The following is a 461,373-nucleotide window of genomic DNA, read 5'->3' on the forward strand; positions in this document are numbered from 1 at the left end:
TATTCACACGCACGCCGTCGCCGATGCCGCGGTCCGCAAACGCCTTTGCCATCGCGACGATCGCCGCATTGACCGTCGCAACAGCCGCAAAGCCCGATTTCGGCGCTTCAGCGGAATTGCCCGACGTAAAAATCACCGCGCCGTGTGTTGCCTTCAACGCGTCCCACGCCCGAATCGCTAGCCTTCTCGCACCGTGCAACTTAAGCGCGAAACCGTCGTCCCATTGCGCATCGGTCATTTCGAGCACGTCGATCTGCGGCACCGCACCAGCGATGTTGACTACCGCGTCGATCCGGCCGAACTGCTTAAGCGTGCTGGCGACTACGGCTTCGGCTGCCGCCGGCTCGCGCAGGTCGACACAAACATCAAGCGCTTCCGCACCGATCGCAACGATATCTTTGGCCGTGGCCTTCAACAATTCCGCGTCGCGCGCGGCAATCACGACACCGCCGAAGTTTTGCGCGAGACGAATCGCCGTTGCGCGCCCGATGCCGCGGCTCGCGCCGGTCACGATCGCAATTTTCTTTTCCATTTTCCGTTACCTCCGAAAATACGATGGTTAGATTTGAACCGCTCGATCTTCACATCGATTTGCATGCCATATCGTTCTGAGTGAAGATCGCCGCGTTTCGACGATGAGAAGACTGGTGAACGCTGCTTCGTTGAGTCCAGTATCGGAGAATCCAGCCGGACAAGCCATGAAGCGGGCGAGATAGCTGCTATGACCCGAGTGCTACGACCCGAGCGTTATGACCGCGCAGCGAGCGCCGTGCGGCTTTCGCCGGCTCTAGGCCGATCGCACCACTTTCGATGCGCTTTCACGCGCGATTTCGAGCATCAGTGCGGTCATGGCCGACAGCGGCCGTCCGCGCCGCGTCACTGCGACGATCCAGCGGCGCATTAGCGGCTGCTCGATGTTTACGCGCACGAGTTGATATTCCTGCAGAAGCTTTTCCGGAATCAGGACCGGCAGGATGCATTGGCCGTTCGTCATCGACACGAGCTTCAGCATGGCATCGACTGTTTCGACCTCCGCCGTGACCGTTGCGTCGAAGTCCTTCGTGTGCAGCATTTTTCGCAGCGCGTAGCCCACCGGAAACGCAACGAGCGGCACCGCTTCCGCGCGCAAGTCGACGCAAGCTCTCGTCGCAAAGCGTGAACTTTCATGCACGACGAGACACATGGTGTCTTCGAATAACGGCGTGATCTCGAGTTGATCGGACGCGACTGCCGAGTCGTACGCGAAACCGATCTCCGCTCTTCCGTTCTCGACCAGCTCTACGACACCCGGCGAGCTTCTTCCCAGTAACGCGAGGCTCGCGCTCGGTCGTTGCGCCATAAACTTGGCGGCCACTTCCGCCATAAAGTAATAGCTGAGCGTGTGGATCGTCGCGACATGAATGCTGCCGTCGGTCACACCGTGATCGTTGCGCAATTGCAGAATCGTGTTGTCCACCAGCTGATACGCAGCGCTGACCACTTCCAGCAGCTTGCGCCCCGCTTCTGTCAACTCGACCCCGCGCCCATGACGAATGAACAGCGGCTGCCCGATAAATTCTTCGAGGCTCGCCAGATGACGGCTCAATCCGGATTGCGTGAGCGACAAGGCTTCCGCTGCTGCGGAAAGCGATTTATGGGCCGCTATTTCTATGAAAAGTCTGGCCTGATAGTCAACGTTGGTTTTCATGGGTGCAGGTGCATTGCTTCATGGGACGGCCAGCAGCCGAATTCTTATAAAAATAGTTGCACGAACATATGTAACTTGTCAAATCGATTCTTAATGGTTACTCATGCTGTGCATTCCGACGATGCTTTTCCTCCCTCGCCCGCTAAATTGCCTGACCGCAACCGCAATTCGCGCGCCAGGCAGCCGCGGGGCCCGGTCTTATGCCTTCAGACTCTGCGCGAGGAAATCACGCATCGCCGACGCGATTTCGTCCACATGGGTCTCCAGCGCGAAATGTCCGGTGTCGAGCATCCTGACCAGCGCTTTCGGATTGTCGCGACGATAGGCTTCGGCGCCGGGCGGAATAAAGAACGGGTCGTTTTTTCCCCAGATCGCGAGCGTCGGCGGCAACTTCTCCCTGAAAAACTGCTGGAACACCGGATAGAGCTTCAGGTTCGATTGATAATCGAGGAACAGGTCGAGCTGGATATCTTTCTGGCCCGGGCGCTCGAGCAGCGCCGCGTCGAGCGTGTACGACTCCGGCGCGACCGAATCGGGGTTCGCGACACCGTGCAAATATTGAAAGCGCGTCCCCTCGAAATTGAGAATCGCGTCGTGTACGGTCTTACGGTGAGCCGGTGTCGGCTCCGCCCAGTACTTGCGGATCGGGTCCCATGCGTCGCCGAGCCCCTCTTCGTACGCGTTGCCGTTCTGGGAGATCAGCGCGCTAACGCGCTCCGGAAATTTCACGGCAAGCCTCAAGCCAACCGGCGCACCATAGTCGAACACATAGACGGCGTAGCGCTTCAGCGCGAGCTTGTCGACAAATGCGGCCATCGTCTGCGCGAGCGCATCGAATGAATACTGATAGCCGCGCGCTGCGGGAACATCGGTGAAACCGAATCCGGGTAAGTCCGGTGCGATCACCCGATAGGTATCCGCAAGGCGCGGAATCAACTCACGATACATATGCGACGAGGACGGGAAACCGTGCAGCAGCAACACCACCGGCGCCGTGGCGGCGCCCGCTTCCCGATAGAAGACACTGACGCCATCCGCCTCGACACGCTTGACGGAAACCGCTGGGACGCTATGGCCTTTCGACATTGAAATCTCCATGAACGATTGATCTACAGGTTGCCCGCCGCCGTTCAGAACGCGCGACGGCCGGTTGGTCAAACTACTGATTTTTTGTTTTATTGGTTACACAGTCTGATTTTCATGACGGCGGCCAGGCGCCGATTCCGACTCTTCAAATCCCGTCGGTATCCTATCGAATCCAATGTATTGCAAAGCGTACGGCGTATTTGTTCAAATCGCCCGTTGCGGTGATTCCGCTTTTTCGGTGCGCGCCGCGCGGCATGCGACGACCTGCGGCAGCGTCACGTCGCGACTCTGCGTCAATCCGTCTGCACAGTCGCACCGCTGATCGACTCGATGGCTTCATGCAGATCGTCGAGCGCCGGTGCGATATAGTCCTTGAGAAAAGCGATCAGCTTCGACACCTTCGCATCGAGATACCGGCGCGCTCGATAGAGCGCGACGATATTGAACGCATGTAGACGGTACTGCGGCAACACCCTCACCACCGCGCCGCTGCGCAGATCGTCGGTCACGGTGTAGGTGGCGAGCGAAAGCATCTCAACCACACTGTTCTCCCAGGGTTCGCAGCCCGTCGCCTTCCTACCCAACCAACCGCGCGAGCTCGATCAGCGATCGATGCTCGCTATACAACGTCGCGAACTCGTACTCCGGCGGCGCTTGCATCCGATTGATACGCGCTGCCTTGAAGCCGAACGACGATGCGCCTGCCAGATCCCACGTGTTGCTCGATACGAACACCACCTCTTCCGGCTTCACGTCCAACGTATCGCAGGCGTACTGGTAAACACGCGGGTCTGGCTTATAGACTTTCAGATCGTCAACCGACAACGCGGCGTCCATAAATTCCAGCAATCCGCCTGCTTCGAGCGCGGCCCGGATCATCGGGTTCGTGCCATTCGACAGCACAGAAATTTTGACCCGTGAATCTTTCAAACGGGTGAGCGCTTCACGGGCGTCCGGGTGCGCGTCGAGCACGAAATACGCGCTTAGCAGGCGTGCTTTCAGGTTCTTGTCGTGATCGAGTTTGAACGTGCGCAAGGTGTAATCAAGCGCTTCTTCGGTCACGGTCCAGAAATCCTCATAGCGATTCATCAACGTGCGCGTCCAGCAATACTCAAGCTGACGGGATCGCCACATCGCCGCGAAGGCATCGGCCTTCTCTCCTACCGACACCGCATTCCGTTTAACCGCCGCGTTGACGTCCAGCAGCGTTCCGTACGCGTCAAACACAAAAGCCCGAATACCGTCCGACATATTCCGCTCCAGTTGATGGTCAAGGTGCAATCCATATTAACCGGTTGATGTGGTTTATCCAAACACCGGCACCTTGTCGACACGTGAAAACACTTTTCTATTTCTGTCCTGAATGGACGATGAAGTGTTGAGCGCAAAGCGTGTCGTAGAACGCTAAGGACTACCCCAGTAGGCCTGACGACGACAAAATCATCGGGCGCGCGAATGCGGTGCCGCTCGAGCTCCAGGCTGTGTCATAACAGATATGCACGCGCCGGATGGCAAGACACGAGGACTGGATCTTGTGTTGCGGAAGTAAAGCGGTGGGCACGGCCAGCGTGGCCGTGAAGGATAAGGGCTGCGTGCTGTGGCGCGCCGGGCAGAGGCAACGCGCCAGACGGGAAGCCGGTGTCAGGACACCGCCGGCCTTCGCGCGGCTCAATGCGTATGCGCGGCCCCCGCCTGCTTGCGCTTGAACGCATGAACTTTCGCGCGGCTGCCGCAGCGCTGCATCGAACACCAGCGGCGCTGACCGCTCGGCGAGGTATCGACGAAGAGCATCCTGCAATCGGGCTGGTCGCAGGTCTTGACGCGCATTTTCAGCGGCCCCGTTACGAGGTCGATCGCATCGCGCGCAATGATCGAGATCGCCGTTGCCAAGGGATCGTCGGAAACCACCGATACAGTGCCGGTCGAACTATCGAGCTGCGGCATTCCCAGCGGATACTTCGCCGCGCGATTGACGATGCTCACGGCGCGGTCCGGCAACTTGCCGTGCATCGCCCCCGTGACCAGCTGCCAGATCGCTTCGCGCAGCTCGGCAAGGCGGACCTCTTCGCTTCTGGAAAGCGCCGGCACATCGGAGAATAGACCTGCCGCTTTAAGCCATCTGCCGCTCGCACCCGCCGGCGCCATGACGTCGACCGGTTTCGAGGCGCGCCGCCGGATTGTCGCAGCAAGGTCGAGTGAAACCCGGCCGGAATTGAAACGGAACTCCGACGCCATCGCTCTCGCAATCGCCATACAAATGCACCTTATTGAAAGGAAAACATCGAGGAAAACAACGCTGAAAACAATGTGCAACCAGTATATCCAGTTACACCGGTTTCTATACGACGCGGATCAAAACCGGCCATATCGCGCCTTGACCCCAGGTGCTGTACTTAATAGTATGTACGCAGCAAGGACATGGGCACCAGGACGGGCACCATGCCGAACGATCAGGAGGCGCGTAGAGATGGGCCGGCGGGAAGACATCATCGAGGCAACGAAAGACCTGCTTTGGGACAAGGGATATGAAGCAACGAGCCCACGCGACATTCAGCTGAAGAGTCATTCAGGCCAGGGCAGTTTCTATCATCACTTTCCAGGCAAGCAGGCGCTGGCGCTTACCGCGATCGTCGAAGTCGTCGACGAGCGCATCGCGGATTTCGAACAGGCGATGTCGCGTGGTGGACGCTTCAAGGATCGTCTGCTTAGCTTTCTCGAGCAGAATACAAGGCCGTTGTCAGGTTGCCGCGTTGGCCGGCTCGTCTGGGATTCCGCGGTTCAGGACGATGCACTGCGGCTTCCTTTAGCGCGTTATTTCGAGCACCTGGAGGCCCGGCTGCAAGCGATTCTTGAAAGCGAACAGGCAGCGGGATCGATCCGCCTGGCGCTGCCCGCCGCCCACATCGCGCTCACCATCGTCACCGTGGTTCAAGGCAGTTTCGCAATCAGCCGCGCCATGAAGCGCTCACGCGCCGACGATTCGCGTGTGGCGCTCATAGCCTGTCTCGACCTCGCCATCGTCGAATGCGCCGCCGCGCAGGCTGCAACAGCTTCTCCAGCGAACCACTAAGGGTTGGCCATGCAAATGCCGCTTGAAGGCTCAATCAACGTTGAAGGTCAGCGGATCGCCTATACGCGCTCCGCTCAACCGCCCACGGTGGTATTGCTGCACGGCATTCCTACGAACCGCCATCTTTGGCGCCACGTCACGCCGGAACTGTCCGCGAAGCAATGCGGCTGGATTGCCTTCGATCTGGTCGGATACGGCGATTCGTCAAAGCCGGAGGCGCTCGACATCGGTGTGCGCGCACAGGCGCATTTCATTGCGGCCGCGATGCATGAGGCAGGTTGGCAACGCGGCGCCGTGGTGGGCCACGATATCGGCGGCGGCGTCGCACAATTGCTTGCGCTCGATACATCGCTGGCGGTCGATCGAATGGCCTTGGTCGACAGCGTCGCTTACGACTCGTTTCCCGAACCCGGCATTGCACGCCTTAAAGATCCCGCCTGGGACGCCATTCTGGGCGCGGAAGATTTCGATCTGCAGCGAGGCTTTGCCAAGGGCTTGAAGCATGGGTTAGCGAAAAGCGAACTCGTCACACCCGAACTCGTTGCCGGTTATGAACGGCCTTTCCATGGCGTGGCCGGCCGTCTCGCCTATCTGCGCGCCGCCCGCGCGCTGCGCAGCGAAGACCTCATGGCACGAATCGCCGATATCGAGGCGCTCGACATTCCGGTCTTGCTGATCTGGGGCGCGCACGACCATTTTCAGCCCGTCGAATACGGGCATCGGCTCGCGAACGCGTTGCAAAACGCGAAGATCGAGATCGTAGAGACGGCCGGACACTTTCTGCCCGAAGACGAGCCTGTGCTTTTGGGAAGTCACCTGGCCGATTTCGTATCGGAAGCGCGATAACGCAACGCTAGCCGCTATTGCGCTCGCTGTTAGCTGCCTTCCTTACGGCGCTCATTCTCGGAAGCGAATGAACTTCGCGCCGATTCCTGCGGTTGCGCGTTGTTGCCCATACCTGTCTTCCCGGTGCCGGCCGTCGCCCGTTACGCAATCACACCCACTTCTGCGTCGCCCAAACTTGACATCTTGCCTGCACTGGCATTCACTTACGTCATCAACCGTAAGCCAATTCGCTCGTCATGGCGTCCGCTTTCTGTGCCGCGCATACACCGATGTCCGCCGCACGCCTGCCCGTACGCCACGGGCAAAAAGGCGAACGGCGAACCCCTTGAACGCCGAGACTCCTGTATATTGCGAATACTGGTTACCGGACCCGCAAGCGCCGACACCCAGATTTGACCGGCTAATAACTTGTCATTTACAGTTTTACCGGTTACAATCGGCTTCCCGGTTACTGGAGAAGATTGATGCTTGCCCCTTCCCAAGCGTTTCTGCAGCTTGCTGACGACCCTGCGCTCGACTTTGCCAATACGCTGGCAACGAATGAGGGCGAGTTGTACGACTACCTCCAAACCGATGGCGATGTCGTTGCCTGGTTGCAGGCAATGGGGTATCTCGACGCGAAGGAGCAGCCGTCATTCAGAAAGGGCGCCCTGCTCGGCTCCGCCCGCCACCTGCGCGACGTCATCAGGAAGCTCGTCATTCAAAAGAAAGAGGGAAAGCGGGTCGACATCGCCGCGCTCAATGCTTTTCTCGTCCATGTGCGGTATCACGTGAACCTGGTTCGCAAAGCGCACGGGCATCTCGACGTCGTCCACGAATATGAGCGCTCGTCGCCCGAGCAACTGCTATCGCCGGTCGCGCAAGCGGCCGCGGAGCTGCTCGCAACCGGGGACTTCGAACTGGTCCGGAAATGCGAGGCTGACGACTGCGTGCTGTGGTTCTACGATCGAACCAAGGCACATCGGCGCCGCTGGTGCAGCATGGCCATGTGCGGCAATCGCCACAAGGTTGCGAACTTCCGCGCCCGTCAGCGGTACGCCGCAGGCGAGTGAGCGCGACAGCGCATCACGCAAGCACATCGAAAAGGCACCGTATCATCAGTACCTGCAGCGCGCCCGCGGACGAAAAAAACAGAATACGTCGCGTCGGATTATCGGCGGGAACGAGCCAGCTGATGCTATACGCGATCCGCAACAGCGCATAGCACCACGCAACGCTACTATCGAAGTCGCTTGCTCGCTGACTCATTTCCAGCGCAAGCGACACCACATAGAAAATCACCGGCGCGTCGAGCAGCCGGGCGGTATCGTAGCGAATCCATGTAGCCGTTTTCAGCACACCGGACTCGAGCGTCGAGTCGCGCGCCGGGCGTGCCGTCGTCCTCGCCGGATGACTCCCAGCCAGTGCTGCCAGCAGCAGCGCAAAGAGGCTCGGCCCCCACAGCAGAACGGACGTCCATGCCGCCAGCAAGACCGCGGGTGCAAGAATGGTGGTGTGCATGTGTGCAAAGGTAGGCGATACCCACTCGAAATCGACTGACTGTTCGCCGATTCGGCGCCGATACCGCGACTGTCGAATCAGCCCATGAATACCTCTGCTTCCATAACATTGCGGGCCCGGTGAATATTCCGCAGCCTCCGCTCGCATATACGGATGCCGGTCTTGACGGATCGCGTATTGGGATAACGTGGTTACCCTCCTCGCCCGATAACCGTTTCAATCGCTTTCGTCGGTTACGGCTACATACCAGCTATGCAGTGCCGGCCGCGCGTTGACGGTCGCGTTCTGTACCTACTACTATGTACGAACATCGAGTGCCGATTCGTTGAGTGCATTTCAGTAGGAGTTCTGTTCATCCCGGCACCCTCCACTGTCTGTTTTGGCCGTATACGAACGAAATCGGTATGAAGAACATCGACTACCAGCTGCGTCAATTCGTTAAGGTTGCCTCCTATAAATCGTTGTCCGAGGCGGCCATCGCACTCAATGTCACCCAATCGGCGTTGAGCAAACAGCTTCGGGAAATCGAGCTGGCGGTCGGCCATCGCGTCTTTCGCCGGCACGGCCGCGGTATCGAACTCACGAAACAGGGCGATGCGCTGTGGCGCGCGGTTCGCGCCGCGTACAAGCTCGTGGACGTAACCGTCGGGCAGATCCGGTCGATGCATCGGGGCACCCCAGGCAAGACATTGCGCGTCGCCACGCTGCACGGCCAGTCCCATGCCGTTGCGCACGAACTCGTCGTGACCGTGATCGGCAAACGCCCTGAGATCAATCTGACCATGATGGAAGGCTCGGCGGCAGATGTATGCCGCCTTGTCGAAACAGGTATCGCGGACGTTGGCTTTATCGAGCATGCTGCGACGATTCCGGACACACTCGAGATCAGCAGTACGGTGGCGGGACACGGCGACGGTTTCTGGTTCACTCAAGCCGAACGCACGCCGGGAGCGGCAACCGGCGCTGAAATACCGGTTACACGCATAAGCTGTCTTTCCAGTATCGGCGGCAGCAGCGACATCGTTGCAAATTCAACGATCTCCGAGGACGCAGCGGATCGAACGATTGGGCCGAACAGCCGCGAAGTGGCGGGGACCTGCCGGCGATTCGTCGCGATTACGCGAAGGATCAAACGCGCCGCATGAAAGCGGCGTCGGGAACGGGCCTCCCGAACGAGCCGCCCGAACCCGCGTCAGCACAGCATTTCACTCATTCATACGCATTCCTTTTCATGGCAACTCGCGGGCCATGCAATCCTCAACTCTTCGCGCGCTCCGTGACAACATATCTGTCATTGAGTAGACTTCTTGCCATTCTCCGGTTGCGTAGACTCAACACAGCGCGAACCGCGAACTGTAACCAGTAATCAAGATATAGCCGGTTTTGCAGAATCTATGAGCGAGACAGTCAGCCGTGGCTCGGAGAGCAACGACAGCAGCGGAATCGTCTATGTAATCGATGACGATTCACCGATCTGCGAAGCAGTCGAATCTTTGTTCCGTTCGGTGGGACTACAAGCAAAGACCTACTCGCACGCAGTGGACTTTCTGACAAGCAACATGCCCGACAGGCCATCGTGCCTGCTGCTCGACGTGCGCTTAAGAGGCCCAAGCGGCTTTGTCGTTCAAAGCCAGATGCGAGAGCGTCAAATTCATATTCCGATCATCTTCATGACGGCGCACGGCGACGTTGCAATGTCGGTCAAAGCGATGAAAGCCGGTGCGTTTGACTTCCTGACGAAGCCGGTTCGAGACCAGGAACTGCTTGATGTGGTTGCCGAGGCGCTTAAAGTCGATGAGAAGCGCATACGCTACCAACGGTCGCTGGCGGCGCTGCGCAATCATTACGACTCGCTGACCCCGCGGCAGCGCGAAGTGATGACGCTCGTGGTAAGCGGTCTGATGAACAAGCAGATTGCGTCCCAGATGTGCCTGAGCGAGATCACGGTCAAGATCTACCGCAGGGAAGCGATGAAAAAAATGGGCGCGACGACCGTGGCTGATCTCGTTCGTAAAGCAGTTCAGCTCGGCATACAGGAACCGGCGCCGGAGCACCTGATGCCAGTTGCCCAGTACGCGAAAGAAACGGCGATGTGAGAAGCAAACCCGCACGCGAACACGGCAGCAAACACAGGACGTCTGGCAGAAATCGCGCGTTCGTCGATGTGTTCACGCAATCTGACCTAACTCATACTCGAATCGACACGAGGTGAGCGATATTTTCTTACGTCATGCTCATCATCCTGTTTGTGTAGTCGATTCTCTTGTATGGAGGCCGGAATGTACCAATCCGACGCAACCCAATTTCTCAATTCGTTGAAGACGAAAAACCCGAGACTCGAAGAAGATCAACGCAAAGGCCGTGCCTTATTGTGGGACAAACAGGCCATCGATCTCGATGAGCAGGCGACGCTTCGCCGTTCGCGCGTCGCGCAGCCTCCGTACCCGTACTTCATGACGGTCTAGGCAGCGCGTAAATCCCGTTCACAGTGGCAGAAAACGCGGTGCATTTGTCATGGAGCAACGGCGCGTACTCATTGAAGACCGCATTCGCCGGTGCAACACTTGGAGCATGTGATGAGCTTCAGGAGTCCACGTCATGCATTCCAGCCTCAGCCCCGCCAGGCACACCGATACGCACTCAGCCGACACCGCCGTACTGCTGATCAACCTCGGCACGCCCGACACGCCCTCGCCGCGCGATGTCCGGCGATACCTTGCCGAGTTTCTGTCCGACCCGCGCGTGGTCGAGCTGCCGGCGTGGCCGTGGCAACCGCTTCTGCACGGACTTGTGCTGCCGTTTCGCAGCCGCGCGTCGGCGAAGAAATATGAATCGATCTGGATGCAGGAAGGGTCACCGCTTGCCGTGCACACCGAACGTCAGGCGCGCGAGCTGCAGGCGTGGTTCGATGCGCGCGGTAAGCGCATTGTCGTCGAACATGCGATGCGTTATGGCAACCCGTCGATTGCGGCGGTCATCACTCGGCTGCGCGCGAACGGCGTGAAGCGCATTCTCGTGCTGCCGATGTATCCGCAATACGCGGCGTCGACCACCGCCACCGCATTCGACAAGATCGCGGCCGCGCTGCGAAAAATCCGCAACCAGCCCGTCATGCGCTTCGTCAATCACTATCATGCGGACGCGCGCTATATCGAAGCGCTGCGTCGTCAGGTGCAGCGCTATTGGGATGCGAACGGCCGGCCAAACTTCGCCGCGGGCGACAAGGTGCTGTTCAGCTTTCATGGCTTGCCATTGCGCTCGGTCGAACTCGGCGATCCTTACTACAGCCAGTGCATGCAAACCGGCGCCTTGCTGGCCGTTGCACTCGGACTTGCACCCGGGCAATTTTGCGTGACGTTTCAATCGCGCTTCGGTTATCAGAAGTGGCTCGAACCCGCGACGGACGAAATGCTCGCCGACCTCGGCGACGCCGACACTTCGCGCGTCGACGTGTTTTGCCCCGGATTCACGGCCGATTGCATCGAGACGATCGAAGAAATCGGCATCGAGGGACGCGATATTTTCCTTGAATTTGGCGGCATGGAATTCCATCGCATCGATTGCCTCAATGAAGCGCCCGCCTTTATCGATATGCTTGGCGAGATCGCGCTCGACAATCTTGCCGGCTGGTCCAACGAGGCGCCGCTGACAAGCGGCTCAACCGACCTGTTCGAGGCGGCTTAGGCCTTTCAAATACGTAAACGATCACCTGACATCGGAACTTCGGAATAGAAGCTATCCATCACGTGTCCAATAAAGGTACGACTGCGCAAAGCGAATTTGACGTCGCGCAGTCGTTTTCATAGAGACACTGCGATGACCACGCCTTCCCAATACCTGTCCTATAGCCGCGGCGCTGCCGGCCAGTACGAATGGCAGCAACGCTTGCGCTCGCTCGGTATCGACTGCCGGATGGACCCGCTACGTTCGATCGACGCAGGTTTTACCAGCTGGAGCGCCGGGCAGATCGCGATCCTGTCTGCCGATTTTCGCCATCAGACGATCACGCCCGTGTCTCCCGACGAGTCGCCGTTGACGCACGACCATCTGTTTCTTAAGGTCGTCAAAAGCGGCTCCGCCATCATCGAACAGTTCGGGCAAACACGCGTGATTCACGAGGGCGACGTCGTCGTGCTCGATCCCAAAGAGCCTTACCGGGAAATGGTCACCGAACGCGCGACCGGGCTCGGCTTGCGCTTTCCGCGTTCCGCCCTGCGCGAACGCGGCTTTCGCTGCGCATTGCGTGGCATTTATCTGCCCGATGTGTCTTCGCCAGACGTGCAGGCGGTCCGCGCGTTGATCGAAGTGCTCGGCCAGCAATCAGGCGCGTCGAGCGCCGAGGTCAGGCGCCGCCTGGGCGATCAGTTGCTCGATCTGCTCGATATCGTGATCGACGATCCGACCGTGGTTCGCACCGGCCGCGGACCGGCGGCCATCATCTTCAAGGCGAAGCAGTTTATTTCGCGTAACGCCGGCAATGCGGATCTCTCTCCGTCGCAGATTGCCGCGCATGCGTGCGTGTCCGAAAAGCATCTGAGCCGTCTTTTCACGGCGCAAGGCACGTCGTTGATGCGCTACGTGCAGTCGGTGCGCCTCGAACGCGCCGCTCAGCTGCTTGCGGCGACGCCATGGCGGCGCAATCTGGTCGTACAGGTCGCGTTCGAGTGCGGATTTACGACCGCATCGCATTTCAGCCGCGCGTTCAAGGAGCGATTCGGTGTCGCGCCAAGCGAAGCGCAGGCGCTTGCGCTGCGTCGCTCTTCCTCAGCGGCGGGCGGTGCACATGAGGGGTTCACTGCCGAAACGCTCCAGACCGACTCCGCCCAGGATCAGAACATACCGAGTTGAAGACGCGCGGCCTCGGTCATGCGCGCCTTCGTCCAGGGCGGCTCCCACACGAGTTCAATCTTGACGTCACGTACGCCTGCCAGCGAAAACACTTCTTCCTCGACCACCGACGGAAACGTTTCTGCGACCGGGCACGCGGGCGCCGTCAGCGTCATCTGGATTTCGACGCGGCCTGCTTCCTCGTCGACCTTCAGGTCGTAGATCAGACCGAGATCGTAGATGTTCACCGGGATCTCCGGGTCGTATAGCGTACGCAATCCGTCGATCACGCGGTCTTTCAGCGGACGCGTGCTTTCGTCGCTAAACGATTCGCCGCTCATTCTTCATGCTCCTTGCGACCGTGCAATGCCGCCGATAGCGTGTGCCACGCAAGCGTTGCGCATTTGACGCGCGCCGGATAGTCACGCACGCCGGCGAGAATCCGTGTTTTACCAAGGCCTTCGACATCGCCTTGCGCGGGTTCATGATCGCTTGTCACCATGCCTTGAAAGCGCTCGATAAGCCGTTCCGCCTCCTCAAGCGTCTTGCCCTTGACGAGATCGGTCATCATCGATGCCGATGCGGTGGCGATCGCACACCCCTCGCCGTCGAAACCAACCTCGGTCACGATGCCGTTCTCGACGCGCAGCGCAAGCTTGACGCGGTCGCCGCACAGCGTGTTGTAACCCACCGCCATGTGGCTTGCGTGATCGACGTCATGCCGGTTATGCGGCCGGCGGTAGTGATCGAAGATCACCTCCTGATACAGCTCGCGGATATCGCTCATGATCCGAACAGCTCCTTCACGCGCGCAAGGCCCTTCACCAAAGCGTCGATCTCCTCGTGCGTGTTGTATAGCGCTAGCGAAGCACGCACCGTTGCCGGCACGTTAAAGCGCGCCATGGCCGGCATCGCGCAATGGTGGCCAGCGCGCACGGCAACGCCGGCATCGCTCAGAATCGAGCCGACATCGTGCGCGTGAATGCCGTCGACGACGAAAGACAGAATGCCCGATTTTTCCGCGGCCGTGCCGATCAGCCGCACCCCGTCCACGCGCTGCAATTCATCGGTCGCGTGCTCGAGCAGCGCATGCTCGCACGCTTCAATCGCGCCGAAGCCGAGCGAGCCGATATAGTCGATCGCAGCCGCAAGCGCGATGGCGCCGGCGATATTCGGCGTGCCCGCTTCGAATTTCCACGGCAGTTCGTTGTACGTGGTCTTTTCGAACGACACGGTGCGAATCATGTCGCCTCCGCCCTGCCACGGCGGCATCGTACCGAGCCATTTCGCCTTGCCGTACAGCACGCCGATACCGGTCGGGCCGTACAGCTTGTGGCCCGAAAAAGCGTAGAAATCGCAATCGAGCGACCGCACGTCGACGGGTACATGTGCAATGGCCTGCGCGCCGTCGAGCAGCACAGGAATGCCATGCTTATGTGCAATGTCGATCAGCCGCTTGATCGGATTGATCGTGCCCAATGCATTCGACACATGTGCGAGCGCAACGAGTTTAGTCCGCGGGCTCAGCAGATCTTCAAACGCCCTCACATCGAGCGTGCCGGTATCGTCGACCGGCACGACTTTCAGCGTCGCCCCGGTCTGTTCGCATGCAAGCTGCCACGGCACGATATTCGAATGATGTTCGATCGCGGAGATGACGATCTCGTCGCCCGGCTGCAAACGCGGCCGCGCGAAGCTGTGCGCGACGAGGTTGATCGCTTCGGTGGTGCCGCGCACGAAAATAATCTCAGACGTGTCCGCGGCATGGATAAACTTCGCGACCGTCGCGCGCGAACGCTCGTAGGCTTCCGTTGCGCGCTCGGCCAGCCAGTGCACGCCGCGGTGCACGTTCGAATTCGTATTGCGGTAGTAGTCGGCTTCCGCCTCGATCACGCGATACGGCTTTTGCGTAGTCGCCGCATTGTCGAGATAAACGAGCGGCTTGCCGTTCGGACGGGTGTCGAGAATCGGAAAATCGTGCCGCCATACGCGCACGAGGTCTTCGCGTTCCAGATCGATGCGTTTCATATGCATACGCTCCTTCAGGCATCCTTTGCGTCGGCCGGTGCATCGGCCATCCGCGTCAGCAAGGTGGCTTCGAGACGCGCTTTCAACGAATCGATCGCCACGCGGTCGATCACGTCGCGCGCAAAGGCGAAGGTCAGCAGCGCGCGTGCGGCCGGTTCGTCGATGCCGCGCGCACGCAGATAGAACAGCTGCGTTTCGTCGAGCTGCCCGACCGTTGTGCCATGCGTGCAGCGCACGTCGTCGGCGAAGATCTCGAGTTGAGGCTTGGTGTCGACTTCCGCATTGCGCGACAGCAGCAGATTGTGATTGGCCTGATCGGCATCGGTCTTCTGCGCATCCTGGCGCACGACGATGCGCCCGTTAAATACGCCGTGCGCGGAGCCGTCGAGCACGCCGCGGTAAGTCTCGCGGCTCGAGCATTGCGGGTGTGCATGATCGATCATCGTGTAGTGGTCGAGATGCTGCTTGCTGTTTCCGACGTAAAGGCCATCGAGCGTCGTGTGCGTGCCCGGCGCGGCGAGCTTCGCGGTAATCGTCGAGCGCGCGAGCGCGGCGCCGAACGAAAACGCATACGACGAGAAACGACTCGCGCTACGTTGCCCGGCAATGACGGTTCCCGTATGAACGGCGGCCGGCGCTTCCTGTTGCACGCGATAGTGCTGCACATCCGCGTTGTCATCCGCATGGATGTGCGTCACCGTGTTTGTGTAGTACCAGTTTTCCCGAGTGCCAACATACTGTTCTACGGCGGCACAACGCGCGTGCGCCCCTGCGACAATCAGGTTCAAAGGCTGGACGGTCAGATCGCTTTCGCCGCCGCCGATAAAGAGCACATGCAGCGGCTTGTCGAGCATCGTATGCGGCGGTATCAGCATCACGAAACCATCGCGCGCAAAAGCGGCGTTAAACGCTGTGAGCCCGTTGAACTCTTCGTCACGTTCGAGTTGCTTGCGGATTTCGTCGGGCATCTGTTCGAGCGCACTGGCGAGGCTGCCGATAAATACGCCCGGCGGCAGCGCACCGATGTCGGACTGCTCCTGCACCCACGCGCCGTTCACAAACACCAACCGGTGTGCGTCATGGAGCGCATGCAGCTTCACGAGCCGTTCGACGTCCTGTTGATAGCCTTGATGATCGAGGGCCGGTGCAAAACGCAGCAGCTTGTCGTTCAGAACGTCGAGATTCGTGTACTTCCACGCTTCCTCGGTACGCGCCGGAAACCCCTGCACGCGAAACTGTTCGAAGGCCCGCAAGCGCCGCTCGTTCATCCACGGCAGCGCCGCGCCCGGCAAAGTCGGCGCAAGCGCCGTGAACACCTGCGTCAGATGGTCGAGGGACTCGCTCTTCATACCGTCACCTGCGCAGAAGCCTCTTCGTCGGAACCCTGCACGAGCCAGCCATAACCGCGCTGTTCAAGCTCGAGCGCCAGCTCACGCGTGCCCGACCGCACGATTTTCCCTTGCGACAGCACGTGCACATAGTCCGGCACGATGTAGTCGAGCAGCCGCTGATAGTGCGTGACCAGCACAATCGCGCGCTCGGGGCTGCGCATGGCATTGACGCCTTTGGCCACGAGTTGCAGCGCGTCGATATCGAGTCCGGAATCGGTTTCATCGAGAATCGCCAGCTTCGGTTCGAGCACCGCCATCTGCAGAATCTCGTTGCGCTTCTTCTCGCCGCCGGAGAACCCTTCGTTCACCGCGCGATGCAGTAGATCGTCGTTCATCTGCATCACGTCCATCCTGCTTCGCAGCAGCTCGAGAAAATCGATCGCGTCGAGTTCCGGTTCGCCGCGATGGCGGCGCTGCGCATTGAGCGCCGCGCGCAGCAGATAGACGTTGCTCACGCCCGGAATTTCGACCGGATACTGGAACGCGAGAAAAATGCCTTCGCGCGCGCGTTCCTCCGGCGCAAGCTCGAGCAGATTCGAGCCGAACCACGATACTTCGCCACCCGTAATCTCGAACTGGTCGCGGCCCGCCAGCACATTCGCAAGCGTGCTCTTGCCCGAGCCGTTCGGCCCCATGATCGCGTGCACTTCGCCCGGCTTCACATCGAGGTCGATGCCGCGCAGAATCTCTTTGCCTTCAACGCTTGCACGCAGGTTTCTGATTTTCAGCATGATTAAATACTCCTGGCTGTTCTTTCGTGACTGCCACTTCAGCTTTGCTAGCCCACGCTGCCTTCCAGGCTGATGCCCAGCAGCTTTTGCGCTTCGACCGCGAATTCCATCGGCAACTGGTCGAACACTTCCTTGCAGAATCCGTTGACGATCATCGACACCGCGTCTTCCGCCGACAGCCCGCGCTGCATGCAATAGAACAGCTGGTCTTCGCCGACGCGCGACGTCGATGCTTCGTGCTCGACCTTCGCTGTCGGATTTTTCACTTCGATATACGGAAACGTATGCGCGCTGCAGCGGTCGCCCATTAGCAGCGAATCGCATTGCGTGAAATTGCGCGCGCCTTCGGCCGAACGCGCGATGCGCACGAGTCCGCGATACGCGTTGCTGCCGCGCCCCGCCGAAATGCCCTTGGACACGATCGTGCTGCGAGTATTCGCGCCGATATGAATCATCTTCGTGCCGGTATCCGCCTGCTGCAGGTTGTTGGTCAGCGCGACCGAGTAGAACTCCCCGATCGAGTTGTCGCCGCGCAGAATCACGCTCGGGTACTTCCACGTGATGGCCGAGCCGGTTTCGACCTGCGTCCACGAAATCTTCGAATTTTTCCCGCGGCAATCGCCGCGCTTGGTCACGAAGTTGTAGATGCCGCCGCGGCCGTTCTCGTCGCCCGGATACCAGTTCTGCACCGTCGAATAGCGGATCTGCGCATCGTCGAGCGCGACAAGTTCCACCACCGCCGCATGCAGCTGATTTTCATCGCGCATCGGCGCTGTGCAGCCTTCGAGATAACTGACTTGCGCGCCTTTGTCCGCGATGATCAGCGTGCGTTCGAACTGGCCGGTGTTTTGCGCATTGATGCGGAAATAGGTCGACAGTTCCATCGGGCAGCGCACGCCGGGCGGCACATAGACAAACGAGCCGTCGCTGAACACCGCCGAATTCAATGCCGCAAAGAAGTTGTCCTTGTGCGGCACGACGGATCCCAGATATCGCTGCACGAGATCCGGGTGATCGCGTACCGCATCCGAAAACGAGCAGAAAATAATGCCGAGCGCCGAGAGCTTTTCACGGAACGTCGTGGCAACCGATACGCTGTCGAACACCGCATCGACCGCCACGCCCGCCAGTATTTCGCGTTCCTTGAGCGGCACGCCGAGCCTTTCGTAGGTGCGCAACAGTTCCGGGTCGACTTCGTCGAGACTCTTCGGCCCGGTATTTCCCGTCTTTGGCGCCGAGTAATAGACGATCGACTGGTAATCGATCGCCTCGCGCCGCACCGTGGCCCATTGCGGCTCGATCATCGTCAACCAGTGGCGATATGCCGCAAGGCGCCATTCGAGCAGAAACTCCGGCTCGCCTTTGCGCGCTGAAATTGCGCGGATCACGTTCTCGTCCAGCCCCGGCGGCAACGAATCGGCCTGCACGTCCGACACAAAACCATGCTTGTACTGACGGTTTACGAAGGGGTCGAGTTCGGTCATCGTGTCTGCCATGCGTACTCTCCATGTGAATCCTGCGCGTGACTTCTGCATCGTCCGATGCATGTTCCGTACCGCATGAATCAAAGTTTAGGCTTTATCAGGAGCCCTTTATGTCGATACGGTTTTATGGTCTTCGAGCGCTATAACCATGCGCCTCTCAGGTCTTTCGGCGGCGCGTGCTTTTCGCCTGCCCGTGCGTTTCGCGATAAACGCACGCATCGCGAATGCGTGCGTTTATCGCATAGCGATCAGGCTGTTTCAGGGCCCAAGCCAGCGGTCCGTCTCCCGTATGCGGCGTTCGAGTTCATCGATCGTCTTTGCCTGCGCGAGGTATTCCTCGCGACGGTCAAACGACGCGCTCACGAACCATCTGGAGATTGCGTTCAGAAAATAACGAAGCATGATTTCATCCGTCCAACGATGTCGATCACATTCCGGATCGCGCAACCCTGGCGATGACGTTTTTCCAAACAGCGAGGCGAGAGGTGTGTTTCCGGTACCGCGGAAGCACTACGCCGTGATGCGCGCAATACTTCCTCGTTGGAGGACATGGGTGCAAAGCGTCGCTTTGCAAAAAGCGCCGAACGGCGAATCGCGCCAAAAATGCAGCGCTTTCCGCCAGTCTCACGCAGTGGTCGCGCCTTCCATGAGGCCTGATCCGAATGAGCATGTGTTTGATCCATCCGGACTGCAGGCCGCCGCAGGTTCCCTCCTAGAGTGGACGTACGCCATCGCCGATGGCCACACGTTACCCACCTCAACGGAGAAACATGATGAAGATCCGATTCGCTACTCCCCTCGTGGCCGCGGCCGCGCTCGCCATTTCCGCATGGGCCGGCACTGCCGCGAACGTCGCGCACGCGGGTGAACTGACGCGTGCCCAGGTGCGGGCCGAACTCGCGCAATTGCGTGCAGCCGGTTACGACCAGTCGGTCGGCGAGGACGCGCACTATCCGGACGCGCTGCAACTGGCAGAGGCGCGCGTCCATGCGACGCAGCCGGCAGCAAAAGCAGTTCAAGAAAACTCGGGCTATGGCGTCGACGCCGCAGGTACGTCGGCATCCGGCGGCAACCGCTTCGCACAGCCGGGCAACGACGGCATGAAGCCAATCTATTTCGGGCAATAAGTCACGCGCGGGCCGTTCGCGCGGCCTCCTCCGACTCTTCTGGTGAGAAAAATCATGAACCTCTATACCGACTTTCTGCGAGTCGCGAGCCGTGGCGAAGGCCTCGGCGCGAATCTCGTCCGTATCGCCATCGCGATCGTGTTTCTGTGGATCGGCGCGCTAAAGTTCGTTCCGTACGAAGCGGACAGTATTACGCCGCTCGTCGCGCAAAGCCCTGTGATGGAGTTCTTCTACGAGCATCCGAAGGAGTATGCGCAGCATATGACGAAGGAAGGCCAGCTCGTGCCCGAGCAACGCCAATGGCAGCAGGCCAATAACACGTACGGCTTCTCGCGTGGCCTCGGCACGCTCGAAATCATCATTGGCCTGCTCGTGCTGTCGAACTTCGTTTCGCGCAACCTCGGGCTGCTCGGTGGCGTGCTGTCGTTTCTCACACCGTTCGTCACACTGTCGTTCCTGATAACGACACCGGAGACCTGGGTGCCCGCGCTCGGCGATGCGCAGCACGGCTTTCCGTTTTTATCCGAGCACGGCCGGCTGATCATCAAGGACACCGTGATACTGGCCGGCGGCGTCGTGATCATCGCCGATTCGGCAAAACGGCTGCTGCTCGAACGCGCGCCGCTCACGCCGTCGGGTGTACGTTCGCTGCTCGCGAAACACACGCAATCCTGATGAGCACCGATGCGGCCGTGTTCGCGTGTGACGCGGCGGCCGCATGCGGCTCGCGGCGCTCACTTCCAGAACACGTAGTTCGCGAAGTACGGCGAGTAAGCAACCTGATGTTCAGCCGTGCACATCTGGGCCGGCGCACTGCCGCCCACCGTGTTCAATCGCTGCACATAGCGCACGCCCGACAGTTCGCCGCCGCTGTTGCCGCCGCTGTTGCCGTTTTTATCGTCGCTTGTCGTTTCAAGCAACAACTGCGGAATACTGCCTGGAGATGCGCTGGCCATCTGGGCAATCGGATGGCCGACGATACGGCTACCGTCGTGCGCCTGCCATGACGGTCCCGCGTCGTGCTGAAACACGGCTCGTCCGACTGTGTCGTACAACGTCGCCTGTGGACTTCTGAATAACCACGCGAGATGGTGCGCGCTGTCGTACTCGCACATATAGATCTGCACGCCGGTCGCGGTAGTGGATGTGTACGGCGTCGCATGCAACGGCGTAAGCGACGACGACGTCGAAACAGCGGATTGAGCCGGCACGGACCCGGCCGCCAGACAGGCGGCGGCCAGCACGGTGCATACGCGGAAAATGGATAAACGATTGCGGAACATGACGGGAGTCTCCTTGGCATAAATGCCTGCTCCGGAAACATCCGAGCCATCGTTTCTATTCCGCGTGATACAAAGCTTTCAATTTAAAACTTAGGAATTACAACAAAACTGCAACGCGGCGGCACATTCCACTCGACGGACGCTGTGCCTTATCGCCTGCGATGTGTCTGCTTATGCGCCTGCTTACGTGCTTTCACTGCTGCTGTTTGCCCGAAGCGAGCTGTTCGTTGCGCTCGGTCAGGAACTGAATAAGCCCGTCAATGCCGCTTTGCGCGATCTTCTCACCGAACTGCTGCCGATACGTCTGCACGAGCCACGCGCCGACCACATTCAGATCGTAGACACGCCAGCCTTCCGGCGTCTTGTGCAGCCGGTAGTCGATTTCGACCGGTTGCGCGTTCGTCACCGCAATGGTGCGCACTACCGTGTCCGTATCGCTCGGCGACATCCGCATTGGCGGATACTCCATTTTCTGGTCGGGCTTCAATTGTGCGAGCGCGCCTGCATACAGGTGAATCAGCAGCATCTGGAACTGATGCACGAGCGTTTTCTGCTGCTCGGGCGTTGCGGTGCGCCAGTAGCGGCCGATCGCAAGTTGCGTGGTGTAGCGGAAATCGATATACGGCAGGATGTCCCGGTTCACGATATCCATGATGCGCGGGATGTCGCTCGGGTCGATCGACTGCTGGCGCACTTCGTCAAGCACCTGTTGCGTGACGGTCTTGATCAGCGTTTGCGGGTCGGATTTGTCGTCGATCTGCGCGAACGCGCTGCCGGAAAAGACAAACGACGTGGCAAACACAGCGATCAGGAAGAGTTTTTTCATGGGGGGCGCGAATCCTGTGCAAATGCCTGGTGGCCACGCTTTGCTGCGCGCGTGGCAATGGCGACATGAAGCGGCAAAGCGGTCACAAAGACAGCGGCCACAAAGACAGCAGCGAATATGTGACAAAAAGCAGTGACGAAAGTGCAGTGACGAACGTGCAATGACAAACACACCGTGACGAAAGCGCCGTTGCAATTTAATGCAGTGGCAAATACCGGCGCTGCGCTAGCTTAGCATTGCGCAAGAAATCGCGACGGCGATCGCCGCAAAGCGCCGCCGCAGCGGCATGGACCCTCTGCCGCCTCCGAACCGCCACCCAATCGCCACCCCAGCGTCACGCAACCGCCTCGCTGAAAAAGCCGCTTACACGACCGCACGCGCCGCCGCCGTGGCCGCCTTGGCAGGATGCTCGCACCACAGCGCTTCGACGCCACGCAGCGTATTGTGATGCCGCCAGTGCAGTTCGTGCAGATTCAGCACGCGCAAATCCGGCAGCCGCGTGAGCAGCGTTTCGAGCGCGATATGCAGTTCGAGCTGCGCGAGGCGTGCACCGAGGCAATAGTGCAGGCCGCCGCCGAACGACAGAATGCGCCGGTCGTTTTCCGTGCGGTCGAGAATCAGCTGGTTCGGGTCGTGAAATTGCGCGGGGTCGCGGTTCGCACCGCCCAGCATCAGCGTGACGATCGAACCGCGCGGCAACGCAATGCCTTCAATTTCCACGCCGTCTTCGAGTGTCGTGCGCAGCGCCGTTTGCACCGAGCTCTCATAGCGCATGCACTCGATAATCGCCTTGGGCAGCAACTGTGGTTGTTCGCGCAACTTCTTCAGTTGCTCCGGATGCCGATGCAAGCTCACCACCGCGTTGCCGATCATGTTCGAGGTGGTTTCGTGCCCGGCAAAAAAGAGCAGCAGCACGTTCGACACGATTTCATCGTTGGTCAGGCGCCTGCCTTCCGCTTCGACCGAGATCAGCATCGAAATCAGATCGTTGCCAGGCTGCGTGCGGCGCGCTTCGAGCACACCGTAGAAGTAGTGTTCGAGTTCGAGCGTCGCCGCGTTGGCCGCGGCGAGCGTCGCGTCGTCCATCGCGATCGATTCGAACGCTCTTGCAAAGCGCTCCATCTTCAGCCCGATCGCCGCGGCTTCCTCGAACGGCAAGCCAAGCACGCCGGCAATCACCTGCACGGGCAGCGGCAACGCGTAACCGCTGACGAGATCGAATGGCTTGTCGTGCGCCAGCGCGCCGATCAGCCGCTCGGCCGTCGCGCGCGTGACTTCGCGCAGCCGCTCGACCTGACGCGCGTTGAACGCTTGCATCAGCAAGGCGCGCAGCGGCGTGTGCTCGGGCGGATCCATCGTGATGAACATACGGCTGAGCGCCTGGAACGTCGGCTGCGACGCGCGTTCTTCGCCATAACGGCGCACGACGCCGGGCATATAACGGCGGCCCATGCGGCGGTCGTCGAGCAAGGCGGTGACGATCCCGTAGCGCGCCGTCGCGAAACGCTTGCCGTCCGGCGTCAATGCGACGAGCGGCCCTTGCTCGCGCAGTACTTCGTAGTACTGGTACGGATCGTCGAAAAAAGCGGGGGATTGGAATGCGGGAGCGTTCATCAGCGAGGGCCTCCGTGGATCGGAAACTGAGCGGAAACTAAGCGGAAACAGAGGACGCCGCATGACGCCCTTGTCCCGATTACAGCGCTCGCTGTGCTTTTATTCCTTTTTGCTTTTTATTCCAGATTATTTGCTTTTATCCGGCCGCTATCTCGCAGCTATTCGGTTGCGGCTTTGGTCGATGCCGACGAAGTCTCGTTTTCAGGCGCCGGCTGGGCCGCGGCTTCGTTTGCATCGGCTGAAGGCGATACCGCTTGCGTGTTCTCTGATGCCTGCGAATGCGCCGATGCTTGCGCCGGCTCCATTGCCTGCGCCGCTTCCGCCGCTGGCGTGCTTTCCGCAATCTGTGCGTTTTCGGCCGCTGGCGCGCCTTCTGCAACCTGTGCGCTTTCCGCAACCTGCGCGCTTTCCGCAACCTGCGCGTTTTCCGCAACCTGTGCGTTTTCCGCCGCTGGCGTGTCGCCCGTTGCCGCCTGCTCCTGCGGCTTATCCGACGGCTGCGCCGCCCCTTCCGCATGGCGCGGCCGACGTGGACCGCCGCGCTGCAAACTGCGCGCGAACGCCGTATCGCGCGAGCTGACCTGCCCCGCCGGCTGGCCGTTCAGATCGACGCGCGCCGCGCCCTCGACGAGACACGCCCAGTAGCGGCTGCCGCGGCACCATGTGGCGATCGCTTCGCGAATTTCGGCTTCGTTTAGCGCCAGTTCCTGCGCATGCGGCAGCAGATCTTCGAGAATGCCGATTTTCAGCGGCAGTTTCGGCTCGGGCTTCTTCGGGAACGCAGCAGGAAAGCGCTTCTGCAATTTGCCGATCGCGTGCACGACCGGATCGACCGGTTCCTGCGGCGGTCTGTTTCTCTGGCGATTGCGCGAATCCGCCTGATTTCCGGACGGCGGACGCGCCTCGTGTCCCGCGTGCTGGCCGACTTGCTGCCCGCCGGTGCGCGCTTCCCCACGTGCTTCCCCGCGTCCCTGGCCGCGCGACTCGCCACGCTGCGGGTCGCGCTGCTGGTCACGCGATTCGCCACGTTGCGGCCGCCCCTGCTGCTGCCGCCCGCGCGACTCGCCATGCCGCGCGTGCTTCTGCGCGCCGCCCGGCTGGCCCGCCGACGGGCTGCCTGAGTGGCTGCCTGAGTGGCTGCCTGAGTGGCCGCCTGAGTGGCCGCCCGAAGCGTTACCTGCAGCGTTGCCCGATTGAGCAGCGGATTGGCCGCCGCCGCCCTGACCCGCCGGGCGGCCCCGGCCTTCGCCGTCTTTACGCGGCCGATACGTCGAGCCCATCGAGCCATCCGCGGATTTTTCCGCCGCTCGCTCCGCAGCCTTCTGCTGCCTTTGTTGCCGCGCTTGCTGCTCGAGTTGCTTTTTCAACTCGGCCAGTTGTTCGAAACCCATGCTGTGTCCTGCAAAAATGACGCGTGATTCTACCAGCCCCGTGTGATGCCCACGCGGTGTGGCGTTACCGCACGTCGCGCCGCCCGTTCAATACTGTTGGCACAGCGAGCCGAACGAATGCGCCGCGCGCTACTTGCGCCATGTCTCGCGCATCACCATCAGGCGCAATTCGGTCATATCCTCGATCGCGTAGCGAATGCCCTCGCGGCCAAGACCCGAATCCTTCACGCCGCCGTACGGCATATTGTCGACTCTGAACGACGGCACATCGTTGATCACCACCCCACCCACTTCCAGTTCGTCCCACGCTTCGTGCGCATGCGCGAGCGAATCGGTAAACACGCCTGCCTGCAGGCCGAAGTCGCTGTCGTTGACGGTCGCAAGTGCTTCGCTGTACTGCTCGAAGCGTTCGAGTATCGCGACCGGCCCGAATGCTTCCTTGCGATACAGGTCCGTATCGCGTCCGACGTTTTCGAGCAGCGTCGCCTCGAAATTGGCGCCGTCGACCTTGCCGCCCGCGACGATCTTCGCCCCCGCCTTCACCGCGCTTTCCATCCAGCCGGCAAGGCGTTTTGCTTCCGATTCGGAGATCATCGGCCCGACGAAGGTTTGCTCGTCCTTCGGATCCCCCATCTTCAGCGACTTCGTTTTTGCAATCAACCTTTCGCGCAACGCGTCATAGATATCCGCGTGCGCGAGGATGCGCTGCACGCCGATGCAGCTTTGGCCCGATTGATAGAACGCGCCGAACGCCAGCCGGTCGACCACATAGTCGAGCTTGTCGCGCTGGTCCTTGTCGACGATCGCCGCCGCATTGCCGCCCAGTTCCAGAATGACTTTCTTCTTGCCGGCCTTCGCTTTCAGGTCCCAGCCGACCGCGGGCGAGCCCGTGAATGAAAGTAGTTTGAAACGTTCATCGGTCGTAAACAGGTCGGCACCGTCGCGGTGCGCGGGCAGAATCGAAAACGCGCCCTTCGGCAAGTCCGTTTCGGCGAGCACTTCGCCGATGATCAGCGCGCCGACCGGCGTGCGGCTCGCCGGCTTCATCACGAACGGCACGCCCGCCGCGATACCGGGCGCGACCTTGTGCGCGGCGAGGTTCAGCGGGAAATTGAACGGCGAGATAAACGAGCACGGCCCGATCGGCACACGCTTCACGTAGCCGTGGTAGCCCTTGGCGCGCGGCGAAATTTCCAGATTGATCACTTCGCCGTCCATCCGCACGGATTCTTCGGCCGCGACCTTGAAGGTATCGATCAGGCGCGTGACTTCGCCGCGCGAATCGTTGATCGGCTTGCCGGCCTCGATGCAGAGCGCCATCGCGAGCTCGTCGTAGCGCTCGCGAAAGCGCTTCACGCAGTGTTCGAGCACCGCTTGCCGTTTGAACGGCGCAAACGCGCGCATCGCCGGCATCGCTTCGGCCGCGCGGGCGATCGCCGCATCGATGGCTTTTGCGTCGGCGAGCGCGACGCGCGTCGCGACTTCGCCCGTGAATTTGTCGGTCACTTCGAGATCCGTGTTCGCGGCGACCGGTTCGTTGGCAAGGTAGTACGGGTACGTCTTTTTCAGCATCACACGTCTCCTTGAGGACGCTCGTCATTCGCGTCGGGCTGAGCAATCGGCGTGCCGCGCTGTGTGCGAAGCTGCCGCAGCCGCCGCGGAAATTCCGGGAAGCGGCCGAGAAGCCGCCGCGGACCCGGCACCCGCGCGGCGCCTGTCAAAGCTGCGCCGATAAGCGCTTGATCTCGCGATTCAGCACGCGCTCGTTGTCAGAGTAGTCGATCGGCAGATCGATGACATGCACTCCCGGTGTCGCGAAACAATCGCGCACGAGCGGCGCGAACTCCGCCGCCGACGTGATGCGATGCCCATGCGCGCCATAGCTTTTCGCGTAGTCGACGAAGTCCGGGTTCGAGAGCGTCATCCCATAGTCCGGGAAATTCATGTTTTCCTGCTTCCAGCGGATCATGCCGAATGCGTCGTCGCGCAATATCAGCACGACGAGATCGAGCTTCAGGCGCACCGCAGTTTCGAGCTCCTGCGAATTCATCATGAAGCCGCCGTCGCCGCAAACAGCCATCACCTTGCGCTCCGGATGCACGATCTTCGTTGCGATCGCGGACGGCAGCCCCGCGCCCATCGACGCGAGCGCATTGTCGAGCAGCAGCGAATTCGGCTCATGCGCGCGGTAGTAGCGCGCGAACCAGATCTTGTACATGCCGTTGTCGAGACAGATGATGCCGTCCTGCGGCATCGTCTCGTAGACGTCGTTGACGATACGCACCGGGTACATCGGAAAACGTTCGTCGTGCTGGCCCTTCGCGAGATGCGCGTCGAAGTGCGACTTGATCTCGGTGAAGCGCGCGAAATCCCAATGCTCGCCGCGCCCCTTGAGCGCCTCTTTCAACTGCCACACCGCATTCGCGATATCGCCGACCACTTCGATCTGCGGGAAGTACACGGCATCCACTTCGGCGCCGAGAAAATTCACATGAATAACCGTCTTGTCGCCGACGTCAGCGCCGCGCATAAAAAACGGTGGCTTTTCGATCACGTCGTGGCCGACATTGATGATGCAGTCGGCGTGATCGATCGCGCGGTGCACGAAGTCGCCGTCGGACAAGGTCGCATTGCCGAGCCACATCGGATGCGATTCGTCGATCACGCCCTTGCCCATTTGCGTCGTGAAAAACGGAATGCCGACCTGATCGACGAATTCGCGCAGCATGTTGCAGGTGGTCTTGCGATTGCCGCCCGCACCGATCATCAGCAACGGATGCCGCGCCGCGGTGATCGCTTCGACCGCGCGCTCGACCGCCTTTTCCTCGACCACCGGCCGCCGGCTGTAGCTCTTCGGAATCGGCTTGCCGTCGCCTTCTTCATGCGCGACGTCTTCGGGCAATTCCAGATGCGTGGCGCCGGGCCGTTCCTCTTCGGCGCGACGGAATGCTTCGCGCACTGACGCAGGGATATTGCCGATCGACACGATCTGGCGTGTGTATTTCGTGAGCGGCTCCATCATGCGCACGACGTCGACAATCTGGAAATGCCCCTGCTTGCTCGACTTGATCGGCTTCTGCCCGGTCACCATCAGCATCGGCATGCCGCCTAACTGCGCATACGCGGCCGCGGTGACAAAGTTCGTGGCGCCGGGCCCGAGCGTCGCAATACAGACGCCCGTGCGGCCCGTCAGACGGCCATAGGTTGCCGCCATAAAACCCGCCGCCTGTTCGTGGCGCGTCAGAATCAGCCGGATGCGGGAGCGGCGCAACGATTCGAGCAGATCCAGATTTTCTTCTCCGGGAATGCCGAACACGTATTCAACGCCTTCCGCTTCCAACGATTTGACGAACAGATCCGATGCTTTCATAAAAGAGCCTCGTATGAATTCAGGATGCAGCGTGGGATTTCGCGCGGGACGCCGGGCCGACATGCAAAGGCCGGAGCCGCAAACGTGGCATTGAGTGAAAGCTTACTCTTTCGTGGGCGATCGTGCGTCAAACGGGTTAGACAAATGGCGCGCAAGGGCACGCGCTGCAACAACGAATACGAGGCAACAGGAAAGGCCGCTGCGCGCGATCGATCCGCGATCCATCGCGCGCAGCGGCCTTCTTCACTTTTGTTCGATTGCCAGTCAGTGCTGTGCCGACGCACTTAGTACTCAGTTCTTGAACAGCTTGAGAAGCTCTTTTGCAGCGGGACCCGAAGACGCCGGGTTTTGTCCTGTGACCAACAGGCCGTCGACGAGGACATACGGCGCCCAGTCCGGGCCTTTCGAATACTTGCCGCCCTTTTCCTTCAGCATGTCTTCGACGAGAAACGGCACGACCTTCGTCAATTGCACGGCCTCTTCCTCGCTGTTCGCAAAGCCCGTGACCGAGCGGCCCGCAACGAATGGCTTGCCATCCTTGCCTTTGACGTTTTTAAAAACGCACGGTGCGTGACACACGGCCGTCACCAGTTTGTCCGTGGCGATCGCGCGTTCGATCAGCGCGGCGGAGTCCTTGTCTTCGGCGAGGTCCCACATCGGGCCATGCCCGCCGGGGTAGAACACGGCATCGAAGTCGTCCATCGACATGGTCGACAGCTTGTGGGTGTTCGCGAGTGTGTTGGTCGCTTCCGTGTCTTTCTCGAAGCGGCGCGTCAGATCGGTTTGAAATTCGGGTTCGTTGCTTTTAGGGTCGAGCGGCGGTTGACCGCCCTTTACCGAGGCAAGCGTCAGTTCCGCTCCTGCGTCCTTGAATACGTAATAAGGTGCCGCGAGTTCCTCAAGCCAGAAACCGGTTTTCTTGCCGGTATCGCCTAGCTTGTCGTGCGAGGTCAAAACAATCAGGATTTTCATGTCGATCGCTCCAGGATGTGCTTGCCGTGGCCGCATACCATCTGCCGCTACCGGCGTTCAGGCAGGACGCGCGAACGACCGGCAAGCCATCTTTCGACGAAGTTCTCGAATACGCAAGCGGCGTTACAACTGCCGCCACTTCTGCAGCACACCGATCCATTTTTGTGCAGCGAGATCGCCGCGCCCCAGGGATGCATTGCGCGCTAATGAACGGTATCGCCGCGTGGGCATGGCCATCGCAGTGCATACCTTCGTATAGATACCGCAGACTGTGATTTGCCCATTGGACACTACCGTACGATTTCCACTGCGCCCGACCGACGATATGTTCGAGGCGTCTACGTTTTTTCGTGGGCCGCGCGTCGATACGGGCGGCGAGGCCCGTTTCCCGTGCCCGGCCGCATCAGACACGACCTGCTCGTAGTTTCGCCGCAGTTTCGTCGTAGTTCCGCCCTCCATCACGAGGTGATCCGCGATGTCGTCGTTCATATCTTTATCCGTAGAGCCCTCGAACCTCACCGCAGCCGGCAGCGGCATGCGCACACCATTGATGCCGCCGGCCCGGCCGCGCGCGCAGCTTCGTCATGAAGCGAGCTGGCGCGGCATGCCGCAGGAGCGCGCCGACGATCCCGCGCCGCATGGCGCGCACACGATCGTGCTGGCGCGCTGGACCACCAGCTCCGAAGGCGAAGGCAATGCGATCGGCCCGCAAGGCTATTACGTGATCGCGCTCGCGCTGCGTCCGACGCTGATGCGCCTGTCGACGCATGGCCATGTGCTGCACGACGGTCCGATCGATCGCGGCATGGTGCAAGTGACCGCGCCCGCGACGCAGATCGAGTACCGTGCACATGCGCCGTCCGACTTTCTCCATATTTACCTGTCGGCGGAGTACGTCGCGCAATGTCCCGATCCGGCGCTCGCGATGCGCACGCAGCAGGCACACCATGCGTGCTTTCCATTCATGCGCGACAGCGTGATCCGGCAGCTCATGCATGTGCTCGTCGAAGCGCTCGATAGCCCGGACCCGGCGAGCCGCGCCTGCGTGGACGCGGTCGCGCGCGCGATCGCCGCGCGCGCACTCGGCATCGCATTGCAACCGGCCCACTCCGGTCAGCCCGAGCCCGGCAGAACGCCCGCGCTCGAAAGCTGGCGCCTGCAACGCACGGTCGCGTTTATCGACAACCATCTCGATCAGCCGATTTCGCTGCAGCAGCTCGCGCATGCGGTCGGACTTTCGCCGACCTATTTCGCGGCGCGCTTTCGTGCGGCAGTGGGTGCGTCACCGCGTCTCTTCGTGATGCGTCGGCGCATCGAGCGCGCAAAGCTGCTGCTCGCATCGACGCAGATGAGCATGATCGATGTTGCGCTGAATGTGGGCTTCCGCACGCAGTCGCACTTCACGACCGTGTTCGGCCGCCAGGAAGGCGCGACGCCGCACCAGTGGCGCATGCGCTGCGCGAACATGGACGATGCGGTTAGCGCGGATGGGCTCAGCGACGCCGCGCACGACACGCTGAGGTTGCCGGAGCACTGCGCTCAGTCCGGCATCACGAAGCAATGCAACGCGGCAGCGTCCTCCTGAAGCACGAACTCGGTCGCGCGCCCCACGCGGACATCGAGCAGCAGACGCTCGAGTTCGACCTGCTCCGCGCGCAACGTATCCGGATTCGCGACATGCCGGTCGTCGAGCGCATCGGAAACGATGCGCCGGCGCACCATAATCTTTTCTATCGCGCGTGCGCGCGTCAAAAACAGCTGTTCCATACCTGTTCGTCGATTCACCAAGCTTGCGAGCGGCCCGCCCGGCCGCTCGCGCTACGATTCGACTACGCACGGCTTGCATGATTCCTTGATGCGCGCAAAAAAGATAATGGGCGCACGCCGCGCTTTATGCGGCACGCACACCGTGTGTGCTCTTACCGTCTTGAACCGCCTATTCGTCTTCGATGCTGAGCAGGCACTCGTCGGCTTCGGTCCACATCGGCTCGGGGCACACGATGCGCGCGTCGCCGAACAGCGACTTGAAGCGGCTCGGCTGCGCGCGCAGATACTGCTTCGGCGCGCGTACCTGCGCGCCCAGTTCCGCGGCCGCATGCCACGGCCAGCGCGGATCGTAGAGCACTGTGCGGGCGAGCGCGATCATATCGGCGTCGCCGTTCGCGACGATGCTTTCGGCATGTTCGACGTTGCTGATCAAGCCGACCGCGATGACCGGCATACGCACGGCCGCCTTCACCGCGCGCGCAAGCGACACCTGGTAGCCCGGCGCCACGGGAATCTTCTGCTCCGCATGCAGGCCGCCGCTCGATACGTGGATCGCATCGCAGCCGCGCGCTTCGATCGCCTTCGCAAACGCGATGGTCTGCTCGATATCCCAGCCGCCCTCGACCCAGTCGGTGCCCGACACGCGCACGCTGACGGGCCGCTCCTTGGGAAAGGCGTCGCGCACTACGTCGAATACTTCGAGCGGAAAGCGCATGCGGTTTTCGAGCGAGCCGCCGTATTCGTCGGTGCGCTGATTCGAGAGCGGCGACAGGAACTGATGCAGCAAGTAACCGTGCGCGCAATGCAGCTGGATGAGGTCGAGACCGAGCCGTGCGGCGCGTTGGGCGGCCGCGGCGAATGCATCGCGCACGCGTTTGAGTCCGTCGCGGTCGAGCGCGACCGGCGGGTGATCGTGCCGGTCGAACGGAATCGCCGACGGCGCCTCGGTCTGCCAGCCGTTCGGCTGTCCCGGCGCGAACTGCAGCCTGCCGGCCCACGGCACTTCGGTCGACGCCTTGCGCCCCGCATGATCGAGCTGCAGGCCAATCGGCATGTTCGACCAGCGCCGGATATGCCCGAGCGTCTCGCGCATCGCGGCTTCGCACGCATCGTCGTAGAGACCGACGTCGCCGTATGTGATACGGCCTTCCGGTACGACCGCAGTCGCTTCGATCGTCAGGAGCGCGGCGCCCGATAGCGCGAGCTGCCCGAGGTGAATCACATGCCAGTCGTTCATGCAGCCGTTTTCGGCCGAATACTGGCACATCGGTGCAATCACGATCCGGTTCGACAGGTGCACGTTGCGGACCTGCGCCGGTTGGAAGAGAGCGGATTGAGCCACAGTGAACTCCTTGGCGTGCACACGCACGTCAAGGAGTGTAGGTGATCGCCGCGCAAATGCAGCGGCGTCGCGCGCATAGATCCGCGCGCCGGCCGTGCATTGACGACAGTTGTTCCATCATGCGATACGCGGGTGGAACTCGTTGCTGTTGGTCAAGTGCGTTTATGTGCGCGCCTTCCTTGATCAAGGCCTTTCACGCCCATCGCGCGGCGTTACACCCCGGGCGCGGCAGTCACGATCGACTTCAGCTCCGGCACCGGCTGCGCCAGCTTCGCAAGATCGGGACGCACACGGCGACGCGCCGCGTCGCGTTCCCACCGCATTTCGAGCGACTGCGCGATATCGAGCAGCCGTGCATCGCCGCGAAACGCGCCGATCACCTGCATCCCGAACGGCATGCCCGCGTAATCGGTGCCGCACGGCAGCGAGATCGCCGGGTTGGTCGCGAGTGTGACCAGATAGGTCAGCGCGAGCCAGCGGTAATAGTTCGCGAGCGGCTTGCCGTTCATTTCCGCGAGATAGACCTGCGACCACGGGAAGGTCGTGACCGGCGTGGTCGGCGACACGATCACGTCGTAGCGGTCGAATACCTGCTGAAAGCGGCGGAACAGCCGCGTCTGTTCCGCATGCGCCCACACGACGTCGGCCAGCGACATCGCGCGGCCCATCTCGTAGTTGGTGCGCGTGTTCGATCCGAGCGAGTCGGGATCGCGCTCGTAGATCTCCTGAAAGCCGGCCACAAAATTCTGCGCGCGGATGATATCGAAACAGCGGTCCGCTTCGCCCATGTCGAGCTCGAGCGGCTCGCACACTTTCACTTCGCGCGACAGCGCAGCGATTTTCTCGCGGAACGTCTTGCGCATCGTGTCGTCGACGGCGGCCACGCCGAAGTCTTCGGTGTAAGCGACGCGCAAGGTCGCGATGTCGACGGGCCTGAATTGCGCGAACGCGGCCCTGTCGTTCGGCACGCTCAGCGGGTCGCTCGCTTCGAGGCCGACGGTCGCCGCAAGCTGCAGCCGCGTATCGGCAACGTTGCGAGCCATCGGGCCGACCACCGTCAGCGGCGTCCAGCCGAGCGGCAGCCGATCGTTCGGCACAAGCCCCGGCGACGGACGAAGGCCGACCACGCCACACATTGCGGCAGGAATGCGCAGCGATCCGCCGGTATCGGAACCCGTGCACAGCGGCAACATGTCGGTAGCGAGCGCGACGGCCGAACCGCCCGACGAGCCGCCCGCATTCAGCAACGGATTGAACGGATTGCCGGTCGCGCCCCACACGACGTTGCGCGTATTCGCGCCCGCGCCGAACTCGGGCACATTGGTCTTCGCGGCGACGATCGCGCCCGCGGCCCGCAAACGCGCGACCATCACGTGGTCCTGCTGCGGCACGTGCGTGCGAAAAAGCGGCGAGCCGTAGGTGGTCAACAGACCCGCGGTTTCCTCGAGATCCTTGATGCCGATCGGCAGGCCGTGCAGGGTGCCCAGTGCGTCGCCGCGCACCACCGCCTGCTCGGCGCGGCGCGCGGCGTCGCGCGCGCGGTCGAAATCGGTTGCCGCGATGGCATTCACGGCCGGGTTCAAGGCTTCGATACGCGCAATGCAGGCGTCGAGCAACTCGACCGGCGAGAGCTCGCGGCTGCCGATCATGCGCCGCGCCTCGACGGCCGATAGAGCAACAACTAATTCGTCCATATCCGGTCCAATCCTGGCGATTCGATGAGTAGAAGAAGTGTGCGACGCGCGAGTGTGCAGTGGCAAGTTGCACTGCGATGACGCGGAAGATTGGCGCCCCCCGAGGGCTGCTTCGCGCCGGACTTCGTGGCGCCGCGATCTTGTGATGATGCCATGTCTGCGGCATCGATGCCGGGCATCGCACGGTTGCCTCGCGGCCTGGAGTCAAGCGGCGCGCCGTAGATGGCGTGCCGTGTTCAGTGCAGGCGACGCAGTCGCACAGCCTTGCAGCGCTTGCGAGGACGCAGTGCCCTGACGAGGGCGGCCAGGGCACGCATGTGCAACAGGTGGTCGCGCTGCTCGCGATGCGCAAGCAGCCAGCCGTCGTGACGCCACCGATTCAGTTCACGACGGCGGACAATTTCACCGAGACGTAGCGCGCGCATTGATTTTCAGAAGTGGATCGATGGGTACGCGCTAGTCGCGCGGGCGCGCCTTCGCGTGTGTAGCGGATTGCGCGTCGGCTCGTGCGTCGCTGAACGCACCATCCGCACCATCCGCGCCAACGCGTTCGAGCAGCGAGCGCCCGTCGACATCGCCATACGGCAAGCCCAGAAAATCGAGCACGGTCGGCGCGATATCGACAAGCCCCGTCGGCTGATCGATCACCGCGGGCGCCATGCCCGCGTGATCGACGATCAGAAACGGACGCGTCTCATCGGCGCCCCAGCCGCCGTGTTCGCCGTGGCCCGGCACTTTGGTCTTGCCGGGCTCGTCGACGGTCCAGCGCATGCCGCGCACACCGTGCGCATTGCCGCCGGCGACACGCGCCATATTCACCGCGGCCACGATGCCGTCGCGCGCATCGAGGCCACGCGCACGCAACGCGTCGCCGGTTTCGACCGCATCGACCCACGGCTCGTGGCTCAATCGTTCGAGCACGCCGCCGAGCGCATGCCGGCCCGCTTCGGTCGCATACAGCAGCGCGGCCGTGCCCTGCCCGGCCACCGCGATATGACACGCATCGACCTCGCGCGCGAGTCCTTGCGCGCGCAACCATGCATCGAGATCGACGCTGCCCGCGATCGTCTCCTGTCCGTGATCGGAGCCGGCGAGCAGCAGAACGTTCTCGCCCTGCTCGCGCTGGCGCCGCACTGTGTACAGCACTTCGGCGACGCAGCGATCCGCGTGACGCAGCGCGTCGCGATGCACGGGCGAACCGAGCGGCGCGCCGTGCAGCGTCGCATCGGGATGCGCGAGCCACAACACCGCGACCGCGGGCCGCCGCCACGTCAGCACTTCGGTACAGAAGCGCTGCGTCATCGCCCAGTCGCCGGCGAAGTCCTGGCCGATGCCGAGCGCCGCCGCGCCGACGATCGGCTCGCCGCCCGGCGCAAACGAACCGGCGCGGTGATACACGTGGCCGAAGTGCTCCGGGTCGAGAAAATACGCGGCGCCCGGCGACACATTCGACATGGCGATAAATCCGCCGTGCGCGACGACGCGTTCCGCGAGCGTCGGCACACGCAAGGTCGTGCCCGTCGCGCGGCGCAGATGCGTGCGGAAATCGGGCGCGCCGACGTCGTACACGCGCAGCTTGCCGTTTTCGGCAAGGCCCATGCGATTGCCGTGCAAGCCATGGCGATCCGGCCTGCACCCGGTCGCCACCGACGCAGCCGATACGCGCGTGACCGACGGAAACACGGCATGGTGATCCGCACACCACAGGCCTTCGTGCGCGAGCGCGTGCAAGGTGGGCGTCAGCTCCGCATCGATCCAGTCGCGGCCGAGCGCGTCGCAGCAGATAAACACCGCACGGCGCGTTTGCGATTGCAACGGTGCCGGCGCAGGATGCGCAACGCCTGCTTCGCCCTTGCGATCCGGCAAGGCGTGATCAGTAGCCGCGCTCATTTCGGCAACAGTGCTGCAACTTGAGCGGCCATGTCGGCCAGCACCTTGTCCGGTTCGTGCGCGCGCTTGCCGCTTGCAACGGACTCGAGGTTGTCCTTGATCACATCGATCACCTTGAGCCCGTTCGGCCCCGGGAACGCATACCAGCCGGTCGCGAAGCTGCGCTCTCCGACGGCCACTGCGTAGTTCGGATTGGCCGCGTAGAAGTCTTTCATCAGCACGGCGGCCTTGTCGTTCGGTGGGAAGTAGCCGGTGCGTTTCGCGACGTCGGCCGCTTCGTCCGCGCGCGTCGCGAAACTGAGGAAGCGCCATGCGGCCTGCTGTTTTGCCGCGTCTTTCGCGGTAATCATGAGGCCGTTGCCGCCGGTCGGCAGCTTCGACGTGCCCGCCCGCAGATCGGGATACGGGCCGACCACCACCGGAAAACGCCCGGCGGCAAGCTTCTGGATGGTCGCGAGCTGCGCCGTCGATGTCGCGACCATACCGAGACCGCCGGCTGCGAACTGCTGGCGCGCGGCCAGATGCGTCAGATACGGCATGCGGCCTTCGTTGACGAAGCGCGCGAGCTGGTTGATCGCCCAGCGCCCTTCGCTGCCGTCGAAGGCGACCTTGCGCTCGCTGCTGTCGAGCATCGTGCCGCCGCGGCTGAAGACGAGCGCCTGCCACATCCAGTTGCCGGTTTCGTCCCACGCGTAGAACATGCCGCCCGTGTTCGCGTCGAGGCTGCCGATCTTGTGCGCGAGCGCGATGACGCCATCCCATGTGGCCGGCAGATGCGCGGGGTCGCCGCCTGCGCGTTCCACGAGGTCCGCGTTGTAGTAGAGCACGGGCAGGGACACGGCGAACGGCAGCGCAAAACTCTTGCCTTTAACGGTGCCCGCATGCAGCAGCGCGTCGTCGAAACCTTGCGTCGCGAAGCCTTTGTCCGCAGCGATAAAACCGTCGAGCGGCGCCGCGATCTGCTGGTCCGACAGCGTGCGGATACCGTTCAAGCCCTGCATCACCACATCGGGCTGCGTGCCCGCGACTGCTTCGCGCAATACCGTTTGCAGCACCTGTTCGTACTCGGGCGCCGGCGCGCGGTACGTCACGCGAATGTCCGGGTTCGCCGCCATAAAGCGCTTGGCGAGGTCTTCCATCGACGGGCGAAACACATCGGGAAAAGCGTACAGCACCGAGAGTTCGGTCTGCGCGGCGGCCGCCGCGCGCGGCGCGATACTGAATGCGGCTGCGCCGGGGCCGACAAGGCCGAGCAGCCCGATCATCTGTTTGAGGCGAGTCCTGCGTGCGTTCAAGCCGATACTCCTTCATGCGTGACGGAAAGGCTGCAGCCGGGCTGCACGAGCGCGCGTCAAATACGCCTCAGCCTGCTTTAGCCCGCTTAACCGGTGTCAGCCTTTAATGCCGGTAAGGGCGATACCTTCGATAAACCTGCGCTGCGCAAGCAGAAACGCGGCCACCAGCGGCGCGATGACGATCGCGGCCGCCGCCATCAGCGCGCCGTAATCGGTGCCGGCCTCCTCGTTGCGGAAAAACGCGATGCCAAGCGGCGGCGTCAGCTTCTCCGGCGACGACAGCACGATCTGCGGCCAGAAGAACTCGTTCCAGTGCGTCGTGACCGAGAAGATGCCGAATGCCGTCACGGCGGGCATCGCGATCGGCAGCATCAGCCGGAACACGATGCCGAATTCGCTGAAGCCGTCCAGACGCGCGGCGTCAAGCAGTTCGTCCGGAATCGTGCGGAAGTACTGGCGCATCAGATAGATGCCGAACGCGGACACGCTATACGGCAGCGCCATCGCCCATAAGGTGTCGATCAGAGCGAGGCGCTGCGCGAGCAGGAACTGCGGAATCGCCACGACCTGCGGCGGCAGCATCAGGCAGAACACCACCGCGCCGAACAGCAGCCGGCGGCCGCGAAACGGCACCTTCGCGAGCACATACGCGCACGGCAACGCGATGACAAGTTGCAGCACGAAGATCAGCACGACCACGAGCGCGCCATTCGCGAGATACGTGAGCATCGGCACGCGCTCGAACACCGCGGCGAAGTTGACCCAGCCGGCGAAATGCGTGGGCCACACGTGCAGTTCGCGGCTGAAGATTTCGTTGGCGGGCTTGATCGCCGTCGACAGCATCCAGAAGAAAGGTGCGAGCGCAACGATGCTGGTTGCGATCAGCACGAGATGGCGCAGCAGCGAGCCGGTCAGGTGGGGACGTGTCGCGCTCATGATGGGCGGGCTCGTCGTGACGTCGCGCGAGGAGCGGTCATCCGGAACTTCAACAGCGTAAGCACGCCGACGAGCACGAGGAACACCACTGCGATCGCCGCCGCGCGCCCTGTGCGGAAGAATTCGAAGGCTTCGCTAAACATCGTGTACAGCAGCACTTCGGTCGATTTCTGCGGGCCGCCGCCCGTGATCACGTAGACCGTTTCGAACAGCTGGAACGAGCGGATCACCGAGATCACGACGACGAAACCGGTAATCGGCCGCAGCATCGGCCACGTGACGAGCCAGAAGCGGTCCCATGCGCGCGCAGCGCCATCGACGGCCGCCGCTTCGTAGTACTGCGCGGGAATCGCCGTGAGGCCGGTCAGGAACAGCACCATGTTGAAGCCGGCCATCTGCCAGACGCCGATGATCGCGAGCGAGATCAGCGCCGTCGACGGGTCTTCGAGCCAGCGCGGCCCGGCGATGCCCGCCTTCGCGAGCAGCAGGTTCACGAGGCCGAAGCTTGGGTGCAGCATGAACTCCCAGACCACGGCGATCGCGATCGTCGCGGCCATGACGGGCAGAAAGTGGATCGTGCGGTACAGGCCCTTGAGGCTCGTGCGCGCGTCGATCAGCATCGCGAGGCCGAGGCCGGTCGCCGTCGATGCAGGCACGACGAGCGCCGTGTAGGCGAGCGTGTTCGCGAGCGAGTGGCGCATGACCGGATCGCTTGCGAGGTCGACGAAATTGCGCGCGCCGATAAACGCCAGCGTCGATGCGCCGAGCCGGTAGTCGGTGAACGATAGACCGATGACGACCACCAGCGGCACGATCAGTGTGATGAGGCCGAGGATGATCGCGGGGCCTGCGTACAGCGCGACGATGGGCCAGTGCCGATCGTGTTGGCTCGTGCCGTTTGCGATGGCGATTGCGCGGCGCGCGTCGGGACTCAGCACGTCAGCCATGCGCGAACTGCCGGGTCGCCGCTGCTGCGCCGCTCGCGATCACGTCGTGCGCGATGCGGCGGCCTGTTTCGTCGAACACCAATGCGCGCGACAGATCGGGCAAGACGCCGACTGCGTCGCCGGGACGCGGTACCGGCATGGGGTCGGACAGCCCGCGTGGTGTGCGTACGATCAGTCGTTGCTGCGATTCGCTCTGCGCGCGATGCGGTTTGCCGATCGGGCTTGCCGCGGTGACGTTCGCGGTGACGTGCACTGCGGCGCCAACATCGGCTCCATACAGACCGACATGCACGAGCGTATCCGCGCCCAGACACTCGACATGCAGCACGCGCGCAGGCAACGCGCCGTGCTGCCCGATCCCCGTCAACGCGAGATGTTCGGCGCGCAGCCCGACGCTCACGCTCGCCCCTTCCGTCGCGTCCACCGCGTTCACCGCCAGCGGCAGCACAAAACCGCTGGCCGTCGCGAGACCACGCGACGCCGCACGCACCGTTGCTTGCAGCACGCCGATACCCGGCGTGCCGAGCGTGCGCGCGACATCGAGCGTCGCCGGCTGCGTATAAAGCCCGGCAGGCGTGCCGAACTGCAGGATGCGGCCGCCGCGCATCACGGCGATCTTGTCGGCCATCGTCATCGCTTCGACCTGGTCGTGCGTGACGTAGATCGTCGCGACGTTCAGGCGCCGGTGCAGCTCGACGATCTCGCTGCGCATGCTCGCGCGCAGCTCGGCGTCGAGGTTCGATAAAGGCTCGTCGTAGAGAAACACGGACGGCTGGCGCACGATCGCGCGCCCGAGCGCCACGCGCTGGCGCTGGCCGCCCGACAGCGCGCCGGGCTTGCGTTCGAGCAGCGCGCCAATGCCGAGCGCGTCGGCTGCGGCGGCGACGTCCGCGTCGATGCGCGCGTGCCGCTGCCGGCTCGCCGCCGACAGACGCCACATCAGCGGCATGCGCTCCCATGCGCGCATGCGGCGCAATGCGAGCGGTGTCGCGAGGTTCTGCCGGATCGTCAGATGCGGATAGAGCGCGTAGTTCTGGAACACCATCGCGACGTCGCGATCGGCCGCCGCGAGCTCAGCGACATCGCGCCCGCCGATGCGGATCGCGCCGGCGTCGGGCCAGTCGAGACCCGCGATCAGGCGCAGCAGCGTTGACTTTCCGCATCCGCTCGGGCCCACGAGTGCGACGAATTCGCCATCGGCGACGGCGAGGTTCACCGCGTCCGCCGCGACATGCGCGCCATAGCGGCGCGTGACGCCCGATAGCTCGACGCCGGCCACGTCAGCGCGCCTCGCGCCGCGACGAGCGGCAGCGCGTCGCCGCTCGTGCGTCGCTTGCAAAGACCGCAATGGTCGTCACGGCAGAGGTTCGTTTCATCGCAGATCAGGGCGGTAGCCGGTCAACAGGCCAACTGGCCGCGTGTCCAAAAAGTCATAGCTCATATGAGCTTCAAAAGGTACATCTGTCCCGTGACTCTTTTGTGACCAATACGTCCCAATTGTGCCGTAGGCCGGAAAGGTGGTACCTTGCGCAGCGCGACGATGCGGCCCCGCGAGCGGACGCACGTCATACGCCATGTGCGCGGCCACGCGCATCCGGCAACGCGAGTGACCGACCGGAGACCCAATGAAACGCGACGCCAACGACGCCCCCGGCGACGAGCCGCAAACCGCCGACGCGCAACTGATGGCGCGCATCTGCTGGGCGTATTTCAAGGAAGGACAGACGCAGGAAGCGATCGCGCAGCGCATGGGCTTGACGCGCAAGCGCGTGAACCGCGTGCTCAACGACGCGCGCACGAGCGGCTTCGTGCAGACGACGATCAATAGCCCGATCGGCGCTTATGTCGAGCTCGAAGCGGGCCTCGTCGCGGCCTACGGTTTTGCCGAGGCGATCGTCGTGCCGACGCCCGCGCAAGACGCGGATGTGCGTCCCGTAATTGGCGCGGCGGCTGGGCAATATGTGTCCGAGCGGCTGCGGCAAGGCGAATCGCTTGGCATTACATGGGGCGGCACGATCAACGCGGCCGCGCAAAGCATCCTGCGCCGCCAGGGCATGGACAACACGGTCGTGCTGATGTGCGGCGGCCTGGCAAAGAGCACGCGGATCAATCCATACGACAACGCGGCGATCTTCGCGCGCATGCTCGATGCGACCTGCTATTACATGACCGCGCCGCTCTACACGGAAAGCGCCGCGCTGCGCGACGCGCTGGTTCGAAGCGAACCGGTCAAGAGCGTGCTCGAGATGGCGCGCAATGTCGACATGGCCTTGCTGAGCGCGACCGATCTCTCCGAGCAATCGAAGGTGCTCGAATACGAAGTGATCTCACGCGAGATCTGGCAGTCGCTGCGCGACGCCGGCGCGACCGGCGATATCTGCGGCCACTATCTCGACGTCGACGGCAATGCCGTCGATCACCCGCTCGTGCCGCGCACGATCCACGCATCGCTCAGCGACCTGCGCGCGATCCCGCGTCTGATTCTCGCGGCCGGCGGGTTGCAAAAGATCGGGATAATCAAAGGCGCGATCCGCGCGGGCCTCGCACATGTGCTGATTACGGATGAAGCGACGGCGTCGGCGCTGCTGTGAGCGCTTTGCTATGAGCGCTTTGCTATGAGCGCTTTGCTATGAGTGTTTCGCTCTTAGCGGTCTGTTTCAAGCGCCGCTCCCGATACGGTGGCGTGCACGGCTTCGCGGCAAAAGCGGCGAATGGCGTGCGGCGCGACTGCGATTTCTGCGGAATGTAATTCGGCCGCTGGACGCATCAGCCTGATGGCGCAAATCGGGGAGAGCAGGCAGAGAGCGCGCTAAGCGCCCTGTGATTAGCCTAGCGCGATGCCGACATCGGCGATTTGGAGGCGTGTTCATTGAACGCGCGGCCGAGCTTCAGACGCACCGCGACATGCGCGAGCCGCGCGCGATCGACCGTCACGCCCAGCACTTCCGCCGATTCCTCGTAAGTCAATCCTTCGACTTCGGCGAGCAGCAACGCAGCCCGCTCGGGCGGCGCGAGCGAGCGAAACTCCGCGAGGATTCTGGAATGCACGTCCGCGCTGCGCACCCGGCGGCGCCCCGCACCCGACGACGAATTGCGCGTCGCCCGGCGCGAGCGTTCGTAGCGTTCATAAGCAGAACCGCTGCGCAGCACGCTATGGGCCGCCGCCAGCATGCGCACCAGCGTCTCGCGCTCGCCCACCTGACCGCCGGCTTCGGCGCGCCCCGCTTCCGCACCGGCACTGCACGCATTGGCCACCATGGCTTCCGCAAGCGGAACGTCCTCGGTAACGCGATAAGCAAACGACCATACCCGAGTGACGAGCGCGCGTAAGACAGCTGGATTCGAGACCGCATTCATGCGTAGTGCTCCGCTTTGGACAAGCGCCGTTATTGCCAGATTGAACGACGCAGCAAGAGCTTACACAGACAGCGGCTGTCACGCTATGCCAATTGCGTCAAATTTCTTGCTCATTAAAGGCATTCGTTGCCGCAAACGGCTATTTGGTGAGATAACTGAAACAATGGCGTGAACGTGTTGCAATTTTCCATTAAAGGAAACTTTCTTCTTTACCTTGTTGTTATTACATTACGTTTACGAGACACCGGTTACCCTAGCACCGGTAAGGATGAGAGCAAGGGAAGCGCAGCGTTTCCAGGAGCCGGTCCGTTGCTGGAAATATGTCGAAGCGCTTCCGGTTTTTTCGGGCCCTCCCACTCCGGTCGTTTTCATCCAGACCAAGAAAACGATGAACGGGGTAAAAGAGCTAATACTTTATTTCTGAATAAATGCCGACTGTGGTTCACTGAATAAAATTACGCAATTCCTGTCAATCACCATTTGTGATTAGACGGCGGCTCATCACGGCCCATCATTGCCCTTCATTGCCGCCATCCGCTCGTGCATCAGTAGTACGGGTACGGTGCGTACATGACGGGTGGCGCGTAGTAGCGCGGCGCCGGCGCATAGTAGTACGGCTGCGGTGCATAGACCGGCGCTTGCGGCTGCGCGATCGTATTGCCCTTCGACGTCATGCATTGGGCGTAGGCCGCGTCGTAACGCGCCTGCAAGCCGCCGGCCGCATACGTCGCGCCGTTTGCGCCGACTGCGCTGCCGAGCAGCAACCCGCTGCCCGCGCCGATCGCCGCGCCGACGCCTGCGTTACCGGCCGCCGCGCCAAGCAATGCGCCTGCCGCGGCGCCGCCGAGTGTGCCGAGCGCGGTGCTGTTCACGCTGTTTTGCGTCGCGCCCTGCGAGGCGCCTTGCGCGTCACTCGAGCGGAACGCGTAGTCGCGGCACGCGTAGTCGTCCTGCTGGAACTGCGCGAGCGGTTCGCCCTTGCGCGGCAGCGCGACGATGCTCGGACCGCTAGGCGGCGCGACGGCGCAGCCGCCCAGCACGAGTGCGATGGCGATAACCGGCAGTGCAACGGTGAGGGTTCGGGTTCGGGTACTCATACCGGTTCGAGTTTCAAGGTGGTTTCAATAGCGCAACGTTAGACGAAATCCGACCCGGCATGAGTTACCGGATCGTTACTGGATATTTTCGCTCAATCCAGAGCGGACAGCGCGGCAAGCCATGCGGCGCGCGCCGCTCACAATGCATCGTGTGGGCTGCGGCGCACGCCGGTAAGAAATGCTTACCAAATGTAACGCGCCCATGCGGGAAATGCCGCTATTTGCAGCGCGCGGGCAACGCGCCTTACCTGCCCCAGCGCAACGCCGGCGTATGCACCGGGCTGTCCCAGTGCCGCATCATTTCATCGTCGAGTGAGCACAGCGTGAGCGACGCGCCGGCCATCTCGAGCGACGTGGTCAGCGAGCCGACCTGCACACGCCCGATGGTCAAACCGCGTTGACGCAACCACGCAGTGGCCGAGTTAAACAGTAGATACAGTTCGCTCAACGGCGTGCCGCCGAGCCCGTTGACGAGCACAAGCAAGGGCGTGCTCGCATCCGGCTTCAGTTCGTCGACGATCGCCGTCAGCAGTTCGTCGACGATCGCATCGGCCGGTTCGATGCGCGCGCGGCGGCGGCCCGGCTCGCCATGAATGCCGACGCCGATTTCGATTTCGTCGTCGCCGAGCGTGAAGGTCGGCTTGCGTGCGGCCGGCACCGTGCAGCTCGAAAACGCCACACCCATCGACGCGATGCGTTTCACCACATGCTCGCCGAACGCCTTGCATTGCTCGAGATTCGCGCCGCTTTCGGCAAAGCTGCCCACGAGCTTCTCGACGATCACCGTGCCCGCGACACCGCGCCGGCCCGTCGTATAACTCGAGTTCTCGACCGCGACGTCGTCGTTGACGAGTACCGTTGCGTTCGGCACTTCGCACATCTCCGCGGCCATCTCGAAGTTCATCAGATCGCCCGAATAGTTCTTCACGATAAAGAGCACGCCCGCGCCCGTATCGACGGCCTTCGCCGCCGCCATCATCTGGTCCGGCGTCGGCGACGTGAACACCTGGCCAGGGCACGCGGCGTCGAGCATGCCGTAACCGACAAAACCGCTGTGCAACGGTTCGTGGCCCGAGCCGCCGCCGGAAATCAGCGCGACCTTGCCGGGCGTCGCGGCCTTGCGCCGCACATAGACGGGTTCGTTGTTCAGTTCGACCAGGTCCGCATGCGCCGCGGCAAAACCGGCTAGGCTTTCAGATAGAAAATCGTCGACGCGGTTGATGAATTTTTTCATGACGCCTCTCCTCTATTTTTCAGGCAGCACGCGCGAAATGCGCACAGACCGCTTCGATCATCAACTGGCTCGAACGCGCGCCCGGGTCGATATGCCCGCGCGAGCGCTCGCCGAGAAACGATGCGCGGCCCTTCGTCGCCAGCATGTCGCGCGTTGCGCGCATGTTCTCTTCGGCAACCTGCGGCAGCGTATCAAGCACGGCCGCCGTGCTCGCGCCTTGAGCGGCCAGTTCGGTGAGGCGCGCCGACACCGGTATCAGCACATCCATCATCGTCTTGCTGCCGACGCCCGTCTTGCCGCGTTGCGCGACCGCGTCGACGCCGCCCGCGAAGATGCGCGCCGCCGCATCGACCGGCACATTGCTCGCACCAGGGGCGACGACGTCAGGCAACGCCGCCGAAGCCTTAGCCATCCCTTGCAGCAACGAAAAGAACAGCGGCCCCGACGAGCCGCCGACCGTCGACAACACTTTCATCGCGGCCAGTTCAAGCGCAGGCCCGAAGCCGCGCGCTTCGATCTGCTCGCGCAGCGCGACGAGCGCCTCCATGCCGCGCAGCAGATTGAAGATGTGATCGCCGTCGCCGATCTGCTGATCGAGCGCTTCGATTTCGGCCGCGTGCTCCTTCAGCGCGGCATGCGCGGCGTCGATGCACGCCGCGACCGTCTGGCCATCCATGTCGTCTCCTGGTTTGTTCGATTGCACCGGAATCCATCTTGCGCCCGGCCGCTTGCGCCGTGTGGCAAAGCGGCGGCGCCCGCACAGAACATAGCGTTTCGCGAAACGAATACCAAGCGTTTTGTAACGAGACAATGTTCGTACGCATAGGGCGCAGGGCCGACTGCTGGTACAGTGGCGCGTCGGCGCGCAGCATGGCCCCCCCGGGCGAGCCGGCCGCATCGGCCTCAGCAGCCTGAGCGGCCTCAGCGCCTGGGCGGCAACCTCGAAGCCAACGCTCACGCCATCCAAACCGGAGAACGCAGAATGACTCAACTAAAAGGCTCGTTTTTCGCACGAGGCGCCGCGGCGCTTGCCGCCGTGGCGGTTTTTTCGCTCGCCGCCTGCTCGAGCACGGCGCCGGTCGAATTTTCGTTATCAGGCGCCGACTCGCCTTCGCTCACGCGTCCGGACGATCTCGACTTCGGTCCGATGGATAAATCGATCTCCGCATGCAAAACCGTGTCGCGCAACTCGGGCGAGGGACGTTGCACCCAGGTGCGGGCCTACGAGTCGTGTATGAAGACGCGCGGCTATATCACGGTGCTGGGGCCGGAGAATCCGTCCGGATGCGGGGATCCCGATTGGGAAAAGGACGTGCGCAAATGGCTGCAGTGAGCGGCGTACGGTAAGTAACGCCCGGTATGTAACGCCCGATCATTAACGCCCGATAAGTGGCGTTGAAGTGATCGCGCCGGGCGGAGCCTCGCCCGGTCTGCGCATCGCGCTTCTCGGATCGCCTCGGATCAATCGAGCAGTTTCATCGCGAGATCGGCCGCCTGCCGCATCTGCGCGCGCGCCCGGCCGGTCTTGCCGATCACGCGCATGCCCTGCATCGCGCAGAGCATCAGTCGCGCCGTCGCTTCGCCGTCGACGCGCTTCGATATCGAGCCGTCTTTTTGCCCTGCGCGGATCAACGCGACCAGCAGCGTTTCGATTTTGCGAAAGGCCGCGTTCACGCGCTGCACGATATCCGCGTCGAACGTGCCGAGCACCATCGCGCTACTGGCCAGCAGGCAACCCCGCTTGCCCGAAGCCCCCGACGACGCATCCGCGTAGAACATCAGCACGCGATGAATGACATCGCGCGGCGGTACGCCCGGTTCGACGACACGCTGCAGCAATTCGTCGCGCGTGGCCTGCATGCGGTCGAACGCGGCCGCGAAAACCGATTGCTTGTCTTTAAACGCTTTATAGACACTGCCGGACGCGAGTTCCATCGCGTCGGTCAGATCGACGATAGACGTGGCATGAAAGCCGCGCTCGCAAAAAACCGCCACGGCCTTGTCGAGCGCCGCGTCGATATCGAATTCGCGAGGGCGGCCCCGGCTTCTGGATGGCGCTGTGGCGGTCGTATCTGTCATGCACGCATTATAGGGAAGGGGTAATTTCTTAATCAAGCGGGTGAACAGTAATTCACCCACTTGATAGCAGCGTGACAAATGCATATCGATACGACCGATTTGTTCAAATAAACCGTAATTGACTGTATATAATCTGTTAGCGCAAATTCATCATCCTCTCTTATTTTTGTGCCCACCTGAAGCGAGCGCACCTGACGACATCGGCTTCCCGCCTCCCCCGTCAACCGCGTCGCGCAGCAGCCGGTTTTCCTCGGTCTTCCGCTGCAGCAGCGCCTGCAGATGGCGAATCTTTTCGACCGCGGCACTCATATCGGACACCAGCACCGGCTGGTTGCGCACGCCGCCGCCGCTGCCCACCGGCGAGCCCGCCCCGTTGCGCGGCTGATCGTCGGCGGCAGGCACGCGTTTGCGCGGTTGGGCCGGAGGCGTCGGCCGCGCAACGGGGACGCCGGCCGGCGTACCGAGCGGCGCTTGCTCCTGTTGCGCCAGTTGCAGTTCCCGGGCCCGCGCCATATCCACAACCGACGCCAGGCGGAATCCGGCGCCGCGCACCGTCTCGATCATCAGGCTTTTCTGCAGCGGATCGAGCGTTTCCCGTAGCGACTTGATATAGACATCGACAATCCCTTCCTTGACGGGCGAACCAAACCACACATTCTCGATAATGTCCTTGCGCGACAGCACCTTGTACGGATTCTCGACGAAAAAGCGCAACAGCCGGTAGCAGGTCGGCCCCAGTTGCAGTTCGACTTCCTGCTGGTCCTCGCCCGTTCGCGCAAAGGCGCGGCGCGCATCGAAGTCCATCGTCAGGGTCTCGACCGCCACGCGGCGGCGCACTTCGCGATGTTCGATCGGCCGCAGCACGACCTGCACGCGCGCGATCAGTTCGCGGATGCCGAACGGTCTCTTGACGTAGTCGTCGGCGCCCGCGTCGAGCGCCCGCACGCATTCCTCTTCGCCCCCATCGTCCTCGCCGAGGACGATGATCGGCATGCGACTCGTGGCCGCATGCGTGCGCAGATCGTTGATCAGCGACAAGCCGGATGCGTCGGGCAATTTCCATCGCAGCAGAATGGCCTGCGGATGTTCCTGCTCGATCAGCATCGCGGCCCGCTCGACGGAAAACGCCGCGAGCGGTTCGTGGCCCGCGAGCCTGACCTCATTCCACAAGATCTCGGCGCACGACGTATCCCATTCGACGATCAGTATTTTTGCAATGGTTCCCATAGATGCATGATGGCCTTATCGACGAACGTTTCGAGCGGCATACGCGCTCACGCCGGCCATGTGTCAGCGCCCGGCTTTTGCGCACGTTTCGAAAAAGGAAATATAAGATTCCAAAATAGAGAAACGTCCCCTTCCGGATACTTATGCGACCGGAAAGCCCGCTTTCCGCTTCAGCGGCTTTCCGTGCACAGCAAACGTCGTATCGCCATTCCGCGCCGCGCTCCGTAGAGCCGGGCGACGGTAAAAGGGAGTTGTCGTTTCCATAACAATCGATGCGACGAGAATATTCCAGGAGTCCGAATTCCGTTGCTTTTAGTCTCATGAGCGCGTGGCCTGGCACCGCTCCGGATCGCTTTCAGGCAAGCCGCGGATTGCTGCTGACGTACGTGTAGAGGCCGCGCGCGGGCGCGAGCGGGCGGCAGCCGCTCGCCCCATGACGCGGGCTGCAGGGCACAGCGCTGAAATATGGATGAGATTTGCGCGTGAGAGACGCGCTTTGAGTTGGGTGAAACAGCGCTGCACGGGGCATGTGCAAGCGCGCACCGCAGCCGACGCACGCGGCAGAAACCTGCGCCGTCGTATCGCGCTAGTCGACCGTATGAATGACGGGCGGCCGCAGCCCGTCCGATGCCGGCTGCGGCGCGGACATCGCCCACGGCGCAGGCGCGAGGCCGGTCGGCGTACCGTCGCCGCCGTTGTTGTTGCCGTTACCGTTGGCCGCGGCCGTGTTGGTGTCGCCGGAGGACGCGGCGTCTGCCGATCCGGACGCGCCGGTCTGTGCAGCCGTCGAATCGCTGCCGTTACTGCAAGCGCTTATCAATGCGCCTGTAATCAATATCGCAAGAATGTGCGGCCGGATCGACGCTCTCAGCATGGCGGTCTCCTCGAAATCGTCGACGGCCGGCGTCGCGCCGTCAAACCGCCCTGCGCGCCGCCGGCCGATGGGTCCGCGTTCAGCTACCGAGCGCGGGGTCAGAAACGCTGTCGCGGCCGGTCTCGACGTGGCCGGCAATGCGCCATTGCGCGTTGCTGTCGGCGTCGACGGTGATCGTCAGGTCGTACCAGCCGGACGACTTGCGCAGATCGACCATCACGGTATTCGCGTCGTTGCCGCGCACATGCAGCGAGCCGTTGATGTGCGAGTCGTACGCGCTCGCAATCCTGAACGTGCAAGCGTTGCGGCCGTCGTTCTTCAGCCGCAGTTGCAGGTTGCCGTTCGCGACGTCGTAGCCGTCCTTGATCTCGACGCTGCCGCTCTGGTGACGTCCGCTCGAATCGACCTTGCCGACGAAGCGGCGCAGGAAGCCGTTCGGCCCGAACACCGAAAAGTCGTAGCTGCCGTTCGCCGCGAGCATCAGCTGATCGGCGAGATCCTTGCCCGCTTCGACGGTATAGCTGCGCGGCAGGTCCTGCGCATTGCCCGAATAGACGAGGAAGTTCGCACCGAGCTTGCCGGTATTCGTGATGTGCAGGCGGAACGCATTGCCCGAGCCGCTCACGTTGCCGCGCACGAAGAACTCGTAGTCGAGCGCGCGCGCCGGCCGCACGCCAGGCTCCTGCTTCGGCAGCGACTGCGTGCCCGGCACCGCGGGCACGACGTCCGGGTGACGGCTCTTGTCCGCGGGAAACGAGGTGGACGGCAGCGCCGGCACATGGCGGTTCGGGTTGCGGAAGTCGAACGCCGACGTCAGATCGCCGCAGACTGCGCGACGCCACGCCGTGATGTTCGGCTCGTGCAGATCGTGACGATGACCGAAGCGCTTCTCGATGAAGCGGATGATCGACGTATGGTCGAACACTTCCGAGCACACGTACCCGCCCTTCGACCACGGCGACACGACGAGCATCGGCACGCGCGGCCCGAGACCGTACGGACCGGGCTGATTGTCACCCGAGCCCGCGTAGAACTCGTTGGCCGTCGAGACGGTCGAGCGGCCCGTGTCCGGCGTCGACGATGCATACGGCGGCGGCATATGGTCGAAGAGACCATCGTTCTCGTCGTACGTGATGAGCAGAACGGTCTTGCTCCACACTTCCGGATTCGACGTCAGTGCCTGCAGCACCTGGTCGACATACCACGCGCCATAGTTCGGCGGCCAGTTGCCGTGCTCGGAGAATGCTTCCGGCGCGACGATATACGACACCTGGGGCAACGTGTTGTTCTTCACGTCGTTAAGCAGGATATCGAAGTAACCGCCGCTTTGCAGCACGTTGGTGCCCGTGCGCGCCGCCTGATAAAGCGGGCTGCCCGGCTGCGCATTGCGGTACTGGTTGAAATACAGCAGCGACGTGTCGCCGTAGTTGCCGATAAACGGATTGTCGGTCCAGCCCCACGAGCCCGCGGCATCGAGACCGGTGCCGACATCCTGATAGACCTTCCACGAAATGCCGGCCGCCTGCAGCTTCTCGGGGAACGTGCTCCACGAGTAGCCGGCTTCCGCGTTGTCGATCACGGGACCGCCGCCGCTGCCGTCGTTGCCGACCCAGCCAGTCCACATGTAGTAGCGGTTCGGATCGGTGGGCGTCATCGACGCGCAATGGTACGCATCGCAAATCGTGAATGCGTCGGCGAGGCTGTAGTGGAACGGCATGTCCTCGCGCGTCATGTAGAACATCGTCGTTGCGGACTTGGCGGGCACCCACTGATCGTAGCGGCCGTGGTTCCATGCGTCGTGCGTGCCGATCCAGCCGTGATCGAGGTCCACCACGAACTGCAGACCGAGGTTCGGCAGATTCGGGCGATACGGCAGCACATAGCCATCGGCATTCGGCGCCGGCTGGTAAAACACCGACTTGCCGGTGGTCAGCGGAATCGGCCGCGAGTCGCCGAAGCCGCGCACGCCACGTAGCGTGCCGAAGTAGTTATCGAAAGAGCGGTTCTCCTGCATCAGCACGACGATGTGCTCGACATCCTCGATCGTGCCTTTTGCGTTGTTTGCAGGGATCGCCAATGCGTTGCGAATACCGACCGGGACTGCTCCAAGAGCGGTGGCTGCGCCGGCGGCTTGCGCAGCCGCACGCAGGAAATCACGACGGCTATTTGAAGTCATGTTCGTCAATCATCCTGAGGGGTGGGGAACGGGGGCGGAAAACACGGCCAAGCGTGGTCGAGAAAAATGACTCTCTCGTGGCAGACAATTTCTAAAAAAAATAGGTGTGCTGCATGACTGCGCTTAGCATTCCTGGATATCCGTTCAGCTTTATTTAGGATGCAAGTGCTTGTGCCGATTCGGTTTACCGTCCGACAAATAGTTCGTTATGCATGCAAGCAGCATCGACATAGCGGACATTGCCGCGCTTAAAATGCCGTGCTTTTTTGTTGAGGTGCTTTCCCTGGTGCACAGTCCCCAGGGTTGCTGATATTCGCGCGCGACGACCCATACGATGCACGATGGATAAGCTCGTGTGCGACCCGATCACCGACACGCGATGCACGGCGAAAAGTCGGGTGGACGAATCGTGAGTTGTGCGACTGACACGCGGTCTTCACAAGCACACGCGATACTGCTTGAACATTCACGTTACAGGGTGCTCCCCGCGATACCCTATGCCGGCAACCCGACACGCGCTGTGCGTTTCGGGCATCATGGCGTGCCACGCCGTCGGCGTGGCACGACCATGACCCTCGCCGTTGCGGCTATCGACGTATGGACACCTCCCCACTTCCGTCCGCGCCACGCGCGCGCCCGCGCGCTGCGCTCGAAGTACTCGCGGTATTTCTGCGGCTCGGGCTCACGAGCTTCGGCGGACCGATCGCACACCTCGGATACTTTCGTCGCGAGTTCGTCGTAAGACGCAACTGGCTCGACGACCGTCGCTATTCGGATCTGGTCGGCGTCTGTCAGTTTCTGCCCGGACCGACGAGCAGCCAGGTCGGCTTTTCGATCGGGCTGCTGCGGGCGGGATGGCTCGGCGCGTTGGCCGCATGGTGCGGATTCACGTTGCCGTCGGTGCTGTTGCTGCTCGGTTTTGCCGTGCTCGCGCCGCATCTGTCGGGCGGCATCGGCGATGGCCTCGTGCATGGGTTGAAGCTTGTCGCGGTGGCCGTCGTTGCGCAGGCCGTCTGGGATATGGCGCGGCGTTTGTGTCCGGATCGGCAGCGCGCCGCGATCGCGTTGTGCGCAATGGCGGTGCTCGGTGTGTTGACCGGCAGCGCGTATGCGCAACTCATTGCCATCGTGATTGGCGCACTGCTCGGCTTTGCGCTGTGTCGCGAGACGACGGCGTCGACGTCTTTATCGCAGTCGTTGCCGCTGTCGCCCGATCGAGCGCAACCTGCCGAACCAGTCGCTGACGCAGGGCTGCACATACCGCGTGCAGCCGGCCTGATCGCCCTGCTGCTCTTCTGCGTTCTATTGTTTGCGCTGCCCGCATTCACGCGCGCACACGACAGCCAGGCGTTGAAACTGTTCGACGCGTTCTATCGTTCAGGCGCGCTCGTATTCGGCGGTGGCCATGTCGTGCTGCCGCTTTTGCAACAGCAAACGGTCGCGACCGGCTGGGTCGCGTCGAATGACTTTCTTGCCGGTTATGGCGCCGCGCAGGCCGTGCCCGGTCCGCTTTTCACGTTCGCTGCTTATCTCGGCTGGATGACGACGTCGCCGCCCAACCACTGGATGGGCGCCGTCATTGCGACGGTCGCGATCTTTCTGCCGGGCATGCTGCTCGTGCTCGCCGCGCTGCCGTGGTGGCAGTCGTTACGCGCGCGGCCGGCGGTGGCCGCGCTGCTTGCCGGCGTCAATGCCGCGGTAGTCGGATTGCTTGCGATGGCGCTGTATTCGCCGGTCTGGACGAGCGCGGTTCACGCCCCCATCGACTTCGCGGTCGCCGCGCTCGCCTTCATGCTGCTCGTGCGCTGGAATGCGCCACCGCTGGTGGTCGTCGCGCTGTGCGTGGCGGCGGGAGTGGTGACGGGCTAGCGACAGGTGCAACGACACGCGTACTGACAGCCGCACTGCCTGGTGCAGTGCCAGGCGCACTGCGGCGAAGCGCGCGTGAACGCACGAGCATGGATCGATCGTTCGCGACGCATGCCGCTCCCGCTCTCCCCGCCTCACTCGTTGTGCGTATGCTTGATCAGGTTGTCGCGCAAGGTCGTCACCGACTTCTGCAGCTTCCTGAATTCCTCTGCGTTCAACCCGGTCGCTTCGACGAGATTCCTGCCGAACGCGTTTTCGCGCAGATCGCGGCCGGCATCGGTCAGGCTAACGAGTACCTGCCGCTCGTCCGACGGATCGCGCTGCCGGCGCAGATAACCCATCGCCTCGAGCTTCTTCAGGATCGGCGTCAACGTGTTCGACTCGAGAAACAGCCTTTCGCCGAGCGCGCTGACGGTCACGTTGCCCATCTCCCACAGCACGATGATCGTGATGTATTGCGTGTAGGTGAGACCGAGCTCGTCGAGAATCGGCCGGTACGCACGGCCGAACGCCAGGTTGGCCGAGTAGACGGCAAAACATAGATAGTCGGCCAGCCGCTGCGTCGATGGGTCGGATGCGTCGGTCGCGGCGTTGCTTCGGTCAGCCCGGTGTTCGGTTCGATGTTCTGCTGGTTCCGCGCGTTGTTCGGCTCGTTGTTCGTGGCGTTGCTCGGCTCGCTGGTCCGCAGCGGCCTTCGATGGCGAGCGCGGCTGGCTGTCGGCACCTGCACCCTTCGTACGTGACGTCTTCTTCATCTGTATGCACCTCAGCGGCGTTCATCGGGTAGCCGCGTCATGGCTCAATAATACATCGGATGCGATTTAATCGAAAGTGCTTGACTTCGCGACGGACATCGACAATCATTCACGCATCCGATTCAATCGCATGCGATATAAAAGCGAGAAATCGGCAGATAACTTCTTATTTTCAAAAGGAACTTTGCCATGTCGCGCATCGAAAAAGTGCTGTACACGGGTCAAACGCACACGACCGGCGGCCGTAACGGCGCGTCGCGCAGCTCGGACGGCAACCTCGATATCCAGCTTTCCCCGCCCGGAACCGGTACCGGCACGAACCCGGAGCAACTGTTCGCGGCCGGCTGGTCGGCCTGCTTTATCGGCGCGATGAACCGCGCGGCCGCCGCGCAGAAGGTGGTGCTGCCGAAAAATCTGGCCGTCGACGCGGAAGTCGATCTCGGCACGACCGGCAACGACTATTTCCTGCAGGCGCGGCTGAACGTCAGCCTGCCCGGGCTCGCGCCTGAGGTTGCGCGTGCAGTCGTCGATGGCGCCCATCAGCTGTGCCCGTATTCGAAGGCGACGCGCGGCAACATCGACGTGACGATCAACGTGGTCTGAGCGCTGCGTTGCGTTGCGTTGCGTTGCGTTGCGTTCAGAACCGAATCCCTTTGCCCCTTTTATCGAACATCAGGAGTTTGCTCATGAAGACCACCCTTTTTGCCGCCCTGCTTGCCGCTTCCGCCACGTTGGCCACCGTTGCCGCTCCCGCTTTTGCGAGCAGCTATGGGCCGGCGCCGTTTTACCGCCCATCGGTCAGCGATGCGCGGCCCGTACCGCAAGCGGCTCAAGGCACGCAAGGCGCGGCCGAACCCGCGATGACCACTGCGGCCAACGATGCCGATGCCGACAATGCGCGGCAATCGTATGGCGGCGTTAGCGACGGCAGCTCGCAGGCGGATGCGCGCCGGAGCTTGACGCCGTGGCAACGTGGGCTGTTTGCGCACCATTGATTGATACGCGCCGCAGCGTGGGGTCGCCTGAGCGCCGCTGCGTGATTTGCGGCGCGTAGTTGTGAAGTGCGGTGCGGTGCGGTGCGTGCGTGCGTACGTGCGTGCGTGCGTGCGTGCGTGCGTGCGTGCGTGCGTGCGTGTAGTGCGTGTAGTGCGTGCATTGCGTGCATTGCGTGCATTGCGTGCATTGCGTGCATTGCGTGCATTGCGTGCATTGCGTGCATTGCGTGCGGTGCGTGCGGTGCGTGAAGAGCGACGCGTGAAGATCAATGCATGAAGAGCAATGCGCCAACGCGCAAAGAGCAACGCATGAAGCGTGAAGCGCAGCGAACGAATCGCGATCAACGTGTCGGCACACGATACGAAGGAATCGCGAGGTTGACGGCACACAGCTGTCATCCCTCGCGGCCTCGTCGCCACATTACGACTGCGAATCCAGTTGCGCGACTGCCGTCAGTTGCCGGAAATGATGGCGCCACAGTGTCGCCCCGAGCTCGCCGCTTCGGTCGAGCGACGAACCGACGGTCAGATCGGTGACGAGCGTCGGGCTCAGCCCTGCATCGAACAACATAAAGCCCGCGCCCAGCACACAGGTTTCGGTCTGCATGCCGCACACGAGGACGCGCGCGGGCTGCTGCGCAATCAGATAGTCGATCATCTCGCGCGGCGGCAAGTACCCATATTTGATGAACACGCGGTCGGCAGCGACAAGGCTCTCGTCGTCGGGCGCCGGATGCCAGCCTAGCTGGCGCGCGAACGGCGTGCAGCTCTCATCGTGCCGCTCCACGGTTGCGACCGACGGCATCCGTTTTGCCAGCGCGCGAATACCGGTCACGAGCCAGTCGGGCGGCGTGAACGACGGCTGCACGTCGACGACGAGAAGCATGTCGCGCATGGAAGGTGGCTCCGGCTACGGTGTTGTATGTGGTTGCGCGTGGAGATGACTGGCTGGAAGTGGCATTGTCCATCACCGCGACCGGTTCTGCACGTCGTCACCTGCCACAAGCAGACTCTGATCGACGAGTTCCAGCTTCAACGGCTTGTCCGGGTCAAGCTGCTTCTTGTCGATCACGCGTTTCCATGCGCCGTCGCTGCCCGGTTCACGATAGAACGCCACCACCGCGACGAACTTCGTTTCGGGCTGCAACGGCTGCGAAAGACTCGCCGACGCGCCCGGGTTCAGCACCGTTGACAGGCTCGCCGCCTGCAGATCCTGCGCGAGCACGGTGCGATCGTTCTTCAGCAGATCGTCGTACGATGCGCCGTCGAACAGCTTGCGATCCTTCAGTTGCAACACGCGCACTGCAACCGATGTCGCGCGGCCCGCGTCGTCCGGGTTCAGCGATGCGCGCGCGGTCAGGTCGATATCGACCCTCTTCACCTGCTTGTAGAACACCGCGCGATACGCGCTCGCCGACGAGTCGGAGACACTCTGCCATGCTCCGCACGCCGATAGCAGCGTCGCGCACGCGAGCATCGCCGGCCGCGCACAGGCCGCCGCAGCAATACGGATAAACATGACGCTTCGTCGATCACGCATGATGTGAGCCCCGACTGGTGTTCGGCCCGGACGCCGGAAAGGCTTCGCAGACGCCGAGGTTGATATGAATGAGGCGCTCGTCGCTGGCCGGTAGAACGGTGGTCCAGCCGAGGCGCGGCGCGGGAGCGGCGTTCGGCGAATCTGGCGCGGCCGGCGTACCCAGCGTGTGCAGCGTGCCGATCTTCGGCTGCGGCGCGAGCGTCGACGGAATCGTCATGCGCAGATGCACGTCGGCCTTGACGCCGGCATAAAGCCGCACATAGGCGCAGAGTTCGCGATGCAGCCACGCGCCCGGCAGCAGATCGTGCGCCTGTCTGGCGTCGACGGGACGCAGCGTCGCGCGCACCGCGCGGCTGCGATAGACCATGCGCTTGCCGAGCACATAGCCGCGGCCCAGTCCGCGCCGGCCGCCTTCGCACGCGGCCGCCCCGCCTTGCGCAGCCGACGACGTCAACGGATCGGGCGCACCGGCCTGCGTCGCAACGGGCCAGAACTCGTCGACGCGCACCTGCACGCCCGGGGCCGCCAGCGCGATCACGCCCGCGAGCCCTTCGGGCGTGCGCGTGCGCTGAATCAGCAGGCCCAACAACGCGAGCATCCGCGAGGCGGGCAGGCCAGCGCGCGCGGGCTTGTCGCCCCATCCGAAGCCCGCGAGGCAGAGCAGATTGAGCGAATGCGCGTCGACGCCGCCCGCGCGAAAGCTTTCCGGATAGCGATACTTCTTCCACGCGCGGAACAGGAGCGTGACGAACCGGTGATTGAACTGATCGAGAAATGCCTCGAGCGCTTCATGCCCTTCTTCGCGCAACGCGATGTCGTCGATCATATGCGGCGGCATCGCGGCGTCCACGCCGTAAAGGCCCATGAAGGTCGTGCGAACCGTCGGTGGCACGGGCCGGTGAGCATCGCGATACGGATCGCGATCCTGGGCATGGTCACGATAAGCGTCGCTTTCGTGGCTGCGGCGAGTTTCGTGAATGCTGTGATTGCTGCGATTGCCGTAACTAACGTGACTTTCGTAGCTGTCGTCGAATTCCACCGCGGCGACTTCGCCGGCCGGGAAACCGAGCCTCGGCCGCGGACGGAACCGGACCGGCTCGTGCTCGACCGTGTCGCGCGTGCCGAACCCCGGAAGCGCCGGCGCGCGCATTTCGAACAGCCTGCACAGCTGCATGAAACTCATATGCGGCGCGCGCGCGAGCAGCGCCACGACGAGCGGTTCGAGCGCGGGCAGATCGACCGGCTTCATAGCACCGCCCTTTGCGCCTTGCTGCGCGGCCACCCGGTACGGGCCTTCGACGGCAGACTCACGATCGACAGCTTCGTGAACAGGTTGATTTCCGCGTACAGCGCGAAAAAGCGATGCAGCAGCTCGCCGAACAGCATCACGTCGCCGTCGCCGGCGAACGCATGCGAATCGAGCGTCACCTCGATATGCACGCCGCGCTCGACCGCGCCGCCCGACACTTCTTCGAGCAGTTCCTGCGACACCGACAGAATGCCGGCCAGGCGCCTGCGGTTCAGCTCGTCGTCGGTCCAGTCGTAAAGCGCGAGCGTGCCGCGCAGTGTTTCCGCGTCCATCATCGACAGGAAGTTCGGCGCCAGATGCGACAGCAGACGCCACTGGAAACGGTCGCCAGTCGGCGGATGCAACGGCAGCGTCGGCGCGACGAGATTGCGCACGGCGGCAACATTGGGCGTGCTCTCGCCCAGCTCGTGGATACTGGCCTCGCGCAACGCTTTGCGCGGCAGCATGCCGTTCGTGCCGGTCACGCGTAGCGACAGACTTTCCGGCGGCAGTGTCTCGGCCGATTCCCACGCATGACCACCGAGCACGACCCACGTCTCGTGCAGACCGCTGACGCCGGGCCGCACGCGCGTATGAAAGTAGCGCTCCGGCGCTTCGTGGCGCAGCATGCCGCCGCGATGGCGGAACGTCGTGAACGGCACATACTCGTACCGTTCGGCCGTGGTGTGGTCGAACGACTCGATCGCGTCGACCGAGTAGGTTTCGATATGCTCGCCATAACGGCCGGCGGGCACGACGCGGTACTCGGTTTCGTGATGATTGGCCTCGATCGTTTCCGCATCGAGCCGGAACAGATTGATGACGGGCGTGCAGAAAAGCCGCACGTTTTCCGCGCTGAAACGCTGATCCGACGGGAAGGCGTGCTTCAGAACAAACTCGAGCTCGAAATGTGTGGACTGCGCCGGCAACTTCGCGATCTCGAGCCCGCACAGGTCGACGAACAGAAATTTTTCGCGGAATGTGAAGTACTCGAGCAGCAACTGATAGCCGGAAAACGCCGCGTCGGCTTTCGGCCACAGACGCTCTTCAGCCGAGAAGCCAGCGGGCTCGACCGTCACGCCGGCAAGCGGCTGCGCTTCGCCGTCGCGTACGCCAGCAATGCGCCACGCGACCGTATCGATCTCACGCGTCAGCGCGAGATGCATCGCGAACGCGGTCGGCAGATCGGCGTTCAGATACAGGCGCAGCCGCGACAAATGGGTTGCCTCGCGGCGCGCTGAAGCATGCAGCGCAAAACCAAGGCGGATGACCGAGCGGCCATCGTGGCGCACGGCCGCCCCGGCATGCGTGAGCACGAGCGGCTGAAGCGCGACCGCCTGCGTCGTGCGATATTCGCATTGAACCGTCTTCGGCGTCATGCCTTCGGCACCGGCCGGCGGCGCGATCGCCACCGGCGCCGAACGCACGGGCACGCCCGCGGGCACCATCTCGGTTTTCTGCAGCTTTTCGTCGGGCGGCACGAGCTGGACCACGGAAAGCGATGGAATCATCCGCAAATAGTGCGGCCATAGCAGGCTCACGAGCCCTTCGGTCAGCTCCGGCAACTCGTCGTCGAGCTTTTGCTGAAGCCGGCCGGTCAGGAAGGCGAAGCCCTCGAACAGGCGCTCGACGTACGGATCGCGATCGCCGACGCGATCGAGGTTCAGCATTCGCGCGCGGTCCGGGTGGGCTTTCGCAAAGGCGAGGCCGGACTCGCGCAGGTAGCGCATTTCCGCTTCGTAATAGCGCAAGATCGGATCGTCGTTTTCCATCTACGTACGTGGTTGTATGGGGTTGTGTGAGGTTGCGATTGGTGTGTCTGGTTGGGCGCCGTGGTCCGCAGCTATCGCAGTGCAAGCGCGCGCGCCGGATCGAGTACGGTCAGTTCGGCTTGCAGATCGCCGACGCGGCGTGCGAGCGCGGGTTTGTCGGCGTCCTTTCTCTGGCTCTGCGCTTTGAGCATGCGCACAAGGTGATGCTTGACCTCGAACATCAGCGCAGGCTCCCAGCGAGCCAGCGGCACGGCGCGCGCCGACGCGTCGAGTTCGGCGAGCAATGCGAGTGCAGCGTCCGCATGCCCGCTGTGATCCGCGATGCGCGCCATCACGAGACGCTGCAGATAGCGTTGACGACCGGTGCGCAGTCCCGGCAACGCATCGAGCCAGACGAAGGCCGCCTCGATTCCATCGGCGGCCGCGATGTCGCGCGCCTGAGCTTCGATTTCGGGCCAGTCGCCTGCCGTGCCGGCTTCGTGATCGACGGATACCGGCAACGGTGTAACGCTATCGCCTGCCTCGAGATTGCGAACGACAGCGTGACGCGCAATCCATTCACGTGTGGTGTCGTCGGCGAACGGCGTGCCGTCTTCGAAAGCGAGGCGCTCGATTGCTGGTAGACGCTCGAGGAACAGCGCAAAGTCGGCGCGCAGCAATTCGCGCCACCGGTCATAGGGTGAGCCGATATGATCGAGCGCGACGTGCTGGAAGTACTGCAGGTCAAACCACAAGTGGTTAGCGCCTTCCATCAATGCGCCTTCGACGCGCTCGAGCAGTTCATACCACTGCTTTTGCAGCACGAGACGCTTCAATTGCTGACGCACTTCCGCGCGAGGCGCCACGAGACGCGTGCGTCCGTTCGCGGCGGCCGGCGGCAGATCGTGCAGCGTGTCCCAACGGATGCTGCGTGCCACGCGTGCGGAGGACAGATAGCCGTCTTCCTGCTTGCGCAGCCAGTTCGTCAAGGCACGCGTCTGGTCGAGCAGATCGCGAGCCGATGAGATCGTCGAGGCCGTCGGCACGCCTGCGACGGCGAGGTCGGGTTGCGACGCGGCGGACTCCGCGTTGTCGTTCCGCGCGGGATCGTCGTTGCGCTCGAAGCGTGCGACGAGCGGTTGCAAATTGGGGCGCGCCGTTTCCGGCCACACGCTTGTGCGCGCGATCAGCACATCGAGCGCCGCGATCGCGCGTTCAAGGTCTTCAGGCGCAAACTCGCCGCGGCTGTCGAGGATGCCGAGCATGCGAGTCGTAGCGAGCATATCGAGCGCGCCCTTCTTCGCTTCGGCGCGGGCCGGCAGAATGGATTCGCCGAAGCGGTCGACAAGCGCGGCAACGAGTTCGAGTCCGTCGGCAAAGCCGGCGGGACCGTCCTGCCGCAGCCGTGCCTGCGCGTAGTAAGCGGCGACGCGCAAGTCCTTGCCCGTTTCCTTGGTCAACTGTTCGCAGTGACGGACGATCAGCGCGTCGTCGATGCCGGAGAGCTTGCTCGCTTCGTCCTTCAGTTCGAAGAAGGCGTCTTCATAGCCGGGATCGCGGCCCGCTGAGCCGCCGTTTTGCGCGGCGCTACTTTCGCCGGTGATCGCGAGCGGCTTGAACGGTTGCAGCCATGCGTCCCATGCGTTCAGGCGGTCACGCGAGAGCTGGTCGGCGTCGCGCGACGGGAAAAGATTTTTTAGCAGACTGGAGAGCATTATTGTGCCCCCTCCAGGATGAAACCACCGCCCGCCGGCAATGGCGTCGCGGCATGCCTTGCTGCGGTGATTGCTTCGGGCGGCAACGGTGGCGGATTGATCGCGGAGGTGAGCGCGCCGGCGCGTTTCTGTGCGCCCGCTACGTTTGCTGCATTCCCCACGTTTGCCGCGCTCTTCGAGTTGGTTATGAAGATGCGAGTGGGCAACGTGAAGTGCCGAAGCGCTAGCACGTCGAGCGGTCCGGCCCCCGCCTCGCTGCGCAATTGCACGCGAAGCGCGATGCCTTCACTTTGATCCGGAGTCCACGAGAGCAGGTAACGCGCATTGTCCTGTTGCGATACGGTCGCGCGCTCGAGCAGGCGGATCAATCCGAAACGGCCTTGCGTGTCGAGTGCGGAACGCAAGCCGCCCTCCTCGGTTTGCCATTCGATATGCGACAGGTTATCGAGCGACTGGCCCGGCCACTCGAACGGCATCCATTCCTCTTTCTGGTTGAAGTAATGCAATTCGCGCCCGGACAGCGCAAAGCGGATATCGGTAATGCCAGGCGTCGGGACTGCGCGCAGTTCGTAACGCACGTGCGCATCGCCGGACGGAAAGAGGACAGTCGAGACGCGCGAGAGCCGGTTCAGCGCGGTCAGGAAATTCGGATCGAGCGTCAGCGCGCCATGGCTCGCGCCTTGCGCGGCGACCCACCGGTCGCCCTGGCGTTCAACGACGCCCGCGAGCTGCGTGCTGACGAACTGCGTGATCACACCGTTGTCGGTACGCATGAAGCGCGCCATTTCGGGCAATGAGGCGTCGTTGTCGGAATCGGCAAACGGATAGCGGCCGGCGAAACTGCGATTCCAGTCGGAGACGATCGCGCCGCGCCAGATCTCGTTCAAGCTCGACGCGGCCGGCGCGACGACGACTTGCCACGTTTGGTCCATCGGCGCTTCGAAGAGATTGCCGAAGCCCGCCCACTGCTCGCCGAGGCTTGCCGCTACGCGGCTCGCGTAATCGCGACTATCGGCGATATCCGATGTTTTGCCTTGCAGGACCGCTTGTGCCGCGACGCGCGACATCGCATCGGGGTCCGCGCTCGCGACCATTTGCTGCGCTTTCAGACGCATGGCGGTGACGCGTTCGAGATAGCGGGCGAGGCTCAGGTCGCCGGTCGTCGCGAGCTGGGCGGCGGCCTGGTTGTCGGCGGGTTGCTGCATCGAAAGCGGGTCGCTGCCGGTCAGGCGAAGGATCGGAGCGAACGTAGCGGCTAGCGACGCGGCCGCCGGCGTGAGCTGGGCGCGTTGTCCAGGTTGCGAGCCAGGGTCGTTCGATGGATTGATCGCGCCGCTAAACGAGGTGGTGTTCTTTGATGGCTCGTCGGCGCCGACCAGGTGCTGAGCCTTGCGGATCAGCGTATCCGACAGCGATTGCGACGTCATGCCTGCATTCGCCTGATAGACGATGACGTTCATCAAGGCGACGAGCGGCGAGCGTTGCGGATCGCCGAGCAAGGTCAGCTGGTCGACCGTGCCCGACAGCGTGGGCGCGGGCTGCCAGCGCAGGCTGTTCAGGAACGTGGCCCACGCGCGGGCATAGTCGTCGAAATAGCGCTTGCTGAGGTCGGCTTTCAGCGTCGACGGCGAAGATGCGCGTGCGTTCGTTGCATCGGAGAGGACCCAGTCGGCTTTTGCATCACGATTTTCGCTTGCGTCGTCGATGGCCTTTGAGATGCGCTCGTCCCATGCGGCTCGCGTGAAGACGCCGGGGATCGTTGCAGTGGTGCTGAAGAGGCCACGGCTTGTTGTGCCACCGGGAGACGCTTGAGCTTGCGCCTGGGTTTGTTGCGCGGCGTCGCCTAGCAAGGTGGCGAGCGACACCGGTGGATACTTCGGTCGCGCGTCGTCGAGAATCTGCTGGTAGACCGTATCGGTCGAATTCTGGATGCCACGCACGCCGATGATGGTCTGCCGCGTCGATGCGATGAGTGCAAGATCCGCTGTGATCGGTGTTGCCGGCTTCGCGCCTTGTTTGCGATCCGTCAGATGCGTTGCGTAGAACGCCAGCAGATGACGACGCAGGTCGTCCCATGTGCCCGGCGCCAGCGTCGAATCGTGCGGGCGTGCGGGGATGCCTGTCGCGATCAGCTGCGGAGTGAGAAAGGCCGCGTTGGCCAGTTCGGGCTTTGCGAGCATCAGATAGGTTTTAAGGGTGTCGTACGCGGCTTGCACCTGCGCATTGCCGCCGCTCGCGATTTCCGAATCGGACAACGACGCGAGTTGGCGCAAACGGTCTTCGAGCTTGTGGCGCAGTGGGTCGGCGAGGATGCGCTGCGCCGCGATTTGGTATGCGGTTTGCAGAGCGGCGAGTATGACTTCGTCGCGGTTCAGGCCGAAGCGTGCGCGCCACGGAGCACGGTCGCGTGTGTGGGCTTCGAGGGTGTCGATCTGTTTGTCGAGTGCGTCGAGGGTTAGCGCGGTTTCGGTTTGGCCGTGCGCGGTTGAGAGCGTTGTTAGCTTCGCTAGTTTCGTGATGGTGCTTTCGGCTGCGCGGATCGTTGCGCTGTTCGTGGAACCGGATGTGGCGGTGCCTGCGATCCATAGGGCGAGCGCTGCAGTTGTTGCCCATGCGGCTGTGGTCGATATAGAGAAGCCGACGCGGCGGCCGTGGATTTGGCGGCTGTGGTTGGCGATGGTTTGCCAGATGGTGGGGGATGGGGGTTCCGGAAAGTCCTCCACGTCACCCGAGGATCCGGGGTCGGGCTTGAAGACCGCAGATCGTTGAGTCGGAGGCGCCTCGCTGCCGATGGCTGTATCGCCATTTTCCAGAGCCCTTAGTGCACGCATTTTGATGGGCGGCGCGAAGAGTAGCCCATGTACCGTATGAGGCTGGAACCGCGAATGCGCGATGCGCGAAGCCAGTTCCGCCAAAAATCGGCCGCGGCGTGAAACATGTTGCGAAAGCTCGGCCGGATAGCGGTCGAAAGGATTGTCCGCCACCCGTACGACCCCAGCGTCGGCCAGATAGTCCACGAGGCTTTGCAGCAACGCGTCGATCTTGTCCGCACGCACGTCCGGGTTCGACCATGTCAGACCCATGGCCTCGTCAGGGCCCTTTGATTCGCTGCCGGCATCCGTGACGCGTAACAGGTATGCGGGTGCGGCCCAGCGCAGCGCGCGGGCATGGCGCGCGAGCCGCTGGGCGATATCGTCCGATTCTTCAGGGACGTTGCTTGCGGTGCTGTCGCGCGTCACCGAAATGATCGCGTCGACCGGTCGACGCCAGCGCATACGCCGGATCTGCTTAAGCCTGCCGGTATCCAGCGTGCCGCCAATCTGCTTCGCATATAGCAGAACTGCGTTCGCGGTAACCGCATAGCCGTCGACCGCCAGATTCGGCGCAAGAAGCTCAATAAGTGATTCGTCGCCAGCGACTAGAAGCCAGCGGTCACGATAACGCCAGCCACGGCCATGGCGACCGTAAAGAATGGCACGCAGGCGCTCGGCCATGGATGCCGACGAGCGCTGCTCGTCCATGGACTGTGAAGCTTCCCGGTTTTCTCGATGCCGTTGTGCGTAAGCATGTGCAATCCGCGAGTCCGCCGCCCACTGACGGATACCGCGCTCGTATAGCGCAGCGAGGAACATACTCGCGAACCAGACAGCGACCAATGCAAGCGCGATGGCCGTCCGTTTGTCGGCAGCCCACCCATGTGAAGATCCCTCGTTTGAGAACCATAGCCAGATGCCTACAAAGAGCGCGGCAAGTGCCAACCCGAAAAATAAAATGACGGATAACGAAGCTTTTTCGTTCAAACCTTCTTTCGACATATCATCGCGACAAAGTCGCCATCCAATTGATCCAGAATCAGCTGCGCATCAGCGCCTTGTTTCGCATTGGCTGACGCAAGCGCGAGGGCGAGCCAAGGTGTGGCTACCCCAGCATCGCCGACCGTACGTACAAGATCTACGATCCTCAAGTTGCCTAAAGGTCCGTCCAGACTTATGCCGGTCAGCGATATCGGCTCGGTCGACCACGTATTCCACACAGTACCGATAGCCTTTTCGCTGCAGCCGCCCCAACGCAATGCGTCTTCGATGCCCTCGTCGACAGCATCGATGGCGCTTCTGGAAGGCCTGTGTGCAAGAGCCATGGTGGTTGAGCTGGACGCCTCGCCAAGGGCATTGGAGAACAGCACGGCCGCTCCCGCCTCTGCCTGTCCTGGCTGTAGTTCTCCGTTGATAACACCACGCAGTTGCACAGCTATCACAAGACAGGAAGAACAATACGCACGCACGTCCAGCCAGCCATCTATCGCGAAAAGTCTCAACGGGTTGACCAAGTGAACATTTTCCGCACCGCTCAAGCCAAGACTCATCCACACATTCGAAATCGTGGATCTCATCGCGTCTTCACTCAGTTCAGAACCGATGCACAGATATATCGCAACGCCACGCAGATGCTTCAGGTCCTGCGCGAGCGGTCCCACTAGTTGAACGAGCAACCACTCGAGCACAATCGCATGTCGTTGAGCTTCGTCAGCATGGTTTCCACGATAGAAGCGTTGCCCCGGAATAACCAGTCCGCCTGCCCTTTGCGCCGTAGCGTCATCTTCGCGAAGCTTCATCGCCGCCTCCAACGTGTTTCGCTCAGCAATAGCGGAAAAACACCACGACTGCCTCTGTATCATGAAAGGCACACCGGCTTCGTCATGCAAGCATGCTTCCTTGCGACCAATGGCATCGTTGTATGACTCCACGGTATGCAAGCGGTGAGCACCCAGGAACCTCCACGCGGAATACAGCATTAACCAACCGAGGAGCGGGAGCCCAAACGTGCGGGTCCAAAACCACACCGTCTGAGCAGGGCGATCCATTGGCCACGTCGCTATGCTAGTGACCGCCCCCAATGCAACAACGATGACTAGAAGGACCAGTGCGGATATGATCGCCCTTCGTTCCTGCAGCGGGGCCGCACGTGCGGGCAATGCCGCAAAATCAACTGGCATTACCGACTCCCTTCGAATTCCATATTTGTTCCAGACGCTCCTAACGCGACGAACAGGAATTGATGGTATTGGTAACGGGTTCGACCTTTTGTCCGTCGTTACTTAGCACGAAGATGCGTTGACGACACTCATCGGGCGCACCGCTGGCCTTTTCAATGTGAAACCGAGCGACAAGTAGTTTACTGTCCGGTCGGCTAATGAGTTCGGTTGTATAAACTCGACCGTCCGACGTCTTCATTGGGTCTTGACCCGCCGACGAAAACATGTCCAACGCAGGAGAGTCCCGATTTTCTTTTAGGTCCGACAGCGTAAAATATCGGCACTCAGCCCCGCAGCTATGAAGGCCGATATAATATTTCCCAGCAAAATTAACGCGTGGCGCTTCCACCTGCTTACCCATGTTGTCTCGCCACACATCCCCATGCTGGACATAATATGCAGGCACATGGATTCTCTGTGTATAGATTGCAACTGGATAATCTTCAAATTGAGGAATCTGAATACGTGTTGACGCTTTCGCGCTGGCAATCAGAATTATGCCGACGAGAATTATGTCAACGAGAACTGAAAGAATAGTCTTTTTCTGCATAAGCTCACCCGTCAACCGATCAAGTCACTCAAACCGCCGATAGCTACCGCCAAATCGCTCTTCCCGCTCAATTCGTCATTGAGGTATACGGAAAATTTCTTGCTGACGGTATCCATGCTCACACCACCCTGGCCGTACATATCGCCGGGAAGACTTGCCCACTCCAGATTGCAACGATCGTCAAAGACTGCCTTCTTTATGTCGCCTTCCTTTATGCTCTCGATTGCACGTCTCTTGAATTTCAAAAGAACCACGCAAAATCTGTCCTGAGATGCAGGAGAAAAGTCGCTGATACCGTACGTCTTTCTATAACGCGACAACTGCGGGTCATCCCATGTATAAGCCATTACCTGATATGCGCCAGCGGCGGTCGACCTAAGAATCCTTCCTGCGCTTTGCCTGGCAATTTGCAAGCGCGGATGATCGCTGAAATCTTTCCCATAGTCTCTAACAAACGACTCTCCCCCGAACAGCCGTTCATATCCGTCAACCCCTTCAGTTCCTTCGCCTACCCGAATCATTCGCAGGAATGCTCTTACTCGAGCCTCCTCGAGAGGAATGGTATTTCGCGGAAAATTTGCTACAAGCGCAATAGGGTGAATATGAAATACTTCTGGACTTGATGGAAACACGCCCTTCACAGCTTTCTTGACGTCATCCCACCAGACTAGTCGGTTGAACCGCTCAATTTCAGCGTCGTGATAGGGTTCCTTTGCCACGCGAGCCAATATCTTTTCAAAAAAATCCTGGTACTCGCTATGGCTTGACCACTCGCTGCGATGCTTAGGGATCAGACGTGACGCTCTGAACGTCAACCATTTGTGTCCCTTAAGCGCTCGCATTTCATCAGCCGCTTGCGACTCACTTCGCATTGTTGAAAGCGCGCGGTACAGGTTGCATGCAAGAGGCTTGAGCTGCTGGACATCACCGGTAGCTGGTTTGTCCTCGCACAAGACGTGATCCAGCCAAGCGTCAACGGAGCCGAAGATAGTTGGATTGCCAGCATCGGCGCCCGTGACCGTCTCGAAGTCTTTCCACGCGTGCGGCGATTCGCGGGTCACGCCGCCGTTGGGCGGCATCTGCCGATTGCGAACCCAACCGTTGATGTCTTCGTACCGGCTGTTGGCGCTAGTCACCCTCCACCATTGCTGGCCGTCGCCGAGGGAGTCGTCTTTCGCCCCCTTGCTGTCTTTCGGCAATGCTTCGAGCACAGCTTGACTATAAATCTGGACCACTGCCGTTTCGGGTGCACGCGCACCCTCACCATCAGTCGAAGGCCGCTCGAACAGTTTTACCCCTTTATCGATGCGCAGCAACGAAAGCTTTTCAAAATCGATGACCTTGTTTGCCGCCGCACGACTGCTCGCCAGGAAATTTGGCAGCTCATCGCCACAGAACACCTCGATGTGTACCATCCGGTGCTCTCGCCTAGCATCGTCAGTCTGCCAGTATTGCCCCAGATGGCCGATCAACTCCCCGGCCTTGACAGGAATAGGTTCGGGCGGCACAACTACCTCGTCACAGCGCGCCTCTGACACAACAGGAACGAGCAACTCGTGCCCCCGTTCTTTCCCAAGATATACCCAACCCTTATCTGCATCCGGAAACACATATCCCGCGACTCGCGGCGGCATCAGCGCACCTGACTCAATCAGTTCTATTTTTCCCCACCGTCCGTTTTTGCGCTTTTCGCCAATGCGCACCTTGGCACCACGAGGCAGGATTGCCAGAATCTTCGCACTACCCGCGTCTGCGTGAATGTTTAGCCCTATTTGAGGGGTAACAGGGGCACCAGGGTGCGAGCTGACTTTCTGCTTGTCTGCGGCATACTCGGTTACCTGATGGGCGCGTATCCAGTAAGCAGGGGCCAGCGCGGACTGCTGCACATACTCGGACACACTTTGCAGATGCATATAGAGACTGAAGAACGTCAGTCGATTACCGAGAGGGTACTCAAGCGCGTGCCGCACCAGTGTGAAGGCGGAGCTATACAAGCCAACTTGCGCAGCACTGTTCCCGTCCGCCGCAATCTGGCTCGCCAGCGGCGTTCGATTTATCCGGTACGCGATAATTTCGCCGGCCGCGATGCACCGCACACCATGCGTGAGGTCCAGCTTTTGTCCGGCCCCATTCATCGAGACATGAATGCCGCCGTGCCACATGCCGGAACCGCTGACGGGAAAACTGCCATTTCCCTCGCTGGCAAGCCAGTCGTAGAACACATGCTCATCGACAATTTCCTGTCCACGGACGTCACGAAACGGAAAAGCGAAGCTGAGCGTCTGCAGTTCTGCATGCAATTTTGTCGTCACGATTCGCTACCGTTAGTTGGAGAATCCGGGCTTGAACCGCTGCTGTAAATCCTTAAGCGGTGCATCGGCCCATTGCGGAAACGCAAAGCCGCCACCGTCCGGGGAACCGACCCGCAACTCTCCCCGCAACTCAATTTCACCCGCAGGGCTACCCAGAAAAATCTTGCCGTCGCACAACCTGATATAGGCCCCCGATCCATCTCCGATGATGACGCCTTTGCGCCCCGTGATCGTGACCACACCGTTGGACGAACTCACGATCATGTCCTGCATCGACATCAGTTCCATTGCATTGCCCTGCGCCTGGATTTGCACCTTGCCCTTGACGGCGAACAATCGAATGCCAAGCTTTGCCGCGAAAAACGAAATCGCTTCTCCGGCAGCTACGGTGACGCGCTTGAGCACTCCGATATCGAGACCCGCGCCTGCCGTGAAAAAAGCCTGCTTTCGCGCTGCAATTTGAATGTGTTCCCCGCTAGCGAGGCCGATTCCTTCCGGCGCGGTCGCGACAATTGCTGGCCGCTGCAACCCGGCAAGCTTTTGATCGATCAGTACCCTCTGCTGATCGACTTCTGCCGGAATGGCGCCCGCCTCATCGACCGACGCGTTGAGCGACTGCAGTATTTCCTTCGACTCGCCCAGTGTCGCGTCGGCGTTGCGCATCTCAAGCATCTCGCCGGAGGCGGCCAGTTGCGCCTCAGCGGACAATAGATTTCCTAGCGCTCCGCGAGACACGGCATGTCCGTCGGAACGCATCTCGGCGCCGTGCCCACGCTCCTTCCGTTCCGCATCGACCAAATGGCCGAGATTGAGCTCACTGGTCTGATAAGGCGTCGACAGATGGCTGTGCTCGACGCCTTCCTTGTCCTCGATAGACCACTCGGTGCCACCCGCGGTACGGACAACATTGCGCGTATGGTTCAGGTTGTTGACCAGATCCGGGTGCTCGCTGTCATGCATTGCGCCGACGATCACCGGCCGATCGGGATTCCCTTGTGTAAAGACAAGCGCCACCTCCGTCCCATCGATCAGCGGAAAGTGGTGTCCGTAGTTGTCGCCGCTATAAGGCTTTGAAAGCCGCACGGGCCGGCTCGTGCCGCCTGGACTCCATTCGTCGAGATCGAACGGCAGCTTGACCACGTAGTGGCCCTGCTCGTTCAGATAAGCGTATTTGTAGTTCCCCGGTGACGTCACACGTGCGGGCAGAATGCCCTGGATCGACGGTCGCGCCGCCGCATCGACTATCGGTCGCCAGACTCGATCCGAAGGAATCGCCTTGAATTTGATCGCATATGACTCGCTTCGACCGCCGCTGGAATCGACGGACGTGATCAGCAGGCCATGCGGCGCATCCGCAGGGTTCTGCTCAAGCCGCATCACCTCGCCAGCCTCCAGCGCAAAAGGATTTCCCGTTCCAGCGAACGTGACCTGCCCAGCCAGAAGCGCTTCGTGCCTTAGCCGCGCAATGCGTCTACCTTCTTCCAGGGTATCGTAGTGCTCTCCCCAACGGTAATCGACAGCATCAGTTGTCTTGTCGTCGGGCGCGGCATTCTGCTCGACAACCAGGTTCAGCGCGGCGCTTCGCTGGTTGTAATTATTCAGACGCACGCCTTCCACGACACGCTTCGTGTGACGCTCAAGCGACTTGATCGCCTCAGCACCCACACTTTCGAGGCCCGCCTCATGCCGCAGTGGCACAACGCGCTGATGGCGCGCGTAGGCATCGAGATCGTCGCCAAACACGATGAACGCGCGATCCTTCCTCTGCTCGAAGCGGAACCAGATGCCCTCTTCCGCCGCCAGCCGCCGGATAAACGCGAAGGTCGTTTCGTGATACTGCGTGATGTACTCGTGCCGCTTGTACTCGCCACGCAGCTGGAACTCGAAGTCGACACCGGCACGAAAACCGAAGTGGCGCAGCGTATCAGTGATGATTTCCTCAACCGACTGTTTCTGGAACAGCCGGCTCGTTATGCCGCGATTCAGATCTGCCAATTGCGGCTCGAGCACAACCCGATAGCGCGTTTCGTCCGGCGATGTTTCGAGTTCGTCGAAGCCTGTGACAATGCCGTACACCGTCCGCGCCGGCGGATTCTTGCTGAACTGCTCCGCGTTTTCGCCGAACATCTTTCGCAAGTAAGCAAGGTCCGGATCGATCGGGTCGATGATGAATTTCGCCGGTCGGCCGAGCACCTGGTCCATCGGAATGCCAGCGACTTCGCTCGTGAACTCGATCTCGTAGCGATACAACTCGCAAAGCGCGTCGTGCCCCGAAAATCGTAAAACGGAGAACGGCGCGGGATGCGGCGCGAGCTTCAGCTCATAAGCCTGCGAAGGCAGAACCATCGACATCTTCGACTTCTCCTCACAAACGTAGGACCGGCGAGTGGACGTGCGCCACCGGCGCGCCAGTGCGGCGCGCTTCGGTAGCTCCCTGTGCGTTACCTGCGGATCAGTTCTTGGCTTTCGGCATCTGCGACACGAGCGACAGCCCGATGTCCATCCCTTCCACCTGGAAGTGCGGCACGATAAATAGCTTGATGCGGAAGAAGCCGGGGTTGTCCTCGATGTCCTCGACCGTTACCGTTGCCTCACGCAGCGGATGCGACGCCTGCAATTCGTCGCCCGGGTCTTTCATCTCGGTCACGAGACCCTTGACCCAATTGTTTAGCTCAAGCTCGAGCAATCGACGGTCTTTGGTCGTGCCGATGTTTTCGCGCTGAATGAGCTTCAGGTAGTGTGCGATGCGGGACAGCAGGAAGATGTACGGCAAGCGCGCGTTGATACGACTGTTCGCCGTCGCCTCCTTTGTCTCGAAGGTTGCAGGCTTTTGTGCCGAGTTCGCCGAGAAGAAGCATGCAAAGTCGTGGTTCTTGTAGAACGACAGCGGGATAAAGCCGAGATTGGCGAACTCGAACTCGCGCGTCTCTGGAATCAGCACTTCAGTCGGAATCTTCGGTTGAGCGCCCGTACCGAGGTCGTACAGGTGCACCGGCAGATCTTCCACTTTGCCACCCGCTTGTGGGCCGCGAATCTGCACACACCATCCGTTGGTGACGAAGCTGCGCACCATGTTTGCCGCAAACGCAAACGAAGCATTGACCCACAAATATCGATCGTGGTCCGGGCCCTTGACCGCTTCCTCATAGTTGAACGTGCGCACCGGCGTCGTATCTTTGCCATAGGGCAAGCGTCCAAGCACGCGCGGCATGGTCAATCCGACGTAGCGGGCGTCGTCCGTGTCGCGAAAGCTCTTCCACTTGATGTACTCCGCACGATCGAAGTAGTTGCCAATATCTTGAATCGCGGCGACCTCTTCCATGGTGTTCTTGCCGAAGAACGCGGGCCCGACTGACCCGATAAACGGCATATGCGCAGCCGCTGCGACCTTGGAAACGTTGCGCAACAGTGCAACGTCCTGCGGCGAGTTCGCGAACTCGAAATCGCTGACCATTGCGCTCACGGGTTGGCCGCCCGGCGTGTCGTATTCCTCGATGTACGTGAGGCGATACAGACCGCTTTGAATGATCTCGGGTGTATCTTCGAAGTCGCGCATCAGCGCCTCCTTCGATACGTCGAGGACTTCGATCTTCGCGTTCTTGCGAAAATCCGTGCGCGATACAAGCATCTTGAGCCCGCGCCAGCGCCCTTCCAATGCCTGAAAATCGGGCTGGTGCATCACGGCGTCCAACTGGCGGCTGATTTTTCGATCAATCTGGCCGATGTGGAAATCGAGCAGCGACTTGTCGAGCCGGTCGACCGGATGGCTCGCGTCGCTAATCAAATCGAGGAATGCACTCATGCCACGCGCGATCCGTTCGTCGGCCGAGGCCTCCGAAAGCATGTCGCTATCACGAAACGCCTCGAGCGGCCGCGCTTCGCTAACCGGTTTCAGGTTGATCTTGCTGCACAGCGATGCATACAAGCTGTCGCTAGCGCCCGAGGACTCAAGGTGCGAGCCCTCCAGGACGATGGTTTCCGTGGCCCCGTGCCGTGTTTCGTTCTGTTGGTTCATCTCGTTGTCTGCCTGCGTTCGTATCGCGATGTGATTGCGGAATGCGGTAAGCGCTGGTTTTGCCTCGCCGCGCCTACGCATGCCCTTCCTGCTGCGAGGTCACGCTGCCTATCTGCGCCAGCTCGTTGCGCAGCCTTTCCGATAGATGCCGGTCCTTCAGGATCTTTTCGAACTCGCGACGGAACGTGCCGTTGTCGAGCAGGTTCGATTTGAGGTCGCGCAGCAGGTTGCGCATAGCCAGCAACGCCTGCAGTTCGGGAATCTGCCGTGCAACCTGCTCGGGTTCGAAGTCCTTCATTGACCGGAAGCCGAGGCTCACTGGCAATTCGGATCCATCGTCCACCAGCGTGTTCGGTGCGGCGGTCTTGAGGTCCGGTGCGTAATCGGCCAGCACCGCGTCGAAGTTGTGCTTGTCGATGTTGACCTTCTTGCGCTCGGCAAGCGGCGCCTGCTCTCGCCCCGCACTGAAGTCGCCTGCCACCAGAAGCTTTAGTGGCAACTCAACCTTCTTCTGGGCTCCGCCCGTATGCAGATCCAACGTAATCGAGACGCGACTCTTCGGAATTTCGCGCTGGAAGCTGTCCATCCGTGTCCTTTCCAATTTATTTAGAGAATGAATCCCCGCTGAACCGATCCTGTTTTGCTCGGCAACTCGCGCAGGACGACGTAAATACCTGCTCTGGTCATTTAAATAAGCAAGGATTTTTATCACCTTACTACCGTGTGGTGATTATGTTCGCACGAAAAACATATGGGTAATCATCCTGCAAAGACGATTTGACAAATATTTGCAAACGTCATCTAAGACATCTCGCTTCAGTCTTATGCACCGCGGCCTCCAGCAGCGTGACTTCTAGGAAGTTTCTCAACGAGAAATATGTGCCTTAGTCAGGAAATTTGACATTTCTTGAATATCTTTAAATATCTTAAAACATCGAAAATATAATTTGCCATTGGATTTGATCATCGCGTACACTCCGCTCTCACGATTGCGAAGTTAAATTTCGAAGCCTTCCGGCTTATATGCTCTTATTCGACCATCGCTTTGATGGTTACGCGTTATCTCATTGCGATCTGATCGTCGCCATCCGATATTCTTTAAACTGTTTTGCGCTACTCCTATGCGGATCGATAAACCGCTTTGGCATGAAGGCCTGATCCTCACGCAACAGCACTTTCAACAGCACGAACGTTGGTTTGAGTTCTCGCTGCGTCAGATCGCTACAGCGTCGCTGGCGGAGCCGTGGGGAACGCTCGGCGTCGATGTTGATGAAGACGCACTCACAGCGAGTCGCTTCAAGCTCACGCGACTGAAATTGCGCTTTCCGGATGGCACGCCGTTCGATTCGACCGTCGCCGATGCACTGCCGCCGGCCCGCGACCTGACACGGGGGCTGCCCGCCGATCTGCAGAGTGTCCTGGTGCTGGCAGCGCTCCCGCTGCCCAATGCGAATGGCAATAACTGCCGCTTCGACGAGGCCTCTCTCGCGCGGCCACGCCGGTCGTTTCGCGAATTCGTGCAAGTAGCGGATCTCAACGGCACGGGCGAAGCGGAGATCGCCGCCGAACGCCACGCAGTGCGGCTGCTATTTGATTTTGAGCCAAGCGAGGACGATACCGTGTGCGCAATCGCGCGCCTCACGCGCGCGGCCAGCGGCGAGTTCAAGCTCGACCACGGTTATGTGCCGCCTTGCCTGACGTTGGCGAGCCATCCGTTGCATATCGAGCGTATCAACCGCCTTGCAGACATACTGCTGGCGAGGAGTGTCACACTCGGGGCGCGCCGCGGCGAACGCATCGAACAGGTTACCGAGTACGGCGTCGCGGACGTGCAACTCTTCTGGCTTCTCCACTGTATTCATGCGGCGTGGCCGCAGCTGCAGTTTTTCGCATCTCACCCATCGCAGCCACCCGAACGGCTCTACACAACGCTCGCTCAGCTAACCGCCGCACTAATGACGTTCTCGACAGGCGCGCAGCTGACGGACATTCCGCCCTACGATCACGCACAAGCCGAAGATGTATTCACGCGGCTCGAAGCGAAGATCCGTCAACTGCTCGACGCGATCATTCCATCGCGCGTCGTGTCCATCGCGTTGACGCAGAAAAGCACGACGACCTGGATGGGTCTTATCGAGGACGAGCGTATCGCGACGAACTCGGCAGACTGGTATCTGTCCGTCAGCGCGTCGTTGCCGCCATACGAACTCGTCGAGCAGTTCGCGCGGCTTTGCAAGATCGGCGCCCCTGACGATGTCAAGCAGATCGTCAACTCGGCGCTCGCGGGCATTCCGCTCAAGTCGGTGCAACGCGTGCCTTCTGCGATTCCGGTGCGTCTAGACAACCACTATTTTGCGTTGGACGCGGACGACCCCGCACACGCGCGCATGCTCGCTGCGCGCGCTTGCCAGATCTATTTGCCCGCATCGATTCCCGATGCAACGCTCCAACTCCATGCGGTACTGAGGTCATGAATCGTTCCAGCTTTGCCCCCGTTGCAGCATTAGTGGACCGTTCGACCCGTGCGGGTCACGCCCCGTCGCAACGTATGCGTAGTCTGCTGCGCGACACCGCGCTCTGCGTCACCCAGCTCTCCACAAGCCAGACGCCGAGCGATTACAAGTCGCTTCGCAAGCGAACCGAGCAGTTGGTCATTCAGTTCGCGGCTGCGCTCAAGCATCACGGCTATCCGCAAGATGTGTGTGAAGACGCGCTTATCGCGCAATGCGGACTGCTCGATGAAACAGCATTGCGCAACCTGTCCGTCGATGATCAGTCGAAGTGGGATGAGCAGCCCTTGCAAATCGGGCAGACGGGTCGGCACGATGCAGGTGAACGTGTGTTTGAACGGCTTGAGCAACGAATGCGCGAAGCGTCGCCGAACGTGGATCTGCTCGAATGCTATGAAACCATTCTCGGATTGGGTTTCGTCGGCCGATATGCGTCGCCTTCATGGGATACGCATCAAGGCGACGATGGCGCAACGCGAGCCGGGCTGATCAAGGCGCTCAACGCGCAACTGCAAACGCTCAGACCCGCACGAGATCAGACGTTCATCATTGAACGTTCGGGCTGGCGTTTTACGGACTGGCTCTATCGTCTGTCGCCGTGGGCCATTGCGTGTGTCACAGGAGTCGTGGCCGTCGCCGTGTGGCTCGCCTGGAACGCGACGCTCGATACGCAAGTCACGCATCTTGCCTCTCAAGCGGTGCGCCCGTGACTTATCCGCCCATCAAGTCCGGGTTACTGAAGACTGCGCGGGACGGGGTGCATCCACTCAAACCGCCTTTCGAACCATCATTCGAGCCGACATCGTCCGCGCCGCTGCGTTTCGCGTCAACGCCTTTCGAACGCGCATTGAACGTTCAGCACGTTCAATCTGATGCCGCCACAGACGGCGCGACCGTGACTCCGTCTAACGGCACACGGCGCCGCGAAACCGAAGGCCTCGGCTACCCCTTCCGGACAATCGTCGTGTTCATCGCAGCACTGGCACTTGCCGTGCTGTGGCTGGTCCTGCGAGTCAATCCGACATTGGCTTCGCTGCTGACCGCGGTTGTTGGGCTGCTCGCCGTCTCGCTCGTTTGGTGGCGGACCCAGCAACTCGCATTCGCCAGTTCGCAAAGCGCGCATGTACTTGCGGCACTCGGTGCTGTGACGTCGCAAATCCCGGTCCGGTTGCGTGCGAGTATGCCGTTGGCCGTCGTGATCGGCGACGGCTTGTCTGCGATCTTCGATCGAGCCGGCGAAGCGCGCTTCGCGCATGTCGGCGATGGCGCAATCTGGATACGTGCTGAACGGATACAGGACCTGCCGAGCCTATCGGTCGCTGTCCGACAGTGGCGCAATGGCCGTGCGCCAGATGGCTTCGTGCTCTCCGTCGCGCCCGCTCTGCATTCGGACGTCGATATGCTGACGCAACGGCTTCGCGTGATGCGTCAGGCGGTAGCCGACGCATCACGAATGCTTGGTGCGCGTTTGCCGGGCTACCTCGCCATCTATCAGCGCGTAACGAAGGATGGAAACTCGCCCGATGGAAATTCCCCTGCAGCGGCAGCCGCAACGGGCGATCAGGCAGTTGGAGCGAGTTCCGCCGACTTGTCAAAATCAACGCTGTCTGACGCAGCCGATTCCGGCACGCATTCATCGGGGCTCGCAAGGGGCGTCACAGCACCGCTGTGGTACGGCGTGTCGTCGGCCACCCGTCTTCTTCCGCAGGGAGCCATTCCGGCTGCGACACAGCAGCCAGCCACGATCGGCGCCGCAGGCCCGTTCGATCCCATCATTCGCGCCGCAGAATCCAATGCACTAGAAAACAATGCACTAAGTGCCGATACGCGACAAGCGACTTCTGCCTATTCCGCCGTCACCAGAGCCGCCGCCCTGACATCGCTCATCAATTGGACGCAGCGTATGGTGATCGACACGCTAACCGACCATCGCCAACCTTCGGCACCCTGCACGCTGCACGGCGTCGGCTGGATCGATTGCGGTCCCGCAACCGGGAGGGGCAAGCCATGGGAGCTGCACGTCGAATCGCAAACCGCGGTCGTACCCGCAACCCTGCCCGCATCACCACCGCCATGGCCTCTGCCGCAGCAGCTTATCGAGGCGATGCCGCAGCGGCGCTGGATATCTCCCCGGCTCGCCGCGCTTGCTCACGCGTTCGCGCTCACCGCGTGCGCGGCTGCAGTCGCCTTCTGGGGCGCGGCATCGAATAACGCAAACCTGCTCGAACACATCAACGCTGACCTGCAACGCTACGCGCTGATCCCCGCCGCGAAAGGTACCGCTCAGGATGCCGCGAAAGACTATGCAAAGCGCGATGCACTGCAGGCGCTCGTCGCCGATCGCGATCAGCTCGAGCAGTACGCGCGTCTCGGTATTCCGCTGCATCTGTCGTTCGGTATGTACCGCGGCGCGCAGCTGATACCGATGCTCAACGACGCGATTGCGACGTATCAGCCTCCAGCGGCGCCGCCCGTCGTCGTCACGCTCGACAGCATGTCGCTATTCGACAGCGGCAACGCGCAACTGAAGCCCGGCTCGACACGCGCGCTGGTCAGTGCGCTCGAGATGATCAGGTCGCATCCCGGCAAGCGGATTCTGGTTGCCGGTCACACCGACGCAACCGGCGCGCCGGACAGCAACTTGAGGCTCTCGATCGCCCGGGCGGCGGCCGTGCGCGACTGGCTGATCGACGCGTCGGGTATGCCCGCCACGCAATTCGCGATCCAGGGCTATGGCGACACGCGGCCCGTCGCGAACAACGATGCTCCCGAGGGTCGCGCAAAGAACCGTCGCGTCGAAATCACACTCGTGCCCGAAGCAGCTCCGTAGCGTAGTGACTACCCGCGTCGGATAGCTCAGATTCACCCATTCGTTTGACTCCCGAAGCGCACCCCGCTTCGGGAATGAGTATCCCGGAGCCTCGCGCTTCGGGCCATCGTTGCAGTACGAAACAGCAGGAAAAGGGAGAGAAAAATGGCAATTCCAGCGTACATGTGGCTCAAGGATGATGGCGGCGCAGACATCAAAGGCTCCGTGACAGTACAAGGCCGTGAGGGCAGCGTCGAACTCGTCGCATTCGATCACAGCGTCCACATTCCGACCGACGGCAATACCGGCAAGCTCACGGGCACGCGCGTGCACAAGCCGATTACGCTCACCAAGGAAACGGACTCGTCGACGCCATACCTTTACAAGGCGGTGACGAGCGGACAAACCCTCAAGAGCGTCGAGATCAAGTGGTACAGGATCGACGACGCAGGCAAGGAAAAGGAGTACTTCAACACGAAGCTCGACAACGTGAAGATCGTCGCCGTGAAGCCGAAGATGCTCGACATCAAGAACCCCGACTTCGAGAAGCACAACCATCTTGAAGACGTGGAACTGCGTTACGAGACGATCACGTGGTCTTACAAGGACGGCAACATCATCCATAAGGACACGTGGAACGAGCGTTCCTGATCGTTTGAATCGATGTCATGCGGCGCAGTCGCCCTAAAGTTGCCCCGCAGTTGCCGCACTTGCCGCACTTGCGCCCCAGCGCCGCACGCTAGCCACGAAATCGACGAAAGCCTTACTTCGCCAGCTTGCGCCGTCGCGCAGCTGGCGCATCGAAGTAGTGATCGACGGCAGATATCAGCGGTACATGAACGCAACATCTGCCCCGCTTTTTTTGACTGTGTGATTTCTCCCCTGCGAGACGATCGAAGCATGTCCGTTATGAATACCCGAGACACGTCCGCGCTGCTGCGCAGGCTCAACCCTCATTGCGCCCATGCACTCGAAGCCGCCGCGAATCTTTGCCAGGCGCGTCTTGCGGGTGAAATCTCCGTCGAGCACTGGCTCCTGAAACTGATCGAGGCCGGCGACGGCGATGTCCCTGCCCTGCTCGAGCATTGCGACATCGATATCGACTCGCTCTGGCACGCGCTCCTCCAATCGATCGATCGCGCGCCACGCAATCTGCGCGGCAAGCCAGCGCTCTCGCTGCAGGCTGCCACCGTATTGCAGGATGCGTGGAGTCATGCGTTGCTGGATGCCGCAGCCAACCCTACCGGCGACGCGATCCGCTCGGGCCATCTGCTGCAGGCTATCGTCGAAGCACCGCACGTACTGCATACGCGTCGCGCGTTGTCTCTGCTGCCACTGTCCGGCGCCCAGATCCAAAGGCTGTTACCGCGGCTCGGCAGACGGTCCGTCGAACATATACCAACGCCCGCGCACGATCCCGAATCGGACATCGATCCGTTCTCGCGCGAGCCTATCGGCACAACCCGCACGACCGGCACACTTGGCACAACCGGCATTCCCGGCACTCCCGGGACAACCGGCACAACCGGCAAACCCCAAATAACCACGCCCGCCACGCCGGCCGAACCGACAGCCACGTACGCGCAACCGCATACCCCAACGCCCGCGCCCACACTTCATCAACCGCAAGCCCAGGCGCACGCCCACGCCCCAACATCCGCGCCCGGCGAAGCCCTTTCCCGCTTCGCCCTCGACCTGACGGACAAAGCACGCCGCAGCGAGATCGATCCAGTCTACGGACGCGACCAGGAAATCCAGCAGATGGTCGATGTCCTCGTGCGCCGGCGTAAAAACAATCCGATTCTCGTCGGCGAGCCCGGCGTCGGCAAAACGGCGCTCGTCGAAGGCCTCGCTCTGCGTGTCGTCGAAGGGAACGTGCCGAACCGGATCCGCGACGTGCGCATCCTTACGCTCGACCTCGGACTCCTGCAGGCCGGCGCCGGCATCAAAGGCGAGTTCGAACAGCGTCTTAAGAACGTGATCGACGAAGTACGCGTGTCGCCGGTGCCCATCCTGCTTTTTATCGACGAAGCGCATACGCTGATCGGCGCCGGCAACGCCGTCGGCGGAGCCGACGCGGCAAACCTGCTGAAGCCCGCGCTCGCGCGCGGCGAGTTGCGGACCATCGCCGCCACCACGTGGTCGGAGTTCAAGGAATTTTTCGAACGCGACGCCGCGCTGGAGCGGCGCTTTCAGATCGTCAAGGTCGACGAGCCCGATGACGACGCCGCATGCCTGATGCTGCGCGGGCTTGTCAGTCTCTACGCGCAATACCATCGCGTGCATATTCGTGATGACGCGCTCGTCGCGGCGGTGAAGCTATCGCGTCGTTATATTCCCGCGCGGCAGTTGCCCGACAAGGCCGTCGATCTCATCGACACTGCGGCGGGACGCGTCAGGATGACGCTCGAGTCGCCACCGGCGGAATTGCAGCGAGCACGCGCAGCGGTGGCCGCACTCGAACTGGAGCGCGCAACGCTCGACGCAGACCAGCTGGCCGGTATCGCGAACGAAGACGTCCAAACGCGCCGCGCCACGCTCGACGTGTTGGTCGCAACGACTACCGAGGAACACGCGAAGCTGCAAGCGCGTTACGAACAGGAGCTCGCTCTCGTCACCACGCTGCACGCACAACGCGACGCCGAACCATCGGCGCGGGACCCGCACGCGTTAAACAAAGCACGCGAAGCGCTTGCCGACGCGCAACGCAGCACCCCGCTCGTATTTGCCGAAGTCGATGCACAAGCGGTCGCGCGCGTGGTTGCCGAATGGACCGGCATCCCCGTCGGCGACCTCGTCGACGACGAACTGCAGCGCCTGCTGACGCTCGAAGCGCAGCTTGCCCAACGCGTCGTCGCGCAAGACGATGCGCTGGCCGCACTCGCCGAAAGCCTGCGTACCGCAAAAGCCGGACTCGGCAACGAACATGCGCCGCTTGGCGTGTTTCTGCTCATCGGCCCTTCCGGCGTCGGCAAGACCGAAACGGCGCTCGCGATTGCTGACCTGCTGTTTGGCGGCGAAGCCGCGCTGACCACGATCAACATGTCGGAATACCAGGAAGCGCACACGGTCTCGCAACTAAAGGGCTCGCCGCCCGGCTACGTCGGCTATGGCCGCGGCGGCATTCTGACGGAAGCCGTCAGGCAACGCCCGTATAGCGTGATCCTGCTCGACGAAGTCGAAAAAGCGCACCGCGACGTGCTGGATCTGTTCTATCAGGTATTCGATCGCGGCATGATGCGCGACGGCGAAGGACGCGAGATCGACTTTCGCCATTGCGTGATTCTGATGACGTCGAATCTCGGCAGCACGCAAATCGACGACGCGACTTCCGGTAACCAGGCGATCTCTCAAGCGGAACTGTTCGACGCGATCCGTCCGACGCTCATCGCTCACTTCCAGCCGGCGCTGCTCGCGCGTTTCCAGACACTCGTCTATCGACCGCTGGCCCCGGACTCGCTCGCCTCGATCCTTCGGCTCAAGCTTGCGAAAGTCGCGGATCGCCTGCAGCGGCAACACGATGTCCGGCTAGTTTGCGACGACGCGCTGATCCATGCGCTCGCTCGGCACTGCATTGAACGAGACTCCGGCGCGCGCAGCATCGACGCGTTTATCCATCAGCGCATTTTGCCGGTCGTCGCGCGCGAACTGCTCGCGCGCGTCGCATCGGGCGCCGCCCCCGCTCAAGTGCGACTGTCAGGTTCGCCGGAAGGCAACCTGACGATCGATTTCATCGAACACGACATCGCAGAGGGCGTCAGTAAATCTCCGATACCCGAGGTCGCATAACAAACGCAACTGCATAAACAAACGAAACCACAGCAAGAACAACCGCAACCACAGCACAAACAAACGCAACCGCACAAAGCACCGCACGAGCCAAACCATGTCCGCCGGCCCTTCCCTTTACGATGTCCTGCTCGCGCATATCGGCGGCGAGCCGCTCGATGCGCACAACGACCGCACGCTCGAATGCCTGAGCGTGCAGCAAAACGTGCGTCGCATTCTGAATACGCGTGCGGGCGCGCTCAAGCATCTGCCGGACTACGGGCTGCCCGACCTGACCAATATTTACAAGGCACTGCCCGCGTCGGCGCACCGCCTCAAGGAGCAGATGGAAGCCACGCTGCTGAAGTACGAGCCACGCATCCGCTCGATCGACGTCACGATTCTCGATAACGACGACCCCGGCGTGCTCGTCAGCTTCGAAATGGCCTGCCATCTGCGCAACACAGGCCTCGTGCGGTTCGGCACACACTTCGAGCCACCCGGCCGCATGCGTATCGACCGCCGTTGAGCGCAGTATCAAAACCCAGGAGTCGCCGCCAAAGTCTCTCGCTCAGTATCTCTATTCAGAAAACTCAGTAACCTCAATAATTTAAAAAACACAGTTACAAACACGCATGTAACTTGTCAACGAATCCTGATGGGGTTACGCTTGACAGACCTGATCGCACTGACGGGGTCGCCAAATGAACCGTCCCTCCGTACCGGCGCTCTTTATCGCCGATGCACCGGCTCTCGATTTTCTCAATTCGATCGCAGCACCGGTCGATATCGAAATCGACTGGATCGATAGCGGCGAGGCCTTGCTGACCTGGCTCGGGCAGGCATCGCTCGTGCCTGAGCCGGTACTCGAATCGTTTCGCAAGCGCGCGTCGCCGGGTGAACTGGACGCCGTCGCCGAGCAGGCGAGAAGCCTGCGCGAATGGTTCCGGGAGTTCGTCACAAGGCATAAGGGGAAGCCTTTGACGCCGGAAGCACTCGCCGATATCGAGCCGTTGAGGCGATTACTCGAACGCGACGACACCTACGCCGAAATCGTCGCGCACGACCATGGCGAAGGCCCCGTATTCGCACTTGAACCGCGGCGTCGCTGGCGTTCGCCCGAGTCCCTGCTGCTGCCCGTGGCGCAAACGCTCGCGAGGCTCATTTGCGACGAAGACTTTTCGCATGTGAGAGCTTGCGAGGGCCCGCAATGCACGATGCTGTTCGCGGATCACACGCACGGTCATAGCCGCAGATGGTGCAGCATGGCGCTTTGCGGAAACCGCGCGAAAGTCGCCGCGCATCGCAAACGCCAGAAAGAAACCTCCCAAAACCCGGTGTGCGACCCGCTGCAAAACCCGTCCCCGGTCAATGCGACCACCAGGGGGCCATGAAGCGGCCACTGAGCGGCCACTGAGCGGCCACTGAGCGGCCACCGAGCGGCCACTGAACGGCCACTGAACGGCCACTGAACGACCACTAAGCGACCACCAATCCCCCACTAGATCACAGCACATCCCCACTCCGCTTGCAAAAACGCACGGCGCGCACCACACCGCACGAAAACGCGCCGCACCGAGCCCGCTAAAATAAAGCCCGCCATTCAAGCACCTGATCGAACAGTGCAACATACTGTGCAACAGAACAGCGCGAAGAACAGCCCGACATGGCGTTCAGCGTTTTGCAAGGTACCCATATGCGGATTCTGGTCGTCGAAGACGAGCCCAAGACGGGCGCTTATCTGAAGAAAGGGCTCGAAGAATCCGGCTATAGCGTCGACATCGCGGCCGACGGCGCCGATGGCCTGATCCTCGCGCAGGAAGAAGACTACGACGTCATCGTGCTCGACGTCATGCTGCCGACCATGGACGGCTGGGCCGTGCTCAAAACGCTGCGCGCAACCCGCGCGACGCCGGTGCTGTTCCTCACCGCGCGCGACGACATCGACGACCGCGTGCGCGGTCTCGAACTCGGCGGCGATGATTACCTCGTCAAGCCATTCGCCTTCGTCGAGCTGCTCGCACGCGTGCGCACGCTCGCGCGCCGCGGGCCGCCACGCGAAAGCGAGTTGCTTAAAGTGGGCGACCTCGAAATCGACGTCAACCGGCGGCGCGTCAAGCGCGGCGCGAACCGCATCGACCTTACGCCGCGCGAATTCTCGCTGCTCCAGCTCCTTGCGCGCCGCCAGGGCGAAGTGCTGAGCCGCACGCAGATCGCGTCGTACGTGTGGGATATGAACTTCGACAGCGACACGAACGTCGTCGAAGTCGCGATCCGCCGGCTGCGCGCGAAAATCGACGACGGCTACGACATCAAGCTGATCCAGACCGTGCGCGGCGTCGGCTACGTGATCGAATGCAAAGCGCCCGACTGACGGCCGGCCGGTCGCTGACCACGACGCTCGCGCTCGCCTTTGCGGGCACGACGATCGCGGTATTTGCGCTGGTCGGCAGCGTGCTCTACTTCGCGCTCGAACGGCAGATCACGCAGCAGGACGACGATGAGATCGTGCTCGCGGCACGCCATACGCGGCGCCTCGCCAACGAACTGCGGTCATTCGACGATGTGCGCGCGCATGCGGACCGGCTCACGAGCCAGGTGCTCGGCAACACGGCGCTGTCGATGGACGTGCGCGACGCGCACGGCAACACGCTGTTTAGCCACAACACCGAGGGCGGCGCGACGTCGATGGTCGAGCCGCTCGTCGCGACACAACATGTTCCGCAAGCCGCGCGCATCACCGGCACGGCCATCGTCGAAACGCAGCAGGGCTCGCGCATGCCGGTGCGCGGTCTCGCCACCGATGCGACGCTCGCCGACGGCAGCGCGGTCACGATCGTCATCGCGCGCGACATGACCGATCGCTGGCTGCTGCTCGACCACTACCGCGACCGGCTGTACGGCGCGGGCTTCGGCGGCATGCTGCTCGCGTTCCTGATGAGCTGGATGCTCGTGCACGAATCGCTGCGTCCGCTGCGCGAGCTCGCCGCGCATGCGGCCGCGATCACCGTGGACCGATTGCACGCGCGCATGAAAATCGACAATGCACCGCGCGAACTCGCGGCCGTGATCGCCTCGCTCAATGCAATGCTCGACCGGCTGGCCGGCGGCTTTCAGCGGATGTCGCAATACACGGCCGATCTCGCGCACGATATGCGCACGCCGCTCGCCAATCTGCGCGGGTCGACCGAGGTCGCGCTGTCGCGTCCGCGCGACGCCGGCGAGTATCAGGCCTTGCTCGAATCGAACCTCGAGGAATGCGAGCGCTTGTCGAGAATGATCGAAAGCGTGCTCTTTCTGGCGCGCGCCGAGCATCCGCAGTTCGTCACGCGTATGAAGACGCTCGACGCGCATTCCGAACTCGCGCGTGTCGCCGACTACTTCGAGGGCATCGCGGACGACGCGGGCGTGAAAGTGCGCGTCGCAAGCACCGCGCCCGTCGCCGGCGGAACCGGCGGGACCGGCAAAAGCGGCCGTCAAAGCGTCGGCAGCGAGGTCCGCGCCGATGCGGAGTTGTTCCGGCGCGCGGTGTCGAATCTGCTCGCCAATGCGATACGTCACACGCCGCGCGGCAAGGAAATCACGCTCAGTGCACAAGCACAACCTGCGTCCGGCGATTTGCGCGTGACTGTCGCGAACGAGGGCTCGCGTATCGATCCGTCCTTGCTCGAGCGCGTATTCGACCGTTTCTATCGCGCTGACCCGTCCCGGCACAACGCGCCGGCGGGACCCGCGTCGACGGGCCTCGGGCTCGCGATTGTGCGCACGATCATGGAACTGCACGGCGGCAGCGCCTACGCCGAAAGCGACGAAACCAGCACGCGTTTCATTCTGGTTTTCCCGCTGGAGCGGAAGTAGCTAAAGCCGAAGTGGCTAAAGCCGAAGCAGTTGAAGCCGAAGCAGGCGAAGTCGAAGCAGGCGAAGTCGAAGCAGCCGCATCCAGCACCGCCCGATCCCACCCTCCTCCAAGCGCCCTCATCAACTGCACGCTTGCATCGATGCGGCGCGCGTCGATCTGGTCGACGGCGCGTTCGTTCGTCAGCGCAATCGTCTGTGCGGTCACGACGTCGAGATAACTGACGGCGCCCGCGTTAAAGCGGTTCGTCGTCAATTGCAGCGAGCGGGCCGCGGCGGCGGCTGCGAGCTGCTGCGTCTGCGCTTCGCTCGCCAGCGTCGTCAGCGCGGAAAGCTGATCCTCCACCTGCTGAAACGCCACGAGCACGGTTTGCCGATAATCGGCGACCACGCCGTGGTACTGCGCGTGCGCGCCTTCTAGTGCCGCGTCGCGGCGGCCGCCGTCGAAGAGCGTGCCGGCAATCTGCGCGCCGAGCGACCAGAAGAGACTCGGTGCCGTCAGCCACGGTGCGAAAAAAGTGCTTTCGAGGCCCGCGCTCGCCGACAGCGTGAGGTTCGGATAATAGGCCGCGCGCGCCTCGCCGATCTGCGCATTCGCCGCCGCGACGCGTCGCTCGGCCGCAGCGATGTCGGGCCGGCGTTCGAGTAACTGCGACGGCAAACCCGGCGGGATGTCGGGCACCGACACCGCGGCGGTGCGCGGCGCGATCGTGAATGTCGAGGCAGGCTCGCCGATCAGCGTCGCAATCGCGTGCTGCAACTGTGCGCGCTGCACGTCGATATCGGTGTCCTGCGTACGCGTGCTTTCGAGCTGCGTCTGCGCCTGCGCAACCGCCGATGCATCGACGACGCCCTTCTGGAACTGCTGTTGAATGATCTTGAGCGCGGCTGCATAAGCGGTCACCGTATCGTCGAGAAGCTTCTTCTGGATATCGAGCGCGCGCAGATCGAAGTAATCGGCGGCGAGATCCGCGCTCACGGACAAACGCACCGCGTCGAGGTCCGCTTGTGTCGCCTGCGCCTCATCGCGTGTGCCGACCGTCGCATCGCGCACGCGGCCGAACAGGTCGGGCTCCCAGCTCGCGTTGAGGCCCACCGAATAGTCGGGCTCGGTCACGCCCGCGAGCGAGCGGTGCTTGATGTTCTGCGACGTGCGATAGCGCATCGTGGAAGTGCCCGCGCTCACCGTCGGAAAGAAGCCGGAACGCTGATACGCCACCAGCGCGCGCGCCTCTTCCAGTTGCGCGACGGCTTTCCTGACGGTCTGGTTCGAGACGTCGACGCGCGCTTCGAGGCTGTTTAATTCTTCGTCATTGAAGACGGTCCACCAGGGGCCGCGCGGCGTGCCGTCGGCGGGCGCGGCAAGCGACCAGCCGTTTGCGGTTTGCGTTCCCGACGAAGACGAGGACGAGGACGACACCGGCGCGTTCATGGCCCCTGCTTGCGAGCCGGCATAGTGAGCTGGCACATCGACATCCGGCCTGGTGTAGGCCGGCAGAGTCGAGCAGGCCGCAAGCGAACACGCCAGCGTGGCGACAAGCACCACAGAGAAACGGTTACGCTTCAACAACACGGGCGACGTTGTCATCATCGACTCCTGATTCCTTGCATCGGCATCAGCATCAGCATCGGCATCAATACCAGCATCAGCGCGCGTCATTTGCCGGCCACCGCAACACCGTGCATCGTCGATACGGACGGTTCGATAGCGACCGCTTCGCCCGCCACGATCGCATCCCCCGGGTTGTTGATCACGCGGTCGGCCTTCGCGAGCCCCGTCGCAACTTCGACATAGGTGCCAAAGTCGCGGCCAATCGTCACGGTCTTCAACTGCACCTTGTCGTCCGGGCCGGCCACCGCGACTGTCACGCCATCGGGCCGGAACAGCAGCGCGCTAACCGGCAGTTCGAGCGCCGGATGCGCGGCATCGAGCCGCAGATGCACCTGCGCGTAAGCACCCGGCAGAAGCGCCCCGTCCTTGTTATCGACATCGACTTCGACGCGCAGCGTGCGGCTGACCGGATCGATCGCTTCGGCGCTGCGCGCAACCTTTGCGTCAAAGCGCCGCCCCGGATATTGCTGCGTCGTCAGATAGACCGGCGTGCCGGGGCGCACCTCGCTCGCATCGTTTTGCGGCACATCGATATAGACACGCAACGTGTTCGTCTCCTCGATATGGAACAGTTCGCCCGGCATCGCCGCGAGCCCCGGCGTGCCACCCGCGGTCACGAGTGCGCCGACGTCGACGTTGCGCGCAGTGATCACTCCATCGAACGGCGCCGTCACCTTCTCGTACGACACGAGCTCCGACAAACGCGCGACATTCGCCTGCGCCGACGCAAGAATCGCGCGTTTCGCCTCCATGTCGCTCGCTTTCGCATCGGCGTCCTGCTGTGCGACCGATTGCGTCTGCAGCAGCTCCTGCCAGCGCTTTGATGTCGTGTTCGCGTAGTCGTAGTTGGCCTGCGCGGTCGCCGCGTCGGCGCGCGCCTGACGCAATTGCGCATCGAGTTCCGGCGTTTCGATCACGGCGAGCGTGTCGCCGGCTTTTACTTTCGCGCCGATATCGGTGTACCAGTGCAGCACATAGCCGCTTGTGCGCGCGTAGATCGATGCATCCGCATATGGCATCACCGAGCCCGGCAGCAGCAGTTCGCTCGATGCGGGCGCGGGCTTCGGCATCACAATCGATACGGGCAGCGCGCGTTGCGCCGCCACCTGCTCCGTCAACGCGCGTTTGGCTTCGAGCCGCGGCGCGAGGCCGACCGCGAGCAGGACCGCGGCGAGTCCGCCGATCGCGAGCGGCAGCACGTAACGGCGCCGCGGTCGTGCGGCCGGCGGCGGTGCATCCGCACGCTGCTCCGGCGCGTTGTTGTCGCTCGACTGTTCGAGCCCGGCATCCTCGGTTTGGGGGGTATTCATCGCGGTTCTCTGGAAGAAGGCATCACCGACAGGTCGCATTGGGTCGCAATAGGTCGCATCGGGTGGCATCGGGTCGCTGAACGAAGCTCTGTCACATGTCGCACATGTCACGCGTGCGCGGAATTCGCGGAATCAACCGCACGCCCCGCATTCCTGCGCCTGGCGAGCCAGCTATGGACCATGCCGAACACCACCGGCACGAAAATCAACGTCGACAACGTGCCGGCCGCGAGTCCGCCGATCACGGCGCGGCCAAGCGGTGCGTTCTGTTCGCCGCCGTCGCCGAGGCCCAGCGCCATCGGCAGCATGCCGATCAGCATCGCGAGCGCCGTCATCAGCACCGGGCGGAAGCGGCTGAAGCCCGCGTCGAGCGCGGCGGCCAGCGGTTCGACACCGGCCGCGAGTTTCTCGCGCGCGGTGTTGATCACGAGAATGCTGTTCGCGGTCGCAATGCCGATGCAGAGAATCGTGCCCGTCAACGCGGGGACGCTTAACGTGGTGTGCGTGGCGAACAGCATCCACGAGATGCCGGCGAGCGACGCGGGCAAGCCGCTCACGATAATCAGCGGATCGAGCCACGACTGAAAATTCACCACCATCAGCAGATAGACGAGCACGATCGCGAACACGAGGCCGAAGCCCAGGCCGTTGAACGATTCGTTCATCGACTGCACCTGGCCGCGCACGATAATCGACGAGCCGGGCGGCAAATGCGCGCGCGCCGCGTCGACGAGCTTCGACACGTCCGACGCGACGCCGCCTAAATCGCGCCCTTGCGCGGACGCGAAAATATCGAGCACCGGCTGCACGTTGTAATGCGAGACCACCGCCTGCTGCGTGCCGCGCGACATCGTGCCGAGCGTGCCGAGCAGATTCTGCGGATTGACCTTCGGCGAAACCGTCGTGATCGGAATATTCGCGAGCGTCTGCAGCGAATGGATGTCGTATTGCGGCACTTCGGCCATCAACGGGTAGCTGACGCCGTTTTTTGGGTCGAGCCAGAAATTCGGCGAGGTCTGCGAACTGCCGGACAGCGCGATCAGCAGGTTCTGCGCGACGTCGCGCTGCGTGAGGCCCGCCTGGATCGCCTTGGTTCGGTCGACGTTCACGTTGATGGCCGGTGCGTCGCCGGGCTGCTGGATGCGCGCATCCACGAGACCGCGCACGCCGCGCAGTTTCGTCAGCAGGTCGTTTGCGACCACGCGGTTCGCATCGAGCCTGTTGCCGACGATCTGCACATCGATCGGCGCGGGTAGGCCGAAATTGAGGATCTGGCTCACGATGTCGGCCGGCAGAAACGCGAACGTCACGCCGGGAAACGACGCGTTGAGCACATTGCGCAGCGTCGCGACGTATTGCGCGGTCGGCCGGTGGTCCGGCTTTAACGTGATCAGGACGTCCGCGTCCTCTGAGCCGATCGGGTCCGACGAGTCGTAAGTCAGATTGATGCCGCTGACCGGCACGCCGATGTTGTCGAGTATCGAGCCCTGTTCCGAGGCCGGAATCACATTACGGATTTTTGCTTCGACTTCGTCGGTGATACGTGCGGTTTCTTCGATGCGCGTGCCGGTTGGTGCACGCAAATGCAGGCGGATTTCGCCGGTGTCGACTGCCGGGAAAAAGTCGCGACCGATAAACGGTACGAGCACGAGCGAACCGAGGCACAGCAGCAGAAACAGCGGAATAAAGCGGCGCCGCTGGGCGATCGCGCGTTCGAGCGCGCCGCGATACACCTTGCGCAACGCCTCGAAACGCCGTTCGAAGGCAGCCTGAAAGCGTGCGAATACGGCAAAGCGTCCGTGCGGCGAGTTGTTGTGCGATGCGTGCTCCACTTTCTTGCGCGCGCGCATCAGATACATCGCGAGCGTCGGAATCAGCGTGCGAGAAAAGAAGTACGACGCGCACATCGCGAACACCACCGCTTCCGCAAGCGGCACGAACAGATAACGCGCCACGCCAGACAACAGAAACATCGGCACGAACACGATACAGATCGACAGTGTCGAAACGAATGTCGGCACCGCGATTTCGCCGGAGCCGTTCAGAATCGCATCGTGCAGCGCTTCGCCGTTCTCGAGATGATGCGTGATGTTCTCGATCGCGACCGTTGCGTCGTCAACCAGGATGCCGACTGCGAGCGCGAGGCCGCCCAGCGTCATGATGTTGATCGTCTGGCCGAGTGCCGACAGCGCGACGAGCGACGTCAACACGGCGAGCGGAATCGACACCGCGATAATCAGCGTCGCGCGCCAGCTGCCGAGAAACAGCAGAATCATCGCGGCCGTCAGGCAGGCGGCGATCGCCGCTTCGCGCACCACGCCGTCGACTGCCGACTTCACAAAAACCGACTGGTCCGACAACGGCGTGACTTTGAGCGCGCTCGGCAGGCCCGCCTCGATCTTCGGCAGCATCGACTTCACCTGCTGGATGATCGTGAGTGTCGATGCGCTGCCGGTCTTTTCGATTTCGAGCAGCGCCGCGCGCTTGCCGTCGCTGCGCACGATATTCGTTTGCGGCGCGTAGCCGTCGATCACATGCGCGACGTCGCGCACATAAACCACGCCGCCGTTCACCGTCTTGATCGGCAGGTTATTCAGCGCCTCGATCGAGTCGGTGCTGCCGTTCATCTCGACGTTGTACTCGCGCGTGCCGATTTTTGCGGTGCCGCCCGGCAAAATCAGGTTCTGTGCATTCACCGCGTTGACCACGTCGAGCGGCGCAAGGCCCTTCGCCTGCAGCGCGGCCGGATCGAGCTCGACCATCACCTGGCGGACTTTGCCGCCGAACGGCAGCGGCACGGCCGCGCCTTGCACGGTGGCCAGCTGTGTGCGGATAAAGCTGTTGCCGAGGTCGTACAGCGATTGCTCGGGCAGCGTATCGCTCGACAGGCCGAGTTCGAGCACCGGCACCGTCGACGCGTTGTACGTAATGATGTTAGGCGGCAAGGTGCCGGGCGGGAGGAGCCGCAATAGCGATTCGGAGTTCGACGACGCCTGCGCCACGGCGCGGTTGATGTCAGCGCCCGGATGAAAGAACACTTTCACCACGGCGACGCCGTTCAGCGATTGCGATTCGATATGCTCGATATCGTCGACGTCGGTCGTCAGCGCGCGTTCGTAGATCGAGGTGATCCGCTGCGACATGTCTTGCGCGGACAGGCCGTTGAACGACCATACGATGCTGACCACCGGCACGTTGATGTTCGGGAAGATATCGGTCGGCGTGCGAACGATCGCGAGCGGCCCGACGATAAACAGCAAGATAGCCAGCACGATGAACGTGTACGGGCGCTTGAGCGCGAGCTTGACGATCCACATTGGCCGGATTTCCTCGAAGGTGAACGACGCGCGAGTGTCCTCGGCGCTTGAGCGCTTTGGCGCTGAAGCGGCCAGCAGATGTCTCGCGATGAAGATCAGTCTGCGCCGCCGGCCATTACCCGATTCCGACGCATTGATTACGAGTCTGTTATCTGCGCGTCGATATGCTGTGCCGCGCGGCGCCGTGAGTTGCGATTCCTGGGCGCCGTTCAGTTCGCGCCGGACTTGAGCGTGTCGTACCGGTCTTTCGTGATACCGCGACCGTTATAGAGAAACGCGGCCAGTTGCCAGATCGTCGCGTCCGACTGCGTTTTGCCGAAGGAAGGCATTGCGGTCATATTCACGCCGTGCTTGATCACCCAGAACATCAATGGCGGGTTGTTGCGGCGGCTTGCCGCGAGCAGTTGCGGCGCCGCGGGTTCGATGCCCTGCCCGACCGCGCTCAATGGCCGGTCGGGTGCGCCGTGACATAGCGCGCAGGTCGAGTCGTACATGCGCGCGCCGGCGCGGACATTTTCGAGCGACATCAGGTCGGCCGGCGGCAGGTCCTTGCCGCCGTGCCGGTGCAGCGAGGCTTCGTACGTCCGGTGCAGCATCCATGCGATGACCGGGTTGTCTTTCGAGCTGGCCGCGACGTTGTAGAGGCCGGAATAGATAAACGCGAGGCCCGCGGCGGCGGACAGCACAAGCAATGCAACCGCCGTCGCGACAACGGTGGCGAGTCGGGAACGAGTGGACATACCGGTGGATACCTTTGTGCGTGGAAGGTTAAGCAGAACGCTCAGGCAAAAGACTCAAGCGAGCGTCGCCCGATCGTAAGACGTACTGCTTTGCCGTTCGCCGTCGCGCGGATTACCGTTCTGTTATCTTCACTCGAATGCGCTGAGCGTGATTACGGCGTGCGACATGCGTTTTCCAATGTGCACGCATCACGCACTCACAGGCCGGGCCAGGCTAGGCCGATTCGTCCGGCGCACCTTCCCAATAGATGTTGAAGCTCATCAATGAAGTCAGCGTAAAGCGCTGAACCTCATAGCTGTCCGCATTTCCTGATGGAACTGCACGTGAGCTGATGTGCGGCCGCGCCGAATGCAATATGGGTCGAGCAGATTCCGCCGCTCGCTGGCTTGCCGCGCGCATGCATGAGCATTGCCCGCGTAGGCAATGTGCAACCTGCAGTGCAGGTACGATAGGCGCTTCTTGAACTCACACAACGGAGCATTGGATGCGCAAGATGGCCATGCTGGTCGGCATCGCGCCGGAGAAAATCGCCGAATACAAGGCGCTGCACGCGGCCGTATGGCCTGCCGTTCTGGCACGCATCCGGCAGTCTAATATCCGCAATTACTCGATTTTCCTGCGCGAGCCGGAAAATCTGCTGGTCGGCTACTGGGAATACCACGGCGACGATTTCAATACCGATATGGCGGCGATCGCGGCCGACCCCGAGACGCAGCGCTGGTGGGAATTGACCGCGCCTTGCCAGACGCGGCTTGCGAGCGCCAGGGATCACGAACAGTGGTCGATGATGGACCAGGTGTTTGATCTCGACGGCTAGTGTCGAGCGGCTACGAGGCTAGCGGCCAGCACGTTGATGCGACGCCGCTCTTGATGAACGCCAAGGCTGCGTGATCACCTGCGTGCCTAGCCACGCGGCTCACCGCGCGACGGCCGGTCAAAGCGCTGCTCGACCACCGGCTGTCCCCAATGCATGCCCTCGGCTTCGTGCGTAAGCGTGAAGCCCTCCGATTCGTACAGATGACGCGCGGCGTCGAGCCCTTTGAACGTCCATAGAAAGGTCTCGTTGAAGCGCGCGTCGACGTAATCGAGTGCTTTCGCGAGCAGACGGCGCCCGACGCCGGTGCCGCGCACCGCGTCGTCGACGATAAACCAGCGCAGGTGCGCTTTGCCGGTCGCCTCGTCGCCGTCGATGGCGATCGAAGCGAGCGTGCGGTCGTCTTGCACGTAGCACCACAATTCCTTGCCGCTGGCGGGCAGCTGGTAAGCGAAGTCGGCCAGCTCCGATGCAACGCGCCGCTCAAAGAACGCGCCGAAGCCCGACTCGCGCGCGTAGTAACGCCCGTGCAGGGCCGCGATATCGCCGATGCAGCCGGGCCGGTAGCCGGTCTCGATCTGCCCCGCCGGCGCGAGGGCGGGCGCGTCGCGCGCCGTCTTGCCCGTGTCGTTATCGACTGCGAGCGCATCCGCATAGAGCGCGAGCGATCGCACGAGCGCCTGCTGATCCTCCGGTACGAGCTTGCGCAATGCATTCGACACCTGGTCGGTCGCGAAGCGGTCGATCTTTCTGCGCAGTTTTTGCCCCGCTTCGGTCAGATAAAGCAGCGACGAACGCGCGTCGTCGCTCGACGTCTCGCGATAGACGAGCCCGCCTTCCTCGAGCTTCGCCAGTTGCCGGCTCGTATTCGATTTGTCGAGGCGCAGCAGATTCGCGAGATCGCGCGCCGGCATGCCCGGCGCGCCGCCGATCTCGATAATCGCGTGGCACGCGGACGGCGCAAGCTCGCTGTTGGCAAGCGTCGAGCGCATGAAGCCGAGTTCGCGCACAAGCTTGCGCGAGAACTCGCGCAGTTCGAGGATCGTGCGGTCGCGCGACTTTTCGGGTTGTGCGACGAAGTCCATGGCGGGCCTCCCGGCCTGTCCGGCCGCTCTTATCTGGTTGCGATGTGCAACCAATATAATTGCGGACCGCAACTTGTTCAAGCGGATTTTGCAGGGGATGTGTAACGGATGGGAGTGATGCGTTGCATCACAGGGCGGCTCGTTTTGAGCTGCCCGTGCCTGTGACGCCTGGTGTTGCGGCGCGCCGAGCCCGGCTGCCGCGCCTCGTTGTTTCGCTCAGTGCGCCGCAGTGCCGAGCCGCGCTTCGAAGAACGCGGTCGCCGCATTGAGCGTCAGCCGATGCACTTCGTCCTGGCGGACCGCCTGCGCGCATGGGGGTATCGTTGCGCGCGCCGCGGCGGCGCAGGTCGCAAGGAAATCGTAGTGCGTCACGCCGTCGAGGCGCGTGAGCATTGCGTCGGGAATCAGGCGTGCAGCGACCACGGCGTTCGATGGCGCGGGCGCGACCGTATCCGCATCGCCCACGAAGATGCGCACGGGTGTGTGCAGTGCCTCGAGGCTCGCGGGATCGATCTCCTGCACGAGCGCCGGCGCCATCACAAACACCGCGCGAACGTGCGCGATGCCGTGATTGTCTTCAGCATGCGCAAACGCGGCGCGAATCTCGGGGCGCTCGATTTCGCGATAGTAATCCTGCTGCGTCACCGTGAATTCGAGTTGCGGCTTGCACATTGCATCGTCGGGATGCACGCGGCACAACTGCTCGAGGCGGCTCGGCTGAACGCGCGCGCCGGCTGCCACCAGCGACGTAAAGCCGCCGGCCGAAAAGCCCGCGATACCGAGCCGCGCAATATCGATGTGCGGCCCGACGAGCGGATCGCGCGCCACTGCATCGAGCGCGACGCGCAGGTCTTCCGCGCGATCCCACGACAGCAATGCGCCCGGTATCGTCATTGGGTCGCCTGCGTTGTTGCCGGGGTGATCGACCGCGACGACGACATAGCCGTCGCGCGCGAGCGCGATGCCGAACCAGCCCATGATGCGGGCGCTGCCGCCGAAGCCGTGCGACAGCAGAATGACGGGGCGCCGCTCGCCTGCCGCAAAAGGCGCGTTGGGCGCGTCGGCGCCGACGTTGAAGAGCGGTTTGTCCGGTGGACCGATCGTAACGGGTCGTTCCACCGCGTCGGCACTCGCCGGATACCAGACGGTGATGCGCAGTTGCGTGCGATGCTGCGCGTCGCGCAGGCTCGCGGTCGGATCGTACGCGGTGCGGTGAAGTTCGCCGACCGGCGCTGCGCAAGCAGCCGTGCCAACGATAAATGTCAGCAGAAATGCCGCGGCCTTTGCAGCGGTCTTCCCAAGCAGATCGCGCATCGTGTCTCCTTCATGATCGTTTTTCCGGGTGACTGATCGTCGCAGCCACACCGTTATTCTTTCACGCGAACCCGATTACACGAAGCATAAAGCACGCGCGCGGCATTCAACCGTTGAAAACGGCTAAACACCGCGCGCTTTTGAAACATCAGCGTACCTCGAGGCAGGCTCGCTTTGGGGGCAGTCAGTCCGGCATGCCCTTTCCGCGCGTTTCCGGCAGGAACCACGGCAGCACGATCCCGATCACATAGACCGAGCCGAGCGCCATCGCCGCTTGCGGCACGCCACCGAACGACTTGATCATGCTGCCTGCGATAATCGGAAAGACCCACGCAATCAGCCGCGCCGCATTGAACACGAAGCTGATCGCCGTCGAACGGACGGTGCTCGTGAACAGTTCGCACGGATAGATCGCCATCCATACGTACGCGCAGCCGAGCGTGAAAAAGCCGTTGATCGGCGCGACGACCATCATCGCTTCGACGCTCGACGTGAATTTGTAGGTGATCACCGTCGTCACGAGCGAGCCGACGAAGCTCAGCGACAGAAACGCCTTGCGGCCGATCGCATCGATAATGAAGCCCGCGACCATATACGCGACGATCGCGCCGATCGTGTACGAGATCGACACCTTCGAGCCCCACGACATTGGGTCGGCAATGTTTTGCGCTTTTGCGATCGCTACGGTGTGTGTGGGCAGCCAGCTCGAGATCGCCCACCAGCCGACCGTCGTGACGATCGACAGCACGAGCAGAATCAGCGTGCGGCGTGCGGCCTCGCGCTCGTTGAACAGTTGCGCGAGCGTGAAAGGACGTTTTTCGCTGTGCGTCGTTGCGGTTGCGGCTGCATTTGCCGCTCCGTTCACCCCTGCATTCGTGCCTCGTTGCGCGGGCGACGATGCGGACACCGAAGCCGACGTCGCATTCCAGCGTTTCTCGCGCACCGCGCGCTGCCATTTCTCCGATTCGTTCACGCCGCGCCGGATATACAAGACGAACAGCGCGGGCACCGCGCCGAGCACGAACATCAGACGCCATGTTTCGGCGCCGAGCGGATGGAGCGACGACATCGCGTACCAGACGACCGCGGCCGTCAGCGTGCCCCAACCGAAGCCCGATTGCAGAAAGCCGGCGCCTTTCGCACGCGCTTCCTCGGGCCACGTCTCGGACAGCAGCGCAATGCCCGTGCTCCATTCGCTGCCCATTGCGAGGCCGGTCAGAAAGCGCAGTGCGCACAAGGTCCAGACCGTATCGGAGAGCGCAGTGAAACCGGAGAACAGGGCGTATAACAGTACCGACCACAGCATCATGCGCTTGCGACCGACGTAGTCGGCGAGAATACCGCCGACGAGTCCGCCGATGCCCCAGCCGAGCAGCGTGATGCCGATCACGATCCCGGCGTAGATGGTCGACGATGCGGCCTGCGCCGGCGTCAGCACCGAATGCAGCATCGGCACGAGCACGACGACCAGCACGAGCGCCTCATAGCCGTCGAAGATCCAGCCGAGAAAGCTCGCGCGCAGCACGCGCCAGTGCATCGCCGTCAGACCGTCGTACCAGCGGCCGCGTGCGCCGACCGCAATTTGCCCTTGTTCCATCGTGCTTTGTCTCCAATGTACTTGCCTGCGTCCTACTGCCGGTTCGTGTGCCGGCTTATTGCATTTTCTTTTACCGCTGTCCGAACGACGCGCCGCTGAACACCTTGTTCACGCCGCGCGGCTCGCTGCGCCAGTATTGCGGCGGCGCCGTCACGCTTGCGCCGAGTTCCGCCGCCGCATGCCACGGCCAGCGCGGATCCCACAACACCGCGCGAGCCAGCGCGATCAGATCGGCCTCGCCGCTGCGAATGACCTTGTCCGCATCGGCCGCCTGCGTGACGAGGCCAACGCCGACCGTGGTCATGCCGGTCGCCTCGCGCACCGCCTTCGCAAACGGAATTTGATAATGCGGGCCAAGCGGAATCTTCTGCAATGGCGACAAGCCGCCCGTCGACACGTCGATCCAGTCGCAGCCAAGCTGTTTCAACCGCAGCGCGAGTTCGATCGTGCCGTCGAGTTCCCAGCCGCCCTCCACCCAGTCGGTCGCCGACACGCGCACGCCGAGCGGCTTGTCCGCCGGCCACGCGGCGCGCACCGCTTCGAATATCTCGAGCGGAAAGCGCATGCGGTTTTCGAGCGAGCCGCCGTATTCGTCGCTGCGTTGATTCGACAGCGGTGACAGAAACTGGTGCAGCAGATAGCCATGCGCGAAGTGCAATTCGATCGAGGCAAGTCCAACGCGCGCCGCGCGCCGTGCACTCGCGACAAACGCGTCGCGAATCCGCTGCAAGCCGGCACGATCGAGTCCGGCGGGTGTCGCTTCGCCGTCGCGCTGCGCGATCGGCGACGGCGCAAAGGTCTGCCAGCCGCCGTCTGCGGCGGCGATCAGCGTGCCGCCTCGCCACGGCGGTTCGCTCGAGGCCTTGCGGCCCGCATGGTTCAGCTGCACGCCGATCGGCATATCGCTGAACTCGCGCACGTCCTCGAGCACGCGGGCGAGCGCGCGCTCGTTGTCGTCCGAATAGAGGCCGAGACATTGCGGCGTAATGCGTCCCGCCGGTTCGACCGCGGTCGCTTCGAGCAGCATCATGGCCGCGCCGCTTTGCGACAGGTTGCCGATGTGAATGCGATGCCATGCGCTAGCCGAGCCTTCGATCGCGCTGTACTGGCACATCGGGCTGATCACGATTCGGTTCGCCAGTTCGAGCGAGCCGAGCTTCAGAGGAGAGAAAAGTGTTGCGTCCATCGATTCGATTGAGTTCAACGGATTGAATGAAATGAAAGCCGCGGGCGAGCAGATTGCCGAACGGCATTGCATAAGACCGTCGCTGTATGCCGCGGCCCGCGCGTTCAGTGCGGGCCTCGCGGCGCGCGATGGCTCGCCGCCGCGGATGCCACCTGCCGACGCCTGCGTCCAACGCTGGATGGGTTATAGAATGCGGTTTGGCGCACCATTTGAGAATTTCTGATTATTCAGCGCTGCCATCGCCAATCGAGATGGATCGTCGATGGAGGTCGCCAGCCGCTAAAGAACCGCAAAACCAGGGGGAAACCCGTACATGGAAGGGTGCTAGAGCATGCGCGCCACCGAGGAGCGTCCGCTGCGCTTCGACATCGAATCGCTGCGGATTTTTGTCGCCGTCGTCGAAGAAGGCAGCATCGCGGCCGCGTCGGGCAGGATGCATCTGGTTGCGTCGGCGGTCAGCAAGCGCGTGTCGGATCTCGAAGCCGAGGCTGGCACGCCGCTGCTCTATCGGCATAGCCGCGGCGTGCTGGCCACGCCGGCCGGCGACGCACTCTATCATCATGCGAAGCGGCTCGTCGAGCATCTGCAGCAGATCTCCGACGAACTGTCGGAGTACTCGCAAGGCTTGCGCGGCCATGCGCGCATTTACGTGAATTTCACCGCGATGGTGCTGTATCTGCCGGCGGCGCTCAATTCGTTTCTGCATGTGAATCCGCAAGTGCGCGTCGATATGGTCGAGAAGACCAGCGACGAAGTCGTGCAGGCCATCGCCAGCGGCGTCGCCGATCTCGGCATCTGCGCGGCCTCGCGCGATGCATTGGGCGACCTGCAGGTGCGTCCCTATCGCGTCGACAAACTCGTGCTGATCGTGCCGAAGGCACACCGCTTCGCCGAACGCACGCGCGTCGCCTTCGACGAGACGCTCGACGACGATTTCGTTTGCATGCCGTACGGCACGTCGATTCCGAAACTATGCCGTGCAGCCGCCGAACGCGCGGGCCGGCGCATGCGCGTGCGCATCGAGGTGACAAGCTTCGAGGGCGTGCGCAATATGGTCGGTGCGGGTCTCGGCATTGGCGTATTGCCGGAGGGAAGCGTGCTGCCTTATCTCGAGTCGGCGGGCATTCGCGCCATCGAACTCGAAGAACCGTGGGCGTTCCGGCCGCTCGTGATCGTGGCGCGCAACTTCGATACGCTGCCGATGCCGGCGCGTATTCTTGTCGATCATTTGCAGAAGGATGCGGCGGCGGTTGTGCCGGTCGTTGGGCCGCGTGCGGCGTGACGATCGGGATGCGGCCTTGAATACCACGGCTTTGAATACCGCTTAAAAAGCGAGTTTCGAAGCCGCGCTGCATTGCGCTTCGTAAGCTCTGCCCCGCCCCGTCAATTCACACAAGTTGCGCAAGGAACGATTCCAGCGCGCGATTGAATTGCGCAGGCCGTTGCAGCGGCGCGAAGTGACTGACACGTTCCAGTAGCTGCCACTGCGCCCCCGGAATGCTGCGCGCCAGATACTCGGCGTGTTCGCGCTTGATGAATTCGTCATGTTCGCTTTGCGCGATCGTCACCGGCACGCGAATCTGCGCGAGTTGATGCGCGCTCCAGTTCGGCTCGGTCTTTTGCATCGTGCTAACCGCTTCGACGAATGCATCGAACTCGTGCGGCGTGGCCGAAAGCTGCCGATAGTCCTTCACATGCCTTTCGAAGCAATGGTCGATCACCGGCGTCGCGACGAAAGGTTTCGCGCCGTCCGGGCTCATATTGCAGCCGAAGAAGAACACGCCGGCCACGCGCTCGGGCGCTTGCGCCGCGAGTATCAGCGACGTGCACGCGCCGTCGCTCCATCCGATCAGCGCGACCCGTTCGAGATGCAATGCGTCGAGCACCGCGCGGACGTCCGATGCCATCAATTCATAGCGATAAGGACGCGCGTCGCGTGTGCTGCGGCCATGGCCACGGCTGTCGATCGTGACGACGTAATGCCCTGCTGCCACGAGCGCCGGCACCTGGTGACCCCAGTTCCCGCTATGACCGAGGCCGCCATGCAGCAGCACGACCGGCACGCGGTCGCCGCGCATTCCGCAAGCCGCATACCAGAGGCTTGCGCCATCGTGTTCGATATGGCCTTCACGCTCGCTTGCGGGTAACGGCGGTGCACCTGTTGCAGCGAACTGTGCGAGGTCGTCGTCGCATGAATGCATGTTGATTGTCTCCGTTCTCTTGTGCGTGTTCTCATGCGCGCTCTGCTTCGAGTGCGGGTGGTTGTGTGCGCAATTTCTCTCCTGCCCAGGAATTCGCGCCGATGTCCGGTGTTATGCCACATGCCCTGCTGGTTTCTCGCCGTTCACTAAGGGCGAAACAATGCTTGCATATGCATGCGATCGGCAAATGCGTTTCTTTTTTACCGGAGAAAGACACCTATGCGACGACTCTACACGATGATCAAAACCGCCACCGCACTCGGCGTGCTGCTTGGCGCCGTGCACGCCTACGCGCAAACGATGCAGACCGCGCCTGTTGCTTCAGACGCGAACAGCAATGCGAACACTGCGAACACTGCAAGCACCAACGCAAGCACCGCCGCCGCTGCCTCCGCGCAACTCCTGCTGCGCGGCATACCGACGGGGCGACCGGTCAATAAGGAAACGCTCACGCCCGCCGCTTTCACGGCACTGCTTCAAGCAAAATCGCCTGCGCTGCTGCAAATCGCGGGCACGCCGAAGTGCACGGTCAGCCTCTATTCGCTCGGCTATCGCACGGTCGGCGGACACGGTGAACCGACGACCGCCACCACCGGAGTGATGCTGCCTTCCGGCTCCGCCGCCGGCTGCTCGGGCACACACCCTGTCGTGCTCTATTCGCACGGCACGTCGACGGACAAGCACTACGACGCCACCAATCTTAACGGCGATATCGATGGCGAAGACGACGCACTGCTCGTCGCCGCCGTTTTCGCAGCGCAAGGCTATACCGTCGTCATGCCGAACTACGCAGGCTATGCGGGTTCGACCTTGTCGTATGCGCCGTTTCTGAATGCAGACCAGCAGTCGGCCGATATGATCGACGCGCTGCGTGCCTCACGCATCGGATTTCCGTCCGTGCTGGTCGACAGCATCGTCAACAAGCTGTTCGTCACCGGGTACTCGCAGGGCGGCTACGTCGCCGCGGCGACCTTGCGCGCGATGCAGCAATTGCCGCTCGAATTTCATCCGGTGGCAATGGCGGCGGGAAGCGGTCCGTACGCACTCTCGCATCTGGTCGACGAAGAAATCGACGGTGCGCCGAGCGCCTCCGCGCCGCTGCTGTTCGGTCTGGTGACGGACAGTTGGCAGAACTCGTACAACAATGTCTATCGCGTGCCGACCGAGGCATTCGCTCCGCAATACGCGGCGCGCGCGCCCACGCTGTTTCCGACCACGGAGTCCGAAGCCACGCTGTTTGCTGAAAACGTGATACCGGCCACCGCGCTATTCGAGGCCGGTTCATTGCCGCCGCCGAATTTGTCCAATCCGGACACGGCTCTGGTTGTGCAGTCGGGCTTCGCCGCCACCAACTTCTTTCTGAACACAAGCTTTCGCGAGCAGCTGGTGGCGGACGTCGCCGCCAATCCGTGCAGCGATGCGACGGGCCAACCCATTGCGAACTGCGCGCCGACGACCGGGTTCCGCCAGGACGCGTTGCGCAACGACCTGCTCAATTTCAAGCCCAAGGTTCCGCTGCAACTGTGCGGCGCGCATTCGGATAGCGTCGTGTACTTCTCGAACGCGCAAATCGCCGCGAAGTTCTTTCAGCAGGAAGGCGTGGACGCGTCGCAGCTGACCCTGATCGACGTCGATCCGGGCAACGCAGCGCCATCCGGGCCGTTTGCGGCGCTACAGGCCGGATTCTCCGCGGCGCGTGCGCAGGACGCCGCGCAGCTCGGCAACACGCCGACCGGGCAGCTCGAACTGTCGATCGATATTCATACGCTGGCGGCGCCGTTCTGCGTGGTCGCCGCGCGGAGCTTCTTCCAGAGCATCAAGTAGGTCAAGGCGCGAGGCGCATGCGCGTCGCGCCTGGCCTGCGCGGGCGGCGAAGCAATTCACGCGCTTCGCCGCCCGCGATCTGTGCAGCCTTTGCGAACTCCGCGAACTCCGCGAACTCCGCGAGCAATGTGCAGCGGGTTATTTCGGCTGCGTGACGTACCGAAGATACGGCTTTAGCGTCTTGAATCCCTGCGGATACTTCTTGTGCGCATCGTCGTCCGATACCGAAGTCGGGATGATCACGTCGTCGCCCGGCTTCCAGTTCACCGGCGTGGCGACTGCATGCTTCGCGTTCAACTGCAACGAATCGAGCAGACGCATCACTTCGTCGAAATTGCGGCCCGCGCTCATCGGATAAACAAGCATCGCCTTCACTTTCTTGTCCGGACCGATCAGGAATACCGAACGTACGGTCGCGTTGTCGGCGGCAGTGCGCGTGCCGCCGCTCGCGTTCGGATGAATCATGTCGTATAGCTTCGCGACCGCGAGGTCCGAGTCGCCGATCAACGGATAGTTGACCGCGTGGCCCTGCGTCTCCTCGATATCCTTGACCCATTTCTGATGGTCAGTCACCGGATCGATGCTCAGCCCGATGATCTTCGTGTTGCGCTTGTCGAACTCGGCTTTGAGGCCGGCCATATAACCGAGTTCGGTCGTGCAGACGGGCGTGAAATCTTTCGGATGCGAAAACAGGATGGCCCACTTGTCGCCGATCCAGTCGTGAAAGCGGATCGTCCCTTCGGTGGTTTCGGCAGTGAAATCGGGCGCGTCTTCTCCTAAACGAATCGACATTTTTCAGCCTCCTTGAGTTGAGCGCGTCGTGATGGGTGATACCGCCGTGGACGCGGACGAGGATAACGGCTGCTTGAATTGTAATCAGGTTGTCGGCAAAAAATTCACGTTTGGCGCCGTCTATTGGGGATTTTCGCGCGCGACTCGCGCTTCAACTGAACGAGGCGTTTCCGTTCCTTCCGACGAAAGCCGCGTGAGCGCGCGTTCAAGGTCTCACTGGAAATCGGTTGAAACCGCCAACGCATGCCATGCTTCGAGCTCGCTTTCGACATGGCGGTTCTTCGCGTTGATTCTTGCGACCGTGTCGGAGCCGAGCGGCAGGCGCACCGGCGGGCGGTCACTATCTGCAAGCTTCAGCATCGCCGTCGAGAGCTTTTGCGGATCGCCGGGCTGCGCGTGATTCGCACCAGCCGCAAAGTCGCGCGTGACGCCGACCGTTTCCGCGTAATCGGCAATCTGCTGCCTCGTCGAAACGAGCGAGTTGTCGTTCAGGAAATCGGTACGGAAAAAGCCCGGCTCGACGACCGTCGCATGCACACCGAGCGGCGCAAGCTCAGCCGCGAGCGCTTCGGTAAGCCCCTCTATAGCGAATTTTGTTGAGCCGTACACGCCCCAGCCTTGATAAGCGGAATAGCCGCCCACCGACGACATATTGATCACATGTCCGCTGCGCTGTTTGCGCATATGCGGAAGCACCGCACGCGTGACGTTCAGCAAACCGAACACATTCGTGTTGAATACAGCCCTCACTTCACTGTCGTTCGATTCTTCGATCGCGCCGAGCAGGCCGTATCCGGCGTTGTTCACGAGCACATCGATACGCGAAAAACGTGCGATGCCCGCGTCTACCGCTTGTGCCGCATCGGCTTCGTTCGTGACGTCGAGCTTGACCGCGAGCAGATCCGGATGATCGCCGAGCTGGTCGATGACCTGCTGCGGATTGCGCGCCGTAGCGACGACGCGATCGCCGCGCTTTAACGCATCGCGCGCAATCAGCGCGCCGAAACCGCGCGACGCACCCGTGATAAACCAGACCTTGCCTGCATTCGCCTGTGACATGATTCGCTCCTTTTAAATTCGTTGACGGTTAGGGCTTCGTACCTTCGTTTGCTGCGCCTCGTTGCTGCTCTTTGTGGAGTGGCGCGAAGCGGGTGACACGAATAGTAGGAGCCTGAAGACCTTCAAACTAGAGCGAATCGGCTTGAATGATTTACAACTTTCAGTTGCGAATTAACCGGCACTACGGCCCGGCGTGCCGCGCGCATTTACGGCGCGCGCGTCGCGCTGCGGACTTTCTCCACGGCCTTGGCGCTGACTGCCGGCGCATCGTTGTTCCAGCTGCCGCGCACGAAGGTCAGCACGTCCGCGATCTGCTCGTCGGTCAGCATCGCGTGGTACTTCGGCATCGGATACGGCGCGGGCACGCCGCCGATCACGAGCGCGCCCGTGCCGTTCAGCGTGACGTTGATCAGCGATACCGGATCGGGTTCGAGCACGTTCGGATTGCCGGCGAGCGGCGCGAGCCATGGCGCCGCTCCGAGTCCGCCCGCGCCGTGGCAATGCATGCAGTAGGTCGCATAGGTATGCGCGCCGCGGTTGTTCGGCATCGCGGTCAACACCACGCGCTCGCCGTCCGGATGCGGCACGTAGGGCCGCCCGTCGTCGCTGCGGCCGCCCGGCAGCGACTTGATATAGCGTGAGATCGCGCGCGTGTCCGCGTCGGTCAGCGTCTGCGTGCTGTAGTTGATCACGTCGGTCATCGAGCCGAACGCGGTGGCATGCGCGTTCGCGCCGGTGCGCAGGAAGGTGTTGAGATCCTCTTCGCTCCAGCGTCCGAGGCCCGTGTTGTGATTGCCGGTCAGGTTCGATGCGAACCAGTTCTCGAGCGGCGCGCCCGTCAGAAACGCGCGCCCGCTTTCGTCGAGCGCTTTTTCCTGGAAGCCGACGCCGCGCGGCGTATGGCAGGCGCCGCAATGGCCCAGGCCTTGCACGAGGTACGCGCCGCGATTCCATTGCGCGTCCTTGTTCGCTTTCGTCTGATAACGCGCGTGGTCGAGAAAGACGATGTTCCAGACTTTGAGCGGCCAGCGCATATTGAGCGGCCACGGTATGTCGGTTGCGCGATTTGCCTGCTTGACCGGCGTCACGCCCTGCATGAAGTACGCGTAAAGCGCCTTCATGTCGGCATCGCTGACTTTCGCGTACGACGGGTAAGGCATGGCCGGATACAACGCGTGACCGTCCGGCGCGACGCCTTCCCGCACCGCGCGCATGAAATCGGCTTCGCTGTAGCGGCCGATGCCTGTCTCGCGGTCCGGTGTGATGTTCGTCGAATAGATGCGGCCCATCGGCGTTGTCATCGGCAGGCCGCCGGCGAAGGGCTTGCCGCGCGGCGTCGAGTGGCAGGCGAAGCAGTCGCCGGCCTTCGCCAGATATTCGCCGCGCGCGACGAGCGCAGCGTCGGCCTTCGCGCCTTGCGCGTGGCAGGTGGCGGCGAGTCCCCCGCACAGTGCGACCAGCGCCGCGGCGGCTATGCGCCATGCAGGACGAAACAAGCGGGAATGCGAGCTCACGTGGACTCTCCTCACGCCGTCTGGCCAGTACGCAGTTGATCGCCGACCGGCAGCCGCCGCACACGCGTTCCGGTCGCGGCGTATATCGCGTTGGTCACGGCCGGAATCACCGCGGATGTGCCCGGTTCGCCGATGCCGCCCGGCGCCTCTTCGCTCTTCACGATAATCGTCTCGATACGCGGCGCCTCGTTGATGCGCATCACGCGATAGTCGGTGAAGTTCGTCTGTTCGACGCGGCCGTCTTTCACCGTGATTTCGCCCCACAGCGTCGCGGTAATGCCGAAGATTGCGCCGCCTTCGATTTGCGCCTCGATCGTGTTCGGATTCACCACGTGCCCGCAATCGACTGCGCAGACGATGCGCTCGACGCGCACGTCGCCGTCTTTCACGTCGACCTCGGCGACCACGCACAGAAAGCTGCCGAACGCGTTCATCACCGACACGCCGCGTCCTTTGCCCTTCGGCATCGCCGTGCCCCAACCGGAGGCCCGCACCGCGACGTCGAGCACATTGCGCGCGCGCGGCGTCTTGCCGAGCAGTGCGCGCCGATATTCGACCGGGTCCGCTTTCGATTCGTGCGCGAGCTCATCGACGAAGCTCTCGACCACGAAGGTGCCGCGCGTCGGGCCCACGCCGCGCCAGAATGCGGTCGGTATGCCGCGCGGCTCCTGCCGCACGTAGTCGATGCGTTGCGCGTGGATATCGTAGGGCAGCGTCGCCGCGACCTCGATCACGTCCGGGTCGATGCCCTTCTGGAACCACTGCGGATACCAGCGCGCGACGATCGACGAACCCGCAATGCGGTGCGTCCAGGCGACGGGCTTGCCGTTCGAATCAAGCCCGGCGGCAAGGCTGTCGAAGTAGCACGGACGGAACATGTCGTGCTGAATGTCTTCCTCGCGGCTCCACATCACTTTCACGGGCGCATTGACCTGCTTGCCGATCGCGACCGCCTGATGTGCGACATCCGATTCGAGCCGGCGACCGAAGCCGCCGCCGATCAGAAAGTTATGCACGACGATCTTTTCAGGCGGCAAGCCCGTTACCTTGACCGCTTCATCGACGATGCGCGTGGGCACCTGCGTGCCGATCCACACCTCGCACTGGTCGGCCGTCACATGAACCGTGCAGTTCATCGGCTCCATCGTTGCGTGCGCAAGAAACGGCTGCTGATAGACCGCGTCGATGTTTTTCGCCGCGCCCTTGAAGGCCGCGTCGACGTCGCCGTCCTTGCGCGCGATGGCGCCGGGGTGTTGCGACGCGCGCCGCAAATCGTCGAACAGCATCGCGCTCGTCAGATTCGCATTGGCGCCTTCGTGCCAGTCGATCACGAGCGCGCTTGCGCCGCGCTTCGCGGCCCATGTGTGGTCGGCGACCACCGCCACCGCGTTGTCGAGCTTCACGATCTGCCGCACGCCGGGCTGCGAGCGCGCTACCCGATCGTCGACATTCGCAAGCTTGCCGCCAATCACCGGGCAATTGACGACCATCGCGACGAGCATGCCGGGCTCGCGCACGTCGATGCCGAAACGGGCAACGCCGTTCACTTTCTCGGGCGAATCGAGCCGTTTATGCGGTGTGCCGACCAGCGTGAACGTCTGCGGCTTTTTCAGCGTGACGGTCTTGAGCAGATCGGCGCCGACCGGCATGCCGGCCGCACGCGACGCGCATTCGCCATAGCCGAGCGTGCGGCCGTTCGCCGTATCCGTGATAACCGCGTCGCGCGCGACGCAGGTCGTGGCATCGACCTGCCACTGTTGCGCCGCGGCATTGATCAGCAGCATGCGCGCGGTGGCGCCGGCGCGCCGCATCGGTTCCCATGTCGCGCGAATCGATAGCGAGCCGCCGGTCGCCTGCTGACCGAGCAGCGGATCGGCATACAGTTTGGCGTCGGGCGGCGCATGTTCGATCTTCACGCGATCGAGCGGCACCTCGAGTTCTTCGGCGAGCAGCATCGGAATCGCGGTGTAGACGCCCTGCCCCATTTCCACCTTCGGCACGACGACGACGATGCTGCCGTCGGGATCGATACGGACGAATGCGTCGGGCGCGAACACGCCCGACGGCGGCTGCACGACACCGTCGCCGGCTATCACACTGGGGGCCGCGGTATTGCCGTCGCTGCGCGCATTGAAGCTCACGCCGAGCAGCAGACCGCCGCTCGCCGCGACGCCGACACTGAGCCCGGCCCGCAGGAAATCACGCCGGCTGAAAGCGCGCTCCACGCTGTGCGGTGGAATGCGCATCTCACGCTCCTTTGGCGGCCTGTTTGATCGCGGCCCGGATCCGCACATAGGTGCCGCAACGGCAGATATTGCCGGCCATCGCCATATCGATGTCCGCATCGCTCGGCTGCGGATGCGCGGCAAGCAGCGCTGCGGCCGACATGATCTGGCCGGACTGGCAGTAGCCGCACTGCACGACATCGAGATCGAGCCATGCCTGCTGGATCTTGCGGCCCGCGGGCGTGTTGCCGACCGCTTCGATTGTCGTGACCTTGCGTGTGCCGACGGCTGCGATCGGCGTGACGCACGAGCGTACCGGCTGGCCATCGAGATGGACGGTGCACGCGCCGCACTGCGCAATGCCACAGCCGAATTTCGTGCCGGTCAGGCCGACTAGATCGCGCAGCACCCACAGGAGCGGCATTTCGGGTGTCGCGTCGACCTGCTGGTTTTGTCCGTTGACGTTGACGGTGAACATCGTAGCTCCCGCATTCCGTGAAGCGAGTTGCGTTGTGTTCGGGTGGCGCTCGCGGAGGGGACGTGGCTACTGCGGAACGCGGCGCCGGCATCGACAAACAGCATCTTCTATCAACGCGGGCGCGGCCGTTTTCCGATTCGAACGGATCGTTGCGCGATCCATCATTGGAGATGGAGGTCGCCGGCTCCGCACGCACGTGTCGTCAGGACATGATAGGCGTGCGAAACGGTATCGGTAAGAAGAAATACGGATGGGCGCGTCTTCGATGCGCGCGCGTTGGGTGTGCGTGTTGAGTGCACGCGTTCAGCGCGCGCTCATTCGGCGCTTATTTGGCACTCTGCCGCTTGTGCACCGGCTCTTCGCTAAAGAACTCGTGCTGCTCGGTCTCACTGAGGCCATTCAGAATGCTCGTCGTCTTTTCGTTGATGAGATTCTCGACCGTATTCGTGATGGTGTTGCCGTAGTGGCTGGCCAAGCGTTCGAGATTGCGCTTCGTCGATATCCGAACAAAAACGGACAAGCGTTCGCTGCCTCCCCCGGGGCCTAGATGGCGCTGCCGGTACCTGCGCTGCTTTTCGGAGTTAGATAATCCCATTACGTCATTTCCGTTCCGTCTTGAGCCCATTCCTGCTGGACACCTGGTTGTCGCTTCAGTGGATAACGGCCACAACCCAATCGGCATTTAGGGTGGGGCAAAAGTTATGCGGTAACCGCGGTGCCCGAAAACCGGGCCGGTGTCACGGCAAAGCCGCCAGCAGAGCGGCTCTGCCTTGATGGGCGGAGCTTTGAGCGATCCCAAGGCGCACCGATCGGATTCGCATAAACGTTTGCGAGTTCGCCTTTGAACTCAGGCGCCGGGCACCGTCTTTATGCAATCGCAGCTCATATTCACGCCCATTTCTTTCACGATCCCTACAATATCGGCGTGTTCAATGAGACTGGAATGCGTGCATAAAGCGCGGCGGTGCATCCTCTTTGCGATGCCGCATTTCGTCGTCGAAGAACGTCGAGAAGCGCGAGGCGGAGATCGCCTTGCCCAGATAGAAGCCCTGCGCGAGATCGATATGCGCCTTCCCGACCGCGTGGAACTGGCTCACGCCTTCGACGCCGTCGACCACCACGGCCATATTCAGACGACGCCCCGCGCTCGCCATTTCCTGCAGTTGATGCGCGCGTGCGCCCTCTTCGAGGCCCATCACCTCGCGATCGACCTTCACGAAATCGCAGCCGGCGCGCGCGGCCGATTCGAGCTTCGGCGACGCCGACCGCACATGCGATACGCCGACGCGAATCCTGTCGTTGCGCAGTTGCGCGACCGCTGACACAACCTCCGACATGTCGTCGAGCGGCATCTGCAGAATGACGTGGCTTTTTGCCGTCAAGCGATTCGCCATCCTGACGAGTTTCGCAATCGAGTCAGCCGAGTCGAGCATAGACGCCGGCACATCGACAATCAGATACAGCGAGTCGCTCTGCCCCAAGGCTTCGAGCTCCGTCGCGGCGGTCTCGAATACATAGTCGAGAATGCGCTCGGCGATCGGCGTGCGATCGAGCTGCTCCATATACCATTCGGCGCCGCGAATGCCATGCACCGGATTGCGCCAGCGCAGCATCACTTCGAGACCGACGCACTTTTGCGTGCGCGTATAGAAAACAGGTTGATACTCGAGATGAAATTCGTTGCGCCGCAGCCCGCGCTTCGCGGCACGCGCGAGCGTCGCGCGCTGGCTGAACCAGCGGGCGCGTGCGAGCAGCACGCCCGCGACCAGCGCGGCGATCAATGCAGCGCCAAGCAGGATGGCGATACCGATGCGGATCAGAAGCGGCCAGTCGATCGCGGGGCCCGGCGCATCCGCGGCGTTGCCGCGCGCGGAGTCGGCGCTCGGATGGATGTTGTCGGCTGTCGCGGACGCAGCGGCCGGTGCGTGTGCTGCCGAAGGCTGAACGAACGACGTGCCGATGCCCCCGCTCGTGGCGCTGACCAGGTTCTGCCCGGCGCTCGCATCGAGCGTGAGATTGCCGGCGGCCGGTTGCTGCGCGGCCGGATCGTACGGCGCCGAGGTCTGTGCGCCGCCGCCGCTGCCAGTCGTCGCGATGGGCGCGAAACGGCAGTTGACCGGCGCGTCGCCGTTGAGCGTGCGGTTCATCCCCATTCCGCCAAGCGGCGCCGGCAAGCGAAGCACGGCAGGCCCCGCGCAATCGCTCCCTGAGAACGCGCCTTCGCCTGAAACGTTTGCTCTGCCGCCCGCGCCATGCGCCGACGCGACAAGCGCCGCTGCATAGGCCGCTTGCGCGAACATGCAGACAGCGAATACGCAAAACACCCCGATGTTTCTCGATCGCATAGTCGTGTGGTTAGTAATGCCGCACTTTCGATTCATTCCTTGCGGAATGGCCCGCTTGCCCGGCTTCTAAAGGCCGTGCTTAACGGACTAACGCGTTTGCGTCCGAATATGAGCGGCCCTTGCCGCGACGCAAACGTATGCGCTTACGGCAAGGAATTGGCGTCGTGACTACGCAAACGAGAAGCTCAAAAGCCTCGGATTATAAGGACGCTATTCATGCCGCATTTCATTTCGGTTACGCGGTAACCGGCAAACTGCGAGTGAGAGGGAGCGGGAAAAAAGACAGGCGACTTTATCGAAACGCTGCGGCTGCGCTGTTGCTGCGCGGTTGCTGAATAAATCGCCGCCAGGACGTGCGATTGCATGCTGCGCGTTCGTTTGTATTGTAGGGCGCAAGTCTACACTGCGAAGACGCCGCTGTGTAGGCAGACCGGTTATGCACTAACCTCGCGACACGCAAGCGCGGCCCCTGCCGGGCGGCCGCGGCGACTGCGCGTCAATGGTTTGAATCAGCGGCTTGAATCAACAGCTTGAAATCAGGTCTCGCTCCACATGCGCAAAAGGTTGTGGTAACAACCAACAAGCGTGCGTCGCGCGGCTTCGTCGCCATTCGATGCATTGAGACGCTGGATCGAGTTGTCGAGGTCGAACAGCAGTGCGCGCTGCGTGTCGTCGCGCACGAGGCTTTGCGCCCAGAAGAAGCTCGACACGCGCGCGCCGCGCGTGACCGGACGCACCTGATGCAGACTCGTGCCCGGATAGACAATCGCATGGCCGGCCGGCAGCTTCACTTCCTGCAAGCCGAACGTGTCTTCGATCAGCAGTTCGCCGCCGTCGTATTCGTCGGGCGGCGTGAGAAACAGCGTGATCGACACATCGGTGCGCACGCGCCGGCCGCTGCCCGGCACGAGCCGGATCGCGCCGTCGACGTGGCTGCCGAAATGCATGCCGCCTTCGTAGCGGTTGAAGAGCGGCGGATACACCTTGTTCGGCAATACCGCGCTGATAAAGAGCTGATTGCGCTCGAGCGACGCGACAATGCGGTCGCCCAGTTCGAGCGCGATCGGCGAGCCTTCCGCAATCTGCTGATTGTGCTTGACGGGCGCACCCTGATAGCCGGCGGTCGCACGGCCGTGCACCCATGAGTCGGTTGCCGCTTCGAGCTGCGCGCGCATGGCCGCTGCGTCGGCGGGGCTCAGTACGTCGGGAATGGAGACAATCATCGTTTAGCGCTTCCTGCGTGGCCGCGCGCATGCGTGCCTGCAGGCACCCATGCGCGCGGCGTTCGTGAGGCGTTTGAAAAACCGCCCGCGGCGATCAGTAGAAGCGATAGTTTAGCGTCGCGAGGAACGTACGGCCCAGCGCCGGCACCGCGCGGCCGCCGTCGGACTGGATGATCGCATCGTAGTAATGCTTGTTGGTCAGGTTGATCAGGTTGAGCTGGATGTCGTAATGCTTCTGGTGGAATGCGGCCATCGCATCCCAGCGCGTGTAGCCAGGCACTTCGACGAGATTGTTGTTCGCCGCATAGCGCGGGCCCGTGTACACCGGACCGCCGCCGATTTCCCATTGCGGCGTGAACGCGTAGGTGGTCCACAACGTCAGCATGTTGCGCGGCGTGTTCGCCGGCGTTTTGCCCTGTGTGCCGTCGCGCGCTTCGAGAATGTCGCCGTCCATATACGTATAGCCGCCGAACACCTGCCACTTGTTCGTGATGCGGCCCGCTACGCCGGCCTGATAGCCGCGCACGCGGATATTGCCGTCGAGCGTGTAGGTGCCGTCCACGTTCTGCGTGCGCGCGTTGGTCTGATCGATATTGAAAAGCGACTGCGTGACCGACAGCCCGCCGCCCAGCAGATCCCACTTCGCGCCCACTTCATACGACTTGTTGTGCACAGGCGGCAGGTTCTGCTGGCCGTTCGTCAGTGTCAACGCTTCGAGCGACGGGTCGAACGATGTGCCGTACGACACGTAGTACGACTGCCAGTCGGTCGGCTGCCAGATAATGCCGCCGCGCACGCTCGTGAAATAGTTGGTCTGCGTCGCGTAGCCCGGCGCGTTGATCGAGTTGTTGATCGACGCTTCGTAGCGGTCCCAGCGCACGCCGCCCACGACTTTCCAGTGCTCGCCGATCGACACCGTATCGTTTGCGTAGATGCCAAGGCCGTTCGCGCTCGATTCCGCGAGATTGCCGCGCGTCACCTGCAGATTCCCCGGCGTCGGCACATAAGGCGGATCGAGCAGCGGCACGATCGCGATCGTATTCGACGGCAGGCCCGGCGTGGTCGCCGTGTAGGACTGGTTGCTGTACGTCTCGTGACTGAGGTCGACGCCCATCAGCAGGTCGTGCTTGATAAAGCCGGTCGCGAACTTCGTTTCGAGCTCGGTCGTGTTGTACAACGAATGATCGTTGATGACGCGGTCCTTGCCCTGCATCTTCACGAAAAGCTGCGCCGGATTGAGCGTGGTGAAGTTGCCGTTGGTCAACGCCGTCGACGTCGCGAGCGGTCCGGTCAGCACTGCCGCCGGGTTCGACGCCTGCACGTTGGTGCTGTAGTGGCTGTACTGCGTCTGGTTGCTCAGCGTGACGTTGTCGTTGAAGCGGTGCTTGATGCGCGCCGAGAACGTCTGCACGTCCTGAATCGTGCGGTCGTTCGTGAAGCCGTAGAACGTCGAGGGCCCCACCACCGACGCCGGATGGCCGTTCAACGACGGGATGCCGTAGTCGGGCTGATCGTTGTTGTGCTGGATCAGCGCGGTCAACGTGATTTCGGTCGGCGTGCCGATACCGAACTTCACTTCGGGCGCAACACCATAGTCCTTGCTCTTCATCACGTCGCGCGTCGAGCCGAGATCCTGGCCGAATGCGTTGATCCGGAATGCAGAGGTATCGGTGATCGGCTGGTCGAGGTCGACAGTCGTGCGGTAACGGTCGTGCGTGCCGGCCTGCACCGACACGTCGGCGCGCGGCTTCAGGGTCGGCTGCTTGCTGACCTGGTTGATCACGCCGCCCGTCGAGCCGCGGCCGAAATACAGCGACGACGGACCGTACAGCACGTCGATCGATTCGAGGTTGAAGGTGTCGCGATAGTACTGGCCGCGATCGCGGAAACCGTCGAGATAGATGTCGGTACGCGCGGAAAAGCCGCGCAGGTTGATGTTATTGCCGATCGAGCCGCCTTCGGCCGCCGCGATCGTAATGCCGGGCACGTTGCGCAGCGCGTCGGTAAACGAATTTGCCGCCTGCGACTGCAGTACCGCCTTCGGCACCACCACCGCCGCCTGCGGAATGTCGCGCAGCGCGGTCGGCACTTTCGCGCCGACGCTCGAGATGTCGGGCTGGAAGTCGTTGCTGGTGTCGGTCTGGCCGGTCACCTTGACGGCCGGCAAAGTCGCGCCCGGTGCGGCGCCTTCGGTGGCGCCGGAAGCGCCGGCGTCTTTTGCGTCAGCGGTTCCGGTGGGTGCTCCGGGTGCGGCTCCGGTTGTGGCCTGAGCGACCTGCGTCGCGGTGGGCGCGGCAGGCGCCGCGGGCACCGTGGTCTGGGCGTAAAGCGGCGTCGCGAAAATGGCCATAGCGGCCGCCGCGACTGGCGTCGTCTTGAACATCTGATTCCCTGTCGTTGTCAGTTAATTCTTATGAGCCGACAGGCACTACGCCGCCGGCGCACGCGAACTTGCGTGCGGGGACCGCCCCATGCCGTGGCGCTGCATCGCGACCGGCTGGTGGTGTTTTGCTTATTGTTTGTTGGATACGGCGTGTTAGATACGGTTACAAATAAATGAGAATCGCTATCATTACACAAACTGGCGATGGGGGGCAATCGTTGGCTGATAAGGCTGTAGCCGAAAAGCGTCAGTCAACAAATTGAAAGAATTTGAAATAGTCAGAGAGATTTGAGCATTTGCCCACGTACTTTCCGTGGCTCGAATTGCACGCAAATCCGCGTCCCAAAAAGAAAAAAGGCGGCACTTTACGTGCCGCCCTTCAAGCTCATTTCGTCAGGTTTCTTGCGTCAATCTCCGGGTGCCGCGGGGTCAGCGAACCTTCCCAGCTTTCCACGCTGAAAGCAACTGATCGTACTTGACCGTCTCGCCCTTCGGCTTTTCGTTCGCCAGCTTTTTCCACGGCGCGTGCTGGTCGGAGAGCCACTTCGACGGATCGCTCACCGGGTTCAGCTCCGGCGCGCACGACTTCATCCCCGCGCGTTGCAAGCGTGCCAGCACCTGGTCCATCTCTTTCGCGAGATTGTCCATCGCGGCCTGCGGCGTCTTTTCGCCGGCGACTGCGGTGCCGACGTTCTTCCACCACAGCTGCGCCATCTTCGGATAGTCGGGCACGTTGTTGCCGGTCGGCGTCCAGGCGACGCGCGCCGGGCTGCGATAGAACTCGATCAGCCCGCCGTACTTGTCGGCGTTCTTCGTGAAGTAATCGCTATGGATGTCCGAGTCGCGAATAAACGTGAGGCCGACAATCGACTTCTTCAGCGATACCGTCTTCGACGTGACGAACTGCGCATAGAGCCACGCGGCCGCGCGCTGGTTGGGCGGCGTCGACTTGAAGAAGGTCCACGAACCGACGTCCTGGTAGCCGTTCTGCATGCCGTCCTTCCAGTACGCGCCGTGCGGCGAAGGCGCCATGCGCCACTTCGGCGTGCCGTCCGGGTTCGTCACGTTGCCGGGCTTGAGCATCGACGCCGTGAAGGCCGTGTACCAGAACACCTGCTGCGCGATGCGGCCTTGCGCCGGCACCGGCCCCGCTTCGCTGAACGTCATGCCCGACGCTTCGGGCGGCGCGTATTTCTTCAGCCAGTCGATGTACTTCGTAGTGGCGTATACCGCGGCCGGGCTGTTCGTGCCGCCGCCGCGCGACACCGACGCACCCACCGGATGACAGCCGTCCGGCGTCACGCGAATGCCCCATTCGTCGACCGGCATGCCGTTCGGAATGCCCTTGTCGGCTTCGCCGGCCATCGAGAGCCACGCGTCGGTAAAGCGCCAGCCGAGCGACGGATCTTTCTTGCCGTAGTCCATATGACCATAGACTTTTTCGCCGTCGATGTTTTTCACGTCGTTCGTGAAGAATTCGGCGATGTCCTCATAAGCCGACCAGTTGACCGGCACGCCCAGGTCGTAGCCGTACTTGGCCTTGAACTTGTCCTGCAGGTCCTTGCGCGCGAACCAGTCGGCGCGGAACCAGTACAGGTTCGCGAACTGCTGGTCCGGTAACTGATAGAGCTTCTTGTCCGGCGCCGTCGTAAAGCTCGTGCCGATAAAGTCTTTCACGTCGAGGCCCGGGTTCGTGTAGTCCTTGCCCTCGCCCACCATATAGTCGGACAGTGGCATGATCACGCCGTAGCGATAGTGCGTGCCGATCAGGTCCGAATCGGAAATCCAGCCGTCGTAGATGCTCTGGCCGGACTGCATCGACGTCTGCAGTTTCTCAACCACGTCGCCTTCCTGAATCACGTCGTGCTTGACCTGAATGCCGGTGATTTCGGTGAATGCCTTGGCGAGCGTCTTCGACTCATACACGTGCGTATCGATTGTTTCGGATACCACATGGATTTCCTTCACGCCTTGCGACTTCAGCTTTGCGGACGCGTCGATAAACCACTTCATCTCGTCCATCTGCTGTTGCTTGCTGAGCGTGCTGGGCTGAAACTCGCTATCGACCCATTTCTGCGCTTCGGGCATGCCCGCCACCGCGGCATGATTCGCAAAGGCGCCTGCAACGACGCCTGCGACCGCGAGCGCGACGATCCGTCTCCTGTGTTGCATGGTCTTCTCCTGTGTCTCCAAACCCCTTGGATCATCCGCCGGCGGCCGCTCGGGGCATCAACGGAACCGGTCTCTTCGAACCTTGACTGTTACCTGCGAGGTTGCGTTATCCCTTCCACATCACGATCAGCAGCACGACGGCCGAAGCCGCGACGCCGGGCCACACGTTCGCGCCTTCGCTCGTCACCGCCAGCCAGGCGAGATTCACGTAAGCCGCGGCGAGCAGGCCGATAAAGAGCCGGTCGCCGCGCGTCGTCGAGATCGGCAGAAAGCCTTTACGCTCGACGGTCGGCGCGCGCATCTCCCACACCGTCATGCCGGCCAGCATCGCGACCACGCACGCAAAGAAGATCGCGACTTCCGGTGTCCAGTACATCCATGTGAGCATCACACTCTCCCCATTGCGAAGCCCTTCGCGATGTAGTTGCGCACGAAATAGATGACGAGCGCGCCGGGCACAATGGTCAGCACGCCCGCCGCCGACAGCACGCCCCAGTCCATGCCCGCCGCCGACACGGTGCGCGTCATCACGGCGGCGATCGGCTTCGCATTGACGGTCGTGAGCGTGCGCGCGAGCAGCAGTTCGACCCAACTGAACATGAAGCAGAAAAACGCGGTCACGCCGACGCCCGATTTGATCAGCGGCAGAAAGATCTTTACGAAGAACGTCGGAAACGAATAACCGTCGATATACGCGGTTTCGTCGATTTCGCGCGATACGCCCGACATGAAGCCTTCGAGAATCCACACGGCGAGCGGCACGTTGAACAGCATGTGCGCGAGCGCGACGGCGAAATACGTGTCCTGCAGGCCGATGCTCGAATAGAGCTGAAAGAACGGCAGCAGGAACACCGCGGGCGGCGTCATGCGGTTCGTCAGCAGCCAGAAGAACATGTGCTTGTCGCCGAGAAAGCGGTAACGCGAAAATGCGTAAGCGGCCGGCAACGCGACGAGCACCGAAAACACCGTGTTCATCACCACGTAGATGATGGAGTTGATATAGCCCCAGTACCACGACGGATCGGTGAAGATCACCTTGAAGTTGTCGAAGGTGACGTGCTGCGGCAGCAGCGCGAACGTCGACATCGTTTCTTCGTTCGTGCGCAGCGCGATCGACAGCATCCAGTACAGCGGAACGAGCGCGAACAGGATGTAGACGATCAGTACGAGTGCGCGAATCCAGCGGCGCTGGCCGGTCCGGTCATGCATGATCGCCTCCTTCCGCGGCCGGGCCGCCTTTACCGACGCGGCTCATCCAGTTATACAGAATGAAGCACAGCAGCAGGATGATCAGGAAGTAGATCAGCGAGAACGCGGCCGCCGGGCCGAGGTCGAACTGGCCGACTGCTTTTTGCGTCAGATACTGGCTCAGAAAGGTGGTCGAATCGCCGGGTCCGCCGCCGGTCAGCACGAACGGCTCGGTGTAGATCATGAAGCTGTCCATAAAACGCAGCAGCACGGCGATCATCAGCACGCCGCGCATTTTCGGCAGCTCGATATAGCGGAACACCGCGAATCGGCTCGCGCCGTCGATCTCGGCAGCCTGATAGAACGCATCGGGAATCGCGCGCAGGCCCGCATAGCAGAGCAGCGCGACGAGCGGCGTCCAATGCCAGATATCCATCACGAGCACGGTGATCCATGCGTCGGTGGGGCTGGCCGTGTAGTTGTAGTCGAGGCCCATGTGGTTGAGGCCGTAGCCGAGCAGGCCGATATCGGGGCGCCCGAAAATCTGCCAGATCGTGCCGACCACGTTCCATGGAATCAAGAGCGGCATCGCCAGCACGACGAGCGCGGCCGACGCGCGCCAGCCCGATGCGGGCATCGCGAGCGCAAGCGCCACGCCGAGCGGAATCTCGAACAGCAGCACGCACGCGGAAAAGATAATCTGCCGGCCGAGCGCGCCGCGCAAATCGGGGTCCGTCATGATGTTGCGGAACCACTCGGTGCCGACGAACACATGCTGTGTCGGGCTGATGATGTCCTGCACCGAATAGTTGACCACCGTCATCAGCGGCAGGATCGCGGAGAACGCGACGCACAGAAACACCGGCACCACGAGGAGCCACGCCTTCTGGTTGATGGGCTTGTTCATCGTTCGGTCCTTTCGGCGACCTTCACGGGAATGCGTTCGTCGTTGCTGAAGAACACCGTTTCGGGAGCGACAAGCTTGAGCCACACAGCCCCGCCGTCGGGCACGCGCACATGCGGCTCGAGCTTCGCGTTGAACAGGTGGCCGTCGCATTGCGCGGTGACGAGCTGATAGTTGCCAAGCTGTTGCGCGCGCAACAATTGCGCGCGGGCGGCGCCGCGCTCGCCTTCGTGCGCGAGACGCACGAATTCCGGGCGGATGCCGAGCTTGAGCGGTCCGGCCACCTGCTTCAAGGCAGCTAGCGTGTCCGCGTCGAGTGCGATGCGCTGCGCGCCGAGCTTGATGCCATCGGCGTCGAGTTCGACGGGACACAGATTCATACCCGGGCTGCCGATAAAGTAGCCGACGAACGAGTGATCGGGCCGCAAAAACAGCGCTTCCGGACCGCCTTTCTGCACCACGCGCCCGTTCGTCATCACGACCACTTCATCGGCGAACGTCAGCGCTTCGACCTGATCATGCGTGACGTAGATCAGCGTGAGTTTCAACTGCTGATGAATTTTTTTCAGCTGGCGGCGCAGCATCCACTTCATGTGCGGATCGATCACCGTCAGCGGTTCGTCGAACAGGATCGCGGCGACGTCCTGGCGCACGAGCCCGCGGCCCAGCGAGATTTTCTGTTTCGCATCCGCCGCGAGATTGCTCGCCTTGCGCGGCAACTCGCGTGTCATATCGAGAATCTCGGCCACTTCGTGCACGCGCTTTTTCACTTCGGCTGCCGCGATTTTGCGATTGCGCAGCGGGAACGCAAGATTGTCGAACACGCTCATCGTGTCGTAGATCACCGGGAATTGAAACACCTGCGCGATGTTCCGCTCGCGCGGGCTTTGCGCCGTCACGTCGTGACCGTCGAACAGCACCTTTCCTTCGGAGGGCGTAACGAGCCCCGAGACGATGTTCAGCAGCGTTGTCTTGCCGCAACCCGACGGGCCGAGCAGCGCATAGGCGCCGCCGTCTTCCCAGACCATGCTCATCGGCTGCAGCGCGTAGTCGTCGAGCGTCGCGGGGTTCGGCCGGTACGCGTGCGCGAGATTCTCGAACTCAATGCGCGCCATGTACGGCCTCCGGGCTCGAGACGAGCTTGGTGTCCGCGCCGAATACGAACAGTTCGTCAGGGTCGACAAAAACGTCGAGCTGGGTACCGAGGTCGATCTGATGCACGCCTTGCAGCTGGGCGATCAGATTGACGCCGCCGTTTAGCGTGTGCAGATGCAGATAGGTTTCGGAGCCGCTCAGTTCTGCGAGTTCGAGCCTGCAACGCACGGGCATGGCTTGCGGACGGTTCGGCGCGAGACGCAGATGTCCGGGGCGGATGCCGATACGGCAGGTGCCGTTGGCGAGGCTCCCTGCGCTCGCGCCGTTCGCCTCTGCCACGCCGTTAGTCGCGCCGTTAGTCGCGCCGTTAGTCGCATCGGCGGCGCGACGCGCGCCGCGCACCGGTACCTCGATGCCGATCGGCAAGCGCGCACTGCCGTCTCCGGTCAGTTCGCTCGTCAGCATGTTCATGGGCGGGTCGTTGAATACGGCGGCCGCGTCGACGTTGGTCGGCGCGTTGTAGACGTCGAGCGTCGGGCCGAACTGCAGCACGCGGCCCTTATCGACGATCGCCGTATAGCCGCCGAGCAGCAATGCCTCGAGCGGTTCGGTTGTTGCGTAGACAACGGTCGTGCTGCCATCGGCGAAAAGCGTGGTCAGCTCGGCGCGCAATTCCTCGCGCAACTTGTAATCGAGGTTGACGAGCGGTTCGTCGAGCAGCACGAGCGAGCTGCGTTTAACCAACGCTCGCGCCAACGCGCAGCGCTGCTGCTGGCCACCCGACAATTCGCCGGGGCGCCGCTCGAGCAGATGTTCGATATGCAGTTTTGCCGCGACTTCGAGCACACGCCGGCGAATTTCCGCGGTGTCGACGCGTTGCAGCTTCAACGGCGACGCGATGTTGTCGTATACCGTCATCGCCGGGTAGTTGATGAACTGCTGGTACACCATCGCGAGATTGCGCTCGCGCACGCTGACGCCGGTCACGTCCCGCCCGTCGACCAGCACGCGCCCGGAAGTGGGCCGGTCGAGGCCGGCCATCACGCGCATCAGCGTGGTCTTGCCCGCCTGGGTCGGGCCGAGCAGCACGTTGATCGCGCCCGGCACAAGTTGCAAGTCGATGCTGTACAGATACGTCAGCCCGCCCGCCACGACGGTGACCTGCTCCAGTTCCAAGACCAAATCGCTCTCCTTTTTTAATGCTTTTGAGGTGCTGCTTTCGTCGTGCTGACCGACCGGTCCAATGTTCAAAAATGAAATCAAAACAACATAGAGAATGTCCCTTTTGTTCGTTTACGTTTAAATCGGGGTTAACCATACAAGTTATAAACGACTATCAAACGAATGCATTACGCATCGTTGATTGACCTCTCTTATATGAAAGCAGATGGTCGGCGGGAATGAATGACGCAGCGCAACACAGGCGCGTGGTTGCTGCCGGGATGCCTGCACACGCGAGCGCCGGGCAAAACGGCGATGCGGAAATGACAAGGCCCGCTAAGCGGGCCTCAAGAAACAGGATGAAATCGCGCGGACGCGATAGAGCCAACCGCAGGGGTCAACCGCCGGGGTCAACCGCAGCGGCCGACCGCAAGGACCCAACGCGCGAGCGAATGCCTAACGCACGCCGATCAGCCCGCGCTCCGCAAGACTGCGATAAAGCGCGCGCACGCCGAAGGTCCACGGCTCGATCTCCGTGCACAGGCGCACGGTGTTCACCAGCGCGCCCAGCTTCGGCGCCGAGATCGTCACGACATCACCGAGGTGATGCGTAAAACCGCCGCCGGGCGCATCGCGATCCTTGATCGGCGAGAACATCGTGCCGAGAAACAGCATGAAGCCGTCCGGATACTGATGATGCGCGCCGCAGGTCTGCGCGACGAGATCGGCGGGATCGCGCGAAATCTCGGTCATATGGCTGACGCCGTCGAGTTCGAAGCCGTCATCGTCGCCTTCGACGCGCAGCGACACGCTTGCCTCCCGCACCGCATCGAGCGTGAAGCGCTCGTCGAACAGACGCACGAATGGCCCGATCGCGCACGAGCCGTTGTTGTCCTTGCATTTGCTGAGCAGCAGCGCGGAGCGCCCTTCGATATCGCGCAGATTGACGTCGTTGCCGAGCGTCGCGCCGACGATGCGCCCCGCGCCGTTCACGGCGAGCACGATTTCCGGCTCCGGGTTATTCCATACCGACACGGGCAAGAGGCCGATATCCGCGCCGAAACCGACCGACGACATCGGCTGCGACTTCGAAAACACTTCGGCATCGGGACCGATGCCGACTTCCATGTATTGGGACCACGCGCCGCGCCGTTCGAGTTCCGCCTTCAGACGCATCGCCGCGTCCGAACCGGGCTCGATCTTCGACAGGTCGGTGCCGATCAGCGCCGTGATCGTCGCGCGCACTTCCTGCGCTTTCGACGGATCGCCGCCTGCCTGCTCTTCGATCACGCGTTCAAGCAGACTGACCGCGAAGGTCACGCCGGCCGCCTTGATCGCCTGCACGTCGCAGGGCGCAAGCAGGCGCGGCGTCGAAGCATCGCTGCGGCCCGCGAGCGCCGCATCGATCAGCGCGCTGACCGGGCCGAGCGCCTCGCCGGGCGCGTTGCGCGCCACGTCGACCGCATCGTCGCGATCGAAAAGATCGGCGGTAGTGGGCACCGTTTTCGTGATGTCGAACACATGGCCGCCGCGCACGGCGACCACGCACGGACCTTCGTGCGCGCCGTCGCGGCGCCAGACGCGGCCAATCAGCAAGGCCTCGTCGAGATCTTCAGGCAGACAGGCAGAGGCGGAAATCTTTTGCATGGGCGTCTTGGATCTGGCTTGTAGGAAGGGAGTCCTATCGTAGAGGCCCGTCGCGCCAAAGTCCAACCTTACGCGTCGGGCGGACGCTGCCACCTCCAACCCAGGAGGCGGTGCAAAACGAATCGCATCTAGCCGATGCAGCGTGCGCGTTCGCCAGCCTGTTCCGATGCACCGGTCTCGCGCCGCCACGCATGATGATGCAACGCAGCGTTGAACTTCTCCGCCGGCCATGCCGCGCCGAGCGCCTCTCTGATCAACGCCTGCTGGCTCGGCGGCGCAAGGCCGTTGAGCGGCGGATCGCGATCGAGATTGGTCGGAAACGGATAGCCTTCCGCGCAACTCGCGATGACCGCCTCGAGTTGCGCCGCACTGAGGCGCGCGTGCGCGACGCAATCGCGCAACACCGGATAGATCGCCGCGCACATCGCAACGCGGTCGACCGACTCCATCGCGCGCCCGTAGGCGGACGATATTTGCAGCAGGTTCGCCATGCGCGCGACATCCGCCGTGCGATTCTCGCCGGCCGCATGGAACAGCGCGGGATTGAAAAACAGCGCGTCACCCTTCTCGAGCGGCAGTTGCACGCAATGCGCTTCGAAGTACTCGCGGAAGTCGGCGCGCCGCCATGCGAGATAGCCGGGCGCGTAGCGCTGCGAATATGGCAGCAGTTTGGTCGGCCCGCTTTCGATCGGCATATCGACGTGCGCGATCGCGCCTTGCAGCGTCAGAAACGGCGACATCGTATGCACGTGTGCGGGAAAACGCTGCGCTTCGTCGACGGTCTGAAAGCCGAGGTGATAGTCGCGATGCGCCTGCTGTGCCGCGCCGCCCGGCCGCACGACATTGATCTGCGACGTCATCTGATACTGCGGGCCGAGCCATGCATCGGCCACGGCCGCGACGAACACGTTCGCGTAGTAGCGCGCGAAAACGTCAGGCGAACGAAGACACAATTTTTCCAGTGCATTCCAGATCCGGTCGTTCGCGCCCGCCTTGGCGAAATGATCGCCACCGGCGCCGCCCCGCGCGCGTTCGTCGCGAATGATCGCCTCGAATAGCGCGGTCGCTTCGTCGATCGGCACGGTATCGTCGTACGCATGCCGCAGCACGATCGCGCCCGCGCCGTCGTGCAACACATGCACCCATTCGGCAAGCAGTTGCGCGCGTGCGGCGGGATCTTCCAGCGTGTGGCGCAGCGCGCCGCAGTCGTACAGTGCGATGCCGTGCGGCATGGCATGCGCGAATTCCGTGCGTTGCGCTCGCTGGCCTTCCGCGATCTGCGCGGCAAAATCCGCGACGGAACAGGCGTCTTCCCGATAGCCGTCGGTCCGCGGTGCAGGCTGCGGCGACGGCAATGGCGCCGCCCGCGCTGGCAAGTCGTCTCCCCGCATTTTTTGCTCCTTGAGTGTGCGTTGCGAGCATATCGTCAATCGATACGCGCACGCCAGTCCATCGATTGTCCGGCGTCCCTGGGTACGGGTTTTGCGCCTCCCTCTCCAGGCGCTGCGTTCGTGAAGCGATTTCGCGCTTCGGCAGTCGCACAAGGAGAATGAAAATGCCTTATCTGATCGGTTGGATGCTCGGTGTGCCGCTTATCGTGCTCGTCATTCTGTATCTGATCTTTCACTGATGCAGCGCCTCGATATCGACGATCGCCCGCGTACCGCAGCGGTGCGCAGGCGATCGCGACTGGCGCGCACACCGTAATCGCCACGATCGCCGCCCGCGACGCGACGTCCCGTCGCTCGCACGCAGGCGCACTTAACCGTCTGAGCAATTTCCTCCGTGCGTGTGGCAAGACGCACGCAATGTGCTTCGTATTCCCGAAGCATTCCATCCGTCGCATGGCGCGCGAAATCTTCGCGCCGCGCATCCATCGTGCCTAACGACCGCGCATCGTGCGTTTCGCGCGGCCTGGGATACGCACCACGGGTATACGTTAGTTTGTGTTCAGTAACACCGCCCGTTTACTGAGTTGAAAAACGGTAAGGCTTCCGAAATTGGTCCGCCGCCGTCGATTAAAACTCTCGTGCGTGGAGGTGTGTATGCCGAACTTGTCGAAGGACTCAGTAGATGGTTTAAGAGCCGCCACGCGCGGACAGGTGTTCGTGCCGGACGATGCAGGCTACAACGAAGCGCGCACCATCTGGAATGCGATGATCGACCGGCGTCCGGCGGTGATCGTCCGCTGCGCCGGGGTGTCCGACGTGCGCGGCGCCGTCAACTTCGCGCGCGAGCAGCATCTGCCGCTCGCGATGCGCGGCGGCGGCCACAATATTGCGGGCACCGCGCTATGCGACGACGGGCTGGTGATCGATCTCTCCGCGATGAAGTCGGCGCGCGTCGATCCGTTCACGCGACGCGCCTATGTCGAGCCCGGCTGCACGCTGCGTGACTTCGATCACGAAGCGCAGGCGTTCGGGCTCGCGGTGCCGCTCGGCATCAACTCGACGACCGGCGTCGCCGGGCTCACGCTCGGCGGCGGCTTCGGCTGGCTGAGCCGCCGATTTGGCATGACCGTCGATAACCTCGTCTCGGCCGATATCGTCACCGCCGACGGCGAGCTCCTGCACTGCAGTTCCGATGAACACGAAGACCTGTTCTGGGCGATACGCGGCGGCGGCGGCAATTTCGGCGTGGTCACGATGTTCGAATTCGAACTGCAACCGCTCGGACCGATGGTGTATGGCGGCCTCGTTGTCCTGCCGCTCGATCAGGCAAAGGAAGCGCTCGGACACTACCGCACTGCGGTCGACTCGATGCCCGACGAACTGACCGTCTGGTGCGTGTCGAGGCTCGCGCCGCCGCTGCCGTTCCTGCCGGCCGAGGTGCACGGCAAGCCGATCCTCGCATTCGCGATCTGCTACACCGGGCCGGTGGAAGACGGTCCGCATGCAGTCGAAGCCGTGCGCCAGTTCGGCAAGCCGTACGGCGAGCACCTTGGACCGATGCCGTACACCGCGTGGCAACAGGCGTTCGATCCGCTGCTCACGCCGGGCGAGCGCAATTACTGGAAGTCGCACAATCTGTCCGCGCTGCAGGACGGTTTGATCGACGCCCTCGTCGAAGGGATCGGTACGCTGCCGTCGCCGCAGTGCGAGATTTTTTTCGGGCAGGTCGGCGGCGCGATGTCGCGCATCGCTGAAGACGCGACCGCGTACGCGGCGCGCGACGCGAAGTATGTGATGAACGTGCACGGCCGCTGGAGCGATGCCGCCGACGACGCGCGCTGCATCGGCTGGGCGCGTGCGTTCTTCGAGAACACCAGGCCGTTCGCGCTCGGCAGCGTGTACGTGAACTTCATGACCGAAGAAGAGACCGACCGGATCGGCGCGGCGTACGGACCGAACTACGAGCGCCTCGTCGCGGTGAAGGACCGCTACGATCCGCACAATCTGTTCAACCGGAACCAGAACATCAAGCCGTCCGCGGCTGCCTGAATGGGGTACCGGCGGCCATGTAAAGGCGGGGCAGCGCAACAGTCGTCGCGAGGGCAGGAACGCGTGACGACTGCTACGCTGTAACGATGCGCTCATCGCCCCGTCCTCAATCCCTTCCGGCAGCCCGCATCGCAGCGTCGCGCTCGCGCCTCGCGATGCTGACCACGCTCGCGATGTTCGCCTTCGCGGGCAACTCGCTGCTGTGCCGCATCGCGCTGAAAGCGACCGCGATCGATCCGGCGACCTTCACGACGATCCGCATTGCCGCCGCCGCGACCGTGCTCTGGTTTATCCAGCGCGCCCGCGTACAGCAGCCGCGCGGCGGCGGCGACTGGTACGCCGCGCTTGCGCTGTTCGTCTATGCAGCCGCGTTTTCGTTCGCCTACGTCGGACTCGCAGCGGGCGCCGGCGCCCTGCTGCTGTTCGGCGCGGTACAGGCCACGATGATCGGTTACGCGCTGTGGAGCGGTGAACGCTTGCAGATCCGCCAGTGGCTCGGCGTCGCGCTCGCGCTTGCGGGCCTCGTTGTCCTCGTGCTGCCCGGTCTCGTGCCGCGGAACGCGGCGTCGCCGAGCCTCGCGCCGCCGCTCGCCTCTTCGCTGCTGATGCTTGCCGCGGGCATCGCATGGGGCGTCTATTCGCTGCACGGCAAACGCGCTGCCGATCCGGCCGCGGCCACGGCCGGCAACTTTCTGCGCGCGGTGCCGTTCGCGATCGCGCTCAGCGTGCTGACCCTGCTCGGCGCGCCGATACACACGCCACTCTCGGTGGACCGCGCGGGCGTCGTCTATGCGCTGATCTCCGGCGCGATCACCTCGGGGCTCGGCTATGTCATCTGGTACGCGGCATTGAAGGAATTGAAGGCCTCGAGCGCGGCGACCGTGCAACTGAGCGTGCCGCTAATCGCGGCGCTCGGCGGCGTCGCGTTACTGAACGAAGCGTTGACCGCGCGGCTCGTTGTAAGCGCGGTGGCCATTCTCGGCGGCATCGCGCTGGTCATCGTGCGCCCGTCGAAAGCGGTCTAGCGCGAGGCATCCAGCGGAACACGAAGCGCGGACTTGCCACGCGTCACCGTGTATCGCCCGGGTTGCCCGGGTTTCCCTGTGCTGCCCGGTGTCGCGCAATGGCGTTTTGGCGGACAATCGCGGATGCCGATCCACCCGAACCACCCACGCATATGAATTCCCCCACCGCCGACGATACCCCGCGTTCCGCACTGCGCGCGCTGACTCCGCTCGAAGCACGCGTAGTCGGCGTGCTCTTCGAAAAGCAGCACACGGTGCCCGACACCTATCCGCTGTCGCTCAACGCGCTGACGCTCGGCTGCAATCAGAAAACATCGCGCTCGCCCGTCATGAATGCTAGCGAAGCGGACGTGCTCGGCGCAATAGAAGGATTGAAACGGCTCAGTCTCGTGTTCGAAGGCAGCAGCAGCCGTGTGCCGCGCTTCGAGCACAATCTCGAGCGCGTGCTCGGCGTGCCGCGCCAGGCGGCGGCGCTGCTCACCGCGTTGCTATTGCGCGGCGCGCAGACTGCGGCCGAATTGCGGCTGGCCACCACGCGCCTGCATTCGTTCGCTGACACGTCATCCGTCGAAGCGTTTCTCGACGAACTCGCCGCCCGTGACACGCCGCTCGTGCTGAAGCTCGCGCGCACGCCGGGCGAGCGCGAAAGCCGCTGGATGCATCTGCTGTGCGGCGAGGCGCATGCGAGCGAAGCGCAGCCTCAGCCGCGCGGCGGTGCCGGTGAATTCGCGGCGGGCAGCGCTTCGTCGAGCGCCGCGAGCGCGGAACTCGATGCGCTCAAGGCCGAATACACCGAACTCGCGGGCAAGGTGGCGCGGCTCGAAGCGCTCGTTGAACGGATGGCCGCGGAACTCGGCATCGAAGTCGACAAGCCGGCGCAATAACGCGCCAGCCGCTCGAACCGCTCACGTGCGCCGCGTCATCATCGCCGCAAGACCGGGCTTGTCTTTGCCCGGCTGATCTTTCGCATCGGTTTGCGGCGCGCGCTCGTCGTCGCGCGCCTTCTTCGTGCTGGCATGCAGCCCCGTGCCGCTCGACTTGCGGCTCGCCGCATGCCGTTCGATCACGCGTTGCAGCAGACAGAACGCGCACAGCAGCGCGCCGATCACGATACGCGTCCACCACGAACTGAGCGTGCCGTCGAACGTGATCAGCGTCTGGATCGTGCCGAGGATGCCGACGCCGAACACCGAGCCGAACACATAGCCGACGCCGCCCGTCAGCAGTGTGCCGCCGATCACCGTCGCGGCGATCGCATCGAGCTCCATCCCCTGCGCCTGCAGCCCGTAACCGGACAGCAGATACAGCGTGAACACCACGCCGCCGAGCGCCGAGCAGAAGCCGCTGAGTGCATAGACGCCGATCTTCGTGCGCGCAACGGGCAGGCCCATCAGCAGCGCCGAACGTTCGTTGCCGCCGATCGCATAGACGTTGCGCCCAAAGCGCGTGAAATGCGCGATATAGATCGCGGCGATCAGCGCGACGATTCCGATCAGCGCGCCCGAATTCAGCGTGCCGCTGCCGATCGCCACACTAAACGCGGACACGGCGTGAAACGTCTTTTCGTCGATGGTGATCGACTGCGTCGTAATCAGAAAGCAGGCGCCGCGCGCGAGGAACATGCCCGCCAGTGTGACGATAAACGGCTGCAGCTTGAAGAAGTGGATCAGCGCGCCCATCGCGGCGCCGAACAATGCGCCGAACAGCAGCACGAGCGGCACGATCGCCCAGATCGGCCAATGCCACCATTGCGCGGCAACCGCGCACAGAATGGTGGTCAGCGCGACGACCGAGCCGACCGACAGATCGATGCCGCCCGACACGATCACGAATGTCATGCCGAGCGCGACGATCAGCAGGAACGAGTTGTCGACGAGCAGGCCGAGCAGCACCTGCAGCGAAAAGAAGCCCGTGTACATCACCGAGCCGAAGCCGAACAGCGCGGCAAAAAGCGCGATCGTCACGACGATCGGCAGCGTGCGCGGGTCGAGCAGGCGCGTCACGAAGGTCGATTTCACGGCCGTGTTTTCATCGTTGGTCTTTTGAGTCATTTCGCGGCCTCACTGACGGGCTTCGCTTGCGCGGACGAAAAAAGGCGCTTCACGTGTTTGACGAGCAGCGAGCGCGCCGACTCCGACTGGATCACGCAGACCAGCAGCACGACGATCGCCTTCACGACGAGTGTCGCTTCGGGCGGCACGCCGATCGAATACGTCGTGTACGTCAGCGTCTGGATAATCAGCGCGCCGATCACCGTGCCGGCGAGGCTAAACCTGCCGCCGGCCAGCGACGTGCCGCCGAGCGTCACCGCCAGAATCGCGTCGAGTTCGAGCAGCAGGCCCGCGTTATTGCCGTCGGCGCTGCGCACGTTCGAGCTCATCAGCACGCCCGCGATCGCGGCCATCAGCCCCGAGAACACATAGACGGCGAACACGATCAGGCTCGAGCGCAAGCCCACCAGCCGCGTCGCGACCGGATTCACGCCGATCGCGCGAATAAACAGACCCAGCGCCGTGCGGCTCATCAGCAAGGCCGTCGCCACCGTCACCGCAGCCGCGACCCACACCGCGCACGGAATGCGCGCGAGATAGCCGCCGCCGATCACGAGATACCCGGGCGCGCCGATCGGAATGATCTGCCCGCCCGTCAGCAACTGCGCGACGCCGCGGCCGGCCACCATCAGAATCAGCGTCGCGATGATCGGCTGCATGCCGACGAACGCGACCAGCAGGCCGTTCCACGCGCCGGCCACGAGGCCGACGGCGAGCGCGGCGAGCACCGCCGTCGTCACATTCCCCGGGCTATCGGCGAGCAGCATCGCCGCAGCCGCGCCCGCAATCGCGACGACCGCGCCGACCGAAATATCGATGCCGCGCGTCGCGATCACGAGCGTCATGCCGAGCGACACGATCACGAGCGGCGCCGCGCGATTCAGAATATCGATCGGCGCGCCGAAGAAGTGCCCCTCGAACATCGAAATCGCGAGGAAGTTCGCGCGATGCGCGACGTCGAGCGCAATCAGCAACACCAGCGTAAGCACCGGCCACACAAGCGTGTGCTGGAACGCCGCTTTGATCGCTTTCATTGGTCGCTCCCTGCAATAAGCTGATACACCTGATCTTCGGATACCGCATTGCCCGCGATTTCCGCCACCTTGCGCCGGTCGCGCAGCACCGCGATCCGGTGGCTCACGCGCACCACTTCGCTCACTTCGGACGAGATGAACAGCATGCCGAGCCCTTTCGCGCACAACGCCAGCACGCGATCCATGATTTCGAACTTCGCGGCGACGTCGATGCCGCGCGTCGGTTCGTCGAGAATCAGCATCTTCGGCTCGGTGGCAAGCCAGCGCGCGAGCAGCACCTTCTGCTGGTTGCCGCCCGATAAAAGCCCGATCGGCTGATCCGCATCGCGCGCCTTGATGCCGAGCATCTTGATGTATTCGTCGGCCATTTCGCGCTGCTTCGCGCGGCCGATCGCGCGCCACCAGCCGCGCCGCGCCTGCAGCGCGAAGATGATGTTTTCGCGGATCGACAGGTCCGCGACCACGCCTTCCTTCTTGCGGTCTTCCGGGCAATAGCCGATGCCGTGGCGCACCGCGTCGTGCGGCGAGCGCAGCTTGACGCGCCGGCTGTTCGCGAGCACCGTGCCTTCGTCGGATTTTTCGGCGCCGAACAGCAGCTTCGCGGTTTCGGTGCGGCCCGAGCCGAGCAGACCCGCGAGACCGAGAATCTGCCCGGGCCGCACGTCGATATCGATCGGGTTCAGCAGGCCGCGCCGGCCCACGCCGCGCATTTCGAAAATCGGCGGCGCTTCGCTCGCGGCCTTGGGCGGCTCGCTCGCCGCCTGCTTCAGGCGCTCGGACATGCGCGCATGACCGACCATCTTCGCGACCAGCTCGTCGACCGGCAGATCTTTCGCCAGATACTCGCCCTCGCGCTCGCCGTTGCGCATCACCGTGATGCGATCGGAAACCGCATACGTCTGCTCGAGAAAGTGCGTGACGAACAGAATCGCGATGCCCGACTGCTTGAGCTTGCGCAGCACGTCGAACAGGCGCGCGACTTCGCCGTCGTCGAGACTCGAGGTCGGTTCGTCGAGAATCAGCACGCGCGCATCGACCGACACCGCGCGCGCAATCGCCACCATCTGCTGGACCGCGATCGGATACGCGTCGAGCGAGCGCGTGACGTCGAGCGATACGTTCAGATCGGCGAGCGCCGCTTCGGCCTTCGCGTGGATCGACTTCCAGTCGATCATGCCGCGCCGCTTCAGATGCCGGCCCGCGAAGATGTTCTCCGCGACCGACAGGTTCGGACACAGGTTCACTTCCTGATACAGCGTGCGGATGCCGGCGGCTTCGGCTTCGAGCGGTGTCGCGAACTGCACGTGCTCGCCGGCGAGGCGGATCTCGCCGTCATCGTAGGCATGCACGCCCGTGAGCACGTTGATCAGCGTCGATTTGCCCGCGCCGTTTTGACCCATCAGCGTATGGATCTCGCCCGGGAACAGGCGGAAATCGACGCGCTGCAACGCGTTGACGCCCGGGAACGACTTGCTGATGCCGAGAGTTTCGAGAATGGGAGAATCGCTCATGAGCGTAGCGAAGATGAAGAAGAAAGCCTGAAAAAAGTCCGGCGCCGCGCATACCGCGCCGGCGCCGGACCCGCTGCTTACTCAATCACGTCAATCACGTCGTCACGGATCAGTACTTGCGCGTCGGCAGCACCTGAGCGGCGACGCTCATCGGGAACACGGTTTCTTCGGTCACGATGCGTTTCGGCAACTGCTTGCCGGCGACGATGTCCTTGGTCGCCTGCATCAGCTGCGGTCCGAGCAGCGGGCTGCATTCGACGTCGACGTTGATCTTGCCCGCGACCATCGCTTCAAAGCCGCCCTTCGTCGCATCGAACGAAACGACGCTGATGTCGGTACCCGGCTTCAGGCCCGCTTCTTCCATCGCCTGGATCGCGCCGAGCGCCATATCGTCGTTATGCGCGTAGACGACGTTGATCTGCTTGCCGTACGTCTTCGCGAACGCTTCCATCACCTGCTTGCCGCCCGCGAGCGTGAAGTCGCCGCTTTGCGACGCGATGATCTTGAACTTCGGATCGTTCTTGATCACTTCCATCAGGCCGGCATGGCGATCGTTGGCCGGCGCCGAGCCGACCGTACCCTGCAGCTCGACGATATTGATCGGGCCTTTGTCGTTCTTGTAGCGCTCTTCGAGCCAGCGGCCGCCGCGGCGACCTTCCTCGAGGAAGTCCGAGCCGATCATCGTCACGTACAGCGACTTGTCCTTCACGTCGATGTTGCGGTCCGTCAGGATGACCGGAATCTTCGCGTTCTTCGCTTCGGTCAGCACCGGCTCCCAGCCCGATTCGACGACCGGCGAAAAGGCGATCACGTCCACCTTCTGCGCGATATACGAGCGGATTGCCTTGATCTGGTTTTCCTGCTTCTGCTGCGCGTCCGAAAACTTGAGGTTGATGCCCGCGTCCTTCGCGGCCGTCTTGACCGATACGGTATTGGCGGTGCGCCATGCACTTTCGGCGCCGACCTGCGCGAAGCCGAGCGTGATTTTCTTGTCTTCCGCGTGACCGTTGATGGCCGCGGCGAACAGCAGCGCCGACCCGACCAGCGCGCCGAGTGTCAGGCGTCTCGTGTGATTCATTTCCTGTCTCCGATTTATATCGTTTGTTCTGGCGCCGGCTACCGCAGGCGAGCGTCCTTACCGGCACGCGACAGCAAAAAGCTGGCGCCACCTGTCACAACACTGCACAATCGATCAAGCAGCCCAACTGGAAACGTATTAACTGAAGCCGGCTCAACGCGACGCCCCCGTTCGTGGCAGCGAATCTGGCCGCCCGGTCTGTTAATAGCCAAACTATATCCATGCGTCAGTGCGGCGGTGATTAGTACTTTCCCGAGCCTCGATGGGGTGTTCCCGCATCGTCATTCTCTCTGCATAGCGCGCGCCAGGTCCGGTATGCGGCGGCCGCCGAAAAACCGGCGCAGGCCTTTCGAGCCGCGCGCGATTCTCCTTTATCTATTAGATATAGTCCTACTATTTAGAAAGGCATCGTGTTCACTGGACGCGCGGACGGCATATCCGGCATCGCTCTGTGCGCGCATCTGCGGCGAATACGCCGCCAATCTCCGCAAAATATACGGAGATTAATTGGCGCTTGCGGAGAATAGCGTCCATAATCTCCGCATGGAACGCGGAGATTACCTTTATATCTGGGAAGCGCCGGAGTGGCCGGATTGGCGCTACGACCTTGCCGCGCTGGCCGCGCCGCTAGCGGCCGCCGCCGGCGCGCAAGGCCTGCTGCTCGGACGCATGTACGATGCCGGCGTCGCGCAGCGCACCGAGGCGAATCTCGTCGCGCTCACGGCAGACGTGCTGAAAACCAGCGAGATCGAGGGCGAGTCGCTCAATCCGCATTCGGTGCGCTCGTCAATCGCGCGCCGGCTCGGCGTCGATATCGGCGCGCTCGCGCCGGTCGACCGGCACGTCGAAGGCATCGTCGAAATGACCCTCGACGCCACGCAGCACTGCTACGCGGCTCTCACCCGCGGGAGGCTGCTCGGCTGGCATGCCGCGCTTTTCCCGACCGGTTACAGCGGGCTATCGCCGATCCGCGTCGGCACATACCGAGACGATGCGCGCGGCCCGATGCAGGTGGTATCCGGTTCCGCCGGCCGCCAGCGCGTGCACTTCGAGGCGCCGCCGGCGCCACGGCTCAAAAAGGAGATGCCGCGCTTTCTGCGCTGGGTCAACACCCATTCCGACCACCATCCGATCATCAAGGCCGGCATCGCGCACCTGTGGTTCGTCACGCTGCACCCATTCGACGACGGCAACGGCCGTATCGCCCGCGCGATCGGCGACATGCTGCTGGCCCGGATGGACGGCACCGACAGCGGGCGGCGCTTTTACAGCCTGTCCGCGCAGATCCAGCACGAACGCCGCAGCTACTACGAGATACTCGAGCGCACGCAAAAAGGCACGCTCGACATCACCGAGTGGCTCGCCTGGTTCCTCAGGAATTTGCAGAGCGCGCTCGACGCCGCGCTTCACACGCTCGACGCCGTGCTCGCGAAATCGCGTTTCTGGCAGCGCATCGCCGGCATGCCGCTCAATGAGCGGCAGTCGAAGCTCGTCAACCGGCTGCTCGACGGTTTCGACGGCAAGCTCACCAGCAGCAAGTGGGCTGCCATTGCAAAGTGCTCGCCGGATACCGCGCTGCGCGACATCAACGAGCTGATGGCGCTGGGCGTGCTGCAGCGAAGCGAGGGCGGCGGGCGCAGCACCGCGTACGAACTGGCCGAGCCGATGCCCGCGCCGGACGCCGCGGCGCCCGTTCCGTTACCCCAGCGATGACACCGATGTGACAGGCGCGTAGCAGCGGTTTTTTGCACAACCGGTTCGTTTTTTCTCCTTCGCGCCAGCGGCAAACGGTGCGAGTATGCGGTTCGAGCGATACGCATCGCGCGCTATGCCGCTCGCCCCCCCGTATCACGCGCATCACACGCATCAAACGCATCGCCTCAGTTGCATGCCCAGTTGCGTACTCAGTTGCCACTCAGTTGCCACTCAGTTGCCACTCAGTTGCCACTCAGTTGCCACTCAGTTTCCATATAGCTACCGCAGCGCCAAGGAGAATCGCCAAATGAACGACAACGATCCGAACCGCCTTGCCGACACCGATCCCGCCAATGCGCCTTCCACCGCCGGCGCCGATCTGCCCGACGACCCCGAACGCCGCCGTGTCCTGACCGGTCTCGCCGCGGTCGGCGCGGGCCTCGTGCTGGCCGGCTGCCAGACGGCGGGCGACGCCCTCCAGTCGTCCACGGGCAATGCATCGAAGAGCGCCGCCGACCTGCGCCTCGACGCCGCGCTGCGCGACCAGGTGAAGAATATCGTCGTGATCTACGCGGAGAACCGCAGCTTCGCGAATCTGTACGGCAACTTCCCCGGCGTACAGACGCCGCTCGACTCGGTCACGCCGCAAATGTACGTGCAGTTCGATCGCGACGGCACGACGCCGCTGCCGCGGCTGCCGGCGATCTGGGGCGGGCTCGTGCCGCAGGCGCAGGAGATCGACGGCAAGCGTTATTACATCGGCGAGAAGCAGATCACAAACCTGCACAACCAGCCGTTTCACCTCGTCGACGCGCAAGGCGCGCCGCTGCCGAACGGCGTGATCACACGCGACCTCGTCCACCGCTTCTACCAGAACCAGATGCAGATCAACGGCGGGCGCAACAACGGCTTCGCCGCATGGGGCGACTCGGGCGGGCTCGTGATGGGCCATTACCGCAGTTCGCCCGCCACGCTGAAAATCTGGGGCCTCGCGCAGCAGTACACGCTGTGCGACAACTTCTTTATGGCGGCTTTCGGCGGCTCGTGGCTTAACCACATCTTCCTGATTTCGGCGCAGGCGCCGCTGGTTCCGGACATCCACAACAGCATCGCGAAAAACCACGTGTCGGTGCTCGAAGGCGACGACCCGCTCGGCACGCGCCTGAAGATGGCGCCCAATTCGCCCGCCTCCGCACTCGACGGGCCGCCGAAGTACGTGCGCGACGGCCTCTTTACGCCGGACGGTTACGCGGTCAACACGATGGCGCCGCCGTACCAGCCGAGCTTTATCCGGCCCGGGCCCGACGGCAATTCGCTGTACGCGAACCCGGCGGACCCGAAGGTGCTGCCGCCGCAGAAGTACGCGACGATCGGCGACCGGCTGACCGACCGCGACGTGGAATGGGCATGGTATTCGGGCGCCTGGCAATACGCGCTCGATCATCAGGAAACGGGCGCCGTGCCCGACTTCCAGTATCACCATCAGCCGTTCAACTACTTCGCGAACTACGCGCCCGGCACCGCGGCGCGCACGCGGCATCTGCGCGACGCCGGCGTCGGCGACGATCCGTCGACCAACCGGCTGCTCGCCGATATCGACGCGGGCCGCCTGCCGCCGGTCACGTTCTACAAGCCGCAGGGCAATCTGAACATGCACGCGGGCTACGCGGACGTCGAATCGGGCGACCGTCACATCGCGGCCGTGATCGACCACTTGCAGCGCGGGCCGCAATGGCGCAATACGGTGGTAATCGTCACGGTCGACGAGAACGGCGGCTGGTGGGATCCGGTCTCGCCGCCGAAGGGCGACCGCTGGGGCCCGGGTTCGCGGATTCCGGCGCTCGTCGTGTCACCGCTTGCGAAGAAAGGCTATGTCGATCACACGGTCTACGACACGAACTCGATCCTGCGCTTCATCAGCCGCGTGCATGGGCTCGAAGCGCTGCCCGGCGTCGCCGCGCGCGACCGTGCGTTTGCGCAGAACGGTCTTGCGCCGCTCGGCGATCTGACTGGGGCACTCGATCTCGCGTAATCTCGCGCTGCGGGTTCCTATGCCTCGACAATGCCCGGGCTGCGCTGCTCGCGCCGCTCGCGCATCCAGCTATCGAGCTGCACCGACGACAACGGCCGCGCAATCCAGAAGCCCTGCAACTCGTCGCAGCCGATCCGGCGCAGCAGATTCGCCTCGCGTTCGTTTTCGACACCCTCCGCGACCACACGCAAGCCGAGCATATGCCCGAGCCCGACGATCGCCTCGACGATCGCGAGATCGGTCGGCTTGTCGAGCTTGTTGTGCACGAAGGTGCGGTCGATCTTCAGCCGGTCGAGCGGAAAGCGGTTCAGATAACTGAGGCTCGAATAGCCGGTGCCGAAGTCGTCGAGCGAGATGCGCATGCCGAGCGCGCGAATCGCGTCGATCGTCGCGATATTGCGTTGCGCGCCGTCGAGCAACACCGATTCAGTGATCTCGAGTTCGAGACGTTGCGGCGCGACCTGGTGCTTCGCCAGGCTCGCCTTCAGCGTATCGATCAGCGTGTCGTCGCGCAGCTGCACCGTCGACAGATTGATCGACAGGGTGAGACCGGCGAGCGGCCCGTCGCGCCAGCACGCAAGCTGCCGGCACGCCTCGTCGATGACCCACGCGCCGATCGGCACGATCAGGCGTGTCTCTTCGGCAAGCGGGATAAACTGCGCGGGCGACAGACGGCCGAGCTCGTTGCTGTCCCATCGCAGCAGCGCCTCCACCGCGATCACCTCGCCGCTCTTCGTATCGATGCACGGTTGATACGCGAGCCACAGTTCGTCGCGCTCGATCGCCGTGCGCAAGCTCGCTTCGAGTGCGAGCCGCCTCCGGCTGCGCTCGATCATGTCCGGCGCAAAGAACTTCGCGAGGTTGCGCCCCGCCGCCTTCGCCTGATACATCGCAAGGTCGGCGTTCTGCATCAGCGTATCGAGATCGAGTCCGTCTTCCGGGTACATCGCGATGCCGACGCTGCACGATACCTGGATCGCCGTGCCGTTGATGTCGTGCGTCTCGCCGACGAGTGGAATCATGCGCTCCTCGATGGTTCGCGCGACATCGACCGCATTCGCCGCGCCGTTCAGGATTACCGTGAATTCGTCGCCGCCGAGGCGGCTCACAGTATCGTCGTGCCGAACCGAGCGCACGAGGCGCGCGGCCACCGAACGCAGCAAACCATCGCCGATATGATGACCAAGCGAATCGTTGATGTCCTTGAAGCGGTCGAGATCGATAAACAGCACGGCAACGCGCCGGCCGGTGCGCTTCGCGGTATCGAGCGCGACCGCAAGCCGCTTCTTGAAGAGCGCGCGATTCGGCAGTTCGGTGAGAAAGTCGTGCTCGGCGAGAAACTGGATGCGCGCTTCGCTCTTCTTGCGGTCGCTGATATCGATCAGCGTGCAGATGTAATGCGAGACCTGCCCTTCCGTATCGCGCACCACGCTCACCATCAGCCACGCCGGATAATCGCCGCCATGCCGGCGCCGCACGTGCGCTTCGCCGTTCCACGTGCTCGCGCGATCGACCATCCGCGCCAGCGTCGCGAAACTATCATCGTCGCCGGGCAAGCCGTCGACGATAAAGCCGGGCGCACGGCCCGTCACGTCTTCGGACCGATAGCCGGTGGTTCGATAAAACGCCGCATTGGCGGTCAGCACGCGGTAGCCGTTGTCGAGAATCAGGATCGCCTCGGACGATGCCTCGAACACACGCGCCCACAGTTCGAGCCGCTGTTCCATGAGCTTGATCTGATTGATCGGCGTAAACGCGGTCAGAATCGCATCCTGCCCCTGGAAGCTCAGGCGCCGCGCCGACAGCATCGCCCACGTCGATTCGTCGGTGGCCTTCCAGTGCACCTCGAATTCGTCGACCGCCTCGCGATCGGATAACTGCTGGAAAAAGCGCGCTCGCGTGCCCGAATCGAGGCCGCGCGCCCACGGGTCGATCGCGCAGCCGTTGAGCCAGAAGAGTGCGGGACGATTCGCATGCAGCACCTCGTGACCCGGCACCGCGGTCACCACCATCGGCACCGGCGTCGCTTCGACCAGCGCATGCTGCGCCGCCGAGGCGCGCGCGGTCGCGGCCAGTTCCTTCTGCACGTCGCGCTCGCGATCGAGTTGCTCGAGCATCTCGTTGAAGCCGTTCACGAGCACGCCGATTTCGTCCTGACTGTGCCAGCGCGCCCGCAGCGAGTGGTCGCCGGTACGCCGCACGGTATCCATCACACGCGCAAGCTGGCGCAGCGGCCGCGAGATCTGCAGCGCGACCGTGTACACCATCGTCAGAATGCCGAACAACAGGAACAGCACCGTGCCCAGATGCAGCCACATGCGCGCGTACAGCGCGCGCACGCGTTCGCGCAGCAGGCGGTCGAGTTCGATGCCGGTCATGCGCCACGTTTCGCCGACGTCCGTCACGACGCGCTGCCGCGCGGCATCGGCCGCGGCGAACAGCGCCGAATCCGCGTCCGCATCGCCGCTATCGACAATCGCACGCGCCGCGCGCCGGTAGTCTTCGACTGCGGCGTTCATGCGCTGGATCGACGGGCCGAGCGCGCGATCGAGCTCGTGATCGGCCGCCACCGCTTCCGCGAAGTCCGTGTGCAATCCTTGCAGCACCGCATCGAGCTGGCCTTCGCGCACCAGATAGCGTGTGCGCACCAGGTCCACCGCGGCGGGCCGCATATCGTCGCGCAGGCCGCTGCCGATCTGATTGATCGCATCGAGCAAGGCGGGATAACGCAAGATAGACAGCGACATCGAGTAGTAGCTGTCGAGGTCGGGGTCGAGAATCAGGTTCGACTGATTGCCGATGCGCGTGACGAGCTCGCGGCACGCGAACAGCGCGTTGTTGACCTCGGTGGCATTCAGGGCCGAGCCATTCGCGAGCGTGATCAGCGCGTGCCGCACGCGCTGGTTCAGTTGTGCGCTTTGCATCGCCGCGCCGTATTGCGTTTCGGCGTCTTCGAGCGCGAGCGCGGTCTGCTGCAGCGTGTGTGCGGGCACGTGCGCGCCCGCTCCTGCCTGCGCAACCTCGACCACCGCATCGCGCACCGAGCGCAAATAGATGTTCCCGACAATCTCCTTGTTCGAGAAATCGATAGCGATGTACTTCTCGTGAATCAGAATGCCGCTGATATAGACGACCGCGCTCAGGTCCAGTAAATAAATGAGCAGAAGCTTCCGGCCGACGCGCAAACGTGCGAGCAGACGAAAGAAGAGATTGCGTTTCATGAAGTGCGGGACCTTTAACGGCCTTTACGGACCTTTAGGGGCCTTTAGACCTTGACGCCGATAACTGAACAAAACACCTTTAAGCGTCACGTATTCCGAAGAATCGTAAGCCCCGGTGAATGTACCTGTCTGTATCTATCGGCGCATGATATGCGCACATTAATCGTATTTGAGCGATTCCCTACAACGGTGCGTACGTGCGCCAGAACGGCGCACGACCAAACGTTTGCCGGCACGTATCGGTGCTTCGGTGTTATCGCGCGTCGGGCGCTGACGTGGACGACGTAGCCGGCGAGGTTTCGCGCTGCGTCTCGATCTCCGCGAGAATTTTCGACGTATGCTCGCCGACCGCGGGCACCGGTTTCATGACCGGCTCGATGCCTGCAATCGTGACCGGCGGCAAAAACATATCGTGCGGGCCGCTTTCGGTCCCGACGCTGCGATAGCGATTGCGCGCGCGCAGTTGCGGATGCTCGAGCAGCGCGTCGACGTCGTTCATGCGCCCATTGGCGATCGCGGCGCGATCGAGCCTTGCGATCACTTCGTCGCTAGTCCAGGCGGCAAAGTGCTGACGGATGGTTGCTTCGAGCACTTCGCGGTTCGCGACGCGCAACGAGTTCGTCACATAACGCGCATCGGTTGCGACGGTCGCGTCGCCGAGCACGATTTCGCAGAATTTCTGCCACTCGCGTTCATTCTGGATGCCGAAGAATACGACCTTGCCGTCGCCGGCCGGAAACGGCCCGTATGGCGCGATCGTCGCGTGCCGTGCGCCGCTGCGCGGCACCGGTTCGCCGCGGCCGCGCGTGTAGTACGCGGGATAGCTCATCCACTCGGTCAGCGCGTCGAACAGCGATACTTCGAATGCATAGCCTTTGCCGGTGCGTGCGCGCTGATGCAGGCCCATCAGGATGCCGTTCAATGCATACATGCCCGTTGCGATGTCGGCGATTGCAACACCGCATTTCGAAGGCGTTTCAGGCGTGCCATTGATCGACAGGAAACCGGTTTCGCATTGCACGAGCAGGTCATACGCTTTCTTGTCGCTATACGGGCCGCCCGAGCCGTAGCCCGAGATATCGCACGCAATAAGGCGCGGAAAACGCGCCACCAGCGACTTCGCATCGAGTCCGAGACGCGCCGCCGCGCCCGGCGCGAGGTTCTGGATAAACACATCGGCCTGGCCAAGCAGCGTTTCCAGCGAAGCGCGCGCGTCGTCCGCCTTGATATCGAGCGCGAGGCTTTCCTTCGAACGGTTGGTCCAGACGAACTGGCTCGACAGCCCATCCATGGCCGTGTCGTAGTTGCGCGCGAAGTCGCCGACTTCCGGCCGTTCGATCTTGATCACGCGTGCGCCCCAATCGGCGAGGTGACGGCTGGCGAGCGGCGCGGCAATCGCCTGTTCGAGCGAGACGACGGTGATGTCGTCGAGTGGCAGATTCATTTCAAACGTCCTCCAGATTCCATGTCGTGTGCGGCGTGTCCAGTCGTCTTCACGCGTTCACGTGAGCTGCGGCACCATCCAGTTGAGCAGCGGCGTCGATTGCAGCCAGACGAGCAGGCTCAACGCGGCGATCATCAGCACGGTCCAGCCTGCGACACGCCGGAACAGCACGCCTTCGCGGCCCATCATGCCGACCGCGACGGCGCCGACCGCGAGGTTTTGCGGCGAGATCGCCTTGCCGACCACGCCGCCTGTCGTGTTGGCGGCCGTCAACAGGATGTCGGAGAGTCCCGTGTGATGTGCGGTCGTGTACTGCAGCATGCCGAACAACGCGTTCGCTGACGTGTCGGAACCGGTCAGCGCGGTCGCGAACCAGCCGAGCACCGGCGACACCGGTGCGAATGCCGGGCCCGCGTTCGCGGCCCAGATGCCGAGCGTCACGATCTGGCCGGACAGGTTCATCACATAGGCGACGCCGACCACGCAGCAGACAGTGAAGATTGCCCAGCGCAACTCGTGCAGGTTCTGCAGATACACGCGCGCTGCGACCGATAAACGGAGCTTCAGAATGGGCACCGCAATCAACCCTGCGATCAGCACGATCGAGCCTGCGGACAGAATCCATTCGAATTTCGCGCTCGTCGCGGAGACGGCCTTGCCGGACGGCGCGACGACATGCAGGAACGGCCAGGGGAATGTGGTCGTGAAGCGGCCGAGCAGATGGCCGAGCCAGCCGATCTGCGTCGATGCGACGACCAGAATCACGGCTGCGTAGGGCGCGAGTGCGCGGACGATGTCGGCGGCGCTGTCGTGGGGTTGTGCTTGTTGCTGTGCTTGTTGCGCTAGTTGCTTCGCTTTCGATGCGGTATGCGCCTGCGCCTCTGCGTGCGGGTTGCCGTTCGCTGCGCTGCTGCGTGCACGCGAACCGCGTTGCGCGTCGGCTGCCTGAGCCGCGCCTGGCGGAAACTGCGAACCGGCGGGCGTCATCGGCATCGCAAGCGTCGCGCCGTGCGCGGCCGCGACGGAGAATGCGCCCGCGTGCTGCGCTTCGCCAACCGCGCCGCCGGCCGTGCCTTTGTCGGCCGCGCCTTTATTACGCTGCGCATCGTGCCGCGCGCGATATGCGCCTGCTGCATCCGACGTTCCGGCGTCGCTCAACTCCGCGCGCAATACGCGCGGCGACCACACTTGCAGAAACGCGATCGAAACCGCGGCACAAATCAGCGCCGCGACGATATCGACGAGTTCGACCGGCAACAACATCGAGCCGCCAAACTGACCCAATGCAAAGCACACGCCCGCGATCACCGCGAGCGGCCACACTTCCTTGAGACCACGCCGGCCGTCGACGATAAACACGAGAATCAGCGGGATAAACAGTGCGAGCAGCGGCGCCTGACGTCCGACCATCACGCTGATCTCGTGCACGGGCAAGCCCGTGATTTTCGCGAGCACGGTAATCGGCAGACCGAGCGCACCGAACGCAACCGGGCTCGTATCCGCAATCAGACACACGGCCGCCGCCTTGAGCGGTTCGACGCCGATCGAAATCAGCAGCACCGCGCAGATCGCCACCGGTGCGCCACCGCCCGCAAGCGCTTCGAGCAGCGCGCCGAAGCAGAACGCGATCAGCACCGCCTGCACGCGCTGGTCCGCGCTGACGCGTGCCAGCGAACGGCGCAACACATCGGCATGACCGCTTTCCTGCGTCAGTTTGAACAGCCAGATCGCGTTGATGCCGATCCAGATAATCGGAAAGAACCCGATCGCAGCGCCTTCGGCCGCGCCACTGACGGTCGTGCCGAGCGGCATGCCGTAGACGAACAGCGCGACGACCATCGACACGACGAGCGAAGCAAGCGCGGCCCAGCGCGCCGCCATTCGCAGCACGCCAAGCAGCAGAAACAGGGTGAGCAGCGGCAGCACCGCAAATGCGGCCGACGCGCCGATCGAATGGGCGACGGGATCGAATATTTGTGTGTACATCAGGGTGTCTCCTTCGCCCGGTTACGAGCGTTCCTTTTTGCTTTCTTTGTCGATGCCTGTCGAGTTCGCTACCTAGCGGGCGTTAAGCGTTTTCAGGGCGCGCTTTCAGGCCGATATGGCGGCAAGCACGCGGCGCGCCTCGCGCGCAATCGCTTCGTCGACCATGCGGCCATCGACGACCGCCGCGCCCGCGTCGCATGCGTCGATCACGCGCTTCGCCCATTCGACGCGCTGCGCCGAGGGTGTAAACGCGGCATTGATCGGCGCGACATGCGACGGATGAATCGCCGTCTTGCCGACGAAGCCGTTCGTGCTCGCGAAATCGAGTTCGGTTTGCAGAATCGCGGCGTCGTGGATCGCGAAGCATGGCGAGTCGAGCGCCGGCACGCCGGCCTGCGCACACGCGCTCGCGACACGGCAACGCGCCCATTGCAGCGCAAGCGATGCCGGCTGCGCGCCGACATCGGAAGCGTAGTCGGCTGCGCCGAAGTTCAGCGCGGCGATATGAACGCTCGACCCATGGACGCTCGACCCATGGACGTTCGACCCATGAACGCTCGACCCATGGACGTTCGACCCATGAACGCTCGGCACGCTCGCCTGCGCAATCGAAACAGCCGCATCGAGGCCGCGCGCCGATTCGATCATCGGCACGAGCTTGCACGCCTTCCGAGCTTCGTCGAGCAGCGTGCCGACCTGCGTAACCTCCGCGGCCGACTCGATCTTTGGAAGCAGAATGAAATGCGGCGCGCGTGCCGCGTCGAGCAGCATCAGCAAGTCATCGAGCCCCCAGCGCGTGCGCGGCGAGTTGATGCGCACGGCCAGCGTCGGCAGCGCGCCGCTGTCCGGCGCATCGAGCAGCCGGCGAACCTCATTGCGCGCGGCCGTCTTCTGGTCGGGCTGGATTGCGTCTTCGAGATCGACGATCAGCACGTCGACGCCGCTTTTCTTCGCATTCGCGAAACGATCCGGTCGCGTGGCAGGTGTGAACAGCCAGCTGCGCATGCGGGTGCTTTCGCCGATGCGATCGCGGGTGACATCGATGTCGAGGATGGAACCGTTGGGGTTGAAAGACATGAAGTTGACGCTAAAGCAAAGTGTCTGGCCGATAGCGTCAATGTAGTGGCTTCAGGAAAAGCGTGGAAATACGGCTGTGGAATACGGGGTATAGGTATAACCTATACGCGCACCGGCAACGCGACATTGCGGTGCGGTGCAGCACGGCACATACCGTCACACAGCAGGATCGATCATGGATATCAGGCAGCTCAAGTATTTCGTCGCGATTATCGACGCAGGCAGCTTCTCCAAAGCCGCGGAACGGCTATTCGTCGCGCAGCCCTCGTTAAGCCAGCAGATGGCGGGCCTCGAAACCGAGCTAAAAACGAAGCTGCTGTTGCGCAGTGCACAAGGCGTCGCGCCAACCACCGCGGGCAGCACGCTATACCGCCATGCACGGCTCGTGCTGCGGCAAATGGAACAGATCCGCAACGACGTGCGCGAAGACAGCGGCAGCGAAGCGGGCGCGGTTGCGGTCGGCGTGCCGACCACCGTGGCGGCCGTCCTCGCGTTGCCGCTATTCGAACGCATTCGCAAGCGCTTTCCCGGCATCCGCCTGCAGATTTTCGAAAGCATGAGCGGCCATATCAGCGAAATGCTGCCGAACGGACGCCTCGATCTCGCGCTGCTGTTCCGCGATTCCGAAACGCGCGGCATTTCGGTCATTCCGGTGTTCGACGAAGAGCTCTACGTGCTCGGCAACGCGGGGCTCTCGCTGCGCAAGTCGACCACGACCTGCCCGCTTGCGTCGCTCGCGAACGTGCCGCTCGTTTCGCCGAGCCCCGCGAACGGCTTGCGGTTAGTGATCGAGCGCACGTTTCAGCGCGAGGACGTCGAGCTCAATATCGTGGCCGACGTCGATTCATTGCCGACGCTCGTTGCGATCGCGGCCGAAGGCTCCGCGTGCACGATTCTGCCGGCGGCGGCGCTCGCGCAACGCGAACCGGCCGCGCGGCCCGTGATGCGCAAGATCGTGCAACCGGTCATGACGCGGCCGGTCAGCGTGTGCTGGTCGCACGCGGTGCCGATCAGCGCGGCAGCGCTTGCGGTGCGCAAGGCGATAGTCGAACTGATTCGCGAACTGCATGCGCACGGCAAATGGATCGGCATTACGCTGCGCCCTGAGCCTGATGAAGCGACGCTTTCCGATACCAGCGGGTGGTCGGGCAGCGCGCTGGCGATGGACTAGCTTCGACGGGCATAGGAAATTCCGATAGCGCGTAAGGCAACCGCGAAATCGAACGCTACGCACGAAACCGCGCCTCTGCCCAATCCGCCTTGCGCGCAAGCGCAACAAACGCGGTCAGATAATCGATCGCATCATCGGCCTCGCGCGTGCCGAGGAAGATCTGCTTCGCAATACCCTTCCTGCCAAGCCGCAGCGGCACAATCGGCATCCATTCCGAGTACTCTTCCGCGAGCCAGCGCGGCAGCGCGGCGACGCCACGGCCGCTGGCCACCATCTGCAGCATGATGTCCGTCGTCTCGATCACCTTATGCCGCTTCGGCACGACGTTCGCAGGCGTCAGAAACTGCGTGTAGATGTCGAGCCGATCCGTTTCCACCGGATACGTGATCAGCACTTCCGATGCGAGCTGCGCGGGCGTGACATAGGCCTCGTTCGCCAGCGCGTGAGCGTCGGCCACCACGAGCACCTGCTCGTAGTCGAAGACGGGCTGGAAGCGCAGCCCGGGCTTCTTCAGCGGGTCCGGCGTGACGAGCACGTCGATGTCGTAGCCGAATAGCGCGCCGATGCCGCCGAACTGAAAACGCTGCTTCACATCGACATCGACGTCCGGCCAGCGCGCCAGATACGGCTGCACGACCTTGAGCAACCACTGGTAGCACGGATGGCATTCCATGCCGATGCGCAGCGTGCCGCGCTCGCCTTGCGCGTACTGCTTCATGCGCGCTTCCGCGTGCTCGAACTGCGGCAACAGCCGGTTGGCGAGGCCGAGCAGATACTGGCCCGCCTGCGTGAGGCGCATCGAACGCCCTTCGCGCGTCCATAGCGGCGTACCGAGTTGCTCTTCGAGCTTCTTCACGGTATGGCTCAGCGCCGATTGCGTCACATTCAACGCGTCGGCCGCGCCTGTTAGCGACCCTTGCCGCTCCACTTCCCGGACCACCATCAGATGACTGCGTTCAAGCATGCCCACCCCATGAACAGAATCCATGAACATAAATAATGCATGTATGAAATAAATCCATTTTTATTCATACATCGAAAATTCTATCATCGGTGCCAGACGACGTTTCTTCTCTCGACACATACGACAAAGATGGCTACCACGCACAACCTCGGCTTCCCGCGCATCGGCGCAAAACGCGAACTGAAGTTCGCGCTGGAAAACTACTGGAAGGGTCAGACGTCGCGCGACGCACTCAAAGCCGTTGGCACGCAGCTTCGCGAGCGTCACTGGAACGATCAGGCGCGCCTCGACTTCGTTCCCGTCGGCGACTTCGCGTTCTACGACCAGGTGCTCGACATGAGCTTCACGCTCGGCAATCTGCCCGAACGCGTGCGCGATTTTCATGGCGACGCGCTCGATAACGCGTTTCGCGTGGCGCGCGGCCGCTCGGCGCAGGGGACAGAAGCGGCAGAGGCGACGCAAGAACACGACGCATGCTGCGGCGGTGTCGCCGCCGGCGAAATGACGAAGTGGTTCGATACGAACTATCACTACATCGTGCCCGAGTTCACGTCGGCGACGAACTTCTCGCTCGACGCAACACGCCTGGTCGCGCAACTCGGCGAAGCGCGCTCATGCGGCGTGCACGCGAAGCCGGTCATCATCGGCCCGGTCACGTACTTGTGGCTCGGCAAGTCGAAGGATCCGAACGGTGCCTGGGACCGCCTCGCGCTGTTGCCGAAACTGCTGCCCGTGTACGGTGCGTTGCTCGATACGTTCGCAGCGCTTGGCATCGACTGGGTGCAGATCGACGAGCCCGCGCTCGTGACGGAACTCGATGCAAACTGGCGCAACGCATTCGTCACGGCCTACGATTCGCTCTCCACCCGGCGCGTGAAGGTGCTGCTCGCCACTTACTTCGGGCAGCTACAGGACAATCTCGAGCTGGCCTGCTCGCTTCCGGTCGACGGTCTGCACATCGACGCCATCAACGCACGCGATGAACTCGCGCAAGCGGCGTCGCTGCTGCCCGCCAGCGCAGTGCTCTCCGTCGGCGCAATCAACGGCCGCAATATCTGGAAGACGGATCTGAACGCGACGCTCGCATGGCTCGAACCGCTCGCACAGAAGCTCGGCGACCGTCTGTGGATCGCACCATCGTGCTCGCTGCTGCATGTGCCGGTCGATCTCGAAAGCGAGCACAAGCTCGATGCGGAAATCCGCTCGTGGCTCGCCTTCGCCTTGCAGAAGCTCGCTGAAGTGAAGCTGCTTGCCGACGCATTGAACAACGGGCGCGCTTCGGTCGCGCTGGAACTCGTCGCCAACGCAAAAGCCATCAACAGTCGCCGCACATCGTTGCGGGTCAACAATCCAGTCGTCAAGGCAGCGATTGCGCGAATCGACGCGGCGCTCGGCAAGCGGCACAGCCCCTACACCGCACGCGCGCCCAAGCAGGCTGCGTTGCTGAACCTGCCCGCCTTCCCGACCACGACGATCGGCTCGTTCCCGCAAACGGCCGAGATTCGCCGCGCGCGCAGCCTGTTCAAGGCCGGCGCGCTCGACCAAGTGGGCTACGACATGGCGATGCAAGCGGAAATCGCACGCAGCGTGCGCGAGCAGGAATCGCTGGGCCTCGACGTACTCGTGCATGGCGAAGCCGAACGCAACGACATGGTCGAATATTTCGGCGAGCAGCTCGAAGGCTATGCATTCAGCCAGTTCGGCTGGGTGCAGTCGTACGGTTCGCGCTGCGTGAAGCCGCCGATCCTGTTCGGCGATATCAGCCGCCCGAACGCGATGACCGTCGAATGGATCCGCTACGCGCAGACGCTCACGAAAAAGCCGATGAAGGGCATGCTGACGGGCCCCGTGACGATTCTGAACTGGTCGTTCGTGCGCGACGACCAGCCGCGTTCGGTGTCGTGCCGCCAGCTTGCGCTCGCGATTCGCGAAGAAGTGCTCGACCTCGAAAAGGCCGGCGTTTGCGTGATCCAGATCGACGAAGCCGCCTTGCGCGAAGGCTTGCCGCTGCGCCGCTCGCAATGGAACGAATATCTGCAATGGGCCGTGGAATCGTTCCGTATCGCGGCGAACGGCGTGCGCGATGAAACGCAGATCCACACGCATATGTGCTATTCGGAGTTCAACGACATCATCGCGTCGATTGCCGATATGGATGCCGACGTGATTACGATCGAGACGTCGCGCTCCGATATGGAACTGCTCGACGCATTCGACAACTTCAATTACCCGAACGAGATCGGGCCCGGCGTGTACGACATCCATTCGCCGAACATTCCGTCTCAGGCACATATCGTCCAGCTGATGAAGAAGGCCGCCGAGCGCATTCCGCCGCAACGCCTGTGGGTCAATCCGGACTGCGGACTGAAAACGCGGCAGTGGGCCGAGGTCATTCCGGCGTTGACCAATATGGTTGCGGCGGCGAGGACGCTGCGCAGCACACCGTTCTGAGGCGGCACCAGGTAATAGCACCGTCCATCAATCGCGCATCGGCATGCGGGCCCGTCCCGCATGCCGATGCGTTTTTTTTGGCGCACGGATGTCCCCTTTTCCGATTTCACGTGTCAAGCACATAGGAGCCACACACACCAAACCATCACTTCAGGAGTCCGTATGCCGTCCCGCCGCGCCCTACGCAGTTCGTCCATCTCGTTGTTTCAGCGCGGCGCGCGCGGCAGAAGATTCAAGTCACTCCCCGCCGGTGCGGCCGCGCTCGCGCTGCGCGGCATTCCGGCCGGTCTGGCGTTCGCCGGCATCGCTATCGTCCCCACCACGTTCGCAGCCGATGCGCCGAACGCCGTCGCGGCCACCGCTGCTGCTTCGAAAAAACCGTATACCGTCCCCGCCGGTGCGCTCGGTGCCGCGCTCTCCGACTTCGCGAGTCAGGCGGGCGTCGGCGTGCAGATCGATACGCGGCTCGTCGAAGGCGTGCGCACGCCAGGGCTCAACGGCACTTATACGGTGTCCGAAGGCTTCGCGGCACTGCTGTCCGGCACGAACCTCGAAGCATCCGAAAGCAGCGCGGGCGTTTTTCTGGTCCGTCAGCGGCCGGCGTCCGACAACGGCGTGCCCGAGGGCGCGGTGCTGCCTACCGTCAAGGTGTCCGCGCGCAACGCGCCGATCAACCCGTATGGCCCGACCGTTGGCTACGTCGCATCGACCACCACGACGGCGATGAAAACCGACACGCCGATTCTCGAAACGCCGCAGTCCGTCTCCGTCATCACGCGCGAGCAGATGACGCAGCAGGACGCGCAGACGCTAAACGCTGCCGTGCGCTACACGGCGGGCGTAACGCCTGAAACGCGCGGCGGCACGGCCACCCGCTACGATCTGCTGACGATTCGCGGCTTTACCGCGGACACCTACTGGAACGGCCTGAAGCTGCTGCAAAACGGCCAATACGCAGTACCGCAACTCGATCCGTATCTGATGGAGCGCATCGAAGTGCTCAAGGGCCCGGTCTCGGTGCTGTATGGCCAGGCCGCCGCCGGCGGCGTGCTCGATCAGGAAAGCAAGCTGCCGTCGCGCGAGCCGCTGCACGACGTCGGCATCGAGTTCGGCAACTACGGCCACAAGCAGGCGACCTTCGATTTCTCCGGCCCGTTCGACCAGGACGGGCGATATCTGTACCGGCTCACCGCGCTCGCCCGCAGCGAGGACGGCCAGATCAATACGACGCGCAACGAGCGCATTGCGATCGCGCCGTCGTTCACATGGCGGCCCGACAAGGACACGTCGCTGACCTTGCTCGGACTGTTCCAGCGCGATCCGCGCAGCACGTCGTACGGCAGCGTGCCGCCCGAAGGCTCGGCGCTGTTCAACCCGTACGGCAAGCTGCCGATCGACTTCTACGACGGCGATACCGGTTTCGAACGCTTCAGCCGCACGCAGGAATCGATCGGCTACCAGTTCGCGCACAACTTCAATCCGGATTGGACCGTGCGCTCGAACGCACGCTACTTCCATATCAGCCAGGACTACGCGAGCGTCTACAGCAACGGGCTCGAAAGCGACTTCCGCACGCTCGACCGCGGCGCCATCTCGTCGCAGGAACAGCTGAACACGTTCGAGATCGACAACCAGCTGCAAGGCAAATTCTCGACCGGCCCCGTGCACCATACGCTGCTGACCGGCTTCGACTATCAGCACATCGGCAGTTCGTGGAATATGGGCTTCGGCGCAGCGCCGACGCTCGATATTCTGAATCCCGATTACCAGCAGCCGATCGGGCCGCTCGACACCGCGCTCACGCGCGTTCGTCTCAACCAGTACGGACTCTACGCGCAGGACCAGATGCGCTACGGCCCCGTGATCCTGACGTTAAGCGGCCGCGAGGACTGGACCAACACCACGACGACAAACGCCAGCGACAACTCGCAGATCCAGCAGTCGGCACGCGCATTCACGAAGCGCGCCGGCCTGACCTATGTATTCGACAACGGCATTGCGCCGTATGTCAGCTATACCGAATCGTTCTCCCCGCAAACCGGCACCGACGCGGGCGGCAAACCGTTCGACCCGGAACGCGCGCATCAGTACGAAGTGGGCGTCAAATTCCAGCCGAACAACTACGACGCGCTGCTGACGATCGCGTGGTTCGACCTGACGCGCAACAACCTGCTGACGCCCGATGCGAACAACCCCGCGTTCCAGGCGGAAACCGGCGAAGCGCGCTCGCGCGGCGTCGAAGTCGAAGCGAAAGCGAGCCTGTCCGATTCGCTGAACGTCACGGCAAGCTACACGTACCTCGACACGAAGTACATCAAGGACAACAGCGGTCTCGAAGGTAAATATTTCGCCGCGGTCCCGCAGAACCAGGCGTCTGCCTGGGCCTACTACACACAGCGGCGCGGGCCGCTCGCGGGCCTGTCCGCCGGCGCGGGCGTGCGCTACACGGGCCAGACCTACTCGTACGACAACAGCTACAAGCTCAGCAGTTTCCTGCTGGTCGATGCGACGCTGCGCTACGATCTCGGCCGCGCGCTGCCGCAACTCAAAGGCACCGAAGTTTACGTCAACGCGCAGAATCTGCTGAACAAGCACTATGTCGCGTCGTGCATCTACACGACGTGGTGCTATTTCGGCTATGGACGGCAGGTGTTCGCGGGCGCGAACTATCACTGGTAATACACACGCGATGGGCGGATGCGCTTGCGGGTCAACCGCCCTTCGCGTTGTTTGCGGCGCTCGCGCTGTTTCCGTCGGCGCCTCCGCTGCCGTTGTTCGCGGCCGCAATCGTCACCCAATACCGCGTGCGATACACGACGTTCACCGGCAAGGTCCGCGGCAGCGCCGCCAGCACATTCTCGATATTGCCGAGCTGGAACGCGCCGGTAATGCGCAGATTCGCAACCTCGGGATCGCAGCGCAACAGCCCGTGCCGATAACGCCCCAGCTCGCCGATAAAATCGGCCAGACGCATGCCGTCGGCGAACAGCACCCCGCGCGACCAGTCACCCGCGTGACGATCGGCGGCCTCGATCGCATCGATCGACGTTGCCGTGAAGCGCGTTTGCTGCCCCGCATCGAGCACCGTCGCGCGCTCGGGCGCATCGACGGGCGTCACTTCGACTGCGCCATGCAGCACGGCGACGCGCGACGCTTGTGCGGCATCATCGTTTCGCACGACAAAGCGTGTGCCGAGCGCGCGGATGCGCCCCTGCCGCGTCTCCACGATAAAGGGCCGATAGACGCCCGACGTATTGCCCGCGTCGCGTCCCGTTTCGACGAGAATTTCGCCGTCGTTCAGCACGACGCGGCGCTCGCTCGCGGTAAAAGCGATATCGATTGCCGTCGACGTATTGAGGTCGATGCGCGTGCCGTCCGCCAGCATGACGAAACGGCGCTCGCCGACCGCAGTGCGCTCGTCGGACAGCCAGTCGCGCCACCGCATCGCACGATAAGCGGCGTAACTCGCCGGCCCCGCGGTGAACGCGACCGTCAGCGCCTTCAGCGCAAAGCGGCGGTCCGTGCGCGCACGGCGGCCAAGCGTGCGCACGCCGACACTCGCGGGCAGCATCGCGAACTTTTCGTTGAGCCGCTGCGCGCGCTGCCAGGCGCGCTCGTGCTCGGGGTCGGACGCGCGCCAGCGCGCGCAGGCGTCGATGTCTTCGGGCGACGCGTCTTCGCGCAGCCGCACGAGCCACGCGGCGGCTGCACGCGCGACCGCGCGATCGAGCGGAGGCGATTCGCGCGGTTCGTCACTGTCGGCAGCCGTGCTGCTTACATCATCAGCAGGATGCATTCTTCGAACGCGGTCGCCATATAGCGCTTGATGGTCCGCACGTGAACGCCGAGTTGCGCGGCGACCTCGGCGTAGGACAGCCCTTCGAGTTGAGCGAGCAGAAACGCCGTGCGCACTTTGGGGTCGAGGCGATCGAGCATCGCGTCGATTTCATGCAGCGTCTCGAGGATGATGACGCGGTCTTCGGTCGACGGAATCTGCGCTTCGGGCAGCAGTTCGAGCGTCTCGAGAAACGCTCTTTCGAGCGATAGCCGGCGATAGTGGTTCAGCAATACGCGGCCCGCGACCGTCGTCAGATACGCGCGCGGCTCGCGCAGGTCGAGGTCGCCGCGTCGGTCCCACGCGACCAGCACCCGCATAAAGGTGTCGTGCGTGAGGTCCGCGGCATCGAACGCATTGCCGAGCTTTCTACGCAACCACGTTTGCAGCCAGCCGTGGTGGTCACGGTAGAGGGCGCCCAGCTCCGGTTGCGCGTCGAGTTGAACCACGGACATTGAACGACCCTTTTGGTTGACACATTCGGTTGACACACTTTGACAAATGCGAATTATTCGCATTTATAACCGATCGGGTTCGTTTGCGCAATGCATCAGTGGTTCGTCAGGGGTCGCCCGGGGGAGCGCCGGGTCCACACGGGTCGCCCATGCGCAATGCGCGCTTATCGCCCGCACAGGACATCCGTTAGTTGCTCGAAGCTCACCGGCTTGATCAGATGACGATCGAACCCCGCGCCATCGCTGCGCGCGCGATCTTCGGGCTGGCTCCATCCGGTTAGCGCGACGAGCCGCACCTCGCGCGCGCCGTTGCCGCGCGCGCGCACTTTTTGCGCGAACGCATAGCCGTCCATGCCGGGCATGCTCAGATCGACGAATGCGATTGCCGGGGCGCAGCGCTCGAGCGCGTCCAGCGCTTGTGCGCCGTCGTAAAACACGGTCGCTTCGCATCCGAGCACGCGTAGCAACTCGGCGAGACTGTCGGCGGCATCATGATTGTCATCGACGACCAACACCTTGTGCGCCTCGAACGGGGCGGCTTCCTGCACGCGGCCGCCGGCGCGGGCCGGGTCGGCATGCTCGATCGCCTCCAGAACGGGCAGCGACACCGTAAAGCAACTGCCCTTGTCCTTGCCCTCGCTGCTCGCGCAAATCGAACCGCCATGCAGTTCGACGAGCTTTTTCGCCAGCGCGAGCCCAATGCCGAGCCCCTCGCCTTGCGTCTGCGGCTGCAAGCGGCCAAACAGCGTGAACAGCAACGATTGCTCGTCGGCGGAGAAGCCGATCCCGCTGTCCTTTACGCAAATCGTGGCGCGGCGGTTCGACGCCCGGCGCGTTGGCGACCAGCCGGGATCGAGGGTCACCGAAATGTCGATCGCCCCGCCGTCCGGCGTGTACTTCGCCGCGTTATTGATGAGATTCGAAAACACCTGGGCGAGCCGCACTTCATCGCCGTCGACGTAGACCGCGCCCGGCACGGCATGAACGGTCAACGCATGCCCCGCCTTTTCGACGGCCGACCGGCTCAGTTCGAGCGCGGACTCGAGCACGGCCGACAGATCGGTACGCCCGCGATGCAGCCTGATCGCGCCGCTGTTGATGCGCGCGACCTCCATCAGATCGTCGACGAGCCGCACCATATGATCGAGCTGGCGGTCGAGCATGTCGAACACGCGCGTCGCGTCCTGCGCGGCCTGGCTCAGACGCAGAATCTGCAAACCGTTGCGGATCGGCGCGAGCGGGTTGCGCAGCTCATGCGCGAGCGTCGCGAGAAACTGGTCCTTCATCCGGTCCATTTGCTGAAGCCGCGCTTCGCTTTCGCGAAGCAGCTTTTCATCGCGCGTGCGCTCGATCAGGTCGGCCGCTTCGCGCGCGAGAATATCGAGCAGACGCAGCTGCCTCGCGTTCGCCTCGTACGGCTGGCTCCAATGCGTCGACAACATGCCGATCAGCGCGCCGTCGCGCGAATGCAAAGGCGTGGTCTGCACGGCGCGGATGCCCATCTCGCGATAGAGGGCGAGATCTTTCGTATCGGCCAGCCAGTCGACCGTTTCCACATCGGACAGGGTCACGCGCGTCTCGGACGCGAAAGCCATACCGCAACTCGTGGTCGAATCGACGTAGACGTTGCGCCAGTGTTCCTCGGCCGATGGCGAGAAACCGCAATGCGCGATCAGTTCGAGCTTGCGTTGACCGGTCGAATCGGTAGACAGCATCTGCAGGCTCGCGAAATCGGAGCGCAGCAACGCGCGCGCGGCTTCGACAATACGTCCATAAAGCGCTGATGGCTCGTGTTCGACGAGCATATGCAGCGACAGATCGTGCAGCGCCCTGCTATCGGCCAGATCCTCGTTCAGCAACGCGATCAGGCTCGCGGAACTGGAATCTGTCCCCGCCGTATCAGGCGGCTGATTCTCTAATGGCTGTGCGTCTTTTCTAGTCATCGTCGTTCGTCGCTCGAGTGTTGGCCACCGGCGTCAGGGAAACGAAATCCGCCTGACGTCACACCAGCGCGCTCATTATGATGCAACTCCCCGGCATCTTTGCCGGATTTTCCGGCCAGGCGACCATGCCGCAAACAAGAACGGCCGGCTGCGCCTGTCGGGCAGCCGGCCGCTTCTTTGCCGCGTATTTGACACATGCGCGGCGAGAAACATCGCTAGGAATTCGCCGCTTCGGGCGGCGATGCGCCGTCGTGTGGTTCTCCGAACGAATCCTTGCGACGCTCGCCGGACGATCCGCCGGAAGGCTCAAGCGACAGTTTCCTTTCAGGCGGCTTCGCGGAGGCGCGCTGCTTTGCGCCCGGATTCGCGCTCCCGCTCGCGCTCGCCGACGTCGTCGTGAACTTCACGTGATGTTCGGCTGCATCGTACGTGCACATGATGCTCGAGCCTTCGCCGATATCGCCCTTCAGCATCTCCTTCGCGAGCTCGTTTTCGATCAGTTGCCGGATCTGACGGCGCAACTCACGCGCACCGAACTCGGGCCGGTAGCCTTCCGTCGCGAGATAGTCGACCACCGTATCGTCGAACTCGAGGTCGATGTCCTGGCTCCTGGCGAGACGCTTCACCTGTTCGAGCTGCAGCCGCACCACATGCCGCGTCTCATCGCGCGTCAGCGCCTTGAACAGGATGATGTCGTCGATACGGTTCAGGAATTCGGGCCTGAAATGCTGGCGCAACACGTTCATCACGCCGCTTTGCACGGTCGACACCGCATCGCCGCTCAGGAAGCCCGGACCCGCGCGCGTGTGTCCGCCAATCACTTCGGCGCCCAGGTTGCTCGTCGCGATGATCAGCGTATTGCTGAAGTCGACCACGCGCCCTTTGCCGTCGGTCAGGCGCCCATCGTCGAACACCTGCAGCAGCACGTTGTACACGTCCGGGTGCGCCTTTTCGATTTCGTCGAACAGAATCACGCTATACGGACGGCGCCGCACGCGCTCGGTCAGTTGCCCGCCTTCATCGTGTCCCACATAGCCGGGCGGCGAACCGATGAGCCGCGACACGGCGTGCCGCTCCATGTATTCGCTCATATCGATGCGCAGCATCGCCTCTTCGTCGCCGAACACCACTTCGGCCAGCGCTTTCGCGAGCTCGGTCTTGCCGACGCCCGTGGGCCCGAGGAACAGAAATACCGCGGTCGGCCGGTGGCGTGCCTGCAAGCCCGTGCGCGAGCGGCGCACCGCGTCGCTGACCGCCTGTACCGCCTGGTCCTGGCCGATCACGCGCTCGTGCAGCCGCTCTTCCATATTGAGCAGCCGTTCGCGTTCCTCAGTGGTGAGTTGTGCGACCGGAATGCCGGTGAGCTTCGCGACGATCTCCGCGATATTCGTCACGGTTACGTGCGACGTATTCGCCCCCATGCCCGTCTTCCATGCATCGGTCGCCTCGCTGAGCGCGCGCTCCTTGTCCGCGATTTCGGTGTCGAGCGCGTGCGCGCGCTCGTATTGCTTGCGCGACGCCGCGTAGTCCTGCTCGCGATGCAGTTGCGCGAGCTCGGCTTCGTGCTCGAGTATCGCGGCCGGGCGCGAGGTGGCCGACAGATGCACCCGCGCGGCCGCCTGGTCGACGAGGTCGATCGCCTTGTCCGGCAGAAAGCGCCCGCTGATATAGCGGTCCGACAGTTCGGCCGCGCCGACGATCGCATCGTCCTGAATCGTCACGCGATGGTGCGCCTCGAGCCGGTCGCGCAGCCCGCGCAGAATGTTGATGGTCTGCACGACGCTCGGCTCGGGCACGAGCACCGGCTGGAAGCGCCGCTCCAGCGCCGCGTCTTTTTCGATGTACTTCTGATACTCGGAGAGCGTAGTCGCGCCGATCAGGTTCAGTTCGCCGCGCGCCATCGCGGGCTTGAACACGTTCGCGATATCGAGGCCGCCCTCGCCACCGCCCTGCCCCGCGCCGACAATCGTATGCACTTCATCGACGAACAGCACGAGCGAATCGAGGTTCGCGGTAATTTCCTCGAGCAGTTGCTTGACGCGCTCCTCGAACTCGCCGCGAAACTTCGCGCCGGCCACGAGCGAATTTACGTTGAGCTCAACCAGGCGCTTGTCGCGCAGCGACTCAGGCACGTCGCCGTTCACCATCCGCTGGGCAAGCCCTTCGACGACGGCCGTTTTGCCGACGCCCGGTTCGCCGATCAGCACCGGGTTGTTCTTGCGGCGCCGTGCCAGCACTTCGACGAGCGTTTCAATTTCGCCCGACCGGCCGATCACGGGGTCTAGCCGGCCATCGCGCGCAAGCGCGGTCAGATCGCGGCTGAATTTATCGAGCTGCGGCGTATTCGACGGTGCGGCGACTGTTTCGCGTTTCATGCTCGGCCCGATGGCAGAGGCCGTCTGCGCACGCAACGCCTGCGTATCGAGCCCGTATTTGACAAACAGATTGCTCGCAAAACTGTTGTTCACTTCGGCAAGGCCGATCAGCAGATGCTCGGGACCGACGTAGCTGTGGCCCAGTTCGCGCGAAGCAAGAAACGCGCGTTCGAGCGCGCTTTTCAGGCAAGGCGTGACGCCCATCTGATTGTCGGGCGGCGCTTCGAGCGCGGTGCGTTTGGGCGCATTCGCATCGATATAGGCGCGCACGTCGGTGGACGAGATGCCGAGGCTTTTCAGAATCGAAATGATGACCGCGTTGTCGGCCAGTTCGTAAAGCAGATGCTCGGTATCGACTTCGCGTCTACCGAACTGCACGGCGCGTTCCGCCGCGCGTTGCAGCATTTCTTTTGCCAGATCGCTGAAATGCCGTTCGATATTGACGACCGCTTCAGCGCCTTCGACGCGCTGCGGCACCGGGCGCGCGTACGTGGCCGCGTCGCCGAGTTCGTCGAGCTGATCGGGCATGGCGCTGCTAAACAGCGCCTCGAGCGGCGATAGCGTGCGCTGATGCCGTGTCAGCTGCTCGTAGTGGTAGTCGCATACATCGAGAATCCGCCTGCGTCCGCTCTGAAGCACTGCGAGCCGCACGCTCGCGGGCCTGACGCCGCAGATGTCACAGACTTGCCGTGCCATAAGAGCTCCCCTGTGAAACGATTCGCGTAAGGAAAAACCCCGCAACCCGCGTCCGGCCTTGCCGGCGCAGATTCGATGCTACATGATCGGTGCGCGAAGCGCATTCAGGGTGCGAAGAGGCACGGCAATCGCAGGCTTCGTGCCTGATTCGAAATCGAAAGGAGCGTTATGTTCGTCGTGTACTGGCTCGAGGGGCTTGAAGACTTGAGGGGATTGAAGACTTGAGGGGCTTGAAGACTTGAGGGGCTCGCAGGACCCGGCGCGCGAAAATCAAAAAGCGCCGCCCACGCAAACCGCAAGCGTGAACAGCGCGCGAAACATAAAACCAGACTGATGCACCGGCATGCATGGCCGCACTACATCACACCTCCGCTGTGAGCAGCGCATCGAGACCGCCTTGCTTCTCGAGCGCACGCAAATCGTCGTAGCCGCCCACATGCGTGTCGCCGACAAAGATTTGCGGCACCGTGCGGCGGCCGCTGCGTTCGATCATCTCGAGCGTCCTCGCCCGATTGTTCTCGATGTCGATTTCGCGGAACGCCGCGCCCTTGCCGCGCAATAACGCTTTCGCGGCAAGACAGTACGGACAGGTACGCTTCGTATAGAGCGTGATTTCAGACATCGTCATCTCCAGAAGTTTGAAGTTGCGGCGCCGCTGCCGCGAGCGCGCGAATCTCGCGCGCCCGGCAGCGATCGTCAGTAGCCGGAACGATGGACAGCGGTCAGACTTCTTCGTCGACAGCCGGAAAGTCCACGTCCGTCTTCGCGACGTTGTTCAGGTAGTTCGTGAAGGTCACTTGCGCGACGACGGCGATGATCTCGACGATCCTGCTGTCGGTGATGCCCGCCTCACGCGCGGCAGCGACATCCGCATCGCTTACACGGCCGCGTTGGCTGGCCACCGCTTTCGCGAGCGTCGCGAGCGCGCTGCCTTCGCCGCGGCGCGCGGCGCGAATCGCGTCGTCGGCGAGGCCTGCGTGGCCGCCCAGCACCGTATGCGCGGCAAGACAGTACTCACAGCGGTTCACTTGCGACACCGCGAGCGCGATGATCTCGCGTTCCGCCGCGCTGAGCTCCCCCTTCGACAGTTGCTGTTGTCCTTGCATGAAAGCGCCGAGCGAAGACGGCGAATTTGCGAAGACCTTGAAAAGATTCGGCAGGAAGCCCGTCGCCTTTTCGACTGCATGCAGCGACGCTTGCGCGGATGCCGGGGCTTCACCGATCGACAGGGTTTGAATGCGTGCCATGGTAGTTCTCCTTGTGACAACCAATTGTTGAAAATGCAACCGAAGTGGTTTCGTTTAAATTCCGTCCGTCATCCAACGGATTGGTTGCACTTTACGGATTGGCGGCACGCACGTTAATGGCACGCTGGATCAAGAAATTGCCCGATCGGCTCACGGCCGCGGGCGGCGTGACGAGGGCATGGCGAGGGCGTTAGCTGGCAGAACGATGGAAGCGTGGCCACCGCGGAATGCGGCGGCGGCAAAGACAAAATGGAGAAATGGCGGTAACCGCTAAAACACCCGATTACGCGCAAACGCGTAGCGCATCGGACGCGGCCACCCGGCAGCGCGGCGAACCACCGCCTACTTCGACTGCGGCTGCAGCTGAATATTGCCGCCTGTTGCACGCCAGCGCGCGGGCGTCACGCCGATATGCCGCTTGAACACACGCTGGAACGCGGCCTCGGACTGATAGCCGACGGTCGAGCCGATCTCGGCCACCGATGTCGTCGTTTCGAGCAGCGCGCGGCCCGCGAGCGTCAGACGCACTTCGGTCAGCATATCGGTCGCGGAGCGGCCGATGGCATCCTGGAACTGCCGTACGAAGGTCGCGCGCGACATATGACATAGCGCGGCGAACTGGTCGAGCGTCCACGGTTCGCCGGGATTTTCGAACATCGCGGAAAGCGCCGGCTGCAGCCGCGGCTGACCCGCCAGCGCAAGCAGTCCGCGCGGCGCATCGGCGCCTTCGCTCGCAAAACGCAGCGTCAGCGCGAACAGCGCAGCCGACAGATAGTTGATCAGGCATTCGCTGCCGGGGCTTTCGTCGAGCGCCTCCTCGCGCATCAACGAGACGATGCGCGCGAGCCGCGAGCCGGCGACGCTCGGCTGCGATGCGCCGCCAGCGGATGCATCTTCGCCGGCTGCATCTTCATCGGTAGAGGGAAAGCCAGAGTCAGAGTCAGAGGCATCGGCATGGCCGCCTTCACCCGCGACGTCCGCGATCCGTATCGCCCCGGCCGCTTCGTCGCGCGCGGCCTCGGCCGCCTCCGACGCCTCAGACGTCACGTCCGACGTCACCTCGGACATCGCCTCCGGCGAGGTCCCGCGCACCCCCGCATACGGCAGGCGCGGCGCCGCCTGCCCCGCCGCCACCGACCCCGTACTGACCACGAGCCTCGCCGGCAAATGCTCGCGCAACAGCCGCTCCGGCATCGCGCCGACCAGGAAGCGCCCGCACAGCAGGTCGGCGACCGGCCCCGAACTGCCGTTTTCGACGACCGTCAGCGTGATATTGCGCCGCTTGACCGCCGGCGCGGGCGGCGCACCGCTGCCGTCATGAATGCGGTGCGGCGTGCCAGTCGGGAACAGGATCACGTCGCCGGCCGTGAGCCTGCGCGGTGGCCCGTTGCCGTCCTCGAGCACGGCTTCCCCGGCCAGCAGCACGTGATACGGAATCTCGTGCACGCCGGCCGTACCCACTTCAACCACCCATGGCGAGCCGAAATGGCAGCGCTCGTCGATGCGTCCATTGACCGGCGTCAGCGAAAGAAAGCGGCTTAGCAGATCCATATGAGTCGTTTGAGCAATTTGTTGATCCGTTAGCGAATTCGCACGCGGCGATGACCGACGTACAGTGAGTCCATCGAATGCAGGCAAGACCTGCGCCCGATTCTACTGGACGACGGCGCGGTGCATGACGAGCAGCTTTCAAACCATGCGCGCAGTGCATTCAAACGAACTGGAGCAACAGATGAAAACGATTCATATCGATGTCGCAGTGATCGGCGCCGGCAGCGCCGGTCTGCCGGCGTACCGTGCGGCGAAGGCCGCGGGCGCGTCGGCGCTCCTGATCGAAGGCGGCCCTTACGGCACCACGTGTGCGCGGGTCGGCTGTATGCCGTCGAAGCTGTTGATCGCGGCGGCCGAAGCCGCCCATGCGGCCGCGAGCACCGCGCCGTTCGGTGTGCATGTGGACGGCACGATCCGCATCGACGGGCGCGAAGTGATGCAGCGCGTGAAAAGCGAGCGCGACCGCTTCGTCGGGTTCGTCGTGGAAAGCGTCGAAGGCATTCCGGCCGAGGACCGCCTGCTCGGCTACGCGAAGTTCGTCGACGACAACCTGCTGCAGATCGGCGACCACACACGTGTGCACGCACGCAGCGTGGTGATCGCGACCGGCTCGTCGCCGTATGTGCCGGCGATGTATCGCGCGCTCGGCGACCGCGCGATCGTCAACGACGATGTGTTCAGCTGGGACGATCTGCCCCGCAAGGTGGCGGTGGTCGGCGCGGGCGTGATCGGTCTCGAACTGGGCCAGGCGCTTGCACGGCTCGGCGTCGATGTGACGATGCTCGGTGCGCGCGGCCGCGTCGGTCCGCTGACCGATCCGGTGATCCGCGGGTACGCGCAGAACGTGTTCAGCGAGGCGTTCCGCTTCGAGCCGCGCGCCGAAATCGAAGCGGCGACGCGCGACGGCGACACGGTCCATTTGCGCTACCGCGCGAGCGACGGCACGCTTGTTGAAGATACGTTCGACTATGTGCTCCTCACCGCGGGCCGCCGCCCGAATATCGACAAGCTCGCGCTCGGCAACACGACGCTCGAACTCGACCAGACCGGCATGCCCGTCTACGACCCGCTCACCTTGCAAGCCGGCAAGCATGCGGTGTTTATCGCGGGCGACGCGAACGGCGTGCTGCCGCTGCTGCACGAAGCCGCCGACGAAGGCCGCGCGGCCGGCACGAACGCCGCGCGCTACCCGAACGTCGCGCCGCTCGTGCGCCGTGCGCCGATTTCGGTGCTGTTCTCGGACCCGGGCATCGCGATGGTCGGCGCGCGGCATGCCGATCTCGTGCCGGGCAGCTTCGTCGCGGGCGAGGTGAGTTTCGAGGATCAGGGCCGCAGCCGCGTGATGCTGCGCAATCGCGGACTCATGCACGTCTACGTGGACAAGGCGACGCGGCGTTTCGTGGGCGCCGAGTGGATCGGGCCGGATGCGGAGCATATCGCGCATCTGCTGTCGTGGGCGCTGCAGATGAACCTGACGGTCGACGCGATGCTCGAGATGCCGTTCTACCACCCGGTCGTCGAAGAAGGCTTGCGTACCGCGTTGCGCAATGCGGTCGCGCTGTTGAAGGCCGAGCACAAAGTCGCCGCCTGACCGGCACCGCGGCTTTCGCGCAGTGGTATGCGTGAAAGCCGCGCCCGTCGCAAGCGCAGCGTTTACGCTTGCGTATTGATCAGACCGCCCGCGGTTTGTCCTTGCTGCATCAGCAGTTCCGCAAGCTGCGCGGTCGCGACGCCGATCGCGCCTTGTATCGACGCGGCCTCGCCCTGCAGCGAAGCGACGGCCGGATTCGGACTGCCATCGGGGGTACGCATCCGCTCGGCCGCCGCGATTTGCGACTGCACGCCGGCGAGTTGTGCCTTGAGTCGCGCGATCAATTCCTCGAGTTGCTCGATCGCGGGGTTGGACGAGCCCGAGTTGCTGCCCGATGCGCCGGCCGCCAGCATGCCGGCAACGCGGCCAAGGCCGCTGGCGTTCGCCGTGCCTGATCCGGACGATGAGCCGGACGATGAGCCGGACGAAGTCGACGAAGCGCCCGACGATCCCGCTTGCGAACCGGACGATCCCGACGAGCCCGACGCGCCGTTCGCGCCGCCGGCGGCATTGCCCGCGGCCTGATTCGCGGAAGCGCCCTGTGACGGGCTCGAGGTTGCGCTGGTCGGAGCACGCGTCGCTGCCACACCCGTAATGGCTTGCACGGTCATCGTCGGTCACCTGCCTTGAAAAGGGGATATCAGCATATCGGCGCGGCCTCGCGCTTTCTTTAGTCGAACCCATGCACAGCCGAAGTGAGCGGCACGCGCAACAGCACCGCGCCCCGGCCCTCCGATTGAACCGCGGCAAGCTCGCCTACGCCTGCGTATCGATCACTCCGCCCGTGGTTTGCCCCTGCTTCATCACGAGTCCGGCAAGCTCCGACGCCGCGCTGAGAATCGCACCTTCTATCAGATGCGCCTCGGACTGCAGCGCATTCATGGCCGGGTTCGGGCCGCCGCCGGGAACACGCTGCCGCGCGACAACCGCAATCTGCTGTTGCACCTGCGCCAGTTCCGCTTTCAGACGCTCGACCAAAGCGTCGAGTTGCTGGATCGCGGAGCTCGCCTTGCCCGAGCCGTTGCCTGAGCCGTTGCCTGAGCCGCTGCCCGCTGCGCCGCCAAGGCCGGGGATGCCACCCACGCCGCCCGCGTTCGCCGCGCCCGAACCCGCGCCCGCGCCCTTGCCCGACGAGGCCGGCGACGACCCCGGGGCGCCCGTCTGCGAATCTGCCGAACCGGACGTGCCGCCCGCCGAGCCGTTCGCGTTGTTACTGGCCGCACCCGTGTTCGCCGACGTGTCCGCCGTGTTCGGGTTGGCGCCGGCCGCGGCCGTGCTCGCGACGCCGGAGATACCTTGCACGATCATCGTTGATCACCTCTGTCTGAAAGGGGATGTCAGCTTATCGGCAGGTTCGCGCGCTTCCTTTAGCATTCGTCGGACAAATGCGCGATATATGCCATGGCACACGGCCGACCCATGCCCGGCATACAAACGTGCGGCAAAACCATTGCAGCGCCGCGCGCCAACGTCGCAAATAAGTCGCGAGTAAATTTGCCGCGCCGCTTCGCATTTATGCCGCTGCGTTCGCCATACATCACGCACGCGTATGGCCGGCCCGAACCGGAACAGCACGCCCACCAACGACTCCCCAGTACTATCAGCGCGGCAGCACAAGCGACTCGCACCAGGCGCATGTTTTGCTTGATTCATGCGGCAACGTGAATCGGCTCGCACCGGGCCGATGGCAGCACGTTGAACGAAACCAGGCCGCCCGCGCCGCATCCAGAACACCCATGAAACTGCCGCTGACGCCACAACGATCATCGAATCGCGTCTACCCGCCGGGCGTGCCCGGCCTGCTCGGGCTGACCTCGACGATCACGGCCGTCGTGGTCGTCTGCGGTTTGTATTTCGGCCGCGAAGTGTTGATTCCGATCACGCTCGCGGTGCTGTTGAGCTTCCTGCTCGCACCGCTGGTCAGCGTGCTGAGGCGCCTGCACTTCGGGCAGCTGCCGTCGATCTTCGTCGCGGTGCTGGTGGCCCTCGTCTCGCTGCTGGCAGTCGGCACGCTGATCGCCGCACAGGTCGCGCAACTAGCGAGCTCGCTGCCGCAATACCAGGCGGCGATCGAGCTCAAGATCGAGACCGTGCAGGAGAAAACGATCGGCCGCGCCGATGCGCTGCTCACGCGCGCTGCCGGCACGCTTGCGCGCGTCACGCCCGATCGGCCGCCGAATCCACCGCACGAAGCCGGCCGCACGCCGAAGCCGTCAGCCGCCGCGCCAATGCCGGTCGAGGTGCACGAGCCGATGCCTTCGCCGCTGCAGCTTGCGCAGAAGGTGTTTTCACCGGTCGTCGGCCCGATCGAGACGATGTTCATCGTGCTCGTCGTGACGATCTTCATCCTGCTGCAGCGCGAGGATTTGCGCGACCGCCTGATACGTCTGTTCGGCGCACGCGACCTGCACCGCACGACCACCGCCATCAACGATGCGGCAAGCCGCCTGTCGCGCTATTTCGTCGCACAGCTCGGCATCAACGTCGGCGCCGGTTCGCTGATCGCGGTCGGACTCGCGATCATCGGCGTGCCGGGCGCGCTGCTGTTCGGCGTGCTGACTGCATTGCTGCGCTTCGTGCCGTATATCGGCACGTGGATCGCCGGCGCGCTCGCGGTGATATTCGCCGCTGCGATCCAGCCGCAATGGTCGATGGCCGTCGCGACGATCGTTCTGTTCGTGGTCGTCGACGTCGTCGCGGGGCAAGTGGTCGAGCCGCTGCTGTACGGACATAGCTCGGGACTCTCGCCGCTCGCCGTGGTGGTCGCCGCGATTTTCTGGAGCTGGCTCTGGGGACCGGTGGGCCTCGTGCTGTCGACGCCGTTGACGCTGTGTCTCGTCACGCTGGGCCGCTATGCGGAGCGATTGCGGTTCCTCACTGTGTTGCTCGGCGATCAACCGGCGCTCACGCCCGCGCAGAATTTCTATCAGCGCCTGCTTGCCGACGATCCGCACGAGGCGATCGTGCAAGCGGAACGGTTGCTCAAAGAAATGCCGCTTGTCCAGTACTACGACGATGTCGCGCGCGAAGGTTTGCGCCTGGCGCGCAACGACGCGCTGCGCGGTGTGTTCGCCCCCGACCAGTTGAGCCGTATGAACGAGACGCTGCTCGATATCGTCGAGAATCTCGAGGGGGCGGAAAGTCCGATGCCCGCGCCGCCGCTTGCGCCACCGCCGTCAGGCGGCAGCGAGAATGACAAGGGCAAGGACAAGGATCAGGAGTGGACAAACGACGCTTCAGCCGCCGATGCACCCATGCAGTTGCTGCCCGGCATACGCGTCGTCTGCATCGCAGGCCGCGGCGCCTTCGACGAAGTCGCGACCGCGATCGCCGTGCAATTGCTAGGCCGACGTGGCCTGCCCGTTTCGGCCGCGCACTACGCGCAGTTCAGGAAAGGCAGCATCGATTCGGCGAGCATGGAAAACGCGCCGATTCTCTGCGTCGTGACGCTCGATGCATCGGAGGCGCCGCCGTATCTGCGCAACCTCGTGCGGCGCATCCGCGAGCGGGCTCCTTCGGCCGCGCTCGTGGTCGGCGTGGGCGGACTATCCGAACGCGAAGACGAGACGACATCGCTGACCGGCACGATCAATGTGAACGGCTTCGGCGAACTGGTCGACCAATGCGTGCAGGCAGCGACCAACGCCGCGCCGCTGCCGCCGCGGCTCGTCGAGCGAACCGGCTGAGCGTCACGCTTCTATGCCGCTTCTATGCCATGACGCATGATCGAAAGCGAATTGAAATAATAACCACGGGTCCGACCACCGTGTGCACAGCAAGAATCGGCAATTGAAAGAATTCAAGCCGATTTTATTAAGAGCGGATTTTTCGCTTTTATAAAAATCGCACCTGAAGATTACGCATCGTCAGCAAATAATCATTTTTATTTTATAAAAACCTGCTGGCGGTTTTCTATTTGCATTTCATACACGCGTTCTGAAGCGCAAAAGCATTCGCCCCGCAGCGGCCGTAAAACCGCTGCGGGGCGACGTTGTTTCTTTCCAGTAAGGTGCTTTAACCGATCCTTAAGACTTACGAAGCCGTCATCACCGGCGCGACCGCGGCCGGGTCCGTAATGCTCGGCTTGCCGGTTTCGATGTGGCCTGCGAGGCGGCGCTGGAATGCCTCATCGTCGTTGTCGGTCACCGTGAAGTCGTACCAGTGGTGGCTCGACGCAAGCACGAACTTCTCTTCGACCGTCTCGTTCGGCGGCACGATCACCGGACGCGTCAGTGCACCGTACGCGTTATCGGCCACGGAAAGACGCGCGTTCCTGTTGCCCTTGTTCGTGAAGCGCAGCACGAGGTTGCCGTTGCCCACGTCGTAGTGCGTCTTGACCTCGGGCAAAGCCATCTTCTTCTTGCCCTTGCCGGCTGCGGCCTCGATCATCTCGGCGTTCAGGTCGCCGTTGAAGCGCCGCACGAAACCGTTCGGGCCGTAGACCGTGAACGCGTAGGCGCCGTTGTTGATCGACAGGTCGAAGGTTTCGGTGATCGACTTGTCCTTCTCGACCGTATAGCGCCACGGGCCATCGGTGCGCAGCGACGAATAGATATAGAAGTGCGCGCCGACCGTGCCGGTGTTGCCCATCACGAGCTCGAGCACATTGCGCTTCTCGTTGACCTTGCCGTTCACGTGCAGCTCGTACGGCAGCGCGCGGGCGAAGCGGATGCCCGGCTCCTGCGCCACGATCGGGCCCGGCACCGCGGGCACGACGGGCTTCGGTTGCGTCGCGCACTGGTTGTCGGCGATCGACTTGTAGTTGCTCGTGTCGGGCAGCGCCGGCATCGACGCATCGGGCGTGCGGAAGTCGAACGCCGAGGTCAGGTCGCCGCACACCGCGCGGCGCCATTTCGTGATGTTCGGTTCCTTCACGCCGAAACGCGCTTCGATAAAGCGGATCACCGACGTATGGTCGAACACTTCCGAGCAGACGAAGCCGCCCTTCGACCACGGCGACACGATCGTCATCGGCACGCGCGTGCCGAGGCCGTACGGCAAGTTATCAACCGTGTAGGTGCCGCCGCGGCCATCCGGGTTGATCACGTTGTGGATCTCGCCTTCGGTCGTCACGGTCGACAGACCCTGCGCGCGCGTCGTCGGCACCTGCGGCGGCGGCATGTGATCGAAGAAGCCGTCGTTCTCGTCGTACATGATGAAGAGCACGGTCTTGCTCCACACTTCGGGATTCGACGTCAGCGCGTCGAGAATCATCGACGTGTATTCGGCGCCGTATGCCGGCGTGTACTTCGGGTGCTCCGAGTACGCGGCCGGCGGACACAGCCACGACACCTGCGGCAGCTTGTTGGCGAGCACGTCGGCCTTCAGGTCGTCGATCGTGCGCACCGTCTGCGCGCGCTGATACAGCGACGAGCCCGGTTGCGCGTTGATGAAGTTCGTGAAGTTCTGCAGGACGTTCGTGCCGTAGTTGCCGGTCAGCGGATCGCTGCCGTCCGTGCCCTGCTGATAGACCTGCCACGAGATGCCAGCTTTTTCGAGGCGCTCCGGATACGTGGTCCACGACAGCAGCTGGTACTTCGGCGGCTTGTCGCCGTCGACGAAATCGTTGTTGTCGAGCAGCGGGCCGCCGTGCGTGCCGGTCGGATCGACCATGCCCGTCATCAGGTACATGCGGTTCGGGTGCGTCGGTCCCGGCATCGAGCAGAAGTACGAATCGCACACCGTGAAGGCATCGGCCAGTGCGTAGTGGAACGGAATGTCGGTGCGCAGGTGGTAGCCCATCGTCATGTCCGTCTTGTTCGCGGGCCACTGGTCGTAGCGGCCGTTGTTGATCGCGGCGTGCGTCGGATACCAGTTGTGGTCGAGGTCGCCGATACACTGCGCGCTCGTCGTCAGCGTATCGAGGTGGAACGGCAGCACCGGCTTGGTCGCGTCTTCCTTCGACGGCTGGAACCAGACCGGATTGCCACCCGGCAGCGGGATCGGGAAGCGGTCGTTATACCCGCGCACGCCCCGCATATGGCCGAAGTAGTGGTCGAAGGAACGGTTCTCCTGCATGAACACGACGATATGCTCGATATCGTTGATCGTGCCCGTGCGGGATGCGGCCGGCACGGCGAGCGCCCTGCGGATCGAGTCCGGCAGCGCGGTCATCGCGGCGGCAGCCCCGGCGGATGAGGCAACGGTTTGTAGAAAACGGCGGCGGCTATTGGAAGTCATGGTCTTTTCACCTTCTCTCTTTGTGGCGGGGGGAATCTGGAGGCAATGCGTCGTCGCACCGGGCGCTGTGCTCAGTGGCTCGAAAAGCGACCTGCCGTGCGGCGCTAAACGCGAACTGCAACGAAGCGAATTGCAATGAGCGAACTGCGACGAGCGAACTGCCGCGAATCAGTTGGCGCTGTCGCCGGGTGCGTAGCGCATCACGGGCGCGACCTGTATCGCATCGGCCGCGACGCTCGCCTGCGCGCTGGCCACCGCGCTGCCGGAGCCCATATTCACGAGCGGCGGCGCCTGCAGTTGCGAGAGCGGCACCGACGCACCCGCGGCCAGCTGCAGCGCGGTGCTTTGATAGCGCGACGTATCGTTCTGTGTGGAACCGGCGGAATCATTCGATGCGGACGCGTTGTTAGCCGCGCTGTTCGCCGCATTGTTCGCCGCGCTCGCGTCCCCCGGGCCGGGGCCGCATGCAGTGAGCATAAAGACGCTAAGGAGGGCAACCCATGCGGCCGCCAGCTTTGATAAAAAGTCTCCGTCCATGATCCTCATTCCGTTCTTTAGTTAACCGGACGTTCAGCACGGCTTCTGAATCAATGCCGCATTGTTTTCGCGAGGAGAGTTTCACGTTAAATTAAGAAAAATTTGTGAAACGTTTTCATATCGATTCGCGCATATTTTCAAATAGTTAAAACGCATCATTTGAGCGCCAGGCGAAATAAATGAAAAAGAAATAAAACATTAATAGAGTCAGGTTCGGGTCCGGGGCTTGCGATCGTGCATATCCGCTAGCGGCACATAAGACTGGGGAGACACGGATGCGCACTCGCACTAACCTGCAGGACAGCGAAGACGAGTTGCAGTGGCGGCCAATCGGCCAGGCGCTGGCCGACCATCGCCGGGTGCTCGTCGTCGACGACTACGCGGACGCCGCCGATGCGTTGCAACTGCTGCTCAACGCGAACGGCTTCGAATGCCGAGCGATGCACGAGGCGCACGACGTCTGCGCGATCGCCGAGACATGGCAGCCGTTCGCCGTGGTGCTCGATATCGCCATGCCGGAGCTCGACGGTCTCGAGCTCGCACGGCGCTTGCGCGCGACGCCGTCGACGTCGCGCATGCTGCTTATCGCGTGCACGGGCTATGCGTCCGGACGCGATCGCGAGCGGGCGCGCGAAGCCGGCTTCGATGCGCATTGCGCGAAGCCGCTGACGCCGCAGCGTCTGCTCGCGTTGTTGAAGAAGGCTGTAGCGATGTCGCCGGACGGAACGAATGGAAGCGCCGCGCCGCGAGGGCAGGAGATAACGTGAGGCGTGAAGCAGGCACCGCAATGTAAGTGCAGGGGTCAGGCACAAGCCGTGCTGTAGATGCCGCTGCACTCAATGCGCATCTATCGATTCACGCTTACAGGAGAACAACGATGCAAAGAAGAAAGTTCATTTTGTCCAGCGGTGCGATGCTTGCGGCCGGCGGCCTGGCGATGGCTGGCTGCACGACGACGGGACAAAACGCGGCAAACAGCACGGCCGGCAATTCGGACAAGCGCGCCGCGATCAATCACGACGTCGACGCCACGCTGTCGCGCCTCTATACGACCGTCCCCGGCTCGCGCGAACTCGTCGCGAAAGCGCGCGGCGTGCTTGTGTTCCCGCAGGTCGTGCAGGCGGGCTTCGTGGTCGGCGCTCAATACGGCCAGGGCGCGCTGCGTATCGGCGGCCGCACCGAGGGTTTCTACAGCACGGCGGCCGGTTCGTTCGGCCTGCAGGCCGGCGCTCAGTCGAAGGCGATCATCTTCTGCTTCATGAACGAGCAGGCGCTCTCCGACTTCCGCAGCCGCAACGGCTGGGCCGTGGGCGGCGATGCGACGGTCGCGGTCGTGAAGGTCGGCGCAAACGGCAATATCGATTCGTCGACGGCGACCGCGCCGGTGGAGGCCTTCGTGCTGACCAACGCGGGCCTGATGGCCGGCGTGTCGCTCGAAGGCACCAAAGTGTCGCGGCTCGACATCTGACCGGGGCGCCGACACCCATGTTCACGCCGCGGCGCTTTTGTCTGTGTAAAAGCCGCCGCGGCGGCACGCTGAAATTACATGGTGACCGGCCGCACGCGCGCCGCGCGGCGCGAAGCGGCCGGTTTTTTCATGGCACAAGCCTTGCGTTGCACCGCAGCGCATTACGATTTACCCCTCAACCGTCCCCTACTGCATTTCTTTCGCGCGGAGTCGATCTTGACGCTGAACGTTCTTCTCGTCGCCTCGGAGGCGATGCCGCTCGCCAAATCCGGCGGGCTCGGCGATATGGTGAGCGCCTATGCGGCAGCGCTACGCGACGCGGGTGTCGACGTGTCGATCCTGCTGCCCGCGTATCCGGCCGCGCTCGATCAGGCGGTGGGCGTCACACCGCTTACGCGGATCGGTGGGCTGCCGGGTGGCGACGCGCGCCTCTTGCGTGCGCAGATGCCCGATACCGGCGTGCCGGTGCTGCTATTGCAGATGGATCATCTGTTCCGGCGCGAGCAGCTGTATGTCGATCAGCGCGGCCATGATTACCTCGACAACACCGTGCGTTTCGCCTCGCTGGCCGCGGCGGCCGCACGCATTGCGCGCGGCGTGCGCGGCGTCAGACGCCCCGACATCGTGCACGCGCACGATTGGCATGCAGGGCTCACGCCGTTGCTGATGAAGCTCGCGGGCGTGCCCGCGAAAAGCGTGTTCACGATTCACAATCTCGCGTTCCAGGGTAACTGCCCGCTCGCGCTCGGCAGCTGGCTCGGCGTACCCGACGAACTGCTCGCGCCCGCGCTTTCCGATGAGCGCAGCATCGAGTTCTACAACACGCTGAGCCCGATGAAGGCCGGCATCGTGCACGCCGATCGCGTGACGACGGTCAGCGACACGTACGCGCGCGAAATCCTCATGCCGCATTTCGGACACCGGATGGAAGGCGTGCTGCAAGCGAACGCGCACAAGCTCTCCGGCATCACGAACGGCATCGACGAGACTGTGTGGAACCCGGCGACGGACGCCCATGTCGCGCGCCACTATTCCGCTGCCGACGTGCGCGGCAAGCAGGCCTGCAAGCGCGATCTGCAGCAGCGCTTCGGTCTCGCGCTCGATCCGTTTGCGCCGGTCGTCGCGATCGGCAGCCGGCTCACGTCGCAAAAGCTTGCCGATGTGGTTGCCGCCGCACTGCCGATGGCGCTTGCGCGGCATCCGCGGCTGCAAGTAGCGATTCTCGGCAAAGGCGACGCCCATCTCGAACAGGCCATGCGTGCGCTCGCGGCAGTCTGGCCGCAGCGCGTCGGCGTGCAGATCGGTTACGACGAAGCGACCGCGCACAAGCTGCATGCGGGCGCGGACATGCTGCTGCACGGCAGCCGCTTCGAGCCGTGCGGGCTCACGCAGATGTATGCGATGCGTTACGGCACGATTCCGGTCGCGTCGCGCGTCGGCGGCCTGGTCGATACGATCGTCGATTACGAACCGGCGCGTTCGCCCGAGCTCGGCTTGCCCGAAGACGGCGCGACCGGCTTTCTGTTTGACGGCGATACCGCGGGCGATGTTGTCGCGGCGCTCGAACGCGCGCTCGAGGCCTTTATGCGGCCGTCGTCGTGGCATGCGCTGCAGCGTAATGCGATGCGAGGCCCCTTCGGTTGGGCGCGGCCGGCGGCGCGCTATCTGCAGCTGTACGCGGAACTCACCGATGCGCGGCCGGCACGGCGCGATCTGTCCGACGCGGTGCAAGCGCCAGCGGCTATCGTGAATGGCTCGCACGATGTCGACGTCGTCACGCAGCGGCGGCGGCCGGCGCGGCGTGCCGCGAGCGCGACGCAAACTGGCGCGTGGACCGGCAATGCTCCCGCGCAGACCGTGCTCGAGGATGTCGCGCGGCGCGCGTAATGACGTGCAGGGAGCAGCCGCATAACAAGTGTATGCGGCTGCATGATCGTTGTGCCCGCAACGACATCGTTTGTAACGGCATTGCATGGCTCGCGTAGCACGGCGTTCAGGCCCGACCGCGCTATTGATCCCGGCCGGGCCGCCGCGCCCCACGCTTCCACTTTACTGCGTGAGCCGCTCCTCGAGCCTGTCGAACACATGCTGAGTCTCGCCCTGCGCATGCAGCGCGAACAGCAGCAGCGAACGCCCCGTCACCTGATACACATCGCCAGAACCGAACTCCGGCAATTCGTCGCGCTCGGGCGCGTTCGTATCGATCAGACAGCTCCATTGATCGCTGCCCGGAATCTCGGGCAGCGTGAAGTCCACCACGTCGTGATAGGCGTTGACGACGACGAGCAGCGTCGCATCCGATGCCGGCCGGCGAATGCCGCTCGCCTGCGCACGGCCGTCGATCACCAGACCGAAGCAGCGCATCGCCGGATCGCCCCACTGTTCGCCCGTCAGTTCGACGCCGGCGGGGCTCAGCCACTTCACGTCCTTCACTTCGAGATCGGCTTCGGTTTCCGCTTCGACCGCGACTTCGCTTGCCGCCTCGCTTGCCCGTTCACTGGCACCTTCGCTTGCGCCTTCCACCCGGCCCGGCAGTTTCAGCACACGCGTCTCGCCGGTCAGGAAACGGCCGCGCCGCAACACCGGCAACGCATGGCGTAGTGCCGTGAGCTTGCGCACGAAGCCGATCAAGGCACGCCCGCGGTCGTCGATGCCTTCCCAGTCGACCCAGCTGATCTCGTTGTCCTGACAGTAAGCATTGTTATTGCCGTGCTGCGTACGCCCGAATTCGTCGCCGGCCAGCATCATCGGCGTGCCTTGCGAGAACAGCAGTGTCGCAAGCAGGTTGCGCTTCTGACGCTCGCGCAGTTCGATCACTTCGGTGTCTTCGGTCGGCCCTTCGACGCCGCAATTCCACGAGCGGTTGTCGCTATGGCCATCGTTGTTGTCTTCGCCGTTCGCCTCGTTGTGGCGATCGTTGTACGACACGAGATCGTGCAGCGTGAAGCCGTCGTGCGCGGTCACGAAGTTCACGCTCGACCAGGGCCGCCGGCCGCGCCGGTTGAAGAAGTCGCCCGATGCCGTCAGACGCGTTGCGAGATCGGCCGCGCAATTTTCGTCGCCCTTCCAGAACGAGCGCGCCGTGTCGCGAAAGCGGTCGTTCCATTCGGCCCAGCCCGGCGGGAAGCCGCCGACCTGATAACCACCGGGCCCGCAATCCCACGGCTCGGCAATCAGCTTGACGCTCGCGAGCACCGGATCCTGCCGGCAACTGTCGAGGAAGCCGCCGCCTTCGTCGAAACCATACGGCTCGCGGCCGAGAATCGTCGCGAGATCGAAACGGAAGCCGTCGACGTTCATCTCGGTGACCCAGTAGCGCAGGCTGTCGGTCACCATCTGCAGCACGCGCGGATGCGACAGGTTCAGCGTATTGCCGGTGCCGGTGTCGTTGATGTAGTAGCGGTTCTGCTCGGGCATCAGCCGGTAGTACGACGCGTTGTCGATGCCGCGAAACGATAGCGTCGGTCCGCGTTCGTTGCCTTCGGCCGTGTGGTTGTAGACCACGTCGAGTATGACTTCGAGCCCCGCATCGTGCAGCCGGTCCACCATCTCCTTGAACTCGGCGACCATCCCGGGGCCGCGCGCGAAGTAGCGCGGGTCGGCCGCGAAAAAACCGATCGTGTTGTAGCCCCAGTAGTTCGTGAGACCTTTATCGAGCAGGTAACTGTCGTTGACGAACGCGTGGATCGGCATCAGTTCGACGGTCGTCACGCCAAGCCGCCGGATATGATCGACTACCGCCTTTTGCGCCAGACCGTCGAACGTGCCGCGCATTTTCGCGGGCACCGCCGGGTGCCGCTTCGTGTAGCCGCGCACATGTGTCTCGTAGACAATCGTGCGTTCCCACGGCACGCGAATGCGCGTGGGGTGCGTCCAGTTGAAGGTCTGGTCGACGACCTGGCACTTCGGCATATACGTCGCACTGTCGCGCTTGTCGAACTTGAGATCGGGATCGTCGCCGGGCGCGTTCAACGTATATCCGAACAGCGACGGATGCCATTTGAGCGCGCCGACGTGCGCCTTCGCATACGGGTCGAGTAGCAGCTTGTGCGGGTTGAAGCGATGTCCGGCCTCAGGCTCGAACGGTCCATGCACGCGATAGGCGTACACGGTGCCCGCGGGCAGACCTGCGACATGGACGTGCCACACTTCGTCGGTGTATTCGGGTAATTCAATGCGTTCGACTTCGCGCTTGCCTTTAGCGTCGAACAGACACAGTTCGACCTTCGTCGCATGCGCGGAGAACAGCGCGAAGTTCACGCCCTTGCCGTCCCAGGTGGCGCCGAGCGGAAACGGAAGGCCTTCGGAGATGCGTCGGTCGTATGCCATGGAAAGCCTTTGTTTGAAAAAGCGATTCGAAGAACGCGCGAGGTACGCGAAAAGCGGAAGCAGATGTATCGCGCCAAGGACGCGGTTCAGCAAGCCGTGTGCCCGCTCATTACGTCGCGCGCGTTGTCACACAACGCTTACTCAGACTTACAAACAAAGATAGATTTTGCGCGGTCGCCACATACTCCTCAGGCCCTGTGCGCACGGACGGCACGCTAAATGCACCGCGGCTCTTCGCGGAACGTGTCATGCTGCAGTCACGCAAACGTCGCACAAGCTCCCGCGCGGCGCGCCGCAGCGGCGATCGCACAGGGAATTGCCGCGTGATTGCCGTGTGCGCGACGCGCATCGTGGCCGATCTCGCCCCCCGATGGCACGGGTCATGCGTGCGTGCGAAATATTTAAGCCGCCCGAAACGTGCATCGCTTGATGCACCCCGATGCACTCGATAGTAGACCGATGATGGATGCCAACGCACTTTCGGACACCCGCCTGCCCACTATTCTGCTCATCGATGACGAACAGGAACTGCTCGTCGCATGGGCGCTTCTGCTCGAACTGGAGGGCTTCCATGTGGTGACGACGGTCGAGGCGCGCAAAGGCGTGGAACTCGCGCATCGACTGCACCCGGCGCTTGTCATCACCGATCTGATGATGCCGGAGATGAACGGAGTCGAAGTGTGCCTTGCATTGAAGGCCGACCCGTCGCTCGACGACGTGCCGGTTATCTTGTGGAGCGCGTCGCCCGATATTCCCGCCAACGTGATGTGCGAGTGCACGCTGCACAAGCCGGTGCCGCGCGAAACCCTGCTCGCGAACGTCGAGGGGCTGCTGCGCTCGGCGTTCGATGCGCCGCGGCGTGCGGCGGTGCGGCGGTAGTTGCGGGCCGTAGCTGCGGGCCATAGTTGCGGTCGATAATTGCGCACGGTCGCGCGTGGCGGCACGCGCTGGCGACGTTATTTGTGATGCGATCCGCGCGCAACGCTATCGAGAAACGTGTTGATCGCCTCACGCGGCTTCCCGATGTACATCGCTATCGTCGGCGGCGACATCCCCCACTCGCTGAGTTTCATAATCTGCGCTTCCTGCTCGCTGGTCAGCGGCCCATGATGGCCGGATGGTCCAGGCTGCGGCGACAACGGACGGGAAGGCGCCGGCTGCGCGGACAACGGCCTGTTTTCCGCCGCTGATGTGCCCGTTGCAACGGAAGCTCGCTGTGGCGAAGATCGACTCTGTTGGGCAAGCTGCTCGAGCGTTTCATCGGGGAGCGTCATCAGGATCGACAGACTACGGTCGGACAACTCCCCGCGCCATCGCTCAACAAATTTCATCGCCTGCTCGGTGTACGCCACGCGTGGCGGACGATGTCCGCCTGACACATCGGCGTCTGCCACGCTCTTCCATTCCGCCCGCGCGAGATTGTCGAGAATACCGTGCGTGAGCGGCTGAGGCGGCGGCGCCGTGACGGGGCGACGATGCGCGCGAACGAATGCGTCGATCACTTCCGTCGGCTTGTCCATGATCGTCGCGAGACGGCTGGTCGGCAATGTGCTTCGCCACTTCTGAACGAATTGTCTTTCCCGCTCGGTGAGCGGCCCGACGATCACGGAAGGTCTGATCTGTACCCCGCCCTGCTGCAGCGCGTGCCACGCCTGCACCACCGGCGCCAGCTTCGCGGCGATCTGCCTGATCTCGTCGCCGCTCGCGCCATATGAACGCGCCACTGCACTGGCATCCGCGCCGGGATATCGAAGCATAAACTCCGTCATTCTTTCGAGCGGCCCGGGCGGCGATGAGAGCTGCGCCGGGCTGGTTCGCTCCGAACCCGTTCCCGCACCGGCTGGCCCTGCTGAATCGCCATGCAGTATCCAGTCGCCGCCCGCACTGCGCTGCAGGACGCCGCCTCGCTCCAGAGGATTGCCAGGCGTTGTCAGCACCCAGTTCGGCGAATTCGGCGCGCGCATGACCGCATACGCGCGGTAGTCGTGAAAGATGAACGCTTGCCCGCTCTGCGCGTCCTTGAACACACCGGCGTCAGCCGTCGATACGTACGCGTCCGGGAGCCGGGGCAGTGCATACGACTCGCGCCATCCCGTCGAGCGCCCCGCATGCCCCGAAACAACGCGGCCGCCGGACATGCCCGCCGGCGACAGCGTCGTCCATGAGGGGCCGCCATGCCTCGGCTGCGGTTCGTGAGTGCCTTGCGGTCCGGCAGGCGGCCGCGTCGTCTGTTGCGGTGGAGGCTCGGGGTGAGCTCCCGGCGGCCGGAAACCTTCTCCTCCGATGCGTGGCATAACGGTTCCTCCGTGCAGTCAAGGACGCAAGTGCATCGACGCCTTCATGCTACGAAAACCGCGGCGCGCCATTGCGATACCCGCACACTTCCGTTTTGTCAGCGCGCCTCGCAGCTCACACCGACGCCGGATCCGAGCGATGAATCGCGATGCCTTCCATCGGGTCGAGCGCGACCCGCCATGGCTCGCGCGCGATCATGCTGCGTGTGTCCTCGTAGCCGGCCGTCCAGCGCCGCTCGATGCCGGTCGCGGAAAAGTCGATGTCCTTGTGCAGGTCGTGGCCGCACGAGCGCGGCGCGTCGAGTTCGATCACCTGCATCGTCGTGCCGCAGCCCCAGTCGAGCAATTGCCTGATCGGGTCGCTTTCGCGCTGCTCCTTCGTCATATGCGTGCCCAGCTCGCGAATCACATGACGCAGATTGTGAATCTGCTTCTGCCGCTCGAGGTGGCTTTCCGCGCGGCTCGAATACTGGATGTCGCGCTGCCGCGTCATCGCCTCGCGTATCGAGGCCGGCTCGGGTCCATGCACGGGCCAAAGCTGCACCGTGAAGATGACCGAATCGCGGCGCGGCCTGTCGTCGAGCACCGCTTCGAGCGGCGTGTTCGAATAAATACCGCCGTCCCAGTAAGCTTCGCCGCCGATGCGTACCGACGGAAAGCCCGGTGGAAAAGCGGCCGACGCCATCACATGATCGACTGCGAGCGGCATGTCGCGGTTCGTGAAGTAATGCATATGGCCGCTCGCGACACCGACGGTGCCGACCGTCAGACGCATCTGCCGCGCGTTGAGGAAATCGAAATCGACGAGCGACGCGAGCGTCTCACGCAACGGCTCCGTGTGATAGAACGCGGCGCGCTCGGGGCCGACCGCGCCGTAGAGGCCGAACCATGCATCGGCGCGCGGCGTGAAGAACGACGGAATGCCATGCGTGACGACCGACAGATCGCGCAGCCACTCGGCCACACTGACGGGCAGGCCGCAGAAGCCCGGCGGCCATTCGTTGATGCCGCCGCCCGCGCCGAACCCGCAGCCGCCCTGCCAGGTGACGCGCTGCCAGAATTCGTGCAGCCGCTCGAGACGTTTTTCGCCGGGATTGCCGGCGATAATCGCGCCGTTGATCGCGCCGATCGAGGTGCCGATCACCCAGTCGGGCTCGATGCCCGCGTCGTGCAGCGCATGGAAGACGCCGGCCTGATACGCGCCGAGCGCGCCGCCGCCTTGCAGCACGAGCACGACCTGGCCGGGAATGTCGGCGCGCCGTCGGGTACGGGGCGCTTGATCGGATTGTTCTGCTTGATCGGATTGTTCCGCTTGTCCCGCTTGTCCCGCTTGTTTCGCCTGTTTCGCTTCCTGCTCGTGTCCCGCCCGGTCGGCGGGTTTGCGCGGCGCGCCCCCGCCGCCCCCCGCTGCCTGTTTTGCCATCGCGCGTCTCCGTTGACGAAACGTTGCCTTCAATGAGGCAGTCACGATAGCGCACTCTCCCGCCGCGCGCAGCCAGGTGACGCACGGCGCGGCCCGCCGGCAAGGCGCAGACGGGAGGCCGCGTCAGTGTCCGACGAGGTGGTAGGCAAAGAACAGCAACGCGACGGCGGCAGCCATCCAGGCCAATCCTTTCAGCAGCGCAATGCACGCCGCGCCGGCGCGGCGCCAGGTCAGACGCGCGCGTCGCGGCGCTGCAGGGTTCAGCGAGTTTTCCGCCAGCAAGGTCGTGAAGCGCACTGTTTCGTCGATCATTCGCATCGTCCGTTTCTCCTGTGGGCGTTCGCCAGGGCTCGCGCTGTCTTCACTGTCTTCGCTGTTCGCGTTCTGCACGGCGGTCACCGTTTGCTTCGCTTGCATGTGTCGACTGGCTGCTTCAGCTGCATGCTTCCAGTTGCCTGGTTCCCGCTGCCGGCATGCGCGCCTACTTCGAAATCCGCAGAATCTGCGACGCGATCTGCGAATAACAGGGCCTCAGGTCATCGGTCGTTGCTGCATAACAGTACACGCCGACCGGCTGCTTCGGGTTGTAGCAGCGCGACGGGCCATCCGGCACATTCGCGATGCATTTGAGGATGTCCTGCCCCTGCTCGCCATCCGCGCCTTTCCCGACCGTCAACAATGGACCGTAGCCGAGCGCGAACACAAAGATGCCTTCGGAGCGCGCCTGCGCCGCCATCGATTCGAGCAGGTTGCGCGATGCGCGGTTGATGTTCCGGTAACGCACCGTGTAGCTCGCGCCGTTCATATCCTGCGTGACCACGCGTGGCGTGTTCGTGACAATCGGGAAAGTGATGCTGGGCTCGGACGCCGCATGCGCGTTGTAGTTCGCCGGCAGATGATCGACCGTGGCCGCCGTGTTGTCATAGCAGGTGCCCGACAGCGCCTGGCTCGTCTGCACGCCGAGCGCATACAGGCCGCCGGGGTTGTCCTGCTGCCCTGAGCCGGACGGCTTGTCGTCGGACGACACGATCGTGCCGGTGTTGGTCTTGCAGCTCGATTTTGTCATCGGAAACGTCGACGAAAAGCTGTTCGGCGCGCCGTCCGAGAAAAACACGATCACGCGCAGGCTCGACGGCTGCGTGATCACGTGGTTCAGTTGCCAGCGCGCGTTCCACAGCGCTTCTTCCGAGTTCGTGTTGCCGTTGAATGAGTAACCGTTGATCTTTGTGGTCATGGTCGAACGGTCGAAGCCGCGCGCGTTCGCCGCCTTGAACGGCACGTCGACCACGGTGCCGGTCGCGAAGTGCATCAGCGCGACCCGGTCGTTCGTCACGTCGAAATTGCTGAGGAAATCGATCGAGCTGGCGCGAACGGCTTTTTGCACCGCCGTGCTGTTCATCGAAGTCGTCGTATCGACCACGAACGCCATATCGAGGTCGCGGCGGATCGACTCCGACGACGTCGCCACGTTCAGCGTCTTGAAGCCGATCAGCTGCGTGAAGGTGGTCGGCACCTGCGCCTGTGCGGCGATATCGATCGTCACCGTGCCCTTGTCGAAGGTGACCGACGGCGTCTGCAGCGTCGGCTTCGAGTTGAGGAAGCCGTCCGGATAGTTGGCATTGAAGAACGCGGTGGCCGCCTGCTGCGCGTTCGCCTTCTGCTGGTCCGGCGTGTTGCCGCGGGTCACGGCCTGACCCGCCGCGATCGCCGCGCCATCCGCCGCCGCGTCGAGTTTCGCCTTCACCATATAGCCGAGGCCAGCGTCGAGTGCGAGTCCGAGCCCCGCCAGCAACGCCGCGAGCGACATCACGACGATAATGCTAACCGCGCCTTGCTGGCGCTTTTTCGCTGTAACTTTCACGGCATCCCCCGTTTTGCTCCTGCTTCGCTTATGCCTTGTTCACGCTTCGTTCATGCTTCGTTCATGTCCGGCCCGTGTATCCGGGCGTATCCGCCGGTCATGCCGGTCAGAAAACGGTCATCGCGTACAGATCCGGCGACAGTGCCGGCGTCTTCAATATCGGACCGAGGTTCAGCGCGCCGATCAGCGGCGGCTGGTAGTAATAAGCCTCAACCGCATACGCGATCTGCCCGTTCGATAGTTGCCCCTTCAACAAACTGACTTCCGGCGATGTCTTGCCGGGACTCGGCAGGCCCGAACAGCCGCCGGTGCCGTCCGTCGCCCATTTCGTGCCGCTGCTGCCGCAGTTCCACAGCTTGCTTGCCGCCGCCGTGTATTTGCCGTTGTTCCAGCGATACTGCGCGACGACCACACCCGTGCAGTTGTTGTTGCTCGCATCGCAGCCGTTGTTGCCGATAATCTCGGTGATGTAGATCATCCCGTTGGCGGTCATATCGAGCGGCGGCGTGGTCATGCTCAGCGACGACATGATCGTTTGCATCGGGAACGTCAGCGACGCGCGCGATGCAAGGTTCGCGCCCTCGCGGCTCACGTTGATCAGGATCATTTGCGCCTGCATGTTGCGCGCGAAGTCCACTACCGGCAGCGCGATGGCGACGAGAATCGGCAGCAGCAGCGCCATTTCGATGGCGGCCGCGCCGCGCTCGCGGCGCTTCGAGAAGCGCTTTGCGACGCGGCTCGCGCTGCGCATCGCGCCGCGCTCCGGATTCGGGTTGAGGTCTCGGTGGTTTGTCGGATGGTCCATTTCTTCAACCTCCTGAGAAACCTTCGTTGCGCATCGTCGCGGCGACGCTGAACGTGTACAGTCCGTTCGCGAAGAACGGCCGCGCGAGCGGCGTCAGCAGCGGCCACGCACAATTGATCTGCAGCACGATGATGTCGCCCGGATTGCCGAACATCGAGTTCGAGTAGCTGCCTTGCGACGCGTAGCTGCTCGACTTGCCGTTCACTGTGATCGTGTAGCTCGGCGACACCATGTCGTAGAGGCCCATCGAGCTGTTTTTGATCTCCTGGATCACCGCGAGGTAGCGCTTCTGGCTCGATGCGTTCGGGTCGAGGTTGCTTTGCCCGGTCACCGCGTAGCGTGCCCCTTCGCGCACCGCGTATTGCATCGTCAGGTTCACCCACAGCGAGACGCAGAAATCCATCGCGACGAATAACAGCAGGAACAGCAACGGCGCGATTAGCGCGAATTCGACGGCGGCCGCGCCGCGCTGCCGCGTCCGTCGTTTTCGCGAACAATCGTTTGATGACGGCACGCGCGATGACGACATGGGCGGCGCTTTTTGCGTGGCCGCTTCATTTGTGACCGCTTCTTTTGTGGCCGCTTTTTTCGTGGCACATGCCGGCTGGGGTCTTTTCATGTTCGCTTCTCCTCGCATCGTCGCGTTGGCGGCGCGTTGCGCATCAGCCCGAGATATGCCGCATCGCCGGCGCCAGCATGCGTACCGTCTGGATCGCCGAAGGTCCGATCAGCACGATCAGCAGCGTCGGGAAGATAAAGAAGACGAGCGGAAACAGCAGTTTCAGCGCGATTTTCGCGGCCTTCTCCTCCGCGCGCAGGCGCCGTTTCGTGCGCAGATTGTCGGTGTACACACGCAGCGAATCGCCGATGCTCGTGCCGAAGCGGTCCGCCTGGATCAGCATCGTCGTGAGCGTGTCGATATCCTCGACGCCGGTGCGCAGCGCGAGATTGCGTAGCGCCTTCTCGCGGCCCGAGCCCGCACGCAGCTCAAGCAGCACGAGTTCGAATTCGTCGCGCAGCGCCTTGCTGCGCGTGCCGATTTCTTCGGTCACGCGCGCAAGCGCTGCGTCGAAGCCGAGCCCTGCTTCGACGCAGACGGTCATCAGGTCGACCGCGTCGGGCAGGTCTTCGAACAGCGCGAGTTTGCGGCGCTCGATCAGCCGCGCGAGCACACCGTTCGGCAGGTAAAAGCCGAATGCCGAGGCGCCCAGCACGATCGCAAGCACGAACATCGTCGGCATGCCATGCAGTTTCGGCGCAAGCGCGAGCAGCGCGAGCGCCGGCCAGGCGAGCGCGAACACCGTTTTGGCGGCGAAATAGATGGCCGGCGCGGCTTCGCTGCGCAGTCCCGCATTCAGAAAGCGCACGCGCAGCAACGAGTCGCTCCAGTTCTCCTGCGGCGACGAGAACTTCGCGACGCGCGACGACACCTGCGCGATCTTCTCGATCCACCTGCCGTCGTCCTGTTGCGCGTCTGCTTCGCCGGCGGCTCCCTGCGCGCCGATCTGCCCGATACGGCGCTTCAACGGGTCCGGCCGCAACAGGCTCATGCCCTTGAACACGGCGCCGAACACGATCAGGAACAACAGTGCGAGCACCGCAATCTGGTCGATTCTCATAAGCTTCGGGTTGCCCCGCCCCCGTTGATTCGTCGCATCCCGCTGCAAGCGTGGCTGCGATCATGGCCGCACGGCGTGGGTCGCAGCCGTGGTGTGAACATCGATCTCATACGTGAATCCGCACGATCTTGCGCGACCAGAACACGCCGAACAGCATGAACGTCATCGCGGCGCTCGCGAGCTTCATGCCGGTCGCGTCGGTCCAGAACACCCGCATCAGCCCCGGGTTGATCATCGTGATCACGCCGCCGAGCACGAACGGCATCAGGCATAGGATCCACGCGGACAGCCGCCCTTCGGCCGACAGCACGCGCACCTTGCCGAGCAGCTTCAACCGTTCGCGGATGATGTTGCTGATGTTGCCGAGAATCTCCGCGAGATTGCCGCCCGCTTCGCGCTGGATCAGCACGGCGATCACGAAATAGCGCAGATCGTCGAGCGGCACGCGCGCGACCATGTTTTGCAGCGCGTCGCTCATCGATGCGCCGAAGTTGATCTCGTCGAACGCAAGCTTGAATTCGCCGCCGAGCGGTTGCGGCATCTCGTCGCCGACCATGCCGAGCGCGCTTGGAAACGAGTGGCCGGCCAGCATCGCGCGCGCGACGAGGTCGGCCGCTTCGGGCAGTTGCTGTTCGAGCCGCTTCATGCGTTTTGCGCGCTTGTGACGCACGACCCACCACGGCAGCATGGCGCAGAACACCGCGAGCACGATCGCGATAACGAGCGGCTGGTGCATGACGAGCGCGACCGCGAACGCGCCGCCCGCGCAGGCCGCGACATAGGCGAAGAAGCGCTTGACCGTCCAGTTCAGTCCCGCCTGCAGAAGCAAACGCTGCAGCGCCTGCGCGCGCGGCAGGCTCATCAGCACGCGCGCCGTGAACGATGCGTCGTGCAGCCCGCCGTTCTTCAGGATCGACGATGGGCCGCCGGCGCCGTCCGCGGGCATCGTGAGCGCGTGCATGCGCGCCTTCACGCGCTTGACCTCGGCGCCGTGCTTGCCGTGCCACCACAAATACAGGCCTTCGATCGCGAGCACGGTCGCGATGAACAGCAGCACCACGAAGCCGATAAACGACGTGTCCATATTCCGCTCCTTGCCTCCGTTTGTTATTGCGCCCGCTACACTTCGAAGCGCCGTGCCGGATCGAATACGTTGTCCGGCAGCGACAGACCGAATGCGGCGAGGCGATCGCAGAATTTCGGCCGCACGCCCGTCGCGCAAAAATAGCCGCGCACGGTGCCGTCCTGGTCGACGCCGGTGCGCTTGAAGATGAAGATCTCCTGCGTGTTGATCACGTCGCCTTCCATGCCCGTGATCTCCTGAATGCTCATCAGCTTGCGGCGTCCGTCGGTCAAACGCGAGGCCTGCACGACGACCGACACCGCCGATGCGATCTGCTGCCGCATCGCTTTCGCGGGCATCGCGATACCGGCCATCGACACCATGTTTTCGAGGCGCGTCAGCGCATCGCGCGGCGTATTCGCGTGCAGCGTCGCCATCGATCCTTCGTGGCCCGTGTTCATCGCGTGCAGCATGTCGAGCGCTTCGCCGCCGCGTACTTCGCCGAGCACAATGCGGTCGGGGCGCATCCGCAGCGCGTTGCGCACGAGCGCGCGCTGCGAGATCTCGCCCTTGCCTTCGATGTTCGGCGGCCGCGTCTCGAGGCGCAGCACATGCTGCTGGCGCAATTGCAGTTCGGCCGCGTCTTCGATCGTCACGATGCGTTCGTCGCCGGGAATAAAGCCCGACAGCAGGTTCAACAGCGTCGTCTTGCCGCTGCCGGTGCCGCCCGAAATCAGCACGTTGAGCTTCGCCTTGATCAGCGCTTCGAGCAGCTGCGCCATCGCGGGCGTAAAGCTGCGGTTGTTCAGCATGTCGTCGACGGTCAGCGGATTCACGGCGAAACGGCGGATCGACACAAGCGGCCCGTCGATCGCCGACGGTGGAATGATCGCGTTGACACGCGAGCCGTCGGGCAGGCGCGCGTCGACCATCGGCGTCGACTCGTCGATGCGCCGGCCGACACGCGACACGATGCGCTCGATCACCTTCATCAGATGCGCGTCGTCGTAGAACGTGATGTCGGTCAGTTCGAGCTTGCCGCGCCGCTCGACGTACACGTGCTGGAATGTGTTGACGAGAATGTCGGAGACGGTCGGGTCGTTCAGCAGCGGTTCGAGCGGGCCGAGACCGAGCATTTCGTCCTGCACGTCCTGCACGAGCCGTTTGCGCTCGAGCTCGTTCATCGGCACCTTGTCTTCGTCGACGATGCGCTCGACGAGCTGCGCGAGCTCGCGCTTGACCTGCTCCGGCGACAGCCGCTGCAGCTTGTCCAGTTCGACACGCTCGATGATGGTCTGGTGGATGCTCATCTTGAGCTGCTGATACGCCTGGCGCGCCGCCTTCGTATCCTGCGACGACGCGGCGGGCTGGCTCGCGGCCGGCGTATCGGCAACAAGATCGCTTTGCATCAGGAGTTGTTCGCGCAGTGACATGCTGGTCTCCGGCTTCGTGTTCGGCTTCTGGTTTTGCGAGGTTGCGTTTGGCGAGGTTGTGCCGCTCGTCTTCGTCAGTTCAATGACTCGGCTTCAGTTGCTGCCGCGCGCCTGGCTTCGCCGCGAAAAAGCGCGGGAAAATCCGCTTCTCCTGCGTTGTTTCAGCGGGGCACAGCAGCGTCGCGAGCGCGTCGATGCTTTTCGTCAGCGCGCCGTTCTTCGCCACCGTGTAGAGCGGCACGCCCTGATTCACCGCGTGGCGCGCGCTTTTCGCGTCGTGCGGCAGCACGTGCACGGGCTTCGCGCCGAGCGTGCGCGCGATCGCCTCGAGCCCGACCTGCTCGCGCTTGTCGTAGTGATTGACGATGAGCCGCGTCTTGCTCGGCGCATAGCCGAGCTGGCCGAACAGATCGATCAGACGCCGCGTCGCATGCAGATGCGGTACGGATTGCGCCAGCACCACGCCGAGCGCATCGCTCTGGTCGAGCACATGAATCGACAGCGGGTTGATGCTTTGCCCGACGTCGCACAGCACGATGTCGTACTGATCGCGCACGAGCGTAAGCACGCGCTGCAGATGAGACGCGCGCAGTTCGCCTGCCTTCACCGGGTCGCCGGCGCCCGCCAGCACGTCGAGATTCGGATGCACGCGCGTCACGCAGGCTTCGAAAAACGCCGCGTCGAGCCGGTCGATCTGCGTGCCGAGGTCGTACAGCGTCGCGGCGGGCGCCTTGTCCGACAGCAGCAGGCTCGCATCGGCGAACTGCTGGTTCAGATCGACAAACAGCACGCGCTTGTCGCGCGAGGCCGCGAGCGCGTAGGCGACGTTCGTCGCAATCAGCGTCGTGCCGCAACCGCCCTTGCCGGCCACGAACGACAACACGCGTCCGGCGCGCCGCGTATGCGCGTGCTTCTTGCTGGCGACATGCGACAGTTCGCGCGCGAACGCGGTCGGATCGATCGGCCATGACAGCACGTGCCGCACGCCCGCGCGCATCGCGGCCATCAGCATGTCGGTCGACAGCGCGGACGTGACGAGCATGCAGGCGAGGTGCGGCGCATGCGCGCTCGCTTCCTCGATCGCGGCGAGATCGGCGGCCGCGAGATGACTGTCTTCGATGATCAGCAGATCGGCCTTTTTGATGGACCCCGCGTGCCGCGCCAGCGTTTTGGCCGCGCCCGCTTCGCTATGCAGCGTGTGCGCGATGCCACTGTTGCGCAGTTGCGCGCCGATTTCCTTCGCGCATGCGTCGTTTGCCGAAACCAGAAGAATATCGATCATATTGGCTCTCCGTCGTCACCGGTGCAGGCTTAGCCCGCCCGGGCCACCACGCTGTTTAGTTGGCCGCGCCCGCGCCGACGCCGATCGTGAAGACATTGGTCGGCGGCGTCGGCGCGGTGAACGACTTGTAGTACGCGGTCTGCGCGGCATCGGCGGCGCGGCCGTCGACGCCCGCGACCGGATCGGTGTTGTCCGATGCGTTCGGGTTCAGCGTCTGCATCTGCCGGATCGTGGCGACCGAGTAACCGAAGTTGCGGTCCCATGCGGGCGTCGACGACAGGCATCCGCCGAGCGCGGCGCACGCGCCGAGGCTCACCGCGATGCGCAGCAGGATTGGGTATGTGTTCATGGTGGTCTCCGTCTGTACAGCTAGCTGTTCGGTGTTTCGGTACTTCGACGTTTCAGTACGTAAGCGATCGGCCAGGTCACTGCGGCGTCGCCGGAGCTTGTGCTGTATCCACTTGCGCGGCGAGCGGCTGGCTGTCGACGCGCGGTTCTTCGGTCGCCATGGTTCGTGTCATTTGCGTCGCGTCGGGCGGCGCTTCCATGCGCGCCTGCTGAGGCGGCAGGCTTGCAACCGGCGGTGCGGCGGCATCGTTCGATGGACCGGGATGCGGCGCGGGCGAAGGCGGCGCGTTCAGCGGCGCAACCGGAGAAACCGTTGTATTCAGGTTCGCGGTGCCCGTTGCCGGCGTATTGCCGATGGCGTTTGCGACGACGCCCGCTGCGCCCACGGTTTGCGGCGCCGCTTGCGTTGTCGGCATGCCGTTGCCGGCCGGCACTCTGCCTGACGGCTCCGGCGCCGGAGCAACTGCAGGCGCTGTACCGGGCACCCGCGCTGGCACACCCGCAGGCGCCGCCGGCGCTACCGGCTTGCTGCCTTCCATGTTGCCGGTCGCGTACACCATGCCTTCGTTGACGTTCGCGAAGGTGTCGGTCGGCATCGGGTACGCCTTCGGCAGCGGCTTCGCGAGACGCGGCGTGACGATGAACACGAGTTCAGTCTTGTCTTCCTGGAAGTTCGTGCTGCGGAACAGCGCGCCGAGCACCGGCACTTCACCGATGCCGGGCAGCGCCTTGATCGTGCCCGTCGCGTTGCTCTTCATCAGGCCGCCGATCGCGAAACTCTGGCCGTCGTAGACCTGCAAGGTGGTCGTCGCGCGGCGTGTCGTGATGAGCGGCAGGATCGCCGTGCTGTTCACACCGCCCGCGCTGACCGCAACGCCGGTCGGCGACAGTTCCGACACTTCCGGTGCGACCTTCAAATTGATGCGGCCGTTTTCGAGCACGGTCGGCGTGAACGTCAGGCCGACGCCGAACAGCTCTTCCTGCAGCGTGATCGTTGTGCCGCCGCTGCCGTTGCTTTGCGGGACCGGGATAAACACCTTGCCGCCCGCGAGGAAGCTGGCTTCCTGGCCGCTGATCGCCATCAGGTTCGGTTCCGCGAGGATCTTCACGAGCTGGTCGGTCTTCTGCGCGTCGATCGCGAGATTGAGCGGCAGGTTGTTCGCCTTCGATGCGGCCGCGATGCCAAGGCCGCCCGACAGGAACTGCGCGAGAATGCCGAAGCTCCAGGTGCCGATACTGCCTTGCAGGTTCGCCTGCGCGCCGAGCTGATCGATGAGTGTCTTCGATACTTCGGCTACCTTGACTTCAAGCATCACCTGTTGCGGCGCGGCGATATGCATCATGTTGATCACGCGCTGCGACTTGTCCGCGCCACCGCCGAGTGCCGGCGCCGCGCCGCCACCGAGGCCCACGGGCACGAGGCCCGGGATCGGCAGAGGGCCTGCGCCCGCCGGGGCCGCGGCGGCATGCGCGGACGGCGGCGGCAGCGCCGAATTCGGCCGCGCCGTGAACGCGTGCGCGAGTTCGACGATGCGCGCGGCGACCGTTGCGTCACTGACGGTGCCGGTCAGCACGAGCGCGTCGCCGGCCGCCATCACCTGCACGCCGCGTTCGTTCGGCATCAGCTTGAGAATGGTTTGCTGCAGCCCGGCCGGATCGGCGCCGACCACGACGTCGATCACGCTGCACGAGCCGCTCTTGCCCTGCACGATCATGTTCGTCGTGCCGATGTCCGAGCCGAGCAGATAAAGCGTCTGTGGCGAAACCAGCATGGTCTGCACGATCGCCGGGTTGCCGACCGTGCGCTGACGAACCGGCTCGCCGAGATTGACGAGTGTCGATTTGCCGAGCGGCACGGTCACCGTGCTCTGGTCGCCGACCTCGCCCGTGCAGTTCGGACCCTTGCCGCCGCGTACCATCGCGAGGTTGCCGGACGATGCGCCGGCCGCGCGGGCTGTGGCGTTCGCCGCGACCGTCAGCGGCGCTTGCGGCAGCGGCACGTCGTTCGGTTGCATTGCGGCGACCTGCAGGGCCGCGCCCGGCGCCGCGCCGATCATGCCGGTCGCCGAGGTACGGTCGCCGAGACCTTCGGCCTGCGCGGTCGGCAGCACCCACAGGAACGCGCCGAGCGTCCCCAACATGACGGTCAGCGCAAAGCGCGCCGCCGCCGGCCGTTGCTTCCTCGCTTCGCGTCTTTGCGACCGATGCGCCAGACGAGCCGATTTCGCGTTCATGTCCTTCCCCCGTTCACGTGCTGCTTTTACCGCTTATGTGATAACCGCCTGTTGCGTGCTGGCTGGTGTTTGGTACTTGTATTTGTTGCTTGTGTTTGTTGCTGCGTTCGTTGCTTGTGTTCTTTGCTTTCGCCCGGCGCGCTTTCGATGCGTTGCTTCGCATCTCTACGCGTGCTTCAGAAGCATTCCTTCGTCGCGTCGCCGCCGACGATCACCCGCACACAATTCATCGGCTCGCGCGCCGCAACCTTGCGCACGACACGCGGCGCCGGTGCCGGCGCGGAAGCCGGCGCAGGCACAGCGACATCGAGCAGTGTCGTGCGCGTCGCGCCGGCGGTCGCCGCCGCCTGTGGGTCGACCTGATTGCGCAGCACCAGCGACAGCGTGCCGATGCTGCGCGCGAGGTCGATCTTCTCTGCCTGGTCGGGCGTGACTTCGAGCGTCACGGCGTCGACCACTTTCGGTTTGGTCTCGTCGCGCGCCACTTCCTGCGCGACCGCGAGCACCAGAATCTTTTCGAGCACGATCTTCGAGATGTGCTGATCGTGCGCACCCGTGGCCATGCCCGGATCTTTCTCAGTGTTGACGATGATGTCGACGTAGTTGCCCGGCAGCGCGAAACCCGCGACGCCGATCACGTCGTTGACGCGCACGGTGATGGCGCGCTTGCCTTCGTTGATCACCGCGGAAAGACCGCCGACCGTGCCGACCGGCGACAGCTTCGTTTCGAGCACGGGCTCGCCGTGCAGCGTGCTTTCCTTCAGCACGCGGCCGTCGAGCTTTTGCACGTCGTTGAACGCGCCGGGCGGCACGCTGGTCGTCGGCCAGTCGACTACTTTGAGCACGTCAGGCGTGATGCGCTGGCCGAGGCTGATATCGGCGGTCGCGACCACCACTTTCGCCGTCGATGCCGACGACTGCGAGATCATCCAGCGCGAGCCGAAGACCACGGCCGCCAGGCCCGCCGCTGTCGCGAGCAGCAGCATGAATATCGCGCGTGAGTTGTTCATGTCCCGTCTCCTACGTTACTGGCTGTTGACTGACTGTTTGCCTGACTACGCGGTCGCGAAGCGCCGGATCACCTCGCCCGCATGATCGGGCCGCATCGGCTGCGTCTGCGGCGCGTTGTTACTGTTGCCGCCGCTCGCGAAATAGCTGTTCCATGCGCGCTGCAGCGTGTCCGGTGTCGCGGCCGGCGGCTCTTCGCGATACGTTGCGTGCGCAACGACAAGGCTCAGCAGATCGCGCGGATAGCACGCGAGCAGCGGCCGGCGCGCCGGCTGATGCAGCCGGTGCACGAGAAAATCGAAGGCGTCGTCGTCGCGGCGCAGGCCGAGCTCGTCGCACAGCGATGCAAAGAGCGCGCGGTACTCGTGCTGCGATAGCGGCCCGACGTAGAGCTTGCAGCCGAGGCGGCGCAAGAAGGCGTCGTCGCCGAGCTGCTCGGGCGTGAGGTTGCTCGAGAAGGCAAGTCGCACGTCGAACGGCAGCTGGAAACGCGCGCCGTTCTGCAGCGCCAGCGTTTCGGTGCCGCGCCCGAGCGGCGCGATCCAGCGGTTCAGCAGGTCTTGCGGCGCGACACGCTGGCGGCCGAGGTCGTCGACGATATACAGGCCGTTGTTCGCCTTCACGTGGCCCGGCGCCTGATAGAAACCGGTGCCCGCGTCGTAGCAGAGCTCGAGCATGTCGAGCGTCAGTTCGCCGCCCGCCATCACGACCGGGCGCCGGCAGCGTTGCCAGCGGCGGTCTGACGGTGTGTTCAACGACGTGACGGTGGCGCGGTTCGATGTCGCTGCGGGTATGGCCGTGTCCGCGTACTTTTCATCGCCCGCCGCGGCGCATGCGACATGCACGAGCGGATCGTAAATCTGCACGATCGAGCGATCGATCAGGATGGCATAGGGCACGTCGATCGTGCCGGGCATCAGCCGCACAAGCGCTTCGGCCAGATGCGTCTTGCCGCCGCCGGGTGGCCCGTAGAGCAGGATCGGCCGGCCCGAGTTGACGGCGCCGCCCACTTCGTCGACGAGCGTTTCGGACAGCGTGAGCCCGGCGAGCGCGGCGCGCGCGAATGGGCGCGAGATGCGCATCAGGGTGACCGACTGGCGCGCGACGGCTTGTGCGTACGCATCGAGCGTGACCGGCGCAGGGCCGACGTACGCGCACCGCGCGAGATAGCCGATTGCGCGTACGCGGCCCTCTTCGGTCAGCTGGTACTGCACGTCGAAGTCGGCCGCTCCCCGGTGCATGACTTCGAGTTGGCGCTCGCGAATCATGAAGCCTGTGACTTCGTCGAGTACCGGAATCGTCAGCTTGAGGCGCTCCACCAGTTGCGCCAGGCTGATCTTGCCTTCGACCGCGGCGGCCTTCGCGGTCAGCTCGGCGAGAAACGGCAGGTCGAGGCCGGTCTGAGCCACGGTCTGCGCGGCGCGGCCCGCGCCTTCTGAGTGCGCTGAGTGCGCTGCGTGGCCGCGTGATGCGACATCGTGCGTGCCGATATCGCGCAGCCCAACCTCGCCCGGTCCGTGAGCATTGTTCATCTGACTTCCCCCGTATCTGGTCAGCTTTTGTGTCGCTTTTTGCTCGCGTTTTCTGCTCGCGCTTTTCGCTCGACATGCGGCCGGTTTTTTTGTCGGCCTTCTCGCCTGCTTTTCTGCCTGCGTTTTTACCTGCCTGTTCCCCGTTCCTGCTCGCACGCCCCGACGTGCGATCCTGCTATCGAAGCCGTGTCTCTCTGCGGAGGCCTGGCTTTCGTTATGTGTTCTTCTGGCTGCGCGCTACTGCGTGCCCAGCACCATCGTGCTTATCGCGCCCAACGCGATCGCGACACCGAACGGCAGCCTTCCTACCGACACGGCACGCATCGCTTCCCCCTGCTGCGCGACCTGGCGCCATCCGCCCGTCACCGAAAGCAGCATCGAGCAGGTGTTCGACAGACCGTCCTTCATGCGCCGCTTGAACAACATCGCCGCGAGCGCCCAGACCCCGCCGATCGCGCAGGCGATCATCGCGGTCTCGATCGCGCCCGTCATGCCGAACCACGCGCCGACTGCGGCCATCAACTTCACGTCGCCGGCGCCGACCGCGCGTACCACGTATCCCGGCAGGAAGATCAGGCCACCGACCAGCCATCCGGCGAACCAGATGCCAAGGCCATCGGCTGCGCCATGCAGCATCCACTGCACCGGCAGCGCGGCGGCGAACGCCGTCGCAACGAGCCAGTTCGGGATGCGGCGCGTGCGCATGTCGAGCACGGCGGCGACGATCACCAGCAACACGACACAAGGTCCGAGCGGAAAAGGAACGGCGTGCATTGAAGTCTCCGGTGTGCGGTGCGCTTTTCGAATTCGCGGCGCTGGCCTGACATGCAGACCGCGGCGCCTGCGGACCCGGTGTGCCCGGTGCGCCCGGCTCTGCCTCGCCGCGTTGCTTGCGCGGCAGAGCGGGCTTCACGGGAACGCGTCGATCAGCCCTTGACCCCGGTATTTCCCGCCGCCGTCTGCAATGCAGTGGAAATTGTGGTGAAAATCGTCTGGATGCTCGTACCGGCGAGCGTCGCGCCGCCGATCACCATCACCGAAATCAAACCCACCAGCAGCGCATATTCGATTGCTGCCGCACCTTCTTCGTCACGCAGAAACTGTTGAATGGCCTTCTTCATGCTAACCCCCGTAGAGTGAAGTGGAACTACCGTTAAAGGCCGCCGCGCCTGGAAACGCACCGGCAAAAACACCTGCCGGAACGGGCTGCAACTGCAAGCCGCCCGTGGGCAAGCAAAACGGCATCGCCACCCGGTTGCGTCGTCGAGGTGGTCGCGAATGGTCCGTACGGCGTACGAACCATTCGCTCCACTCTTCTTCCGACTTCGCCCCCCACTGGCTCCGCCGCCTTCCCGATTCGCGGATTCCCCGACCGCCAACCGTGAAGTCCCCCGTGTTGTTGTCCGGTTGTCGATCTCTTCGGGTCGGCGTTTCCGGACAGCAACGAATCGTTGTGGCCGAGCTTTCGCAATGGGTATGCCATGAGGGCGCAAAGCCTTGTCGCGCCGTGTTTCGTACGCTGACGAACACGTTAGAAGAATGCTTTCAGGTTGCCGACGTTTCGGGTTCGCAACATTTTTCGGGGTCGGTTCAGCATGCGAAATGCGTAAGGAAACGCTGCCTGTCGGTGGTAAAAAAGACGGCGCATCGGACGCAGACCCACATTGGCCAAGGCTTTGCGGTCAAAACTGCCGGATCGGGAAGGGGCCGGATTAGCCCGGCACGAGTTATGCCGAATGTGTAGCAACCTTGAGACAAGGCGCATATAACGGGTCGGAAAACGCGTGTCGATTGATACCCGCGTGAACCGTCTAAACGGGGAAGCCTTGTCCCGCTTGGCTTCGCCGCTGTTCGCGGATGAATCGCCGATGAATCGGCAATGAAGCATCGCCTTCACAAGTCGGCGCGATTCATTTCTGCATCCTGATTTGTGCTTATACAAACGCCTGTTCGTTTCCTTTATTTTTGATCCCATGCCGTAATCATGCGACGATAGGACCGTCGCCCCTACGGCGACGGAATGGGCAGAACCGGGCCAAGCAAAAGACCGTTAAAGACCGCTGACGAGCAGGCCGACAAGAAGGTTGAAACTGCTGTCGCAATCGCAGGATCACTGGCTCACGCGCTCGCGCTGCGCGGCGGCCAAATGTCCAACCGGGGGTACCATGCATTCCACCTCAACGTCGCCCGCCGCCGAACGCTCCGTGCTTTGCGTCTCATCGGCGCCGGACGAGCCACTTGCCCAGTTTCTGACCACTGCCGGCTGGCATGTCGTCCATGCGAAAACGCCGGCGCTCGCCGAGCGTCTGCTCGACAAGGGCGATATCAAGGTCGGCCTCGTCGACCTGCCCGACAACTGCACCGCGCAACAACTGTCCGCGCTCGAAGCATTCATGCAGCGCAGCGAGACGAACTGGGTCGCGCAGATCGCGCCGGGCCGCTCCGACGACGAGCTCATCAGCCGCTTTATCCTCGACTACTGCTTCGACTTCGTCACGAAGCCTTGCCTGAACGACCGCCTGATCTTCGCGCTCGGTCATGCGCATGGCCTGTCGAGCCTGCGGCGCACGAGCGTGAAGCCGAAGCCGTCGCTCGGCAAGCACGGCATGGTCGGCCATTGCGAGCCGATGGAGCGGCTCTACCGGCGCCTCGACAAGTGCGCGCAAACTGATGCGCCCGTCTTTATCGCCGGCGAATCGGGCACCGGCAAGGAACTCACCGCGCGCGCGGTGCACGACTGTTCGTCGCGTGAAAAACAGGCGTTTGTCGCGATCAACTGCGCGGCGATCCCGCCCACGTTGTTGCAAGCCGAGCTGTTCGGCCACGAGCGCGGCGCGTTTACCGGCGCGCTGCAGAAGAAAATCGGCCGCATCGAGCATGCGGACGGCGGCACGCTTTTCCTCGACGAGATCGGCGACATGCCGCACGAGTGCCAGGCCGTGCTGTTGCGCTTCCTGCAGGAAGGAACCATCGAGCGCCTCGGCAGCAATGCGCCGATCAAGGTCGACGTGCGCGTGATCTCCGCGACGCACGTCGATCTCGAAGCCGCGGTCAGCGACGGGCGCTTCCGCGCGGACCTGTATCACCGGCTCTGCGTGCTGCGCCTCGACGAACCGCCGCTGCGCGAGCGCGGCAGCGATATCCGTCTGCTGGCCGACTACGCGCTCAGCATGTACCGCCAGGACGGCACGCATAAGATTCGCGGGTTTTCGAGCGGCGCCGTGGTCGCGATGTCGAACTACGCCTGGCCCGGAAATGTGCGCGAGCTGATCAACTGCGTGCGGCGCGCGGTCGTAATGGCCGAAGGACGCTTCATTACCGAAGCGGATCTCGGCTTGCCGGCGGCCACCAACGAGCGGCCGAAGACGCTTGCCGAAATCCGCATGCAGGCCGAGATCGAAGCGATCGAAGACGCGCTGCGGCGGCACGGGCACAATCTGTCGTCCGCTGCCGCGGATCTCGGCGTGTCGCGCGCGACGCTGTACCGGCTCATGAACGCGAACCGGATCCAGAGCGATATCAGCTCGATCCGGCAAGGACGCCGGCAAGCGCAAGGCGGCAGCAGCGATGCCGAAGCGGATCCTGAGGAGCCCGAGGCTGGAGGCGACGATGTGACGCCTGCGCAGGCTCATATGCGGCCGCGGTCCGTGGTAGTGGTTTGAGCGGTAAGTCGCTTTGCGGTCGCTTCGGCTCATGGCTCGCGGCTAGCAACGGTTGCCGCGTTAGCGGGTCCGGTTGTAGCGGCTTTAACGCTGCCGAAACGGCTTACCGGTCCGCCGCTTAAGGCCATCCAGGACCCGCGCGGGCGCATGCCCGCTGCCCATGTGGCTGCATGCGGGCCGCCGCCGTTGCTATGCTTGTCCGTGTTACCGGCACGGAATCGAACTTGTCCCCTCCCGATCTCTCCAGCGCGCCCGCGCGGCGCGCGCCCTATCCCCCGGCCGTCGCCGTCAGCGCGAGCCCCTGCGACGAACTGGCGATCTGCGGCGCACGCTGCGCCATACGCGACCGGGGCAGCCGCTACAAGCGGCTTGCGCTTGCATCGACGATCCTCGGTTCGAGCATGGCGTTTATCGACGGCTCGGTCGTCAACGTCGCGCTTGCCGCGCTGCAGACCGAACTGCATGCGAGCGTCGCCGCGATTCAATGGGTGGTGGATGCGTACCTGCTGATGCTCGCCTCGCTCGTGCTTGTCGGCGGCGCGCTCGGCGACCGCTACGGCCGGCGCCGCATATTCGTCTGCGGAATCGTGGTTTTCACGCTCGCGTCGGCCGCATGCGGCCTTGCGCCGAATTCGGCGACGCTGATCGCCGCGCGCGCGGTGCAAGGCATCGGCGCGGCGCTGCTTGTGCCGAGCAGCCTGTCGATCATCGGCGCGGTATTCGACGATCGCGAGCGCGGCCGCGCAATCGGCATCTGGGCCGGCTTTGCGTCGATCACTTCTGCGCTCGGGCCGGTCGCGGGCGGTTGGCTCGTCGATGCGTTCTCGTGGCGCGCGATCTTTTTCCTGAATCTGCCGATCGCCTTGGCCACCGTCGTGCTCGCGCTGATCGCGGTGCCCGACAGCCATCAGCCCGACGCGCCGCGCCGCATGGACTGGGCCGGCGCGATCGCCGCCGCGGCGGGCCTCGGTGCGCTGGCGTATGGCCTCACGCTCGCCTCGGAGCGCGGCGTGGCCGGTTTTGCGGCGCCGGCCGTGCTCGCGTCGGTGGCGGGCGGCGGCATTGTGCTGATCGGTTTCGTCATCATCGAAGCGGCGGGCAAGCAACCGATGGTGCCGCTCGACGTGTTTCAATCGCGCGACTTCAGCGGCGCCAATCTTGTCACGCTACTGCTCTACTTCGGCCTCGGCGGCACGCTGTTCTTTCTGCCGTTCACGCTGATCCGTGCGCATGGGTTCACGGCGACGCAGGCCGGCGAGGCGCTGCTGCCGATTCCGCTCATCATCGGCGCGCTGTCGCGCTTCGCGGGCGGTGCGCTCGCGGAGCGCTTCGGGCCGCGCCTGCTGTTAACGGCCGGCTCGATCGTCACCGCGACGGGCTTTGCGCTCTTCGCGCTCGTGCCGCTCGCGACCGGCGACGGGTCGTACTGGGCTGCGTTTTTTCCGGCGCTCGTGGTGATGGGTCTCGGCATGACGCTGACCGTGACGCCGCTCACGACCACCGTCATGGCGTCGGTGCCCGGCGAGCGGACCGGCGTCGCGTCGGGCATCAACAACGCGGTCGCGCGCGTCGCGAGCCTGGTCGCGGTGGCGGCGCTCGGTATCGTGTTTGCGTGGACGTATGAAGCGGTGTTGTCGTCGCGACTCGACGCACTGCATATTCCCCATCGCTCCGGGCCGGTGATGCAGGCCATCGCGCCCGGCGCAGAGTCGTCCGACGGTGTCGCGCGGCATGACGCGCCGGTTGCGTATGCGGAAGATGCCGCCCTCGATGCCGCGTTTCGCGCGGTCGCACTTGTCTGCGCGGTCGCTGCGCTGGGGTCGGCGATGTGTGCGGCGCTGATGATCGGACGGCGCGACGCTCGCGCCGATTGAGTTCCGCTTGAGCCCCTTTTGAACCCCGCTTGAATCTCGATTGAGCCCCGACCAAGCCCCGACTGAACGGGTTGTCAACCGGGCAGGCGGGCAAATCGGGCGCGGGCGGCGCGGGCACACGCGTTGCGTCCGCCACCACCGATTGCGCCCCATCGAGGAACTTGCGGCCCGGCAATCAGTCGTTTTTACTTTTCGTTAGATCGAATTGGACCCGGCGCCGCCCGCCGCTCTCTGCCCCGCTCTCTGCCCGATAGCACCTGAATAACGACGCCTGAATGTTTTCTATGCGCAAACAATTGATCGCCTGGTTTTTTATCGTACTGGCGCTACCGGCCCTCGCGGCCCCCGCGCCGGCTAAAGCGGCCGCGCCGGTGGCGCCCGCCGCCGCATCCGCTGCGCCGCCCGTCAAGCTCACGCCCGACCAGGCTCGCCAGGCGCTCGACGTCCTCAACGATCCGCAACGTCGCGCGCAGGTGACCAACACGCTGCATGCGATCGCCGCCGCCGGCGCACTGGCCGCGCCGCCCGTCGTGGCGAGTCCCGCAGCGGCTGCCAGCGCGGCGCCGGCGGCCGCTGCGAGCACGCCGCTCGCGCTCAAATCGAACGGCCTCGCGGCGCAGATCGCGCGGCAAGGCGCGCGCTGGCTCGGGCAGGCCGGCATGTCGCTCAAGCATTCGCTGATCGTGCTGCTCGATACGGCGTCGGTGCGCGCGTGGTGGCGCGATGAAATTCAGAACCCGCAGGAGCGCGCGAGGCTCGCGACGATTCTGTCCGCGATCCTCGGCACACTATTGCCGGCCATCTTTATCGAGTGGCTGGTGCGGCGGCTGTTGCGCCGCGCGCGTGCCGCGATTGCCGCGCGGCGTTTGCATCGCGAGGCGATGCAGCAGGCGGCCGCGCGGCGCGAAACGCGAGGGGATGCGGTGGTGGGTGGGACTGCTGCGGTGAATGCATCTGCGACCACCGCGGCGACTACGGCCGCACCTGCTGCCGCGCCGCCGGGTGTGAAGTCTGATGCGGCGGCTGGCGCTTCTGCTTCAGCTTCCGCTTCGTCAGCCGCGCGTGTCGTCGGAACGCCCGGCGACATCGATGAAGAAGCAGCGCAAGCCGCGCGGGCGGCCGGCGTGCCTTTGCAGCCCGGCGACGACGCAAGTGCCGTCCAGGCGAAAGCCGACGCCGACGCCGCAGCCGCCGCAACGTCGGCTAAGGCTGAAGCAACATCGACCGCATCGGCTGCGTCCACGCCGCCCGCGGCGCCTGCTGCCGCCTCGTCAATCCCAGCCGACACCCCCGAGCAGCAGGCCAAACAGGCGCGCAGCCAGCGCCACGCGGTCGCTCACTGGACCTTGCTGCAGCGCTTGCCGCTCGCCGCGCTGCAACTGGTCTTGCGCCTCGTGCCGCTCGCGGTATTTGTCGCCGTCGCGAGCGTCCTGATGTCGATCCTCGCCGAAGACGGCTCGCCGCAGGACCGCGCGCTCAGCACGCTGATCGACCTGTACGTGATTTGCCGGACCGTCGTTATCGCCTGCGGCGTCTTCCTGCAGCCCGACGCGCCCGCGCTGCGCCTGTGGCGCATGCCGGACCGGTGGGCAATTTTTGTTCAGCGCTGGGCGATCTGGATCGTCAGCGCGATCGGCGGCGGCGCCGCGGTCGTCGAAATCGCGCTCGCGCTTGGCCTTTCGGAGTCCGCGCATACCGCGCTCGTCAAACTTGTCGCGCTCGCGGGCCACGTGCTGCTGTCGCTGATGATCCTGCAATGCCGCAAGCCCGTCGCCGAAGCGATCCGCGCGCGGGCGCAGGACAGCAGCAGCCCGATGAAACTCGTCGGCGAAGGCTTCGTCGATTTGTGGACCGGTGTCGCGGTGTTTATCGTGATGGCGCTGTGGTTCGTCTGGGCGCTCGATGTGCAGAACGGTTATCGCACGCTGCTGCATCTCGGCGGTATTTCGGTGGCCGTGCTGATCGGCGCGCGCGTCGTGTCGATCGTCGTGTTCGGCGCGCTCGGGCGGATCTTTCGCGTCGAAGAGGAAGAGGGGCGCTCGCTCGTTCACGAGCATGCGTACCGCTACTACCCGTTCGTGCGCAGAATCGTCTATCTGCTAATCGCGGTGGTGACCATCCTGGTACTGTTGCAGGTGTGGCATATCGACGTTTGGCAGTTCTTCGCGGCGGGCACGATCGGGCATCGGCTCACGTCCGCGATCGTGACGATCTTCGTGGCCGCGGTCATCGCGCTGTTCGTCTGGGAAGCGGTGAACGTGTCGGTCGAGCGGCGCCTTGCGCGCTGGACGCAGCGCGGCGATCTGATGCGCGCCGCGCGCCTGCGCACCTTGCTGCCGATGCTACGCACGGCGCTTTTCGTGGTGATCGCGCTGGTCGTGGTGATGACGGGGTTGAGCGAACTCGGCGTGAATACGGCGCCGCTGCTGGCAAGCGCGAGCATCTTCGGCGTTGCGCTCGGCTTCGGTTCGCAAAAACTCGTGCAGGATTTCATCACGGGCATTTTCCTGCTAATGGAAAACGCGATGCAGGTCGGCGACTGGGTCACGCTTGCGGGCGTGTCGGGCACGGTCGAGTATCTGTCGATTCGTACGGTGCGGCTGCGCGGCGGCGACGGTTCCTTGTACACGGTGCCGTTCAGTTCGGTGTCGACCGTCAACAATACGAATCGCGGGCTCGGCAATGCGGCGGTGCGGGTCAGCATCGTGTTCGGCGCGGACCTCGATCTCGCGATCGCGACGTTAAAGGAAATCGGCGCGTCGCTGCGTGGAGACGACCAGTTCAAGGACGGCATTCTGTCGGACTTCGCATTCTGGGGCGTCGATGCGGTCGACGGCGCGTCGGTTACGCTCGCGGGCCAGGTGCAGTGCCGCGACTCCGCGCGCTGGGGCGTGCAGCGCGAATTCAACCGGCGCATTTTCCAGCGCTTCAGCGAGCGTGGCATTGCGATTCTGAATCCGCAGCGGCAATTGCTTGCGCCGGAGGATGGAAGGCTGACGGTCGCGCAATTGAATGGGCGCGGCGAGCCGGATGACGATGGCGATGCGGGCGGCACGCGTGACGCCAGCGTGCGTCATGGTGCGCGAAGTGGGCATGATAAGCGTGGCGGGCGAGATAACGCGCAGGCAGATACCGACGAGGATCGCGGCGCGGGGCAAGGCGCCAGAGAAAAGCCGGATACCGGAGGCCACCACTCCTAGCACGCTTGCCGTGTCCGTACGCTGCGGTGATGGCGGGCTTATCCGCGAGCCCGCCGACCATCACATCGCGACTATATCTGGAAGCCCGCGATCAGTTGAGCGTTCATGAAATAGCCGCCGCAGTGTTTACTGTCGTAAATGTTAGTGTTTTGCAGCAGAAGCCCGTCCCCGGCGTATTTTGATTGGGCGGTCGCATGACCTGTCTTGTCGTACGTCGTGGACCAATACGAGCCGTCGTTGTTGTACGAAAACTTTGTGAAGCCCGTCAGACCCAGTGAGTTATAGCGGTCGGCCTCGATCTGACGGCCGAGGCTGTCGAAGAAATCGTGCTCAGTCAACGTTCGCCCCGTGTACTGATAGTAGTCCTGGATGATGTTGTTGGAACCAAATACCCCGATCAATTCCTGCGTGCTATTGAACGCATGAGCCGCATAGCTGCCGTCCAGATTGAAATCGAACTGCTTGGTCGTCTTTCCGTCGGTGCCGAAGTAGATGTCCTGCGTTTTATACCCGCTGGCGTTGAAGGCTGCGTACTCCGTCATTTGACCATTGGCGCCGAACAGCGCGGCGATTTGTGAACCGTCGCTGTTGAAGACGTGCGACGTATAACTGCCGTCCAGCTTGAAGTCCAGTTGCTTGGTTGATTTTCCGTCCATGCCGAAAAAGATGTCCTGTGTTTTGGTGCCGTTGACGTTGAACGTCGCATACTCGGTTACCTTGTTTTGGGCATCGACGAGCGTGGCTGCCTGCGTACCATCTGAATTGAAATCATATTTCGTGTAGCTGTGGTCCAGATTGAACGTGTACCGCTGCGTTTCCTTGCCGTTCGTGTAAAAGCTGTCGAGCGTTTTGAAGCCGCTGGTGTTGAACTTCGCATATTCGGTCAACTGGCCGTTGGTGCCGTACAGGCTCGCGGTCTGTGAACCATCCACGCTGAAGTCGTACTTCGTATAGCTGTTGTCCAGATTGAACTTGTACTGCTGCGTCTCCCTGCCGTTCGTGTAGAAGCTGTCGAGCGTTTTAAAGCCGCTGGCGTTGAACTTTGCATATTCGGTCAACTGGCCATTGGTCCCGTACAGGCTCGCGGTCTGTGAACCATCCGCGCTGAAATCGTACTTCGTGTAGCTGTGATCCAGATTGAACTTGTACTGCTGCGTTTCTCTGCCATTCGTGTAAAAGCTGTCGAGCGTCTTGAAGCCGCTGGCGTTGAACTTCGCATATTCGGTCAACTGGCCATTGGTCCCGTACAGGCTGGCGGTCTGTGAACCATCCGCGCCGAAGTCGTACTTCGTATAGCTGTTGTCCAGATTGAACTTGTACTGCTGCGTCTCCCTGCCGTTCGTGTAGAAGCTGTCGAGCGTTTTAAAGCCGCTGGCGTTGAACTTTGCATATTCGGTCAACTGGCCATTGGTCCCGTACAGGCTGGCGGTCTGTGAACCATCCGCACTGAAGTCGTACTTCGTATAGCTTTTGTCCAGATTGAAGGTGTACCGCTGTGTTTCCTTGCCGTTCGTGTAGAAGCTGTCAAGCGTTTTGAAGCCGCTGGTGTTGAACTTCGCATATTCGGTCAACAGGCCATTGACCCCGTACAGGCTCGCGGTCTGTGAACCGTCCGCACTGAAGTCGTACTTTGTGTAGCTGTTGTCGACATTGAAGTTGAACTGCTGCGTCGCCTTGCCGTTCAATCCATAAAAAGTGTCTTGAAGTTTGAATCCGGAATAGTCGAATTTCGCCTGTTCCGTTATCTGACCGTTGCTCCCGAACAGCGTTGACGTTACGAACCCATTGAGCGATACGTCGCCGCCAACCATCAGCCATGTGCCGTTCACTAGTGGAATGGCTTTGCTCTCAATCGAGCACACCTGCTGCCCATTGATCGTGGTGGTTTTGTAAGTGATTGTCGGGCTCTGTATCTTGGTCCAGTCCACGGTATTAGGGTCCATGCCGCAATGACTGACGATCCACCAATCAGACCAATATTCGGAGTACGTAATATTCTGGGCAATAGAAGGATGAAGATTGGCATAGTACTGCCCCGCCAGACTGACAGTTGCAGAACCGGGATTGGCGAGCATCTGGGCAGCGGCGGAACCAAACAGCGCGTTGTTCACGTCGATACCCATCGACAGCGCGAGTTGGTTCAATTGTTGCGTGAGCGTGCTATTTGAGTCGTCTGAATGCATGTGCCCGGCTGTGCCGCCCTTCAGGCCCAACTGAATTGCGACGATATACTCCGAGAGCATTGCGACGCCTTCGTTCGTCTGTCCATTCGCAATTGCCTGGTCCGGGTTTGTTGCTAGCTTGCCTCCTGTGCCGCCCGTCAAGAGGGCGTGTCCCAGTTCGTGTGCCAGCGTGGTAGCAAATGCGTCGGGAGACTCATTCCAGGAGGGATCAATGCTGATGACCTGATCGGATGGATTAGTGAAGATTCCGCTATTTGCGGAACCAATCAGGATTTTCCAGTCTCCCGAGCTGAAAAATTGGTTAAGCTCGCCCGCTAGGAAGGCGGACTTTTTCGCTGCATCAATGATTGCGTTATATGTGGAAGGATTCAGGGTAAAAGCTTCTGTCAGCTTTTCAATGGCTTTCGACGTGAGATTAACTGTCATTTAATTTTACCTGCTCAGTGCTTTTCGATTTTGATAAGAATGTTGGAAAGTTTGCCAGCGGGATTGAAGCCGACGGTGAGCGTCTTTTCGATTTGATCGCCAGCTAGCGTGTACCGCCAAATCTCATTGCCATGAGGGGCTGTTGCCGCAGGAGGACCGCCGTGGCGGTAAGGCTCCGGCGGAAGACGAACAAACTTCTCCGCGAATATCTTCTGGGCCGTATCGAAATCGGGGCCAACTTCAACCATTGAGAAATTAATAGCTGCCGTGACCAGTCCGGATTGATGCGTCGTCTTTCCACTTACCATCCCAGCGCCCGTAGCCCAGCCACCAAAAAAATCTGACGCCTTGATCCGCGGAAAAATTGATTCAGGCGGATTTGCCGCAAATGAGATATTGCGATCGGCGCCGACCGGATCGGTATTGACCTTCACTTCGTTCAGGTTGAAAAAATTCTTCAGATTTTCTTCGGAAAAGAACTCGTCCTTCAGCAAAAGATCATGGTCAAAAATGAACTTAAAATTCCTGACGAAATCAATAGGTGTTTTGGGTCGGGATATCATCTGGCTCACCTCTTCCGATGTATGGGGAGGAACAGACTGTGTGGTCGGCGAGCTCGCCGCCTCGACATACTTCAGGCCGCTCGCCGTTGACGCGGGGACTTCCGGCGGAGTCGCCGGTTGTGCGTAACTCAAATTGCTTGCCACTGTGACAGTTGTCACCGCAACGGTTGCTACGGGGTTCATTTGACATGCTCCACAAAAACGACGTTGAACAACGGTATTTCCATCATCATCGCTCACTCTTTATCGCGCATATATCAACAATATCTAAATCACAGATTTGACTAATTTCACGTCACAAAATCGAACTTTCACACTGCCCCATGATTGCATTGCATACCGAAGGACTAACACCGAATCGGTCATCCAACTTTTCAAGAGCATTTTACATTAAATTAGATATCCTTTAGTTTTCTATTTAGTGCTTTTCGATTTGGATAAGAACGTTAGAGAGTGTGCCAGAGGGGCCGAAACCCACAGTGAGCGTCTTTTCGATTTGATCGCCAGCTAGCGTGTACCGCCAGGTCTCATTGCCATGAGGGGCTGTTGCCTCAGGAGGACCACCGTGGCGGTAAGGCTCGGGCGGAAGACGAACGAACTTCTCCGCGAATATCTTCCAGGCTGTATCGAAATCGGGACCAACTTCAACCATTCCAAAATTTATGACTGCCTTGACCGATCCGGATTGAGACACCGTCTTTCCACCTACCATTCCAGCGCCGGGAGCCGAGCCGCCAAAAAAATCAGACGCTTTGATTCGCGGAAATACTGATTCAGGTGGATTTTGTATAATTGAAATCTTCCGTTCGGTATCGGTTGAATCGATAAAGACCTCAGCGTCGTCCAGATTGAAAACATCCTTCAGATTGGCTTCGGAGAAAAAATCGTCGTTTAACAAAAGATCGTGATCAAAAATGAACTTGAGATTCCTGACGAAATCAACAGGTGTTTTGGGTCGCGATATCATCTGGCTCACCTCTTCCGATATATGGGGCGGAACGGACTGTGTGGTCGGCAACTTCGCCACCTGGACATATTTCAGGCCACTCGTCGTTGACCCAGGGGCTTCTGGCGGAGCTGCCGGTTGTGCGTAACTCAAATTGCTTGCCACTGTGACGGTTGTCACCGCAACGGTTGCTATAGTGTTAATTTGTCATGCTCCATAAAAAAATTGCATTGAACAGCGGGATTTCCATCGCCGACGCGCGTCCTCGATCGTGCGGCGACTGATGTCTGCACGCAGCTGATCCTTTTGTTCGAGAATTGTCATTTCGTTCTTCGTTTTTTAACTTTTCCTGACACTGATTAGAACGCTGGAAAGTCGACCAGCCGGATCGAAGCCGATCGTGACCGTTTTTTCAGCCTGATCGTCCGACTGCTTGTATTGCCACGTCTCGTTACCGTGGGGAGCTGTCGCCGCGGGCGGCCCGCCGTGGGGAGATGGCTGCGGCGGGAGTCGGATAAGTTTCTCCGCAAATACCTTTTGGGTTTCGTCAAAGTCCGGACCGCCCTCATGCATGAGGAAATTCATTCCTGCCGTGACATGTCCGGTGTGATGAACCGCCTTTCCGCCCACCAATTGCGCAGTTGGCGTGAGATCAATGCGTTCCGGTATAGCCACCCATGGGAATATTGATGAAAAATGACTCGATGAAATGGAGATCCGACCATCCCCATTCTGTTCGACAGATCCGGTTAAATGGACGCTTTCCAAATTAAACACATTTTTCAGGTTGGCTTCGGAATAAAAGTCGTCATTCAGCAAGAGATTATTATCAAAGATGAATTTAAGGTTCTTGACGAACTCAATAGGCGTCTTGGGTCGGGATATCATCTGACTCACCTCTTCGACTGCTCGGGGGGGAACAGACTCTACGGTCAACGAACTCGCCGCCGGAACATATTTCAGGCCGTTCGACATCGATGCAGCGGCTTCCGGCAGAGCCGCCGGTTGTGCGTAACTCAGATTGCTTGCCACAGTGACGGTTGTCACCGCAACGGTTACTACAGGGTTCATCTGTCATGCTCCATAAAAGGCTGTATTGAACAGCGGGATTTCCATCGTCGACGCTCATCCTGGATTCGTGCAGGGAATCATCTCTGCACGCATCTGACGCAGGGCTTACTCAGGGAATTTCAAGAGATCATTGAGGCGGCCGCCAATTAAAATTGGGCGGTCTACCGTAACCAGGCCGGGTAATTGCAGCTTGAGCACGGCGAGCGTTGTTCAGGTTCTCGACAGTTTGCTGCTGGCTTTTCTGCTGCGCCGACTCTCGGCTGCTTTCTCTGTCGGCAGCGTCCATGCAACGGATCGCTTCAACCCGTTGCTGCGAAGTCTGGTCGGCTGAATTGAGCGGCATACCTTGTGCGTCACGCACCTGACATCCGAACTCCACGCGCGGCATTTCTTCTGCATGGCCCAACTGAATGACAAGAAGTCCCACTAGCGAGACGTGAGCGAAAACGAAACCTCTGGATACCCTGATCTTCATAACCAGTCGAATTCCTCGCGAAAAAAGTTAAACGTGACTCACTTCACGGATCGCAATGACGCTTCAATCCCGCATTGACTTGCGAATGCCGTCCATGACCGGCTCCAGCAGATAATCGATCGCCGAGCGCGCATGCTTCCGGATGTACACCTCGGTCCGTAATCCCGGCCCCAAGGCAATGGGCGTCCTGGCGAGTCGGTTCGCCTTGTTCAATGCCTGCGCCGGCACCTCGACCCGCACCACGTAGAAGTGGGCGCGGTTTTCCTTGTCGGTCAACGCGTCCGCGGAAACGTAGATCACCTTGCCGTCAAGCATTGGCGTGGTACGCGAGTTGTAGGCCGTCAAGCGCACATCGGCATGACTCCCAGGCGCAATTTCACGCACGTCATCCGGCTGGATATTCGCTTCTACGATGAGCGGCGCGCCTTCAGGTACGACATCGACAATCGGTTCACGCGGCCCGATCACCGCGCCAATCGTATGCACCTTCAGCCCGACGATCAGCCCGGCAACCGGCGCGGTTATACGGGTTCGCGCAGATACGTCGTGCGCGGGACGAAGCCGCTCTGCGAGCTGGACCGAGCGCGTGGTAGCTTCCTTGAGTTCATCGTCGGCCGCTTTCACATAGTCGTTGCGCACGCTGGCCAGTTTCAGCTCAAGATCGATCTGTCGTTGTCTCGCGCGGCTCAGCTCGGCCTCCCCGGACTGAACGCGCGACAGTGCGTCGTCTTCGGTGCGCTGTAAATCGAGCACCTTAGTTTCGGCCACGAAACCTTCCTTCTGTAACGCTTCGTTAGTCCGCCGCTGTTGTGCCGCCATCGCGTAACTACGGTTCATCGTCCTGATCATTTGCGCGCTGATCGAGATTTCCTGTTGCGTATGCGCTAGTTCAGTGCGCAGCATGGCGCTCTGGTCGACGAAGGCGCGGCGACGCGCCGTGAAGAGCGCGGACTCGCGCGCAAGCAATTCGGCGATGCGAGGATCGGTTTGCCGGCCTGCGAGGATGGCCGGAAACGTCAGCGTATCCTTCAGTTCGCGTTCGGCCGAGAGTCGTGCGATTTTCGCCTGCTCGGCGTCGAACTGCGCTTGCAGTGCAGACAGTTCTGCTGCTGGGCTCACGTTATCCAGCTCGATCAGCACCTGACCGGCCTTTACCCGGTCGCCATCGCGGATCAATATGGCCTTCACAATGCCGCCCTCCTGATGTTGCAGCGTCTTGCGTTCGCCTTCCGAGCGCACCACGCCTTCGGCTACCACCGCGCCTGATAGAGGCGCAAGCGCCGCCCATCCCGCGATCAGGCCCAATCCGGCAGCTGTCGCCATGCAGCTAGCTACGATTAACCTTCGTGGCAAGGGCAGTGCATGTCCAGTAGACCGTGCCGAATCGGTCAAGACACCTACTGATGTTTCGCTCGAGCGACGCCACCAATTAAACCGGGTCATTGATCGCTCCTCCCCGTCACGATTTCGGCAGTCTGTGCTCGTGCGGGCTGGAGCGATGACCGGAGGGCATGAAGCTCGCCGATATCAATGAACGGCATCCGGGCCGCATCATCGCCTTGAGAACCTCCGGCGACGGATCCGAGGTCAATTTGAGGTTGCCACAGCTTCTCGATCTGTCCGTCTTTGAGGCGTAGTATCCGATCCGCCAGTTCGATCATCGACGGTCGGTGGGTAACCGCGATGACTGTCACGCCATCGGCTTTCAGATGACGAAGTACCCGGCAGAGTGCCGCTTCGCCGTCCGTGTCGAGACTGGCATTCGGTTCGTCCAGCAGCACGACCGCGGGATCGCCGTACAGTGCGCGCGCAAGGGCAATGCGCTGGCGCTGGCCACCCGACAGCGATTCGCCGGCCTCTCCCATAGGCGTCTCGTAGCCTTGAGGCAGGGCCAGGATCATCGCGTGAACCTCAGCGCGTTGCGCCGCGCGAACGATGGCAACCGAATCAAGCGGCAACGGCTTCGCAGTCCGGGCGATACATTCGGCGACGGTGCCCGCGAGTAGCTCAATATCCTGCGGCACATAACCGAGATACTGTCCGAGGGACTGTCTGGGCCATTGCGTAACGTCAGCACCGTCGAGACGCACCGTGCCCGCCTGTGGACGCCACAGCCCCGCGATAATCCGCAGCAGCGTCGATTTTCCAGATGCGCTCGGGCCGGTGATGATCAGCGTCTGCCCGGCAGCCAACGTGAAATCGACGCCGCGAAGCAGCAGCTTGCCCGTTCCTCGCGTGTGCGCCGGCGCGCTAAAAGTAACCTGTTCAACACGTATCTCGCCTTTCGGCCGCGGCAGTGCCACCTGTTCAACATCGGCCGGAATGGTTAGCAATGCGTTCAACCGCGGCCACGCCTCGCGTAACTCCCCCGCCTGCTTCCAGTTGCCGATTAACTGTTCGATCGGCGCGAGCGCCTTGCCGAGCAGGATCGTGGTGGCGAGCATCACGCCCGGCGTCGCATGGCCGGTTATCACAAGTCCGGCGCCAGCGGCCATCATGATTACCTGAATCGCCTGGCGTAATCCCTTGCTGATGTCGCGGTAAAGTGCACTGTTATCCGAAACGTCCCGCTGAGCCGCGAGATATTCGCGCTTGCGCAAGTCCCAGGCATCCACCAGGTTGCTGCTCATGCCGAGCACGGTCATGACGTCGGCGTTGCGGATAATCTGTTGATAGAACGCATCGCCTTCCCGCTGCCGGACGAGATATGACTGAATGGATTTTCGGGTGAGCCGGTCGTTGAATAGCGCAACGCAGAACAGCACGAGCGCGCTCATCCCCGCGATCAGTGCAAGGGTCCAGTGAAAGAGCCCGATGATCACCAGATAGACGAGTAGCCAGGGCATGTCGAAGAAAGCGATCACGCCGGACCCCGCAAGGAACGCACGCAGCGTATTGATATCGCCCTGCCCTGCAAATGCGCCGAACGGAAGTCGATGCGCGTGCGCTGAAATTTGCGCCTGCAGAGCTAAGCGATCGAGCCGGTTGCCGATCTGCATGGCCAGGTCGGACAATATCCGGCTACGCGCAACGTCGACCACGAAATTCATCCCGAGCGCGACCGCCATAAACGCTATCAGCATCAGCAGAGTTTCAATGCTCTGACTGGGCAGCACGCGATCATAGACCTGGAGCAGGTATAGGGTAGGCGTTAGTGCGAGCACGTTGGAGGCAACGCTAAATGCTGCCGCGACAAGCAGGTGACGCTTCATGAGTTGGTACATCAGCGGGTCGCCTGCGTGTAAGGAAAGGGATGCACAGCAGCATCTGCACTCTCAACCATCTGCGCATCGAGCGCGGCGAGATCGGCCTCGCTGAGGTCGGCGATGCTCGCCTTCAGCTTCAAGCCTTGCAGCGCCGTTTCCGCACGGCTGCGAACCAGCTCCCGTTGAGCCCGGTAGAGTTTGTCTTCCGCGTCGAGCACATCCGCGTTGACCCGGACGCCGACACGGTAGCCGGTCTGGTTTGAGCGCAATGCAACGGCCGCGGATTGCACCGCGGTGGCAAGCGCGCGTGTCTGGGCAAGCCCCCTCGTCACCCCGAGGTACGCATCGCGAGCCGAGAGCCCGGCACTGCGTTGGGCATCGTTCAGATCGTGGCCGGCCTTGTCTTCTAGCGCGCGCGCTTCGCGAATCCGGCTCCGGGTCATGAAGCCGTCGGTAAGGGGGATTGAAATCTGGAGGCCGATTGCGCCTGCCGTGCCGCGATTCCCGCCCGTATAGAAATTCGCCTGGCCGTTGATGAACGCCGCATTGCCGTTGTTGACGTTGCCGACCAGCGCGACGGTAGGGTAGTCGCCACCGCGCGCTTTACGAACTTCGCGACCGGCAATTTCCGCGGCAATCATTTTCCTGCGCACATTATGATTCGATGTCATTGCCGCACTCACCCATGACTCGACATCGGGTGGATCGATGGGGCGAAGGCGGAAATCGTCGCGCCATCCGTTGACTCTGCCGACAGGCTGGCCGACGATCTTTTCCAGCGCCGCATAGCTCGCGTCAACCCGGGTTCGCGCGCCGATTTCGTCGGCTTGCGCAGCATCGAAACCGGCTTTGGCTTCGTTTGTGTCAACGATGGTTGCATCACCGAGTGCGAAGCGTCGCTGCGCGAGTGCCAGCTGCGCTGCGACGGCTTTCACGTGACTAGTGGCAAGCGCCAGCGCCTCCTGCGCATCCAGTGCATCAAGATAGGCCTGCGAAACACGCAGAAGCAGATCCTGTCTCGCCTGCGCTAACGCCTGATCGGCATCCATCGCGAAGAGTTGGCCCTGCTGGTATGTTTCCCAAGCGGCCCAATTGAAGAGCGGCTGGTTCAGCGAAAGAGTGAAGCCAACTGTCGAGTAACCGGGAACCGCGTACCCCGGAATCTTGACACCGTTGCGGTAGATCAACTGCTGCACGCCAACTTGCGGCAAAAGTCCCGCGCGTCCCTGTGGCGCCTTTTCGATAGCGGCCCGCCATGCAGCTTCCGCACTCTGGAACACCGCGTCGGCCGCAAGCGCATCGCCTGCGAGTCCGCTCAGACCGGATGCTTGTGCCGCGGTTACCGACGCAATCAGGAGAGCACTGGCGATCGTCTTCATCGCAATGCGCACGGCGTGCCCCTCATGCAGTGCCTTATATGCAGGCTCCCCCGGTATGTTTCATATTTTTCGATCCAATCCGGCCCATTGCACATGTTTTCTATTCCTGTCAGCGCTTTCGGATGCCATGTCCGGCGAAACATTTCTGTTCGCTTCACTTGGCACCATCGATGTGGTCTCCACACCGCCACGCACAGGCTATGGGAAATAGGGACGGATTTTGATCGGATTAGTCTGAAGAATCGAATTCAGACAATCGAATTATTTCGAAAGGAAAACCCGCACGGGGTGAAAGGCGAACACCGGGATCCAGGGATGGGTGTGTGCTTGCCGATTAAACCCAGCGTTCCTGCCGCCGCTCAGTCTTCGCGCGGCAAGCTCAGCACTGCATCGAGCCCGCGCTCCGCGCGGTTTTCGAGCGTCAGCGTGCCGCCATGCGCGGCGGCAATGCTGCGCGAGATGGTCAAACCCAGCCCCGTGCCCTCTTTCGACGCCAGCCTGACATACGGTTCGAATACGCGCTCGCGCAGTGCCGCATCGGCAATACCCGGACCGCGGTCGCTGATCACGATGCGCACGCTGCGCCCCGTATCCGTGATCTGCACATCGGCGCGCTCGCCATAGCGGACCGCATTGTCGAGCAGATTCTGCAGACAGCGCTTCAGATTGCGCGGATAACCGGGCACGGGCCGCCCCGCGCGGCCCGCGATGCTGACCGCGTGGCCCGCTTCGCGCAGGTCTTGCGCGAGACCTTCGAGCATCGAATCGAGATCGATCTCGTGACGCGTCTCCGTAATCTCGATGCCCTGCACCGCGTCGAGCGTCGACGTCACCATCGCTTCCATCTCGTCGAGATCGCCGCGCAGCCGCTCGCGCCACACGGGGTCCGGCAGCATTTCCGCGCGCAGCCGCAAGCGCGTGAGCGGCGAGCGCAGATCGTGCGATACCGCGGTCAGAAAACGCGTGCGCTGCGCGATGCTGTCGGCCAGCTGCTGCTGCATCGCGTTGAACGACTGTGCGGCGCTTCTCACTTCCGACGGACCTGTAACCGGTAACGGCGGACGATGAATGTTGCGGCCCAGCGCTTCAGCCGCTTTCGCGAGCTGGCGCAGCGGCTGAACCGCGAACCGCACCGCGATGAAAGCGAGCACGCAAACCGCGGTAAAGCGGATCAGATAGATGCGCACAAGGTAGTCAAGCGCGAGCGAATGCGGCTCGGTCAGTGCGTCGGCCTGGCCTTCGTTTGCGCGCACATCGAGCCAGCCGCTCCAGCCAGTGCCATGCAGCTTCAGCTGGACGTGGAAGTCGCCGGTCGGCATCGGCGAATCGAACAGGTTCAGGATGCCGCCGCGCTTGCCCGAGTCGTCGTGTACGTTGGCTTCGAGCAGGCGTATTTCAGGTGGCGCGCCGAGGCGCCGCGCGAGCACGCCGCGAATCAGGTCGCCGATCACGCGTTGCACGATCGGCTCGCGGCGAAAGCCGGCGGTGCTGGTTGCATCAACGCCCGGAGCTTTGGCCGCGATCCACGCGATCTGATATTTCGGATCGCCAAGCTGTTGCGCGAGCGCGCGGCGTGCCGCGTCGTCCGGCGCAAGCGCGATCAGGCGCGCCGTATCCGCGAGGCGGCTGGCGAAAAGCCGCGCCGGCACTTCGAGCGTGCGGCTTTCGTGCGTGTCGAACCAGATCGTGCTCGTCAGCACTTGCCCCGCAAACATGCCGATCGCGAGAATCATGACGAGGCGGCCGAACAGCGTGTCGGGCCATAGGCAACGTAAGAAGCGAGGCACAAAGCGCGGCACAAAGCGCGGCCACGAACGTGACTGTAAGCGTGATCCAAAGCGCCCCAAGCGAGACCGCCGCATGAGCGACAACAAGCCCGCCCGCAAACGCATTCCCCACCCCACTCTCACCGGCAAACGATCCACAGCGGTCTCACGCGTCGTAGACGACATCGGCCACGAGCATATAACCCTCGTTGCGCACCGTGCGAATCAGCGCCGCGCGCCGCGCCGCATCTTTCAGATGATGACGCAGGCGGCTGATACAGACGTCGATCGACCGGTCGAGCGGCGTGTGCTCCTTGCCGAACACATGGTCGAGCAGGAATTCGCGCGATAGCGGCCGGTTCGGATGATCGAGCAGCGTGCGTAAGGTCCGGTAGTCCGAGCCGCCGAGCGATACGACAATGCCGTCCGGCGACAGCATCTGTTTCATGCGCGTATCGAGCCGCCAGCCCGCAAAGCCGACAAACGCGCTCGCGTCGGCAGTGCGCTGCGCGGGCGGCATGCCGCGCGCGCGGCGCAACACCACCTTGATCTTCGCGACCAGTTCGCGAGGATCGAACGGCTTCGGCAGATAGTCGTCGGCGCCCATTTCGAGGCCGAGAATGCGGTCGAGCAAGGCGCCGCGCGCGCTCAGGATGATGATCGGCACGTCGCGGTCGCGGCGCAGCTCGCGCGTGAGGTCGAGCCCGTCCTCGCCGTCCAGCATCAGATCGAGCACCACGAGATCGACGCGCGCGCCGCGCAGCACCTCTTTCATCTGCGCGCCGCCGCTCGCGATGCTGGCCTCGTAGCCCATGCCGCGCAGGTAGTCGTGCAGCAGTTGCCGGATATTCGGATCGTCGTCGACGACGAGTATGTGGTCCATCTGGAGCTCGAGCCTTTCGTTCCCGCTTGTTCCTGTTCGTTGCTGCCTGGTCCCGCCTGTTCCATTCACGTGCGTCGGGCAAACGCAAGCGCGTCAACACATTCCATTACAAAACTGCGCCGCCCCAACACATTGCCATTACATCGGGCCGCTAAAGTCCCGCCTCGCGACGTCTCAAATGGCAATCATTCTCATTAACGCGAACTATAGCATGGCGGTTTTCGGACAGACATGAAGCGCACACTCATCGTCGCGGCGTGCACGGCGGCTTTTGCCTGCGACGCGCACGCGCAATCGTTGGTCACGCTGTATGGCCTGATCGACGCGGGCATTTTTTATACGAATAACGTCAAAGGCCACAGCGCGTGGCAGGAATCGAGCGGCGACGTAACGGGCAGCCACTGGGGGCTGCTCGGACGCGAAGATCTCGGCGGCGGCACGAAGGCGATATTCGAAATCGAGAACGGCTTCAGCGTGACCAACGGCACGCTGCGCCAAGGCGGGCGCCTGTTCGGCTATCAGGCGTATACGGGGCTGTCGAACACGCGCCTCGGCACCGTCACGCTCGGGCGCCAGTACGATTCGGTCGTCGATTATCTGGCGGCGCTTAGCTTCACGGGCATACATCCGGGCGGCAACAACCTCAGCGCGCATCCGTACGACAACGACAACCTGAACAACTCGTTTCGTGTGAACAACTCGATCAAGTACGCGAGCGTGAACTATTCGGGCCTGAAGTTCGGCGCGCTGTACGGCTTCTCGAACGACCCGGGCTTCGACAATAACCGGCTCTACAGCTTCGGCGCATCGTACGACGCGGGGCCGCTCACGATCGGCGCCGGGTATTTCCAGGCGAACAACGGCGGCGGCAGCAACACGAACGGCGCGCTGACGTCGACCGATCGCACGTTTATCGCAGCGCTGCAGCGTACCTACGGTGCGGGCGCCGCCTATGCGTTCGGACCGGCGCGCGTCGGCCTCGTGTGGACGCGCACGCAGCTGGGCGGGCTCGAAACGATCAACGGCCCGAATAACCTCGGGCTCATGCAGAACGGCCAGGGCGCGAGCTTCGCGAACTACGAGGCGAACGCGAGCTACTTCGTGACGCCGACCTTCAGCGTGAGCGGCGAGTACACGTTCACCGACGGCGCGCTATCGACGGCAAGCGGGTCGCATCGTCCGAAGTGGCACGAGGTGTCGGTGCAGGCCGACTATCTGTTCTCGAAGCGCACCGACGTCTATCTGCAGACGAGTTATCAGCATATCGATAGCGACGGCTCGGGCCTCACCGCCGATATCGCGAGCCAGAGCCCTTCGTCGAACGATCAGCAATTGGTGGTGGCTGTCGGGCTGCGGCACCGGTTTTAGTTCTGCTCTTGGGCTTGATGCTTTGGGGTTTGATGCTTTCGGCCGCGATGCTTTTGGGCCCGCTTTTCCACCCGCTTTTGCGCTTGCTTCGCGGACCTCATTTTCTGCTCATTCTCGGCCAATACGATACGTCCCATAGAAGTGTTTCACCCCTCACTCACTGGAGACGATCATGTTTGCGCACCTTATCGAAACGATTGGCAGCTGGTTCGACCGCAATGAACAACGCCAGCTGAACCGCTATCTGGAAGGCTCGGCCGATCTCGCCGAAGTTGAGCGCCGTATGCGCTCGTACAACTCGCGCGAGTTCGCGAGCAACCTGTAAAAAGCGAGCCGCGCGGCGCCGATGTGCCGCTTCCTGGCTCGCTTCAACGACGCGCCGGCCGCCGGCCGGCGAAACGTCGGAGGCTGTCATGACCTACATCTTTATGCTCATGGATCTGCTTGCGCCCCGCTATCCGGGAATGGATATGCCGCTCGATAGCGACTACTCATACGAAGCGCGTCACGCCGAATACGAACGGCAGCATGCGTTCGGCATTCATTCCGCGTGGCATCGGAGCTGACCGGCCGCGTATAGCGTGACATGCGCGACATGCGCGAATTGCCTGGCGAGCGCGGCGGCACGGTAAGCGTGCCGCCGCGCTCGCCTTCCATGTCGCCGCATTGCCCTGCACGGTATGCGCACGAGCTTCGTGCGCATCGATCGCGCGTTCCGTATTTCGTTTAGTTCTTCAGATCGTCAGGCACTTTGCCGCCGTTTTCGGCGAGCTTCGTCATCACCTGCTTGTGCAGCCAGACATTCATCGACGCCGAATCGTTCGTGTCGCCGGTGAAATGCAATTCTCCCGCCAGCTCCTTGCGCGCATTCAGGCTGCTGTCGAGGTTGAGCAGCTTCATCAGATCGACAATCGAGGTACGCCAGTTCAGCGTTTCCGAGCGTTGTGCGGCGAGCCCGCTCAGCACCGCTTCGACATCGACAGGCTGCGCGGCCGCGGCCGGCGCTGCTGCCGATGCGCCGCTCGCGGCGGCGGTAGCGGCCTGAGCCGGCGCCGCAGCGTTTGCAGGATCAGCGGTGTTTTGCGTGGCAGGATGACCGATCGGGAAGATCTTGCTGAGGATCGTGCCGAAAATACTCATGACGTTTCTCCGCTAAATAAGGGGGGTTGCTGAAGCGCCCCGGGTGCGAGGGCGCTGCCTGCGCGAGCAGCGAGTGCGATACGGCGACCGCCGCCTCACTGCACCGATTGGGCGGGGCCGAATCTAGCATAGTCAAAGAATGCGCCGTACCGAAAAACACGCCGCACACAACTCACCATCGACTGAAAAATTGCACACGTTCAGCTGAGGTTTTGCGATGCGTTTTGCTGCCTCGCAAGCCTCGTACCGCTTTGCCGTATACAATGCGGCAGCCTTTTAATCCGCTCAGCATTTATCCGACTCCGCTTATGCCCAATCCGACCCGGGCCTTCCTGCTCGGCCCGCTTCTGAAAGGTGTTTCGCGTTCGTTCTATCTGACCTTGAACGTGCTGCCGGCCGGCATGCGCGATCCGATCGGTCTCGCCTATCTGCTTGCGCGCGCTGCCGATACGATTGCGGACACCTCGATCGTGCCGCCGGCCGAACGGCTCTCGCTGCTGCTGTCGCTGCGCGCCGCGGTGAACGGCGCCTCGGACGAAGGCGCGCAATTGCAGCGCGTGGCCGCGCAGGTCGCCGCGCAACAAACGCAATCGGACGAACGCGTGCTGCTCGAATCGCTCGAGCCCGCGCTCGCGATCCTGCCGCAATTGAGCGACGACGATCGCCGCGCGGTTCGCGAAATCGTCACGACGCTCACGCAAGGCATGGAATTCGATCTGCGCACTTTCCCCGACGAACAGTCGGGCGATATCGTCGCGCTGCGCGAATGGGAAGAACTGGACCGCTATACGTATATGGTGGCCGGCTGCGTCGGCGAATTCTGGACGAAGATGACGTACGCGCATCAGCCCGGCACACTCCGCGAGGCGCCCGATGTGATGATCGAGCGCGGTGTGCGCTTCGGCAAGGCGCTGCAAATGACGAATGTGCTGCGCGATTGCAGCAAGGATCTGCGCATCGGCCGCTGCTATCTGCCATCGACGCTGCTCGAGCGCCATCACCTCGCGCCGCGCGATCTGCTCGAGCCCGGCGCTTCGTTGCGCGCGCAACCGTTGATGCACGAACTGCTCGGCAAGACGCTCGACAACTACCGCGCAGCCGTCGACTACACGCTCGCCATTCCTGCGCGCGCGGTCCGCTTGCGGCTCGCCTGTGTCTGGCCGATTCTGATCGGCCTCGAGACGCTCGAACTGCTCGTGGCGAACCCGGCCTGGCTCGAACCGGGCCGCGCGTCGAAGATCAAGCGTGGCGACGTGTACCGGATTCTCGCGCTATCGATCCCGGCGGTCATGTCGAATACGCTGCTGCGCAGCTGGATGCAGCGGTTGATTGCGCGTGTCGATGTGCAAAGACGCGCTTGATATCGACCCGTATCGATACCGATATCGAGGCCTGAAACGATGCGGGCCTGCAATCCAATAGCAGGCCCGCATCGGTACGACGTTTAAAGTTTAAAGCGCGTGTTTGCTCAACGGCTCGTTGGCGCGAGCCGTCCACCTGCTCAAGCGGCCTCTTCCTCGCGCGAATCGCCGCTCACCTCGCGCAGGGTTTTGTCCGACTCCGGCATCTTCCCTTCCGGCCGGTGCACGTCGTGCGTGATGAAGCCGATGTCGCGGCTCGGCACGTCGAACCATTCGCGATGCGAAAACGAATCGCGAATGTCTTCGAGCCCGCTGTCCCAGTGCTCGTTCATCGTGTCGATGCTGAACTCGTAGTCCTTGTAGTGCCCTTCGTACGACTTGTTCTTGTAGATCAGGTGCACGACATTGATCGCACTGCCGTCGGCGAGCTTCTGCGCATGCCGGAACAGCGGATCGGCCTTGACCACCGAACTCGGCACGTGCTTGAGCAGTTCCTTGATGAAGCACGCATTGCGCTGGCGCTCCGCGAGCATATTCGTGACCGCGCGCGTGCGGCTCGAATACTGGATGTCTTTCGCACGTTCCGACACGTCGAGAAAATCGCCGGGAAGATTGCCTTGCGCGCTCCACAAATCGACCTGAAAAACGAGCGTATCTTTCTGGTCCGCGTCGCGCAGCACTTCGGTAAGCGGCGTGTTCGATACGAGGCCGCCGTCCCAGTAGAACTCGCCGTCGATCTCGACCGCCGGAAAGCCCGGCGGCAACGCGCCCGACGCCATGAAATGCTCAGGCGTCAGACGCGTCTTGCGATTGACGAAGCTCGTCAGATTGCCGGTGCGCACATTGACCGCGCCGACCGACACGCAAATACCGCCGTCGTTGATGCGGTCGAAATCGGCAAAGGCTAGCAAGGTCTCCTTCAATGCCGCGGTGTCGTAGTAGCTGACCTCGCTCGGGCTCACTTTCGAGAAACCCGCGAGCGGCAATGGAAAGCGCGGCGCGAAGAAGCCTGGCTGCCCTTCGGTCAGCGCACGCCCGGCCGCAAACATGCTCGCCCATCTGCGCGCCAGATCGTGCTGCTCGAGCCCGGGCAAAGCCCATGCGCTCAGGTTGCTGAGCCAGCCGCGCTGATGGCAGATCGCATTCCAGAACCCGCGCAGCGCTTCAACGCGCTTCTCGGGCGGATTGCCCGCGATAATCGCCGTGTTCAGCGCGCCGATCGATACGCCCGCAATGCGATGCGGCTCGACGCCCGCTTCGGCCAGGCCTTCGTAAACGCCCGCCTGATACGAACCGAGCGCGCCGCCGCCTTGCAGCACGAGCGCGATTTCGTCATAGCGCGGCAGCACGAACGCCTCCGGCTGCCGTGCCGGTTTGTTGGTGTTGCTGCTCATGCGTGCGCCTCCGTTACTGCATGTACCAGCCGTGGCTAACGACGATCGATTGCCCCGTCAATGCCGCCGATTCGAAGCCCGCGAGAAACGCCACGGTATTCGCGACGTCGTCGACGGTGGTGAATTCGCCGTCGACCGTATCGCCGAGCATCACGTGCTTGATCACTTCCTGTTCGGAAATGCCGAGCTCTTTCGCCTGCTCGGGAATCTGCTTGTCGACGAGCGGCGTGCGCACGAAACCCGGGCACACGACGTTGGCGCGCACGCCGCGCGGACCGCCCTCTTTCGCGACCACGCGCGCGAGACCGAGCAGGCCGTGCTTCGCGGTGACGTAGGCGGACTTCAGCTTCGATGCCTCATGCGAGTGCACGGAGCCCATATAAATGATCGAGCCGCCGCGGCCGCTATCGTACATATGGCGGATCGCCGCTTTCGTGGTGAGAAACGCGCCATCGAGGTGCACGGCGAGCATCTTCTTCCAGTCGGCAAACGCGTAGTTTTCGATCGGGTTCACGATCTGGATGCCCGCGTTCGACACGAGCACATCGATGCTGCCGAATTTTTCAACCGCCGCGTCGATGCCGCGATTGACCGCGTCTTCGTCGATCACGTTCATTTCGACTGCGAACGCACTGCCGCCGCCGTCGTTGATGCTGGCCGCAACCTGTTGTGCATTTTTCAGCGAAAGATCGGCGATCACGACTTTCGCGCCCTGCGCAGCGAGCTTGCGCGCGCATTGTTCGCCGATACCGCTTGCCGCGCCAGTGACGACGGCGACCTTGTTGTTCAACGTCATATCAGGATTCCTTAGGCAGAAGCTGGAAAATGAGTACGGGCGCGCCCATCGATTTATTGGTTCGCCGCGGGCTTGAGCGTATCGACGGCCGCGAGATAGTCGAATGCGACTTCGCCGATATCGAGCGTGAGATCCGCGATGAAATGCCGCGCGCCGATCACGCGCCGCACCGGCAGGTCCGCAACCGGCGCGAGCGCGTGCGGATGCAGTTCGAGCGCGGCCGGGCCGCTCCATGCGCCAAGCACCGTCACATCGCGCAGGAAGAAGCGCACGAGTTCGCAGACACGCGCGGTGCCGTCCACGTGCGGAATAACCTTCAGCACATAGTTCGGCGTCTCCGCGAGCTTGCAGCGCTCGGCCTCGGCGTCGCAGAAGTTGTGCTTGTAGCCCATCGTGCCCGTGGCGATGCGCTGGGTGCCGTAATCGACCGTGCCGAGCAGCGTATCGTTGCCGTCCACCGAAATACGCGGACGGGCGAGCTTTTTCGGAAAGCCCCAGATCTCGCGGCCGCCCGCGATCGGGCTTTCGTCGTCGAGATACATCGCGTGCGTGTAGTTGCCGATTCTGCCTTGCGGATCGCGCACCGCGATCACCTGGCCGCTTTCGGTGTAATCGCCGAAACCCGACGAATCGGGCATGCGAATAAATTCGTAATGGACAATTCCGTCGGCCGGTTTCAGCGGCTCGGGAACAGCAGCGCGCAGCGCTTCAGGGTCCGTTTCATATGAAATGACGAAGTACTCGCGATTGCGATAGCGATACGGCGGGCGCGGATACGACGGGTTATGAACAGGCATCGCAAAGGCGCTTTTGCGAATCGAATCGATGTCCATGAAGTCCTCTCCTTGTGGGTTTGGCGTGCGTGGGCACATCCGGCATCGTAAAGGAACGTAACGACTTACTGTTCACGCTTTGCAAAAAAATACATTGATGCTTTTGCAACATTAGCGGTTCGATTTCACACTTCAATGTAAGGTCGATGTGTTAACGACATATGTCCGCACCGGTTCGGCATCGGTTTCCTTAGGCACTTTGGACGAAACTTACCTCATGCGGATTAACGAGGTAACGCCTTGGGAGGAGTCATGCTTTCGCGACGCATTCATTGAGGAACGCCAACATCATAGTGTCATGATCGATGTTCAATACTGACGAGTCGCGCATCGAGCAGACGCGCGAGCGAGGTGCCGCCTTCGCGCATGACGAAGTCGTGATTCCACCGGAACAGCGGTTTCGCCAGCGGCGCGAACAGGTTCATCCAGCCACGCCTCGTCTGCACACGCCATTCGTAGCGCACCACCGCGATGCTGCCGCGCTCGCTCGAGAAGCGCCAGCAGCCTATGCCTTCCAGATCGCCGCTCGCGATGCCTTCGAGCGCGACGAGCGGCTCGATACGCGTGACGCGCACGTCGAACACGACGCGATACGGCAGCCGCCCCTTCCACGTGTAGCGTTGCAGCGCGCCGATGCCGTCGCTCGACCCGGCTTCGAGTTCGGCCACCTGTTCGACGTTTTTCCACCACTCCGGCCAACGTGCCGAATCGTGAATTGCATTCCACACTGCCTCGAGCGGCGCTTCGAGACGCCAGACTGTCGATAGCCGGTACTCGCTCGCTTGCATGCCGCCCTCACGGTTGCAGATCAATCGCGGTTAATTGCACTCAATCATTGCACATGCCACCAGCGCGGCAGCAAGCGCCGTACGTCAGCCCGCCGGTAGCGGTCGTCGATCAGATGCACGACACCGATGTCATGCTCAGTGCGAATCACCCGGCCCGCGGCCTGCACGACTTTCTGCAAGCCCGGATACAGATACACATAGTCGTAGCCGTTGCCGAATTGCGCATGCATTGTACGGCGCATCTGCTCGTTGACATCGTTGATCTGCGGCAAACCGAGCGTTGCAATAAACGCACCGATCAGCTGCTCGCCGGCAAGATCGATGCCTTCCGCGAACGCGCCCCCAAGCACCGCAAAGCCGACGCCGCATGTCGAGGTCCGGAAGCGCGCCACGAATGCGTCGCGCGCCGCTTCGTCCATGCCGGGCTCCTGCGCCCAGATCGGCACATGCGGATGTTGCGCGCGCAACGATGCGACAACGCGCTGCAGATAGTCGAAGCTGCTCAGGAAGCCGAGGTAATTGCCGGGTCGCGTCTCGTACTGACGCGCAATCAGTTCGACGATCGGTGCGATCGAATCTTCGCGATCGCGCCAGCGCGTCGATACGTGAGACGCGACGTGCACGGTCAGCTGCTCAGCCCTGAACGGACCTTCGATGTCGAGCCAGCCCGTGCTTTCAGGAAGCCCGAGTGTGTCGCGGTAATAGTGCTGCGGGCCTAGCGTGCCCGAGAACATGACGGTCGTGCGCGCGGCAGCGTGACGCGAGGCGAGAAACGGCGCGGGAATCACGTTGCGCACGCATAGCGATGTCGCGGGTTTGGCACGCGAACTTTCGATGCGTGCCGGCGTGGACAGCGTCGCGTCGCACAGCGAGTGGTCGCCGAATTCTTCGGCAAGCGACATGAAATGCAAGGCGTCGAAGTAGAAGCGCAGCAATGCTTCATCCGCACCGAACGGTGTTTCGGATAGCTGATCCGTAATCGCTGAAATCAGATTTTGCGTCGCCGATTGCAGACGTACCGGGATTTCGCTCAGCACTTCGTAGCGCGTCGTGCGTTCGCGCGTCAAGGCGTTCCATTCGCGGTTCAGCCGGTCGAATGGCTTGCGCAGCGACGCCGGCGCGGCGTGGCGCGCGGCTTTGAACGCGTGCTGATCGAGCGTCGCGGTATACATGCGGCGTGCGCGGTCCGGCAGATTGTGCGCTTCGTCGACGAGCACGGCGATACGCCACTGGTTCAACTGCGTCAGTGCATAGAGCAGCGCGCCGCTGTCGTAGTAGTAGTTGTAGTCGCCGATCACGACGTCGCACCAGCGGGCGAGTTCCTGCGCGAGATAGTACGGGCAGACGTCGTGCGCGAGCGCGGCGGTGCGCACGACGTCGCGCGAGAGGCGCGTCGAGCGCAGTGCGGTGTCGCGCGCGGACCCAACACGGTCGTAGAAGCCGCGTGCGAGCGGGCACGATTCGCCGTCGCAGGAATTGCCGGGATGCTCGCAGGCTTTGTCGCGTGCGACGAGTTCGAGCACGCGCAACGGGAATCTGTGTTTCGGCGTGCCGTGGACTTCGTCGGCATCAAAGGCCGAGACGGAAGCGGCATGCGCGCAATGGCTCGTGTCGTCGCCGGCGTCGTTCGTGGCGACCTTCGCAGCGCCCTCCCCGCACGCACGCTCAAGCATATCGAGCGCATCGAACGCAAGCGCGCGTCCCGGCGTTTTCGCGGTCAGGAAGAACACGCGATCGATATGATCTTCCGCGCATGCCTTCAGCAAAGGGAAAATCGTGCCGAGCGTCTTGCCGATGCCGGTCGGCGCCTGCGCGAGCAGCGCGCGGCCATCGCGCGCCGCACGGTAGACGGCGACCGACAGCTCGCGCTGGCCGCTGCGAAATGCGCCGTACGGAAACCTGAGTTCGCTGAGAAACGCATTGCGTGCGGCGCGATGGGCTGCTTCGCGTTCGGCCCACGCGATAAAGCGCTCGCATTGCTGCTCGAAGAACGTGCGTAACGCGGTTGCGGTATGACGCTCGGTCAAAAGCGTCTCTTTCTGGCTCCCGATATCGAAGTACACGAGCGCGATGTCGAGTTCCGCGAACGCGCGCGCCTCGCATAGCAAATGCCCGTAAATCAGCGCCTGCGCCCAATGCAACGCGCGATGGTTTTCGCGCATGCGTTCGAGGTCGCCACGATACGTCTTGATCTCTTCGAGCCGGTTGCGCGCGGCATCGTAACCGTCGGCGCGGCCGCGCACCGTGAGGCCACGATAGACGCCGCTCAACGTGAGTTCGGTTTCGTAGCCGCTATCGCGCCGGCCGGCGACCACGCCGTGCCCTGCGATGCCTTCGGCCGCGCTCGGCGCCGGCGTGAAACGCAGGTCGAGATCACCGCGCTTCGCGGTGAACTCGCATAGCGTGCGGACGGCGACCACGTAGTTCATGTGGCCGTCTCCGTTGCGCGGGCGATGCCGTCATCGGCGGGTGCGCCGGGGGCGCCGGGTTCATCATTAGCATCACCGGCATCAGCATCGGCATCGCCGTCGACGCTATCGGCCCATCGCACATCGAGCACACGCACCGGAATGCCGTGCTGCACGCAATACGCAAGCCAACGGATCTGATTGTCCTGCAGCCGGTCGCCGGGCCCTTTTACCTCGATCAGCTCATAACGCCGCTCATGCGGCCAGAAGCGGATCAGATCGGGCAAGCCTGAACGATTGCCGCGAACATCACGCAGCAGCCGCTCGCAAAACAGTTTCAGATGCGCGGCCGGCACGCAGTCGAGCGCAAGATTGAGCAACTCGGGCGTCAGCAGGTTCCAGAACACGAACGGCGATTGCCGCCCCGCTTTGCTTTCGAAATGGCGCAGTATCGTTGCGCGATAGCGGGAACTGGCATCGTCGTCGAGTTGGGCAAGGCACGCGTCGAATAGCGCGGCGCGCTTTGCGTAAAAGTCCGGCGCGTGCAGATCGGCGGGGCCGCGTTGAAACGGATGAAAGAACGCGCCGGGCAGCGCCGCGAACACCGGCTCCCAGCACAGCAGGCCGAACAGCGAATTGATCAGCGCGTTTTCGACGTAGTACACCGGCGCATCGTGCTCGCTCAGATGGTCGAGCACGACGTATTCGACCGAGGTCGGCTCAGCAGGCCGCGCGAGCGTCAGCACGCTGCGTTCGACTGTATGCGCCGATGCCGCAGCACCCGCCGCGCCGCGCGCGGCACGCGGCACTGACCGTGACGAGCGCGTCGATATACCCGCCTGCCGCTGCAGCCGCGGCAGCATCCGCGCGACGCGCTGGCTTTCTTCTTCGCTCTCCGGCTCGCTTGCGGCTCGCAGCGCGAGCGTCAGCGCGTCTTGCACGCGGCCGGCCAGTTCAAGCACACGTATGTGCCGGTGGCGCGCCCCGGGCCATACGCAACGCGCGTACAGGTGAGTCGCTGTATCCCATTGGCGGCGACGTTCCGCCCAATAGCCGATGCGATAGAAAAGCTTTTCACGCCGCGTTGCGAGCCATGCGTTGTCTGTCTCGATCTCGTCAATTGTGCGCAGCAGTGCATCACATAGCGTTTCGATTGAAGCGTCGTGTTCGCTCGGGGCGAGCGTTTCGAGCGCGTAAAGCGTCTCGCCGCATGCATGCAGCGCGAGATAAATCTCGACATCGTCGCGCTTCTGAAACGCCCGCGACGACGGCGCAAACGCAACCGGCTCGTATTGATACACGCCAAGGTCGGCCAGCACGAACTCGGTCCAGTCCTGCTGCAGATTGCCGAAAAACATCAGCCTGAAACGCTCGCACAGTGGCGCAATGCTCACCTGCAATACACGCTCTGCCGCTTGCGTGCGCCATTCGGTATAGGTGCGCGCATCGGCATACGCATCGCGCAGCAGCGCGAGCCATTCGTGCTTGCGCGCGGATTTCGCACCGGCCAGTTCGGCCGGAAAGCACGCAAGCAATTCCGCGCGCGTCGTTAATTCGAAGAGTTCGTCGAGGGTCAGCGGCGCATTCGCGTCGACCCAGCCCGCCGCGATAAGCGGCCCGGCGGCCGCGTGCGGGCAACCGATCTCGAGATACTCAAGACGGCTCGTGCGAAAAAGCGTGCCTTTGCGCATCAGCATGCGCGTGAGCAATGCGCGCGACGCTTCAGGCATACGTGCAAAGCCATGCAGAAACGCGCGCTCGGCGTCGTCGAGCAGATCGGCGTAACGCGTGGCGAGCCAGTCGAGCGCACGTTCGAAATTGCGCAGGTAATAGAGCGGATCTGGAGTGTCGTTCGGCACGGCGCTAACGGACAGTGGGCGTGAAAGCCTCGGGCAAATGAGCGAGACAGACGAACTGTATATTTATACAGCCCTCATGGCAATGTGCACGATTTACCAGTCTGCGTGCTGCTGCAGGGAAACGGAATTCGCGAGACTGAAGCCGTTTCGTGAGATTGGAATAGTGGAGATTGTCAGACCGCCCGGATCGGGGCGGAGGCTCCAGGGGCCGGGAGGCGCGGGGCGAGACTGAACAAATCTATCTATCTTTCGCGGTAGCCAAAGCGCAACAGCCGCAATGCGTTCGCCGTCACAATAACGGTCGCGCCGGTATCGGCAAGAATGGCCATCCAGAGCGACGTCACGCCAAAGAGCGTCGTGCACAGGAACACCGCCTTGAGCCCGAGCGCGAACCCGATGTTCTGCCAGATATTCGCGAGCGTCGCTTTCGATCCGGCTATCAGCTCGGGGACACCCGTCAGTTCATCGCGCAGCAGCGCTGCCTCCGCCGTTTCCAGCGCAACGTCGGTCCCTCCGCCCATCGCGATGCCGACCGACGCCGCAGCAAGCGCGGGAGCGTCGTTGATGCCATCGCCCACCATCGCGACAGGCCCCTGCTCGCGTAGCGCCGCGATCTCCGTGAGCTTGGCGTCGGGCAGAAGGTCCGCAACCGGACGCACACCAAGCGCGTCACCGATCGCGTTTGCCGTGCGACGGTTATCGCCGGTCAGCATCACGGTGTCGATGCCCATCCGGTGCAGCGCCTCCACCGCGCGCTTCGCGTCGGATCGTGGCTCGTCGCGCAAAGCGATCAGCCCTTCGACCCGCTTGCCCGCAAGCACGACCACGACCGTCTTGCCCTGCTGTTCAAGCCCTTCCAACTGCGTAACGAGCGCCCCATCAAGGGCGGTCTGTTCGGCCACATAACGCGGCGAAGCCACCGATACGAAACCGCTCTTCAACCGCGCGGTGATCGCTTTGCCGGGAACCGTCAGCGCGGCCCCAAAGCTCGCCGGCAGTTCGAGGCCGCGCTGACGCGCAACTGCGACGATAGCCACGCCGAGCGGATGGCTCGCCTTGCATTCGACCGCAGCGGCCTTTGCCAGCAACTCGTCCTGTGTGCCCATGAGCGCAACGATGTCGGTCACTTCGGGACGGCCGGCCGTCAAGGTGCCGGTCTTGTCGAACGCGACCGTCCTGATGCGGCCGAGCGTTTCCAGCGCGGCGCCGCCCTTCACGAGCAAGCCGCGCCGTGCGAGTGCCGTGAGACCCGACGCAATTGCTGCAGGCGTCGAGATGACCAGCGCGCACGGACACGCGATCAGCAATGTCGCGAGGCCGCGGTAGATCCATGTGTCCCACGGCGCATGGAACACGAGCGGCGGCACGATCGCAACGAGCAGCGCAATGACCATCGCAGCCGGCGTATAGCGCCGACTGAAGCGGTCGATCAGGCGCGCGGTCGGCGCCTTCGATTCCTGCGCGGTTTCGACCATGTGAACAATCCGCGCGATCGTGTTGTCGGCGGCCGCGCGCTTCACATCGATGCGCAGCTCACCGTTCGTGCTAATACTGCCGGCATAAACGGCTGCCCCGACTGTCTTCGCGACGGGGACTGATTCACCGGTCACGGGCGATTCATCGATGTCCGCCGTGCCGCCGATCACATTGCCGTCCGCTGGAATGCGGTCGCCGAGCCGCACGATCACGATGTCGCCTATCGCGAGCGTATCGGCCGGCACGCGTTGCAACGTACCGTCGCGCTCGCGTAACGCATCGCGGGGAATCAATGCGACCAGCGTCTCGATTCCCGCACGCGCCTTGCCGGCCGCCACGCCTTCGAGCAATTCGCCAAGCGCAAACAGGAGAATCACTGCAGCGGCTTCTTCGGGGGCGCCGATCGATAGCGCGCCAAGCGCGGCGACCGACATCAGCGTTTCGATACTGAACGGCGTGCCGGACACGGCGCCGGCATATGCGCGTCGCGCGAACGGGACGATGGTGACGATGGCGGCGATCGACCAGGCCCACTGTGCGATGCCCGGTGCGAGATGCGCGACGAGCGCGGCACCGGCGAACAGTCCGCCAATAACCGCAACAAGCCGCGCCTTGCGCGCGCGCCACCACGACGAATGACCTGCTTCGGCGGGCGCTCCCGCACGAATCTGCTCCCGTGCGATGCCGCTGACCGGTGTGAAGCCAAGCGCGCGAACCTTCTCCTCGATCGCGGCGACAGACGTCCGGTTCTCATCAAATTTGAGGTTCAGGCTTTCCTGACCATAGCTGACGCTGATGTCCGATACACCGGGCAGCCGTTTCATCGCGTTTTCGATCTTCAGCGCACACGACGCACAGTCCATTCCTTCGATGCGCAGCTTCAGCGGAAGGGGGGCGTTCACCGTTTCGACCTCGACAGATTTCATCACGGTCACTACGATAGACCCTGTAGCTACTACAGGGTCAAGCGAATGGAACCTGCCACGCTGGCAATCGGCCAGCTTGCACGCGCAACGGGCACGAAGGTCGAAACGATCCGTTTCTACGAAAAGACCGGGCTGCTGCCGCAACCGGCCCGCACCGAAGGAAATTACCGTGCGTACACGAGCGAGCACCTTGGCCGTCTGAGCTTTATCCGCCGCGCGCGGGATCTGGGTTTCTCGCTCGATCAGGTTCGCGAGCTGCTCGAGCTGGCCGACGACCGCGACCGGCCATGCGGAGCCATCGACGCCATTGCGTCCGCACACCGTGCAGAGGTCGAGCGAAAGATTCGCGACCTGCAGGCGCTGAAGGCCGAACTCGACAGCCTGATCGATCAGTGCAGTTGTGGCACGGTCGCCGAGTGCCGCATTATTGAGGCGCTGTCGCCCAACGTCTAACAGCAGGGCACGTCGACGAAGCGCGACCGGGCGCTATAGCTGTCGTGGTCGTCCGGGTGCGCCGTTTCTACGTGGCTCGCCTTCTACGCTCTTCGCCGCTCGACGCGAAAACCGCATCTGATATTCACTGGGCAACATTCCGGTCTTGCGCTTGAATAACTGCCGGAATGTGCTGATATCGCCATAACCGACATGTTGGCTCACTGCCTCGAGCCCAATGGGCCGTGTTTCCAGCAGGCGCTTCGCGACCTCGATGCGCAGATTCTGCAGATACGTCAGCGGTGCGAGCCCAACCGCTTCCTTGAAACGGCGATTGAGTGTGCGTTCGCTGACTGCAAGCGATGCCGCGAGATCGCTCAACCGGAATCCGCGCTCCATCGTGGCCTGCATCTGTTGCTGGGCGCGCGCCACGAGCGTGTCGGTATGTCCATGTTCGTCGAGCAGCGTTGCAAAGGAAGCCTGCGAAGTCCGGTTCATATCGATCAGAAGCGCCTTCGCGGTGATCATGGCCAGCTCTTCGCCGGCGAACCTTTCGACGAGCCGCACCGCGAGATTCAGATACGACGTCACGGAACCGCCCGAGATGATGCGGTCTTGCGCGATCAGCAGTTCCTGTGCGCGAACTTCGACACGCGGATAGCGGCGCGCGAAGTCAGCGGCTCTCGACCAGTGCGTCGTTGCAGCACGGCCATCGAGCAGGCCGGCCTCCGCGAGCAGGTGATTGGCCGTGCAATACGCCGCGAGCACGGCGCCTGCCTTGCGTTGGCGCCGCAATGCGGAAGTCAGTTCGTTCAACTGCTCGCGGCGCTCCATGAACTCGTCGATGTTCGAAAAGAACGGTGCCGACAGCAGAACGGCATCCGTGCGTTTGCGCGGGTCGATCTTGCCATCGACGTCAACGGTCTGGCCCGACGCCGCCTTGACCGGTTGTCCGTCGAGGGATTCCACGCGCCACGCGAACACGGGCACGGACGTCGTGCCGGGCGGGGCCTTGCGCGCATGGAACTGATTGGCTGCGCTAAGGACGTCGATGGAGCCCGAGACGCCGGATGCAAGGATTCCGTCATAAACCCAGATGCGGACGATAGTCATGGCGTGTCTGAAATTCCACGAATAATGGCGATGCTGCCACTCCCGGCCGCTCAGGTAAACCCATACGATGGCCACATTCACTCAACTCGACACAGCCTCTGTGCTGGTCGCTTCTACCCGGAGGTCTCTATGGCGCACACCACTTCGCTGCCGGCCACGCCAACCACGAAGATACTGGCGATTGGCACTTTTCCGCCGGACACTGACATGCAACTTGTCCAACACATTCTTCCGACCGAAGTTCGCGAGACGGCGCAACTCTACCTCGAGGGCAAGCTTGACCAGTGGTATTCATTGCAAGACCGTGCCGGGGTAGCGTTTATCCTGAACGTTACAGACGTAAGCCAGGCGCATGAAATGCTTGAGGCACTTCCCTTGGGAAAAGCGCATCTGATGACATTCTCGCTCTTCCCGATAGGCCCGCTGAAGCCGTTGAGCAAGCTTGTGAATCCGCCCTCCCCGCAGTAAAGCGCGCTAGATCGTGCTGTGGGAACGATCGACAAAGTCTGATTTACCGTGGAAACAGCGGCACTAAGGAGTGCGGATATGATTGAGCCGGTCGACAGCCTGGAGATTGTAGTCATCGTCGATAACGTTACCGATAACCTTTCATCGAATCCAAAGTATGTGGAAACGGAGATTGCCGGAGCCTGGCGGCGCGGCATGAAACGGCTTGGCGGACAATGTCTTTGTTGTGCCGCTCACGGCTTGTCGTGCCTGATTACAGCGCGGATTGGCGTCAGGTCGCACACGCTTCTGTTTGATGCCGGACCTGACGAGTGGGTATTCGAACGTAACGTCGTCAGGCTCGGCCTCGACCTCGGCAAGGTCGGCGCGATGGCGCTTTCACACGGACATTGGGATCATGCAGCGGCCATGCCAAGGGCCCTGCAGATGATCACTTTGGCAAACGGTGGACAGCCTGTTCCGACCTATATGCATCCGGACATGTTCGCATCACGAGCGGTCAGGAATCCGCAGGGCCACATGATGCCGATGGAGGATATTCCGGGCGAGAAGGTGCTTGCCGGTAACGGCGCAGAACTCATTATGACGAGAGTTGAACAGGCGGCTCTATCGAAATCGTTCTACGTTAGCGGTGAAATCCCGCGCGTGACGCACTTCGAGCAAGGTATGCCCGGTCAGCACAGGCTTGGCCCTGACGGCGAATGGGAGTTGGACGAACGGGTGGTGGATGAGCGGTATGTTGCTGTCCATATCGCTAACAAGGGCTTGTTTGTATTGACAGCCTGTTCGCATGCAGGCCTGATCAACGTATTGACGCATGCAAGCAATCGCTTCCCTGATGTCCCGATTTATGGGGTGCTAGGCGGCTTCCATTTGTCAGGCGCCACGGAGAACATCATTCCAGACACGGTCGACGCGCTGGAACAGTTCAACCCTGGTCTGATCGCCGCCGCGCATTGCACTGGTTGGCGCGCAATAAGTGCACTGGCGACACGTTTCACGGATCGAGTCGTACTATCGGCGGTGGGAAAGCGTTTCTCACTTTGAACGATCGACGCAGGCGGAAGGCGAGGACACCGCCATCTACTAACCGCAGGTGATGACCTGTCTGGAATCAGAGGAAAAAATGGCAACTGGTACCGTGAAATGGTTTAACGACGCAAAGGGTTTTGGCTTCATCACACCGGACGACGGCGGCGAGGACCTCTTTGCACACTTCTCCGAAATCAAGGCTGAGGGCTTCAAGTCGCTGCAGGAAAATCAGAAGGTGACGTTTGACATCAAGCAAGGGCCGAAGGGAAAGCAGGCAGCCAACATTCGGCCAGTCTAGGCTTGTGAGAGGTCGCGAGGTGCCGCGACCATTCAGGAACATGTCATGGGATCCTTCCCGGCAGCGATGCGAGCAAGCAGCGCCCTTGCGCTTTTTGCACTATCTGGCTGCTACTACGTCGGCCCTGGCTACTATCCCTACGGCTATTACCCGTACGGCTACTATCCCGCTGTGCCTGCTTACGCCACCCAGCGCGAGGTCCCGGTTCAAGGCTCTGGCCTCGCTAACGGCGCCGACGCCCAGAACATCCCGCCGGCGTCACAGGGCGCCGCCGCGTACGTCTATCCGGCGCCTATGTACGTCGCGCCCGCCTACTATCCACCCTACTACGCACCCTACTACCCTCCCTACTATGCGCCCTATCCATGGTATGGCTCGCCGGGCTGGTGGGGGCCGTCGGTGTCGTTCCGCTTCGGCTACTGGGGGCGGTGGTAACAGATACTGAGGCGGTCGTGGCGGACGGCGTGTGGCCAGATGTTGGACAAAGCGTGTCTTTCGTTCATCGCAACGCTACGCGCCAACCCTCACGCTCATTCCGCCGTCTGCCATCACGACTGATCCGACCATGAAACTGGCTCGCTCAGAGGCAAGGAATAGCACTACTTCCGCGATTTCTTCCGGATTGGCTGCCCGGCCGATCGGCGCGCCTTCTCCGTGCGTCGCTAACGCCGCGACGCCGTTGCCGTCGGGCGCCACCTTGTTGAGGATGTTGGTGAGCACGTCGCCCGAGCCAACGGCATTGACCCGGATGCCGTACTCGATCGCCTCCAGCGCAAGCGTTCGCGTCAACTGCGCAAGTGCCCCTTTCGATGCGGTATAAGCGGCAATCGTACGGAATGCAAAGTACGACGCATAAGAAGCCACGTTGACTATCGCACCGGAACGCTGCGGGATCATCGCTTTCATGGCTTCACGCGAGTGCAGGAAGGCGCCTGTCACGTTGACATTCATGATCCGCTCCCAGTCGTCGCGCGACATGTCCACCACACACTTATTGATGATGATTCCCGCATTGTTCACGAGCAGATCCAGCCGCGAAAACCGGTCAACGGCAAGCGCCACCGCTTTTTCCGCGCTGCCATCGGCGGAGATATCGGCGACAAGCGGCGCGACACGCGGTCCTGCCAGCGCTTCGACAGCAGGATCGATGTCCTCGGCCACCACATAGGCGCCACATGCCACGAGCAGGTCCGTGATTGCGCGTCCAATGCCGCTAGCCGCGCCCGTGACGATCGCGACTTTGCCTTCAACCTCATTGATATCTTGCATGTTCGTTTCCTTAAAAGTCGATTCACCGAGCCACCTGAAGATCGGTTCGAAAGCGTGGAAACAAATGTACCTGCCGGGCTTCAGACGAGCCATGGCAGCGGTTCTCAGACCCTTGCCTATAAGTATCAAACGAACACACCGGCCCCGCATATCGAATATATTGGCGATCGTCAGTCAACACCGTGGGAGGCAGGATGCCAGGGCGGCAGAGTCGAATCGTCAAGCTGATCGAGCGGCTTGCGCCCAACGAGGGGTATACGGCATCGATGCTGGACGGTGTCAGCTTTGTTCGTGCAAACCGCTCACTCGGCCGCACGCCTGTCTTGTACGAACCGAGCATCGTTCTCGTCTGCCAGGGACGCAAGCGCGGATTCCTTGGCGATGAGATCTTTCTCTACGACACGAATCACTATCTGGTGCTGTCGGTGCCATTGCCGTTTTCCACGGAAACTGAAGCAACGCCTGAGGAGCCTTTTCTCGCCGTCACTCTTCGCCTCGACGCGAGCGTCACCGCAGATCTGGTGCTCAGCGTGGATAGGCCCTGCAGGAAAGCCCCCGTTACGCCGCGAGGGATCTATTCCACCCCGTTAAACGATCGGCTTTCGAACACGCTGCTTCGTCTTCTGGAGGCGCTTGGCTCGCCGCTGGAGGCGCGGATTGTCGCGCCGCTCGTGGTGCACGAGATCTTCTTCCTGGTGCTGACGGGCGAGCAAGGCGATGCCATGCGTGCGTCGCTCGCGACGACCGGTTATTTCTCGCAGATCGCGCGGGCGCTGCGCCGCATCCACAGCGATTACGACAAGCGTATCGACGTCGATAGTTTGAGCAACGAAATCGGCATGAGCGTGCCGACGTTTCACCGCCATTTCAAGGCTGTGACCCACACGACGCCGATGCAATATCTGAAGTCGACGCGACTGCACCAGGCGCGCCTGTTGATGATCCGCACTGGGTTGACGGCCGCCGCCGCGTCCGCGACGGTCGGCTACGAAAGCCCTTCGCAATTCAGCCGGGAATTCAAGCGAGCATTCGGCCGGTCGCCGACAGAAGAAGTCGACCAGATGAAGATGGCGTTCAGCTGGTCCGCATCGACGCTCGAAGCTGAGCCTCAATGACAACCGCTGCGTCGGTGCAACCGAACCGCAGCGGAGACAAAACGATTAACCGGCTGGGACCGCCTTAGCGAGGTCCGCCGGCGTTGGGGAGTTCCAGCAGCGTCTTGAAGCCGCCCCAAAACATGCGCATCCCATCGAAAGGGAGGTTTTTTTGATCCATCATGTCCTTGAGGCGCGGGTCCTCCATCACCTTGGCGTTGACGCTATCGCGGTGTTCCCGTGAGTTGTAAAGAATCCAGGAAAACACGACGATTTCATCATCTTTGAGCTGCACGCTCTGCGGAAACGACGTGACCTTGCCGGGTTTTACGTCGTCCGCGACGCATTCCCAGTATTGAAGCGCGCCATGCTCCAGCCAGACCTCGCCGGCTCGCTCTGCGATACGCCGATAGTCATCGAGCCTATCGATTGGAACGGGTACAACAAATCCGTCAACGTAGTGTGTCATTTGCGCCTCCTGTGTCAACGCGGCTGGCCTGCACAAAGAATGATGTGAGAACCCGCCATGTCGTCCGGAGTTTGATCCTGAATGTCGCTCCGGGTTGCAGCGGCTTGCAGGGTCCTCTGACACGACGACGATCCGGGATACTTGAAATCGACACGGCCTCCATTAATTCGCTTCGCTATCGGGCGATACCTTCACATCGATTCGGGTTGTCGAACGCTGGTCAACGACAGGAACGGTTTCGTGAAGAGCAGAAGCTGGACGGTCGCTGCGAATGCAATCGGCCAGGTTTTCTCAGTGCGGTGATTGCAGCCACGCAATGAAGTCCATCATGTGACGCGGTTTATCGACATCCAGCGGCACCAGTGCGTAGTACTTCGATCCCTTCGACAAACGATCCGCAAACGGCGTCTCGATCCGCCCCGCCTCACGATCCGCGTCGAGCGTCGGAAACGGGCCAACGCCGACGCCCAACCCATCGACCACCGCCTGCAACGTCACGAAAAAATGATCGAAGCGCAGCGCGCGATTCGCTCGCAGCGTCGGCTGATCGGCAGCTTCGAGCCACGCTTCCCAATCGCCGGGGCGCGTTTCGCTGGTGAGCCACGTCTGCTCCGCCAATTGTTCGATGCGCACAAGCGGCGTACGCGCCAGCAGTGCCGGACTCGCGATCACCGTGTTCATCTCTTCGAGCAACAGCCAGCTCTGGAATTGGCCGGCTGGCGGCACGTGGCGGCGAATGGCGAGATCGAAACTGCCGCGCAGTTCCGGTTCCGTTGACATCGCTGTCGACACACGAACGTCGACGTCCGGATGCACGCGCGTAAAACCCGCGAGACGCGGGATCAGCCAGCGCATCGCGACCGTCGCCGACGCGCTCACGCGAATGACCTTGGTCTGCTGCGCCCGGCCGTAACGCTCGGCGGCATCGGCGACGTGATCGAAGGCCGCGCTGATCTCGCGGGCGAACGCGCGTGCGTGCGGCGTCGCCACCATGCTCTGGCCGTCGCGCGTGAAAAGCGGCTGGCCGAGCCAGTCTTCGAGGATGCCGATATGCCGGCTGATAGCGCCGTGCGTCAGATTCAGCTCGCGCGCGGCGGCGGAATAACTGCCCGCGCGTGCTGCAACTTCGAACACCCGCAACGCGTTTAGCGGCGGCAGCTTCTGTCTCATGGCGTCACCCGACCCGTCAGCTTTTTTAACAGTATTGGCGCAATTTTATCGATTGTGTGAGCAGATTACGCCTATTACGCTGGAAACCACTTCACACACCCACACGAAAAAGGTGCCACATGTCCACTTCCGAGCGACTCGTTGTCAACGGCCGCGCCTACTCGATGCCGAGCGCGTCCACTATCGTCGTCTGTGTCGATGGTTGCGAGCAGGAGTACATCAATCAGGCGATCCTCGCGGGCCGCGCACCCTTTCTCGCCAGCCTGAGCGATGCCGACCTCGGCACAGTGCTTACCGGCGATTGCGTCGTGCCGTCGTTCACCAACCCGAACAACCTGTCGATCGTCACGGGCGCGCCGCCGTCGGTGCACGGCATCTGCGGCAACTTTTTCTACGATGAAGCCAGCGGCGCCGAGGTGCTGATGAACGACCCGAAATATCTGCGCGCCCCAACTATCCTCGCCGAAATGGCGCGCGCAGGACGACGCGTCGCCGTCGTCACCGCAAAGGACAAGCTGCGCGCGCTGCTCGGCTACGGAATGCGCGGAATCTGCTTTTCCGCCGAGAAAGCGGACGAAGTGCGCCGCGATACGCATGGCGTCGAGCAGATCGCCGAGCGTGTCGGCATGCCGGTGCCACCGGTGTACAGCGCGCAGTTGTCCGAGTTCGTGTTTGCTGCAGGCCTCGAACTGCTGCGTCACGAGCGCCCCGACCTGATGTACCTGTCGACCACCGATTACGTGCAGCACAAGCACGCGCCCGGCACGCCGGAAGCGAACGATTTCTACGCGATGATGGACGGCTACTTCGCGAAGTACCACGAAGCGGGCGCGATCCTCGCGATCACCGCCGATCACGGCATGAACGCGAAGACCGATGCGATCGGGCGGCCGCGCGTCGTGTATCTGCAGGACCGGCTCGACGAGAAGTTCGGCGCGGAACGCACACGTGTCCTGCTGCCGATCACCGATCCGTACGTGGTTCACCACGGTGCGCTCGGCTCCTACGCGACGATCTACCTGCGTGACGCAGCGCGTGCAAACGAAGTCAGCACCTTCATCGCGTCGCTGGACGGTGTCGAAGCGGTGCTCGACAAGCAAGCCGCGAGCAAGCGCTTCGAACTGCCCACCGATCGCATCGGCGATCTGGTCGTCATCGGCGAACGGCTGACTGCCCTCGGCAGCGCCGCCGACAAGCACGATCTCTCGGGCCTCACCGTGCCGCTGCGTTCGCACGGCGGCATCGCTGAACAGAAAGTTCCGCTGATCCTCAATCGCAGGCTGCGCGATCTCGACGCCAATCGCCGTCTGCGCAACTTCGACGCGTTCGATCTCGCACTCAATCACGCCGTATAAAAATCCGGCCAGCACGGCATAGACCGTGCGCCGCTCAGGAGACAAGACATGCCCACGAATACGCGTGACGCACTGCCGTATACGTCGATCGAATCGCATACCTCACTTGCGCAATATCGCTGGCGCGCGCTGATCGGCGTGACCTTCTGCTACCTCTTCTATTACACCGGCCGGCAGACGCTTGGCTTCGCGGTCGCCGGCATCCAGCAGGATTTCGGCCTGTCGAAATATCAACTGGGCTGGATCAGCGCGACGATGCTGTGGTGTTACGCGGGCGGCCAGTTCATCAACGGCAATCTCGGCGACAAGCTCGGCGGTAAGACGATGATGATTGCCGGCGCGGTGCTGTCGCTGGCGGCGAACTGGCTGTTCAGTTTCGGTCACGCGTTCGTATTCTTTCTGATCGCGTGGGGCATGAACGGCTTTTTCCAGTCGATGGGTTTCGCGCCCGGCAGCCGGCTACTGTCGAACTGGTGGGGGCAGGAGCGGCGCGGATTCGTGTACGGCGTGTACGTCGGTTTCTCCGGATTTTCGTCCGTGCTCGCGTACGTATTGCCAGTGTTGATCCTCGGCACGCTGCATCTCGGCTGGCAGTGGATTTTCCGGCTCGCGCCGCTGTCGATGCTGCTCGGCGCGGTCGTGCTGTTGCTGTTCGTCGCGGAGAAGCCGGAAGCGACGCATGAAAGCGATCGCGACGGCGCCGCTGCGTCCACCGACGCCAGCGACGATCTCACCAGCGCGCAACGCTACGCGCTGGTGATGCGCAATTGGCGGCTCTACCTCATCGGGCTCGCGATCGGTTTCCAGAACGCGGCGCGTTATGCGCTGGTCGTATGGGTGCCGGTGCATTTTCTCGGCAGCGACTGGAAGGCATCGTCAGCGCTGATCGATCCGAAGTGGATCACAGTTGCGCTGCCGGTCGGCATGGCGCTCGGCTCGCTGTCGAATAGCTGGATCTCCGATGCGCTCTTCAAGGGCCGCCGCTATCTCGCGATCGTCTGGTACATGGTAATCGCCTCCGTGACGGCGATCTGCATGCTGTTCGCACCGCACGGCAGCGTGATCGGCGTGATGCTGCTGTTCGCGTGCGGCTTTTTCACGTTCGGCCCGGCGTCGTCGTTCTGGGCGCTGTGCCCCGACATCTTTGGCCGCCGCGCGGCAGGCACCGCGACCGGGGTGCTCAACACGATGTCCTACCTCTTCGCAGGCTTCGGCGAACCCGTGATCGGACACGTGATTGACGCGACGCATCAAACGTCGGTGATCTTTCCGATCGTCGCGGGTCTGTGCGCGGCGAGCGCGGTGATGTCGATGGCGATCCGGCGTTAGAACGTCTCGCTCGCCAGGACGTGCGTCAGAAGCGAGCGGACGTGCCTTGCGCGGCGACCGCGAGATCACCTGATGCGAGGAGCGGCGCGACACCGTGATCGCAGATCAGCGAAACTTTTTGCACACCATCGCGTGTACGTCGACCACAAAAACTATTTGAGCGCCGACACCGTACCGTCATCGTTGCTCCCTATATTCGTCAGTTGTCCGATCCTGACAATTACCGAACGACAGGGTTACGGGCGCGCAACAAGACATCCTTGAGCTTCCACGAGCGGGGTCTCGGCAGGCAGCCGTCCTAACGGGCGATATCGAGCATGGAGCGCGAACGATGCAAGCGCATCGATCGTGACAAGCCATGCCGGTTCGCTGGACCATTCGGCTGCGGTGAACGCTATCGAAGGTATCGACGACCACCCCGAAAAGAAGGAGCACCTGCATCGTGAACTCCCGCCGCAAATTTCTACAACATTCCGCCACGGCCGGCCTGTCGGCTGCTGCGCTCAGCGTATTTCCACCCAGCATCCGTCGTGCGCTCGCGATTCCCGCGCATCACGAGACCGGCACGATCAAGGACGTCAAGCATGTCGTGATCCTGATGATGGAAAACCGCGCGTTCGACCACTACTTCGGCACCTATAAGGGTGTACGCGGCTATGGCGATCGCTTCACGATTCCGCTGCCGGACGGCCGTAAAGTGTGGCAGCAGATCGACGCCAACGGCAACGTGGACCTGCCCTACCATCTGGACGAGACCAAGGGCAATGCGCAACGCGTGACCGGCACGCCGCATAGCTGGGTCGACACGCAAAACGCATGGGATGGTGGCCGCATGGCTGCATGGCCGGTGTCCAAGAAGAACCAGACAATGGGCTACTTCGACACAGCTGAAATCCCGTTCCAGCGAGCGCTGGCCGAAGCATTCACCCTCTGCGACGATTACCACTGCGCGTTCCTTGGCGGCACGCACCCGAATCGCATCTTCCATTCCACCGGCACGAATGGTCCGGCGTTTGGCAAGACCTTCGTGAACAACTTCAGCGGCGACTTCTCCGTCACCACGTCGGCATCGGCGTACTTCGACTGGAAGACCACCGCTGAGCGGCTGGAAGAGGCCGGCGTGACCTGGAAGGTGTATCAGAACATCAAGAACACCTACGGTTGCAACCCGCTGCTCGGCTTCCGGCAGTACCGCCAGGCGAACGAGGCGCTGCCGAAGGAGCGTCAGGTCAACACGTCGCTGAGCCAGGCCGCCGAGCCGGTCTACAACCCCGCCGACGCCGCCGCGCAGCCGCTGATCAAGGGCTACGCGAATACCCTGCCGACCACGGACACCGACCCGAACACCAACGGCACCTTCGTCGAGGCGTTCGCCGACGATGTGAGAAACGGCCGTCTGCCGGAAGTCTCGTGGGTCGTTCCGACCGACGTCTACTCCGAGCACCCGGGGCCTTCGAGCCCGGTGCAGGGCGCATGGTTCGTGCAGCAGTTTATCGACGCGTTGACCGCGGTGCCGGAGGTGTGGAGCAAGACCGTCCTGCTGGTCAACTTCGACGAGAACGACGGCTTCTTCGACCACGTGCCGCCGGCTGCCGTCCCGTCGCCGAATGGTGACGGCACCTATTCCGGAAAGACCACGCTGAACAGCGCCGAGCTGGGTGTCGAATACTTCACCCACCCGTACGTGACCCGCGCCGACACGGGTGCAACGCCCGACAGCCAGCCGGCCGCGCCGGACGGCAAGCCGTATGGCCCGGGTCCACGCGTGCCGCTGTGGGTGATTTCGCCGTGGAGCCGCGGCGGCTGGGTCAATTCGCAGACGTTCGATCACACGTCGGTGCTGCGCTTCCTCGAAGCTCGCTTCGGCATCAAGGAAAGCAATATCTCGCCGTACCGCCGGCTGATCAACGGCGATCTGACTTCGGCGTTCAACTTCGCGAGCCCGAACAACGAACCGCTGCCGACCCTCGCGGGCGAGAAGAGCAAGGCCGACGCCGATGCGTTGCGCGCCACGCAGCAGGCAATGGGCCAGATCGTGCCGGACGCCGGCCGCGGCATGCCGAAGCAGGCGAGCGGCTTCCGTCCGTCGCGCGCGCTGCCGTACGAGCTGCACACCAGCGCGCACGTGGACGCGAGCGCCGGCACCGTCAAACTGCTATTCGCCAATACCGGTCGTCAGGGTGCGGTGTTCCATGTCTATGACAAGTTGCACCTGGACCGCGTGCCGAAACGTTACGCAGTCGAGCCGGGTAAGACGCTCGACGACGTGTGGGCGCCAACCTCCATGGACATGGGCAAGTACGACCTGTGGGTACTCGGCCCGAACGGCTACCATCGCGAATTCAAGGGCGACCTCACCGCGCTGAACGGGCACCGGGCCGCCAATCTGGAAGCTCGCGTCGGTTACGGCTCCCTGACCGGCAACCTGCACCTTCAACTGCGCAACGACGGTGCTGGCCACGCGCAGTTCACCGTGAAATCCAACAAGGTCTACGGCGCGCTGCGGGCGCTCCCAGGTCTGCCGATTCCGGTCTTTGGCGAACGGCCGTTGGGCTTCGGCGGGTTCCCGGTGCCGGGCTTCGGCGCATGGCCGGCGCCCGCTCCGTTCCCGCAGAATGATCGCCTCGACCCAGGGCACAGCTGGACGGTCAGCACGAACAGCATCCTCCCGGTCGCGCTCTTCTGGAACCTTGCCCAGACCGGCTTCTGGTATGACTTCGAGATCACCAGCAGCACGGACCGCAGCTTCGTGCGTCGCATCGCCGGGCGTATCGAAACCGGCCGTCACTCGGTGAGCGATCCTGCGATGGGGATGATCGACGTCTTCTGATCGAAGATGAGAGGTTGAGAGGCACCGGGCATTAGCCCGGTGCCTCTCGTGCATTGAGGGAATCGGTGAATCGGTGAATTGTTGAATCGGGGAGTCGACCCAGGGCCATTCGAAGGTCACTGGCATCATTGCCACATGCCCCTCGGGCATGCTCCGTGCAACTTCACTAGCGTTGGCCCCCCAGGGTCATGCTTATTCGCCCCTCATCGATATGGACACCATCCACAACCGGGCTCGCCCGGCGCCGCCGCCGTCCGGGGAACCCGCCTTCACTGGCTTCGTGCGGGTGCGCGGTGCTCGCGAACACAATCTGAAAAACATCGATGTGCAGATTCCGCGTGATGCGCTGGTCGTCTTCACTGGCGTGTCCGGATCGGGCAAATCATCGCTGGCATTTGGAACGTTGTACGCCGAAGCGCAGCGGCGCTATTTCGAATCGGTCGCGCCGTATGCCCGGCGTCTGATCGAGCAGGTTGGCGTGCCCGAAGTGGACGCCATTGAAGGCCTGCCGCCCGCGGTCGCGTTGCAGCAGCAGCGCGGCACGCCGAGCGCGCGCTCGTCGGTTGGCAGCGTGACCACGCTGTCGAGTCTCGTGCGCATGCTCTATTCGCGCACGGGCGACTACCCGCCGAAGCAGCCCATGCTGTTCGCCGAGGATTTCTCGCCGAACACGGTGCAAGGCGCCTGTCCGACTTGCCATGGACTTGGCCGCGTGTACGAGGTCACCGAAAAATCGATGGTGCCCGACGACTCGCTGACCATCCGCGAGCGCGCAATCGCTGCATGGCCGCCCGCGTGGCACGGACAAAACCTGCGCGACATTCTGGTGACCCTTGGCTACGACGTCGATAAGCCGTGGCGCGATTTGCCAAAGAAAGACCGCGACTGGATTCTCTTCACCGACGAACAGCCGACTGCGCCCGTCTACGCCGGACTCACACCGAAAGAAACGCGTGCCGCGCTCAAGCGCAAGGACGAGCCAAGCTATCAAGGCACATTCACCGGTGCACGCCGCTATGTGCTGCACACTTTCGCGAACACGCAAAGCGCGCTGATGAAAAAGCGCGTGTCGCAATTCATGATCGGCAGCGTCTGTCCGGCCTGTCAAGGCAAGCGGCTCAAGAAGGAAGCGCTGTCGGTGAAATTCGCCGGGCTCGATATCGGCGCGTTCGCTCAGTTGCCGCTAGCCAGACTTGCCGGGATGCTCGAGCCGATCGCGCGCGGCGAATGGCCCGAGCCGGATGCCGCTCATTCGGGTAAAGGCGTCGGCAAAGGCAGCGTGCTCAGCAGAAGCGCGATGCGCGATGCCGTCGATAAACGGATCGCTGCAGGCGGGTCCGCGCATAAAGCCTCGCCCGACGTGCGGCGCACACCCAACCTGTCCGAGGAAAAACGCGTCGCCGCGCAACGCATTGCGGCCGAATTGCTCGAACGCCTGACGACGCTGGTCGATCTGGGCCTGGGGTATCTCGCGCTGGAGCGCAGTACGCCCACCCTGTCATCCGGCGAACTGCAGCGCTTGCGACTCGCCACGCAGTTATCGTCGCAGTTGTTCGGCGTCGTGTATGTGCTCGACGAGCCATCGGCCGGCCTGCACCCCGCAGATGGTGAAGCGCTCTTCAGCGCGCTGCAGAGCCTGAAGGCCGCGGGAAATTCGCTGTTTGTCGTCGAACACGATCTGCAGGTGATGCGCCGCGCCGACTGGCTCGTCGATGTCGGTCCCGCGGCCGGCGAAGCCGGCGGCCATGTGGTCTATAGTGGGCCGCCCGCCGGCCTCGCGAAGATCGAAGCGTCACATACCCGCCGACATCTGTTTGCGCCGCCCGCGCCCGTCGCGCGCGTGACGCGCGAACCGGCCGGCTGGCTGCGGCTCGTCGGCATCACGCGCAATAATCTGCATGGGCTGGACGCGGCGTTTCCGCTCGGCTGTCTGACTGCTGTCACGGGCGTGTCGGGCTCGGGCAAATCGAGCCTCGTGAGCCAGGCGTTGCCGGAACTGGTCGCTAGCCACCTTGGACGCGCCTTTGAAAAGCCTGACGACGACGAGCAGGATCCGCTGCTCGCGGGCGCGAGCGCGCCGACCGGCGGCCGCATTGCCGAAGGCATGGACGCACTGCGCCGCCTCGTGCGCGTCGATCAGAAACCGATCGGCCGCACGCCGCGTTCCAATCTCGCCACCTACACCGGCCTCTTCGACCACGTGCGCAAGCTGTTCGCCGACACGCCACTGGCTCGCAAGCGTCGCTACGGTGCGGGCCGCTTCTCGTTCAATGCGGTGCAAGGCCGTTGCCCGACGTGTGAAGGCGAAGGCTTTGTCAGCGTCGAACTCCTGTTCCTGCCAAGCGTCTATGCGCCCTGCTCGACCTGTGGCGGCACGCGCTACAACACGCAGACGCTAGAAGTGACGTGGCGCGATAAGAACATCGCGGAGGTGCTCGGCTTGACCGTCGATGCGGCCTGCGATTTCTTCGCCGATGAAGCCAGCGTGATGCGCGCACTGAACGTGCTGCGTGACATCGGCCTCGGCTATCTGCGGCTCGGTCAACCCGCCACCGAATTGTCCGGTGGCGAAGCTCAGCGCATCAAGCTCGCCACGGAACTGCAACGCGCGCAACGCGGCGACACGCTGTATATCCTCGACGAACCGACCACCGGTCTGCATCCCGCCGACGTCGACCGGCTAATGGTGCAACTGCAGGGACTCGTGGATGCCGGCAATACCGTCGTCGTGGTGGAGCACGACATGCGGGTCGCCGCGCAAAGCGACTGGGTTGTCGACGTCGGCCCGGGTGCAGGCGGTGCCGGCGGCAAGATCGTGGCGAGCGGCACACCGGGCCAGGTTGTGCGAGCGAAGGAAAGCCGCACCGCGGAGTATTTGAGGCAGCACCTCGTGGTATGAAAGAAGCAAGTGTGTACGCTAGCGAGCGCCGGGCTTTTTCAGGAAGCCGTAGCCGACCCGCGCCGGCCGGCAATACCTCTTAAAGCTGCCGTTCAGTATGTAGCAGACCCAGACCGCCTCGCGATGCGCAATGGCTTTCGGGTCAGCCTCGATGAATACAAAGCGGGGCCAACGATTGGGTCGGCCCCGCTCTTCCAACACTTCTGCAACTGCTAGCGCCGCCGAGCGTCTCTCATCATCGCTGCCAGGATATATCCGGCAATCCGGGGATTCTCCTTGATTCGCCGCGTACTGTAGCCGTACCAGTCATAACCGTATGGCACATAGACACGCACATTAAACCCTTGCGCAAGCAGAGCGTCTCGCAGCTGTTCGCACACCCCCAGCAACATCTGAAACTCGAAATCAGCCATATCACGCGGGCTCACTTGCTTTGCAGAAAAAGTTGCTTCGACAACGTCGTACGGATCGCTACCATCTCGCGTTCAGACAACGATCAATAGAACAAATGACAACGCCCAGATCGCATTTATCCGCAGTCCGTAACGGTTTCAGGCTGGGTACGCTCGGCGCAGCCGTCGTTAGCCTCATCGCACTCGTGTCGTGTTCCGGCGAAGATTCCGTCTCGCCGCAAGCGTCCACACCAGTAGTCGCAAAACGCCCGAACATCCTTTACATCATGGCGGACGATCTGGGTTACTCGGACATTCATGCGTTCGGCGGTGAGATCAACACGCCGAATCTCGATGCACTCGTGCAGTCCGGCCGCATCCTGACGAACCATCACACCGGCACCGTCTGCGCGATCACGCGGTCGATGCTGATTTCGGGCACCGATCACCATCTGGTCGGCGAAGGCACGATGGGCGCGCCCACCGATGAGCGTAAAGGCCTACCGGGTTACGAAGGCTATCTGAACGACCGCGCGTTATCCGTGGCGCAACTGCTGAAGGATGGCGGATATCACACGTATATGGCGGGCAAGTGGCACATCGGTTCGGGGATCGTCGGCAGCGCGACGGGCGGCGGCCAGACGCCGGACCAATGGGGATTCGAGCACAGCTATGCGCTGCTCGGGGGCGCGGCGACCAATCACTTCGCGCACGAACCAGCCGGCTCGAAGAACTACACGGAAGACGGCCAGTACGTGCAGCCTGGCCAGCCCGGTCAACCAGGCGGCGCCGGTGGCAGCCCGGCCCTGTTCTACTCGACCGATTTCTATACGCAACGCCTGATCTCGTACATCGACTCCAATAAGGGCGACGGCAAGCCATTCTTCGCGTACGCGGCCTACACATCGCCACACTGGCCGTTGCAGGTGCCAGAGCCGTATCTCCACAACTACGTCGGCAAATATGACGGCGGTTACGATGTGATCCGCGCGGCGCGGATTGCGCGGCAGAAGGCGCTCGGCATCATCCCGGCCGACTTCAACCCGTATCCGGGCGCGACCGAAACGCTGAGCGCGTCCGCGGGCACCACCAACAACGGCACGGTCAATGCGAAGTACGTGAGCGCCGTACATAGCACCGTGCAGGGCTATACGGACTATGGTCCCGGCTACGTGAACAAGTCGTGGGCGAGCCTCTCCGCTGACGAGAGGAAAGCGCAGGCGCGTTATATGGAGATCTACGCCGGCATGGTCGAGAACCTCGACCACAACATCGGCTTGCTGATCCAGCATCTGAAGGACATTGGCGAGTACGACAACACGTTCATCATGTTTCAGTCGGATAACGGCGCGGAAGGCTGGCCGATCGACTCCGGCGCCGACCCGACCGCCACCGACACTGCGAACGCCGCCGATCCGGTGTATTCGACGCTCGGCAGCGACAACGGCCTGCAAAACGCGCAGCGCCTGCAGTACGGCTTGCGTTGGGCCGAAGTCAGCGCGACCCCGTTCCGGCTGACGAAGGGCTACTCGGGCGAAGGCGGCGTATCGACACCTCTACTCGTGCATTTGCCCGGCCAGACCGCACAGAAGCCGACCTTGAGCGTCTTCACGCACGTCACCGACAACACCGCCACATTCCTCGCGGTTGCGGGCATCACACCGCCGACGCAAGCCGCGCCTGCGCTGATCAACTCGCTGACGGGTGTCGATCAGAACAAGGGTAAGGTCGTCTACAACAACCGCTATGTGTATCCGGTCACCGGAAAATCGCTGTTGCCGCTCCTGACCGATCAGTCGAGCGCCGACGTGCATACCGCGTCGTTCGGCGACGAAGCGTACGGCCGTGGCTATCTGCGCAGCGCGGACGGCAAATGGAAAGCGTTGTGGACAGAGCCGCCGCTCGGACCGGTGGACGGTCACTGGCAGCTCTACGACATGACGACGGATCGTGGCGAAACGACGGACGTGGCCGCGCAGAATCCATCGATCATCGATGAACTCGTGCAGCAGTGGAACACATACATGACGGGCGTCGGCGGCGTCGAACCACTGCGACCGCGCGGCTACTACTGAGCGAGCGATCGTCGTGAGTCTTAACGTGAAAACGCTGGCTGCTTATAGCGCCTTGTTTGCCGCTGTGTTCGGCATTGCGATGGCGGCCTCGGCGGCGTGGCCGGCCAAACCGGACGCGTTCGACGCTGCGAACCGCTCACGGCCGCTTGCGCCGCTCGGCTCGGAGACACAATGCGAGCGTTACAGCGGCCTGCCGATCAACTGGCGCGACGATCCGAAGGCGGGCATGGTGCATCTGCATGGCGGGGCATTCGTGTTCGGCAGCACGCGCGGTTACGAAGACGAGCGACCGGCCGGCGACGGCCGGACGACCGTCGGCGGTTTCTGGATCGATCAGACCGACGTGACGAATGCGCAATTCGCGACGTTCGTCCACGCGACCGGCTACGTCACCGACGCCGAGAAACAGCATGGCGCGACGGTGTTCCGCACGCCGACGCGCGAACAGATGGACGCTCGCGAGTTCGCCTGGTGGACCTGGGTGAAGGATGCGTCGTGGCGGCAGCCACGCGGGCCCGGCAGCGGTATCGACGGCCAGATGAACCAGCCGGTGACGCTCGTCACGCAAGCCGACGCGCTCGCGTACGCACATTGGCTCGGCCGCGACCTGCCGACTGAAGCCGAATGGGAATACGCGGGCAAAGGCGGTGAGGACGGCGCGGACCTCGATGCGGCACCGCGGGATGCACACGGCAAGCCCACCGCGAACTACTGGCAAGGCGCGTTTCCAGTGTTGAACACAAACGAGGACGGTCATACAGGACTGTCGCCGGTCGGCTGTTATGCGTCGAACGGATTCAAGCTCTACGACATGATCGGCAATGCGTGGGAGTGGACGCGAGACGTGTACACCGGCGCGCATCAGTCGCATACGAACGGCGACACGGCGGCCGTCGCGCCGGCCACGCGCAAGCACGACACGTTGATGGTAATCAAGGGTGGCTCGTTCCTGTGTTCGCGCGATTACTGCGTGCGATACCGTGCGTCATCCCGCGAGCAGCAGGAAGCGGATTTGCCGGCATCGCACATCGGCTTCAGGACTATCTTGCGGGACCGGGGATGATGACACTGCGAAGCTTCGCGGCGGCTTTGCTGGCGTCGGTGGCTGTCTGCGCGATGCCATCCGTCGCTTATGCCACCGCACCGGTCGTGAAAGTCGGCGTCACGCGCGGCACGTATGCGGAAATCATGGACGAAGTACGACGCGTGGCCGCGGCTCAAGGCCTGCGCGTCGACGTCGTCACGTTCGACGACGGCTCGCGGATCGACACCGCGCTGGCCGCGCGCGACATCGACGCGGCGAGCTTCGAGGACGAACCTGCCTTCGATGCCTCGCGCAAGCGAAACGGCTATGCGCTGACCAGCGTGGCGACGACGGTCACGCTGCCGATGGCGCTCTACTCGCGCAAGCTGACAACCCTCGAGCAGATCCAGCCGGGCGCGACCGTCGCCATTCCCGCTGACCGCGACGGCATGGCGCGCGCGCTGATTCTGCTGCAAAACTACACGCTGCTCACTTTTGACGACCGCGCCGGCCTCCACGCTGCACTGCGCGACGTGACAGGCAACCGTCTGCATCTGAAGCTGCGGGCCTTGCCGCGTGAGCGGCTGGTCGCGGCGCTGAACACGGTGACGTTCGCGGTTATCGACAGTGCAAGCGCGCAGCAGGCCGGGCTCTATCCGGCTCGCGACAGCATCGGCATCGAGGACGCGCGTTCGCCGTACGCCGGCGTGTTGACAGTGCGCGACGTCGATCGCGCGCAACCATGGGTCGCACAACTGATCGCCGCATACCACTCGAACGAAGTCGCCCATTTCATCCTGACGCGTTACCAGGATTCGGTGCGCCGGCCGTGGTGAGCGCGTTCTCGCTGGCATGCTCGGCGTGCGGGAAGTGCTGCAACAGCCCGCCGTCGATGGCATTGCCGGAACTGTTTCGACATCGGGATCGCTTCGTCGGATGTATTGCGATCGGGCGTGTGACGCGTCGGCGTGCGGGAGAGCGCGTGACGTTCGGCGCGCATTACCACGTGCTCGATGACGCGGACGTCGCTGCGTTCGACACGCTCGCGGATGCGCTGCTGCATCGCTCGCCACTACTGGCCGACCAATCGTTCAGCATTGCGACACAGGGCTTCGATTACCCGTCGCTGGCGTGTTGCCCGGCGCTCGCCGACGATGGCTTGTGCGCGATTCACACGAACGGCAAGCCGTCGTTGTGCGAAGCGGTCCCACTTGATCCGATGGTGCCCGATTCGATGCAGCATGTCGTGCTGGCCGCGCGGAATGCGAGTAGCGCGTACTTCGGTGCGAACTGTATCCGCGAGGGCGAGGCCGTGCAGCATGGCGAGGGTTGCGAAGGTACCGCCACAGCATCCAATGACGCCCACGTGCGTGTGCACATCGTGACGCTCGTCGCGAACGGACGCGTTCAGGACGCGTCGGCGCAAGAAGCGGTTCAACGACGCCGCGCGCAACTCGCGCTGGACCGCGAGTTCTGGGGGCGCACGGTGTTCGAATTGTTGCGTGGCGAACTGTTCGATTCACCCGTCGCGCTGGCGCGCATTCCGGCGGACGGCTATCTGACGATCTCACTGGTGCCCGCGTTGCTGGCAGTCGCGCGCTATTCGGACGCGTGTCGCGTCGAGTGTGTCGCGTATATCGACAGCCAGCTTGCGCTGATTGAACGCAACGTCAAGCACGCTTTGCAGCGCCGTCGTCCGGACGACCGGCCGGTCACGCGCGAACTGCGCGCATTCGCCGATGCGTACGCGCATGCGAAGGATTTGCTCGCGCATCCGCCGCGTATGAGCGACAACACAGCGCCCAGCGCCGCGCGGCGCGTCGAATCGTGGCTGAGAGCGAGGTAGAGACAGACGCAAAAGCATGCGTCGCGGACAGGGCCCGAAACGTCACACACCTTCGACAAGAACGGCGCGATAACGCGCACCCTTGAACCGGTGCTGCGCGACTTCCTGATACGCCGGACTGTCGTACCAGGCACGAGCGGCCGCGGTCGACGGAAACTCCACGATCACGACGCCCTCGGGCGCTTCGCCCTCAAGAACCTGCTGAGGGCCGTACGCAGCGAGGATCTTGACAGGATGACCCTCGAACGTCGGGCCTACCTTGCTTTGGTAGATGTCGAGTTCAGCCTGATCCTGCGTGCTTTCCTTCGTGAAGACAATGTAAGTCGTCATGGGCGTAGGCTCCTGCGATGGTGTGAAGAGGAACGATGATGCCATGAAACTACGCCGGGCCTCGATCGGCAGCGCCGGCGTAGAGGTCGACCGCTCGCCTGGGCGAGAGAACAACCCGATCCGGGCAAACAGTCGTTAGCGAGGCAATCGTAGCGAGCTGGCCGGTCTCCGGTCCATAGGGCGCATGTCGGCCCTGAGCGGTCGGTGGAGGGTCAGAGGTGAAAGGCAGGTGCCGGAGTGCGGATTCAACCCGTCTCTGTCATTCGGGAAACGGCCCCGGGTTTTTCCTCAGGTGTTGTTCGAACCTGACCCGCTCCCCGCGACTCGCAAGGACACCAGTCGTGCCAGCACGATAGCGGGATACAGTTGACCGATCAATGCTTCGAGATTCGCAAGCGACCTCGCCGCGCGCGAGAGAGGCATGATGTCGCCGTACCCTACGGTCGTCAATGTGACGAAACTAAAGTACACCCAGGTGAAGCGATCGATGGAACCGTCATGCGCCGAAGTGCCAGCAAAAGAATTGGGAACTACCATGCTGACGAGCTGATATGCGTCAGCCCAAACGAGCCCGACCAACATGTAAAGGGCGACTGCCCCGCCGATCCGGTTGCGCGTCACCGTGCCGGCACCGAACACCCTGGTCCCCAACAGCGCGCCGAGCAACGTCAGTGAAAGGAGTCCAACTTCATCAAAGATCACCAGCCCGACGCCCTTTTGCGATAACCATCCCATCCAGCGCACGACAATCGCAGCGAGCATGGCCAGCGCGAACCACGCAAGTCCTTTCGTGCCATCTGCGGCCGCCACCAGGCCGCTCACGAGAATAGCCGACAGAAGCACGTCTTGTGCGACTCTGTCGATCACGCTGCTCGACGTAACGACGAGCGGTAGAACGAACACCGTGATGACGAGCAGCATCAGAAGAATGACCATACCGCCGTTGCGCAGTCGCGCGACGTGCTCTTGCCATCGCTGCATGTATGTCATGACCCACCTTCTTTCACGAGTTCGCCGGTTACGGCTTTAGCGTCAAAGGGCAGTTTATCGTGTACCGGTAGATCAGCGAAGCTTTCGTATGTCTCATGGTGTGAGTGCCATGCATCCGCCGATGTACTGAGGGCGGCATACGGCCGTTGGCAAGCTGCACAAACTGAAGCTGCGCGAGCAGTTCTGCGATTACGTGCTGCCGTCGTCGCTCGAAGTTGAGAACTGTCCGCTTGCCCAAGAGCATGCGACGGGAGGTGCCGGGTCGAAACCTGCGGTGGAATGATCGGAAGGAGGCTGAAAAAGGGACCGCCATCGCACCGGCATTTGATGCAACCGGCCCTGGACGACCCTAAACGGACCTCGACATGGCGCGAAACGTAAGGCCGCTGCGAGAGGCAAAGCGGCCATCGAACTGTCGATATAGTGGATTGAAGACGCGCGAGCCATGCGGCCCAATTATCGTTGGACAGCAACGCGACGGTTAGGTCGCACGCGACCCTTGCTATCGCTCACGGGTGGTCGGTCGCCGCACTTTTTTTCCTTCGCGTGAGACGGAGCGCTGCGCGGAATCTTTCGCGCAGCATTCAGGATGGCCAAGAAGCTTGACAAGGTGTGATTCGCATCCGGAAAAGGAGTAGCCACGACGGTGCGAGATCATGAATGTGAGCGGACGCATATGCCACGCACGCCGCCGGAGTTCGACAAGCGTCCCATTCGCGAGGTCTTCCGCAACCATGTGACGCGGCATATGCCCCCAGCACAGGCCTCCCCTGAGCAGGTCGTGTTTCGCCCCGAGGTCATTCACCCACCACTGACGCTCGCCGGCAACCCCCTGCTGTGTCTTTTCTGCATCGGACTGATTGTCGGTTACCACGAGCTGGATGTGCCGTCCGAATTCCTCTCGCGGAATCGGTCCTGCGATGGCAGCCAGCGGATGCGATGGCGCGCAGACCGTCACCATTTGCGTATCACATAAGTGCTGCCTTTCGATGCTATCCGTACGAAGCTCCGGCACGTCGGTTATCGTCACCGCCAACGCGCACTTGCCTTCCAGAACCAAACGCTCGCCGCCCTGCATGGTCGTCATGCGGAGGCTGATTGCAACCGTCGGAAATTCCGCCTGGACGGTGCGCAGGCATTCGATCAGGTGCGCACGCGGAAAATAAGTATCCACCGCAATGGAGACCTGTGGGACGCCGGATTCAGCAATTGAAACCGCGCGCATCTTCATTTCCTCGGTACGCGAGATGACGCCTCGAGCATCGGGCAGAAGGCTGCGGCCCGCAGCCGTAAGCGTCGCTCTGCGCGTATTGCGTTCAAAGAGCGCCACGTCGAAGGCAGTTTCAAGCGCGGCGATCGCGTGACTGATCGCCGACTGTGCACGCCTCAGCTCCCGCGCAGCCCCGGAAAAGCTCCCTTTGTCGCAGACAGCCACGAAGGCCCGAAGTTGATTGATAGTGACATTGTCCAGCATAGGTATCTAGAGAATAGATGAATAGCATCAATTTATAGTCAATTGTCTTCATGAACCAAGTGTTTGAGAATCGTGCTCTCCTGCTGCTATTTCAACGGATGCACGACATGAACAGACTTAAGGGAAAGACCGCTGTGATCACCGGTGGCGCTACCGGCATCGGCCGCGCCGCGGCGAAGCGCTTCATCGAAGAGGGTGCCTTCGTTTATATCTTCGGCCGCCGTCAGGAAGCGCTCGACGCCGCTGTGGCCAGCCTCGGGCCCCGTGCCCGCGCCGTGAAGGGCTCGGTGTCCAATCAGGCGGACCTCGACCGACTCTACGCGCTCGTGAAAGCCGAGCGTGGAATGCTCGACATCGTATTCGCCAATGCTGGAGCGGGGAGACCGCTTCGGCTCGGCGAGATCACCGACGAGCACATCGATGACACTTTCGACACCAACGTGAAGGGCACGATCTTCACGGTCCAGAAGGCACTCCCTCTGATGAGCGAGGGCGGTTCGATCATTCTCACGGGATCGAGCGCCGGCACCACGGGCGCTCCGGCCTTCAGCGCCTACAGCGCGAGCAAGGCGGCAGTGCGCAACCTTGCGCGGACCTGGGCGGAGGACCTGAAGGGCACCGGCATCCGGGTGAACGTTCTCTCGCCCGGGGCGACGGCGACCGAACTCGCGAAGGAAGCGTTAGGCGAGGAAGGCCAGAAGGTCTTCGCCCTGATGACTCCGCTACAGCGCATGGCTGATCCGTCAGAGATCGGGGCGGCGGCTACCTTTCTCGCCTCGCCAGACAGCAGCTTTATGACCGCGAGCGAACTCGCCGTTGATGGTGGCCTTGCGCAACTCTAAGGAGAAAGATCAAATGACACAGCCACTAAAGGGCAAAACCGCTCTCGTTACGGGCGCATCGCGGGGCATTGGCCGCGCCATCGCCGAGCGTCTCGCGAAAGATGGCGCAATCGTCGCGCTGACCTATAACGCCAGCAAATCAGGCGCGGACGAGGCGGTCGCTTCCATCGAGAAAGCGGGAGGCACCGCATTCGCGATCCATGCGGATCTCGTTGATCGGGCGACTGTCCCGGCTTTGTTCGAGAGACTCAACGACGAGTTCACCAGACGGAACGGAAGCAAAGCCCTCGACATTCTGATCAACAACGCCGGCAATTCCGGCTGGGTTGGCTTCAAGGACGCGACGCCGGAGAGTTGGGACACCTTGATGGCGGTCTACGCCCGCGCGCCCTTCTTCATCATTCAGGCCGCTCTCGATCGTCTCGCCGATGGTGGACGCATCATCAACATTTCTTCCGCAGCCGCCACGAAGCCCGTGACGGCTGCGCCCGTCTACTCGATGGCGAAAGCGGCCATCAACACCCTGACCCATACGCTCGCAATCGAGTTGGGGCCGCGTGGCATCACGGCGAATGCCGTAGCACCGGGCTTCACCCGAACGGATGCGAACGCCGAGTTTCGGGAGAATTCCGAACTCGTCAAGGCGGTCGAGGCCCAAATCGCGCTGGGCCGCTTTGGCGAGCCTTCGGAGATCGCCGCTGTCGTGGCGTTCCTGGCCTCCGATGAAGGCCATTGGGTGACCGGCCAGACGATTGAAGCGAGCGGCGGTTACAAGCTCTGACCGCGCCGGGGAAACGAAGGAGAAACGTATGAACTACGCCATCATTGGCTTCGGCAAGATCGGCCACGCACTTGCCAAGGCGTTCGCCCGCAACGGCATCGAAGTGCGTTGCAACCACGCGCGACCCAGAAAGCTTTGCGACCGATGCGGCCGCGATTGGACAGGTGGATGGCTTGTGCATGCGCGCGGAAAGAACTGGGGACACCTGATATTCAACGACTTGATCAAGTTCGATTAATGAATCGGGATTGAAGGGATGATGGCAGCGGTAAGTAGCCAGTCGTCCCCGAACTCGGTCCTTACGTCGAACAGGCGCGGTGGTCCACCGTGCATCGACGAACATCGGACAGCAGTCGACCCAAATCGGCCGCTTGCACCTGCTGGTGCAGAACGGCATCTCTCCGAGGTCACGCTGTGATCTGAGTAGGTCGACCGACGCGCGCGGCAGCACGACATGCTATTAGGGTCACTCACACGCCGCGCCGCGCCCCCTATTTCCATAGTTGACCGAAATGACATCCGCGTATTGAATGGCCGTTTGCTGAGCAGAGCGGTCGTCTGAACGTCCGAGCCGCGCGGGCAGCGCATCCAGGTTACTGGATGCGCGCCTGCACGGGAGCCTGTATTGCGGCCCTCAAAATCCAACTCTTTCCCGACCTTTAAGCGCCAGCATGTCGCGCGCCTCCGCGGGCGTCGCGATTTCATAGCCAAGATCCTCGAGTATCCGGCGAACCTTGACGACCTGCTCAGCGTTAGAACTAGCGAGCTTGCCACGCGCGATATTCAACGAATCTTCCAGTCCGACACGGACATTCCCGCCCATCATGGCCGCTGTCGTGGCGAAGTTCATCTGGGCGCCGCCTGCGCCGAGGACCGACCAGCGATAGTCCTTGCCGAACAGTCGGTCGGCGGTCCGCTTCATGAACACAAGGTTGTCGAGGTCTGCACCGATGCCACCCAGAATCCCAAAGATAAACTGAATGAAAACCGGCGGTTTGAACATGCCGATGTCCATGCAGAATCTCAGGTTGTACAAGTGACCGAGGTCGTAGCACTCGTGCTCGAACTTGACGCCATGTGCTTCGCCCAGTTCCTTCGCCGTGAACCCGATATCGCGGAACGTGTTACGGAAAATGTACGAGTCCGAGTTGCGCAGATAGGCTTCTTCCCAGTCGAACTTCCACTCTTTGTAGCGATCTGCCAGCGGGTGCATCGAGAAATTCATGCTTCCCATGTTTAACGATGCCATTTCGGGTGATACGCGGCGTGCCGGCGCGATGCGCTCATCCATCGTGTTCGTAAGGCTGCCTCCCGTCGACAGATTGATAACCGCATCGGTCGACGCCTTGATGTCCGGCAGAAACTGCATGAAGTGATCGGGATCGATCGATACCGCACCGTTGGTCGGATTCCGGGCGTGCAGATGGAGAATCGCCGCACCGGCCTGCGCCGCGTCGATGGCTTGCCGCGCAATGTCTTCGGGTCGATAAGGTAACGCGTCCGACATGGTCGGCGTATGGATGGCGCCAGTGATAGCGCAAGTAATGATGACTTTCTTGTCTTGACGAGCCATGGACCGTCCTTTCTGCTAAATCCAAATGAAGTCGTGCACGCCCGGTATCGACCGGGCAGCGTTCGCTGTCGTGCGGAATCAGGCGGTGTGGTACCGCAAATCCGCCACGTGCGCCGCAAGCAGGGCGTCGAATCGATTCAGATCGGCAAACCGATTGACCCCGCGTCTGATTTGCGCCTCGAGCACCAGTTCGACGACCTTATCGTTAAACGGTGTCGCTACTCGACGCTCGCGGCCTTTTTCACACACGAGCCCGTTGATGTAGCGAATCTCCGTGTCGCGCCCCTTCTCCAGGTCTTGCAACATGCTGGCCTTCAGTGCAGCGTGTGCGCCCCATATCTTTCGATACAGCGGCATCTTTGAGGGGATATCGGCCGCAGTGTCGAATTCGAAGGTTTCGAGGTCTTCGCCTTGCATCGTGACAAGACGCACGCCGTGTGCGTGAGCGACCTTGATGCACTCGTTTGCAACGAACGCCACACAGGTCATCGCCCGCGCGTCGTTGAGCACGTCGCCGAACGTGCAGCCCAATGCTGCAGACATGCCGCTGAACGTGGCATTCATCAACAGCTTGCTAAAGCGGATGCCCATCAGATCGGTGCGAATATCCGTGTTGCCCACGCACTCGAGATAGGACTGCACTTGCGCCAGCCGCGGCCGGACCACGCCGTCGATTTCGCCGATTTCAAACGCAAAGTTTTTCAGCGCGGCGTAACTGGAAGTGAGCGACGACACGCCCGGCTTGATCCATGTCGCTCCGAATCCGACGGCGCCGCCCACGGTGCGCTGCGCGCCGACGATACTGGCCACAGCGTGTTCGGGTATCCCGTTCTGCAAGGTGCAGACGACACTGTCCGCGTGAAGGTGCGGGAGCAACTGGGTCAGCGTCTGCTGGTTGCTGGTCTGTTTGGTCAAAAGAAACACGAGATCGTACTGGCCGGTCATCTCATCGGGCGTCAGCGCAGTGACAGGAACGTTCAGCTCGATAGACCCCGTGATCGTCGCGCCCATCCGGTTGAGCGCCTCGACGTGTTCCCGGTTTGTGTCGAGCAGGTCGATCTGCTTGCCGGCCTGCGCGATCAATGCGCCGATGATGGTGCCAAGGGACCCCGCGCCTACCACTGCTGCTCTCATACGTTCTCCGTCGTTGGCTGAGTTTGAGTAATCGACCGGTTATTTCCCGGTGCGCGATGCAATCGCGCCGGCTGTTATCAAAGGCCGTGCGGGAATATCAGGAATGCGACACTACCCACGACGAGCGCATACAGAAACATGGCGAACGTGTACGGCAGGATGTCCTGGAACCGGACTTTGAACGCCGCCATGAACGGCAGCGCCCAGAAAGGTTGAATCAGATTCGCGAGCTGGCCGCCGGTGCTGTATGCGTTGACGACATGGGCGACGGGAATTCCAAGCTTCTGGCCGGCCGCGATGATGTAGGGCGCTTCGACGGCAAACTTGGAACCGCCCGACGGGACGAAGAAATCCATGATCGTCGTATAGATGAGCACGATCCATGAATAGGTTCCCTTGGTCGAAATGGACAGAAACCAGTGCGTAATGATGTCGGACAGACCCGAGTGGACGATCAGTCCGAAGATGCCCGCGTACAGCGGAAACTGGATGATGACGCCATAGGTTGTGCCCACACCTTGTTTGACGGATTCCGTGAAGCTGCGCGGCGAACCATGAAGCACCATACCCAGACCGAACAGCATGAAGTTGATGACGTTCAGGTCCAGCTTCGCTGCGCCCATGGTCACAATGAACCGCACGGACCAGATCAGGATACCCACGCCAAGGATGGTCAACAGAACACGCGAACGCTCCCAACGCTCGGCGGGGCGCAGGTTCTCAGTCGAGTCGGTGGCGCTCGGGACTCGCGTGAATTCGTCGTACACCGCATCGCTGATCTCAACCGCCCGCTCCTTTCGCGGCATCAGCAATGCGAATATGACCGGCAACGTGACTAGTTGGAACAGGACGAGCGTCAGCAGAAACGGCGACAACGCCGTCTGCGTGAGCGGAATCAGCCCGCCGATCGCTTTTTCCAGAAAGTTTCCGGAGGTCGCTGCCAGCAACGGCGCGGATTGCGATGGCCCGTTCGCCATCAACAGCATCATCGTGTAGGCGGCAGCGGCCAGAACCGGATAGTGGATACCCATGCCGCGTTTACGCACGGCCACTTCCTTCCCCATGACGATCGCCACCATGATTCCCGCCGCCCAGTGCAGCCAGCTCACGACACCAACGATCAGGCAGAACAGGATCAAGGTTGAGCGTGCGGTCGACGTCATGCCGATCACGCGGACAATCGCCGCCTTGACCAGCTTCGAGTCGGCCACGACGAAGCCGGTGATCATCATCACAGTCAACTGCATCGCGAACGTAAGCAACACCCAGAAGCCTTTCGCGTAATCGTCGAGGAGTTCCAATGGGCCGTGCCGCGTCAACCCAAGCGCCATCACGTAGACGATGAGCGTCAGTGCAACGACAAAGACCATCGAGTCGGGAATCCAGTTGAGACTCCACTGCGTGAACCACTCGGATACGTTTCGCCGGCCTTGTCTCGCCGACTCAGTGACGCCGCGCGCTGAGCGCTCGGCGTCGTCTTGCACCATTTGCACCATGTCTTGCTCCCCTTAACTGAATCGAATCGCCTGCTCAGGCGTGAGCGCGCGCAGGCATCAGCCATGCCGCCGTTCAAATACGTCGGGTGACGCTGTCAACGTCAGGGACTGGCAGGATGCCGCGACGGCCGGTCACAGCATGGAGGGGCGGATTTACCGCAGGGAGCCGGCGATAACACCGAAGAAGTGATAGTCACGTTGTCTCCATCGTCTGATTGTGTGCAAGCACGGGAACGTGGGCTTTTCCGTGGCTTGTGATCAGGATGGTAGTGAGATATCCTGCCCGTCGAAAGGTCATTAAGGGACTCGTGCAGGTCAAAAAGGGACAATCGGAGACAGTGGTGCGATCACAACTTCCACTGCCGCATGAGCAAATCTACGCGCCGTACAAAATCGGCGCCGTAGTGGAAGTGCTTGCGGAGCAAGGCATTCCGCCTGAAATGAGTTTGAAGGCAAGCGGTGTCGCCATCGACAAGCTGTACGACGCGTTTGAACTTACGTCGGTCCGCCAGTACCTGACGGTGTGCGAGAACGCGGTCAGGATCGCCACTGATCCGGCCACCGCCTTCGAGATAGGGCGCCGCCTGCACCTGTCCGCGTACGGAATATACGGATACGCGTTGCTGTCGTGTTTGTCGCTGCGCGAGTACTTTCGGTTAGCTGTGAAATACCGGCGCCTCGCCACACCGCCCGTCAATATCGAATGGACTGAGCAGGATGAGACCGTGACGTGGACCTTCGCGGATGCGATCGTCCCCGACCCATCGCCGAGGCTTTGGGAATTCCTGATCGAGCAGCAGGTCAGCCTCAACGTCACTCACCTTCAGGAAATTGCGGGTCGCGAATGCCCACCTTTGCGCGCGACGTTCTCGTACCCGGCGCCGACGCACGCGCACCTCTACGCCAGGTATCTGGGCTGTTCCTGTGAGTTCGACGCACCTCAGTGCGCGCTCATTTACGACCGCGCGATCCTCGATCAGAAACCGCAAAAGGCTCACCGGCTGACGACAGCGTTACTGCAAGAAACTTGTGACCGGCTTGTCGGGCAAGAAAAGACGTCGAGTGGGCTATCGGGGGAAATCTACAAGGTCTTTCTGACTCATCCGGGTGATTTCCCTTCCATGGATGCAATGGCTGCAAGATTCAACATGGTCAAGCGAACGCTTCGACGTCGCCTGGATGCGGAAGGGACTTCATTTCAGTCGATTCTGGACGATGTGCGATCTTCCCTCGCGCAAGAGTATCTGCAGACAACCCGGATGAACGTGAACGACATTGCCACCCTGCTCGGCTTCAGCGATGCCGCAAATTTTCGGCGCGCACTCAAACGTTGGACGGGCAAGGGACCGAAAGAGCTTCGCAGTTAGTGCGCGAACCGACGCTGCGGTTGGCGCCCGCAATCAGCAAGTGGCATGTCACCAGAAAGCACGGTCATCGTGGCCGGAATGCCGTCACTCCGTTCAGGCCTCGACGTTCACCGGGCCAAACAACACAACACCGGGACTACCGTCAGGTCGCTTGAATAGCGTCGCGCGATCGCCATTTACACCGTGGCTCGCGATCGACAGGGGCTGCGTAAAACCCACCGTTACGGTGGCGAGCCTGGCATGGTTGCGATTCGGCACCCGATCTCCAGGCCTGGCACCGGCATTCTTCTCGTTTTCCGTTTGCGCGGCACTGGCCGCAACACGCAGCAAATCGAGTGCGGTACTGACGCCGTGTAGCGTCGGCTGCCCAAGTCCGGAGATCAGCCCGCGCAGACGGCTACCTCCATCGTCGTTAGTACCGTTAGGATTCTTGTCCTGCCCGACTGTGGTCGTATTGCCCGGCGGGAGGGAAGTAGCGGGCGCGCCTGGGGTTGCAACATCGATAACCGACGAGGTCGCGGACACCGACTGGTTTTGGAGCGAAACCGACAACGCACCACTATCGGGATCAAATGATATCGACACCGAACCTGCACGTGCATTGACTGTCGTCCCCGACGCCGACAACGTCGTCCCATAACCGGCCGATACGGCAACGTCGCCGGCAAATGCTTTAGTGAAACCAGATACCGTAAACGGTTCGGCAGAGGTCGCGGCGAAGCTTGCATTCAGGCTGATAGAACCGCCTTTTGCCAGTTGCTCGCTAAAACTCGCACCGACTGCCTCGGCTTGCTGCGCCGTAAAACCGCTTTCCACAAGTAAATTTTGAAGCGCACCGCTCAGTTCGCTGTTAGCGGTTGCCGTTATCTCCCGTTGTCCGGTCGCTGGATCGACGTTGGTTGCAGTTTGCAGGATCTGCCCGAAGGTAGCCTCGAACTGGTTGACGTTGGCCGTCGCAACCATCGGAACAGCTGCCGCCCGAAGCATGGCGAAATTTTCTTGCAGTTGCTGCATTTGGCCGTTATCAACGTGGCCGATCTCCAGCCCTGCCGATTGACTGGATAGTTTCCGCCCGACGTTGACGGACGCCGACGAATTATTCTGTAAGCCGGACAACTGGGCGTCAGTGATGCTGTTGATCGGTGAAGACATTTGAATGTACCAGGCGCGGTTATCTATTCGGGATTTTCTGTCGCGCCCATGAGCAGCAAAAAGCGCAACGCCTACAGAACGATATCGACAAGCGCCTTGCTGGGCTTTAGCTCAAACGATGCTTTTTTTTTGCGTCCGCGCGCGCCCCCCCGGGCGCCTGAGCGCCCACCGATGGAATGCTTCAGTCGAAGAGACAACTGTCATGCGATTCGGCTTTCAGAATCATCCTGAGACTCGACCGACACCTGAAGTCGGTTGGCAGTAGTTTCCTCGATGCAGGGGTATTCACGCTTGAGGCGGCTAACCTATCGGTCGGCCTTGAACACATCGGCAAGCACGGCCCATCGCTCGTGATCTTGCCATTCGCCATTGATGCGCAGATAGCGCGGCGAGAAGCCTTCCTTCTGAAATCCTAGTCGGCGTACCAACGCTATTGACGCGTGGTTGTTTGGCTGGATGTTCGCTTCGAGCCGATGCAATCCCAACTCACCAAACGCATAGGTGACTGCGCTTCTAACTGCGTCGGTCATCAACCCTTTCCCGCTGAATTTCGCCATTCCGTAGTAGGCGAGATAAGCGCTGTGGAATGCTCCGCCCACGATTTCACTGATGTTGATCACACCGACAACTTCACCCGTAGCCTGCACCCGCGCTATAAGACCAATGTTCGGGCCAGTAAGGCAACGCGCGAACCAGACATCAAAACCTGCCTGATCTGTGAATGAGGTGACCCATGGGAGGTGATGGTCCTGACTGGAGCAATTTGCCGAAATCAGATCGGTAGCGTCATCGCGAACTACGCGACTCAGTTGAATCAAGCTCATGATTATTGTGAAGCCCGAAAGCCTTAGATTTTCGGATGCAGGGCTGTACTTTCCAGATCTTCCACCGGACCATACAGCGCGTTCGCTTGCTGTTTCACTACTGCCCAGTACTTGTCGCCGTATGACCAATGCCACCATTCGAACGGGTAATTGACGAAGCCTGCATCTTCCAGAGCAGAGAACATCAGCGAGCGGTGCTTGCGAGCGTGCGCATTCAGATTGTCGAACTGCGAAAAACAGGCCCCGCCCGACACCACCTCGTCGGCATCGTAGGCGCAGCCGAGGTCAAGCTCACGCCCGTCGCGATCACACAGGGTGATGTCTATTGCTCCACCGCCGGGATGCCCTGCGACCGTTGGGGGTGCAACGAACCGCGAAGTAACCTCGATTGCATCGGACTCGGCCAGGCCCGGATTGCTAGCCAGTACCTTGCGCAACCGCCGCTCAAAATAAAATCTCTGCAGAGCGGCTGGTCGTAGCGATTCCTTCACCAGAAGACAATAGTCCGATGGCAGGTTCGAAACAGCGTCGACGAGTCGACAGGCGACCGATTCCCGTACCGTGAATGTTGGCTGATAGCCAAGGCAAGCGATATTCTCGTCCGATTCATCAATGCTCAGCCGAGCATGCAGGCCGGCGATCGCGACAAGCGGTTCACCACATTCCACTGTCGGCATCGCACTCACGCGAGCATCGGAAAGACTTAGCCAATTCATGTTAAGGGATATCGAGGCGCTTATTCTGGTTGTGATGCCGGACGCATTCTTGCGGTCATCCGCTACGTTTGCCGAACCACCGCCTGCGAGCGACAGACTTATAACAGAGGTCAATAAAACGGGCTAGCAAAGAACCTGTTGGGGGCTGTTTGAGCACGCTGAGAGCCTCCGAGCGGCCTACATAAAATGATTGGAACGCAAGTGCCTAAAAAAATGTGACATGCGCCCGTCATAGGCACTGACCGGTTTCGTTCCTTTTTCGGACGTTTCGTTTGCCCCTGCAAATGACTCTTCACGGCCCCGGCAGCGGCCACGCCGATCGACGGCGACGACTTTGCCCCCGTCGGCTTGAAGTCAGGCGGTGAGGTGGCCCCGTACCTGCACATTTTCAAAGGCGCCGTGGACGAGGACGATGGGCGGCTTTTCCGCGGACATCGCGCTGGCGTCTGTGCGGCGTAGCCTGACTTCCGGCTTTCGCGATCCTTCGCACCTGATGACAGTCGCAGGTGATGCTACGATGCCTCGGCATCGTCTCCTTATCCCGCGCAAGAAATGGCGATCGATGCATAACCATTAAACGATGATATTTGCGGTTAATAGGCGAAAGGACATGAGTTCGATATACCGTGGAATGGACCGTGCGGCGCTTGACCTGGCCTATAACAACGTCCGGGCAGAGCCCGAGTATCGGGCGATCATGGGTCGATTCAAGGAGCAGAGTGAAGCTGTTTATCGCAATGCGGAAGTGAGGCGGGACCTTCGCTACGGTAACCGGTCACGTCAACGCTTTGACTGGCTCTCATGCGGCAAGCAAGCGGCGCCGACTTTTGTCTTTATCCATGGCGGTTACTGGCAAAACTATGTGAAAGAAGATTTGGCGTTCGTCGCACGTGGTCCGCTCGAGCGCGGATTCAATGTCGTGATGGCGGAATATACGCTCGCTCCCGAAGCATCGATGACGGAAATCGTCGACGAAATCGGAGCGCTGCTCGATTTATTGCAGTGGGATACCAGCGAGGCAGGTTTCGGCGATCGTCCCGTTTGTGTCTGTGGTCATTCGGCGGGAGGGCACCTTGCCGCCCTTCATCGGGATCACCCCGGGGTCGCGATGACAGTCTCTGTGAGCGGGTTGTACGATCTGGAACCCATCTCACTGTGCTGGCTGGATGACAAGCTGAATCTAACGGAGGAAGAGATTGCCCGTTTGAGTCCGTTGCATCGCATCGCTCGCGGTGCACCTACCATTGTGTCTGTCGGCATGGCAGAACTCCCGGAACTGATCGGACAGTCTCAGCGTTATGCGACCGCGTGCGAAGCAAGTGGGGAGAATGTGATCTTTCTGCCGCTTCCAGAGCAACGGCATTTCACGATCCTGACAGATCTGGCAAACCCGAATGGATCACATATGGCAGCGATCGTCGATAGCCTGGTGTTTCGCCCCAAAACTAACTTTGCATAAACGCGCGATCTTTTCGAGGAATCAACGGTTGAGGTAGCGCACCGGAAACGGTGAAGTAACGCGCGATGGAACGCTTCGATGCCCGTTTTATCGGCTGCGGGCGCTCGCTTCAATGCGTCGAACCCGAAGGCGTTTCACGCAAATCGTCGCTATGCCCCCACCGCAACGGCCTCATCGCCATACGGACGAGGTCGGCCAGATTACGCCTGATCGTAAAGACCAGCCATGATTTGCGGCGACGGTCATTAGCGCGTATCGCTTCGACATGAGTCACCTCGCAAGGATACGAGGTCTTACCGATCTTCGACTGGCTATCGAATCCTTTACCCTACCCTTGGCTGGCCATTCGATGCACTCAAGCCGCCGTCGACGGGTAAATTTACGCCAGTAACGAAGCGAGCGTCATCGCTTGCAAGAAAAGCAATCACCGCCGCGATATCATCGGGTTCGGCCGCACGACCTAGCGGAATGCGCTCCACGAACTTCGCGATTAACGATTCGTTGCCTTGCATGTCGGCGGTCAAACGCTACAACGTCTGGACCACACTTATCCCAGCCGCTCGCAGAAGGTAAGCACTAGAGGATCGAACGGATTCGTGAGCTCTGCGATAAGCGACTTGCGGAGGTGCTTGAGCTTGCGCAGGTTCTTTTTATCGAACGTGGCGGGTTTCTCGAGCGCGATTGAGAGTTCGACGAGCAATCGATGCTATACACCGCGGCGCTGCAAACAAGCGCGCATTGATATCGGACTTCGATACCCAAGGGAGGGGAATATACGCAGGTATGTCACGCCGCTACTCAATATCTTGAACAAGCGGGCTCGCTCGCTCTATGCTTCGCACAAGGAAGTGCGCTTGACCAACTAAGCAGACGATTGGAGCCTATCTATGAAATATGAAAAATCACAGTCAGCGATCGATCGACTGACCCCGGAGCAGCGACGCATCACCCAGGAGAACGGCACCGAGCGTTCGTTCACAGGTGAGTACAACAGCAACAAGGAGCCCGGCATCTACGTCGATATCGTCTCGGGCGAGCCTCTCTTTGCGTCGACTGACAAGTTCGACTCGGGCACAGGGTGGCCGAGCTTCACCAAGCCAATCGTTGCCGCAAACGTCAACGAGGTGCGGGACGGCACCCACGGGATGGTGAGAACCGAGGTCAGATCAGTTCACGGCGACAGCCACCTCGGCCATGTCTTCCCGGACGGCCCGTCCGATCGCGGTGGACTGCGCTATTGCATCAATTCCGCGTCGCTCCGCTTCATCCACCGCGATGAGATGGATGCCGAAGGGTACGGCGAGTATCTCGATCAGGTTGCGGAGAAGTAACATGCAACCGTATATATCTTGTATATCCGGTTACTAAATGATCGCTTCAACATCAAATTGCGAGAGCTGTTCCGACCTTGAGCACTATTCAGTGATGGATGGACGGAGATACGCACCTGTCGGCACTTCATAGTGCCTGATGCTCATCAGCAGCGACTAGCGTGGCCATGTCTCGCTTGCCATCAGATGTGGCACCAGGCGAGCATGGTCCAATCCCAGATCTTGACGCTTCGTCATTGTCATCCGCTCGGTCGCAGTCGTCGAACCTTCCGGCGCCGGACCGGCGGCTGCCGGACAGGATATGCGTCAGGAAAGCGGACTCCCGTTCAACACTGTGACGAACGCGGCGCCGGCTGTGAGGGAGGGGCGACGGGCACAGCCGTCAGCTCTCCGGACGCGGGGAGACCAGAGCGCGTGTTTTCGGCCTTCTCGCTCTCTTTTTTTGCGGCATAGGACATTGCGGGGTCTCGCTTGTTCCCCTTGTTCTGCGGGAACTTGCCGCTCAGCTCCGCGGCAATCAGATCCGCGCGGACCTGTTCGCGCGTCAGCGAAGCGGCGGTGACCGCGTGACTAAGAAACGATAAAGCGAAGAGGGTCGCGACGACCCAGGCATAGTTAGCGCGTTGCATGTCGACGTCTCCTGAAGTGATCGCCGTCCGTCGTTCGCGGCGGCGTTGGGCTTATCGTAGCTGCGGAGATCGGCGGGCAAAAGGCGCGTCGACTGAATAACACTGATTCCCCGGCGAGAATGATGGCGCACACGCCGCGTGAGTAAGGAAGGTGGCCTCGCTTGTATCTGATGAGGCACTTCTCGAAAAACATTGTTTGAAGTCCGAATGTAACCGGACGTATTGCCGAACGCTACGACCCTGTCGCTCGTTTCGAGGCACTCAGCCCCTACCATTTATTCTTGTCGTTCATGTCTATCATAACCATATTGGCCTAATGATCCGGCGTACACGAGAAAACGCTCGTAAAGGCAGTGCGTCGCCGAAGCGCCAATGCATTCGTAACTGGACCAAAGAAGAGCGGCACGACTCAATCAACCTTAGGAAGACCTAGCGAGGAGGCAATGCATGCCGGAAGGCACAGGCCTCGCAAAGCTCAGACGACAGGCCTTTGCGTGCACGCAAGAAGGAATGAGCCGAGCCAATTGTGGCGCGAGGCTGACGGACGGGTACATGCTCGTTGACAAGCTATCTAAGGGATACGTATGTTTACATCTATCCGTCGGGACGCGCCGCTAACGATCGTCATGATTGCGTTGTCGGGACCTGTCGCCCCTCGTGCCAGACGGAGAATCGGCAACACCAGCGGACAGCGCGAGTATCGTGCCCGGTGAAAAACACGGAGCTCGCGCAGCAGGCAGCGAGACATATGGATCGGCTGCAGCATCGCTCAGCAGATCAATAATCCTTATGAAGTCGGCGCTGATCAGTGCGCTCTCACCGGGATACCATAAACATGAGAAAGACCCTTATGTTTGCTGCGTTGTCGAGTGTGCTTTCGTCAGCCTCGCATGCACAAAGCAGTGTCTCGCTGTACGGCCTGGTCGACGCGGGCATCACGTACACCAACAACGTGAAAGGCCACTCCCTCTGGCAAGAAACAAGCGGCGCAGTCAACTCAACCCGCTGGGGCCTGCGTGGCACCGAGGACTTGGGTGGCGGTCTGATGGCTATCTTCACGTTGGAAGGGGGCTTCAGTACCAACAACGGCACGCTTAGCCAGGGTGGGCGCGAATTCGGTCGCCAGGCGTTCGTCGGTCTGGCGGACTCTAAATTCGGCGCGCTGACGCTTGGCCGCCAATACGACAGCATGGTTGACTATGTCGAACCGCTTGCACTGCCAGGCCAGCAGTTCGGGGGCACATTTACGGCACACCCCTTCGATAACGACAACCTGGACAATACGTTCCGCCTCAACAACTCGGTCAAGTATGAAAGTCCGGACATCGCTGGCTTGAAATTCGGAGGGGTGTATGCGTTCTCGAACAACGCAGGACAATTCGCGAACAACCGCGCATACAGCGCCGGGGCGACGTACAGCTACGGCGCGCTGACCGTCGCGGCGGCTTACTTGCAACTGAACAACAACCTCTCGGGCGCCACGCCCGCCGCGGCGCTTACCTCCGTGAGCAGCACAGGCGCGGTCGCTGGCGACAGCACGCTGCTGGCAGGCCGTCAACAAACGTGGGGCGCCGCCGTGAACTACGGGATCGGCCCGGTGGTCGCCGGCTTCGTGTATTCGCAAACAAACCTGACCCAAGGTTTTGGCGTTAATCCGACCACCGCCGGCCAGACGATCTCGTTCGGAGGCAACAGCGTTCACTTTCAGAATTTCGAATTGAATGGGCACTATGCGCTAACGCCGGCAGTGAGCCTCGCGGGCAGTTACACCTACACGCAGGCCAATTTTGGCGCGGGTTCGGAGCCGAAGTGGGGCCAGGTGAATTTGCAGGCAGCCTACTATTTCTCGAAGCTGACGACGGTGTATCTGCAGGGCGAGTACCAACACCTGATGAATCGTGAGGGATTGAACGGTCAGACCATTGGCGCGATGATCAACAATACCGCCAGTGGCGGAGCGTCGTCGACGGGCAACCAGGTTGCCGTGACCGCAGGCCTGCGTGTCCGCTTCTAAGCCATCTGGCGAGCCCGCTTCACCTAGATTTGCAGGCAAATGTCTTTCTGGTATCGATTCGGCTTGCAGAAGTGTTCAAACGGTTGGCGTTACCCACCCGCCTTTTTCCTGTTCTTTCGAGAAGGACCACTATCTGTCTTCGGAGTAGACGACGATGTGGTCGAGTTGCGCAGGACCTGGTTCTCCTCCCTTGTCCTGGCTAGCATGCGTCGCAATCTGCGGATTGTCTCGATCGCGGCACCGAGGTCCGATACAAGAACCGGTTCGTCATAGGCTTGCTGTGCGGCTGGCTTCGTCTGGATAGTGCGCTGCTCATGCTCACATGAAGGCTGCGGAACACTGTCATTCAACAACGCTTCCCTCACCTTCTCCGGTGTTGTCAGGCGGAAGCCGCGTCCTCTAACCGTCTCAATGACCACGCGCTGCTGCACTACCTTGAGTGCCTGCCGTACCTTGGCCATGTGCACATCGATTGTGCCTGTTTTCACGTCTGCACCAAACCAAACCGTCTCGATGATGCTCCGACGGGAAATCACGATGAAGGGATTTTCAATTAGAAGCCGCAAAAGTAGAAATCCCGTTGGCACAAGATCCAGTTCATGCCCGTCGATCCCGTCATCTGTGCACACCAACGCACGACGTGCGTCGAAATCCATTGTTAGCGTCTCGAACGACACACGAGCGGGCGCTTGAATTCGCGGAGCATGACGAAGTAAAGCCTTAAGCCGAGCCAGAAGCTCGCTTAGCCCATACGGTTTCCTGACGTAATCGTCAGCACCGCTCTCGAGAAAGCGAATGCTCTCAGTTTCTGTGGAGTCACGTTCGCCGATAGCAATGACTGGCGTTCTTACCGTGGCACTCAGATTACGCAGGTCATGAATCAATGACAGGCCCGAGCCATCGGGCATTCTGGCTCGCACGAATATCGCTCCCGGGCATTCCGCGTCGATCAGCGCTTTAGCCCGCTCAATGGAGAACGCCGCCAACGGATCGTAGCCTGCACCGCGGAGTTCATGCCACAAGACCTCTACATCAGCTGTGTCTGAATCGCAAATTAATACTTTGAGCCTTGCCATATCTGCCGTCGAGGCGGGAACTAGTCGACCGCACTCGAATGTTCATACAACACCGGTGCCTAAAACCAGCTCAAGAATATAGCATGGATATGCTTTATGGGTAGAACCTCATGTCGCAAGTCCATCGCGACGACAAGCTCGAATCATGACGCGCCGCTCGCGCCCAATCTGTTGGAGCGCAACTGCGTTGCAACAGTGCCGAATCGGGTCCGGAGGAGTGACATCACATAAGTGGTGACGGCCAAATCTGGCCGTGTATGCGGCGGGCTGTTTCAGGACTCGCTAAAGGCGTACGGCTGCATTCGGCAATGAGCCGTCGCGGCGATTGTCGGGACGATGCGCTAACGGAAAGCGTGTGGGGTTCGCTGAAGGTCGCGCGGGTGACATTCGAGAAGAATTAAGCGCTGCTCAGGAAGAGCACGCTGCCTGATTGCCAGGGCTATGGGACTCGTCAAACAAACAGTCGCACGGTCGGTTATCGTGCCACGAAACTTTAAACGTCCTGTTCTGGCAGCTTGATGCCTTCACGACACCTTTCGATCATCTCGGTAGCGAGTGACTTGTCCGACACAGCTCGAGAGATGACCATTGCGCCGACGAGGGTTGCGTAAGTGACCACCGCGCGCTGTCTGCGCGATTCATCATCGAGCTCCGGCGGCAGAACCGAGGCGACGGCATCAAGCGCGCGGCGGACGCCTGCATTGAAAGTCTCGCGCAGCACATTGTCTTCCGGCAATCGCGACACGTCGGTGGCCAGCGTGGAAATCACGCAGCCGTACGCGGGAGTGTTCCGGTGCTCGATAGAAAGGTAAGCGTCAATGAGCGGTTCAAATGCATCGGTGGGTCGTTCGGCTTGGGAAATGGCGGCCTGCCATACTGACTCCACCTGCTCAAACGCTTTAAGACAGGCTTCGTCCGCAAGCGCTTCCTTTGAACCGAATTTGCTGTGGAAGGCGCCAGCGGTCATGCCGGCCTCCGCCATGATTTCGGCGACCCCTACACCCTGAAATCCCCGCTCGCGATACAGCCGGGCTGCAGTAGCCGCGACCCTCTCGTGATTCAACTGCGACTGCTCTTTCGACGCCTTCGGCATTTCGCGACTTCCTTGACTTCCAGCAGATTCAAACTTGCTGACGAAGGGATAAGTAATATGAATGAATTGTGGCAGGGAAAGGGTGCGACTTCAACTCGTGCAAGCACCAGCGGTTTCACGCCCGCTTCACCAGATACGCATCCACAAGCTCAACCAGCCGCTCCCGACCAAAACTCGGATCGTGACCCGCATGCACCACCTGCACAGGAAGTTCGCGCAGACGTTTCATCGTTTGCACGTACATCGGGATATCGGCACCACCGATTTCATCAAGCAGCGGACCGTCGTAAATTGCATCGCCGGAGAACAGCGTGCCGGTTGCCGCTTCCCACAGCCCGATGCTTCCCGGCGAATGACCGGGCAGGTGCAGAACCTCAAAATGCCGATCTCCGAGATCGACGACACTCCCTTCCTTGACGATTTCGCTGACGGTCGCCGCCCGCACGTGATACGTGGACATCTCGTAGTCAGCATCGGGAAGCGCGGTGATCAGGTCGCCATCGAACGGATAGCCCGCTTCGTGATAGCGGCGGATGGCAGCGTCACCCAGGACCGACGCGAGCAGCGTGCCGCGCTCGCGCGGCGCACGCAGGTTGTCGGCTTCCAGCTCGTGCACCAGCGTATGCTCGAATTCGTGGTGGCCGCCGATATGGTCCGCATGCGTGTGGGTCGCGACGGCGGTCACCTTCTTTTGCAGCAGATGCCGCGCGGCCTCGCGCAGGCTGGCGATGCCCATACCGGTGTCGATCATCAAGTCGCGGTCGCGGCCGCGAATGTGCCAGATATTGCAGCGCATGAGCGGCACGACGTGCGGCTCCCACAACAAGGTGATGTCGTCACTGATGCGCTTCAGTTCGAACCAACGGCTGGCAATCGGTAGCATGATCGTAGTCCTTCGGGGGTGGCAGCGGCACAGCATTGAATGCGTGACCATAGCGACCACGCAGCATGACGACGACTGATGATACGCGGCGTAGCCGGCGAGAACTTATTGTCGTCCGCTCCAGGTGTTCAAAACGCGCTTAGTGATCGTCCCGATGACCGGGCAAGAGGCGCTGGACAATTTCGTCCGACAGCTTTGAGGCAGTGTGCTTGACGTCGCCATCGCTATCCACACCGGCAGCAACGAATCCACCGGCCGCGAGAAACGCGTTAAAGCCCAATGCCGCTCCCGGTGTCTTACCACTTCTTGCAGTCGTCGTAACGTCAAGCAGGGGTCGTGCGGCAGGCGGTTCGGCGAGATCGGTGACCTGTGCCTCGACTTCCAGACTGGTATGACCGGCACCGAAACCGATTAACGCACGCTTGGCGCGGTCTCCTTCGTCAACGGATATAAATTCACCACTTACGAGCCAACCCGACGATGGGGTCTGTGCTCCCGGCACAAGACGCTCGACGTGCAATCCATGCTTCTTCAAATCGTCGGCAATCGAACGGCTCATCAGCGTTGCCAGATGCGTCGCCTTATCCTGCCTGGTTGTATGAACCATCAGCGGGGAATCGGGAAATACGTGCCCTAGCAGTTCCCGACGGTCGACGTTGGCCCCGGGGCCTTCGAAGCGGATATCACTTCCTTGCAGATGGAAATCCTCGACGTACACCGTATCGGGCATCGCGTTAGCCTGAACCGGCTGCTGCTGTGCGCTTGATGTCACTTCAACGGTGCCGCATGCGGATAGCCAGAGAACCAGGAAAGCAATGGCCGCCGTCTTCGGCACTCGTGCCCGATGTATCCGGAAGCCGGTTATTTCGCGCATGTCTTCGATCTCTCATAGACGAGGCTAACGATTCTCGCTTTCTCATCTTCGATCGCGGTCAGCCTGATGGCCCCGATCAAAACGATAGCTTATACTATCGTTTCTGGATGCAGCAAAATCAAGATTTTTGAGGGGTGAGGAAACCCATGTCGCCATCTGCGGAGGTTTGAATGACCAATCGGCCTGAAACGCGACGAAAGGTGGGAAGAAGAATGCCGGCGCTCGATACAAAGACGGCACCCTCACAAGCCCGCAGCCAGGATACTTACGAATACATTCTCGAAACAGCCGGAAAATTGCTCGGCCAGATGGGCTTCGAGGAACTCACGACCAATCTGATTTGCCGTACTGCGGGCATGACGCCCCCCGCTCTGTATCGGTATTTTCCGAACAAGTACGCCATCCTCAAGATATTGGGCGAGCGCCTGATCGCTGCGCAGGACGCCGTGGTGGATCAATGGCTCAAATCCGGTGCAATGGGGCCATCGAGGCCGGAGGACTCGATCAAGAGAATCGCGTCGGTGTTGCGTGGCCTCATCACTGTTACGAAGCGCTTTCCTGGAGGCGTTGTCGTCAATCGGGCCATTCATGCCGTACCGCTTCTGCAGCAGCTTCATATCGAATCACGTGAGGCGGTCGCCGCACAGCTCTGTGACATCCTGCAGCCGCAATTCCCGATGGTGTCGGCCGCAAGGCTGCGTGTAGCGGCGCGCATGGTGTCAGAGCTCAGTTCCGCGCTCGTGCAGATGGCGATCGAGGACGCCGAACGGAATCCGGAAGGCCTGGTTTACGAAACCGCGGTTCTCTTCGCGTCGTATTTCCGCGCGCTACAGGATTCACCTGCGGCGTGAATATATGGAGGATTCAGATCGATGCAATCGATTGCGCCGTCATACACGAAAATGGACAAGACCCTCTTCTTAAGGACGCTATGTTTCGTGCACGAAGGGCGCGATAGCTGGTCGCGGCGCATTCCACTATGAACTCATCGGCCAGCGGCGATACTCAGGCCACGCGTTGCTGCCGTCGCCGAAATCAGATCCTGCAACGTACGTGCATCCCGTAGCATCGTCTCTATGAGCGGCCGATCGGCACCGTGATTCAGCACAAACTGGAGCGCATAGACAGCGCCATGATGAATAAGATGCTGGTCGATAAGTTCGCGCGCACTCGTTTCATTCAACGCCTTGAATGTCGTGTCCCAGGCATCTGCGTTGTTTCCGATGTTTGACATGGTCGTCCCTTCAGAGTCAATCGCGGCACAACGTTCTGGTCGTCGGCCGGATGCCCCCAATCAGGCAAATGACATGCCATCCTGCATCGGGTCTTGCACAGCCAGATGACTACCCGCGACCCTCCCGAACTGAATCGGCGGGAAGGTCGTAAGTGTTCCGGTTGTGAGACAGCAAGAATGATTCGCGGGCGGCCCGGGTCTGCTCGCCCGATGTGCCGGCAAACTGTAGGTAGGGAATTGCGGATGTAGAGATTGTCTCAAAGATGAGACAGCGCGTCGGCTAGTTCGTCGGCCGCTGTTACGTTTGCCGAAAGCGCAGGACTCGCCAGGATCCACCCAGAGGTGTTACGTATGGGCTGGATGATCGTTTCAATTAGTCGCCCGTCCATGTCCACGTCGAGATCAGCCATTTGCCCTCTGATCTCTCAAGCGTGGCCGTGATAACGCCGGGAATACTCAACTGCTTATTTTCGCGCTCGAAGCGGTAGTCCACCGGTAGCACAACATAAGCATGTCCATTGTCCACAGTCACACGCCGCGGCGCGCGCAGTTGTAGCGAAAACTGCGACACCCCGGCGTGCTCTGCTTCCGCCGCGTTGACTTTACGCCACGCCTCGATGGCCTGGGCCGAGGGCCCTGAAAATACGAACGGCGGAACACCACCGATCAGTACAACCGATGCCGTAAAGTACGAGGCCATCACTGATGCACTCGCGCGCTGATTGGTCGCGTCGACTGCCTGTTGGATACGGTCCATCACCTCCGACTGCTCCGACGCGCGGGCGGGCGCGCCCGATAACGAGAACAGGCATGCTGTGGCCACGATAGTTCGAATCAGCATAGTGTGTTTCATGACAGTATTGAACTGCGACCACGATACCCCGCGTAGACGCCGACACGGATCGGAACATGCGAAGCGACGCGGTGAGGCCCGAAAAGCAAGGAGCGTCTCGGACGGCGTCGCTTCTTGCGTTAGCGGCTCTTAAACGTAGCGTCGTCCTTAGTCAACGTTCTGAGCGTCGCGATAGAGTGCTTTGTGTCGCTTAGTGGCGACCCACTCGTCTATTTCCGCGTCCGTCATGAAATGGGAGCGATCGAACTGGTTCCAGCTGGTGATCTCGTCGACCGATTTCTTCCAGCGTTTGTACGGTACTTTGGATGGTGGCCCAAAGCACATGATGTCAATGACTGAAAGTTCTTCCGGGACGCCGAGCAAAGGCTTCATCGCCTGCTGGGCTTTTTTCTGTCCAATAGCGGTCACCCACCACACGTTGTAGCCGAGAGCGGCGGCGGCCAGATGGGCCGACATGGTCGCTGCCGCCACGCTCTGCAGCAAAATCCTTTCGGCGTTCTGTTCATACATCGCGGCCAGTTCGCTGCCGTCGTTCAAGGTCGGAAAGGCTTTCACCCAACGGAAATCAGTGGCGACGACGACCATGCCCGGTGCCGAGGCAAGGCCCCGGTAATCGGGCGTGGGAAACTTCATGTGGAGCTTTGCGCGATGGGTTTGTTCTTCACGAAAGTACTCCGCGATCCGGTCTTTAAGCGCCTGCTCGGTCACCACAATAAAGTGCCAGGGTTGTGCGTTGGCCCCGGATGGTGCGTGGCGCGCAGCGTCGAGAATCATTTCATAGTGTTCCCGCGGCACCACATACGCGGAGTCGAATGCTCGGGTCGTCATCCGGTTCGCCACCACATCCATCAGCGCATCGTACCTGGAGCGGTCTTCGAAATTCCGGGTAACAGGGAGGGATACTTCGTCAGTCATGTGTGATCCTCGACGCCTTTCCAGGTGGGTGAGCCGACCTTGCAACCGACCGATCGGACGAGATACGGCTCTGTCGATTGAACGCCTCACCAGGGATGGCTATTCCATGTCAGTCACCTCGTATTCAACGAGACACCTCTACTGATAGATAAGCGTGAAGGTAAGGACGGTGTTCACACTCCCGGGTGTGACGGTCGCCGCTGTTTGGTAGTAAGCCGCTGTCAATGGAATCGTGTACGAGCCGCCCGTCGTGGTGTTGTACGCCGACAGCGTGTACTGCGTCGTGTTGTACTGGAGCGGATTCCCGCTGCCGTCCTTCAACTGAAGGCCAATGCCAGTCGCAGTCGAAGTGCTCGACAACGCGAGCACGCCGTTTGTCGGATCGAGCACCGCGTTAATCGAATTGAACTGGTACTGGATTTTCGTGAGTCCGGCCGGGCATGCATTGACGGCGATCGTGAAATTCTTCGCTGTATTGGTCGCCGGCCCTATGCTCTTGAACGTCGACTGTTGATACGAACCCAAGTCGAGTGTCACGTCCGCCGTCGTGCAGCCGGCAACGACCACGTTCGTCGCAGACAGCGAAAAGGAATTCTGTGCCGCGGCCCCCGAAGGCAATTTCGCGAACGTAATGGCACCGTTGACATTGGTTGCCCCAGTGCCTCGCAATATCTGGCCACCGGTTGTCGTGCCGGCGACCACTGTGCCAGTGGCCACTAGCGCCATCTCGACCTGCCCACCCGTCGCCCAAGAGCCGGCCTTATTGCACAGGGTGCCGGTCCAACCTGACACATTGGCCAGAGCGAGATCCTGCCAGGGCTGCCAGCCGCCACAGCCGGCCGAATAGGAACTCACGGCGATCGCGATCCCAACGCCCGAAACATTCGTATTCCAGACCGTAACGGTCACACCATGCGGTTCCACCACCGTGATGCCGGATTTCGTCAACGAAACCGGTTGGAACACCATGCCCGCACTGGCGGTACCGGACGTGACACAGCCAAAGTACGAGGTTGTCTGCGGTGACGTCGCCCACGTAGTCAAGACAGAACCAGGCACCTTGTCGCGCGGCACCGTGATCGACGCTGGCATCGAAATCGCGACCGTTGAAGTGCTGGCGGTCGAGCAAATAGCGGTCTGTGCGAATGCCGCGTGCGAACCTAATCCGCACATGAACAACACCAACAGCGTGAACACCATCCGGCGCCAACTATCGCGGCGCCCGCGCACGAGCGCCATCAGCATTGGCATGACGCGCGTCATATTTCGCTTATCGAACATCGTGGCTTTCCTCGCGCGCATCGCGCGTTCATCGCGCGTTTATCGGTTAATTCCGGCACGTCGCCTCCGCATCGGTCCAGCGCTGCGTGTTGCCGCGCACCGCCACCGGCAACCTGTACGACACAGTGCAGCCTTCCACCGCCGTATCGCCCCAGCGCACGCTCAGCGTCGCCGCATCGGCATGCACACCGCGCAGCACGATGCGGCCTTCCTGTGCAACGGTGCCGACGTTCTGCCCGCCCACATCCATCACCTGCGCGCCAAACGGCACCGGCTGGCCGTCGGCCATCCGCACGCGCAGCAGCACCGCCCGTCCGCCGCCCTCGGTCTCGAACTTCAACCGCACCACGGCGCCGGCCGTCGGCGCGACATGCTGCGAGGATGACTTCAGTTCCACGCTCATCGGCAGCCCCTTCGGATCGATCTCGATCTCGTTGGTCTCGAACGGCTGCAGGCTCGACACGAGCGCATGACCGAACGGATCGATACGCAGACCGGCGCCGGACGTGACGCGCGCGCCGCCTGCATCCTTCGCTTCGACGATCGCGACCGTCTCGCCCATCGTCGGCGTGAATGCGACGCCGCCGCCATAGGCGACCATGCCGCCCGACATGCCGCCGCCGTATTGCGTGAAGCCCGTTCCCTTCGACGCATTCGCGGTCAGCGTCGCATAAGGCGACAGATAGGCCACATTGCCGCCGACATCGGTCGTCGCGCCTGCTCCGCCGCCGCTCGTACGAGCGACGTTGACGCCGTAGTTCACCGCGTTGTCGACGCCGAGCGAGCCGCTCAGCGCTTGCTGGATGGACATCGATCCGTTCGAATCGCGCTGCACACTCGTCGTCGAGTAGACCGATTTCGCACCGATGTTGAGCGGGATCGACACGTTCAGCATGACCCGGTTGTCCCAGCGGCCGCGTGTGATATCGAACTGGCGCGACGCCGACACGCCATAGTTGATGCGCCGGAACTTGTTGTTGTAGCCGGCCTGGAACTGCGTATCGCTGCCGCCGCGATTCCAGTAATTGACCGTCGATCCCGACACGTAGAACGAGCCAAAGCCATCCGGGAGACTCTGATTCAACGTGACCTGAAACTGCCCGCGCTGAATTCCGCCGGACATCAGCGCGTCCGGTCCGCCGCTATTGTTCTCGCGCAATTGCATGGCGTCCTGCAGGCCCAGATAGCCGCTGCTCGAGTATCGATACGCGGCGACCGCGATGTTGGTGTTGGTCGAGGTCAGCAGCTTGCTGTACGCGATCTTCACGCTTTGACCGTGGCGTGCAGCCTGCCCCGGCAGATCGGTGTTCGCCTGCGTGACGTCAAGACTGAATGCGCCCAGTTCGGTGTTAAGCGCCGCGCCTGCCACGCCGGCGAGATAGCCTTGCGCGACGGTCACGCCGCCGTAACCGGTGATCAGGTTCGTGACGCCGTGCTGGATCGTCGCCTGAAACAGCACGGGCTTGCCCGAGATCAGCGGATTGCGATACTGGCCCGCCGTGACGCTGAAATGCGTGATGCCCGGCCGCAGCGAATTCACTGCCGACGCATACGGCACCTTGAAGGTTTCTACGCTGCCGTCCGCCGCTGTCACGCTGACATCGAGATCGCCGCCATAACCGGTCGGATACAGATCGTTAATCTCGAACGGGCCAGTCGCGACGTTGGCCGTATAGATGATGTTGCCGTTCTGGCGCACCTGCACCAGCGAGTTGCTGGGCGCAATGCCGCGAATTGTCGGCGCGTAGCCGCGCTGCGACTCCGGATACATCCGCTCGTCGCTCGAGAGCTGCACGCCGCGAAAACCGACGCTGTCGAACATCGCGCCGTCGGTGAACGCATCGCCGATCACTAACTGGCTTTTGAGCCGCGCGATCGAGCGCTGCAGGCTTGTCTGCACGCTCTGGTAATGCGTGCCGCCGTGCGTGTCGTAGGTCGCGTTGCCGTTATGACGGAAGCGCCACGGGCCGGCATTCAGGCCGGCGGTCAGGCCGACGTACGCCTGGGTCGACGAGGCACCTTCGCTGTCCGCGCGGTAGACGCTCGCGTTGTACTGCAGCAGCGCGGCCGGCACGCCGTTGTCCCAGTAACGCGGGTCGACGTAACCACGCGCTTCGAGGCGCATCGCCGCCTGCGGCACGCTGACGTCGAGCCGCTGCTCGCCGTTGTCGAACGATGCTGTTGCATCGGGCACGAGTGCGTCGAGCGTGATGCAGGCGTTAGAGCCACCGGTCAGCTTTTGTGTCGCCTCGGGCGACAGCTTCGCGAGGTCCACGCCGACACGCTCGAGCAGTTCGCGATCGAAACACGGCCGCACGTCGTTCGGGTTGTCGCCCGCCTGCCTGAGCGTGATCTCGGCCCGGCCGAGCCAGTTCGTGTTGACATACAGATCGACGCGATATGTGCCCGGCGCTGCAAGGTTGCCCTTTTCGAAGCGACTGACGTCGATGTGCGCGCCGTCCGGACGCTGCAGGAACAGGTCGTTGAACTGAACTTCCGCCACTTGCGGCGCGTCCGTCGTTCCAGCTGTCGCACCGGCGGACGCGAAGCACAGGAGTGCGAGCACGCAGCAAGGACGCGGACGCGCACGCGCGGACAACGGCAACATCGAAGTGCGTTGAATCACGATAGCCAGCCGGAACGTGAGCAAGCCGACACCCTGTCCCAACGGACATCCGCGGTCTTGCATCAGGAAAGTGAGAAGGGATCGCGCGAACGGGCGTCCCGCCGGGGCGCTACGTCAGGCGCGCATCATTTGGATACGGCAGCCGTTCCCGGCCCAAGTGGCGCATCGCCGCCGCCCGGACCACCGTAGTCGTTCAGCCATTGGTAGTGAACCGTCGCATCGGGCGCGTCGGCCACCTCGCCCTTTAGCTGAAACGCGTGTGTTTCACCCGGACCGATCATGCCGCCGTCGTCGAAAGTCGCGGCCTTGCCTGCGGCGTGTACGGTGATTTCAGTCAGCGATACGTGAAATGCTGTCGGGTTGTGGACCTCGATGGCGAGTTGTCCGCCGGTCTGCGTCAGCCGCCATGTGAGCTGTGCCGCCGCTGTATCAGGCGTGCCCTGCAGATGAGCAGGTCGGAAGAACAGCTTGATCCGCGAACGGAACGCGAGTTGCAGGTGGTTGGTCTCTCGGCTGTCAGCCGCAGGTTTCGGCGGCACCTCGAGCACGTCGAGCCAGAACACCGACTCGCGGTCCTGCGGTAACGCCTCGCCTGTATAGACGAGGCGCAGCGTCTGCGATCGGGACGGATCGATGCGCGAGATCGGCGGCGTCACCGTGAACGGCACGTTAATGTTCGACGGCGCGCCGCGCACGTCACCGGCATCGACCCACGACTGCACGAGTGCCGGCGACTGACCTTCGTTCGATAGCTTGAGCGTGACCTCAGGCTCATTCGCGTCGTAGATCACGCGCGTCGCCGCGATGACGACGGAAGCCTCCGCTGGCACGGGCAGAGAGGCCAGCCAGGCGGCGTATCCCGCAGCGATTGCGATTCTGAATGCTTTCCGAACCATATGGGTGCCCCGAAACGGTATCCGATGCATAGGCAAGGCGAAGCGGACAACGACCCGTCCGACTCGCGCCTGCGTATAGGCTTTATTGCGTTACTGGTAGACCATCGTGTACAGCACGCTCGTGCTTACCGCACCTGGCGTTGCCGCGCCCGTAGCGATGTACTGCGCGATGTAATTCAGAGTCGCGGTACCGGCAGCGCTGATCGCCACAGACTTCGAGTTCTGCGCCGCATCGGCTACGCCGAGTTTGATTGGCGTTGAGTCGCTGTTCAACAGCTGGATCTCGACGTTGGTCGCGGCGCCGTTTGCCGCCGTGTTGAACAGGTTGCCCGTTGCTGTATCGACCGTTGGGCCCGGTTCGAAATAAGTGTGCACGTTGCCCGAGGCGGGCGTACAAGCCGACAGTGAGATGTTGAACTGCGTCGCGCCTGCCGGCTTGCCAGCGCCAGGCAACGAACTTGCCGACACTTTGATCAGCGGCACAGTGAAGTTGCTCGAGCCGCTAAGGAAGCCCCTGATCGTACAGGTCTGCGCGGTGACGGTGCCGGTGATCGTGATCGTACCGTCGGCCGCGAAGGCAAACGGGGAGGTAAGCGCGGCACTCGCGAGAATCGCGGCGGAAATGAGGTTAGTCCTGGAAATCATAGTCTCAAGATAAATCTGGAGGGGTATGAGGATCTGCGACTCCGTTACACCCATGTCGTCGCCCGATGTCCACGGGCCGCGTCGGAATAGTTCATCGCGCGCCGAGGCGCCTCTGGACACGCCAAATGTAGATACGCTTTTGAAATGTGACCGTTCGACAGCCTGAGCGTAACTTCAGGCTCATTCGCGTCGTAGATCACGCGCGTCGGCGTATAGGCTTTATTGCGTTACTGGTAGACCATCGTGTACAGCACGCTCGTGCTTACCGCACCTGCTGTTGCTGCGCCCGTAGCGATGTACTGCGCGATGTAATTCAGCGTCGCGGTACCGCCAGCGCTGATCGCCACAGACTTCGAGTTCTGCGACGTATCGATTACACCGAGTTTGATCGGCGTGGAGTCGCCGTTCAACAGTTGAACCTCGACGTTGGTCGCACCGCCGGTCGCGATGATCAGGTTGCCCGTTGCCGTATCGACCGTCGGGCCCGCTTCGAAAAAAGTGTGCACGTTGCCCGAGGCGGGCGTACAAGCCGACAGTGAGATGTTGAATGGTGTAGCGCCTGCCGGCTTGCCGGCGCTTGGCAACGAACTCGCCGACACGCTGATCAGCGGCACAGTGAAGTTGCTCGAGCCGCTACCGTTGCCGTTGATCGTACAGGTCTGCGCGGTCACGGTACCGGTGATCGTAATCGTACCGTCGGCCGCAAAGGCGAACGGGGAGATGAGTGCCGCACTCGTGAGAATTGCTGCGGAAATGAACCTGGTTCTGGAAGTCATAGGTCTCAAGATGAATCTGGAAGGATATGAGGATCTGCGACTCCGTTACACCCATGTCGTCGCCCGATGTCCAAAGCAACCTCGAAATAATTCATCTTGTGCCGACGCTTTATTGTCCTGGCGTCTCTGGACATACCAAGTGTAGATAAAGCGGTTAAATATGACTGTCAATAATGCAAATATCACTGTCAACAATTGCAAAGTGAATTTGGCGCCGAATTCGATAGAGCCCTGACTTTTCACTTGTTGACAACGCTCGCCAATCGTCATCGATATATTGGATGCATCCAGGATGCATTGAATGTGCATGGGTGTGCCCCACACGCGCACTATTTTTTGGGTAACATCGCACTTCGTTTCAACATTGACTTACGCGCACCGGATTTCCGATGCCGAAACAATTCCAATAGCCTTGCCAAGGCAAACGTTAAAAAAATGACGTCTGTATAAAGTCGTCGGAGGGAAGGAACAGCAATCATGGAAGCCTATTCGGATAGTCCCGATCGCAAGTGGAACGTATCGCTGATCCAGACCAAAATGATGCCGCCGCGTCTGCCTCCCGGCTACGTGCAGCGGCCAGCATTGTTCGAGCGGCTGCGTGAACGAGGCGTCGGCAGCATAACGCTCGTAACGGCGCCCGCGGGTTTTGGCAAAACCACGTTGCTTGCAGGTTGGAAAGAAGCGCTGTCGAACGAGGCACACCCCGTTGCGTGGCTCACACTCGATGAAGAAGACGACGATCCGCAGCAGTTCGGCGCCTATCTGATCACCGCATTTTCTCGCGCCTCGGAAGACATCGCCGAGCCCGCGCAACGACTGCTGAATAACGATGCGCTGACCCCAATCAAAACCGTGATCTCGGTGCTCCTGAACAGCATCGCCACATGCGGCCGGTACGTGTTCCTCGTGCTCGACGACGTCGACCGCCTGACCGTGAAGCCGGTTCTCACAGTCCTGTCCCGTCTGTTGCGCTACGCGCCCGAGAACATGCACATATTGTTGGGTGCGCGAGGCGAACCGGCGCTGGCGCTCGGTCAACTGAGAACGCCGGAGAAACTGATGCGTCTCGATACCGACGATTTGCGTTTTTCGGTCGACGATGCGGGAGCGTTTTTTGATCAGATAGGCACAGCGCCGCTCGACCGAACCGGCATCGGTTTATTGCACGATGCCACTGAAGGATGGGTAGCCGGTTTGCAACTGGCCTCGCTTTCGTTAAGCCGGGATGGCGATGCGGCGAAGGTCGCCGGTCATCTTGCCGAAACCCGTTCCGGCATCGATCGTTACCTGAACGATACGGTCCTCGCACATTTGCCGCCCGCCGTGCTGAAATTCCTGCTGTACACGTCGATTCTTCAGCGGCTCAACCATGCCGTGTGCGACGCGATCATGGAAGGCGGCAGCGAAGGAACGCTCGATTGGCTGGAGCGGCATAACGTGTTCATCCGGCCGATCGATGAAGGGCACGAATGGTATCGATACCATTCGCTGCTGTCCGAAGCGCTACGGCGGCGCCTCGATCGCCAGATGCCGAAACAGGTACCCCTGCTGCATCGTCGCGCGTACCAATGGTTTGCCGGCGCGGGTCTCTGGCCCGAGGCGGTTAGACATGCGTTGGCCGCGGGCGATCATGAAAAGGCGGCGCAATGGGTTGAAAATTGCGCAATGGAAATGCTTGAACGCGGCGACCCGCATACGTTGTTAGGGTGGATCGGGAAACTGCCGCGCGATCTCGTCATGGAACGGCTGCGCTTGCGTCTCCTGAAAGCGTGGGCGCTCGGCTTTTCACTGCAAGCGCCGCTTGCTACCAGGGAAATCCGCGGAATTGCCGAAGAAATGAACCAGTCGCGCCGCGATGGTCGTGGCGTTGTCGAAGACGTTTCGCAGGCGGAGCTGAATGCGCTCCATGGATTTATTGCCGGTGCGAGCGACGACAGCGAGCGCGCGTTCGAACTCGGGCGCGCCGCACAGGCAACCATCGCGTCCGCGGCTCCCTGGGTAAAGAGTTACGCGCAAATCGCGCAATTCTTTGGCCTGATGTACAAAGGCGGCTTCGACGAGATACGTCGCATATGGGCAGTCGCGAGAGATAACGCGCCGCGTATTCAGGACCCGATTCACTCCGACATGATGCGGCACGCAATGTACGGTCATGCCGCACTGGTACATGGCGAGCTGCCCGAGGCAAGACGCATTTTCGAAGCCACCGTCAAGCGCGCCGAGGCCGCTTTAGGCCCCTCGTCGCCCGGCACCGCTGGATTAGCGAGTTGCCTTGCATCGATCTACTACGAATGCAATGAGTTGCACGAAGCACGCAGGCTGATCGAAGGTCGCACGCCCCTTGTCCTGGAAACCTCCCCTCTCGGCGCACTGATACGACATACGCTGTGTGCTTCACGCCTTCTGGGGCGTAACGGGGAAACAGGGCCCGCGCTCGCTGTTCTTGAAGACGGTCGACAGGTCGCACTGAGCCGGCAGTGGTTACGCCTGAAGTTGGCCTGCGACGCCGAGACAGTACGATTGTTTATTCGCGACGGTAACCTTGCCGGGGCAAGACAACTCGCCGACGAATTAAGCATGAGCGTGCCGGCAACCTGTGAAGGTCGGTCGGGGTCTGCTGTGGAAACGTGGACAAGCTATTGCCTGCTACAAGCACGCGTGCTGCTTGCCGAAAATCTCGCGGAGAAGGCTTCCGTATTGCTAGCACGCTCGCTCGATACGGTAGCCTCGATGGGCTGGCGTTATCAGGAAGCGCTGATCTCCTTGCTGCTTTCCCTCGCGTTCGAACAACGCGGTGCATCCGAAAAATCGCTCGTCTCGCTCGAACGCGCACTTCGCGTCGGAGAGGCAATTGGCCTGCTCAATAGCTTCGTGGATGAAGGGCGACCGGTGCAAGCGTTGCTGCAGCAATTCCGCAAGGCTTCAGCGAGCGCCTCTGGCGCGCAGACGGCCTATGTCGACAGATTGCTCGTCGCTTTCGATGCGACCGATATTGAATCACCGGCACTGCCCGCCACTGTCGCGGCGGCGCCCGCATTGCCGGACGTTCTTAGCGTGAGGGAGCGGGAAGTGCTTGATCATGTCGCTCGCGGCCTTTCGAATAAGGAAATCGGGCGAGCGTTGAAGCTGGCGCCTGAGACCGTGAAGTGGCATTTGAAGAACATCTTCGAAAAGCTCAATGTCAGTTCGCGCATCGAAGCCATGCAAAGCTATTTTGGACCTCGCGGTAGATAGATCTGCTCCGCCCTGTGGCGGTGCCGTTCGCGGTCACCGCTGTTCTCGCTATTCCCGCTGGTCCGTGGCGAATAGCCCCTCAAGCAGTTCGTCGTAGCGCGCGATCAGCTCGAGGTTGGTCGCGAGAAATCGCACGATCGCCTTGCGCTGTTTTGCGCGATACGACTGCCAGTCGTCGTCGTGACGACGGATCGCATGGACCAGTTGGCGCGCACCTGCCTCGACGTCGTTACCCTCATAGTAGTAACCGATTTCGCGGCACAGCTGCGCGTTATGCACGAGCGCAAAGCCATTCCAGCACGCGTCAAAATAGAAGTAGTTGAGCGCGAGCCCCCACTGGTGCGAGATCACGATATCCGTGTGCTCAGACAGAAACTGCGGCGTCTCGTAGCGGCCAACGAAGCTCGCCTTGCCCGCCTTCACGATGTCAAGGTACTGCGCGATGCCGATGAATTCAGGGCTATGGCGCGCGAGGTGTTTCGCGTTCGTCACGTGCAGGTGTGCAATTGCGTCCCTATCGCTGCGAAACGCCTGTTCGGCAATCAGCAGTGGATACAGGCAGAACTTCAGCACGTCGATGTTCGGCTCCATCACCGTCAGGCGCTTCTTCGTGCGATCGGCGACGTCCGGCGTTGCGATTTCGCGCGGACGGTATTCGCCTTCGAACGGCAGGTCGCGCGTACGCATGTTCAGACACATCGGGTCCCAGACGAACGGCACTTCACATACCGGCACGCGCCGCAATGTGCCGAGAAAACTCGCGGTCGTTTCCATTACCTGCGGAATGGCCCACACCGCGTCGTACTGCTGGTTGATGAATACCGTGTCGGCGAGACGCCGGTTGAAGATCATCGCCTCCATCATCTGCACGTATTCGGGCCCACAGCAGTAGCTGACGAGCTTCGTGCCGCGCGCTTTCAGATAGCGTGTTTGTTCTTCGCTGATCTGACCGCCGAGTTCGATGAGCACATCGAGCGCGTCTTTGACGTCCTCGAACTGACGCACGGGGAAGCGCGCCGTATCCCAGGGCAGCACGCCGGTCAAGGCGACCGAAGTCGTATTGACGATCGCCACCGAATGCCCGAGCGGCGAGTGCTGGAAGAGTTTTGCTAGGTACAGCGCATTCTGCTTGATGCCGTTGACCCACATGCCTTCCGTTTCGCTGCGAATGCCGATCGTGATGCCGATTCGCAAGGCGCGTTGCTGTGCCATGTCGTGTTCTCCGTTCTTCGATTCTGATTGGCGCAGTGAGGGCTCAGTAAGCGAACGCGGTGGCGCGGGCTGGCTTGGCGCTCAGTTGCAACACACGTCGCGCGTAGCATTCACGGTTCGCTGCATGAAGCGAGCTCAAGGTTGCGATGAAGTCGCGTGAACGGCGCAGATAGTTCGTGTGATCCGCGTCATGTTCATGCGCAATGCGCAGCAGCTGTTTCGCGCCCGCCGGAATATCCGAGCCCTCGTAGTAATAGCCGATGTCTTTCAGCCACGGCGAGTTATGCACGAGCGGATAGCCGCCATACAGCGCGTCGAGATACACGAAATTCTGGTCGTTCTGCCACTGGTGGCTCACCACCACATCGGCGAACTGGCTCATATAGCCGGCGAAGTCGTGACGGCTGTCGAGATGCACCTTTTCGTTCTTGTGCAGATCGAGGGAACGCACGAGGAACGTGAAGGTCATCTGCTCGCTCATCTGTACGGTGTTGAGCAGGTTCAGGCGTGCAATCGCCGCGGGTTCCATCCGGAATGCGGTATCACACACCAGCGCCGGAATCGCAAAGCACTTGACCACCGAGATATTCGGTTCGAACACCGCAACGCGCAGCGCGCGCGGCGTGCTGTCCTCGGCGACGTGCTCCGCCGGTTTATAGCCGAAATGAAGGCCCGCCTCCTTTACCACCTGCGCGCGCCGCTCGAGAAAGACCGGATCCCACAGATAAGGCACTTCAAACACGGGGCAACGATGCAGCGCCTCGAGCATCGGCGCGAGTGCGCGATCCTTCGGCAGAATCCACACTTCATCGCAGCGCTGCGCACGCGAGAAAAAGCCCCGTTTCTTGAAGACGGTCGACTCGATCAAGCCAACATAGGGCTGCCCGCAACATATGAACACCACTTTCTTGCCGAGCGCGCGCAGGTAATCGACCCATTCGACATCAAGTCCGCCGCCCATCTCGATCGCGACATCGATGCGATCCGTCGCGGCACGCATCGGCACGAGCGGGAAGCCGAACGCCGCCTGCTCGGCCTCGAGTGGCAACGCGCTCTGGTCGCCACAATTGAGAAGAATGACATCCGTCACCGCGGGCAAGGCCCGCAGCAACTGCGCAAGGAAGAACACGTTCTGGCCGAGCCCGTTTTCCCAGATGTTCTGGCCTTCGTGTGTCAGCACTGATATTCCAATCCGCATGATCGACCTTTCCTTTCGTTCTCTGATTGGCGAAACTGCCACCTGCTTGTGCGTTTTTATTGCGCGCTTTTATTGCACTTTTATCTGCACTTTTGTGCAGGCGCCCTATTACTGCATCGGCGCCCGCGGCCCGTCGTCTTTCCGTCACACTGCGCTTGTCCGCTGCTGCCTGCTTTCCCGCTGCCGGGAAAAGAGGGCGACGGCCTCGCGGCCATCGCCCATAAAAACCGTGCCACTTCTGATGCTGACGGAGACACATCGATGCGGGGTGGCACGGCCAGAGAAGCGTTACTGCGACTTCACTTTCTGCTCGTTGAGCACGATCTCGACGCGCCGGTTCTGCGCGCGCCCTTCGGCCGTCGCGTTCGACGCAATCGGGTTCGCCTTGCCGAAACCGTCCACCCGCACCGAGCCGTGCGTTCTCATGCCATGCACCGCGAGGTATTTCGCGACCGACAGCGCACGCTGCTCCGATAACTCCTGGTTGTGCGTATCCGAGCCGGACGCGTCTGTATAGCCAGCGATGCTGATCGAGTCGATCGTGATGTGGCGCGTGCCTTCGATCAACCGGTCGAGTGCGATCACGGCGGACGCGGTTAGCGTGGCGCTGTTCGTTTCGAAATTCGCGTCGCCGCGCAATGTCAAACGCTCCGTGTGCGCCGGCGTGGCGTTTGCGGGCTGCGTGTACTCCACTGGCCTCGGTTCTACGCGCTGCCCGCGCGACACCTGCGGCGGTGTGGACGAACACGCCGCAAGCGTTGCAACGGCACACAGTGCGATCATTTGTGGTTTCAACATTTCCCCGTTTCCCTTTTGTAAATGGCTAATCTGGTCGAGTTATCGATAAAGCGCTTCGATTTCGGCGGTGTAGTGCGTGACGTTGGCCGGTGCCTCCGGGTCTAGCGTCGCGAGAAAATCGCGTGCGGTCTGTTTGTAGTCGGCGAGATTCGTGTCGTGCTCAACGAATGCGCGCCGCAATGCAAGCGCGCCATCGCCGCAATCAAAATCCGCATAGCGGTAGCCGCAATAGCCGATAAACGACGAGTTGTGAATCAGCGGATAACCGCCGTAGAGGGCTTCGTAGTACACGTAGTTCTGTCCGTTTTCCCAGTGATGAGCGACGACTGCGTCGGCTTGCTGCGCCATGATGTGATACACGGGCAGGCGTGGCTCGAAGGTCGCGATACCGTGGCGCACGAGATCGAGGCTGCGCGCGAAGCCGAAAAACACGTTGTCCTCTTTCAGGTGAAACGTGTTGAACACGCGCAGCACTTCGATCATGTCCGGGTCCTGCCGATGCGCGACATCGGCGACCAGCATCGGAATGTGGCTTGTTTTCACCATGCAGATGTTCGGCTCGAGTACTGCGAGGCGCCAGCGCCGCCGGCCGGGTTGATACGCGAAACTCTTCGACGCACCGGCTGCGCTGATCGAGCGTTCGAGCAGCAGCGGGCTCCACAGATGCGGCATCGCGCGCACCGGCGCGCGCATCGTCGCCGCGTAGTAGTCGGCGCAGGTCGCTTCGAAGGCCGGCAGCGTCCATACCGCGCTGTACGGCGTCTCTGAAACGAGCGTGCCGTGCGGCAGGTTGAACATCATGCGTTCGATGTCGATCACATAATCGTTGGCGACGCGCATGCCGATTACATGGCCGCCGCGCTCGCGAAACGCACGCGCCCAGTTCGCGTCGAGTTGCGCGCTCAGTTCGATCACGACGTCGAGCTTTTGCTGCGCTGTTTCCATATCGATGACCGGCGCCGGCGCGAGTTCGAGGAATTCGTTAGCCGTATCGATTCGGCCGTCGCCGCCTTTGACCAGAAACACTTCGTCGACTACAGGCGAGCGCTTGAGCAGCATCACCATAAAGAAGCAGTTCTGGAAAATGCCGTTTTCCCAGATCGATTGCGCTCCGCTACGCAAGTGAATCGTTACACCCACCTTCAAACGCCTGCTGTTTTTCATTGTTTTCTCCCTGAACGTGCCCGTCACACGACCGTCTTAACGCCTGACTTCAGTGACCCATTCCGTCACCAGTAATACCCGACACCCGCGCCCATCGACACACCCGCGGAACTCACGCCGGCGCCCGCCTTGATCTTCAGGTTCTTCGTGATACGCGCGTTCACGCCTAACGCCGTTGCGCCATAACCGTGGTAAGTCGCTGCGCCGATACCGATCGCCAGCGTCTTGCCCGGATCGACTTCCGGAATCATCGTCAGCGCAACGGCCGCGGCAATACCTGAATAGGCGTTGCGCGCCACGCTATTGACGCTCGACTGCACACCGCGCAGCTGGTTCATGGTGACCGCGTCGGTGCCGTTGATGCCGGGGGCGACGTTGGTGATCCGGCGTTCGTTGTTCGGCGAACCGACCGACACCGTGTTTTCCTCGTTGGCGATCGAGCCTGCGCCGAGCGCGACCGAGTTCGGGGCGGTGGCCGACGAGTTCGCGCCCACTGCCGTCGCGCTTTGTGCGGATGCCGACGAACTCGCGCCGAGTGCGGTGCTGCTCTCCGCCGACGCCGATACGTGCCAGCCGAGCGCCGTCGCGTTCGATTGCGATGCCGTGGCGCCCGCACCGACGGCGCTTGCGTTGGTGGCGGTTGCTGCTGAGCCCGTGCCCAGGCCGGTGCCGCCGTCCGCGGTGGACGTGTTGCCGCCGCCAGTGCTCATCGATGCCACGGCCTGCGACAGCGAACCCACATTGCTGTCGGTGGTGCTCAGGCCTGTCGACAGCGAGGCGACATTGCTGTTGGTCGTCGATAACCCCGTCGACAGGGAATCGACGCCGCTTTGCGCCGTGCTCACCGCGCTCGACGTCGAAGTCGACAGCGAACCCACCGCGCTGGCGGTCGTCGATATGCTGGTCGATAGCGCATTTACACTGCTTTGCGTGGTGCCGATGGTGGTCGAGGTGGACGTCGACAGCGAGGCGACGGTGCTGTTCGTGGTCGACAAGGCGCTCGATACCGCCGTCGACAGCGACGTCAGCTGGCCGAAGTTCACCGCGTCGTTCACGTTTACACCGGCCGCGACGTTGGCGAGACGCACGGGTAACGTTGTGCCAACGCCGCCGAGCGTGACCTGCGTGTGCGTCGTGTCGTCGTACTGCACGGCCAGATTCGACAGCGTGCTGAGCGAAGTCGAGAGCGTCGATACGTTGCTATCGGTGGTCGACAGACCCGTCGACAGCGATGCAACGTTGCTGCCGGTCGTCGACTGCGCGGTCGACAGCGAATCGATGCCGCTTTGCGCCGTGCTGATGCCGCTGGCAACGGTGCCCGACAGTGCGGTCGACAGCGAGCTGATGCCCGTCGAGGTCGACGTGGACAGCGTGGTCAGCTGACTGACGTTCACCGCATCAGTAGGATTCACGCCTGCCGCGACGTTGGTCAGCGTGACGGGCGCGGGGGCACCTACGCCGCCGAGCGTGACCTTCGTGTGCGACGCGTCGTCGTATTGCACGGCGGCATTGGACAGCGTGCTCAGTGCGGTTGAGGTCGAATTCGACAGCGCCGTGACATTGCTGTTCGTGGTCGACAGGCCGGTGGACAACGAGGTCACACCGCTTTGCGCCGTGCTGATGCCGGTTGAGGTGGACGTCGATAACGTAGCCAGATTGCTGTCGGTCGTCGAGAGGCCCGTGGACAGCGACGCGACGTTGCTGTTGGTCGACGAGAGCGCCGTCGACAGCGAATCCACCCCGCTTTGCGCGGTGCTGATGCCGCTGGCAGCCGTTTGCGTCAGTGCAGTCGATAGCGAAGTGATGCCGGTCGAAGTCGATATCGACAGCGTCGTCAGTTGACTCATGTTCACCGCGTCGGTCGGGTTCACGCCCGCCGCGACGTTGGTAAGCGTGACCGGTGGCGCACCCGTGCCGCCGAGCGTGACCTGCGCATGCGTTGTGTCGTCATACTGAACCGCATTTGCCACACCTGTGGACAGCGAACCGAGCGCGGTCGACGTCGAAGTCGACAGTGCCGTGACAGTGCTGTTCGTGGTCGACAGACCCGTGGACAGCGACGCGACGTTGCTGTCGGTCGTCGATTGCGCGGTCGACAGCGAATCGATGCCGCTTTGCGTGGTGCTGATGCCGCTAGCGACCGTCCCCGACAGCGCGGTCGACAGCGAGGTGATACCCGTCGAGGTCGACGTGGACAGCGTGGTCAGCTGGCCGACGTTTACCGCATCGGTCGGGTTCACGCCGGCTGCGACGTTCGTCAGCGTGACCGGCGCAGTGGCGCCCGCGCCGAGCGTAACCTTCGTGTGGCTGGCGTTGTCGTACTGAACCGCGGCGCTCGACAACGTGCTCAATGCGGTCGAGGTTGAATTCGACAGCGCCGTGACATTGCTGTTCGTCGTCGACAGGCCGGTGGACAGCGAGGTCACGCCGCTTTGTGCCGTGCTGATACCCGTCGATGCCGACGTCGACAGCACGGCGAGATTGCTGTTGGTGGTCGACAGCCCCGTCGACAGTGAGGCGACGTTGCTGCCGGTCGAGGACAGTGCCGCGGACAGCGATCCGATGCCGCTTGCCACCGATTGCGTGAGCGCCGTCGACAGCGAACTGATACCGGTTGAGCTCGACGTGGACAGCGTGGTCAACTGGCCCATGTTCACCGCATCGGTCGGATTCACGCCGGCCGCGACGTTCGTCAGCGTGACCGGCGCAGTGGCGCCCGCGCCCAGCGTAACCTTCGTGTGGCTGGTGTCGTCGTACTGAACGGCGTTTGCCACGCCGGTCGACAGAGAATTGATCGCGGCTAAGATTGCCGTGGAAAGTGTCGCCAGGTTGCCGGTTGCAGCCGACACCGAGCTCGACAGCACAGCCACATTGCTCGTGTTGGTCGACAGCCCCGTGGTCAGCGCATTCACGCCGGCCTGCGCCGTGCTGATGCCGGTCGATGCCGAGGTCGACAGCGTCGCCACGCCGGAATTCGTGGTGGAAAGACCCGTCGACAATGACGCAGCGGCGGTCGATGCCGTCGTCGACAGCGTGCTCAACTGACTGAAGTTCACCGCATCGGTCGCGTTCACGCCCGCTGCGACGTTCGTCAGCGTGACGGGCGCGGTGGCGCCGGCGCCCAGCGTGACCTTCGTGTGGCCGGCGTTGTCGTACTGCACCGCGTTGGCCACGCCGGTCGACAGCGAACCGATCGCCGTCGACGTCGAATTCGACAGCGTCGTGACAGTGCTGTTCGTGGTCGACAGGCCCGTGCCCAGCACGCCCACATTGCTGTTCGTCGTCGACAGCGCCGTGTTCAGCGCGTTCACACCGCTTTGCGCGGTGCTGATGCCGGTCGATGTCGAGGTCGACAGCACGGCAACGCTGCTGTTCATCGTCGACAGGCCCGTGGACAGCGAGTTGACTCCGCTTTGCGCCGTGCTGATGCCCGTCGATGTCGAAGCCGACAGCACTGCCACATTGCTATTGGTGGTCGATGCCGCGGTAGACAATGAACTCATGCTGGTCGACGTGGCCGTCGACAACGTGAAGAGCTGGGATCCATTTATCGCGTCTGTGCTGCTTGCGGACACCGCGCCCGCAACCAGGCCGGTGATATTTGTGGCAGTCACGACACCGAGCATCGAAATTCCACCGGCACCCGTCAACAGAAGCGATCCGTTGTCAAATCCTTGTATGCTGGCCTGCGGCGCGGTTCCGGTCGCACCATTGCCGAGAATGAAATCCCTGTTCGCGAGGCAACCTGCAACAACCCCAGTGGTGCTGTTTGAGACCCACCCTGAACCGCTTGTACCGGTGCCTCCTGGACATAACTGCAAAACGCCCCCAGCCTGCGCCGTGGACGAAACACCCAACACACCTGCAACAGCGAAAGCGATCGCCGACAGACAACCGAGCGTCCTGCGCCTTTCAAGGCGTGCACGGCCAGAGCCTGCCTCCCCTCCCTTGCCCTGCCCCCGCACATCCTCTGCGACGACCGCAATCTTCCCGGTTCGGCGGTTCACCACCAGACGATAGACTTTATTCATTTTATTGGTTTTCCTTATCGATTCGGCCGTCGCCGCCTTTGACCAGAAATACTTTGTCGATTGCCGGCGAACGCCTGAGCAGCATCTACATGAAGAAGCTGGCCGGTAACGCAGTAAAGAAATGCGCCCGCACGGGCGCATCCCGCGTTACCACTGGTATCCGACACCCGCACCCATCGCGACGCCCGCTGAGCTCACACCCACGCCCGCCTTGATCTTCACGTTCTGCGTGATGCGCGCATTCATGCCGAACGCGGTTGCGCCATAACCCTGGTAAGTGCCCGTGCCGATACCGATCGCCAGTGTCTTGCCCGGATCGACTTCCGGAATCATCGTCAGCGCAGTGGCAGCGGCAACACCGGAATACGCGTCGCGCGCCACGCTGTTGATGCTCGACTGCACGCCCTGCAACTGGTTCATGTTCACCGCGTCGGTGCCGTTGATGCCCGGTGCGACGTTGGTGATCCGGCGTTCGTTGTTCAGCGAGCCGACCGACACCGTGTTCTCCTCGTTGGCGACCGAGCCTGCGCCGAGCGCGACCGAGTTCGGGGCGGTGGCCGACGAATTTGCTCCCACTGCGGTGGCGCTTTGCGCGGATGCCGATGAGCTTGCGCCGAGCGCGGTGCTGCTGTCCGCCGACGCCGACGCGTGCCAGCCGAGCGCTGTTGCGTTCGATTGCGATGCCGTGGCGCCCGCGCCGACCGCGGTCGCGTTGGTGGCGGTGGCCGCCGAGCCTGTGCCGAGGCCGGTGCCGCCGTCCGCCGTCGACGTGTTGCCGCCGCCGCTGCCCATCGTCGAGATCGCCTGCGACAGCGCGCTTACATTGCTGTCCGTGGTGCTAAGGCCTGTGGACAGCGAGGCAACATTGCTGTTGGTCGTCGACAGCCCCGTCGACAGGGAATCGACACCGCTTTGCGCCGTGCTCACCGCACTCGACGTCGAGGTCGACAGCGAACCCACCGCGCTGGCGGTCGTCGATATGCTGGTCGAGAGCGCATTCACGCTGCTCGCTGTGGTGCCGATCGTCGTCGAGGTCGAGGTGGACAGCGACGCCACCGTGCTGTTGGTGGTCGACAGTGCGCTCGATACCGCCGTCGACAGCGACGTCAGCTGGCCGAAATTCACCGCGTCGTTCACGTTCACGCCGTCCGCGACGTTGGCGAGACGCACCGGTGCCGCACCGATGCCACCGAGCGTGACCTGCGTGTGCGTCGCATCGTCGTACTGCACTGCGTTGCTCGACAGCGTACTGAGCGAAGTGGAAAGCACGGAGACGTTGCTGTCGGTGGTCGACAGACCCGTCGACAGCGAGGCGACGCTGCTGTCGGTCGTCGACTGCGCGGTCGACAGCGAATCGATGCTGCTTTGTGCCGTGCTGATGCCGCTGGCAACGGTCCCCGACAGAGCGGTCGACAGCGAGCTGATGCCGGTCGAGGTCGAGGTGGACAGCGTGGTCAACTGGCTGAAGTTCACCGCATCGGTTGGGTTCACGCCGGCCGCGACGTTGGTCAGCGTGACCGGCGCCGCACCTACGCCGCCGAGCGTGACCTTCGTGTGCGTCGTGTCGTCGTACTGAACCGCGGCGCTCGACAACGTGCTCAGTGCGGTTGAGGTCGACGTCGACAGCGTCGTGACATTGCTGTTCGTCGTCGACAGGCCCGTCGACAACGAGGTCACGCCACTTTGCGCGGTACTGATGCCGGTCGAAGCGGACGTCGACAATACGGCGAGGTTGCTATCGGTCGTCGACAACCCCGTCGACAGCGACGCGACATTGCTATCGGTCGTCGACTGCGCGGTCGACAGCGAATCGATGCCGCTTTGCGCCGTGCTGATGCCGCTGGCAACGGTTCCCGACAGCGCGGTCGACAGCGAGCTGATGCCCGTCGAGGTCGAGGTGGACAGCGTGGTCAGCTGGCCGAAGTTCACCGCATCGGTCGGGTTCACACCGCCCGCGACGTTCGTCAGCGTGACTGGCGGCGCGCCCGTGCCGCCGAGCGTGACCTGCGCATGCGTTGTGTCGTCATACTGAACCGCATTTGCCACACCTGTGGACAGCGAACCGAGCGCGGTCGACGTCGAAGTCGACAGTGCCGTGACAGTGCTGTTCGTGGTCGACAGACCCGTGGACAGCGACGCGACGTTGCTGTCGGTCGTCGATTGCGCGGTCGACAGCGAATCGATGCCGCTTTGCGTGGTGCTGATGCCGCTAGCGACCGTCCCCGACAGCGCGGTCGACAGCGAGGTGATACCCGTCGAGGTCGACGTGGACAGCGTGGTCAGCTGGCCGACGTTTACCGCATCGGTCGGGTTCACGCCGGCTGCGACGTTCGTCAGCGTGACCGGCGCAGTGGCGCCCGCGCCGAGCGTAACCTTCGTGTGGCTGGCGTTGTCGTACTGAACCGCGGCGCTCGACAACGTGCTCAATGCGGTCGAGGTTGAATTCGACAGCGCCGTGACATTGCTGTTCGTCGTCGACAGGCCGGTGGACAGCGAGGTCACGCCGCTTTGTGCCGTGCTGATACCCGTCGATGCCGACGTCGACAGCACGGCGAGATTGCTGTTGGTGGTCGACAGCCCCGTCGACAGTGAGGCGACGTTGCTGCCGGTCGAGGACAGTGCCGCGGACAGCGATCCGATGCCGCTTGCCACCGATTGCGTGAGCGCCGTCGACAGCGAACTGATACCGGTTGAGCTCGACGTGGACAGCGTGGTCAACTGGCCCATGTTCACCGCATCGGTCGGATTCACGCCGGCCGCGACGTTCGTCAGCGTGACCGGCGCAGTGGCGCCCGCGCCCAGCGTAACCTTCGTGTGGCTGGTGTCGTCGTACTGAACGGCGTTTGCCACGCCGGTCGACAGAGAATTGATCGCGGCTAAGATTGCCGTGGAAAGTGTCGCCAGGTTGCCGGTTGCAGCCGACACCGAGCTCGACAGCACAGCCACATTGCTCGTGTTGGTCGACAGCCCCGTGGTCAGCGCATTCACGCCGGCCTGCGCCGTGCTGATGCCGGTCGATGCCGAGGTCGACAGCGTCGCCACGCCGGAATTCGTGGTGGAAAGACCCGTCGACAATGACGCAGCGGCGGTCGATGCCGTCGTCGACAGCGTGCTCAACTGACTGAAGTTCACCGCATCGGTCGCGTTCACGCCCGCTGCGACGTTCGTCAGCGTGACGGGCGCGGTGGCGCCGGCGCCCAGCGTGACCTTCGTGTGGCCGGCGTTGTCGTACTGCACCGCGTTGGCCACGCCGGTCGACAGCGAACCGATCGCCGTCGACGTCGAATTCGACAGCGTCGTGACAGTGCTGTTCGTGGTCGACAGGCCCGTGCCCAGCACGCCCACATTGCTGTTCGTCGTCGACAGCGCCGTGTTCAGTGCGTTCACGCCGCTTTGCGCGGTGCTGATGCCGCTCGATGTCGAGGTCGACAGCACGGCCACGCTGCTGTTCGTCGTCGACAGGCCCGTGGACAGCGAGTTGACTCCGCTTTGCGCCGTACTGATGCCCGTCGACGTCGAAGTCGACAGCACCGCCACATTGCTATTGGTGGTCGATGCCGCGGTAGACAGTGAGCTCATGCTGGTCGACGTGGACGTCGACAAGGTGAAGAGCTGCGCTCCGTTTATCGCGTCTTTGCTCGTTGCGGACACCGCGCCCGCAGCCAGGCCGGTGATATTTGTGGCCGTCACGACACCGGTCATCGTAATTCCGGCAGTGCCCACCAGCTCGAGCAAACCGGTGCTGTATCCCGTTACACGCGCCGTCACGTTCGGGAATGCATTGTTTCCGGTGGTACTTCCGGTATTGTTGAGCGAGAAAACAACGTTGGCGGGGACGGGGGTGCCGCAATCTAGAGCAGATCCAGCTGCGGCGCTGCCTGAGCCCCACGACGTACCGGCTGTACTGCCGCCTCCTGCACATAGATACAAGCCGCCCCCAGCCTGCGCCGTGGACGAGACGCCTAGCACACCCGCAACAGCGAAAGCGATCGCCGACAGACAGCCGAGCGCCCTGCGGCTTTCAAGGCGCACGCCATCTGAGCCTGCCTCGCCCCCGTTTCCCTGCCCCCGCACATCCTCTGCGACGACCGCAATCTTCCCGGTTCGGCGATCAGCCACCAGCCGATAGACTTTATTCATTTTCCTTCTCTCCAAGGCAGTTCGCCACGGCGCTTCCCAGCCCGTGCAAACGGAATCACCAGCAGCTTCTGGCGATCCCTATTTTTATTTCTATTCCTAACTATATTAAGTACTCGATCACCGACGATCGACGCACACATTCCCACCGACATCAGACCCGCGACTTACCCTGCTACCGCTCCATCCCCAAACGAACACACGATCAATTCCCCATGCATGCGCCCGAACGCCGCAATACACCTGAGCAACCGCACTGACCGCTCCGGATGCTCTTTCCCTTGCCGCATCACCCCGGCCATCTCATCGCGCAACGACGCCGCGATCGCTGACCGCTTGCCATACACGCTGCTGGTCAGCCCGGTCACATAAGCGAGCTTCGCGAAGCTGCGCAGCTTGCAGCACACCATCGGCTCGACGACCGCGTCAGCGTTCCGCTCGAATAGCTTGACGGCCCACTCGACCGCCGCGCCTGTCATCGGCAACGAGGCGTCGTGCGCCATCTCCGTCTCCAGGATCAGATCAGTGAGTTGCGCAAGCGGCATGAGGCTGATTTCATGGCCCGGCAGGCCCGCCGAATCGCATGTGCCGGCATCGCACATCGGCTCGCGCGGCTCATGCTGCACGTACGCCGCAACGCTATGCGGCTCGCCGATATAGAACCCCTGCACACAATCGACGCCCGCATCGCGCGCCACCTCGATCGCTTGCGCGCTCTCGATCCCCTCGAGCACGACGTACGGCGCGATATCTCGGGCGAGCAGGACAAGCCTCTCAAGCTCATCATTGCGCGCGCCCCGATCGTCACTGCCCGCCAGCAATTCGCCGGCGATCTTCACAATGTCCGCCGAACCGATTTGCGAGCCCGTCTCGATACCGCAACCGGCTCCGAAGTCGTCGATCGCAACGCAGCAGCCAATCTTGCGCAAGCGCTTGACGAACGCGTGGCCAGCCGCATGGAGCGGCGCGGTCTCGGTGATCTCGATCACAAGCCGCCGCGCGACATCCGGCATCGCCGCGAGATCGAGGAACGTCGATTCCCACCACTCGTCTTCCACCGCGCTTTGCGCCGAAATATTCGCGCCCAGATGCACATTCGAATGCGTCTTCAGCAATTCGATGACGCGCGTCACCACATGGCGGTCGAGGCACTGCATCATGCCGAGCCGCTCGAGGCTCGGAATGAAATTCCCCGGACACTCGTGCGTTTGCCGATCTTCCCGCAGCAAACGCACGAGGCATTCGAAGTACCGCACCTCTCCCAGGTCTCCCACGCTACACACCGGCTGACAGAACAGCTCGATTCGATCGCTTTCGATTGCGTCGATGACCGTACCCGCGATTCGCATGTCACGGTCCAGATCCGCGCGAACCCGTGCATCCCATGACGCGGGTGATTCTTGTAATGGTTCGATCAAGTTGTTCATGTCGTCGATTCCCCGATGTTCAATCTGGACTCCGCACCACTCATTCATCTGCGGAGTCGTTGTCGGAAGCATGAAACCTGGGGCCATCGATGTCCAGCTAAACGCCACGGACTTCACCATCGTTGTGCTTCGTCAAGCGAGTGCCTGACGATTGTTAAGCCAAAGGCCGCACGAATTGACAATCTCCAGCATCACTGTCGGATCGGCTCGACCGAGATGAGCCGCGGCGCACCGCCCGGAATCGCGGCTGGATGCAATTTAACGCGCCAGTGCTGGTACCGGGCAAACGGCAGTTGCGCGAGCGCGCTCTTCACGAGGTAAGGCGCCGCGTGCTGCATCCCGGCCTCGCTGTCGCGGCTCGCCGCGCTGACCTTGTACACTTCGTCGCCGCTTGCCGGATCGAAGAAACGTAACGTCAGCGTGTGCCGCCACGCGCGGCCGAACCACACGAAACCTGCATCGCCCCCGCTTTGGCATACCCCGTCCAGGCAATCACCGGCGTCGACGCCGACGCTCGCCGGCCGCGTGTCATACGCGATCGACAACACGTACTGCGCGTTCCCCGCCCCCGTATCGACAAAGCCGTATCGGTTCAATTCACCGCGTACCAGATCCTCATAGCGCGCCTGATCCGCGTTCGCTCCCTGCACGGGCGAGCGCACGATTGCGTATCGAGGACCGAGTTGAAAATCACTCGCCGTTTGCGACGCGAGAACGTCGGTGTGCACGCCGGCGCAACCGGTGAGCATGCAAAGTCCCGCCGCTACGACTGCAAGGCCCATGAGCCGCTTTTTCATTTTCCCGTTCCTTCGACTGAACGCGGTCCAGTCATACCTTCAAAGAAAGATTCACGCGGACGCTTCGTCGAACGCAGGCAGTACGATCGTGATCGCCGTGCCCTCGCCCACCACACTCGCAACACGAATGCCGCCGCCATGCCGCGTCACAACCGTCTTTACAAATGCCATCCCGAGTCCCGCGCCGCCCACCTCGGGACATTGCGCCTCGTGAAAGCGCTGGAACCGCTCGAACAGATGAACCTGCCGTTCGGCCGGAATGCCGTAGCCCTGGTCGCGCACGGTGCACCGCACTTGAGCCGGCGTCGCACCGGACGGCGATGCGTCCTGCTCGATCGTGCAGGTGATCTGTGTGCCGCTCGGGCTATATTTGACGGCATTGTTCATGATGTTCACCAGCACGCGCGTCATCATCGAACGATCGGCGTTAATCCAGTGGCCAAAATCATGCTCGTCGTATTGCAGGTCGAGGCGAATCTGCTTCGTTTGCGCCTGGGGCCACACCTCATCGCTCGCGTCCATCATGAGCTCCAGCAGGCTCACCGGTTCGAGCTCATACGTCTGCGATTCGGCGCGCGCGAGTCGCACGAAATCGTCGGCTAGCGCCAGCGAGCGCCGCGCATAGCGTTCGATACGCGACAGCAGTTCGCGCGTGTGCGCTGATTCGTTTGCACGTGCCCGCTCCATCTCCACCAGCGCGAGAATCGACGCCTGCGGCGAGCGAACTTCGTGCGTCAGCAGACGCAACGCATCTTCGCGTTGCCGCTCGGCCGCATGCAGCGCCGTGACGTCGACGAGACCCGCAATCCAGCCGGTCGCTTCGCCATATGCGTTCGCACGCTTCGCATAGCGCAGCAGAAGATCGCGCGCATGGCGATCGCGCACCTCGCAACCCTGCTCCATCAGCCTCGAAAACTCGCGGCGTGCCGGATCGAGCATCGCAGGCCAGTTCGCACGGACCCACACATCGGCATCGTCGCCGGCATCGATCGTCTTGATGAACATGAGATCGCCGAGCGCCGCACGCAGCGATTTACCGACCGGGTTTCCCGCATTGAGGGCCTGAAAGTAGCGCTTCGCGGCATGGTTCGCGATCACGACCACCCCTTGCACGTCGCTGACGAGAATCGGTTCCGGCACGCTATCGAGGCTGTCCCAGACAAAGCGCTTCATGTCCTGCACGCGCTGCGCGGCCTGCGCCATCAGCGCCATATGCTGCTCGAGCACATCGCCGCCGAACTCGCGGCGCCGCCGCGGTGTCTCGGGCAGCAGATACGGTTCGTCGGCAAGGCGCTGCAGTTCCTTGCGCAGATACGCCATCGTCATCTCGAGGCGTCGCCAGTTCCAGATCGGGTACACCACCACCAGCCCCGCGATCGCCGGCATCGGCGAGATCCAGAGTTGCGCGCCGAACAGTGCCGCCGCGCTGCACAGCGCCGTGATCGCACCTAGCACAGCCGTCAGCAGCAGCGCACGCAACGGCGACAGCATCAGCAGTCCGGCCAGCAGGGCGACAAGCGGTGCAAGCGAAAACGCGAACACCACGAGGCCGCTCGCCGGATCGATCTCGCGCCCGGTCAGCAACGTATCGAGGACGGCCGCGTGAATATAGACACCGGGCATCGGTCCGAGCGTTCCTGACATCGGTGTCGAGAACCGGTCGTACAGCCCCGACGCCGTGACACCAATCAGCACAATCTTGCCTCGCAGCTCATCGGGCGATACGCCACCGTCGAGCAGCGTCGCGAAAGACACCTTCCTGTACGGGGCAGCAAGCGGGCTGAACGGAATCAGAAAGCGCCCCTCGTCACTGCTCGCGAACGTACGCGCCTCGCTCCTGCGTGCCGCCGCGCTTACGCTGCTATAGCTGTCGTGCAGCTTAATCGTTCCATCGCCGATCGCGCGCGCGAGCGGCGCCATCAATTGCGGCCAGCGTGTATTCGCATCGCCTTCGGAAAGCGCGACGCTGCGTACGACACCGTCGCTGTTCACTTCGAAGTTGATATGTCCGAGACCCGCCGCGGCGCGCGCCAACGGCGCGACCGGTTTAATCGCGGCACGTTCTCCTCGACTGTCTTGCGGCGTCAGCAGGATCGGCAAGTAAGTCGGGCTCGCGGACATCGCGTGCGCAAGCATCGCATCGTCGCCGCTCGGCTCGGTGAACAGCACGTCGTACACCACCGCAGCCGGCTGCGCCTTCGCGATTTCGTCGAGTACGTGTGCATGCACGCTGCGCGGCCACGGCCAGCGTCCGAGCTTCGCAATGCTCTCGTTATCGATTTCGACGACAACGATATCGGGCAACGCACGCCGCAGATTCAAACGCAGATAGCGGTCGAAAATCAGATGATCGATGCTCGCCGTCATGCCGTACAACGCGCCAGGCAGGATCACGGCGAGACCGAGACAGCCGACGCATAACCATTCGTAGAAAAATCGCCGCCCGACCGGCAAGCCGAGCCACGTGCGCGGATAAAAGATCATGCGGGCCCCGCCACGAGCGTCACCGCGCGAGCTGGAATGAGCGGATCGCACTACTTTTCTGGTAGAAGCGGCCATTCTCAAACTGCTCGACAACGATGGTCCAGTAATAGAGGCCCGGCTGCAGATCCGACACGACGATTTCGGCGTTCTTCAGATCCGTTCGATCGACAATCGGATTGCGCAGGTCCGGCGTGCTGGCGAGCACGAAGCGATAGCGCGTCGCGACGTGCGCACGGTCGGCAAGCCAGCGGAACTCGAATTCACGGCTGCCAAGACGCCGCGCCGACGTGGTGATACCGAGTCGACGGCGCTCGAACGCGTAGATCTGCGGTAAGCCTTCAAGGCCGTTTTCATCGATCGCCGACACGCGCACGAAGTAGGTGCCGTCCGGCACATCGCTGAACGTCGTATGCGGTACACGCACCCGCTGATCGCGCATCAGATCGAGCAGGTCCGCGTCGCGCGCGATCTGCACGCGATACGCGCGCGCGCCGCCAGACGGCAGCAAATCGGGCAGCAGATCGAATGCGACATCCTTCCCGTCCTGAACCTTGCCTGGATTCGCGAGCTCCGGCGACGCCAGCAATTCGACTGGCACACCCACGCGGCCGGACGCATCGGTCACATTGCCGAACTTCGCGCGGATCAGCTGCGCGGACGCCTGCAGCGGCTGGCCGGGCGGTGCGATATTGCCGCCCAATGCGAGCGCCGCATCCACGCCGACCGCGCCGTCGAGCACCTCGACTGCAGTCGAGCGATTGTCGTTGTCGTAATTCACGCGAAAGCGCGTACCGCGCACACCCGCCACCACCGACGGCGAGCGTATCTGGAAACGATCGGCGGGCTGCGTCGCATGCGTCACTTCGCTGTCGACCTCGCCACGCCGCAGCAGAATCACGCGATCTTTTGCACCGGTCAACGCAGTGCGGCGCAGCGTGCCGATCTCGATCAGGCTGTCCTGCGGCAGCGACAGATGCGAACCGTCTTCGAGTTCCAGCGTGACAAAGCCGTTATTCCCGGTGCGCAGTCGATCGCCTTCGCCGAGCGTCATGCCGACACTCACAGGCGTGAATACGTTCTCGCGGTAGGCATGCTCGGCTGGGCCGTTTGTCGCCACGATGCGCGCGGACTGAGGCTCCTTTTTAAGCAACGCAACCGGCAAGCGCAGCTCGATACCCGGCTGCAAGCGCCGCGACGCCTTCACGCGATTCAGGCTGCGCAGTGCCGCCCAGTCGCGCGGATCGCGCAGATAGCGCGACGCGATATCGTAGAGCGAATCGCCGGACTGCGTGACATAGGTCACCGTCGCGGACGCTGTTCGAGTACCTGCGTCTTGTGCGCTCGCGGGCCCGGACAGCAGGCCTAGTGCCGCGGCAAGACAAAGACTGGTACGGCAAAATGCGAATGGCACAAATACATCGACAGGGGTGCAGCGGTTCAATAGAAGCGCAGCGTGTGCCGGAGTTATCGCAAGCGGAGGAAGCTTCATAAATCCTCCTCCGTGATTTTTTCGAGCCGATATCCGTACCCGTATACCGGGCTCAAGCGGTAGCCGTTCTCGGGACGCAGCCCGAGCTTGGCGCGCAACGATGAAACATGCGTGTCTATCGTCCGCGAGGGAACATCGGTCGCCTGCTTCCAGACAACGTCCCTGATATAGGAGCGGGACAGCGGGCGACTCATATGCTGGAACAGCAGGAGCGCGAGTTCGAATTGCTTGTGCATCAACGTTACGGGTGTGCCGCGTACGATCACTACTTTCGACTTCAGATCGAATGCGATTTCGTCGAAAACCTCCATCGTGGAAGCATGATTTGACTGATAGGTACGGCGCAGCAAAGACTTGACACGCGCGAGCAGAATTTCGGGCGAGACCGGTTTAACGACGTAATCGTCCGCGCCCGCATTCAGAATCATTGCAATGTCCGCCTCCAGACTCCTGCTCGTCATGAAAAGAACGGGCACATGGTCGGATAGACTTTTACGTATCCATCGGAGCACCTCTTCACCCGACATATCGGGTACTTGCCAGTCGAGCACGAGCAGATCGAACGTCTGATGCCGTAGTTCCTTGACGAGTGCCGGTCCGGTCGAGTACGCGAGACAGCTATGTCCGACTGCGGACAAGGTTTGACAGATAAAATCCGCCTGCGCTGGATCGTCTTCCAGAACTGCGATTCGCATAACACCCCTGCTAATGATTTTTTACTGGTTGCACCAGTGGACTAATTGGCTGCGGGCCGAGCCCGCCATGCCCCGAACGCGTGCCAGCACGCCAGATCACCACCAGGCGCAATAGCTGATGGTCGATCGAGCGTTCCACTGCGAATTAAGGCAACGAATGGGGCAGAGCCGTCTGGCTGCAGCAGCGCTGAACGTGGCGAGCGTGCTATGTGTTTCCCCGAGGCTGACAACGCAAACATCTGCGTGACAATCCTGGTCTGCGAGACCATGCCGAGGCGATGGCTGAACGGTTTCGTGTATGACACGTCCGAATGTGCCCCCGTAGCTCACGAGCGGCGGTCAGTGGCTGCTATCGTGAGTTTCGTTTCGTGGCCACACTATAGATCGCGCCAAACGGCAATGTAGCCCCCCATGCGGGGGGGTGAATTTTGAAAAGCGGCGCCGCCGGATGAACGCATTTGCTCTATCGCCGCTTCCGCACAACCACCAAACGCTTTTGCGCGATCGCATAGATCGCCGCATCGTCAACGTGCTGGTTGACAACAAACCCACCAGTGAATGCGCCGAAAGCCGGCAGCACCCCGTATTCCGCCGCAAAGCGAAAGCACGGCACGCGCGCGGAATCGGCCCTGCTCGCAATCACGTAGACCGGATGCTCATGGCCGGCGAGCACGTATGCACCGTCGACCACTTGCGGGTAGTGGCACAGCGCCCACGGCCCATGCCTCCACGGCTCAGGCACCGTCTCGATGTCGAGCGAGGGCGGCAACGTTCCAGCGCTGCGGTCATGATTGCCTTCGATTGTCACGACGCGCACGGATGCGTGCCGCGCACGCCATTCGCTAAGCGCATTCACGGTTTCGCTGCCGAGCGATTCGCGTCCATGCAGCAGATCGCCAAGGAACACGATCGATACCGGCCGGTGCGTCGCGATCAGCGAGTCGAGGCGCGCGAGATCGTCGCGCGTCCCACCGGCCGGCACCGGCACACCGTGCGCACGGAACACGGCGTCCTTGCCAAAGTGCGGGTCCGCGATAAACAGGCTCCGCAGATGCGGGTCGAACGCGGCGCGCTGCGCGCACAACTGCAGCGCAAAGCCACCCACTTCGACAGTCAAGGTCTGGTAAGTCATCAGCGCCCTGCCTTGTCGAGTTCGGCCAGCATCCGCTCGATGCGGTCGGCGAGCTTTTCGGTGCTGAGTTTCTCGCGGATACGCGCAACGATCAGCGGAAATGCGAATGGTGTCGGTTTCTTCGGGTGCGTCAATACAAGCCGGCAGGCATTCATCGCAACGAGCGCCCGCTCGATACGGCCTAGTTCAAGTTCCTGCAACTTAACCTCCGAATCGGCTTGCGCGAGCAGCAGGTTGTCGCTGTCGTGCTTGCGAAACACCTCGTAGAACAGGCCGCTCGAGGCTTGCAGTTGCCGCGCGCTTTTGTGCTGCCCCGGGTGACTTTGGTAAATCAGCCCTGAAACGCGGGCGATTTCGCGAAAGCGACGCATCGCCAGTTCAGATGCGTTAAGGCTTTCCATGATGTCGTCGGTAAGGTGCGTGGCGGAAAACAGGCCGCCGTCAATCAGGCTCGCCCAGTCGAATGGTTGCGACGACAACAGTTCGAAGCCATAGTCGTTGGCGGAGATCGAGAATGTGCCTGGTTGATGTCGCGACGCGCGCCAGCCGAGCAGCGATGCGAGGCCGATGTGTGCGATGCGCCCGGCGAACGGATAGCAAAAGAAGTGATGCCCTTCGCGGGTATGCAGGACTTCGACGACCAGTACGTCGGCTTCCGGCAGCGCCGACCAGTCGGCCTGTAACTGCAGCAAGGGCCGAACCGCGATCATCTCCGGCTCGACGTAGACGCCGGCTTTTGCTTCCGCCAGCATCGTCAGTGTCGCGTCCGCCAACTCGGACGACAAAGGCATTTTGCTACCCGCCCACTGCGGCATCGCACCTCGCGACGAACTCGCGCGCCGCACATAGGCCGTCATGTCGCGCACGCGCACCAGTTCCAGCGCGCGGCCGCCGAATGTGAAGATGTCGCCGGGCTTAAGCCGCGAGATAAACGATTCTTCCATCGAGCCGATGCGTCCGCCGCTGAGCCACGCGACTTGCAACGTCGCGTTCGAGACGATCGTGCCGATATTGTTGCGATGTCGCCTGATCAGGTCTTCACGCGGCACACGATACACACCGTCATCGTCACGCACCACGCGGTGAAAGTCCGGATACGCGTGCAGCGACGCACCGCCGCGCTCCACAAAGGTGAGCGCCCAGTCGAATTCGGCAGCGGTCAGGTCACGGTATGCGAAGGTCGTGCGGACTTCGTCGAGCATCCCGGGCGCGCTGAAACCGCCCCCAATCGCGACCGTGACGAGATGCTGGACCAGCACGTCGAATGGTTTGTGCGGCGTGTCACGGCCTTCGATCCGCCGCGCCTCGACCGCGCGCCGCGCGGCGGCGGCTTCCACCAGTTCGAGCGCGTGGGTCGGCACGATCGTGATGCGCGATGCGCGGCCAGGCGCGTGCCCCGAGCGTCCCGCGCGCTGCATGAGGCGCGCGACGCCCTTGGGCGAGCCGATCTGAAACACGCGCTCGACCGGCAGAAAGTCGACGCCGAGATCGAGGCTCGATGTGCAGACCACCGCTTTGAGTGTGCCGTTCTTCAGGCCGTCTTCGACCCATTCACGCACTTCCTGCGCGAGCGAGCCGTGATGGAGCGCGATCAGTCCGGCCCACTCGGGCCGCGCTTCGAGCAACGCCCGATACCAGATCTCGGCCTGCGAACGCGTATTGGTGAACACCAGCGACGTGCGCGCCTCGTCGATACCGGCGGCGACTGCTTCGACCTGACGCGTGCCGAGATGGCCGCCCCATGGAAAGCGTTCGATCGTCGCGGGAATCAGCGTATCGATGATCAACGTCTTCGGCTGCATGCCGCTGACGGTCACACGCGGCGTGCGAACCGGCCCGAGCAGCACGTCCGCGGCGAAATCGAGGTTGCCGAGCGTCGCCGATAGCCCCCACACCTGCAGATCGGCGCGCCAGCGCGCGAGCCGCGCAAGCGCGAGCTGCATCTGCGTGCCGCGTTTGTTGCCAAGCAGTTCGTGCCATTCGTCGACCACCACGAGGCGCACCTGCTTGAGTTCATCGCGCGCATCGCTGCGCGTGAGCATCAGCGCGAGGCTTTCCGGCGTCGTGACGAGCGCGCTCGGCATTCGCCGGTTCTGGCGCGCGCGCTCGGCCGAACCGGTGTCGCCGGTACGCAGGCCAACGCTCCAGGGCACCGCGAGTTCGCGCGCCGAGCTTTGCAGCGCGCCGGCGGTATCGGCGGCCAGTGCACGCATGGGCGTAACCCATAGGACCGTGAGCGGGTCCGCGAGCGCACGCGGCGCGTGATCACCGAACGCCGCCATTGCCCCAAACCATACGGCCCAGGTCTTGCCGGCGCCGGTGGTCGCATGCAGCAAGCCGCTCGCGCCCGTTGCGACCGAACGCCAGACCTCGCGCTGGAAGTCGAATGGTTGCCAGCCGCGGGCGGCGAACCATTGCTGCGTGCGCGTGTTGAACGGCAGCGCCGCGCGCTCGGGATCAGGCGAATAGCCGGTTGACGTGAACGTATCGCGCGGCGGTTCGATGCGCGCTTTCGGGATCCGACGCGGGCGGGGCGCGCGCTGACGCGTCGGCGGAATGCTGGAAGCGTCGGGCCCGTCGCCGCCCGTCGAATCGGTGTCGGCGGCAGTGCCGGCCTCGCGTGCCGCGTTGCGGTCGGGATCGATCGGATCAGTCATGGGCGGCATGGGTAACCGACGCCAGATCAGACGCCTGATGTGGCCGATAGTCTGTTGCGACGTGCGATTGACAGCAACCTGCATGCCCAGCTTTGAGCGCCTGCATAGCAACGCCCGGATGCGTGCGGTTTTGACAAATGCTCAACTCTTCTCTTCCGAAAGCTCACAAATTTGCCAGGCATTGCGACATTTAGCTCATCCGGTTTGGCACCTGGCAGACGTCGTCCGCTTCATAAATACGCTTGTAGATCATAGCCGTTTGTGCAAAAAGCTCGACAACGCCAATCAATGCGTCATCTCGTTGAAAGTTCGCTTGACGCCTCATATGGAGTACCCCATACGACAGATCTCCATGTCATGTCACTGCACTCGAAATGACTTCTCGTTACTATCGGCGGCCGTACCCGTTTCGGTACGCCAGTCCAATTCCACGGAGAGAAGTCAATGTCTGCAAAGAAGACCGCTGTTAGTTCCGCCCTGCTTGCAAGCGCAGTGGCCACCCTGCTCGCAACGGCCGCGCACGCTGCGCCGCTGACCAAGGCAGAAGCCAGCGCGGCAGTCGCGGCTCACAAGGAAAAGTGCTTCGGCGTCGCATTGAAAGGACAGAACGACTGCGCTGCGGGTCCGGGCACGACGTGCCAGGGTACATCGACGACCGACTTCCAGGGTAACTCGTGGAAGTTCGTTCAGGGCGGCACGTGTACGAGCATCGTGACGCCGGCCGGCAATCACGGCTCGCTCGCGCCAATCAAGTCCTGATCGCGCATCTCAAGACTTACCGCCACCCAACGTGGAGATGAGGACGATGTCCAAACTGGAAAACGCCAAGCCCACTTTTGCGGCTTGTGTGGCAACGAAGATTGGCCTGGCGAGCGGCCTCGTGCGCAAACTGGCACAGCCCTCGCTCACGCAACTCGTCTTGCGCCTTGCGTTGTCCGTACCGTTCTGGCGTTCAGGCATCCTTAAGTGGCATGGATTTCTTCAACTGAACGATACGGCGATCGCCCTCTTCACGGATGAGTTCCAGTTGCATTTGCCCGGTGGCCCCTATGCGTTTCCGGCGCCTGCAGTCGTTGCCTTTCTGTCCGCTTGCGGCGAGGTCGGTTTTCCCGTGCTGCTGGTGCTGGGCTTCGGTACCCGCTTCGCCGCGCTCGGCCTGTTCCTCATGACATGCGTCATCGAACTGACCGTACCTGATGGCTGGCCGATCCATATCACCTGGGCGGCGATGGCATTGGGAATAGCCGCATGGGGACCCGGCGCAATGTCGATCGATCATCTGTTGTCGCGATCGATCAAACGGCAATGATCTCAGCGCACATTGCGTTGAGCCCCCTACCTCCTGCCTTCACGGCCAGTAAGCATTCGTTCGTTAAACGAAAGTAAACCGGCGCGAGCATGGTCGACCTTGCATCGTCATGCACGCGCCGCGTGTCCCCACCTCGATTGTTCACTCATTCATAAGTGATTCTTGGCAAATAAGCCGTTGAACACGCAACGCCAGAACAGGCATGCTTTGACGCTAGTACTTTGAGCCATCGCCGACGATGTCGTGCACAACCTGCGATCGATAAATCCGGGAAGCGCCCTTCAAGTCGCGGTGAGAGGAGAGCGTCACCGTCTCTGCAATTCTGGAGTCCGCATGGTTGGCATCGTTCGCATCGCGTTGAAGAGGCCCTACACGTTTGTCGTGCTGGCCATCTTTATTCTTATCGTCGGCATTCTCTCGGCGCTCAGGACACCAACCGACATCTTCCCCGACATCAATATCCCGGTGATCGCCGTGATATGGCAATACACGGGGCTGCCGCCTGATCAGATGGAGGGGCGCGTGATGGCGCCGTTCGAGCGCGTGCTGACGACCACGGTCAACGACGTGCAGCACATCGAGGGACGGTCCATCTCCGGTTATGGGGTCGTCAAGATCTATTTCCAGAAGCACGCGGACATCCGCACGGCAAACGCGCAGGTCACATCGATCGCCCAGTACATCCTCAAGCAGTTGCCGCCCGGCGCGACACCGCCATTGATCGTGACGTATAGCGCCTCGACTGTTCCTATCGTCCAGCTCGCGCTTTCCGGCAAGGGCCTCACGGAGCAGAACCTTGGCGATCTCGGCCTAAACCAGTTGCGACCGATTCTGACCACGGTCGAAGGGGCCTCGCTGCCCTATCCGTATGGCGGAAAAACGCGGCAAGTGCAGATCAACGTCAAGGCGTCCGAACTCGAGGCGCGCGGACTGTCCGCGCAGGACGTGGCCAACGCGCTCGCAGCGCAAAACCTGATTACGCCCGTCGGCACCGAGAAAGTCGGCGACTATGAATACATCGTGCAGCTGAACAGCGCGCCGTCGTCGATTGCCGCTATCGGGAATATCCCGATCAAGACCGCCAACGGGACCGCGGTTTTCATGCATGACGTTGCTGACGTGACGGACGGCAGCCCGCCGCAGACCAACATCGTGCACGTCGATGGCAAGCGCTCTGTCCTGCTGACGATCCTGAAGAACGGTTCAGTGTCCACGCTCGCCATCATCGCCGGCGTCAAGCAAAAAGTGGCTGACGCAAAGGCGTCTTTGCCGGACGCGCTCAAGGTGGATGTGATCGGCGATCAGTCGGTCTTCGTGCGCGCGGCGATAACCGGTGTCGCGCGCGAAGGGGTGATCGCCGCGGTGCTCACGAGCCTGATGATCCTGCTGTTCCTCGGCAGCTGGCGCTCGACGGTCATCATCGCAACTTCGATTCCGCTCGCCATTCTCGGCTCGATTGCCGCATTGTCGGCGCTCGGCGAAACGCTGAACATCATGACGCTTGGCGGGCTGGCACTCGCCGTCGGGATTCTCGTCGATGATGCCACCGTAACCATCGAAAACATCAACTGGCATCTCGAACACGGCAAGGCGGTCGAAGACGCGATTCTCGACGGTGCCGCTCAGATCGTGACGCCGGCATTCGTGTCGCTGCTGTGTATCTGCATCGTATTCGTCCCGATGTTTTTCCTCGACGGCGTGGCCCGCTTCCTGTTCGTACCGATGGCGGAGGCGGTGATCTTCGCGATGGTGTCGTCGTTCATTCTGTCGCGCACGCTCGTGCCGACGATGGCGAAGTATCTGCTCAAACCTCATGCGCCCGAAAACGCACCCGAAAACTCGCCAGAACACGCGCACGCCCCGCGTAAAACGTCGAATCCGCTGGTTCTCTTCCAGCGCCGGTTCGAGGCGGGCTTCGAGCGCGTCCGCACGCACTACAGCGCGATGCTCGAACTGGTGCTTACGCATCGTCGCGGTTTCGTGTCGGGCTTCTTTGCGTTTGCCGTGCTGTCGCTCGCACTGGTGCCGTTTCTCGGCCGCAACTTCTTCCCCGATGTCGATGCCGGTGAAGTCCTCATGCACGTCCGCGCGCCGGTCGGCACGCGTGTGGAGAAGACAGCCGAGATCTTCGCGGCCGTGGAAAAACGCATTCAGGCGACCATCCCGCCAACCGAGCTCGGCACGATGGTCGACAATATGGGCCTGTCGATTAGCGGCCTGAATACGGCCTACAACAATACCGGCACGATCGGCTCGCAGGACGGCGACATTCAGGTTTCGCTAAAAGAGGGCCACCGCCCCACCCGCGAATACGTGCGCAAGCTGCGCGAGACCTTGCCACAGGCGTTTCCCGGCGTCACGTTCTCGTTCCCACCGGCCGATATCGTTAGTCAGATCCTGAACTTCGGCGCACCGGCGCCGATCGATCTGCAGATTCGCGGCAGCCATTTGCCGGCCGATTTCACCTACGCCAACCGGCTGTTGCGCCAGATTCGCCATGTGCCCGGCGTGGTCGACGCGCGTATCCAGCAATCGCAAAGCGATCCGCAATTCGACGTCGACGTGAACCGGACCCAGGCGCTATTGCAGGGCGTGACCGAACGCGATGTAACGAATAGCCTGGTTGTGCATATGGCAGGCTCGGGTCAGGTCGCCCCGACGTACTGGCTGAATGCCGCCAACGGCGTCGAGTATCCGATCGTGCTGCAAACGCCGCAGTACGGACTCAATACGCTCCCCTCGCTCGCCAACCTGCCGGTCGGAGGCGGCCCGGCGGTCAGCGACGGGCAAATCCTCGGCGGCGTGGCCACGATTCGCCGCACAACCAGCAACGCCGTCGTCGACGACTACAACATCCAGCCGATGGTCGAGATCTTCGCAACGACGCAAGGGCGCGACCTCGGTGCAGTGGCGTCCGATCTCCAGCGCATCGTCGCCGACAATGCGCACGCCGTGCCCAAGGGCGCGAAAGTTGTCCTGCTTGGCCAGGTGCAGACGATGAACAGCGCATTCAGCGGCCTGCTGTTCGGGCTGATCGGCGCGGTTGTGCTGATTTACCTGCTGATCGTCGTCAACTTCCAGTCGTGGTCGGATCCGCTCGTGATCATCACGGCGTTGCCGCTCGCGTTAGCGGGCATTGTATGGATGCTGTACGCCACCCACACGCCGCTGTCGGTGCCCGCGTTGACTGGCGCAATCATGTGCATGGGGGTCGCCACGGCGAACTCTATCCTCGTGGTGAGCTTCTGCCGCGAACGTCTCGCGGTGCACGGCGACGCGCTCAAAGCGGCGCTCGAAGCCGGCGCCACGCGCTTTCGCCCCGTATTGATGACAGCACTGTCGATGATGATCGGCATGGCGCCGATGGCACTGATCCTCGGCGAAGGCGGCGAACAGAATGCGCCGCTCGGCCGCGCCGTAATCGGCGGACTGCTCTTCGCGACCACCGCGACGCTGTTCCTTGTGCCAGCCGTCTTTTGCATCGTGCATTCACGTAAGGGGCGCGATTCCGCGCTACCGACGATTTCCGGAGGCCCCTCCCATGTCTGATGAACCCACACCGCGTTCCACGCCGCGGCGCATGCTCTCGCGCGCCGGAATGATCGGCGCGGCCGCCGCGGTCGTCATTCTCGCCACGGGCACGGCGGTACGCGCCAGAAACAGTCGCGAACTCAAGGACTGGACCGAAACGCAGGCGATCCCAACCGTCACGGTGATCCGGCCGACGCCACCCGCATCCGACGGCGCACTGAATCTGCCCGGGCGTCTCGAGTCATTCACCGATGCGCCGATCTATGCGCGAGTGAACGGCTACCTCAAATCGTGGCGCGTCGATATCGGCGACCGCGTGAAAGCCGGACAGGTGCTCGCGACCATCGACACGCCCGAACTCGATCAGCAATTGATTCAGGCAAAAGCGGACCTCGCAAGCGCGCAGGCCGACGCTGCGCTCGCGAAAACAAGCGCCGAGCGCTGGCAAGCGCTGCTCGATTCCGACGCGGTATCGCGTCAGGAGGTCGACGACCGTACGCAGGACTATGCGCAAAAGAAAGCGCGTGTCGCGGCCGCGCAAGCGAATGTGGACAGACTGATTGCGATGAAGGCATTCGCGACTATCGTCGCGCCGTTCGACGGTGTCGTCACCGCAAGGAATACCGATATCGGCGCATTGATCGACGCGGGCAGCAGCAGCCACACGCAATTGTTCTCGGTATCGAGCGTGAACCGGTTGCGCGTCTATGTGCATGTGCCGCAGTTTTACGCGCCGATGGTCAAGCGCGGCGGCAGCGCGGACTTCACGGTTCCCGAATATCCGGGCCGGCATTTCACGGCCAATATTGTCGGTCTCGCCGACGCTGTGAACGCGTCATCGGGCACGACGCTCGTGCAGTTGCAGGTGGATAACGCAGCGCACCTGCTGTTGCCCGGCAGCTTCGTGACGCTGCACTTTGCGCTGCCGGCGCCCGATGGCGCGATGCGCATACCGGCAAGCGCGCTGATCTTCGACGAGCACGGTCTGCGTGTGGCAACCGTCAACAACCACGACGAAGTCAGATTCAAGCCGGTGGCGATCGAACAGGATTTGGGAAAGGCCGTAGAAATCGGTTCGGGACTAAGCGGCAGCGACCGCGTGATCGATACGCCGCCCGATGGTCTCAGCGAGGGCGATCGCGTGCATGTCGCGCGTAACGGCGTCGAGGCGGCGAGTCATGGTTAGGTTACGGACAGCTGCGTTCCTTGCCGGCTTCGCGGCCTTGAGCGGCTGTTCGCTCGCCCCGCACTATCAGGTTCCGGACGTGCCCGTCGCGGCGCACTACCAATCGTCGACATCATGGACGGTCGCGGCGCCGGCCGACCGGCTCGATCGCGCGGGGTGGTGGAAACTGTATCGCGAGCCTCGGCTCGACGAACTCGAAGCGCAGCTGATCGCCCACAACCACGATCTGCGCGCCGCCTACTACCACTATGTGCAGTCGCAGGCATTCGTCAGGCAGGCCCGTTCGCAGTTCTATCCACAGGTTTCGGCAGGGGGCGAGGCGCAACGTGCGCGCGAGTCGGACACCCGGCCGCTGCGCAGCGTGACCGCCCCGACCGACTACAACGCCGCGACGCTCGGCATTGAAGCCGATTACGAGGTTGACCTGTGGGGACGCGTCCGGGACACGGTCGCGGCCAGCAAGGAAGAAAGCGAGGCTGAGAACGATGATCTCGCGTCGACACAACTGAGCCTCGAGGTCGAGCTCGCGCGCGCCTGGCTCGACTTGCGCGGCTCCGATCAGCAGATCCAGTTGCTCGAAGACACGATCGATGCGGATCGGAAGGCACTCGAATTGACGCGCAAGCGGCACGACGGCGGCGTGGCATCGGAACTCGATGTTGCGCGCGCCACCACTCAGCTGTCGTTCGTGCAGTCCGATCTCACGCAAGCGCAGGCTAAACGCGCGCTGCTCGAGCATGCGATTGCCGCGCTGGTCGGCGCCTCGGCATCGGACTTCTCGGTCGCGCCAAACACGGAACCGGTGCCGCTTCCTGCGATTCCTGCGGGCGTGCCGGCGGAGTTGCTGCAACGCAGGCCCGACGTCGCAGCGGCCGAGCGCCGGGTCGCAGCAGCCAACTCGAAAATTGGCGTGGCGCGCGCGGCTTACTTCCCATCGCTTACGCTTAGCGCACAGGGCGGTTTTCAAAGTTCGATCTACGCGGACCTGCTCAGCTTGCCAAGTTCGTACTGGGCGCTCGGCTCAGCGCTCGCTGTCTATCTGTTCGACGGCGGCAAGCGGCGCGCGCAAGTCCAGTCCGCCAAAGCAGCGACAGCCGAGGCGGGCGAACGCTACCGCAGCGTCGTTCTCGCGTCGTTCAAACAGGTGGAAGACGATCTGACGTTGCTTACGCAGCTCGGCATGGCGACAACGCAGCAGCAACAGGCCGTAGACGCGGCTGACCTGTCGGTCAATCTTGCGCTGTCACGCTACCGTCGGGGCGCGGTCAGCTATCTTGAAGTAGTCGATGCGCAAACCGCCGCGCTGACGGCGGAACGCGGCGTCATCGACATCAGGACCCGGCAGCTCGATGCAAACGTCGATCTGATCCGTGCGCTGGGCGGCGGCTGGCGCAACGAGCCAGTCGATCACGCAAAGACGGTACCGATCGCAGCGACGCGGTGACACGCCGTACGAGGAACACCCATTTGACGTCATCTATTCCGCGCGACGAGGAAACACTCGCTTTCCGATGCACCTATCGTTCGAGCCATTCCCGCTTCATATAATCGGCAGAACGGAGTACGTCGTACACCTAAGATGCTGACCTGAAAGCCCTTACCCTGATGTGCTTCAATTTACCGCTGGAGACATTTTATGCTGTCGACCGAACATCGCACTATCGTCAAAGCCACCATTCCGTTGCTCGAAAGCGGCGGCGAAGCCCTCATTGCCCACTTCTACAAGACGTTGCTCGCCGAGTATCCGCAAGTGCGCCCGCTGTTCAATCAGGCACACCAGGCAAACGGCGATCAGGCGCGCGCGCTGGCCAACGGCGTGCTGATGTACGCACGCCATATCGATCAGCTCGAGCAGCTGGGCGGTCTGGTTTCGCAGATCGTCAACAAGCACGTATCGCTGAATATCCTGCCCGAGCATTATCCGATCGTCGGCGCGTGTCTGCTGCGAGCGATCCGCGAAGTGCTCGGCGCGGAGATCGCCACCGACGCGGTCATCGAAGCGTGGGGCGCGGCCTACCAGCAGCTTGCCGATATCCTGATCGGGCTCGAGGAAAGCGCGTATGCGACGAAGGCGGAGGCGCCGGGCGGCTGGCGCGGCACGCGCAAGTTCACGGTCGCGCGCAAGGTGCGCGAAAGCGATGAGATCACGTCGTTCTATCTGCGCCCCACGGATGGCGGCGCACTGCTCGACTTCAAGCCGGGCCAGTTCATTGCGCTGCGTCTGATGATTAACGGCGAGGAAGTGCGCCGCAATTATTCGTTGTCGGCCGCGCCGAACGGGCATGAGTACCGGATCAGTGTGAAGCGCGAGCCGAACGGCAAGGTGTCGAATTACCTGCACGATCATGTGATCGAGGAAGACACGCTCGATGTGTTTGCGCCGTCCGGCGACTTCACGCTCGAAGACAGCACGAAGCCGCTCGTGCTGATCAGCGGCGGCGTGGGTATTACGCCGACGCTTGCGATGCTGCGCGTTGCGCTGAAAACGTCGCGTCCCGTGCACTTCATCCATGCCTCGCGTCACGGCGGCGTGCATGCATTCCGTCACTTTATCGACGAGCTCGCCACGCGCAACCCGCAACAACTGAAGCGCTTCTACGTGTATGAAAAGCCGCGCGCGGAAGACAGCGCGCATGACGCAGCGGGCTATCTCGACGAAGCGCGGCTGCGCGAATTCATGCCGTCCTCGAACGATGTCGATGTGTATTTCCTCGGGCCGAAGCCTTTCATGAAGGCAATCGGCACACACCTGAAGACGATCGGCGTGCCGCCGGCGCAAGTCCGATATGAATTTTTCGGTCCCGCCGCGCAGCTGTTCGATGCAGCGCCTTCAACGGAGAAGCACGGAGCATAGAAGCGACAGGTCATTCAGCGCGAGAGACCGAATGCCCTGGATCTACAACTGCGCGGTCGGAGCACTTCGCTGGTGGTTCGACCGCCGGATGTCGGATGGAGCGATTCTCGACGCAGAGAAACTGTTTCCGGATGCCGGGATGTTCGTCTCGAACTGGAAGAAAATCAGTATCGAAGCATCCCGCGCAATGAGGCATCTGAACAATATCCCTCGTTTTCATATGTCTGCGTCTGCGCAGAATCGGGATTCGACGGATGACAGCACGGATTGGCGCGTGTTTATCATGCGTGCATACGGTGTGACGCTTTACAGAAATCTCGCGCAATGCCCCACTGTTGCCGACATTCTGGCCAGGTCACCCGACGTGCTCTCGGCTTCATTCTCGATTCTCGGGCCGCGCACGCTCATCCCGCCGCATCGAGGCCCGTTTCGCGGCGTATTGCGTGGCTATCTCGTGCTTTCCATGCCCACGCATCGCGACGGCACGCCTGCCTCCGTACTAACCATCGATCAAAGCGACTACCGCCTTCGCGAAGGGGACTTCGTGCTATGGGACGACTCGTTCGAGCACGCTGTCCGTAACGAAAGCGACGAATATCGCGTCGTCCTGTTGCTGGACGTCAGGCGTCGATCGATGCCGTTCGACCTGGCCGTACTGTCCAGCGCCGTTGTCTGGGGTATCCATCTTTCCATATTGTTGTCGCGCTGGAAAAGCAGGCTGTCTTTCGTCTTTCGCGCGCAGGGTAGCCGATCCGATAGTACGGATCGCGATTAGCGTCATCGATGCCCGATGGTTTCATCACGGCTCTCCCCATCGCAGCCACGCATGCGCACGCATCCATCGGCACGTAAGGTATAGAAAGTATTACGTCAGCCGAACTGATATAGCATTATGCGGCCCGTATACGAATCGTTTTATGCGGCCGGAAGCGGGTTTTCGAATGGTGCAACGGAAAGGTGCAACGATTGGACATCGCCGATCTCAAGGTCTTTGAAGCGGTTGCCCGTCTCGGTAGCATGAATCGGGCGGCCGTCGAATTACATACCGTGCAATCCAACGTCACCGCACGCATCCGTTCGCTCGAACGCGAGATAGGCGTGCCGCTATTTCAAAGACACGTTCGCGGCGTCAGCATGACCCCCGCCGGAGAGCGCATGCTGCCGTACGCCGCGCGCATGGCAAAGCTGCTTGCCGATGCGAAGACGGCGGCCGTGGACGACGGCCCACCAAGCGGCGCATTGAACCTCGGAACGCTTGAAACCACCGCTGCGATCCGCCTTGCACCCGTGCTCGGAACGTTTACGCGCATGTATCCGAAGGTACGGCTGTCGTTGTCGACCGGCACGACCTCGGGCCTGACGCGCGATGTGATCGAATGCCGGCTCGATGGCGCATTTATCGCGGGGCCGCTCGATTATCCCGATCTTCACACCGAAACTGTTTTCCGCGAAGAGCTGGTATTGGTGAGCCCGTGCGCGATACGGTCGCTCGATGCGCTGTCCGCCGTTCAGGATCTGAAGACCATTGTGTTCCGGCTAGGCTGCTCATATCGTCAGCGGCTTGAGGCGCTGCTTGCCGAGATGGGAATCTTCGTTTCCGCACCGCTCGAGTTCGGTTCGATCGACGCAATCGTCGCCTGTGTGGCGGCCGGCGTAGGCGTCACCCTGCTGCCACAATCGGTTGTTTCGGCAAACCCCAACCACCATCTGCTAGCCATGCACGCGCTTCCTGACGGCAAGGGCCACGTCGAGACGCTGTTTATCCGCCGGCACGACGCCTATGTCTCCAGCGCGATGCAATCGTTTGTCGACGTCGCTCGTTCGGAGCTTGGGGCACGCATGGCGGCGGCGTAACGGCGCCGCGCCGCTTCGATGCGAACAGCCGAAGTAATCTCCGTTTCAGATATCCCCATCGCAACAAACCGTCATTGATCGAACGAGAAGCTTGTTAAGCTATTGTCACGCGTTCGCTCAACAATCAATGAGTGGTGTCCAACGAGCAACCTTCGCCAGCAGCGAGCAAATTGCCGGGCTTCGAGCGATAACGCGAGCGGCCATTTGACTTTTTGCAGCGAGGTGTAGATGGATCAGCTCCAAATGTTGAGAGCCTTTGTTGCGGCTACGCAGCACCGGAGCTTCAGTAAGGCCGCCGAATCGCTCGGTGTGACGACCGGTGCTATTTCCAAGGCGGTTTCCAAACTCGAAGATCGCGTCCAGACGCGCTTGCTGCATCGAACCACGCGTTCGATCACCCTCACCGATGCTGCCCTCGCCTACTACCAGAGTTGCAGCAGGCTCATCGAGGAACTCGATGAGGCGCATCGACGCATCATGCGGCAAAGAGAGGTCGACAGCGGCCGCTTACGCCTTGCGGTTCATCATGGTCTTGTTAGTCCGTCATTTTCGCGGTTTATATCGGACTACCATGCGATTGCGCCGAATGTGAATCTTCAGGTATCCGTCAAAAGCGGTGCGGTCAATTTATACGACGGGCAGTTCGATATGGCGATGGTGCCTGCGACCCTCGTCGATCAGCAAGGCGTCATTCGACGCACACTGTACCGGTCCGCGAGCGTACTCGTCGCGTCGCCCGATTACCTCGATAAATGGGGCACCCCGCAACGCCTGGCTGACCTCGACGCACACTACCTGTTGATCCACTCCGACTTGCGTCAGAGCGGTTCGAATTCGGTGAATCTGTTCGAAGACGGGCGGGCGGCCAGCGTCGCCCCCATGTCTTCGATCGACGCTGACGAAGTGTCGCTGCGCGCCGCCGCGCTAGCCGGATTGGGCATCGCGACATTGCCCGAAGCGATGCTGCATGAAGACCTGTCGACGGGCGCACTCGTGCCCGTTCTCCCGCACTGTTCCGCACGCAATCCGGCGGGCGAAATCTGCCTCTTCTACTCCGACCGGGAACTGCTGCCGGTGCGCTCAAGAACCTTCGTCGACTTCTGCGTCGACTTCTTCCGGGACGGTGGCCTGTACGCGTGCCCCGGCGAAGCCGACGCGGCAAGACAGCCCGTGCAGATATAGCAGACACGCGTCGCCGGATCCGATTATCCGAATGTCGTCCTCGAGCCCTTGTCTTACCCCGCCAGAGTATGGATACATTCCGCAACATGAAGGCGTTTATTTCCCTGGTGGAAGCCGGGGGCTTCACAGCCGCCGCGCGGCACCTCGACACGACGGCCGGCTACGTGTCGAGATGCATCTCGGAACTCGAGGCGCATCTGCGCACGCGGCTCGTAAATCGCACGACGCGCCGGATCGCGTTAACCGAAGCCGGTTCGCGTTATCTAAGCCGTTGCTACGACATCATTGCGTCCGTCACCAACGCGGAAGCCGAGGCGTTGAGCGCACTCGCCAAGCCCGACGGCACACTGAAGATGCATTCGATGTCGAGCATCGGGCAGAACTACGTAGTGCCGGCAATTGCCACCTATCAGGACCTTTTCCCCGACGTGACAGTCGATCTCACGCTGTCGCAAAACGTCCCGGACCTTCTCGAAGAAGGGTATGACGTGGCGCTGCGCGTGTCGCCAGCCAGTCTGCCTGACTCGATCTATATCTCGCACAAAGTCGGCACAGTGCACAGCGTATTGTGTGCCGCACCCGCCTATATCGAACGTCACGGATATCCGTCGACCGTGGAGGAACTCGCCAGCCACACCTGTCTGCAGGTGGCCATGCCGATCTTTCCCGCTGACGAGTGGACGCTGACCGGCCCGGGCGGTACGTACAGCTTTGCGCTACCTGCGAAGCGCTTCCGCGTCAATGTTCCCGATGCGATGGCAGTCGCGTTGCACGACGGCATGGGCATTGGCGCATTGCCGACCTTGACCGTCCGGTCGGCGCTCCGTTCGGGCGCGCTCGTGAAAGTGCTGCCTGAGTATCGCCTCCAGGAACTCAACATCTATTTGTTGTACGCGTCCCGGCAGTACCTGGACGCAAAGATCAAGACGTGGATCGAGTTCTTCAGGACGTGGATTACCGCAGCGCTCGAGGAAGACGATGTCGCGCTCGAAAAATCGACGCCGTCGGATGCCGCGAAGCTCGCCGGAACAATTGCGACACGACTCCCCGTCTGAAAACTCAGGATACCCAGGAACCCGTATGCGACATGCAGCAGCCGGTACAACGATGACACCCGCGTTCAATGTCTGGTGGGGCGCCCTTGCGGGCGCGTGTTCGAGCCTCGTCGGCATCGGCCTCGCGCGGTTCGCCTACACGCCGCTGCTGCCCGCGATCATCGCCGCCCACTGGTTTCCGGCATCGACGGCGGCCTATCTCGCCGCCGCGAATCTCGGGGGTTATCTTGCGGGCGCGCTGTCGGGCGGATGGTTCGCGAGGCGCGCCGACTCGACGCTCGTGCTGCGGGCGATGATGCTTCTGGCGAGCGTCTCGTTCTTCGCCTGCTCCGTGCCGGTGTCCTTTTCGTGGTTCTTCGCCTGGCGCTTCGTATCGGGACTGTCAGGCGGCGCGTTGATGGTGCTGGCGGCACCGACGATTCTTTCTCACGTGTCCTCGTCGCGCCGCGGATTCGTCGGTGGAGCGATATTCAGCGGCATCGGTCTTGGTATCGCGGCATCGGGCACCATCGTGCCGGCGCTGCTGCGTGAAAGCCTCACTGAAACGTGGATCGGACTGGGCGTCTGCGGGCTGTTGCTGACCCTCGTGGCGTGGAATGGCTGGCCGAAGCCGCATGCGAACAGAAGCGCATCCACCACGTCTCCGGTCTCGGCACAGCGGCCGAAACACACCGCTTCCCGCCGGCGGTCGCACGCACGCGCCGCTACGCCTCTGACGCTGCGCGCGCTCTACATCGAGTATGCGTTGAATGCCGCGGGACTCGTTCCGCACATGATCTTCCTTGTGGATTTCGTCACGCGCGGGCTCGGTAAGGGGCTCGATGCGGGCGCGCAGTATTGGGTGATGTTTGGCCTGGGCGCGATCCTCGGCCCACTGATTACCGGGCATATCGCCGACCGCATCGGGTTCGGTCCCGCATTGCGCGGCGTCCTGGTGCTGCAGATCGTCAGCGTCGCGTTGCCCGCCTTCGCCCAGGGCCCGGTCGCGCTGATCGTCTCGAGCGTGCTCGTCGGCGCGGCCGTGCCCGGCATCGTGCCGCTCGTACTGGGCCGCCTGCACGAATTGCTGGCCCATCATCCGGCCGAGCAGAAGCGAGCATGGAGTACCGCCACGACCTACTTCGCAACGATGCAGGCGGCCGCGGCCTATGGCCTTTCGTACCTGTTCGGCCACGACGGCGGCAACTACCGGATTCTGTTTGTGATTGGGACCGCGGCGCTTGTTCTGGCGCTGGCAACCGATCTGTGCGCACTGCTGTTCGTTCGGTCGCAGACGCCGGTCGAATAGGCCACTGATAGACCACCCGTACACCACGAACGGGCGGCACCTTCCGCTAACGCATGAGCCGTCCGTCAGGCGGCTGTCAGCGAGGCGTAGCGTCGAGCCTCGCGATCCAGCCTTCGGTGTCGCGCTCATGGGCCGGAAAACGGCGCAGCACCTCCGGATCATGGCCCGGGATCACATGCGCTTCCGAATCGGCGAGTGCGTGAACCGCCGCATAGCCCTCGAGCATGTCGCCGACGTTGTAGACGATCGGATAGGGCCGCCCCTGCTCCATATTCGCGTACAGATGCGAAGCATCCGAGGCCAGCACGACCCAGCCGCGCGCGGTATGAACGCGCACGACCTGCAGCCCTCCGGTATGGCCGCCGACCCAGTGCACGCTCAGCCCCGGTGCGAGTTCCGATGCACCGTCGTGAAACTGAACGCGTCCTTCGAACACGCGATCGACCATCGCTTTCACATCGTCAACTTCGAAGGTGTGGCGCAACGCGCCATGACACATGCAGCGGCCCGTGCAGAACGACATTTCCCGATCCTGGATGTGGTATCGCGCGCGCGGAAACAGATTGCGGTTGCCGGCGTGGTCGTAATGCATGTGCGTGATGATCACATCCTCGACCTCGCCTGCCTGAATACCGATTTTCTTCAGACCGGTTTCGATCGGCGTCAGCACTTCGCGGCCGCGTTGCTTTGCCGTTTGCGCATCGAAGCCGGTATCGACGACGAATACGCGCGATTCTCCAACCACTGCCCAGACGAAGTAGTCGAGCGGCATCGGTTCGTCGTGTGGATCGCCGCCGATGAAATTCACGCTTGCAAGGCGGTCGTGATGAGCGTACTTGATCGCATAGACGCGATAGTTTTCAATCGGGCCTGACATGGGCACACGTCTCCTTTATTGCCGGCCGGTTGTCGCTTCGCGCGGCCTGCGATTGCTTGCTTGACTGGCCTGAGACGAACCTGCGATTCGTCACGACGAAGCCTGCTTAATCTTCATCCTACTATATCATTGACAGACAATCCGTCAATGACACAGCCTTACACCAGACACCCTGATGCGTCGCAAACGGATCCGGGTGCCACGATCGTTGCCCCGAGAACATGACAAGCCACACACAGTACGACCTCCAATCGCTGCGGCTTTTTATTGTCGTCTCCGAACTCGGCAGTCTGACGAAAGCCGCGGAGCGCGTGAACATGACGCTCTCGGCGGTCAGCAAGCGCATGGCGGAGCTCGAACGCAGCGTCGACTGCGGGCTGCTCGTCCGCTTGCCGCGCGGCATCGAACTGACGTCCGCGGGTAAGAGCCTGCTTGCGCATGCGCGTCACGTCGTCGATCGGGTGAACCGCATGGCCAACGAGATGAGCGATTACGCGATCGGCGTGCGCGGTCATGTCCGCATGTGGGCCAACACGTCGGCGGTCGTACAGTTCCTGCCGCACGATCTGCAGGTTTTCCTGTCAGGCAATCCAAGCGTAAAGATTTCGCTCGAAGAACGGCTGAGCGACGACATCGTTGCCGCCATCTCCAACAGCGACACTGATATCGGCATCTTCGCGGACAATGTTGCGGCGCCCGGCATCGACAAAGCCCCTTACCGGCAGGACAAGCTCGTGCTGCTGGTTCCGGACGGTCATCCACTGGCCGCGCTGACGCGCGTTGCGTTCGCCGATACGCTCGATTACGAGTTTGTGGGGCTCAACGAAGGCAGCTCGCTGCTCGCACGGTTGCTGGCCGCGGCGTTCAGCGAGCGGCGCACGCTCAAATTTCGCATTCAGGTCAGCAGCTTCGATGGAATCTGCCGCATGATCGAGCACGACCTCGGCATTGGCGTGTTGCCCGAAGCGGCCGTGCGCGCCGAAATTCTCGCCGCGGGTCTCAGGCCCGTGCCGCTTACCGACGCCTGGGCACAGCGAACGTTATGGATCGGTACACGTTCGCGCGACGCGCTTTCGCCCGAAGCCGCGCGCCTGTTCGATTTCATGTCCAGCGGTAAGCTTGCCTAACTGAGTACCCCGCCATCGCGAGCCGCAGCCCGCGACCCTTTCCAGGCCGGAAAGGGTCATGGAAAATTTATCGATTATGAGCTTGCGCGATTTGCCGCACAGTAGGTCTCATGAGACATGTTCCAAAGGAGACAAGCGTGGCAAAGCCGCTCGAGGGCATTCGCGTGCTCGAGATGGGACAGCTGATTGCCGGGCCGTTTGCGGGCAAGATGCTCGCCGAGTTCGGCGCTCACGTCGTGAAGCTCGAACCACCGGGCGACGGCGACCCTTTGCGCAAATGGCGCCTGTTGCATGCAGGCACGTCCGTCTGGTGGGCAGCGCAATCGCGCAACAAGGAATCCGTCACGCTCGATCTGCGCACGCCCGAAGCTCAGGACGTGGTGCGTAGACTCGCGGCGCAATGCGATGTCCTGATCGAAAACTTCCGCCCCGGCACGCTTGAAGGCTGGGGCCTCGGCTGGGACGAGCTGCATGCGCTCAATCCCCGTCTCATCATGTTGCGCGTGTCGGGCTACGGACAGACCGGCCCGTACCGCGACCGGCCCGGATTCGGCGTAGTCGCGGAAGCGATGGGCGGATTGCGGCACCTGAGCGGCGAGCCGGAGCGCACACCCGTGCGCGTGGGCGTTTCCATCGGCGATACGCTGTCCGCGCTGCATGGCGTGATCGGCGTGCTGCTCGCGCTGCGCCATCGCGAGCAGAACGGCGGCGCCGGCCAGATGGTCGACGTCGCGCTCTATGAGTCCGTCTTCAACATGATGGAAAGCCTGTTGCCCGAATACGCGGTATTCGGCGCCGTGCGTCAGCCCGCGGGTAGCAGCCTGCCGGGCATTGCGCCGTCGAATGCGTATCGTTGCCGCGACGGCAAATACGCACTGATTGCCGGAAACGGCGACAGTATTTTTCGGCGTCTGATGAGCCTGATCGGGCGCATCGATCTGGCGGACGACCCGGCGCTCGCGCATAACGACGGCCGCGTGCAGCAGGTCGGCCGCATCGACGCCGCGATCGCCGGATGGACGAGTCGGCAGCCGCTCGAAGACGTCCTCGCGGCACTCAACGAAGCGCGCATTCCCGCAGGCAAGATCTACGACATCGCGGACATCGCGAGCGACCCTCACTACCGCGCGCGCGACATGATTCTCGACGCGCGGCTTCCCGACGGCACACCCGTCCAGCTTCCGGGCATCGTGCCGAAACTGAGCGAGACGCCCGGCACGGTTCGCGCGGCCGCGCCCGCGCTCGGTCAGCACACGGACGAAGTGCTGGAGCGCCTCGGCATCGATACGGCGACGCGCGAGTCGTGGCGCACGCGCGGCATTATCTGAAGGAGTCCGGCATGAGCAGCAAGCGCATCTACATACAGGAAGTCGCCACGCGCGACGGATTCCAGAACGAGGCGCGTTTTGTCGATACCGATGCGAAGGTCGCATTGATCGACCGGCTCAGCGCCTGCGGCTACGCGAAGATCGAAGCGACTTCGTTCACGTCACCCAAAGCGATTCCCGCATTGCGCGATGCCGAGGCCGTCATGCACCGCATCGCGCGGCGCAAGGACGTCGTCTATACCGTGCTTGTTCCGAATGTGCGCGGCGCGGAGCGCGCGCTGTCGTGCGGCGTCGACGAGGTCAATCTCGTCATGTCGGTCAGCGAAAGCCATAACCGCGCGAATCTGCGCATGAGCCGCGAGCAGTCGTTCGTGCAGCTCAGCGACGTGATCCGCGTGGTCGGGCAAACGGATGTGGCGATCAACGTGTCGCTGTCGACGGCGCTGGGCTGCCCGATGGAAGGCGATATCGAACCGACGCAAGTGCTCGGCTGGATGCAGCGCTTTGCCGACCTCGGCGTGCAGGGCGTGACGCTTTGCGACACGACCGGCATGGCCTATCCTTCGCAGGTCGGTGCGCTGTGCCGCGCCGCTCGCGAGCGCTTCGCGTCGCTCGAACTCACGCTGCACTTTCATAACACGCGCGGCATGGCACTCGCCAACACGCTCGCGGCGCTCGCCGCGGGCATCGACCGCTTCGACGCATCGCTCGGCGGCCTCGGCGGTTGCCCATACGCACCGGGCGCGACAGGCAACGTCTGCACTGAAGAGCTCGTGCACATGCTCGAACTGGAAGGCTACGACACGGGCGTCGATCTCGCCGCCGTGCTCGACGCGTCCGCACTGCTTCCGGAACTGATCGGCCACGATGTGCCGAGCCAGCTGCTCAAGGCCGGACGAAGGCTGGACCTGCACGCGCCGCCGTGCGTCGGCGCCGACGGTTTGCCCACGCAGAACGCGCTCGCTCAGACCACCTGAACCTGCAACCGACAGCGATTCCAAAACAGGAGACACGCATGACCGCGATCGAATCCCGAACGATGCGCAAGATCTTGCGCCGCTACGTGCCGCTGCTCACCGTCTGCTTCGTGGTCGCGTTTCTCGACCGGGTCAATGTCGGTTTCGCGGCGCTGACGATGAACCGCGATCTCGGCTTGAGCGCCTCGGCATTCGGCCTCGCGGCCGGACTGTTTTTTCTCAGCTACTTCGTTTTCGAAGTGCCGTCGAACATGCTGCTCGAACGCGTCGGCGCACGGCGCTGGATCGCGCGGATCATGTTCACGTGGGGACTGTGTTCGGGCGCCACCGCGCTCGTGCAAGGCCCCCATTCCTTTTACGCCGTGCGGGTGCTGCTCGGCGCCGCCGAGGCAGGGTTCTTCCCCGGCGTCGTGTTCTATCTTTCGCTGTGGGTTCCAACCGCCTATCGTGCGCGCGTCATCGGAACGTTTATGGCTGCGATGCCGATTGCGAGCGTCGTCGGCTCGCCTGTCTCGGGCTATCTGATGAGTCTGCACGGCTGGCTCGGACTTTCCAGCTGGCAGGTCATGTTCCTGATCGAGGCGATTCCGTCGTTGCTGCTTGCCGTCGTCGTATGGCGCGTGTTGCGCGATTCGCCCAGGCAGGCTGAATGGCTCGACGACGACGAGCGCGCATGGCTCGAGACGACACTCGCGGCAGAACGCGCGAGCCGTCCGCCGGCCGTCGCACACGGGATGCGCAAGCTGCTGACGCATCCGGTCATTCTGTTGACCGCGCTCGCCTATTTCGGCATGACCGGCTTCAACTACGGCTTGAGCTTCTTCCTGCCGCAGATCGTGCACGCGTTCAATCTCAACCTCCAGCAGACCGGCATGGTGAGCGCATTGCCCTTCGTGGCTGGAGCGGTCGGCATGATTCTGTGGGGACGGCACTCGGATCGCACCGGCGAGCGGCGCGTGCATCTGCTGTTGCCGCTCGCGCTCGCGGTCATTGGACTCGCGGGATCGACACTGGTCGCGACGCCGGCCGCCAAGTTGGTGTTGCTCTGCGTGTCGAGCTTCGGCGTGTTCTCGGCGGTGCCTGTGTTCTGGACCGTGATGCCGCGCCTGCTAGGACCGGCCACGGCCGCCGCGGGCATCGCGCTCATCAACTCGCTCGGGAATCTGTCCGGGTTCGTCGATCCGTACGCGGTCGGGCTGATCAAGGATGTGACGGGCACTTTCAACGGCGGCCTGCAACTGATTGCGTCGCTCGGCGTGCTCGCGTTCGTCATCCTTCTTTTCGTGACGGGCCGCATGGACGGCGCGGCCGCATCGTCGCGCGTCGGACCACTGGAAGCGAACACGCCGTGAGCGGTGCGCAGGCTATTGATAGCCCGCGCACGCCATGCGCGCTGAGGCTAACGCACCAGCAGCTCGAACGGCGCGGGATCTTCCCAGATAAAGTTGCCGTCCGGCTGCCGGATCAGCTCGGGAAAATGGCCGGGCACGATGCGATCGGCACGTTCGAGAATGCGCTGGATCGTGCGCGTGCCGACCTCGACTTCGTCAAACGCCATGTCGCAGCGTTTGAGGATCGCTTCCTTTGCGTATTTGATCGCGTCGCCCGCAACGATCACGCGGCCGCGGTCGGCGGTCTCGAGTTCGAGGCCATAGCAACCGGGCGTATGGCCCGGCGCCGGGAAGAAATTCACGCCGGCGTCGAGTTGCCCTTCCCCGGTCAGAAACTCGACCTTCGACTTCGACAGTTGCTCGCGGATTCCCCACGGCAAAAGCTGATCGTGCGGATGCGGGTGCGCCGCATATTCCCATTCGCGTTCGCTGACCACGAAGCGCGCATGCGCAAACAGGTCGACGTTATGTGCATGATCGAAATGCAGATGCGACAGAAATACCGTGCCGATATCGGCCGGCGCGATGCCGCGATCGGCGAGCGCCTTCAGCAGCCCGAGCCGCGATATGTAGCCGCCGGTATCGAACAGGATCAGGCCGTTCTTGCCGCGAATCAGCGTGACATTAGCGATGCCGAGGAAGTCGTTTTTCAGGCGCAGGTTGTTTCCCTGCACGAGAATCTCGTAGGTCGGTTTCATCCGGTCTCCGTTCCGGCTGGGAGGGCGCCATAAACGACGCACTGGTGCGATGCGCGCGCCGGAATGCGTCAAGCGGCGGCACGATATGGTCGACGGCGAGTTCGACAAAACCCTCACGGTCGCCGCTGCGCAATTGCTCGATCATCGTCGCGTGATGTTCGCGCGAGTGCGTGAGCAGCTGCGGATCGCCGACGCCATACCAGCGGATGCCGGTCGTCTCGACCCACAACTTTTCGATCGTTTCAGCGAGATACTGGTTCGGGCAGGTCGCCCAGATGCGCCGGTGAAATGCGTCGTTGAGCACGTTCACCTGCAGCAGATTGCCCGCATCGAGTTCGCGGCAATACTCGGCGTGGATCGCCTCGATTTCCGCGAGCGCCTCGGGTTGCGCGGGCATGGGAATGCGCAAGGCCGCTTCGCGCTGCAGAATCATGCGGACCTCGTAAATCTGCTCGACCTGGGCCAACGAGAAGTCGCGCACGATCACGCCGCGATTGGGCCGCCGCGTGACGAGGCCCATTCCTTCGAGTTGCACGAGCGCTGCGCGCAGCACGTGGCGCGACACCCCGAACTGCGCGCTGATCTCCTCTTCGACGAGCCGCTGATGCGGCCGCAGACGGCCAATGATGATGTCCGTCTTGATGCCCTCGACCAGTTGCGCTGCCTGTGTGTCCGTCCGTGTAACCAAGCCCTCTCCCTCGCATCGTTGTTGTGCGCGCGCCGCCGCGCTTGCGGCAAACCCGCTTACAGCCATATGACGCGCATTCTACCGATCTACATGGTTGACAGTATTGGCGTTTACCTTGAGAACAATTGAATTGACAAAATTGTCGACAAAATCGAGACTCGGTCTCCGTCGCCTTCCAGCCAAGGCGGAGAGCAATCGAACAACGCAATAAAAAGGATGCGCAGACATGCTTCGAACGGCCGACACCAACGGCATCCAGACGCGCTTCTCGTTGACGGGCCCAGCCAGCGCCCCGGTTGTCGTGCTGAGTCACGGACTGGCCGCGGACCTGACGATGTGGCATCCGCAAATCGAAGCGCTCTCGCGCTCGTTCACCGTGATCGCCTATGACATCCGCGGGCACGGCGGATCGGGCGCGACACCGGGCGACTATTCCCTCGCGCTGCTCGCGCATGACGTGCTTGCGCTGCTCGACGCGCTCGACATCGATAGGGCTCATTACGTCGGCCTCTCGCTCGGCGGGATGATCGGCCAGCAGTTCGGCGCCGCGCACGGCGAGCGCCTCGCGAGCCTCACGCTGTGCGCGACGACAAGCGACGCACCGAAAGCGTCCTGGCAGGCACGTATCGTCGAAGCGAGGCAAATCGGTGTGCCGCCGCTCGTCGAAGCAACCGTCGACCGCTGGGTCACGCCCGCCTTCAAGCAGGCGCACCCGGAACTCATGGCGCAGATGCGCGCGATGGTGCTCGGCACCTCGCTCGACGGCTATCTCGGCTGCGCCGCGGCCATTCGCGACATGACGATTGCCGAAGGGCTCAGCCGCATCGTGGCGCCGACGCTCGTGATTGCCGGCGCCGCGGACACGTCGACGCCATTGCCCGTGCTCGAGCGCATTGCCGGTTCGATTCGCGGCGCCGAGTTGCAAACCATTCCAGACGCAGCCCACATGCCGACGATGGAGCGCCCGGATCTGTGCAACCCGCTGCTCGAACGCTTCCTGCTTGCGCACTCGCGCGGCCAGTAACCCTCTTTAGTCAGGAGTCCAACCATGTCAGGCCGTCTCTCCGGAAAACGCATCGTCATCACGGGCGCCATCGGCAATATCGGCAAGGAAGCCGTGCGCAGCTTCATCGCGGAAGGGGCGCGTGTCGTGATCGGCGATATCGATGAAAACGCCGGGCGCGCAGTTGTCGCGGAGTTCGGCGGCGCGACGCATTTCGTCAAGGTCGATGTGAGTAGCGAAGCGAGCGTCGCGAATCTGATTGCGCAAGGCGTCGAATGGCTCGGCGGTCTCGACGTGCTCGCGCAGAACGCGGGCCTGCAGCGCTCGGGGCCGATCGCGGACTTCAGCCAGACCGATTGGGACGCGCTCTTCGCGGTCAACGCGCGCGCCCATTTCTTCGGCGCGAAACACGCCGTTGCCCATCTGAAGCGCTCGGGCAAAGGTTCGATCATCAATATGTCGTCGCTGGCCGGCAAGCGCGGCGGGCCCGGCCTCGTCGCCTACTCGGCGTCCAAGGGCGCCGTGATCGCGTTCACGACGGCGCTCGCGATGGAACTCGCGCCCGACGCGATCCGCGTCAATGCAATTTGCCCCGGCTGGGTCGACACCGCGTTCAATCAGCCCGCGATCGACTTCATGGGCGGCGCAAACGCACAGCAGCAGAAAATCGCCGCGCTGGTGCCGCTCGGCCGTCAGGCGCGCGCCGACGAAATCGCGCCGCTCTTCGTCTATCTCGCGTCGGACGAGTCCGCTTACGTGACCGCGCAATCGTTCGGCATCGACGGCGGTGTCTACAATGGCTGACGCGCTCGCGCGGTCCATGCCTGCCCCATCCGCGGGCGGGGCGCCGAAGATTCTCGACATCCGCGGCATCGCGAAGTCGTATGGCGCAACGGTCGCCGTGCGACGTGTCTCGTTCGACATCGAACCCGGCGAGATCCATGCGCTGCTCGGCGAAAACGGCGCCGGCAAATCGACCATCGTCAAGGTGCTGTCGGGCATCGTCGCGCCGGACACCGGTGCGCTCACGCTCGACGGCCGTCCGTATGCGCCGGCCGATCCGATGGCCGCGCGCGCGGCAGGCGTTTCGACCGCGTTTCAGGAACTGAGCCTGCTGCCGAATCTGAGCGTTGCCGAAAACCTGATGCTGCCGCGTCAGGCGAAAGGCGCGGCGGGCCTCGTGTCGGTTGCGCGAAGCCGCGAGCGCGCCGCCGCGATGCTCGCCGCGTACGGCCTTGCGCATATCCATCCCGGCGTCCAGGTGCACGCGCTGTCGCTGGCCGAAAAGCAGCGCATCGAAATCATGCGCGCGGTCGCGCGCGAGCCGCGGCTCCTCGTGCTCGACGAGCCGACGGCGGCGCTCGCCGAGCCGCAATGGCTATTCGACATCCTGGAGCGCCTCACGGCAGCCGGCACCGGTGTGCTGTACATCTCGCACAGGCTTTCCGAAGTGCGCCGCCTCTGCCGCCGCGGCACCGTGCTGCGCAATGGCGAAAGCATCGAAACCGTGTCGCTTGCGGGCATCGAAGACGCCGGCATCTTCCAGATGATGGTGGGCTCGGCGGCACGCGGCGCGCATGGGGCGCGCAGCACGCCCAAAGCGTCGCAACAGCCGGAAGCGTTTAGCGTAAGGCACCTCGCCGGCGGCACGGTCGAAGACATCACGCTCAGCGTCGGCAAGGGTGAAATCGTGGGCGTGGCGGCCCTCGAAGGGCAAGGCCAGCGCGATCTTTTCCGGATGCTGGCCGGCCTCGCCCCGGTGCGAAGCGGCGAAATCCGTGTCGACGGCGAGCGCGTGCGCCTCGCGAGCCCTGCCGCCGCCGCGCAAGCCGGTATCGGCTTCGTACCCGAGGAGCGCAAGACCGAAGGCGTGTTTCTCGGCCTGCGCACCGACACCAACATGACGCTACCGGTACTCGGGCGGCTCGGCCGCTTCGGCGTAATCAATCGCGCGCGCGAAAAGGCAGCCGTCGACCGCGAAGCCGGCCGCGTCGATCTCGCGAGCCGCTATCTGAAGCTAAAGATCGGCGCGCTCTCCGGCGGCAACCAGCAGAAAGCGCTGATCGGCCGCGTGCTGATGTCGGGCGCGCGTTATCTGGTGCTGTTCGATCCGACTCGTGGCGTCGACGTCGGCACCAAGGCGGTGATCTACGACCTGATCCGCAACTTCGTCGCGCAAGGCGGCGCGGCACTCGTCTATTCGACCGAACTGGCTGAACTCATTCATCTCGTCGACCGCTGCGTCGTGGTCTACGGCGGACGCGTGGCCGGCGAGGCGGCCGGCGAGCATCTCTCCGAAGCGCGGCTCGTCGCGCTCGCGGCGGGACAAGGAGCGAACATCCGATGAACCACCGGCCCTCTTCTTCTGCGTCTTCGCCCCACGCGGGCGGAACGTCGCGCCCGCAGCCGTGGTACCGGCGCGCACTCGGCGACGGTACTACGGTCATCATCGCGATCCTCGCGGTGCTGACCGCGATCTTCGCGGCCACGCAATCCGACGCGCTGAGCCCATCGGTGCTGACCGACATTCTCAACAACAGCCTGCCGCTCGCGCTTGCCGCGGCCGGCGGCACGCTCGTCGTCCTGACGCGCGGCTTCGATCTCTCGGTGGCCGGTGTCGTGTCGCTGACCAATGTGCTGGTCGCCGTGCACGGCGGCAGCGGCCCCTGGGGCGCGCTGCAAGGCGCCGCGATCGCGGTCGCCGCAGGCGCGGCAGTCGGCGCGATCAACGGCTATCTGGTCGCGTACTGGAACCTGCAGTCGATCGCGCTGACGCTCGCGACGATGATCGTCTGCTCGGGCGTCACGCTGCTGATTCTCGATGCGCCGGGCGGCGACGTGTCGGACTTCATGACGTACACGATGACCGATCGCATCGGCGGCGCCGTCCCGGTCGCGCTGGCGATCGCAGTCGCTGTCTTCGCGTTGTGGCGCGTGTTGCGGCGTACCGACTGGGGTGTGGGCCTCTATGGCACCGGCGCCGACGAATCGGCCGCGCTGCTCGCCGGTGTGCCGGTCAGGCGCGTCAAGCTCGTCGCCTACGTGCTCGCGGGCGTCTGCTATGGGCTCGCCGGCTTCATGCTGACCGCGTTGACGTCGACCGGCACGCCGAACGCCGGCGATCCCTACCTGCTGCTCGTGTTCGCGGCGATCGCGCTCGGCGGCACGTCGTTCGCGGGCGGCCGCGGCGGCGTGGCCGGCTCGATGCTCGGCGCACTGACGCTCACGTTGTTGCAGAAGGTGCTGTTTTCGACCGGCGTGTCGTCGTTCTACACCGGCATTTTCCAGGGCGTGGTGATGATCGCCGCGGTCGTGGTCGCCGTATTTTTTGCACGCGTCGCCACGCGCGGGGAGGCTCACGCATGACGCAAACGCCTTTGACCGGCGGCCGGCCCGCCGACACACGCGACGGCGATCGCACCACGGGTGTCCTCGCGCGGCTCGATCGCGACGTGCGCACAGCAATCGCCTTGTTCGCGATCTCGTTCGCGCTGATTGCCGCGTCGCGCGCGCTCGGCCCGAATTTCGGCAGCCTCGCGCAGATGAAAGCGATTCTGGTGATCTCGAGCTTCCTGATGGTGGTCGCATTCGGCCAGCAGATGGTGATCCTGCTCGGCGGCCTCGATCTGAGCGTCGCGTCGATGATGACGTTAGGCGGCGTGCTCGCATTCAAGTGGATCGGCGGATCGGATGCGGCCGTAGTGTGGGGCGTGCCCGCTATTCTGCTAATCACTGCGGCGCTCGGCGCCCTGAGCGGCATAGGCGTCAGCATGGTGAAGATTCCGCCGTTCATCATGACGCTGGCGATGGGCGTGATCCTCTACGGCGTCACGCTCGGCTTCACGCAAGGCACGCCGACCGGGCAACCGTCCGCGGCGCTGTCGGCGCTGTTCGCGAACACGTCTGCCGGCACGCCGATTCTCTATCTGATGGTGGTGGCGACCGCGGCCGGCTGCTTCCTGCAGATGCGCACGGGCTTCGGCCGCAAGCTCTATGCGCTCGGCACGAACCCGACGGCCGCCTATGTCGCCGCGCTGCCCGTGCATCGGCTGACGATCGGCGCCTATGCGATCAGCGGCGCGAGCGCGGGACTCGCCGGCATCCTGATGCTCGGCTACGTGCGCGGCGTCACGCTCACGCTCGGCCAGAGCTACCTGCTGCCGTCGGTGGCGGCCGTCGTGATCGGCGGCACCTCGATTGTCGGCGGCCGCGGACTGTATCTCGGCGCGGCGGCCGGCGCCATCCTGCTCACCACGCTATCGACCATCGTCGCCTCGCTCGGCATCGCGCAGGGCTGGCGCACGATCGTCTACGGCGTCGTGATCTTTGTTGCGCTCGTGCTGTTGCGCGACGACCTCGCCACGCTCTTCAAACGCAGTGGCATCGCCTCAAAAGCAAAACAGTCCTGAAACAACCCTGAAGACTGGGACATCCTAAAAGACATACGGAGGAAACATGACAGTCCGCTTCGCCCTCGCACAATGCGCCGCCGCGCTCACCGCCGTCGCGGCGCTTGCCGGCACCGCCGCGCACGCGCAGACGCCGCCGAAGAAGTACAAGGTCTATCTGAGCATGAGCTACAGCGGCAACGGCTATCAGACCGAGACGTCGAACCTGATCAAGGCGCTAGCGGCGACGCCTCCGTACGACAAGCTCGTCGAGCTGAAAACGGTGATTTCCGGCACCGACGTGCAGGCTCAGGCAGCGGCGTATCAAAGCATGGTGTCGGCCGGAGCCGACGCGATCATCACCTTCCCGATTTCATCGACGGGCCTGAACCGCGCGATTCACGAAGCGTGCGAAAAACACGTACTGGTGTACACGTACAGCGGCACCGTGACCGAACCTTGCGCGCGCACGGTCAGCTACATCACGGCGGGCTTTGCGCAAAACACCGCGCAGTGGCTCGTCAACAAGCTGAACGGCAAGGGCAACGTGTTTATCGATCGCGGTGTGGCCGGCAATTCGGTCGACAAGATGAACTACGACGGCGCGATGAGCGTGTTCAAAAAATATCCGAACATCAAGGTCGTCGCCGAGTACTACGGCATGTGGAATAGCCAGACCACGCAGCAGGAAACCGCCAAGGCGCTTGCCGCGCATCCCGATGTCGACGCGATCTTCGGCGAGAACGGCGAGGACGGCATCGTCGCGGCGATGCTCGCCAGTGGTCAGAAGAAGCTCGTGCCCGTGACGGGCGAAAATACCAACGGCTTCCGGCTAGCCCTCGCCAACGCCGACCTCCGCAAGCGCGGGCTCGACGGCATATCGTCCGGCGATCCGATCAACGTATCGGGCTATGCGTTCAAGCTCATGATGGAAGAGCTGACCGGCAAGCGCAAAGTGACCGTGCACAACATCGAATACCCGTTGCCGTGGGTACCGGCCGACAAGGTTAAGGTCTGCACCGGCGACTCGTTCGTCAACGGTTGCAACGCGTTCCCGTCGACGAAGGTGCCCGACTCGTTCAACACCGAAGTGTTCGATCCGGTGCTGACGCCCGAGTTGTCGCTGAATTCCGCGCTGCACGGCACGCCGACGCCGGGCGCGACGATTCAGCCGCTGCCGGCGAATGTCGTGAAGGAGGCGCCGAACGTGCCGGGTGTGAACTGCCAGCACTGCGAAGCGCCGGCGGATCTGTTCAAGCTGACGAAGGTATCGGCAACGGTCAAGCCTTGAGCGTCGCGTGAACCACCGTCAGCGGGCCGGGCGCGGCTTTCCGGAGCCGCGCCCGGCCCGCTTGTGAAGCACCCCATTTCCTGTATTTCCCTCGTCGTTCATGGAGGCCGCTCCTGTGAGCATCCCCGTCTGCGCTCCCGCACGCCCGCTATCGCGTGCGCCGCAAAAACGGCTGCCGGCCGGCACCGTCGATTGCCATTTCCACGTATTCGGACCCGAGCATGCGTGGCCCTACGCGCCGGGCCGCAGCTATACGCCGCCCGACGCGACGCTCGCGGATTACGAAGCGCTCGCCGACAGCTTCGGCATTGCGCGCTCGGTCATCATCCAGCCGAGCCCGTACGGCATGGATAACCGGCGCAGTCTGCAGGCGATCGCGGACAGCCGTCTGCCGATGCGCGCGGTGCTGGTGGTCGAGCCCGGCGTTAGCGATAACGATCTTGCCGAATTCCATCGGCTCGGCGCGCGCGGCGTGCGTCTGAATCTGCTGTTCGGCGCGGGCCTCGCGCTCGAGACCGCGCAAACGCTCGCGCGGCGGATTCAAGGATTCGGCTGGCATCTGCAATTTCTCGCCGACGTCTCGACGCTTGCGGGGCTGACCGGCTTCGTCGAACGCCTCGGCGTGCCTGCCGTGTTCGATCACCTCGGCCATGTGCCCACACACAAGGGTATTCGCGATGTGGGTTTCCAGAATCTGCTCGCGCTGGTTCGCGACGGACTCGCATGGGTCAAGCTGTCCGGTACGTATCGCAGCACCGGGCTGCACGCGACGCCTTATGTCGATACTCGACCGTTTATCGATGCGCTGATCGAGGCCAACCCGCGGCAACTGGTTTGGGGTACCGACTGGCCGCATCCGGCAATTCCGGTGCCGATGCCCGACGATGCGGACCTCGTCGATCAGTTCGACGAATGGGTCGACGATCCGGCAGTGCGACAGTCGATCTTCGTCGACAACCCGGAGCGGCTGTACGGCTTCGACCCATACCACCAATAAACAGAAGTAAAGGCCCAGCCGGTCAAAAGCAGGTTGAACCTCGCGACACGAATAGCGTGAGGGTGCTGTGTGTTAACGCCGATGCATTGCATGCGGCACGTCACCACACATCACCCACGTTTGCGGATCGCACCCGCAAACACGCGAGGGATCTCATGGCCAGGAGTCTAGAAAGAATCAGGCACGTCGTTGTTGTCATGTTCGAGAATCGTTCTCTCGATACGATGCTCGGCTGGCTCTATCCGGATGGCGATTTGCCGCAACGCGTGTTGCCCCGCGGCAGTTCGCCGGCTTTCGACGGCCTGCGCGCCGATTTCTCGAATCCGTCTCGCTCGGGAAAACGGATCTTCGTCACAGGTTCCGTGTCGAATACCGGCGTGCCGGACCCCGATCCGCAGGAAACCTTCTTCAACGTCGACGCGCAGATATTCGGACCACGAGACGGCATTACGCCGCCGCTGCCGCCGATGCAAGGCTTCGTACTCAACTACCAGACGACGCCGACGCGCGACCCGAGCCAGGTCATGCAAGCCCATAGCCCGATACAGGTGCCGGTGCTGTCGTCGCTGGCTCGCTCATATGCAGTGAGCGATGCGTGGTTTGCCTCGGTACCGAGCCAGACCTGGCCGAATCGCGCGTTCGCGCACGCAGGCACATCGAACGGTCACGTCAACAACGAAACCTTTACGCGAAACCCCGGAACCCGAGGCTTGCCCGATCCGTTTGAGTGGAATATGAGGACCATCTTCAATGTGCTCGAAGATGCCGATGTTCCGTGGGCCATCTATCACAACACGACCGTGATTCCGTCGCTCACGCGCACCATGTTTCCGCAGTTATGGCTCGAATCGCTGTCGCCGCGCTTCAAGCGTTTTTCCGCATTCGTCGACGCATGTGCGACGGGTTCGTTGCCGGCGTACTCGTTTATCGAGCCGAGTTTCCTGATCGAACCGACCGATCAGCATCCGCCACACGACGTGAGCGCCGGCGACTACTTTCTCTACCGCATATGGAAGGCAGTCAGCACGTCGCCCGCATGGCGCGAGACGCTGCTGCTTATCACGTTCGACGAGCATGGCGGCACCTTCGATCACGTGTTGCCGCCCGCCAACGCGACGCCACCCGATGCTGCGAACCCACGCGGCGACGACGGGTTCGGCTTCGACCGCTTCGGCATACGCGTACCGGCCGTGCTGGTATCGCCATATATCGCGCGAGGCACGGTGTTCCGCTCGCCGAGTTCCACGCCTTACGATCACACTTCGATTCTCGCGACACTGCGCGACTGGCTCGAAATTCCTTCGGCGCGGATGCTGACGAGCGCGCGGATCGCGCAGGCGCCGACGCTCGCGCAGGTTCTGACGCTTGAAACACCGCGTGACGACCTGCCCGATATTTTCGCGCCGTCCGACGTGTTCGAGCATCCTTCGCTAAGCAAACCGATCAACGATCTGCAGATGAGCCTCGTGACCGGCAGCGCGCGGCGCTTCGGACTCGATCCCAAGGTGATCGGCTCCCTGATGAATACGCGCGCGGATGCCGTGCGGTTCTTCAACGGCATGGCAAGGCAACACAAGCCCGACGGCACGTGACACAGCGGTTGCCGTCGACCGGGTTTGGGCCTACCTCACCTACCGCCGGCACTACCCGGCTCATCACCGACACGGATCACTCCAACGGGTAGTCGCGCGCCATGATTTCGGTGAGAAACGACGCGACTGCCGCGATACGCGGCACCCGGCGCAAATATTGATGAGAACTCATCCATACGTCGCGCGTCACCTCCAGCCGTTTCAGCGGAATCAGCGCAAGACCGAACCGCTCGGCCCGCGCAAACTCCGGCAGCATGACGATCCCCGCCCCCGCCGCGGCCGCAAACATCTGCGCGATCATGCTGGTCGAGTGGAACGCGATGGGCGGCTCGGCGATTGCATCGTCGAGCCAGCGAACCGCGTCCAGTTGAATCAGGTCGTCGACGTAGCCGACGAAGCGATGCGCTCGCAATTCGTCGATCGTTCGAGGCGTGCCGAACGCCGCAAGGTAATCGGGATGGGCATACAGGTGCAGCGCAAAGCGCCCGATATGTTCGATGTCCAGATTGACGCCGCGCGGCTCGAAAAAGCCGAGGAAAAGATCGGCTTCACGGTGCGAGATGCGCACGTCCGTCGCGGACGTCACCAGTTCCACCGTCAGGCCCGGATGGCGTTGCTTTAGTTTGACGAACTGTTCGCTCAGATAAAGCGACGCAATCCCCTCCATTGTTGCGATGCGCACATGACCGGCGTGCCCCGGTAGTGCCCCGTTCATCAGATCGCCGAGCGTCAGCACATTGGCCTCGACGGCTTCGACGTGAGCCAGCATCTCGCGCCCCTGTGCATTGAGCCGGTATCCCTGCCGGTCGCGTTCGAATACCGGCGTCTCGAGCGCGAATTCAAGCGCCGAAATGCGCCGGCCGACTGTGGCGTGATCCATGCCGAGCAAACGCCCGGCCTTCGAGAGATTGCCGGCGCGGGATACGGCGAGGAAGACGCGCAAGTCGTCCCAGCTCAGGCGGTTCATGTTCATGGCAGCGTGGGTGCGGTTTTCATCGCGCTATTCTCGCCGTGCAATTTTGCACATGCCATAGATTGTTTTCCGTTTCGTGCGGAAAGGTAGCTTTCATAGACTTCGGATCACCAGCCGGAGTTTCGCGCTTGCATCCCCCTGTACTCGCCCCGGCCGGTCGACTACCTGACACTACCTGACGGAGACACCGATGGCCGAAAGCGACACGGACTGGGAGGCAATGCTCGCAAGCGAGCGTTTCAAACGGCTGGCACGCCGACGGCGCAACACGGTCGTCGTCCTTGGACTGGTTTCCGCGCTTTACTATTTTTCCATTCCCGCGCTGATCGCCTGGGCGCCGGACATCTTCCGCATCAGACTCGCCGCAGGCATCAATCTGGGCACCGCGTTCGCGGTCTCGCAGTATCCGTTCGGTGGGCTGATCGTCTACGTTTTCATGCGCCGCACCGCGGCGATCGATCGCGCCGCGGCCGGTCTTGCCGAGCGGCCGAACTCCGGCGTCGCGCTCGCGGAGGAACATCATGCGTACTAGCCTGCGTGCCGCATGCGCGACGGCCTGCCTTGCCGCGACAATGCCCGCTTATGCCGCAGGCGTCGACGCAGCCGCGGTCAGCCATCCCGCGTTGACCTATGCCGTGTTCGGTCTCGTCATCATGTCGACGCTATTGATCACATGGTTCGCATCCCGCAGCAACCGTACCGCGGGCGACTTCTATACCGCGGGCGGCAGCATCGGGCCGGCGAAAAACGGGCTCGCCATTGCCGGCGATTATCTGTCGGCAGCGGCCTTTCTCGGCGCGTCCGGACTCATCGCGCTCTATGGCTTCGACGGGATGATCTATCTGGTCGGATTCTTTGCCGCGTTCATCCCGGTGCTGCTCTTTATCGCCGAGCCGTGCCGCAATCTGGGGCGCTACACGATCGGCGATGTGCTCGTCGCCCGCAACAGCTTCCGCTCGACCAAAGCGGTATCCGCGGTGTCGAGTGTAGTCGTCGCGCTGGCTTACATGATTCCGCAGATCGTCGGCGGCGCGGTCATCGTGCGCGCGCTCGTCGGCATCGACTACAACGTCTCGGTTTGCGGGGTCGGCGGCCTGATGCTCGTGTATGTCGCGTGCGGCGGCATGAAAGCAACCACCTGGGTGCAGGTCATCAAGGCTGTGCTGCTGATCGGCACGTCGTTCGTGCTTGTCGTGCTCGCGTGGCTGCCATTCGGCTTTCGCGTCCCTGCTTTCATGGATGCCGTGGTGCACAGCCCGTTCGTGCAGGCCCATGTCGCGTCGATGGCGGCGGCAGGAGGACTGACCGGCGACGAACTCGGTTGGCGCTTTCTCGAGCCCGGCCTGTATCTGAACAAGCCACTCGAACTGCTTTCGCTCGGGCTCGCACTCGTGCTCGGTACCGCGGCGATGCCGCACATCCTGATGCGCCTGTTTACCGTGAAGGACGCGAAAGCCGCACGGCAGTCCGTGATGTGGGCGATGCTCGGCATCGGCGTGTGCCACCTGTCGATCGTCGCGATCGGTTTTGCGGCCGCCTATTTCGTGGGCGCGCCGCTGATCGCATCGCTCGACAAAGGCGGCAATCTCGCGGCGCCGCTGCTTGCCCAGGCGCTGACCGGCGGACGCGGCAGCGTGGGCGGCGACCTGATGCTCGCCTTTATTGCCGCGGTCGCATTCGCCACCATCGTCGCCGTGGTGGCCGGGCTGACACTGGCCGCCGCGTCGTCGCTCGCGCACGACGTCTACGTCGGCGCGCTGAAGAGCGGGCGCGCGACGGATCGGCAACAGGTAATGGCAGCGCGCGTGGCCACGCTCGCGGTCGGCGCGGTCGCCATCGGTGTCAGCATCCTCGAGCGCGGCCAGAACGTCGCGCAGCTCGTCGGGCTCGGCTACGCGGTCGCCGCGTCGGCCAATCTCCCCGCCCTCGTGCTGACGCTGTACTGGAAGCGAACGACGACGCAAGGCGTACTGGTCGGGATTGTCGGCGGGACGCTCGCCGCGATCGCCCTCGTGCTCGTTTCGCCGAACATGACTTATCCGGCGATGGCGCGGGCACAGGCACTGCAACAGGTAGCCGACATCGACAGACAACTGACCGCCGGCCCGCCCGCGACCGCGACTGCTACCGCGAACCGGCAGCATTTGCTGGCGAGCCGCAGCGCGGCGCAAGCGGCCGCCGATGCCATTCCCGCCGACGCCACGAGCCTCGTCGGACTCAGAGCGCCCCTTATCAGTTTGCGCAATCCGGGAATCATCTCGATTCCTGTCGGCTTCTTCCTCGTCGTCCTTGTTTCGCTGCTCACGCGCGATGCCACGGCACGCAAGCGTTGGGCGGAACTCGTGGTGCGCCGCGAGACCGGTTACGGCGCCGTTTCCGCAGTCGATCACTAATACAACTTAACGAGTCAAACACAACTTAACGAGTCAAACCATCATGTCCTATCTTCCTGTCGTCAAAGTTGCTGCGGTCCACGCGGCCCCTGTATTCCTGAACAAGCGTGCAACGGTTGCCAAGGCGGTTTCGCTGATTCGCGAAGCGAGCCGCAACGGTGCGCAGCTCGTCGCATTTCCCGAATCGTTCATTCCGGCGTTTCCGGTGTGGGCGTCGCTATGGGCGCCGATCGACAATCACGATCTGTTCGAACGGTTCGCAGCAGAGAGCCTCTATGCGGACGGCAGCGAACTCGCGGAGATCGCCGCCGAAGCGGAACGCAGCGGCGTGTTCGTTTCGATGGGCTTCAGCGAGCGTTCGCGTGCGAGCGTCGGCTGCCTGTGGAATTCCAATGTGCTGATCGACGATCGCGGCGAAGTGCTGAACCACCACCGCAAACTGGTGCCGACGTTCTATGAAAAGCTCGTGTGGGCGGCCGGCGACGGCGCCGGTCTGCAGGTTGCCGATACGCGCATCGGCCGGATCGGCGGACTGATCTGCGGCGAAAACACCAACCCGCTCGCCCGCTATACGCTGATGGCGCAGGGCGAGCAGATTCACATTTCGAGCTGGCCCGCGCTGTGGCCGACGCGCCGCCCGGTCAGCGGCGGCAACTTCGACAACGTTTCCGCCAACCGGCTGCGCGCCGGCGCCCATTCGTTCGAAGCGAAGGCATTCGGCATTATCTGCGCAGGCTATATGGATGCCGGTATGCGCGACTTTCTCGTGGCGCGAGACCCCGCGGCGGCGGCCGTGCTCGACGGTTCGTCGCGCGCCATGACGATGTTCGTCGACCCGACCGGCGCCCCGGTCGGCGAGGCGTTGAGCGATGAAGAAGGTATCGCGTATGCGCAATTCGATCTGAACCGCTGTGTCGAACCGAAGCAGTTCCACGATGTGGTCGGCTATTACAACCGCTTCGACGTGTTTTCACTGACGGTCGATCGTGAGCGGCATGAACCGGTGTCGTGGCGCACATCGAGCCGCGCTGCCGTACAGCAGCCCGCGCAGCCCGTTCCCGAAGCGGTGCTGGTCGACGCCTGAACCGCCGCGATGGCGAGGCCGGACGCGAGTCCGCCTCGCTGTTGCGCGATCCGCATCGTTAACCTCTGAACTCCTGATGATTCACGAGCCACCCGGATGCTTCGTTCAGATTCGGCAATACACCCAATCCCGGCGTATCCGGTAGTGCAAACGTTCCATTCTCGACTCGCGGAAATGGCGTCGCCAACGCTTCGCGCAACGGATTTTCCATTACATCGTGTTCGAGCAGCCCATCGCCGCCCGCTGCGGCGAGCAGATGCGCCGATGCGAGCAAACCGATGCCACTACCGAGCCAGTGCGGGCAGTAGGTCAGTCCTCGAGCGACGGCGTGACGTCCGACCGCGAGGCACCCGGTCACACCGCCCCATTTCAGCAGATCGGGCTGCACGACCCGATGACTTGCCTGATTGATCAACGATGAAAACGCCGCGAATCCCGACACATTCTCGCCACCGGCAATCGGCGTGCGGGAAATCATCGCGAGTTCGGCCCACTCGTCAGCGGAACTGTTTGCGGGAATGGGCTCTTCCACCCATCCGAGATTGAATTCGGCGAGGCGCGGCAAAGCGCGCCGCGCCTGCGTCATATCCCAGCCCTGATTAACGTCGACCATCAGGCGTTCGCCCCGGCGGAGTTCCCTCTGAAGGCCTTTAAGGACTTCGATGTCTTTGTCGAGGCCAAAGCCGATCTTGACCTTGAATGCGCTAAAGCCGTTCTCTCTCGCGCGCTGCACGGTCCCAACTGCCGAGTCCGGATTGAGTCCGCTCGCGTAAGCCGGCACGCGGTTCCGGTTCGCCGGTGCGCCCAGCAAGCGGCCAAGGGGCAGCGCCGCACGCCGTGCCTGAAGATCCCACAATGCCAGATCGAGACCTGCAATGCAGGCCGCAATCGGACCATACTCACCGCTCTGGATCGTCCAGCGCCGTGTTTTTTCCGTCAGCGTATGCCACGCATGGGCGGCATCGTCATACTCCGCGGCAAACGCCGCGGGGGCGACGACGGTCTCCATCAGGCGCAGCTTGTTGTCCGCCGAGAACGGCGGGAAATTGCACCAGATTTCGCCCCATCCGTACGCGCCCTCCGTATCTTCGACGCGTAGTAAAAGCACTGAACGCCGGGGGATCGAACCAAACGAAGTTTTCACTGCCTCGGCGACTTCCGCGCGGAACAGCCAGGTCTCGATACGTGCAATCTCGATGGACATGTAAAGCGATCCTTCGTCTCTTGATGGGCGTAGTCGCTTGTTTCAACCGTTGGCTTTCGAACGGGAACGCGCCTCGCGCGTGCGATTCAATGAATGGTACTTGCGGCAGTCGCGAATGACGAATGCCGATATTTGATGATTCCGATCTCAAACCGGGATGATGTCCGCTACGACCGGTTGCGTCGAACCGGTTCGCTTCGAGAGTGAGTTGGGTAGGCAGCCAGGCAGATCTACTCCGGCTGCGCCGCCGCCCCGTCCGCGGCCGCGTGCGCGGCCCCTGCCCCCGCTGCCCCAGCCGCCGCCGCAGCCGCCGCGCCTTCCGCCGCACCATCAGCCGGATACACGACGCGCACCGTCGGCACGAACCACGAAAGGCACAGCCCCAGCACCGCGGCGACCGCAGCGAGCGCGAGGCCGACGTGAATCGAGTCGATCAGCGCCTCGCGGGCCATATGCATCATCGGCCCGCCGACATGCCCGGCCGTAATCAGATGCTCGATCAGCGCGGCCTGCTGCGAGTGGTCGACGCGCAAATCGGGGCTCGCGAACGACTGCAGCCACTGCGTCGCCTGATACGAATCGAGCGAACGGTGCACATCGCGCACATACAGATGGCTCAGCAGCGCGCCCGTCATCGCGGTGCCGAGCATGCCGCCGAAGATCCGCAGCGACTGCAATAGCGCCGTCACCGCGCCGATATGATCGCGCGCGACGATCTGCTGCGAGCAGATCGTCAGGTTCGTCGCGACGACGCCGAGACCAAGCCCGCTTAGCGCCATGCACAACATCCACACGTAATGCGGCTGGTGGCCCGTAATCGCGACCAGCGCGAGACACGACACCGCAAACAGCGCAAAGCCGATATACATGAGCGTATTCGCGCGCGGGATGCGCGTAACGAGCCGGTTATTCAGCACACTGCCGACCGACGTGCCGAGCAGCAGCGGCGTGATCAGCATGCCCGACTCGTGCGGCGACATGCCGAAGCCGCCCTGAAACAGCAGCGGCACATAAAACACCATCGAAAACAGCGCAAAGCCGCCGAGCGTGGACATGGCAAACAGCGCGGCAAGCCGCCGGTCGAGCAGCATGTCGATGGGCACCAAGGGGTAGCCGATGCGTTTTTCCCAGAACCACAGAATGCCGCCGCAGGCGGTCGTAATCAGCATGAGCACGATCGTGATCATGCTCACGCCTTCTTTCGGCAACAGTTCGATCAGCAGTTGCAGCGCGCCGAACGTCGCCGCGACGACGAATGCGCCGAGCCAGTCGAGTTGCACCGGGCCCGCCTTGCGCAGATGCCGCAGCGGCGGCACGAAACGCAGCACGAACAGCAGCGACGCCACGCCGACCGGCACATTGACGAAGAACACGAAGCGCCAGCTCGCCGACTGCGTGAGCATGCCGCCAAGCGACGGCCCGACGACGTTCGCCAGCCCGAACGCCGACGTGACGAACACGAGCCAGCGCAGCCGCAATTTAGGATCCGGAAACAGATCGGCGACCGTCGCAAATACAGTGCCGATCAGAATGCCGCCGCCGATGCCCTGCAGGCCGCGGGCAATAACGAGAAACAACATGTTTGACGCGATGCCGCACAGCACCGACGCGCCGGTAAAAAGCGAGATTGCGGCGATCAGAAACGGTTTGCGGCCGAACAGGTCACCTAAGCGTCCAAAGATCGGAATCGTGATGACCGATGCGAGCATGTACGACGTCGCAACCCATGCATATAGATCGAACCCCTTGAGGTCCGCGACGATGCGCGGCAGCGCGGTGCCGACGATCGTCTGATCGAGCGCGACGAGCATCGCGACGAACGCGATGCCGAGCATGGCAAGCAGCGATTCACGAAACGGCAGCAACTGCCTGCCCGGTTCATAGGCGGCGATAGCGGGAATCATGATGGCGTCGGCGAGAGTGGAAAACGCAAGCAGCACAATGCGCGAGCGCTGTGCAGACTGTGGCACTGCCGCTGTGAATCGGCAAGTCACACTCCGTAAGTCGCTGAAAGCGCAAGAAAATGACAGACGATTGCAAGGCGTGCACCACTTTGGCCGCAGCCTTAGTCGTGCTTAGCCATTTGCTTCGCCTGCACCGCTTGCATTACTAACAACGCCTTTGCGGCGTTTATTCCCGCGAGCCGAAGAATGGGCTCGATGCTTCGAGCCCTCCGTGCGGGGTCAGGCCGCCACGGCGTACTCCGCCGCGTCCCCGTGCCGCGTGGCGGCCGCGCCCGCCGCGCGGCCTTGCGCGCCCGGATGGCGCGCGTGCAGCCCATCGTCTTCCCGCAGACGAAAGGCGCGCAGCGCGTTCTGCAGAATCACCGCCTGCTCGGTCAGCGATTGCGCGGCGGCCGCCGCTTCTTCGACAAGCGCGGCGTTTTCCTGCGTCAACGTGTCCATATGCGTCACCGCGAGGTTGACCTGCTCGATGCCCGAACTCTGCTCGGACGCTGCCGCGGCGATTTCCTGGATCAGCGTCGTGACTTGCGCGATCGCATCGCGCGCGCCGTCGATCGTGCCGCCGGCCTGCTCGACGAGTTGCGCGCCGCTGCCGACCTTGCTGACCGCATTGCCGATCAGCTCGCGCACTTCCTTCGCCGCTGCGGCGCTGCGATGCGCCAGCGAGCGCACTTCCGCGGCGACCACGGCGAAGCCGCGCCCTTCCTCGCCGGCGCGTGCCGCTTCCACGGCCGCGTTCAACGCGAGGATATTGGTCTGAAATGCGATGCCCTCGATCACCGCGATGATCTCGACCATGCGTTGCGACGCAGCCGAGATATCGCGCATCGTCGCAACCGCGTCGGCGACCATGCCGCCGCCGTCGCCGGCAATCTGCGCGGCCTTCACCGCGAGCTGGCTCGCTGTCTTCGCATGTTCGGCTGTTTGCCGCACCATCGACGTCACCTCTTCCATGCTCGCCGCCGTTTCCTCGAGCGAGGCCGCCTGGTTTTCGGTGCGCACCGACAGGTCCGCGCTGCCGGTTGCGATTTCGCGCGCGCCGGTCGCCACGCTGTCGGCGGCCGCGCCGATCTGGCGGACCGTGCCGGTCAGCGCGTCGCGCATGCGCTGCATCACGTGCAGCAGGCTGTCGTTGTAGTCATTACGACCCGCCCGATGCGCGCCCATATCGATCGCAACCGTCAGATCGCCCTCGGCAATCGCGCCGGCCACTTGCGCCGCGTAACGCGGATCGCCGCCGATCGTGCGCAGAATGCTACGGTTGATCATCCACACGAGCGATGCCAGCACGAGCGCGAGCACGACGAACACGCCGCCGAGCACGTAGAGCGTCTCCAGGAACGCCGCGTCGATATCGTCGACATAAGCGCCGGTCGAGATGATCCAGTCCCACGGCGCGTAACGCACGACGTAACCGATCTTGCCGACCGCTTCGCTTGAATGCGGATGCGGGAACACATAATCGACGAAACCGCCTTTCGGCGACTGCGCGACATGCGCGAAGCTCACATAGTGGTGGCGGCCGTCCGCGTCGGCGGTGTCGGCAAGCAGTTTGCCGTTGGTCGCGGGCTTGATCGGATGCATGATCATGCGCGGCGTCGAATCGATCACCAGCAGGTAACCGTCCTCGCCGTAACGGATATCGCGCAACCGCGCGAGCGCCTCCTTGCGCGCATCGGCTTCGGACATCGCTCCACTTTTCGCGAGCGCTGCGTACTCGTCGACGATTGACAGACCGACGTGCGCGATATTGTTCAGATCATTCTTGCGCTCGTCGATACGCGTCTGCCGCGAAAGCCATGCTGCCGACACCGACACGAGCAGCAGCGCCACCAGGCTGACGACAAGCGGCAACCAAAGCTTCTGCGCAAAACCTAGCTTGTGCATTCCTGCGCCTCCGTCTTTATGGTGGATCGAACCACCTTTTTAATAAGGCACATCGTTCCAGCCGCAAGCCGTACGCGCTACGGCGCAAGGTTGCGGCGGAAAAGCAAAGCCCGGTCATCCACGAGCTATGCCCGTTCCATATAACGACCGGAACGGGCAGCAAATTTGTAGAGGGAAACCCTTGCCTGTCGATGAATCTTCCGGCGAGGGCTATGGGGATACGGGGATATGACGATGCAGGCCGGCGCCGGGCTCACGCGCTTAAGCCGGGCCTAAGCGTGAACTTGAGCCTGAGCCTCGACGCGACGCCCGTGACCCCTGATGCGGATTCAATGCAGAATCAGCCGCGCGGCCGGTCGCGATCGACCACTACCATATGCTGCGCGCCCGTGGCCGGCGCGGCATGCACTTCCGGCGCGACGCGGCTATCGGCAACCCGCGTTGCGCCATTCGCTACCGTGCCTTCGGCTTGCGCGAGCACTTCGCCAGCCGTTGCATCGATCGCATCGGTGAACGGCTTCGGACAGATGCCGATCGCCAGCACGAGGACCGCGAGCGCGCCGAGCAGCACAAACTCGCGCTTGCCGACGTCGGCCAGATTCGCGACGCGCGCATTGGCCACCGCGCCGAAGATCACGCGCTTATACATCCACAGCGTGTATGCCGCGCTCAGGATCAACGTCAGCGCGGCGATCGCGCCGATCCAGAAGTTGAACTGGATCGCGCCCATCAGCACCATGAACTCGCCGACAAAACCGGACGTCCCCGGCAAGCCCACGTTGGCCATCGAAAACAGCATCACGAACACGGCGAAGCGCGGCATCGTGTTGACCACGCCGCCATATGCATCGATCGAGCCGCTTTGCGTGCGGTCGTAGAGCATGCCCGAGCACAGCAGCATCGCGCCGGACACAATGCCGTACGACAGCATCTGCACGACCGCGCCTTCCATCGAGATACGCGTGAACACGAAGAGGCCCAGCGTGACGAGCCCCATATGCGCGATCGCCGAATAGGCGAGCAGCTTGCGAATGTCCGTCTGCACGAGCGCGACGAGGCTCGCGTAGATCACCGCAACCAGCGACAGCGTGATGACCACCGGCGCGAAGAAGTGGCTCGCCTGCGGCACGATCGGCAGCGCGAAGCGCAGCAGGCCATAGCCGCCGATCTTCAGCATGCCGAGCAGCACGGCCGCCGCGGTCGGCCCTTCGAGGTGCACGTCGGGCAGCCACGTGTGCACGGGCCACATCGGCACCTTCACCGAGAAGGCGGCGAAGAAGCACAGGAAGATCAGCACCTGCGGCACGAAGTCGATTTGCAGCGAGCGCCACTGCGCGATGTCGAAGCTATGCGACTGCGAGTACAGGTACAGCATGGCGGCGAGCATCGCGAGCGAGCCCGTCAGCGAAAACAGGAAAAAGCGCAGCGCCGCATGCGCGCGATTCGACTGGCCCCAGGTGCCGATCAGCAGATACAGCGGAATCAGCGTTGCTTCGAAGAACACGAAGAACAGCATGCCGTCCTGCGCCGTGAACACGCCTTGCATAAAGCCCGACAGCAGCAGGAACGCGCCGAAATACTGCGCGACGCGCTTCGTGATGGACTGCCACGAAGCGATCACCACAATCACGGTGGTGATGGCCGTCAGCACGGTAAACCACAGCGAAATACCATCGACGCCAACATGCCACGCCACGCCGAACGACGGCAGCCAAGGCTTGTTTTCGACGAATTGCATCGCCGCGACATTGTTGCGAAAGCCTTCCACCAATGGCACGGCCGGCAGCAGAGCGACGCACGCGCCAATCAGCGCGATCCAGCGGGTACGGTTAAGCGCGCGATCCGAACCCGCGCGCAGCACGACAAGGCCGGCCACGATCGGAATCCAGATCAGCAGGCTGAGTAACGGAGGGAATTGCATGAGATTGACTGGGACTCTAAGCACAGCGACAGCCCGGCTGTCGCAACCGAAAGAAAACTGATTACAAATTGATTGCGGAAATAAAACGGAAAGGAGGACAACAGACGGGTCGGGTTGAAATACACCCGTCAGGGTTAACGAGGATAACCGTTTAGGCAATGTTTTGCAGCGCAACAAAAAATAGCGACGCACACAACGGATCATTGCCGTGGTTGGGGGTTGTCAGATTGAATGCTGTTGTGCTTCGCACAACGGGCAACGCTGAGCCGGGAATTGCCTGGGGCGAGCTGCAATTTTTTTAGGCAGCAACGGGACTTTTTGCCGCGGCGGTATGTCGCCGAATTACCACGCGTTGATTCTGATCGTTACGAAAAAAATCACATAAAAACGGGAAATCCCTGGCATGGCGTGTGCGGGCTTCGCGTTAGGCTCTAGCAAGGGAGGAGACAACCCGATGAGACGAGCTTTCAATATCGCAGTCGTCGTGCTGGTCGGCTTTCTGATTGCTGACCGGACCGCGATGCACGTGCAGGCACACGAGCAGGGATCGATCAGTTGCGCAGCGGGAGCAGACCTCGTGCGGCTCGACGCGCTGAATAAGGGCTTTTCCGACGCCGCGGCGACCAATCAGGGCGACGCGTTCAAGTCGGGCTGCTTTGTGACGGGGCGCGCCCAGGTCGGCGATCTGATCGCGCGGGATTAGGCGGCACGTTATTGGCTCCTTATTTGCCTATTGAGCGTGCGATAGGCGTGCGATAAGCGCGCAATAAAGTGCAATAAGAGCGAATTAGCCACCTTCCGGCCTTATTCCTTTTCTTTAAAGCCGCTATTGCGCATCGCCGCTTGCGCGCGATGCGCGACACCCTGCCCGCTTTCCCCAATCCTGCACAATAATGGACGGCAATCGAATCGCCGATTCTTCCAATCGGCCGCGCCGTTCGACTCGACAAGGGATCAAGCGTATGCATCTGCAAGGACAAACCGTCGGCGTGATCGCGCCGGCCGGCGTGCCCGATATGAACAACGTCGCGCGCGGTATTGCGCTACTGGAGAGCTGGGGGCTCGAGGTGCGGGTCGGCGCGCATGTGACGAAGCGCTTTCGCACCTTCGCCGGTACGCATGAAGAGCGCCGCGCGGACCTCGCATGGGCATTGACGGACCCGTCGATCGATATCGTATGGGTCGCGCGCGGCGGCTACGGCTGCGTGCATTGCCTGCCTGCGATTCCGCCCGCGCTGCCGCGCGAGAAAACGGTTATCGGCTTTTCGGATGCGACTTCCCTGTTCTGCGCGATGAGCGGCATGCCAAAGGCGCGGCTCATTCACGGACCGTCGCTCGGCAGTCTGGCCGCGCACGTCGACGACGCCTCACGGCAAAGCGTGCTGAACGCCCTGACTAACGGTGCTGCGGGCGTTGCGCCGGCCATTTCGCTGACCCACCTGCACGGACCGCAAACGCGCGTAAGCGGCCGCCTGCACGGCGGCAATATCACCACGCTCGCGAGCGTCGCCGGTACGCGCTGGCAGGCCGATTGCCGCGATGCGATCGTACTGCTCGAAGACATCACCGAGCTCGGCTATCGGCTCGACCGCAGCATCACGCTGCTCAAGGAAAGCGGCACGTTCGACGGCGCGCGCGCTTTCGTCTTTGGCGAGTTCGTGCGTTGCCCTGTACCTGAAGGCGCCGACTACACACTGCACGACATCTTCGTCGATCTGCTTGCGCCGTATGGTGTGCCGATCTTTGCCGGCATGCCGATCGGACATGCCGCGCAGAATGTTGCGTGGACGTATGGCGCGCCTGCGCACATCGAAAACGGCCGTCTACTGCTCGATGCATCGCGCGATGCCAATACGGCCGATACGTCGGCGTCGCTGCTGTCAAGCTTGTCGAGCCCGTCAAAGTAAATACATCGGCCTTGCGTCGGCTTTACAGCGCGCGCGTTAACGGTGCGCGCTGTCCTCAACGCCGCGCACCAGCGCGGGGCTCACGCACCGCGCGCAATCATCCTTCCTCTACGCACGCGCCGCGCCAGCGCATAAAGCACCGCGAACTGCAGGCGCTCGCCTGTATTGCTGTACCCGCCATTCATACGTAGATCCGCACGCTGCCTTGCTAAACGCGATCAGGCACATCTCGCCGCAATGCCTTTGGCATGGTTCTCGCTCAAGTCGGCCGTCCTGGTGCAGGACACACACGACACAACACAGCACGTCATAACGCACAGCCTGGCCCACACGCAATCTCGCAACGGAGAACCATCGATGAACACCCCTGTCCAGTCGCTCGATCACGCCGCATCGTCCGGCGTACGGTCCGCGACCTCCACGCGCTGGCTGCAGCTCGCGCTCGGTCTCGTCTGCATGATGTCGATCTCGAGCCCGCAATACGTGTGGACGCTGATGACCAAGCCGCTGATGGCCAAGCTCGGCATCTCGCTGCCTGAAGTGCAGGTCACGTTTTCGATTCTCGTCTTTCTGCAGGCTTTCTTTTCGCCGTTCCAGGGCGCGCTGATCGATCGCTTCGGGCCGCGCCGGCTGATCTCGATCGGCACGCTGCTCGCGGGCGTCAGCTGGATGCTCGCGTCGCATGCGTCGAGCACGACGATGCTGTACCTGACGTATGGCGGCCTCGGCGGTCTCGGCACCGGCATCGTGTATGTCGGCGTGGTCGGCCTGATGGTGCGCTGGTTTCCGGATCGCCGCGGCATGGCTGCCGGCGCAGTCGCAGCCGGTTACGGCATGGGCGCGATCGTCACGACGTTTCCGATTTCCGCCTCGCTCGCCGCGCACGGCATCGAATCGACGCTGTGGTTATACGGCATGATCTTCGCCGCGATCGGCTTCGTCGCCTCGCAAGGACTGCGCGTGCCGCCGCAAGCGCAAGCCAGCACCGCGGGCGCGCCCCACGCGCCGTCGTTGTCGACCACGCGCGAATTCCGCCCGTCTGAAATGCTGAAGACGCCGATCTTCTGGCTCATGTTCGCGATGATGACGATGATGTCGACCTCGGGCCTGATGGTCACGTCGCAGATGGCCAGCTTCGCGGCTGACTTCGGCGTCAGCAAGGTGCTTGTGTTCGGCCTCGCCGCGCTGCCGCTCGCGCTGACTATCGACCGCTTTACGAACGGCCTGACGCGGCCCCTGTTCGGCTGGGTGTCCGACAAGCTCGGTCGCGAAAACACGATGGCTTTCGCGTTTGCGCTCGAAGGCATCGCAATGACGCTGTGGCTGCTCACGCGCGACGACGCCGTGCTGTTCGTGCTGCTGTCGGGTGTCGTGTTCTTCGGCTGGGGCGAGATTTTCTCGCTGTTTCCGTCGACGCTGACCGACACGTTCGGCACGCGCTTCGCCACGGCTAACTACGGCTGGCTCTATATCTCGTTCGGCGTCGGCTCGATTTTCGGCGGCCCGCTAGCCGCGCTGCTGCATCAACATACCGGCAGCTGGGTGCCGGTGTTTGCGTGCGCGATCACGCTCGATATCGTGACCGCGGTGCTCGCGCTCTTCGTGCTGAAGCCGGCGCGCGCGAAGTTCGTTCGCGCGCAGCCGTAAACATCGGCATCAGTAAGAACCGAACGTGTTTTCCCACACGCTGGTTGTCTTCGGCACCTTAACGTTTTCGCCGAGACAATCAGCGCGATACTTCACCTGGAGCCGCGATTCCGCTGCCTGAATATCCGACGGGTAGTAGTTATCGCCGCTCGCTGAAGGATCGTAGCCCACCGACTCCAGTTCACTCAGCTCCTGCATGAGTTGCGCATGCGTGACAGGCCCCGAGAGCGGCTTGAAAGGATAGTCGTTGCATTCGTTCGGCGTCAGCTTGCCGCTTGCCGACGCCGCGCCGCTTGCGAGCAGCACGCAAAGCGCTACCGTGGCCTTGGTCGTTTTGATCCAGAAGGGTTTCATGTCGTCCGCTCCTTGCGGGATGTTGTGACAGTGCAAGGATGATCCGTACGACGTATCGAACCGCGATAAAACAGATGAACATTCTGTTAGGGTGACGCGGTTAGCCCGGCGATACCGGCCTCTCACGCGCCGGTTCCATGAAACAAGTTTCATCTTTTCACTGTCCGACTTCCACGCTCGGCGCGCGGCTTCGCGCCCATACTTCTGCCGTTCAGCAGCGGCAGGAGCCTATATGCACCACCCTATGCAAGTGGAACTCGTCAGCGACTACGGCGGCCAGGCGCTTCGTGTGACAATCGACCGCAGCGTGTCGATACTCGATGCGCCCGACCTCGATGCTCTGATCGAACATCTCGCGGTCTTGCGCGCAAAGATGAAGCCCGATATTCCACAGGAGATTTCCCGCCAGCATCGATATGTGGTCGAAATCGATCCGTGCTGGTACACGGAGAAAAACCCTATATTCGAAGGTGCTGTGCTGTTTTTCCGGCATACGGGCTTCAACTGGACCGGCTTCGCCGTGCCGAAGGAAAGCCTCGTCAAACTGATCGACGCGCTGACCGAGCATGCCGACGCTTCTCACGAAACGTACAGCATGCCGAACTGATTTCCCCTCCTCTTTCTCACCCCACTTCCGCCTGACATAGGCGGGCACGGCGCGACGCCGTCGCCCGCCTACGCGCACATGGGCGCCGTCCGTGCAGCGTTGCTCCCCTCCCGCTTTCTCCATTGCGCTCCACGAGACAATTGAGCGCGCAATTTTTCGCGTTTCTTCGACTGCATGTTTAGCGTGCTTATCATCGCGTTTACGCGCCTGCTTGAAGCACGAACTCGCGTTCGCAATACAACGACAAGCAATCCGAAATATAAAGAATCGTTCACGTTGAAGGCGTTCCGCTGTTAGGTCGACTGGCCGATCATTCGCAACGTCCAACGTTCGGGGCTTGCCGAAATGAATCAACTCCAGTCCATGCGTGTTTTTATGCGCGTCGTCGAATTGAGCAGCTTTACGATCGCCTCGCGCCAGCTCGGCATGTCGGCGGCAGCGGTCACACGCAGCGTCAATATGCTCGAGGCGCATCTCAATACGCGTCTGATCAATCGCTCGACACGCAGTCTTTCGCTAACCGAAGCGGGCGCACGTTATCTCGACGGCTGCCGCTCGATCGTTGCGAATGTCGACGAAATGGATGCGAACCTCACGCGCACCGCGCATTCGCCGCACGGCACGGTGCGCCTCGCCGCGTCGACGACCTTCGCCAACACCGAACTCGTTGCGCTGCTCGCCGACTATCGCGCGGCCGAACCGGGTGTGGACTTCGAAGTCGCAACCTTCGAAGCGAATCTCGATCTGATTGATGGCGGCTTCGACGTCGGCTTCACCGACGACGACCGCCTCGTCGGCACTTCGCTGGTGGGCCGCACGCTGATGCAGTACCGCAGCGTGCTCGTTGCGTCCCCTTCCTATCTCGCCCGGCAAGGCACGCCGCTCAATCCATCGATGCTCAATGCGCATGCGTTGCTGGGCCCCGCGAACGGCGCAGCCCGTGCATGGGAATTCGCCGATGCGCATGGCGCGTATCGCGTGCCCGTGCGCTACAGTCTGCGCGCGACCAACACGGCGATGCTGCGCACAGCGGCATTGAGCCATATGGGCATCGCGCTGCTGCCCGCACCGACGGTCGTACGCGAACTCGCGAGCGGCGCGCTGTCGCTGGTGCTCGAACGCTTTCCCCTCAACGACGGCGCGCGCCATTTTTCGATTGTCTATTCCGGCCGCAATCATCTAACGGCCAAAGTGCGCGCTTTCGTCGACTTCACCGTTGCACGGTTCCGCTCCGACGAGCGCAAGACATCGTTACGCGCCGTCGCGTAACGCCGCCCGCATCAATCGATGCATCCGACGAGCTCGAGAGCGTATGGCCAGAATCCTCACCATCGAAGACGACGAATGGGTCGTCGGCGACATCGTGCGCGCCCTGAGCGCCAGCGGACTCGCCGTCGACGTTGCGCGCACGGGGCGTGAAGGGCTCGTCAAGGCGATGTCCGACGCTTACGACGTGATCACGGTGGACCGCGTGCTGCCTGACCTCGACGGCCTCAAGATCGTCTCGACGATGCGCGGCGCCGGCATTGAAACACCGGTGCTCGTGATGAGCGCGCTGGACGGCGTCGAGCAGCGCATCGAAGGTTTGCGCGCGGGCAGCGACGACTATCTGATCAAGCCGTTTTCCGCCGATGAAATGTCGGCGCGCGTCGAAGTGCTGCTGCGCCGCCGCCCGCGCAACGCGCCCGAGCCGATCGTGTTGCGCGTCGGGCCGCTCGAACTGGATCGCATGCGCAGACGCGTAACGGCACGCGAGCGCAACATCACGTTGCAGCCCACGGAATTTCGCCTGCTCGAATTCATGATGCGACACGCGGGCCAGGTGATGACGCGCACGATGATTTTCGAGGGCGTCTGGGGCGGCCGCTACGACCCCGGCACGAACCTCATCGACGTGCATATCGGCCGCCTGCGCCGCAAGCTCGAAGCGGGCGGCGAGCCGCCGCTGATCCGCACGGTGCGCGGTTCCGGCTACCTGCTCGGCTAGCTCGCTCCAGCATCCGAACCTTCGACCATCACACACTGCCTGCCCGATGCTGAAGATCGTCCGCCTCGCGTTGACCCGGCCTTACACGTTTATCGTGCTGGCATTGCTGATACTGCTGTTCGGCCCGCTCGCGGCGCTGCGCACGCCGACCGATATCTTTCCGGACATCCGCATTCCGGTTATCGCGGTGGTCTGGAATTACCAGGGCTTGCAACCGGACGACATGTCCGGCCGCATCATTACGTACTACGAGCGCACGCTTGGCACGACTGTCAACGATATTCAGCATATCGAGTCGCAATCGTTTCGCGGCTTCGGCGTCGTCAAGATCTTCTTTCAGCCGACGGTCGATATCCGCACCGCCACCGCGCAAGTAACGTCTGTCTCGCAGACCGTGTTGAAGCAGATGCCGCCCGGCACGACGCCGCCGCAAATTCTCAACTACAACGCGTCGACCGTGCCCGTGCTGCAGATCGCGCTGACCAGCGACAGGCTCGACGAACAGCAGCTGGCCGACTACGCGACGAACTTCATTCGTCCACAACTGCTGAGCGTGCCGGGCGTTGCGATTCCAACGCCCTACGGAGGCAAGATCCGCGATGTGCAAATTGACCTCGACCCGCTCGCGTTGCAACAGAAGCATTTATCAGCGCAGGATGTGGCGAACGCGCTCGCGCAGCAGAATCAGATCATTCCGGCCGGCACCGAGAAGATCGGCCGCTTCGAATACAACATCCAGCTGAACAACAGCCCGCACCGCATTGCCGCGCTCAACGCGCTGCCGGTCAAGACCGTTGATGGCACAACCATCTATATTCGCGACGTCGCGCACGTGCGCGACGGCTATCCGCCGCAGACCAACGTGGTGCGCGTTGACGGCCACCGCGCGGTGCTGATGAGCATCCTGAAGAACGGCAATGCGTCGACGCTCGATATCATCGCCGGCGTCAAGGCGAAGCTGCCGCGCATCGAGGCGACGCTGCCGCCGTCGCTCAAGCTCGTGACGATGGGCGATCAGTCGACCTTCGTCAAAGGCGCGGTGAGCGGCGTGGCGCGCGAAGGGATTATCGCGGCGGCGCTGACTTCGCTGATGATCCTGCTCTTTCTCGGCAGCTGGCGCTCGACGCTGATCATTGCAGCGTCGATTCCGCTCGCCGTGCTAAGCGCAATCGCAGCGCTTGCCGCCACCGGCGAAACGCTCAATGTGATGACGCTCGGCGGACTCGCGCTCGCGGTCGGGATACTCGTCGACGACGCGACTGTCACCATCGAAAACATCAACTGGCATCTCGAGCAGGGCAAGGACGTGCGTAGCGCGATTCTCGAAGGCGCATCGCAAATCGTGCTGCCGGCGTTCGTGTCGCTGCTGTGCATCTGCATCGTGTTTGTGCCGATGCTGCTGCTCAACGGCATTGCGCGCTTTCTGTTTGTACCGATGGCCGAATCCGTAATCTATGCGATGGTGGCGTCGTTTATCCTGTCGCGCACGTTTGTGCCGATGATGGCGCAATATCTGCTGCGCGCGCATGCATCCGGCGGGCATGCGTCGGGTGAACTGGCCGCCGTGATGGCTACGCATGGCGGCGCTTCGCACCCGCCGCACGACGCACATCACGCGCACGGCCCGCAGCTCCCGCAGCCTGCGCATCGCCTCGCCCACAAACCACCGCGCAATCCGCTCGTGCGCTTTCAGCGCCTGTTCGAGCGCGGTTTCAACTCGGTGCGCGGCACGTATCGCGCGCTGCTCGGCGCCGCGCTAACGAATCGCAAGCGTTTTCTGATCGGTTTTGCGCTGGCCGTCGCGTCTTCGCTGCTGCTCGTGCCATGGCTTGGCCGCAACTTCTTTCCGAATGTCGATTCGGGCGAAATCGAGATTCACTTTCGCGCGCCGATCGGCACGCGCATCGAAGATACCGCCGCGCTGGCCGATCACATCGAAGCAGCCGTGCGGCAAACCGTTCCGCCCGAAGAACTGGCCAATATCGTCGACAACCTCGGTTTGCCGAACAGCGGCATCGACCTCGCGTACAACAACAGCGGCACGACCGGCCCGCAGGACGGCGACATCTACGTGACGCTCGCCGCCGATCACGCGCCGACAGCCGACTATGTGCGCACGCTGCGCGCCACGCTGCCGCATGCGTTTCCGGGCACCACATTTGCCTTCCTGCCTGCCGATATCGTGAGCCAGATCCTGAACTTCGGCGCGCCCGCGCCGATCGACGTGCAGGTGTCGGGGCCCGACGAGGCCGCAAATCGCCGCTACGCGGTCGAACTGCTGCGCCGCATTCGTGGCGTGACCGGCATTGCGGACACGCGCATCCAGCAGGCGTCGACCTATCCGCAGTTCACCGTTGCCGTGGATCGCTCGCGCGCCGACCAGCTGGGCATCACCGAAGACAACGTCACCGATTCGCTCGTCGCGAGCCTGACCGGCACGGGTCAGGTCGCGCCGGCGTTCTGGCTCAATCCGCGCAACGGCGTGTCGTATCCCATCGTCGCGTCGACACCGCAATACCGGATGACCTCGCTTTCCAGCCTCGAAAATCTCACGGTGACGGGCGCCGACGGCCGCGCGCAGTTGCTCGGCGCGATCGCGAGCGTCACGCGCGGCGTGGGCGACCTCGTCGTCTCGCACTACAACATCGAACCGCTCTACGACGTGTTCGCCACGACGCAGCGCGCCGACCTCGGTTCCGTCGCATCGGGCATCGAAGGCATCCTGCACGCGACCGCGCACGATGTGCCGAAAGGCGCGCGCGTCACGCTGCGCGGCCAGGTGCAGACGATGAACAGCGCTTTCACGGGCCTGCTGCTCGGCCTGGTCGGTGCGATCGTGCTGATCTTTCTGCTGATCGTCGTCAACTTCCACTCGTGGAGCGATGCGGGCGTGATCGTCGGCGGCTTGCCGGCGGCGCTCGCGGGCATCGTCTGGATGCTGTTCGCGACGCATACGCCGCTCTCCGTGCCTGCGCTGACAGGCGCGATTCTGTGCATGGGCGTCGCGACGGCCAACAGCATTCTCGTCGTAACCTTCGCGCGCGAGCGGTTGCGCGCAACCGGCGATGCGCGTATCGCCGCACTCGAAGCAGGCTTTACGCGCTTTCGCCCGGTGTTGATGACGGCACTCGCCATGATCATCGGCATGGCGCCGATGGCGCTCGGACTCGGCGACGGCGGCGAGCAGAACGCGCCGCTCGGCCGCGCGGTAATCGGTGGTCTGTTGTGCGCAACCTGCGCGACGCTGCTCGTGGTGCCGGTGCTATTCAGCATCGTTCACCGAAACGATGCGCACGACCCCAATGTGCCCGCGCACACCGACGCCGATCCGGATTCCGATTCAACCGGTTCTGATTCCGCAAAAGGAAACGCCCATGTCCACTGAAGTCGACATCGCCGCGCCGAAGCGCCCTGCTCATCTGAAACTGGCCGGCATCGCGATCGCGCTGGCCGCCGTTGCGGTGCTCGCGGACGGCATTGCGAGCCGCGTGCACACGCGGCATGAGGTCGCGAAATGGACCACGCAACAGGCCCTGCCGACCGTCGCAACCATCGAGCCGCAGCCGCTCGCATCGACCCAGCAGCTCGTCTTGCCGGGCCATCTCGCCGCATGGATCAATGCGCCGATCTATGCGCGCGTGTCGGGCTATCTGCATGCGTGGTACGCCGATATCGGCACGCCGGTGAAAGCCGGGCAACTGCTCGGCGTGATCGATACACCGGACCTCGATCAGCAGTTCGATCAGGCGCGCGCGGACCTGCGCAAATCGATGGCGACCGAAAAACTCGCGGCCGTCACGGCGCAACGCTGGACGCAGATGCTTTCGCAGGATTCGGTCTCGCAACAGGAAACCGACGAAAAAACCAGCGACCTCGCCGCGCAACAGGCGACGGTGGCAGCCGAGCAGGCGAATGTGAATCGCCTCGAAGCGCTCGAATCGTTCAAGCGTATCGTCGCGCCGTTCGACGGCGTCGTCACCGCGCGCGATACCGATGTCGGCGCGCTGATCGACGCGGGCGGCGGCAACCGGCCGCAACTCTTCACGGTGTCGGACGCGAAACAGCTGCGCGTCTACGTGAGCGTGCCGCAAAGCGAAGCGGCCGCCGTGCGGCCCGGCATGCAGGCCACACTTAGCGTACCCGAGCGGCCCGGCATGACGTTCAATGCATCACTCGTCGATACCGATCATGCGATCGCGCCATCGTCGGGAACGTTGCTCGTGCAACTTGCGGTCGACAATCACGCCGGTTTGCTTTTTCCCGGCGAGTATACGGAAGTGCGCTTCGCGCTGCCGACCAATGCGCATGCGTTGCAAATTCCCGCGAGCGCACTGATTTTCCGGCACAACGGCTTGCAGGTCGCAACCGTCGGCCCGCAGAATCGCGCGGTGATGAAAAGCGTGACGATCGCGACCGATCTCGGTGCGCATGTCGTGATCGGTTCGGGCCTCGCCGCCGGCGATCGGGTGATCGACAATCCGCCCGATTCGCTCTCGGCCGGCGATCTGGTGCGGGTTGCCGCGGCGACGGCCGGGTCTCCGTCTGCTTCCACTCATACCGCTGAAGCGCAGAACCACGCGGAGCACGCGCATGGGTAGGCGGCGGAGGTTGCATGCCCCGGCCGCGCGAAGCGCCATCGCGCTTGTCGCCGCGCTTGCCTTGAACGCGTGCTCGCTTGCGCCGCCGTATCAGGTCCCGCCCACCGCGATCCCGACCTCGTTCAAGGAAAGCGGCCCGTGGCAGCTGGCCCGCCCCGCCGACCGCATACCCCGCGACGGCTGGTGGAAAGTCTTCGACGACACGCAACTAAGCGCGCTGGAAACGCGCGTCGATGCCGCCAATCCTGACGTGGCCGCTGCCGTTGCGCGCCATGACAAGGCCGAAGCGCTGGTCGACCAGACCCGCGCCGGCCTCTTTCCGACGATCGGCGCCAATCTCGACGCGACACGCGCGCGGCAATCGGACCGCCGCCCGCTGCGCGGTGCAAACGAACCCGACGACTTCTATTCGAACACGTTCGCGCTCAGCGCCGATTTCGATCTCGACCTGTGGGGCCGAGTGCGCAACCAGGTAAAGGCCGGCGTTGCGAACGCCCAGGCGAGCGCGGACGATCTCGCGTCGCTGCAGCTCGACCTGCAGGCCAACCTCGCCGACGACTACTTCATGCTGCGCGGCTTCGACGAACAGCAGCAACTGCTCGCCGATGCGGTCGACACGTACCGCCGCGCGCTTGCGCTGACGGTCAGCCGGCACAACGGCGGCATCGCGTCGGGGCTCGATGTGTCACGCGCGCGCACGCAGCTGCAAATGGCGCTCGCCGCCGCCGACGATACGAGCGCGCGGCGCGCCCTGCTCGAACATGCGATCGCCACCCTGACCGGCACGCCCGCCTCGAGCTTCGCGCTTGCGCCCGATACGACGCGTTCGCGGTTGCCGTCCGTGCCGACCGGCGTGCCCGCTGTGCTGCTGCAACGGCGCCCCGACATCGCGGCCGCGGAACGCCGCGTCGCGGCCGCCAACGCGCAAATTGGCGTAGCAAAAGCCGCGTACTACCCCGACATTTCGCTCGGTGCGACCGCAGGCTATCAAACCAGCGTGCTGTCGCCGTGGTTTATCGCGCCCAACGAAATCTGGTCAATCGGCCCGAACCTTGCGCTCACGCTATTCGACGCGGGACGCCGCCGCGCGGTGACGCGCGAAGCGCGCGCGCAGCTCGCGCAGAACGGCGCGCAATACAAGGCGACGGTGCTGCTCGCGTTCCAGCAGGTCGAAGACAATCTCGCGCTGCTTCATCATCTCGGCGACGAATCGGTCCACGACGACGATGCGCTCGACGCCGCGCAACGCACGTTGAAGCTCGCGACTTCGCGCTACAAGGATGGGGTGGTGAGCTATCTCGATGTGGTCACCGCGCAGACGACGGCGCTCGATACGCAGATCGCGTCGTCGGACCTCTATACGCGCCGGCTCACGGCGTCGGTCGGGTTGATCCAGGCGCTCGGCGGCGGGTGGCAAAACGGCAGCGGCAGCGGCAGCGGCGGCGCGCAGGACGCACCGATGGCCCACGATGCACGCGCGACGCAGACCTCCGCACCGCACGCCGCCGCAGGATGAACGAGTTTTCATCGTCACACGGCCGAACGGCTATGGGGCGCTGCTTACACTGAACCCAGACCGTAGCGATTCACATATACCCATCGACGACGGTCTATTTCTTCCTCAGCTTCCGACCCTTAGGATGGCGAATATCATGAAACTTGCACTGATCACCCTTGCACTCGCCGGCGCCACACTGTGCAGCCCGGTCTTCGCACAAACCTCCATGGCCGCGGGTACGAACACCGCTGCAAACACGGCCGCCAGCGTCGCGCCCACGCCGACGAATCCGTCACCCAGCGTATCGCAACCGGGCCAGTGGGTGCCGCCGTATGGCCAGCCCCAGACTGGTCTGACCCGTGCACAGGTCTATCAGGATCTCGTTCATGCCGAGCAGGACGGGCAGCTTCAGTATCTGAACAAGACGCTGTACTCGCACGGTTAAGCAACACGCGCATGAGCGCTCTGCTCACGCTTGCGCCGACAGCTGATAGCCGAAGCGGCTCACCGTGTCGATCCGCACCTGCGGACAGCGCCCGGCCAGCTTGCGGCGCAAGCGTGACACGACGAGGTTCACGCATGCGGGATCGACCTCTTCCTTCTCCGACCACGCGTAACGGATCAACTGATCGCGCGGCACCGGCGCATCGAAGCGGCGCAGCAGGCATTCGAGCAACTGATACTCGCGTCTTGTCAGCGCGACGCGGCCGACGCCGGCCACGAGTTCGCGCGTGGCTGCATCGAGATGCACAGTGATCGGTAGCGATCCTGATGTCTGCGTGGTTCGAACGGGTTGCCGGGGTTGGGTGGCCTGTATTGCCTGGGCCGGTTGCATCACCTTTGCAGGCGCCGTCGTGGCCATCCGCTGCAAAGCCGTAATCCGCTCCTGGATCTCGATGAACGAGTATGGCGGCGTCAGACACGCGTCGGCGCCCGCGCGCAGCATTCGCACGCGCTGCCCCGCATCGAGCCCGCGTACGAGCGCGATAATGACCGGCGCTTCGTCGACCGCCGACAGCGCCGGCAGCGCGTTCAGCAGATCGAACTGCGTGCCCGACTCCATGGCAAGCGCGACGACGGCGTCGAACGGGTCGTGCGCGGCAACGAAGGCGCCGTCACGGCTGTTGTCGACGCGCTGCACGCTGTGCGCGCTTTCGCGAAAAGCCTTATGCAACCATGTGGCTTCCGGATGATTCGTGGCAATCAAAAGTATGCGCATGCGAACGGTGACGAAGAGTCACGAAGGTTTGTCGTTGTGAACACGCGTGGGCGCGCCCGAGGTTTGCAGGCACGTTCATGCGAGCGTGTGCGGCCAGCATTCGACGCTCACGCGCGTGCCGGGCTCGGCACTGCCGATGCGCGCGGAAAAATCGTGCACCCTCAGCACCGCCGACACGATGCCGAGTCCGAGGCCCGAGCCCGCGATATGCCGCGTATGCTCGCCGCGATAGAAGCGCTGCATGACCGCATGGCGTTCCCCGACCGGAATGCCGGGCCCGTTGTCGATCACGTCGACTTGCGGACCGTCGCGCATCTGCGCAAGCTTGACGCACACCGCGCCGCCAGCCGGCGTGAATTTCAGCGCGTTGTCGAGCAGATTGCTCAGTGCTTCGAACAGCAGCGCGCGATCGCCATGCACGACCTGAACCGCCGTGGCCTCAACGCTGAGCGAAATCGAACGGCTCTCGGCCAACGGTTCATAGAGCTCGCAGACATCGCGCACGAGCGCATCGAGATGAATTTCCGCAAAACCGCCGCGCCGTTTGAGCGAGCCGATTTCCGAAATGCGCAGCATCGCGCGGAAGCGGTCGAGCAGCTGGTCGGTTTCTTGTCGCGCGCGCTCGAGCATCGGCATCCAGACATGCGTTTGCCTGTCTCCGCTCGCGCCGCGCGCACTTTCGTCGATATGCGCGAGCAAGGACCGGACATGGGCGAGCGGCGTGCGCAGGTCGTGGGCAATGCCGTCGCAGGCGCCTTTCACTTCCGTCATCAGGCGCTCGACTTCGTCGAGCATGTGGTTGACGAGATGCGACAGCATGTCGAGCTCGTCGCGGCCGCCGACCGGCAAGCGCTGGTTCAGATCGCCTTGCGCGATCAGTTGCGTAACGCGGCGGATTTCACGCACGCGCCGCATTTGGCGCATGCCGAGCGCAAGCCCGCCCGCCACACCGGCCGCGAGACAAAGGCCGCTGCTCAACAGCAGCGCGTTCAGTATCGTGTCGCGAATGCGGATGATATGCGTGAGGTCGCGCGCGACCAGCAGCACGTCGCCGTCGCGGCGCCGGACGGCCATCGCTCGCACGACCGGCGCCGTTTGCGCGCCGGCCAACGGCAACGTGCGATCGAGCGTGACGCCTTTGCGGTCAGTCGGTATGCCCGCCGGAAGCCTCGTGATGTCGCCGGCCAGATGCTCGCCGTCCGCGCGAAACAGACCGTAATACGCGGCATGCATGCGTTCGCGCTCGAGCCGGTGTCCGATCGTCTCGGCCAGCTCGGCACGCGGTATCGCGCCAAAATAGGTGAGCTGCCAGTCCATCACGAGGTCGTTCTGCCGCTCCATTTCACCGGTCACGACCCAGCTCATAAAGCCGAGCAACAGCATGACCGATACCGCAAAAATCAGCCCGTAGACCGATAGCAGACGGAACGTCGTGGCGTGCCAGCGCCGTCCGATATCGGGCGCGCGCGTGCGTGAGAAAGCCGCCGATGACGCAGATGAGGCGTCCGATGAATCACTGGAAGAAAGCGTGCTCAACGTTGCTCCTCGCCGAACATATAGCCAGACCCGCGCATCGTGTGGATCATCGCGCGCGCACCGGGTGGATCGAGCTTTCTGCGCAGGCGTCCCATATGTACGTCGATCAGGTTCGTGCCCGGATCGAAGTGGTAGCCCCACACCGCTTCGAACAGCATCGTGCGCGTGATGGTGCGGCCCGCATGACGCATCATGTATTCGAGCACGCGGTATTCGGTGGGCAGCAAGGCGATCTCCTCGCCATCGCGGCGAACCTTACGAGACACAAGGTCCAGCTCGATCGGGCCGACGTTCAGCACCGCTTCCGATTGCGGCATCGGTGCGTTGCGCCGGCGTAGCAGCACTTCGAGCCGCGCGACCATCTCTTCGGGATCGAACGGTTTCGTCAGGTAGTCGTCACCGCCGGCGCGCAGGCCGCGTACGCGTTCGTCGACGTCGCCGAGCGCGCTCAGCATCAGCACCGGCGTTGTCACGCCGATGCTGCGCATCGTTGTAAGAATCGACAGGCCGTCCATGCCGGGCAGCATCCGGTCGAGCGTGATCACGTCATAGTCGTCGCTCAGCGCGCAAACCATCCCCTCCTTGCCGTTGTCGATCCAGTGCACGGAGAAGCCCCTGCGGCTCAGTTCGTTGACGATCTCGCCCGCGGCAATTTCGTCATCTTCGATCGTCAACACTTTCAACATGGTCTTTCAATCGCCTCGCCGGTCGCTTTGTCGTTGCTTCGTGGTTGCCTTGCCGTCGCTTTCGGGGCTGATGCGCCCGGCTGCGACCGATGCCGTTTATCGGGGAACCGCCCCGGGCATTCGCCCCGTTTCGTTACTGAGAGCTTACGCGCCGCTATCCATCCAAACTGTAGCAATTCGATGAAAAAATTTTCATGTTTGCGCCGTGCATCAAGCGCATAGCGGCTCGCGCCCCGATTCAGTTTTACGCAAGAGTTCATTGCACGTCGTGCATTTGCGTTGCACTGCTACATTCCGTCGCAACGAAGCGTATCGGCTTCGCCAATCCGTTGGCAGCTGCGGATTGCAGCAGGACGGAATCAATGAAATCAATGCACGGAGACGACACATGATGAAAATACCGAGCGGGAAGTACTGGATTGCCGCCCTCGTGCTCGGATCGCTGATCGATGCCGCACACGCGGACGACAGCGACAGCGTCACGCTTTACGGGGTCATGGACGTCGCGGTGGGGGTGGTCGAACATAGTGCGAATGCAAGTTCTTCGTTTCCGACCACGGTGAATCCTGTCAGCAAGGTCAGCACCCAGTTTCAGAATCCTGTCTACGGCCTCTTCAACGGCGGCATTTCCGATTCGCGGTGGGGCATACGCGGCAACGAAAATCTCGGCGGCGGATTGAATGCGTTCTTCGATCTCGAATCGGGCTTCAATGCACAGTCAGGTCAGTTGAATAACGCGGCCGCCTCGCTGACGGGTAATAAAAATACGGTAGCGGCAGCATCGGCGCTCAACGGCCAGCTATTCAACCGCGACGCTTACATCGGACTGCGCGACGGCAAATTTGGTTCCGTCGAATTCGGCCGTTCGACGACCTTCGGCTTCGACGTGATCACCGCCTACGATCCGCTGTTCCAGTCGCAGCTGTTTTCGCCGCTCGGCTTTTCGGGATCCTACTCGTCGGGTGGCATTACCGAAGGATCCCGAACCGATAACAACATCAAATACACGAACCACGTCGGCGACTTCAACTTCGGCCTTTCATATAGCTTCGGCGGCGTCGCCGGCCACTTCGGCGACGGCTCGACCTTCGGCGCCGTGGCCGGCTATCAGAACAACGCATTCGGCATTCAGGCGACTTACTACGAAGCGCGCGACATCGTGCACTCGGGCGCGCTCGTCGGCGCGAATGCGATCGATAGCCCGCTCATCGGCACCAATGTCGGCGCGCTGTCGCTCAACGACGACTACGACTATATGATCGCCGCCCGCTACGTGCTCGGCAATGCGACGCTCAAAGGCGGCTACGAACGCTTCGTGATCAAGCCGCCGAGCGACCCGGTGACGCCCGGCACGACGGTGAATTACTTCGGCTTTACAGGCGCGCTCGGCAACACCACGACGACGACCGCCACCAACGTCTACTTCTTCGGCGGCGACTACCAGTTCACGCCGACCTTCGACGTCGCGGCCGGCATCTACGATACGCAAACCGAGCAGTCGCAAGGCGTGCTGGGCGGCAACCAGTGGCAGTACTCGCTGCTGGCCGACTATCACTTCACGCGGCGCACGGACGTGTACGCCGGATACATGTTCTCGAAGTTCAATGGCGCGGCCTTCAATGGCTTTCAATCGACAAACTATATTCTTGCGACCGGCATACGCACTTTGTTCTGATTGATCGCTCAGGCCGCGTACCCGTTTGGGTCGTACACGTAGAAGCTTCCCGTCGAGTCGGCCTTGCATGCCGCAAGATCGAATCTGACGGGCTGCTTCTCGTTGTCGAGCATATTGCTCTGGATCACGAGGTTCTTTTTGCCGGTGGCGGGCGCCATGCCTTCATTCATCACCGGCAGACGGAATGTGCCGTCGCGCTCTTTCCCGATGAAGGCGCCGTGCACTTCACCGCTTTGCCGGGCGTACGTGAGCACCACGGCGCGGTCGAAAACACGCATCGGCTGGCCATCCGACGGCCAGCCGAACATTTGAGGCGAGCGCGAGATCAGCGTCACGGAGTCGAGTTGCGCGGTGTCGGCGATCTGCTTCAGATAATCTTTCGCGGCCGCTTCAAGCGTGTGGACACGCTCGCGCAGCGCGGCGCCGTAGTAATCGGCGACGGCGCGGTCGGCGTGCGCGGACGGTGGAAGCTCACCCATCGGCGGTTTGCCGGGCCGGTTGCCTTGCGCGAGCTCGAAGCGCTCGATGTCGGGCCGCAGGCTCTTCGAATAGAACGATGAGAACCAGTTGACCACCGGCGTCGCGTCCAGCGCCGCTGTCGTATGTTTCGCGTGAACCGCGTCGGCTTCCCTGGTCAGTCCGCGACTGCGCAGGTCGCGCTCTGCGTCGTCGAGTTCGATCGCGTGCCCGACTTCAGCGAAGTTCGGAAACAGCAGCGTCGCGAGCGCAGCGGGCGGATAGACGAACGATGCTGCAGCGGCAAGAAGCCCTCCACCGAGTTGCACGCCACTGTTTGCGACGTTCCACTTCGCCTGCGCGCTGTCCGGATGTCGGATCAGTTCGGCCACATCGGAGGCCAACTGGCCGATCGAGGGCGCGAGACTCACGGTGGTCGATATCAGCGACAGCGCCTTGGCCGCGATCGTCAGCGGCTTGCCTCCTTTCAGATTGAATGTGGCGATCGAGTCCGCCGCCGTGCTGATCGTATCGGAGGTCACGGTCGCGATACTTGCTGCTTGATGGTCTCGCGTGACGTTGTTGACGCTCGACGACAACGCGACCATATCGATGCCGAACCAATGGCCGTTGCCCTTCACGCTCGACGGAACCACGCTGCGGCGTGCCGGATGCGACTCGCCGTCGCGCTTATCCGCTGCGGGTAACGCGGTCTGATCCGCTTGCCCGATCATGGGTCCAGCGCTTTGCTCAGGTCGACGGATCGCGCGAAGCTGCACCTGCTGCCGAGGGTCGGGCACATGGTCGAACGAATAGCTATCCTGATGGAACGGTGAGGATAGGTAATTCCGCACGGTGGCGCGCTTGTTGTCGACGCGAGAGAAATCGATGCCGTAGCCCAATGTGTTGCCGACGGCTTTCGCGATCTGCAAGGCAGTCGAAAGCGGATCCTTCCCGCTCTGCGGATCCAGCAACTGGCCGATGCCGGACAACCCGCGCATCGTATTGCCAAGCATGCCCGTGCCCGAATAACCGATGCGATGAGCGGCGACCAGCACGCCCGGACGCAAGCCAGAATCGGAGCCACGGGTGCCGGCAAGCGCGGTGGCAAGTCCGCCCGCCTTGAACTGCACACTGTTCGCTTGCGGCGGCGGCACCGACGGACTGACCGGTTCACCGTCGGATTGAGAAGCAGGTGGCGTGAGCCCATTTTGCTGCGCATTGCCCATTTGGCCCGTTTGCTCCACGGGTGTACCGGACCGTAGCGCGCTGCCCGATTCGAGCTGATTCATTAGTCCGTCCCCGATGTGCCGGCAATCCGCGGCATTTATTCGTGCAGGTTCACGATTTCCTGCTGCTTGCCCTTATCGAGCATGCTCGAGAAATAGAACAGATGCTGGCTGCTTTGCTGCAGCGGAATGTCGTGGTTATAGGATGGCGCGCGAAAGCTGCCGTCAACGTCCCGGCCGAAGAAAGTCGGGATGACCGTATCGGTCTTGCGAGAATAGGTCAGCGCGATGGCCCGGTCGAATGTCCGCATCGGATTGCCGCTCGACGGCCAGCAGAAGGTTTGCGGCCAATGGGAAAGCAGCGTGACGTAGTCGGTGCCGCTCTTGCCCGCCGCGTCGCGCAAAAAAGGCGTCATGTTTTCCGCGACGCGCTCGGCACGCTCCTGCATCGCACGGCCGTAGTAGTCCGTTACGGACGGATTGTTGCCAGTGCCGGCCGGCAGTTCGGCCTGCGGCGGCTGACCGTCGAAATTGCCGTGTGCATGTTCGAATTTCTCGACATCAGGCGTCAGCGCATTCTGATAAAACGGCGCAAACCAGTTCACGATCGGCGTCGCATTTAACGCGGCGGCCGTGTGCGCTTGCCCCGTCGCGTTCGCCTCGGTCTGCTGGCCACTACGCTCGAGATTGGTCTTCTGTTTCTGCAGGGCGATGGCATTCCCAATTTCACCGAAGTCCGGCAGCAGCAGCGGTACAAAGCCAGCCGCCGGTGCGAGCGGCATCAATAGCATCGCTGCGCCATTCGCAAACACGCGAACGACACTGTTCGCAAAACGCCACTGCGCCAGCTCCGAATTCGGATTCTCGCCAAGCTGCCTTGCGTCCTCACCGAGGCTGTACAGATCCATGCCGGTGTTGACCACCAACCCTGCGAACATTGCGCCCTGATAGGCACCCTTCAGAACCGGGCTGCGGCCTTTGTTAACCAGGGCGAGATATTCCGCGGCGGTCATCGTCCCGCCGGTTGTAGCGCCGAGCACGCTAAACGTGTCCGGATTGTCCGAAGCCGCTTTTACCTGGCCCGGCAGCGAGATCGCCCCGATGGCAAGCCAGTGGCCGTGGGAGCCACCTGTCTGACCAGCGCTTCCCGTAGTTTGCGCGGCGCCTTGCGTGGACGCGTTACGCGTAGGACCAGAATCAAGCGCGCGTCGCCCCACCGTATGCCGATGCGAAACATTCGCACGGCTTTTCCCCGGCGCGCCGCTTTGTCCTGTAACTGTATGAGTGCGGCCGTCGTCATTCAGACTGCCGGACTGCACGCCGCTAGCGCCATTCGCTAAAACTCGCACCTGACCATCCTTTTCAAGTTGATGACCTGAACCGATGGTCTGATTCTAGGGATGCGTTTTCGCTAACGGTCTTATCTATTCATGATAGGGCGCTGTGTCGCGAAGGGCGCCGCGGTTCAGTTCAGTGATGTGCGTACACCGTTTTGTTCAGATACGCGATCTGTCCGTCGCGCTGCGCTTCGACGAGTTCGGCGTACACCTGGGCACGCGTCTTACCCTCGTATGCGGTGTTGGGTGCGATCCATTGCGGAACCTGCGTGCTGGCGGAGTTCTGTTGCGATTGAGCTTGCTGCTGTTGCTTCTGTTGTTGAAGTGGCGCTTCGTTATACGTCTGTGCGAAAACAGCCGTGCTCGAAGCGAGTGTTGCGATCGCGATCAATGTCCTGATGCTTGCCTTCATGAGAAATTCCATCCGTCGATTGAAATACTGTCCTGTCGATAACGACGCATGCGTTTGCATCGTCATCGTCTATTTCAATAACGTCCCGGGTTTCCCTGCTGTTCCATTCAACAAATCTCACCGCATCGCGCGGTATGTGCCGGCTATTTGCGGCGTGCGCGACGCGTCACCGGTGCGGTCGAATCGCGAACCACGAGTTCGGGCAGCGGTACTTTGTACGCATCGCGCTTCGCTTTGCGACCCTCGATGCGGTCGATCGTCAGTGCGACCGCAATCGATGCAATAGAGGCAGTCGGAAAACGCACCGTTGTCAGCGCCGGCCGGAATTGATGCGCCAGGTGAATATTGGTCAGGCCGATCACGGACAGATCGTGCGGCACCTGCCGGCCGCTGTCGGTAGCCGCCTGAATCGCGCCGATCGCCATCAGGTCGTTCGTCGCGAACAGCGCGGTCAGTTGCGGATGCGCGGCAAGCAGCGTGCGCGCCGCTTCATAGCCGCCTTCGATCGAATCGCGGCATGACGCGGCACGCAATGCGGTCGTATCGATGCCGCGCGCGGCAAGCGTATCGACAAATCCCTTTAGCCGCAGCGACTGCGGTCCACCCGATCCTTCGCCGAGCAACGTCCCGATGCGCCGGTGCCCAAGATCCGCGAGATGATCGGCTGCCAGCGCGCCCGCATACGCGTAGTCGACTGTCACGCACGGCAGCGCTCGCGATGTCTTGGCGCCTTCCCACATGCATAGCACGAGCGTCGAACCGCGCGCGGCAATGCCCGCGAGTTCGTCCACGCTGACATCGGTGTTCATCACGATCACGCCGGATGCGAGCGTGCCGGCGATCTTGTCGAGATACGCGCGCGCGATCGAAGGGTTATCGTCAGTATTGCAAACCAGCAGGAAATAGCCGTGGCGGCGTGCCGCAGCCTCCGCTTCGAGCACGAACTCCGGGTAGAACGGATTCGAAATATTCGACAGCATCAGCGCGAGCGTCGAGGTGCGGCCTTCGGCGAGCGCGCGCGCGGTCAGGTTCGGCCGGTAGCCGAGTTCGCGCACCGCTGCCATGACACGGTCGACGGTAGCGGGCCGCACTTTCTGTGGATTGCGCAGCACGTTCGAGACGGTGGCCGCGGTCACCTGCGCGTGACGCGCGACTTCGGCGAGCGTCACCATCGGCGGCGTGCGCTGATGCGGGTAAACGCGCGATTGCCGCGTGCGTGTAGTGTTTCAAGGCACGTCATCGTGCGCATTTTGCCCATATATTAAGATGGCGTTCCAAAGGTTGCGTAGGCGGAACGGCTCGGCTACTTTTAGCGGAACGGAGGCAGACGCGGCACATGGTAAAGCAAATGTGCATGTTGCAAGCAAAAATTTAAGCGCTTAAATTTTGCCGCACGTGATGCAGCGGGAGCAGTCGGATCCGCAGCGTCGCCGCCGCCATAAAACGAGACATACGACCATCCTCGATGGCAATGGAGACAACGATGAAATTGAAGGCAAGCCGCCTGCTGCTCGCGGGCATTGCATGCTTCGCTCTCGGCACCGGCGCATATGTCGACGCCGCGACGCTGAAGGTCAACGTATCCGCGCGCGGCAATCAGCGCGCCGTCTGGCAAAGCGCTTTCGACCAGTTTCAGAAAGCCAACCCCGACGTCGATCTGAAAGTGACCTATCTCGGCGAAGAAGCGTACAAGGTGCAGATTTCCGGCTGGCTCGCCACCGACCCGCCCGATGTGCTGAGCTGGCACAACGGCGAACGGATGGCGTACTTCGCCAAGCGCGGCCTGCTCGACGACCTCAGCGCGGACTGGCAGAAGAATGGCTGGAACCAGACGTACGCGTCGGTGAAACCGCCTTCAACGTATGCGGGCAAGCAGTACGCGGCGCCGCTCGGCTACGACTCGTATGGCTTCTTCTATCGCAAGGATCTGTTCCAGAAGGCCGGCATTGCGTCGGAGCCCAAAACGTGGAATGAATTCCTCGAAGACTGCAAGAAACTGAAAGCGGCCGGCATTGCGCCGATCGCCGTCCCGGCGAAAGATTCGTGGACGCTTGCGGCATGGTTCGATTATCTGGACCTGCGCATCAACGGTTACCAGTTTCACGAACAGCTGATGGCGGGCGACGTTCCCTATACCGACCCGCGCGTGAAGAAGGTCTACACGACGTGGAAAACGCTGATTGACGACAAGTACTTCGTCGATAACGCGCTGTCGTACGACGTCGATTCGGTGAGCCCGCTGCTCGTGAACGGCAAGGCCGCGATGATGCTGATGGGCACGTTCTTCTCGGCGGGCCTGCCCGACGCCACGCGCGAACAGATGAGCTACTTCCGCTTCCCTGTAATCGACTCGGCCGTGCCGATGGCCGAAGACGGTCCGGTGAACATCCTGATGATTCCGGCGAAGGCCGCGAACAAGAAGGACGCACACAGGCTGCTCGCGTTTATGTCGACGCCTGAAATCAACGGCGAACTCGCAAAAGGCTGGGGACAGCTGCCGTCGAACAACAAGGCGCCCGAGCCGCAGGACGCGATCTCAAAGATCGGCTTTCAGATTCTTTCGAACACGCCGGGCGGCGTTGCGCAGTTCTACGATCGCGACATGACGAAAGAAATGGCCGACGAAGGCATGAAGGGCATGCAGCAGTTCTTCAACGACCCGAGCCAGATCGATTCGGTCCTCGCGCGACTGGAACAGACCCGCAAGCGCATCTACCATAAGTAACGCGAAGCGAGGGCTCGCGCGTCGAGCCCTCGTTGTGCGGCCGCGCTTCGGTGCGCGGCCCGATTCCGGTTCTGATGCTGGTCCTGATTCTGCTTCAACGGGCCGTGGGCGCCGCCCACGCCGTAGCCCGCGCGAGGAAACCGTATGTCCACCACGCTCTCCAATCACGCCGCAAGCGCAAGCCGCGTTCGCCGCAAAGGCCAGTCGCCGCTGAACCGGCGGCGCAATCACGCGGCGCTGATGTTTCTGTTGCCCGGCGCGCTGATCTTCGCGATTTACGTTGTCTACCCGGTGCTGAGCAGCATCGTGCTCAGCTTCTACAACTGGGATGGCATGACGCCGCGTAGCTTTGTCGGCTTCGCAAACTACGCGGAGCTGATTCAGACCGATACGTTTTATGTGGCGCTGAAGAATAACGTGCTGTGGCTCGTACTCTTTCTTCTCGCGCCGCCGATCGGTCTTGCGTTCGCGCTTTATCTGAACCAGAACGTGCGCGGCATACGGCTCGTGAAGTCGTTATTTTTTGCACCGTTCGTGCTGCCGGGCGTCGTGGTCGGCCTGGTGTTCAGCTGGTTTTACGACCCGACGTTCGGCCTGCTGAGGCTCATCATCGGCCACGGCATACCGGTGCTTGGCGACCCGCGCTATGTGACGTACGGCATTATCTTCGCGGCGCTGTGGCCGCAAATACCCTTTTGCATGATTCTCTATCTGACGGGCCTGACCGGCATCAATAGCGAAATCATCGAGGCCGCGCGCATGGAAGGCGCGCAGGGTTTCAAGCTGTTGTGGCACATCATCCTGCCGCAATTGCGGCCCGCCACGTTCATGGCCTTCGTGCTGACCGTGATCGGCGCGCTGCGCAGCTTCGATCTGATCTCGGTGATGAGCGGCGGCGGTCCATTCGACAGCTCGACCGTGCTCGCCTATTACATGTACGACCAGGCGATCAAGTACTACCGCGAAGGCTATTCGGCCGCGATCGCCGTCGTGCTGTTCCTGATCATGCTCGCCTTTATCGTCTGGCAGCTGCGCCGCCTCGTGCGCAGCGAATCGTAAGGAGCCGCCATGTATCCGATGCCCGTTTCGCGCTGGCGCCCCGCTAACCGTCTGCTGTACAAGGTGTCGCTGCCGTTCGCGCTGCTGTTATGGCTGCTGCCGCTGATCGCGGTGCTGACCACGTCGATCCGCTCGAGCGACGAACTGTCCGCCGGCAATTACTGGGGCTGGCCGCAGCATTTTGCGCTGGTCGACAACTACAGGATCGCGCTCACGCAGACGCCGATGCTGCATTACTTCATGAATAGCGTGCTGATCACGTTGCCGGCGGTCGCGGTGTCGATTTTTCTGGCGTCGATGGCCGGCCACGCGCTGGCGAACTATCGCTTCCGCGGCAACATGCTGCTGCTTGCGATTTTCGTCGCGGGCAACTTCGTGCCGATCCAGATTCTGATGATTCCGGTGCGGCAGCTTACGCTCGACCTCGGGCTCTACAACACCGTCTGGGGGTTGATGCTGTTTCATATCGCATTCCAGACCGGCTTTTGCACGCTGTTTCTGCGCAATTTCATTCGCGAGCTGCCGTACGAGCTGATTGAAGCGGCGCGCGTCGAAGGCGCAAGCGAATGGGCCATCTACGCGCGTATCGTGCTGCCGCTCGTGCGTCCGGCGCTTGCCGCGCTCGGTATTCTGGTCTTCACGTTTATCTGGAACGACTACTTCTGGGCGCTGTGCCTCACGCAGGGGGACGATGCCGCGCCGATCACGGTTGGCGTCGCGGCCTTGCGCGGCCAGTGGACCACCGCGTGGAATCTCGTCTCCGCAGGTTCGGTGCTCGCCGCGCTGCCGTCGGTGCTGATGTTCTTCGCCATGCAGAAACACTTCGTCGCGGGCCTGACGTTCGGCGCGACGAAAGGTTAAGCAAACCGGAAAAACCCCGCCGCCGCGCTTATCTGTGCTGACGCGTACTTCGCACGTTGACGCGCGTGCGCGGTTCGGCGCGGGCGTGCCTATCGAAATTCAACGCTTTATCCTTATCAACGCGAGACACTCATGCGCTTAGGAGTCTGCTACTACCCCGAACAATGGCCGCGCGAGAAATGGGAAAGCGACGCGCGCCGCATGGCCGAGCTCGGCATTCGCCGCGTGCGCATCGCTGAGTTCGCGTGGAGCCGGATGGAGCCAGAAGCGGGCCGTTACGAGTGGGAATGGCTTGATACCGTGATCGACGTGCTCGCGCGGCAGGGCCTCGAAGTCGTGCTCGGCACGCCGACCGCGGCGCCGCCGATGTGGCTCGTTCACCAGCATCCGGACGTTCTGCCGGTCGCGCAGAACGGCATGACCTACAACTTCGGTTCGCGCCGCCACTACGACATTTCGAGCGACGTGTATCGCCAATACTGCGCGCGCATCGTCGAACAGATGGTGCGCCGCTACGGCAGACACCCCGCTGTCGTCGCGTGGCAAACCGATAACGAACTGGGCTGCCACGATACGGTGCCGACCTACACCGAAGTTGCACGCGCGCGCTTCGCGCAATGGCTCGAAACGCGCTATGGCGAAATCGGCGCATTGAACGACGCATGGGGCAACGTGTTCTGGAGCATGGAGTACCGCGGCTTCGATGAAATCGGCCTGCCGAACCGCACGCCGACCGATGCGAATCCGAGCCACTGGCTCGATTTCCGGCGCTTTATGTCGGCCGAAACCGCGAGCTTTCACGCACTGCAAGGCGATTTGATCCGCGAGCATGCGCCGGGGCGCGACCTGCTGCATAACTTTATGGGCTTTTTTACAGCCTTCGATCATTACGAGTTCGCGAAGAGCGGGCTCGATGTCGCCGCATGGGACAGCTACCCGATTCCGCGCACCGAGGTGCTGTGGTTTGACGACGACGTCAAACATCGCTGGGCGCGCAGCGGCCATCCGGACATTCCGTCGTTCAATCACGATCTGTATCGCGGCGTCGGCCGTGGCCGCATGTGGGTGATGGAACAGCAGGTTGGGCCCGTCAACTGGGCGCCTTACAACCCAATCCCAAAAGCCGGGATGACACGGCTCTGGACATGGGACGCGTTCGCGCACGGCGCCGAGCTCGTGTCGTATTTCCGTTGGCGTCAGGCGCCGTTTGCGCAGGAGCAGATGCATTCGGGCATCAATGCGCCCGACGACACGCTGACGGCGGGCGGCCATGAAATTGCGCGGGTCGCGCGCGAGGTCGCGGCATTCGAATCCGAATTCGTTGCGAACGCAAGCAATGCGCGGCAGCAGCGCGCGCCGGTCGCCCTGCTGTTCGATTATGAAGCCGACTGGATCGTGCAGACCCAGCGGCACGGCGCCGATTTCGACTATCAGCGCCTCGTGTTCGAGTGGTACAGCGCCTTTCGCTCGATGGGCATCGACGTCGATATGCTGTCGCCTCATGCCGATGTGTCGGGCTACGCGCTCGTCGTTGCGCCATCGCTGCCGATCGTGCCCGACAGTCTCGTCGCGCAGATCGCAAACAGCAATGCACAATGGCTATTCGGTCCGCGCAGCGGTTCGAGAACACGCGACTTCACGATTCCGGCCACGCTGCCGCCGGGTCCGTTGCAAGCCGCGTTGAACGTGCGCGTGCTGCAAAGCGAATCGCTGCGGCCCACGTTACGCCTGGGCGTGACGATCGACGGCGTCGCAGGGCACGGGCTACGCTGGCGCGATCACGTCGAAGCGGGCGGCGGCGTCACGGTCGGCGCGGCATTCGACGACGGCCTGCCCGCTATCGTGCAATCCGGGCGCGTGCGCATGGCCACCGCCTGCTTCGACGACGCATTGCTGCGCGCGCTGCTCGCGCGATGCGCGCGCGAAGCCGGAATCGACGTGATAATGCTGCCCGAAGGCGTACGTTTGCAGCGCCTGGGCCGCCTGCGATTTATTTTCAATTACGGCGAGGTTGCATGGCGAGCTAACGCGCCGGACAATGCGCGTTTCGTGCTGGGTAATCGCGAGGTCGGACCGGCGGATGTCGCGGCGTGGGTCGTGTGAATCGGAAGCGGTGCTGATTCGACGGCGACGCTGCGCGCGGATCGGCGCGCGATGCAACGCGCATTGAGAGCGTAGTGTCAGCGGCAAGCAGGCCTTGTGCGTGCCGCTTCACTCGCTCACATGGTGCGCGGCCCGTGCAGCGCAGTGATCCCCTCAGTAGCAATGAACGCCCGACTCGTCGAACTCGCCCGTATTCCGCATTTCCTGCCTCTCGCAGCCGCAACGCTGATGCTCGGCGTCGCGATGTCGTTTACCGCGCCGTATCTGTCGCTGTTCGGCGTCGAGCAGGCCCAGATGACGCCGCTCATGCTCGGCGTCTTTATGACGTTGATCGCCGCAAGCGGCGTCGCGATCAGCGCGTGGGCCGGGAAGTGGTCGGACCGCCACGGGCACCATCGTCCGCTGCTGCTCGCGGCCTTGCTTCTGTCGGCGCTCGGCTATCTGCTGATCTGTTTCGTGCGCAACTATCATGCGCTGCTCGTCATCGGCATCGTGTTTCTCGGCGCGGGCGGCTCGGCGCTTTCGCTCGTGTTTTCATTCGGCCGCGCGGCGCTACCGGTGCGCGACGAAGCCGAGCGCGCGTTCGCAACGGCGACGCTGCGTACGCTGCTGTCGGTCGCATGGGTATTCGGTCCGTCGCTCGGCGCGCTCGTGCTGGCGGTGGCTAACTTCCATGGGCTTTTTCTGTTCGCGGCCGCAAGCTTTGCAGCCTGCGCCACGATTATCTGGCGCATGCACGAGGTGCCCGGCGGCGAATTGCATAGCGCGCCCGAGCATGTTCCCGGCGACCCGGCTTCTTCGCTCGAAGTCACCACGCCGGAGCCGGAACAGCCCGTGCAGCCCGATTACACGCACCCGAGCGCGCCGGCGCGCCAGATCTGGCGTTCGGTCATCGCCCTGACGTTAATCGGCCTCGCCGCGAACGCGACGATGATCGTGCTGCCGCTGTACATCGTGCATGGCATGCATGGCGCGCGCATCGACGTGTCGATCATGCTCGGTCTCGGTGCGTTCCTTGAAATTCCGATGATGCTCGCGCTCGGCGCGCGCGGCGCGACGCTGAACAAAATGCGCTGGCTGGCCGCCTGTTCTATCGTGCACGTGATCTATTTCGTCGCGATGGCGGCGGCCGGCTCGATCGATGTGCTGATTCCGATGCAGGCGCTCAGTGCGTTTGTCGTCGCGGTCACGTCGTGCCTCGGCATGACCTATATCCAGGATCTGATGCCGAGCAAGCCGGGCGCGGCCACCGCGCTGTTCTTCAACGCATCGCGCGTCGGATCGATTCTGTCGGGCGTGTTGTCCGGCCTGCTGGTGGCGGGCATCGGTTATCGCGGCACCTTTCTCGCATGCGGCTGTCTTGCGGCCGGCGCCTTTGTGCTGTTCGCCGATCCGCCGTGGGCGCGCGCGATGCGCTATGTACGCGATCTGTGGCGCACGCGCCGCAGTTAGGATGTGAAAGTTTCCTAAATCGTTATTCACGCTTGGATATCACGCGTATCGAACAAACGCTGTGCAAATTGGCAAGACGTCCACGGTCCGAATGCGAACAATGAGTCTTTTCCACGGCAACGGCTTGCGGCGCTTTGCGCACACGATTGCGCGAGCCGCACGCCGAGGCTCGATGTCCCGAGGCAAAATTGGCATTCAGTACCGCATTCAGTACCGTTACTCATCAGATCGGCGACGTATCGATTACGCGCGTCACTGAAACCGCGTTTGCGCTTCCGCTTTCATTCCTCTATCCGAACTGGCGCACGATATGCTGTGCGGAACTCGGTCGGCTGCTCTCGCCGGCCACGCTCGACGTGCAGCAGGAGGAAGTGATGCTGAACGTGCATACGTGGGTGGTCCGCACCGGCGGGCACACGCTGCTGATCGATACCGGCATCGGCAACGGCAAGTACCGCCCGTTCAATGCGCGCTTCGACCAGTTGCAGACCTCGTTTATCGAGCGCCTCGCGCACGCGGGCGTGCGGCCCGACGACGTCGACTACGTGCTGCTCACGCATCTGCATGCGGATCATGTCGGCTGGAATACGCATCTCGTCGACGGCCGCTGGATGCCGACGTTCGGCCGCGCAAAGTATGTGTTTCCGCAAGCGGAGAAGGATTTCTTCGCGACCCGCGCGGGCGCCAGCCGCAGGATGGTGTTCGAAGACAGCGTGTTGCCTGTGATCGAGTCGAATCAGGCGGTCATGATTCCCGAGACCGGCGGGGAATTTCTCGACGGCGTCGTGTTTCATCCGACGCCCGGGCACAGCATCGCGCATATGGCGATCTCGATCCGCTCAAACGGCTATGAAGCGCTTTTTTGCGGCGATGTGATGCATAACCCGCTGCAGGTGTATCGGCCCGAATGGTGTTCGACGTTTGCGCTCGACGAAAATCGCGCGCGCAATTCGCGGCGCTGGCTGCTCGACTATGCAGTCAAGCGCGACGCGCTGCTGTTTACCGCGCATTTTCCGGAGACGTCGATCGGACACGTCATGCGCAAAGGCGATGGGTACGCGTGGCGATATAGCGCGTGATGCCGTGCCCGGAGTGGTATCTGGCGTTGTGGCCGTCGTTTCACCGTTAGTTTACCGTTATCTATGCTGGCGCCAAAGTGCCCGCGCCGAGCGCCTCTTCGATAAACGCCGTAAATGCACGCGCTTTCGCGCTCGCCATGCGCCCCGTCGGGAACATGGCCCATAGTTCGACCGGCGGCAGCGCCCATTCGGTCAGCACCGCCCGCACCTCGCCGCTCGCGAGTTCCGGCGCAAACATCCACTCCGACGCTACCGCGACGCCCATATCTGCGAGCACTGCGGCGCGCACGCCTTCCGCGGCGGTGACGCGCATTCTGCCGCTCACCACCACCGCGGTTTCGGCATTGCCGCGCCTGAACGACCATGCGGTGCCGCCGCCGCGCTGCTCGTAGACGATTGCCTGATGCGAGGCAAGGTCGGCAGGCGTTGCCGGCACGCCCGCTTCGTCGAAATACGCGGGCGTGCCGATCACGAAGCGCGGACTCCGCGCGATCCTGCGCGCGGTCATGCTCGAATCGTCGAGCGTGCCCATGCGGAACGCGACGTCGACACCCTGTTCCAGCAAATCGACCGTGCGGTCGTCGAGCACGACGTCGACGTTCAGTTCCGGATGGCGCGCGAGGAACGTCTTCATTTTCGGCACGATATGAAGCCGCGCGAACGTAACCGCCGCGCTGACACGCAAGCGGCCCGACAGGCCTGCTGCCGCGCCGCGCGCCACGAGTTCCGCCTCGTCGATCTCTTCGATCGCGCGTTTTGCGCGCTGGTAGTACTGCTGCCCCGCTTCGGTCGGCGTTAGACCGCGCGTCGAGCGCATCACGAGCCGCACGCCGAGGCGCTCCTCCAGCTGCGCAATCGACTTTGACACGGCAGGCTGCCCGACATCGAGGCGGCGCGCAGCGCCGGAAAACGATCCCGCCTCGATCACGCTGACGAAAGTCTCCATCGCCGTCAAACGATCCATAGGTAACGTCTCCTTTCCCGCTATTTTTTGGAGCATCGATCATATCGCCCACGTCGCGATGACGCTATTGCCCGATCGTATGATGCGGGCCGCGATGCAGCGCCGCTCAGGCGGTCTTTCGCACGAAGTATTCATCGGCGAACGATGCGCTGCAAATAGTCTCGGCGTCGCAGGAATAAAGCGCGCAGGCATTTCGTTCAGTGTCCGTATCAATCCCCGGTGATTGGATGAGTACGATCATGAAGTCTGTGCTTAAAGCGCTTAACGCACTGAAGGCGTTACGCACCGTCGCGGGCGGTGCGTCCTTGTCGATACTCGTCGCGTGCGGTGGAGGGGGAGGTTCCGGTTCCGTCAACACCACGATGCAAAGCTTCGCTGAAACCCTGCTCGTTTCAGACGGCGCGGTCCCCGCCGCGCATACGGACGCGAACCTCAAGCACGGATGGGGCGTTGCGTTCAATCCGAACGGATTTGTCTGGGTTGCAGACAACAACTTTCTGTATGCAACCGACTTCCACAACAACAAGATCGACGTATTCGACAGAACCTTTACGAAAGTCGCCATGCCCGGCGGTTTTCGCGATCCATCGTTACCCGCGGGCTTCGCGCCATTCGGCATTCAGGCAATCGGCACGCGGCTTTTCGTGACCTACGCGCAGCAGGACCCCGATGCACAGGACGACGTCGCCGGCGCGGGACTCGGCTTCGTCGATGTCTTCGATACCGAGGGCAATTTCAGGCAGCGTTTTGCGTCCGGCGGTCCGCTTAACGCACCTTGGGGTATCGCGCAGGCGCCGTCGAGTTTCGGGCCGTTCAGCAACGCGGTACTCATCGGCAACTTCGGCGACGGGATGATTCATGCATTCGATCAGTCGAGCGGTCTTCTCATGGGCACGCTGAACACGGCGAACGGCGCCGCATTCGTTCAAGCGGGCTTATGGGGAATCGCATTCGGCAACGGCCTCGACAATCAGCCGGTCAATACGCTGTTTTTCGCCGCAGGGCCTAACGATGAAGCAAATGGCGTGTATGGACGAATCGATGTTCAAACCACCAGCACAACTTCGATGCCGATGATGTAGCGTGAAACCGCACACGTGTGCGGGCGCCCCGGATAGTTGCGGACACTACGATTCCGCGCGGTTCTGCGCGGTTGTGTTTTCCTGCTGTAATGCGCGCGTTGTCAGCAAGTGCTTGATGACACGCATATGAAGCCCTTCGGTTCCGTATTGGAAACTCACGTACTACTGTGCGATTGCATTCCGATATTCCCAACTGGATACGTCGCGTGCGCGCGCGGCGAAGCATCATTTCACATCAACCGACATTCACTGCAGCAGCGCGCGGATGCCCAGGAATAATCGTCCGCCCCAGTTGTTTTAGCTGAGCAGCATGCTTTTTGACGTAAAGCAGAATCGGAGCGTCGCGGGTGGTGCGGCTATTTGCGTGCCGGCACGGCTGCAAGGCGCAAGGGGCGCCACCTCGTGTTTACATCCAGCAGCAAAGGAGTTGAAGCAATGATGAATCAGTCGGTGTTTGAGAAGGCCGTGCGGCCGTTGAAGAAGCTTCCGATGCGTTTGCATCACCATGCCTTTACGACGGATAACCACCAGCAAACGCGCCACTTTTACGAAAAGGTTCTGGGCCTGCCGCTGGTGGCCTATGAAGTCGAATCCGAGCGGATCGGCGAAACCTGCGTCGATCTCGGCTACGCGTTTTACGAACTCGGCGACGGCAGCACGCTCGCGTTCTTCACGTTCGACGATCCCGGCAAGCAGGCCGCCTGGAAGGAAAAGGAGCAGTCGCTCTTCGTGCATATCTCGCTGCTCGTCGAGGCCGCGACGCAGGACGAAATCGAACAGCGCCTCACGAAAGCCGGCTATGAGCCCCTGATGCTCCAGCATGGCTTTTGCACGTCGCTGTACATCAAGGACCCCAACGGCCTGATGCTCGAATTCAGCGTCGACCATGAAGATACGTTCGGCGTGGTCGAGGAAATGACGACTTCGGTGCGTGAATGGATGCAAGGCGGACGTAGACCGGGTAGAAGCCCGCAGTTCAATATGGTCGCGGGTAATGTCGCCTGATGCTCGCTATAAACAAGCCGGCTTGCCGCGCAAACGTTAAACAGGAACCTGATGTGCGCCGCCGAAACTGAGATGCGCTGCTTGTGGCCTTGGACCAGCCACCGGCTGCGTGTGATGCTCTTTTCGCTGCATACGAAAACGCCTGCGAAAATAGAGAATCTGCACGAACGCTAATCCGTTAGACTTCGTTGGTAAGTTATCGGCCACTTCTAGCAAAGCCGATGTAACTTAAAGACTGTTCATCGTCCGTCGTAACATGAACGTGTGGATACGCGAAGACAACCGCGCCAAGACAATCGCGAAGACAGGCCACGCGAAGATAACCCACGAATACCCGCATACGACTGCCCCACGCGGGCACACACGCCATCCGGCGCCGCCTGGTCGCGCCATCATGTTGGCGCGACACCATCGCGGCGCATGCGGCACGGCATGCAGTATCAGGTCATGCTGGCCAGCAGCGAATCAAAGGATGCCTTACCGAATAGCTGGCTGTTGTGGCTCTCGGCCAGCATCTTGCCCAGATCGGGCAGCGCAATGCCATCGCGTTTGCCGATCAGTGCGTAGCCGAGCTGCCCGCGCCTCCACGTCACCACGCTCATATCGTCGATGCTTTGTTCGGCGATCGCGTGATCGGGCTTCGCTTCTTTCGTCACGCACAGCGCAACCGGCGAACCGGACGCCGGCAGATACACGATCTGCACAAGCGGCCTGCCATGAAAGCGCAGGCGCTGCACACGCTTGAACGTGAGACCCGATGCGCTCAGGTCCGGCACATGCACGTCGAGCCCATCTTCCTGCCGGATCTCGTCGACGATATGCGCGGACTGCACCATATCGGGCTGCACTTCAGCGAGGGTTTCGTGCGCATAGAGCTGCTGGTAGCCCGCGGCCGCCACCACCCATGGCGATGCGGCGCTGCCCGATAGCGACGCGAGCGGCGTGCCGTCGAACATGCCCGAGCCTGTGCGCGAATCGGCGGCAAGCCGGAACACTGCGCCCCAGCAGAACGCGCCCGCAACGAAGGCCACCGCAAGCCAGGCAGGCGCCACGCGAAACGGCGCGCGACGCGACAATTGCCACGCGGGCGGCATGCCAGCAGGAGGCGGACCCGAGGGCACGCGTATATCGTCAGCCTTCGCAGTGGGTGCGTCGTCGTACTGCTCGTCGTATTGCGCATGGACATCGCCGCGCGCAATGCGGCCCACCAGTTCCACCAGACGCTCAGGCACCTCAGGCAACTTCTGATGTGCGAACGCGTGCTGATAAGGTAGCCGAGACGCGCGTAGCAATGCCACACGTTCCGCGAGTTCAGCCGACGACCCGATCCCCTCTTCAACCTGTTGCTTCTGATCGGCCGGCAGCACGCCGTCGACGTACGACAACAACAGGATGTCGTCAATCTTCATTCCCCGTCTCCTTACCCTTTGATGCTGTCTTTCACTTTTTGGTCTTGTCGCGTGCCGAACTGACTCCCAACGGCCTGCCGCGCGCGCGACAGACGGCTCATGATGGTGCCTACCGGTACTCCGAGTACCTGGGCCGCCTCCTGATAACTAAGCCCTTCGACAACTACCAACAGCATAACGGTGCGTTGCGCATCCGGCAATCGCTCGACCGCGCGAACGATCTGGCGGTTGAGCGCGTCGGCTTCGGGATCCGGCGCGGAAGGATCGGCGACAGTTTCCAGGTAGCTGTCGTCCCATTCCGCACTTGTACGGCTGCGCACGCTTCGCGCGCGCAACTCGTTGATCCATGTGGTGTGTACGATCGAATACATCCAGCTCAACGGCGATGTATCCGGCTTTAACTGATGTGCCCGCTCGAGCGCGCGCAGGCATGCACGTTGCACCAGATCTTCCGCATCGTGCTGATCTCGAGAGATGCGTAGCGCGAACGCCCACAACCTCGGCAGCAATTCTGGAAGGATGCTGGGAAAATCTGCGACGCTCATCGGCGTAATTCCTCGCGTGACGTTTCTGTTCTGTCGATTCTGCGTTATTCCGCAGACATCGGCGGCAGACGAAGTTTAGCGTCGATCGCAAACGTTTGCTGGCGCATCCTTTATCAACCCGGCTAACGCAATTAGAAAAAGAAACGAAGGTAGTCATTGTTGATCACCAATCGAATTGCAAGCCAATTGCCGGGTAGTCAAGTCCAAAACCATTGCTTCCCTTTTAGACGCAAGTAGCACAAGCCACCTGCGTGACAGTGCTGTCCCGATTCGACGGCAGACCATCTCAAGCGCCACCTTTGCGGTGTCGCGCGATACGTGCGGTTTGCCTAATGCCGTTCGTTTTTGCACCGTCCGGATCCTGGTTTCGTGTGCTCGCGCGGACTTCTTTTCGATATCCTTGCGATGCATTTTTTTGCCCACTGCGCAGCGTCCTGCCGTCTGCCGGCCAGCCACCGCTTTGCTTCGACGCACCTGAAAGGAAACGCGACAATACCGAAGCATTTCCTTTCAAGCGTGACATTAACCAAAGCGCATCGCTACGGCAACCGAACAGCATTCGTTTAAGAAGAACCACCTTTTCTTCCTAACGAATCGCTTCGCAGCCCAATTATGCAAAGCACGACATATGTCAGGCTTTTGCAAAAAAACTCTAAAAAACACCTTCGGAATCTTTAGGCTTTTGTGAACCAATAACAGCTTGGTTCATTAAAGACGAATAAAGACACCTACCAGCGGCTCTATCAATTTCGGGCATGACACTCAAAAGCAATACCCGGAAAATCTGCCATGCGGCAATTCATCCACCGCATTCATCTGCAATTGAAACCGCTTATATCGACAGCACGTATCCTGCACCGCGCACGGTCTTGAGAAGCGATTCCTTGTCAGGTATGTCAATCTTCTTGCGCAGCTTGCTCATATGAACTTCGATGAGATTCGTACCCGGGTCGAAGTGATAGCTCCAGACCGCCTCAAACAACATCATGCGTGTCACGGTCTGCCCTACACGGCGCATCATGAATTCGAGCACGCGGCATTCGGTCGGCAGCAACGCGATCTCGACGCCGTCACGCGTCACCTTGCGCGCAGCGAGATCGAGCGCGAGCGGACCGGCGCGCAGCAGCGTATCCGCACGCGCGGACACACCGGTGCCCGGCTCCTGGCTGCGGCGAATCAGACCTTCAAGGCGCGCCATCAGCTCGCCCGAGTCGTACGGCCGCGTCAGATAGTCGTCGCCGCGCGCACGCAGACTGCGGATGCGTTCATCGACATCGTCGGGAACATTCAACATCAGTACCGGCGTTTGCACGCCGACGGTGCGCATGGCGGCAAGAATGCTCATGCCGTCGATACCGGGCAGCATGCGTTCCAGCGTGATCGCGTCATAACCGCCGCCGATTGCGCGGGCGAGCGCTTCGCGCCCGTCGCCGACCCAGTCGACGGAGAATCCGTAGTTTTTCAGTTCAGCGACGATTTCCACGCCCGTTTTAGGGTCGTCATCGATCGTCAGTACTCGAGATCTCGTCATCGTTTTACCATCCCGAATCTGCTTATCTGTTGAGCCGATCATCCGTCACCCTCGCTCGTTGCGCCGCTGGCCCGCATGGTGTTGTCCCGTTCCATGCCTAGTTTTTCGACTGGTCGACGAGCTTGTTCTTTGCGATCCACGGCATCATGGCGCGCAACTTCGCACCGACCTGCTCGATCGGGTGCTCAGCCGTCAGACGCCGGCGCGATTGCAGCGTCGGCGCACCGGCGCGGTTTTCGATGATGAAGCTCTTCGCGTACTCGCCCGTCTGGATGTCCTTCAGCACATCCTTCATCACCTTCTTCGTTTGGTCGGTGATGATGCGCGGGCCCGTCACGTACTCGCCGTACTCGGCGTTGTTCGAGATCGAGTAGTTCATGTTCGCGATGCCGCCTTCGTAGATCAGGTCGACGATCAGCTTCATTTCATGCAGGCACTCGAAATAGGCCATTTCCGGCGCGTAGCCCGCTTCGACCAGCGTCTCGAAACCGGCCTTGATCAGATCGACGGTACCGCCGCACAGCACGGCCTGTTCGCCGAACAGATCGGTTTCGGTTTCTTCACGGAAGTTCGTTTCGATGATGCCGGCACGGCCACCGCCGATGGCCGCCGCGTAGGACAGCGCGACTTCGCGCGCCGCGCCTGACTTGTCCTGCGCAATCGCGACCAGCATCGGCACGCCGCCGCCTTGCGAGTACGTGCTGCGCACCGTGTGACCCGGCGCCTTCGGCGCGATCATGATCACGTCGAGGTCCGCACGCGGAATCACCTGGCCGTAGTGCACGTTAAAGCCGTGCGCAAATGAAAGTGCCGCGCCCTGCTTGATGTGCGCGTGCACTTCGTTCTTGTACACCTCGGCGATCTGCTCGTCCGGCAGCAGCAGCATGACGACGTCAGCGCCCTTCACTGCCTCGGCCACTTCCTTCACGGCGAGGCCCGCGTTTTCAGCCTTGCTCCACGAAGCGCCGCCCTTGCGAAGACCGACCGTCACTTTCACGCCGCTTTCTTTCAGGTTCAGTGCGTGCGCATGGCCCTGCGAACCGTAACCGATGATCGTGACCTGCTTGCCCTTGATGAGGGAAAGGTCGGCATCCTTGTCGTAGAAAACTTTCATTTGTCTTCCTGTTGGATATCGCGGGCCTCGCTGATCGATCAGCGCTTGCCTGACGTTTCTTTATCCGTCCGCGGCAGCTTGTACGCGGCTCGTTCTTCGCTCGGGTTATAAGGCAGATGCGGCATCTGCGCGTTCGTGCGCACAAACGGAGGAATCGTCGCGAGCTTGATCAAACCGCTCAGCGCGCATCATCCACGCGGCCGGTATCGACGACCTGCTACCCACATAACACCCGACGCGCGGCGTTATTCCATTGTTAGAATCCGCGCGTCTGCCGTGCGGCGCAGCGCGTCCGCGGCACGCAGCCGGACCTAGGGAAAACCCGCGCTGCCGCGGCGGCGCGCGCGAAACATCGGCTCAGTCACGGGTTTCAGTTACAGGGAATCGTCACGACGAGGCGACCGTTGCAACGCGCCATCAGATCGTCATGTGCGAGACCCCGGTTCCACCAGCGCGCAAGACCGCTGCGTGGGCGGTGCCCGACCACCAGAATGTCCGAGTTCAGCAGCCCGGCATGCGTCGAAATGCTGTCGACGACGTCGCCGCAGGCCATATGGCCGCGCACCGGCACGCCATTGCCTTCCATATGATCAAGCGCCTCGCGCAGTGTGATCATGGCCGCGTCCTGCACGCACGCGCAGGCAAGGTCAGACAGATACCAGCCGGTCGCCGCGATGGTCGACGTCGTATCGACGACCGCAAGCACATCGGTGTGCGCCTCGAGCGCAAGCGCAAGCTCGGCTGCGTGGCGCAACGCGGTTTTTGCTTCGCGGGTGCCGTCGTAATAGAGCAGGATCTTCGAAGGTTTGGACATGGAAAACTCGCTGCAAAGGTTAGAGAGCCGCTAAGGCTTCGTACGCTGTCTGACCTTTCGTCCCTTGGTCACTTCGCAAAACACCTGGCCGGGCGGACGTATTCCACCGGGGACCGGCCGCTCCCCGGCGGCTCCTGCGCATCCTCAGTGCGCGTGCGCGTCCAGCGCGCTTTGATGATCGCTGTGCGCGATGGCCGAGCGCCATCTTTAGGGCTGCCGTTCAAATGCCTGTCGGCCTCTTTCAATTTGATGCTATTCCGGCGCATCAAAGCATTTGAGCGTACGAATATCCGCAACGTCCGTTCGCCATGCGCGAGGTCCTGTTTCGCGCTTATTTCACAGCAGGTTCACAGTTGGCTGGCGAATCCGTTCCGCAGCGGTTACCTGGCTGCATGCGGCGTTCGGTTAGGAAACACGATCCATGCACGAAGCGATGCGATGCGGCTTTCGTTGACGTTGCACCGTGCGCCACATCCTGCTTATTGCGCATACCTCGAACGACGGCGATCGTTGTCTGCACAATCATTTACGGGGCCGCAGTGTTCGCAGGTTTTTCGCAGGTCGTTAGCCGCCGTACAGCGCGTACATCTTGAATACACATAAAAAAACACAGCGCCTGAAAAGGCGCTGTGCGTGCGATGCCGATAACAGCTATGAAGCCTGGCAGGCCCAACTCATACCTGCCTGCGCATCTCCGCGGGCGGCACCTTCATCAGCCGCCGGTATTTGGCGACCGTGCGCCGCGCGACAAGCACGCCCTGGTCGGCGAGCATCTTCGCCAGCGACACGTCCGAGAGCGGATCGCGCACATTCTCCGCCGCGATCATTTCCTTGAGCAGTGCGCGCACCGCGGCTGCCGAACAGGTGCCGCCGCTTTCTGTGCCGAGCTCGCGCGGGAAGAAGTGCTTGAACTCGAAGATGCCACGGGGCGTGGCCATGTACTTGTTGCCCGTCGCGCGCGAGATCGTCGATTCGTGCAGGCCGAGTTCGTCGGCGACGTCGCGCAGCACGAGCGGCTTCAACGCGATCTCGCCGTACTGGAAGAACGCCTTCTGATGCGTGACGATGCATTCGGCCACGCGCTGGATCGTATCGAAGCGCTGCTGCGCGTTGCGGATCAGCCAGCGCGCTTCCTGCAACTGCTGCGCAAGTGGCGAGCGGCTCGCGCCGGCCGACTGCGCAAACAGTTCGGCGTACATGCGATGGATGCGCGCCCGCGGCAAGACGGCGGGGTTGATCGTCACGACCCACTTGTTGCGCACCTGGCGCACGAGCACATCCGGTACGACGTAGTTCTCGTCGCTGCGGCCATACGAGTTGCCGGGTTTCGGATCGAGCTTGCGCACGAGTGCGCAAGCGACACGCAGCGCCTCCGCGTCGCAACCGATCTGCTTTTGCAATTCCGCATGCTCGCGCCGCGCGAGCCGGTCGAGATGCTGTTCGACAATCTTGCGCGCACAGTCGCGCCCCGGCGTATCGGGCGGCAGCGCATTGATCTGCAAAGCAAGACATTCGGATAGCGAACGGGCGGCGAGGCCGGGGCGGTCGAGCGTCTGCACGAGCCGCAGCGCCACGTTGAGTTCGTCTTCGGTGAGCGGCGGGTCGAACTCGACGACGTCGGTCAGATCGGCCAGCTCCTGGCGCAGATAACCGTCGTCATCGAGCGCCTCGATCACGACGCGTGCCGCTTCGCGGTCACGCTCGTCGAGCCGGTAAAGGCGCAGTGCGTCATGCAACTGCTCATGGAGTGTCGGCTGCACGCGCGCCCATTCCGCCGGGTCGCTGCCTTCGCCGTCGCCGTTATAGCGCGACGAGCCGCGGCTGTACGAGTCGCCGGAATAGTCGCCGCTCGAATAGTCACCGCCGACGTCGTCCGCTACCGTGCTTTCGCTATGGGTCTCAGCGGCCGAGCCCTCGAGCGCCGGGTCGCGTTCCGCAGCCGGCAGCGTTTCGGCAGCCGCCTGGCCATCCGCGGCGGCCGTGCCGGTCAGCCCACCGTCTTCAGGGGCCGACGGGTCGTATTCGAGAAACGGATTCGTATCGAGCGCGGTACGCAGTTCCTGCTGAAATTCCAGCGACGACAGTTGCAACAGCCGCACAGACTGCTGAAGGCGCGGCGTTAGCGCGAATGACTGCCTCGCTCGTAGTTCAATTGAAGGCGGCATTGTAGGCATGGTCCCGTTGTTAATCGAAAAACGCTTCTTCCTCGATGAGAGCAACTGCCGTACCAGCTCCGCCAATCGCCTGTTTTTTCTCAGGTTTGTGTTTTTGCACGGCGCTTGCTTGGGCTTTGCGCCGCGTGCTTTTTACAAGCGTCCTGCAAAGGCGAGCGCCGTTTGCGCTGCTCTGCGCCGACGGTTTCCGATGCGTGCCGGCAGGTCCGCCGGCGGTATCGGAGCGCCGCTATCAGCGCTGTCCGTGCTATGCATGCCGGTCATACCGCGGGCGGCTGCGCGATGCCAGGCACGCGGCTTGCGGTCGGGAGGGTGCGGATATCTGCGCCATGCGCGCCACAACCGCGTTCCGATGATCCAAGCGAAATTCACGCAAAAGGAGAACCCATGAAACCGATCCAGCTCCTCAAGACCGCAGGCAGTATCGCGTGCGTCGCGTTCGCCCTGAACGCAACCGCGCAAACCGGTGCGTCGGCACCGCCCGCGTCGTCCGAGACCCTGGGGCAACATATCGACGACGGCACGGTTACGACCAAGGTCAAGGCTGAATTGCTCAGTGCGAAAAACGTCAAGTCGACACATATCCACGTGAAGACCCGCAAGGGCATTGTGTGGTTGACCGGGTCCGTGCCGTCGGCCGACGACAAGTCCGCGGCGCAGGACGTGACGCAAAACGTCGACGGTGTGCGCGGTGTGAAGAATCACCTGAAGATCGCGTCTGAATAACGACAGGCTAACGCCCTTGGGGGTCGGCTGACATAGCGGCTGAGGGTTGCCGTAATGCGGTTGAAGTAATGCGGCCGGGACGCCGGCCCTGCAGTCGAAGAGCAAAGAGCGCCGACGCTGGGAAAGCGCCGGCGCTCTTTTTTGTTGCCTCACACGCGGCAAGCGACCTGAAGACCTACGACTTCATCGCCGCGTACTGATCGCGCAAATCGCGGATGCGGTCGTGATTCTGCACAACCCCTTCATATTGCCGTTCGACAACAGCCCTTACATCGGCCGGCAGGTCCTTTTCAATGGCTTCCCGATAGCGCTTCTTCGCGACGTCCTCGCCCTTCTCGCAGTCGGCCAGAATCGCGTGGTCGCTGCGGCTACCGACTGCGGACTTCAGATCGACCCAACCGCGGTGCAGCGCACCCGACATCGAACCGCCGCTTTCAGGCTTGCCGCCCAGTTGCATCACGACGTCCTGCAGTTCGCGCGCGGCGCGCGTGCAGGTATCGGCACGCGAGCGCAGCAGTTCCTTCAACTGCGTATCGTGCGCGTCTTCGGCGGCCTTCAGAAAGCCTTGCTCGCCATCCTTCGATGTTTCAATCAACTCGTTGATCACCGAAATCACGTTCGTAGACATTCGATACCTCCTGGTTTCAGGTTAGGCGCGCGCACATGTGGCCACGCATTTCAAGCAGCCGCGACACGCCGGTTCGCGCATTGAAAGCGTTGCAGTCCGCGTGCCCGGGTTCTGCCGGCGTTCGATGGGCACGCCGTTTGCTGACACCTCGCGGCAAACCAAAAGTCGGCAGCAACGACAAGGAGAAAACGATGGTGAGGATCAGAAGCGCGGAGTGCCTCGTGCTGGTGGCAATCGCCGCGTCGGCAGCCGCCGTGCAGGTGCGCGAACGGCTTGCCGAACCGGTGGCGCAACGGCACGCGGGATTGGATGAGCGTCCGGTTTGTGGGGGCGCGCACGGCGATGTGCTACCGGCGCGTTGCAGCACAACGCAGGACATGGACAGCGAGCAAGGCATCGACGATCCGCATGCGTTGTCTCGACATAACACGGGCCGCCATGCACGGCCGCAGGGCCTTTGGGTTTAGCAGGCCGCCTTGGGGTTGAGCGGACCTGCGGTAGCGGGATTCTGGTTTAAGTGGTTTAAGCGCGCGGCGGCTGCTTGTCACGGGCCGCCGTCTTTTTTTCCTTAAAGCCGCCCGCAGCCCCTTAAAGACTTTTTCCCGATCCCACTAAGCCCCTTCGAGGCGAAAGAGCCCGCTATGCAATTCGACGCTTGCGCCGTCATTGCGCTCGAGCGCCTCGGCACATACCGAGCGGATCCGCGCGCGGCCGCGCTCGAAGGCACGCAGCAGTTCGTCCTCCTGCGGCGAGTTCGCACCGAAGTGGTCTTCGAGCGCCTCGGCCGTGATCGCGCACTCGACTGCTTCGCCGTCCACGTTCGCAATAAACCGCAGCTTCAGGTTCGCGCCGTCGAATTCAGGCGTGCCATCGGGAAAGGTGATCTTCATGAATAAACCGCGCTCATGCCGCCGCGTGCGAAAGTTGTGCAATCAACGTTTTGTTGAATGCCGGTAAATCGTCGGGCTTGCGGCTCGTAATAAAGTTGCCGTCCTCGACGACTTCCTGGTCGACCCATGTGCCGCCTGCATTGCGAATGTCATCCTGCAGGCTCGGCCAGCTCGTTACGGTGCGCCCTTTGATCAAGCCCGCCGACACGGGTAGCCACGTGCCGTGGCAAATCACCGCGATCGGCTTGTGCGCCTTGTCGACCGCTTTCACGAACGCCTGCGCTGCCGGCAACAGACGAATCGCATCGCCATTCACCACGCCGCCAGGCAGGACAACCGCATCGTAATCGTTAGGCGCCGCTTTCTCGAACGTCAGATCGACATCGACCGCATCGCCTTTTTCGACATGCCTGAACCCCTGAATCTTGCCGGGTTTGGCAGATATGACGTGAACCGTCGCGCCGGCTTCCGCGAGCGCGCGGCGCGGCTCGACCAGTTCTGCCTGCTCGAAGCCATCGACGGCAAGCACTGCGACCTTGCGACCCTTTAGCGTATTGGGCGTATTGGACGTATTGGCCATAGATTCCTCTCCTTGAAAACGGTCACTCTTCATACGCGGCCATCACGAGCCACACATCGCGCTCGCCGTCGCGTATCTCGGCTGCGATCGCATACGGATCGCGTGGCTGGCAAGTCTGCGCGAGCACATGCTGCGCGACCTCGCCGTTGTCGAAAACGCGGCCTTCGGCAAGCGGCCGCACTTCGCGTTTACCTTCGAACATGAACTGATTGCGCCGATAGATAAGCGTTTGAGTCTTCCAGGTCTCGAAGCACTGCTTGACGTGCTGGAAGTCGCCACCGCAAATATTGGCTTGATAGTGAGTTTTCGACTGCATGATCCTCTCCACAATGCTTAAGCGTGCCGCTTGCCGCTACCGCCTCTCATGCAGGCGGCAGCCGGGGCCGGTGGATCGCCGCGCGGCCGGGTACGGGTTCGTTTGAGCACCCGGCATTGCCGCGGATCGTCACGCGTTTGCAATTGTGATGCACTTGCTGCCATCCGGTTCCCTGGCGTCATCCGGGCGCTTTACTGGCTGGCTCCAGAAGCTGCATCGGTCGAGGCTGCCCCGCTCGCGCCCAGCGTTGCGCTGGCCGCCGCCGGGCCGCCCATCGCGCCGCTGCTTCCCGCCGCGACGCCTGTATCCGTACTGCTGTTGTCGGCCTTCTTGCATGCGACCGTGCCGCACGCGAGCATCACGACCGACGCTGCAATCCCTATGCTGCGTAAAACGCTATTCATCGATCCGTCCTCCCGTCGTCATGGGCCGGCGCTGGAGCCGGCCGTCATTTCCGGTTTTCGTCCTACATCGTCACTCGGCGTCGCTCGCCTATTGACCCTTCGTGTCGCTGCTCGCATTCGCGCCCGGCATGTTGGTCGAATCATTCATCTGCTTCTTCGTGCCCTTCGTCGAATGGTGTTGCATCTGCGAATGGCTCATGCTGCTCGAGCCCGTCGCGTTCTGGCCAGCCTTGTTGGCGCCCGTGTCGTTGCCCGTGGCCATACCGGCCCCGCCGCCGCCCGTCGAGCCTCCGCCGCCCGCGTTTCCGCCACCACCACCCGCACCTTGTGCAAACGCCGCACCGGAGAGCGCGAGAAGCGCCGACACCAGCAGTGTTTTCGTGAGTTTCATCCGATTTCTCCCTGGGATTGTTCTGCGACCGAGGCCGCGAAGTGATGCGCACCTGCACCGTCATTTCAGCAAGCCCTGTGCCGCCACGCATGCGCGGCCGCAGGCGCAACATCCGCGCAATGCGGGCACGTATGCAATCGGGTACGCAATGGCCGCTTGGCCCGCTACACTCTGGTTGTGCCTGCAATTTACAAGCGCAACGTAACTCTTTCGCGCAGCAGCAAATGGCCCGGGCCCCGTACGCGTTATCGCGTCGCGCGCCCGAACAACGCGGTCTATCCAATCCTGAGGATCTCGCCATGCGTATCACTACGTCGTTTCTGTTCGACCTCGATGGGACGCTCGTCGATAGCGTCTATCAACACGTGCTCGCGTGGAAGGAAGCGCTCGATAGCGAGGGCATCGAGCTGTCGGTATGGCGGATTCACCGCAAGATCGGCATGAGCGGCGGCCTCTTCACGCATCAGCTATTGCGCGAAACGGGCGGTGCAATCAGCGGCGAACGTGTCGAGCGCTTGCGTGCGAAGCACGCTGAAGCGTACCGGCGGCTCCATGCGCAGGTGTGCCCGCTGCCCGGCTCGCGCGAGTTGCTGGCCGCGCTCGACGCAAGCGGCACGCAATGGGCCATCGCGACGAGCGGCCGCATGGAAACCGCCGCCGTCAATTTGCAAGCGCTCGGCGTGGATCCTGCGAAATCCGTCGTCGTCACGCGCGACGATGTCAAATATGCCAAGCCGGACCCGGACCTCTTTCTCGCTGCCGCGCACCGGCTCGCGGTGCCGATCGAACAGACGGTGGTGGTCGGCGACAGCATCTGGGACATGCTCGCTGCGCGCCGCTGCCGCGCGCTCGGCGTCGGGCTGCTGTCGGGCGGCTACGGACAGGAGGAACTCGAACGCGCGGGCGCGCTGCGCGTGTACGAGGACCCGGCCGATCTGCTGCTGCATCTCGACGAAATCGCTGCGCGGCCTTAGTGCATCGGCGTGCTCATCGACGCGTGCGTCGAGGTGTTCATCGGCGTGTTCGTCGACGCGTGCATCGACGCGCGCATCGATGCGCGCGTCGCCTCGTTCTGCTGAGGAACGCCAGTTGCTCGCTCACTCCGTGTGTGAACCCTTCGGAGAACCGCGATGAGCAAAGGTGCAAACATCGTCGGCAGTGGCCGCGACGTGACAAACGGGCCGGGACCTGAAGTGATGGCCGCCGCGACGCTCGACGGCGACCGTGTGATGAGCTCGGACGGGCACGACGTCGGCAAGCTCAAGGACATCATGCTCGACATCCGCTCGGGACGCGTCGCGTATGCGGTGCTGTCGACCGGCGGCTTTCTCGGCATCGGCGACAAGCTGCTGGCGATTCCATGGAGCGCGCTCACGCTCGATACCGATCAAAAGTGCTTCGTGCTGTCGCTGACCGCCGAACGCGTCAAGAACGCACCGGGCTTCGACAAAGGCCATTGGCCGTCGATGGCGGACGCGACATGGGCGACGTCGATTCATCAGTACTACGGACGCGAACCGTACTGGAGTACCGGCGCGGAGACGAGTACGGGCACGGGTCATCGTGGCGGTAGTTATCGTCCGTCGTCCGAATACGGCGTCGGCGATGTCCCGTCCGGTTCGTCGGATGCGCCCGAAGCGGGCGGCGTCAAGCTTTGAGCGAGCACAGCCATGGCCACGACCCCGTCACGCTCAAGGTCATCGTCGGGTAAATCCGCTGCGAAGCATCCGTCGACGCGCAGCAAAGGCGGACGTCCCGCGCGCCAACGTCACGCGCATGCGTCGCAGCAAACCCAACCCGCTGCAGGCAGCAAGTCGCGCCGCTGGTCGCATCAGGTGATGGAACATAGCGATGCGATGGACCTCGAGCCCGATATCTTCAAGACCGGCAACGCGCAGGACATCGCCGAATCGCTCAAGCGCTCATCGACGCATAGCAAACGGCGCAAAGGCACACCGTTCCAGTCCGCGATGTCGATGCTCAACTTCTATATCAATCGCGCAGGGCGCAATCTGCCCAAGAGCCGTCGCGATACGCTGCAGCAGGCCAAACGTAAACTGCGCGAGGCGTTCGGCCGCGAACCGTGAACGGCTGAACGTCCAATAGAAATGATAAGGATGCTTGATCAAACCGCGCGCAGGTTTGGGATCTTTGCCTGCGCGCGCATAACCGCATATAACAGGATGCAACCTTGTCCGCCGCTCATGGCGGCTGTTCCGTGGAACGGCGACGGTCATGAAGAAAAGGTACGCGTCCGGTGTGCGCATCGGCAGCATCCTGCTGGTTTCGAAGACGATCACCCTTCACGCCGTCGCGGCGTGCAATAGCAGCGCGCCGCTGTCCGGCACATCGGTGACATGCACCGGGTCCAGCTTTGCGCCCGTGATCGCGCGAAGTGGCAGCGCGAACGTCACGGTCAATGTTGCGTCCGGCGCATCGGGCAGCTTCGTGCATGCAAGCAGCGCGGTCGTGCTGAGCGTCGAACAGAACAGCGCCGTCACCAGCAACGGCACGCTGACGCTAACCGGGGGCGGCGGCACCGGCACGCAACGCGGCGCGGTGCTGCTCGGCACGGGCAACGGCAACCAGCTGACGAACGCTAGCGGTGCCACGATCAATACGACAGGCGCCTTCAACGATGCGATGGCCGCGAACGGCAGCGGCAATACGCTGACCAACCTCGGCACGATCACGACCACCGGCCCGAGCGCCTACGGAATGACGGCCGCGTGGGGACAAACGAATGTCGGCCAGTTGAATAACACGCTCGTCAACGCGGGTTCGGTCAGCACGGCGGGAAGCAATGCGCGCGCGGCCTCGATACTCGGCGGTAGCGGCACGATCAGCAACAGTGGATCGCTGTCGACGAGCGGCGCGATGAGCCCGGCCGCGTACATGCAAGGCAATAACGATCATCTGCTCAACACCGGTTCGATCGACGCGACGGGCCAGGGCTCCGATGCCGTGTTTTCAAATACGGCGAGTTCGTCATTCAATGCGCTGATCGAAAACCGTGCGGGCGGTCGGATCGTGTCGCAAAACGCGGCCGCTATTCGCACGCTCAATGGCAGTTCGACCGTGATCAACGCCGGGCTTGTGCAAAGCGGCGTGGGCACCGCCATCTCGATGGGCGGCGGCAACGACATGCTGATTCTGCAAACCGGTTCGACGATTGTCGGCAGCGCCGATGGCGGCACGGGCGCGAACACGGTCACGCTGCAAGGCAGCGGCACCGCCGCGAATGCGTTCGTGAACTTTCAGACGCTGCTCGTGCAAGGCACGCTGTGGAACTGGTCCGGCAGCGGTACGTTTGCGACGGCGCACGTGCAAAGCGGCACGCTTGCGCTGACCGGCACGCTCAACGCGCCCGCTTCCGTCGCAACGACGATCGATGCGGGCGCAACGATCGTCGCCAATGCGCAGAATCTGCCGCTCAATGTGGTCGATAACGGGCTCGTGAATTTTGCGCAGGAGGCGGACGGCGCCTACAGCGGATTGATCTCGGGCACTGGCGCTGTGCAAAAGAACGGTGCCGGCGCGTTGACGCTTGCGCCGTCCGCGGCAAGCGGCAATACATATTCGGGCGGCACGCTGATCGCCGGCGGAGTCGTGGCGATTGCCGCCGACAATGCGCTTGGCGCGTCGACGGGCGGTCTCGCATTCGACGGCGGCACGCTTCAGTTAAACCGGAGTTTCGACCTTGCCGCAACGCGCGCGATGACGTTGAACGCAGGGGGCGGCACGATCGATACGCAGACATTCGACTCGACGCTCGCCCAGCCCGTGACAGGCAGTGGCGCGCTAATCAAGGCCGGTGCGGGCACGCTGCTGATGAACGGCGTCAGCACGTATAGCGGTAGCACGACTGTCACGGCAGGCACGCTTGCGATCGGCGATCCGGCTCATACCAATGCCGAGCTCGCGGGCGGCGGCGGCATGAATATCGATGCGGGCACAACGGTCGGCGGATATGGTGCGGTCAGCGGCGCGGTGACGAACAATGGCACGCTTGCGGTAGCGAATGCGTTGCCCGCGTTCGCCGCCGCGTCTAATGGCACCTTCAGCGTGAACGGCACGTTGACGAATGCCGCGCTCGTGCAGATCGCCGGCCCGGCCGGTACGACGCCGGGCAACGTGCTGCGCGTGGCGGGCAACTATGTCGGGCAGGACGGCGCGATTGTCCTGAACACGGTGGTCGGCGCCGACGAGGCGCCGTCTGACCGGCTCGTGATCGACGGCGGCAGCGCGAGCGGTTCGACTGTGTTGCAAGTTGCCAATGCCGGCGGCACGGGCGCGCAGACTGCGGTGAACGGCATTCGCGTCATTGAAGCAGCCAACGGCGCGGCAACCGATCCGTCCGCGTTTCGGCTGTCCGCGCCGATCAAGGCCGGCGCCTATACGTACTATCTTGCGAAGGGCGGCGTGACGGCAGGCTCGGCCAATGACTGGTTTTTGCGTAACACGGTCGCGCCGCTGCCGGTTGTGCCGCAGACCGTTGTGCCGCCGTCCGCGCCGGGCACGCCGCCGGTGGCTCCGCCATCTGAGCCCGGTACACCGCCGTCCCGGCCAGGTGCGCCTCCGTCACCGCCGCCATCCGCACCCGGCGCCCCCCCATCAACACCGCCTTCTTCGCCTCCCGAAGTCGTCGCGGTACCGATTGCGGCCGCCGGCACGCCGCCCTTACCCGCGCCGCCGCCCGCGGGTTCGGACCCGATCCCGCTGTACCGTCCCGAGGTGCCGTTATACGCGGCGATTCCCGGTGTCGCGAGACAGCTGGGCGTATTCCAGATCGACACCTTCCACGACCGGCAAGGCGATCAGTCTGTGCTGACCGGCCGCGGCGCGTTACCGGCCGCCTGGGCGCGGACATGGGGCAATCGCAGCGTGCTCGCCGAAGACGGCGCCGCGAGTCCCGAATTCGACGGCTCGACGTTCGGCGTCCAGGCCGGCCACGATCTTTACGCCGACGCGAGCGCAAACGGCGCGCGCAATCACTACGGCCTCCTTCTCGGTTTTGCGCGAGCAACCGGCAGCGTCAATGGCTTTGCGCTCGGCTCGCCCAATCTCGATGTCGGGCACCTCGCGATCAATGCGTACAGCGTCGGCGGCTACTGGACGCATGTGGCCGCAAACGGTTGGTACACCGATATGGTTGTGATGGGCAGTTCGCTCACCGTCGACCCGCAATCGAGCGACGGCGCCGCGGTAACGACGCACGGGCACGGCGTCGCCGCATCGGTCGAAGGAGGCTTGCCGTTCGCACTACCCGGCAGCGCGCTCGCCATCGAACCTCAAGCGCAACTGACCTGGCAACACCTGTCGCTCAACGATTTCAACGACGGTGTGTCGAGCGTTTCGTTCAATAGCGGCAATACTTTCGTCGGACGCGTCGGCGTGCGGCTGCAGGGGCGCTTCAGCACAGCCGGTGCGTACGTCGAGCCGTGGCTGCGCGCGAGCGTGCTGCGCGCATTCGGCAGCGATGATCGAACGACCTTCGCGGGCAGTACCGTCATCGGCACGACGATCGGTCAGACTTCTGTGCAGATTGGCGCGGGCGTGGTTGCGCAAGTCGCGAAATCGGCGAGCGTTTATGCCACCGTCGGCTGGCTCACGAATCTCGGCGGCGCGCATCAGCGCACGATTGGCGGCAGTGCCGGCGTGCGCTGGACATGGTGAACGAGCGCGTCCGGTAGTCTTCACCGCCTCCATCCGTCCCCCACCGCGAATAGCGCGCGCGCCCAAAACCTGCGAGACTTTCGTTCTGAAGATGCAATCGGGCGCTTGACGCCCTCTGGATATGGCTCGCCGCGCCCCCACATACGGTCGCATGACTGCCGGCTCTTCCTCTGCCGACGCGCTCGCCAGGTTTCACCCGGTGGTCGCCGGCTGGTTCTCGAAAACCTTCCCCGCGCCCACCGATGCGCAGGCTGCCGCGTGGCCGCTGATCCGCAGCGGCCGGCCGACGCTCGTCGCCGCGCCAACCGGCTCCGGTAAAACGCTGACGGCCTTTCTGTCCGCGCTCGACGACCTCGTGCGCGAAGGGCTCGCCAACGGCGGCACGCTGTCCGACGAAACGCTTGTCGTCTATGTGTCGCCGTTGAAGGCGCTGTCGAACGATATCCGCATCAATCTGCAGGCGCCGGTGGCCGGCATCGCGCAGGAGCTCGCCGAGCGCGGCCTGCCGCCGCTCGAGATCCGCACGGCCGTGCGCACCGGCGATACGACGCAACAGGAGCGCGCGGCGCTGCGCAAGCGCCCGCCGCACATTCTCGTTACGACGCCTGAATCGCTCTACGTGCTGCTCGGTTCCGAGTCGGGCCGCACGATGCTCTCGACCGTGCGTACGGTGATCGTCGACGAAATTCACGCGATGGCGGGCAGCAAGCGCGGCAGCCATCTCTCGCTGACGCTCGAGCGGCTCGATGCGTTGTGCGGACGCCGTTTGCCGCGCATCGGACTTTCCGCGACGCAAAAGCCGATTGGCGCGGTCGCGCGTTTTCTGGTCGGCGGTGCGAGCGTCGATAGCGATGTGCCCGCGGACTGCGAGATCGTCGACGTCGGTCATGTGCGCGAACGCGACCTCGCGCTCGAAATTCCGCCCGTGCCGCTCGAAGCGGTAATGTCGAACGATGCGTGGGAGCTCGTCTATAACCGGCTCGCCGAGCTGGTCGGGCTGCATCGCACGACGCTCGTGTTCGTCAACACGCGGCGCATGGCCGAACGCGCGGCGAGACATCTGACCGAGCGCCTCGGCAAGGAAGCGGTTGCCGCGCACCACGGCAGCCTCGCGAAGGAACATCGCTTCGATGCCGAGCAACGCCTGAAGCGCGGCGAATTGCGCGTGCTGATTGCGACGGCCTCGCTCGAACTCGGTATCGATATCGGCGATGTCGAGCTGGTTTGCCAGCTCGGTTCGCCCCGCGCGATCGCGCCGTTCCTGCAGCGGGTCGGACGCTCGGGCCACCACGTGGGCGGCATGCCGAAGGGGCGGCTTTTTCCCATATCGCGCGACGACCTGATCGAATGCGCGGCGCTGCTCGATTGCGTGCGGCGCGGCGAACTCGACGCATTGCAGATTCCGCGCGCGCCGCTCGACGTGCTTTCGCAACAGATCGTCGCCGAAGTGTGCAGCCGCGAATGGAGCGAAGACGCGCTGTTCGAGCGGTTTCGTGAAGCGGCGCCGTACGCGGCGCTCGAGCGCGAGCAATTCGATGCAGTGCTCAGGATGCTGGCCGAAGGCTTCACGACGCGCCACGGCACGCGCGCGGCGTATATCCATCGCGATGCGGTGAAAGGCACACTGCGCGGCCGACGCGGAGGCAAGCTTTACGCGGTCACGTCCGGCGGCACGATTCCGGAAAACGCCGACTATTCGGTAATGCTCGAGCCGCAAGGCGTGCAGGTCGGCACCGTCAACGAAGACTTCGCGATTGAGAGTCTCGCAGGCGACGTCTTTCAGCTCGGCAATGCGTCGTATCGCATCTTGCGTGTCGAGAGCGGGCGTGTGCGTGTCGAAGATGCGCATGGCCAGCCGCCGAGTATTCCGTTCTGGCTCGGCGAAGCGCCGGGGCGCAGCGACGAGCTGTCGTTCGGCGTGGCGCGCTTGCGGCGCGAGATCGAGCAGATCGTTGCCGGCGATGATGCACGCGACGACGACGCAAGTCTCGACGTAAGCGGCGACGGCAATTCATCCGCGGCTGCGGCCTCAACCGCGGATATCGTTGCACGCGCAACGGGATCGAAACCCGCGTCGCGCCGTCGCAATGCAAGCGCGGCGGTGGCGGCCGCAGCGGTATCGGCCACCGTGCGCGTTAGCGACGAAGCACAACTGGCGGCTCAGGAGCCGGCGGCAGAAACCGCGGTTGCGGAACGTCCACGCGTTCATCGCGGCATCGAGCGTGGAATCGATCGCCTCGTCGACCAGATCGGCATTTCGGAGCCCGCGGCGCGGCAGATTGTCGAGTATCTTGCCCGCGCGCGCCAGGCGCTTGGCGCATTGCCGACGCAGGACACGCTCGTGATGGAGCGCTTTTTCGATGAGTCGGGCGGCACGCAGCTCGTGATTCATTCGCCGTTCGGCAGCCGCCTGAACCGCGCATGGGGCCTCGCGCTCAGAAAACGCTTTTGCCGCACGTTTAATTTCGAACTGCAGGCCGCCGCCACCGAAGACGCGATCATCCTGTCGCTAACAGGCAGTCACAGTTTCGCGCTTGCCGAAGTGTGGCGTTATCTGAATTCGAAGAGCGCCGAGCATCTGCTGATTCAGGCTTTGCTCGACGCGCCGCTTTTTAACGTGCGCTGGCGCTGGAACGCAACGACCTCGCTCGCGCTGCCGCGCTACACGGGCGGCCGCAAGACGGCGCCGCAATTGCAGCGCATGCGCGGCGAAGATCTGCTCGCGGCCGTGTTTCCGGATCAGGTCGCGTGCGCGGAAAACATCGTCGGCGAGCGTGAATTACCGAGCCATCCGCTGGTCGATCAAACCCTCGACGACTGTCTGCACGAGGCGATGGATACCGAGGGCTGGCTGCAGTTGCTACGCCGTATCGAACGCAAGCAGGTCACGCTGATCGCCCGCGACTTGCCCGCGCCATCCGCGCTCGCCGCCGAGATTCTGACCGCGAAGCCCTACGCGTATCTCGACGATGCGCCGATCGAGGAGCGCCGGACGCAAGCGGTGCTCAATCGCCGCTGGAGCGACCCCGCGTCGACCGACGATCTCGGCGCGCTCGACGCCGACGCGATTGCGAGCGTGCGCGAAGAAGCGTGGCCGCAAGTGCGCGGCGCCGACGAGATGCACGAAGCGCTGAACACGCTCGCATGCATCACCGATGCCGAGGCGCGGCAAAACGAGGGATGGTCCGCGTGGCTCGCGGCGCTCGCGCAATCGGGACATGCGACGCGGCTCTCCATCGCGCAGCACGACGCGCTGTGGGTGCCGGTCGAACGCCTGACCTGCGTGCGCGCGATCTACCCCGATGCATCGCTCGAACCGACACTGCGCGTGCCGAAGGCCTATGCCGACGCATGGAACGAAGACGACGCGCTCGTCGAAGTCGTGCGTGCGCGGCTCTCGGGCTTCGGCCCGCTGCCGGTGTCCGCGCTCGCGCGTGCACTCGCGCTGCCCGCATCCGCGACCGCGCAAGCGCTCGCGCGTCTCGAAGCGGAAGGCTACGTGATGCGTGGCCGCTTTACACCGGGTTCCGCGACCGGTCTCGGGCTGGGCGCCGAAGACGAAGAATGGTGCGAACGCCATCTGCTCGCGCGCATTCATCGCTATACGGTGCGCAAGCTTAGACGTGAGATCGAACCAGTCGAGCGCCACGATTTCATGCGCTTCCTGTTCACATGGCAGCGCGTCACGCGGGACGCGCGCGGCACGGGCCGCGATGCGCTCGCTGCCGTGCTCGATCAGATGGAAGGCTTCGAAGCCGCGGCCGCGGCATGGGAAGAAGACATCCTGCCCGCACGGCTCAACGACTACTCGCCGATGCTGCTCGACGAACTTTGCCGGGCGGGCAAGATCGTGTGGACGCGTTTGACCGAGCGTTCGCGCGCATCGAGCGCGCCCGTGCGCAGCACGCCGGTGGTGCTGTTGCCGCGGCGTCATCTGAATGCGTGGCATGCGCTGTTCGATCCGCAAAAGCAGCCCGAACTGTCGTCGCGCGCGCAGCTCGTGCACGACGCGTTGACGAATCATGGCGCGATGTTCTTCGACGAACTCGTGTCCGACGTCCATCTGCTGCCGGTGGAACTTGAAAACACGCTTGGCGAACTGGTCGCGGCGGGCCTCGTGCATTCCGATAGTTTTGCCGGCTTGCGCGCGCTGCTCAAGCCCGCTTCGGCAAAACGCAATGCGTTCCATCACGGCCGGCGCCGTATGACGACGCCGCTGATCGGCGGAATGGACGATGCGGGGCGCTGGGCGCTCGTGCAGCGGCGCAAGGCGCCAGCTTCCGATGATGCGGCAACCGTTGCAAGCGCAACGACGCCGGGTGCGCCCATGCGTTCGCCCATTGCTTCTGCTTCTTCCGTGCGCCGCGCGTCCTTCTCGCCCGACGTGATCGAGCACATCGCGCTGACGCTGCTGCGCCGCTATGGTGTCGTGTTCTGGCGGCTGCTCGAGCGCGAAGCGCAATGGCTGCCGCCCTGGCGCGACCTGCTGCGTGTTTACCAGCGGCTCGAAGCGCGCGGTCAGGTACGCGGCGGACGCTTCGTGAACGGGCTTTCCGGCGAGCAATTCGCCTTGCCGGAAGCGATTCCAGTGCTGCGCGAAACGCGCCGGCGCAGACAGGACACAAGCGATCAGCACGACGCAAACGGCGGCGCATACGTTTGCGTCGCCGCAACCGATCCGCTCAATCTCGTCGGCACGCTGCTGCCCGGCGACAAGGTGCCGGCCGTCGCCGGCAACCGTGTGCTGTTTCGCGATGGCGTGCCGGTCGCGGCGCTTGTAGCCGGCGAATTCAACTACATCGAAGAAACCGATGCGGCCACGCGCGAACAGATGCGCGCATGCCTCGCACGGCGCCGCTGATTTCGCGCGTTTGCGGTTGCGTCGACATGCGTCGGCGCATGTCAAACGCGCGTCGACGTAGCTGCGCCCTATCGGTCCTTATTTGAGGTACCCAGCGAGCATATTCAAATATGCGATGCGTAGGTACAACGCTTCCCTGCAACCCATGTCGGTGGAACGCACGCGCCCGCCTTGCCACCGCAACCTCATTCGATCAAGGCAATCGCATCCCCACGATCGGCTTTGCTTCAACATAAATTCGTTGCGTCATCATGAATCGGTTGACGACTGTCGTCGCGCAATATCGTTGCCTATTGCTATTAAGAATGTTCTGCGCTAAACCGTTAACCTGTTCGGAGCCCGAAATCCGGACTTCCTTCGCTACAATGGGGACAGCTTTCCGCAAGCCGACCGTCTGCCATCCGCCCGCTTGAGTCCGTTTTTTGCTGGTTACGTTGCACCGGCGCGAGGACAGGTGGCAATTTTTGCCCGGATACCCTCATTCATGAACGACGACCAATACGATCAGGTGCACCAGGCGCTATACGCAAGGTTCGGTACGCATAGTCCATGCTGGCGTTTGTCGAGCGACAGCAACGCGCTCGAGCTGTCGCCCGTGACCGGCAACGGTCCCGCCACCGCCGCCGTCGCGCTCAGCGCGCAACAGGCCGCGCAAATTCGCCGGCTGACCGGCGTCACGTCGCACCTCACGCTCGATGTGCGCCTTTATGGCGAGCCGTTGCGTCTGCATCTTGTTGGGAAAAAGCTCAATAGCAGCACGTGGGCCGGGACCGCATCGGAATACGACGATACGGAATCGGTTGCGCGCGATCTCGTGCATGGGCTCTCGTTTGCCGAGCAGGTCGTCTCCGAAGTGAATTCGGTGGTCGTGATTGTCGACCGCAATGGACGTATCCAGCGCTTTAACCGCCTTGCCGAAGAACTCACCGGCATGAAGGAAGAAGATGTGATCGGGCGCAGCGTTTGGGCGCTTTTCATGTCGTCGGAAGCTGGCGCGGCGTCGAGCCAGAATATTTCGGGCTTCTTCAATCGTGGCGTGTCCTATGAAGTCGAGCGGCTCGTGCGCACCGTGCACGGCGAGCGGCTTTTCCTGTTTCGCAACAAGTTCGTGCAAAGCGGCAGCGGTATGGACGAGCAGTTCCTGATCTGCTCGGGCACCGACATCACGGAAGAGCGCCGCGCCCAGGAGCGTCTGTCGGAACTCGCGAACACCGATTCGCTGACAGGCCTGCCGAACCGCAACGCGATCCAGGACAAGATCCGCACGGCGATCGCGAGCGCGGCGGCCGATAAGTCGGTCGGCATCCTGTTTCTCGATCTCGACAACTTCAAGAAGGTCAACGATCACTACGGGCATGTGTTCGGCGACCGGCTGATTCAGGACGTGTCGGCCACCGTGCGCGATTGTCTCGATGAAGGCGATACGCTTGCACGTCTAGGTGGCGACGAATTCATCGTGCTGTCGTATCCGGCCACGGCCGCGTCGCTCGAAGCGACCGCGCAGCGCATTCTCGAACGGTTGCGCACGCCGTTCAGCCTCGGGCTCGTCGAGGTCTATACCGGCTGCTCGATCGGCATCGCGCTCTTTCCCGAACACGGCGACAGCCTCGAATCGCTGGTCCGCGCAGCCGACACCGCCATGTACGTCGCGAAGGATGGCGGCAAGCGCACCTATCGCGTGTTCTCGCCGGAAATGAACCGCAAGGTCGCTGAGTATATGTGGCTCGACACGAACTTGCGGCGCGGCCTCGATGAAGGACAGCTGACGCTGCACTACCAGCCGAAGCTATCGCTCGCAACGGGCGTCGTGTGCGGCGTCGAGGCGCTCGTGCGCTGGAATTCGCCGGAGCGCGGACAGATCATGCCGACCGAATTCATTCGTTACGCGGAGGAATCCGGATTGATCGGCCCGCTCGGCCGCTGGGTCATGCAGACCGCGGCCGCGCAGGCGGCACAATGGAAAGCGCGCGGCCACTCGTTGCGCGTGGCGATCAACGTGTCGGCACGGCAACTGGTCGACACCGCGGTGGTCCGGCATTTCAGCGAGGCGCTGCAATGCGCGAACCTCGATCCGTGCCTCGTCGATCTCGAGCTCACCGAGAGCTGCCTGATCGAAGACGAAGCCGCGGCAATCGACCTGATCACGCAATTCCGCGAACTCGGCGCGCAGGTGCACCTCGACGACTTCGGCACCGGCTATTCGTCGCTGTCGCAACTCGGCCGCATTCCGCTCGACGTGATCAAGCTCGATCGCAGCTTCGTGCGTTCGATCAACGTCGACAGGAAAGCGCAGGCACTCGTGCGCTCGATGGTGGCGGTTGCTCAGGCGCTGCAGCTGCAGGTGGTCGCGGAAGGTATCGAGACCGAAGCCGAAGAACTCTTTATGAAAGGCCTCGGCGTGGAATACGTACAGGGCTACCTGTACAGTCAGCCGATGCCGGCTGCTGAATTCGAACAATGGCTGGTCGACCGGCAGAAGGTCCGGCTGATCGCCTGAACGGCACAGTCCGCACGACCCGCAAGACCTTCTGCCCGCCCGCCCGCTTGCGACATTGGGCCAGGCTATTTCCGTGAAGCTTCCTGCCGGGTTGCGCCGGGTTGCTCCCGCGAGTGCTCAAGCGGGTTGCTCCAGCGGGTTGCTTCAGGCTTGCCAGCGGTCGTTTCCGCTCGCGCTCAGCGTCTCTTCATCTTCAAAGGAGGAGCCGCGCTGCGTGCATCAGGCGACGCTCGCGTTGTGATGCCGCAAGTTGCCCGTGCGTCGGTTTTGCAGCATCACGAGCCGTTCCATGAACGCAAGATCCTTCTCTTCGATCGTGAACGCGGCCTCGACCCAGTCTTCGGTGATTTCCATCAGCTCCGAGCGCGACAGCTGCAGCACCCGCTGGCGTGCACGCACCATCGCGCGGATGCCGTTCAGCTTCGGCCGCAGCGTATCGACGAAAGTACGCGTCGCGATATAGGCGTCGCCCGGTTCGAACAACTGATCGACGAGCCCTTTCGCCGCGTGCCATTCGGCCGTGTGCGATTCGCCGCCGCCGATCAGCTCCTCGGCGAGGCGCATGCCGGCACGCCGCGCGACCAGCGAATATCCGCCCATGCCCGGAAACAGATTGAACGCGATTTCGGGGAAGCCCATTCTCGCGTCGTTCTGCGCAAGCACGAAGTGATGCGCGAGCGCGGCCTCGAATCCGCCGCCGAGTGCTGTGCCCTCGATCATCGCGATCGAGATCGCACCGGTGTCGAAGCCGCGCGCCGCCGCATGCACGCAATCGACACAAGCGCGCGCATACGCCATCAGCGCCTGGCGCCGGCCGGCGCGAATCGATTCGGCAAAGAAACTCAGGTCTCCACCGACGTTGAACATGGTTGGGATCACCGAGCCTGTCACCCAGAAATCGATCGGCAGCCCTGACTCCTGCGCGGCCCGCGCGAGGCTCAGGATGTCGTGCACAAGCTCCAGGTTGAAGCACGGACGTGGTTGCGCACGCAACATCATCCACATGATGTTGCGTTCTTCTTCATAAAAAGCCGAGATTTGCGAAAGATTACCCGCTTCGACGAACGGGCGGCATGCGTGATGGCTATTCAGGTTCATTTCCAGTGGTCCTTTTAGGTTATAAAACGTCGGAAGAGCTATACGAGCCTAAAACAGACCACAATCCCGCGAGAGCGGCTGGCTAACATTTCGGCACAATTAATGGAGTGCGCGCGCCAGACCGGCCAGCGCGCCTTTGCGGTAACTCGTACCGACGTTTCATGGCGCAAACGATTGCGATGGGACACGTGCAGCGAAATACCCGATCAGGCCCGCCGCGGCATGGATGGGCATAGCGCCATTAGAACCTTTGCTTCAATCTTTCTGTGGAAATTTCATTCCATTTATGCAATGCGGTGCGGATATATTCCCGATGCATTTTTATTCGAATTATCGGAATGAAGTGAATAGCGCCCGGTGGACGGCGCTGAGGGCGGCGCTGAGGGCCGCGCGGGTGGTTGACGGCCGCCACGACGGGCGGCCGCGGATGTGACGTTTCGGTGTACGTCGCGTAGTGACGACGCACACATGCCTTGCACAATGCAAGGTGATCAGGATGCCAGACCGTTCAGGGCGCGGCCGCGATCACCTCGGCGACGCAGGCTGTGAGCTTCTTACCGTACGGTACGTGCAGGAATTCGTTGGGACCGTGCGCGTTCGACTTCGGCCCAAGTACGCCGCACACCATGAACTGCGACTGCGGGAAGCCGGCTTTCAATACGTTCATCAACGGGATCGTGCCACCCTGGCCGATATAGGCGCAGTCCGCGCCGAAGTGCTGGCGCGACGCGTCGTTCAATGCGGCGCCGAGCCACGTTGCGACGTCCGGCGCGTTCCAGCCCGTCGCCGCGCCGCTGTCGGGCTTGAAAGTGACTTTCGCGTTATACGGCGGGTCGAGTTCGAGCAAGGCTTTCAGTTCGTTGACGGCCTTGCCGGCATCGACGAGCGGCGGCAGCCGCAGCGACAGCTTGAACGCGGTGCGCGGGCGCAGCACATTGCCCGCATCGGCCAGCGACGGCAGGCCGGCCGCGCCGGTCACCGCCAGCGACGGACGCCACGTGGAATTGAGCAGCGCGTCTTGCGGGTCGGTTGTGGTCGGCAGGACCTGGCGGCCGTCCTGACCGCACGCCCAGGGCATTTTCTTCCACACGTCGTCGCCGAGTATCGCTGCGGTCGCTTCGGCTTCGCGCAGACGGTCAGGCGGTATCGGGCAATGAAAGCCCTTCGGCAGCAGATTGCCGGTCGATGCGTCTTCGAGCCGCTCGAGCAGTTGCCGCATGATGCGAAAGCTCGATGGCGCGATGCCGCCGTAGGAGCCCGAATGAATGCCTTCGTCGAGTACCTGCACTTCGAGGTCGCCCGACACGAGACCGCGCAGCGACGTGGTGAGCCAGAGCTGATCGTAGTTGCCCGCGCCGGAATCGAGGCACACGACAAGACCGACCTTGCCGAGCCGGTCGCGCAGCGCGTCGACATAGGGCAGCAGGTCGTAGCTGCCCGACTCCTCGCAGGTTTCGATGAGCCCGACGCAACGCGGCCGCTCGACGCCCTGCGCGTCGAGCGCCGCAAGCGCGGTGACGCTCGCGTAGATCGCGTAGCCGTCATCGGCGCCGCCGCGGCCGTAGAGCTTGCCGTCTTCGAGCTTCGGCGTCCAGGGTCCGAGGTCGTTGCGCCAGCCCGCGAATTCCGGCTGCTTGTCGAGATGCCCGTACAGCACGATGGTTTCGGTGCTGCCCGAACGCGTTGCGGGCGCTTCGAAGAAGATCACCGGCGTGCGGCCCGACAAACGCACCACTTCGAGCTTCAGGCCACGCACCGGCTGCGTCTCGGCCCACTTCGCCGCTTCCGTGACGACGCGCTCGATATAGCCGTGCTTCTGCCAGTCGGGATCGAACGCCGGGCTCTTGGCGGGAACGGCGATGTAATCGGTCAGCGCGGGCACGATCTCGTCGTTCCATTTGCGCTCGACGAAATCGCGCAGCGTGTCGGGGTCCAGTTTTGAATGCGTGGTGGCGTCGGAAATCATCGCAGCATGTCCGGTCGGGGAAAAAACACATGATAGTCCCGATCGTGGCTAGCGCTGCAGAGGGCGGCGTCGCACTGCATCGTGTGTCTCTGCGCTGCGCGCACGGCGTATTCGCGCGACAATGGTGCATTCGCCATGCATCGTCCACCCGTCGCAATCCAATGGAGAATCTCCTCGTCCAAGGCGTCGCGGCCGTTGTCGCGCTGGCAGTCTATTTCCTGCCATCGATCATCGCCGACCGGCGCAAACGTTACGATCTGCTGACTATTGCGCTCTTCAACGCTGTGGTCGGCTGGACTGTATTCGGCTGGCTGCTCGCGCTTTACTGGGCCTTTCAGCCGAATCCGCCGAAGAACGTGGCTGGCGAAATCATCAAGTCGCGCAAGATCGTGAGCATGCGCACCTTTTCGACGATGCTCGCCGAGCGGGTGCGTCTGCGCTCGTCGCGGACGCGCCGCTAAATAGCCATACTGTTGACACGTTCGATGCGTCGGCAACAGCTGTTGTCGTGGGATAATCGTGGGGTTCGCGCAACTGGCGCTACGAGATGGATCACCATCGGGGAACGCGAACTGCGGTCTGCCGCTGGCCGGAGCCGCGAACCGCCGCGCGCCTGGGCATTGCCTCGATCTTGTCACGGAGACATGCAATGCCCGAACACACCTCTCTTCTCGCTTTCGGTTTCGTCGCACTGGGTATGGCGCTGACGCCCGGTCCGAACATGATCTACCTTGTCTCGCGCTCGATTTGCCAGGGCCGAACTGCCGGGCTGATTTCGCTCGGGGGCGTCGCGCTTGGATTTGTCGTCTATATGCTGTGCGCGGCCTTCGGCATTACCGCGTTGCTGCTGGCGGTGCCGTTCGCGTACGACGCGCTGCGCTTCGGCGGCGCGCTTTATCTGTTGTGGCTCGCATGGCAAGCGGTGAAGCCCGGCGGACGTTCGCCGTTTCAGGTGCGCACACTGCCCGCGGATAGGCCGCGCAAACTGTTTGCGATGGGCTTTGTGACCAATCTGCTGAACCCGAAAATCGCGGTGCTTTATCTTTCGCTGCTGCCGCAATTCATCGATCCGCGACACGGCAGCGTACTCGGCCAGTCGCTCGCGCTGGGTTTCGTGCAGATTGCACTCAGTATGTGCGTGAACGCTGCCGTCGCGATGACGGCGGGTTCGATTGCCGGATTTCTTGCGCGCCGGCCCACGTGGCTCGTGATCCAGCGCTGGATGATGGGAACGGTGCTGACAGGTCTCGCCGTACGAATGGCCGTGGAAGCGCGGCGCTAAGCATTCGGAAAAGCGCGTTCGGGGGTCGCGCGCCTGGTGAGTCCGCTTGGTGAGTCCACTCAGTGAAGCCACTCAGTGAGACCGCCTGGCGAATCACGCCTGATGAATCCGCTCGGTGAGTCCCCTTGATGAATCACCGTGTGGGGAGCATGACCCGAATGAACTTGTGCAGTTGCACCGAGCCCGCCGGAATCGAGCGCGGCTCGCAACGCACGTTCTCGCGATCAAAGATGTCCTGGCGCAGTTCACCGTGCTCGTCGAACCACTGGCAGACGAGCCGGTCGGCTGCCGAGCCGGCCACGGGTCCTGCGTAAGTTACCGTCATGCGCGGGCCGCCGGCCTTGAGCGTGACGACGTCGCCAACGTTGAATTGGCCGGTACGTGTCGTATCGAATGGTTTGAGAGTAGCAGTCAGCATGATGTCCCCGTTATAAGCGTAGCGTCGAGCCGTCTGATCAAACAATGCCGTAAACGCACTACCGTCGAGTCAATTGAAAGAGTGCCGCAAGATTATCAATCGGATTTTCCGCAAGCAAGCTTTTTCTAAAAAGAAAACGTTCTGTGCGAGAATTAAGCGGATTTATAAAATATTTTAGAACGGGTGTTCATTATATGGGATAGCCCGGATTACAAATCGTCGGCCTTGCACTGTAAGACTATCCCCTTGTACATGTAGGCCCGACGGCGGAACCAGCGATCACTGTAATCCTCTTCGACCGGACGATGTCATACGCGCGCCATAATCGTCGTTAACGCGGAGGCGCGTGGACTTAATGGCCGATAATCCAATCACCAATAAATCGGCCGATCATTGCTGAACATCAATAAATCAGATTGGGCCGTGAAACTGTTAAAGGTCCGACTATTTAAGGGTAATTGCCAGGTATCGCGTAAATGCCTGACGAATATTTTCTCGGATTTTTGCCCGGGCTTTTGCTCGGTTCACGCGCAATTCTTCAGCGCGCGATTCTCCCGCGCCAGCTGCAATGCACGATGCTGCTGATGGCGCACCACCATCACGCTCAGCACCACGCACGCCGCGAGCAGCACCGCGTTGATGCTGAGGCTGCCCTCGAACGCATGGGCGTATGCCCGCGGCGTGTCCTGCCCTTGCACGATGCCGAAGAACACGCCGCTGATGGCGGCGATACCGAACGCGGCGCCGATCTGCAGCGTTGTGTTCACGACGCCCGATGCAAGCCCCGCCTTTTCCGGCGCCACCTCGGACAGCACGACGCGCATCACGGACGGAAACACGAGTCCATGCCCGATGCCCGCGCAGACGAGGCCCACGTAAAACACAAGCCCCGGCTCGCTGTGCCGCAGGGCCGCCCAGCCTGTCACTGTGAAGCCGACGGCGAGCAGCGCGAAGCCCAACGTCAGCACATGCGTGCCGATGCGCGCGACGACCGCGGGCGAAGTCAGCGGCCCGAACACGAAACCGATCGCAAACGGCATGATCGCGAGACCTGCCTTGAGCGGTGTCCAGTGCAGCCCGGTTTGCAGGTAGATGCCGTACGTCAGGAAGAACGCGCTGTTGCAGTAGAACAGGAATGCGACCACCAGGCCGATTGAAAAAGCAGGATTACGGAATAGTTGCAGGTCGACGAGCGGAAAGCCGCCACGGCGTACGATGCGCTGCTCGAAGCCGATAAAGAGCACAAAGACGGGTACGGAAAGCGCGAACATGACGAATGTCCACAGCGGCCAGCCGGCCTCACGGCCGTGCGTAAGTGGATAGATCAGCAACAGCAGAAGCAGCGACAACAGCACGACGCCGATCATGTCGATCTTCGTGCGCGTGGGCTGCCGGTTCTCCGGGATGGTCTTCCATGCGCCCACAAACGCGAGCAGCCCGATCGGCACGTTGATCAGAAACACCGCGCGCCAGTCGAGCCCGAAAGGCCGATAAGTAATCAGCGCGCCGCCGCCCAATTGTCCGACTATCGACGACAGCCCATAAACGAAGCCGTAAAAGCCGATAATTTTCGTCTGCTGATGGAGCGGCACGACCGCGCGGATCGTCGCGAGCACCTGCGGCACCATCAGCGCAGCGGCGAGTCCTTGCAGAATGCGTGCGCCGACGAGCATCGTGCCGCTGGTCGCGACGCCGCATAACGCCGACGCGATCACGAAGCCGGCCATGCCGGTCATGAAAATCCGCTTGCGGCCGAAAAGATCGCCGAGGCGCCCGCCTGTAATCAGCAGTACTGCGAACGCCGACGCATAGGCGGAAATGATCAGCTGCAGCTGCGCGTCGCTCGCGTCGATGCCGGCGTGAATCGATGGCAGCGCCAGATTGACGATGAAATAATCGAGCGGCGCGAGAAACGCGCCGACGAGCAGCACGACGAGCGCCATGCCCGTGTGCGCGGCTGGCGGCGGCGCGTCGGAAGGAAGATGCCCGGTTGCTGGCGGGCGAACCATGTGGCCACTTGCGCCGTCTTTCCCACTTTCATGTGTGTCGTCCGTCGAGGGACGCGAAATGCCTTTCGTATTCATGACTGACCGTTCAAAAAATCGGCGAAATTTTTACGACTCAGACCGTTAGCGCGCGCATCGCAATATCGACGACCGCCGTCAGTTCGTCTTCGTTGCGTTTGACCTTGCCGACGACACGCAACCCCTGCGTCATACACAGCAGATAGTCGGCGACCGCTTTCTCATCGAGCGCCGGGTCGAATACGCCGGCCGCCTGGCCGCGAATCACCGCTGCCGCGAAGAGCGTCGCGATACGCCGCTGGATTGCGGCGAGCTTTGCATATAACGCTTCATCATGCGGTTGCATTTCAAGCGTCGCGTTCGTAATGAAGCAACTGCGCTGTCCGACCAGCGCCGCCGCGACGCGCGTGTGATGTAGCAGCGCATTGCGCAGCGCCTCTTCGGGCGGCACGTCCGCGTTCAGGCGCTCGACCAGTGCCGCGATCGAACCCTCGGCGTAATGATCGAGCGCAGCCAGCATCAGGCCCTGCTTGTCGCCGAACACGCCGTACAGGCTGCCGCGCAGCACGCCCGTCGCCTTGACGAGGTCGTCGATCGACGTCGCGTGATAGCCGTGCCCCCAGAACACCCTCGCCGCCTTCGCCAGCACGGCATGGGTGTCGAACTGGCGCGGACGCCCGCGCGGGCTCTCGCCAGCCGGCTCGTGCGCGAGGCGGGACGTGCGCTTTTTAGGACCGTTTGGTTGTGACATGCAGCGGATTTTATGACTGGTCAGTCAATAAATCAACCGCCGAAATCGCTGAAACAGACTGGGCGGCACGAATGATTCGTGTGCCGCCGCAGTCCGCCAAACTGCAAACTGCCAGCTAGTCGATGCTTATGCTTGCAAGAATCGGCGTTCCCGCACCGGCTCTTAGCGACCGGGGTGGTCTGGAAACCGGTTCAGACGATCTGAAAAAACGCTTGCGCTCAAGTCTCGAGCTTCGCGTCCATCGTGATCGTTGCGTTCAGCACCTTCGAGATCGGGCAACCGGCTTTCGCATCAGCCGCGGCCTTGTCGAATTTGGCCTTGTCGCCGCCCGGGATCTTGACGACGACATCGAGGTGCGATGCGGTAAGTGAAAAACCGCCGCCGTCCTTATCGAGGGTGACCGTCGCGGTCGTCGCAATCCGTTCCGGCTTGATGCCGGCTTTACCGAGTTCCGCCGACAGCGCCATCGAGAAACAGCCGGCGTGCGCGGCCGCGATCAGCTCTTCGGGGTTCGTGCCGACTCCGTCTTCAAAGCGGGTCGAGAACGAATACTGTGTGTCCTTCAGCACGCCGCTGTCGGTCGAGATACTGCCCTTTCCGTCCTGCAGACCGCCCTGCCAGACTGCCGATGCTTTGCGCTTCATTACGCTCTCCTGTGGTTGCCTCGCCGATTCGTGCATGTCTTTGCATTCGCCGTGCCGCGACGCTTGTCCGCAACGGTCCCGCCCGGATTCTTCTGCGGAAAACAGCGTCGCATCGCAATGGCTGCACTTCGATCGAAGCGCAGGCGCAGACCGAACCTCATCATAGGCCCAAGCTCGCGACGCCGCGATGACGCCATGCCGAAGCGGAAATACAGTTGCAATGCGCGCTTCGCTTCGCTGCTTCGTCATTGCGGGTCGAACCATCTTTTCCAGCGCTGTGAAAGACTGTCATGACGCCTGGCGCCCTGCGCCGTTCGCTGTGCCTTGCTGCTCAAGCATTAGAGCGTGCCGGCGGCGCGCGCTGTAGCCCGATGCTAGTATCCGAACCAGTTCGCTAGCCGGCCCATCGGACTTCCTCAGAGTTCGCGCTACGCCGGTGCATGTCATTCCTTGACCGGAATGAACTACCGATTCTTCAACGCGGCAAATGGACCCCAATGCGCGGCTCCGGCAAAACCGCGTCGACTTCCCGATTCGCAACGCAGCCCATGCAACGCATTTTCGAGGAGGCACCATGAACGACAAGGTTGAGCCCAGCGCTTCACACTCCAGCACTTCGCAGACAGCGCAAGAGCAGGTGCGCATCAATCGCATCACGCCGGCGTATTGGCAGATCACGTTACACAACCCGCCGTTCAACATCTTCGGCCCCGATTCCATTCCGCAACTGCAGGCTGTGGTTCATGCGATTGAAACGACGCCGGAGCTCAAGGTGGTGGTGTTTCAGAGCGATGTGCCCGGCTACTTTCTGACTCACTACGATTTCATCCCTCCGTTATCGGACTCGACCAGTCTGCGCAACGGCCCGACCAGCCTGCATCCTCTTCCCGATATGCTGGTACGCATCAGCCGGTCGCGCGTCATATCGATCGCGAAACTGCGCGGGCGCGTAACCGGCGTCGGCGGCGAACTCGCGCTCGCAAGCGATATGCGCTTCGCCGCCCTCGAGAACCTCGAGATCTCGCAATGGGAAGCAGGCGCGGGCTTTGTACCCGGCGGCGGTCCGATGGCGCGGCTGCCCCGCCTGATCGGCCGCGGCCGCGCGATGGAAGTGCTGCTCGGCGCAGACAACATCGATGGCGAGACTGCCGACAGATACGGCTACGTCAACCGCTCGCTCCCGGATGCTCAGCTCGACGACTTCGTGGACAGATTCGCGCGTCGCATCGCGAGCTTCGATGGCGACTCGCTTGCGGAAATCAAGCAGGCTGTGAACTACGCGAGCCTGCCGCCCGATGCAGAGGTTGCTGCTGGCTGGAACCTGTTTATCTGGTCCGTGCAGCGCCCCGAAGCGCAATACCGCATTGGCGAGCTGATGAAGCGCGGTTTGCAGAAAGACCCCGACATCGAGCGCAATCTCAATCGCTACACGGAGGAAGTGGGCAAGCGCTAGGCGCCGCGAGGGTTCAAGCGAATTGCCGTTCGCAAATGCAGTCGGCGAACACGATCCGCGAACGAAATCCGCAAACACATTAGGCAAACGCAGCCCGTCAGCACAATCCGCGCATGCTAGCGCTGGACAAAGCCAGCGCTAGCAAAGCACTACGCCACCTCCAGATCGGCACCCGAAGTGGAATGTGCGCGTTCCACGCCAGCGTGAGCCTGATCATGCGCGTGTTGTTGAAGCGGCTCGCGATGTTCGAGCACCTTCAGGATCATCGACTCATTGTTCAATCGTCCGCCGTCAACGCTCTGCACCTGACGCAGATTCACCATCAGCACGTCGCCCTTACCGAAGCGCTCGCCCGCGTCGATCTTTCTCAGAAATTCCTTGTCCTCGATCGATGCGCGGAAGGTTGCGACGCCGTCGTGCACACGCCATTTATTGCCATCCTTAAACGTTAGCGACTCGATCTGCAGCATCTTGTGCGACGTTGTATCGGAGACGACTTCGGCCGCTGTTTCCAGCGTAGCCGCGCTTAACAGCCCAAGCTCGTCGTCGTGAAACGCCAGCGTGACCTTATCGTCAACCATGATGGCGAAGTCGGTAATGCCTTCGCGCTCGAGCGGTGACACGACTTTCTCCAGACTCGTACGCACGATGCCGTTGTAATAAAGCTTCATGATGCGCGAGTCGATTTCGATCGATTCCGCCTCGGAGAAATGGACTGTCGTCAGACGGCCGTTCCGTTGGACTTTCACCGGGCGCCGCCCCTTGAGCCGGCGCAGCAGGTCGATCAGGCCGCCGCCGCCGATGAATCCCACCATCGTCATGATCGTGTAGCCGTTGCAGATGGCGTTGGCGCCAAGACCCGACAGGATGTCCCGAATGTGCGCCAGAAGGTGCTGAGTGGCGACGAGATCGATGCCGAACGAACCGGCTTTGAAACTCGCGTTGACGTGTACGCGAATGCTCGATGCTTCGCCGTTGATTTCCTTGTTCGCGGCAGTGAACAGGTCTGCCATGGCAATGAGGGCGGGCGCGAGATCGCGAACATCCATACGGTGCTCAACGAGTGCGGGACCGTCGAAGACAACATGAAACTGCTGGTGATTGCTTTTTTCCATTTCGAAATGCGCGGCGCTGATTACCGCGTGCAGTTGGACAGATGCCGCATCTTGCCTTGAAAACCAGCAAGCTGACAAATACCATTCATTTCTTAGTCATGTTTAGGAAAAGACCCGCTTAGGCCTGCATTTCAGGCCTATCCAGCGTTAACGCAACGCAGACGTCACGCAGAAATCTTGGACATCACAAGAAAAAACCCCGCCCGACAAACGTCGGACGGGGTCTTCTCTACGTTGCTTCTGTACGTCGAACCGCGAGTCTTAGAAGCGGTGACGCATACCGATCGTCGCCACCACCTGGTTGCCCGTCGACGACGCGCCACCCGAGTTGTTGATGAACGCGACGAAGTTGCTGCCCGACACGTGCTGGTACATGCCTTCCGCGTACACGTCCGTGCGCTTGGAGAGCGAGTACACCGCCTGCAGGTTCACCTGGTTCCACTTCGGATCCGAGCCGAACGTCGAGCTGTTCGTCACGTGGCCATCCGTGTACGTGTACGCGACACCGAGGCTGATCGCCGGCGTCACCGCATACTTGCCGTTCACTTCATAGTTGTCGAAGGTCACGCGGCCGTTCGCCGAACCGAACGACTGCGTGCCCTGGAACTGGCTGTGCGTGTACACGAAGCCGACCAGCGCCGGTCCGATCGCGTAGTTGACGCCCGCGCCGACCGTGCGCTGCACATCGGCGCCGAGCACGAAGCCGCCCGTGCCGTTCGACTGCGATTCGGCCAGGTCGACCGCGCCCGACGTGTTCGCCGTGCTGTTCGAACCGTTGATCTGCAAGTAGCCGGCCGCGATGTTCAAGCCCGCGAACGAGTAGCTCGCGCCCGCGCTATAGGCACGGTTCACAGCGAAGTCGTCGTTGTTCGAGAACGCGTACAACGCGCCGAACTTGAAGCCACCATAGTTCGCGCTGTTGTACTTGACCGAGTTGTTCATCCGAACCGAGTGGTTCAGGTTGTCGTTGTCGAACGGGTGCGCGAAGCCGGTGTCGCCGAACGTGCCTGCCGTGCCCGACAGCGGCGCGACGAAGTCGACCAGCGAGTCGTACTGGCGGCCCAGCGTGACGGTGCCGTACTGGTTGCTCGACAGACCGACAAACGCTTGCCGGCCGAACAGACGGCTGTGCTGGGCGAGCGTGCCGTTCGTGACGCTGAAACCATTTTCGAGCACGAAGATCGCGTGCAGACCGCCACCGAGATCTTCCGAGCCGCGTAACCCGAAGCGGCTGCCGTTGATTTCGCCGCTGGTGGCCTGGAACAGCGAGCCGTGGCTCGCGCCCTTGACGACGTTATTCGTATATTGCAGGCCGGCATCGATGAGGCCGTAGAGAGTGACGGAACTTTGCGCATGCGCGGTCGACGCCGCGAATGCGGCAACGACCGCCGCGGGGATAGCGATTTTCTTCACTGAGTAGCTCCTTCGTGTGGAAACCGGGATTAACGGCGAACGAAAGTATAGGGAGCTACCCGCAATAATCATCTCGCCATATATCGCAATACTGTTCGTCTATTGAAGCCGTAAATTTTTCATAAAACGGTAATACGCAAGTCCGGTAAAGCTTTGGGCGAGTTCCAGCATGTTCAGATGGGGGCTTTTATCGGGACGTCGTCGCGCGATCACAACGCGGTGTGTTGTTTCCGGCGCGAGAACACATTTCCGGCTTGAGTGGAAATACAACGCCGGATCAGACGGAATCGCTGGAAAGTCAACGTGGATGCGGGTCAGCGCGCATCATCCCGCGTTGCGGGCGGCGTTTGTCGGAACAGATCGCACAATTCCCGTAGTCCGATCGCGTAGATATCGGACGTAAATTCCGGCTACCAATTGCTTACCAATTCAGGACGGATTCTTTCAATTTCGTTTTTTGCATCGTTCGAGTCTACGGAAAGAATATGAAAGCCATATTTCTCAATAATATGAGTCGAGTTTGAGAAATATGGCTATCTTCCGAAATCGTTCTTTTAGAATATTCCTTGCGCAAATCGAATAACACTATTTCGATTTACAGCAATGCGACCACCCGTACATCGCTCTGCTCCGACGATGCGACCACCTTGCCGTCCATGCGCCGGAACGTGATCGATACCGACGCGTCGCCAACGCGCAGATCGCCGATCTCGAGCCAGTCGATGCCGTCCGGCAGCATCGGCTGCTCGATCAGCACTTCCCGGCGCGCCGCGTCGATCGTCATCCCGAGGCACGCCTCGAGCATCATGAACGGCGAACCGGCCGCCCACGCTTGCGGCAGGCAGGCCACCGGGTACGCGGTTGGCGGCTCGCCGCGGCGCCGTTGGAAGCCGCAGAACAGCTCCGGCAGACGCATATCGAACTTGACCGCCGCCTGGAAGAGCGCCTGCAGCAGGTTCACCGCGGCCGCCTTGCCGCCGTAGCGTACCAGCCCGCGCGCGCAAAGCGCGTTGTCGTGCGGCCAGACCGAACCGTTGTGATACGCCATCGGGTTGAAGCGTGGCTGTCCCGCCGCGAGCGTACGCACGCCCCAGCCGGTGTGAAACAGCGACGAGCCGAGCGTGTGCGCGACCGCTTCGCCGCGCTCGCGCTTCGGCAACCCGAATGCGAGCAGATGTCCCGCGTTCGATGCGAGCACGCGGCACAGTTCGCCGTGGCCGTCGAGTGCGATGCCGTAGAAGTTCAGATCTTCCATCCAGTACAGTTCTTCGACGCGATCGCGGATCGACGTCGCGCGCTGGGTATAGCGCACCGCGTCGCTCGTCAGGCCGCGCAGTGTCGCGAACTGCGCCATCGTGTCGAAGGCGGCGCTCGCATACGCCTGCACTTCGACGAGCGCGATTGGACCGTCCGGAAAGCGGCCGTCCGCATGGAACACAGAGTCGTGACTGTCTTTCCAGCCCTGGTTCGCCAGGCCGCCATCGGAAGCGCGCTGATAGTCGAGCAGACCAAAGCGGTTCTTGTCACACACGCCCGCGACCCACTTGGCCGCGCGCTCGAGCGCGGGCCACAACTCGTCGACGAGCGCCGTGTCGCCGGTGCGAGCCACATACGCACCCGCCAGCACGATGAAAAGCGGCGTGGTGTCGACGCCCCCGTAATACAGCGCGAACGGCACTTCGCCCGTCGCCGCCATTTCGCCGCGCCGCAGTTCATGCATGATCTTGCCGACCGCGGCGTCGCGGAACGCCGAATCTTCGAGCGCCTGATGCTTCGCGAGAAAACGCAGCACGCCGCGCGCAAGTCCCGGCTGCAGCCACAACGACTGCAGCGACGTGATCACCGCGTCGCGCCCGAACGGCGTGGAGAACCACGGAATGCCCGCATACGGGTACGGACCCGTTTCGAGATCGGTGGTAAGCAGACTCAGATCCGCGTGTGAACGGTCGATCCATGCGTTGAAGAGCGGATTGCTCGAGCGCACGCGCGCCGACGCGCGGCGCCGCTCGCGCATCATCAGGTGCGCGTCGACCAGCGCGGCGCGCACTGCGGCACGCCCGACACGCGGACGCACGGTATCGATCTGCGACGTATGCGCTTCGCTGAATGCATGCGTGGGCTGCGGCACGTGCGCGTTGCCGCGCCCCTTCCCTTCGACTTCGACCGCCACCGACAGATAAATCGACAGGCACGCCTGCGCCGGCAGGCGCACGGAATAGTCAGCGCGGCCGGCGAGCAGCTTGTCCGGTGTCGGCGAAAAGGCGATGCGCACGCGGCGCGAGACGTGGTCGAGGCCGATATAGTTGAGCAGCACCTCGCCGTTTTCGACGCGTGCCGGCTCGATCGTACCTTGCTTCGGACGCTTGAGGCCACGCACTTCGAACATGTCGCGAAAGTCGCTCGCAAACGAAATGGAGAGCGGCACGACCGCTTCGTTCGTGCCGTAGTTCGTCATCTCGATCGCTTCGTTGAGCACCGTGCCGCACAGCACGCGCACGCGCTCGACGTGAATCACGCCTTCCGGCGTGCTGTCCCCGCCCAGAGGCGGCAGCGGACGATTGGTGAGGTGCGCGGTAAATGCCGTGTTGTCGCTGCTTACGCTGCCTGACAGGAGCGACGGCGCGCGACCGCCGAAGGTGAGGCGCAACTGCGACAGCACCCGCGTATCGTTGACGAACAAGCCGTCGTCGATGCCGGTAATGTCGCCCAATGGATCGTTGACGATGAATGTTCCGCCCGACTTCAACACGGACTGGTTGGGACTCGCCACGTTCAGGTTTTCCGGCGCGATAAATGCGCCATCCGCTTCCTGCTCCTCGTAATCCTCGCGTTCCGTATGGGTCAGTCCACCGAGTGCTTCCGGATTCTGCATCAGCTCTCTCCCTTTGCTCGTCTGTGCTGGTCGATCATCGTTCCGATTTTAGAGGGTCTACGCGAAATGGGCACGTCTGCGTTGCGCACATGCACGCGCAATTTCACAGTTGCACCCGCAAGCACGGTAGAAAGCGGGAAAGGAAGCGAATAAACGCAGGGGAATGACACAAATGCGGTATGGAGGAGGCGTGGATACAGCAGGACTTTTGGCACGAGGCATGCGGTTTGGCCTGCCGACCATCGGTCACCGCCGGATGCGCCCGTGGAACGGGCGCGTCCGGGTCAAATCTCGCCGGACCTTGCGCCCGACACCAGGTCAGGCATCCGCGGGCATCAACGCTCGGCCAGCGGCTTCGCCTCACGTTGCGTGTGACCGACAAAAAGCTGACGCGGACGGCCGATTTTCTGCTCAGGATCGGCGATCATCTCGTTCCACTGCGCGATCCAGCCCACCGTACGCGCCATCGCGAAGATGCACGTGAACATCGAGGTCGGAATGCCAAGGGCGCGCTGCACGATGCCCGAGTAGAAGTCGACGTTCGGATACAGCTTGCGCGACACGAAGTATTCGTCTTCGAGCGCGATCTTCTCGAGCGCCATCGCGAGCTTGAACAGGGGGTCGTCGTGCAGGCCCAGTTCCTCGAGCACTTCGTGGCATGTCTCGCGCATCAGCTTCGCGCGCGGGTCGTAGTTCTTGTACACGCGGTGACCGAAGCCCATCAGCTTCACGCCCGAGTTCTTGTCCTTCACCTGCTTGATAAATTCGGGGATGTTATCGACCGAGCCGATCTGCTCGAGCATATTCAGCGCCGCTTCGTTCGCGCCGCCGTGCGCCGGACCCCATAGGCACGCGATACCTGCCGCGATACACGCAAACGGGTTCGCGCCCGACGAACCCGCGAGCCGCACCGTCGAGGTCGACGCGTTCTGTTCGTGGTCGGCATGCAGAATCAGGATGCGGTCGAGCGCGCGCACGAGCACGTCGTTGACCTTGAATTCCTCAGCCGGCGTCGAGAACATCATCCGCATGAAGTTCGCGCTATACGAAAGATCGTTCTGCGGATAGACAAACGGCTGACCGATGCTGTACTTGTATGCCATCGCGACCAGAGTGGGCAGCTTCGCGATCATGCGGATCGCCGACACTTCACGATGGCTTGCATTCGTGATGTCGAGCGAGTCGTGATAGAACGCCGACAGTGCGCCGACCGCCGCCACGAGAATCGCCATCGGGTGCGCGTCGCGGCGGAAACCGCGGAAGAAGATGTGCATCTGCTCGTGCACCATCGTGTGGCTCACCACCGATTTCACGAACTCTTCTTTCTGCTGCCGATTCGGCAGATCCCCTTTCAACAGCAGATAGCAGGTCTCAAGAAAATCCGCGTTTTGCGCGAGATCGTCGATCGGGAAGCCGCGATACAGCAGTTCGCCCTTGTCGCCATCGATATACGTGATGGAGGAATTGCACGCAGCCGTCGACATGAAGCCCGGGTCATACGTGAACTTGCCGGTCTGGCCGTAGAGCTTGCGAATATCGACCACGTCCGGGCCCATCGACCCCTTGTAGATCGGCAATTCGATCTTCTCGTTGCTGTCGGAAAACGTTAGCGTTGCGCGTGCGCCTGAGCTATTCATTCGGGGTCCTCGTATCAAACCATCTGCCTTAGTCGACATGCATTCTAAGGCGCGGGTTCGTCAACTTTGCGTCGATATACGCAACAATGATTACCGCCGACAGAAACACTCATTCATAAAAGCGTGACGCAAAGGCCTTCGCAAAGCCAACAAAATGAAAGAAAGCGCTGCGAATGCAACAATCTTTTGTTCAGTGGAACGATACAGAGCGCAAACAGGTCTGCGATACTGCAGTCACTCAATCGGTGGTCTGCGAGGCGCGTAGTTAAAGAGGTATGCGCAGGCTTCCGAAACTCATTGAACAGGGATGTCAAAAATGACGCTGAATTTGGAAACGCTTTTCCCGGATACCGGCGAGCAGGAAGAAGCCGTCGTCACCGCACTCAATCATCAGGACATCGTGCTGGCCATGTCGGCAGCGCTGGCTACCGAAAAGATCGCGGTGCTGCACATGCTCTACCCGCGCACCGATGCTCGCACGCACAGCAGCCTCGACAAGCTCGTCGACCAGTTGCATGCGCACGGACTACACGAAGTCGCGCGACTGCTCTCGCAGGAGGCTCACTATCTGGTGTTCCGGAATCCGGTCAAAGCGTGGAAGGCATTTCATGAGATCCGCAATGACTCGCTCGCCATCGGCGTGCATCTTTACTATTGCGGCCTTGTCGGCGAGGCCGCGGAACGCGCGCTGGACGAAGACGCGCATCGCAAGTCCGCGTCCAAACGCAAGCACTAAACCCGCTAGCCGTCCGGCGCGTGAGTCGATGCAGACGGTCACGCCCGGGCGTCAGTCGCTACACTGCGCACGAATTCGTCGACGTAACGATTGAAGGCAGCCGGATGCGCGAGATTCATCCCGTGCGACGCGCCATTCACGGTTCTGTGGCGCGCATCCGGCAGCCATGAATGAAGCGCAGCGATGGCACGCCTGAACATCTGCGGACTTTTCTCGCCATCGATCAGCAATACCGGGCAACGCACTTGTGACGCCTCGTCGGGCACATAGGCCGGCAGCGGATCGCGAAACTGGCGCGCAAGCGTATGCGCATTATCCAGCGCCATCGTGCGGAAAGCGGTCGTGCTTTTCGACCAGAAGCCGGGTCGGCTCACCGAATCGACGAACAGCTGCAAACCCGCCTCCACTTTCCCTTCCTCGATCAGCTGTGCGGCACGCGCGCGCAACGCATTGACCGTTTCAGGCAAGCTCGCCATCGGTTGGCCGGGCCGGTCGGCGATCCGCAGCGGACCGCCGGGATCCGCGAGCGTTAGCGTGCGCAGATGCTGCCGGTGCCGGCGCGCGAAATGAAACGCCACGCAGCCGCCGCGCGAATGGCCGATCACATGCGCCGGGCCTGCGCCGAAGCGATCGATGAATTCGGCGAGCTCGTCGGCATGGCGGCTCCAGCTAAACGGGAAGCGCGCCGGCGTATCGACATCGGGCCAGTAATGCGTGAGGCTGATCGCGACGCAGCGGTAGCGATCCGATAGTCCATCGACCTGGGGCTGCCAGTAGCGGTAGTCGCACAGCGACCCGTGCACGAACAGCAACAGCTCGCCTTCGCCGCGTTCGACGTACGGCATGCGCAAGCCGTTGCTCAATTCGATAAAGGAAGGAGATGAGGCGTGCGGGGGTACGGGGGCATTCACAGGCGGCGGGGATTGGCGAGCGGTGACGGATAAGCGGACATCAGGCAATGTCCGCCATTGTCACATAGCTTTCAGGGCGTATTGCCTTGCGGGCGCACGTACCTCGCACGCACCTGTCGTTCGAACGCCCTGCCATGCTTTCACGCCGTCACCACCGGGTTCACTCGTACACGTAGGCGTCAACGAGTCCCGCTTCGGCTGCCGCGCCGGCGCCGCGCACCGCACAGGTCAGCGGTTCATCGGCTACCCGCACGGTAAGACCGAGTTCGCCGGCGAGATAACCGGTCAGATGGCCGAGCAACGCGCCGCCGCCCGTTAGCACGATGCCGGCGTACGCGATGTCGGTAACGAGCTCGGGCGGCGCGTTTTCGAGCGCCGCTTTCACGGCGATGAGCACCTGGCGCAGCGGCACCGCGATCGCATCGGCCACATCCTGCGTGCTGATCTCGATCGTACGCGGCAGGCCGTCGTCGACACTGCGACCCGTCGCGAACATCTTCTCCTGCGGCACGTCGCGCAGCGCCGAGCCGATCGTCTTTTTCACGTGCTCCGCCGTCTGCTCGCCGAGCACGACGCCGTACATCGTGCGCACATAGTTGACGATGGCCTGGTCGAGCTGATCGCCGCCGACGCGGATCGATCCGCTATACGCGATGCCGCCGAGCGCGATCACGCCGATTTCCGTCGTGCCGCCGCCGATATCGACGACCATCGAGCCGGTCGCCTCCGACACCGGCAACCCGGCGCCGACCGCTGATGCGAGCGATTCCTCGATCAGGTTGACCTTCCATGCGCCCGCGGCCACTGCGGCTTCGCGGATCGCGCGCCGCTCGACCTGAGTTGCACCGGCCGGCACGCAGATCGTGAAGTCCGCGCGGCGTGCGAAAAACGGCCGCGGTTTCGCCATATCGACGAATTGCCGGATCATGTGCTCGGCAGCGGGGAAATTGGCGATCACGCCATGCCGCATCGGCCGCACCGGTTCAAGGTTGCCCGGCGCGCGGCCGAGCATCTGCTTCGCCTCGGCGCCGACCGCCGCGACGCGCCTGCGCCCTTCGGTCGACATCTGCTTCTGGAAACAGACCACCGACGGTTGATTGACGACGATGCCGCCGTCGTCGGTATAGATCAGGGTATTGGCCGTGCCGAGGTCGACGGCAACGGAGTAGCGGAACAGGCGTCCGAAAAGCGAAGAGCGGTTCAGCGAAGCTTGCGGCATCGATCGCGCCATATATCGGCTCTGTAGGTGTGTGGTTTGCCGTCCTGAAGGCAACGTCAGTGCAACGTCAAAGCAGCTTCACGGCGGCACGAAACTCTCGAACGCGCGGGCAGGCATGCCGCCGGCCCGTGCGTCGGGCATGTTTTTCAGGCTTATGACCACCGTTAACGGCGCGCTGCGGACAATCTTTAGCGCAACGTAGCGAACTCGCGTGCGACGCAAAAATACCTACAAAAAGCCTTCATTCGCAGAGTTGAGGCAGCGACGTGTGCTGTGCCCGCGAAGCGCTTCACCGAAAATACCTCGCCGGCGTCTCCCCCAGCGAATCCTTGAACACCGCGATAAACGACGACACGTCGTTGTACCCGACGTCAAGCGCCACGCGCGTCACGCTCGCACCGGCGCCGAGCCGCTCGAGCGCAATCAGCAAACGCAATTGCTGCCGCCATTGCCCGAACGTCAGCCCCGTTTCCTTGACGAAAAGCCGCGCGGCCGTGCGCGCGGTGACGCCTGCCTGGGCGGCGAGTTCGTCGAGCACGCCCGATTGAGCGGGATGGGCGCTCAACGCATCGGCGATGCGCAGAATTCGCCGGTCGCGCGGGTATTGCAGCGAAAGCGGCGCGGCCGCGAGCAGCGGCAGACGGTCGACAATCACGTCGATCAGGCGCGCTTCGGGGCCGTCGGGCGGATACTCCTCGCCGAATTCCGTGGCCGCGAGCAGCAATTCGTCGACAAGCGGGTCGACCGACACGACGCCGTTTTCCGCCGGAACAGGGATCGCCTCGGTATCCGCGTACAGCGTGCGCGTCACGACCGGATTCAGCGAAGTCGCCCGATGCAATGCCCCCGGCAACAGCCATACCGCGTGATGCGGCGGCACCACCCACAGACCGCTGTCGGTACGCACGGTCAGCACCCCTTCGCTGACGTGCACGAATTGCGCACGGCGCTCCGCGTTCCACGGCTTGTCCAACGCGTCGTGCCGCTCGGCGAGCACAAAGACCGGGCGCTGTGAGATGTTCGCTTCAATGGCGTCCATTGTCCGTTTTGCCCTGTCAAGTATCGAAACCGTGCGAGATTAGCACGTCGACAATAAGTCTGCCGGCGCCCGCGTCGGATCGGTCCCGTTATACAGAGACCCTAAAATCCGCAGCAAAATGGCTGACAAACGGCTTACTTCGTGTGTATTTCCGCAGACGGCCCAAGCGGTGATTGATAGGCGGATGCAGGAGTTCGTCATCCGCTCATTTCCTGCTCATTGTCGCGACCGACAATCGGTTCGTGTGATGCGAGCAGTGCGTGGCGATTTCACCGCTTCAATGCGGCTCGCGTACTTCCAGTTCGCTTTGGAGACCGTCATGATGAGCATCGCAAGACTTGTCGTCACTCTGCGTCCCGCATTCCGATTTATGGCGCCATCGACAGGGGCCGCGCCAGCCGAAATGGTACAAGCCCATCACGAGGCAAACGTAGACGACATCGACCGTCTGCGCGCGTTCGAAATGGAGCGCGTGCGCCGCAATCCCGCCAGTCTGCTTTCCCCACGCTTTTAGGACCACGCGTCGACCGAGCGCGACGTGTGCACGGCGCACATTCACGCGGTCAACACCGTTCGCTTCGACACACGGAGTCGACCCGCTGAATCGCCGATGTCATTTCCGCTCCGAACGAGATGTCCTAGACTTCGAATGTCGGCTTTTCTCTGGAATCGCCATGAAGTGCATGTCGCGCCGTCAGGCGCTCCTGACGACTGCGGCGCTCGGTGCACTGGCAGCGCGTCCCGTCTGGGCCAGCGATGCGCGGGTTAGCCTTCCGGTTCCGCCGGAACGCAAGCCAGACGCGCAGGGCGTGATCGCCTTCGACGCCCGCAGCGCCAGCCGACGCTTCCTGCCCGACCGCAACACACCGACCTACGGCTATAGCGGCGCCTTCCTCGGGCCCGCGTTGCGTGTGCGGCGCGGTCGGACCGTGACGATCGACTTCACCAACCACCTGTCCGAGCCGACGACCGTGCATTGGCACGGATTGATCATCCCAGGCGATGTCGATGGGGGCCCGCACCATCCCGTGGCACCCGGCGGGCGCTGGCGGCCGACGCTGCCGATCGATCAGCCGGCCGCCACGCTCTGGTTCCATCCGCATGCCTATCCGACCACCGCGGCGCAGGTGACCAAGGGCCTGGCAGGCCTGCTGATCATCGACGACGAGGAGGCGGACCGGCTGGCGCTGCCGTCGCGCTGGGGCATCGACGACATTCCGCTGATCATCCAGGATCGTCGCTTCCGCAGCGACGGCACCTTCTTCGATGCGATAAACATCGTGACGGCAATCAACGGCTATGTCGGCACGCTGCCGTTGGTCAACGGCGCGGTGTATCCCGAGGTACGCACCGCGCGCGGCTGGGTGCGTCTACGCGTGCTCGACGGGTCCAATGCCCGCAGCTACAGGTTAAGCGCCTCGGACGGCCGCTCGCTCTTCGTCATCGGCTCCGACGGCGGGCTGCTGGAGCGCCCGGTGGAGCTCAAGGAAGTCACCCTGCACGCGGGCGAGCGCTTCGAACTGATGGTGGATTGCCGCTCGGGCAAGTCCTTCGATCTTGTCACGCAGCCGGGGGACAACGCCATCATGCGGCTGCCGCCCTACGACAAGCCGGTGCGCCTGCTGACAATCCGGCCTGTGGGTACGGAGGGAAAGGGCAAGCTTCCCGACGTGCTGGCGAAATTACCTTCATTGCCGGCAGAGCCGCCCGCGGTCAGCCAGGCGCTGGTCATGAACATGTTCCACGACCAGGCCGGCATGATGCCGCTGATGAAAGCCGGGCTGCCGATGGGCATCGCGCCGCCTCGCCCCATCGCACCGGAGGTCGTCGCCCGCGTTACGCGGCTGATCGAGGGCGAGCCGGCCTTGCCGATTGCCGAGCAGCTCGCCCTCAATGGCGTCAATGGCAAGCCCTTCGCACTGAAGGAGCCGGGCTTCACTGCCGCCCGCGACAACATGCTGCGTTGGTGGGTTTCCGAAGGCGACGACAAGATGCTGCATCCGGTACACATTCATGGCTGCCAGTTCCGCATCCTGTCGGAGAACGGACGGCCGCCGCAGCCCCATCGCGCCGGGTGGAAGGACATCGCGCCGATCACGAATGCCGGCGTCAGCGAGTTGCTGCTGAGCTTTCCTTACCCGGCGACCGCCGACGCGCCCTATATGGCGCACTGCCACATCCTCGAGCATGAAGACTCCGGCATGATGGCGCAGTTCACAGTGGCATAGATGCGGGGGGTATGCGAGATCAGCATCGCGGCCGACTGTGTTCCGCCGAAATCGCATCGTCGCCGACCGAATTCACATCAGCAGCATTGTTGCAATGAAGCCCGGCCTGCTCGAGGACTCGGCGACCACCACCGGCTGCCTGAACGACGACGGTCTGTCTACATGCACGACGCAGCCATGCAAGCAGCCGCTCATCCCGACCCGCGACCTCATCATTTCCGCCTAGAACAAAGACTGAATGAATGCTGCCGCCGTGGCGCGTCTCGACCGAATCCGACCAGATCAGCGCGCCTGACGAAGATCGAATCGCGCCACCGTAGGAGGAAAGAAACAGCAGTTCACAAGAATCGTCAGCGCGATCGCCAGTTCCGGGACGTCGATTAGCAACGTCAAAGGTCTCGACCAGACGACCGAGAACCATCAGCGAAAAACCACTCAGCAATACAAACGCAATTCGCTGCGGGCGCGGCACGCTTATCACGCGTGCACCAGGTGCAGGACGCATCGCCTGACCGATTGAATCGACTGCGTACTCCATGTCATGCTCCTCTGCCGCAAACGGGACCCGCTTTCGAAGTACAACATCGTAAAGTCCTGCGGCGACCGTTCAATACAGACGGCCGATCGCTCTCCACGATTGGCGGATCAAAACAAATCCCTCGTAGCTCACATTCCCTATTGCGCAGCGCCACAAGCAATCGCCCGTACGTCACTCATCCTTTCATGCTTCCGCTGAAGTAGTTGAACGCGCCGCTATAGTCGTTGCGCGTGATGGTCTCCTCCCCCACCTTCTGCATAACCGTTTGACCATTTCTGACCAGAACAAAGCGTGGCCGCCCCGGCGTCCACGGAAACGCGGCTTCGTTGACACCTGCCTGCAACGGCAACTCCCAGCGACTCGATCCGCACGTCACTTGCAGCGTGGCGTCCTGCGTGACAAACGCCGTAACGTGGATATAAGACGTCAATCGCCCGGTGCTGCGCGGCGGGAATGCGGCGCGACTGGAGATTGCATCGATCAGGTTCGTCTGTAGACCGACCGGATGCAGCCGGTAGAAATAAAATAGCTCGTCACGATGGATGGCAGGCTTAACGCCCGATTTGAACCAGTCGATGAAATAGCGGCTTGCATCGAGATAGCCGGTGTGATTCAACAGAATGCCAAACCGCTCGTTGTACACGAGCGCGCCGGACGTCGAGCCGATGGGCGCAACGTAAGTCGACTCGGCCCAGTCGTTCCACGTCACGATCTGCACCCAGTCCACGTCGGCGTCAATGGCGGCCTGCCATTCGTCCGCCATGCCGTTGAAGCCATTCGTTTCGAACGCGCGGTAGTTGGTGCCTGACGCGAGGCCCCGATAATAAGGCGTAACGGGCGCCATAAACGCCTTCCTGTCGCGCTTGAGCGCAACAGCGAGCAGCCTGATCGAACGAGCCAGCGCGTCGGGCAATGCCGCCGCGCCGAAGAAGAAGTATCCGTCGGCGAACTCCGCCCGCTTTGCAATCTCTGCGGCCTGCTCCGGCCCAATCACCGCTTCTCCCCTGCTCGGCGAAAAATGCGGCATGAACCATACGTTAAGCTGACGAGCCTGACGAATCAGCGCCTCGCATCGCGCGAGGTCCCTCCCACCGAGTGCGTACGCGGACAACACCGGCTTGCCGTCCTGCATCAGCTGCGCATCCAGACCGCGTGTCGTCGCGACGATGTCGTCGAGTTCGTTCTGCGCGTTTCCGTCGACGGAGACGAATAGCTTGAAACGGCCTGAGAAACTTTTAGCCGCCTCGTATAGAAGCAGCGCCCGCTGTTTGTACTGCGGCTCGCTCACGTGCCAGCCGCCGCAATTGAGCGCGAAGCCGTCGATCCCGCGCGCGATGGCGTCGCGTATCTCCGCCACATAGTCTGCAAGCACCGCGTGCGGGCCGCCTCTTGGCCACGCGACCATGTAATGCGCGAACACGTATTTCCTCGATACCGGCGCCGCCGGCTGCTGCCGAGCCGCCGCCGCGGCGAGCGCATGCCCACCCGGCAGCGCGGCTAACGAAGCCGCGGCCGCCGCTTCAAGCAATCTTCGCCGTTCCATCGTTCATCTCTGTATCGAATCGGGATTCAGACGGAGGCCGCAACAGGTTTGGTGCTTAGCCGGGCCGACAGGCCGAGCACAAGCGCTCCGCCTAGCACGGGCCCCAGAGTCGCACCGACCAGTCCGAGCCCGTAGGACAGCAAGGTGACGAGCATCAGCGACGCACCGGCCTCGAGCGAGGACAATCTGACAAACGACCGCTGATCGATTGAGAAAACATGCAGCGAGTAGATTCTGCAAACGAAGATCACGCCCGCGCCGAGAAACGCAGCGAACATGAAAGCGAATTGACGAACCGGCTCACCTAACGAAGCCGTGGGAAACAGATGAACCCGCAACGCGGCCCAGCTGATCGACCCGACCAGTGCAACGCCGGCAACGGCTGCCATCGCGACCGGCGCGCATCGCACCTTTTGCAACGACAACATCGCACGGCCGAGCCTGTTCGCAACGACCAGCGCGAACGCCTGGCCGCTATTGAACGCGAGATTGTGGACGCTCTTAACGCCACGGTACAGTGCCGCGGCCGACGGTCCTAACACCAGTGTGACGAGCATGATGTCCGCATGCTTGGCGCCGGAAAAGACTGCGTTCGAATACCAGCTTCCCAGTATCTCCTTGCGATGTTCCTTGAGAAAATCAAGGTAGCGGAAAGTCCATGGATTGAATTTCCCGGCGCCGGAAGTCGACACTTCGAATTCGTCCACGCGCGTATTGCCGGAACTAAGGGTAATCAGATAAATCAGCAGGAGCATCGCGCCGTATGCGGCTTCCACCATCAGCAAGAGGTCGGGAAGCATCGGCTGAAGATCGGCTCTCGCGACGACCAGCCACACCACCGCGACGCGGCTTAGCGCCGACACGGTCGACACCGCACAGACGACGCCACTACGCCCATAAAGCCGCAGCACCCCGAGCGAAAAATGCGAGAGCCCGAAGCATGCCGGCGCGATCAGCAGACTGCACGCGAAAAGCGGTTGGGCAACCAGGCCCTTTTGCGCGATGAAAGGCGTGATCGACGCAAAAACGATCGTCGAACCCACCGCGCTCGCCACATCGAGAAAGATCAGCGTCGGGACTTTTGAACGGACCCGATTGATCGTGAAAATGCGCGGGGAACCGAAATTGAAAAGATCGATGGCGATATAGAAAAACGCGAGCAACGCGTACGATCGCCCGAGCCAATCCGGGTCCAGATGACGCAATGCCAATGCAACGGCCACGAAGTTACCGAGTGCGGGCAGCGCGGAAGCCAACACCACGTAAAGGAAGTCCTTCTTCACGTGAGGCTCCTCGCTTTCAGTTCCGCGCAGTAGGTCAGATAGTGCGACTGTAGCGTCGAAAACCGGAACCTTTGTGCGATCGAACGATGCCGTTGCGCCTCGTTTCTGCGGAACGCCGGGTCCTTCACGATACGTTCGATGCGGTCGCACAGGCCCGCAACGTCGCCGGGCGCGACGAGTTCTTTAAGCTCAAGCACCTCGGCAATGCCACCGACTTTCGTCGCAATGACCGGTACGCCGAGTGCCATCGCTTCAAGCATGGCGCGTGGCATGCCCTCCTGAAAGGACGGCAACACAAACAGCGCATGCCGCGCGACCGCCGCTCGTACTTCATCGCCACCCATCGACCCCGCGAAGTGCACCGCGCCAGCAACGCCGGCCTGTTCCGCTTCCCTGACGAACTTCTCCCGCAGCAGGCCATCGCCAATCAGCGTTGCATGCACGTTCAGTCCGCGCGCACGAAGCCGGGCTATGGCGTAAATCAGTACCGTATGGCCTTTGCTTTCGTTGTGCATCATCGCCACGTTGACGATCCCGAAGCTGTCTTGCGGATCCTTTGCCCGCTCTTCCCGCTGATCGAACATCGAATCGGGCAGATAGACGTCGCTGAAGCCGAACACGGATCGCATGTGATGCGCCGGATAGGCGAGCTGCAGCGTGTAGTCGGTCACGTAGCGAACGGTCTCGGCGTGCGTTGCGGCATACCGCGTCGCCCAGCAATGCACCGCACGCGCAATCCGCCGCAGCGGATGCCGCGATGCCGCGTCACTAAAATAATCGGCGGGATCGGCCACGATTTCGGTCGAAAACCGCTTGCCGCGCCACCGGCAAATGAGCATCGCGAGCAACGCGATATTGCCCGGAAAGCGAATCAGCAGGACGTCCGCGTCCGCGACTGTCCGGCTGACGCGCGCGACAAGACGAGGGATTCCGGTCAGCAACGCGGCGACGCCCCGATTAGCGCCCAGATCGAGGAACGATGTGCGCTCGCCGGTCACACGGGTGCCGATCGCCCTGTCTACCGGAAACGACCGCGCAGCAATGCGCACTTCGTCGAAACTCTGCGTGAAACGGGCCGCAAATTTCTCGAAGCCCATATGCGGGCTATAGACCTCGGTCCCGACTCGCGAAAAATTTCCGTCCATCAGAAGCGTGATCGAAGTGTCGCGTTTCATTCTTGATGTACTCCAGCAGTTCCTTGTAGCGGTTCGCGGATGCCGCGTTCAAGCCATTCCAGAAGAGGTGCGGCACGGTTCGCAGTTGTTCGACCAGCGTCGCTATCGCAGCCGGATCGAAGTCGCTGGCATGAAAGACGTATTCGTCGAGTCCCAGATCGCGATACGCGGCGATGCCCTTTCGCTCGTATGAAAGATGGACGCTTGGCACCCCGGCAAGCACGCTTTCCAGGCTCCCGTGCAGGCGCACCGAAACGACGACGGCGTCACGGTGTTGCAGAGCTTCCCGCAATGAGGTGCGGCATTCGATACCGAAGACACGACGGTAAAACGCGTCATCGCTATTGCCTCGGCCGGAGCTCTGCAAAACAAATTCCGCGTCTGGAATCAGCTCTCGAAGGCGTTTGATATTGCGCAGATAAGCGTCCGAGTACGGCTTGCCGCTCAGGTCGCGAAACACGAAATACACCTTCTGCCGATCGATTGCAGGTTGCACGACGGTTACCTGCACCCGTCTGGCGATCTCGAGCACCACGAGATCGCCGATCCTGATGCCGCGCCAGTGCTGCAATTCCTGAATACTCTTGTCGTCGCGCAGAAATATCGTGCCGACGTGGCGTTGAACCAACCGTTTCAGAATCGACCCGGCGAGACCATTGAACGGGCCCACGCTTTGCGGCAGATAGATGGTCCTGCTTCCCGCGCATGCCGCGGCACAGAGAATCTGCGTGCCATGCGCGATCAGGGCCTTCCACCCTTCAGCAGGATGTCCGGATCGCAGGTACCCGCCGCCGACGCCGAAGAATATGGCCGGACGTCGCGACACCACGCGGGCGGCTGTCCTCACAACGAACTCCACCAGCGAGATCAGCTCGACGTCGTGATCGTCGAGATAGTTCTCGAACGCCGCCTTGTCGAGGCACACAACCGTCACGCGCTGGTGAATGCCCGAAGCCCGAATGGCCTCGAGGCTCAACTTCACGAGCAAGCCGTCGCCGCTGTTTCTCGGGCTATAGGCGTGCAGCAGAAACACGTCATGCGCTTTCATAGCAGCTCATCATCGATCTGAAAAAGCGATCCGCGTGAAACGCGTGATCGAATACATGGCGTGCATTGGCACCCATCCGACGGCATTCTTCGAGCGACAATGCGTTGAGCTGTTCAGCCAGGCATTCGCTGGTCAACTCGCGCAACATGAGGCCGTTGTAGCCATGAATGACCTGCTCCGGCAACGAGCCCTCATTGGACACAACGAGCACCTTCCCTGCCCGCATCGCCTCGATCGGTACGAGCGCCATGCCCTCCCAGCGCGAGGGCACCACGATGACGTCCATCTGCTTCATCGCTCGACTGGTCTCCTCGGGGCCTACCCAGCCGTGATACGTGACACGCGGATCATCGGCGCGTAGATTCACGCCTCCCCGGACTGCCGTGCCGAAGATATGCACGCGCAGGCCGTCCTTCAAACGCGGGATGGCGCCAAGCAGAATGTCGAATCCCTTCTGATAGTCGAGCCTGCCGAAATAGCCGACCTGAATCGACACGCCGGCATCCGGTGTCGCCGGATGCCCGGCACCGCGCTCCACCGCAATGTCGGCGGAAATACCGGTGTACACGAGATCGATTCTGTCGAGCGGGATGCGGTAGCGTCGGGCGGCGCGCACTTCGTCGAAGGACATGCACAGGATCCGCGTGCATCGTTTGGACAGGGCCCGTTCGACCCCTGCAAAGAGATGCCGCATGGCTGCCGGCGTATCGCGTTTCATGAAGGACCACGCGTGCGGCGTATAGAGCACCCGCTCCGTGTCGCGATATCGGCTCAAGCGGACGTAAACGCCCGGATAGGTACTGTGGCAATGAATCACGTCCGCGCCGATGTCATCGATCAGCGCCTTCAGCCGCCGGGCGACCACCGGAAACAGCAGCGGATTCCGGCTCGATCGATAGTGAACCACCGACACGTCCGCGATACCCACCTCCACCTGCGCGAGATTCATCGGATCGCAGAGCAGGATCACCTCGTGCCCGAGGTTTCGCTGCTCGATCATCAATGCCCGCACGTAGCTCGCGATTCCGCCAATCCAGGTCTCGACTACATGAACGATTTTCATGTCACGCCCCGCTATAGGTATTTGCGCCGTGCCAAGCGTCAGCGCCGCACGGATCCGCTTCTTTTCACGACTTGACGATGCTTCCAAAATCAGAACAACCGGCCGCGCTCACTCAGCCGTTTTTGCCCGCTCGTAGCGATAGGCGATGTATCGATAGGAGCCGTACTTCGAGCGATAGCCGAAAGCGCGCGCATCTACCGCATTGAAAATCACGCCCTTTAACAAGGCATTTGCGCGCTCAAGCTGTTTCGCGCTTTCGGTCAGCTCGCCGATCACCGTTTTCTGGAAGCGGGCGACAAGAAACGTGGTTCCCATGTTTCCCGCGAGAATGCTGGCGTCGGCCACCGCCAGCACCGGCGGCGCATCGATGACAACGAGGTCGTACATGTCGCCGATCCGATCAAGCAGTCGAACCATGCCCTTGCTCATCAGGAGTTCAGACGGATTCGGCGGAATGCTGCCCGTGGTGACAAGGTCGAGCCCCGTCGACACGTCGCGATTGATGACTTCGTCGAGCGAAGCCTGGCCGGACAGAACGTTCGACAGACCGCGACCCCGGGCGATACCGAAGTACTTGTGCAGATGGCCGCGTCGCATGTCCGCGTCCACCAGCAGCACGCGCTTGTCGGAGCCGCCGATGATCGCCGCCAGATTGGACGCGACAAACGACTTGCCGACGCCCGGACCCGGTCCGGTCAGAAGCAGACGGTTGTTCGGCGCTTCAAGCATCGCGAACGTCAAGGCAGTTCGCAGGCTGCGCAAACTCTCGATGGACGGATCCGCGCGATTTCTGCTCGCCAGCAGAGAAAGACCGCGCCGATGCGAGCGCAACTCCTCGTCGAGCGAACGCTGTTGCTGGGAGTATGGAATCGCACCGTATACGCTAAGCCGTGCGTATCGCTCGATATCCTGCGCATCGGTCACGCCGCCGTACAGGTGTTCGCGGCCGAATGCGCCACAAATACCGAGCATCAATCCGCCAATCAGCGACAACGCGATAACGAGCGGCTTTTTCGGCTGCACAGGCTCTTCCGGCACGCGCGCATGATCGACGAGCCGCACGTTTCCGACCTTGCCCGCCGAGACGAGCTTGAGTTGTTGAAGATTGCTCAGCGCCCCGAGGTAGATATCGGTATCGACCTGCACGTCTCGCAGCAAGGCAACCGTGCCCTGCTCCAGATCCGGCAGAAGCTTCATGCGGCCATCGACGCTTCTGAGCCGTTGCTGCATGTCGCCGATCTGACGGTCGAGCGCTCGCACGGCCGGGTAGTCTGGCGAGAACGTGCTGGTCAGCTCGGAGCGCTTTTGCTGAAGCGTCAGCAACGTGGTCTGCCATGCGACGGTTTCCTGCAGCAGACCCTGCGCCTCGAGTCCCAGGTCGTAGGTGCCGTGCCGGTTGCGATAGTCGTTGTAGCGCTTTTCGGCCTTTTCCAGATCGCTTTTCAGGCCCGGCAACAGGCCTTCCAGGAAGGCGGCCGACTTGTCCGCTTCGGCAGATTTCCGCTTGATGTTTTGCGCAACATACGCGGACCCGATCGAGTTGAGTATGCTCGCCGTCTTGTCCGGATTGCTGCCCCGAAGCGACGCTGTGATGATGTCGCTCTGCTTGCCTTTTTGCTCGACGGTCAACTGCTTCTGCAGATCCGCTAAAGTCTTGAGCTCCGAATTCCGGATCAGCGTGAATGCCGAACCGGGCTTGCCGCTGACCGATGACACCATCACGCGGATCTGGCCCACGCTCTGATCGGCTACCACCATGTGACCGATACGGCCTTCGATAGGCACGTCAAGGTCCGATTCGGTCAGGCGAAATCGGCCGCCATCGAGCAGCGTGAGCTTGAATCGCTCGCCCTGAAGATCGACAGGTACGTCGAATGTATCGACCTTGATCGACTCGACGCCCCAGCAGAATCCGCCGAAACCCAACAGGCCCGGCGTCGACAGACCTTTCGAGTGCTGGGCGATCAGCCAGCCGAACACCGGGAAATAACGCGGTGCCGCCTCGATATACAGCCTGAGATCCTGCACGGCCTGGTCGACGACCGCGCGCGACTGGAGAATTTCAATCTCGCCTTCCGCCTGCGTCTTCACGTCGAACAGTGACGACACATCGTTGAGCAACGATCCCGCGCTCGTCGGGTTGTCCTCTTCCACCTGGACCATGATGTTGGCCTCGTAGCGCGGCCGCGCGAGAAACGCGTAGGCCATGCCGAGAATCAACACGACGGCGAGGATCGCGGCGACGGTCCACCGTCTGGCGATCAGGATATCCATGTACCGGATGACGTCGGTATCGCCTTCGCCAAGGTCGACCGTCGTGTTGTCGATGATGTTGCTCATTGTTTTTGACATCCGTCTAAGCGAGCGCCTTGATACGCGAAGTCCATACGTCGACGCCGCGAACGATCAAACCGAACGAATCGTGAAACCGTTCAATCGGCTTCCGATAGGGATCGGGCACGTCGAAATCTTCTGCCTCGCCCAGACGAAACACTTTTCCATGAGAGGTTGGATACCGGCGCATGAGCTCGCGCATATGAGTCACTTCCATCGTCAGGATCAACTCGGCCTCGTTGACGAGCGCCTGGTTGACCCGGCGTGCACGATGCGGCGTGATATCGAGCCCGTGCTCCGCGGACACCCGGATCGCGTCGGGATCGGCCGCGTATCCCTCCAGCGCATCGAGACCGGCCGACGCAATCGCGATTCCGTCGAGCCTGCTGCGCAGTGCGTACTCGGCCATCGGGCTGCGGCAGATGTTGCCCACGCATACCACCAGAATCTTGTTCATCATTTCCCGACGATCACCCCGGTGAGTCCCGCATTGACCGCGGGCAATAGCAGGTTCAGCACGCGGCTGAAGCGGACCAGGCCGTTTCCGTCGACGTACACAATGTCGTGAGGCGCGAGCGAAAACTGATCCGCCAGCACCATCGCGACCGGCGACTTCGCATCGAGGCGATAGACCTGCGGACGTGTCGTCGTTGAATCGCGGATCACATACACCTGGGCCGGATCCGCCGATGCACTGTTGAAACTGCCGGCTTGCGATAGCGCATCGCTCAGCGTCAGCTTGCCGTCACGCATCGGCAACGCGGTGGACGGTTTCGTCACCTCGCCCATCACGTACACGCCGCTGTCGTCGCGCGCCTTCACACGCAAAAGATCGCCGTTACGCAAGACGATCTGCGCCGGGTCGAACCCGTTCTCGAACATCGAGGTCATATCGATCCGATACGACTTACCGTTCCGCACGAGCAGCAGGCGGCTCTGATCGGCGGTCGCGGCAAATCCGCCGGCCCTGCCGATCGCGTCATAGAGCGTCATCGGGACATCGTTCAACGGCTGTACGCCGGGCGTATGAACCTCGCCTTCGATAAAGACCTGCTTCGCACGAAACGACGCGATACGAACCGTGACTTGCGGCTTCTCGAACGGCTTGACGAGTGCTGCCTGAATCTTTTCCCTGATCTGTGCCGTCGTGAGTCCCGCTACGTGCAGCGTGCCAGCAAACGGAAACTGGAGATTGCCCTCCTGGTCCACGACAAAGCCAGGCACCGGGTCTGCAGCCCTCGTGGTGGTCTGGCCCGGCGCGCCTTGTGCGATCGCGAGTTCGGGATGGTCCCAAACGGTGATCTGCAACACGTCCCCAGGCCCGACCAGATAAGGCGCAGGCGCGGTAGAGAGATCGCGGGCAATCCGTTCGCCGTCCTCAACCCTGAGCGCACGCTGTTGCGCGAGCAGCGTCGTGTCGATGTTCATGACCGGCACCGGAGCGGTTTGCGCCACGCCTTGTGCGTCGTGCGCAACGTCGATCGTCGCGGGCTGGATCATCTTCTGACCGGGCGCCACCGCACACGATGCGAGCATGACGGAAACCGCCAATAGGGAAAGCGTGGACAGCGGCCCTCGCACGCCACCGCCGATAACATCCTTCGAAATCTGATCGCCCGTCTCTCGCATTGCATTCCCTTTTACATCGCGCCGTTCACGGCTACTTGCGTCCCGGCTTTCCGAGGCGAATCATATTCGCGGCAATTGCCGTCCGATTCGGTTCCGTCCGATGCGAACAAGGGGTTGGCGGAATCGGCAAAGGTGGGTCGTTTGCCGTCACGAATTGCCGCTCTCCGTACGTCGCGCTACCGGCATCGACAAAAAAAAGCCCTTCAAGGCAGAACGCCATGAAGGGCAAAACGTTTGGCCAGCCGAGGACGGGGTAAGCATGGCGGCCAAAGTCAGGAAAGCATTTATCCGCGCTTCAGCAGCTCCATCGCGTGCGGCGGTTGTGTCGCCTGTGCCGCTGCTTGTGCCGCCGCTTGTGCCGTTTTTGCCGCTTGTCCGGCGTACGAAACGACTGGAATGACGACGTTTTCCGCCACGGTATGCAGCGCAACTCTTTCGCTGCATCCGTCGAGAAGCATCCATAAACCGGATCGATGCGCCGGCAAACGACTCACGTCGCCGAAGAACAATGCGATGTGCGTTACCGGGCCGCCGATCGACCGTTGCATCGCACGATCGGCGCCGACGCAGTTCCAGCAGAAGGGTCCGCACGACGCAGAGGTCGCCCTGACGAGATGGATCACCATGTCGAGCTCCGTGCTGTCACGATGCCGTGCGATTTCCCACGAAGCCTGTCCCCCGGAACCGGGCAGATCGTGAAGCCAGCCCTCGACCTCGAAGTCGTAGAAACCCCACAGACGAAGCCCTACGCGCATGGCATTTCGGCTCGAGTTCATCGTATCTCCGCTGCCACCGGCACCCGCACTAATCGATCGTCGCGACAACGTTCTCGCGCTCGTCGAGATACGCGCGAAAGTCATTCGCGAGCTCCGGGTGACGCAGCGCGAACTCGACGGTCGCCTTCAGATAGCCGAGCTTGCTGCCGCAGTCGAAACGCGTGCCGTGATACTTGTACGCCAGCACCTGTTCGTCGTTGAGCAGCGACTGGATCGCGTCGGTCAGCTGCAGTTCGCCGCCTGCGCCCGGCTTCAGCGAACGGATATGTTCGAAGATGCGCGGCTTGAGCACATAGCGGCCGACCACACCGAGATTGGATGGCGCAACATCGGGCGCCGGCTTTTCGACGATGCCCGACATCTTGATGATCGCGTCTTCCCATTCCTTGCCGTCGACAATGCCGTACGACTTCGTTTCGTCGCGCGGAATCTCTTCGACGCCGATCACCGAGCTGTGATAGTGGTCGAACACCTCGATCATCTGCTGCATGACGGGCGGCGTGCCGTACAGCAGGTCGTCCGCGAGAATCACGGCAAACGGGTTGTCGCCGACGAGCTTCTCGGCGCACAGCACCGCGTGGCCGAGACCGAGCGCTTCCGGCTGGCGCACGTAGAAGCAGTCGACATGGCTCGGCTTGATGCTGCGCACGAGCTCGAGCAGCTTTGCCTTGCCGCGCGCTTCGAGTTCCGCCTCGATCTCGTAGGACTTGTCGAAGTGATCTTCGATCGCGCGCTTGCTGCGGCCCGTGACGAAGATCATTTCCGTGATGCCCGCTGCCATCGCTTCTTCCACTGCGTACTGGATCAGCGGCTTGTCGACGATCGGCAGCATTTCCTTCGGGCTTGCCTTGGTTGCCGGGAGAAAGCGTGTGCCGAGGCCCGCGACGGGAAAGACCGCCTTTGTAACGTTGAGCATGAGTAATCCATTGCATCCAGTGAGTTCGTCCCGTGCCGTACGCGATGGCCGGGCTTATCGTCAATTTCCACACGACTGCCGCGCAGCGTAGTTGAAGCGCGGTGATCCGACCGCGGCCTGGCCGAACCGCACCACGTTTTGGCATTTTTAGTAACGCGGCCCGAAGCAGCCGATGCGAGATAGTCAGGAAAACGATTCAACTCTTCGACCCCGCTCGTGGCAGGTGCGCTGTGCACAGTTGGTTCAGAGCCGACAACGTCTGGTCGAAAAGCGCCGCGAAGCCGTGTTTCGGCTTCGGATGCGTAATATCGCGCTGCGCCGGACCTTCAGGTCATGTCGCCAATCGCTCACCAGGAACTTCTTCGGGCTCACAGATGCTGCTTTCTGTTCAGATATTGCGGGCGATCGCGGCCGTGCTGGTTGTGGTTTGCCACGCCGTACACAAACAGGGCCAACTTTCCGGCAGTGGCAGCGTATGGGAATTGGGCGGCTCAGGCGTGGACCTGTTCTTCATCATCTCCGGGTTCATCATGTGCCACGTCACCGCGGGCAGACGAACGACGGCGGGCGAGTTCCTTTCAGCGAGAGTTCTGCGGATCGTTCCGCTTTACTGGGCTCTCACGCTTGTCGCCCTGGCGGCTTACGCCGTCAATCCGGCGCTCGTCAACAGCAGCGGCGGAGTGACCGACGTGTTCGGCTCATTCGTGCTCTTTCCAACCGGCGCCAAGTTTTTGATCCAGACCGGATGGACGCTCAGCTACGAATTCTGGTTTTACATCGTGTTCGCCGCTTCACTGCGCTTTGCGCTTCGCGGCAGGCTGATCTTTATCAGTGCCGCCATGTTTGGGCTGGTTGTGTCGGGCATGGTCGCCAACCCCACCGATTTCACGGTCCGGTTTCTTACCGATCCATTGCTGCTCGAGTTCGTCATGGGCATCGGCGCCTATTTGTATCTGCGCAGCACGGCATGCCGCCCGCTCTGCAATCTGCTTCTGCTGACGGTAGGACTCGTTGCCCTCGTCGGTCTGACCGGGTTCGGTCTACGCGTGAACCGCGTGCTGGCCTACGGCATACCGTTCATGCAGATTTTCTGCGCCGTAGCCGGTAGCGAACACGCGATCCGCACGATTTCGCGCAGCGCCATCGTGCGAGCGTCCTGCGCGCTCGGCGATGCGTCGTATTCGCTGTATCTCTCGCACCCCTTCGCGCTCGCGGCCGCGGGATTCGTAATCCGGCATTTCGGCATCCAGCGCTATACCGTCATGTCGATCGCCCTGCTTTGCCTGATTGCATTGATCGTCGGGTACGCATGCTATTCACTTGTGGAAGTCAATCTCAATCGGTACGTTAAAGCTGCGCTGCAACGTCTCCGGCGCGTCGCCCAGCCTGCCGATCAACACTTCTAGCCGCATCCCGCAGCCCGCCTATGACTCCTCTCCAACGCATCGTCGCGCGGCAGCGGCGAGCTCGCCCGCTGACAACGACGCTTGCCGGCGGCGTACTCTGTGCAATCGCGTTCTTCGTCCTCTATACGGAGCGCGCTCATGCTTTGACCATCGTGTTGAACGCCATGCTGATTGTCGCGATCCTCGCGATCAGGCCACGCAATCAAACGGTTCGATGGTTCCGGCTTTTTCTCTTTTTCTTTTTCGGCATCTTTCCGCTTTGGCAATTGCTGGCCGGCGACGAAATTTACCTGAAGCTATATCCGCAAGACAGCGCGCCGGTCGTCGTTTGGTACTTGCTGTGCATTTTCGGCATTACGCTCACTAAAGTCATGCTCGACGCAAAGAGCCACGCACTCAGTGAACGGCCGGCAAAACCCGGCCGAACCGCGCAAGCCGGTCCGCTCGCTTATCTGTTTGCGGCACTATCGCTCTGTGCTCTGGCATTTATCTATATAAAGCTCGGCGGATATTCACATATCGCCCAGTTGTACGACACCCGTCTCGAAAGCAACGGTACCGAATATGACCCGTTCCGCGGACTCGGTGTCATTCAGGCATTTGCGAATACGTCGCCGCTGTGGGTTTTCGTCTGTCTGACCGTACGCCGGCGCCGGAACCGGCTTCTCACGTTGCTCGCCTTCGCGCAGCTCGGTATTCTCGGGTGGCTTTCCGCGGGCATAGCGGGCAGCCGCCAGGGCATCGTATTCGTGCTGGTCTTCGCGCTGTTCGTTTACCACGGCTTCGTTCAGCCGATCAGCGCCGCAAAGGCTCGCCTGTTCGGATTCGGTGTCCTGCTGGCTGGCATCCTGCTCATCCCGTTGAAGCTCGGCCTCGGTTACTCCGAACTCGGGAAATTGCCCGAACGCTTCGCGGAGCAACGGGATCTGGACCTGAGCATGGGGCCTTTGAGCGCGTTTCTGTTCCGGGATCTGTCGCGCTTCGATGTGCAAACGGTCGCAATCAACGAGATCAGCAAGCCGGCCTACACGCTTGCGATGGGCCGAAGCTTCGTTGGCGCACTGGCGTCGATCATTCCCACCGCCGTGTGGCAAGACAAGCCGGACACGTTCGCCGAGGAAAAGACCGATATCGTGAAAGCGGTCGAGCGCGGCACGCTCGAAAAGACGACGCTTCTGTTTGGAATGCCCGGCGAGTTTCTGGTGAATTTCGGCCTGCCGGGCTTTGTGCTGTCGTTCCTGATTCCCGCCTGGCTTCTGGTCGTGGTCAATGCGGTCGGCAACGCGGCGCGGCGCTGGACCGCGCTTGCCGCCGTGTTATGGCCACTGCCGTTCCTGTATTTTCTGTTCGACTCGAACGTGCTCGTCTACTATATGGTTCGCTGGGTGCTGCTCTTTGGCCTGCCAATCGGCTTTGCATTGAAGTGGGCGCGCACGGAACGCGTTCACGGAAGCAAGACATTGCGCGCTGCCTCATAAACGCGTCCGCATCGCTACACATCTGGCGCGACGACTTAGTCGCACGAATGGGGCATCACACATCGCTCGGATCGAGTTCCGACACGATCTGCGCCACCGTCATCTCAGGGAGCTGTTTCGCGAGCAATTCCCAAAAAATTACATCTCGCATATCGCTCGCATCTTCAGCCGTCCTCCACTCGCGGGCGCCGACAATTGCATCGGCGGTTTCGTACGCGGCGTCGACGATATTCTGAATGTCTTGTTGGTGCATGAAAGCGTTATCGGCCCGACATCGATCTTCTTTAGCGGTGCGTCAATGTTCGCCTTGCCGCCACTCCAGGCCAGATGAAAAAGGCCCGCCGGCGGGGGGCGCGGCGGGCAAGAAGCCCGAAGAGAACGCGCGTTTGCCCGTCTGCTTCGAGTGACCAGGCTGCGATTCTAGTGAACGCAGTATGGGGCGCATGATTCTGGCGGACAGCGGCAATATATTGGCCGAATCGGCACGATCGCGACGCGGGTCCCGGCATGGCTGCGCCAGGGCGACACCGGTGTTGCACGTGTTATCGCAATTGAAACGATATTAGTAAAAAAACAGGTCCAATCGGTAGCTATCTTTCTCGCGCAATCGTTTGCGCAGTTATGTTTTATTGAAACTGATATCGCCACGGTACAGTTTCGAAACGCACCTCGTTCCATTGAACGACCTTCAATATCCAGCACTTTTAATCTGGCCAATCAAGCGGGGGCATTCATTTACATTGGATTCAGAATGCATGCAAGTTCGGTGTACACATTGAGTACCGTGTCTCGAACAGCCATTGTCTTTACCTAATCGGCCATGCAATAACGGCAGTAGATCCGTTTGTATAGGATGCGTCGACACAATAAACACAGAGCGCAGCAAAAAGCTCTGGGAGTCGTGATTACTCGGGGAAAAACAGATGGAGTTGGATCGAACCGTGCCGCATGCGTTGCGGCAAAGCATATCGCAGCCCAACGTCGACAGGACCACCCGCATCGACATTGCCCTCTTTAACGGTTTCGCCTTGCCGAAGATCGCCGCAATCATCGAGGTTTTTCAGAAAGCTAACGCGCTCGCGGCGCCGAGACCGATCGGACGCTCGCGCTATGACGTTTCGCTGTGGTCAGCTGCCGGCGGGCGCGTTGCCAGTTCGTCGTCCGTATTTGTCTGGACGGAAAGTGTTGATAGTTACCGCGAAACCGATGATGTCCACATGCTCTTCATCGCCGGTGGCGCGGGCGCGCAGCAAGCATGCCGCGACGAACGGCTAAGAGACTGGCTGCGCCGCAGGTATCCGTCAAGCGAGATCGTTCATTCCATTCATGAAGGCCAGCAGCTCCTCGAGGCAGCGGGCTTTACGGGTCGCGAAGGGCCGCACTTCGAAGCCAGCCACGAATGGCGTGACGTCTATTCGCGAAGACCGTTTGGCGACCCGCCCGGTGCAGTCGATACTGCGTTGAGAATCGTGAAGCACGATCTCGGTGCAGAACTCGCGCAGCTGGTCACCGAGTCGGTCGTACCCGAGCACAAATCGCCGTTCGCCTCGCCGATCGCGGGTAGAGCGCCGTCACAGGTAAGCGAGAAGATCATGGCATCCGCGCGCTGGCTCGAGGAAAACGTCGACCAGCCCATCTCGATCGACGACGCCGCACAGGTTGCAGCGATGAGCGAGCGGAACTTCCTGCGGCGCTTCAAGAGCGAGATGGGCATCACGCCGTCCGACTATCTGTTGCGCGCGCGTTTGAACATGAGCTGCCGGTTGCTCGTGGAATCGCGCCTTCCGGTCGACAAGATCGCACGCCGCTGCGGCATCGGTAGCGGCGGCCAGTTGGCCAAGCTTTTCCGCAAGTATCTCTCGACCACACCGACCGACTACCGGACGGGCCGTACGGCATCGAGGACCTGTACCTGAACGGCTGCCGCGCATCCGGCCCGGTGCGCGGCATGGCCTCTTTGCTATGCGCTGGGCCGCCGGTGATTCGCCCGGTAGGCGGTCGGCGTCTTGCCGAGGTGCTTGCGGAATAGCTTCGCAAGCCGCCCGCCGCTACCCATGCCACAACGCCGCGCGACGCTGCCCACCGGCAAGGTTGTTTCCGCAAGCATCCGGCACGACATGTCGAGCCGCACGTAAAGGAGGTAATCCGAGGGCGTCACGCCGAGTTCTGCCTTGAAACGGCGCAGGAAATTGCGCTCGCTCATCTGCGCCACACGAGCCGCCTCGTTCAGCCCCACGTGCCGATGGCCGTTCGCTTCGATCCAGCGTGCCGAGGACCGGATCTTCTCGCTCACGTGGTTCGCCTCGTTGCGGCAGACGATGTCGGTGAACGGGTTGGGCACGAACTTCTTGAGCAGCGAGCTGATTCTGCGCGTCGCGCCCGCATCGCACCCGAACCCCGCCGCGTCGAGCAGCAGATGTCCTTCATCGACTGGAAACACATATCCGGTCAGCGGGCAGGTGCGACGCAACCATGCGAGCAAAACGTCGTCACGCAACGCATGACTGACGCCCGGTCCACCGGCGACGAAAAGCGCATGCAGACCGTCAGGCTTCCGATCGGTCTCGACGCTTTCGGTCAGGACAAGGACGGCGGACGAACTGGCGATGCGCCCTCCGAGGCTCGACAACAGGCGCACGTTGAAGCAGTCCGGGTTGTGCTGGCCGTACTCGCTTGATTCGTTCGCACGCTGGAACGATTCCACGATGCGTGCAATTTCAGGCAATGCAAAGCCGTCGAATACTGTGATGCCTATTGTTTTCAATTTGTCGTGCCGGGTAGGCTGCATCCGCGCTGATTGCCGCGTCTCCTTCATACACCCCGTTTGCGCCGCGCCGCGCGATAAAGCGCATCGCAACAAGACGTCATGCCCGTCTTGCAACACCCATGTTACGAAAGGCAAAGCGGAGCATCGACACGATGGCGGAATGACGCCAGGTCTTGACGGATTGGGGGCACATCAGGTTATGCGCTTCCACATTGACCGAATCCGCCATAGTTTTGGCGCGCGCATACGTTCCGGATCACTAAACTATTAACCGCGCCTATATCGGTACGACAGTGCTAGCAGGCGTTACCGATGCTGCGAACGCCACACTTCCACACCCCACGCCCATGCCGAACGACGAAGACCTGCTGGATATGATCAGTGACTGGAATCGCACCTATCTTCGCCTCGCGAATCGGCTGATTCTCGAAGACCAGCGGAATGGCGCGCGCATATTCGGCTTCTCGGACGAGATGACCACGTTAATCGGCAACCTGACACCCTCGCAGATCGATGAGCTCGCGTCATCGTTAGAACTGGTTTGCCAGCTTCATACAGGGCCTGCTTCGATCTTCGCAGACATCCTGCATTGATCCTTGCGCCGTGCGCGTTCGTAGGCCGCTTCGGATGCCTCATCATGACAGCGCCGCGTGGCTCGTCTTTTGAGCCCGCGGCGCCGCAGTGCCCGCGCAGTGCGCGGTGTCATCCGTCAATACGCGTTACGGTGAATAAAGCCCTTGATTACCGTAGCGGCGACTATTCTCATATCGAGCACCAGCGACCAGTTACATAGATAGTAGAGGTCGTGTTCGACGCGCCGTTGCATCTTTTCGATCCGATCGGTTTCGCCGCGATAACCGTTCACCTGAGCCCAGCCTGTGATGCCGGGTTTGATCCGGTAGCGATGGATATAGCGGTCGATCAGCTTGCCGTACAGTTCATCGTGTTCGATCGCGTGCGGCCGTGGACCGACGACGGACATCTCGCCGCGCAGCACATTGATAAACTGCGGTAGCTCGTCGAGACTGGTGCGGCGCAGGAAAGCGCCGACTTGTGTAATGCGCGCGTCGTGACGCGTCGCCTGCTGCACCACGCCATGCGTCTGCTGGTGAACCCGCATCGAGCGGAACTTGTAGATGCGGAATACGCGGCCATTCGCCCCCTTGCGGCTCTGCCGGAAGAACACGGGGCCCGGCGACGAAAACTTGACCGCCAACGCGATCAGGGCAAAGAGTGGCGCCAGCGCAAGCAGCGCACAAGCCGCGAACACGCGATCGAACAGTGCTTTCTGGGCAAGTGCGGCCGGCGAGAGCGGCGAAGCGGCGAGGTTGATGGCCGGCGAACCGGCCAGTTCGACGACTCCGCTCTCGAACAATGCAAGGCCGCGTACATCCGGCATGAGGCGGATATTGATCAGCTCGTCGCGGAAAGTATCGAGAAAACGCAGAATCGTCGGCTGCTCGGAGAGCGGGAGTGCGAGCCACAATTCCTGGATGCCGGCCTCACGCACATAGTCGACGAACGGGCCGAACTCGCTGAACACGCGCAAGCCTGGCGCCGCGCCAGACGCGTTGCCGTGCGGATCGTACACCGCCGCAGGTCGGAAGCCACTGCCCGGCACGGCGTCGATTTTGCGCAGCACGCTGCGGCAATGCACGCTTTCGCCGACCAGAGCGACGAGGCGCTGATTGAGACCCGCATGGCGCAGCCGGCTCAGAATCGCGTATGCGACCATGCGGGTGCCGATCAGCGCGGCGCCGCCGGCGGCGGTCCAGTATTCGAACCACTGGCGCGACACATCGTTTGCATAGTGCAGCGAGAAGATCAGAAGTCCGCAGCAAACCTGCACACACAGCCATGCGAACAGCACACGCTGCGCAAGCTGCAACGTCGAGCGTCCGCGCCACGATTGATACACGCCAAATGCGGGCATCAACGCAAGCGCGCATGCAATCGAAAAAGCGACAAAGAGCGCGTCGAGTGTCCCGTGCGTGAGAAGGCTGCCGAAGCGCGATTGCGCTGTCAGCTCGGCCATCCCGGCGATGGTCGCGACATCGGCCAGTCTTGCGACGACGCCGTTAAAGTCGTTCCGTACACCCACGCCGTATTGGCGAATATCGGCTTGCATGACGCGCTCCTAAGTCCGGCTATGTGCGCTATTCAAGCGCCGCGCAATGCGCGCGTCGATGTCCTTGCGAGCAAAGACGCGCGCGCGTCCGCTCCGCGTGGGATGGATTGCAACGCCGCGGGCCGCGACGGCGGGATCTGCACTGAGCCGACTCACTTCGATACTCCCCGTAACTGGTGCGTCATGTGAATTTCGCAGGTCGAATCATACTGAGCGGCCGTCTTGCCAAAATCGACGTGACCGAAAAAGGCCATATGTTGGCGGTGCGATCACCGCCTCGAATGGTTTTCGCGGGTGTATTACGAGGTTTCGTGGTCAGCGCTGCCTTGCTGCGAGCGAGCCGTCGCACGATATTCACTGGCAGACACGGACAGGCGCCGTCGAAACAGTTTCGCGAGCGCCATGCCGCTGCTAAAGCCGCAGCGCCTCGCCACCTTGTCGATCGGCAGCGCGGTCGAAATCAGTAACCGGCAGGCAAGCTCGAAACGGGCCTTCAGCAGATACTCGGATGGAGTCGTACCGATCACCTGCCTGAAATGCCGCAGCAGTGTCCGCTTGCTCATGAGCGCGAATTGGGAAATGTCCGCGACCGTAATCGGTCTGTTGCAGTTCTGTTCAATCCAGTCGGCCGCTTCGCGGATCCGGTCGCGCCGCATGTCTTCGCTCGGCTCACCGGGAAAAGAGGACAGCCGACGACTCGAATCGGGTATGACCCGTTCGCTCACCTCCTGGGCTCTCGGCGTCCCAAGGTCACGGCTAAGGATGGATAGCGCGCTGGAGAACGCCCCGCCCGGGTCGTAGATGTCATGCGGACGCGCAGTAACATCTGTATGTCCGGTTGCGTGCGTGCCCCGCCGGAATAGCGACGTTAGCTCGCCTGTCACGTCAGCAGGCGGTACGCCTGCTGTCTCGATCAACGTGCGGCCTTCGGCAACGCCGATCACGAGCGATTTCCTGCGGTACGTCTCCCGGATCCAGCCGAGCAGGCGCGCATCGCGCGATGCAGCGCTTACGCCGTCTCCCCCGACTACGAACACAATGTCCAGCGACGGCGACTCGACCACCTCGCTCCACACTTTCATCCTCGCCGTTCCCCTGATGAGGCCGCCGCTCGAGGACAGCAGTCGGACCAGATAACGGCGGTCGTTCATGCCGTTGAGTCTGTTCGCGTAATGAAATACCTGGTCGATGATGGCGACGTCCAGCGACGAGAATCTCGGGAACACCAGAACCGCGATATGCAGCTCTTCGTCGATGCTCTTTCGTCGTCCAAACGCGTGTTTCTGATGCGGACCGCGATGTCCGGCCGATCGCTCGGAAGTCGTGTCGTTCATTTGTAGACTGGCTCGTGCCCATGCTCCGATACGAGTCACGAAGTCTAGCGAGGGGCATTCGCGAACCGCGAGGTCGTGGCCGAACTGCACCATGTTTTGGCCATTGCAGGAACGACAGATGGCTGGCGCAAGCAGATTGCAGAAGAACGCGTTGTGCACCGATATCCGCCAAAATCAGATTTGACAAAGTATCTTTAGATATATATCTTGAGATATATCTTTAGATACACCGTCATCCACCACGAGGAGCTCGACATGCGCGATCACCGCCATTTCCATTTCTCATCCGACACTGTTTATCCGGGCCGCCCCGGCTTCGCGGACGCCTTTTCGCTTCACCGCCTGTGGCACGCGTGGCACGCCATCGGCCGTCATCACCACGGTCGCGGCAGCCGCTTTTCGGGCGGTGGGCCCGGCTTCGGCGGCTTCGGCGATGAAACCGACGGCTTCCCGCGCGGCCGGAAGTTCACCTCCGACGATTTGCAACTGCTGCTGCTCGCGCTGATCGGCGAGCGCCCCAGCCACGGCTATGAGCTGATCAAGGCGCTCGACGCACGCTCGAACGGCTTCTACTCGCCAAGCCCCGGCATGGTGTACCCCGCGCTCACTTACCTCGAAGAGCTCGGCTATGTCACTGTGCAAATGGAGGGCAACCGCAAGCGCTACGAACTGGCCGACGCGGGTCGCGTCTACCTCGCGGCGAACCGCGAACGCGCCGACCTGATGCTCGCGAAGCTCAGCCATATCGCGCGCAAGATGGACATGGTTCGGCGCGCATTCTCAAACGACGCGGGTGATAACCCAGGCGCCGACGCCGGTGGCGACGAATTCGGCGGCGTTCGCGGCACGGCCTGGCTGCCCGAATTTATCGAGGCACGACGTGCGCTCAAGCATGCGCTGCTGCTGCGCGACAACGCCTCGCCTGATGAGCAGCGCCGTATCGCGGCAATACTCGCGCGCGCGACGGCCGAGATCGAAGGCAAAACCAGCGGTGGCGGCAAGTCCTGAGGCAAGGCCCGAACGAGGCTGACAAGGCTGACCTACGGGCCAGCCACCGCCCGCAACCTGAAAGGAATTCCCTTATGCACGATCGCTCCGATCTTGCGGTGACGCGTGTGCGTCACCCGCTGAAGTTCCGTCTGCTGCAAGTCAAGCACGTGCGGCAGCTCACGCCGCATCTGACCCGCGTCACGCTGACCGGCGACGACCTGCACGACTTCGAATCGGCCTCGTTCGACGACCATGTCAAAGTCTTCTTCCCCGCCCGCGGCGCGGAAAAGCCATCGCTGCCGCAAGCGGGCCCGGACGGTCCGGTGTTCGCCGCCGACGAGCCGCGCCCCGTTGCGCGCGACTTCACGCCGCGCCGCTATGACCGCGCCGCGCGCGAACTCGACCTCGAGTTCGCCTTGCACGAAGCGGGGCCCGCTGCCGAATGGGCGGCGCAGGCGCAAGCGGGCCAGTTTCTCGGCGTCGGCGGTCCGCGCGGCTCGCTGGTCATTCCAACCGCCTTCGACTGGCATTTGCTGATCGGCGACGACACCGCGCTACCCGCCATCGCACGTCGTCTCGAAGAGTTGCCCGCAGGCACGCGCGTCGCGTCGCTTATCGAAGTCAGCGATCCGTCCGCTCGCATCGAATTCGCGACCGCTACGAATCTGTATAGCGTGTGGTGCTATCGCAGCGAATCGAAGTCTCGCGGAGAAGCGCTGCTGCACGCGGTACGCGAAACGTGGATGCCCGACGGTGAAGGCTACGTCTGGGCGGCCGGCGAAGCAGCGACGATGCGTGCGGTGCGCTATCACCTCGTCAACGAACGCGGCATCGACAAATCGCGCATTCGCGCGGCGAGCTACTGGAAACAGGGCGCCATTGCGGTACACGAAGCGCTCGACGATTGACGCGTACGCGTCGTCGCGCATCGTTAGCAAAACGTAGTTCCCGTTGCAGTCGCAATCTCAACCGCGAACCGGCGACGCGAACCAGACAACGCGTACCTGGCAGCACATATCGAAAAATTCCGGTATGTTTCGAGCCCACGTCAAACGCGGCATCGCGGCGCGCAAGCTTTCAGATTGAAGGCTCGCGTACCGCGCGATACGCCGCATCTGAAACTGTGAGGACAAGAGAAACATAATGGACGCGAGACACCCTGCTTCTGCCAACGCATCGCAACCGGAACGGCGCAACGTCGTGAGCGCGCTCGTCTATCTGTTCGAGCGCGTGATGCCGGACCCGTTCGTGCTGTCCATCGGGCTCACGCTCGTCGTGATCGTGTTGTCGATGCTGTTCGCACCGAAGGCCGACATTCCGCACGTGCTCAGCTCGTGGTACGGCGGCGCGTTCGGCATTCTCGGCTTCGCGCTGCAAATGATCCTGATTCTCGCGACCGGCTTTGCGATCGCCGATGCGCCGGTCGTGCAGCGCGGGCTGCGCGCGCTCGCCTCGCGTGTGCAGACGCCGACGAAAGCGGCGCTCGTCGTGTTTCCGATCGTCGCGGTGGCGGCATGGCTGAACTGGGGGCTCGGACTTGTGGTCGGCGCGCTGCTCGCGCGTGAAATAGCCAAGCGGGTCAATGTCGATTTTGCGTGGCTCGTCGCGGGCAGCTACTCCGCGTGGTCCATCTGTAATAGCGGCCTGTCGAGTTCGATCGCGTTGTCGCAAGCGTCGCACGGCAATGCGCTGAATCTCGTCGAGAAAGCCACGGGCCAGGTCTTGCCGCTCATGCAAACAGTGTTCGCGCCGTTCGTGTTTGTGCCGACGATCGCGATTGTCGTCGTGATGACGTTTATCTTTATCAAGATGCATCCGCGCGATGCGCAAATGACGACGTTGCAAGAACAGGCCGCCGCGCCCGCCGACGATCCGCACGCACGCAACGCCGATGACGGCTCGCTCGCCGCGCGGCTCGAACAATCGATGCTCGGCACGCTGCTGTTGCTCGCGATGGGCATCGGCTATATCGCGATGCAGTGGCACGAAAAAGGCTTCGAGCTCGACATCAACACGACCATTCTGATCTTTCTGCTCGCCGGTCTTGCGTTGCAGCGCACGCCGATCGCTTATGCGGACGCGATTCGCCGCGCGGCACGGCAGACCGGTTCGATGCTGCTGCAATATCCAATGTACGGCGGCATCATGGGCATCATGAGCGGCACGGGCCTCGCGTCGGTTATCGCGAAGACATTCGTCGCGATTTCAACGCCGGCCACGCTCGCGCTATGGAGCTATCTGAGTTCGCTCATCATCACGTTGCTGATTCCGAGCGCGGGCGGTCATTGGGCCGTGCAGGGGCCGTTCGTGCTGCCGGCCGCGCTGAGCCTGCACGCGCCGGTCGCGCGCACCGCGATGGGCGTTGCGATGGCGGAGAACGTGTCGAACATGCTGCAGCCGTTCTGGGCCGTGCCGGTTGTCGCCATTGCCGGCATCCGGATCCAGCGTGTGATGGGCTATACCGCGATAACGTTTCTTGTGTCGCTCGTCATCTACGCGGTGTCGCTGTGGCTCGTGCCGTGACGCGACCATCGTGCATCGTGCGTCCGCTCACGTCGCGGCGTCGTCGCGCCGATACAGCCTGATGACCGACGAGAAGTCGAGTTTGCCCGCGCCGTTCGTGCTCATCGCCTGATACAGCTGCTGCGCGAGCGCGCCCAGAAAGACCGGCTGCCGCACGAGCTTCGCGGCGTCGGTCGCGAGACCGAGATCTTTTAGCATCAGGTCGGTGCCGAAGCCGCCCGTGTAACCGCGCGACGACGGCGCCGCATCGATCACGCCCGGAAACGGGTTGTACGTATCGGAACTCCAGCAGCGCCCCGTCGACGTATTCATGATGCCCGCCAGCACTTTCGGGTCGATGCCGAGCGCTTCTCCTAACGCCATGCCTTCCGCCACGCCCGCCATCGTGATGCCGAGCACGAGGTTGTTGCAGATCTTCGCGACCTGCCCCGTGCCGGTGTCTCCGCAATGCACGATATTGCCGCCCATCGCGGACAACACAGGCTTCACGCGTTCATAAGCTTCCACGCTGCCGCCGACCATGAAGGTCAGCGTGCCCGCCGCGGCGCCGCCCGTGCCGCCCGACACCGGCGCGTCGAGGAACGCATTGCCCTGCTGCTGCGCGAGCGCAGCAAAGGCCTTTACGCTTGCCGGATCGATCGTGCTCGAATCGACGATCGCTACGCCTCGCGCAATGCCGGCGAGAATGCCGTCGTCGCCGGTCAGCACGCTCTTCACGTGCGCGGCGGCCGGCAGCATCGTGATCACGCATTCCGCTTCAGCCGACGCCGCTTTCGGCGACACGGCCGCTTGCGCGCCTGCTTCCACGAGGGCCTGCACGGCCGATGCGCTGACGTCGAACACGTGCAGCACATGACCCGCATTCAGCAGGTTGCGCGCCATGGGCGCCCCCATATTGCCGAGCCCTACGAAACCGATCTTCATCGTGACGTCTCCGATAGTGTTCTGCAGGCAATGCGCGTCGGTCAGTTCAAGTCAGTTCAAGTCGACTCAAGCCAACCCAAGTCAACTTAAATCAGCGCAAATCGGGAAAGTCCTCTTCCCAATACTCGCCGGGCATGCGCGCCGGCTCCGCGGTGCGATCGAGTTCGCGGCGGCGCAGCTCGACGCGGCGGATCTTGCCGGAGATCGTCTTCGGCAATTCGCTGAACTGCAGACGGCGAATCCGCTTGTACGGCGCAAGCTTTTCGCGTGCAAAGCGGAACACGTCGCGAGCGACTTCGGGGCTCGCCTCGAAGCCCTGGCGCACGGTGACGAACGCCTTCGGCACCGACGCGCGCAGCGCATCGGGACTCGGCACCACCGCTGCTTCGGCAATGGCCTCGTGCTCGATCAGCACGCTCTCGATCTCGAACGGACTCAACCGGTAATCGGACGACTTGAACACATCGTCCGAGCGACCGACGTAGACGAGGTAGCCATCGTCGCGCCTCAGCGCAACATCGGACGTGCGGTAGTAGCCGTTGCGCATGGCGTTCGCGTTGGCTGCTTCATTGTTCGCGTAACCGGTCATCAGGCCGAGCGGACGTTGCGCGAGCGGCAGTGCGATTTCGCCTTCGCTGACCGGCTGGTCGTCTGCATCGACGAGTTCGACGCGGTAGCCAGGCAGCGGCCGCCCCATCGAACCGGGCACGACCGGCTGTCCCGGCGTGTTGCCGACCTGGCAGGTCGTCTCGGTCTGGCCGTAGCCGTCGCGTATCGTGATGTTCCACGCGTGGCGCACGCGCTCGATCACTTCCGGGTTCAGCGGCTCGCCCGCGCCGACAATCTCGCGCAGCTTTACCGGATACGACGCGAGCGGTTCCTGCACGAGCATCCGCCACACGGTGGGCGGCGCGCATAGCGTCGTTACGTTGCAGCGCACCAGCACGTCTAACGTATCTTTCGGCACAAAGCGCGCGAAGTTGTAGACGAACACGCAGGCCTGCGCATTCCACGGCGCGAAGAAACAGCTCCACGCGTGCTTCGCCCAGCCGGGCGAACTGATGTTCCAGTGGATGTCGCCGGGCAGAAGACCGATCCAGTACATCGTCGACAGATGGCCGACCGGGTAGCTCGCATGCGTATGCTCGACGAGCTTCGGCTTCGATGTCGTACCGGATGTGAAATACAGCAGCATCGGATCGCTTGCGCGCGTGCGGCCGTCGGGTATGAACGATGACGACGCCTGATAAGCGGCCGCGAAATCGGCCCAGCCATCGCGCGGTGTGCCCACCGAGATACGCGTGAGCGGCGCCTCGAGTGCATCGAATTTCGCGAGCTCCGCGCTATCGACGATCGCGACGTTCGCGCCACCCAGTTGCACGCGATCGCGTACATCGCCGGCCGATAGCTGCGTGGTGGCCGGCAGCACGATCGCGCCGAGCTTCATCGCGGCCAGCATCGTGTCCCAGAGTTCGACACGGTTCGGCAGCATCAGCAGCAGCCGGTCGCCGCGGCCGACGCCGAGGCCGCGCAGGAAATTCGCCACGCGATCCGAGCGTTCGGCCATCTGCGCATACGAAAGCGTGAGGCCGCGGCCCTCGATGTCGTCGACAATCCGCAGCGCCGGGCTGTCGTTGCCGCGCGCGATGACGTCGAAGTAATCGAGCGCCCAGTTGAAGTCGTCGAGAACCGGCCATTGGAACTCGCGATAGGCGCGCTCGTAGTCGGTGCGATGGCGCAACAACAGATCGCGCGCTTCAAGAAAGCTATCGGCTGCTGTCATTGTTGTCTCCAGTCCCATGTCGCATTGCTCCAGCCAGCGTTTCAAAGCGTAGCTGGCGAATCGCGGCGAGTCGGCGCGAATGCGCTCTAGTGGCGCACATTCTGCACGCAAAACTGTGGTGCGATAACTGCGGGTAACATCAATGTGGAAGTCGATCAAACCGGCGGCGGACCTGTCTCGCAGTCGTCCCGCCGCATCGATCCCGCCGCATCTATCCCGCCGCATCTATCCTGCATTTCCCGCGCATCAACCGATTTCCGACTAAGCTTGATAACAGGCCTCCTTTTGGGGCTGGTCGCCGCCGGCGCCGTGATCCGCCCAGCGGCGCACCGGCCGTCGGCGATGAGAATCTACCCGTTTCTCCGGTACCGGCAACCCGGCCCGCCGTCCGAGCGCCGTATCGCATCCGGCGCGGCGCGGGTAGCGGGTGCCATGATGCAGCGCACGCCATGCGGCTTATCCTTGCGTGCGGTCGCGGTGCAATTGCTCCTGGTGGCAGCCGCTTTCATGGTCTGCGCCACTTTCGCGAGCGGAGGATCGTCCGGTTTCGGCATCTCCGCGGCATACGCGATTGAAACCGGCGCCAAGCCCGCCGCCGCTGCATCGCCCAACGTGATTGTGATCCCGGTCAATGGCGCAATCGGCCCGGCAAGCGCCGACTTCATCGTGCGCGGACTCGCCCGTGCCGATCACGAACACGCGGCATTAGCGGTGCTCCAGCTCGACACGCCCGGCGGGCTCGACACGTCGATGCGGCAGATCATCAAGGCGATGCTGAGCTCTCCGGTGCCGGTTGCCGCCTACATCGCACCGGGCGGCGCGCGTGCCGCGAGCGCCGGCACCTATATCGTCTATGCAAGCCAGATCGCCGCGATGGCGCCGGGCACGAATCTCGGCGCGGCCACGCCGGTGCAGATCGGCATGGGCGGTTCTGACGCGCCGAAACCCGGCGCGGGCCCCGCACTGCCTCGCCTCGCGCCGGACGGCAAGGCCGGTGGCGCGGCTTCGGCCGCTTCATCGGCTGGTTCGTCGACCTCTGCACCTGCCGACACATCGCCCGCGCTCGATACGCAATCGACCGAAACCCGCAAGCAGGTGCAAGACGCGTCCGCCTATATCCGCGGCCTCGCCCAGATGCGCGGCCGCAACGCTGACTGGGCGGAACGCGCGGTGCGTGAAGCCGTGAGCCTGTCGGCACGCGAGGCGCTCGAACAGAAGGTCGTCGACCTCGTTGCGCGCGATATTCCCGACCTGCTGCGGCAAGTGGACGGCCGCACCGTCACCACCGCCGACGGCGAGCATCGCCTGAGTGTCGCGCACGCGACCGTGGTCACGCTGGAGGCGGACTGGCGCAGCCGCTTCCTCGCGGTGATCACGGATCCGAACGTGGCGCTGATATTGCTGATGATCGGCATGTACGGACTCTTCTTCGAGTTCGCGAATCCGGGCTTCGTGCTGCCGGGCGTCGTCGGCACGATCAGCCTGCTCGTCGGACTCTTCGCGCTGCAATTGCTGCCGATCAACTATGTGGGACTCGGTCTGATTTTCCTCGGCCTCGCTTTCCTTATCGCCGAGGCCTTTTTGCCGACGTTCGGCTCGCTCGGCTTCGGCGGTGTCGTCGCGTTCGCGATCGGCGCATTGATGCTGATGGATACCGACGTGCCCGGCTTCGGCATTCCGCTGCCCATGATCGCGGGCGTCACGCTGTTCGGCGCGCTGTTCGTGTTCACCGTGTCGAGCGTCGCGCTGCGTGCGCGGCGCCGCCCGGTCGTGACGGGCTCCGAAGCGCTGATCGGCAGCATCGGCGTGGTGCTCGACGACGGTCTTACGCCCGATAGCAGCGGCGACGGCAGCGGCGGCAGCAGTAGCGGCAGCGCCAACAACGGCACCGGCTGGGCACGCGTGCATGGCGAGCGCTGGCGCGTCGAGAGCAGCGAGCCGCTGCCCGCGGGCCACACCGTGCGCGTGACCGCGCGCCACGGACTCACGCTGACGGTTGTGCCGGCCGGTGCGGCATCACAACAAGGAGAACGCAGATGATCGGTTTCACATTCGGTTTCGGCAGCATTCTGATTGTGGTCGTGGCCTTGCTGATCGCATCGTCGATCCGCATTTTTCGCGAGTACGAACGCGGCGTCGTGTTTATGCTCGGGCGCTTCTGGAAGGTCAAGGGGCCGGGCCTCGTGCTGATCATCCCGGTCGTGCAGCAGGCCGTGCGGATGGATCTGCGCACCGTCGTCTTCGACGTGCCGCCGCAGGATGTCATCACGCGCGACAACGTGTCGGTGAAGGTGAATGCGGTGGTCTACTTTCGCGTCGTCGATCCGGAGCGCGCGGTGATTCAGGTTGCGCGCTACCTCGACGCCACGAGCCAGCTCGCGCAGACCACGCTGCGCGCCGTGCTCGGCAAGCACGATCTCGACGAGTTGCTGTCGGAGCGGGAGCAGCTGAACGCCGACATCCAGAAGGTGCTCGATTCGCAGACCGACGCGTGGGGCATCAAGGTCTCGACAGTCGAAATCAAGCACGTGGACATCAACGAAACGATGATCCGCGCCATTGCACGGCAAGCGGAAGCGGAACGCGAACGGCGCGCCAAGGTGATTCACGCGGAAGGCGAACTGCAAGCTTCGGAGAAGCTGCTGCACGCGGCCCAGATGCTTGCGCAGCAACCGCAGGCGATGCAACTGCGCTATCTGCAGACGCTCACCACGATCGCCGCGGACAAGAATTCGACGATCGTGTTTCCGCTGCCGATCGACATCATTAACGCGGTGCTGGACCGGATGGGCAAGCCCACGCAAACGTGAGCGTGCCTATTGAGAACAACAGTTCGCCTGTGCCTCACGCGGTTTTGCGACTCGCTCTAGAATGGGAATGCACTGCTTCAACTTGTTGAGGACGCAACCATGAAACGCATTCCTCGTATGGTTCTTTGCATGATCGCCGGCGCCTTATGCGCGACCTATGCCTTTGCGGAAACGCCCGCGGGCAGCTACGACCCGTCGGCGCCGAAAACACGCGCGCAAGTGATCGCGGATTTTGCCGACTGGCGCGCGGCGGGCTACGACCCGAACGACTGGATCGATTATCCCGAGAACGCCATTGCGGCGGGCAGGATCGTGGCCGCGCGACGCGCAGCGCAGGCCGCAAATCACCCGCAGTAAACAGCACAGGCGCGAGGCCTGCGGAATGCACAATGCCGCAGGCTTTTTCTCTGATCGTCGTTAGGCCTCTTTCACATTAGCGGCATTCTGCCAATCCCGATCGCCGTTATTCAAACTTTCTTATCGGACCGCAACGGTTCGGTGATTTCCTGATCGCAGTTGGGCTAGTGCGCGAATCACGGAATTCACAAAGATGCCTCTGCCGAATTTGTTCATATAAACTCCGCACAACTATCGAGGTTGTCCCTGCTGCCCCCGCGGCCGATTCATGTTTACAATCCGCCCCGTGGCTGTTCCGGACCGCAGCCGCTCTGCTGGCAGTCTTCTTCGATAACAACGACTCAACCCGACGAGAGAATCGGCACATGGACTCCCTAAAACGGTATTTCGGCTTCGACGAAGCAGGCACGAACCTGCGCACGGAAGTGCTGGCAGGCGTCACCACGTTCCTGACCATGGCGTACATCATCTTCGTCAACCCGGCCATCCTCGGCGACGCCG

At 62.4% G+C, this 461,373-nt stretch carries 372 protein-coding genes, 5 pseudogenes and 1 riboswitch (2 of these 378 cut by a window edge); of the genes and pseudogenes, 144 read left to right on the forward strand and 233 right to left on the reverse strand.

Annotated elements, in window-relative coordinates; genetic code table 11:
* The 6 genes from KZJ38_RS32565 to KZJ38_RS32590 form a co-directional block, all read right to left on the reverse strand.
* Positions 1 to 532 carry the 5' portion of an SDR family oxidoreductase gene (locus tag KZJ38_RS32565; protein ID WP_219801148.1) on the reverse strand. It extends 239 nt beyond the left edge of the window, so 532 of the gene's 771 nt are visible here — the first part of the coding sequence; it begins with the start codon at positions 530 to 532; the stop codon falls past the left edge of the window.
* Between the two features lie 255 nt (positions 533 to 787).
* A complete protein-coding gene (locus KZJ38_RS32570) occupies positions 788 to 1,687 on the reverse strand; it encodes a LysR family transcriptional regulator (RefSeq protein WP_219801149.1) in 900 nt (299 codons plus the stop codon).
* A gap of 198 nt (positions 1,688 to 1,885) precedes the next feature.
* Positions 1,886 to 2,773: an alpha/beta fold hydrolase gene (locus KZJ38_RS32575; protein WP_219801150.1), complete on the reverse strand. Its 888-nt coding sequence runs from the start codon at positions 2,771 to 2,773 to the stop codon at positions 1,886 to 1,888.
* Between the two features lie 293 nt (positions 2,774 to 3,066).
* A complete protein-coding gene (locus KZJ38_RS32580; RefSeq protein ID WP_219803766.1) occupies positions 3,067 to 3,306 on the reverse strand; it encodes a LysR substrate-binding domain-containing protein in 240 nt (79 codons plus the stop codon).
* A 43-nt stretch (positions 3,307 to 3,349) separates the two neighbouring features.
* The gene (locus KZJ38_RS32585; RefSeq protein ID WP_219801151.1) at positions 3,350 to 4,024 is read right to left on the reverse strand and encodes a haloacid dehalogenase type II; all 675 of its coding nucleotides are present in this window, start codon (positions 4,022 to 4,024) and stop codon (positions 3,350 to 3,352) included.
* A gap of 417 nt (positions 4,025 to 4,441) precedes the next feature.
* Positions 4,442 to 5,026, reverse strand: a complete 585-nt coding sequence (locus KZJ38_RS32590; RefSeq protein WP_219801152.1) for a CGNR zinc finger domain-containing protein — start codon at positions 5,024 to 5,026, stop codon at positions 4,442 to 4,444.
* A gap of 214 nt (positions 5,027 to 5,240) precedes the next feature.
* On the opposite strand from KZJ38_RS32590, the gene KZJ38_RS32595 reads away from it, so the two are divergent.
* The 3 genes from KZJ38_RS32595 to KZJ38_RS32605 all read left to right on the forward strand — a co-directional run bounded on the left by KZJ38_RS32595 (position 5,241) and on the right by KZJ38_RS32605 (position 7,741).
* Entirely contained in the window at positions 5,241 to 5,843 is a 603-nt protein-coding gene (locus KZJ38_RS32595; RefSeq protein ID WP_219801153.1) for a TetR/AcrR family transcriptional regulator, read from the forward strand.
* 9 nt (positions 5,844 to 5,852) lie between these two features.
* Positions 5,853 to 6,689, forward strand: a complete 837-nt coding sequence (locus KZJ38_RS32600) for an alpha/beta fold hydrolase (RefSeq protein ID WP_219801154.1) — start codon at positions 5,853 to 5,855, stop codon at positions 6,687 to 6,689.
* A gap of 464 nt (positions 6,690 to 7,153) precedes the next feature.
* Entirely contained in the window at positions 7,154 to 7,741 is a 588-nt protein-coding gene (locus KZJ38_RS32605; RefSeq protein ID WP_219803767.1) for a CGNR zinc finger domain-containing protein, read from the forward strand.
* A 13-nt stretch (positions 7,742 to 7,754) separates the two neighbouring features.
* On the opposite strand, the gene KZJ38_RS32610 is transcribed toward KZJ38_RS32605, so the two are convergent.
* Entirely contained in the window at positions 7,755 to 8,189 is a 435-nt protein-coding gene (locus tag KZJ38_RS32610) for an MAPEG family protein (protein ID WP_219801155.1), read from the reverse strand.
* A gap of 404 nt (positions 8,190 to 8,593) precedes the next feature.
* Between KZJ38_RS32610 and KZJ38_RS32615 the strand changes: the two genes are divergently transcribed.
* The 5 genes from KZJ38_RS32615 (at position 8,594) to KZJ38_RS32635 (ending at position 13,037) form a co-directional block, all read left to right on the forward strand.
* On the forward strand, positions 8,594 to 9,334 hold the full coding sequence (locus KZJ38_RS32615; RefSeq protein ID WP_219801156.1) for a LysR family transcriptional regulator: 741 nt from the start codon (positions 8,594 to 8,596) through the stop codon (positions 9,332 to 9,334).
* Positions 9,335 to 9,583: 249 nt separating this feature from the next.
* Positions 9,584 to 10,285, forward strand: coding sequence for a response regulator transcription factor (locus tag KZJ38_RS32620; protein WP_219801157.1), 702 nt, complete (start codon positions 9,584 to 9,586; stop codon positions 10,283 to 10,285).
* Positions 10,286 to 10,468: 183 nt separating this feature from the next.
* Positions 10,469 to 10,654 (forward strand): DUF3460 family protein, encoded by a 186-nt coding sequence (locus KZJ38_RS32625; protein WP_219801158.1) that lies wholly within the window; start codon positions 10,469 to 10,471, stop codon positions 10,652 to 10,654.
* A 133-nt stretch (positions 10,655 to 10,787) separates the two neighbouring features.
* A complete protein-coding gene (gene hemH / locus KZJ38_RS32630) occupies positions 10,788 to 11,873 on the forward strand; it encodes a ferrochelatase (protein WP_219801159.1) in 1,086 nt (361 codons plus the stop codon).
* Between the two features lie 132 nt (positions 11,874 to 12,005).
* Complete coding sequence (locus KZJ38_RS32635; RefSeq protein ID WP_219801160.1) at positions 12,006 to 13,037, forward strand: AraC family transcriptional regulator; 1,032 nt, start codon at positions 12,006 to 12,008, stop codon at positions 13,035 to 13,037.
* Here the strand turns inward: KZJ38_RS32635 and KZJ38_RS32640 are convergent.
* The 7 genes from KZJ38_RS32640 to KZJ38_RS32670 all read right to left on the reverse strand — a co-directional run bounded on the left by KZJ38_RS32640 (position 13,019) and on the right by KZJ38_RS32670 (position 19,052).
* Positions 13,019 to 13,357: an SUF system Fe-S cluster assembly protein gene (locus KZJ38_RS32640; protein ID WP_219801161.1), complete on the reverse strand. Its 339-nt coding sequence runs from the start codon at positions 13,355 to 13,357 to the stop codon at positions 13,019 to 13,021. The genes KZJ38_RS32635 and KZJ38_RS32640 overlap by 19 nt on opposite strands.
* A complete protein-coding gene (sufU, locus tag KZJ38_RS32645) occupies positions 13,354 to 13,803 on the reverse strand; it encodes a Fe-S cluster assembly sulfur transfer protein SufU (RefSeq protein ID WP_219801162.1) in 450 nt (149 codons plus the stop codon). Before sufU ends, KZJ38_RS32640 begins: the two co-directional genes overlap by 4 nt.
* Positions 13,800 to 15,044 carry a cysteine desulfurase gene (locus KZJ38_RS32650; protein WP_219801163.1) on the reverse strand — a complete coding sequence of 415 codons (1,245 nt, stop codon included), beginning with the start codon at positions 15,042 to 15,044 and terminating at the stop codon, positions 13,800 to 13,802. The genes sufU and KZJ38_RS32650 overlap by 4 nt, the downstream gene beginning before the upstream one ends.
* 14 nt (positions 15,045 to 15,058) lie before the next feature.
* Positions 15,059 to 16,393 carry a Fe-S cluster assembly protein SufD gene (sufD, locus tag KZJ38_RS32655; RefSeq protein ID WP_219801164.1) on the reverse strand — a complete coding sequence of 445 codons (1,335 nt, stop codon included), beginning with the start codon at positions 16,391 to 16,393 and terminating at the stop codon, positions 15,059 to 15,061.
* Positions 16,390 to 17,166 carry a Fe-S cluster assembly ATPase SufC gene (gene sufC, locus KZJ38_RS32660; protein ID WP_219801165.1) on the reverse strand — a complete coding sequence of 259 codons (777 nt, stop codon included), beginning with the start codon at positions 17,164 to 17,166 and terminating at the stop codon, positions 16,390 to 16,392. The genes sufD and sufC overlap by 4 nt, the downstream gene beginning before the upstream one ends.
* Before the next feature lie 47 nt (positions 17,167 to 17,213).
* On the reverse strand, positions 17,214 to 18,662 hold the full coding sequence (gene sufB, locus KZJ38_RS32665; protein ID WP_219801166.1) for a Fe-S cluster assembly protein SufB: 1,449 nt from the start codon (positions 18,660 to 18,662) through the stop codon (positions 17,214 to 17,216).
* Between the two features lie 246 nt (positions 18,663 to 18,908).
* Positions 18,909 to 19,052 (reverse strand): DUF3563 domain-containing protein, encoded by a 144-nt coding sequence (locus KZJ38_RS32670; RefSeq protein ID WP_219801167.1) that lies wholly within the window; start codon positions 19,050 to 19,052, stop codon positions 18,909 to 18,911.
* Between the two features lie 368 nt (positions 19,053 to 19,420).
* Here KZJ38_RS32670 and KZJ38_RS32675 point away from each other — a divergent pair, with 368 nt between their 5' ends.
* Together KZJ38_RS32675 and rclC are read left to right on the forward strand one after the other, a co-directional pair.
* Complete coding sequence (locus KZJ38_RS32675; RefSeq protein ID WP_246641883.1) at positions 19,421 to 19,777, forward strand: DUF4148 domain-containing protein; 357 nt, start codon at positions 19,421 to 19,423, stop codon at positions 19,775 to 19,777.
* A 54-nt stretch (positions 19,778 to 19,831) separates the two neighbouring features.
* Positions 19,832 to 20,452, forward strand: a complete 621-nt coding sequence (gene rclC, locus KZJ38_RS32680; RefSeq protein ID WP_219801168.1) for a reactive chlorine resistance membrane protein RclC — start codon at positions 19,832 to 19,834, stop codon at positions 20,450 to 20,452.
* A 59-nt stretch (positions 20,453 to 20,511) separates the two neighbouring features.
* Here rclC and KZJ38_RS32685 read toward each other — a convergent pair whose 3' ends face one another.
* From KZJ38_RS32685 to KZJ38_RS32720, 8 genes are all read right to left on the reverse strand, one after another.
* On the reverse strand, positions 20,512 to 21,060 hold the full coding sequence (locus KZJ38_RS32685; protein WP_246641884.1) for a DUF3455 domain-containing protein: 549 nt from the start codon (positions 21,058 to 21,060) through the stop codon (positions 20,512 to 20,514).
* Between the two features lie 193 nt (positions 21,061 to 21,253).
* The gene (locus KZJ38_RS32690) at positions 21,254 to 21,886 is read right to left on the reverse strand and encodes an MlaC/ttg2D family ABC transporter substrate-binding protein (protein WP_219801169.1); all 633 of its coding nucleotides are present in this window, start codon (positions 21,884 to 21,886) and stop codon (positions 21,254 to 21,256) included.
* 363 nt (positions 21,887 to 22,249) lie between these two features.
* Positions 22,250 to 23,500, reverse strand: coding sequence for a cytochrome P450 (locus tag KZJ38_RS32695; RefSeq protein ID WP_219801170.1), 1,251 nt, complete (start codon positions 23,498 to 23,500; stop codon positions 22,250 to 22,252).
* 158 nt (positions 23,501 to 23,658) lie between these two features.
* On the reverse strand, positions 23,659 to 24,891 hold the full coding sequence (locus tag KZJ38_RS32700; protein WP_246641885.1) for a ProQ/FINO family protein: 1,233 nt from the start codon (positions 24,889 to 24,891) through the stop codon (positions 23,659 to 23,661).
* Between the two features lie 129 nt (positions 24,892 to 25,020).
* Positions 25,021 to 26,463 (reverse strand): aldehyde dehydrogenase family protein, encoded by a 1,443-nt coding sequence (locus KZJ38_RS32705; protein WP_219801171.1) that lies wholly within the window; start codon positions 26,461 to 26,463, stop codon positions 25,021 to 25,023.
* A gap of 145 nt (positions 26,464 to 26,608) precedes the next feature.
* Complete coding sequence (locus KZJ38_RS32710; RefSeq protein ID WP_219801172.1) at positions 26,609 to 28,261, reverse strand: acetolactate synthase large subunit; 1,653 nt, start codon at positions 28,259 to 28,261, stop codon at positions 26,609 to 26,611.
* A 291-nt stretch (positions 28,262 to 28,552) separates the two neighbouring features.
* Positions 28,553 to 29,233 (reverse strand): type 1 glutamine amidotransferase domain-containing protein, encoded by a 681-nt coding sequence (locus KZJ38_RS32715; RefSeq protein WP_219801173.1) that lies wholly within the window; start codon positions 29,231 to 29,233, stop codon positions 28,553 to 28,555.
* A 123-nt stretch (positions 29,234 to 29,356) separates the two neighbouring features.
* Positions 29,357 to 29,722, reverse strand: coding sequence for a hypothetical protein (locus KZJ38_RS32720; protein ID WP_219801174.1), 366 nt, complete (start codon positions 29,720 to 29,722; stop codon positions 29,357 to 29,359).
* 46 nt (positions 29,723 to 29,768) lie between these two features.
* Here KZJ38_RS32720 and KZJ38_RS32725 point away from each other — a divergent pair, with 46 nt between their 5' ends.
* Complete coding sequence (locus tag KZJ38_RS32725) at positions 29,769 to 30,818, forward strand: helix-turn-helix transcriptional regulator (protein WP_219801175.1); 1,050 nt, start codon at positions 29,769 to 29,771, stop codon at positions 30,816 to 30,818.
* Here the strand turns inward: KZJ38_RS32725 and KZJ38_RS32730 are convergent.
* The 3 genes from KZJ38_RS32730 to KZJ38_RS32740 form a co-directional block, all read right to left on the reverse strand.
* Positions 30,773 to 31,000: a hypothetical protein gene (locus tag KZJ38_RS32730; RefSeq protein WP_219801176.1), complete on the reverse strand. Its 228-nt coding sequence runs from the start codon at positions 30,998 to 31,000 to the stop codon at positions 30,773 to 30,775. The two genes, KZJ38_RS32725 and KZJ38_RS32730, sit on opposite strands and share 46 nt — an antisense overlap.
* Before the next feature lie 169 nt (positions 31,001 to 31,169).
* Positions 31,170 to 32,342, reverse strand: a complete 1,173-nt coding sequence (locus KZJ38_RS32735; RefSeq protein ID WP_219801177.1) for an NADH:flavin oxidoreductase/NADH oxidase — start codon at positions 32,340 to 32,342, stop codon at positions 31,170 to 31,172.
* 212 nt (positions 32,343 to 32,554) lie between these two features.
* Positions 32,555 to 34,036, reverse strand: a complete 1,482-nt coding sequence (locus KZJ38_RS32740; protein WP_219801178.1) for an amidase — start codon at positions 34,034 to 34,036, stop codon at positions 32,555 to 32,557.
* Between the two features lie 239 nt (positions 34,037 to 34,275).
* On the opposite strand from KZJ38_RS32740, the gene KZJ38_RS32745 reads away from it, so the two are divergent.
* Positions 34,276 to 34,452, forward strand: coding sequence for a hypothetical protein (locus KZJ38_RS32745; protein WP_219801179.1), 177 nt, complete (start codon positions 34,276 to 34,278; stop codon positions 34,450 to 34,452).
* 40 nt (positions 34,453 to 34,492) lie between these two features.
* Here KZJ38_RS32745 and KZJ38_RS32750 read toward each other — a convergent pair whose 3' ends face one another.
* From KZJ38_RS32750 to KZJ38_RS36970, 5 genes are all read right to left on the reverse strand, one after another.
* Positions 34,493 to 35,926: an alkaline phosphatase family protein gene (locus KZJ38_RS32750; protein ID WP_219801180.1), complete on the reverse strand. Its 1,434-nt coding sequence runs from the start codon at positions 35,924 to 35,926 to the stop codon at positions 34,493 to 34,495.
* The gene (locus tag KZJ38_RS32755; RefSeq protein ID WP_219801181.1) at positions 35,923 to 37,221 is read right to left on the reverse strand and encodes an ABC transporter substrate-binding protein; all 1,299 of its coding nucleotides are present in this window, start codon (positions 37,219 to 37,221) and stop codon (positions 35,923 to 35,925) included. The genes KZJ38_RS32750 and KZJ38_RS32755 overlap by 4 nt, the downstream gene beginning before the upstream one ends.
* 96 nt (positions 37,222 to 37,317) lie before the next feature.
* Positions 37,318 to 38,157: a carbohydrate ABC transporter permease gene (locus KZJ38_RS32760; protein WP_246641886.1), complete on the reverse strand. Its 840-nt coding sequence runs from the start codon at positions 38,155 to 38,157 to the stop codon at positions 37,318 to 37,320.
* Entirely contained in the window at positions 38,154 to 39,104 is a 951-nt protein-coding gene (locus KZJ38_RS32765) for a carbohydrate ABC transporter permease (protein WP_219801182.1), read from the reverse strand. Before KZJ38_RS32765 ends, KZJ38_RS32760 begins: the two co-directional genes overlap by 4 nt.
* A complete protein-coding gene (locus tag KZJ38_RS36970; protein WP_219801183.1) occupies positions 39,097 to 40,383 on the reverse strand; it encodes an ABC transporter ATP-binding protein in 1,287 nt (428 codons plus the stop codon). Before KZJ38_RS36970 ends, KZJ38_RS32765 begins: the two co-directional genes overlap by 8 nt.
* Positions 40,384 to 40,729: 346 nt before the next feature.
* Between KZJ38_RS36970 and KZJ38_RS32775 the strand changes: the two genes are divergently transcribed.
* Positions 40,730 to 41,695: a sugar-binding transcriptional regulator gene (locus KZJ38_RS32775; protein ID WP_219801184.1), complete on the forward strand. Its 966-nt coding sequence runs from the start codon at positions 40,730 to 40,732 to the stop codon at positions 41,693 to 41,695.
* 238 nt (positions 41,696 to 41,933) lie between these two features.
* Here the strand turns inward: KZJ38_RS32775 and KZJ38_RS32780 are convergent, their stop codons facing one another.
* From KZJ38_RS32780 to dhaL, 4 genes are all read right to left on the reverse strand, one after another.
* Positions 41,934 to 42,461, reverse strand: coding sequence for an RNA polymerase sigma factor (locus KZJ38_RS32780; protein WP_219801185.1), 528 nt, complete (start codon positions 42,459 to 42,461; stop codon positions 41,934 to 41,936).
* 545 nt (positions 42,462 to 43,006) lie between these two features.
* On the reverse strand, positions 43,007 to 43,558 hold the full coding sequence (locus tag KZJ38_RS32785) for a YMGG-like glycine zipper-containing protein (RefSeq protein WP_219801186.1): 552 nt from the start codon (positions 43,556 to 43,558) through the stop codon (positions 43,007 to 43,009).
* Positions 43,559 to 43,802: 244 nt separating this feature from the next.
* Positions 43,803 to 44,792, reverse strand: a complete 990-nt coding sequence (gene dhaK / locus KZJ38_RS32790) for a dihydroxyacetone kinase subunit DhaK (protein ID WP_219801187.1) — start codon at positions 44,790 to 44,792, stop codon at positions 43,803 to 43,805.
* Between the two features lie 19 nt (positions 44,793 to 44,811).
* The gene (gene dhaL / locus KZJ38_RS32795; RefSeq protein WP_219801188.1) at positions 44,812 to 45,468 is read right to left on the reverse strand and encodes a dihydroxyacetone kinase subunit DhaL; all 657 of its coding nucleotides are present in this window, start codon (positions 45,466 to 45,468) and stop codon (positions 44,812 to 44,814) included.
* Between the two features lie 306 nt (positions 45,469 to 45,774).
* Between dhaL and KZJ38_RS32800 the strand changes: the two genes are divergently transcribed.
* On the forward strand, positions 45,775 to 46,125 hold the full coding sequence (locus KZJ38_RS32800) for a hypothetical protein (protein ID WP_246641887.1): 351 nt from the start codon (positions 45,775 to 45,777) through the stop codon (positions 46,123 to 46,125).
* 128 nt (positions 46,126 to 46,253) lie between these two features.
* Here KZJ38_RS32800 and KZJ38_RS32805 read toward each other — a convergent pair whose 3' ends face one another.
* From KZJ38_RS32805 to KZJ38_RS32820, 4 genes are all read right to left on the reverse strand, one after another.
* A complete protein-coding gene (locus KZJ38_RS32805) occupies positions 46,254 to 46,871 on the reverse strand; it encodes a TetR/AcrR family transcriptional regulator (RefSeq protein WP_219801189.1) in 618 nt (205 codons plus the stop codon).
* A 150-nt stretch (positions 46,872 to 47,021) separates the two neighbouring features.
* Positions 47,022 to 48,098 carry a winged helix-turn-helix domain-containing protein gene (locus KZJ38_RS32810; RefSeq protein WP_219801190.1) on the reverse strand — a complete coding sequence of 359 codons (1,077 nt, stop codon included), beginning with the start codon at positions 48,096 to 48,098 and terminating at the stop codon, positions 47,022 to 47,024.
* A 586-nt stretch (positions 48,099 to 48,684) separates the two neighbouring features.
* Entirely contained in the window at positions 48,685 to 48,972 is a 288-nt protein-coding gene (locus KZJ38_RS32815) for a hypothetical protein (protein WP_219801191.1), read from the reverse strand.
* Positions 48,973 to 49,051: 79 nt separating this feature from the next.
* The gene (locus tag KZJ38_RS32820; protein ID WP_219801192.1) at positions 49,052 to 51,148 is read right to left on the reverse strand and encodes a phosphocholine-specific phospholipase C; all 2,097 of its coding nucleotides are present in this window, start codon (positions 51,146 to 51,148) and stop codon (positions 49,052 to 49,054) included.
* A gap of 597 nt (positions 51,149 to 51,745) precedes the next feature.
* On the opposite strand from KZJ38_RS32820, the gene chrA reads away from it, so the two are divergent.
* The gene (chrA, locus tag KZJ38_RS32825) at positions 51,746 to 53,017 is read left to right on the forward strand and encodes a chromate efflux transporter (RefSeq protein WP_219801193.1); all 1,272 of its coding nucleotides are present in this window, start codon (positions 51,746 to 51,748) and stop codon (positions 53,015 to 53,017) included.
* Positions 53,018 to 53,151: 134 nt separating this feature from the next.
* Here chrA and KZJ38_RS32830 read toward each other — a convergent pair whose 3' ends face one another.
* Positions 53,152 to 53,571: a MarR family winged helix-turn-helix transcriptional regulator gene (locus KZJ38_RS32830; RefSeq protein ID WP_246642095.1), complete on the reverse strand. Its 420-nt coding sequence runs from the start codon at positions 53,569 to 53,571 to the stop codon at positions 53,152 to 53,154.
* 390 nt (positions 53,572 to 53,961) lie between these two features.
* Between KZJ38_RS32830 and KZJ38_RS32835 the strand changes: the two genes are divergently transcribed.
* Positions 53,962 to 54,375: an organic hydroperoxide resistance protein gene (locus tag KZJ38_RS32835; protein WP_219801195.1), complete on the forward strand. Its 414-nt coding sequence runs from the start codon at positions 53,962 to 53,964 to the stop codon at positions 54,373 to 54,375.
* Between the two features lie 83 nt (positions 54,376 to 54,458).
* Positions 54,459 to 54,767: a hypothetical protein gene (locus tag KZJ38_RS32840; protein ID WP_219801196.1), complete on the forward strand. Its 309-nt coding sequence runs from the start codon at positions 54,459 to 54,461 to the stop codon at positions 54,765 to 54,767.
* Positions 54,768 to 55,188: 421 nt separating this feature from the next.
* Here the strand turns inward: KZJ38_RS32840 and KZJ38_RS32845 are convergent, their stop codons facing one another.
* The 12 genes from KZJ38_RS32845 to tssB all read right to left on the reverse strand — a co-directional run bounded on the left by KZJ38_RS32845 (position 55,189) and on the right by tssB (position 73,556).
* Complete coding sequence (locus KZJ38_RS32845) at positions 55,189 to 55,662, reverse strand: isochorismatase family protein (protein WP_219801197.1); 474 nt, start codon at positions 55,660 to 55,662, stop codon at positions 55,189 to 55,191.
* Between the two features lie 72 nt (positions 55,663 to 55,734).
* Positions 55,735 to 56,286, reverse strand: coding sequence for a type VI secretion system lipoprotein TssJ (gene tssJ / locus KZJ38_RS32850; protein WP_246641888.1), 552 nt, complete (start codon positions 56,284 to 56,286; stop codon positions 55,735 to 55,737).
* A 13-nt stretch (positions 56,287 to 56,299) separates the two neighbouring features.
* A complete protein-coding gene (gene tssG, locus KZJ38_RS32855) occupies positions 56,300 to 57,556 on the reverse strand; it encodes a type VI secretion system baseplate subunit TssG (protein WP_219801199.1) in 1,257 nt (418 codons plus the stop codon).
* Positions 57,553 to 59,367: a type VI secretion system baseplate subunit TssF gene (gene tssF / locus KZJ38_RS32860; RefSeq protein ID WP_219801200.1), complete on the reverse strand. Its 1,815-nt coding sequence runs from the start codon at positions 59,365 to 59,367 to the stop codon at positions 57,553 to 57,555. The genes tssG and tssF overlap by 4 nt, the downstream gene beginning before the upstream one ends.
* A gap of 71 nt (positions 59,368 to 59,438) precedes the next feature.
* Positions 59,439 to 61,061, reverse strand: a complete 1,623-nt coding sequence (gene tssA / locus KZJ38_RS32865; RefSeq protein ID WP_219801201.1) for a type VI secretion system protein TssA — start codon at positions 61,059 to 61,061, stop codon at positions 59,439 to 59,441.
* Positions 61,061 to 64,876: an ImcF-related family protein gene (locus KZJ38_RS32870; RefSeq protein ID WP_219801202.1), complete on the reverse strand. Its 3,816-nt coding sequence runs from the start codon at positions 64,874 to 64,876 to the stop codon at positions 61,061 to 61,063. The genes tssA and KZJ38_RS32870 overlap by 1 nt, the downstream gene beginning before the upstream one ends.
* A complete protein-coding gene (locus KZJ38_RS32875) occupies positions 64,858 to 65,763 on the reverse strand; it encodes a hypothetical protein (RefSeq protein ID WP_219801203.1) in 906 nt (301 codons plus the stop codon). The genes KZJ38_RS32870 and KZJ38_RS32875 overlap by 19 nt, the downstream gene beginning before the upstream one ends.
* Before the next feature lie 331 nt (positions 65,764 to 66,094).
* Positions 66,095 to 66,643 carry a hypothetical protein gene (locus KZJ38_RS32880; RefSeq protein ID WP_246641890.1) on the reverse strand — a complete coding sequence of 183 codons (549 nt, stop codon included), beginning with the start codon at positions 66,641 to 66,643 and terminating at the stop codon, positions 66,095 to 66,097.
* Positions 66,644 to 66,654: 11 nt separating this feature from the next.
* A complete protein-coding gene (locus KZJ38_RS32885) occupies positions 66,655 to 68,955 on the reverse strand; it encodes a glycoside hydrolase family 24 protein (protein WP_219801204.1) in 2,301 nt (766 codons plus the stop codon).
* A gap of 12 nt (positions 68,956 to 68,967) precedes the next feature.
* Positions 68,968 to 71,307, reverse strand: a complete 2,340-nt coding sequence (locus tag KZJ38_RS32890; protein ID WP_219801205.1) for a type VI secretion system Vgr family protein — start codon at positions 71,305 to 71,307, stop codon at positions 68,968 to 68,970.
* Between the two features lie 100 nt (positions 71,308 to 71,407).
* Positions 71,408 to 72,970 (reverse strand): type VI secretion system contractile sheath large subunit, encoded by a 1,563-nt coding sequence (gene tssC, locus KZJ38_RS32895; RefSeq protein ID WP_219801206.1) that lies wholly within the window; start codon positions 72,968 to 72,970, stop codon positions 71,408 to 71,410.
* Between the two features lie 73 nt (positions 72,971 to 73,043).
* The gene (gene tssB, locus KZJ38_RS32900; protein WP_219803774.1) at positions 73,044 to 73,556 is read right to left on the reverse strand and encodes a type VI secretion system contractile sheath small subunit; all 513 of its coding nucleotides are present in this window, start codon (positions 73,554 to 73,556) and stop codon (positions 73,044 to 73,046) included.
* A 535-nt stretch (positions 73,557 to 74,091) separates the two neighbouring features.
* Here tssB and tssK point away from each other — a divergent pair.
* From tssK to KZJ38_RS32950, 9 genes are all read left to right on the forward strand, one after another.
* The gene (gene tssK / locus KZJ38_RS32905; protein WP_219801207.1) at positions 74,092 to 75,444 is read left to right on the forward strand and encodes a type VI secretion system baseplate subunit TssK; all 1,353 of its coding nucleotides are present in this window, start codon (positions 74,092 to 74,094) and stop codon (positions 75,442 to 75,444) included.
* 74 nt (positions 75,445 to 75,518) lie between these two features.
* On the forward strand, positions 75,519 to 76,190 hold the full coding sequence (locus KZJ38_RS32910; RefSeq protein WP_219801208.1) for a DotU family type IV/VI secretion system protein: 672 nt from the start codon (positions 75,519 to 75,521) through the stop codon (positions 76,188 to 76,190).
* A 185-nt stretch (positions 76,191 to 76,375) separates the two neighbouring features.
* On the forward strand, positions 76,376 to 78,310 hold the full coding sequence (locus KZJ38_RS32915; protein ID WP_246641891.1) for an OmpA family protein: 1,935 nt from the start codon (positions 76,376 to 76,378) through the stop codon (positions 78,308 to 78,310).
* Between the two features lie 144 nt (positions 78,311 to 78,454).
* Positions 78,455 to 78,940 (forward strand): Hcp family type VI secretion system effector, encoded by a 486-nt coding sequence (locus KZJ38_RS32920; protein WP_219801209.1) that lies wholly within the window; start codon positions 78,455 to 78,457, stop codon positions 78,938 to 78,940.
* A 258-nt stretch (positions 78,941 to 79,198) separates the two neighbouring features.
* Entirely contained in the window at positions 79,199 to 82,078 is a 2,880-nt protein-coding gene (gene tssH / locus KZJ38_RS32930) for a type VI secretion system ATPase TssH (RefSeq protein ID WP_246641892.1), read from the forward strand.
* A 97-nt stretch (positions 82,079 to 82,175) separates the two neighbouring features.
* Entirely contained in the window at positions 82,176 to 82,586 is a 411-nt protein-coding gene (gene tssE / locus KZJ38_RS32935; protein WP_219801210.1) for a type VI secretion system baseplate subunit TssE, read from the forward strand.
* 175 nt (positions 82,587 to 82,761) lie between these two features.
* A complete protein-coding gene (locus KZJ38_RS32940; protein ID WP_219801211.1) occupies positions 82,762 to 83,451 on the forward strand; it encodes a CGNR zinc finger domain-containing protein in 690 nt (229 codons plus the stop codon).
* 302 nt (positions 83,452 to 83,753) lie between these two features.
* The gene (locus tag KZJ38_RS32945) at positions 83,754 to 84,431 is read left to right on the forward strand and encodes a heavy metal response regulator transcription factor (RefSeq protein ID WP_219803776.1); all 678 of its coding nucleotides are present in this window, start codon (positions 83,754 to 83,756) and stop codon (positions 84,429 to 84,431) included.
* Positions 84,413 to 85,915 (forward strand): ATP-binding protein, encoded by a 1,503-nt coding sequence (locus KZJ38_RS32950; protein WP_219801212.1) that lies wholly within the window; start codon positions 84,413 to 84,415, stop codon positions 85,913 to 85,915. The genes KZJ38_RS32945 and KZJ38_RS32950 overlap by 19 nt, the downstream gene beginning before the upstream one ends.
* Here the strand turns inward: KZJ38_RS32950 and KZJ38_RS32955 are convergent.
* From KZJ38_RS32955 to KZJ38_RS32970, 4 genes are all read right to left on the reverse strand, one after another.
* A complete protein-coding gene (locus KZJ38_RS32955; RefSeq protein ID WP_425518391.1) occupies positions 85,884 to 87,503 on the reverse strand; it encodes an efflux transporter outer membrane subunit in 1,620 nt (539 codons plus the stop codon). The two genes, KZJ38_RS32950 and KZJ38_RS32955, sit on opposite strands and share 32 nt — an antisense overlap.
* A gap of 65 nt (positions 87,504 to 87,568) precedes the next feature.
* Positions 87,569 to 88,834, reverse strand: coding sequence for an efflux RND transporter periplasmic adaptor subunit (locus tag KZJ38_RS32960; protein WP_219801213.1), 1,266 nt, complete (start codon positions 88,832 to 88,834; stop codon positions 87,569 to 87,571).
* Between the two features lie 107 nt (positions 88,835 to 88,941).
* Positions 88,942 to 92,151, reverse strand: coding sequence for an efflux RND transporter permease subunit (locus tag KZJ38_RS32965; protein WP_219801214.1), 3,210 nt, complete (start codon positions 92,149 to 92,151; stop codon positions 88,942 to 88,944).
* Positions 92,152 to 92,360: 209 nt separating this feature from the next.
* The gene (locus tag KZJ38_RS32970; protein ID WP_219801215.1) at positions 92,361 to 92,891 is read right to left on the reverse strand and encodes a c-type cytochrome; all 531 of its coding nucleotides are present in this window, start codon (positions 92,889 to 92,891) and stop codon (positions 92,361 to 92,363) included.
* 485 nt (positions 92,892 to 93,376) lie between these two features.
* Here KZJ38_RS32970 and KZJ38_RS32975 point away from each other — a divergent pair, with 485 nt between their 5' ends.
* On the forward strand, positions 93,377 to 93,709 hold the full coding sequence (locus tag KZJ38_RS32975; RefSeq protein ID WP_219801216.1) for an L-rhamnose mutarotase: 333 nt from the start codon (positions 93,377 to 93,379) through the stop codon (positions 93,707 to 93,709).
* A gap of 86 nt (positions 93,710 to 93,795) precedes the next feature.
* On the opposite strand, the gene KZJ38_RS32980 is transcribed toward KZJ38_RS32975, so the two are convergent.
* The 4 genes from KZJ38_RS32980 to KZJ38_RS32995 all read right to left on the reverse strand — a co-directional run bounded on the left by KZJ38_RS32980 (position 93,796) and on the right by KZJ38_RS32995 (position 98,888).
* Positions 93,796 to 94,791, reverse strand: coding sequence for a helix-turn-helix domain-containing GNAT family N-acetyltransferase (locus KZJ38_RS32980; protein WP_219801217.1), 996 nt, complete (start codon positions 94,789 to 94,791; stop codon positions 93,796 to 93,798).
* A 216-nt stretch (positions 94,792 to 95,007) separates the two neighbouring features.
* Entirely contained in the window at positions 95,008 to 96,105 is a 1,098-nt protein-coding gene (locus KZJ38_RS32985; RefSeq protein WP_219801218.1) for an alpha/beta hydrolase family protein, read from the reverse strand.
* Between the two features lie 184 nt (positions 96,106 to 96,289).
* Entirely contained in the window at positions 96,290 to 97,702 is a 1,413-nt protein-coding gene (locus KZJ38_RS32990) for an MFS transporter (RefSeq protein WP_219801219.1), read from the reverse strand.
* A 70-nt stretch (positions 97,703 to 97,772) separates the two neighbouring features.
* Complete coding sequence (locus KZJ38_RS32995) at positions 97,773 to 98,888, reverse strand: NADH:flavin oxidoreductase/NADH oxidase (RefSeq protein ID WP_219801220.1); 1,116 nt, start codon at positions 98,886 to 98,888, stop codon at positions 97,773 to 97,775.
* Positions 98,889 to 99,219: 331 nt separating this feature from the next.
* On the opposite strand from KZJ38_RS32995, the gene KZJ38_RS33000 reads away from it, so the two are divergent.
* Positions 99,220 to 100,170 (forward strand): LysR family transcriptional regulator, encoded by a 951-nt coding sequence (locus KZJ38_RS33000; protein ID WP_246641893.1) that lies wholly within the window; start codon positions 99,220 to 99,222, stop codon positions 100,168 to 100,170.
* 106 nt (positions 100,171 to 100,276) lie between these two features.
* On the opposite strand, the gene KZJ38_RS33005 is transcribed toward KZJ38_RS33000, so the two are convergent.
* On the reverse strand, positions 100,277 to 101,089 hold the full coding sequence (locus tag KZJ38_RS33005; RefSeq protein ID WP_219801221.1) for an alpha/beta fold hydrolase: 813 nt from the start codon (positions 101,087 to 101,089) through the stop codon (positions 100,277 to 100,279).
* Between the two features lie 219 nt (positions 101,090 to 101,308).
* Here KZJ38_RS33005 and KZJ38_RS33010 point away from each other — a divergent pair, with 219 nt between their 5' ends.
* Positions 101,309 to 102,913 (forward strand): alpha/beta hydrolase family protein, encoded by a 1,605-nt coding sequence (locus KZJ38_RS33010; protein WP_219801222.1) that lies wholly within the window; start codon positions 101,309 to 101,311, stop codon positions 102,911 to 102,913.
* A gap of 138 nt (positions 102,914 to 103,051) precedes the next feature.
* Here the strand turns inward: KZJ38_RS33010 and KZJ38_RS33015 are convergent, their stop codons facing one another.
* From KZJ38_RS33015 to KZJ38_RS33095, 17 genes are all read right to left on the reverse strand, one after another.
* The gene (locus KZJ38_RS33015) at positions 103,052 to 103,705 is read right to left on the reverse strand and encodes a peroxiredoxin (RefSeq protein WP_219801223.1); all 654 of its coding nucleotides are present in this window, start codon (positions 103,703 to 103,705) and stop codon (positions 103,052 to 103,054) included.
* A gap of 213 nt (positions 103,706 to 103,918) precedes the next feature.
* Positions 103,919 to 104,764 (reverse strand): oxidoreductase, encoded by an 846-nt coding sequence (locus KZJ38_RS33020; RefSeq protein WP_219801224.1) that lies wholly within the window; start codon positions 104,762 to 104,764, stop codon positions 103,919 to 103,921.
* A 206-nt stretch (positions 104,765 to 104,970) separates the two neighbouring features.
* Positions 104,971 to 106,278 (reverse strand): c-type cytochrome, encoded by a 1,308-nt coding sequence (locus tag KZJ38_RS33025; protein ID WP_425518392.1) that lies wholly within the window; start codon positions 106,276 to 106,278, stop codon positions 104,971 to 104,973.
* An 11-nt stretch (positions 106,279 to 106,289) separates the two neighbouring features.
* The gene (locus KZJ38_RS33030; RefSeq protein ID WP_219801225.1) at positions 106,290 to 108,524 is read right to left on the reverse strand and encodes a xanthine dehydrogenase family protein molybdopterin-binding subunit; all 2,235 of its coding nucleotides are present in this window, start codon (positions 108,522 to 108,524) and stop codon (positions 106,290 to 106,292) included.
* A gap of 1 nt (position 108,525) precedes the next feature.
* Positions 108,526 to 108,981 (reverse strand): (2Fe-2S)-binding protein, encoded by a 456-nt coding sequence (locus KZJ38_RS33035; RefSeq protein WP_219801226.1) that lies wholly within the window; start codon positions 108,979 to 108,981, stop codon positions 108,526 to 108,528.
* Between the two features lie 325 nt (positions 108,982 to 109,306).
* A complete protein-coding gene (locus KZJ38_RS33040) occupies positions 109,307 to 109,501 on the reverse strand; it encodes a hypothetical protein (RefSeq protein WP_246641894.1) in 195 nt (64 codons plus the stop codon).
* Positions 109,502 to 109,910: 409 nt separating this feature from the next.
* Positions 109,911 to 111,326: an EAL domain-containing protein gene (locus KZJ38_RS33045; RefSeq protein ID WP_219801228.1), complete on the reverse strand. Its 1,416-nt coding sequence runs from the start codon at positions 111,324 to 111,326 to the stop codon at positions 109,911 to 109,913.
* A gap of 536 nt (positions 111,327 to 111,862) precedes the next feature.
* Positions 111,863 to 112,549 carry a Fe2+-dependent dioxygenase gene (locus KZJ38_RS33050; RefSeq protein WP_219801229.1) on the reverse strand — a complete coding sequence of 229 codons (687 nt, stop codon included), beginning with the start codon at positions 112,547 to 112,549 and terminating at the stop codon, positions 111,863 to 111,865.
* Between the two features lie 94 nt (positions 112,550 to 112,643).
* The gene (locus KZJ38_RS33055) at positions 112,644 to 114,932 is read right to left on the reverse strand and encodes a TonB-dependent receptor (RefSeq protein WP_219801230.1); all 2,289 of its coding nucleotides are present in this window, start codon (positions 114,930 to 114,932) and stop codon (positions 112,644 to 112,646) included.
* 429 nt (positions 114,933 to 115,361) lie between these two features.
* Positions 115,362 to 117,104 carry an ABC transporter substrate-binding protein gene (locus tag KZJ38_RS33060; RefSeq protein ID WP_219801231.1) on the reverse strand — a complete coding sequence of 581 codons (1,743 nt, stop codon included), beginning with the start codon at positions 117,102 to 117,104 and terminating at the stop codon, positions 115,362 to 115,364.
* Between the two features lie 106 nt (positions 117,105 to 117,210).
* Positions 117,211 to 117,492 carry a DUF2160 domain-containing protein gene (locus tag KZJ38_RS33065; protein ID WP_219801232.1) on the reverse strand — a complete coding sequence of 94 codons (282 nt, stop codon included), beginning with the start codon at positions 117,490 to 117,492 and terminating at the stop codon, positions 117,211 to 117,213.
* Positions 117,492 to 118,313, reverse strand: coding sequence for a carbohydrate ABC transporter permease (locus KZJ38_RS33070; protein WP_219801233.1), 822 nt, complete (start codon positions 118,311 to 118,313; stop codon positions 117,492 to 117,494). The genes KZJ38_RS33065 and KZJ38_RS33070 overlap by 1 nt, the downstream gene beginning before the upstream one ends.
* A complete protein-coding gene (locus KZJ38_RS33075) occupies positions 118,306 to 119,199 on the reverse strand; it encodes a carbohydrate ABC transporter permease (protein ID WP_219801234.1) in 894 nt (297 codons plus the stop codon). Before KZJ38_RS33075 ends, KZJ38_RS33070 begins: the two co-directional genes overlap by 8 nt.
* Positions 119,196 to 120,311, reverse strand: a complete 1,116-nt coding sequence (locus KZJ38_RS33080; RefSeq protein ID WP_219801235.1) for an ABC transporter ATP-binding protein — start codon at positions 120,309 to 120,311, stop codon at positions 119,196 to 119,198. Before KZJ38_RS33080 ends, KZJ38_RS33075 begins: the two co-directional genes overlap by 4 nt.
* Positions 120,298 to 121,473, reverse strand: a complete 1,176-nt coding sequence (locus KZJ38_RS33085) for an ABC transporter ATP-binding protein (RefSeq protein ID WP_219801236.1) — start codon at positions 121,471 to 121,473, stop codon at positions 120,298 to 120,300. The genes KZJ38_RS33080 and KZJ38_RS33085 overlap by 14 nt, the downstream gene beginning before the upstream one ends.
* A 435-nt stretch (positions 121,474 to 121,908) precedes the next feature.
* The gene (locus tag KZJ38_RS33090; RefSeq protein WP_219801237.1) at positions 121,909 to 123,099 is read right to left on the reverse strand and encodes a fumarylacetoacetate hydrolase family protein; all 1,191 of its coding nucleotides are present in this window, start codon (positions 123,097 to 123,099) and stop codon (positions 121,909 to 121,911) included.
* A 128-nt stretch (positions 123,100 to 123,227) separates the two neighbouring features.
* Positions 123,228 to 124,490, reverse strand: coding sequence for a phytanoyl-CoA dioxygenase family protein (locus KZJ38_RS33095; protein ID WP_219801238.1), 1,263 nt, complete (start codon positions 124,488 to 124,490; stop codon positions 123,228 to 123,230).
* Between the two features lie 654 nt (positions 124,491 to 125,144).
* On the opposite strand from KZJ38_RS33095, the gene KZJ38_RS33100 reads away from it, so the two are divergent.
* From KZJ38_RS33100 to KZJ38_RS33110, 3 genes are all read left to right on the forward strand, one after another.
* The gene (locus KZJ38_RS33100) at positions 125,145 to 126,539 is read left to right on the forward strand and encodes an FAD-binding oxidoreductase (protein ID WP_219801239.1); all 1,395 of its coding nucleotides are present in this window, start codon (positions 125,145 to 125,147) and stop codon (positions 126,537 to 126,539) included.
* Between the two features lie 155 nt (positions 126,540 to 126,694).
* Positions 126,695 to 127,564, forward strand: coding sequence for a DMT family transporter (locus tag KZJ38_RS33105; RefSeq protein ID WP_246641895.1), 870 nt, complete (start codon positions 126,695 to 126,697; stop codon positions 127,562 to 127,564).
* Between the two features lie 152 nt (positions 127,565 to 127,716).
* Positions 127,717 to 128,448, forward strand: a complete 732-nt coding sequence (locus KZJ38_RS33110) for a YceH family protein (protein WP_219801241.1) — start codon at positions 127,717 to 127,719, stop codon at positions 128,446 to 128,448.
* A 21-nt stretch (positions 128,449 to 128,469) separates the two neighbouring features.
* Here KZJ38_RS33110 and yjfF read toward each other — a convergent pair whose 3' ends face one another.
* The 4 genes from yjfF to KZJ38_RS33130 form a co-directional block, all read right to left on the reverse strand.
* Entirely contained in the window at positions 128,470 to 129,615 is a 1,146-nt protein-coding gene (gene yjfF, locus KZJ38_RS33115) for a galactofuranose ABC transporter, permease protein YjfF (RefSeq protein ID WP_219801242.1), read from the reverse strand.
* Positions 129,612 to 130,649, reverse strand: a complete 1,038-nt coding sequence (locus KZJ38_RS33120) for an ABC transporter permease (RefSeq protein ID WP_219801243.1) — start codon at positions 130,647 to 130,649, stop codon at positions 129,612 to 129,614. The genes yjfF and KZJ38_RS33120 overlap by 4 nt, the downstream gene beginning before the upstream one ends.
* Positions 130,646 to 132,160, reverse strand: coding sequence for a sugar ABC transporter ATP-binding protein (locus tag KZJ38_RS33125; protein ID WP_219801244.1), 1,515 nt, complete (start codon positions 132,158 to 132,160; stop codon positions 130,646 to 130,648). Before KZJ38_RS33125 ends, KZJ38_RS33120 begins: the two co-directional genes overlap by 4 nt.
* A 109-nt stretch (positions 132,161 to 132,269) precedes the next feature.
* Positions 132,270 to 133,238: an ABC transporter substrate-binding protein gene (locus KZJ38_RS33130; RefSeq protein ID WP_219801245.1), complete on the reverse strand. Its 969-nt coding sequence runs from the start codon at positions 133,236 to 133,238 to the stop codon at positions 132,270 to 132,272.
* A gap of 543 nt (positions 133,239 to 133,781) precedes the next feature.
* On the opposite strand from KZJ38_RS33130, the gene KZJ38_RS33135 reads away from it, so the two are divergent.
* Both KZJ38_RS33135 and KZJ38_RS33140 read left to right on the forward strand, forming a co-directional pair.
* Positions 133,782 to 134,951 (forward strand): Fic family protein, encoded by a 1,170-nt coding sequence (locus KZJ38_RS33135; protein ID WP_219801246.1) that lies wholly within the window; start codon positions 133,782 to 133,784, stop codon positions 134,949 to 134,951.
* A 289-nt stretch (positions 134,952 to 135,240) separates the two neighbouring features.
* Positions 135,241 to 136,965 carry an acid phosphatase gene (locus KZJ38_RS33140; protein WP_219801247.1) on the forward strand — a complete coding sequence of 575 codons (1,725 nt, stop codon included), beginning with the start codon at positions 135,241 to 135,243 and terminating at the stop codon, positions 136,963 to 136,965.
* A gap of 17 nt (positions 136,966 to 136,982) precedes the next feature.
* On the opposite strand, the gene KZJ38_RS33145 is transcribed toward KZJ38_RS33140, so the two are convergent.
* The 4 genes from KZJ38_RS33145 to KZJ38_RS33160 form a co-directional block, all read right to left on the reverse strand.
* Entirely contained in the window at positions 136,983 to 140,186 is a 3,204-nt protein-coding gene (locus tag KZJ38_RS33145) for an EAL domain-containing protein (protein ID WP_219801248.1), read from the reverse strand.
* Between the two features lie 253 nt (positions 140,187 to 140,439).
* Positions 140,440 to 141,630, reverse strand: coding sequence for a CaiB/BaiF CoA transferase family protein (locus KZJ38_RS33150; RefSeq protein WP_219801249.1), 1,191 nt, complete (start codon positions 141,628 to 141,630; stop codon positions 140,440 to 140,442).
* A 57-nt stretch (positions 141,631 to 141,687) separates the two neighbouring features.
* Positions 141,688 to 143,616, reverse strand: a complete 1,929-nt coding sequence (locus KZJ38_RS33155) for an L-lactate permease (protein ID WP_219801250.1) — start codon at positions 143,614 to 143,616, stop codon at positions 141,688 to 141,690.
* A 105-nt stretch (positions 143,617 to 143,721) separates the two neighbouring features.
* Positions 143,722 to 144,693: an aldolase/citrate lyase family protein gene (locus tag KZJ38_RS33160; protein ID WP_246641896.1), complete on the reverse strand. Its 972-nt coding sequence runs from the start codon at positions 144,691 to 144,693 to the stop codon at positions 143,722 to 143,724.
* Positions 144,694 to 144,868: 175 nt separating this feature from the next.
* On the opposite strand from KZJ38_RS33160, the gene KZJ38_RS33165 reads away from it, so the two are divergent.
* On the forward strand, positions 144,869 to 145,864 hold the full coding sequence (locus tag KZJ38_RS33165) for a LysR substrate-binding domain-containing protein (protein ID WP_219801251.1): 996 nt from the start codon (positions 144,869 to 144,871) through the stop codon (positions 145,862 to 145,864).
* Positions 145,865 to 145,919: 55 nt separating this feature from the next.
* Here the strand turns inward: KZJ38_RS33165 and KZJ38_RS33170 are convergent, their stop codons facing one another.
* The gene (locus KZJ38_RS33170) at positions 145,920 to 146,828 is read right to left on the reverse strand and encodes a LysR family transcriptional regulator (RefSeq protein WP_219801252.1); all 909 of its coding nucleotides are present in this window, start codon (positions 146,826 to 146,828) and stop codon (positions 145,920 to 145,922) included.
* Positions 146,829 to 146,957: 129 nt separating this feature from the next.
* On the opposite strand from KZJ38_RS33170, the gene metE reads away from it, so the two are divergent.
* Together metE and KZJ38_RS33180 are read left to right on the forward strand one after the other, a co-directional pair.
* Entirely contained in the window at positions 146,958 to 149,279 is a 2,322-nt protein-coding gene (gene metE, locus KZJ38_RS33175) for a 5-methyltetrahydropteroyltriglutamate--homocysteine S-methyltransferase (protein WP_219801253.1), read from the forward strand.
* A 162-nt stretch (positions 149,280 to 149,441) separates the two neighbouring features.
* Positions 149,442 to 151,958: a TonB-dependent siderophore receptor gene (locus tag KZJ38_RS33180; protein ID WP_219801254.1), complete on the forward strand. Its 2,517-nt coding sequence runs from the start codon at positions 149,442 to 149,444 to the stop codon at positions 151,956 to 151,958.
* Between the two features lie 31 nt (positions 151,959 to 151,989).
* Here the strand turns inward: KZJ38_RS33180 and KZJ38_RS33185 are convergent, their stop codons facing one another.
* The 7 genes from KZJ38_RS33185 to KZJ38_RS36800 form a co-directional block, all read right to left on the reverse strand.
* On the reverse strand, positions 151,990 to 153,075 hold the full coding sequence (locus tag KZJ38_RS33185) for a FecR domain-containing protein (protein WP_219801255.1): 1,086 nt from the start codon (positions 153,073 to 153,075) through the stop codon (positions 151,990 to 151,992).
* Positions 153,054 to 153,569: a sigma-70 family RNA polymerase sigma factor gene (locus KZJ38_RS33190; RefSeq protein WP_219801256.1), complete on the reverse strand. Its 516-nt coding sequence runs from the start codon at positions 153,567 to 153,569 to the stop codon at positions 153,054 to 153,056. The genes KZJ38_RS33185 and KZJ38_RS33190 overlap by 22 nt, the downstream gene beginning before the upstream one ends.
* Before the next feature lie 164 nt (positions 153,570 to 153,733).
* Positions 153,734 to 155,512 carry a hybrid sensor histidine kinase/response regulator gene (locus KZJ38_RS33195; protein WP_219801257.1) on the reverse strand — a complete coding sequence of 593 codons (1,779 nt, stop codon included), beginning with the start codon at positions 155,510 to 155,512 and terminating at the stop codon, positions 153,734 to 153,736.
* Positions 155,513 to 155,727: 215 nt separating this feature from the next.
* On the reverse strand, positions 155,728 to 158,583 hold the full coding sequence (locus KZJ38_RS33200) for an ATP-dependent Clp protease ATP-binding subunit (protein WP_219801258.1): 2,856 nt from the start codon (positions 158,581 to 158,583) through the stop codon (positions 155,728 to 155,730).
* A gap of 361 nt (positions 158,584 to 158,944) precedes the next feature.
* Entirely contained in the window at positions 158,945 to 159,205 is a 261-nt protein-coding gene (gene grxC, locus KZJ38_RS33205) for a glutaredoxin 3 (RefSeq protein WP_219801259.1), read from the reverse strand.
* Between the two features lie 100 nt (positions 159,206 to 159,305).
* Positions 159,306 to 159,830 carry a carboxymuconolactone decarboxylase family protein gene (locus KZJ38_RS33210; RefSeq protein WP_219801260.1) on the reverse strand — a complete coding sequence of 175 codons (525 nt, stop codon included), beginning with the start codon at positions 159,828 to 159,830 and terminating at the stop codon, positions 159,306 to 159,308.
* 342 nt (positions 159,831 to 160,172) lie between these two features.
* Complete coding sequence (locus KZJ38_RS36800) at positions 160,173 to 161,381, reverse strand: cupin domain-containing protein (protein ID WP_246641897.1); 1,209 nt, start codon at positions 161,379 to 161,381, stop codon at positions 160,173 to 160,175.
* Between the two features lie 181 nt (positions 161,382 to 161,562).
* On the opposite strand from KZJ38_RS36800, the gene KZJ38_RS33225 reads away from it, so the two are divergent.
* The gene (locus KZJ38_RS33225; protein ID WP_219801261.1) at positions 161,563 to 162,972 is read left to right on the forward strand and encodes a dihydrolipoyl dehydrogenase; all 1,410 of its coding nucleotides are present in this window, start codon (positions 161,563 to 161,565) and stop codon (positions 162,970 to 162,972) included.
* 62 nt (positions 162,973 to 163,034) lie between these two features.
* On the opposite strand, the gene KZJ38_RS33230 is transcribed toward KZJ38_RS33225, so the two are convergent.
* Both KZJ38_RS33230 and KZJ38_RS33235 read right to left on the reverse strand, forming a co-directional pair.
* Complete coding sequence (locus KZJ38_RS33230; protein WP_219801262.1) at positions 163,035 to 163,583, reverse strand: hypothetical protein; 549 nt, start codon at positions 163,581 to 163,583, stop codon at positions 163,035 to 163,037.
* Between the two features lie 145 nt (positions 163,584 to 163,728).
* On the reverse strand, positions 163,729 to 164,280 hold the full coding sequence (locus KZJ38_RS33235; protein ID WP_219801263.1) for a hypothetical protein: 552 nt from the start codon (positions 164,278 to 164,280) through the stop codon (positions 163,729 to 163,731).
* A gap of 428 nt (positions 164,281 to 164,708) precedes the next feature.
* Here KZJ38_RS33235 and KZJ38_RS33240 point away from each other — a divergent pair, with 428 nt between their 5' ends.
* On the forward strand, positions 164,709 to 166,658 hold the full coding sequence (locus KZJ38_RS33240; protein ID WP_219801264.1) for an AI-2E family transporter: 1,950 nt from the start codon (positions 164,709 to 164,711) through the stop codon (positions 166,656 to 166,658).
* 346 nt (positions 166,659 to 167,004) lie between these two features.
* Here KZJ38_RS33240 and KZJ38_RS33245 read toward each other — a convergent pair whose 3' ends face one another.
* Both KZJ38_RS33245 and KZJ38_RS33250 read right to left on the reverse strand, forming a co-directional pair.
* Positions 167,005 to 169,152: a phosphocholine-specific phospholipase C gene (locus KZJ38_RS33245; protein ID WP_219801265.1), complete on the reverse strand. Its 2,148-nt coding sequence runs from the start codon at positions 169,150 to 169,152 to the stop codon at positions 167,005 to 167,007.
* A 168-nt stretch (positions 169,153 to 169,320) separates the two neighbouring features.
* A complete protein-coding gene (locus KZJ38_RS33250) occupies positions 169,321 to 169,689 on the reverse strand; it encodes a hypothetical protein (protein ID WP_219801266.1) in 369 nt (122 codons plus the stop codon).
* Between the two features lie 275 nt (positions 169,690 to 169,964).
* Here KZJ38_RS33250 and KZJ38_RS33255 point away from each other — a divergent pair, with 275 nt between their 5' ends.
* From KZJ38_RS33255 to glgA, 3 genes are all read left to right on the forward strand, one after another.
* Complete coding sequence (locus tag KZJ38_RS33255; RefSeq protein ID WP_219801267.1) at positions 169,965 to 170,456, forward strand: response regulator; 492 nt, start codon at positions 169,965 to 169,967, stop codon at positions 170,454 to 170,456.
* 110 nt (positions 170,457 to 170,566) lie between these two features.
* Entirely contained in the window at positions 170,567 to 171,157 is a 591-nt protein-coding gene (locus KZJ38_RS33260; RefSeq protein WP_219801268.1) for a BPSL1445 family SYLF domain-containing lipoprotein, read from the forward strand.
* A 216-nt stretch (positions 171,158 to 171,373) separates the two neighbouring features.
* Positions 171,374 to 173,044 carry a glycogen synthase GlgA gene (gene glgA, locus KZJ38_RS33265; RefSeq protein ID WP_219801269.1) on the forward strand — a complete coding sequence of 557 codons (1,671 nt, stop codon included), beginning with the start codon at positions 171,374 to 171,376 and terminating at the stop codon, positions 173,042 to 173,044.
* 162 nt (positions 173,045 to 173,206) lie between these two features.
* On the opposite strand, the gene glgX is transcribed toward glgA, so the two are convergent.
* Positions 173,207 to 175,486 (reverse strand): glycogen debranching protein GlgX, encoded by a 2,280-nt coding sequence (glgX, locus tag KZJ38_RS33270; RefSeq protein WP_219801270.1) that lies wholly within the window; start codon positions 175,484 to 175,486, stop codon positions 173,207 to 173,209.
* Positions 175,487 to 175,915: 429 nt separating this feature from the next.
* Between glgX and KZJ38_RS33275 the strand changes: the two genes are divergently transcribed.
* Positions 175,916 to 176,365 (forward strand): response regulator, encoded by a 450-nt coding sequence (locus tag KZJ38_RS33275; RefSeq protein WP_246641898.1) that lies wholly within the window; start codon positions 175,916 to 175,918, stop codon positions 176,363 to 176,365.
* Between the two features lie 77 nt (positions 176,366 to 176,442).
* Here the strand turns inward: KZJ38_RS33275 and KZJ38_RS33280 are convergent, their stop codons facing one another.
* The 16 genes from KZJ38_RS33280 to KZJ38_RS33355 all read right to left on the reverse strand — a co-directional run bounded on the left by KZJ38_RS33280 (position 176,443) and on the right by KZJ38_RS33355 (position 193,509).
* Positions 176,443 to 177,780 (reverse strand): hypothetical protein, encoded by a 1,338-nt coding sequence (locus tag KZJ38_RS33280; protein WP_219801271.1) that lies wholly within the window; start codon positions 177,778 to 177,780, stop codon positions 176,443 to 176,445.
* 115 nt (positions 177,781 to 177,895) lie between these two features.
* Complete coding sequence (locus KZJ38_RS33285) at positions 177,896 to 179,203, reverse strand: patatin-like phospholipase family protein (RefSeq protein ID WP_219801272.1); 1,308 nt, start codon at positions 179,201 to 179,203, stop codon at positions 177,896 to 177,898.
* A 123-nt stretch (positions 179,204 to 179,326) separates the two neighbouring features.
* Complete coding sequence (locus KZJ38_RS33290) at positions 179,327 to 179,620, reverse strand: hypothetical protein (RefSeq protein ID WP_219801273.1); 294 nt, start codon at positions 179,618 to 179,620, stop codon at positions 179,327 to 179,329.
* 64 nt (positions 179,621 to 179,684) lie between these two features.
* Complete coding sequence (locus KZJ38_RS33295; RefSeq protein WP_246641899.1) at positions 179,685 to 181,064, reverse strand: vWA domain-containing protein; 1,380 nt, start codon at positions 181,062 to 181,064, stop codon at positions 179,685 to 179,687.
* Positions 181,065 to 181,170: 106 nt separating this feature from the next.
* Positions 181,171 to 181,869, reverse strand: a complete 699-nt coding sequence (locus KZJ38_RS33300; protein WP_246641900.1) for a TadE/TadG family type IV pilus assembly protein — start codon at positions 181,867 to 181,869, stop codon at positions 181,171 to 181,173.
* Between the two features lie 4 nt (positions 181,870 to 181,873).
* The gene (locus KZJ38_RS33305; RefSeq protein WP_219801274.1) at positions 181,874 to 182,398 is read right to left on the reverse strand and encodes a TadE/TadG family type IV pilus assembly protein; all 525 of its coding nucleotides are present in this window, start codon (positions 182,396 to 182,398) and stop codon (positions 181,874 to 181,876) included.
* Positions 182,399 to 182,531: 133 nt separating this feature from the next.
* Positions 182,532 to 183,488, reverse strand: coding sequence for a type II secretion system F family protein (locus KZJ38_RS33310; RefSeq protein WP_219801275.1), 957 nt, complete (start codon positions 183,486 to 183,488; stop codon positions 182,532 to 182,534).
* Between the two features lie 106 nt (positions 183,489 to 183,594).
* Entirely contained in the window at positions 183,595 to 184,572 is a 978-nt protein-coding gene (locus tag KZJ38_RS33315) for a type II secretion system F family protein (protein WP_219801276.1), read from the reverse strand.
* 35 nt (positions 184,573 to 184,607) lie between these two features.
* Positions 184,608 to 185,984 carry a TadA family conjugal transfer-associated ATPase gene (locus KZJ38_RS33320; protein ID WP_219801277.1) on the reverse strand — a complete coding sequence of 459 codons (1,377 nt, stop codon included), beginning with the start codon at positions 185,982 to 185,984 and terminating at the stop codon, positions 184,608 to 184,610.
* A gap of 79 nt (positions 185,985 to 186,063) precedes the next feature.
* Entirely contained in the window at positions 186,064 to 187,266 is a 1,203-nt protein-coding gene (locus KZJ38_RS33325) for a CpaE/TadZ family protein (RefSeq protein WP_219801278.1), read from the reverse strand.
* Between the two features lie 55 nt (positions 187,267 to 187,321).
* Positions 187,322 to 187,615 (reverse strand): hypothetical protein, encoded by a 294-nt coding sequence (locus KZJ38_RS33330; RefSeq protein WP_219801279.1) that lies wholly within the window; start codon positions 187,613 to 187,615, stop codon positions 187,322 to 187,324.
* A 76-nt stretch (positions 187,616 to 187,691) separates the two neighbouring features.
* Positions 187,692 to 189,848: a type II and III secretion system protein family protein gene (locus tag KZJ38_RS33335; protein ID WP_425518393.1), complete on the reverse strand. Its 2,157-nt coding sequence runs from the start codon at positions 189,846 to 189,848 to the stop codon at positions 187,692 to 187,694.
* A gap of 176 nt (positions 189,849 to 190,024) precedes the next feature.
* A complete protein-coding gene (gene cpaB / locus KZJ38_RS33340) occupies positions 190,025 to 190,858 on the reverse strand; it encodes a Flp pilus assembly protein CpaB (protein ID WP_219801280.1) in 834 nt (277 codons plus the stop codon).
* Between the two features lie 45 nt (positions 190,859 to 190,903).
* On the reverse strand, positions 190,904 to 192,388 hold the full coding sequence (locus tag KZJ38_RS33345; RefSeq protein ID WP_219801281.1) for an ATP-binding protein: 1,485 nt from the start codon (positions 192,386 to 192,388) through the stop codon (positions 190,904 to 190,906).
* A 237-nt stretch (positions 192,389 to 192,625) separates the two neighbouring features.
* Positions 192,626 to 193,162, reverse strand: coding sequence for an A24 family peptidase (locus KZJ38_RS33350; RefSeq protein WP_219801282.1), 537 nt, complete (start codon positions 193,160 to 193,162; stop codon positions 192,626 to 192,628).
* Between the two features lie 152 nt (positions 193,163 to 193,314).
* Complete coding sequence (locus KZJ38_RS33355; RefSeq protein WP_219801283.1) at positions 193,315 to 193,509, reverse strand: Flp family type IVb pilin; 195 nt, start codon at positions 193,507 to 193,509, stop codon at positions 193,315 to 193,317.
* A 1,044-nt stretch (positions 193,510 to 194,553) separates the two neighbouring features.
* On the opposite strand from KZJ38_RS33355, the gene KZJ38_RS33360 reads away from it, so the two are divergent.
* The 3 genes from KZJ38_RS33360 (at position 194,554) to KZJ38_RS33370 (ending at position 201,124) form a co-directional block, all read left to right on the forward strand.
* Positions 194,554 to 196,050, forward strand: coding sequence for a sigma-54-dependent transcriptional regulator (locus KZJ38_RS33360; RefSeq protein ID WP_219801284.1), 1,497 nt, complete (start codon positions 194,554 to 194,556; stop codon positions 196,048 to 196,050).
* A gap of 224 nt (positions 196,051 to 196,274) precedes the next feature.
* Positions 196,275 to 197,924, forward strand: coding sequence for an MFS transporter (locus KZJ38_RS33365; protein ID WP_246641901.1), 1,650 nt, complete (start codon positions 196,275 to 196,277; stop codon positions 197,922 to 197,924).
* A 284-nt stretch (positions 197,925 to 198,208) separates the two neighbouring features.
* The gene (locus KZJ38_RS33370) at positions 198,209 to 201,124 is read left to right on the forward strand and encodes a mechanosensitive ion channel family protein (protein ID WP_219801286.1); all 2,916 of its coding nucleotides are present in this window, start codon (positions 198,209 to 198,211) and stop codon (positions 201,122 to 201,124) included.
* Positions 201,125 to 201,195: 71 nt separating this feature from the next.
* Here the strand turns inward: KZJ38_RS33370 and KZJ38_RS33375 are convergent, their stop codons facing one another.
* From KZJ38_RS33375 to KZJ38_RS33420, 10 genes are all read right to left on the reverse strand, one after another.
* A complete protein-coding gene (locus KZJ38_RS33375) occupies positions 201,196 to 203,733 on the reverse strand; it encodes a hypothetical protein (protein WP_219801287.1) in 2,538 nt (845 codons plus the stop codon).
* 14 nt (positions 203,734 to 203,747) lie between these two features.
* Positions 203,748 to 204,479 (reverse strand): hypothetical protein, encoded by a 732-nt coding sequence (locus KZJ38_RS33380; protein ID WP_219801288.1) that lies wholly within the window; start codon positions 204,477 to 204,479, stop codon positions 203,748 to 203,750.
* Between the two features lie 235 nt (positions 204,480 to 204,714).
* Positions 204,715 to 205,314 carry a hypothetical protein gene (locus tag KZJ38_RS33385; protein ID WP_219801289.1) on the reverse strand — a complete coding sequence of 200 codons (600 nt, stop codon included), beginning with the start codon at positions 205,312 to 205,314 and terminating at the stop codon, positions 204,715 to 204,717.
* A 267-nt stretch (positions 205,315 to 205,581) separates the two neighbouring features.
* Positions 205,582 to 206,313 carry a hypothetical protein gene (locus KZJ38_RS33390; protein ID WP_219801290.1) on the reverse strand — a complete coding sequence of 244 codons (732 nt, stop codon included), beginning with the start codon at positions 206,311 to 206,313 and terminating at the stop codon, positions 205,582 to 205,584.
* Positions 206,314 to 206,440: 127 nt separating this feature from the next.
* On the reverse strand, positions 206,441 to 206,788 hold the full coding sequence (locus KZJ38_RS33395) for a hypothetical protein (protein ID WP_219801291.1): 348 nt from the start codon (positions 206,786 to 206,788) through the stop codon (positions 206,441 to 206,443).
* A 63-nt stretch (positions 206,789 to 206,851) separates the two neighbouring features.
* On the reverse strand, positions 206,852 to 208,111 hold the full coding sequence (locus KZJ38_RS33400; RefSeq protein ID WP_219801292.1) for an HlyD family type I secretion periplasmic adaptor subunit: 1,260 nt from the start codon (positions 208,109 to 208,111) through the stop codon (positions 206,852 to 206,854).
* 116 nt (positions 208,112 to 208,227) lie between these two features.
* Positions 208,228 to 210,012, reverse strand: coding sequence for a type I secretion system permease/ATPase (locus KZJ38_RS33405; RefSeq protein ID WP_219801293.1), 1,785 nt, complete (start codon positions 210,010 to 210,012; stop codon positions 208,228 to 208,230).
* Positions 210,012 to 211,373, reverse strand: coding sequence for a TolC family outer membrane protein (locus KZJ38_RS33410; RefSeq protein WP_219801294.1), 1,362 nt, complete (start codon positions 211,371 to 211,373; stop codon positions 210,012 to 210,014). Before KZJ38_RS33410 ends, KZJ38_RS33405 begins: the two co-directional genes overlap by 1 nt.
* Positions 211,374 to 211,732: 359 nt before the next feature.
* On the reverse strand, positions 211,733 to 213,160 hold the full coding sequence (locus KZJ38_RS33415) for an ATP-binding protein (RefSeq protein WP_246641902.1): 1,428 nt from the start codon (positions 213,158 to 213,160) through the stop codon (positions 211,733 to 211,735).
* Between the two features lie 145 nt (positions 213,161 to 213,305).
* A complete protein-coding gene (locus tag KZJ38_RS33420) occupies positions 213,306 to 214,022 on the reverse strand; it encodes a response regulator (RefSeq protein ID WP_219801296.1) in 717 nt (238 codons plus the stop codon).
* Positions 214,023 to 214,253: 231 nt separating this feature from the next.
* Here KZJ38_RS33420 and KZJ38_RS33425 point away from each other — a divergent pair, with 231 nt between their 5' ends.
* The 3 genes from KZJ38_RS33425 to KZJ38_RS33435 all read left to right on the forward strand — a co-directional run bounded on the left by KZJ38_RS33425 (position 214,254) and on the right by KZJ38_RS33435 (position 215,956).
* Entirely contained in the window at positions 214,254 to 215,390 is a 1,137-nt protein-coding gene (locus KZJ38_RS33425) for a porin (RefSeq protein ID WP_219801297.1), read from the forward strand.
* 172 nt (positions 215,391 to 215,562) lie between these two features.
* Positions 215,563 to 215,715, forward strand: a complete 153-nt coding sequence (locus KZJ38_RS33430; protein WP_219801298.1) for a DUF3563 domain-containing protein — start codon at positions 215,563 to 215,565, stop codon at positions 215,713 to 215,715.
* Between the two features lie 88 nt (positions 215,716 to 215,803).
* Positions 215,804 to 215,956, forward strand: coding sequence for a hypothetical protein (locus KZJ38_RS33435; RefSeq protein WP_219801299.1), 153 nt, complete (start codon positions 215,804 to 215,806; stop codon positions 215,954 to 215,956).
* A gap of 160 nt (positions 215,957 to 216,116) precedes the next feature.
* Here KZJ38_RS33435 and KZJ38_RS33440 read toward each other — a convergent pair whose 3' ends face one another.
* Positions 216,117 to 216,530, reverse strand: a complete 414-nt coding sequence (locus KZJ38_RS33440; RefSeq protein WP_219801300.1) for a DUF3597 domain-containing protein — start codon at positions 216,528 to 216,530, stop codon at positions 216,117 to 216,119.
* Positions 216,531 to 216,838: 308 nt separating this feature from the next.
* Between KZJ38_RS33440 and KZJ38_RS33445 the strand changes: the two genes are divergently transcribed.
* Positions 216,839 to 217,891 carry a phytoene/squalene synthase family protein gene (locus tag KZJ38_RS33445; protein WP_219801301.1) on the forward strand — a complete coding sequence of 351 codons (1,053 nt, stop codon included), beginning with the start codon at positions 216,839 to 216,841 and terminating at the stop codon, positions 217,889 to 217,891.
* Between the two features lie 140 nt (positions 217,892 to 218,031).
* On the opposite strand, the gene KZJ38_RS33450 is transcribed toward KZJ38_RS33445, so the two are convergent.
* The 7 genes from KZJ38_RS33450 to KZJ38_RS33485 all read right to left on the reverse strand — a co-directional run bounded on the left by KZJ38_RS33450 (position 218,032) and on the right by KZJ38_RS33485 (position 228,347).
* The gene (locus KZJ38_RS33450; RefSeq protein WP_219801302.1) at positions 218,032 to 219,285 is read right to left on the reverse strand and encodes a DUF3734 domain-containing protein; all 1,254 of its coding nucleotides are present in this window, start codon (positions 219,283 to 219,285) and stop codon (positions 218,032 to 218,034) included.
* A gap of 13 nt (positions 219,286 to 219,298) precedes the next feature.
* Complete coding sequence (locus KZJ38_RS33455; RefSeq protein WP_219801303.1) at positions 219,299 to 220,081, reverse strand: 3-hydroxybutyrate dehydrogenase; 783 nt, start codon at positions 220,079 to 220,081, stop codon at positions 219,299 to 219,301.
* Between the two features lie 53 nt (positions 220,082 to 220,134).
* Entirely contained in the window at positions 220,135 to 220,914 is a 780-nt protein-coding gene (locus tag KZJ38_RS33460) for an acetoacetate decarboxylase (protein ID WP_219801304.1), read from the reverse strand.
* Positions 220,915 to 221,210: 296 nt separating this feature from the next.
* Complete coding sequence (locus KZJ38_RS33465) at positions 221,211 to 221,702, reverse strand: SRPBCC family protein (protein ID WP_219801305.1); 492 nt, start codon at positions 221,700 to 221,702, stop codon at positions 221,211 to 221,213.
* Between the two features lie 44 nt (positions 221,703 to 221,746).
* Positions 221,747 to 224,131, reverse strand: coding sequence for an ATP-dependent DNA helicase (locus KZJ38_RS33470; protein ID WP_246641903.1), 2,385 nt, complete (start codon positions 224,129 to 224,131; stop codon positions 221,747 to 221,749).
* The gene (locus tag KZJ38_RS33480; protein ID WP_219801306.1) at positions 224,128 to 225,969 is read right to left on the reverse strand and encodes a VRR-NUC domain-containing protein; all 1,842 of its coding nucleotides are present in this window, start codon (positions 225,967 to 225,969) and stop codon (positions 224,128 to 224,130) included. The genes KZJ38_RS33470 and KZJ38_RS33480 overlap by 4 nt, the downstream gene beginning before the upstream one ends.
* Before the next feature lie 242 nt (positions 225,970 to 226,211).
* Positions 226,212 to 228,347 (reverse strand): heavy metal translocating P-type ATPase, encoded by a 2,136-nt coding sequence (locus KZJ38_RS33485; protein ID WP_246641904.1) that lies wholly within the window; start codon positions 228,345 to 228,347, stop codon positions 226,212 to 226,214.
* Between the two features lie 69 nt (positions 228,348 to 228,416).
* On the opposite strand from KZJ38_RS33485, the gene KZJ38_RS33490 reads away from it, so the two are divergent.
* Complete coding sequence (locus tag KZJ38_RS33490; protein WP_219801307.1) at positions 228,417 to 228,824, forward strand: MerR family transcriptional regulator; 408 nt, start codon at positions 228,417 to 228,419, stop codon at positions 228,822 to 228,824.
* A gap of 33 nt (positions 228,825 to 228,857) precedes the next feature.
* Here the strand turns inward: KZJ38_RS33490 and KZJ38_RS33495 are convergent, their stop codons facing one another.
* On the reverse strand, positions 228,858 to 229,916 hold the full coding sequence (locus KZJ38_RS33495; RefSeq protein WP_219801308.1) for a GlxA family transcriptional regulator: 1,059 nt from the start codon (positions 229,914 to 229,916) through the stop codon (positions 228,858 to 228,860).
* A 129-nt stretch (positions 229,917 to 230,045) separates the two neighbouring features.
* Here KZJ38_RS33495 and KZJ38_RS33500 point away from each other — a divergent pair, with 129 nt between their 5' ends.
* The 4 genes from KZJ38_RS33500 (at position 230,046) to KZJ38_RS33515 (ending at position 232,149) form a co-directional block, all read left to right on the forward strand.
* Positions 230,046 to 230,384: a hypothetical protein gene (locus KZJ38_RS33500; protein WP_219801309.1), complete on the forward strand. Its 339-nt coding sequence runs from the start codon at positions 230,046 to 230,048 to the stop codon at positions 230,382 to 230,384.
* Positions 230,385 to 230,462: 78 nt separating this feature from the next.
* Positions 230,463 to 231,431: an MBL fold metallo-hydrolase gene (locus tag KZJ38_RS33505; RefSeq protein ID WP_219801310.1), complete on the forward strand. Its 969-nt coding sequence runs from the start codon at positions 230,463 to 230,465 to the stop codon at positions 231,429 to 231,431.
* Between the two features lie 79 nt (positions 231,432 to 231,510).
* Complete coding sequence (locus KZJ38_RS33510) at positions 231,511 to 231,714, forward strand: cold-shock protein (protein ID WP_219801311.1); 204 nt, start codon at positions 231,511 to 231,513, stop codon at positions 231,712 to 231,714.
* Between the two features lie 45 nt (positions 231,715 to 231,759).
* On the forward strand, positions 231,760 to 232,149 hold the full coding sequence (locus tag KZJ38_RS33515) for a hypothetical protein (protein ID WP_246641905.1): 390 nt from the start codon (positions 231,760 to 231,762) through the stop codon (positions 232,147 to 232,149).
* A 75-nt stretch (positions 232,150 to 232,224) separates the two neighbouring features.
* Here the strand turns inward: KZJ38_RS33515 and KZJ38_RS33520 are convergent, their stop codons facing one another.
* Positions 232,225 to 232,983 (reverse strand): SDR family NAD(P)-dependent oxidoreductase, encoded by a 759-nt coding sequence (locus tag KZJ38_RS33520; RefSeq protein WP_246642097.1) that lies wholly within the window; start codon positions 232,981 to 232,983, stop codon positions 232,225 to 232,227.
* Between the two features lie 194 nt (positions 232,984 to 233,177).
* Between KZJ38_RS33520 and KZJ38_RS33525 the strand changes: the two genes are divergently transcribed.
* Entirely contained in the window at positions 233,178 to 234,098 is a 921-nt protein-coding gene (locus tag KZJ38_RS33525) for an AraC family transcriptional regulator (protein ID WP_219801312.1), read from the forward strand.
* 64 nt (positions 234,099 to 234,162) lie between these two features.
* Here KZJ38_RS33525 and KZJ38_RS33530 read toward each other — a convergent pair whose 3' ends face one another.
* Positions 234,163 to 234,546 (reverse strand): DUF1428 domain-containing protein, encoded by a 384-nt coding sequence (locus KZJ38_RS33530; protein WP_219801313.1) that lies wholly within the window; start codon positions 234,544 to 234,546, stop codon positions 234,163 to 234,165.
* A 291-nt stretch (positions 234,547 to 234,837) separates the two neighbouring features.
* Positions 234,838 to 235,716: a LysR substrate-binding domain-containing protein gene (locus tag KZJ38_RS33535; RefSeq protein WP_219801314.1), complete on the reverse strand. Its 879-nt coding sequence runs from the start codon at positions 235,714 to 235,716 to the stop codon at positions 234,838 to 234,840.
* Positions 235,717 to 235,835: 119 nt separating this feature from the next.
* On the opposite strand from KZJ38_RS33535, the gene phnA reads away from it, so the two are divergent.
* From phnA to KZJ38_RS33555, 4 genes are all read left to right on the forward strand, one after another.
* On the forward strand, positions 235,836 to 237,071 hold the full coding sequence (gene phnA / locus KZJ38_RS33540) for a phosphonoacetate hydrolase (RefSeq protein ID WP_219801315.1): 1,236 nt from the start codon (positions 235,836 to 235,838) through the stop codon (positions 237,069 to 237,071).
* A gap of 48 nt (positions 237,072 to 237,119) precedes the next feature.
* Positions 237,120 to 238,400: an MFS transporter gene (locus KZJ38_RS33545; protein ID WP_219801316.1), complete on the forward strand. Its 1,281-nt coding sequence runs from the start codon at positions 237,120 to 237,122 to the stop codon at positions 238,398 to 238,400.
* A gap of 442 nt (positions 238,401 to 238,842) precedes the next feature.
* A complete protein-coding gene (locus tag KZJ38_RS33550) occupies positions 238,843 to 241,230 on the forward strand; it encodes a phosphocholine-specific phospholipase C (protein WP_219801317.1) in 2,388 nt (795 codons plus the stop codon).
* A 211-nt stretch (positions 241,231 to 241,441) separates the two neighbouring features.
* Positions 241,442 to 244,129, forward strand: coding sequence for an excinuclease ABC subunit UvrA (locus tag KZJ38_RS33555; protein WP_219801318.1), 2,688 nt, complete (start codon positions 241,442 to 241,444; stop codon positions 244,127 to 244,129).
* Positions 244,130 to 244,341: 212 nt separating this feature from the next.
* On the opposite strand, the gene KZJ38_RS33560 is transcribed toward KZJ38_RS33555, so the two are convergent.
* Positions 244,342 to 244,557: a proline dehydrogenase family protein gene (locus KZJ38_RS33560; RefSeq protein ID WP_425518394.1), complete on the reverse strand. Its 216-nt coding sequence runs from the start codon at positions 244,555 to 244,557 to the stop codon at positions 244,342 to 244,344.
* 80 nt (positions 244,558 to 244,637) lie between these two features.
* Here KZJ38_RS33560 and KZJ38_RS33565 point away from each other — a divergent pair, with 80 nt between their 5' ends.
* The 4 genes from KZJ38_RS33565 (at position 244,638) to KZJ38_RS33580 (ending at position 249,466) form a co-directional block, all read left to right on the forward strand.
* On the forward strand, positions 244,638 to 246,596 hold the full coding sequence (locus tag KZJ38_RS33565; RefSeq protein ID WP_219801319.1) for an arylsulfatase: 1,959 nt from the start codon (positions 244,638 to 244,640) through the stop codon (positions 246,594 to 246,596).
* A 79-nt stretch (positions 246,597 to 246,675) separates the two neighbouring features.
* Positions 246,676 to 247,659: a formylglycine-generating enzyme family protein gene (locus tag KZJ38_RS33570; protein ID WP_219803788.1), complete on the forward strand. Its 984-nt coding sequence runs from the start codon at positions 246,676 to 246,678 to the stop codon at positions 247,657 to 247,659.
* A gap of 53 nt (positions 247,660 to 247,712) precedes the next feature.
* On the forward strand, positions 247,713 to 248,456 hold the full coding sequence (locus tag KZJ38_RS33575) for a MetQ/NlpA family lipoprotein (protein ID WP_425518431.1): 744 nt from the start codon (positions 247,713 to 247,715) through the stop codon (positions 248,454 to 248,456).
* A 146-nt stretch (positions 248,457 to 248,602) separates the two neighbouring features.
* Positions 248,603 to 249,466 (forward strand): hypothetical protein, encoded by an 864-nt coding sequence (locus KZJ38_RS33580; RefSeq protein WP_343223864.1) that lies wholly within the window; start codon positions 248,603 to 248,605, stop codon positions 249,464 to 249,466.
* 42 nt (positions 249,467 to 249,508) lie between these two features.
* Here KZJ38_RS33580 and KZJ38_RS33585 read toward each other — a convergent pair whose 3' ends face one another.
* From KZJ38_RS33585 to KZJ38_RS33595, 3 genes are all read right to left on the reverse strand, one after another.
* Positions 249,509 to 249,796, reverse strand: coding sequence for a DUF1330 domain-containing protein (locus tag KZJ38_RS33585; RefSeq protein ID WP_219801322.1), 288 nt, complete (start codon positions 249,794 to 249,796; stop codon positions 249,509 to 249,511).
* 288 nt (positions 249,797 to 250,084) lie between these two features.
* Positions 250,085 to 250,786, reverse strand: a complete 702-nt coding sequence (locus KZJ38_RS33590; RefSeq protein WP_219801323.1) for a potassium channel family protein — start codon at positions 250,784 to 250,786, stop codon at positions 250,085 to 250,087.
* 502 nt (positions 250,787 to 251,288) lie between these two features.
* Entirely contained in the window at positions 251,289 to 252,260 is a 972-nt protein-coding gene (locus KZJ38_RS33595; RefSeq protein ID WP_219801324.1) for a LysR family transcriptional regulator, read from the reverse strand.
* A 107-nt stretch (positions 252,261 to 252,367) separates the two neighbouring features.
* Here KZJ38_RS33595 and KZJ38_RS33600 point away from each other — a divergent pair, with 107 nt between their 5' ends.
* From KZJ38_RS33600 to KZJ38_RS36805, 3 genes and pseudogenes are all read left to right on the forward strand, one after another.
* On the forward strand, positions 252,368 to 253,102 hold the full coding sequence (locus tag KZJ38_RS33600) for an SDR family NAD(P)-dependent oxidoreductase (RefSeq protein WP_219803789.1): 735 nt from the start codon (positions 252,368 to 252,370) through the stop codon (positions 253,100 to 253,102).
* Between the two features lie 13 nt (positions 253,103 to 253,115).
* Complete coding sequence (locus KZJ38_RS33605; RefSeq protein WP_219801325.1) at positions 253,116 to 253,883, forward strand: SDR family NAD(P)-dependent oxidoreductase; 768 nt, start codon at positions 253,116 to 253,118, stop codon at positions 253,881 to 253,883.
* 28 nt (positions 253,884 to 253,911) lie between these two features.
* Positions 253,912 to 254,044, forward strand: a pseudogene (locus KZJ38_RS36805) (NAD(P)-binding domain-containing protein); the annotation flags it as partial.
* 473 nt (positions 254,045 to 254,517) lie between these two features.
* Here the strand turns inward: KZJ38_RS36805 and kce are convergent.
* The 3 genes from kce to KZJ38_RS33625 form a co-directional block, all read right to left on the reverse strand.
* Complete coding sequence (gene kce / locus KZJ38_RS33615; RefSeq protein WP_219801326.1) at positions 254,518 to 255,456, reverse strand: 3,5-dioxohexanoate:acetyl-CoA acetone transferase; 939 nt, start codon at positions 255,454 to 255,456, stop codon at positions 254,518 to 254,520.
* A 78-nt stretch (positions 255,457 to 255,534) separates the two neighbouring features.
* Positions 255,535 to 256,590, reverse strand: coding sequence for a ketopantoate reductase family protein (locus KZJ38_RS33620; protein ID WP_219801327.1), 1,056 nt, complete (start codon positions 256,588 to 256,590; stop codon positions 255,535 to 255,537).
* A 77-nt stretch (positions 256,591 to 256,667) separates the two neighbouring features.
* Positions 256,668 to 258,086 (reverse strand): short-chain fatty acid transporter, encoded by a 1,419-nt coding sequence (locus tag KZJ38_RS33625; RefSeq protein ID WP_219801328.1) that lies wholly within the window; start codon positions 258,084 to 258,086, stop codon positions 256,668 to 256,670.
* Positions 258,087 to 258,427: 341 nt separating this feature from the next.
* Between KZJ38_RS33625 and KZJ38_RS33630 the strand changes: the two genes are divergently transcribed.
* Positions 258,428 to 259,453: an AraC family transcriptional regulator gene (locus KZJ38_RS33630; RefSeq protein WP_219801329.1), complete on the forward strand. Its 1,026-nt coding sequence runs from the start codon at positions 258,428 to 258,430 to the stop codon at positions 259,451 to 259,453.
* Between the two features lie 93 nt (positions 259,454 to 259,546).
* Here the strand turns inward: KZJ38_RS33630 and KZJ38_RS33635 are convergent, their stop codons facing one another.
* From KZJ38_RS33635 to KZJ38_RS33645, 3 genes are all read right to left on the reverse strand, one after another.
* Positions 259,547 to 260,605 (reverse strand): hypothetical protein, encoded by a 1,059-nt coding sequence (locus KZJ38_RS33635; RefSeq protein WP_219801330.1) that lies wholly within the window; start codon positions 260,603 to 260,605, stop codon positions 259,547 to 259,549.
* A gap of 305 nt (positions 260,606 to 260,910) precedes the next feature.
* Positions 260,911 to 261,429, reverse strand: coding sequence for a GNAT family N-acetyltransferase (locus KZJ38_RS33640; protein ID WP_219801331.1), 519 nt, complete (start codon positions 261,427 to 261,429; stop codon positions 260,911 to 260,913).
* 23 nt (positions 261,430 to 261,452) lie between these two features.
* On the reverse strand, positions 261,453 to 262,106 hold the full coding sequence (locus tag KZJ38_RS33645) for a M15 family metallopeptidase (RefSeq protein ID WP_246642099.1): 654 nt from the start codon (positions 262,104 to 262,106) through the stop codon (positions 261,453 to 261,455).
* 649 nt (positions 262,107 to 262,755) lie between these two features.
* On the opposite strand from KZJ38_RS33645, the gene KZJ38_RS33650 reads away from it, so the two are divergent.
* Entirely contained in the window at positions 262,756 to 263,604 is an 849-nt protein-coding gene (locus KZJ38_RS33650) for an alpha/beta hydrolase (protein ID WP_219801333.1), read from the forward strand.
* A gap of 323 nt (positions 263,605 to 263,927) precedes the next feature.
* Here the strand turns inward: KZJ38_RS33650 and KZJ38_RS33655 are convergent.
* Positions 263,928 to 264,128: pseudogene (locus KZJ38_RS33655) on the reverse strand (SDR family oxidoreductase); the annotation flags it as partial.
* A 363-nt stretch (positions 264,129 to 264,491) separates the two neighbouring features.
* On the opposite strand from KZJ38_RS33655, the gene msrB reads away from it, so the two are divergent.
* Entirely contained in the window at positions 264,492 to 264,935 is a 444-nt protein-coding gene (msrB, locus tag KZJ38_RS33660; protein WP_219801334.1) for a peptide-methionine (R)-S-oxide reductase MsrB, read from the forward strand.
* 326 nt (positions 264,936 to 265,261) lie between these two features.
* Here msrB and KZJ38_RS33665 read toward each other — a convergent pair whose 3' ends face one another.
* Complete coding sequence (locus KZJ38_RS33665; protein ID WP_219801335.1) at positions 265,262 to 265,564, reverse strand: DUF4148 domain-containing protein; 303 nt, start codon at positions 265,562 to 265,564, stop codon at positions 265,262 to 265,264.
* A gap of 835 nt (positions 265,565 to 266,399) precedes the next feature.
* Here KZJ38_RS33665 and KZJ38_RS33670 point away from each other — a divergent pair.
* A complete protein-coding gene (locus KZJ38_RS33670) occupies positions 266,400 to 267,578 on the forward strand; it encodes a porin (protein ID WP_219801336.1) in 1,179 nt (392 codons plus the stop codon).
* Between the two features lie 89 nt (positions 267,579 to 267,667).
* On the opposite strand, the gene KZJ38_RS33675 is transcribed toward KZJ38_RS33670, so the two are convergent.
* Positions 267,668 to 268,654: a response regulator transcription factor gene (locus tag KZJ38_RS33675; protein ID WP_219801337.1), complete on the reverse strand. Its 987-nt coding sequence runs from the start codon at positions 268,652 to 268,654 to the stop codon at positions 267,668 to 267,670.
* Between the two features lie 114 nt (positions 268,655 to 268,768).
* Between KZJ38_RS33675 and KZJ38_RS36810 the strand changes: the two are divergent.
* Positions 268,769 to 269,037, forward strand: a pseudogene (locus KZJ38_RS36810) (IS3 family transposase); the annotation flags it as partial.
* A gap of 110 nt (positions 269,038 to 269,147) precedes the next feature.
* Here the strand turns inward: KZJ38_RS36810 and KZJ38_RS33680 are convergent.
* The 3 genes from KZJ38_RS33680 to KZJ38_RS33690 form a co-directional block, all read right to left on the reverse strand.
* Positions 269,148 to 269,747, reverse strand: coding sequence for a TetR/AcrR family transcriptional regulator (locus KZJ38_RS33680; RefSeq protein ID WP_219801338.1), 600 nt, complete (start codon positions 269,745 to 269,747; stop codon positions 269,148 to 269,150).
* Positions 269,748 to 269,862: 115 nt separating this feature from the next.
* Positions 269,863 to 270,630 (reverse strand): MBL fold metallo-hydrolase, encoded by a 768-nt coding sequence (locus tag KZJ38_RS33685; protein ID WP_219801339.1) that lies wholly within the window; start codon positions 270,628 to 270,630, stop codon positions 269,863 to 269,865.
* A 139-nt stretch (positions 270,631 to 270,769) separates the two neighbouring features.
* Positions 270,770 to 271,504, reverse strand: coding sequence for a DUF4410 domain-containing protein (locus KZJ38_RS33690; RefSeq protein ID WP_219801340.1), 735 nt, complete (start codon positions 271,502 to 271,504; stop codon positions 270,770 to 270,772).
* 212 nt (positions 271,505 to 271,716) lie between these two features.
* Here KZJ38_RS33690 and KZJ38_RS33695 point away from each other — a divergent pair, with 212 nt between their 5' ends.
* Positions 271,717 to 272,355: a TetR/AcrR family transcriptional regulator gene (locus KZJ38_RS33695; protein ID WP_219801341.1), complete on the forward strand. Its 639-nt coding sequence runs from the start codon at positions 271,717 to 271,719 to the stop codon at positions 272,353 to 272,355.
* A 134-nt stretch (positions 272,356 to 272,489) separates the two neighbouring features.
* Here KZJ38_RS33695 and KZJ38_RS33700 read toward each other — a convergent pair whose 3' ends face one another.
* The 8 genes from KZJ38_RS33700 to KZJ38_RS33735 form a co-directional block, all read right to left on the reverse strand.
* Positions 272,490 to 272,738, reverse strand: a complete 249-nt coding sequence (locus KZJ38_RS33700; RefSeq protein ID WP_219801342.1) for a hypothetical protein — start codon at positions 272,736 to 272,738, stop codon at positions 272,490 to 272,492.
* A gap of 373 nt (positions 272,739 to 273,111) precedes the next feature.
* Positions 273,112 to 273,579 (reverse strand): hypothetical protein, encoded by a 468-nt coding sequence (locus KZJ38_RS33705; protein ID WP_219801343.1) that lies wholly within the window; start codon positions 273,577 to 273,579, stop codon positions 273,112 to 273,114.
* Positions 273,580 to 273,738: 159 nt separating this feature from the next.
* Positions 273,739 to 274,506 carry a nitroreductase family protein gene (locus KZJ38_RS33710; RefSeq protein WP_219801344.1) on the reverse strand — a complete coding sequence of 256 codons (768 nt, stop codon included), beginning with the start codon at positions 274,504 to 274,506 and terminating at the stop codon, positions 273,739 to 273,741.
* A 138-nt stretch (positions 274,507 to 274,644) separates the two neighbouring features.
* The gene (locus KZJ38_RS33715) at positions 274,645 to 275,751 is read right to left on the reverse strand and encodes a fimbrial protein (RefSeq protein WP_219801345.1); all 1,107 of its coding nucleotides are present in this window, start codon (positions 275,749 to 275,751) and stop codon (positions 274,645 to 274,647) included.
* A gap of 82 nt (positions 275,752 to 275,833) precedes the next feature.
* Positions 275,834 to 278,413, reverse strand: a complete 2,580-nt coding sequence (locus KZJ38_RS33720) for a fimbria/pilus outer membrane usher protein (protein ID WP_485020624.1) — start codon at positions 278,411 to 278,413, stop codon at positions 275,834 to 275,836.
* Between the two features lie 125 nt (positions 278,414 to 278,538).
* Entirely contained in the window at positions 278,539 to 279,243 is a 705-nt protein-coding gene (locus KZJ38_RS33725) for a fimbria/pilus periplasmic chaperone (RefSeq protein ID WP_246641906.1), read from the reverse strand.
* Positions 279,244 to 279,399: 156 nt separating this feature from the next.
* Entirely contained in the window at positions 279,400 to 279,954 is a 555-nt protein-coding gene (locus tag KZJ38_RS33730) for a fimbrial protein (protein WP_219801347.1), read from the reverse strand.
* A 227-nt stretch (positions 279,955 to 280,181) separates the two neighbouring features.
* Positions 280,182 to 280,730, reverse strand: coding sequence for a fimbrial protein (locus KZJ38_RS33735; RefSeq protein WP_219801348.1), 549 nt, complete (start codon positions 280,728 to 280,730; stop codon positions 280,182 to 280,184).
* Between the two features lie 477 nt (positions 280,731 to 281,207).
* Here KZJ38_RS33735 and KZJ38_RS33740 point away from each other — a divergent pair, with 477 nt between their 5' ends.
* Positions 281,208 to 283,964: a winged helix-turn-helix domain-containing protein gene (locus tag KZJ38_RS33740; protein ID WP_219801349.1), complete on the forward strand. Its 2,757-nt coding sequence runs from the start codon at positions 281,208 to 281,210 to the stop codon at positions 283,962 to 283,964.
* A gap of 48 nt (positions 283,965 to 284,012) precedes the next feature.
* Here KZJ38_RS33740 and KZJ38_RS33745 read toward each other — a convergent pair whose 3' ends face one another.
* From KZJ38_RS33745 to KZJ38_RS33805, 14 genes and pseudogenes are all read right to left on the reverse strand, one after another.
* Entirely contained in the window at positions 284,013 to 285,176 is a 1,164-nt protein-coding gene (locus KZJ38_RS33745; protein ID WP_219801350.1) for a DUF2827 domain-containing protein, read from the reverse strand.
* Positions 285,177 to 285,219: 43 nt separating this feature from the next.
* Complete coding sequence (locus KZJ38_RS33750; protein ID WP_219801351.1) at positions 285,220 to 286,374, reverse strand: DUF2827 family protein; 1,155 nt, start codon at positions 286,372 to 286,374, stop codon at positions 285,220 to 285,222.
* Between the two features lie 288 nt (positions 286,375 to 286,662).
* On the reverse strand, positions 286,663 to 287,172 hold the full coding sequence (locus KZJ38_RS33755) for an OmpA family protein (protein WP_219801352.1): 510 nt from the start codon (positions 287,170 to 287,172) through the stop codon (positions 286,663 to 286,665).
* Between the two features lie 39 nt (positions 287,173 to 287,211).
* The gene (locus tag KZJ38_RS33760; protein WP_219801353.1) at positions 287,212 to 288,336 is read right to left on the reverse strand and encodes a DUF2827 domain-containing protein; all 1,125 of its coding nucleotides are present in this window, start codon (positions 288,334 to 288,336) and stop codon (positions 287,212 to 287,214) included.
* Positions 288,337 to 288,401: 65 nt separating this feature from the next.
* Complete coding sequence (locus KZJ38_RS33765; protein WP_246642100.1) at positions 288,402 to 291,839, reverse strand: YadA family autotransporter adhesin; 3,438 nt, start codon at positions 291,837 to 291,839, stop codon at positions 288,402 to 288,404.
* 24 nt (positions 291,840 to 291,863) lie between these two features.
* Positions 291,864 to 292,508, reverse strand: a pseudogene (locus KZJ38_RS37050) (ESPR domain-containing protein); the annotation flags it as partial.
* A gap of 6 nt (positions 292,509 to 292,514) precedes the next feature.
* Positions 292,515 to 295,994, reverse strand: a pseudogene (locus KZJ38_RS33770) (YadA family autotransporter adhesin); the annotation flags it as partial.
* Between the two features lie 677 nt (positions 295,995 to 296,671).
* Positions 296,672 to 297,853, reverse strand: coding sequence for an EAL domain-containing protein (locus KZJ38_RS33775; protein WP_219801356.1), 1,182 nt, complete (start codon positions 297,851 to 297,853; stop codon positions 296,672 to 296,674).
* A gap of 269 nt (positions 297,854 to 298,122) precedes the next feature.
* On the reverse strand, positions 298,123 to 298,728 hold the full coding sequence (locus KZJ38_RS33780; protein WP_219801357.1) for a DUF4136 domain-containing protein: 606 nt from the start codon (positions 298,726 to 298,728) through the stop codon (positions 298,123 to 298,125).
* A gap of 51 nt (positions 298,729 to 298,779) precedes the next feature.
* Entirely contained in the window at positions 298,780 to 301,212 is a 2,433-nt protein-coding gene (locus KZJ38_RS33785; RefSeq protein WP_219801358.1) for a CHASE2 domain-containing protein, read from the reverse strand.
* A gap of 19 nt (positions 301,213 to 301,231) precedes the next feature.
* A complete protein-coding gene (locus KZJ38_RS33790; RefSeq protein WP_219801359.1) occupies positions 301,232 to 302,701 on the reverse strand; it encodes a FecR family protein in 1,470 nt (489 codons plus the stop codon).
* On the reverse strand, positions 302,698 to 303,396 hold the full coding sequence (locus KZJ38_RS33795; RefSeq protein WP_219801360.1) for a response regulator transcription factor: 699 nt from the start codon (positions 303,394 to 303,396) through the stop codon (positions 302,698 to 302,700). Before KZJ38_RS33795 ends, KZJ38_RS33790 begins: the two co-directional genes overlap by 4 nt.
* Positions 303,397 to 303,859: 463 nt before the next feature.
* On the reverse strand, positions 303,860 to 304,528 hold the full coding sequence (gene pdeM / locus KZJ38_RS33800; RefSeq protein WP_219801361.1) for a ligase-associated DNA damage response endonuclease PdeM: 669 nt from the start codon (positions 304,526 to 304,528) through the stop codon (positions 303,860 to 303,862).
* Complete coding sequence (locus KZJ38_RS33805; protein ID WP_219801362.1) at positions 304,528 to 307,185, reverse strand: ligase-associated DNA damage response DEXH box helicase; 2,658 nt, start codon at positions 307,183 to 307,185, stop codon at positions 304,528 to 304,530. The genes pdeM and KZJ38_RS33805 overlap by 1 nt, the downstream gene beginning before the upstream one ends.
* Positions 307,186 to 307,629: 444 nt before the next feature.
* Here KZJ38_RS33805 and KZJ38_RS33810 point away from each other — a divergent pair, with 444 nt between their 5' ends.
* From KZJ38_RS33810 to KZJ38_RS33860, 11 genes are all read left to right on the forward strand, one after another.
* Positions 307,630 to 307,944, forward strand: a complete 315-nt coding sequence (locus tag KZJ38_RS33810; RefSeq protein ID WP_219801363.1) for a BufA1 family periplasmic bufferin-type metallophore — start codon at positions 307,630 to 307,632, stop codon at positions 307,942 to 307,944.
* 46 nt (positions 307,945 to 307,990) lie between these two features.
* Positions 307,991 to 308,494: a DoxX family protein gene (locus tag KZJ38_RS33815; RefSeq protein ID WP_219801364.1), complete on the forward strand. Its 504-nt coding sequence runs from the start codon at positions 307,991 to 307,993 to the stop codon at positions 308,492 to 308,494.
* A gap of 333 nt (positions 308,495 to 308,827) precedes the next feature.
* Positions 308,828 to 312,043 carry an efflux RND transporter permease subunit gene (locus KZJ38_RS33820; RefSeq protein WP_219801365.1) on the forward strand — a complete coding sequence of 1,072 codons (3,216 nt, stop codon included), beginning with the start codon at positions 308,828 to 308,830 and terminating at the stop codon, positions 312,041 to 312,043.
* Positions 312,036 to 313,211 carry an efflux RND transporter periplasmic adaptor subunit gene (locus KZJ38_RS33825; RefSeq protein ID WP_219801366.1) on the forward strand — a complete coding sequence of 392 codons (1,176 nt, stop codon included), beginning with the start codon at positions 312,036 to 312,038 and terminating at the stop codon, positions 313,209 to 313,211. Before KZJ38_RS33820 ends, KZJ38_RS33825 begins: the two co-directional genes overlap by 8 nt.
* On the forward strand, positions 313,204 to 314,655 hold the full coding sequence (locus tag KZJ38_RS33830) for an efflux transporter outer membrane subunit (RefSeq protein WP_219801367.1): 1,452 nt from the start codon (positions 313,204 to 313,206) through the stop codon (positions 314,653 to 314,655). The genes KZJ38_RS33825 and KZJ38_RS33830 overlap by 8 nt, the downstream gene beginning before the upstream one ends.
* 192 nt (positions 314,656 to 314,847) lie before the next feature.
* Complete coding sequence (gene hmpA, locus KZJ38_RS33835; RefSeq protein ID WP_219801368.1) at positions 314,848 to 316,065, forward strand: NO-inducible flavohemoprotein; 1,218 nt, start codon at positions 314,848 to 314,850, stop codon at positions 316,063 to 316,065.
* A gap of 31 nt (positions 316,066 to 316,096) precedes the next feature.
* Positions 316,097 to 316,840 (forward strand): aspartyl/asparaginyl beta-hydroxylase domain-containing protein, encoded by a 744-nt coding sequence (locus tag KZJ38_RS33840; protein WP_219801369.1) that lies wholly within the window; start codon positions 316,097 to 316,099, stop codon positions 316,838 to 316,840.
* A gap of 191 nt (positions 316,841 to 317,031) precedes the next feature.
* Positions 317,032 to 317,919: a LysR family transcriptional regulator gene (locus KZJ38_RS33845; RefSeq protein WP_219801370.1), complete on the forward strand. Its 888-nt coding sequence runs from the start codon at positions 317,032 to 317,034 to the stop codon at positions 317,917 to 317,919.
* A gap of 243 nt (positions 317,920 to 318,162) precedes the next feature.
* Entirely contained in the window at positions 318,163 to 319,101 is a 939-nt protein-coding gene (locus KZJ38_RS33850) for a LysR family transcriptional regulator (RefSeq protein ID WP_246642102.1), read from the forward strand.
* 68 nt (positions 319,102 to 319,169) lie between these two features.
* Entirely contained in the window at positions 319,170 to 320,156 is a 987-nt protein-coding gene (locus KZJ38_RS33855) for a LysR family transcriptional regulator (RefSeq protein WP_219801372.1), read from the forward strand.
* A 25-nt stretch (positions 320,157 to 320,181) separates the two neighbouring features.
* Positions 320,182 to 321,444, forward strand: coding sequence for a YbfB/YjiJ family MFS transporter (locus tag KZJ38_RS33860; RefSeq protein ID WP_219801373.1), 1,263 nt, complete (start codon positions 320,182 to 320,184; stop codon positions 321,442 to 321,444).
* A gap of 76 nt (positions 321,445 to 321,520) precedes the next feature.
* Here the strand turns inward: KZJ38_RS33860 and KZJ38_RS33865 are convergent, their stop codons facing one another.
* Entirely contained in the window at positions 321,521 to 322,321 is an 801-nt protein-coding gene (locus KZJ38_RS33865) for an N-acyl homoserine lactonase family protein (RefSeq protein WP_219801374.1), read from the reverse strand.
* Positions 322,322 to 322,542: 221 nt separating this feature from the next.
* Between KZJ38_RS33865 and KZJ38_RS33870 the strand changes: the two genes are divergently transcribed.
* From KZJ38_RS33870 to KZJ38_RS33885, 4 genes are all read left to right on the forward strand, one after another.
* Positions 322,543 to 323,448, forward strand: coding sequence for a LysR family transcriptional regulator (locus KZJ38_RS33870; RefSeq protein ID WP_219801375.1), 906 nt, complete (start codon positions 322,543 to 322,545; stop codon positions 323,446 to 323,448).
* A gap of 137 nt (positions 323,449 to 323,585) precedes the next feature.
* Complete coding sequence (locus KZJ38_RS33875; protein ID WP_219801376.1) at positions 323,586 to 324,776, forward strand: CaiB/BaiF CoA transferase family protein; 1,191 nt, start codon at positions 323,586 to 323,588, stop codon at positions 324,774 to 324,776.
* Positions 324,777 to 324,787: 11 nt separating this feature from the next.
* On the forward strand, positions 324,788 to 325,753 hold the full coding sequence (locus KZJ38_RS33880) for a hydroxymethylglutaryl-CoA lyase (RefSeq protein WP_219801377.1): 966 nt from the start codon (positions 324,788 to 324,790) through the stop codon (positions 325,751 to 325,753).
* Positions 325,754 to 325,791: 38 nt separating this feature from the next.
* Positions 325,792 to 327,105 (forward strand): MFS transporter, encoded by a 1,314-nt coding sequence (locus KZJ38_RS33885; RefSeq protein ID WP_219801378.1) that lies wholly within the window; start codon positions 325,792 to 325,794, stop codon positions 327,103 to 327,105.
* Positions 327,106 to 327,152: 47 nt separating this feature from the next.
* On the opposite strand, the gene KZJ38_RS33890 is transcribed toward KZJ38_RS33885, so the two are convergent.
* Complete coding sequence (locus KZJ38_RS33890; RefSeq protein WP_219801379.1) at positions 327,153 to 327,842, reverse strand: MBL fold metallo-hydrolase; 690 nt, start codon at positions 327,840 to 327,842, stop codon at positions 327,153 to 327,155.
* Entirely contained in the window at positions 327,769 to 328,530 is a 762-nt protein-coding gene (locus tag KZJ38_RS33895) for a GntR family transcriptional regulator (protein WP_219801380.1), read from the reverse strand. The genes KZJ38_RS33890 and KZJ38_RS33895 overlap by 74 nt, the downstream gene beginning before the upstream one ends.
* A 226-nt stretch (positions 328,531 to 328,756) precedes the next feature.
* Between KZJ38_RS33895 and KZJ38_RS33900 the strand changes: the two genes are divergently transcribed.
* From KZJ38_RS33900 to KZJ38_RS33935, 8 genes are all read left to right on the forward strand, one after another.
* Positions 328,757 to 329,554: an alpha/beta fold hydrolase gene (locus KZJ38_RS33900; protein ID WP_219801381.1), complete on the forward strand. Its 798-nt coding sequence runs from the start codon at positions 328,757 to 328,759 to the stop codon at positions 329,552 to 329,554.
* A gap of 24 nt (positions 329,555 to 329,578) precedes the next feature.
* Positions 329,579 to 330,337: an SDR family NAD(P)-dependent oxidoreductase gene (locus tag KZJ38_RS33905; protein ID WP_219801382.1), complete on the forward strand. Its 759-nt coding sequence runs from the start codon at positions 329,579 to 329,581 to the stop codon at positions 330,335 to 330,337.
* Positions 330,338 to 330,353: 16 nt separating this feature from the next.
* Entirely contained in the window at positions 330,354 to 331,880 is a 1,527-nt protein-coding gene (locus KZJ38_RS33910) for a sugar ABC transporter ATP-binding protein (RefSeq protein ID WP_219801383.1), read from the forward strand.
* Entirely contained in the window at positions 331,877 to 332,899 is a 1,023-nt protein-coding gene (locus tag KZJ38_RS33915) for an ABC transporter permease (RefSeq protein WP_219801384.1), read from the forward strand. The genes KZJ38_RS33910 and KZJ38_RS33915 overlap by 4 nt, the downstream gene beginning before the upstream one ends.
* A complete protein-coding gene (locus KZJ38_RS33920; protein ID WP_219801385.1) occupies positions 332,896 to 333,942 on the forward strand; it encodes an ABC transporter permease in 1,047 nt (348 codons plus the stop codon). The genes KZJ38_RS33915 and KZJ38_RS33920 overlap by 4 nt, the downstream gene beginning before the upstream one ends.
* A 46-nt stretch (positions 333,943 to 333,988) precedes the next feature.
* Positions 333,989 to 335,212: a sugar ABC transporter substrate-binding protein gene (locus KZJ38_RS33925; RefSeq protein WP_219801386.1), complete on the forward strand. Its 1,224-nt coding sequence runs from the start codon at positions 333,989 to 333,991 to the stop codon at positions 335,210 to 335,212.
* A gap of 115 nt (positions 335,213 to 335,327) precedes the next feature.
* Positions 335,328 to 336,209 (forward strand): amidohydrolase family protein, encoded by an 882-nt coding sequence (locus KZJ38_RS33930; protein ID WP_246641908.1) that lies wholly within the window; start codon positions 335,328 to 335,330, stop codon positions 336,207 to 336,209.
* 155 nt (positions 336,210 to 336,364) lie between these two features.
* Positions 336,365 to 337,801 (forward strand): alkaline phosphatase family protein, encoded by a 1,437-nt coding sequence (locus KZJ38_RS33935; protein ID WP_219801388.1) that lies wholly within the window; start codon positions 336,365 to 336,367, stop codon positions 337,799 to 337,801.
* Positions 337,802 to 337,877: 76 nt separating this feature from the next.
* On the opposite strand, the gene KZJ38_RS33940 is transcribed toward KZJ38_RS33935, so the two are convergent.
* Complete coding sequence (locus tag KZJ38_RS33940; RefSeq protein ID WP_219801389.1) at positions 337,878 to 338,774, reverse strand: LysR family transcriptional regulator; 897 nt, start codon at positions 338,772 to 338,774, stop codon at positions 337,878 to 337,880.
* Positions 338,775 to 338,964: 190 nt separating this feature from the next.
* Here KZJ38_RS33940 and KZJ38_RS33945 point away from each other — a divergent pair, with 190 nt between their 5' ends.
* Genes KZJ38_RS33945 through KZJ38_RS33955 form a run of 3 tightly spaced genes read left to right on the forward strand, consistent with a single transcriptional unit; the run spans position 338,965 to position 342,251 of the window.
* Positions 338,965 to 339,306: a DUF485 domain-containing protein gene (locus KZJ38_RS33945; RefSeq protein WP_219801390.1), complete on the forward strand. Its 342-nt coding sequence runs from the start codon at positions 338,965 to 338,967 to the stop codon at positions 339,304 to 339,306.
* The gene (locus KZJ38_RS33950; RefSeq protein ID WP_219801391.1) at positions 339,296 to 341,167 is read left to right on the forward strand and encodes a solute symporter family protein; all 1,872 of its coding nucleotides are present in this window, start codon (positions 339,296 to 339,298) and stop codon (positions 341,165 to 341,167) included. The genes KZJ38_RS33945 and KZJ38_RS33950 overlap by 11 nt, the downstream gene beginning before the upstream one ends.
* A 43-nt stretch (positions 341,168 to 341,210) precedes the next feature.
* Positions 341,211 to 342,251: a carbon-nitrogen hydrolase family protein gene (locus tag KZJ38_RS33955; protein WP_219801392.1), complete on the forward strand. Its 1,041-nt coding sequence runs from the start codon at positions 341,211 to 341,213 to the stop codon at positions 342,249 to 342,251.
* A 58-nt stretch (positions 342,252 to 342,309) separates the two neighbouring features.
* Here KZJ38_RS33955 and KZJ38_RS33960 read toward each other — a convergent pair whose 3' ends face one another.
* From KZJ38_RS33960 to KZJ38_RS33975, 4 genes are all read right to left on the reverse strand, one after another.
* The gene (locus KZJ38_RS33960) at positions 342,310 to 343,455 is read right to left on the reverse strand and encodes a mandelate racemase/muconate lactonizing enzyme family protein (protein WP_219801393.1); all 1,146 of its coding nucleotides are present in this window, start codon (positions 343,453 to 343,455) and stop codon (positions 342,310 to 342,312) included.
* Positions 343,456 to 343,685: 230 nt separating this feature from the next.
* Positions 343,686 to 345,359, reverse strand: coding sequence for an MFS transporter (locus KZJ38_RS33965; RefSeq protein WP_219801394.1), 1,674 nt, complete (start codon positions 345,357 to 345,359; stop codon positions 343,686 to 343,688).
* Positions 345,360 to 345,638: 279 nt separating this feature from the next.
* Positions 345,639 to 347,306, reverse strand: coding sequence for a methyl-accepting chemotaxis protein (locus KZJ38_RS33970; RefSeq protein WP_219801395.1), 1,668 nt, complete (start codon positions 347,304 to 347,306; stop codon positions 345,639 to 345,641).
* A 340-nt stretch (positions 347,307 to 347,646) separates the two neighbouring features.
* Entirely contained in the window at positions 347,647 to 349,227 is a 1,581-nt protein-coding gene (locus KZJ38_RS33975) for a complex I subunit 4 family protein (RefSeq protein WP_219801396.1), read from the reverse strand.
* Positions 349,228 to 349,681: 454 nt separating this feature from the next.
* On the opposite strand from KZJ38_RS33975, the gene KZJ38_RS33980 reads away from it, so the two are divergent.
* From KZJ38_RS33980 to oxlT, 3 genes are all read left to right on the forward strand, one after another.
* Complete coding sequence (locus tag KZJ38_RS33980; RefSeq protein WP_219801397.1) at positions 349,682 to 349,930, forward strand: hypothetical protein; 249 nt, start codon at positions 349,682 to 349,684, stop codon at positions 349,928 to 349,930.
* A 259-nt stretch (positions 349,931 to 350,189) separates the two neighbouring features.
* Positions 350,190 to 351,134 carry a S66 peptidase family protein gene (locus tag KZJ38_RS33985; RefSeq protein ID WP_219801398.1) on the forward strand — a complete coding sequence of 315 codons (945 nt, stop codon included), beginning with the start codon at positions 350,190 to 350,192 and terminating at the stop codon, positions 351,132 to 351,134.
* A gap of 357 nt (positions 351,135 to 351,491) precedes the next feature.
* Positions 351,492 to 352,781, forward strand: a complete 1,290-nt coding sequence (gene oxlT, locus KZJ38_RS33990) for an oxalate/formate MFS antiporter (protein WP_219801399.1) — start codon at positions 351,492 to 351,494, stop codon at positions 352,779 to 352,781.
* Between the two features lie 9 nt (positions 352,782 to 352,790).
* Here oxlT and KZJ38_RS33995 read toward each other — a convergent pair whose 3' ends face one another.
* Entirely contained in the window at positions 352,791 to 353,135 is a 345-nt protein-coding gene (locus tag KZJ38_RS33995; protein ID WP_219801400.1) for a DUF4148 domain-containing protein, read from the reverse strand.
* Positions 353,136 to 353,367: 232 nt separating this feature from the next.
* Between KZJ38_RS33995 and KZJ38_RS34000 the strand changes: the two genes are divergently transcribed.
* The 7 genes from KZJ38_RS34000 to KZJ38_RS34030 all read left to right on the forward strand — a co-directional run bounded on the left by KZJ38_RS34000 (position 353,368) and on the right by KZJ38_RS34030 (position 362,270).
* The gene (locus KZJ38_RS34000; protein WP_219801401.1) at positions 353,368 to 353,742 is read left to right on the forward strand and encodes a hypothetical protein; all 375 of its coding nucleotides are present in this window, start codon (positions 353,368 to 353,370) and stop codon (positions 353,740 to 353,742) included.
* A gap of 345 nt (positions 353,743 to 354,087) precedes the next feature.
* Complete coding sequence (locus tag KZJ38_RS34005) at positions 354,088 to 355,011, forward strand: LysR family transcriptional regulator (RefSeq protein ID WP_219801402.1); 924 nt, start codon at positions 354,088 to 354,090, stop codon at positions 355,009 to 355,011.
* Positions 355,012 to 355,054: 43 nt separating this feature from the next.
* Complete coding sequence (locus tag KZJ38_RS34010) at positions 355,055 to 355,729, forward strand: response regulator transcription factor (RefSeq protein ID WP_219801403.1); 675 nt, start codon at positions 355,055 to 355,057, stop codon at positions 355,727 to 355,729.
* Positions 355,730 to 355,775: 46 nt separating this feature from the next.
* Positions 355,776 to 359,114, forward strand: a complete 3,339-nt coding sequence (locus tag KZJ38_RS34015; protein ID WP_219801404.1) for an efflux RND transporter permease subunit — start codon at positions 355,776 to 355,778, stop codon at positions 359,112 to 359,114.
* Positions 359,104 to 360,327: an efflux RND transporter periplasmic adaptor subunit gene (locus tag KZJ38_RS34020; RefSeq protein WP_219801405.1), complete on the forward strand. Its 1,224-nt coding sequence runs from the start codon at positions 359,104 to 359,106 to the stop codon at positions 360,325 to 360,327. Before KZJ38_RS34015 ends, KZJ38_RS34020 begins: the two co-directional genes overlap by 11 nt.
* Positions 360,328 to 360,337: 10 nt before the next feature.
* The gene (locus KZJ38_RS34025; RefSeq protein WP_246641909.1) at positions 360,338 to 361,843 is read left to right on the forward strand and encodes an efflux transporter outer membrane subunit; all 1,506 of its coding nucleotides are present in this window, start codon (positions 360,338 to 360,340) and stop codon (positions 361,841 to 361,843) included.
* 136 nt (positions 361,844 to 361,979) lie between these two features.
* A complete protein-coding gene (locus KZJ38_RS34030) occupies positions 361,980 to 362,270 on the forward strand; it encodes a DUF4148 domain-containing protein (protein ID WP_219801407.1) in 291 nt (96 codons plus the stop codon).
* A 24-nt stretch (positions 362,271 to 362,294) separates the two neighbouring features.
* On the opposite strand, the gene KZJ38_RS34035 is transcribed toward KZJ38_RS34030, so the two are convergent.
* The 3 genes from KZJ38_RS34035 to KZJ38_RS34045 form a co-directional block, all read right to left on the reverse strand.
* Positions 362,295 to 363,044, reverse strand: a complete 750-nt coding sequence (locus tag KZJ38_RS34035; RefSeq protein WP_219801408.1) for a response regulator transcription factor — start codon at positions 363,042 to 363,044, stop codon at positions 362,295 to 362,297.
* 75 nt (positions 363,045 to 363,119) lie between these two features.
* Complete coding sequence (locus tag KZJ38_RS34040) at positions 363,120 to 364,580, reverse strand: sensor histidine kinase (RefSeq protein WP_246641910.1); 1,461 nt, start codon at positions 364,578 to 364,580, stop codon at positions 363,120 to 363,122.
* Positions 364,577 to 365,266 (reverse strand): response regulator transcription factor, encoded by a 690-nt coding sequence (locus KZJ38_RS34045; RefSeq protein ID WP_219801409.1) that lies wholly within the window; start codon positions 365,264 to 365,266, stop codon positions 364,577 to 364,579. Before KZJ38_RS34045 ends, KZJ38_RS34040 begins: the two co-directional genes overlap by 4 nt.
* 388 nt (positions 365,267 to 365,654) lie before the next feature.
* On the opposite strand from KZJ38_RS34045, the gene KZJ38_RS34050 reads away from it, so the two are divergent.
* Positions 365,655 to 366,941 (forward strand): porin, encoded by a 1,287-nt coding sequence (locus KZJ38_RS34050; protein ID WP_219801410.1) that lies wholly within the window; start codon positions 365,655 to 365,657, stop codon positions 366,939 to 366,941.
* Between the two features lie 8 nt (positions 366,942 to 366,949).
* Here the strand turns inward: KZJ38_RS34050 and KZJ38_RS34055 are convergent, their stop codons facing one another.
* The 4 genes from KZJ38_RS34055 to KZJ38_RS34070 all read right to left on the reverse strand — a co-directional run bounded on the left by KZJ38_RS34055 (position 366,950) and on the right by KZJ38_RS34070 (position 371,547).
* On the reverse strand, positions 366,950 to 368,689 hold the full coding sequence (locus tag KZJ38_RS34055; protein ID WP_219801411.1) for a hypothetical protein: 1,740 nt from the start codon (positions 368,687 to 368,689) through the stop codon (positions 366,950 to 366,952).
* Between the two features lie 35 nt (positions 368,690 to 368,724).
* Positions 368,725 to 369,639 (reverse strand): hypothetical protein, encoded by a 915-nt coding sequence (locus KZJ38_RS34060; RefSeq protein WP_219801412.1) that lies wholly within the window; start codon positions 369,637 to 369,639, stop codon positions 368,725 to 368,727.
* Between the two features lie 457 nt (positions 369,640 to 370,096).
* On the reverse strand, positions 370,097 to 370,375 hold the full coding sequence (locus tag KZJ38_RS34065) for a DUF4148 domain-containing protein (RefSeq protein WP_219801413.1): 279 nt from the start codon (positions 370,373 to 370,375) through the stop codon (positions 370,097 to 370,099).
* A gap of 143 nt (positions 370,376 to 370,518) precedes the next feature.
* Positions 370,519 to 371,547: a LacI family DNA-binding transcriptional regulator gene (locus KZJ38_RS34070; protein WP_219801414.1), complete on the reverse strand. Its 1,029-nt coding sequence runs from the start codon at positions 371,545 to 371,547 to the stop codon at positions 370,519 to 370,521.
* 311 nt (positions 371,548 to 371,858) lie between these two features.
* On the opposite strand from KZJ38_RS34070, the gene KZJ38_RS34075 reads away from it, so the two are divergent.
* The 6 genes from KZJ38_RS34075 to KZJ38_RS34100 all read left to right on the forward strand — a co-directional run bounded on the left by KZJ38_RS34075 (position 371,859) and on the right by KZJ38_RS34100 (position 379,654).
* Positions 371,859 to 373,100 (forward strand): ABC transporter substrate-binding protein, encoded by a 1,242-nt coding sequence (locus KZJ38_RS34075; protein WP_219801415.1) that lies wholly within the window; start codon positions 371,859 to 371,861, stop codon positions 373,098 to 373,100.
* A 144-nt stretch (positions 373,101 to 373,244) separates the two neighbouring features.
* Positions 373,245 to 374,159, forward strand: a complete 915-nt coding sequence (locus KZJ38_RS34080) for a carbohydrate ABC transporter permease (RefSeq protein ID WP_219801416.1) — start codon at positions 373,245 to 373,247, stop codon at positions 374,157 to 374,159.
* A gap of 9 nt (positions 374,160 to 374,168) precedes the next feature.
* Positions 374,169 to 375,020 (forward strand): carbohydrate ABC transporter permease, encoded by an 852-nt coding sequence (locus tag KZJ38_RS34085; RefSeq protein WP_219801417.1) that lies wholly within the window; start codon positions 374,169 to 374,171, stop codon positions 375,018 to 375,020.
* 132 nt (positions 375,021 to 375,152) lie between these two features.
* Positions 375,153 to 377,123 (forward strand): beta-galactosidase, encoded by a 1,971-nt coding sequence (locus KZJ38_RS34090; RefSeq protein WP_219801418.1) that lies wholly within the window; start codon positions 375,153 to 375,155, stop codon positions 377,121 to 377,123.
* 162 nt (positions 377,124 to 377,285) lie between these two features.
* Positions 377,286 to 378,575, forward strand: a complete 1,290-nt coding sequence (locus tag KZJ38_RS34095) for a sugar efflux transporter (protein WP_219801419.1) — start codon at positions 377,286 to 377,288, stop codon at positions 378,573 to 378,575.
* Positions 378,576 to 378,763: 188 nt separating this feature from the next.
* Positions 378,764 to 379,654: an MBL fold metallo-hydrolase gene (locus KZJ38_RS34100; RefSeq protein WP_219801420.1), complete on the forward strand. Its 891-nt coding sequence runs from the start codon at positions 378,764 to 378,766 to the stop codon at positions 379,652 to 379,654.
* Positions 379,655 to 379,715: 61 nt separating this feature from the next.
* Here the strand turns inward: KZJ38_RS34100 and KZJ38_RS34105 are convergent, their stop codons facing one another.
* The gene (locus KZJ38_RS34105) at positions 379,716 to 380,618 is read right to left on the reverse strand and encodes a LysR family transcriptional regulator (RefSeq protein WP_219801421.1); all 903 of its coding nucleotides are present in this window, start codon (positions 380,616 to 380,618) and stop codon (positions 379,716 to 379,718) included.
* Positions 380,619 to 380,857: 239 nt separating this feature from the next.
* Here KZJ38_RS34105 and KZJ38_RS34110 point away from each other — a divergent pair, with 239 nt between their 5' ends.
* Both KZJ38_RS34110 and KZJ38_RS34115 read left to right on the forward strand, forming a co-directional pair.
* Positions 380,858 to 381,700 (forward strand): TIGR03118 family protein, encoded by an 843-nt coding sequence (locus KZJ38_RS34110; RefSeq protein WP_219801422.1) that lies wholly within the window; start codon positions 380,858 to 380,860, stop codon positions 381,698 to 381,700.
* Positions 381,701 to 382,135: 435 nt separating this feature from the next.
* Positions 382,136 to 382,705, forward strand: coding sequence for a VOC family protein (locus KZJ38_RS34115; RefSeq protein WP_219801423.1), 570 nt, complete (start codon positions 382,136 to 382,138; stop codon positions 382,703 to 382,705).
* Between the two features lie 440 nt (positions 382,706 to 383,145).
* Here the strand turns inward: KZJ38_RS34115 and KZJ38_RS34120 are convergent, their stop codons facing one another.
* From KZJ38_RS34120 to KZJ38_RS34145, 6 genes are all read right to left on the reverse strand, one after another.
* Positions 383,146 to 384,114, reverse strand: a complete 969-nt coding sequence (locus KZJ38_RS34120) for an anti-sigma factor family protein (RefSeq protein ID WP_219801424.1) — start codon at positions 384,112 to 384,114, stop codon at positions 383,146 to 383,148.
* A gap of 11 nt (positions 384,115 to 384,125) precedes the next feature.
* A complete protein-coding gene (locus tag KZJ38_RS34125) occupies positions 384,126 to 384,659 on the reverse strand; it encodes an RNA polymerase sigma factor (RefSeq protein ID WP_075160886.1) in 534 nt (177 codons plus the stop codon).
* An 832-nt stretch (positions 384,660 to 385,491) separates the two neighbouring features.
* Positions 385,492 to 386,190, reverse strand: a complete 699-nt coding sequence (locus KZJ38_RS34130; RefSeq protein ID WP_219801425.1) for a response regulator transcription factor — start codon at positions 386,188 to 386,190, stop codon at positions 385,492 to 385,494.
* A gap of 97 nt (positions 386,191 to 386,287) precedes the next feature.
* Complete coding sequence (gene ilvC / locus KZJ38_RS34135; protein WP_219801426.1) at positions 386,288 to 387,304, reverse strand: ketol-acid reductoisomerase; 1,017 nt, start codon at positions 387,302 to 387,304, stop codon at positions 386,288 to 386,290.
* Between the two features lie 370 nt (positions 387,305 to 387,674).
* Positions 387,675 to 388,118: a universal stress protein gene (locus tag KZJ38_RS34140; RefSeq protein ID WP_219801427.1), complete on the reverse strand. Its 444-nt coding sequence runs from the start codon at positions 388,116 to 388,118 to the stop codon at positions 387,675 to 387,677.
* 674 nt (positions 388,119 to 388,792) lie between these two features.
* Positions 388,793 to 390,283, reverse strand: a complete 1,491-nt coding sequence (locus KZJ38_RS34145; RefSeq protein WP_219801428.1) for an RNA polymerase factor sigma-54 — start codon at positions 390,281 to 390,283, stop codon at positions 388,793 to 388,795.
* A 396-nt stretch (positions 390,284 to 390,679) separates the two neighbouring features.
* On the opposite strand from KZJ38_RS34145, the gene KZJ38_RS34150 reads away from it, so the two are divergent.
* Complete coding sequence (locus KZJ38_RS34150; protein WP_219801429.1) at positions 390,680 to 391,018, forward strand: BON domain-containing protein; 339 nt, start codon at positions 390,680 to 390,682, stop codon at positions 391,016 to 391,018.
* Between the two features lie 175 nt (positions 391,019 to 391,193).
* Here the strand turns inward: KZJ38_RS34150 and KZJ38_RS34155 are convergent, their stop codons facing one another.
* The gene (locus tag KZJ38_RS34155) at positions 391,194 to 391,646 is read right to left on the reverse strand and encodes a PA2169 family four-helix-bundle protein (protein WP_219801430.1); all 453 of its coding nucleotides are present in this window, start codon (positions 391,644 to 391,646) and stop codon (positions 391,194 to 391,196) included.
* Between the two features lie 191 nt (positions 391,647 to 391,837).
* On the opposite strand from KZJ38_RS34155, the gene KZJ38_RS34160 reads away from it, so the two are divergent.
* Positions 391,838 to 392,113: a hypothetical protein gene (locus tag KZJ38_RS34160; RefSeq protein ID WP_219801431.1), complete on the forward strand. Its 276-nt coding sequence runs from the start codon at positions 391,838 to 391,840 to the stop codon at positions 392,111 to 392,113.
* Positions 392,114 to 392,257: 144 nt separating this feature from the next.
* Here the strand turns inward: KZJ38_RS34160 and KZJ38_RS34165 are convergent, their stop codons facing one another.
* From KZJ38_RS34165 to KZJ38_RS34185, 5 genes are all read right to left on the reverse strand, one after another.
* On the reverse strand, positions 392,258 to 392,536 hold the full coding sequence (locus KZJ38_RS34165) for a DUF1488 family protein (protein ID WP_219801432.1): 279 nt from the start codon (positions 392,534 to 392,536) through the stop codon (positions 392,258 to 392,260).
* 13 nt (positions 392,537 to 392,549) lie between these two features.
* Positions 392,550 to 393,116 carry a type 1 glutamine amidotransferase domain-containing protein gene (locus KZJ38_RS34170; protein ID WP_219801433.1) on the reverse strand — a complete coding sequence of 189 codons (567 nt, stop codon included), beginning with the start codon at positions 393,114 to 393,116 and terminating at the stop codon, positions 392,550 to 392,552.
* Positions 393,117 to 393,138: 22 nt separating this feature from the next.
* A complete protein-coding gene (locus KZJ38_RS34175; protein WP_219801434.1) occupies positions 393,139 to 393,432 on the reverse strand; it encodes a hypothetical protein in 294 nt (97 codons plus the stop codon).
* Between the two features lie 191 nt (positions 393,433 to 393,623).
* On the reverse strand, positions 393,624 to 393,836 hold the full coding sequence (locus KZJ38_RS34180; protein WP_219801435.1) for a hypothetical protein: 213 nt from the start codon (positions 393,834 to 393,836) through the stop codon (positions 393,624 to 393,626).
* An 88-nt stretch (positions 393,837 to 393,924) separates the two neighbouring features.
* Positions 393,925 to 394,227 (reverse strand): hypothetical protein, encoded by a 303-nt coding sequence (locus KZJ38_RS34185; protein ID WP_219801436.1) that lies wholly within the window; start codon positions 394,225 to 394,227, stop codon positions 393,925 to 393,927.
* Positions 394,228 to 394,526: 299 nt separating this feature from the next.
* Here KZJ38_RS34185 and KZJ38_RS34190 point away from each other — a divergent pair, with 299 nt between their 5' ends.
* The 6 genes from KZJ38_RS34190 (at position 394,527) to pdeR (ending at position 407,261) form a co-directional block, all read left to right on the forward strand.
* Complete coding sequence (locus tag KZJ38_RS34190; protein ID WP_219801437.1) at positions 394,527 to 395,201, forward strand: HAD family hydrolase; 675 nt, start codon at positions 394,527 to 394,529, stop codon at positions 395,199 to 395,201.
* Positions 395,202 to 395,357: 156 nt separating this feature from the next.
* The gene (locus KZJ38_RS34195) at positions 395,358 to 395,885 is read left to right on the forward strand and encodes a PRC-barrel domain-containing protein (RefSeq protein ID WP_246641911.1); all 528 of its coding nucleotides are present in this window, start codon (positions 395,358 to 395,360) and stop codon (positions 395,883 to 395,885) included.
* Positions 395,886 to 395,897: 12 nt separating this feature from the next.
* The gene (locus KZJ38_RS34200; protein WP_219801438.1) at positions 395,898 to 396,314 is read left to right on the forward strand and encodes a DUF3175 domain-containing protein; all 417 of its coding nucleotides are present in this window, start codon (positions 395,898 to 395,900) and stop codon (positions 396,312 to 396,314) included.
* Positions 396,315 to 396,462: 148 nt separating this feature from the next.
* Complete coding sequence (locus KZJ38_RS34205; protein WP_246641912.1) at positions 396,463 to 399,903, forward strand: autotransporter outer membrane beta-barrel domain-containing protein; 3,441 nt, start codon at positions 396,463 to 396,465, stop codon at positions 399,901 to 399,903.
* Between the two features lie 121 nt (positions 399,904 to 400,024).
* Positions 400,025 to 404,764: a DEAD/DEAH box helicase gene (locus tag KZJ38_RS34210; protein WP_219801439.1), complete on the forward strand. Its 4,740-nt coding sequence runs from the start codon at positions 400,025 to 400,027 to the stop codon at positions 404,762 to 404,764.
* Positions 404,765 to 405,248: 484 nt separating this feature from the next.
* Entirely contained in the window at positions 405,249 to 407,261 is a 2,013-nt protein-coding gene (pdeR, locus tag KZJ38_RS34215; RefSeq protein ID WP_219801440.1) for a cyclic di-GMP phosphodiesterase, read from the forward strand.
* Between the two features lie 219 nt (positions 407,262 to 407,480).
* Here the strand turns inward: pdeR and KZJ38_RS34220 are convergent, their stop codons facing one another.
* Complete coding sequence (locus KZJ38_RS34220; RefSeq protein WP_219801441.1) at positions 407,481 to 408,359, reverse strand: crotonase/enoyl-CoA hydratase family protein; 879 nt, start codon at positions 408,357 to 408,359, stop codon at positions 407,481 to 407,483.
* Between the two features lie 508 nt (positions 408,360 to 408,867).
* Positions 408,868 to 410,325 (reverse strand): M20 family metallopeptidase, encoded by a 1,458-nt coding sequence (locus tag KZJ38_RS34225; protein ID WP_219801442.1) that lies wholly within the window; start codon positions 410,323 to 410,325, stop codon positions 408,868 to 408,870.
* Between the two features lie 161 nt (positions 410,326 to 410,486).
* Between KZJ38_RS34225 and KZJ38_RS34230 the strand changes: the two genes are divergently transcribed.
* Both KZJ38_RS34230 and KZJ38_RS34235 read left to right on the forward strand, forming a co-directional pair.
* The gene (locus KZJ38_RS34230; RefSeq protein ID WP_219803794.1) at positions 410,487 to 410,786 is read left to right on the forward strand and encodes a superinfection immunity protein; all 300 of its coding nucleotides are present in this window, start codon (positions 410,487 to 410,489) and stop codon (positions 410,784 to 410,786) included.
* Between the two features lie 59 nt (positions 410,787 to 410,845).
* A riboswitch (ZMP/ZTP riboswitch) is annotated at positions 410,846 to 410,951 on the forward strand.
* 23 nt (positions 410,952 to 410,974) lie between these two features.
* Positions 410,975 to 411,607: a LysE family translocator gene (locus KZJ38_RS34235; protein WP_219801443.1), complete on the forward strand. Its 633-nt coding sequence runs from the start codon at positions 410,975 to 410,977 to the stop codon at positions 411,605 to 411,607.
* 133 nt (positions 411,608 to 411,740) lie between these two features.
* Here KZJ38_RS34235 and KZJ38_RS34240 read toward each other — a convergent pair whose 3' ends face one another.
* The 4 genes from KZJ38_RS34240 to KZJ38_RS34255 form a co-directional block, all read right to left on the reverse strand.
* On the reverse strand, positions 411,741 to 412,025 hold the full coding sequence (locus KZJ38_RS34240) for a YodC family protein (RefSeq protein ID WP_219801444.1): 285 nt from the start codon (positions 412,023 to 412,025) through the stop codon (positions 411,741 to 411,743).
* A 524-nt stretch (positions 412,026 to 412,549) separates the two neighbouring features.
* Positions 412,550 to 414,034: an MFS transporter gene (locus KZJ38_RS34245; protein WP_281425849.1), complete on the reverse strand. Its 1,485-nt coding sequence runs from the start codon at positions 414,032 to 414,034 to the stop codon at positions 412,550 to 412,552.
* Between the two features lie 112 nt (positions 414,035 to 414,146).
* The gene (locus tag KZJ38_RS34250) at positions 414,147 to 414,800 is read right to left on the reverse strand and encodes a TetR/AcrR family transcriptional regulator (protein ID WP_219801446.1); all 654 of its coding nucleotides are present in this window, start codon (positions 414,798 to 414,800) and stop codon (positions 414,147 to 414,149) included.
* Between the two features lie 218 nt (positions 414,801 to 415,018).
* Positions 415,019 to 415,444, reverse strand: a complete 426-nt coding sequence (locus tag KZJ38_RS34255) for an OsmC family protein (protein ID WP_219801447.1) — start codon at positions 415,442 to 415,444, stop codon at positions 415,019 to 415,021.
* A gap of 574 nt (positions 415,445 to 416,018) precedes the next feature.
* Between KZJ38_RS34255 and KZJ38_RS34260 the strand changes: the two genes are divergently transcribed.
* The gene (locus KZJ38_RS34260; RefSeq protein WP_219801448.1) at positions 416,019 to 416,897 is read left to right on the forward strand and encodes an enoyl-CoA hydratase/isomerase family protein; all 879 of its coding nucleotides are present in this window, start codon (positions 416,019 to 416,021) and stop codon (positions 416,895 to 416,897) included.
* A 149-nt stretch (positions 416,898 to 417,046) separates the two neighbouring features.
* Here the strand turns inward: KZJ38_RS34260 and KZJ38_RS34265 are convergent, their stop codons facing one another.
* From KZJ38_RS34265 to gltA, 4 genes are all read right to left on the reverse strand, one after another.
* Entirely contained in the window at positions 417,047 to 418,012 is a 966-nt protein-coding gene (locus tag KZJ38_RS34265) for an LAPAL motif-containing putative phage structural protein (protein ID WP_219801449.1), read from the reverse strand.
* Between the two features lie 261 nt (positions 418,013 to 418,273).
* A complete protein-coding gene (locus KZJ38_RS34270; protein WP_219801450.1) occupies positions 418,274 to 419,425 on the reverse strand; it encodes a porin in 1,152 nt (383 codons plus the stop codon).
* A 595-nt stretch (positions 419,426 to 420,020) separates the two neighbouring features.
* A complete protein-coding gene (locus KZJ38_RS34275; RefSeq protein ID WP_219801451.1) occupies positions 420,021 to 422,297 on the reverse strand; it encodes an amylo-alpha-1,6-glucosidase in 2,277 nt (758 codons plus the stop codon).
* A 335-nt stretch (positions 422,298 to 422,632) separates the two neighbouring features.
* On the reverse strand, positions 422,633 to 423,934 hold the full coding sequence (gene gltA / locus KZJ38_RS34280) for a citrate synthase (RefSeq protein WP_219801452.1): 1,302 nt from the start codon (positions 423,932 to 423,934) through the stop codon (positions 422,633 to 422,635).
* 316 nt (positions 423,935 to 424,250) lie between these two features.
* Between gltA and KZJ38_RS34285 the strand changes: the two genes are divergently transcribed.
* Positions 424,251 to 424,670: a hypothetical protein gene (locus KZJ38_RS34285; RefSeq protein WP_219801453.1), complete on the forward strand. Its 420-nt coding sequence runs from the start codon at positions 424,251 to 424,253 to the stop codon at positions 424,668 to 424,670.
* Positions 424,671 to 424,708: 38 nt separating this feature from the next.
* Here KZJ38_RS34285 and KZJ38_RS34290 read toward each other — a convergent pair whose 3' ends face one another.
* The 3 genes from KZJ38_RS34290 to KZJ38_RS34300 form a co-directional block, all read right to left on the reverse strand.
* The gene (locus tag KZJ38_RS34290) at positions 424,709 to 425,515 is read right to left on the reverse strand and encodes an alpha/beta fold hydrolase (protein ID WP_219801454.1); all 807 of its coding nucleotides are present in this window, start codon (positions 425,513 to 425,515) and stop codon (positions 424,709 to 424,711) included.
* A 226-nt stretch (positions 425,516 to 425,741) separates the two neighbouring features.
* On the reverse strand, positions 425,742 to 426,812 hold the full coding sequence (gene mreB, locus KZJ38_RS34295) for a rod shape-determining protein (RefSeq protein WP_219801455.1): 1,071 nt from the start codon (positions 426,810 to 426,812) through the stop codon (positions 425,742 to 425,744).
* Between the two features lie 277 nt (positions 426,813 to 427,089).
* On the reverse strand, positions 427,090 to 427,839 hold the full coding sequence (locus tag KZJ38_RS34300; protein ID WP_219801456.1) for an AraC family transcriptional regulator: 750 nt from the start codon (positions 427,837 to 427,839) through the stop codon (positions 427,090 to 427,092).
* Between the two features lie 184 nt (positions 427,840 to 428,023).
* On the opposite strand from KZJ38_RS34300, the gene KZJ38_RS34305 reads away from it, so the two are divergent.
* Positions 428,024 to 428,353, forward strand: a complete 330-nt coding sequence (locus KZJ38_RS34305) for a hypothetical protein (protein ID WP_219801457.1) — start codon at positions 428,024 to 428,026, stop codon at positions 428,351 to 428,353.
* A 160-nt stretch (positions 428,354 to 428,513) separates the two neighbouring features.
* A complete protein-coding gene (gene cueO / locus KZJ38_RS34310) occupies positions 428,514 to 430,067 on the forward strand; it encodes a multicopper oxidase CueO (RefSeq protein WP_219801458.1) in 1,554 nt (517 codons plus the stop codon).
* A 19-nt stretch (positions 430,068 to 430,086) separates the two neighbouring features.
* Here the strand turns inward: cueO and KZJ38_RS34315 are convergent, their stop codons facing one another.
* The 11 genes from KZJ38_RS34315 to galU all read right to left on the reverse strand — a co-directional run bounded on the left by KZJ38_RS34315 (position 430,087) and on the right by galU (position 442,372).
* The gene (locus tag KZJ38_RS34315) at positions 430,087 to 430,605 is read right to left on the reverse strand and encodes a type 1 glutamine amidotransferase family protein (protein WP_219801459.1); all 519 of its coding nucleotides are present in this window, start codon (positions 430,603 to 430,605) and stop codon (positions 430,087 to 430,089) included.
* Between the two features lie 175 nt (positions 430,606 to 430,780).
* Complete coding sequence (locus KZJ38_RS34320) at positions 430,781 to 432,148, reverse strand: endo-1,3-alpha-glucanase family glycosylhydrolase (protein WP_219801460.1); 1,368 nt, start codon at positions 432,146 to 432,148, stop codon at positions 430,781 to 430,783.
* A 26-nt stretch (positions 432,149 to 432,174) separates the two neighbouring features.
* Positions 432,175 to 433,431, reverse strand: coding sequence for a hypothetical protein (locus KZJ38_RS34325; RefSeq protein ID WP_219801461.1), 1,257 nt, complete (start codon positions 433,429 to 433,431; stop codon positions 432,175 to 432,177).
* A complete protein-coding gene (locus KZJ38_RS34330; protein WP_246641914.1) occupies positions 433,428 to 434,606 on the reverse strand; it encodes a glycosyltransferase in 1,179 nt (392 codons plus the stop codon). Before KZJ38_RS34330 ends, KZJ38_RS34325 begins: the two co-directional genes overlap by 4 nt.
* Complete coding sequence (locus KZJ38_RS34335) at positions 434,536 to 435,639, reverse strand: polysaccharide pyruvyl transferase family protein (RefSeq protein ID WP_246641915.1); 1,104 nt, start codon at positions 435,637 to 435,639, stop codon at positions 434,536 to 434,538. Before KZJ38_RS34335 ends, KZJ38_RS34330 begins: the two co-directional genes overlap by 71 nt.
* 1 nt (position 435,640) lies before the next feature.
* Positions 435,641 to 436,717, reverse strand: a complete 1,077-nt coding sequence (locus KZJ38_RS34340; protein WP_219801463.1) for a glycosyltransferase family 4 protein — start codon at positions 436,715 to 436,717, stop codon at positions 435,641 to 435,643.
* A 108-nt stretch (positions 436,718 to 436,825) separates the two neighbouring features.
* Positions 436,826 to 439,057: a polysaccharide biosynthesis tyrosine autokinase gene (locus KZJ38_RS34345; RefSeq protein WP_219801464.1), complete on the reverse strand. Its 2,232-nt coding sequence runs from the start codon at positions 439,055 to 439,057 to the stop codon at positions 436,826 to 436,828.
* Positions 439,058 to 439,073: 16 nt separating this feature from the next.
* Positions 439,074 to 439,511 carry a low molecular weight protein-tyrosine-phosphatase gene (locus KZJ38_RS34350; RefSeq protein WP_219801465.1) on the reverse strand — a complete coding sequence of 146 codons (438 nt, stop codon included), beginning with the start codon at positions 439,509 to 439,511 and terminating at the stop codon, positions 439,074 to 439,076.
* A complete protein-coding gene (locus KZJ38_RS34355) occupies positions 439,508 to 440,587 on the reverse strand; it encodes a polysaccharide biosynthesis/export family protein (RefSeq protein ID WP_246641916.1) in 1,080 nt (359 codons plus the stop codon). Before KZJ38_RS34355 ends, KZJ38_RS34350 begins: the two co-directional genes overlap by 4 nt.
* Before the next feature lie 377 nt (positions 440,588 to 440,964).
* The gene (locus KZJ38_RS34360) at positions 440,965 to 441,456 is read right to left on the reverse strand and encodes a hypothetical protein (RefSeq protein ID WP_219801467.1); all 492 of its coding nucleotides are present in this window, start codon (positions 441,454 to 441,456) and stop codon (positions 440,965 to 440,967) included.
* Between the two features lie 28 nt (positions 441,457 to 441,484).
* Entirely contained in the window at positions 441,485 to 442,372 is an 888-nt protein-coding gene (gene galU / locus KZJ38_RS34365) for a UTP--glucose-1-phosphate uridylyltransferase GalU (protein ID WP_219801468.1), read from the reverse strand.
* 374 nt (positions 442,373 to 442,746) lie between these two features.
* Between galU and KZJ38_RS34370 the strand changes: the two genes are divergently transcribed.
* Together KZJ38_RS34370 and KZJ38_RS34375 are read left to right on the forward strand one after the other, a co-directional pair.
* Positions 442,747 to 443,778, forward strand: a complete 1,032-nt coding sequence (locus KZJ38_RS34370; RefSeq protein WP_219801469.1) for an acyltransferase family protein — start codon at positions 442,747 to 442,749, stop codon at positions 443,776 to 443,778.
* A gap of 20 nt (positions 443,779 to 443,798) precedes the next feature.
* On the forward strand, positions 443,799 to 445,256 hold the full coding sequence (locus KZJ38_RS34375) for a hypothetical protein (RefSeq protein WP_219801470.1): 1,458 nt from the start codon (positions 443,799 to 443,801) through the stop codon (positions 445,254 to 445,256).
* Positions 445,257 to 445,311: 55 nt separating this feature from the next.
* On the opposite strand, the gene KZJ38_RS34380 is transcribed toward KZJ38_RS34375, so the two are convergent.
* Positions 445,312 to 445,509 carry a hypothetical protein gene (locus tag KZJ38_RS34380; protein ID WP_219801471.1) on the reverse strand — a complete coding sequence of 66 codons (198 nt, stop codon included), beginning with the start codon at positions 445,507 to 445,509 and terminating at the stop codon, positions 445,312 to 445,314.
* A gap of 670 nt (positions 445,510 to 446,179) precedes the next feature.
* Here KZJ38_RS34380 and KZJ38_RS34385 point away from each other — a divergent pair.
* Positions 446,180 to 447,172: a GlxA family transcriptional regulator gene (locus KZJ38_RS34385; RefSeq protein WP_219801472.1), complete on the forward strand. Its 993-nt coding sequence runs from the start codon at positions 446,180 to 446,182 to the stop codon at positions 447,170 to 447,172.
* Positions 447,173 to 447,216: 44 nt separating this feature from the next.
* On the opposite strand, the gene KZJ38_RS34390 is transcribed toward KZJ38_RS34385, so the two are convergent.
* The gene (locus tag KZJ38_RS34390) at positions 447,217 to 448,020 is read right to left on the reverse strand and encodes a helix-turn-helix domain-containing protein (protein WP_246641917.1); all 804 of its coding nucleotides are present in this window, start codon (positions 448,018 to 448,020) and stop codon (positions 447,217 to 447,219) included.
* A 350-nt stretch (positions 448,021 to 448,370) separates the two neighbouring features.
* Between KZJ38_RS34390 and KZJ38_RS34395 the strand changes: the two genes are divergently transcribed.
* The gene (locus KZJ38_RS34395; RefSeq protein WP_219801474.1) at positions 448,371 to 448,616 is read left to right on the forward strand and encodes a flagellar transcriptional regulator FlhD; all 246 of its coding nucleotides are present in this window, start codon (positions 448,371 to 448,373) and stop codon (positions 448,614 to 448,616) included.
* 116 nt (positions 448,617 to 448,732) lie between these two features.
* Here the strand turns inward: KZJ38_RS34395 and KZJ38_RS34400 are convergent, their stop codons facing one another.
* Both KZJ38_RS34400 and KZJ38_RS34405 read right to left on the reverse strand, forming a co-directional pair.
* A complete protein-coding gene (locus KZJ38_RS34400; protein WP_219801475.1) occupies positions 448,733 to 450,151 on the reverse strand; it encodes an undecaprenyl-phosphate glucose phosphotransferase in 1,419 nt (472 codons plus the stop codon).
* Between the two features lie 299 nt (positions 450,152 to 450,450).
* Complete coding sequence (locus tag KZJ38_RS34405; RefSeq protein ID WP_219801476.1) at positions 450,451 to 451,644, reverse strand: GlxA family transcriptional regulator; 1,194 nt, start codon at positions 451,642 to 451,644, stop codon at positions 450,451 to 450,453.
* Between the two features lie 96 nt (positions 451,645 to 451,740).
* Here KZJ38_RS34405 and KZJ38_RS34410 point away from each other — a divergent pair, with 96 nt between their 5' ends.
* From KZJ38_RS34410 to KZJ38_RS34420, 3 genes are all read left to right on the forward strand, one after another.
* Positions 451,741 to 452,493, forward strand: a complete 753-nt coding sequence (locus tag KZJ38_RS34410; protein WP_219801477.1) for a PadR family transcriptional regulator — start codon at positions 451,741 to 451,743, stop codon at positions 452,491 to 452,493.
* A 74-nt stretch (positions 452,494 to 452,567) separates the two neighbouring features.
* On the forward strand, positions 452,568 to 453,383 hold the full coding sequence (locus KZJ38_RS34415; protein ID WP_219801478.1) for a siderophore-interacting protein: 816 nt from the start codon (positions 452,568 to 452,570) through the stop codon (positions 453,381 to 453,383).
* A gap of 235 nt (positions 453,384 to 453,618) precedes the next feature.
* A complete protein-coding gene (locus KZJ38_RS34420) occupies positions 453,619 to 454,998 on the forward strand; it encodes a short-chain fatty acid transporter (RefSeq protein WP_219801479.1) in 1,380 nt (459 codons plus the stop codon).
* Positions 454,999 to 455,025: 27 nt separating this feature from the next.
* Here KZJ38_RS34420 and mmsB read toward each other — a convergent pair whose 3' ends face one another.
* Together mmsB and KZJ38_RS34430 are read right to left on the reverse strand one after the other, a co-directional pair.
* Positions 455,026 to 455,922, reverse strand: a complete 897-nt coding sequence (gene mmsB, locus KZJ38_RS34425; protein WP_219801480.1) for a 3-hydroxyisobutyrate dehydrogenase — start codon at positions 455,920 to 455,922, stop codon at positions 455,026 to 455,028.
* A gap of 91 nt (positions 455,923 to 456,013) precedes the next feature.
* Positions 456,014 to 457,705 (reverse strand): AMP-binding protein, encoded by a 1,692-nt coding sequence (locus KZJ38_RS34430; protein WP_219801481.1) that lies wholly within the window; start codon positions 457,703 to 457,705, stop codon positions 456,014 to 456,016.
* Positions 457,706 to 458,047: 342 nt separating this feature from the next.
* Between KZJ38_RS34430 and KZJ38_RS34435 the strand changes: the two genes are divergently transcribed.
* From KZJ38_RS34435 to KZJ38_RS34450, 4 genes are all read left to right on the forward strand, one after another.
* Complete coding sequence (locus tag KZJ38_RS34435) at positions 458,048 to 459,745, forward strand: NfeD family protein (protein WP_425518395.1); 1,698 nt, start codon at positions 458,048 to 458,050, stop codon at positions 459,743 to 459,745.
* Entirely contained in the window at positions 459,742 to 460,515 is a 774-nt protein-coding gene (locus KZJ38_RS34440) for a slipin family protein (RefSeq protein WP_219801482.1), read from the forward strand. The genes KZJ38_RS34435 and KZJ38_RS34440 overlap by 4 nt, the downstream gene beginning before the upstream one ends.
* Positions 460,516 to 460,614: 99 nt before the next feature.
* Complete coding sequence (locus KZJ38_RS34445; protein ID WP_219801483.1) at positions 460,615 to 460,872, forward strand: DUF4148 domain-containing protein; 258 nt, start codon at positions 460,615 to 460,617, stop codon at positions 460,870 to 460,872.
* Between the two features lie 365 nt (positions 460,873 to 461,237).
* Positions 461,238 to 461,373, forward strand: the 5' end (the start) of a protein-coding gene (locus KZJ38_RS34450; protein WP_219801484.1) for an NCS2 family permease. The gene runs 1,166 nt beyond the window's last position; only the first 136 of its 1,302 coding nucleotides appear in the window; the start codon lies at positions 461,238 to 461,240; its stop codon lies beyond the right edge, outside the window.

The organism is Paraburkholderia edwinii (assembly GCF_019428685.1).
Classification (GTDB): Bacteria; Pseudomonadota; Gammaproteobacteria; order Burkholderiales; family Burkholderiaceae; genus Paraburkholderia; species Paraburkholderia edwinii.

Bases quoted from the DNA above. Each gene is read 5' to 3' on its own strand.
- KZJ38_RS32920 (WP_219801209.1), top strand. From the start codon at position 78,455: ATGGCAATTCCAGCGTACATGTGGCTCAAGGATGATGGCGGCGCAGAC.
- KZJ38_RS34225 (WP_219801442.1), bottom strand. From the start codon at position 410,325: ATGATTTCCGACGCCACCACGCATTCAAAACTGGACCCCGACACGCTG.
- KZJ38_RS33070 (WP_219801233.1), bottom strand. From the start codon at position 118,313: ATGCATGACCGGACCGGCCAGCGCCGCTGGATTCGCGCACTCGTACTG.
- KZJ38_RS34065 (WP_219801413.1), bottom strand. From the start codon at position 370,375: ATGAAGGCAAGCATCAGGACATTGATCGCGATCGCAACACTCGCTTCG.
- KZJ38_RS34085 (WP_219801417.1), top strand. From the start codon at position 374,169: ATGTATCCGATGCCCGTTTCGCGCTGGCGCCCCGCTAACCGTCTGCTG.
- KZJ38_RS32810 (WP_219801190.1), bottom strand. From the start codon at position 48,098: ATGGGAACCATTGCAAAAATACTGATCGTCGAATGGGATACGTCGTGC.
- KZJ38_RS33520 (WP_246642097.1), bottom strand. From the start codon at position 232,983: ATGCAAGATATCAATGAGGTTGAAGGCAAAGTCGCGATCGTCACGGGC.
- KZJ38_RS34125 (WP_075160886.1), bottom strand. From the start codon at position 384,659: ATGAGCGTCGCAGATTTTCCCAGCATCCTTCCAGAATTGCTGCCGAGG.
- KZJ38_RS33075 (WP_219801234.1), bottom strand. From the start codon at position 119,199: ATGAACAAGCCCATCAACCAGAAGGCGTGGCTCCTCGTGGTGCCGGTG.
- KZJ38_RS33445 (WP_219801301.1), top strand. From the start codon at position 216,839: ATGCCCAATCCGACCCGGGCCTTCCTGCTCGGCCCGCTTCTGAAAGGT.
- KZJ38_RS33500 (WP_219801309.1), top strand. From the start codon at position 230,046: ATGGCGCACACCACTTCGCTGCCGGCCACGCCAACCACGAAGATACTG.
- KZJ38_RS33190 (WP_219801256.1), bottom strand. From the start codon at position 153,569: ATGTCCGTGGTTCAACTCGACGCGCAACCGGAGCTGGGCGCCCTCTAC.
- KZJ38_RS34445 (WP_219801483.1), top strand. From the start codon at position 460,615: ATGAAACGCATTCCTCGTATGGTTCTTTGCATGATCGCCGGCGCCTTA.
- KZJ38_RS33495 (WP_219801308.1), bottom strand. From the start codon at position 229,916: ATGACTATCGTCCGCATCTGGGTTTATGACGGAATCCTTGCATCCGGC.
- KZJ38_RS33195 (WP_219801257.1), bottom strand. From the start codon at position 155,512: ATGACTAGAAAAGACGCACAGCCATTAGAGAATCAGCCGCCTGATACG.
- KZJ38_RS34255 (WP_219801447.1), bottom strand. From the start codon at position 415,444: ATGAAGCGCAAAGCATCGGCAGTCTGGCAGGGCGGTCTGCAGGACGGA.
- KZJ38_RS34195 (WP_246641911.1), top strand. From the start codon at position 395,358: ATGAGCAAAGGTGCAAACATCGTCGGCAGTGGCCGCGACGTGACAAAC.
- tssG (WP_219801199.1), bottom strand. From the start codon at position 57,556: ATGAAGCCGGTCGATCTGCCCGCGCTCGAACCGCTCGTCGTGGCGCTG.
- KZJ38_RS33865 (WP_219801374.1), bottom strand. From the start codon at position 322,321: ATGTCAGGCCCGATTGAAAACTATCGCGTCTATGCGATCAAGTACGCT.
- KZJ38_RS34180 (WP_219801435.1), bottom strand. From the start codon at position 393,836: ATGAATAGCGTTTTACGCAGCATAGGGATTGCAGCGTCGGTCGTGATG.
- tssF (WP_219801200.1), bottom strand. From the start codon at position 59,367: ATGGAAAACGACGATCCGATCTTGCGCTATTACGAAGCGGAAATGCGC.
- KZJ38_RS33315 (WP_219801276.1), bottom strand. From the start codon at position 184,572: ATGGACACGTCGTTTATCGGCTTCGTGGTGCTGCTGTTCATCGCGACC.
- KZJ38_RS33670 (WP_219801336.1), top strand. From the start codon at position 266,400: ATGAGAAAGACCCTTATGTTTGCTGCGTTGTCGAGTGTGCTTTCGTCA.
- KZJ38_RS34035 (WP_219801408.1), bottom strand. From the start codon at position 363,044: ATGCGCATACTTTTGATTGCCACGAATCATCCGGAAGCCACATGGTTG.
- KZJ38_RS33910 (WP_219801383.1), top strand. From the start codon at position 330,354: ATGCCTGCCCCATCCGCGGGCGGGGCGCCGAAGATTCTCGACATCCGC.
- KZJ38_RS33145 (WP_219801248.1), bottom strand. From the start codon at position 140,186: ATGAAACGCAATCTCTTCTTTCGTCTGCTCGCACGTTTGCGCGTCGGC.
- KZJ38_RS32750 (WP_219801180.1), bottom strand. From the start codon at position 35,926: ATGAGCGCGGCTACTGATCACGCCTTGCCGGATCGCAAGGGCGAAGCA.
- KZJ38_RS34155 (WP_219801430.1), bottom strand. From the start codon at position 391,646: ATGTCTACGAACGTGATTTCGGTGATCAACGAGTTGATTGAAACATCG.
- KZJ38_RS33635 (WP_219801330.1), bottom strand. From the start codon at position 260,605: ATGTCTTCACCGATCAACAGCATCACTGACGCCCAGTTGTCCGGCTTA.
- KZJ38_RS33665 (WP_219801335.1), bottom strand. From the start codon at position 265,564: ATGCAACGCGCTAACTATGCCTGGGTCGTCGCGACCCTCTTCGCTTTA.
- KZJ38_RS33170 (WP_219801252.1), bottom strand. From the start codon at position 146,828: ATGCTTGAACGCAGTCATCTGATGGTGGTCCGGGAAGTGGAGCGGCAA.
- KZJ38_RS33130 (WP_219801245.1), bottom strand. From the start codon at position 133,238: ATGAATCACACGAGACGCCTGACACTCGGCGCGCTGGTCGGGTCGGCG.
- KZJ38_RS34345 (WP_219801464.1), bottom strand. From the start codon at position 439,057: ATGAGCAACATCATCGACAACACGACGGTCGACCTTGGCGAAGGCGAT.
- KZJ38_RS33490 (WP_219801307.1), top strand. From the start codon at position 228,417: ATGGAACCTGCCACGCTGGCAATCGGCCAGCTTGCACGCGCAACGGGC.
- KZJ38_RS33790 (WP_219801359.1), bottom strand. From the start codon at position 302,701: ATGAAGCTTCCTCCGCTTGCGATAACTCCGGCACACGCTGCGCTTCTA.
- KZJ38_RS34010 (WP_219801403.1), top strand. From the start codon at position 355,055: ATGGCCAGAATCCTCACCATCGAAGACGACGAATGGGTCGTCGGCGAC.
- KZJ38_RS34150 (WP_219801429.1), top strand. From the start codon at position 390,680: ATGAAACCGATCCAGCTCCTCAAGACCGCAGGCAGTATCGCGTGCGTC.
- KZJ38_RS32705 (WP_219801171.1), bottom strand. From the start codon at position 26,463: ATGCTGAAAAAGACGTACCCGTACTACCTTGCCAACGAACCGGTCGCC.
- KZJ38_RS33955 (WP_219801392.1), top strand. From the start codon at position 341,211: ATGTCCTATCTTCCTGTCGTCAAAGTTGCTGCGGTCCACGCGGCCCCT.
- KZJ38_RS34105 (WP_219801421.1), bottom strand. From the start codon at position 380,618: ATGGATCGTTTGACGGCGATGGAGACTTTCGTCAGCGTGATCGAGGCG.
- KZJ38_RS32995 (WP_219801220.1), bottom strand. From the start codon at position 98,888: ATGGACGCAACACTTTTCTCTCCTCTGAAGCTCGGCTCGCTCGAACTG.
- KZJ38_RS33645 (WP_246642099.1), bottom strand. From the start codon at position 262,106: ATGCCGACAGTGGAATGTGGTGAACCGCTTGTCGCGATCGCCGGCCTG.
- KZJ38_RS33165 (WP_219801251.1), top strand. From the start codon at position 144,869: ATGGATATCAGGCAGCTCAAGTATTTCGTCGCGATTATCGACGCAGGC.
- tssH (WP_246641892.1), top strand. From the start codon at position 79,199: ATGAATACCCGAGACACGTCCGCGCTGCTGCGCAGGCTCAACCCTCAT.
- dhaK (WP_219801187.1), bottom strand. From the start codon at position 44,792: ATGAAAAAATTCATCAACCGCGTCGACGATTTTCTATCTGAAAGCCTA.
- KZJ38_RS34020 (WP_219801405.1), top strand. From the start codon at position 359,104: ATGTCCACTGAAGTCGACATCGCCGCGCCGAAGCGCCCTGCTCATCTG.
- KZJ38_RS32815 (WP_219801191.1), bottom strand. From the start codon at position 48,972: ATGCTGAGAGCGTCGATCCGGCCGCACATTCTTGCGATATTGATTACA.
- KZJ38_RS33430 (WP_219801298.1), top strand. From the start codon at position 215,563: ATGTTTGCGCACCTTATCGAAACGATTGGCAGCTGGTTCGACCGCAAT.
- KZJ38_RS34140 (WP_219801427.1), bottom strand. From the start codon at position 388,118: ATGTCCAAACCTTCGAAGATCCTGCTCTATTACGACGGCACCCGCGAA.
- KZJ38_RS34190 (WP_219801437.1), top strand. From the start codon at position 394,527: ATGCGTATCACTACGTCGTTTCTGTTCGACCTCGATGGGACGCTCGTC.
- KZJ38_RS32650 (WP_219801163.1), bottom strand. From the start codon at position 15,044: ATGAAACGCATCGATCTGGAACGCGAAGACCTCGTGCGCGTATGGCGG.
- KZJ38_RS34350 (WP_219801465.1), bottom strand. From the start codon at position 439,511: ATGATGAACAAGATTCTGGTGGTATGCGTGGGCAACATCTGCCGCAGC.
- KZJ38_RS33055 (WP_219801230.1), bottom strand. From the start codon at position 114,932: ATGTTCAAGACGACGCCAGTCGCGGCGGCCGCTATGGCCATTTTCGCG.
- KZJ38_RS33595 (WP_219801324.1), bottom strand. From the start codon at position 252,260: ATGCTGGACAATGTCACTATCAATCAACTTCGGGCCTTCGTGGCTGTC.
- KZJ38_RS34220 (WP_219801441.1), bottom strand. From the start codon at position 408,359: ATGAACCTGAATAGCCATCACGCATGCCGCCCGTTCGTCGAAGCGGGT.
- KZJ38_RS32780 (WP_219801185.1), bottom strand. From the start codon at position 42,461: ATGAATGCGGTCTCGAATCCAGCTGTCTTACGCGCGCTCGTCACTCGG.
- KZJ38_RS33700 (WP_219801342.1), bottom strand. From the start codon at position 272,738: ATGTCAAACATCGGAAACAACGCAGATGCCTGGGACACGACATTCAAG.
- KZJ38_RS33120 (WP_219801243.1), bottom strand. From the start codon at position 130,649: ATGAAAGCGATCAAAGCGGCGTTCCAGCACACGCTTGTGTGGCCGGTG.
- KZJ38_RS33005 (WP_219801221.1), bottom strand. From the start codon at position 101,089: ATGCATTCATGCGACGACGACCTCGCACAGTTCGCTGCAACAGGTGCA.
- KZJ38_RS34205 (WP_246641912.1), top strand. From the start codon at position 396,463: ATGAAGAAAAGGTACGCGTCCGGTGTGCGCATCGGCAGCATCCTGCTG.
- KZJ38_RS32845 (WP_219801197.1), bottom strand. From the start codon at position 55,662: ATGCGCGACATGCTTCTCGTCGTCGACGTGCAGCCGTCGTTCACGCCG.
- KZJ38_RS33750 (WP_219801351.1), bottom strand. From the start codon at position 286,374: ATGCGGATTGGAATATCAGTGCTGACACACGAAGGCCAGAACATCTGG.
- KZJ38_RS32965 (WP_219801214.1), bottom strand. From the start codon at position 92,151: ATGTGGATCGTCAAGCTCGCGCTCAAGCGCCCGTACACGTTCATCGTG.
- KZJ38_RS32570 (WP_219801149.1), bottom strand. From the start codon at position 1,687: ATGAAAACCAACGTTGACTATCAGGCCAGACTTTTCATAGAAATAGCG.
- KZJ38_RS33305 (WP_219801274.1), bottom strand. From the start codon at position 182,398: ATGTCGTCATCGCGCGTGCCGTCATCAAACGATTGTTCGCGAAAACGA.
- KZJ38_RS33080 (WP_219801235.1), bottom strand. From the start codon at position 120,311: ATGGCGCGCATTGAGTTCGAGAATCTCGCGCACGCGTACCGGCCGAAC.
- KZJ38_RS33510 (WP_219801311.1), top strand. From the start codon at position 231,511: ATGGCAACTGGTACCGTGAAATGGTTTAACGACGCAAAGGGTTTTGGC.
- KZJ38_RS33885 (WP_219801378.1), top strand. From the start codon at position 325,792: ATGACCGCGATCGAATCCCGAACGATGCGCAAGATCTTGCGCCGCTAC.
- KZJ38_RS33565 (WP_219801319.1), top strand. From the start codon at position 244,638: ATGACAACGCCCAGATCGCATTTATCCGCAGTCCGTAACGGTTTCAGG.
- KZJ38_RS32700 (WP_246641885.1), bottom strand. From the start codon at position 24,891: ATGGGTTTCGAACAACTGGCCGAGTTGAAAAAGCAACTCGAGCAGCAA.
- chrA (WP_219801193.1), top strand. From the start codon at position 51,746: ATGGACACCTCCCCACTTCCGTCCGCGCCACGCGCGCGCCCGCGCGCT.
- KZJ38_RS33870 (WP_219801375.1), top strand. From the start codon at position 322,543: ATGACAAGCCACACACAGTACGACCTCCAATCGCTGCGGCTTTTTATT.
- dhaL (WP_219801188.1), bottom strand. From the start codon at position 45,468: ATGGATGGCCAGACGGTCGCGGCGTGCATCGACGCCGCGCATGCCGCG.
- KZJ38_RS33600 (WP_219803789.1), top strand. From the start codon at position 252,368: ATGAACAGACTTAAGGGAAAGACCGCTGTGATCACCGGTGGCGCTACC.
- KZJ38_RS34370 (WP_219801469.1), top strand. From the start codon at position 442,747: ATGCTGCTTTCTGTTCAGATATTGCGGGCGATCGCGGCCGTGCTGGTT.
- KZJ38_RS34420 (WP_219801479.1), top strand. From the start codon at position 453,619: ATGGACGCGAGACACCCTGCTTCTGCCAACGCATCGCAACCGGAACGG.
- KZJ38_RS33300 (WP_246641900.1), bottom strand. From the start codon at position 181,869: ATGGACCATCCGACAAACCACCGAGACCTCAACCCGAATCCGGAGCGC.
- KZJ38_RS34030 (WP_219801407.1), top strand. From the start codon at position 361,980: ATGAAACTTGCACTGATCACCCTTGCACTCGCCGGCGCCACACTGTGC.
- KZJ38_RS33705 (WP_219801343.1), bottom strand. From the start codon at position 273,579: ATGCTGATTCGAACTATCGTGGCCACAGCATGCCTGTTCTCGTTATCG.
- KZJ38_RS33715 (WP_219801345.1), bottom strand. From the start codon at position 275,751: ATGCTGATGGCGCTCGTGCGCGGGCGCCGCGATAGTTGGCGCCGGATG.
- KZJ38_RS33745 (WP_219801350.1), bottom strand. From the start codon at position 285,176: ATGGCACAGCAACGCGCCTTGCGAATCGGCATCACGATCGGCATTCGC.
- KZJ38_RS32695 (WP_219801170.1), bottom strand. From the start codon at position 23,500: ATGAACGCTCCCGCATTCCAATCCCCCGCTTTTTTCGACGATCCGTAC.
- KZJ38_RS32715 (WP_219801173.1), bottom strand. From the start codon at position 29,233: ATGAAAATCCTGATTGTTTTGACCTCGCACGACAAGCTAGGCGATACC.
- tssB (WP_219803774.1), bottom strand. From the start codon at position 73,556: ATGGACAGCTTCCAGCGCGAAATTCCGAAGAGTCGCGTCTCGATTACG.
- KZJ38_RS33045 (WP_219801228.1), bottom strand. From the start codon at position 111,326: ATGCGATCGAGAAACATCGGGGTGTTTTGCGTATTCGCTGTCTGCATG.
- KZJ38_RS33570 (WP_219803788.1), top strand. From the start codon at position 246,676: ATGGCGGCCTCGGCGGCGTGGCCGGCCAAACCGGACGCGTTCGACGCT.
- KZJ38_RS33125 (WP_219801244.1), bottom strand. From the start codon at position 132,160: ATGAGCGATTCTCCCATTCTCGAAACTCTCGGCATCAGCAAGTCGTTC.
- KZJ38_RS34005 (WP_219801402.1), top strand. From the start codon at position 354,088: ATGAATCAACTCCAGTCCATGCGTGTTTTTATGCGCGTCGTCGAATTG.
- KZJ38_RS34045 (WP_219801409.1), bottom strand. From the start codon at position 365,266: ATGTTGAAAGTGTTGACGATCGAAGATGACGAAATTGCCGCGGGCGAG.
- KZJ38_RS33840 (WP_219801369.1), top strand. From the start codon at position 316,097: ATGCCCTGGATCTACAACTGCGCGGTCGGAGCACTTCGCTGGTGGTTC.
- KZJ38_RS32675 (WP_246641883.1), top strand. From the start codon at position 19,421: ATGATGAAGATCCGATTCGCTACTCCCCTCGTGGCCGCGGCCGCGCTC.
- KZJ38_RS33960 (WP_219801393.1), bottom strand. From the start codon at position 343,455: ATGTCCATCGAGATTGCACGTATCGAGACCTGGCTGTTCCGCGCGGAA.
- KZJ38_RS32960 (WP_219801213.1), bottom strand. From the start codon at position 88,834: ATGAATACCCCCCAAACCGAGGATGCCGGGCTCGAACAGTCGAGCGAC.
- KZJ38_RS33020 (WP_219801224.1), bottom strand. From the start codon at position 104,764: ATGTCACAGGCGAATGCAGGCAAGGTCTGGTTTATCACGGGTGCGTCG.
- KZJ38_RS33765 (WP_246642100.1), bottom strand. From the start codon at position 291,839: ATGAGTTCATTGTCTACCGCGGCATCGACCACCAATAGCAATGTGGCA.
- KZJ38_RS34320 (WP_219801460.1), bottom strand. From the start codon at position 432,148: ATGGAACGGCGAAGATTGCTTGAAGCGGCGGCCGCGGCTTCGTTAGCC.
- tssE (WP_219801210.1), top strand. From the start codon at position 82,176: ATGTCCGCCGGCCCTTCCCTTTACGATGTCCTGCTCGCGCATATCGGC.
- sufB (WP_219801166.1), bottom strand. From the start codon at position 18,662: ATGGCAGACACGATGACCGAACTCGACCCCTTCGTAAACCGTCAGTAC.
- KZJ38_RS32970 (WP_219801215.1), bottom strand. From the start codon at position 92,891: ATGTCCACTCGTTCCCGACTCGCCACCGTTGTCGCGACGGCGGTTGCA.
- KZJ38_RS33995 (WP_219801400.1), bottom strand. From the start codon at position 353,135: ATGAAACCCTTCTGGATCAAAACGACCAAGGCCACGGTAGCGCTTTGC.
- KZJ38_RS34090 (WP_219801418.1), top strand. From the start codon at position 375,153: ATGCGCTTAGGAGTCTGCTACTACCCCGAACAATGGCCGCGCGAGAAA.
- ilvC (WP_219801426.1), bottom strand. From the start codon at position 387,304: ATGAAAGTTTTCTACGACAAGGATGCCGACCTTTCCCTCATCAAGGGC.
- KZJ38_RS33465 (WP_219801305.1), bottom strand. From the start codon at position 221,702: ATGCAAGCGAGCGAGTACCGGCTATCGACAGTCTGGCGTCTCGAAGCG.
- KZJ38_RS33755 (WP_219801352.1), bottom strand. From the start codon at position 287,172: ATGTTGAAACCACAAATGATCGCACTGTGTGCCGTTGCAACGCTTGCG.
- KZJ38_RS33435 (WP_219801299.1), top strand. From the start codon at position 215,804: ATGACCTACATCTTTATGCTCATGGATCTGCTTGCGCCCCGCTATCCG.
- KZJ38_RS33455 (WP_219801303.1), bottom strand. From the start codon at position 220,081: ATGACGTTGAACAACAAGGTCGCCGTCGTCACTGGCGCGGCAAGCGGT.
- KZJ38_RS34415 (WP_219801478.1), top strand. From the start codon at position 452,568: ATGCACGATCGCTCCGATCTTGCGGTGACGCGTGTGCGTCACCCGCTG.
- KZJ38_RS32805 (WP_219801189.1), bottom strand. From the start codon at position 46,871: ATGACAGATACGACCGCCACAGCGCCATCCAGAAGCCGGGGCCGCCCT.
- KZJ38_RS32760 (WP_246641886.1), bottom strand. From the start codon at position 38,157: ATGAGCGCGACACGTCCCCACCTGACCGGCTCGCTGCTGCGCCATCTC.
- KZJ38_RS33740 (WP_219801349.1), top strand. From the start codon at position 281,208: ATGGAAGCCTATTCGGATAGTCCCGATCGCAAGTGGAACGTATCGCTG.
- tssK (WP_219801207.1), top strand. From the start codon at position 74,092: ATGCGGATCGATAAACCGCTTTGGCATGAAGGCCTGATCCTCACGCAA.
- KZJ38_RS33640 (WP_219801331.1), bottom strand. From the start codon at position 261,429: ATGAGCTTGATTCAACTGAGTCGCGTAGTTCGCGATGACGCTACCGAT.
- KZJ38_RS33830 (WP_219801367.1), top strand. From the start codon at position 313,204: ATGGTTAGGTTACGGACAGCTGCGTTCCTTGCCGGCTTCGCGGCCTTG.
- KZJ38_RS32710 (WP_219801172.1), bottom strand. From the start codon at position 28,261: ATGAAAGCATCGGATCTGTTCGTCAAATCGTTGGAAGCGGAAGGCGTT.
- KZJ38_RS34435 (WP_425518395.1), top strand. From the start codon at position 458,048: ATGAGAATCTACCCGTTTCTCCGGTACCGGCAACCCGGCCCGCCGTCC.
- KZJ38_RS34175 (WP_219801434.1), bottom strand. From the start codon at position 393,432: ATGCAGTCGAAAACTCACTATCAAGCCAATATTTGCGGTGGCGACTTC.
- KZJ38_RS32725 (WP_219801175.1), top strand. From the start codon at position 29,769: ATGCGCACACCATTGATGCCGCCGGCCCGGCCGCGCGCGCAGCTTCGT.
- galU (WP_219801468.1), bottom strand. From the start codon at position 442,372: ATGCTCAACGTTACAAAGGCGGTCTTTCCCGTCGCGGGCCTCGGCACA.
- pdeR (WP_219801440.1), top strand. From the start codon at position 405,249: ATGAACGACGACCAATACGATCAGGTGCACCAGGCGCTATACGCAAGG.
- KZJ38_RS34055 (WP_219801411.1), bottom strand. From the start codon at position 368,689: ATGAATCAGCTCGAATCGGGCAGCGCGCTACGGTCCGGTACACCCGTG.
- KZJ38_RS32950 (WP_219801212.1), top strand. From the start codon at position 84,413: ATGCAAAGCGCCCGACTGACGGCCGGCCGGTCGCTGACCACGACGCTC.
- KZJ38_RS34160 (WP_219801431.1), top strand. From the start codon at position 391,838: ATGGTGAGGATCAGAAGCGCGGAGTGCCTCGTGCTGGTGGCAATCGCC.
- sufU (WP_219801162.1), bottom strand. From the start codon at position 13,803: ATGAGCGATATCCGCGAGCTGTATCAGGAGGTGATCTTCGATCACTAC.
- KZJ38_RS33240 (WP_219801264.1), top strand. From the start codon at position 164,709: ATGAAACTGCCGCTGACGCCACAACGATCATCGAATCGCGTCTACCCG.
- rclC (WP_219801168.1), top strand. From the start codon at position 19,832: ATGAACCTCTATACCGACTTTCTGCGAGTCGCGAGCCGTGGCGAAGGC.
- KZJ38_RS34265 (WP_219801449.1), bottom strand. From the start codon at position 418,012: ATGGAAAAAAGCAATCACCAGCAGTTTCATGTTGTCTTCGACGGTCCC.
- KZJ38_RS34200 (WP_219801438.1), top strand. From the start codon at position 395,898: ATGGCCACGACCCCGTCACGCTCAAGGTCATCGTCGGGTAAATCCGCT.
- KZJ38_RS33160 (WP_246641896.1), bottom strand. From the start codon at position 144,693: ATGTCTTTCAACCCCAACGGTTCCATCCTCGACATCGATGTCACCCGC.
- KZJ38_RS33150 (WP_219801249.1), bottom strand. From the start codon at position 141,630: ATGAATCTGCCACTCGACGACATCACCGTCGTCTCGCTCGAACAGGCG.
- KZJ38_RS34240 (WP_219801444.1), bottom strand. From the start codon at position 412,025: ATGCTGACTGCTACTCTCAAACCATTCGATACGACACGTACCGGCCAA.
- KZJ38_RS34395 (WP_219801474.1), top strand. From the start codon at position 448,371: ATGCCGAACGACGAAGACCTGCTGGATATGATCAGTGACTGGAATCGC.
- KZJ38_RS33730 (WP_219801347.1), bottom strand. From the start codon at position 279,954: ATGATTTCCAGGACTAACCTCATTTCCGCCGCGATTCTCGCGAGTGCC.
- KZJ38_RS33815 (WP_219801364.1), top strand. From the start codon at position 307,991: ATGTCCAAACTGGAAAACGCCAAGCCCACTTTTGCGGCTTGTGTGGCA.
- KZJ38_RS33915 (WP_219801384.1), top strand. From the start codon at position 331,877: ATGAACCACCGGCCCTCTTCTTCTGCGTCTTCGCCCCACGCGGGCGGA.
- KZJ38_RS33460 (WP_219801304.1), bottom strand. From the start codon at position 220,914: ATGGACATCGATTCGATTCGCAAAAGCGCCTTTGCGATGCCTGTTCAT.
- KZJ38_RS33255 (WP_219801267.1), top strand. From the start codon at position 169,965: ATGCGCACTCGCACTAACCTGCAGGACAGCGAAGACGAGTTGCAGTGG.
- KZJ38_RS33810 (WP_219801363.1), top strand. From the start codon at position 307,630: ATGTCTGCAAAGAAGACCGCTGTTAGTTCCGCCCTGCTTGCAAGCGCA.
- KZJ38_RS33675 (WP_219801337.1), bottom strand. From the start codon at position 268,654: ATGGCAAGGCTCAAAGTATTAATTTGCGATTCAGACACAGCTGATGTA.
- KZJ38_RS32575 (WP_219801150.1), bottom strand. From the start codon at position 2,773: ATGTCGAAAGGCCATAGCGTCCCAGCGGTTTCCGTCAAGCGTGTCGAG.
- KZJ38_RS32595 (WP_219801153.1), top strand. From the start codon at position 5,241: ATGGGCCGGCGGGAAGACATCATCGAGGCAACGAAAGACCTGCTTTGG.
- KZJ38_RS32580 (WP_219803766.1), bottom strand. From the start codon at position 3,306: ATGCTTTCGCTCGCCACCTACACCGTGACCGACGATCTGCGCAGCGGC.
- KZJ38_RS33100 (WP_219801239.1), top strand. From the start codon at position 125,145: ATGCCGAACTTGTCGAAGGACTCAGTAGATGGTTTAAGAGCCGCCACG.
- KZJ38_RS32945 (WP_219803776.1), top strand. From the start codon at position 83,754: ATGCGGATTCTGGTCGTCGAAGACGAGCCCAAGACGGGCGCTTATCTG.
- KZJ38_RS32620 (WP_219801157.1), top strand. From the start codon at position 9,584: ATGAGCGAGACAGTCAGCCGTGGCTCGGAGAGCAACGACAGCAGCGGA.
- KZJ38_RS32625 (WP_219801158.1), top strand. From the start codon at position 10,469: ATGTACCAATCCGACGCAACCCAATTTCTCAATTCGTTGAAGACGAAA.
- hemH (WP_219801159.1), top strand. From the start codon at position 10,788: ATGCATTCCAGCCTCAGCCCCGCCAGGCACACCGATACGCACTCAGCC.
- KZJ38_RS32880 (WP_246641890.1), bottom strand. From the start codon at position 66,643: ATGCAGAAAAAGACTATTCTTTCAGTTCTCGTTGACATAATTCTCGTC.
- kce (WP_219801326.1), bottom strand. From the start codon at position 255,456: ATGGCTCGTCAAGACAAGAAAGTCATCATTACTTGCGCTATCACTGGC.
- KZJ38_RS32820 (WP_219801192.1), bottom strand. From the start codon at position 51,148: ATGACTTCAAATAGCCGTCGTGATTTCCTGCGTGCGGCTGCGCAAGCC.
- KZJ38_RS33245 (WP_219801265.1), bottom strand. From the start codon at position 169,152: ATGACTTCCAATAGCCGCCGCCGTTTTCTACAAACCGTTGCCTCATCC.
- KZJ38_RS33860 (WP_219801373.1), top strand. From the start codon at position 320,182: ATGCGACATGCAGCAGCCGGTACAACGATGACACCCGCGTTCAATGTC.
- KZJ38_RS33855 (WP_219801372.1), top strand. From the start codon at position 319,170: ATGGATACATTCCGCAACATGAAGGCGTTTATTTCCCTGGTGGAAGCC.
- cueO (WP_219801458.1), top strand. From the start codon at position 428,514: ATGAAGTGCATGTCGCGCCGTCAGGCGCTCCTGACGACTGCGGCGCTC.
- KZJ38_RS34305 (WP_219801457.1), top strand. From the start codon at position 428,024: ATGCAGGAGTTCGTCATCCGCTCATTTCCTGCTCATTGTCGCGACCGA.
- KZJ38_RS32955 (WP_425518391.1), bottom strand. From the start codon at position 87,503: ATGATGACAACGTCGCCCGTGTTGTTGAAGCGTAACCGTTTCTCTGTG.
- KZJ38_RS33975 (WP_219801396.1), bottom strand. From the start codon at position 349,227: ATGCAATTCCCTCCGTTACTCAGCCTGCTGATCTGGATTCCGATCGTG.
- KZJ38_RS33110 (WP_219801241.1), top strand. From the start codon at position 127,717: ATGAATTCCCCCACCGCCGACGATACCCCGCGTTCCGCACTGCGCGCG.
- KZJ38_RS33260 (WP_219801268.1), top strand. From the start codon at position 170,567: ATGCAAAGAAGAAAGTTCATTTTGTCCAGCGGTGCGATGCTTGCGGCC.
- KZJ38_RS33440 (WP_219801300.1), bottom strand. From the start codon at position 216,530: ATGAGTATTTTCGGCACGATCCTCAGCAAGATCTTCCCGATCGGTCAT.
- mreB (WP_219801455.1), bottom strand. From the start codon at position 426,812: ATGGCGCGATCGATGCCGCAAGCTTCGCTGAACCGCTCTTCGCTTTTC.
- KZJ38_RS33695 (WP_219801341.1), top strand. From the start codon at position 271,717: ATGCCGGCGCTCGATACAAAGACGGCACCCTCACAAGCCCGCAGCCAG.
- KZJ38_RS33230 (WP_219801262.1), bottom strand. From the start codon at position 163,583: ATGACCGTGCAAGCCATTACGGGTGTGGCAGCGACGCGTGCTCCGACC.
- KZJ38_RS33420 (WP_219801296.1), bottom strand. From the start codon at position 214,022: ATGGACCACATACTCGTCGTCGACGACGATCCGAATATCCGGCAACTG.
- KZJ38_RS33625 (WP_219801328.1), bottom strand. From the start codon at position 258,086: ATGGTGCAAATGGTGCAAGACGACGCCGAGCGCTCAGCGCGCGGCGTC.
- KZJ38_RS33030 (WP_219801225.1), bottom strand. From the start codon at position 108,524: ATGCGCATTCCACCGCACAGCGTGGAGCGCGCTTTCAGCCGGCGTGAT.
- KZJ38_RS34355 (WP_246641916.1), bottom strand. From the start codon at position 440,587: ATGCTCGCATCGTGTGCGGTGGCGCCCGGTCAGAAGATGATCCAGCCC.
- KZJ38_RS32800 (WP_246641887.1), top strand. From the start codon at position 45,775: ATGACTCAACTAAAAGGCTCGTTTTTCGCACGAGGCGCCGCGGCGCTT.
- KZJ38_RS32635 (WP_219801160.1), top strand. From the start codon at position 12,006: ATGACCACGCCTTCCCAATACCTGTCCTATAGCCGCGGCGCTGCCGGC.
- KZJ38_RS33680 (WP_219801338.1), bottom strand. From the start codon at position 269,747: ATGCCGAAGGCGTCGAAAGAGCAGTCGCAGTTGAATCACGAGAGGGTC.
- KZJ38_RS33095 (WP_219801238.1), bottom strand. From the start codon at position 124,490: ATGCGGGGAGACGACTTGCCAGCGCGGGCGGCGCCATTGCCGTCGCCG.
- KZJ38_RS33965 (WP_219801394.1), bottom strand. From the start codon at position 345,359: ATGATTCCCGCTATCGCCGCCTATGAACCGGGCAGGCAGTTGCTGCCG.
- cpaB (WP_219801280.1), bottom strand. From the start codon at position 190,858: ATGAACAACTCACGCGCGATATTCATGCTGCTGCTCGCGACAGCGGCG.
- KZJ38_RS33370 (WP_219801286.1), top strand. From the start codon at position 198,209: ATGCGCAAACAATTGATCGCCTGGTTTTTTATCGTACTGGCGCTACCG.
- KZJ38_RS33180 (WP_219801254.1), top strand. From the start codon at position 149,442: ATGCCGTCCCGCCGCGCCCTACGCAGTTCGTCCATCTCGTTGTTTCAG.
- KZJ38_RS34285 (WP_219801453.1), top strand. From the start codon at position 424,251: ATGACGCTGAATTTGGAAACGCTTTTCCCGGATACCGGCGAGCAGGAA.
- KZJ38_RS33905 (WP_219801382.1), top strand. From the start codon at position 329,579: ATGTCAGGCCGTCTCTCCGGAAAACGCATCGTCATCACGGGCGCCATC.
- KZJ38_RS34070 (WP_219801414.1), bottom strand. From the start codon at position 371,547: ATGGTGACGCTCGCCGAAGTCGCGCGTCACGCGCAGGTGACCGCGGCC.
- KZJ38_RS33760 (WP_219801353.1), bottom strand. From the start codon at position 288,336: ATGAAAAACAGCAGGCGTTTGAAGGTGGGTGTAACGATTCACTTGCGT.
- KZJ38_RS33355 (WP_219801283.1), bottom strand. From the start codon at position 193,509: ATGAAGAAGGCCATTCAACAGTTTCTGCGTGACGAAGAAGGTGCGGCA.
- KZJ38_RS34330 (WP_246641914.1), bottom strand. From the start codon at position 434,606: ATGAAACGCGACACTTCGATCACGCTTCTGATGGACGGAAATTTTTCG.
- KZJ38_RS33200 (WP_219801258.1), bottom strand. From the start codon at position 158,583: ATGGCACGGCAAGTCTGTGACATCTGCGGCGTCAGGCCCGCGAGCGTG.
- KZJ38_RS33390 (WP_219801290.1), bottom strand. From the start codon at position 206,313: ATGAACCCTGTAGTAACCGTTGCGGTGACAACCGTCACTGTGGCAAGC.
- KZJ38_RS32775 (WP_219801184.1), top strand. From the start codon at position 40,730: ATGAAACGCGACGCCAACGACGCCCCCGGCGACGAGCCGCAAACCGCC.
- KZJ38_RS33410 (WP_219801294.1), bottom strand. From the start codon at position 211,373: ATGAAGACGATCGCCAGTGCTCTCCTGATTGCGTCGGTAACCGCGGCA.
- KZJ38_RS34185 (WP_219801436.1), bottom strand. From the start codon at position 394,227: ATGAAACTCACGAAAACACTGCTGGTGTCGGCGCTTCTCGCGCTCTCC.
- tssJ (WP_246641888.1), bottom strand. From the start codon at position 56,286: ATGTTTATCCGTATTGCTGCGGCGGCCTGTGCGCGGCCGGCGATGCTC.
- KZJ38_RS34340 (WP_219801463.1), bottom strand. From the start codon at position 436,717: ATGAAAATCGTTCATGTAGTCGAGACCTGGATTGGCGGAATCGCGAGC.
- KZJ38_RS33620 (WP_219801327.1), bottom strand. From the start codon at position 256,590: ATGAGAGCAGCAGTGGTAGGCGCGGGGTCCCTTGGCACCATCATCGGC.
- KZJ38_RS33530 (WP_219801313.1), bottom strand. From the start codon at position 234,546: ATGACACACTACGTTGACGGATTTGTTGTACCCGTTCCAATCGATAGG.
- KZJ38_RS33105 (WP_246641895.1), top strand. From the start codon at position 126,695: ATGCTGACCACGCTCGCGATGTTCGCCTTCGCGGGCAACTCGCTGCTG.
- KZJ38_RS33470 (WP_246641903.1), bottom strand. From the start codon at position 224,131: ATGAACTACGTGGTCGCCGTCCGCACGCTATGCGAGTTCACCGCGAAG.
- KZJ38_RS32615 (WP_219801156.1), top strand. From the start codon at position 8,594: ATGAAGAACATCGACTACCAGCTGCGTCAATTCGTTAAGGTTGCCTCC.
- KZJ38_RS33425 (WP_219801297.1), top strand. From the start codon at position 214,254: ATGAAGCGCACACTCATCGTCGCGGCGTGCACGGCGGCTTTTGCCTGC.
- KZJ38_RS36800 (WP_246641897.1), bottom strand. From the start codon at position 161,381: ATGGATCTGCTAAGCCGCTTTCTTTCGCTGACGCCGGTCAATGGACGC.
- KZJ38_RS34080 (WP_219801416.1), top strand. From the start codon at position 373,245: ATGTCCACCACGCTCTCCAATCACGCCGCAAGCGCAAGCCGCGTTCGC.
- KZJ38_RS33585 (WP_219801322.1), bottom strand. From the start codon at position 249,796: ATGACGACTTACATTGTCTTCACGAAGGAAAGCACGCAGGATCAGGCT.
- msrB (WP_219801334.1), top strand. From the start codon at position 264,492: ATGAAATATGAAAAATCACAGTCAGCGATCGATCGACTGACCCCGGAG.
- KZJ38_RS34130 (WP_219801425.1), bottom strand. From the start codon at position 386,190: ATGACGAGATCTCGAGTACTGACGATCGATGACGACCCTAAAACGGGC.
- KZJ38_RS32870 (WP_219801202.1), bottom strand. From the start codon at position 64,876: ATGTCGAAAGAAGGTTTGAACGAAAAAGCTTCGTTATCCGTCATTTTA.
- KZJ38_RS32685 (WP_246641884.1), bottom strand. From the start codon at position 21,060: ATGTTCCGCAATCGTTTATCCATTTTCCGCGTATGCACCGTGCTGGCC.
- KZJ38_RS34095 (WP_219801419.1), top strand. From the start codon at position 377,286: ATGAACGCCCGACTCGTCGAACTCGCCCGTATTCCGCATTTCCTGCCT.
- sufC (WP_219801165.1), bottom strand. From the start codon at position 17,166: ATGCTGAAAATCAGAAACCTGCGTGCAAGCGTTGAAGGCAAAGAGATT.
- KZJ38_RS32610 (WP_219801155.1), bottom strand. From the start codon at position 8,189: ATGCACACCACCATTCTTGCACCCGCGGTCTTGCTGGCGGCATGGACG.
- KZJ38_RS33285 (WP_219801272.1), bottom strand. From the start codon at position 179,203: ATGGCAAAACAGGCAGCGGGGGGCGGCGGGGGCGCGCCGCGCAAACCC.
- KZJ38_RS34230 (WP_219803794.1), top strand. From the start codon at position 410,487: ATGGAGAATCTCCTCGTCCAAGGCGTCGCGGCCGTTGTCGCGCTGGCA.
- KZJ38_RS32980 (WP_219801217.1), bottom strand. From the start codon at position 94,791: ATGGACTTCGTCGCACAACCCGAAAAGTCGCGCGACCGCACGATCCTC.
- KZJ38_RS33350 (WP_219801282.1), bottom strand. From the start codon at position 193,162: ATGCACGCCGTTCCTTTTCCGCTCGGACCTTGTGTCGTGTTGCTGGTG.
- KZJ38_RS33985 (WP_219801398.1), top strand. From the start codon at position 350,190: ATGCATCTGCAAGGACAAACCGTCGGCGTGATCGCGCCGGCCGGCGTG.
- KZJ38_RS32670 (WP_219801167.1), bottom strand. From the start codon at position 19,052: ATGCTTCGTTATTTTCTGAACGCAATCTCCAGATGGTTCGTGAGCGCG.
- KZJ38_RS33235 (WP_219801263.1), bottom strand. From the start codon at position 164,280: ATGATCGTGCAAGGTATCTCCGGCGTCGCGAGCACGGCCGCGGCCGGC.
- KZJ38_RS33950 (WP_219801391.1), top strand. From the start codon at position 339,296: ATGCGTACTAGCCTGCGTGCCGCATGCGCGACGGCCTGCCTTGCCGCG.
- KZJ38_RS33650 (WP_219801333.1), top strand. From the start codon at position 262,756: ATGAGTTCGATATACCGTGGAATGGACCGTGCGGCGCTTGACCTGGCC.
- KZJ38_RS33710 (WP_219801344.1), bottom strand. From the start codon at position 274,506: ATGACTGACGAAGTATCCCTCCCTGTTACCCGGAATTTCGAAGACCGC.
- tssA (WP_219801201.1), bottom strand. From the start codon at position 61,061: ATGCTCTCCAGTCTGCTAAAAAATCTTTTCCCGTCGCGCGACGCCGAC.
- KZJ38_RS33920 (WP_219801385.1), top strand. From the start codon at position 332,896: ATGACGCAAACGCCTTTGACCGGCGGCCGGCCCGCCGACACACGCGAC.
- mmsB (WP_219801480.1), bottom strand. From the start codon at position 455,922: ATGAAGATCGGTTTCGTAGGGCTCGGCAATATGGGGGCGCCCATGGCG.
- KZJ38_RS33795 (WP_219801360.1), bottom strand. From the start codon at position 303,396: ATGCGAATCGCAGTTCTGGAAGACGATCCAGCGCAGGCGGATTTTATC.
- KZJ38_RS33970 (WP_219801395.1), bottom strand. From the start codon at position 347,306: ATGCACAAGCTAGGTTTTGCGCAGAAGCTTTGGTTGCCGCTTGTCGTC.
- glgX (WP_219801270.1), bottom strand. From the start codon at position 175,486: ATGGCATACGACCGACGCATCTCCGAAGGCCTTCCGTTTCCGCTCGGC.
- KZJ38_RS33545 (WP_219801316.1), top strand. From the start codon at position 237,120: ATGCCCACGAATACGCGTGACGCACTGCCGTATACGTCGATCGAATCG.
- KZJ38_RS32940 (WP_219801211.1), top strand. From the start codon at position 82,762: ATGAACCGTCCCTCCGTACCGGCGCTCTTTATCGCCGATGCACCGGCT.
- KZJ38_RS34165 (WP_219801432.1), bottom strand. From the start codon at position 392,536: ATGAAGATCACCTTTCCCGATGGCACGCCTGAATTCGACGGCGCGAAC.
- KZJ38_RS33015 (WP_219801223.1), bottom strand. From the start codon at position 103,705: ATGTCGATTCGTTTAGGAGAAGACGCGCCCGATTTCACTGCCGAAACC.
- KZJ38_RS33605 (WP_219801325.1), top strand. From the start codon at position 253,116: ATGACACAGCCACTAAAGGGCAAAACCGCTCTCGTTACGGGCGCATCG.
- KZJ38_RS32690 (WP_219801169.1), bottom strand. From the start codon at position 21,886: ATGAAAAAACTCTTCCTGATCGCTGTGTTTGCCACGTCGTTTGTCTTT.
- KZJ38_RS33310 (WP_219801275.1), bottom strand. From the start codon at position 183,488: ATGAGAATCGACCAGATTGCGGTGCTCGCACTGTTGTTCCTGATCGTG.
- metE (WP_219801253.1), top strand. From the start codon at position 146,958: ATGGCTACCACGCACAACCTCGGCTTCCCGCGCATCGGCGCAAAACGC.
- KZJ38_RS32890 (WP_219801205.1), bottom strand. From the start codon at position 71,307: ATGTCGATGGTTCTGCCTTCGCAGGCTTATGAGCTGAAGCTCGCGCCG.
- KZJ38_RS32985 (WP_219801218.1), bottom strand. From the start codon at position 96,105: ATGCGCGATCTGCTTGGGAAGACCGCTGCAAAGGCCGCGGCATTTCTG.
- KZJ38_RS33925 (WP_219801386.1), top strand. From the start codon at position 333,989: ATGACAGTCCGCTTCGCCCTCGCACAATGCGCCGCCGCGCTCACCGCC.
- KZJ38_RS33065 (WP_219801232.1), bottom strand. From the start codon at position 117,492: ATGCTCACATGGATGTACTGGACACCGGAAGTCGCGATCTTCTTTGCG.
- KZJ38_RS32730 (WP_219801176.1), bottom strand. From the start codon at position 31,000: ATGGAACAGCTGTTTTTGACGCGCGCACGCGCGATAGAAAAGATTATG.
- KZJ38_RS34290 (WP_219801454.1), bottom strand. From the start codon at position 425,515: ATGCCGTACGTCGAACGCGGCGAAGGCGAGCTGTTGCTGTTCGTGCAC.
- KZJ38_RS34120 (WP_219801424.1), bottom strand. From the start codon at position 384,114: ATGAAGATTGACGACATCCTGTTGTTGTCGTACGTCGACGGCGTGCTG.
- KZJ38_RS34400 (WP_219801475.1), bottom strand. From the start codon at position 450,151: ATGCAAGCCGATATTCGCCAATACGGCGTGGGTGTACGGAACGACTTT.
- KZJ38_RS34000 (WP_219801401.1), top strand. From the start codon at position 353,368: ATGCACCACCCTATGCAAGTGGAACTCGTCAGCGACTACGGCGGCCAG.
- KZJ38_RS33395 (WP_219801291.1), bottom strand. From the start codon at position 206,788: ATGAAGATCAGGGTATCCAGAGGTTTCGTTTTCGCTCACGTCTCGCTA.
- KZJ38_RS33555 (WP_219801318.1), top strand. From the start codon at position 241,442: ATGGACACCATCCACAACCGGGCTCGCCCGGCGCCGCCGCCGTCCGGG.
- KZJ38_RS33210 (WP_219801260.1), bottom strand. From the start codon at position 159,830: ATGGCACGCATTCAAACCCTGTCGATCGGTGAAGCCCCGGCATCCGCG.
- KZJ38_RS34110 (WP_219801422.1), top strand. From the start codon at position 380,858: ATGAAGTCTGTGCTTAAAGCGCTTAACGCACTGAAGGCGTTACGCACC.
- KZJ38_RS33345 (WP_219801281.1), bottom strand. From the start codon at position 192,388: ATGAACAATGCTCACGGACCGGGCGAGGTTGGGCTGCGCGATATCGGC.
- KZJ38_RS34050 (WP_219801410.1), top strand. From the start codon at position 365,655: ATGATGAAAATACCGAGCGGGAAGTACTGGATTGCCGCCCTCGTGCTC.
- KZJ38_RS33450 (WP_219801302.1), bottom strand. From the start codon at position 219,285: ATGAGCAGCAACACCAACAAACCGGCACGGCAGCCGGAGGCGTTCGTG.
- KZJ38_RS34145 (WP_219801428.1), bottom strand. From the start codon at position 390,283: ATGCCGCCTTCAATTGAACTACGAGCGAGGCAGTCATTCGCGCTAACG.
- sufD (WP_219801164.1), bottom strand. From the start codon at position 16,393: ATGAAGAGCGAGTCCCTCGACCATCTGACGCAGGTGTTCACGGCGCTT.
- KZJ38_RS33290 (WP_219801273.1), bottom strand. From the start codon at position 179,620: ATGCAAGCGAAGCAAACGGTGACCGCCGTGCAGAACGCGAACAGCGAA.
- oxlT (WP_219801399.1), top strand. From the start codon at position 351,492: ATGAACACCCCTGTCCAGTCGCTCGATCACGCCGCATCGTCCGGCGTA.
- KZJ38_RS33685 (WP_219801339.1), bottom strand. From the start codon at position 270,630: ATGCTACCGATTGCCAGCCGTTGGTTCGAACTGAAGCGCATCAGTGAC.
- KZJ38_RS33880 (WP_219801377.1), top strand. From the start codon at position 324,788: ATGAGCAGCAAGCGCATCTACATACAGGAAGTCGCCACGCGCGACGGA.
- KZJ38_RS33060 (WP_219801231.1), bottom strand. From the start codon at position 117,104: ATGCAACACAGGAGACGGATCGTCGCGCTCGCGGTCGCAGGCGTCGTT.
- KZJ38_RS33515 (WP_246641905.1), top strand. From the start codon at position 231,760: ATGGGATCCTTCCCGGCAGCGATGCGAGCAAGCAGCGCCCTTGCGCTT.
- KZJ38_RS33330 (WP_219801279.1), bottom strand. From the start codon at position 187,615: ATGAACACATACCCAATCCTGCTGCGCATCGCGGTGAGCCTCGGCGCG.
- KZJ38_RS32840 (WP_219801196.1), top strand. From the start codon at position 54,459: ATGAAGACCACCCTTTTTGCCGCCCTGCTTGCCGCTTCCGCCACGTTG.
- KZJ38_RS34115 (WP_219801423.1), top strand. From the start codon at position 382,136: ATGATGAATCAGTCGGTGTTTGAGAAGGCCGTGCGGCCGTTGAAGAAG.
- KZJ38_RS33090 (WP_219801237.1), bottom strand. From the start codon at position 123,099: ATGCAAAAGATTTCCGCCTCTGCCTGTCTGCCTGAAGATCTCGACGAG.
- KZJ38_RS32640 (WP_219801161.1), bottom strand. From the start codon at position 13,357: ATGAGCGGCGAATCGTTTAGCGACGAAAGCACGCGTCCGCTGAAAGAC.
- grxC (WP_219801259.1), bottom strand. From the start codon at position 159,205: ATGTCTGAAATCACGCTCTATACGAAGCGTACCTGTCCGTACTGTCTT.
- tssC (WP_219801206.1), bottom strand. From the start codon at position 72,970: ATGAACCAACAGAACGAAACACGGCACGGGGCCACGGAAACCATCGTC.
- KZJ38_RS33375 (WP_219801287.1), bottom strand. From the start codon at position 203,733: ATGACAGTTAATCTCACGTCGAAAGCCATTGAAAAGCTGACAGAAGCT.
- KZJ38_RS33140 (WP_219801247.1), top strand. From the start codon at position 135,241: ATGAACGACAACGATCCGAACCGCCTTGCCGACACCGATCCCGCCAAT.
- KZJ38_RS34245 (WP_281425849.1), bottom strand. From the start codon at position 414,034: ATGGTTCGCCCGCCAGCAACCGGGCATCTTCCTTCCGACGCGCCGCCG.
- KZJ38_RS33785 (WP_219801358.1), bottom strand. From the start codon at position 301,212: ATGATCTTTTATCCGCGCACGTGGCTCGGCTTGCCGGTCGGGCGGCGA.
- KZJ38_RS33850 (WP_246642102.1), top strand. From the start codon at position 318,163: ATGTTGAGAGCCTTTGTTGCGGCTACGCAGCACCGGAGCTTCAGTAAG.
- KZJ38_RS33805 (WP_219801362.1), bottom strand. From the start codon at position 307,185: ATGACTGATCCGATCGATCCCGACCGCAACGCGGCACGCGAGGCCGGC.
- KZJ38_RS34360 (WP_219801467.1), bottom strand. From the start codon at position 441,456: ATGAACTCGAGCCGAAATGCCATGCGCGTAGGGCTTCGTCTGTGGGGT.
- KZJ38_RS33535 (WP_219801314.1), bottom strand. From the start codon at position 235,716: ATGAGACAGAAGCTGCCGCCGCTAAACGCGTTGCGGGTGTTCGAAGTT.
- KZJ38_RS33135 (WP_219801246.1), top strand. From the start codon at position 133,782: ATGGAACGCGGAGATTACCTTTATATCTGGGAAGCGCCGGAGTGGCCG.
- KZJ38_RS33980 (WP_219801397.1), top strand. From the start codon at position 349,682: ATGAGACGAGCTTTCAATATCGCAGTCGTCGTGCTGGTCGGCTTTCTG.
- KZJ38_RS33225 (WP_219801261.1), top strand. From the start codon at position 161,563: ATGAAAACGATTCATATCGATGTCGCAGTGATCGGCGCCGGCAGCGCC.
- KZJ38_RS32785 (WP_219801186.1), bottom strand. From the start codon at position 43,558: ATGAGTACCCGAACCCGAACCCTCACCGTTGCACTGCCGGTTATCGCC.
- KZJ38_RS34275 (WP_219801451.1), bottom strand. From the start codon at position 422,297: ATGCAGAATCCGGAAGCACTCGGTGGACTGACCCATACGGAACGCGAG.
- KZJ38_RS32910 (WP_219801208.1), top strand. From the start codon at position 75,519: ATGCGTAGTCTGCTGCGCGACACCGCGCTCTGCGTCACCCAGCTCTCC.
- KZJ38_RS34430 (WP_219801481.1), bottom strand. From the start codon at position 457,705: ATGACAGCAGCCGATAGCTTTCTTGAAGCGCGCGATCTGTTGTTGCGC.
- yjfF (WP_219801242.1), bottom strand. From the start codon at position 129,615: ATGACTCAAAAGACCAACGATGAAAACACGGCCGTGAAATCGACCTTC.
- KZJ38_RS34375 (WP_219801470.1), top strand. From the start codon at position 443,799: ATGACTCCTCTCCAACGCATCGTCGCGCGGCAGCGGCGAGCTCGCCCG.
- KZJ38_RS34300 (WP_219801456.1), bottom strand. From the start codon at position 427,839: ATGGACGCCATTGAAGCGAACATCTCACAGCGCCCGGTCTTTGTGCTC.
- KZJ38_RS32990 (WP_219801219.1), bottom strand. From the start codon at position 97,702: ATGGAACAAGGGCAAATTGCGGTCGGCGCACGCGGCCGCTGGTACGAC.
- KZJ38_RS33325 (WP_219801278.1), bottom strand. From the start codon at position 187,266: ATGATCGATATTCTTCTGGTTTCGGCAAACGACGCATGCGCGAAGGAA.
- KZJ38_RS33360 (WP_219801284.1), top strand. From the start codon at position 194,554: ATGCATTCCACCTCAACGTCGCCCGCCGCCGAACGCTCCGTGCTTTGC.
- KZJ38_RS32720 (WP_219801174.1), bottom strand. From the start codon at position 29,722: ATGAACGACGACATCGCGGATCACCTCGTGATGGAGGGCGGAACTACG.
- KZJ38_RS32975 (WP_219801216.1), top strand. From the start codon at position 93,377: ATGCGCAAGATGGCCATGCTGGTCGGCATCGCGCCGGAGAAAATCGCC.
- KZJ38_RS33940 (WP_219801389.1), bottom strand. From the start codon at position 338,774: ATGAACATGAACCGCCTGAGCTGGGACGACTTGCGCGTCTTCCTCGCC.
- KZJ38_RS32600 (WP_219801154.1), top strand. From the start codon at position 5,853: ATGCAAATGCCGCTTGAAGGCTCAATCAACGTTGAAGGTCAGCGGATC.
- KZJ38_RS33890 (WP_219801379.1), bottom strand. From the start codon at position 327,842: ATGAAACCGACCTACGAGATTCTCGTGCAGGGAAACAACCTGCGCCTG.
- KZJ38_RS33945 (WP_219801390.1), top strand. From the start codon at position 338,965: ATGGCCGAAAGCGACACGGACTGGGAGGCAATGCTCGCAAGCGAGCGT.
- KZJ38_RS33155 (WP_219801250.1), bottom strand. From the start codon at position 143,616: ATGTACACACAAATATTCGATCCCGTCGCCCATTCGATCGGCGCGTCG.
- KZJ38_RS32765 (WP_219801182.1), bottom strand. From the start codon at position 39,104: ATGGCTGACGTGCTGAGTCCCGACGCGCGCCGCGCAATCGCCATCGCA.
- KZJ38_RS34015 (WP_219801404.1), top strand. From the start codon at position 355,776: ATGCTGAAGATCGTCCGCCTCGCGTTGACCCGGCCTTACACGTTTATC.
- KZJ38_RS34440 (WP_219801482.1), top strand. From the start codon at position 459,742: ATGATCGGTTTCACATTCGGTTTCGGCAGCATTCTGATTGTGGTCGTG.
- KZJ38_RS34380 (WP_219801471.1), bottom strand. From the start codon at position 445,509: ATGCACCAACAAGACATTCAGAATATCGTCGACGCCGCGTACGAAACC.
- KZJ38_RS33690 (WP_219801340.1), bottom strand. From the start codon at position 271,504: ATGCGCGAAATAACCGGCTTCCGGATACATCGGGCACGAGTGCCGAAG.
- KZJ38_RS33590 (WP_219801323.1), bottom strand. From the start codon at position 250,786: ATGACATACATGCAGCGATGGCAAGAGCACGTCGCGCGACTGCGCAAC.
- KZJ38_RS33050 (WP_219801229.1), bottom strand. From the start codon at position 112,549: ATGATTGTCTCCATTCCCGACGTACTGAGCCCCGCCGACGCAGCGGCC.
- KZJ38_RS33820 (WP_219801365.1), top strand. From the start codon at position 308,828: ATGGTTGGCATCGTTCGCATCGCGTTGAAGAGGCCCTACACGTTTGTC.
- KZJ38_RS33280 (WP_219801271.1), bottom strand. From the start codon at position 177,780: ATGCCACGCATCGGAGGAGAAGGTTTCCGGCCGCCGGGAGCTCACCCC.
- hmpA (WP_219801368.1), top strand. From the start codon at position 314,848: ATGCTGTCGACCGAACATCGCACTATCGTCAAAGCCACCATTCCGTTG.
- phnA (WP_219801315.1), top strand. From the start codon at position 235,836: ATGTCCACTTCCGAGCGACTCGTTGTCAACGGCCGCGCCTACTCGATG.
- KZJ38_RS34410 (WP_219801477.1), top strand. From the start codon at position 451,741: ATGCGCGATCACCGCCATTTCCATTTCTCATCCGACACTGTTTATCCG.
- KZJ38_RS33735 (WP_219801348.1), bottom strand. From the start codon at position 280,730: ATGACTTCCAGAACCAGGTTCATTTCCGCAGCAATTCTCACGAGTGCG.
- KZJ38_RS33775 (WP_219801356.1), bottom strand. From the start codon at position 297,853: ATGCGAATCGCGGGTACGGTCATCGACGCAATCGAAAGCGATCGAATC.
- KZJ38_RS33900 (WP_219801381.1), top strand. From the start codon at position 328,757: ATGCTTCGAACGGCCGACACCAACGGCATCCAGACGCGCTTCTCGTTG.
- KZJ38_RS33380 (WP_219801288.1), bottom strand. From the start codon at position 204,479: ATGAACCCCGTAGCAACCGTTGCGGTGACAACTGTCACAGTGGCAAGC.
- KZJ38_RS33335 (WP_425518393.1), bottom strand. From the start codon at position 189,848: ATGAACGCGAAATCGGCTCGTCTGGCGCATCGGTCGCAAAGACGCGAA.
- KZJ38_RS33250 (WP_219801266.1), bottom strand. From the start codon at position 169,689: ATGGACGGAGACTTTTTATCAAAGCTGGCGGCCGCATGGGTTGCCCTC.
- pdeM (WP_219801361.1), bottom strand. From the start codon at position 304,528: ATGACTTACCAGACCTTGACTGTCGAAGTGGGTGGCTTTGCGCTGCAG.
- KZJ38_RS33825 (WP_219801366.1), top strand. From the start codon at position 312,036: ATGTCTGATGAACCCACACCGCGTTCCACGCCGCGGCGCATGCTCTCG.
- KZJ38_RS34210 (WP_219801439.1), top strand. From the start codon at position 400,025: ATGGCTCGCCGCGCCCCCACATACGGTCGCATGACTGCCGGCTCTTCC.
- KZJ38_RS33405 (WP_219801293.1), bottom strand. From the start codon at position 210,012: ATGTACCAACTCATGAAGCGTCACCTGCTTGTCGCGGCAGCATTTAGC.
- KZJ38_RS32835 (WP_219801195.1), top strand. From the start codon at position 53,962: ATGTCGCGCATCGAAAAAGTGCTGTACACGGGTCAAACGCACACGACC.
- KZJ38_RS34235 (WP_219801443.1), top strand. From the start codon at position 410,975: ATGCCCGAACACACCTCTCTTCTCGCTTTCGGTTTCGTCGCACTGGGT.
- KZJ38_RS33185 (WP_219801255.1), bottom strand. From the start codon at position 153,075: ATGCATCCTGCTGATGATGTAAGCAGCACGGCTGCCGACAGTGACGAA.
- KZJ38_RS34385 (WP_219801472.1), top strand. From the start codon at position 446,180: ATGGAGTTGGATCGAACCGTGCCGCATGCGTTGCGGCAAAGCATATCG.
- KZJ38_RS33320 (WP_219801277.1), bottom strand. From the start codon at position 185,984: ATGTCACTGCGCGAACAACTCCTGATGCAAAGCGATCTTGTTGCCGAT.
- KZJ38_RS32590 (WP_219801152.1), bottom strand. From the start codon at position 5,026: ATGGCGATTGCGAGAGCGATGGCGTCGGAGTTCCGTTTCAATTCCGGC.
- KZJ38_RS33275 (WP_246641898.1), top strand. From the start codon at position 175,916: ATGCACCCCGATGCACTCGATAGTAGACCGATGATGGATGCCAACGCA.
- KZJ38_RS32740 (WP_219801178.1), bottom strand. From the start codon at position 34,036: ATGGACGAATTAGTTGTTGCTCTATCGGCCGTCGAGGCGCGGCGCATG.
- KZJ38_RS33035 (WP_219801226.1), bottom strand. From the start codon at position 108,981: ATGTTCACCGTCAACGTCAACGGACAAAACCAGCAGGTCGACGCGACA.
- KZJ38_RS33780 (WP_219801357.1), bottom strand. From the start codon at position 298,728: ATGAAAAAGCGGCTCATGGGCCTTGCAGTCGTAGCGGCGGGACTTTGC.
- gltA (WP_219801452.1), bottom strand. From the start codon at position 423,934: ATGAATAGCTCAGGCGCACGCGCAACGCTAACGTTTTCCGACAGCAAC.
- KZJ38_RS33010 (WP_219801222.1), top strand. From the start codon at position 101,309: ATGCGACGACTCTACACGATGATCAAAACCGCCACCGCACTCGGCGTG.
- KZJ38_RS34060 (WP_219801412.1), bottom strand. From the start codon at position 369,639: ATGACCGCCGCGGAATATCTCGCCCTGGTTAACAAAGGCCGCAGCCCG.
- KZJ38_RS33505 (WP_219801310.1), top strand. From the start codon at position 230,463: ATGATTGAGCCGGTCGACAGCCTGGAGATTGTAGTCATCGTCGATAAC.
- KZJ38_RS32585 (WP_219801151.1), bottom strand. From the start codon at position 4,024: ATGTCGGACGGTATTCGGGCTTTTGTGTTTGACGCGTACGGAACGCTG.
- KZJ38_RS33935 (WP_219801388.1), top strand. From the start codon at position 336,365: ATGGCCAGGAGTCTAGAAAGAATCAGGCACGTCGTTGTTGTCATGTTC.
- KZJ38_RS34075 (WP_219801415.1), top strand. From the start codon at position 371,859: ATGAAATTGAAGGCAAGCCGCCTGCTGCTCGCGGGCATTGCATGCTTC.
- KZJ38_RS33525 (WP_219801312.1), top strand. From the start codon at position 233,178: ATGCCAGGGCGGCAGAGTCGAATCGTCAAGCTGATCGAGCGGCTTGCG.
- KZJ38_RS32605 (WP_219803767.1), top strand. From the start codon at position 7,154: ATGCTTGCCCCTTCCCAAGCGTTTCTGCAGCTTGCTGACGACCCTGCG.
- KZJ38_RS33400 (WP_219801292.1), bottom strand. From the start codon at position 208,111: ATGGCGACAGCTGCCGGATTGGGCCTGATCGCGGGATGGGCGGCGCTT.
- KZJ38_RS33575 (WP_425518431.1), top strand. From the start codon at position 247,713: ATGCCATCCGTCGCTTATGCCACCGCACCGGTCGTGAAAGTCGGCGTC.
- KZJ38_RS34250 (WP_219801446.1), bottom strand. From the start codon at position 414,800: ATGTCACAACCAAACGGTCCTAAAAAGCGCACGTCCCGCCTCGCGCAC.
- KZJ38_RS34260 (WP_219801448.1), top strand. From the start codon at position 416,019: ATGAACGACAAGGTTGAGCCCAGCGCTTCACACTCCAGCACTTCGCAG.
- KZJ38_RS33000 (WP_246641893.1), top strand. From the start codon at position 99,220: ATGCGCGCCACCGAGGAGCGTCCGCTGCGCTTCGACATCGAATCGCTG.
- KZJ38_RS34315 (WP_219801459.1), bottom strand. From the start codon at position 430,605: ATGGAGTACGCAGTCGATTCAATCGGTCAGGCGATGCGTCCTGCACCT.
- KZJ38_RS34170 (WP_219801433.1), bottom strand. From the start codon at position 393,116: ATGGCCAATACGTCCAATACGCCCAATACGCTAAAGGGTCGCAAGGTC.